Here is a 450788-nt window from a genome sequence, read left to right as displayed (position 1 = left end):
ACTTGGCCAGTCCTTCGAGACTGTAGCCACCTTCCAGCACCGAGACGATCCGGCCCTGCGCGCAGCGCTCGGCCAGATCCATCAGCCGGCGGGTCGCCCAGCCGAAATCCTCGGCCTCGAGCCGCAGGTTCGCCAGCGGATCCAGGCGGTGGGCATCGAAGCCTGCGGAGATCACGATCACGTCGGGCCGGAAGGCCTCCAGACGTGACAGGATGCCGGTCTCGAAGGCTTCGCGAAACACCTCGCCGTCGTCGTTCGGCCGCAGCGGCACGTTGACGATGGTGTTCTTCTCGCCCCGCTCGGAGGCGGACCCCGTGCCCGGGAAGAGCGGCATCTGGTGCGTCGAGCAGTAGAGCACCGTCGGATCGTCCCAGAAGATGTCCTGGCTGCCGTTGCCGTGGTGGACGTCCCAGTCCACGAGGGCCACGCGCTCCGCCCCGTGCTTCTCCTGGGCATAGCGGGCCGCGACGGCAGCGTGGTTGAACAGGCAGAACCCCATCGACCGGGTCCGCTCGGCATGGTGGCCCGGTGGCCGCATGGCCACGAAAGCGTTCCGGCACTCGCCCGCGATGACGGCGTCGAGGGCGTGGTTGGCCCCGCCGATCGCCCGCAGGGTCGCCTCCAGGCTGCCCGGAGACAGGATCGTGTCGGAATCGATCCCGACCATCCCGCTCTCCGGGATCGCCGCGGCGAGGGCGTCGACATATTCGCGCGGATGAGCGAGCGCGGCGGTCTCGAGCTCCGCCCGCGGTGCCGAGGCGCGCACCAAACCAGCGAAACGCTCGTCTTCCAGCGCGCGCTCGACCGCGCGCATCCGCGCCGGCCGCTCCGGGTGCCCCTCCGGAACCTCGTGGTCGAAGCTGGCGGGATGGCTCACGTACAGAGTGGTCACGACGGTCGCTCCCGGATCCATTCCTGTCGCGCGCCTGCAACAGGAGCCGGCAATGTGCCATGGGCGCAACGCGCGGACTACGGCGGGGTGCCCGCCACCCCTATGGTTCACCGAATCTTCTCAACGACGAGGCCGGGCCTTTCGCGCGCCCGGGCTCGCGGACCGAACCCGGGGAGCGGGCGCATGCGCATCATACCGGTTCTTGCCTGCGCGCTGCTGCTGACGGGCTGCAGCTTCAAGGGCGTGCCCGATCCGGCGCTTTCGGCGCGCGACGCGGAATTCATGGCACTGGTCCCGAACGCCGAATTCGACCCGCACTTCGCCCGCTATCAGGTGAGCGATCCGACGCACGAGCCGCCCGGCACGATCGTGGTCGAGACCAAGGAGCGTCAGCTCTATCTCGTCCTGCCGGACGGGAAGGCGATCCGCTACGGCGTCTCCGTGGGCGACGAGGCCTATGGGTGGACCGGCACGGCCCGGATCGACCGCAAGGCGGAGTGGCCAGCCTGGAACCCGCCGGCCGAGATGATCAAGCGCTGGCCGCACGTCCACGCGATGCAGGGCGGCCCGATGAATCCTCTCGGTGCCCGCGCCCTGTACCTGTCGGATCACGGCAAGGACACGCTGTACCGGATCCACGGCACCAACGAGCCCGAGAAGATCGGGCAGGCGGTCTCCTCGGGCTGCATCCGCATGCGCAACATCGACGTGGTCGACCTCTACAACCGCGTCCCGGTCGGGGCGACGGTCATCGTCCGGTAACGCAACCGGTCAACGTCCCAATAAGCCTGCTTGCTCGTGGGGTGTTTACCTGAACTTCCGTTCAGATCTGGCCATTAACTTCTGGCAGGGAAGCCGTCCCGTAAGTTGAAGACACACAGGGACAAGCACCGACCGCAACAAAGGTCGGAGGAGCAGGCGACCATGACCATGATTTCCGTTCAACAGTTCTGCAACCATGCGGTCTCGGCCGGCACGATCAGCGACGAGGACCTGCTGGTCCTGAAGCGCGAGGTTCTTCCGGACGGCCTGATGAACCGGGAGGACGCCGACCTGCTGATCGCCCTGGAGCGGGCGGTGATCGGCTCCGACGCCTTCGCGGATTTCCTCGTGGCCTCCGTCGTCGACTTCGCCGTGTGGGGCACCCGCCCGACGGGCTACATCGACCGCGACGTCGCCACCTGGCTCGCGTCTTCACTCAGCGGCCGCGACGGCCCGAGCCCGGTCGGCGCCCGGATCGCCATGGAAGTCGTCCGTGAGGCGCAGGGCAGCGCCGAATCGCTGATGGCCTTCGCTCTCGAGGCCAACCGCTGGATCCGCGACGCGGTCCAGGCTCCCCGGATGGCCTTCGCCCTCGCGGCCTGAGTCTCCGACAAAGGCGCAGCTTCCGTCCGCGGCGCAACTGATCTATCGGGACAGTCAAGCCGGTGTGCAATCCGGCGATCTCGAAAGCAGTGCGCCAGCGATGTTCGACAAGATCCTGATTGCCAACCGGGGCGAGATCGCCTGCCGGGTCATCAAGACCGCCCGGAGAATGGGCATCAGGACCGTAGCGGTCTACTCCGATGCCGACCGCGACGCCGTCCACGTCGCGATGGCCGACGAGGCGGTCCATATCGGCCCCGCCGCAGCGTCCGAATCCTATCTCGTCATCGACAAGATCGTCGCCGCCTGCAAGCAGACCGGCGCGCAGGCCGTTCATCCCGGCTACGGCTTCCTGTCGGAGCGCGAGGCGTTCCCGAAGGCGCTCGAGGCCGCCGGCATCGTCTTCATCGGGCCGAATCCGGGCGCCATCGCCGCCATGGGCGACAAGATCGAATCGAAGAAGGCGGCTGCGGCCGCCGAAGTCTCGACCGTGCCGGGCTTCCTCGGCGTGATCGAGTCGCCTGAGCACGCCAAGAAGATCGCCGACGAGATCGGCTACCCGGTGATGATCAAGGCCTCCGCGGGCGGCGGCGGCAAGGGCATGCGAATCGCCTTCTCGGGCGACGAGGTCGCAGAGGGCTTCGCCCGCGCCAAGTCGGAGGCGGCGTCCTCTTTCGGTGACGACCGCGTCTTCATCGAGAAGTTCATCACCGATCCGCGGCACATCGAGATCCAGCTGATCGGCGATAAGCACGGCAACGTCGTGTATCTCGGCGAGCGCGAGTGCTCGATTCAGCGGCGTAACCAGAAGGTGATCGAGGAAGCGCCGTCGCCGCTCCTCGACAAGAAGACCCGCCGGAAGATGGGCGAACAGGCCGTCGCGCTGGCGAAGGCGGTGAACTACGATTCGGCCGGCACGGTCGAGTTCGTCGCCGGCCAGGACAAGTCGTTCTACTTCCTGGAGATGAACACCCGCCTGCAGGTGGAACACCCGGTGACCGAGATGATCACCGGCCTCGACCTCGTCGAGTTGATGATCCGGGTCGCGGCCGGCGAGAAGCTGCCGATCACCCAGGACGACGTGAAGCTGAACGGCTGGGCGGTGGAGAGCCGCGTCTACGCCGAGGATCCAACCCGCAACTTCCTGCCCTCGATCGGTCGGCTGACCACCTATCGGCCGCCGGAGGAGGGGCAGCAGGGCAAGGCGATCGTGCGCAACGATACCGGCGTGGAGGAGGGCGGCGAGATCGCGATCCACTACGACCCGATGATCGCCAAACTCGTCACCTGGGCGCCGACCCGCGCCGAGGCGATCGCCGCGCAGGGTGAGGCGCTGGATGCCTTCGCCATCGACGGAATCCGCCACAATATCCCGTTCCTGTCGGCTCTGATGGCGCATCCGCGCTGGCAGGAGGGACGCCTCTCCACGGGCTTCATCGCCGAGGAGTTCCCGAACGGCTTCGCGCCGCCCGAGCCGGCCGGACCTGTGGCTCTCCGCATGATGGCTGCTGCGGCCGCGATCGACCACAAGCTCAACCAGCGCAAGCGCGGGATTTCCGGCCAGATGCGCGCGCCGGGCCTCTTCGTCTTCGAGCACGACCGCGTCGTGATCCTGGCCGGCGAATCCTACTCCGTGACCGTGGCGCCGGAGGGCGAGGACCTGCTGGTCACCCAGCCGGACGGCACGGCTCTTACGGTCGCGAGCACGTGGCGTCCGGGTGAGCCAGTCTGGATCGGCACGATTGGATCGGAGCGTGTGGCGATACAGGTGCGAAGCCTGCTCAACGGTGTGTTCCTTCAGCACGCCGGCGCGGCCGCCGAGGCACGGGTCTACACCCGCCGCGAAGCCGAGCTCGCCGCCCTGATGCCGGTCAAGGAGCAGGCGGGCTCGGGCAAGCAGGTGCTCTGCCCGATGCCGGGCCTGGTGAAGCAGATCCTGGTCACCGAGAGCCAGGAGGTGAAGAACGGCGAGCCGATCGCGGTCGTCGAGGCGATGAAGATGGAGAACGTGCTCCGCGCCGAGCGTGATGCGACGGTCAGTAAGATCCACGCCAAGGAGGGCGACAGCCTCGCGGTGGACGCGGTGATCCTCGAATTCGCCTGAGGCCGTCGGGCGTTCGGCGTGAGCGCAGTCCACAACGATCAGACCAAGCTGCTGGCGACGGCGCTGTTAACGTCGCCGTCGCCTATGTCGTCATCGGCTTCGTCACGTCGATGACCACAGCAAGCTTCGGTGTCGCGAACGCCCCGGCCCTGCGATTTGAGAATGCGGTGTTCACGCTGGTTTGGCTGTGTACGGGTTGCGCCTTACACTACGGCGCAAGGCGTGCCCTTCGGAGCATGAAGCCGTGACTCACGATTGGCTCTTCGTCACGTTCGGCATTCCGGCGATCACCTTGGCGATCGCCTATGCCGCCGTGCGTGCGAACGAACGCGCTGCCCGACGCCTCGATCCGCCTGCGGGCGAGTGACCGTTTTCGTCGCGGCTGCGTGCCCCTCTACTTCGCCTACGGCGCCAACATGGATGCCGCCGCGATGGCGCTGCGGTGCCCGGTTTCGCGGCTGATCGGCGGCGGCCATCTCCCAGGCTACCGCTTCATCATCATGCGCGAGGGATACGCCTCGGTGGTGCGCGCCCCCGGCCGCATCGTCCGGGGCGTGCTCTGGGACTTGGCCCTCGACGACATCCCGGCCCTCGATCGGTATGAGGGCGTGTCGGGCGGCCTGTACACGAAGGCCAGCCTCCCGGTCCGGACCGCGGGCGGCGTGAAGCGCGCGCTGATCTATCTCGGATGCTCCTCCGCACCGGGCCGCCCGCGGCCGGGCTACCTGGAAGCCGTCGTCGCTGCGGCGCGCGCGGCGCAGCTGCCGCCCGCCTATGTCCGGGAACTCAGCAGTTGGTCGCGCGGCCTGCCGGCCTGATCGACGGCCAAGTGGTACGCGACATGCTTGGGCACGACCGAGCCGGGAGGCGACGGGCTGCACCGCGCCCTGCCGGCCATTCGTGATTGCGCAGCGCGCCCGTCGGTCAACGACGATTGCCGGCCGCCTGCGAGGGAGAGTTGTGCATGTCGTATCTGGCGCCCGCCGATTTCGTGAAGAAGGCCGTCGATGCCGGTGAGGCGAAGGTCTTCATGGCTACCAAGGACACGTTCATCCGGGCCTACATGGCCGGCGCGATCCTGGCGCTCGCCGCGGCCTTCGCGGTCACGATCAACCAGACCACCGGCCAGCCGCTGGTTGCGGCCCTGCTGTTTCCGGTCGGATTCTCGATGCTCTACCTGCTGGGCTACGACCTGTTCACCGGCGTCTGCGTGCTCACGCCGCTCGCCCTGATCGACAAGCGTCCCGGCGTCACGGTGGCGGGGGTCGCGCGCAACTGGGTCCTGGTCTTCTTCGGCAACTTCGCGGGCGCGCTGACCACGGCCGTGATGATGTCGATCGTGTTCACCTTCGGCTTCGCCACCGAGCCGAACGCGGTCGGCAAGCTGATCGCCGGGATCGGCGAGGCCCGGACGCTCGGCTACGAGAAGTACGGCGCCTCCGGCATGCTGACGCTCTTCATCCGCGCCATGCTGTGCAACTGGATGGTATCGACCGGCGTCATCGGCGCCATGCTGTCCACCTCCGTGCCCGGCAAGGTGATCGCGATGTGGATGCCGATCACGGTGTTCTTCTTCATGACCTTCGAGCACTCGGTGGTGAACATGTTCCTGTTCCCGTCGGCGATCCTCATGGGCGGCCACCTGACGGTCATGGATTACCTGCTCTGGAACGAGATCCCGACGCTCATCGGAAACATCGTCGGCGGCATCGCCTTCACCGGCCTGATGCTCTACTCCACCCACGTCCGGACCGGGGCGACCCGGACGGTGGTCGATGCCGGGCTCCGCCGCCCCATCGCGGCCGAGTAGGATCACACCGGCCCGTGCGCATGCCGCGCGGGCCCCGTTCAGCAGGTACAGGCTTGATGAGCGAGACGCGGACGATCGCCGTCGTCATCACAGGCCGGGTGCAGGGCGTGTCGTACCGGGCCTGGACACAGTCCGAGGCCCGCGCGCGCAATCTCGTCGGCACCGTGCGCAACCGCGACGACGGTGCGGTCGAGGCAATGTTCAGCGGGCCGAGCGACGCCGTGGCACAGATGGAGACGCTGTGCTGGTCAGGGCCGCCCGGCGCCCGCGTGACCGACGTCGCGGTTCGGAACTGCGATGATATCCCGATGCTGAGCAGCTTCGAGATCCTGCGCGGCTGACTTCGCGGTCTCGGCGGATCCGACGACCGCACCGGGTGGGTTCTGCATCGGCATGCAGGCTGGTATGGCATCGCGGCTCATCGCCGAGCCCGCGATCCGGAGATCATGCCCGACCTGTCCGCCGGCAGCGCCGCTTTCTCGCCCCTGGACCTCGGGGCGCTCGTCTACTTCATCGTGGCCTGGATCGCATACGGGCTCTCCGTGGGCCGGCTGCGCGGGCGCATGCTGTCCCTGAGCCAGATCATGAACGGCCATCGCTCGAACTGGGCCCGGCAGGTGATCAGCCGCGAGAATCGCGTCGTCGACACCCAGATCAACGCCTCGCTGCAGAACGGCACCGCCTTCTTCGCATCGACCTCCCTGATCGCCCTCGGATCGGTGCTGACCCTGTCGCGCTCGGGCGACGACGTGCTGAACCTCTTCGCGACGCTCCCGTTCGGGACCGTGGCGAACCGGCTGACCTGGGAGCTGAAGGTCGCGGGATTGGCGCTGGTCTTCGTCTACGCCTTCTTCAAGTTCGCCTGGGCCTACAGGCTGTTCAATTACGCGGCGATCCTGCTGGGCACCGTGCCGTCGAAGGGCTCCGGTGCGAGCGAAGCCGAGATGCTGCGGGCGGTTCGTCGCCTCGCCGCGATGAATGTCAGCGCAGGCCGGCATTTCGCGCGGGGCCAGCGGGCCTTCTTCTTCGCGCTGGCCTATCTCGGCTGGTTCGTAAGCCCCTACGTGCTCGTCGTCTCGACATCCGCGGTCGTGGTCATCATGTGGCGCCGTCAGTTCGCCTCGGAGATCCGCAAGACGTTGCTTGAAGTCGGGGAAGGTCCGCACGAGGGACCGCTCGGAGCTTCGGCGGAGCAGGCACGGACATGACCGACACGAAACCCGATGACGCGGCCATCGAGACGACGATGCTCGGCTTGGTGACCGCGCGTGGCGCGGACAAGACCGTTTGTCCGTCGGAAGTCGCCCGGGCGCTGGGTGGACCGCATCCCGACGGCTGGGGCCCGCTGATGCAGCCGGTGCGCCGGGTCGCCGTGCGCCTCGCCCATGCCGGCCGGATTGCGATCCTGCGGAAGGGCAAGCCCGTGGATCCGGACGATTTCCGCGGAATCTATCGGCTCGCGCTGCCGGCCGGATCTTCGGGGCCGGGCAGCCAGTCCGGCGTGTAGCCGGACCACCGATACACCACGAGCCCGATCCACTCCTTCACGGCGAGGTCGAGCTGAAACAAGCCGTCCGAGGCGAAACCGTTGAAGCGCGTCAGGTCGCTCCAGCCGCGCGTCCGGTAGTCAACCGGGAACGCATCCACCGTGAAGCCGGCCTGCCGGAAGCAGCCGACCGCGCGGGGCATGTGCCAGGCCGAGGTGACGAGCAGCCAACGCTCTCCCGGCTTCGGCTGGACGAGGGATGCCGAGAAGGCCGCGTTCTCCTGGGTGTTGCGGGAGCGGTTCTCCAGGATCAGGCGCGTGCGCGGAACGCCGATGACATCGGCTTGGCGGCTGAGGATGTCGGCTTCCGCGATGCCGCCGCGGATGAACCCACTGCCGCCGGAGAACACAAGCCGCGCGGTCGGGAAGCGGCGCGCCAGGTCGGCAAGGTAGATCGGCCGCTCGCCCGCGTCGTTGACGACGATCTGCTCGCGCGCCTCGGACAGGCCGGCCTCGATGCCGCCGCCCAGCACGATGATGCCGGCTGGGGCAGGACCGTCCGGCGGGTAGGCCGGGAAGCGCTGCTCCAGGGGAAGCAGGACCGCCTCCGACAGCGGCGATAAACCACCCAGCGCGAGGCCGAAGCCCCCGATGATGGTGAGGCCGAAGCCGGTGCGGCGCAGGCGCGTGACCGCCAGGAGCAGCAGGCCCGTCAGAACGGCGAAGATGAAGAAGTTCGAGGGGGTGATCACGAAGTAGACCACCTTCGAGAGCGGGAAGAACACGGCGTTCACGCCGGCTTCGTCTCAGCCTCGAACCGGGCGAGCGCCGCTTCGTTCGGCGGCAGCAGGGTGGCGAGGCTTTCGCCTTTCTCGACCTCGCGCTGGATCCACAGATCGAGGCGCTGCTGTTCAACAGCCTCCAGGGCGACCCGTTCGGCGAGCGCGGCCGGTACCGCGACGATGCCCCCGTCGGCGCAGACCACGATGTCGCCCGGATGGATCGCGGCGCCTCCGCAGGAGACCGGCTGCTGCGTGCCGACCAGCGCGAGCGTTCCGATCGCGGCTTCCGGCATGGACCAGACGGGCAGTCCAACCTCGGCCGGAAGGGCGCCGTCGGTCACCAGGCCCGCGACGCCACGGTGCGCGAGACGCGCCGCCAGGATGGACCCGAACGGTAGGGCCAAGCCGGACCGGGCCGCGTCGATCACCACGATGGCGTCTTCGGGGATCGTGTCGATCGCCGCGGCGAGGTCGCCCGCGGCATCATCGCGGGCCGGGATCATCCGCAACGTGTAGGCCGTGCCGATCGCGCTCCCGCCCCGTCCGGTCAACCCCTGGACGCTATGAGCTTTCACGCCGGCCCGGGTCAGGGCGCGGGCGAGACTCGCCGGCGTCACGGCGGACAGCGCGTCGCGCAGGGTCGGGTCGATGGCCATCAGGGACTCCGTGGGGTGCAGCCCCCGTTCCGGCGGCGCTCCGCCAAGGTGGATCTCACGGGCCCTTCGGCAAGCCCGCTCGCGATCTCAGCCGACGGGTTCGCCGAGAGCCCGGGCAGCGGCCGGCCGGGCCGCAATGCGCGCGTACCAGCGGCGCAGGGCCGGACGCTCGACCCGTTCGGCGGGAAGGTTCAACCAGCGATGCGCCGCGCAGCCGAGGGCGATGTCGGCGATGCCGAATTGCTCGCCGACCACGTAGGTCCGGTCGGCGAGATGGGCATCGAGGATCGCGGCCATCGCTTCGCTCTTCTTCAGCGAAGCTGCGATCACGGCGCGATCGGGCTCGGCTGTCCGGAAGAGCTGCCAGAACGCGTCGCGCATCGCGGGCGTGAAGCTCGTGGCCTGCCAATCGACCCATTGCTCCACATGGGCGCGCATCTGCGGATCCGCCGGTAGCGCGAGGGCAGGGGCGATGGTCGCGAGGTAGCGTAGGATCGCGTTCGATTCCCAGAGAGCGAAGCCGTCCTCCTCCAGGGTCGGGACAAGCCCGTTCGGGTTCATCGCGCGGTACGCGGGATCGTCGACCACACCGTGGGCGCCGCCGGCCTCCACGCGCTCGTAATCCAGCCCGGCCTCGTCCAGTCCCCAGACCGCCTTCTGCACGTTCACAGAGGTGAGGCGTCCCCAAAGCCTGCGCATCGTCAAACGATCTCCCTTACGCCTTCGGTGGATAGGGGTGTTCACAGCCGTTCGGGTCCGTCACCCGGGCGCCCGCCTCGGTGTCGCGCAGGTAGTTAGGCCCGACCGGCACCTTGCCGTGGCCGCCCGGGATGTCGAGCACGTAGGTCGGTTGGGCGAGGCCCGAGAGGCGCCCGCGCAGGGCGCGCATCAGGTCCTGACCTTCCGCCAACGCGGTGCGCATGTGTCCGGTGCCGGGCGCGAGGTCGCCGTGATGCAGGTAATAGGGCTTGATCCGGTTCTCCACGAAGGTCCGCATCAGGGCCTCGAGCGTCGCCGCGTCGTCGTTGATGCCACGCAGCAGCACGGATTGGCTGACCATCGGGATACCGGCATCGACCAGTCGGGCACAGGCGGTACGGGCAGAGGGCGTGAACTCGCGCGGGTGATTGGCGTGCAGGGCCACGAACACTGCGCCCCCGAAAAGCTGCAGCGCCTGGACAAGGGTCTCGGTGACCAGTTCGGGCTTCACCACCGGAACGCGCGTGTGAAGCCGCATCACACGCACATGATCGATGCGCGACAGGCGCAGCGCGATGACGCCGAGCCGCCGGCTCGAGAGCGCGAACGGGTCGCCGCCGGTGAGGACCACTTCCCAGATGCGCGGATCCCGCTCGATATACGTGAAGGCCGTTTCGAGCTCGGCATCGGTCAAGGTTCCGAGCCCGTCCGGCCCCACCATCTCGCGGCGGAAGCAGAAGCGGCAGTAAACCGGGCAGACATGCAGCGGCTTCAGCAGCACGCGGTCGGGATAGCGGTGCACGATGCCGGCCACCGGCGCGTGGGCCGCGTCGCCGATCGGGTCGGCGCGCTCCTCCGGCGCCGTCGCGCACTCTCGGGTATCCGGGATGAACTGGCGGGCGATCGGGTCTTCGGGATCAGCGGGGTCGATGAGCTCGGCCATGTCGATCGTCACCGAGACGGCGTAGCGCGCGAGCACCGCCCGCAGCGCCTCGGCCTCCGCGGCCGAGATCAGGCCTGCTTCCGACAGATCTTCGGCGCTCTGGAGAACACGGTTCACGGCGCCGTCTCCGCGACAGGGGTCCAGATCACGTCGTCGACGCGGGTCCGGCCGCAGGCCAGCATCGCCAGCCGGTCGAACCCGAGGGCGATGCCGGAGGCTTCCGGCATGACCGCCAGCGCGGCGAGGAAATCGTCGTCGATCGGATACGCCTCACCGTAGACCCGGAGCTTTTCCGCCATCTCCGCCTCAAAGCGGCGGCGCTGTTCGACCGGATCGGTGAGTTCACCGAAGGCATTGGCGAGTTCGACCCCGCAGGCGTAGAGCTCGAAGCGCTCGGCGACACGGGGATCGTGCCGGGCCGGCCGGGCGAGGGCCGCCTCGCTGACCGGGTATTCGCACAGGAAGGTCGGCCGCCCGACGCCCAGGTGCGGCTCGATCCGCGCGACCAGCACCCGGGAGACAAGATCGGCCCAGGTATCGTCCGAAGCGACCCGCAGGTCCGCGCCCGACACGGCGGCGGCAAGTCCATCGCGGTCCGTCTCGCCGCTCCGCGCGACGGAGGCGAGCAGGTCGATGCCGGCGAAGCGGTCGAAGGCCTCGGCCAGCGTCAGCCGCTCCGGTTCGGCGAATGGGTCGGTCTCCCGACCGCGATAGATGAACCGGCGCATCCCGGCGGTCTCGGCCGCAAGTGACAGCAGGTCGGCACAATCCTCCATCAGCACGCTGTAGGGTGCGCCGACGCGGTACCATTCCAGCATCGTGAATTCGGGGTGATGCAGCGGCCCCCGCTCGCGGTTGCGGAACACGCGCGCGACACTGAACAGCTTCGTCTCGCCGGCCGCCAGCAGCTTCTTGCAGGCGAATTCCGGCGACGTGTGCAGAAACACGGGCGTTCGTGCCCCGCTCGCTCCGATGGCCTCGGTGGCGAAGGCCGACAGATGCGCTTCGTTGCCCGGAGAGACCTGGAGGCAGGCCGCGTCAGCCTCGACGAAATCCCGCGCGCTGAACCAGGCACGGAACGCCGACAGGATCCGGTTGCGCATGAGAAGCGCCGGCCTGCGATCGGCGTGACGCTCCGGGGACCACCAAGCGGTGCCCTGTGCCGTCACGGCCGGCCCAGCCGATCACGCCGACGCGACACCACCGGACATCGGCGCGCGCGGCTTCGCACAGGCAGCTCGTTCCGGAGCACACGCATCCTCTGGCCCTGTTACGCCCTCGGCTTCAGAACGGAGCGTCGCGATCTGGAAGAGAGTACACTCGGACAACCGTTCCTGCCGGCCCGCTGGCAACCGGAACGGAGATGCGATAGTGCCGGAGTCCGAGATGCAGCGCCCGCGCTTGGCGCGTGCGGTTCCCCTTGTCAATGCAGGACGCTATTCCGTGAAGGTTATCGCCTCAACGCTCCGTAAGGGCAACGTCGTCGAAAAGGACGGCAAGCTCTACGTGATCCTGTTCGCCGAGAACATCCACCCCGGCAAGGGCACGCCTGTGACCCAGCTGGACATGCGCCGCATCACCGACGGCGTGAAGGTTTCGGAGCGCTACCGGACGACTGAGCAGGTCGAGCGTGCCTTCGTCGAGGATCGCGAGCACACCTTCCTGTACAGCGATGGCGAGGGGTTCCACTTCATGAACCCCGAGAATTACGAGCAGATCGCCGTGCCGGAAGACGTGGTCGGCGATGCCGCTCCTTACCTTCAGGAGGGCATGGCCGTCATGCTCTCCGTCCACAATGGCGTGCCGCTGACCATCGAGCTGCCCCAGCGCGTCACGCTGGAGGTTGCCGAGACCGAGCCGGTCCTGAAGGGTCAGACGGCCTCGTCCTCCTACAAGCCCGCGACGCTCTCGAACGGCGTGCGGACGACCGTGCCGCCCCACATCGCCGCCGGCACCCGCGTCGTCGTCATGACGGCCGATGGGTCCTACGTCGAGCGCGCCAAGGACTGAGCGGATCTTCGGAAAGCCGCCCGCAGGTGGCGGAGCGCATCAGCGCTCCGTCCGGGCTGCCTGCTCCAGGGTTGCGTAGCATTGCTGTGAGAGTGCCTGCGCGCGCAGGCGCTCCGGCCCGCTGAACGGCCGTCCATCCTCGCGGAAGAGATCCTCGCGGAGGAGCGCGTCGGAGGTGCAGCGCGCCGCGATGCGGCACAGGGGCCGCTCGCCACCCGTCCGCGTGCAGATCGTCACGTAATCCGCCCGGAAGGCTCGCAGGCCCGCCCGCGGATTGGCACCCGTGAGCGTCACGACGCCGGTGAGGAGCGCCAGCAGCACGGGCTGGTGGATCAGGTAGATCGCCAGGCTGTGGCGTCCGGCCCAGGTTGCGGCCCTGCCGATTGCCGAACGAGGTGCCCAGGTGCCCAACGCCGAGCGCGCGAATCGGGGCAGGCCGATCCTGCCAACCGCGATCCCGGCCAGCACGAGCCCAAACCACGGGAAGAGCGGAACGTAATCGTTGGTCCGGGGCGTCCCCGATCCGAGGCCGAGGAAGTACAGGACGGGCGCGTCGAGGATAGGCGCGTGCACGAGGTGCGGCGCGGCGATGAACGCGGCGGCCGTCAGCACGGTGACGGCGACCGGCGCGAACAGGAACGGGAGGCCGAGCAGGCTCGCCACGGCGATGCAGTGCAGGACGCCGAAGAACACGAACGCATCCGGAAACGCGATCCATGTTCCGAGGGTGACGAGGAGGGCGGCGCCGCCGATCCGCGCGAGGCGCAGGAGTGTCGGTCTCGGCCGCACGCCCCGGCCGTTCATCAAGACCAGCCCGATACCTACGAGGACGAGGAAGCTGCCGGCGATCATCTCGGCCGCGATTCGCCCCGCCGGAGTCAGCGCGTAATTCTCGGCCGTCAGCCGCAGGAACCCGAGATCCCAGAGCGTGTGATAGCTCGCCATCGCGGCGAGTGCAGCCGCGCGCGCCGCGTCGATCATCGGGAAGCGCCGCTGCCGAATGGCCGCATCCGGCGTAGCGGTGGCATGGTCGCGTGTGAGGTCGATGGCGATCATGCCGAACCCAAACCACGCCGGCGCTGGACATGCCAACCGGCTGGCAGCGCACGGCGCCGTCGGCCGATGCCGGGTCGTGGCGCTCTCGCAAACGTGACACCTGCCGACTTCCGCCCGGCCGGCGGCGTGTCCGATCATCGGCGCGCAAATTCTGCTCGCTGGACCCGGAGCTTAAACGCTGCTTTCGCCGCCGACTGCGACCAATCGACTGTTGCCGGCGCGCCTCCCAGCGCCAAGATTGCATCTCGCTGGGGCTCGGCTGCCGGTGAAATGGGCTTCCCGGGAATCAGGACTTCGTTAATCTTGCCGGGAGAGCGCGCGGCGTGATTCGGTGTAGGTTGCTCGGCCATGTCTGACGAACGCGGCTTCGGGCCTGAGGACCCCGATCGGGCGGCTGGCCCGCGGACCGGCGAGACCGCCCAGCGCGACGACGAGGCCCTGGATCTCGTCGAGGTGGCGGGCCGCATCAAGTGGTTCGACGTGTCGAAGGGCTTCGGCTTCATCGTGCCGGATGACGGGTCGCCGGACGTCCTGCTGCACGTGACCTGCCTGCGGCGGGACGGCTTCCAGGCGGCCAGCGAGGGTGCGCGCATCGTCGTGGAGGCGGTGGAGCGTCCGCGGGGCTGGCAGGCCTTCCGGGTGATCTCGCTGGATCAGGCGACGGCGATCCATCCCTCCGAGATGCCGCTGCCGCGCACGCACGTGACCGTGATACCGACGAGCGGGCTCGAGACTGCCGTGGTGAAATGGTTCAACCGGCTGCGCGGCTTCGGCTTCCTGACCCGGGGCGACGGGACGCCGGACATCTTCGTGCACATGGAGACTCTGCGCCGCTACGGGATCGCGGAGCTGAAGCCGGGTGAGGCGGTCCTAGTGCGCTACGGAGACGGCTCGAAGGGCGTCATGGCCGCCGAGATCCGGTTGATCGACGGAGCCCTCCCGGCATCGCACTGAACGGCCGAGCGCGGCACGGCATCTATGTCGCTGTCGCATCTGAGCATTTCCGCACGCGGTTTTCCACGGCCCGTTTCCTGGTTTATGGCTGCGCGGCGAGCCCGACCGGCGCGCCTGTTCTCCTGAAAGGCCCGAGCCTGTGATGTTCTCGACCCGTTTCGTGTCGGCCGCCGCCGTCGCATGCCTGATGGTCATAGCCGCCCCCGTTCCCGCCGTCCTTGCTCAGGCGCCGGCCAGGGCTGCTGCCGCGGCGGGCGAGCCGCTGACCGTCGTCACCAAGGCGGGGCCGAAGCGATTCAACGTCGAGGTGATGCGCGACGATGCCGGGCGCTCTCGCGGCCTCATGTTCCGGCGGCACATGGCGGCCGATCACGGGATGCTGTTCGATTTCGAGCGCGAAGAGCCCGTCACGATGTGGATGAAGAACACCTATCTTCCGCTCGATATGGTGTTCATCCGTCCGGACGGGACGATCAGCCGGATCGCCGCCGATACCGAGCCGCTGTCGACCGCGATCATCCCGTCGGGAAGCCCCGTTTCCGCCGTGCTGGAGCTCAATGCCGGTACGACGGCGAAGCTCGGAATCCAGCCGGGCGACCGCATCGAGCATCCGCTGTTCAAGGCACGTTGAAGCCGCCTCCGACAACCGCGAACGCATCAGGAACAATCTCTTGACCGCCGTCCTGATCCGCGCCAGTGTTCCGGCAATGTTCCGGTGCGCCGGGACGCCGGTCAGGGCGGAGGACCCGATGAGCGACGTGGCCGAGGCCGAGCTGTTCGGCAATGACGACTGGTCCGTCCAGCCGGACGGGATCGAGCATCGCGACACCGGCTACTTCATCGCCCGCGAGATGCTCGCGGCGCGCCGGGCTGAGGGGCTCTGGGACTGGCCGCTGCAGATGGCTGAGAAGCGATGGTGTCGGCCGAGCCTGTTCCGCGAGGCGTTCCTGACCGCTCTCGAGCGCTTCGGCATCGCCCGCGACGCGGAGCTGACCCGCTCGTTCGCGCTGGGCTACGGCATCCGCGCCGTGGTAGCGCCGGCCACCGACACGTTCGTGACGCTGGCCGACATGCTGCAGCCGCGCGAGATCGTGGATGCGGGCCGGGCCTTCGCCCGCCCGGCACGGACGCTCGTTGCCGCGGGGGCGTAACGTCCGGACGGTCCGACGATGATTTGACCGCGCATACCTGGCCCGGATAGCCCTCCGCGACGCAGCGAGGGAGAGATCATCATGGCGGATCAGGATCAGGCGGGGCTCAATGGACTGATCACGCCGCCCTTCTCGCGGCGCGGCTTCGTGATGACCAGCCTGATCAGTGGCCTGACCCTGGCGACGAGCCGGGTCGAGGCGCAGGTGATCCACACGGATAGCAGCGGCATCGAGGCCGGTGAGGTGAAGATTCCGGCCGCCGACGGGCCGATGCCGGCCTACCGGGCGGTGCCGGACGGCGCGGGACCCTTCCCGATCGTGCTGGTGATCGAGGAGATCTTCGGCGTCCACGACTACATCAAGGACATCTGTCGTCGCCTAGCCAAGGCTGGCTACTGTGCGGTCGCCCCGGAGCTGTACGCGCGGCAGGGCGATCTCTCGACGATGACCGATGCCAAGCTGATCATCCGGGATGTCATCTCGAAAACACCCGACGCGCAGTGGATCGGCGACCTCGATGCCACAGTGGCCTGGGCCGGATCGGCCGCGAAAGGCGATCCGAGCCAGCTCGGCGTCATGGGCTGGTGCCGCGGTGGCCGGGACGTGTGGCTCTACGCGGCGCATCGCCGCGATCTGAAGGCGGCGGTCGCCTGGTATGGCCCTGTCGGCGGCGATCGCACGGACATCCAGCCCCGCACGGCTGGCGACGTCGCTGCGGAGATCCACGCGCCGCTGCTCGGCCTCTACGGCGGCGCCGACACGGGCATCCCGGTTGCTGCCGTCGAGGCAGCGCGCGACCGCGCAAAAGCCGCGGGGAAGATCGTCGAATTGATGATTTACCCGGACGCGCCGCACGGCTTCCATGCCGATTACCGGCCAAGCTATCGCCGGGAAGCCGCCGAGGACGGGTGGAAACGAGCGCTCGCCTTTCTGAAGGCGAACGGCGTCGGCTGATTCAGCCGGTTTTGCTTCTGTCCGGGACGTTCCTGACCGGCTGTGTTACTCAAGACACGGCCACAACTTTCCGATTATGCAAGGATCCAGGGAGGATCTGTGCCTGCGCGGGTCCGGCCTACCGCGGCGATCGGTCCTTGAACCAATCTGCGCGGCCGCCGTTCAGCCCCTGTAGAGTGTCCTGGCCTATGAGCGATTCGGTGCAGCCCGGCCAGAAGCCCGTCATCCTCGTCGTGGAGGACCAACCCGACGAGCGCTTCCTCGCGGCCACGTTGCTGGAAGACACCGGCTTCACGGTCATTGAGGCCGAGACCGCCGACCGCGCCCTCGCCATCCTCAACGACCGGGCTGAAGAAGTCAGCGTCGTCTTCTCGGACGTGCGGACGCCCGGGCCCATCGGCGGTTTCGAACTGGCTCGGATCATCGGCGTGACCTGGCCGCGGGTGCGGGTGCTCCTGACCTCGGGCGATGCCGGCGACCAGCCGAGCGATCTGCGCGTCTCGGCGACGTTCATCCCGAAACCCTGGCGCGCCGAGGACATCCTGGCCTGGGTGGAGCAAGCCGCGGGACGCCCGTCGGAGGGCAAGGGCCCGGCGGTGATCGGACCGGGCGGAAAAATTATCAGCCCTGGATTGGAAACCTGACGCGCGGATCGGGTTGTACGCCACTCCCGGAGCGGATTGCGCCCGGGGTCCCGCAATACAGTTGAACCCGAACTTGGCCATGCAGATTGTCGCCGCCAACTATGCCGATACGCTCCGCCGATCCGGCTCATGGAACACGGCCGAATCCGCCGTGCTGGATACGGTGCGCCACGAGCTTCGCGGCGTCTTCGGCGAGGCGGACGATGACCTTCCGGCAGAGCTGACCGCGCTCGTGCGCCGGCTCGACCGGGCGGACACGGGACAGGGCGCTTCCGTCTGAGCGTTGCGCTCCCGGCGCGCTGTGCTGGCCTTGAAACTGTGTGCCGCCCGCGGAGACTGCTGCGGCGGGTCGCCAAGACGACAGAATCTGCTATTCAGCGCTCCCTGACCTGCTGACGCATCGCGTCTCTCTGTCGAGCCCTTCATGCGTCTCACGCTCATCCGCCGACCGCTCGCTGCGGTCGCGATCATGACCCTTGCCGGCCTCGTCTCCGCGCAGGCCGCCGCGCCGCCGCCGCAGCCTGCCGAGGGGCCGGGTGGTGTCGGCGACCGCAAGATGACGATCACCAAGCGCCTGCTCGGGCGCGGGACCGCCAGCAGCTTCGCCTTCTACGCCGCCGGCGCTGCCCCGGAGGCCGGCAGGCCCGTGGCGATCTTCCTGCATGGTTGGGGTGTGGTGAACCCGCAGAGCTACGGCGCCTGGATCGACCATCTGGCGCGCCAGGGTTGGCTCGTGCTGTTTCCGCGCTTCCAGGAGGTGAACCGGACGCGCCCGGCCGACGCGCCGGGCATCGCCGAAACCCTCGTGAAGGCGGCACTGGCCGATTTGTCCGCGGACGGCGAGGCCAAGCCGGATCTCGGCCGCGTTGCGATGATCGGCCATCTCGCCGGCGCTCCGCTCGCGATGGATCTCGCCGCCGACGCCAAGACGCACGGGCTGCCCACACCGAAGCTGATCTTCGCCGTGACGCCCGGAGGGATCGCCAGTGGGCCGAAATCGCGCGGTATCACGCTCGGCGAATTGTCGGGGATCGATCCCGCGACGCTCATCGTGACCATGGTCGGCGACAAGGACACGCGGGCCGCCGACCTTGCCGCGAAGCGCCTGCTGCGCGAGGCCAGCGCGGTGCCGCTGGATCGAAAGCTCTTCGTGCGGGCGCTCTCGGACGACCACGGCTTCCCGGCACTGACCGCAACCCTCGCGGCGCCGGCCGGCCTCGATACGGCCTATGACGGCGGTGCGATCAAACCCGGCCCCGAACCCAAGGACGCGGCGAAGGATGCGCCGAAGCCGCCGCCGTTCCGTTGGTCCGCCGACATGGCGCTGTCGGGCGAGCAGCAGACCCTGGTCTCGCAGGTCAACCTCGCGCGCGTCGACGCTCTGGATTACCTCGGGTTCTGGAAGACGTTCGACCTCGCGGCCGCGGCCGCATTCGCAGGCTCGGACGCCTCGGCGCTCAAGAACAATCCGCGGCTCGCCGACATGGAGCGGTGGAGCGATGGCTGGCCGGTGAAGCGGCTCGCGGTGGAGACGCCGCGCCCGGCGCCGGCCGTCCAGGCCGGTTCTCCGCCGGCCACCACGCGCAAGCGCTGATCTGGCGAGTACTGACTTGGCCGTTCGGGCAGCTTGGCCTTGGCGCGAGGCTTGCTAATCTGCTCCCGTTCGACACGGGAAGCCAAGCCATGCCCGAGTTCGTTGCCAGCCTGCTCGCCGCGGCGGCCTTCTGCCTGACCTTGCTCGCGCTGAACGCGCTGACGCGGGTTCTGATCCAGACCCATCTCACGCCGTCCGACCTGGGCGAGAGCGGCTTCCTCCAGATCGGCGCAGCCCTGTTGCTGGCGCGGGTGGCGTACCGTCGGGCGCCTGTCCGCCGGACCGTCTGACGGCTCCCGGGCAGAAGCGGCTCCGGAGCGGTGAGGCCGGGTCCCCCGGAGAGATCCCGCACCCGGGCCCGTGTCAGCGCAGAAAGGTACCGAAGGAGCGCGGGCCGTTCCCGGTGGGGATCGTCTTGATCACCTTCAGCGTCCGCGCGTCGAGGACGCTCAGCGTGTTGTCACCCCAATTTGCGACGTAGAGGCGCCCGTCCTCATCGGCCGCGATGCCCTCCGGGTGGTCACCGACGTCGATGTCGGCGATCGGCTTGAGCGTCGCCAGGTCGAAGGCGGTGACGCTGCCGGCATACTGATCGGTGACGAAGCCGCGACCCTGCGTCAGTGCGATCACGTAGGGCCTTCGACCCGTTTGCACCCGGCCGATCTCGCGCCCGGCGGCGAGATCGAGGACGGAGACGTCGTCCCCAGTCACGTTGGCCGTGTAGGCCCGGCCCGCGGCGGCATCCAGGGTGATGCCGAACGGGTGCTGCCCCACCGGAATGACCGTCGTCTCGCGGCGCGCTTTGGCATCCACCACCGAGACCGTGTCGGCTTCGCGGTTCGCCACGTAGAGGGTCGCCCCGTCGGGGCTCACGGCGATGCCGGAGGGCGAAGCTCCGACGCCGATCTCGCCGTCCGGGCTCAGCGTGCCGTCGCGCTCGGTCAGCACGAACAGGCGGTGGCCGTACCAGTCGGCCACGTAGACCGTGCCGCCGCGCGGGTCGGTCGCAATGCCAAGCGGACCGCCGGGCAGCGCGACCTCCGACAGGACGCGCCCTGCGTCGAGGTCGATGATCGCGACCCCATGTCCCTCGGGCCGCGTGACGTAGGCGCGCTTGCGGTCGGCCGACAGCGCGATTCCGGCGGGCGCACCGTCGACGGGCACGCGCCGCAGGACCGTGCCGGCGGCAAGGTCGATGATCTCGACCGCGCCGCCCAGCTGAGCCGTGACGATCGCCTCCCGCGCCGGCTCAGCCGAGGCAGCCGACGCGAGGAGGGTGAGGCCGGCGGCGAGCGCCGCGCGACCCCGGTGCGGCGTCACGAGCCCTTCTCGACCTTGGCCTTCAGGTTCGCGAGGCTGGCCTTGATCCAGTCGCCGACGCCCTTCTCGGACGCCTCGTCGTTCAGCTCGGGCGGCGGGTCATTGTTCATGTAGCCCCGGTAGAAGGCCGCCTTCCACTCGACCTTCGACTTGGCGTCGCCCGCGGGCTCGACCGTGATCGTGGCAGAGTAGTCGTTGGCCGGCAGGTCCTTCACGTCAACCTTGTCGATGTAGTACGAGAACAGCTTGTCGTCGGGCTTCAGCTTATTGCTGGTCTCCTGGATCTGATCGCCGTTCTTGAGCGTCAGAACCCGCTTGAACTTGCCCGCCGGATCGCCGGTGAACTCGGTCTTGGTGACGTTCTGAACCCAGTCGGCGTTCTTCACGTCGCCGACCACGGCCCACACCTTGTCGGCCGGCGCGTTGATCTCGATCGACTCCGTGATCTTGCGCCGAGTCGGGCCGTGCGCCTGAGCCGTCGCAGCCACGAGGGCCGCGGTGGCCGCCAGGGCCAGGGTGATTTTCTTCATCTTGTCCTTCTCCTCCCGCCGTCAGCGGTCGTCGCGATCGAGAACGCGCGCCTCGGGGCCGAGCGCCGCCGCGACCTTGTCCTCGATCCAGCCCCAGGCCTCGCGCTCGCGGGGTCCCGCGGTCTTGCCGATGGCGATGGCGAGGTAGGCCATCTCCGTCAACACCTTGTCCGGCTCAAGCATGTGCAGCCGGGTTGAAAGAATGGCGGCTTCCAGGACCGCGGCCTGCGCGCGGTTGTAGCCGATGAACGGCGCGTGCGCGGCGCTGTGGACCAGCCGCCCGCGAAAGCGCGGGCGCGTCGCGTGCGGCTCGACCGCCGCCACCTCGAACTCGGCATGTCCGAAACTGTCGGCGAGGCGCCGCCCCGGGATCGCTGTGCACGCCTCCGTCGGCCACTCGCGCCGGCCCGTCACCGCGCCCGCGATGACGCGGATGTCGCGGGGGCTCGACGCCGCGAAGTACGGACTGGCCTCCAGGTTGACGATGGTCGGCGACGGCCGGAACGGCGCCAGCACGTAGCCCTCGTCCTCGCCGATCAGCCCGAACGGCACGAGATGCAGCTCGCCCGCCGGCGACAGGGTCGTGACGATCGTCTCAAGGATCAAAGGCATCGGCTCACGCCCTGTCGACCGGCACGAGCCGCCCGCAGACCAGCTTGGCCTTCGGGTCCTGCGGTTGCTCGGGCGCCGCTTCCGCGCGCGCGCCCGCTTCGGAGATGATCTCGGGCGCGCGCGCGTCGGCCTCGGGCCGCACGAGGCGCGCGTCCCGCGTGCCGGGCGGCGGCGCGTCAGGGCCGGAATGGCGCGTGTGACCGGCCTTCTTGAAGGCGGTGGCATCCTCCACCTCGGCGTCGGCCGCGCAGCCCCATTCGAGGGGCTCGTCCTGCACGTAACGCTTTCCGAGCCGCCAGGCGGTCTCGGCCTTGGCGAGTTCCGCCCCGAGATAGAAGGCATGCGCCCCGTCGCTGGCGACATCGAGGTCGGGGAAGAAGGCCATCGCGTCGGTGCCGACCCTGTGGATGTCGCGGTTGTAAACGTGGATCCCGTCCTCCGCGACCGCGATCCGGTAGTTGGGATCGCGCACCTCGGCGGCCGCCTGCGCTACTTCCTCGGCGGTCTGCACGAAGGGGCGCTTGTCGTGAAGGGCGAGCAGCGCGCGACCATACCCCTTGGGCAGCGCGGAATCGGCCTTGGCGGCGTACATGACCCGGCGGGCGGCGTCGTGCTCCTCGACGGTGCGGCGGGTGTGGTTGGAGACCTGCACGATCAGCACGTTGCGGATCGAAAGCTCCGAGCACATGCCGACGAGGAGGGCGGTCACGCCCAGCGAGTCGGCCTCGGTCAACTCCGTGAGATTGCCGGTGCCCATCATCATCTCGATCTCCGGCCAGCGGTCGCGGGTCTCGCGATAGCGGGCGATCGAATCCACGAAGCCGTGATGAATCGGCTCCAGAATCGGATCGGCCAGGAACGGCCGCCCGGCCTTCAGCATCCGCTCGATCGCCCGGTCGAGGGACGGCAGGTCGTCGGGCCGCAGCGGCACGAGAATCGGCACCGCGTCGGTCTCGAAGGCGAGATCGAGGGTCTCCTCGTTGAGGCTCAGCAGGTAGTCGGCCCCGGCGCCGGCGCCCCGGGCGAGCTCCTCGCGGGAGAAGGAATCGACACTGACCGTCAGGCCGGCGTCTTTCATGGCCTTCACGGCGTCCTCGAGGTGGGGAAACGGCGTGTCGGGCAGCCCGCCCAGATCGATGACATCGGCGCCTCGCCGGGCGAGGTCGAGGCCCTTGGTCAGGATCGCGTCGACGCTCATCTTCGAGGCGTCGACGATCTCCGAGAAGATCCGAAGATCGTGCCGGGAGAGGTCCACCTTCCGGGCCGACAGGCCGAGCCACGCGGGCAGGTCCACGACCTCGTCGGGGCCGCGCTCGACCGGTACGCCGAAATGCGCGGCGAGGTGCTCGGGATTGGCGCGGCACCGGCCCGGCAGGATCACCCGAGTCGCGCCCTCGGGCAGCGTGACACGGCGGCGAATGATCTCCTCGGTCATCAGGGCGGCGACCTTCACGCCGGCATCGGCGATGCTCCACCGGAACCGGTCCGGCAGGCCGGCCGCGACCTTCTCCAGCCGCGCCCGCGCGAGGCGGCCGGTGACGAAGACGATATGCTCGGGCGCGCTCACGCGGCATCCTTCAGGGCGACCGTGACCTTCTCGGCCGGCCCCCAGATCTCGATCGGGCCGCCGAACCGTGCGGCGAAGTCTGGGAAGGCAACATCCACCAGGCCGATGCGCGCGAGGGCGGCGGCATCGTGACCGCCGGGCGCATCGACGGACTTCACCAGCACGCAGCGTTCGGCCTGGACCTGTGCGGCGAGCCAGAGCGCGAGGCTGTCGGAGGTGACGTCCCAGGTCTCGGGTATGTCCGGATGACCCGCGCGCAGACGGCGCGGGTTCCACACCCGTGCCCGGGCCGGCGCAGCCTCCGTCCAGGGCTCCAGGCTCTGCACCAGGCGCGGCTCGATCCCGCGGAAGATGCCGGCGGCATCGCTCATGGCGTCGAGCGCGCGGCGATGGGCTTCGGCGTCGCTGAAACCCTCGCGCGCCTGCGCGGCCCGCACGGCACCCGCGAAGGTGCCGCCGCCCGGCACGACGATGCAGCGCCCGAGCACGCCGTCGGCGAGCGCGGTCAGCAGCGCGCGGCGGCGATGGGGGTCCGCCTCAAGGCTGCCGCCGACCTTGACGACGGCGGTCACGCGGCGTCCCGCCGGCTCGGCCGCAGGGCGCGCAGCGCCTCGGCCACCCGTAGGGGATCTATGCCGTTGCGGCGATCAAAGTCGCGGCACAGGCCGCCGCGAAAACCCAGATAATCCGGTGCGTACGCGCCGAGGCTCGGGATATCGATGACCCGCAGCGAGCCCGCGAGGCCGCTCATCAGCCCGTTGTCGCGGCAGGCCGCGGTGAAGGCCGCAAGATCCGCCGGCGCCGCGAGATCGGGAAGACGCGCGCCCCGCTTGCCGGCCGTGTCGATCATCGCGCCCGCGAATCCGGCATCGGCGAGGTACGGGACGAGGGCGGCGGCCGGGCCGTCCTCGGCGAACAACACGGCGATCAGGCGTCCGGGCGCCGCCGCGGCGAGAGCCGCCAGGGCAGCCCGATCCCGACGTCGTGCCGGGCCGATACCGGTCTTGACCCAGTCCACCCCCGACGCCGCCATCGCGACCACGTCGCGCGGCGTCGGCTCGGCGACCGCGCTGGTCACGGCACCGCCGGACACCCGGGCGACGATCTCCCGTACGGTCCGGGTGTCGAGCGCGCCGAGCGCCCCGCGCTCGGGATCCTTGGCATCGACGAGGTCGGCCCCGGCCAGCCGCGCAGCCTCGGCCTCGGCCGGATCACGGACACTGACGAGAAGACGGGGCAGGGGAGTGGCTTGGGCAGGGGACGCGGACACGGATGACTCGGGACTCTACGGAAGGCCTCATGACTTTCCGGGCAGCGGCTCGGCGAGCAGGCGGTTCTTCACCACCCACCGCATGGCGTGGGCCCAGGTATCGTCGGTGTCGGCCCGGATCGTCACCTGCCCGCCGCGCACCACCTTGCCGGTCTCGGCCTCGGCGATGGTAACGTTCAGGTTGAAGATCTGACCGGACCCCTTCTCCACATAACCCGTCACGACGAGGTCCGCACCCAGGCTCTTGCCGATGTCCGCAGCGCAACCGTTGCACTTGTAGAGCGGACCCTCCTTGGCCACGGTGTCGGCCTTCGGCGCCGTATCGACCATCTCTAGCCCCGCCTGATCGTGGAGAGCCTTGCGCAGCTCGTCGGTGACCAGCGTGAGCTTCTTGGTGTCGGCCGGCCTTGCACGGGCGCCGTAGGAGGCGCCGGGATCGAACAGCTCCACCGGGAAGACGGCGGCCTTCTGTGCGGCCAGGGCCGCGCCGGGCAGGGCAGTCCCCATGATGACGAGCGCGCACGCGGTGGCGGCACGGAGAGACTGGGGGCGCATCGTCAGGCTTCCTCTCGACGGTCCGATCGCCGCGTTCGGCGACATCGTTGCCGGCATAGGTCGGGCGAAGGGACAATTTGGCAATGTACTTCGCAGCCTGCGTATTCCACGACGGGAACGTGAACGTCGGGACGACAGGCCGCGGTTGAGCGGTCGGAGCGGAAGCTGTTAGAGGCCGCGCATATGCAAGATCCTGCACCCGACACCGCTGTCCTCCGTCAGGCGTTCCCGGTCTGGCTGCGCGCCGGGCTTGCGGCGCTGGCGCTGTTGCCGCTCTCGGCGCAGGCCCAGCAACCCGCCCCAGAATCGATCGACACCCATATCGGCCTGATCTATCGGCCGCAGCCCGCACCGTCCTCCTACGACGCCGAGGCGGCGCCGGAGGACGAGGGCTTGGCGGGCGCCAAGATGGGCATCGCCGACAACAACACGACCGGCCGCTTCACCAAGCAGACCTACGCGCTCGACGAGATCGCGCTGACCGATGACAAGCCGGATCCCGTCGCGGCGGCCAAGGAGCTGGTCGCCAAGGGCGCGCGCTACCTCGTTCTGGCTCTGCCCGCCGACGCGGTGCTGGCGGTGGCGGATGCCGTCAAGGAGACCGGCGCCGTAGTGCTGAACGCCGGGGCCGCGGACGATCGCCTCCGCGGGGCCGATTGCCGGGCCAACGTGTTCCACATCCTCCCATCGCGGGCGATGCTAACCGACGCGCTGGCGCAATACCTGACGGTCATGCGCTGGCGGAAGATCTTCCTGATCGTCGGCCCGACCGACGCCGACAAGGCCTATGCCGACGCGGTTCGCAACTCGGCCCGGAAGTTCGCGCTCAAGATCACGGCCGAGAAGCCCTGGACCTTCGGACCGCTGGCCAAGGCGCGGGGCGATACCCCGACCCGGGCCGAGGCGATGGTCTTCACCCGGGGGCTCGACTACGACCTGGCCATCGTGGCCGACGAGGAGGGCGACTGGGGCGACTACGTGCCCTACCGCACCGTCGATCCGCGCCCGGTCGGCGGCACGCAGGCGCTGACGCCCACGACCTGGTCGCCCGTGCTGGAGACCTGGGGGGCCGCCCAGGCGCAGAACCGGTTCCGACGGCTCGCCGGACGCCTGATGCGCCCGCTGGACTACCAGGTCTGGGCCGCGGTGCGGACCGTCGGCGAGGCCGTGACAGCCAAGAAGACCAACGATCCGGCGGTGATCGGGCCGTATCTCGCCGATCCCGCCTTCACGCTGCCCGCCTACAAGGGCGTGCCGCTCAGCTTCCGGCCCTGGGACCACCAGCTCCGGCAGGCGATCATTGTGGTGCAGCCGAAGGCGCTGGTCTCGGTGGCCCCCGAGCAGGGCTTCCTGCATCAGCGCACCCCGCTCGACACGCTCGGGGTGGATCTTCCGGAAACCACCTGCAAGTTCAAGTGAGGCCTCCGCCTGCGGCGTTGGTGAGCGGCCGGCGCTCTCGCAACGCGCGGAAATCGCACTACAATTGTCCTCCGAGAACGTCCTTCGAGGACGCCGGGAAGTCGCAAGGGAAGGGAATGGTATGAACCGCCGCGTCGAGGCAGGCCTGAGTGTGTGCGCCCTCGGAGCGTGGCTCGCCCTGTGCGGGCCGGCCGCCGCCTTCACCGCCTACGTTACCAACGAGAAGGGCAACTCGGTCAGCGTCATCGACACGAACACGATGACGGTGACGGCGACCTGGAAGGTCGGGCGCCGCCCGCGGGGCGTGACCGTGTCGAAGGACGGCAAGGAGCTGTTCGTCTGCGCGAGCGACGACGACCGCATCGACGTGCTCGATACGAGTTCCGGCAAGGTGGTACGCTCCCTGCGCTCAGGCCCGGATCCGGAGCAGTTCATCCTCGATGCGTCCGGCAACCCGCTTTACGTCGCCAACGAGGACGACAGCCAAGTCACCATCATCGACATCGAGAAAAACAAGGTCCTGGCCGAGGTGCCGGTCGGCGTCGAGCCCGAGGGAATGGGCCTGTCGCCGGACGGGAAGATCCTGGTCAACACCTCCGAGACGACCAACATGGCCCATTTTATCGACACCAAGACCTTCCAGGTCATCGACAATGTGCTGGTCGATGCCCGGCCGCGCTTCGCCGAGTTCACCGCCGACGGCAAGTTCCTGTGGGTGTCGGCGGAGGTCGGCGGCACGGTAAGCGTGATCGATGTGGCCCAGCGCCGGGTGATCAAGAAGATCAGCTTCAAGATCCCGAGCGTGAACGACGAGGCGATCCAGCCCGTCGGCATCCGGATCACGAAGGACGGAACGAAAGCCTTTGTGGCGCTCGGCCCGGCCAACCGGGTCGCGGTCATCGACGCGAAGTCCTACGAGGTCGAGAAGTACCTGCCGGTCGGCCAGCGCGTCTGGCAGCTCGCCTTCACGCCGGACCAGAAGCAGCTCTTCACCACGAACGGGACCTCCAACGACGTCTCGGTGATCGACGTCGCCGCCGAGAAGGTGGTCAAGAGCATCCCGGTCGGCCTGCTGCCCTGGGGCGTGGCGATCTCGCCGAACTGATCCGGCGCGGATTCGGGATCCGAAGCGAACAGGGCACCCGGCGTGGCGCCCAAGGGTAGGAAGCGACATGACGCGGATGTTTCGAACGGCAGCCCTCGCCCTGGCGGGGCTGCTCGCGGCCGGTCCGGCGCTGGCGCTGGACCTTACCAAGAAGCGGGAGAATCTGCCCGACCTCGTCCTGGGTGATGATCAGGGCAACGACTTCGTCGTCGAGAACAAGGACCTCACGCTCGAATCCGGCAAGGCCTACCGGCTGCGCATCGTCGCCAAGGGCCGCCAGGAATACAAATTCTACGCGCCGGAGTTCTTCCGATACATCTGGTTCAACCAGATCGTGATTGAGCACAAGGAGATCCACGGCGGCGGCCCGCCCGACCACCTGGAATTCGACGATCCCGGCGAGATCGCCATCGAGTTCGTCGCGATCAAGCCCGGCACCTACACGTGGTCGGTGCACGGCCTGGAAGCCAAGGGCATGACCGGCACGCTGACGGTGAAATGATGCGCATCCTCCTGCTCGCCGCCTGCCTGCTCGCCGCCGGTCCGGTCCTCGCGGCCGACGACGCCTCTTCCTGCGCCGAAGGCATCACGATGATCCGCGACGCGCTCGCACTGAATCCGCCCGAATCCGCAGTGCCGAAGCTCAAGAAGGCCTTGCGGGTCGCCGAGCGGGAGCAGAAGGAGGGCGAGTTCGACGAGTGCCTCGACGCGGTCGCCGACGCCAGAAAGGTGCTCGGCCGATGAGCATGGCGGAGGCGGCTGCCCTCCAGGTCGACCATGTCGGCCACCGGTTCGGAACTCGGGCGGCGCTCGACGACGTCTCGATTACGGTCGGGCGCGGGCACTTCGCCGTCCTGCTCGGACCGAACGGCGCCGGCAAGACGACGTTGTTCTCGGTGATCACCCGGCTCTACAACAACCAGACCGGCCGGGTGGCGATCTTCGGCCATGCCCTCGACCGGGAGCCCTCGCGGGCGCTCGCCCGGCTCGGCGTCGTGTTCCAGGCACGCACCCTCGACACCGACCTCACCGTCGAGCAGAATCTGCTGTACCACGCGAGCCTCCATGGCATTGCCCGCGGCGCCGGGAAGGCGCGTGTCGGGGCGTTGCTCGACCGGGTCGGCCTCGCGGATCGGCGGCACGACAAGGTCCGCACCCTGTCGGGCGGCCAGTCGCGACGCATCGAGATCGCCCGCTCGCTGATCCATCGCCCGGATCTGCTGCTCCTCGATGAGCCGACCGTCGGGCTCGACCTCGAATCCCGCGCCGACATCGTGGCGATCGTGCGCGCGCTGGTGCGGGAGGAGGGGCTGTCAGTCCTCTGGGCGACCCATATCTTCGAGGAGATCGCGCCCCAGGACGACGCCGTCGTGCTGCACCGGGGCCGGATCATCGCCCGCGGCCGGGCCGGGGACATCGGCAGCCCGGGCGAGTCCCTGGCCGATGCCTTCCGCCGCCTCGTGGCCGAGCCGGGGAGGGCTGCGGCATGAGCGCGCCGATACAGGTCTCGTCCGCCCCTGCCGCCGTCACGGCACGCGGTGCGCAGCAGCGGATCGGGCGGCTCGACGCGGTCGGGTACCTGATCTGCCTCGGCGGGATCGTCCGCCGGGAATTGCTGCGTTTCTTCAATCAGAAGGAGCGGTTCTTCTCGGCGCTGGTCCGCCCGCTCGTCTGGCTGTTCATCTTTGCGGCGGGCTTCCGCAATACGCTGGGTGTCTCCATCGAGCCGCCGTACCAGACCTACGTGCTCTACGAAGTCTACGTGGTGCCCGGGCTGGCGGTGATGATCCAGCTCTTCAACGGCATGCAATCGTCGCTCTCGATGGTCTACGACCGCGAGGTGGGGTCGATGAAGGTGCTGCTGACCTCGCCCTATCCGCGCTGGCTGCTGCTGCTCGCCAAGCTGATCGCGGGCGTGGCCGTGTCCGTCGTGCAGGCCTATGCGTTCCTGGCGGTGGCCTACTTCTGGGAGACCGACATCCCACCGCTCGGCTACCTGACGGCGCTGCCGGCATTCCTGGCCTCGGGCCTGATGCTCGGGGCGATCGGGCTGTTCCTGTCCTCGCTGGTGCGCCAGCTCGAGAACTTCGCCAGCGTGATGAACTTCGTGATCTTCCCGATGTTCTTCGCCTCCTCGGCCCTCTACCCCTTGTGGCGGATCCGGGAATCCTCGGAGACGCTGTACTGGATCTGCGAGCTGAACCCATTCAGCCACGCGGTGCAGCTCGTCCGCTACGCCCTCTACGTCCAGTTCGAGCCGGTCGCCTGCGCCGTCGTGGTCGGCGTGACGCTCGCCTTCTTCGGCGCCGCCGTCGTCGCCTACGATCCCGGCCGCGGCATCATGGCCCGGCGCGGTGGCCCGGCCGGCGAGACCCCCTGATGGAGCCCGTTCCGATGAACCGTCTTGTCTCCCGCATCCTGGGCAGCGCGCTCGGGCTGAGCCTCCTCGCCGGACCGGCGCTGGCGCAGCCGCGCCAAGATCCCGACTGGCCCTGTGTCCAGCGCAAGGTCGCCACCCTGAGCCCCGGCCAGTTCTGGACGGGCCCGGACATCGCCGCGGCCGGCGATTGGGGCAGCGACAACGATGCTGCGGTGCTCGCCCAGAAGATCGCCTCACGGCGCACCGATCTTCCGCAGGTCGGACCGCTCCTCGATGAGTTCGCCGGCAAGTTCGGCACCGACAAGGACGCCAAGGACAAGGCCCTGACCCGCGTCTATGCGGGCGTGTTCGAGGTGATCAACGGCGAGCGCGACAAGGTCGTCGGCGGCATAGCCCGCTACGCCCAGGGCCAGCGCCGGATGGCGGAGCGGATCCGCGACGAGGCCGACAAGATCAGCCAGGTCAAGGACGCACCGAGCGCATCCGATGCGACGGAGCTTCCGAAGGATCAGTCGGAGCTGGAGACGAAGTTCGCCTGGGACCGGCGCATATTTCAGGAGCGCAGCCAGTCGCTCACCTATGTCTGCGAGGTTCCGCAGCTCCTTGAGCAACGGCTCGGCGAGATCGCACGGATGATTCAGGCACGGCTCTGAATCCCTTCTCCCGTCGCGCGAAACTCTTGCCACATCATCCCGAGGCGCTTGCCGAAATTTCCTTAAGTGCTTGATTGCGCTCAAGAAACTGTTGCGGTTTGATCACGTCGCTTCGGCATCCACGTCCCGGCGCGTGAAATGCGGCGAAAACAGCGCGATCGCGGTTCACGAACAATTGTGCAGCTCTCCGCCACTCGGCATGAGGGACCACAAGCTCGTCGAGAACGAGCATGGGTCTTGGGCCACGGGGGTTGGGAATGTCACTTCGCGCGTTGCGGAGCAGCTTGGTCGCGTCTGCGTCGATTGTCGCTGGAACGGTCCTCTCGGGGACCGCGCAGGCTCAGCAATCGGTGACACTGGGTGAGATCAGCGTGGTGTCCACGACGCCGGTGGGCTCCGGTGGCGGCAGCTCGAGCCAGGCGCAGACTTTCAACGGTCCCGGCCCGGTGCCGCCGCTCGGATCCGTGCCGCCGACCGGCCTGACCCGCCTGCGCGGCAGCGAGCAGCCCCTCTACAAGATTCCCAGCACGGTGGAATCGGTGACGGCGAGCGACCTCGCCATCGATCAGGCCAGCAGCAACCTCGTCACGACGCTGGCCCGGCGCACGCCCGGCATCAACATCTCCGACTCGCAGGGCAACAACAACCGCGTGGACGTGACCTATCGCGGCTTCACGGCCTCGCCGGTGCAGGGCGTGCCGCAGGGGCTCGCCGTCTACCAGAACGGCGTGCGCATCAACGAGGCCTTCGGCGACGTCGTCAATTTCGATCTGATCCCGCAGCAGGCGATCCAGCGGATCGACGTCGTCACCGGCAACCCGGTCTTCGGCCTCAACGCGCTGGGTGGCGCGGTCAACATCCAGATGAAGAACGGCTTCACCTGGCAGGGTACCGAGATCGCCGCCTGGGGCGGCTCCGATGCCCGCACCGCCGGCTACCTGCAATATGGCAAGGTGGTCGACAACTGGAGCGTGTATTTCACCGGCGACGGGCTGAACGACCGCGGCTGGCGCTACGAGAGCCCGAGTACGATCGGCCGGCTCTACGCGGATCTCGGCTACCGCTCGCAGGATTCGGAGTTCCACCTGATCGGCTTGGCCGCACGCAGCTTCTTCGGCGCCGCCGCCGCAACGCCGGTGGACTTCACCCATCGCGACCCGCGGGCGATCTTCACCTTCCCGCAGACCACCACGACAGAGGTCGGCTCGCTCCAGCTCACCGGCCGTGTCGATATCTCGCCGACCTGGGATCTCGCCGGAAACGCCTATTTCCGCCGCTTCAGCCAGACCTACGTGGATGGCAACGACGGCAACTTCGAGAATTGCAGCACGCGTTCCAGCTTCCGCGGCAATCTCTGCTTCGAGGATGATGGGTTCAGCCCATCGGCCGGCCAGTCGCAGCTCGCGTTCCGCAACCAATTCCTGATCCTCGGCCAGCAGAACCAGCGCATCCCGTTCCGGGCCAACATCCCCTACGGCACCCTGGACACGACCCAAACCCAGGCCACAGGCTTCGGCGGCTCCCTGCAGGCCTCGAACCGCGACCAAGTGTTCGGCCTGCCCAACACCTTCGTAGTCGGCGGCAGCATCGACACCGCGAACTACTCGTTCAAGTCGTCCAGCACTCTTGGGGTCATCAACCCCGACCTGTCGATCACCACCAACCCGAGCAACCCCTATTACGGCAACATCCCGGGGCTCGGCACGCCGCAATTGCGGACCGCTGGTGCCCTCGGCATCGCGCCGAGCTCGGTCAACGGCTCGAACCTCTATATGGGCCTCTACACCCTCGATACGCTCGACGTGACCGACCGGCTGTCGTTGACGGCCGGGGCGCGCCTCAACTTCGCGCGCATCCAGAGCGAGGATCTCACCGGTTTCTCGCCGGACGTGACCGGCACGCACTACTTCAACAAGATCAACCCGGTCGCCGGCCTGACCTACCGCTTCTTCGACGCGCTGAATCTCTACGGCAGCTACTCGGAGTCGAACCGTGCCCCGACACCGCTGGAACTGGCTTGCGCCAACCCGGACCGGCCGTGCCTCCTGCCGAACTCGCTGGTTGCCGATCCGCCGCTGAAGCAGGTGACGGCGCGGACCTACGAGGTCGGCTTCCGGGGCCAGCTGCCGAACACCTATGACGGCGGCGTCATCACCTACAAGATCGGTGCGTTCCGCACGGATCTCAGCAACGACATCCTGTCGCTCGCCACGCCCGGCAATACGGCGCGCGCCTATTTCGTCAACGTGCCCTCGACGCAGCGGCAGGGGATCGAGGTCGGCAGCGAGTACACGGCCGATTACCTGCGGGTCTACGCCAACTACGCGCTGGTCGACGCCACCTTCCAGTTCAACGGCACCCTGTCGTCGCCCAACAACCCGCTCGCGGATGACGGCGCCATCCAGGTGCGCAAGGGCAACATCGTGCCGCTGGTGCCGGCGCACCAGATCAAGGCCGGCTTCGACTACTTCATCACACCCGACTGGCAGCTCGGCCTCTATCTCCAGGCCTTCTCCTCGTCCTACTTCCGCGGCGACGAGTCGAACCTGAACCGCAAGCTTCCCGCCTACTACACGCTGAACCTGCAGACGAAGTATCAGGTGACGAAGAACCTCGAGGTCTTCGGGCTGATCACCAACCTGACCAACAACCGCTACGCGACGTTCGGCACCTTCGCGGAGCCGGGCCCGGTGGCCGGGAACCTGCGGATCAGCGATCCGCGGACCACGACCCTGGCACAGCCGTTCTCAATCTACGCCGGCGTCCGCTACGCGTTCGGCGCCGACCCGGTGCCGATGTCGCCGGAGCCGATCATCCGCAAGTACTGACGAACGGCACGACTTGATGCGGGCGTTCCCGGCGGCCTCCAGGCCGCGCGAGGGCGCCCGCTTTCGTTTCTGATGGCGCGGTGCGGCCTCCTGTCTCAGGAACGGCCCGATGCGCCCGGCGTCTCCAGGGTAGTCGCAACCGGACGTGGCGGCCCGCGTCGTCGCGGGCAACCGGAGCCGGTCGTGCTCAGGTGCAGTGGAGAAACGCCTCAATGATGATCAGATTCGCCCTCGCAGCCCTGGCCCTCGCCGCAGCCACACCGGCCCTGGCGACCCCGTGCTCCGACGAGGTCGACACCCTGCAGCGGCGGCTCGACAGTGCCGGTGCAGCCTCCGTGACGGGCACGACGCCGCCCGGCGGCCCGACCTCGTCGAATTCTCCGAAGGCCCTCGACAAGCCGCCGGCCCTCACCAAGTCGGACGCCGACGTGAAGCCGACCGCCTCGGGCGTCGAGGAGGCCAAGAAGCTGGTCGCCCAGGCCCGTCAGCAGGACAAGTCCGGTGACGCTCAGGGCTGCCGCGACACGATCATGAAGGCCAAGGAGAAGGCCGGCGCCCTGCCGTAGGCGGCGCGGGGTGGCCGGTGTCTCGCGGACGCCGGCCGCCTTTACGCTCAGTACGCGTTCTCGGTCTTGAGCAGCGCGAACGGCGTCGTCAGCAGAATCTGGAGGTCCAGCAGGACCGACCAGTTCTCGATGTAATAGAGATCGTGCTCGACGCGCCGTTGCAGCTTCTCGGACGTGTCGGTCTCGCCCCGCCAGCCGTTGATCTGCGCCCAGCCGGTGATGCCGGGCTTGACCTTGTGCCGGGCGAAATAGCCGTCGACGACCTGGTCGTACAGGGTGTTGGCCGCCTTCGCCTGCAGGGCGTGAGGCCGGGGGCCGACCAGGGAGAGATCGCCCTTCAGCACGTTGAACAGCTGCGGCAGCTCGTCGAGCGAGGTCTTGCGGATGAAGCGGCCGACCGGCGTCACGCGCGGATCACCCTTGGTGACCATCTTGGCCGCACCAGCATCGCACTGATCGACGTACATCGAGCGGAACTTGTAGACTTCGATCAGCTCGTTGTTGAAGCCGTGACGCTTCTGCCGGAACAGGACCGGACCGCGCGAGGTCAGGCGGACGGCGAGCGCAACGGCCAGCATGATCGGCGACAGGGCGAGCAGCATCAGCAGGCCGACGCCGCGATCGAACAGCGCCTTCACCACCACATCCCAGTCGGCGATCGGCCTGTCGAAGACGTCGAGCACCGGCACCGAGCCGAGATACGAGTAGCTGCGCGGACGCAGGCGCAGCTTGGCGGCGTGCGCCGACAGGCGGATGTCGATCGGCAGAACCCAGAGCTTGGCGAGCATCTGGAGAATGCGCGCTTCGGCCGTGATCGGGATGGTGAAGACGATCAGGTCCAGGCGGGCATGGCGCGCGTAGGCCACGAGGTCGTCCACGTTGCCGAGCTTCGGATGACCGGCCACCACGTCCGACGAGCGATCGGTGTTGCGGTCGTCGAACACCCCGACGATGCGGATTCCGCTGTCGCTCTGCGTCTCCAGGGCGGCGATGAGATCCTCGGCCGGCTTGCCGCCGCCCACGATCGCGGTGCGCCGGTCGAAACGGCCGGCGCGGGTCTGTGCATCGATGATCTGGAACAGGACGAAGCGACCGACCAGAAGCGCACCGAGACCGGTGGCGAAGAAGGTCCCGAGCCACAGCCGCGAGTAGTGGTCGGCCACCTTGGCGAGGACCAGACCGGCGGCAACCATCAGGAAGGTCATCGACCAAGCGGCGATCAGCCGGATCGCGGTCTTGAAGAAGGCCCGGAAGGCGGCAATCCGGTAGCCGCCCGCGGCCTGGATCAGCGCAACCGTCATCACGGCGATCAAGCCGATGGCTCCGGCATAGGTCAGCCCGTAGGGAACCCGCCCGCGCAGCATCATCAGGTGCAGCAGCGAGCCGAGGCCGAAGATCAGCGCGCATTCGAGCGTCCGAACGATCCCGGCGACCACCACGGGTGAGATCGCCGCCGCCTCCGGCGCGGAGGTCTCGGCGAGCGGCACCGCCTCCGCGCGCATGGCGGCCGGCTGGGCTTCGAAGGGCCCGGTCGCTTCGAGAAGATCCCGGATGTCGAACGCGCTCATCGATGGGCTCCCCCCTGCGCCAGCCTGCGGTTGCTTCAACTGCAGCTTGGCACGGAGCGTTGTCGGAAGACTTAAGGGCGAGCCGACCGCCGCAGCTTTGTCGCGGCGTGTGCGGCGGTGGCCATCACGTTCCCGCCACCGGGCTCACGCGGCCCGCGGTCCGGCAATTTCGCGACGGCTGGCGCTGCGGCGGCCTTCCCGAGCCTGGAATGCCGCCGCGTACCCGGAGACGACCTCGCTGCCCATCCGGTCTAGTGAGAAGCGCTGCCGGATCGACGCGCTGAGCCCGCCCACCTTGGCGGCAAGCCTCTCGGGCGAATCGTCCAGCACCCTTCGGATGCCAGTCGCGAGCGCCTCCGAATCCCGGGCGGGGACGAGGTCGTGTGCGGCCGGACCGAAGATTTCCGGAATGCCGCCGACCCGCGTGGCGACGAGGGGCTGGGCCGCGGCGGCGGCCTCCAGGACGACGTAGGGCAGCGACTCCGCGAGGGACGGGACGACCAGGATGCGGCCCCGCGCCAGCACGGACCGGATCGCCTGCGGAGGCTCGAAGGAGACAGCGCCGGCGAGCCCGAGGCGCGCCACGGTCTCGCGCAGGATCTCGGCATCCGGACCTGAGCCGACCAGCAGCAGGCGCAGCGCCCGGCCCTCGGAACGCAAGCGGACCAGGGCCTCGAGCAGGTAGGGCAGGCCCTTGGCCTCCCGCAGCTCGCCGACATACAGAAGGTCGAACGGATCCTGGACCCGTTCGACCGGCGCGAATTCCGCCTCCGAGATGCCGTTGTGCACGATTCGCGTCACGCGCTCGGGTCCGCCGACAAAGGCTCTGTGCCGGCCGGCGACGTACTCGCTCTCGAACAGGAAGGCGTCCGTGCGCCGGGCGAGCACTCCTTCGGCGCCCATGTAGAGGCGATGGAGCAGGCTGCCCGGCCGGTAATTGTAGCTGCCGCCATGCGGGGTGTAGGCACGGATCGTGGACCCGGCCGCGGCGAGCCGTGCATAGGCGCCGCCCTTGGCGCCGTGCCCGTGCAGGACATCGGCTCCCACCTCTGCGGCTCGCTGGCCCACCGTCCGGAGGCAGGCCCAGTCCGTCAGGTGCGGGTTGCGCCGCATCGGGATCCGGATCAGGCCGAGTTCGAGGCTGGGCATCAGCTCCGCAAGGGCACGCGCGCCGCGCTCGCCGCCGGTGGTCGAATCGCACACGATGCCGACGGCGTGCCCCGATCCAGCCTGGAGGCGGGCGAGATCCACGACGTGGCGGAACAAGCCGCCGACGGGCGCCCGGAACACGTGCAGGATCCGGTACCGCTGAGCGCTGCGGGCGTCGTTCGTTGTGGCGTCCACGATATCGGTCCCGGCAAGATCAATCCCGGGAACGATGCTCCACCGGATGTCGATGAGAACTTAAAGGAAAGCAGATCGCCTCGACCTTTCCCTTGGAAGGGTAACCGGAATTCTACCGGACGAATGTCAATTCAGGTCACAGACATCCCGTTCAGGCTGGCCCAGATGGTTCCGTAATGGCACGCCGTCGCAGCCAACACGAAGCCGTGCCAGATCGCGTTCTGGAATGGCAGCGTCCGCCAGACGTGGAATAGCACGCCGATCGAGTAGAGAGCCCCGCCAATCGCCAGGAGCCACAGTGCCGTCGGCTGAAGCGCCGCGATGACAGACTCGTAGGCGAACAGGCCGCTCCAGCCGAGCATCAGGTAGAGCCCGATCGAGAGGCGGTCGAAGCGACCCGGAAGGAGCAGCTTCACGACGATCCCGACCAGCGCCACGGCCCAGATCATCGCCAGCAGCGCGTAGGCGCGGGGTCCCGATCCGACGAGGGCGACGAGCGGCGTGTAGGTGCCGGCGATCATCAGGTAGATCAGGGCGTGGTCGGCGCGGCGCAGCAGCCACTTGCGCGGGCTGACCGGGTACAGGTTGTAGAGGGCGGAGACGCCGAGCATCAGCACGAGGGCCGTGGCGTAGACCACGACCGCGGCCCGCTCGCCGAGACCGAGATGCGCCGTGACCGCCGTCGCCACCAGCGCCACGGCGCCCGCGAGCCCGAGCACCACGCCGAGCCCGTGTATCACGCCGTCTGCCATGATCTCCCGGGGCGTGTAGTGCCAGGTCAGGGAGAGTGGCCGACCATCTTCCGCGAGAGACATCTTGAAGCCTCCTGCAACGCGTGCAGCTTAAGGCTTGAGAAGTCTTGATCGTTCCATGCGCGGAATGCGGAGATGGAGTTTTCCCAGAGTTTCTGTCCTTTGGGTAAAAGTCTCGTGCGACGCAAGGTCTCTGCTGCGCCGCACGAAAGCCTAGATCCCGCGCCCGGCCAGTCCTTCGAACCCGAGCGGCAGCCCGGCCGCGGCCGGCTGAACCCGCCCGCTCCCGCGGCTGAGGCGGGCGTGAACGGTCGCCATTGTCAGGATCGCCATCGCCAGAACCTGATGAGCGAGCGCCGCCCAGAGCGGCACCGCGAGCAGGAGCGTTGCGACCCCGAGCCCGGCCTGCACTAGCGCCAGGACCGCGACCCCCGTCGCCCGGCGGGCAACGCCGGCCGGGCCCGCCAACCGGGCATCGACCGCGTGCACGATCGCGACCAGGATGACGAGATAGGCCGTCATTCGATGGTCGAACTGCACCAGCGCGTGATTGTCGACGAAGTTCTCGATCCACGGACGGATGGCGAAAAGGCTGTCCATCGGTGGCACCAGAGCGCCGTCCATCGTCGGCCACGTGTTGTAGACGAGGCCCGCATGCGATCCCGCGACGAGACCGCCCAGGAAGATCTGCAGCAGGAACAGGACCGGCAGCAGCGCGGCGCCGGCGCGGAGGCGCGGCGCGGCCGGCGCCAGGACGCCGCCGCGCTCGCCAGCCGCGAGCCAGACGAGGCCGGCCAGAATCAGGCTCGCGGTCGTCAAATGCAGGGCGAGCTTGAGGGGCGCCACCGCGGTCATGCCGGGCTGGAGACCGGACGCAACCATAATCCAGCCGATCGCCCCCTGCAATCCGCCGAGCACGCCGAGGCCGAGCAGACCGAGGCCGAGGCGACGGCTGATCCGGCCCTGCCACCAGAACACGATCAGCGGCAGGAAGAACACGAGGCCGATGAGCCGGCCGAGCAGGCGATGGCCCCATTCCCAGCCGTAGAGCACCTTGAAGGCGGAGAGCCCCATCCCCTGGTTGAGGATGTTGTATTGCGGCGTGTCCTTGTACTTGGCGAACTCGGCGGCCCAATCCGCCTCCGAGAGCGGCGGGATGGCGCCCGTAACGGGACGCCACTCGGTGATCGACAGGCCCGACCCGGTCAGCCGCGTGGCGCCGCCCACCGCCACCATGGCGATCACGAGAGCCGCGACGATGTAGAGCCAGGTCCGCACGGCCCCCGATCGCTGATCGCCCGCGAGTCTCATGACCATCCAAAATCCTTCTGCGGAGACCGGGACGCCCCGGCCGCAGCGCCCGGGTTAGGGGATGCGCGCCCCGCCAGCAACGTCGGCGGCGCCGCAGCCTGCGGCAGCGGGCGCGTTGCCAACCGAACCGCGGAACGGTAGCCGTCGAGCCACAGCGCCGCCGCGCCGGTCGCGAGCTTCCGGAACCTGCCATGCGCCGCCGCACCCGTACCCTGATCGGCACCCTCGCGATCCTGGCGTTCGTCTGCCTCTACGGACCTCTGGCGATGACGCTGGCCGACAGCCGGATTGCCGAGACGCCGACGGTTGTTCAGGCCGTGCTGTACTCGATTCTGGGGATCGCCTGGATTTTCCCGCTGATGCCGCTGATCCGATGGATGGAGCGGCCGGATCGCTGAGCCGGACAACTCGATTTTGCCGCACTCGGGCGCCACAGGTCTTCCGGTCCGCCTCCGAGACCTCCCCCTCCGTGTACCGCTCGTCCATGCGCCTCAAGCCTCTGGCTGCCTTCGTCGTGCTGCTCGCCCCTCTGCCGGCCCTGGCGCAGGGGACACCCCGGTCGATCGGTGAGTGCGAGAGGCTGAAGAACGACCTCGCCTACAACCAGTGCCTCGCGATGTTCGGCCCGGCGGCCAAGAACGTGGCGGGCGGCTACGCCTCGGCGGATTTCGCCGCGGCACCGGCCGTGACACCCGCAGCCACACCTGCGGCCGCGATGGCGGAGCCGATCCCGCAGATCGACGAGGCGGCCGAACCGACCACATCCGGCCGGCGGCGCTACCGGTCGCATCGCGGCCGGCAATACGCCTCATTCTCCACGGGTTACCGGCATCGACGCCGGCGGTAACGGGAGCGGCTATCCTCAGGCGACGTTCAGGCGCCGGCCGCGATTCCAGGCCAGGAACGGCACACCCGACAACAGACCCGCCAGCGCCGCTCGCGTCTGGTGACACCCGTTTACCGAGACCCGCGGCAGGGCGTGCAGGTGATCGGCATGCGCGGCGAAGAGGTGGCCCGGACGGGTGGTCACCGCGGTCGCGAAGTCCATGTCCCGGGCAAGTGCGAATTCCCGCGGGCCGGCCGAGCCCGGATCCCCGACCGGGAAGGACAGGTGCCGCACGGACCGTCCCAGCTCCATTTCGATGCGGGAACGTCCGTCGGCGATTTCCCGCGCGGCCGTGTCAGCCCCATGCTTGGCCAGCATCGGGTGGCTGACCGTGTGCGCCCCGATCGTGACCGCCGGATCCTGCGCCAGATCGCGCAATTCCGCCCAGGACAGGCACAGCTCGGACGCCACGCCACCCGCCTGAAATCCGGCTCGGCTGCAGAGGTCGGCGATCCGTTCGAGGAGATCGGCCTCGCTGCCTCGGCGCAGATCGCGGTAGACCGCGTCGAAGGCGAGCGCCTTCTCCTCCGGGCTTCGGGCCGGAAGGTCCAGCGCGCGCGATCCGATGCCGAAGCGCACGTGATCGAGGCGCGCGATGGCGCGCTCCAGCTCGATCCACCACAGGCGGCCGCTCTGGTCTGCGAAGGCGCTGGTTACGAACAGGGTCCACGGGGCGCCGTGGCGCGCGAGCACCGGGCGGGCGTGCTCGACATTGTCGCGATAACCGTCGTCGAACGTCAGCACAGCGAAGGGTGGCCCGTAATCAGGCTTGGCGAGACGCTCCGGCACGGCGTCGAGGCCGATCACGTCGAAGCCGCGCGCGTCGAGCTCGCGCAGGGTCAGGTCGAGGAACTCGGGTGTGATCCCGAGCAGCCGATTGGGTGCGAAGGCCGGCGCGGGGTCCGGGCTGACATGATGGAACGTCAGGATCACGCCCAGACCGCGGGCCGCCGAGGACAGCCACCGATCCGCCCCGAGGGCCTGGATGGTGCGGAACCCGGTCGCGAAGACCCGATGCTTGGTACGCGACGACAGCATGGTCCTGAACCGATCGGGCGGAGCGGCCCGGATCCGCGAAGCCTTGGCGCGTTGCAGTAAAGAAACCTGAAATTACCGCCGCGCCGCGGTCCATGACGGAAGGACTTATTAGCCAAAGTGCCGATTATTCGGCGCTTGCACGAGTTGAAGCGGACTTCGGCGGCACGAGGTCACGGCCTGTTCAGCGCAGCCCGGACAGGGTCCGTGTTCGACAATGGATCGCGCGCGGTCCGACAGGGGATCGGCACCATGGCGGTCGGCGTCCAGGCGACGGGAACGGGCATGATCGACGCGCGAACGGGCGGCGCGCTGGTCGCCGAGATCGTCCCCGATCTGGCAGCGGCCGAGGCGCTCTGGCGCCGCCTCGAAACCGATCCGGCGAGCCTCCAGACCCCTTACCAACGGTTCGACTGGACGAGCGCGTATCTCCGCGGGACCGGGCACCTCGACACGGCGCGCGTCGCGGTCCTGCGTGACGCGGCCGGCCGGGCGCGGATCCTGCTGCCGCTGACGCTGCGGCGCAGGCTCGGCGTCTGCGTGGCGCAAACCATCGGCGACACCCATGCGAACTACCAGATGCCGCTGTTCGCGACCCGCGACGCAGCTGCGATCCCGCACGGCGCGATCGTCGGAGCCTTGGTCCAGGCCGGTCGGCAAGCCGGCATCGATGTCTACGCGCTGCGGCATCAGCCGCGCATGTGGGATGGTGTCGCCAACCCACTGGCGCTCTGGGGCGAGCCGGAGGCGAGCGATGCCTACGGGCTGATGCTCGGTCCGGATCCCGAGGGGACCGTCCGCCGCGTGTTCAGCGCCGACGCCCGCAAGAAATTGCGCTCGAAGGAGAAACGCCTCGTCGAGACCAAGGGCGCGATCGTGTATCGACGTGCCGAGACGACCGAGGAGGCGGCTCGCTTTCTGGCGGCGTTCTACGCCCAGAAATCGGCACGGTTCGCTGGAATGGGCATCGCCGATCCCTATGCCGACCCGTCGATCCAGGCCTTTCTCGAGGCAGCGGCTTCCGGTGTGGATCCGGCGCTCGAAATGCACGCGCTGTGCTTGGCCGAGAGCGGCCGGGTGCTCGCGACCTTCGGGGGTGCCGTGAATGAGCGGCGATTCAGCGGCATGATGACCGCGTTCGACGCCGATCCCGAGATTGCCCGATGCAGCCCGGGCGACCTGCTTCTGCAGCATCTGGTGCGCGATCAGACGGCGCGCGGCCGGCAGGGCTTCGATCTCGGCGTCGGCGAGGCCCGATACAAGGCCAGCATCTGCGACGAGACGATCAGCCTCATGGAGGTGATGATACCGGTCACCGTCGTCGGGAGAACCTACGCCGCCGCGCGGCGGAGCCTCACGCGCACGAAGCGCCGGATCAAGCGCGATCCGCGGCTGTATGCGGTTGTCCAGCGTCTGCGGTCACTGCGACGGTCCTGAAAACCGCGATCGTGGATGTCTGGGGAAGGGCTTCGCCTTCGACGTTGTCCGCCCCGCGTGCCTCATGCCTGACGACGGCGGCTCAGGCGGCCCGCGCGCTCCGCCGCACCTAGGCGGCGTTGAGGCGCAGTTCGGACCGCGGATCCCCGTTGGCCACCTCCGGCACTGCGGGACGATCCTGGGCCACCAGGATCTGCCCGGCGCCGGCCTCCTCGGCGATGGCGTAGAGATCCCCCAGGGCCGGATCCTCCGCTGAGGCGTTCGAGGCGATGACCACACTGTCCATGTAGCCGGCCACGAGCTCCAGCAGATCGACGGCGCCCGGAGCGGCGTGGAGCTGGCAGACGACCCAGTCATAGGCCTCGGCCATGGCCTCGAAGGTCAGCGCCAGGGCGTCCGGTTCGTCGAAGAGCACCGTCATGGCGCGTTGACCGGCCTCGATGCGATGGAGACCTCTGTCGCGGCGCGCCTGGATCACGTCGAGGAAGGCGGCCTCACCGGCGACGAGATCGGTGAAGCCGAGCTTCGGATCCGCGCCGACCGGCATATTCAGATCGACCGCGACGAGGCTGCCGACCTCGCCGAAGGCCCGGGTCAGAGCCTCGGAGAGCCCGTGCGCACCGCGCGTCTCCTCGGTCTCCATGATCAGCACCAAGCGCCCGGAGCGCGTTTCCTCGCCCCGCGGACCGGACGTGATCCGCCCGATCAGCGGGGCCAGGTCGAACCCTTCCGCGAGCGGAGCGGGCGCTTTCGGATGCACGGCGGAAGCCTGGCTGCCGTCCGCCTTCCCCGACCAGCGCGCCAGCGACATCGCCTCCGGGAAGGCGAAGTCGGGGCGCTCCAGGACCGGCTCCCGCCGCGCATGATCGTCCGCCGGTTCGAAAGCGGCGTCGCGCTCGGCCGCGTTCCGAGCGGATTCCGCCAGCAGGGCGCGGGCGAGGATGCCGCCAGCCGCGAGCATCAGGGTCAGCAGCGTGGCGAAGCCGATGATCGGCAGCTTCTTCGGGAAGGACGGCAGCTCCGGGGTGACCGCCCGCGACACGATGCGGGCATCGGCCGGCGTGGCGCTCTCGCCGTCGCGCGCCGCCGCCTCGCGGTAGCGCGACAGATAGGATTCGAGCTGGTCACGCTGCGCCTTGGCCTCGCGCTCAAGGGCGCGAAGCTGGATCTCGTTGGAGTTGCCGCGCACGACAACCTCCTGCTGGCCGTCCACGGCCGCCTGGAGGCTCTCGACACGGGCACCCGCGATCTTCGCATCGTTGTCCATCGTGCGCACGACGCGCTCGGCGGACGCCTTGATCTGCGCGTCGAGGTCTTCGAGCTGCGCGTTCAGCTCCTTGATGCGCGGATGGGCCGGCAGCAGCGTGCGCGACTCCAGAGCGAGCTGGGCGCGCACCGTGATGCGGTTCTCGACGATGCGCCGGATCACCTCGTTGTTGGCGACATCCGGGATCTCGAAGGCGCGCCCGTCCTTGATCAGGTCCTTGATGGCCTTCACCTTGCCGGCGAGATCGGCCTTGAGGATCCGGGCCGCGGAGAGCTGGCTCGAAAGCTCGCCAAGTTGCTGGGCCGTCAGGGGCCGGCCGGTCGCACCGGTGCTGCCCACGAGGCCGTTCTTGGCGCGGAACGCCTCGACCTTCGCCTCGGCCTCGGCCACGCGTTTGCGCAACCCGTCGATATTGCCTCCGAGCCACGTCGAGGCATACCGGGCGGTATCGACCTTATCGGCCTCGAGCGAGCCGATGTAGAGCTGGGCGATGGTGTTGGCGCCATCTGCCGCGAGCTTCGCATCCTTCGACCGGAACTCGATGGTCAGGATGCGGGACTTGCCGGCCGGGTAGACCAGGAGGTGGTCGAAATAGGCGTCGAGCACCCGATCTTCGGCCGGACGGTCGAGGGGGTTGGCGCCGACGCCGAGCATCATCAGGACACGCTTCACCGGCCCGATGCTGTCCGCGCCCGGATCGAATTCCGGATTGCCGACCAGCTTCAGCCGGCGGATCGCCTCCCGGGCGAGGTCGCGCGACATAACGACTTGGACCTGGCTCGCCACCGCCTGCTCGTCGATGGGCGCCAGCTGCTCGCCGCGTTCCTGCGTGGTGCGAGCGAAGGCCGGATCGCGGCTTTCGAGGAGCAGCTTCGCTTCGCCGGTATAGCGCGGGCTCACCACGTTGACGAAGACGCTGGCCCCCAGCGCCACCACGAGGGTTGGTCCGACGATCCATCCGATCGAGCGGCGCAGGATGCGCGGCACCTGAGCGAGGCTTAGGCCTTCCTCCGCGCCGGGCTGGGTCCCCGGAACGACGTGGATCGAGCGTTGACGGATACGGGACATGCGGACGCTCTGGACACGGAGGCAGGCCGGGCGGCCATCGAAGCCATCCGCCGCTATTAGTGGATGTTAAGGTTGCTCAAGAGTTAAGGCACCGATTCTGCGGCCGAGTGCGGTCGAGGCCGCCGACTTGATCAAGTTTCATTAACCTTAACGGCCTACACCACGCCGCAACCGCATCCATGACGGCGATGGTGATGAACCGGCGCGCTCTGCTCCTCTCACTCGGCACGACTCTGGCGCTCGGCGGCTGCCTGCGCCCGACCTTCCGTACCGATGAACTCGATGCCACCGGCACCGGGTCAATCGCCGCGCGCTACACGCTGGCCGCGGGCGACAAGTTGCGCGTCATCGTGTTCGGGCAGGACAATCTGTCGAACATCTACGCGGTCGACGGTGCGGGGCGGATCGCGATGCCGCTGATCGGCACCGTTCAGGTCGGCGGACAGACGACCGGCCAGGCCGCCAAAGCCATCGAGGCCAAGCTGGCCTCCGGCTTCGTGCGCGAGCCGCACGTGACCGTGGAGGTCGATAGCTACCGGCCGTTCTACATCCTCGGTGAAGTCACCACCTCCGGCCAATATCCGTTCGTGAACGGCATGACGGTGGAGACCGCGGTCGCGATTGCGGCGGGTTTCGGGCCGCGGGCGGCCAGGGATTACGCCGTGCTGACCCGCGATACGAGCGGGAACCTCGCGTCCGGCATCGTGCCGATGACCTACCCGGTCCGCCCGGGCGACACGATCGTGATCAAGGAACGGTTCTTCTGAGCGACGATCCAAGCGTTCACTGAGCGCTCTGCCACGGGTTGATCACCCGCATGGCCGTTCTCTCGGCGGGAATCGGCGTCGCGACCGGTGACGCGGCCTTGCTCGATTGGGCGATCATGCGGCGCGCCGCTTGAGCCGGAGTCGCGCCGACCGGCGTGAACAGGCCGGCCAGAACCTTCCGGGTGCCCTTGCTGACGTAGCGCGAGGTCTGGATGGGCTCGAAATCGCGGATCGCGTGGCGCTTGTCGGGTTCGCCCGTGAACACCCGGGCGCCCGAATTCAGGACCACGATATCGCCGGGCCGAAGCGTCTCATCCTTCAGCAAAGCCGCCGTGGCTCCGCCCTTCATGTCGATCGACACCTGACGCGGGCTGACGTCGGCTTCCTTGACGCGGATTCGCACCGGCAACGCCGCGTAACGGGTCTGGAAGTGCCGCCGGGCGGCTCCGAGCCGCGGCGTGTAACGACGGCTGTAGGAGGGCGCATAGGCCGGAGCCGGAGACGGTGCCGGCTGCGCCTGTTGTGGCGTTGGCCGTGCGCCGAACAGCATCTCCAGGAAGCCCACCTCGGCCGCCTGGGCGCGGATCGCGGTCCCGGCGAGAAGCCCCGCAGCGGCGATGACAGCCAGCATGCTGCTCGTGCGAAGCCTCATAGCGTCCTCCGGATACGACGCCCGACGCGAGCATCCGACCCTCAACCGCAAGCTGCGCGATCGGGTTCCGGAATATTGCCGCTGTGCTGAGGCTCGAAGAGATGTTGTGCCGACAGTCGGGTATTCGACAGATCGGCTCGGCGATCGATTGTGCCAGATCGGCAGCGTTGCGCGCCCGATCCGCCTTCAGGCCGGAGCGGATTGCTCGCCTTCGCCGATGCAGTCGAGGGCGCGCTCGACGGCGCTGACGGCGTCGAGGAGATGCTGGACCGTGCGCTCCACCTCGAGGGCGGGACGGCCCATCGCGGCGGCACGGGCGCTGACATCCTCGAGCTGCTCGAGAAGGGTCAGCAGATCACCGGCGACGGTCACGACTTCGCAGCGGGCGAGCCGGGTGACGGGCGGGCGCGGTCGGAAGGGCAAGACGTTGCTCATTGCCGAGGGTTGTCGCCCGAAAGGACCCGGATTCGCCAGAGGGGGAGGGCCGTGCTCAACACGATTGCCGCCCCCTATCCGCGGTTAAGCGGAGGCAAGGTGGATTTTCCGTGGCCGCTGCGCATCGGAGGCGGCAGAACGAATTTACGGTTGGCGGCCGCCCTTGACGGATCCTTCCGGGCTCTGACCATGCGGAGGCGTCCCCAATTTCGGCACCGGCCAGGCGATACCAATCCATCGTCGGACCCGGCACCTGTCAGGATCCAGAATGCGCCTCACCCTTCTCGCCCTCACCGTGCTGACGATCGGCGGCCTCGGCGCCTGCGCCACCGACGGCCCGGATTCCCGCAGCGGCCTCGCCGAGAGCTTCAACCTCGACAATTACCGGGCCTCCGGCAACACCAACGGCACCCAGACCCGCCGCGACGTGAACCGCGCCTACACGCAGCCGACCCTGCCGACGATTGGCAACCGCGGCATGTGAGCGAGGCTCGGCGGGCGCCTCACCGCTTGGCGAGGGCGTCGGCGAAGGTCGTGATCCGGTTCCGCGCGTAGACCGGCAGGCCGGCGCTGATCGAGTTGCCGGTGTTGAAGCTCGAATTGCCCATCAGCACCTGCGCGGGGAGCAGGTTCTTGAGCACGGGCACGCGCGCGTACTCGGCCTTGCGGTCGAGGACGTCGCCCTTGATCGCCAGCGCCATGTAGGTCGTGACCACCGTCTTGGTCGGATCGTTCGGCATCGGCTGGAACACGGCCAGGAACTTGCCGAAGCGCAGGATCTGGTTGACCCAGAAGATGGTCTGCTCGAGCCCACCGGTCACCGAGGTGTCCACCTTGGTGAGCGCCTTCAGCGGCGCGCCCTGATCGGGCCCCAGCACCCTGAGCTCACTCTGGAACGAGACGTACTCGGCGATCTTCTTGGCCGAGCCTTCCTCGAGCTTGTTGGCGAGCTTCACGCCGAGCGGCAGCTTGCCTTCGAGATCGTAGCGGGACTCGATGCAGGCGCCCGCGCCCTCGCACCAGGGACGGTCGGGCCGCTTGGCAAAAGACGCGGCCGGATCCTTGTTGGGCGTGACGTCGGATACCGACACGGCGCGGTGCTTGATCGCCGGATCCATCTTCTGGACGAAGGCGAGGTTGGCAAAGGACGCGATGTCGATCGCCTCCGGGGGACGCGGAACGATGAAGCGTCCCTCCGCCACGTAGATCTTCAGGGTCTCGTGCCGTGGCTTGGTCACGCCGTTCACCGTGACGGTGTAGTCGGGCTCCTTGTAGCCGGGGTAGGGCGCGAGCGCCGCAGCTTCGGCCGGCCGGGCCTTCTGCCAGTCGAGATACGGGATCAGGCCGTTCTCCGGCGCGGTCGGGTTGTCGCGATGATCCGTGAACAGGATCTGGCCCGGCTTGATCGTCGCCGGATCGACGGCGGAGACCGAGGGCACCTCCTTGATCCGCTCGGATCCCGGCGCCGCCGTGCTGGCCGCGAGCGTCTGGGCGCAGACCGGAGCGGCCGCCATGAGGGCGAGGGCGAGGGCGGCAGGAAACTGCGTTCGCAACGGGGTTCTCATCACTGGGAGCGGGCGGTCAGTAGCCGGGATCTTCGCCGAACAGGTAGTCCGGATCGCGGCGCCGCGGCCGACGGACCTCGTCATCGCCGAAGGGCGTGCGCGTGGTCTGGCCCGGCCAGGGCTTGTAGCTGTCCCTGTAGGGATCCTGGCCATAGGGGTCCAGATCACCCTGCGCACGGCGGCTGCGCGGCGCTGCCGGACGCTCGCCGAACGGGTCGAGCAGATCGGGGCGCGCCCGCTCGCCAGTCATGTTGCCATAATAGTCGCCCGTGACGCTGGCGCCGTCCTCGCCGCCATTGAGGTCGCCATCCTCGGCATCGGGGCGCATGGCGTAGAGCGTCTCGCGCGGCACGAGGCGGTACTGCGTGTCGGCCATCTTGCCGTCTCCGCTGGTGCGGAAATGCTCGAGGAAGCCGCCGCCCGCGACCCGCACGCCGCTGCGCGGATCGACGGCCATGTCGGCGATGAACGGCCGGGCCTCGGAGGAGGGTCCCCGCAACGGCGTCTTCGCGACCCCGTTCGCCCACGCCGCCTGGAGGATCGTCGAGGCGATCGGGACGGAGACGTGGCCGCCGGTCTGGCCGCGGCCGAGCGTCTTGCGGCTGCCGTCGGCATTGTCGTAGCCGACCCAGACCACGACGGTGATCTCGTTGGTCAAGCCGGCGAACCAGGCGTCGTTCTCGTTCTCCGAGGTGCCGGTCTTGCCGGCCACGTACGGCGAGAATTTCGCCAGCGCCGCGGCCGTGCCGTGCTGGGTCACGCCCTGAAGCATGGTCTTGAGCTGGTAGAAGGCAACGCGATCGGCCGAGCCGATGCGGACGGGCTCGCGGGCCGCGTGGGTGTAGAGCGCCTTGCCGTCGCGCTCCACGGATTCGAGCGCGTAAGGCGCCGGCCGTGCGCCCTCGTTGGCGACGGCCGCGTAGAAGCCCGCGAGGTCGAGCATCCGCACCGGCTGGGCCCCGAGGACGAAGGGATAATAGGGCTCGCACTCAGCGTAGATCTGCGCCTCCAGGGCGATGTCGCAGACCCGCTTCAGGCTCGCCGGCGCCTTCGGGGCGATGCCGCCCTGAAGCAGGCGCGCCGTGACGAGATTCTTCGAGAATTCGAGGCCGCGCCGCAGGGTCGTCGGCCCGGATCCGCCGCCCTCGTAATTCTTCGGCGACCACGAATCGCCGGCCCCGCCGATCGGCGGCAGGGTGACGGGCGAGTCCAGCACCAGGGTGTTGGGCTGCAGACCGGCATTGAGGGCCGCCAGATAGGTGAGCGGCTTCAGCGTCGAGCCGGGCTGGCGCACGGTCTGGGTGACGCGGTTGAGCTGGCTCAGTGGGTAGGAGAATCCGCCGGCCATGGCGAGGATCCGGCCGGTCTGATTCTCCAGCACCAGCGCGGCGCCCTGGACGGTGGGCCGCACGCGGATCTGGGCGCGCAGGCCGCCCTTGCCGCCGGAGAGCTTCACCCGCACCACGTCGTAGGGCTGCAGCCGTCCGCGGGCGATTCCCGGATCCAGGCTGGCGATGCGGCCGTCGGCGAGCCCGACCCGGACCGCGCCGCGTCCTGTCTCCAGCACCACCGCCATCGGCCAGCGGACGTCGTAGAGCACCGGGCGCGCGCTCTCGAGAGCGCGCAGCCATGCCGGCTTCGGCGCCGGAATCGCCGCGGCGGCGGCCTTCTCGGCCTTCAGGGTCTTGGCATCCGGCTTGACCGCGTCAGACCGTGCACCGGTGACACCCGGCGCAGCCTGGGGCGATCCCTCCGGCGCCGGTGTCGCGGCCTGGATGCGCCGGACGCTGTCGGCGAGGTTGAGCTCAGGGCCCGTGTAGGTCTGCCGCCCCGTCCCGCGCTCGTAATTCGCGAGCCCGTCCTGAAGCGCCTCCTCGACCGCCCGCTGCAACCCGGCATTGATCGTCGAGCGAACCGTCATCGAGCCGGAGGTCAGGGAATCCACCCCCGCGAAGGTGCGCGCCTCCCGGTTGAGAAAGTCGACGAGGTAGAAGCCGGAATAGCGCCGCGCCGTCTCGATCGGCTTCAAGCCGAGATCGGACTTGATGGCGGCGTTCATCTCGGCTTCCGTGATCGTGCCTTCCTCCTTGAGCCGGGCCAGCACGTAGGCGCGCCGCTCCCGCGCCCGGTCCGGGTATTTGTCGGGGCTGTAGAAGTTCGGGCCCTTGGGCATGCCGGCGAGCAGCGCGGCCTCCGGCAGCGTCAGCTGTCCGACCGGCTTCCCGAAATAGCTCTCCGCCGCCATCTCGATGCCGTAGGCGCCGCGCCCGAGATAGATGCCGTTGAGGTAGAGCCCGAGGATCTGCGGCTTGGTGAGAATGCGCTCCAGCCGCGACGCGACGATCATCTCGCGGATCTTGCGCTCGTAGGTGACGTCGTCGCCCACCGACAGGTTCTTCACCACCTGCTGGGTGATGGTCGATCCGCCCGCGGGCCGGCCCGGCGAGGCGAGATTGCCGATGAAGGCGCGGATCACGCCGCGCTCGTCGATGCCGTGGTGGCTCTCGAACCGCTTGTCCTCGGCGGCGATGAAGGCCTTCTGCACCAGTGTCGGGACCGTGGTGATCGGCACCACGATTCGCCGGCCATTCGGCTCCGAAGCCTCGGCGAAGGGTTTGCCGGCCCCGTCGAGGATCCGGGTCATGCCGGGCAGCGCCTTGTCGCGCAGGGCCTCGGCGCTCGGTAGGTCCTTGGTCGCGTTGTCGTAAAACTCGATGACCGCTTTCGCGTCGAACGGCGAGTTCGGCGGGTTCTCACCCTTGCAGAACTGCTTGTAGCTCGTGTTGAGCTCGTTCAGATCGAGCCCGTGAAGGATCTTGGGCGCCGACGGCCCGGCGACGCTCGACGGATCCTCCATCGCGGTGGTGATCAGCTCGTCGAGATTGATGTCCTCGATGTCGAAGGCCTTGCGCATGTGGGCGCAGCCGTCGCGCAGCAGGCGTACCACCTCGGGCCCGTCGGTGGCGGGATCGAACTGGGTCCGGACCGCGTCCGGACGGGTCGTGACCTGGCTCAGCGTGAGGGCGGTCGCGAACAGCTTGATCAGGATGGCGTTCATGCGGGCCGGATTCGGGGGCGCAACGGAGCGGGCGCGGACCTTCCGGGCACGCGCCTGAACAGGGCGTGCACAACGCGGCTGTTTTAAGGACGCGGCGAACGGCAACGCTTTCGCGGCGTCCCACGTTCGTCATGCGCGCAGTCGCCGGGGGGCCCGCATGATCACCGACCTGTGGTACAAGAACGCCGTCATCTACTGCCTGTCCGTCGGCACCTTCATGGACGCCAACGGTGACGGGATCGGCGACTTTGCCGGGCTCGAGCGCCGCCTCGACTACATCCAGAGCCTCGGCGCCACCGCGGTGTGGCTGATGCCGTTCCAGCCCTCGCCCAAGAAGGACGGCGGCTACGACATCGCCGACTATTACGGGGTCGATCCGGATTACGGCTCGCTCGGCGATTTCGTCGCCTTCACCCACGCCGCCAAGCAGCGCGGCCTGCGCGTCCTCATCGATCTCGTGGTCAACCACACGTCGGACCAGCATCCCTGGTTCCAGTCGGCCCGGTCCGACCCGGACTCGCCGTTCCGCGACTGGTACGTCTGGTCGAAGGAGCGCCCCGCCAGCGCCGACGAAGGCATGGTCTTCCCCGGCATCCAGAAGACGACCTGGACCTACGATGCCAAGGCCAAGGCCTGGTACTTCCACCGCTTCTTCAACTTCCAGCCGGATCTGAACACCGCCAATCCCGAGGTCCTGGCCGAGATCCTAAAGATCATGGGATTCTGGATCCAGCTCGGCGTCTCCGGCTTCCGCATGGATGCGGTGCCGTTCGTGATCGCCGAGAAGGGTGCCGATGTCGGCGGCAAGCCGCGCGAGCAGTTCGAGATGTTGCGCGACCTGCGCGAGTTCCTCCAGTGGCGCCAGGGCGACGCGATCATCCTGGCGGAAGCCAACATCCTGCCGAAGCAGGACCTCGACTATTTCGGTGACGACGCCGACCGCATGCACATGATGTTCAACTTCCAAGTGAACCAAGCAACCTTCTACGCCCTGGCGGCGCATGACGCCCGGCCGCTCGTCAAGGCGATCGAGCAGACGAAGCCGCGCCCGCTCTCGTGCCAGTGGGGCATCTTCCTGCGGAACCACGACGAGCTCGATCTGGGGCGCCTGACCGGCAAGCAGCGGCAGGCCGTGTTCGACGCGTTCGGTCCCGAGAAGGGGATGCAGCTCTACGATCGCGGCATCCGCCGCCGCTTCGCGCCGATGCTGGCCGGCGATCCCCGCCGCATCCGGCTCGCCTACTCGCTGATGTTCACGCTGCCGGGGACGCCGGTCCTGCGCTACGGCGACGAGATCGGCATGGGCGACGAGCTGTCGCTCAAGGAGCGGGACTGCGCCCGCACGCCGATGCAGTGGACCAGCGAGCACCAGGCCGGCTTTTCCACGGCCGCGCGCACCGTGCTGCCGCTGATCGACCACGGGCCCTATGGCTATGCCCACGTGAACGTCGCCGATCAGCGCCACGAGGAAGGCTCGCTGCTCAACTGGATGCAGAGCATGATCCGGCAGCGCAAGGAAGCGCCTGAGATCGGCTGGGGCGACGTCGTCGCAATGGAGACGGGACTCCCGTCGGTGCTGGCGCTCCGCTACGAATGGCGCGGCAACGCCATCCTGTGCGTCCACAACCTCGCACCGGAGCCGGTCGAGGTCGCCATCGTATCCGGCAAGGACGATCCCGAGCACGATATCCTCGTCGATCTGCTCACCGGCGCCCGAAGCGAGGTCGGCGAGGACGGCCGCCACTGCCTGTTCCTTGAGGGCTACGGGTATCACTGGTTCCGGGTCGGAGGTCTCGACGCGCTACTCAAGCGGCGGCCCGCCTGAGCGCCTGCTTGCGGGTGGGCCCGGCGCCGCGATCGCGCTATCACAGACGGGACCGCGCCCGCCGGGCGCCATCAGGACAGATTTTGCGATGCCAGGAACGCCCCGCGCCGGGATCATCCCGGTCACGCCCTTCCAGCAGAACTGCACCCTGATCTGGGACGACGCCACCAAGGTCGGCGCCGTGGTCGATCCCGGCGGCGATCTGAACCGGATCGAGGCGGCGATCCGGGAGCAGGGCGTGCAGGTCGAGAAGATCCTGCTGACCCACGGCCATGTCGATCACGCGGCCGGCGCCGACGAGCTGCGCGAGCGCCTCGGCGTGCCGATCGAAGGGCCGCACCAAGCCGACAAGTTCCTGCTCGACTCCCTACCCGAGACGGCGGCGAATTACGGCCTGGGCGAAGCCCGGGCGGTGACGCCGGACCGCTGGCTCGACGAAGGCGACGCGGTCACGGTGGGCGGTCTCGGATTCGACATCCTCCATTGTCCGGGCCACTCCCCCGGGAGCGTGGTGTTCGTGAGCCGGGACGCGCGCTTCGCCCTGGTCGGCGACGTGGTGTTCAAGGGCTCGGTCGGCCGCACGGACCTGCCCGGTGGCAATCACGAGCAGCTGATCCGGGCGATCAAGGAGAAGGTCCTGCCGCTGGGCGACGACATCGCCTTCATCCCGGGCCACGGACCGACCAGCACGCTCGGCGAGGAGCGAGCCACGAACCCGTTCCTGCAGGATTGAGGACCATGGACAAGCGCCACATCGGCCGCTCCGACCTGACGGTCGCGCCCTTCTGCCTGGGCGGCAACGTCTTCGGCTGGACCGCCGACGAGACGACCTCCTTCGCGATCCTCGACCGTTTCGTCGAGCGCGGCTTCGACTTCATCGACACCGCCGACGTCTACTCGCGCTGGGTGCCCGGCCATGTCGGCGGCGAATCGGAGGCGGTGATCGGCCGCTGGCTCTCGGCGCGGCCCGGCGCACGGGACCGGATCGTGCTGGCCACAAAGGTCGGCATGGACCTGGGCGAGGCCGCCAAGGGCCTGTCGGCCCGGCACATCGAGCGGGCCTGCGAGGCCTCCCTGCGGCGTCTGCGGACCGACCGGATCGACCTCTACCAATCCCATCTCGACGACGCCGAGGTCCCACTGGAGGAGACCTTGCGGGCCCACGAGCGCCTGATTGCGGCCGGGAAGATCCGGGTCATCGGCGCCTCGAACTACAGCGCGGCGCGGCTCACCGAGGCGCTTGACATCGCGGCGTCGTCCGGCCTGCACCGCTACGAGTGCCTGCAGCCCGACTACAGCCTTGCCGAGCGCGGCTACGAGGCCGAGCTGGAGCCGCTCTGCCGCAAGGAGCAGATCGGCGTGATCGGCTATTTCTCGCTGGCGGCGGGCTTCCTGACGGGCAAGTACCGCTCCGCGCAGGACGCCGCCGGCCGTGCCCGCGAGAACCGCGTCGCCAAGTACCTCAACCCGCGCGGCCTGGCGCTGCTCGACGTGCTCGATTCGGTGGCGGCGGCACAGGGTGCGAGCCCGGCCCAGATCGCGCTGGCCTGGATCATCGCTCGGCCGGGCATCACCGCGCCGATCGCGAGCGCCACCACGGTGGCGCAGCTCGACGAGCTTCTCGGGGCCGCAAGCCTGACCCTGACGGCGGATGCGGTCGCCCGCTTGGATGACGCCAGCGCAGGCGGTATCCAGGGCTAACGCGGCGTTAAGCCGGGAGCGTCAGAAAAGCGAGGATCCGGTCCCGCCTTAAGCCGGTAAAATCGTGCAATCTCAACGCGGAACCCCTATATCAGGCGGACCAAAGAGAGCGCAGGCATGGGCGCCCGACGGCGCGAGTTCCTCCGTCGTGACAAAGCCCGCCTGCCCGAGGACATCCATGGCCGACACCCCACAGACCGAGCCCGCCGATTACGGCGCGGAATCCATCCGCGTGCTGAAGGGCCTCGACGCCGTCCGCAAGCGGCCCGGCATGTATATCGGCGACACCGACGACGGCTCAGGCCTTCACCACATGGTCTACGAGGTGGTGGACAACGCCATCGACGAGGCCCTGGCGGGGCACGCCGATCTCGTCACCGTCACCCTCAACGCCGACGGCTCGGTCACGGTGTCCGACAACGGCCGCGGCATCCCGGTGGACATCCACAAGGAGGAGGGCGTCTCTGCGGCCGAGGTCATCATGACCCAGCTGCACGCGGGCGGTAAGTTCGACCAGAATTCCTACAAGGTCTCCGGCGGCCTGCACGGCGTCGGCGTCTCGGTGGTCAACGCCCTGTCGTCGTGGCTGAAGCTGCGCATCTGGCGCAACGACACGGAGCACGCGATGGAGTTCCGCCACGGCGACGCCGTCGCACCCCTCGCGGTGGTCGGGCCCGGCAACGGTCGGCGCGGCACGGAGGTGACCTTCCTGCCCTCGACCAACACCTTCACGATGATCGAGTTCGATTACGGCACGCTGGAGAAGCGGCTGCGCGAACTCGCCTTCCTCAATTCCGGCGTGCGCATCGTGCTGACCGACGCGCGCCATCCCGAGAAGAAGCGCGAGGAACTCTACTACGAGGGCGGCATCGAGGCGTTCGTGCGTTACCTCGACCGCTCCCGCAAGCCGATCGACGGCATGACGAGCCCGGTGGTGGTGCGCGCCGAGCGCGACGGCATCCGGGTCGAAGTGGCGTTCTGGTGGAACGACTCGTTCAACGAGACGGTCCTGCCCTTCACCAACAACATTCCCCAGCGGGACGGCGGCACCCATATGGCGGGCTTCCGCTCCGCCCTGACCCGCCAGATCACCGGCTACGCCGATTCCTCAGGCGTCTCCAAGCGCGAAAAGGTCTCGCTCACCGGCGAGGATTGCCGCGAGGGGCTCACCGCGGTCATCTCCGTCCAGGTGCCGGATCCGAAATTCTCGTCGCAGACCAAGGACAAGCTCGTCTCATCCGAGGTCCGCCCGGCTGTGGAGAACGTCCTCAACGAGGGGCTGTCGACCTGGCTGGAGGAGAATCCAAGCCAGGCGCGCTCGGTGATGGGTAAGGTGGTGCTGGCGGCCTCGGCCCGCGAAGCTGCCCGCAAGGCGCGCGAGACCGTGACCCGCAAGGGAGCGCTGGACATCGCATCGCTGCCCGGCAAGCTCGCCGATTGCCAGGAGCGCGACCCGTCCAAGTGCGAGATCCTGCTGGTGGAGGGCGATTCCGCGGGCGGGTCGGCCAAGCAGGGCCGCGACCGGGCCTTCCAGGCGGTGCTGCCGCTGCGCGGCAAGATCCTGAATGTCGAGCGGGTACGCGCCGACCGGATGCTGTCCTCGGCCGAGATCGGCACGCTGATCACCGCGCTCGGCGCCGGCATCGGCCGCTCGTCCACCGACCGCGAGGGCTTCAATCCGGAGAAGCTGCGCTATCACCGCATCATCATCATGACCGATGCCGACGTGGACGGCTCGCACATCCGCACGCTGCTGCTGACCTTCTTCTTCCGGCAGATGCCGGAGCTGATCGATCGCGGTCACCTCTACATCGCGCAGCCGCCGCTCTACAAAGCCGAGCGCGGCCGGAGGGCGATCTACCTGAAGGATGAGCGCGCCCTTGAGGATTACCTGATCGACCAGGGTACTGACGGCGCGATCCTGCGCCTCTCGACCGGTGCGGAGTTCGCCGGTGCCCAGCTCAAGAGCCTCGTCGAGGAGGCGCGGACCTTCCGGAACATCCTCCAGGGCCTGCACACGCGCTACGACCGCGCCGTGGTCGAGCAGGCGGTCCTGGCCGGTGCCTTCGACGCCGAGGCGGCGTCGCGCGCCGGCGAGGCCGAGGTGCTGGCCGACATGACCGCGCGCCGGCTCGACGCCATCGCCGACGAGATCGAGCGCGGCTGGCAGGGCGAATCGTTCGAGGGCGGCTATCGCCTCAGCCGGACGCTCCGCGGCGTCCGTCAGGTGGCGACGCTCGACGCCGGCCTGATCACCTCGCAGGAAGCCCGCCGCCTGTCCGAGCGGGCCGATGCGTTCCGGGAGATCTACGGCGAGCCCGCCACCCTGATGCGCAAGTCCGACGAGACCATGCTTCACGGGCCCGTGGCCCTGTTCGAGGCCGTGATGGCGTTCGGGCGCAAGGGCCTGCAGCTCCAGCGCTACAAGGGCCTCGGCGAGATGACCGCCCAGCAGCTCTGGGAAACCACGCTGGACCGCGACGTCCGCTCGCTGCTGCAGGTCAAGGTGAAGGACGTGACCGATGCCGACGACCTGTTCGTCAAGCTGATGGGCGACGTCGTGGAGCCGCGGCGCGAGTTCATCCAAGAGAACGCGCTGAGCGTGGCCAATCTCGACGTGTAGAGCATAGCCCGTCAGTTCCGACGATCTGCGCCGCCGCTTCGCGACAAAGCGGCGGCGCGTCGCGTTTTCAGCCGGCCATTGCCCGCCGGACTGTGTTTCCGACGAGTTGTTCTAACGTCGGTGTCATCCAGCGTACAGACCGTGGCGGCAGCCAGTGAAGAACTGGCGGTTTCGATCGGCGCGATCAATGGCCAGATCGCTCGGTCCACCGACATGGCGGAACGGGCCGCCGCCGATGCCGCCGAGACGAACACGCTGGTGATGGGGCTGGCCGACGGCGCCGAACGGATCGGGACCGTGATCAGCCTGATCTCCGGCATCGCCGCGCAGACCAGCGTGCTCGCCCTCAACGCGACCATCGAGGCCGCCAGGGCCGGAGAGGCTGGGCAGGGCTTCGCGGTGGTGGCGGGCGAAGTCAAGGAGTTGGCGGCCCAGACCGCCAAGGCCACGGAGACGATCGCCGCACAGGTCGCGGCGATAAAAGGCGAGACCCACCGTGCGGTCGATGCCATCCAGGCCATCACGGCCGTGGTCCTGGATCTCAGGACGATTGCCGTCGGCGTAGCGGCCGCGATGGACGAGCAGGGGGCGGTCACGCAGGAGATCGTGCGCAACGTCAATCAGGCCGCGGACGGCACCCAGGCGGTCACGCTCAATATCGGCGCCGTGACCCAGGCCGCGGCGGAGACCGGCACCGCCGCAGCCCAGGTGCTGGAAGCCGCCTCGGACCTGTCACGGCAGTCGGGCGAACTCAGCACCGCGGTCACGGAGTTTCTGGCGGCGGTTCACGCAGCGTGACGGCTCCTCAGGCCGGACCGTCCGACAGGCGCATCAGAGGCTCGCCCATGCGCAGGCGCGCGCCCTCGCGCAGGGCCGGCCAGAGCGTGAAACCCGGCGGCGCCAGCACCACGATGGTCGATCCGTGCTCGAACCAGCCCATCTCCGCGCCCTTGCGGAGCCGGGTCGTGCAGGGGAGCGTCCGGCCTCTCGTAGACCGCAGATCGACCGCCACCGGGAGAAAGCCGAGACGCAGACCCGCGACCAGGATCGCGGCCACCGGGACCAGCGTGACGGGATGGCCGCGCTCGCCCACGCGCAGACGCAGAACCGCCCGCTCGTTGCGGCAGAACAGGGCCTCGACGCGCTTCAGCGCGATCGGGTTCACGTTCCAGGTGTCGCCCCAGATGTGCCGGACCGAATCGACGCTCAGGTCATGCGGTGCGTGGAAGCGATGGTACATCCCGGCGGTCAGGCGCAGGGTCGCGTAGGTGCCGCCCTCGTGAAGGCGCGACAGCGGCTCATCGCCGCCGAGCAGGTCCACGAGCTGGTAGGACAGGCCCTTGATCTGGTACAGGCGTCCCGCCTCAATCCGCCCGTGCGCACCCAGGATCGCGTCGCTCGGGCTCGTCAGGATCGCGGGATCGGCCTCGACCGGCCGGGCGCCGGGCCGCAGGGCGCGCACGAAGGCGGCGTGGAGGCTCGGGAACCGCGTGTCCCGCGCGTCGCTGAGATCGACGTCGCAGAACAGGCGCCACGTCGCGATCGAGAGATCGCGCACCCAGGGCTGCTCGATGCGGCTGAACCAGCCCATGAAGCGGGTGGCGAGGCGGCGCGGAAGGCGGTTGGTCAGAAGGAAGTTCAGATCCTCCTGCGCGCCCACGCGCGCAAGAGCCGAGCGCAGCCGCGATCCGGGAACCGTCATCATGCCGTGAACCGCCTCCGATAGGCCGCGGGGCGATGTCCGCCCTCCTCGCCGCCCTGTCCGCCACCACTGCCGTCGCGCTCCTGGCCCTGCCGCGGGCGGCGCAGCGCCTGCAGCTGTCCCGGGCGAAGCACCCTTCGCTCACCGGCCACGGGCGGATGGCGCGGCGCGTCGCGGGGCTGATCCCGCACTACGCCTATTCCGAGCACACCTTCTTCCGCTCCGACGATCCGGACGAGGCTGTGGCCCTGCGCCGCGAGGCGGGGTTCGCGCGGCTCGCCGACCTGTTCCGCGCGCGCTTCCCCCGGACCCGGGCCGAGACCGCAGCTGTGCGCGACGGCTTGTCGGACCTCCAGTTCACCGGGCTCTACCGGGTGCCGTTCCAGTATGCCCGGCACGTCCGCGATCACCTGGGCAGCGGCGCCTTCGCGGCCGCCGCCGAAGGCGTGACCGTCACGGATCTCGACGGGAACGTGTTCTACGACCTTGCCGGCTCCTACGGCGTGAACCTGTTCGGGGTCGATTTTTACCGCGCCTGCCTGGAGGAGGGGGCTGCGCGGGTCTCGGCCCTCGGCCCCGTGCTGGGCCCGCTCCATCCGGTCGTCACCGGCAACGTGGCGCGGCTGAAGGCGCTCTCGGGCCTCGACGAGGTGTCGTTCCACATGTCCGGCACCGAGGCGGTGATGCAGGCGGTGCGGCTCGCCCGCTATCACACCGGCCGGCGACGCATCGTGCGCCTGTGCGGCGCGTATCACGGCTGGTGGGGCGAGGTGCAGCCGGGCATCGGCAACCCGGTCCCGACGCGCGACACGCTGACTTTGACCGACATGTCCGATCGAACCTTGCGGGTGCTGTCGACGCGACGGGACGTCGCCTGCGTACTGGTCAACCCGCTTCAGGCCATGCATCCCAATGCCGGGGCGCCGGCCGATTCCGCGCTGGTCGACAGCGCCCGCAAGGCGGCCTTCGACCGAGCCGCCTACACACGGTGGCTGCACGAGCTGCGGGCGGTGTGCAGTGCCCGCGGCATTGTGTTGATCCTCGACGAGGTCTTCCTGGGATTCCGCTTGGCCCGCGGCGGTGCGCAGGACTATTTCGGCCTGCGCGCCGATATGGTCACTTACGGCAAGACGCTGGGCGGCGGATTGCCGGTGGGCGTCCTGTGCGGCCGCGCCGAGCTCATGCGGCGCTACCGGGACGACCGGCCGGTCGACATCTGCTTCGCGCGCGGCACGTTCAACGCCCACCCCTACGTGATGGGTGCCATGAGCGCGTTCCTCGACCGCCTGGACACGCCCGAGGTCGCCGGGCTGTACCGCGGCCTCGACGCGACCTGGGATGCGCGGGCGGCGCGCCTCAACGGAATGCTGGCGGAGGCGGGACTGCCGGTGCGGGTGGCCCACATGTCCACGGTCTGGACGGTCCTGTACACCAAGCCGTCCCGCTACAACTGGATGCTGCAATTCTACCTGCGCGCCGAGGGGCTGGCCCTGTCGTGGGTCGGGACCGGCCGGATGATCTTCAACCTCGCCTATGACGATGCCGCCTTCGCGGCCGTCGCGGACCGGTTCGTGGCGGCGGCGCGCGCCATGCAGGCGGATGGCTGGTGGGACGGGACGGCGCCCAGCGACAAGGCGATCCGCCGGTCGATCCTGCGCGAGGTCGCGACGGTCAGGCTGGGCAGGTTCGGCGGCTGGTTGGGGTTGCGCGCGCCGAACCAGACCTGATCCGAGCGCGCCGGGCCGGTACACGGCCCGGCGCACGGATACCCGTTCAGGCGCCGCGCTCGTGCGGCTCGTGATCCTCGACCCACTCGCCGTGCAGCAGCGCCAGGGGCGCCTTGTGGTAGAGCTTGATGTCGTGGAACGGGTCGGTGAGAATCTTCGTCACCCACACCAAGCCGGTCTGCATGTCGCGCTGGACGAACAGCTGAACCATGCGGAACAGCAGGCCCGCCAGGGCGAGCCACAGCCAGATCCAGCCGATATTGCGGATCAAATCGGTCGTGGTCTGATGCGGCGCGATCAGGCCGAACAGGCTCGGATCGAAGTAGAGCGGCAGAGGCGAGAGGGCCCAGATCGCCAGCAGCACGATCTTGCGCTGAAGGTTGTAGCCGACCTTGATCTCCTCCTTGTGCTCGTGGGTGGCCGCGTTGACGTGATCATAGCCCTTCGGCTCGAAGAACAGATGACCCGCCTGCCGAGAGGTCATGGCCACCAGCCAGCCGATCAGCGCGGCCGTCGCCGGATCCTTGAACGCCAGCGCATACGCCACCAGGAAGCTGATCGCGCTGACCACGTGCAAGCTCTGGTTGACGCGGTTGTGGTGATAGTAACGGTGGTCGTCCCAGCGCTGGACGCGCAGCGCCTCCAGAAAGCTCGCCATGATGTGCTTCCCCGATCGGATGGTTGTGGGCTGGTAAGAAGTTTCGTGCCGCCTCAGGCGTCGCGCTTGCGCAGGCGGACCAGCGAGAAGTGGCCGAGCGGCGGCAGCGCCCGGCGCTCGACGATCTCGACCGGGGCCTTGGCGGCCCAGGCGGCGTAGCGGTTCCAGGCGAACTCGGTCCGCCAGCCGAGGCGGCTGGTCACCGGAGCCAGGGCGTGCTCGACGGCCCGGCGCAGGCCGGCCTCGGCGCCGATCCGGGTGGTGATGACGATCTCGCCGCCGGGGCGCAGCACGCGGGCGAACTCGTCGAGGGCCGCCTCGGGGTTGGGCACCGCCGTGACCACATATTGCGCCACGACCACGTCGAAAGACGCATCCTCGAAATCGAGGTGCTCCGCGTCCATGACGGCGAGGCGCTCGACATTGCGCAGGCCGAGCCGCGCGACCCGCCGGCGCGCCTTTTCCAGCATGGGCGCCGAGATATCGATCCCGACGATGCTGCGGGCCCGGCGATAGGCCGGCAGGGAGAGGCCCGTCCCGACGCCGACCTCCAGGATCCGGCCGCCGACCCGCTCGGCCGCGGCCGCCGCCAGAGTCCGCCCCTGCGCGAAGACCGGTCCGAAGACCAGATCATAGACCGGCGCCCAGCGGCCATACGCCTTCGCGACCCCATCGCGGTCGAGGTCGGGACCGAGCGAGGCCGCGCGCGATGAGCCGGTGCCGTGCATTCCGAGGGCCATGATTGTCCTGTCTCGCTGTTTGTCAGGTCGGCGTGCCTGCGCCGCTCCGCGAGCGCTGGTCCTCGCGGCGCGTGGCGCGGATCAGCACCGTTTGAGGGAGGATGGTCCCTGCGAAGGCAGGCCGGATTTCGGAAGCATGGCCGCTCTCGCGAAGAACCCGGGAGCCGGTCAGGAGAGACGAAGCAACGGAGGGCGACGTATTGCCATGCAGGTTGTGGAGCCCACACCGTTTCTCCAGCAAAATCTTTCCGCCGGCAAAGCTATGACTGTCATTTGACAGGGTTGTGACAGTAAGCCTGCAGATTTCTGCTCGATAAACTTTGTTGGCAAAGCGTTCTGCGGTTCGGTCACCTCGAATGAGAACGCTGCAACACTGTCGTTCGTGGAAAGTGCTGCGGGGCGCCGGCACGGCGCGAGCAGAAGCGCGACACGTCTTGTTCATGATGCGGACAGGGCTTCGCCGCTGCCATCTCGCCGTAAAGCCGCGAATGCGCGATGATTTGAAGACCTGACGGCCGGAGGTCGCGCCTTCGACATCTTCTCGCCCTGATATCGACGAGATGTGACCCGGTATCGCCATGAGGACGGGGCGCGGTTGCGCGCCAAGGAGTGTTTCGCGTGACAGACAAGATGCGGCGTCAGACCCTGGCGATGGCGGCAATCGCCGGGCTCGCCTTCAGCGCCGGGCAGGTCCAGGCGGCACAGTGCGGCAGCAACGCGGCCGGCTTCGAGACCTGGAAGCGGCAATTCTCCGAGGAGGCGCGCGGGCGGGCCAGCGCGGCGAGCCTGGCGGCGCTCCAGAACACCACCTACTCCACGGCCACCATCTCGGCCGATCGCGGGCAGCACAGCTTCAAGCTGTCGCTGGAGCAGTTCCTCGCCAAGCGTGGCGGTCCGGCGATCGTCTCGCGCGGCCGGGCGCTCAAGCGGCAGAACGCGGCCCTGTTCGACTCGATCGAGCAGCGCTACGGCGTTCCGCCGGGCCCGCTCCTGGCGATCTGGGGCATGGAGACCGGCTTCGGCGCGGTGCGGGGCAACGTCAACACGCTCTCGGCCGTGGCGACGCTCGCCTACGATTGCCGCCGGTCTGAGTACTTCACCGACCAGCTCTACGCCGCACTGACGCTGATCGACCGGGGTCTGCTGACGCCGAGCACCCGCGGCGCGGCGCACGGCGAGGTCGGCCACACGCAGTTCCTGCCGAAGAATGTGCTGACCTACGGCACCGGCGACCTGAACAATGTCGGCGCGGCCCTGTCGTCCACTGCCAACTTCCTGAAGGCGCATGGCTGGCGCGCGGGTGCGGGCTACCAGCCGGGCGAGCCGAACTTCGCGGCGATCCAGGGCTGGAACGCCGCGCCGGTCTACGAGCGGGCAATCGCGCTGCTCGGGCGTCAGATCGACAACGACTAATGGTCATCGGCCGCCTATTCGGCGGCCGAAACCTTCGAGAAGAGGTTCGATCCCGCCCGAAAATGGTCCCACTCGATCCCAGATCGACCATGGAGCCGCCCCAGAAAAGCCGGCCCGGCCCCGCTGTTTCACGGTGAGCGGGGCCGGTCGGTCCGTCGCGATTCCTCGGGATTTGCCCGTCGGGGTTGCGATGATCGGTCGAGCGCCCGCTCCGCGACGAGGAGCCTGGGCAACACATGGCCATCGATTCCGTGCCGCTGGACGGTTCTGAAGCCCGGAGCGCGCGCCGCTCCTGTGCGGCGCCCCTCGCGGTGCTGGCCGGGGCGCTGGTGATGGCTGCCGTCGGAAGCGGCCACCTGGGTCGCGGAGCGCCGCCCGACGGATCGCCGAATCAGACGGCCGCTTCCATCACAGCCGCCGAACCGCTGGACGAGTCGCCGCGCGCGGAGGCCAGAGCCGACGCGCCGCCCCTTGAGGCGCCCGCCGTCGAGACCTGGCGCGATGCCTCCGGTGGCTCTCTGTCGCGCTGGGCCTGGGCGCAGATCGCACTGCCTGCAATTCCGCCGTCTCCCGATAGCGCTACCGAGGCGGACGCCCAGAGCGCCGCGCCGCCACGCGAGGCGATGATCATTCCTCTTCCGATCCCGCGTCCGCCCGAGTTCCGAACTCCGGGAGGCTCCGGTTACGCCCGCAGGGCGGACCGGCGGATGGCGCGCCGCGAGCAGCCGGCCGCCCAGCCGGTCGCGCCGCCGAGCGACGAGCCCTCGTTCCTTGAGAAGCTGTTCGGCATCGAGAAAGGCCCCGCCCTGGCCTACACGGCGCTGGAGAGCAAGCCGGCAGATCTCGTGCCGCAGCGGCGCATCTCGCCGCCGCTCCCCCTGTCCCGGGAGCCGAGTGCCTCGGCCGGGGTCGCGGTCTACAACATCGCCGCGCGCACCGTGACCCTGCCGAACGGCGAGCGCCTGGAGGCGCATTCCGGCCTTGGCGAAGGCCTGGACGAGCCCCGTCTGGTCAATGTGCGGATGCGCGGCCCGACCCCGCCGGGCACCTACGACCTGACCGAGCGCGAGGCACTGTTCCACGGCGTGCGGGCGATCCGGCTCTCGCCGGTCGGCGGCAGCGAGGCCGTCTACGGCCGTGTCGGCCTGCTGGCCCACACCTACATGCTGGGACCGCGCGGCGACTCGAATGGCTGCGTGTCGTTTCGCGATTACGACCGCTTCCTCCAGGCCTTCCTGCGGGGCGAAGTCCAGCGCCTCGTCGTCGTGTCGGGTACGCAGGATCCGCTCCCGACGGTTGCGGATGGCGGCGGACGCACCCGAATGGCCCGCAACGGCAACTGAGAGCGCGCCGTCAGGGGTGCAGATCCGGTCTGGCTGCCAAGCGTGTGCGGTGATTGGATGAGCGAACGCCTGTCGGCATAGCGGCGCTGCGCGATCCCGCGCCCCCCTCTGCAGCGTCGTGATCGAAGGCATGCGCATCTCGAGATCTGTCACGCGAGCTTTCGGGGCCTCGCTTCTCCTGATCCTCGCGCTGGGTGGTCCCGCAGCGCTGGGCGCACCCGATCACACCGACCGGCCGTCGCCCCAGGCCGGCCCTTTCCTCGCCGAGCAGATCGTCGGGACCTGGGAACTCGTCTCCTACCGGGTCGAGGACAAGGAGACGGGCAAGATCGTCGACGCGATGGGCAGCACGCCGCGCGGGCGCGTTATCTTCACCCGTGACGGCTGGGTCGCGTTCAATCTCGAAGGTAGCGACCGCAAGCCAGCAGCCTCGGAGGCCGATCGCGCGGCGCTGATGAAGACGTTGGTCGCCTATATCGGTCGCTACCGAATCGAAGGCGATCAGTGGGTCACCGCGGTGCAGACCGCCTGGGCGCCGGAATGGGTCGGCACCGAGCAGAGACGGTCGATCACGATCGACGGGCCCTATGCCGACGTCGTCACGCCCTGGCGGGCGATGCCGAACTGGGATGAGGGCCGCCTCTCGCGCAGCATCATCCGGTTCAAGCGCGCCCCGTAGCGGATTTTGGAGATCGCAGGCTGGGCGTTTGGGGTTGGTCGGCGTGCAGCCGTCCGGCTCATGCGGCTCAGCCACGACTTAGCAGGAACAGACCTCCGCCCACGGACGACAACGCCGACGTTCCGGGACTGCGAAGCAGGGACCGGAACCCGGATCCGCCGACAGTGCCCTGCAGGCACGCGGTGTTGGTCTGGATTCCGGGCTCGCCTGCGGCGCCCCGGAATGACAAGGCGGGTGTCGCAAATCGCACCGGGCCTTTGATCCGACTCCAGGTCTGAGCAATCGGGTGACGTCCTCCCAAGGTCATCACGAGCGCAGAGAAGTGACCCAGGTTCGCGCGACATCGGCCGTCGTCATGCCGGCTGGACTGCCTCGCTGCGCTCGCAGAGACTGCGATGCCGACGCGATCATCGCAACATGGCATGAGAGTCGGTTCCACTCTCCGAGCGGATGGCACAGCGATTCCTCGCCGGCACTCACGGGGGCAAGTCTCCCATAGTCCACAGAGAACCCGACGCGACGCGCGCATGTCTTCGTCGGCACAGGTCCGGGATTCGAACGAGCCTGACAAGGCCGTGCCCTTTGCAACCCTTGCCGAGATTGTCGTTTCCGACCCCATCCTCTATGAGGCCGGCATCGAACCGCTGAGCCGGACCGGCCAGCGTCTTCTCTACTCCCACGGCCGCTCTCCTGCCGGCCGAACCATGTCTTGGCGGGGGTTGAGAGGAGAGACCGTCGATCCGGCCAAGCTGCCACGCGCCGCGCTCCTTCGAGCATCGGCGCGCGCGCCGGAAAGCCGCTGCCTGCCGAAACGGGTCCGCGAAGAGCCCTCGGCCGGCGGCTTCTGTTCTGAGGAAACGATCCTGAAGGTTTGGCGGTGAGCGCAGTGCCTCGCCGCCTTGGAACGCCTTCCCGTACGCGGGCCTGCTCGCCGAGCAGGCCCGGTACGCAAACAAGGGATCCGGCCATGCGTGCCGACGACAAGAACCAGCACCTGCGCAACCCGCAACCGCAGGCGGCGCTGCCCCTGAGCCGGCGGCAGATGCTCGGCACCGCGGCGGCCGGTCTCGTGGCGGCGGCGCTGCCGGGGTCCCTGGCCCTGGCCGAGGGCGCCGACAGCCGGGTCGACGTGCTGCTGATCGGCGGCGGCATCATGAGCGCGACGCTCGGCGTCTGGCTGAACGAGCTGGAGCCGAACTGGTCGATCGAGATGGTCGAGCGCCTGGATCAGGTGGCTCTGGAGAGCTCCAACGGCTGGAACAATGCCGGCACCGGCCACTCGGCCTTGGCCGAGCTGAACTACACGCCCGAGAAGAAGAACGGGCAGGTCGAGATTGCCAAGGCGGTGGAGATCAACGAGGCCTTTCAGGTCACCCGTCAGTTCCTGGCCTATCAGGTCAAGACCGGTGTGATGAAGGACCCGCGCTCGTTCATCAACGCCACGCCGCACATGAGCTTCGTGTGGGGCGACGACAACATCGCCTATCTGCGGAAGCGCTGGGAGGCCCTCAAGGCGAGCCCGCTCTTCGCCGGCATGGAGTATTCCGAAGATCCAGAGCAGCTCCGCAAGTGGGTGCCCCTGATGATGGAAGGGCGCGACCCGAAGCAGAAGGTCGCCGCCACCTGGTCGCCGCTCGGCACCGATTGCGAGTGGGGCGAGGTGACCCGGCAATACGTGGCCTACCTGCAGAAGCAGCCGAGCTTCCAGCTTCGGCTCTCGACCGAGGTCGAGACCATCACCAAGAACGCCGACGGCTCGTGGCGCGTGACCGCCAAGAACCTCAAGGACGGCACGCGCCGCACGGTCGACGCCAAGTTCGTGTTCATCGGTGCCGGCGGCGGCGCCCTGCACCTGCTGCAGAAATCCGGCATCCCGGAAGGCCAGGATTATGCCGGCTTCCCCGTGGGCGGCTCGTTCCTGATCAACGACAATCCCGACGTCGCCATGCTCCACCTCGCCAAGGCCTACGGCAAGGCGTCGGTCGGCTCGCCGCCCATGTCGGTGCCGCATCTCGACACACGGGTCCTCGGCGGCAAGCGCGTGATCCTGTTCGGGCCCTTCGCGACCTTCTCGACCAAGTTCCTGAAGGAGGGCTCCTACTTCGACCTCCTCAGCTCGACCACGACCAGCAACATCTGGCCGATGATGAAGGTCGGCGTCGACGAGTTCCCGCTGGTCGAGTACCTCGCCGGGCAACTGATGTTGTCGGACGACGACCGGATCGCGGCGCTGCGCGAATACTTCCCGAAGGCCAAGAAGGAGGAATGGCGCCTCTGGCAGGCGGGCCAGCGCGTGCAGATCATCAAGCGCGACCCAGACAAGGGCGGCGTGCTGAAGCTCGGGACCGAGATCGTCAACGCCAAGGACGGCAGCATCGCGGCGCTGCTCGGAGCCTCCCCCGGCGCATCAACGGCGGCGCCGATCATGCTGCAGGTGCTGGAGAAGGTCTTCGCCCGGAAGGTCGCCACGCCGGAATGGCAGGCCAAGATCCGCGAGATCGTCCCGAGCTACGGCACCAAGCTCAACGACGATCCCGACCGCGTCGCGCAGGAATGGGCCGACACGAGCGCGCAGCTCCAGCTCCCGACGCCCCCGCAGATCGACCGGTCGCTGCTGAAGCCGGTCTCGACCGGCAGCACCGTGCTGAACAGCAGTGCCACGCCGGTCAAGGAGCCTGTCCACGACCTCGCACCGTGAGCGCACGGGCGCGGCCCGCACAGGGCTGCGCCCGGCCCCAGGGGTCACAGCCGACGCTTCGCGACGCGCTCGCAGACCTTCAGAGTCCGAGCCGTCCCAGAGCCGGCAGCTTGATCCCCGGCCGGCGCAGATCGATCCCCGCGACGCCCCCGAGCAGGTTCACTTCGAGTCCCTCGACCCAGCCGAGCGTCAGGCCGGCATAGCCGCCGAGATTGATCCGGATGCCGGTGCCCGACGGCGTCCGGCCGATCCAGCGGCCATCGTAGGGGAAGTCCTTGCCGATCGCCGTGGTCGGCAGCGTGGCCCGCATCTCGGGAACCGCTGCCATGATCGCGGCGACGAACGTGTTCGAGTTCGGACCCGGCCAGACGACATAATCGCCGGGGCGGGCGAAGCGGTACTCGGCCACGGCCTTGCGGATCCGCGGCAGCATGGCCTCGGCCTCGGGACCGTCCGCGGCGAACACCACGTCGGGCGGGTTCCCGAACCAGCGGCCATCGGGCACGAAGCGGTCCACCCAGATCGGCTGGCCCCAGGCGGTGTAGTCGAACCGGCGGTAGCTGCGCTCGTCGCGGCCCTTGATGACGATCCAGCTGTGCGTCGCGACGATGCCGCGCCAGCTGACGGTCCGGGCGGAGAAGATGCGCACCACCGCGCCGGGATGCCGATCCGCCGGCGGCAGCAATCCGGCGCTCGACCGGTCGGCGAGCCGCCAGTCGCCGCTCGCGCGCAACCAGTAGAGCGTGGCCGAGATGGCGATCGGCACAAGGAAGAGGGCAACCAGCGCGAGAAGCGCGATCCGGAAGAAGGTCACGGGCGGGCCGAGGCAGGGGCGGGGGACCGACACCATGTGGGGATCGATCGGCCGCGCTTGAATGCGACCGGACGGTCCATTCTCGCGTGGTCAGCTATGCACAGTGCCCGGGAGGTCTCGCGAGCGCGTCCAGCAACAGCGTCGCGGCGAGGAGGTCGGCGCAACCGCCCGGGCTGAGGCGCGCCGCGACGAAGGCTCGGTGGATCGCGACGGCCCGATCGCGCCAGCCGGGCGCCGCGATGCCGCCGTCGGCCACGAATTCGGCAGCCGCCGACCGGGCGGCGGCCAGCCCTTCCGCGCCGCCGCGGTGCAGCAGGTTCGTGTCGTCGACAACGGCCAGGAGCGCGAAGAAGCACTGGATCCGAGCCGCCTCGGCATCCCCGGGCGCGCAGCTGCGGCCGTGGCGCAGGGCCGGCAGGCCGACGCTGCGGATCGTCGGGAACCCGGCCGCCGCCTCGGCACTCGCCCCGCCGACGCCGTAGCGGCGCGCCGCCCGGCCGCCGTGGCTCACCGGCGATGCCGGCGCATCGGCGATTGCGTCGCCCCAGCGGTGGCGCACGGTGTCGGCACAGGCTTCAGCCGTTTCCAGCGCTTCGCCGATCGCGCCAGCCGCCGCGCAGATGAGGCCCAGCGAGAAGATCGCGCCGCGATGGGCGTTGATGCCGGCGGTGGCACGCATCATCGCGGTTTCGGCCCGCATCCCGATGGCCCGGAGCTGCACCATGGCGGCAGCCCCCGCACCGGCCTCGACCAGCTCGGCGAAGTACGGCCGGATCGCCGCCGCGCTCCGGCGCAGGGTGTCGGCATCCATGTCGTCGTGGCTGCCGGAATCGACCGGGCTGACAAGTCCCGGCTTCGGCCAGGTCTCCAGCTCGCCGATGAGGGCGTCGTGGGCCAGCGCCGCGACCTGCGCGGCCCAATCCGCACCGGAGACCGCGTCTCGCTCGACCGGCGCCACGAGATCGCGGTGGTGCAGGTACAGGGCGGAGCTCCTCGCGACGCTCACCCGCAGGACCCGGAACGCGGACGGCATCCGGCTCGTATACCAGAACGGAGCGGTGCCGCATCCGTCCGCAACGCGCCGCCGGCAAGCGCCGTGCGCGGTCTCAGGCGGCGGAGGCGACGGCCGGCGAGATCCGCTTGCGCGCCTTCTTGTCCTCGGTGCTGCTGACGAAGGCTTGCGCCTCCTCCTTCCGCTCGAAGACATGCGGGGCGACACCGCGCTTGTTCAGCGCCTCCTCCATCTTCAGGCGCAGGAAGGCGCTCGTCGCGTAGCGGGTCGTGGTCGCGTAGTAATTCGCCTGAAGGTACTGGACCATGCCGGCGTAATCGTCGACCAAGTTCTCGTTGAGCCTGAATCCGTCGTGGTTGATCACGGCGTTGACCCTCTGGCCGGCCTTCCGGCAGGCCTCGACGATGGTCATGCGCAACTCGTCCATGTCGCCCTTCACCCGGCAGTACCAGCCTTCCAGGTTGACGAAGAGGATGTTGCGCTCGCCGTCGTAGCTGACGCGCGACTTGAGATCGAGGTTGAGCAGGTCCGAGATCAGCTCCATCGGCTCCTCGCGGAAGATCCGCGGATCCATCGGCACCGGGTTCCGAACCACCGGCCTGAAGTCCATGTGGGCGAGGATGTCGCGCTCGATGTCGATGCCGGGCGCGACCTCGATCAATTCGAGGCCCTCCGGGGTGAGCTGGAAGACGCAGCGCTCGGTCACGTAGAGGACCGGCTGAGAGCGCTCGACCGCGTAGGGCCCCGAGAAGGTGTTCTGCTGCACCCTGCCGACGAACTTGCGGGCCTTGCCCTCGGTCACGATCCGGACCTGGCCGTCGTCGACCGCGATCTCCAAGCCGCCCGCCGTGAAGGTTCCGGCGAACACCACGGTGCGGGCGTTCTGCGAGATGTTGATGAAGCCGCCGCAGCCGTTCAGCTTGCCGCCGAATCGCGACGTGTTGACGTTGCCGGCCTCGTCGCACTCGGCCATGCCGAGGCAGGTCATGTCGAGGCCGCCGCCATCGTAGAAGTCGAACATCTGGTTCTGGTCGATGATGCAATCGGCGTTCGTGGCCGCGCCGAAGCTCGAGCCGGAGGCCAGCACGCCGCCAACCGCGCCCGCCTCAGTGGTGAGCGTGATGTAGGGAGTGATCTTCTCCTCGTTGGCGACGGACGAGATGCCTTCCGGAGCCCCGACGCCGAGATTGACCACGCCGTTCGGCGGCAACTCGAAGGCGGCGCGCCGGGCAATGATCTTGCGCTCGTTGAGCGCCATGCGCTTGATCCCGGTGACCGGCACGCGAATCTCGCCGGCGAGCGCGGCGTCGTGCACCACGCCGTAGTTCATCCGGTGCATCTCGGGTTCTGCGACGACGACGCAATCGACGAGAATGCCGGGGACGCGCACGTCCTTCGGCAGGAGGTATCCGTCATCGACGATGCGCTCGACCTGCGCGACGACGATGCCGCCGTTGTTGCGGGCCGCCATGGCCTGGGCGAGGCAGTCGAGGGTGAGGGCCTCCTTCTCGTAGGATAAGTTGCCCGACGGATCGGCCGAGGTGGCGCGGATGAAGGCGACGTCGATCTTGGTGGCCGTGTAGAACAGCCATTCCTCGCCATCGACCTCCACGAGCTTGACGATGTCCTCGGTGGTCAGCTCATTGACCTTGGCGCCGCCGTGACGCGGATCGACATAGGTCTTCAGGCCGACCTTCGAGAACAGGCCCGGCTGGCCCGCGGCGCAGGCCCGGTAGAGCTGCGAGATCACACCTTGGGGTAGGTTATAGCCGCGGATCAGGTTGTCCTGGGCCGCTTTAGCGACTTTGGGCATGCGGCCGAAATTCGCCGCGATCACCCGCGCGAGCAGGCCGTCATGGTGCAGCCGGCCGGTGCCGAGGCCTTTGCTGTCGCCCGCGCCCGCGGTCATGATCAGGGTCAGCCCGCGCGGCGAGCCGGTCTCGACGTAGCGCCTCTCCAGAGCCGCGTGCAGCGCCTCCGGGATGCAGCTCTGGACGAACCCCGTGGTGGTCACGACGTCGTTCTCGCGGATCAGCGCGATGGCCTCGTCCGCCGAGATGACCTTGTTCTTCCTCATGGAGCCCGTGATCCTCCCTGGGGTCCGGACCGGCGACCTGGCGCAAAGCCGGTCGTCTCCGAGACTGTCATCGGCCGAGTGCGCCCGGCTTGTTTTCGTATGATCGCGTTATTGCAGCGCATCAATATTTGCGGCATCGCACGATGGCGGTGCCGTTGTTCCGACAGTATCCCAAAAGTGCATGGGTGTGCTGCTGAAAAACTCTTCGCTGAACGATCAGAAAAATTGCGCCGCCTCGCGCATCGTCCTGCTCCACGGCGGCGGCATTCCGGCAGGCTCATCTCCGCGCGTCGTCTGCCGCGACCGATCTGGTCCTGCTCCGACTGAGGAGAGGCCGGATTCGACGCTTCTGCCGTCGCGAAAGCCTGATGACGCCCGGAATGCGGGAGCAGGAGAACGCGCGTGTCGGACGCTGTGCCGGCGCCGGCTGGACGCTGCCTGAACGTGTCGATTCCGGAAGCGCAGCAGCGCCATCATAGGTTATAATTTCCGCAACCGATTGCATCCCGCGAACACTTAACATCAGGCAGATTTACAATCTTAAAATAGCGGTATATAGAACCGGCGTTCTGGGGAGCGTGTTTTAGTCAGGAACACGCCATGACCGATATGACACCGATCGCGGATGAAGCCGCGACACGCTTTGCCTTCAGCCTCCTCCGGAGTGCCTATCTTGATCTCGCGCAGACGCTGCTTCGCATCGAGGCGGAACCGGCGCGCGAGTTGCTGCAGGCCGTCGAGCACCGAATCGCCTACAGGCTCGGCTCTCTGGCGCAGGACGAGTCGGATGGCGCCCCGCAGGAGACGGCGCTCGCCATCGCCGCCGGTCAGGTGCGGGCGGTCCTGCGCGACGCGCAGGGGCGCTGAGTCCGACGCGGCCGGCCTCTTCCCCGCCGGCCGACAGAACAATCCTCAATCGGCGAAGTAGCGGTTCGCGGGCCGCTTCAGGCCGAGGTGATCGCGCAGGGTGGTGCCCGAATAGGCGGTGCGGAACAGGCCGCGGCGCTGCAGCTCGGGCACCAGACGGTCGACCACGTCGTCGAGCCCCTCCGGCACGAAGGGGAACATCACGTTGAAGCCGTCGCAGGCGCGGGTCTCGAGCCACTCCTCCATGCGGTCGGCGACCTGCGCCGGAGTCCCGACCATCTGCAGACCGCCGTAGCCGCCGACCTTGCGGGCGAGCTCCCGCACGGTCGCACCGGTGCGGCGGGCGTAATCGACGATCTGCGCCTGTCCGCTCTTGCTGGCGTTGGTCTCGGGCAGGTCGGGCAGCGGCGCGTCGAGGTCGAAGCCCGTGGCATCGACGCCGAGGCGCACCGACAGGTTGGCCAACCCGCTGTCGGGATGGACGAGATCGTCGAGGCGCGCCTTCTTGGCCTGCGCCTCCGCCTCGGTCTCGCCCAGCACCACGAAGCAGCCGGGCAGGATCTTCAGATTGTCCGGATCGCGTCCGGCGGCCGGCATCCGGCCCTTCACGTCCGCGTAGAAGGCCTGGGCCGCCTCCAGGGTCGAGCCGGAGCCGAACACCATCTCGGCGGTCTCGGCCGCGATCTGCTTGCCCGCCTCCGAGGCGCCGGCCTGCACGATCACCGGCCAGCCCTGGACCGGGCGGGCGATGTTGAGCGGGCCCTTCACCTTCAGGAATTCGCCCCGGTGGTCGAGGACGTGGATCTTCGCCGGATCGACGAACAGGCCGCTCTCCGGGTCCATCGGGAAGGCGTCGTCGGCGAAGGAATCCCACAGCCCGGTGACCACGTCGAAGAACTCGCGGGCCCGGGCATAGCGCGTGGCGTGATCGACATGCGCGTCGCGGCCGAAATTCAGGGCCTCGTCCGGGTTGCCGGAGGTGACAAGATTCCAGCCGGCCCGCCCGTTCGAGATGTGGTCGAGGGACGCGAACTTGCGGGCGACGTGGTAGGGCTCGTTGTAGGTGGTCGAGGCGGTCGCGATCAGCCCGATCCGCTCGGTCAGCACGGCGAGCGCCGGCAGCAGGGTCAGGGGATCGAACGACGTCACGGTGGCCGAGCGGCGCAGCGCCGCCATCGGCATGTTCATCACCGCCAGATGATCGGCCATGAAGAACGCGTCGAATTTTGCCGCCTCGAGCCGCCGCGCGAACTGCGCCAGATGCGCGAAGTTGAAATTGGCGTCCGGGTAGCCGCCCGGATAGCGCCACCACGCCGTGTGGATCCCGACCGGGCGCATGAACGCGCCGAGATGCAGCTGACGGTCCCGGCTCATCGGGGTGGCCTCCGGCGTCTCACGGATGCTTGTGGATCGGGTCGACCCAGTACACCGTCTCGGGCCGCTCGGCCGCCTGGATGTCGGGCAGGTTGACCACCACCGCCTCGTTGTCGGAGCGCACCAGCACGCAGTGCAGGGGCTCGTCGGTCGAGGCGTTGATCTCCTGGTGCGGCACGAAGGGGGGCACGAAGATGAAGTCGCCTGGGCCGGCCTCGGCGACGTATTCGAGGCTGTCGCCCCAGCGCATGCGGGCGCGGCCCGAGACCACGTAGATCACGCTCTCGAGCGCGCCGTGATGGTGGACGCCGGTCTTGGCGTCGGGCTGGATCGCCACCGTGCCGGCCCAGATCTTCTGCGCGCCGACCCGGGCGGCGTTGATCGCCGCCTGCCGGAACATGCCTGGCGTCTGCGCCGTGTTGGAATCCAGCCGGTCGCCGGGAATCACCCGGACGCCGTCGTGCTTCCACCGCTCGGCGCTGCCGTGGTGGTGCTCCGCCGTCGCCGGCTCGTGGGCGTGGCTGTGGGCGTGGCTGTGCTCGTCGCCGCTGTCGTGCATGTCGGGTCCTCCGCCGCCATCATCGCACGGCGATCAGCGCTTCGGAAAATCCGGGATCGAGGATCGCCTCCGCCCGGGGCGCCCGCGCCTGCGGGATCAGTCCGGCGCGGACGTAGAGATCGATGATCCGCTGCTCGCCCGCGATCACGTCCGCGTCGATGGGCACGGTGCGGTACTGCGCCCGGCCGAACCAGCGCAGCGGGACCGCCTCCGGCAGGCCGATGAGCTTCGACCAGACGGCGGCATACGGGGCGGGATCGCGCAGCGCCCAGGCGCGAGCCCGGGCGAGGCGGGCCGCGTAATCGGCCAGCAGGGCGCGCTTGGCCTTCAGCGCGGTCTCGCTGGCGACGGCGTAGCTGAGGCCGGGGGTGATGCCGTTACCGTCGCGCACCACCCGCACCAGCCCGGCAAGCTCGGCCGCCGAGGTGTAGGGCTCCCAGGTCGACCACGCGTCGACGGCGCCGGAGGCCAGGGCGAGCTTCGCGTCCGCCGGCGGCAGGAAGCTGAAGGTGACGCTGTCGGCGGGCAGCCCGGCCTCTTCGAGGGCGGCCAGCACGACCTGATGGCCGATGGAACCCCGGTTGGTCGCAATGCGCCGACCCTTCAGATCCGCCACGGCGCGGATCGGCGAATCCGGCCGCACCAGGATCGCGAGGCCGTCCTGCCGGTTACGGAAGGCCAGGAAGGCCTTCACCGGCACGCCCGCGGCGGCCGCGAAGGTGAAGGGTGCGTCGCCGACGCCGCCCGCGTCGATGGCCCCGGCGTTCAGCGCCTCCAGGAGCGGGGCGGCGGCGGGAAACTCGCTCCATTCGAGGCGATAGGGCAGGCCCTCGAGGACACCGGCCGCCTCCATCAGGGCGCGGGCATTGCCGCGCTGGTCACCGACCCGCAGCACGTCCTCGGCCCGGGCTGGGAGGGCGGCAAGAAGCGTCAGGAACGCGAGGGCGAGCAGCCGGCGCATCACGCGGCCTCCGCGGCGCGGCCGCGCCGGGCGAGCAGATCTCGGAATGCCGGGAGCAGCTCGCGCCCGTACTGGATCGCGTCCTCCAGCGGATCGAAGCCGCGGATCAGGAAGGTGCGGACGCCGAGATCATGATAGTCGAGCAGCGCTTCGGCGACCTGCTCGGGGGTGCCGACCAGAGCCGTGGAATTGCCCGCCGCGCCGGTCTCCACGGCGATCGCCGTGTAGAGGCGCCTGTCGAGGCGCGACCCTTGCGCCGCGGCCGCAAGCAGGCGCCGCGATCCCTCGTTCTGCGGCGTGGCGGCCGGGCCGAGGCCTCGCGCCGCCCGGACCGCCCGGGTCCGGGCCAGGATCGACTCGGCCCGCGCCCAGGCTTGCTCCTCCGTCGAGGCGAGGATCGGCCGGAAGGACAGGCTGAAGCGGGGCGATCGGCTATGCGGCGCGGCAGCCGCCCGGACCCGGGCGATCAGGTCGCGAACCTGCTCCTGCGTCTCGCCCCAGAGCGCGTAGGTGTCGGCATGCCGACCCGCCACCGCGAGCGCCGCCGGCGAAGCGCCGCCGAAATAGACCGGAATGCCCGCCGGATTGACCGGCTTCACCTCGGAGAAACCGCCCGCGATCCGGTAATAGGTGCCCGTGTAGTCGAACGGCCCGGCGGCGTCCCAGCTCAGCCGGGCGATGTCGAGGAACTCCCGTGTCCGGGCGTAGCGCTCGTCCTTGGTGAGATGGTCGCCGTCCTGCGCGAGTTCGCGGTCGCCGCCGCCCGTGATCACGTGGACCGCGACGCGGCCGCCGGTGAGATGGTCGAGGGTCGCGAGCTGGCGCGCAGCGACGGTGGGAGCCGTGAAGCCGGGGCGGTGGGCGATCATCAGCCCGAGCCGTTCCGTCACCGCAGCGATGTGTGCCGCCAGAAGGATCGAATCCGGCGAAGTCGAGTGAAATGCCACCAGCACCCGGCCGAAGCCGCCCCATTCGTGGGCCTGGGCGAGCAGGCGCAGGTAATCCCGATCGATCACCGGGCCGGAGGCCGGGTGGATCTCCGAGACGTGGTGCGGCGCGACGAAGCCGACGAACTCGATCGCGTCGGGGGGCAGCAGGCTCATGACGGGCTCCGGTACGATGTTGGTTCGAATCAGGCGCCGAGTGCGGCACGGCCGGCCGCGGCGCGCACCGCATCGCCCTGGGGCCAGTGGATCCGGGCGCAGAGGACGTCGCGCAGGTGCCGCTCAAGCGGGTTGCGCCGCGTCAGGCCGGCATTGCCGCAGAGCTCGGCCGCGCGTTGCACGACCGCGATCGCGTTCTCGGTGACGGTGAGCTTCGCGAAGCCCGAATCCTGCGGCGGCGGCGGACGGCCGCCATCGGTCTCGGCGGCGAGGCCCGCGAGGAGCCGGGCGTTGACGGCGAGCAGACGCTCGCTCTCGCCGACGGCGTCGTGGAAGCGCGGCAGGCTCGCCAGGGGCGCCCCGAGGCTACCCGGGACGCGCGCCCGCAGAAATCCGATGAACCAGGTTTGCGCCGCCCGCGCGACACCGTCGTACAGGGCCGCGATCAGCGTACAGCTCCAGGCCTGCTGCCACGGATCGGGTTCCCGCCACGCCTCGGGCGGCCGCAGGTCCACTGCGTGGTCGCCCGACACGGGGACGTCGTCGAACACCACGTCGTGGCTGGCCGAGGCGCGCAGCCCCAGATGGTCCCAGGTCTCGACGATGCGGACGCCGGGCGAGTCGAACGGCACCAGCAGGTTGCCGATCCGTGGCTCGGCTTCGTCGGTGCGGGCGAAGACGACGCCGTAGCCGAGAGCCGGCGCGCCGGTGGCGTAGATTTTCCGGCCGGTGATCCGCCACCCCGCACCGTCACGTCGCGCGATCGTCGCCGGGAGGCCGCCCCGCGCCGGGGTGCCGAGTTCCGGCTCGACGCGCAGGGCGTTGATGAGCGTCCCGCGCGTCACGGCATCCCGGCCGACCGCGTCGGCCACGAGGCGCGGCCAGGGCGAGTCGTCCCGGTGGATCAGAGCGTGGTGCAGCAGGGTCATCGCCAGGACCAGGGCGGTCGCGGGCTCGCCGGCCCCGACCCGCCCCACCGCCTCGGCCGAAAGCGCGAGGCTGGCGCCACCGCCACCGAGCCGCCGCGGTACCGTGAGGCCCAGGAACCCGGCCGCCCGCAGCGCCGCGATGTTGGCGTGCGGGAAGGCGCCGGACCGGTCGAATTCCGACGCTCCAGCGGCGAAACGCTCGGCGAGTGCGCAGGCGACGGCGGCGGGCGGGACGGCGATGGTCATCGGGATCCGGTCGCGTGGGGGGCAGGGCGGAACGCCAGCCGCCCCCAAGGAACACCGTTAAGCGTCCGCCGAGCGCGGGCGATCGTCAATGAACCGCAGTACTAAAAATCGGCCTTTGGAAAGAAGATCGATCTATATATTTTGACAAATCCAGCAAAGTTAAACCCGCCACGTCAATCGATACACAGATTTTCCTCGCGGGCGGGTTCGCCGGCCCGTTCCGGACAAGACCTTCGGCGCGAAGGCACGCGATCACCCGCACGTCATGCGTGGCGGTCGCCTCTGCGAGCATGACCGCGTGCAAATGGATCGTTCTTCCAACGCGGTTGTCGGCGCCCGATTCGTGCCGAACAAGGCCGTTATTTCAAAAGCGCGTTTTATTGACTTCCCGTCGGCGGGATTGAACATTGGATACATAGGCCGCGCTGAACGGCCGTCCCCAAATGATTGCTGCACGCCGATATCCCGGCCGTAAGGTCGGGCGCAGAAGCGCGCCGCCACACCCTCCGCCGCGCGTGCCGCGGCGCCTCGGAGAGCGTCATGCGTGAAATGGCCCCGCGGTCCGGCCCACACCCGTCGCGACGATTCCTGCTGCGTGCGGGGGCCGCGGCAGCGGCTCTGCCCTTCGGCTTCGCCGCGAGTACCGGCCGCGCCTGGGCGCCGGGCCCGGGCACGCCGTTCGATGCCGGTCCCCTGTGCCGCCCGGCCGCCGCGGAGGGCGCGCCCGGTCCGCTGAAGCCGATCAAGCTCGCCTGGAACGCCACCGCAATCTGCACGGCCGCGGCGCCGCTCGCCAAGGAGCGCGGGATCTTCGCGCAGCACGGCCTCGACGTGGAATTCGTCAATTTCGGCGGGTCCACCGAGGCCCTGCTGGAAGCCATCGCCACCGGCAAGGCCGATGCCGGCATCGGCATGGCCCTGCGCTGGCTCAAGCCGCTGGAACAAGGCTTCGACGTGAAGATCACCGCAGGCCTGCACGGCGGCTGCCTGCGGCTCTTGGGGGCGAAATCGGCGGGCGTCACCGATGTCGCCTCGCTCAAGGGCAAGACCATCGCCATCAGCGATCAGGCGAGCCCGGCCAAGAACTTCTTCGGCCTGCTGCTGGCGAAGGCCGGCATCGATCCCGAGACCGGCGTCGTGTGGCGGCAATATCCGGCGGACCTCCTGAACCTCGCCGTCGAGAAGGGCGAAGCCCAGGCGCTCGCCGATTCCGACCCGCGGACCTGGATCTGGCTGAAGGACCCGCGCTTCACCGAGGTCGCGACCAACCTGTCCGGCGAGTTCGCCGACCGCACCTGCTGCGTCGTGGCGGTGCGCGGCAGCCTGATCCGGAACGACCGTGCCGTCGCGGCGGCGCTCACCCGCGCCGTCCTCGAAGGCGGGCACCGGGTCCATGCCGATCCGGAGGACGCGGCCCGCATCTTCTCCAGCTACGGCGGCAAGGGCTCGGAGGCGGATCTTGCCGCGATGCTGCGCAGCCAGCACCACAGCGCGCAACCCGTCGGGACCGACCTCAAGCGGCAGCTCCTCCTCTACGGAGAGGAGCTGAAGCAGGTAAACGTCTTCCGGCGCACCACCGACACGGCGAAATTCGCCGAGCGGGTCTACGCCGACGTGCTGAGCTGAGGACGCGGCGGTGGCGAGCCTGACCGACACCGCGGGCACCGCCCCGCTCCGTACCGCGCGCGCCCTGCCGGTGCCGCCCCTGCGGGCTCTCGGCGCCGGCGCGGCGTGGCTGGCGGTCGCCCTCGCGACCTTCCTCCTGCCGGAGGCGGGCGACTTCCCCGAGACGGCACGGTTCGCCGCCGTCGCGCTGGGCATCGGCGTGGCGCTGCCGGTACTCGCCGCCATCGCCGGCCGCCTCGGCGGCCCCGGCCTCCGCCTCGTCTACTGGACGCCCTGGCTCACCGCTTCGGGCGTGGCGTTCCTCACCTGGGAGCTGGTCACGGCGAAGTTCGATCTCCTGCCGATGCCGTTCTTCCCGCCGCCCCAGGCGATCCTGGAGGTGTTCCTCGAGGACTGGCCGAAGCTCGGCGGCAGCACCCTGGCCTCGCTGGAGCTGCTCGCGGGTGGCTATCTGATCGGGGCGGCCGTGGGCTTCACCCTCGGCGTCGCAGTCGGCTGGTCGAAGGCGGTCGGATACTGGGCCCATCCGATCCTGCGCTTCCTCGGACCGCTGCCGGCGACGGCCTGGCTGCCGATGGCGTTCTTCGTCTTCCCGTCCTCATGGTCGGCGAGCACCTTCCTGATCGCCCTCGCGTCAGGCTTCCCGGTCACCGTGCTCACATGGTCGGGCGTCGCCGGCGTGAACAAGGCGTATCTCGACGTCGCCCGGACCCTCGGCGCCTCCCGGTTCTTCCTGATCCTGCGGGTCGCGATACCGGCGGCTCTGCCGCATGTCTTCGTGGGCCTGTTCATGGGCCTGGGCGCGTCCTTCGCGGTGCTGGTCGTGGCCGAGATGCTCGGCGTGAAGTCCGGTCTCGGCTGGTACCTGCAATGGGCCCAGGGCTGGGCCGCCTACGCCAACATGGATGCCGCGCTGATCGTGATGGCGCTGATGTGCTCCGGACTGATCACCCTGCTGTTCCGCCTGCGGGACCGGGTGCTGTCGTGGCAGAAGGGGCTGGTGCAATGGTAGCGGCGATCCTGGAGCGGCCGGGCGCACAGCCGAAGCGCGACGCGGGCGGCAGTCGCCTGACGATCGAGGCGGTCAGTCACGCCTTCTCGATCCGCGGGGCCGCGCTCCCGGTACTCGACCGGATCGACACCGACGTGCAGCCCGGCGAGTTCGTGGCCCTGCTCGGCGCCTCGGGCTGCGGCAAGTCCACCCTGCTGCGCTTCGTGGCCGGGCTGGAATCTCCGGATGCGGGTCGCATCACCGTCGATGGCGTCTCGGTGACCGGTCCGGACCCGGCCCGGCTCCTCGTGTTCCAGGATCCGACGCTCTACCCGTGGCGCACCTTGCGCGGGAACGTGCGCCTCGGCCTTGAGGCGCGGGGCATCGCCCGCGAGCGGGCGGCCCGGACCGATGCGGCCCTGCGCCTGGTCGGGCTCGAAGGCTTCGCCGATGTCTATCCGCACCAGCTCTCGGGCGGCATGGCGCAGCGGGCGGCTCTCGCCCGCGCGCTGGTGAACGAGCCGCGCCTGTTGCTCCTCGACGAGCCGCTGGGCAAGCTCGACGCGCTGACCCGCCTCGCCATGCAGGCGGAGCTGCTCCGGCTCTGGCAGGAGCAGTGCTTCACGGCTCTTCTGGTCACGCATGACGTGGAGGAAGCGCTCGTCCTGGCCCAGCGGGTGATCGTCCTGTCCCCACGCCCTGCCGCATTCCGTGCCGAGATCCGGGTGGACCAGCCCTATCCGCGCCACCGGGACGATCCGGCCCTGGTCGCGCTGCGCCGGGAGATCCTCGGGATCCTGGGCCAGGCCGTGTGAGGCTTCCGCGCGGAACCCCGTCGGCCGTGTGACTGGGAACCTCGCCGTCGCGCGTTTCGACCGGTTGCATGCGCGGGTCCTATCGGGGCACGCAGCCCGAACGCCCTCGGCGGCGATCCCGCCCGCCGAAGCGCATATCCACATCCCGTCGGTCTCGACGCCACCAGCGCCCGTTGGGAACACGCGCCCGAGCTTGCCGATCGGGCGTCGAATCGAGGATCGCCTTCGACGCCTCCCGCCTCGGCATCTCTGGCCGAACGTCGTCCCGAGTTAAGCACTTCACGGGCGAGGCAGAGCGGACGTTGTTGACGGTCACCAACCCGCGCCGCTGCACCTCAAGATGAGCGCCGAGAGTGAACGTTATGACAGGGCCCGCTCGGCGCCTATGGCTGCGGGTGGCTACCGAGTTGCAGGACGCGCTCGCGAAGAACGCGGCGCAAGACTTTGCCGACCGGCGTCTTTGGGAGCGCGTCGAGAAAAATCACGCGGCGCGGCACCTTGTATGCTGTCAACGAGGTCCGGGCGTGCGCGATCACAGCGGCTTCCGTGAGTTCGGGATCGCCCCGGACGACGCAGGCGACGATCGCCTCGCCCGAGCGCGCGTCCGGCACTGCGACCGCTGCCGCTTCCCGGATGCCCGGGTGGCGCAGTAGGACATCGTCGACTTCGCGCGGGTAGACATTGAACCCGCTGACGATCGCCATGTCCTTCTTCCGGTCCACGAGCGTGAGATACCCATCTGCGCTCATCGCCGCGATATCGCCCGTCGCCAAGAAGCCGCGGCTGTCGAGAACGCGGGCGGTCTCGTCCGGTTGCTTGTAATAGCCGCGCATGACCTGAGGGCCGCGGATGTGGATCTCACCGGGCTCGTCCGGCATCGCAGGCGAGCCATCGTCTCGGCGGATCTCGATCTCAGTCGAGCAGACCGGATAGCCGATTCCACCGCGCGGCACGCGTTGTCCCAACGGGTTCATGGCAGCAACACCAGCCACTTCGGTCAGCCCGTAGCCATCGATAATCGAAAGCCCGGTCACCGCCCGCCAGGCTTCGGCAATGGCAGGCGGCAGGGGTGCCCCGCCGGAACAACAGACAGCCGTCTCGCTGAAATCGACCTTCCGGATGCCAGGGTTCTGCGACAGCGCCTGATACAGGCTCGGCACCCCTGCGATGCTCCGCAAGCGGTGCCGTTGCATCTCCGCGACGAGACCATCCAGATCACGCGGGTTGGCGATCAGCACGCCGCAGCCACCGAGGATGAACCGGTGGATGACTTGGCAAATGAGTGCGAGGGCGTGGTAGAGTGGCAGAGCAACGAGATACGTCTCTCCGCGCTCGGTCCCGATGGCTGCGAACCACGTTCCCAGGATCAGGGCATTCGCCAGCACGTTTCCGTGGGTCAGGATCGCGCCCTTGGCGAGTCCTGTTGTGCCGCCCGTGTATTGAAGCAGTGCAGCATCGTCGCTTCCGACTTCGACTTGGGGCACCCTAATGGCGGCCCGCGTCGAGACGATGCGGCGCCACCGGTGCGCGCCATTGATATGCCAGGGCGGGATGATTTTTCGGACGCGGCGCACGACGAAGTTCGTCAGCATCCCCTTCGTGCGCCCGAGCTCATCGCCGACGCCTGTGACGATCACGTTCGGTACTTCGACGAGGCGCAGAGCCTCCTGAAGCGTTGCACAGAAGTTTTCGAGCACGATGATCGTCTTCGCACCGCTGTCGCGCAGCTGATGCGTCAGCTCGGGCGCGGTGTAGAGCGGGTTCACGTTGACGACGACGAGACCAGCCCTGACCACGCCGAAGAAGGCGATCGGGTATTGCAGCAGGTTCGGCAGCATGATCGCGACACGATCGCCCGCTCGCAACTTGAGGACCCAGCGAAGATGATAGGCGAGCCGCGCTGAGGCTTCGTCCAAGCCACCGTAGGTGAGCTTGCGACCCATGCTGCTGAAGGCAGGGCGATCTCGGAAGCGAGCGACCGTTGCTTCGAACATTTGGACGAGCGAGGTGAACTGCGCGACGTCCGCATGTTCGGGAACATCGGGATCGTAATGGGCGAGCCAAGCTTTGCTCATGCCAGCCTCCTTGAGAACGCGATGGCGCGTCAGCTCCGCTGACTAGCGGCGGCATCCACCGCACGTCCTGAAAGGATCCTGACGCTTTTCTGATTGTCCCTGAAGGACTGAACGCCTCTGACTTTCAGCCAAGCGGGTTGTATCGAGGTGGACTCAGCGATCCGGTCGGCAGGTCCGGCTCGCTGTCCGGAGCGAACGGACGGTGTCGGCTCATCATCGTGCCGTGGCCCGGGACCCTCGGCATGAAAGCGCAAAGCCGACGGGCTTGCCGATGGCGGCGTAGACAGTCTCCATGCCCCCCGCATGTGGTAGGTCTCGAGCCAGAAGCCGGTCCGATAACCCGCAAACCGGCTGACGCTTCGCGAGGCGTCCCAATCGGTCGTGTCGAGGCGCAATCTCAAAGCCGGCGCGGTCCTCAGCCGGGTAGCCCGGCTAAGCGGAGATGGTGGCTGAACCGTTCCGCCATGCCTGGGTCATGCCGGTAAGCGTTCGTCACCCTCGGAAGAGCGAGGCTGAACTTTGCGCTCCGTTTCAAGAGATCCGAGATCCACGTTGACGCTTCATCCCTGCGTCCCAGAGCGACGCACGAGGCGGCTGCCATGACGTAAGCCATAAGGTAGCTCGGACTCCTGAAGCTGGCCTCGGTCGCGTTCCGGACCGCCTCATCGAAGCGGTCCAGAGCATAGAGGGGGCTTGCGGCCACGCCCTGGAAGAAGCCGGGTGCCAAGGGGCTTAGGCCGATGGCGCGATCGATGCTGGCGAGAGCGGCGGCGTAGCGGCCCATCGCGGTTTGGGCCAGGCTGAGGAAGGCCAGAGCCAGGGCATCGCCAGGACTGAGAGCAACACCGCGTTCGGCAGCAATCAAAGCCTCTTCACACCGGCCTGTCACCAGGAGAGCATAGCTCAGGGCGCGGTGGCCGATCGGTAGCGAAGAGTCGAGTTCCAGCCCATGACGGATTGCCTGCACGGCGTCTGCCAGCCGCTCCGGACCAGCTTCACCGGAGATCGCCATGCCGGCATCCGTCGCAATACAGAAGCCACGCGCGATGTGCCCCGGCGCATAGGTGGGATCCAGGGCAACAGCCCGCTCGACCTCCTCCAGCGCCGCCATGACGCCGGCGTGGCTGAACTGGAGCATGTGCGCGAGTGCTTGGAGCGTGAGCTCGTAGACGTCGAGGCTTGCCGGTGGGCGACGCAGGCTCGCAGCCTGCTCGTGGCTCTGAAGGCCCGAGAACAAGGTACCGGCGATCCGTGCCACCAACTCTTCCTGCACCTCGTAGACCTCGCCCGCCGCAAAGGCGTAGCGCTCTGCCCAAACGTGGCTATTCGAGGAGCCCTCCACGAGCTGCGCGTTGACGATCATACGCTCGCCGGCGCGCCGAATGCTGCCCTCAAGCACGTAGCGCACGTCCAGGAGTCGCGCGACATCCGCCGCCGTTCCGCCGCTCGACTTGGCTGCGAAGGAGCTTTGGCGAGCGATGACGGTGATGTTTCGATTGCGGGCAAGCTCCGTGATGATGTCTTCGGCAAAGCCCACCCCCAAAGCCCCGAAGGTGCCTGGACCGTCCGTGAACTCATCGAAGGGCAGAACGGCGATGCTCGGCCAGAAGCTCATTGGAGCCCGGACTTCGATGCGTACGGCATCTGCGGGCTTTGGCTCGTCGGGCAGCACCAACATGTAGCCGCGCCTTGGGACGGTCCGGATGAGGTTCCGGGCATCCGAGCCCAAAACCTTGCGGATCTCCGAGATGCAGTGGGTAAGAGAGTCTTCAGTGACGATGACGCCGGGCCAGCAATCGGTGAGGAGCGCATCCTTGCTGACGAGATCGCCCGCGCTTGCAGCAAGTCGCCGCAAGACATCGAAGGAGCGGGGACGCAGTTCCCGCCGCTGGCCGTCCTTCCCGATGACCTGCTCGCGCCGGAGATCGATTACGACATTAAAGAGCGTGATGCTGTCGATCATCGAGGACCGATCCGTGACCACCGTCTCGCAGATAGCAATCACCATATGATCAGAAACTCAAGGCGAGCGGCCGACATCCGAGTTTCGGGAAGCAGACTGTCACGGGCCCTTAGCCGCCGATGATACTGCCGCTCGACAACAGTTATAAAGGGTTCAATCAAAGCGCCGCTCAGACCAGTGACGATCGATTGCTCCTCGCCCTTGGCGCCAGCAGTGTTCTGCCTTTGCGGCCAAGCTGACGCCTTCTCCGCTACTGGTGCGAGAGTCTGACGGCGATGCCTCGCATTTCGTGCGGTGCGCACCGGGGCAGCAGACCCCGAGAGGGTGCGCAGCGAAAGCTCTGGTATCTCGCCGCGTTTTCGGAGGCTTTCAGAACATTTCAGCGATCCTGCCGGGACGTTCAGCGCCATCCATGGTGATTTGAATCCTGAAGGTTCACCGAACGTGCCTTCATGCTTACTGTGCAGGTCGCGCCGGAACAGTGATTGCGATTTGCACCAACCGATATAGGAGGTCGCATGAGCAAGGATATGTTGCTGCCCGCGATGTTGCTTGGACAGCGCCGCCTTCCGAGGGGCCGCACAATGACGCTTGCCGCTATCCTTAGCGCTGCAATAGCTCCCGTGACTCCTGCGCTCGCAATGCCGATGGGCGGTCATTACACGGGGCACGTCGATAATCAGACACCGCGCCCGGTCGGGCTGAATGAGGTGGAGATCCAGCAGACGGCGTCCGGACTGAATACGGGTCCCGGTACGCCGCTCGACGGCGCCAAGGTGCAATGGGTCGAGACGGTGACGCTCAAGAATGGCCGGGGGCCCGTTCGTGGCACCATCACGTTCACAACGCCTTCCGGTGCAACATCAAGCGCCTACAAAGGCGTCGCCACGACCGATCCTCAGGGGCGGGTCACTGCGCGAGGCACTTACCAAGTCACCCATGGCACCGGTGACTTAGCCGGAGTGAAGGGCAACGGCGATTTTTCGGTTGCTTACACGTCGAAGGCGGACTTCACGGGAGAGTGGCGGGGCGAGGTGCAAATGCCCGGGCAGAGGTCATCGAAGCGGTGATCACAAAGACGGCTCTCTGCAGGACAACGCCGAGGGCCGTCTACGTGCCGGCCGGTCGGCTCCGACGGACAGCCTTGCGCTCGGTGAAGACCTTATGACCTGCAGCCAAGCCCATGATCTCCAGGGCTGCGGTATAGACCTCGCGTCTTGGTGGGCACGTAACGGCTGATCGAACTTGGCCGGAAGCAGCTCGGTGCTCCTCAGGTGAGGCGTGCAGGAATGCGGGCCGGAGAGGCTGAGCCGCCTTCGACGCGGCGCGGGCCAGACGGCAGCAAAGGTGATGTCTGCTTCGGAGCAGCCTGTCAGACCGCGCGTATGGCCGGATTGGACGCAAAGCAGACTGTCGGCTTTTCGGCGGCAGCTCAATGACAGCTCAATACATCGAACCAACCTTGATTAGCGGCCTGTATGTAACCGGCTTAGGGAGATCACGGCGATCTTCGGCATGCCTGACAAGGGCCGGAAAAAACTGTCCTGTGTGGATGGCTCTCGCAGTGCATGAATATTTGTTTCGGATCAGCGTTTCGATCGTGCGCCGTGCGGGCCGCTACATCGGCAATTGGCTGTCCTCAGCGGAGGTGGCTCAGCGGATCTTGAATACCCCCGTAGTCGCGACGAATCGGATGCCAGTCGGAAATCCTAGGCGGCCCCTTCCGGACTCACGCCCAAATCTTCGATCGGCTGGGGGTCGAGGTCATCGCGTCCAGCGAGTGACCCTGCGCTAACTGTGAAATCGACCACCCCGTGGGTGCCGATCAGGTGCAATTCGATAGAAGCGAGCGCCACGGGCTTGATGCCCAGACATAGACATGAGTTCGCCCCCTCAGGATCCTTGGGGCTGCACGTAGCCCTGGCCGATGAGCCTCTCAGCGTTCGCCATTCTCGCGCGCCAGTCGCATCGCTCGTAACTTTGCCGTCCGCTCGTCCACCGCGCGTCGCTCAGCCTCGACCTGCGTCCACACTCTGTCGGCGTTCTTCTGCTGAGCCTCCTTCCTCGCACGCATGGTCTCGCGATGGCCTACGACGTGGCTTGGCAGCTCTGACATCGATGCTCCTCTCAACCTGTGGGCGAGGGAACTAGAGCGCAATTCTACTCTGTCAGCAGGCGGACTCAATTTGGCCGGACCGGCTACAGGCTTCTTCAGCCGCACGGCCGGCTATCAGCCCGTCTCGTCAATGAAGGGGACGCCGGCAGCTTCTTAGGACGACTACCACGCCCGCAGCAGGTGCCCACCGGCCAGCACGACGACAATGAGGGTCACGATTGTGACGGCGACCTTCTCCAGGCCGGGGACATGGTAGGCGCTACGCCGACGGGTCCGGGGCCTCAGGGCGACGATCTTCGGATTCGACAGGTGCTGGGTCAGGCTATCAGGCAATCTACGCTTCGTTCGTCCCCAGCGCATGCTCACCTCCCCACGGGCGCTTCGTCACGTCGGAGCCCTGCTTCAGGTGCACCACGACATCATCGCCCCTTGTTACGGGGTCGGCCTCTTCAAGCCGTTCGGCGACCCGCATCACCACGTGCTCGACCGACTGCGGCCAGGCCACATCGTTGTCCAGAAGCATCCTGGCGGCGCGGACGAGCATCCTGAATTGCTCAGGCGGTATCGACGTACCCACCTCGTGCTGTTGAAGGATTCGGTCGGCAATGGCGGCTGCCAGTCCGGCAACCTCGGCCATCTTCTCGGGCTGACTGCTGCCGCTGGTCATTTCACGTAGCCTTTCGCCTTCAGGTCATCGATGAGAATCTCGAGGATTGCCTCTGGTCGGAGCAGTTTAGGATCTGCCATGCCGGCAATCCGGGCGCGGAGATGAGGCTTAAGACCTGACGGCAGATGTGCCGCTGCCGCGTGGCCGCCATGGGTCACTGAGTCGCTCAGGTGCCTTAAGAGATCTCGCGACAGGTTCTTCACGCTTCAGACTTCCGTGCCGAAGCTTCCCGCGCCACGACCCGCACGAGCCTGTTCATGCTCGTCAGTAAGGGCGAGCTCAATGTTGCCGATAGCCGCCTGGATCCGCAGAAACTCGGAAATGAATGACGATGCGTTGGTTGCGACGAGCATGGTGTCGATCACCTGCCGGCGTTCCTCGCGGAGCTTGTTCCGGACCTTGTGCAGCTTGCCGACGTGATCCTCGGCCATTGCCCTCTTGCTCCACCAGGATCGTGTCCCATCCGTGTTGCGTGGACCAGCCTACGCCCGGTTGTGACGCGTTGTAAAACCACAACTCGTATTGCAGCGCGCTGCAGGCCTTGCGGACCCGGTAAGGCAACGAAAAACCCGCCAAGTCATTGACCGGGCGGATGGATATTATGGTAGCGAGGGAGGGATTTGAACCCCCGACACAAGGATTATGATTCCTTCTGTCGACCTTTTCTACGGGCTCCGAAGGAACGGGGTCTTAACGAAGTCTTTATACGGATCAGATGATTGCTCCGATCCCTTCGCGGCCACCCCGAACGGCACCGGTTTGAATGCGCGACCCAGATGCGACCCAGACGATGACCGATCCCGTTGCGTCTCGCAAGGCAGCTAAAATCACCGTGGACGTGCTCAAAGCCGTCCTCCGCGACGTGGGCGGTCCTGAAACAGAACGGCGCGACCCGGAATGCCCCGGGCTGCTCCTACGAATCCGCCCGCGTTCGGGCGCCCGTTGGTCCTACAAGGGACGCCTTCATGGGCGGGAGAAGCGTTGGGATCTCGGACAGGTGATCGCGACGCGCGACAGCTTGGCCGACGTCCGCAGTCAGGCCGCCCGCATCCGGGAGGCGCTGCGAAAGAACATCGATCCCATGGCGGCGACGTCGGAAGCGGCTCCGGTCGTCGTGCCGCCCGCGTCCTGGGACTGGGAAGCAGGCGTAGAAGCGTTCCTCGCACACGTTCAACGAACACGGCGGCCCGACACCTATACCGACTATAGACGCATCCTCCGGAACACGGAGGAGTTGAAGGTTTTCCGCGGGCGTCGCCTCGCCGATATCGAGCGCGAAGAGATCGCCGGGGCGATACGGATCATCCACGAGAGAGGCGTGGAGTCCCACGCAGCTCACGTTCTGCGCGTCGTCCGTTCCTTCTGGACGTGGCTGTCGAACGACGGCCAGCGCAAGCGATCGCTGGTCGAGCCCAACTTGCTCTACCGCCTTCGACCGCCTGAGAAGACGCGCTGCGAAGTTGGCGACCGTCTGATCTCGCAGCCCGCCGTGGCGCGCTCGGGACGAAAAACCGCCAAACCAAGCCTTCCGACCCCGGAGAGCCTCGGCCGAACTCTGGCGATCGCCGAATCCGGAGCGCTCGACGAGCACGTGTCCTGGGCGATCGGGCTGCTGCTTTACACGGCGCAACGCCGGCGGGCGATCATGGGCGCCTACGCAACGGACTTTAGCTGGACCGATCCGGAGGCACCCGCGGGAACCGTCGTTTGGAACCTGCCGCCCTTCTACCGCAAGACCGGCCGCACACGCGGAGCCTCAATCCCGCACCGGCTCCCATTGACCGGGTCGGCGGCCGAACTCGTGAACCTCATCCAGCAGGAGGAGGACCTCAGCAGGCCCTATTCGGAGAACGAGCTGTGGCTGTTTCCGGCACGGTACCCTAAGTTCAAAGTCGTTAAAAGAAAATCGCCGACGCTAGATCCTGGCGTGCTGAACCACAATCTGCTTGCATTTCCTAAGGTCGAGATCAGTCCCCACGGGATCCGGCGCGCTTTCTTCACGTACGGCAAGAAGCATCTAGGGTTCACGCGCGACGATGCCAAACTCGTACTCGATCACAACGAAGGACGCCCATCCGACGCCACGGCGGCGTACGATTGGGACGAAGAGATGAACCGAAAACTGACCATGCTCGCGAGGTGGGGGAATTGGCTCGACGAGCTTCGCGATGCGGCACTGGCGGCCGACCCGATGCTTCGCAAGGAGAACAAGGAGCAGCTCGCGGAGCGTATCCGAGGGAATCGGTATCGCGAGAGAGGAGTCGTCAAGGACAGGCTGACTGGCTTGGGTAGCCGCGTTCCCGAATACGACAAGGACGAGGACGACTTCGACGACTGGGAGGATTGACCCATCGCTTATGGTTGTGGTGCCTGCTGACTGCGAGGCTGACGGTGCCGTCGGCCGGCCGCGGTACTCGACCAGCCTGCTGGTGCCGACCTGGTCTACCGAACTTGCGCCAGTGCTCCAGCCAGACCGCGCCAGCGGTTTGGCTGGTGGTGAAGGCGCAACGCGCGTCAGCGCGTATTGACCCTGATCCCGTTCGCGGTACGTTCCGAACCATGGCACCCGTGCACCGCCGCGTGACGTACAAGCTGTACCCGTCATCGCCCGGGCATCGTTGATGTTAGCGTCGGCTACGCCGCCCCTCCGAAGCGGATTTCAACACTGAAATTCGAATAGCCCGTGACGCGCAGCCCGATCGACGGCGAGAGGGAGGCAGCGCTGGCTAGGTCGCATCGACGCCGCGGCGTCGCAAACATCGGCTTGGGGGCGGCCCGGGCGCCGTGCGCCGCGGGCGCCCGGCCTTACATCGAACCGACCTTCCAGTGGTCTCAAGCCGGACGGTCCTGCGACCGTCTCAATCTTTCGCTCGAGCGGTCGCCTCGGCTTTGCCGATCGGTATCCCGGGTTATGCGTCACTCCGAATTCCGGACCGATCGGACGATAGCGATCAAGGCCGCGGCATCGATCTCAAGTGCGTCCGCGATGTCCAGGAATTCCACAAGATCCACGCGCCTTCCTCCGCCCTCGATCGCGGCGGCGACGGATTGATACCGGCCCAACCGCGATGCGAGCTCGCTCTGAGTCATGCCCGATCGCTCGCGAGCTTCGACGAGCAGTTCGACCAACCTTCGATGACGTGTACTTCTAAGCGTCTTGTGTGGATCGGCGTTAAAGCAGGACCCCCGACCAAAGCTAAGGCAGCGCGTTGTTATCACTAGCAAAATCGAAGAAGGAGCGGGGTCCCGGTCGGCGCCGGTCGGGACCCCTCCTTCAGACGAAAAACGGCAGGTTCTTGAGTACGTTACCGTGCTTCAGAGAGGGGTCCCGACACGGCGCTTATCCACACCTTTAGGCCGAGGTTTCCGGAGTCTGCGATGAAAGGTGTGCCGTCGGGTCGGTGTCATACGACTCTCCGCGCCCGCAACTCGAGGAGTATCGGCCAGGCCAAGGCGGCGGCATCGAAGTCCGTTTGACGAGTGACTGCGTCCAGAGCCGCGATTGCGGTGCGAAGGGAGCTGGGCCAGGCATCGACGACCCCACGTACCATCTCCGCGAAAGCCAGCAGTTGTTCGGGGGCAGTCCTGGGTAGATCGAGAGCGTGCCGATAGGCCAGCTCCGTCAGGATCCCCAGGGCGCGCGAGGCATCGCTGTCGCCTCCCAGGTAGCGGAGGCGTTCCTGTGGCCACTTGTCAGCGCACCGGCGGGCCTGTCTCGCCAATGCAGTTTGCATCTCGCCGACATCGTTCCGCCGAGCCGTCGCTGCCGAGAGTGTCGTCAGGATCCTAAACATCCCGCCGCCATCCGGTTCGAGTACGGGGTCGCCTTGCGCCGATTCCAGAGTTTCGCGGACGCGTAGCAGGAGCGCTTCGTCGACGGTCTCGAAATCGACGAGCGAGAGCATGGCAGTCCAAAGCGTCCGCATCCCGGCGTCCGTCTCGGCAGTTCGTGCTTCCAATAGGCGAAGCGCGAGATCTGCATCGTCCCTCGCAGCGAATACGCTTGCGGTCGAAAGCCAAGCCGCTTCCACGAAGGCTCGAAGCGGATCGACGCCCGCCCAGAATCCGGGGGGCGGCTCGCGCGGAATCCTGACGATCGCAAGCGAAGGGATCCAGGATTCGCCTTGGTCATTGCCGACGAGCTCCTTCAACGCATTTACGGAATCCGTAGGGAATACAGGCATCGAACAGCCCCGGATCAGCTCGGCGGCGACCGTGGCCGCCAGCACCTCCGGAGCAAAATTCCAGCTGAGCTGCACCTCCCAATCCGGCAGAGTGGCACGGAGGCGTAGGTCGCTCAGGTCGGCCTCGCTATTGCCCAGCACCCATTCGGCGACCTGACCGGCGTCGGCTCCCGGAGGCGCAAGAGATCGCGTCAGCATGTCGGAATGGATCCAGAGCAGCACGACGCGGACTCTCGAGGGCAGGGCGCGCCAATCGTCCCGGTGGAGCGCGGCCAATGCGCCATGACGAAGGAGCGCTCCGAACAGCTTCCCTTGGAGCCTTACGGCTTCGACGAAGGCGTCCGTTGCCGTTCCCAATCTCGTTGCATCGGCACCGGCCGCCGCGAGCGCCCGAAGCTCGAACGCGGCCAGTAACGGCGACTGCGCTTCGATCGGCTCCGACCCGTCGGATTCGAGCAGCGCCTCGCCCGATCGCCGCAGCAGATCGATCGGCACTTGCATCGGCGACGCTGCGAGCCGTGATGCGGCGGTCGCAAGATCGAGATCGCGTTCAAGCTGGGCGGCCGCTGCGGCGACGAAATCGCCGTCGACCGGATCGGTTCGTTGCAGTCCGAGAAATCCGAGAACACCGTCGGCCGGAGCTAGCTCCAGATCGTCTAGAGAGATCCGGCCGGTGTGCCACACGCGGTCTCGCAGGTTCTGCAACGTGCGCTGCAGATCCCTTGCTGTCAGTTCCTTCATGGCGGAGAAACGGTCGTCCACCTCGACTTCGCGCACGGCCGCGAGAAGGTCATCCGGATTGATCAAGCTACCGAGGCCTTCGAGATCGCTGACCGTTCGGATGGCAGCGAGGCGCCGCTCGACGTCCGGATGGAGAAGAACGCTCGTCGTTTCGTCGAGGCGCAGGATATCAGCATCGGTTTCGATCGCAGCGACACGGACCGGCAGATCGGCGGGATCGAGGCTGAGCCGAGCTTCCGCTCCGCTTTGGAGTGGGAGAGCCGCAGTGGCCGGGCCGCCGTCCCCCTCGGCTTCGATCGCGTTGCGAAAGGCGGTCGCCAGAGCGATCGTTTCGATCTCGAGCTTGTCGCCGAGATGCAGAACCAAGCTCGACCTGACGCCGAGACGCCTCCTCAGATCGCGCCGACCGACGATCTTGTCGCTCCACTGGTCCGGTAGGAGGATCAGAAGCCTCAGGGCGATCTTCACCAGGGAACGGCGGACTTCTTCATCCGTATCGCCCTCCGCGCCGGTCGGCCTGTCGATCAGATCCGAAAGCATCGAGGCGAGAATCTCGGCAACCGCATCGGCTGTGGCCGGATCCGCCTTCGCGGTCGCGGAGAGCTGGTCGTCGTCGAACCAGCGCATGAATTCGCGCCTGACGCCGAAGTCGGTCTCGTCTCCCGACAGATCCGCGAACAGAGGCAGGTCGATCACATGGGCGAGCGACACCGCGTGGACGAACCTGCGCGACGTCGGATCCGCGTCGGCCGGAGTACCGGGCACACGGTCCGATCGGAGGCACATCCATGCCCATCTGGAGCGTGAACGCTTCTCGGTCACAGTCGCGTGCCCGTCCGCCCAGATCCTCGCGAGTACCCGGCGGACAAGCTCGCCATGCTCCAGCAGCCGTCTGATCTCCCCGACGATCTCTCCGGACTCCGCATGCCTCGGTGTCTTGTCGAGATGAACCAGAAGGCTTGCATCGTCGGCGAACCATATCCGGAGTTCTTCGAGCGCCGGAGTCTCGATCAGTTCGCCGCGGTCGATCGGAGCTGCTGCTATGGTTTCGAAGACGGCCGTCGGATCGATGGGCGAGAACGAGTAGCCCAGCCCTCCCAGCGTTCTGAAGATCGATGATCGCCTCGCGTCCGTGACGATGTTGCCGGCATGAAGCCTGTCCACCACATCGTGGATCTGTACGGCGCCCTCGATCCGTCCGTGCGAGAAAGCCCTTTCCTCGATCCAGAACATCCCGGCGCCGGATCGCTGGGCGTCGACGACCTCCAGCACGCAACGTATGTGCGCAGGGATGCGTTCGGCGGCAACCGCATCCTCCTCATCCATCTGCCGGGTCAACGTCGTCCATCCACCCTCCGCGAGCAGACGTTCCGAGACCTTCTCCAGCAGCGTTCGGAGGCTCGTCCGCAAACCGTCCTCGTGGATCGCATGCTTCAACGTGCGACCGACCTCGTCCGCATCGGCGTTCGTCATGTAGATCGGCGTAGACCTCGCAACGGGCGCCAGCACGCCAGCTGCGGCGAGCCGGAAGACGGCCCCGGGCGTCAAATGCACGCTGCCCACCGGGCGCAAGGACCCCGCTTCGGCAGGGATCAATCTTCCGCGCGCTTCCTCCAGAGCTTCCCGATCCAGGTGTCCGGAGCGGAAAGCGGCATCCAGCAGACCGCCGAGAATCTCGATGTTCAACTCGCCGACTTGCTCGGGACTCTCCAGCGGCTCGGCATCCGTCGGGATCTCCCGGACGATCCGTATCGGACCGGAAGCCTTCGACAGCGCCGAGCTGCAAGCCTCGACCACGTTCGGATCGACCGCATGGAACCCGCTCTGCATCTCCACGAGCGCTTCGGCGACGGAGGCCGGCACCTGGATGGCGAAGGACCGATTGAGGTCGGCCAGCAGCGAAAGTCGATGGGCGAGCAGCAGTGCCGAAAGGTCCATTCTCAGGACGGAACGCTCGTCGTTTGTCCAGATCGGCGGCGTCCGTCTGGCGCCGGACAGGAGGAGCATCGGGAAGAGATGGCCGACCTGATTGCGCCGTTCGTCGGGGTCCGCCAGAAAAAGGCGGGCATAGGCGGACAGGTCCCCCTGCATCGCGAGAGCGGCGGGCATAGCTCCGCGCAGCCAATCTTCGAAACGCGCTTGATATTCGCGGGATCGCTCGTCGATGAAGGCGAGAGCCGCCTCGACGGTGTCGAAGCGGATCAGCGTGCCCGCGGCCTCGTCCGTGGTGGCCATGACACGGAACATCCGCTCCTGCACGTCGGACAGACCGAGATCTGCTGCCAGGGATGCGGCGGCCCCGACCACCTCGGGGCGGATGCCGAGGTCGGCGGCCCGGGCGAGGGCGCGCCTAGCGGTTTCCGCATCGTAGGAACGGAGGATGTAGGCAATCCTGAGTGCCTGGTCCGGAGCAAGGTCTCCACCTTGAAGGATTCTCGACGCCGCATTGCGCGCTTCGGAAAGTGCACCGATGCGAACGTATGCATCGAACAGGCGAGCCTCGATGAAGGCATCGTCGCCCTCGCGGCGGATCGAGTTCAGATCCTCGATGATCGGGTGATGCCGTCCGAGATCCCGATTCGCCTGGATGCGCATCGCGATGAGACGACGGGAAAGCCTCCCGCCCGGTGATGCGGCGGCAATCTCCTTCAGGACGACGAGGCAGTCCGCCGGACGGCCGGCGTTGAGGGCGGCCAGGGCCGCCAGTTCCCGCGGCCGGGCCGCCTTCACTCCGAGGAGCCGCCCCCGAAGGCGGTCCAGTTCGCGCCATGCGGAACGGCAGGCCAGGAGCTCCGCTCCAGCCATGAGGTCTTCCACCGTAGCTGCCGGATCGTCGAGAAATGCGACCATCGGCACATTGTCGTTCCGGCGGACGCAGGCCTGCATGGCAGCCGAGAACGACCCGACGTCTTCGATCGACCTGTCGCCGAAACGCGCCTTCCATTCCGCGAAAAGGGCGCGGTGTTCGGGAAACGAGCCTTCATGTCGCCGTATGACGTCGAGCCCGCGCTTCGGCCGGTCGGCTCCCGCGCTTAGCACGGCCAGCACGGCCAGATGCGCGACCGTGCCACGCCCTTGTCGCAACGCATCGCCGAAGAGCTTCTTGATCCGACCCGGGTGGTCGATGAGGCCGAAGTTGAAGGCCCATGCCACCGCCGTCGGCTCGGGCGCGGGTCGCTTGACGATCTCGCGCGCCAGATCGGCTCCCTCCTCCCGTCGCGCCGGGTTGAGAAGCAGCGCGGCTAGCCTCCAGGTCTCGATCTCGGCGACGGCCGTTCCTTCCACCGTGTCCGACAGCCGCGTAAAGTCCTCGGCAGCCAACTCGAGAAGCCTCGTCGCCGCAGGGTCGTCGCTGAGGAGACCTGGGTTGATGGGCTGGAGCAGTCCGCCGAACTGCAGCCGCACCCCGGGGACCAGGGCGGACAGCAGACGGATGGCGCCGAGCGTCGTCCGCGGCGCGACGTCGAGCGGAGCGCGTTCCAATGCGGAGGTGGCGTCCTTCAAGGCGCTGGCGCGGTCGCCCAGTATGAACGCTGCGATCGCCCTCAGGCGGAGGATGCCCGGGGTGATCTCGTCGCCGCTCGCCGACGCCAGGATGGAAGCCGCATCCCGCGCCAGTCCCGATTCGATCAGAAAACCGGCTTTCGCCTCGAGCTCGCGCGATCCGGAAGGATCCTCGATCATCGCGAGAGCTTCGGCGTGGCGTCCTTCCGACCAAGCGAGATACGCGCGAGCCGACACATCCGGAGAAGCCGAGCTTTCTTCGGCTTCGGCGAGCAGGCTGCCTGCTTCCGCGGTCTCGCCCACCTCCATGTGCAGGAGGGCGACCGCCCTCAACGCTTTCGCCCGCACTGCGGGATCCAAGTTCGACCATTCGCCATGCGGGGCCCGGGCCTCGGACAGCCATCTCCTCAGATCCGCGGCGCGTCCTCTCCGAAGGCATGCGATGGCGTCCTCGAGCCGCTCGGCCATCAGGCGGGCGATGCGTCCCGGAGCCGGCGACGCGAGATCCGCCGCCTGTCTGAGCAGTTCGGCAGCGACGGCCATCGCCGATCCCTGAGATGGGATCGGCGTCGAGCCCGTCAGGATCGGCGATCCCGTGCCCAGGTCCGCAGAGATCGCCTCCACCCAATGGCTCGAGAAATACCGATGGATGATCGATAGCTCGCGCGCTGCAAGCCGTGAGATGCGATGCGCATTCCATAGCTCGAACGCGATGCCGCGGGCCTTCAGTTCCTGGACAGCCGACCTGGCAGCCGCATTCATGTCGTCGTCGTTGCACTCGTGCGAAACCGCAAGGATGAAGCGTTGAACTCCCTTGTCCTTCCAGTGTCCTTCGAGATGTTTGCTGAAATGCTCAATCCAGGGCTTGAAGTCCCAGGCCTTGATATCATGGTAGCATTTCGCAGATATGACGACGAAAGGATCGCCGTCCTCATTGAACCCTTCTACGTCCACTCCGTACTGCTCCATCCCAGAGGAGCGTTTGAGCGAAGTTCGTATAGCCTCCGGGAATGCGATATGGACCAGATCCTCGCACAGCTCCTCGAATTTCCTGCTTCCCACGGAAACTAGGGGCAGAAGTCGTTCTCTCGGCGTGGCAGCCGGCACGAGGCTCGGCGATGTCGTGCCGCTGGGCGGTAGATGGCCCGACGGCGCATCCCCGGTAGCACCGGCACGACGCCTCGATCCGGTGCTGCGATTGCCCGCAGCCTTCGGCTTGGTCGTGGCGCGCGCGTTCCGTGCCTTGATCGCGGCCGTGTCGCATCTCGGGATATCCGCCGGCGCTACACCGCCTCGCCGGCGCCCCCCGCTTCTTCTTCCTTCTGGCATTCTGCCGCGACCGGTTCCCGTGATCCTCTGAATAGGCCAACTGCGCAGCGCGAAAACCTCGGCGGTTCGCCCTGTTCCCCTTCGGCGTCTGCCGGAGCGCGGGCCGAAGCCGCCTTTCTCGGCAGGACGACGGTGTTCCCGATCCGTTCGACGGTCAAGCCTCGGTCGGCGTGAACCCACCGCTCAGTGGCGGATACCAAGCTCTGCTGCATCGACATGCCGAGGAGAGATGTCTTCCGAAGGCGGCGTTGCCGTTTGGGAGGCCCAGAGGCGAATGGCCGGAGTGGTTCGATCTGCCTCCGCCCCCACTCGAAAATTCGCTGCTCGAACGATGTCGCCGGAGGCCGGACCGGACCGGCGTTCGTCGGAAGACGAACCTCGCACGGCAAGCGACGGGGTCGATCCGCGAGTATGTGGATCGGCGTCCAACGCAGACCCGCCGGTCACCCGCGCCTAAGTATCTGAAAAATTTGGCTTTAGTTCGTAAAGGTGGGCACCCTTTGGACGCCGATCGGCGCCGAAGCGGCACCCACTTCCGTGACGGAAAAGCCTTTCTAGTCATCCCTTTAAGCACGAGGCGGCGGTGGGGCCACTTTGGACGCCGATCCACACACTGACACCGGCGCTTTCCGTCGTGCCCACAGCTTTCACACAATTCAGGAGGTCCGGCGCGTGGCCATGCGGCCGGCGCAGCGGCACATTGAGTCCGCCCTCGTACTCGCCCGGTCAGCTTGGCGGCGGGCTCACCAAGCCGCCGCTCGACAGGCGCACCTCACAAGGAGATTGCAACTGTAATGCTAGAATGCCCGTGATTGCCTGGCTGTATCGCACCTCGCAGCGATGTCGGCATGAGACAGGAGCGACGGATCAAACCTCGACCTGCATGCCGGTCTGCGCGGTGATGCGGCTATAGTGCTCGGTCCGGCGATGCCGGGCGAAGTCGAAGATCGTCGTCTTGCCGAAGGCGCACTTCTCGAAGTCGCATGGTGCCAGGATGAACTCGTCCTCCTCCGTTGCCGCCCGTGCGAGGACGAAGCCATCCGGGTCGACGATGATCGAGCCACCCATCAGGGGATGCCCATCCTCGATGCCGGCCTTGGCGACGCCGACGACATAGGTCGCGTTCTGATAGGCGCCGGCCTGCAGCGACAGGTCGGAATGGAACAGGCGCTTCTCCAGGCCTTCGGCACTCTGCTGGCCGTTCGTGGATGGAGTGTTGTAGCCGATGGTCACGAGCTCGACCCCCTGAAGCCCGAGGCACCGGTAGGTCTCGGGCCAGCGTCGGTCGTTGCAGATCGCCATGCCCATCACGACGCCAGCGTTGCGCCACACCGGAAATCCGAGATCGCCCGGCTCGAAGTAGCGCTTCTCGAGGTGCTGATGCGTGCGCTCCGGGTCGTACTCGCTGTGTCCGGGCAGGTGGATCTTGCGGTACTTGCCGACGATGGCACCCGCTCGATCGGTCAGGATCGAGGTGTTGAAGCGGCGTCCCTCGGGCGTCAATTCCGCGTACCCGAAGGTGATCGCGATTCCGAGTTCGCGAGCGCGCTCGAACAGCGGTGCGGTCGCGCCGTTCGGCATCTCGCGCTCGAAGAACGTGTCGATCTCGGCTTCGTCCTCCAGGTACCAGCGCGGGAAGAAGGTCGTGAGCGCGAGTTCGGGATAGACCAACATTTCGACGCCTCGAGCGGCGGCGGCCTCCATCAGGGCTATCATCCGGGCTACGACGACCTGCCGACTGTCGGCTCGCTGGATCGGGCCCATCTGCGCGCCGCCGACGACGAGTTGAACCATGGGGAGCTCACCTTCAGGAATAGCCCGCTTTCGGGCCGGCCGCCCTCGCGCGGCCGCAGGGCGTCGCATCTTTGCAAGGCCGCTGCCAAGCCGAAGGACATGCAATCGCGAGATCCCACCTGCGTCCGCCGCGTTCAGCTTGGCTGAAGTCTTGCTGGGCTGGGCGGCCCGCAACCGCCGGCACATCCGACGTCGGCCCGAGATCGAGTTCCCGATATGTTGACGGCACCGCACGTGCGATCCGCGATCCTGTCCTGCGTCCTGCTGCTGGGCCTGTGCTGTACCGCCTCCGCGCAGGGCGTGCTGCGGATCGGCATGACCGCCTCCGACATTCCGCTGACCACGGGACAGGCCGACAACGGCGGCGAGGGGATCCGCTTCGTCGGGCAAACGATCTACGACGCGTTGATCGCCTGGGACCTGACCCACTCCGACAAGCCGGCGGAGCTGATACCCGGCCTCGCGACGAGCTGGACGGTGGATCCGGTCGACAGGAACAAATGGACGTTCAAGATCCGGCCTGGGGTCAAATTCCACGACGGGTCCGACTTCACCGCCGATGCGGCCGTGTGGAACTTCGACAAGCTGTTGAAGCCCGACGCCCCTCAATACGACCCGCGCCAGTCCGCGCAGGGCAAGGTGCGCATTCCGGCGGTTGCGAGCTACCGGGCGATCGATCGGTCGACGCTGGAGATCGTGACCAAGGCACCCGATGCGACGCTCCCCTACCAGCTCGTCTACATCGCCATATCCTCGCCGGCGCAGTGGGAGAAGGTGGGCCGGTCCTGGGACGCCTTCGCCAAGCAGCCATCGGGCACCGGCCCGTGGAAGCTGACGCTGTTCGCCCCGCGCGAGCGCGCGGAAATGGTGCCCAACGACGCCTATTGGGACCAGGCACGTGTGCCGAAGCTCGAAAAGCTGGTGCTGGTGCCGCTGCCCGATGCGAACGCGCGTGTCGCCGCACTGCGTTCCGGTCAGGTCGACTGGATCGAGGCGCCGTCGCCGGATGCGGTGGCATCCCTGAAGAAGGCGGGCTTCGCCATCGCCACCAATTCGTATCCGCACAACTGGACATGGCACCTGTCGCGCGTCGAGGGTTCGCCCTGGAACGACATCAGACTGCGCAAGGCGGTCAATCTCGCCATCGATCGCGACGGATTGAGGGAGCTGCTCGGAGGCTTGGCGGTGCCAGCCACGGGGTTCCTACCTCCCAACGACGCGTGGTTCGGCAACCCCACGTTCCGGGTGAAGTACGATCCCGAAGCGGCCAGGAAGCTTCTCGCCGAAGCGGGCTACGGCCCGGCCAAGCCATTGAGGACCAAGATCGCGATCTCCGCCTCGGGCTCCGGTCAGATGCAACCGCTGCCGATGAACGAGTTCATACAGCAGAACCTCGCCGAGGTCGGCGTCCAGATCGACTACGAGGTGGTCGAGTGGAACACGCTCATCAACATGTGGCGCGCCGGTGCCAAGGCTGACATCTCCCGCGGCGTGACCGGCATCAACTACAGCTACTCGCTGCAGGATCCTTACAGCGCCCTGATCCGTCACCTGAAATGCGATCTGACGGCTCCTGTCGGGACCAACTGGGGGTATTACTGCGACCCGGCGATGGACAAGATGTTCGACGCGGTGCGTAGCACCTTCGATCCCGATCAGCAGGCCAAGGTGCTGATGAAGATCCATGAGAAATTCGTCGACGATGCGCTGTTCGTCATGGTCGTCCATGACGTGAACCCGCGCGCCATGAATTCGAGCGTGAAAGGGTTCGTCCAGGCTCAAAGCTGGAACCAGAGCCTCTCGCCGGTCTACATCTCCGCTCCCGAACGTTAGCGGCGGAACTGACAATCGTCCAAAGACAATAGGATGTCGGGTGCGCGGTGCCGTTCATAGAACGACAGTATTGGATAAGACCGTGCGGTAAGTTGCCGTTCAAGCGTTTCTTCCTGGTGCCTTGATCCGCTCCGCTCAGGGCCAGCCGGCAATGGAGATGAACGTGATCGACGATCAGAGAAGAAGCCTCATCGTCGACCGCGTCGACGCCGCGTTCGACGAACAGCTCGCCACGACCTGCCGGTTCGTTTCCGTGCCGAGCACGCGCGGTGCGGAGGTACCTGCGCAAGACCTGATGGCCGATCTCCTGCGGGCGAGAGGCTACGCCGTCAACGACTGGCGCATAAACCTCGCTGATCTGCGCAACCTGCCTGACATGGGCGTCATCGAGCATGACTTCTCCCGCGCACGCACCGTCGTCGGTACGCTGATCCCGGTGGCGGGCGGGGGCCGCTCGCTCATTCTACAGGGCCACTGCGACGTGGTTCCGGCCAGGCCGCTCTAATTCTGGGATAGCCCTCCCTACGTACCCCACGTGGAGAATGGTTGGCTCTACGGTCGCGGATCTGCCGACATGAAGGGCGACACGATCGCAGCGCTCTATGCGATCGAAGCGGTTCGCGAAGCCGGCTTCCGGCTCCGGGGCCGCTTGCACTTTCAATCGGTGGTCGAGGAGGAGAGCACGGGTGCGGGCGCGCTGTCGGCCTTGCAACGCGGTTACCGGGCGGATTGAACTCGCCTGCACGAGCCAAACGGGGCAGGCGCTCAGCGACGTGTGCCCCGGCATCATCTTGTTCCGCGAGGGCATCACCCAGATCGCATCATCCAGGCCGCCTAACGAGGGCACCAAGCGTTAGACTCCAACCACTTGGTCATGAGATCCGCACCACGACTGACGCCGGGACTGGGAGAAAAGCCAGGTCGCGCTTAGAGCTGGGTATTTAGGATAAAACGCCTAATAACGCACTTAGGGCTCTGCAGCGCAACAACCAATTTTGCGATGCGATATAAACAGGACGGCCGAAAAAAGTCACCAGATAAAATGCGCATCTACCTACGCCAACGAGCGGCCATGGTCATTCACTCGTAGCTAAGCGGCTGACCAACAATAGCTATTCGCCCACGGACAAATTTTGCAAGCTATGAGGATTTAGGACTGCCCCGGCTCTCCTCAAAACCGGAGTCGGCATCGCGAAAGCCCGACAATAATATCAGATTTTCTGATAACGAGCCATCTGGTTTAGCTCGGCCGTCGGCTTCCTTGATCCTGCCGACGGGCCGATGCCCAACACCCTTAGGACTGCGCGACATCGCCGGCTGGTCGAACTGCTCGTCGAGGCTCGCGAGCGAGCGGGTCTAACCCAGAGCGAACTGGGAGCGCGGCTCGGCAGGTATCAGTCCGTCATCGCTGCGATCGAGGGGGGAGGAAGACGGATCGACTTGGTCGAGTTCCTGGCGATTGCCGATGCTCTCGGCATCGACGCCGCGTCGGTGGTCGAAGCGGTCCGCGCGACCCCGGCCTGATCGCCGACGGTCCGAAGCAAGCCTCTCGACGGCGTACACCGGCCCATTCGTAATTGCGCCGGATCGAGCCGCGTTACGTCGATGTGTGGCCGGTCCGTGCGGGCTTGATCGAACCCACCTATCGCTCCGCGACAGCGAACCGGGTGGTTGGAAGATCACTTGCGGCGGCGAGCTTCTCGTAAGCCGCCTGGAGGGGAGGGGCTCTGAGAACAGGCACCTGAAGCTTGTGTGCGGACGTTCCAGGAGCGGGCTCTCACAACATGTACTGGATGCGGCGTCGGCGAACTCAAACCGGCCGTATCCGGCAGAGTGGAACAGGTCGAGCTTCCACCGGAGATCGCGCGGAAGCGGTCGGCGTAGAGCTTCTCACGGATGGCCGCACCGAGGAAGTTGATCGTGATGGCCCCTTCGTGTTGACCATGAGGGCTCCGAGATCTGCGGGAGCGGGATCACCCTCTGCTGACCACGCCGATAAGGGCCGCCAAGGTCCGATTTGTGGTGCAAGATGACCGAGGCTGCGTGTTGTTCACGTCCGCCGTACACGTGTCTTCGTGTGGTCAAGGCGAACTGCGACGTGTGCATCGCAAGGGTTGGATCACTCCGAGCAGAATGGTGCAAATCGACGGCGGAAAATCCAAGTCGCCGTCGGTGTTGTTCGGTAGGATGGGCTGAAATGCTCTGCGCTGGCTTTGTCGGCCTGAGCTTCTCGACAACCCTCAACCCATGCACACCACGCAGCTCATAGTTCAGCCGGACCATGGCATCGAGCCTGTTGTCGCCCTGATACGGGGCGCCGACCATGAGATCCTGCTCAAGCAGTTCACCTTCGACCATCCAACCTTGCTCGACGAGTTGATCGCGCGGCATATGGACGGGGTCGCCGTGCGGGTCATGCTGAACGGCGCCAAGGCCACGGGCGAGCGGATCAACGATGCGACCTTCGCCCGGCTGGACGCCGCCGGAGTATCTGTCCGCTGGGCGCCAACCCATTTTCTCGTGACACATGAGAAATCGATCGTGGTCGATCGCGCGCGCGCCATGATCGCCACGTTCAACTTTATGGAAAAGTACTTCAGTAAGACCCGGGACTACGCTGTGATCTTGAACGATCCCGCCCAGGTCACAGCCATTCGGGATTGTTTCGAGGGTGACTGGGGCGGCGAGCCGTTCACTCCGTCGGATGGCTCGGCCTTATCCTGGAGCCCGGGTAGCGCCCGAGCCATCCTATGTGGGTTCCTCGACGGCGCGAAGCACACGATCGACATCGCGCATCCGAAATTCGCGGAGCCGGTGATCTTCGAGAGGGTTCATGCCGCCTTGGAGCGGGGCGTCCGCGTCCGGCTCCTGTGCGGCGGCAAGCACGGCCTCCATCAGCCGGACCTGATGTACTCCTTCGCGCTGTGGCGCCTGTTTCGACAGGCCGGCGGGCGCCTGCACAAACAGCGCGGGCTACGGAGCCACGGCAAGATCGCGATCGTCGACGGCGACCGCGTGCACCTCGGCACGCAGAATCTCGATCAGCCCGCCTTCGACCTGCGGCGTGAGCTCGGCGTGACCGTACGGGACGCCGGGGTGGTTCGGGCGATCGCCGGCGTGTTCGAGGCTGATTGGCGGGCCTCGCGTCGATACGAGCCGCCCTATCCGCTAGCCGGGCCCGACGACGCCGAGAACGCGGAGTTCGAGTCAGATGCCGACCTGCGACACAGCTGAGATCCAGCCCGGCCGCCCCCGGGTCCCGACGCTCCCGGAGCTGTTCCTGCTGTTCAACCGGCTGACCCTGGTCAGCTTCGGCGGCGGCCTGACGGCCTGGGCACGCAAGCTCATCGTCGAGGAAAAGCACTGGCTGGACGACACGGAGTTCCTGAGCGCGTACGCGCTCGCCCGGGTGCTGCCCGGCGCCAACCAGGCGAACTTCGCCATCTATGTCGGTCACCGCTTCCGCGGCGCGGCGGGCGCCGGCGCGGCGCTGCTCGGCCTGACCCTGGTGCCGTTCTGTATCGTCGTGGGCCTCGCCTGGATGTACTTCGGCGAGGGTGCGGCCCCGGCGGTTCAGGACGCCTTGCGCGGGGTCACCGCTGCCGCGGTCGGGCTCGCCCTGTCGGCCGGCTTGAAGGCCGGGGAGGGGTTCGGCCGCCAGCCGGTCGCGCTCGCGTTCATCGTCCTGGCCTTCGCCGGCTCCGCCCTGGCGCATATCCCGTTGCCCGCCGTGCTGGCGATCCTCGCGCCGCCGGCCTTCCTCCTGGCATGGCGTCACGTCTGCCGCCGCGACCGGGGACCGGTCGGCTCATGAAGGTCAGCGACCTGATCGCGCTGGCGAGCTTCTTCGGCGCGCTGTCGGTCCTGTCCATCGGAGGCAGCAACAGCGTCGTCCCGGAGATCGCGCGCCACGCCGTAGGGGAGCAGCATTGGCTCACCGGCGACGCCTTCTCCGACATCTTCGCCATCTCGCAAGCCGCGCCGGGACCGAGCAACCTGATCGTCGCGATGATCGGCTACAAGGTCGCCGGGTTCGCTGGCGCCGTGGTCGCGCAGGCCGCCATGATGCTGCCGGCCGGCTTCCTGATGATCGGCGTCGCGCGGTTCTGGCAGGCCTCCTCGGGCACCCAATGGCATGTCGCCCTGGAGCGCGCGCTCGGACCGATCTCCGTCGGGCTGATTCTCGCGAGCGGCTGGATCGTGGCCGAGAACGCCGCCCTGTCGTACCGCGGCTACCTCGTGACGGCCCTGTGTACGCTCGTGTTCTGGCGTACGCGGCTCAACCCGGTGCCCGTCCTGGTCGCGACGGGCTTCCTGGGCTGGGCCGGCGTGATCTGACCGCGTCGCCCGGTGACGCATTCATCGGGCCGGGGCAGGAGCGGGTGCGTGCCGGCGCGTCGGGGAGCGCCTTGCCCGCCGGGCACGGAGAGCCTCGCCTCGGCATCTGGCGCTTCCCAGACGAGGATAGGGAACCACGCGCATCCACGCAGGCTGCGACCGCGCCCGGTGGGCTGCCGCTCCGTGAGCCCCTCGTAGGACAGGCCGATCCGCGGGGGAACCCGCCCGGATCGAGCCTGAGCGTGTCGACTGGGGGGCGAGGCCGCTCGACCGGGTAAACCTCCGTATAGTTGAGGGCCAGCTTACGAATCGTCAAACAAGATACGTGCTCGAAGTGCGGAACACCACCGCCCCACTAATCCCGATTGCCGCGATCCGCCTGTCTTGATCGGACGGAAAGGATCCAGGCGCGGCGGCCGGCACTCCATCGATGCCTTGTGCCGCGCCGAACACCTACGAAATCAGGAGATGTCGATGAAGTCCGAAATCGCGAGGAGCATCCGCTCGGCTCCTCTGATGACGCCGAGCGATTTTTCATCGGCCGACATCAACAATCTGTCCGCGGAACTGCGCGTCCTCCTGGCGGATGTGTTCGCAATATATCTAAAGATCAAGAATTTCCATTGGCACATGTCTGGCCCGAATTTCCGGGATTATCATCTCCTTCTCGACGAGCAATCCGAGCAGATCTTCGGGATGGTCGACGGCATCGCGGAGAGGACGCGCAAGATCGGTGGCACCTCGGTGCGGTCGATCGGGCAAGTCGCTCGCCTGCAGCGCGTGCTCGACAACGACGCCGAATTCGTCGCCCCGAAGGACATGCTGGCTGAATTGCGTGAGGACAACCGTCAACTGGTCAAGTCGATGCGGGTGATCCACCAACTCTGCGACGAGATCGGGGACGTGGCGACGGCAAGCCTGCTGGAGAATTGGATCGACCAGAGCGAGCGCCGGGTGTGGTTCCTCTACGAGATCTGCCGAAACCTTTGATCCGGCTGGCGACACGAGGCGCGCTTGAGGCGCGTCCGTGTCGCCATGGTGCGACAGTCCCACTCCCGCGCCTGTCGATGGAGAACGCGATGCCTGAATCCGACGGACGGCCCCTCAGGCTGCAGGTCGCCAACGCGCGGCTCCAGGACGGAGGCCGCGGCATCGCCCGCCTGCCGCAGGCGTCGCTGGACGAACTCGGCCTGCACGAGGGCGACATCATCGAGATCGTCGGGAAGCGCCACACGGCCGCGGTGGCCGTCGGGCCCTGCGAGGAGGACCAGGGCCTCAGCCTGATCCGCCTCGACGGCCTGCAGCGCGTCAATGCCGGCGCCTTGAGCGGCGACCATGTGGAGGTGCGCCGGGCCGAGATCCGGGCGGCCACCCGCGTGGTGGTCGCCCCGGCACAGAAGAACGTCCGCCTCCAGGGCTCGGGCGAGGCCCTGCGGCGGACCTTCTTCCATCGGCCCCTGATCGCCGGCGACGTCATCGCCACCGCGCCTCAACGCAGCGGCGGCCCCGAAGCCCGCGCGCAAGCGCAAGCGAGCGCGCCTCGGGTTGAATGTCCTCGGGCGCGGCAGCGGCAGCGGCAAAGGCTAACCGGCCGTGACCGGACGCTTCCGCCGCCGGGGGGACGGCGGTCGAAAGGCCGTCTAGCAGACAATCACTGATGACGTCCCGCAACCGCCTTCCCGAAGCGGCTCACGTCGCGCTCCGGGTCATGCTGGCGACCCAAGCGCTTGCGTGCTGGCGGGCCGCGGCACGCGCCGATCGATCGCGCCAAATTACGGCCTCTTCCCTCGAAATCAGGTGGAAATCTACCTAGAGGCGCGATCGATAAGTCGGACCCCCATCAAGAGTGATCGCAGAATTAGCTCGACACTATCAGCTCAATACTGGAGGCGTAACATGACCACTGAAGCCCTGTTCAGTCTTGGCCGTCTGGGTTCGATCGAGGTCGCGAACCGCGTTGCCATGGCCCCGCTCACCCGCGCGCGCGGCGACATGGATGGCATTCAGACGCCGCTGGCGGTCGAATATTACGGCAAGCGCGCATCCGCCGGGCTGATAATCTCGGAGGCAACGAACATCTCGCGACAAGGCCGGGGATACGCCTTCACACCCGGCATCTATACCGACGCGCAAGTTGAGGCCTGGAAGCCGGTCGCGAAGGCCGTCCATAAGCGCGGCGGCAAGATGGTCCTTCAGCTGTGGCATGTGGGCCGCTTTTCCCACGTCTCCCTGCAGGAGAACGGAGCGGCGCCGGTGGCCCCCTCGGCCATTGAGGCTGGGGACATGGTCTTCACCGAACATGGCTTCGAGCCGCCGTCCAAGCCGCGCGAATTAGAGACGGGCGAGATCGATGAAATCATCGCGGACTACGTCTGCGCGGCGAGGAATGCCCGGACCGCTGGCTTCGACGGCGTCGAGATCCACGCGGCCAACTGCTATCTCCTCGAACAGTTTATCCGCGACTCGACGAACCATCGGACCGATCGATACGGCGGGTCCATCGAGAACCGCACGCGCCTGCCTTTCGAGGTTTGCGAGGCGGTCGCCGGGGCGATCGGCGCGGACCGCGTCGGCATCCGCCTGTCTCCAGTCACGCACTCCGTCGGCGCCACGCCGTTCGACAGCGAGCCTCAGAAAACATACGGCTTCCTTGCGGAACGGCTCGGCACGCTCAAGCTCGCGTACCTCCACTGCATCGAGGGCCAGACCCGGGGCGCCAACATGCCCGAGGCCTTCGACTTCCAGGCCCTTCGGCGCAGTTTCGGGGGAGCCTACATCGCGAACAACGGGTTCACGCGCGAGATCGCCATCGACGCCATCCGCTCGGGCCGGGCGGACATGGTCGCCTTTGGCCGGCCATTCATCTCCAATCCGGACCTTGCGGAGCGGCTTCGTCAAGATCAGCCACTCGCACCGGAAGCGCCCAAGGAGTTCTTCTACGGCGGTGGCTCGCGAGGCTATACCGATTGGCCCGCCTTCGCCTCTCGCTGAGCGTTTGGCATCGGAAGGTTCGATGCCACTGAGGTGGCTCGGCATCCCTGGACACCCCTCCTGCGACCTCGGTGATTGACGAACCGGGTCGGGCGCTGGGGCTGCCGAGGCGGGGACGAAGGCGCATCGGGGCTGCCGGGCGCGCGCCACGATGCTTGTGGGTCTTGGAGAGGCGAGACTCCCGGGTCGGACCCTGGGAAGGCCCGGGATGCGATGGACGGCTTGCCGAACGATCTCCGCGGCTGCCGTCCAGGCCGAGCGACGCGACGCCATCCGTGCCGGCAAGATGATCCACGCGAGCCCAGGCTATCGTCAGGATGGTTCGCGACCAGTGCGCCTCCGTCAAAACTCTCCGCAACGCAGGCCCGCCAAATCAAAGCATCCGGTAAGATATAGATCTACGTCATACAATGCTAGCACCGACGGAGCGCCATCATTTTACAGGACAATGAAGGCGAGATCGACATGTCATGTGAGACGAACGATTGCTCGGAACGCGAACGCGAACGCGGCTAAACTTGCCAGTCCTAATATCCAGAGGGTGGCGAACCAAAGAAGCTGTCTGACGCTCGCCATCTCTCACAACCTCTCCTTCGGCCGTGGCCGATCGCGATCGTCGGCTCCGAATTGACACGATCGGTTCGACACCGAGAAGGGAGTGCTGACGCCTCGACGCCAGGGCGCACGGTTACAGTATCCGATGTGCTACGCGAAAGCTTGATCCATCCGTCTGAAACATCATCGGGTGGCGGATCAAATGCCTTCCTGGTCCGCGCAAGAGATTCGGAGGCTGTTGCGCGACTTATCCCGCGGCGTGAAGCCCGTCGTGAGCCAAACGTCCCAGAAATGAGCGTGCCATCCAATAGTCCGGCCTGGCGCTGGTCTACCCTCCTATCTTCGGTGGCCATCCGGGGCATCGCTCCGGATGGCCCGGTCCTGCCCCATCCCCCGAAGGCCAGACCCCTTCCTTCATGATCGAAATACATTGATTGATCAGCATGATGCCGCAGCTGGCTATCGAGATGCGAGAAGGTCGCGTTTCAAGGTGCTCGGAACGTCTGACGGCGCGATGCGGGCTGCCCCAACACGTCGCCGCGGCCAAAGTCGCGCCACATGCCCAAGCGCGGCCGTCGATGGCGACCGTGCGTCCGGAGCCTGGCTGCCGCGATCGGTGGCGAGCGCTCGCCCCGTCTTCGCTTAGAACGGTCGTCGCCACGCCCGCTAGACGTCACTGTCGAGGTGGCGGATCCGGCAGTTTTCCGATGCGCGTCATCGCCGCCTCCCGCATGTGTGCATGCCGACGGCCGGCAAATCGTGCGGCCGCAGCTTGATCTCGGGGGCGCGTTCGAGCGGTGCCGTCATGCCTTTCACGATCTCCGGAAAAATGGGCGGCTTCCTCGGCCTGCGCGGCACGAGCGTGCCGTTCGGTCTCCGCTCCGCCTTCACCGCCCTGGCCGTCCTTTGGCTCGCGATGTGGCTGCAGCTCGAGACCCCGCGATGGGCGGCCTGGACCGTCCTCGCGCTCGCGCTCCCCACGCGCGGCCAGGTCGGCCGCAAGGGCCTCTCCCGCGTCGCCGGGACGCTGGTCGGGCTCGTCGCGGGCCTCGCGGGGATGGCGCTCTTTTCGCAAAGCCCCATAGCCATGGGGATGTATCTCTCGTCCTGGTTCGCGCTCAGCACCTATGTGAGTGGCAGGCTTCCGGGATTCGCCTCCTACGGGGCCGCGCTCGCCGGCCTGACGGCGGGCTTCGTCGTGCTCCTGAGCGCGCCGGCTCCGCTGACGGCCTTCGATACCGCCCTCGAACGTGGGGCCGAGATCGTCATCGGCGTCGGATGCGTCTACGTGGCGAGCGCGGTCGCGGAGATCGTGCAAGGCAGCCCCGGTCAGCCGCTGACCCAGGCCACGCCGCTGCCGGCACTTGCCTCGGTCAGGGCGAACACCCTCCGCACCTTCCTGGTGGTTGCAAGTACCTGGGCCATATGGATGGCGACGGCCTGGCCTTCGGGCGGCGTCTTCGTCCTGTTCGCGGGCGTGGTGTCGATCATCTTCGTCACGATCCCGGACGGGGATCGCCGAGTGCGGGGCTATCTCTGGGGGGCGGGCCTCGGGCAGTTCGCGGGCATAGCGGTGAGATACGAACTCCTTGCCTCCGCGGCCTCGTTCGAGCTCCTCGCGCTTACGCTGTTCCCGTTGTTCTTCATGGGGGCGGTCGGCATGACGGAACCTCGCACTACCCCGCCGGCGCTCGGCTACAACCTGTCATTCCTCATCGCGGTCGCGCCGACGAACCCGATGCAATACGACCTGGCGGCCTCACTGAACGAGAGCGTCGCCGTTTTTGGCGGCATAGCCTTCGCGGCGGGCGCCTTCCGCATCATCCTTCCCGAGCGCATCTGGCGGGGCAGCTAAGCATGCCCCTCCGCGAGATCGACGTGCTCGGTGTGTTTATCGCGCCCTTCGCCCTGGGACTGCTCATCGCCACGATCTGCACGATGATCATCGGCGCCGCCCTCAAGCGGGTCTTGCCGAGCATGTCGATGACGCGATCGCCGATTCTGGAACTCGCCCTCTTCGTCGCGACCCTCTCCAGCTTTGTCCTGCTACTCGGGCGTCTGTAAGTGGCTCTTCTGAATAACGATCATTACGTGATTGACGAGCGCAGCGCGCGTCCACCTGCGAGCACCAAGACGGCTCCGCCGGTGCCCATCGTGCCCTCCGCGTTCAACCTGTTCGCGGTGATGACGTGCGTCGGCGGATCGATCCTCCTCGCTTGGCTCGCCTGGAGGTACTACTTCGACACCCCGTGGACGCGCGACGGCAGCGTGCGCGTGTACACCGCCCAGGTCGCATCGGAGGTGTCCGGAATGGTGACGGCCGTCCCGGTGGCCGACAATCAGGCGGTTCGAAAGGGCGACGTCCTCTTCAGGATCGACGACCGGGACTATCGGATCGCCGTGCAACGCGCCCAGGCCGCCCTCGAGCGAGCGCAGGCGCAGCTCACGAATTTGCGCGCGGAGGCGAATCGGCGCAACCAGCTCAGCGATCTCGCGGTCAGCGCCGAAGTGCGCCAGTCGTATGATAGCAACGCCCAGGCCGCGCAGGGCGCGTACGACGCCACCGTGGCGGATCTGGCGAACGCGAAGCTAAATTTGGAACGGACCGAGGTTCGATCGCCGGTCACCGGCTATGTCACCAACCTCCTCCTCCAGACCGGCACCTATGCGAACATCGGTCAGTCGGTCATGACCCTGGTCGATTCCGAAAGCTTCTGGGTGACGGGGTACTTCGAGGAAACCCAACTCCGCAGGATCCAGGTTTCGGATGCAGCCGACATTTGGCTGATGGGATACCCGGACCGCGTGATCGAGGGACGTGTCGAGAGCATCGGACGGGGGATCATGGATCCCAATTCCGCGCCGGGAGTCGCCGGCCTCCCTTCCGTCAACCCGGTGTTCACGTGGGTGCGCCTCGCGCAACGGATCCCCGTGCGAGTTCAATTCAAGCAACTACCCGACGACGTACACTTGGCGGCCGGCATGACCGCGACGATTCACGTTCGCGATCGGTCCGCCGCAGCCCGTCGATAATACGTCAGCCGCATCCACCGAAGGGAATAGGGCACTCGAGTGAGGGCCTGATGAGCCCTTCGCCGCGCCGCGCACTCGTCCGGACCAGCTGACGTCTCGGCTGCCGCAGGAGGCGAGAAGTGCTGGCGACACCGGTTTCGCGGCAAAGTATTCGCTGGCGTGCCCCGACGGCTATACGGCTGTGGAGCATGCCAATGGTGGATTTAAGATGTTGCCGCCGCGCTCGATCAGGTGACCTCGTAGCGTTTCCGCGACGCGTTCTCGACCATCGCCCCAGGGCGACCCAGGCCGATCGCCCTGGCGAGGGCGGATCGCTGTTCGGCATAGCTCGGCGCGACCATCGGGTAATCGACGGGCAGCCCGTAGCGCTCGTGGTACGAGCGCGGGTCGAGGCCATGGGCCGTCAGATGCCGCTTCAGTGTCTTGTATGGCTTGTTGTCTATGAAGCTTAGGATGTGTGCCGTCCGGAGAGACTTGCGAATTTCAGCCGCCGTCGGCTTTTCAAACCTGTCCACGGAGGCGGTAGCGGAATAAGCCGTGGTCGATGCCAGGTTGGCGAAAGCGCCATGCACGCTCCGGATGAGTTTCGGAAGTTCGGATGCAGGGACGGGGTTGTTCGCGACATAGGCGCTAACGAGCTGTGCCGCCAATTCGGTGAAGTCGGAGCGAGGCTCGGTGATTTGTTTTGACACGCTGCATATTCCTGATGTGCGCCCTCACGTCAGAGATGTGATTTCGAACACAGTTCCACAAATTACAAACTCGCAATGCGATCGTCGCGTCCAAAAGGATTTATGAGCTTATCTTCACGATGCGAGGCCGGCTCGCAGCGACATTGTTCACGAAATGGGTAAATAGTCAAATCCGGCATGCCCTTACAGAATACCAGGGTGTAGTGAACAGCAGGCCGAAGGCTCCCGCCGAGTGTCCGGCGCCAACAAATCTTTCGAACGTAGCGAGCCGCATCCAGCGTCAGACACTTCCAGAGCGTCATGACAATGCATGCCAGGGATGATCATCCGCGAAGACCGTCTGAACGGCGATTACACGGTGCGTCGGTCCGTTCCATCGACGGCGGGAGTGCGACGGCCATGCGCTGGCCCGGAAGTCCCTGGCGCGCGGTAAGGCGGCCATGGCAGCCATCCGTCGGATCGCAGCAAACGCCGCCTCACGCGTCTCATTGATGGCCTGGGGCATGAGGGAGGAACATTGCCTCGTCGGTCGAGACGGCGAGCGCCAAACTTCTCCTGCTTCTCGATCAAGGTTCAGATCGCGCCCATTGGTCGACCCACCAGCGTCGCGCAACAGCAAGGCCATTACCCTGATGTGGGTGAAATCGTAGAAACTAGCGGGCGCAAGTAAGTCCAGAGCATCATCCTTAGATATGATTGCATGCCGAGCCACGCCGCCGCACGACCGAATACGGCTGGACAGCTCGGTGGAAACTGCTGCCGCTGGATGTCCGTAGGATCCGGGGAGCGGGACGATGTCCGCACAAGTTTCGGCAACCGAGGCGGCGGCACTGCCGGAACGCCGCGGGCGCACCTTCGCGATGGCCGCCGCCGCCGGCATCGCAGTCGCGAACATCTACTACAATCAGCCGATGCTCGGCCTTATCGAGCGGGATTTGCCCGGCGAGATCACCGGCCTGATCCCGACCGCGACGCAGCTCGGCTACGCAGCGGGACTGTTCCTTCTCGTGCCTCTCGGCGACATCGTCGAGCGACGGCGCCTGATCGCCGTTCAGTTCGGCGGCCTGTCGGTGGCGCTCGCGCTCGCGGCCTTGGCGCCCTCGGCGTCGCTGGTGGTACTCGCCTCGCTCGTCCTCGGGCTGTCGGCTACCGTCGCCCAGCAGATCGTCCCGCTCGCGGCGCATTTGGCCTCGCCGGAGCGGCGCGGGGCCGCCGTCGGCACGATCCTGTCAGGTATCCTGACGGGCATCCTGCTCAGCCGCACGCTGGCCGGCTTCGTCGCGACCCACGGGGGCTGGCGGGAGATGTTCTGGCTCGGCGTGCCCATGGCGCTCGCGGCCGGGGCGCTCATGATGGTCACGCTGCCCCACAGCCGCCCCAACTCGACGTTGCGCTACGGGGCGCTCCTGGGCTCGCTTGCGGAGTTGTGGCAGAGTTACTCCGCCCTGCGGCGCGCGGCGGCGACCCAGGCGCTGGTGTTCGCCGCTTTCACGGTGTTCTGGACCATCCTGGCGTTCCGGCTCCAGGAGCCGCCCTACGGTTACGGCGCGGACGTGGCCGGCCTGTTCGGCGTCGTGGGCGCGATCGGCGTCTTCGCGGCCCCACTCTCGGGTCGCTTCGCCGACCGGCACGGCTCGCGGCCGGTGGTGCTGGGCGGATCCGTGCTCACCCTGGCGTCATGGGCGGTCTTCGGGCTCTGGACTTCGCTGGCCGGTCTCGTGATCGGGGTGGTCCTGCTCGACTTCGCCATGCAATCAACCCTGGTCGCCAACCAGCACATCGTCTTCGCCCTTCGCCCCGAGGCGCGCGCGCGGCTCAATACCGTGCTCATGGGGGCGATGTTCCTGGGTGGGGCGCTCGGGTCCGCCGCAGCCACCTCCCTTTGGCAGATGGCCGGGTGGAACGCGGTCGTCGCCCTAGGCGTCGTCCTCGGCACCCTCGCGACCGCCGTGCAGGTGCTCGGCGGACCGGGCCGCGACGCTGAGGCATAGGGGATCCCACGCTTGGGCGGAGCGCACCTGCGGGACTGGTGCTCGGCCGGGCATGGCGATGCGGACGCCGAGCGATGTCGACGCAGCCATTTGCGGGTGATCAGAATCCGGCACGCGATCGGGATCATAGGTCACGGCGCCCTGTCCCGGCGATGGCGGGATCCGAACGCTCTGTTTCAGGGCGCGAGTCGCCGGAGGCCGGTCGGGTGCCCGCGCCGCATGTCTATGCGCGGCATCAGATCGAAGCGCGCCAGCGCTGCGGGATCGAGGAGAGCCGGCGTCCGCCTCTCGGACCGCCAGCCTCGACCACCGGAACCGGTTCGACCGCCGTCCCCAGACTCGGGCACATGAGCATCCACGGCCCCCGATTTATCCGCGCCGGTCCTGTCCCATCCCCTCAGACAAACCTGGGTATGGGCCCGTCCTGCGGGGTCGTGTCGGCTCCAAGGTCGAGAAAGACCTCATCCACATAGCACCAGCCCCAACCCTCTGGGGGATCATAGCCCTCCATGACCGGATGCCCGGTGGCCTGGAAGTGGCGGGTGGCGTGCCTGTGAGGGGACTGGTCGCAGCAGCCGACGTGCCCGCACGAACGGCAAAGGCGTAGGTGGACCCACTCGCTTCCGATCCGCAAACACTCCTCGCATCCCCGCGCGCTCGGCCGAACGGTCCGGATTTGATCGGTGTGGGTGCAAATTCTAGACATCGAGCCTTCCCTCGAGATCGCAGAGACGTCGCCGCAAGCCGGAACGGCACGGGTGCCACATCGGAGCGGCGCCTCATCCTATCCGCATGGCGGACGTGAGGCTTGAACGGAGCTGCGGTCTTTTGAGCACCCCGCACAAGCGCCGATCGGCGTCGTCCTTGCGGACGCGTGCGAGATCCGGATCGTTTACAAAAGGCAACGCGGTGCAAGGCGAAGGTCCGGAGATTTGGTCCCATCGTCCTCGCGCGGCGATCGTTCATGCCCCGACGGCAGGCGACCCGGACGACGCAGACCCTGCGGGGGAAAGCCAGCCGCTGGCCGTCTCGATCGCTGGTCACGCTTCCTTCCGGAGGGTCTGACTGGACGTGCGCGCGTCGGCGGGCCCCGCGGCGAGCCGTCGGAGGCAGACCCAAGTCGCCCTGTGGGCGGTCGACCCATCGCCTGCCTTCGACGTCGCCTCTTCGGAAGCATCGACGAAGATGCAAGCGGATCGCATTTTGTCCCCGTCTTGGATCGAGACGCTCATCGACACGGATGAGGACGTCGTCGCATGCAGCGGTACCCACCTTTGCAAGTTGAAGACAAAGCTTTTCAGATGCTTAGGCTCGAACGAGCGGTGGGTTCGCTTTGGACGCTGATACACAGTCGGGAGAGCCCGACGAGCCCTAGGGCATGATCGGGACGCCGCTGTGCCGACCCGAAAGGGCGCCATCATCCACGCGCCCGCGCGGGCCCTCGGCTCGACGGTCCGGCGATCGGCGGCCGTTTGCCCGGCACCCGGGCCGAGCCGTCTACCGCGCCGGGTTGAGGTAGTCGTGGATGGCGTGCACGACGACCGACCCTTCACCGACACTCGACGCCACGCGCTTGATCGAGCCGGAGCGGACATCGCCGATCGCGAAGATCCCCGGGCGTGTGGTCGCGAACGCTGCGCCCGTGGGGTGGCCGTGGTCATCGATGCCGGTTCGAACGAAACCTTGCTGGTCGAGTCCGAGGCAGCCGCCGAGCCAATCGGTGTTCGGGACCGCGCCGATCATCACGAACAGGCTGCCGATCTGCTTCGTCACGGAGGCGCCGGTCCGGTTGTCAGTCCACGTGACGCCGCGCAGGTGATCGTCGCCGTGCAGGGCCGTGATCGCCGTATGTGTGTGCAGCGTGATCCGCGAGGAGGTGGCGATCCGTTGGACGAGGTAGTCGGACATGGTGGCGGCGAGACCTGGGCCCCGCACCAGTATGTGGACGTGGCGCGCCAGCCTCGAAAGGAACATGGCGGCCTGTCCCGCGGAGTTCCCGCCTCCGACGACGACCGCCTCCTCGCCGGAACAGAGCTGGCCCTCCATAGCGGTCGCCGCGTACTGGATCCCCTGGCCCTCGTACTTGCCGAAGTCAGGCACGGCGAGCTTGCGGTAACGGGCGCCGGTCGCCACCACGACCGACCGGGCCCGCAAGCTCTGGTCGTCGTCCAGCCGCAGCAGGAACGGGCTGCCGGAGCACTCGAGGGACGTGACGCTCCGCGCGATCGCGAGATGGGCTCCGAACTTCTGCGCCTGGATCTGGGCCCGGCCTGCAAGCGCCTGGCCTGAGATGCCGGTGGGAAATCCGAGGTAGTTTTCGATCTTCGACGAGGTGCCAGCCTGTCCCCCGGGCGCGAGCGCCTCGACGACGATCGTGTCGAGGCCCTCCGAGGCGGCGTAGACGGCAGCGGCGAGCCCGGCCGGCCCAGCCCCGACCACGGCGACGTCGTAGACCAGCGCCGGGTCGAGTGCCTCTGTGAGCCCCAGTCGCGCGGCCAGCTCGAAGTTGGTGGGGTTGCGCATGACCTCGCGGCTCGGGGCGATCACCACCGGGAGGTCGGCCGGGTGGATGTCGAGCCCGCCGAGGAGGGCGTCCTCGCCGTCCGCCTCGGGATCGAGGATCTCGTGGGGATAGCCGTTGCGCGTCAGGAAGCGCTGGAGGCGGATGAGGCTGCCGTTCTGTCGATGGCCGACCAGCACTACGCCTCCTTGGGCGTGCCGGATGAAGCCGACGCGGCGCAGTATATAGGCCCGGAGGACGATCTCGCCGAGGTCGGGCTCGGCGGAAACAAGGCGGCGGAAGTCCGCGTGCTTGACGCGGGCCACCCGGCTGCCCGCCTGCGCCAGCCCACCGACGAGCATCTGGCGATCGTTGTAGAGGTTCAACTCGCCGGTGAACTGTCCCGCCCGGTACGTGAAGAGCGCCGTGCTTCCCTTGCGCACGTCGTCGGTAACGATCGTGATCGAGCCGTCGAGTACCATGAAGAAGTCGACGTCCCGGTCGCCGCGCGCGAAGAGCGGCGTCTCGGCCTCGAACATTTCGATCCGGCCATAGCCTTCGACGCGCGCCATCATCTCGGGCGTCAGCACCGGGAAGGTCTGTGCCCTGCGGATCCAGGGATCGGTCGGGTCGACGCTCGCCTCAATCGACATGGATTCGGCTCCTGACGTGCGGAGGCGGCGAACCCGTCCGCGCTTGGGGGAAGGATAGCGTGGCGATGGCCCCGCCCTCGGGTCGGTTGCCGATGGCGAGCGTTCCTCCCGCCTCCGCCATGAAGGCCCGCACATTGGCGAGTCCCAGGCCCGTCCCGTGGGCCTTGGTAGTGAAGAAGCGTTCCAGGACCGCGCCCTGGATCTCCGGCGCTATGCCTGGACCCGTGTCCTCGACGAGCAACACGACCTTGCCGAGTGCGGCCGTGCCCTCGCTCGAGCGTGAGCCTCTGGCTTGCAAGGCGTGGCAGCTGATCCGAATCCGGCCCTGGCCGTCCATGGCATCCCGGGCGTTGAGCACGAGGTTGAGGAGCGCGTTCTCCAACTCGGCCTCGTCCGCATCGATCACGAGAGCCGCATCGGCGGCGACGATCTCGATCGTGATCCCGTGACCACCTGCGAAGCTCAGGCGATCGGCCATCTCTTCGAGGCAACGGGGCACCTGGAGGAGGCTGGCGGGCTCGCGCGAGCATCCTTGCCTCAAGGTGCGGCGCGCCAGGTGTGTGCAGCGCTCGACGCCGACACGGGCGAGCGCCAGGTGTCGCGCGGCCTTCTCGTCGAGGGCGCCCGCGGCCACGAAATCGAGGTTTCCGACGATGATCTGAAGGAGGTTGTTCAGGTCGTGCGCCATCGAACTGGACTGCGCGCCCATCTCGGCCATGCGCGCCAAATGACTCGCGTCCTTGATGCAGTAAGCTTCCGCCAGCGAGGCGACGCGCTCATTTTCTATCATCATGACCTGCACCCCGTGATTTGAGGAGAGCAATTCAGCACCGATCCTAGTCGCGGAGCCAGGAATACCTTCGTATGAAACTGCCGGTGAAGATCGGCCGGCAGCAGCAATAGCCCCTGCCGCGAGGCCGCTCGACCATACTCTTGTATGGCCGATCCCCATGGACGTTCGCGTGCGTCCCGAAGAAAGCGAGGAAGGGTCGAGGCTGAACATTCCGGGTCCGGTCGTGCCGCCAGCCTTCCCACGATGTTTCTCGCCGGATAGCGCACCCACGCCACCTTGGCCGCGCCGGATCACTGACGCGATCGAAGCCGAAGGCCGGCACGACGCGCTCGCCTGGGCGATCGCGATCCCGACGGCAGCCATTCGCTGCGCCGCCAAAGCTTCGTGCGTCGCGTTGAGCTTTCATTTCGACCGGCTTCAGAGCCGGCTAGCGGTGCCGCGAGGCGGGCCCGGCGTCGGCCCGGTCGTTGACGAGCCTGCGCAGCAGGTCCGTCAAGGTCACCAGATCCTCGTCGGACCAGCCTTGGAGACGTCCCTTATACGCGTTGTCCTCGTTCGCGATCACCGAGGCGACGCGCGTGCGCCCCAGCGCGGACAGGCCGAACCTGACGACGCGGCCGTCCCGCTCGTCAGGTCGGGCCTCGACCACCAGCTTGGCCCCGGCGCAACTCGGAGGGGAGGGCCGCACTCTGTACGTTCCCGCCGAAAACCAGCGCAGGACCTTCGTGTCGGCCGGTGTCCGCAAGACACGCAGGCCGGCACATGCGGGCGCACCCATGATCCATACGTTCGTATGATCTCCAGAACAGATCCACTCGGCGAACTGAGCGTTCATAGGAGGCGATCGGGGGGCGTGGCGATAGCGCAGCCTCGTTTTAGCCCAGGCCCGCACCGTCATGCTCACGCCGCCCGGTTACCCTTCGACGCAACCGGACGATTTCTGGCGGCGCAGTTTGCGCGCCTGTGACCAAGCGGAAGCAGCACTTTACCTGGCTGACAATCTGTCGAAGGGCCGCTTCGGCACCACAGATTGATGCCGACCGGACGGTCATCGTGACGGCTCGGTTCGTCGGCCGGTGCACTCCTCGGCGGCGCACTGGAAATCTTCAACTAGACGTCAAGTCGCACTCCCAGTTCCAGCCCACCCGTAGCGGGCGCGTCTAGTGGTTGAAACCTGACGGTTGAGTCCGTCCTGGGTTTCGGTTTGGGCTGTAACCTGCGTGTCTGGCGGGATGCGCCGCGGCATCTCCTTCTCGCTTCCCGCCTCGGATCGCCTTCGGCTCGAAGCCCTCGTGGCTAACCGAAATACACCGCAGAAGGATGTCTGGCGCGCTCGCATCGTGCTGCTGAGCGCCGTTGGTCCGGGCACCCACGCGATCATGCGTGAGCGCCACTGCGCCACTCCCCATGCTAACCTGAGAGCGGCAAGTCGATAGTACTGGGCCGCAACCGTCAGTCTGGTTCCGTAAAGCGTTAGCCTCCTGGATCGGCTATTTGATTTTGAGCACGATGGGCGCAGCAAGTTACATGTCGGAAGCAACCGTTCACATCGTCGACGACGATCCGGCCGTTCGCACTGCGTTGACGCGCCTGTGCAGAGCAGCGGGTCTTGCAGCGATTGCCCATTCCGATCCGACCAAGATCCTACTCAGTCGGATGCGCAAAGCGCCCGAATGCATCCTCTTGGATGTACGCCTGACCTATCATAACGGGCTGACGTACCAAGAGGCTTTGCGCGACGCCGGCTGCACAGTGCCGATAATTTTCCTCACTGGTTATGGTACGATTCCAATGACGGTGCGGGCGATGCGGGGCGGCGCGGTGGAGTTCCTAACGAAGCCAGTAGACGAAACTGCCATGCTGGAGGCTATCCATCGCGCGCTAGCGATCGATGCCGCCGCGCTGCAGACCCGCAGGTCTCAAGCCGACCTTGCCAGGTTGTTTGCCGCTCTAACACCTCGAGAGGCCGACGTGCTGGGCTACGCGATTGGTGGCTTGATGAACAAGCAGATCGCCGCCGAACTCGGGGTTTCAGAGATTACTGCCAAGGTGCACAAACGTAACATGATGAAGAAGATGCACGCCCGCTCCCTCGCAGACTTGGTCCTGATGGCGCACCAACTCGGCATCAAGGCGACGCGGCAGCGCTGACCACTCCGACCCGGTCCTTCACACAGCGAAACTCGCCGGGTCGATTGAAATTGATGGCTTCTCAGCCACGCCAATCTATCAAAAAGTCGAGAAGAAGGCGATTTACCTCTTCAGGCCGTTCCTCATGCGGAAGATGCCCACAATGCTCTATGGCGGCAGTTCGCAAATCGCTAGCCATCTCAGACCAAACCGCAGCCATGTCGAAGGCTTTGCCTACAGCACCGAAATCCGCACCCCAGATACTAAGTACAGGACATGCGATCTTCACTCCCGCATCGGTCTGATCTTGGGCGTTGTCTTCACCATTCGCTCTGTAATCCGCCATCGCGCCACGCACTGCCCCAGGCGCTCGGTAGGCCGCAACGTAAGTGTCGAAATCCTTACCAGAGATCGTGGTAGGGTCGAAGCACCAATCCGAGAAGAAGTGCCGCAGCCAGATGTCCTCGCGGCCAGCGATGAGCGCCTCAGGCAAATCCGGTACGAGATGAAACAGGAAAAACCAGTAAGCCTTCGCTGTCTGTGCGTCCATGCTGCGCGCTACGATCCTCGTCGGCACATTGTCCATCACCACAAGGCGTTCGAGCAATTCTGGATGATCCTTGGCGAAACGGGTAGCAACACGAGCGCCCCGGTCATGGCCGACAAGGGCGATGCGGCTGATCCCGAGCGCCTTGAGCAATTCAACAAGGTCGAGTGCCATGGAGCGTTTGTCATAGCCCGAAGCTGGCTTATCGGTCTCGCCGTATCCGCGTAAATCCGGGGCGATGACGCGAAAGTGCTCAGCAAGAACCGGGATCTGGTGTCGCCAAGCGTAGTTCGTTTCTGGGAAGCCGTGTAGTAGGACCACGGGTGCGCCGGAACCAGCTTCTATATAGTGCTGTCGAATCCCGTTTGCATGGACGGTGCGGTGATGAATTACAGTCATAGCTTCTCTTCCGAATGGGGCGGCTTGGTGTCGGGCACAGGGGTCAAGAAGCCAATGATTGTCACTGAGACGAAACAGTAATTCCAACAAGGTAGATCAACTCGCTGGTGCCCGCCTGTTCGAATCGGATCACCGCGCTGCGTTAAACCGGCTCGGGCAGAATGAAGCCGACTGTCTCGAGCATCAAGGCGATATCAAAGGCCATGAGTAAAAGCTTGCTGCAACCGTATCGGACAAAACTTCGAAGGCGATCATCGTCCTCGTACCCGAACATGACGCGGCACCCAGCTGCAGCTGGTGCAGACGCACATCCCACCGTCCACGAAGCTCACTGGCCATTCACGTGGTTGTAAAAGTCGTATTTGAATGTGACGCCAGCCATCAGGAGGTAGCAGAACCACCACTGATTCGCTGTCAGATCCAACGGCGCAATAGGACCCACCCGCGTTCCTGAACTCCCGGAAAGTGCAGTCTGAACGAAGCGGCCGACTTTTGGATCCTTCGTTCGATCAAACTAACTGGAGAAAAGACTGGCGCCTTGTACGGACGCATGCCGATTTGTATTTTTGCATCACCGCGTGGATGACAACACTGTTTGCGCAGCGCCTAGTCGTCGAAGCATGTTCGAGTCGCCTTCAACGACTGAAGGCGCTGAATGAGCTGCAACAGTGTCGTAGCGCAAATTGGCATAACGAGGGGGGCAAGCAGCCGTGCTGCGGACTGGATGCCCAGCGCGAGACTGGTCCGGGGCTGCGCCTCGAAATGCGATTCGGGTACAAAGCCGGCAACTCAATCGGACTAAACCTTCGTATATATGGACTGCCGGCATCGAAAAAATATATCCAGGAACGTAGTTGATTGACTTTCGGGATTCTAAGCCCATATGTCAGAGTAGGACATCATGATCTCCAGCGCAGAAGGCACTTTAGGGCTTATTGGACGAGCATCAATCGCCAGTGGCCAAATCGCGGTGGTCGAAGATGCGGAGTTATACCAGACGTCGCTTATGTCCGCTCTTGTCGACGGAGTTTATGAAGGGCAAACTACATACGGTGAACTGCATCAGCACGGGGATTTTGGACTAGGCACATTCAATGACTTAGACGGCGAGATGGTGGGCTTCGACGGCGTATTTTATCAACTTCGCTCCGACGGTAGTGCACGTCCGGTATCCGATGATCAGAAAACGCCGTTTGCAGTCGTAACGTTCTTTAAAGTCGATAGTCGACTTTCCCTCGCCAGCGTCAGCAAAAATACTGCGATCGAACTTCTCGCGGCAGCGACTCAAGATAATTTATTTACTGCCGTCCGCATCGATGGGCACTTTTCGCGCATAACAGTTCGGACGGTACGGGAGCAGAGGCGCCCATTTCCTCCCCTTCAGGATGCAGCCAAGGGTCAAGCAGAGACTATACTGACGAACGTCGCGGGAACGTTCGCCGGATTTCGTACGCCAGCTTACGCTGGAACGCTTGGTGTCCCCGGTTTTCACCTCCACTTCCTAACTCAGGATCGTAAAACCGGAGGTCATGTCCTCGACTTTGAGATCGATGCCGCGGAAGCGCAGCTATGCCCAATGCATGGGATCCACGTCGAGCTTCCTCGCAGCGAAAACTTCCTCAACGCCAAGCTCAGTGCACCAGATATGGCACAGAGGATTGCAGCTGCGGAAGGATCGTGACTATCTCTTTAATCAATTTGGAGGCTCAGATGAACAACGTTAGAGAAACTGAACGCAATGGTGCGGATATTGTCGTTGAGATGCTCGAACAGCACGGAACCACACATGTCTTTGGCGTGCCTGGAGCTAAAATCGACAAAGTTTTCAATCGCCTGGTCGACTCCACCATCCAGACGGTGGTCTGCCGTCACGAACAAAATGCTGCTTTTATAGCTGGAGGTATCGGCAGAATGACTGGCAAGGCGGGTGTCGCCATTGCCACCTCCGGACCCGGTGTGTCGAACCTTGCGACAGGCCTCGCAACAGCCACTTCGGAGGGAGACCCAATCGTCGCGCTAGGCGGGTCAGTCGCAGTAGCCGACAGATTGAAATCGCTTCATCAGACGCTCGACTCCGTAGACGTCCTCAAACCTGTTACGAAATTTGCAGCAGAAGTTGATTCGCCGAGCGCTACCGCTGAGATCTTATCGGCGGCGTTCCGCGCGGCCGAGTCTGGACGACCTGGCGCGACTTTCGTTGGGTTGCCTATCGATATTATGCTGGCAAATGCGACATGTGAGCCGATTGCCTCTCGCGGTATCGTCAGCCTGGGTGCAGGCTCCGAGGGCGCGCTTTCTGAAGCTGCGCGCATCATCAACGAGGCAAATAATCCTGTCGTTCTCCTTGGTTTGATGGCGAGTAAGCCAAACGCGGCGCAAGCCATTCGCTCGCTATTGCACAAGGCATTACTACCGGTCGTCGGTACTTTCCAAGCCGCAGGCGCGATTTCCGAACAGGAATTTGCGGCGTTTGGCGGCCGAGTTGGCCAGATTGCTAATCAGCCAGCCGATGAGCTGCTCGAGTCCGCCGACGTAATTATAACCATTGGCTATGACGCGGTTGAGTATTGGCCATCAATTTGGAACAAAGGATCGGATCGGCCTATTGTCCATATAGATGTTATACCCGCGAAGATCGAAAATGATTACAATCCATCCGTGGAAGTGGTTGTCAGTATCGAGGAAAGCTTATACGAGCTTGGCAAGCGACTTGCGCGCTCAGAGCTGGCGCAAAGGGCTTCGGCGTTGCTGAAAGTGATCGCTGAAGATCGGTTCCGTTTGATAAAGCAAGCAGCCGATCAGGGTGGAATGCCAATTCACCCGCTGAGGATTATCGCCGAGCTGCAAAAGATTTTAACGCCCGACGTCACCCTGTGCTCCGACATGGGATCGTTCAGCTTATACTTGTCTCGCTATCTAACAAGTTTCCGTGCCCGTCAGGTTCTAATTTCGAACGGGCAGCAAACACTCGGCGTCGCTCTTCCCTGGGGTATCGCGGCAGGCATCGTTCGCCCGCATGAAAAGGTTCTCTCTGTGTCGGGCGATGGCGGGTTCCTGTTCTCAGGGATGGAACTGGAAACCGCGGTGCGATTGAAACTGAACCTAGTTCATATGATCTGGGTCGACGGAAGCTACAACATGGTGGCAGCGCAGGAAGAGCTGAAATATGGCCGCCATTCAGGCACGGACTTGGGCCCGGTCAATTTTGTTAAATATGCTGAGGCATTCGGAGCAACTGGCATTCAGGTTTCAGGGCCAGACGAGTTAGCCCCGGCTCTTGCGAGAGCATTCGACACAGCCGGACCTGTGCTGCTCAGCGTAAATGTCGATTATAGCAGGAACGCTGAATTGTTTAGGATGGTCCACGAAGGAAGCATACTCTAGAAATTTTTGGAGTTGAAAATCTAAAGCGGCGGTGAATGACCATGACACCGTGATCGCGGTCAATTGACGATTCACACTCCCGCGCGATGCTCGCACCTGAACTGACGGCCATCTCGGTCATCGCGGGCATGGATGAGGACGCACCGGACTATGCCAGCTTCGCATGGTCGTTCGCGCGGGAGCAGACCACCTTCGCGGCACCGAACCTGTCCGCTCCGGCCTCTGGTTCGGCTCTGCGGAACGATGTCAGAGCGGCGCAGCTGACGCTTAGGGCGGCCGCTGGGGTTGCTCTGCCCGTCCCACTCGAGAGACCGATGAGGCCGGATGCGCTCTCAGGCTTCGTGACGGCCGCGGTGCCGGCCGCGCCTACCTACAAGATGACGCTCTTGGCGAGGCCTGGATCGATGTCGACCAGGATGGGCGTTTGACTCTGAAATCTGTGTCCCCCGACGAGAGGCGGACTGCTCACCTGTGCCTAAGTGCCTCCGTTTTGCTTTCAATGCCGCCCAGTAACGGTCGCAGTCAGACGCAGAGGATGTGCATAAAACAAGCGTGACATCCTCAAAGCCAATAGCCGAGCACCCGCGAACGGCCACTTGCCCCTGGAGCTGAAGGTGCCTGATTGCGAATAAACCGCCGCTTTCAGGATACACTGTTGTTGGTCCCAGCAATTGAAGCAGGTGGGTTGGAAATTGTCAGATTTTGCGCTCGATCGCTTCAAAAGCTGACATGCAGCTTTCGGCCAGACTGCGTCATGCCGAATTGCCAATGGGCGCAAAACCGGCTGTTCGGCTTGGCGCCCATCCCGGTCATTCAGATCGCCTTGACGAAGTCCCGTAAGCGGACGCTACCGGCTTCGATCGGCCATTCGCATAAGGCGCTAACAACGCGCTACCCTGGATTTGATCCGGGGTTCCGCTTCAACGCCTATCCAAATTCTCTTCGAGATCACGCTTGCCGAACTAACCGCTGGATGATGTCGCGCAGCGTCGCGATGTCATCGATCTCCAGCTTAAATTTCGCAATGATGGCCTGGATCGCCGATTCCATTTCCAGCGCGTGGTACACTGCAGAAAATATTGGGTCAGTCTGCGGCATGCTCTTGATCGTATCGAAGAGCTGCAACACCGGATCATATTTTTCGCCGGCGACCGAGATCTTCCACGTGAGGTGAACGAGTTTGATCCATCCCAAGCGATCAAGACGACCGTCTTGGCCGCTCGGACCATCATTATTACCGGCCATTATCCCTCACGGGTTTGACTGGATCGATTGTTCAATAAACGACCGCGTGGCTTAGTGCGTGATGTCCGACGCCGGGATCGTGATGCGGGACAGCGCCGGCGGGGGCGTCGGACCCGGCGGAAAGGTGGTCTCCCAGCCCCCACCCAGCGCCTTGGACAACGCCACGAAGTCCGTGGAGATAGCCGCCGTCGCCTGGACGAGATTGGTCTCGGCCTGCAGCACAGTCTGCGAAGCTTGGAGGACCGTGGTGAAGATTTCGACGCCTTGCGTGTAGCGCGACCGAGACAGGGACAGAGCCTGTCGCGCGTCGGCCACCTGCCTGGCGAGGCGCGCCCGCCTCGCTTCGTCGCCCTTGAGCGACGCGAGTGCGTTGACGACGTCGTGCCAGCCCTGGAGGACAGCCTTTTGATAGGCGATCGCCGCTTCCTGCTGCCGGGCGCGCTGAAGCACGAGGTTCGATCGCAACCGGCCACCCTCGAACAGCGGGATCGAGATCGACGGGCCCACGTTCATGTATTGCAGGGACGAACCTCGGAAGATCTTGCCCGGATCAACCGCGTTCACGGTCGGGCTCGCACTCAGCGTCACGGTCGGGAAGAACTGCGCTTCGGCGACTCCAATCTCGGCGACGGCGGAATGGAGGTTCGCCTCCGCCCGCCGAATGTCGGGGCGGCGCAGGACTAAGCTCGATGGCAATCCGACCGGCACGCGCGGCGGTACTGGCGGGATCGACCGACCGGTCGCCAGTTCCTGTGACAGAGCGAGCGGTGGCTCGCCCAGCAGGAGCGAGATCGCGTTGATCTGCTGGATCTCCTGCTGCTGAAGCTGCGGCAGCTGCGCCTTGATCGACTCCACCTGCTGGGCCGCGTTGGCCGTGTCGAGGCCGCTGACGAGGCCCTTCTGCTGGCGGATCCGAACCACGTCGAGAATTTGCTCGTTGACCCGAATGTTCGCCAGGTCGATCCGGATCTGCTCCTGGGTACCGCGAAGCTGCACGTAGTCGCGCGCCAGTTCGGCCTGACTGGAGACCAGCGCGTCGCGCCGCTGCTCTGCCGACGCATCGGCTTGCGCCTGCGCGGATTCGACGGACCGGCGTACGCGGCCCCAGAGATCGAGTTCCCAGGAGGCGTCGAAGCCGAGCGTATAGCTCTCGAAGCCGTTGGTAAGCGGTGCGGTCAGGGTGCTGCTGGATGCCGTCGAGCCGCTGCCACCCGAGAGGCCGCCGAGGGAGTTCGACACCAACCCGATCGTGCCGTTCTTGCTGAATTGCTGCCGATAAAGGCTCCCCTGTCCGTTGAGCGTCGGTAGCCCGGCGGCAGCCGCGGTGCCGAGCTGCGCCCGGCTTTCGAACAGGCGCGCCGTGGCGGTCTGCACGTCGAGGTTCTGCGCAGCGACGCGATCCTCGAGCTGCGCCAGGACCGGATCGCGGAAGGCGAGCCACCACGCCACCGCCGGCTCCTCGGCATTTGTGCGGGCGAGCAGCGGCAGGGGTGTCCTGACCGGCAGACCTGTGTCGAGGTAGTCACTCGACTCTGTGATCGTCGGAGCGGGGGGCATGAAATCCGGACCAACGGTGCAACCGGCGAGGCCAAGCTCAATGGTCGCGAGGGTCGCGCAACCGCGAAGCCAGTAGTATCGGCGGGAAGCCATGTCAGTGTCCTCCGTCGCTGCCTTGCGCAGTCCTGGCCGAAATCAGAAAACAGAGCGGCACGACGAGGAAAGCGACTACAGCGGCGTATTGGAAAACGTTGCCGTAGGCCAGGATCTGCGCCTGCTTCATGTAGGTCTGGTAGGTATGCGAGATGGCCTGCTGGTGCACGATCGACGAGGCGCGTCCCAACGCCCGCAGGGTGTGCTCGCTCTCCTGGATGAGCGTGTTGTAGCCTTGCCGGAGCGGCGTCATGAACCCCGACAGGTGGGCCTGGTCAGACTGCGTTCGCTCCGTAACTGCGGCTGTGGAGAGCGAAATCCCCAGAGATCCGAATACGTTGCGGAACATCGAGAACAGGGCCGCGCCGTCGCTACGGTACTTCTGCGGCAGGGTCAGGTAGGCGATGGTCGAGATCGGCACGAACAGGAAGCCGAGCGCCGCGGTCTGAAGAGAACGCATGATCACCAGCGTTCTGAAGTCGATGTCGGGCGCGAGCTTGCTCGAATACATTAGTGCCGTCCCCATAAACGCGAAGCCGAACATGACGATGTATCGGGTCTGCACGACCTTCATGATCTGGCCGACGATCGGGATCAGGATGATCACGACAATCCCACCCGGCGACAGGATCAGGCCGGATTGCAAGGCAGGATAGCCCAGCACGTTCTGGGCGAATTGCGGGATCACCACGGCACTGGCGTAGAGCGCGAAGCCCATGGCGCCGATGAGCACGCAGCCCATGGCGAAGTTCTTGTCCTTGAACACGTCGAGGTCGATGATCGGCTTCTTCGCCGTCAGCAGCCAGCAGATCGCCCCGAAGATGCCGAGGAAGCCCAGGACCGCCATGGTTCGGATGAACGGCGAGCCGAACCAGCCGTCGTCCTCGCCGCGGTCGATCATGATCTGCATGCAGCCGATGCCGATCACGATCAGCGACAGGCCGATATAGTCGATGCTGCGCTTGGTCTTGCGCTTTTCTTTCTCGGAAGGCGGATCCTGCACCAGGATCGAGTTGACGATCACCGCGACGATCCCGACGGGCACGTTGACGAAGAAGATCCATCGCCAGTCGAGGTGCTCCACGAGGTAGCCCCCGAGCGTCGGCCCGAGGACGGGGGCTACGATGGTGGCCACCGCGGTGATCCCGAAAGCCGCCCCACGCTTGGCGGGCGGGAAGGTATCGAGGATGATCGCCTGCTGGCTCGGCTGTAGGCCGCCGCCGAAGAAGCCTTGCATGAGGCGGAACAAGATGATCTGCCCGAGGCTCTGGGAGATGCCGCACAGGAACGACGACACCGTGAACATCGCGATGCAGATCAGGAAGTAGCGCTTGCGCCCGATCGTGTCGGACAGCCACCCCGCGACGGTGAGCACGATGCCGTTGGCGACGAGGTAGGCGGTCAGCGTGTAGGTCGCCTCGTCGCTCGAGGCGGCGAGCGAACCGGCGATGTAGGGCAGCGCCACGTTGACGATCGTGGTGTCGAGGATCTCCATGAAGGCGGCGAGCGTGACCGCGATGGCGATCAGCCAGGGATTGTAGGCCGGCTTCCAGCCCTGGTTCGGATCGGCACTCATTTGAGCAGCACCGTCGGCTCGACGCTGATGCCCAAGGGCAGCGGCTCGTCCTTCCGCAGCCCGGAGTCGATCACGATCTTCACGGGCACGCGCTGGACGATCTTGATGAAGTTGCCGGTGGCGTTCTCGGCTGGGAAGGCGGAGAACTTCGAGCCCGAGCCGCGCTGGATCGACTCGACGTGCCCATGCAGGTCTAGATCCGGATAGGCGTCCACCGTGATGGTGACCTGCTGACCAGGCCGCATGCCGTCGAGCTCGGTCTCCTTGTAGTTGGCGGTGACCCAGGCATCCGTGGTGACGAGCGACATCACCTGCTGGCCCGCGGTAAGATAGTCGCCGGCATTGACGTTGCGCTTCGTCACCCAGCCGTCCTGAGGCGCGCGCACCACGCTCCATTCGACGTTCAGGTTCGCCTGATCGAGCTGGCCCTTCGCTTGTTCGGCCTGCCCCTGGAGTTGGTCGACCTGCTGCTCGGACTGGCCGATATTCTGCTGGACCGGCATCGCCTGTGTGACCCGAGCCTCGGCCTGCTCGACCTGCGCCTTCGCCTGCTGGTAGCTCGACGCATTGCTATCGACGTCCTGCTGCGTCGTGGCGAGCTTCGGCAGGCTCTTCTGCCGATCGTAATTCGCCTGCTGCAGGGCGAGGTTTGCCTTGGCCGAGGCGAGGTTCGCCTGCGCGAGTTGCAGCGCGGCCGGGAAGTTCTTCTTCGCGATCTCGACCCCGAGCTTCTGGTTGGCGATCTGCGCCTTGTTGGCGTCGAGCTGGCCCTGCGCTTGCTCGCGGCTGTAGATGAACTGACGCGGATCGATGCGGAACAGCGGGTCGCCCTTGTGGACGAACTGGTTGTCGGTCACCTCGAGGGCGATCACCTGGCCGGCGACCTGCGGCGCGATATTGATTATGTTGCCATCGGTATAGGCGTCGTCGGTCGTGGCCTTACCGCGGGTGGACAGCCAGAAGTAGAGCCCACCGCCGATCATCAGCAGAACGACGAGGGCGGCGATGCCGATCACCACCGGTCGACGCTTCTTGCGCTTGTTCGCGTCCTGATCCTCGCCGGCATCCTGCTCGTTGGAGCCCCGCTCCGATGAATTGTCCGGCTTCCTCGGTTTCCTATTCCGACCGCGCTCGTCGTTCTGCTGCCGCTGGTCCGAGTCGTGATCCTCGGCGCGGTCGTCGCCCGCGTAGCTTCGACGCCCTCGGCCCTCGCCATGATCGTCGTAGACGTCGTCCCGATCGCCGGCGAAGCGGCGCTGCCGCTGGTCCGAGCCGTCATCCTCGGCGCGGTCGTCGCCCGCGTGGCTTCGACGCCCTCGGCCCTCGCCATGATCGTCGTAGACGTCGTCCCGATCGCCGGCGAAGCGGCGCTGCCGATCGTCCGAGGCCGAGCGCTCGCGTCCGGTGCCGTCCCGACGTCCGCCAGGATCTGGCGTACCGGACCGCGAGCGCCCCCGGTCGTCCGCTTCCGACTCGACATCGAGATAATCGCGTCGGCTGCGCGAGCGGTCATACGGGCGGGAACGGCTATCCGCGTCGTCGGTCATGGATGAAGCTTGGAACCTTATGAAGGCTTGGTCTGCCGGAACACTTGGTCGCGCGACCGGCTTGCCTTACGGATGGTTGGTATAACCGAACCCGGCGGTTCGGATAGGGGCGGGTGAACCGATCGATGTCAAGTGCCGCGGTGACCGACCAGAAGGTGCCGCGCGGGCCCATTCCGCGCGGCGCGCGGCGACGTGGAGAGATCGCTCGGGCCGCCGAGCAGGTATTCCTGCAGCATGGCTTTGCCGACACGACCATGAAGATGGTCGCTCTTGCAGCCGGCGCATCCAAGGAGACGCTTTATCGACACTTCGGTAGTAAGGAAGATCTGTTTTTGGAGGTCGTGAACAACCGAAACAACGAGGTTAGACAGACACTCGACGCGGAGCTGGAGAGCGACCGACCCATTCCGATCATCTTGCGATCCGTGGGTATTTCCCTGCTGGAATGCATGTGCAGCCCCACGGTCGTAGCACTGGCTCGCATCATCGTGAACGAGACCCCCCGGTATCCGGCACTCGGGGATGCCTTCTACGCGATGGCTCCCGGTCGCACGCTGCAGAAGCTCACCCGTTATCTCACGGAGGCCAAAGACCGCGGGGAATTCGTCGGCGATGCCCCAGGGTTGGCTGCAGAGATCTACACCGGCAGCGTCGTGGGCAAGTTCGTCCCGTTGATGCTGTTCACTCCGCACACCTTCGCCATCGACCGAAGGCAAATCGAAGCGCATGTCGACGAGGTGGTACGGACGTTCTCGAAATCGTATGTCGCCGAGCGTCGAACGCGGTCGTCGGGAAAAGTCGGCTCCGTTGCCGAACGATCCCGGTAGGGAACGATCCAACATCTCAAGCTCCTCGCACCGAATGGGCTGGCAGTGTCTGGATCAGCAAGGCGCCCTGCAGAAGGCTTGACGCAGGCTATCCACCCCGTAGAGCTTCTTGACCACGGGCACGTCGCCGAGTTCGCGCGGCGTCAAATCTACGGATGTTAGAGGCTCGTTCTTGTTCGTCGCCATGGCCAGGAACTTCATTTTGCCTGGTACTTAGAATTTGTTGCTCAGGGTTCATCTTGGCGAGTAGCCAAACAGGGGTGACTGTATTTGCGACGTCCGACATGCACGCCGGCACCAGGGCAGCTACTCGGGCAGCCGTCGCAAACGGACCTTGACGATGGGCGCGCACGCGGCGTCGTGGCTCATCAACGACGAGGTGTCCCGCTGAAGGTGACGCCGGTGACCCGCTCCTTCTCGATCCGGACGCCGACCCGCGGTCATCGCGAGGCGAGAGCACTTGTCACGACCGGCGCGACCGGGACCGTGTCCTGCCACGCCGTGCCCGAGCGAGCCTTCTCGTAGCCGATCCGGTAGAGGCTACGCATGTAGTCGGTGTCGAACCCCTTCGCGGCGGTCGTGCGCGGTGCCGCGCCGTCGATGTAGGTCAGGTGAAACCCGATCCGGTTCGCCCGCGCGAAGGCGTAGGTCGCGGCCAGGCTCGCGCGGCTGCGGGCTTGGCTGCCCGTGGCGACCGTCTGCTTGACGATGGACAGGGTGTCGTCGGGGACCAGCTCGAAATCGGGCTCGATCCGTCCGTTCATCAGCACGTAGATGTCGGCCTTCGTCGGGGTCGCGACCCGGCCGCGGCCGTTCGCGATGACGGCCTGCGGGACCGTGAAGACGGGCGTGACCACCGAGCCGTCGACGTGGAGTTCCTGGAAGCCGTGGCCCGCCGCCTCGACGTCGAGGAGTTGCGCCGGGAAGACGGCGGGCACGCTGGCCGAGGCCGTGAGCACGTCGCGGAACAGCGCCGCCGCATTCGGGGCACCGCTCGCGGCGATGGCGCCCATGTTCCAGATCATGGCCCGCTTCGAGTCCAGGTTGGTCGTGACCACGAGCAGGCGGCGACCCTTGGCGTGCTCGGCCGCGACCGCGGCCAGCAGCTCCGGGGTCACATAGCGCCCGACGAGGTCGCGCAGGCGCCCGTCCCCGAACAGCCCCGACCCGAACACGACGTTCACCAGGTTCGGGTCTTTCACCAGCGTGCCTGCCACACCACTGGTGTAGATCTCCTCCAGCACCGGGTCGTAGGCCGGGCCGAGGAAGGCGAAGGGCGCCGTCAAGGCTCCCGTGCTGACGCCGGAGACGAGGCTGAACTCCGGGCGCGTCCCGGCTTCCGACCAGCCCTTGAGCACGCCCGCTCCGTAGGCGCCGTCGCCGCCGCCGCCCGAGAGGGCGAGGTAGGCGAACGGTCGGGTGCGGGCCCCGGGCGCCGCCATCATCGCCGCGAGGGTCCCAACCGACGCGTCCGCGAAGGCACGGGCGTTCGGGATGCCGGCCACCTCCGCGGCCTGGGCCTCCGCGGCCGTGTAGGGCTGTCGCGGCACCGAGGCGCACGCTCCGAGCGCGAGGGTCGCCGTCAGCATAAGAACCTTGGAGGGGCTAACGGGCCGCTGCGGCGAGGTCATCGAATTCGAGTCCTGTCGTGGGTCGTGACCGGGTCGGAAAGACCCCGGGAATGGCAAGCAGCCGGCCCGATGTTGATCGGGAAGGGTCGGACCGGCCGTCGCACCGCGCGATGACGTGGCTTACCGCGCGATCCGCGATTGTTGGCTCAAGTCGGCTGCGTACGAATGGCGATACGTTTGCTGCGCCTTGAGCCTACGTCGGCTGGACGACCGTCTGTCTCCGCTGGTCCCAGCACAGTTGGCCTCGCCCTCGTGGTCGACCTACGCCATCGTCGCGCCCGCCTCGAGGCCGAACTAAATAGTACCGTATCGTTCCTTTAAATGAATTTAGGACGCACGCAATCGATTTTTTTTCGCTCGGATTGCGATCTTGCCCCGAGAACAACGAGCGTCCACCCGGCCGCCTTCAACCTAAGAGCTCGTCCGATAAGGGCCTGAGGCGAGGTTGAGTGGCCGGGATGGCAATGATCCCAGGCGGGTGCTGAAGCCTGACCTGAACTTGCCATGTGGATCCGCAGCCTGCCGACGTGCAGGACCGGGACGGAGCCGTTCCGGTGCCGCGCCTGTCGCGTCGGGCCTTCCCGTTCATCATCAAGGCCTTCCGACGCCGGCTATGCCGGCGACGAGCCGGCGAGTGCGACGGTCATCGCCGTCGAGAACGTACGCAAGCCGCCGGATCAGGTTGGCTTTGCTGTTCATCCGCGCCGTTGGGTCGTTGAACGGTTCTTCGCCTCGATCAGCCGCAACCGACACCTCTGGAAGGATCCGGAAGCGACCCTCGCCTCCGCCAGAGCCTCCCTCTACGCCGCAGCCATCATGATCCTCGTCAGACGCCTCGCCCGATCAACCTGACTTCTCGGACGGACTCTAAGTAAGGGACCAGATACGTTTCCGCGATCGAAGGAGCGACAAGCTACGATGTCCGTTGAGGCCGTCCCGCCGGTACCGAGGCGTGTCGGGCGCCCTTCACACGGAACGGAGGGGAAGTCGACCATCCGCATCCTCGACGCGGCGAGCCGATTTTTCTTGTCCGGGGGATACGAGGCGGCGAGCATCGATGTCATCGCGGCCGCGGCCGGCATCTCGAAGAAGACGCTTTACGCCCGGTTCGGCTACCAGGCCAACCTGTTCGAAGCCGTAGCATGCGCTTCATAGAGAAGCGGATGGCGAGCATCGAGCGCGAGACCGCGCACGGTGGCTCGCTGAAGTGAATAGATCGGGCCCTGCTAGTGAGGCGCTGAAGGATACCGCAGTGAGCTGCCTGGGCTGGAAGCGGCATATCCCATTGTCAGCGAAAAGCCGATGGCTGCTTGCCACCACCCTCAGCTGAAGTTGCCAGACGATCGAGAAATGGCCGCTTTTCGGAAGCGATGGCCGCGGTCCGCTCGCCTCACAAGGGGCGCTTCCGGGTGGGCTGCTCGGGGTGATTTTAAGATGGTCCGCTACCGCTCGAAAATCAAACGAAAGCGGACGTTCTTAGGTCGGTTGATTTCTCTTCATGTAAGCGTCACCCAGTGCGAATCAGGCAGCCCACACGGTGGCGAGGAAGCGCGCGACCTCCGCACCGAGATGCTCGGATTGCCGCGACAGCTCGGAGGCCGCGCCCAGAACCCGGCTGGCCGCCTCTCCGGTCTCCTCCGACGCCTGTGCAACGCCGGCGATGTTGTCCGTCACTTCGTTCGTCCCCGCCGAGGCCTGTGCCACGTTGCGGACGATCTCCTGCGTGGCTGAGCCCTGCTCCTCGACCGCCGCCGCGATCGCCGTCGCCACGCCGCTGATCTCCCGGATCCGCCCGGTGATGCCCGCGATCGATGTCACCGCCTGCCCGGTCGAGGCCTGTATCTGCGCGATCTGCCCCGAGATCTCTTGCGTGGCACTTGCGGTCTGCTCGGCCAGCGCCTTCACCTCGGAGGCGACCACCGCAAAGCCCTTGCCCGCCGCACCGGCCCGCGCCGCCTCGATGGTGGCGTTGAGGGCGAGAAGATTGGTCTGGCCGGCGATGTTCGAGATCAGCCCGACGACGTCGCCGATCCGCGAGACGGCGGCACTCAGCTCCTGCACCAGGGTGCCGGTCTGGTCGGCCTCGTGCACCGCCCGCTGCGCCAGCTCGGCCGAGCCCGCGACCTGACGGCCGATCTCCTGCACCGACGAACCCAGCTCCTCGGCCGCCGCCGCCACCGTGCTGACATTGGAGGCGGCCTCCTCGGCGGCGGCCGCCACGGTGGTCGACTGGCTGGCGGTCTCGGTGGCCGTGGCGGTCATCGCCTGCGCGGTGGCCTGGAGTTCGGTCGCGGAGGAGGATACCGTGCCGATGATCCCGCCGATCGCGGTCTCGAAGCCGTCGGCCATCTGGCGCATGCCGGCCTTGCGTTGCTCCTCGGCGGCCAGGCGCGCCTGCGCGGTCTCCTCTTCGAGCCGGCGCGTCCGGATTAGGTTGTCCTTGAACACCTGAACGGCCGCCGCCATGGCGCCGATCTCGTCCCGGCGCGTGCGGTGGGGCACCGCCCCGCTCGTGTCGCCCGCGGCGAGGATGGTCATAGCGCCCGTCATCGCCTGGATCGGGCGGGAAACGCGCAGCAGCACGAACGCGGTCGCGCCGCCGGCCGCCAGCACGCTCAGCGCGATGGAGAGATAAGCCATAAGGGTCGCGGAATCCGTCGCCGCCATGGCGCTGTCGGCATCTGCATGCGCACCGCATTCGTTCAGGGCGACGTCCTTGGCCAGCGTATCACGGGCGTTGTTGTAGAGATCGATATTGGCCGGGTCAGCCATGAGCCGGATGCCGTCGGCGTTCTGGCCCGCCTCTGCCAAGCGCGCTGCCTCAAAACCAACGATCTGGTAGCGCTCCCAGGCGGCGCCGAACGCGTCGTAGAGTGCCCGCTCCTCGGCGGACGAAATCAGGGGCTCGTAGGCCTTTCGGGCGGCCGCGAGCGCTACGACGGCCTCGTCGATCTGCCGCGCGTACTCGGCCCGCTGCTCGGGTTTGCCGGACAGGGTCAGCGTGCGCAACTGCTTGATGCGCACCTCCGAGGCCGCGGCACGGATATTGGTGATCGCCACGACGGAGGGGAGCCAGTTCGTGGCGACGCCCGTGACGTTGGCTCGGATGCCTGAGAGCGTGAGGGTCGTAAGAATGCTTTGGCCGGCGCACAGGAGCGCGAGGAGGCCGAAGGCGGCGAGGAGCGAGACTTTGACTGTCAGGTGAAGGCGCATGATCCGGTCCTGGACGGGGCACACGGCATGGCCGCGCAGCGCTTGCCGGAACGCAGGCGGTGACGCGGGCATACGGGCACGAAGGGGTGAGCCTGGATCAGCTTCCCGCCCTCCCAGGCAGCTCACCAAGCAGCCGACTCTTCGCCTTGAAAATGTTAATACTTGAATTCAAACCGCCTCTAGATGCCTTTATCGATAGTCAACTAAAGGTGATTTGTCGGACGGATGATCCGCACTACGCAGGCGGCGCCGCTACCATAAGTTGTTACCTGTTGGTGTCCGATTGACCCGCAAAGCCCTTCCAATTGTCGCTCAAGCTCACTCCGCAGCAGCCTCTTGCTATGGCTGAGGCCGTTAGAGATGCTCGCGGCTAGAACGTGTGCATCAAGGTTGCCTGGTTTGTAGCTCGAATGTCTCTTGTGGATCGGAAGCGGGATCACGGCTCAGGGTGGTTTGCTGCCGCTCCTGTGTGGATGGCTCCCGCATTGCAGGTGGCGAATTGAGCTTCTGACGCGTTGGTCGGGTGCAGTCTTGTGTCCGGCCTGTCGATGCAGTCGTTCGTGTTGACCGCCGGCCCTGATGGTATCCGCGAGCTGGGTCCCACTCTGCTTTGCGGGCTATGACGCCCTGGACAGGCGGCGGGGTGTCCCGGCTCCCGGTCTGACCGGTTCACCATCAACTCTCATCGTCCTCGCAACCTCGAGAAACCTCTTCTCCGTGCTGTCAGGCGACCGCGATCACCGGTGCGCGGTAGATGCCACCGCGGGTCATGATCGCCCAGGCGACCCGCGCCGTGCGATTGGCCGCTGCCACGGTCACCACGCGCACCGGCTTACGCTGCAGCAGCGCCGGCAGCCGCGGGTCGACCGAGGTCGGCGTCGCCTTCGCGCGCCGGATCAGAGAGGTCATGCCGACCACGAGCAGGCGGCGCAGGTAGCGGTCGCCCATGCGCGAGATCCGGCCCAGGCGCTCCTTGCCGCCGCTGCAGTTCTGCCGTGGTGTCAGGCCCAACGAGGCCGCGAACTGCCGACCGGAGCGGAAGCGTTCGGGCTCGCTCACCGAGGCGGCCATCCGGCGGCATTCAGGCGAGGGAAAGTTCAGTGCGGCAGGCCTCCGCGAAGCCGCGTAATACGTCCAGGCGGTCGCGCTCGTCGCGCTCGACCGCAGCGAGGTCGGTCAGGTCCGCCCGGTATGCCTTCGCGATCCGCTCCATCACCACGTCGGCCTCCAAGATGATGGCCGTCGAGGCGAACAGCATGAGCTTGCTGCGTATCGCGTAGAGGGTGACCATCTTGGACGGGTCCTCAAGCCCGTGCGTGAACGCGTCCCCGAACAGGCGGGCCGCCTCGTCGATGAAGTCACCGTACAGTCGCTCGCGCCGCGCGATGGTCTGGGCAAGACGTTGGGCACGATCCTGGAAGCGCTGGGTCATCCAGGTCGTCGCGAACGACGCCAGCGCTCCGATGGCGGAACCCGCCAAGGCGGCGAGCGCGGAAATGTACCCTGCGTTCATTGTGGTCCTTCGTCCGGCTCCGAGGTGCGCATGAGCCTACTCGGGCGCCCGTCGCAGGCAGCTTTTCACGATGGGCGCGCAGGCGGCGTCGTGGCTCATCAACGACGAGGTGTCCCCGCTGAAGGTGACGCCGGTGACCCTGTCCTCCTCGATCCGGACGGTGGCGTGGCAGTAGCCGCCGAACGTCAGGCTGACCAAGCCAGCCGACATCCCGAACGTCCGCGTCGCGCTTGCGAAGTACGTCAACAGCGTCGTCTTGCCCGTCACCAGTCGCTGATCGGGCAAGCCGAGGCATGTCTGGACGTCGAGCGCAGACATGCCCACCAAATCGACCTTGGCCGCCTGCGCGACGCGCTCGTCGATGGCGGCGCAGCCGAACAGGGAGCCGGCAAGAAGCACAGCCGACATCGAGCTAAGCGGAGACCGAGGGCTCCGTTTCCCACCGAAGCTCGTCATCGCGAGGCGAGCGTGCCCGCAACCACCGGCGCGACCGGGACCGTGTCCCGCCACGCCTTGCCCGTGCGGGCCTTCTCGTAGCCGATCCGGTAGAGGCTGCGCATGTACGCGGTTTCGAACTCCTTTGCGGCGGTCGTGCGCGGCGCCGCGCCGTCGATGTAGGTCAGGTGAAATCCGATCCGGTTCGCCCGCGCGAAGGCGTAGGTCGCGGCCAGGCTCGCGCGGCTGCGGGCCTGGCTGCCCGTCGCGATCGTCTGCTTGACGATGGACAGGGTGTCGTCGGGGACAAGCTCGAAATCGGGCTCGATCCGTCCGTTCATCAGCACGTAGATGTCGGCCTTCGTCGGGGCGGCGACCCGGCCGCGGCCGTTCGCGATGACGGCCTGCGGGACGGTGAAAACCGGGGTGACCACCGAACCGTCGACGTGGAGTTCCTGGAAGCCGCGACCCGCGGCCTCGACGTCGAGGAGTTGCGCCGGGAAGACGGCGGGCACGCTGGCCGAGGCCGTGAGCACGTCGCGGAACAGCGCCGCCGCATTCGGGGCACCGCTCGCGGCGATGGCGCCCATGTTCCAGATCATGGCCCGCTTCGAGTCCAGGTTGGTCGTGACCACGAGCAGGCGGCGACCCTTGGCGTGCTCGGCCGCGACCGCGGCCAGCAGGTCCGGGGTGACGTAGCGCCCGACGAGGTCGCGCAGGCGCCCGTCCCCGAACAGCCCCGACCCGAACACGACGTTCACCAGGTTCGGGTCCTTCACCAGCGTGCCTGCCACACCACTGGTGTAGATCTCCTCCAGCACCGGGTCGTAGGCCGAACCGAGGAAGGCGAAGGGCGCCGTCAAGGCTCCCGTGCTGACGCCGGAGACGAGGCTGAACTCCGGGCGCGTCCCGGTTTCCGACCAGCCCTTGAGCACGCCCGCTCCGTAGGCGCCATCGCCGCCGCCGCCCGAGAGGGCGAGGTAGGCGAACGGTCGGGTGCGGGCCCCGGTTGCCACCATCATCGCCGCGAGGGTCTCGACGGATGCATCCGCGAAGGCACGGGCGTTCGGGATGCCGGCCACCTCCGCGGCCTGGGCCTCCGCGGCCGTGTAGGGCTGTCGCGGCACCGAGGCGCACGCTCCGAGCGCGAGGGTCGCCGTCAGCATAAGAACCTTGGAGGGGCTAACGGGCCGCTGCGGCGAGGTCATCGAATTCGAGTCCTGTCGTGGGTCGTGACCGGGTCGGGAAGACCCCGGGAATGGCAAGCGGCCGGCCCGATGTTAATCGGGAAGGATCGGACCGGCCGTCGCACCGCGCGATGAGGGGGCATATCGCGCGATCCGGGAAATCATGGGACCGGCTCAGCGCCGGACCATCGCGACGCGTTCGTCAGGTAGACCCCAGCCGAGACCCACGGCTTCTTCAGCGCCGAGGGCTTCTTCGCCTGTTCGGGCTGGTCGAGTCCCTCGGATCGACGTGTCTCGGAAATGCTGCCATCCGAGGACCTGGCCTCATCGGCATGCGCCCGTCCTTCATCCTCTTCCGCGCGCGCCATCGGCCATCAGTCCAAGAAAGGAAACTCAATCGTTCCCTATCCGCTTTGTTTCATGCCCGCAACTTCGAGCATGCCTGTCCCGTTTAATCCATCACAGGGCAACGGCTTGTGACTTGCCCTCACAGGTCGATCCCGTGCACAATGTTCCAAGCACGTTTCCGTGAGCGCGTGAGGCCTGGGTGAACGCCAAGGATGAGACACCGCGGGCGCCGAGCCGCCTCGGCCGCCCTCCTCGCGGATCGGAGGGTGAGCTGACGCTGCGCATCCTCGCGGCGGCGAAGCCCGTCTTCCTGAAGGAAGGCTACGAGGTGGCGAGCGTCGACGCCATCGCCGGATCGGCGGGCATCTCAAAGAAGACCATCTACGCCCGCTTCTCCTCGAAGGAGGACCTGTTCGAGGCCGTCATCGTGCGGTTTATCGAGGAGAACGTTCCGTCCATCGAGATGGCGGCGGCACAGGACGGACCCGTGGCTGAGCGCCTCCACCGCATCGCGCTCGCGTTGTTAGAGGTGGCTCTCACCGCCGAGACCATCGCCGTCCGCCGGATCATCGTCGCCGAGGCCGCGCGCTTCCCGGAGTTCGCCCGGCTGTTGCACGATTTCGGGGTCGCCCGTGTCGCACCGTTGATCGAGCGATGCCTGGACGAAGGAAATGCTTCCGGCGAGATCGCGGTGGACGACGTCAGGCACGCCGGCGATCTGTTCCTCAGCATCACCATTCGCGGCTTCATCGACAAGGCTGAGCTCGGCCTGGAGCGTCCCGGCCTTTCGCACGTGAAGCGGGAGACGTTGAGGCGCTCCATCGACTTCTTCATGGCGGCGTGCCGGAAGCGGGATTAGTCGGCACGCGGGAGGTCCGAAAGCGCGTCGCGCGTCCTTCCGGAGCGGGGCGCCGCGCCAAGTCGGCGTGCCTTTTCACGAGAGAAGGTAGCGGACCATCATTTCGCTGGCGGCCCGGCGACCGTACTCCGGCACGTCCTCGTCGTGTCGCGGCGGGATGAGATCGGTCGGGGCGAGCCTGCCGAGGACGCCGGCGAGCTCCTCCGCCGTGAACCCGCTTTCGAACGCCTCTTGGATGGCGCGGCAAGCATAAGATTGGGCTCTCTCGCTCGCGCCAGGTCGATCCTTCGGGGCACGTCCCTCCATCACTCCCCGTCGATTGCGACCACCGCCGGGACGGGGCGACGCGAGGCTACCGCGCCGTGGCCCGCAACCGCATCGGCCCGAGCGACCGGGGCCGACGGCATCATGGCCGCGCCGGAGGCGACGAGGCCCGCCAGCATGCGAAGATCTTCGGGTTGGCGCGGGTCGTCTGCGACGCGCTCCGCTTCCGCCTGCAGGCGCGCGTTGCATGCTCTTGTCGGCAGCCCTTCGTCAGGCGTGCAGGCGTCGTGACGGGCGCACGCGGCATCCAGGGCATCGACGGGGGCTGCCGGGGCGTTGTTGCCGGGGCCGCAGTAATTGCCGTGCAGGAGCATCTTCGGCCTGGCCGCCGCGACGACTTCCCGGGCATGCGCCGGCAGCGCGAGGGTCGTGAGGAGCCCGAGGGCGAGCGCGAGTCTGGTCATGGGTTATCGTCTCCGGTCCGACCGGTTTCACATTCCGGTATCGGCGGCTGCGCCGCCATTTCGTGGAAGGTCAGGGGTGGCTCAGCGCAGGCTGGCGGAGCGCGGCGCCTCTTCGTCTCGCGAGCCAGCGTCGAACACGGCCCGGCAGCCTGGGCTTAGGCTGGCCCGCTGGGCCTTCATGCAGCTCACGATCCGCCCGCGGTCCGGTATCGCAGTCAGGCAGAGGCGCATGACGTCGTCCCGGCACATCGCCGCCTGCTCCTGCTCGCCCGCCCTCGACACCGAGGCCCCCGTGACGAGGACGCCCAGGGCCAGGACGCAATTGAGGACAAGCTTCGTCATCGTATCGGTCCCGTTCCAGGTGGGCCCGGGCATCCGCCACAGGCCTGTTTCATCTGGGAACGCTAAAGGTACTGATAGGTTCCTTTACTGACGCGCCGTCACTGGCGTATTCGCCATACTGTCGTGGCGTTCGAACGAAGTGCGATTTCGCTCCGACGCCACGGCGGCGCCCGGTCGAGACACGGGCATGGTCGCGAAGGAGACCTACTGACATGTTGGCACGTATCGCGGTGGGTACCTTGTGCCTCGTCGGCCTGATCGGCCCGGCTTCCGCGAAGGATGCCGCCGGTCGCGTCGCCCACGCGTGGGTGACGGAGGTGGTGGAACGCGTCGAGGGCACGGTCGCGACGGTGTCGGCGACGTCCGCTTCCGGAATACGGAAGGTCCGAACCATTGACGTTCACATCCGCATCGCCGCCGACGGCACCATGCTCGACGTCGCGTTCGGGAATCCGCCGCTGCCCGAACCCGTCGAGAAACGGTTGAGGGCGGCCGTCGCAGCGGCATCGCCGTTCGGGCCGCCGCCGAGGCAGTTGATTGCCCCCGATGGGGCGACCGACCTGGACTTCCCGCTGAGGATTGCAGACCGAAGCCGATGAGCGCGGCGTGGGCGGTCCGGCGAGCGCGATGTTGACGAGCGTCACGCCGAGCGTGACGCGGGTCGGCGCCGAGCCGATGGGCAGCAGGATGAGGTAGGTAATGCGTTCGGCCAAGCGTGTCTTGACCATGGCGGTGGCCAGTACGAAGGCGCCGACGATGAGGTAGGCGGAGGGCGCCGAGAAGCCTTCGAGCGCGCTCTTGACCGTGGTGATCCCCGACAGCGCCGCGGCCGGCACGACCAGCAGGCTCGCGACCGCGAGGGGCACGGCCTCAGTGAGGTAGAGGACGAAGATGCAGCCGAACAGGGCGAGCGCCTTGTGGCCGAGGAGCGTGAGACCTATTGGGGTCGGTGTCAGCCAGATCGCTGCAGCTACCAGTATGGCGGCGGCCACCCCCGCGAGTTTAAGGGAGGCGTGGTCGTTCTGCGACGGCGTTGCGACGACTGCAGTCGGTGGCGCGCCTTGCGCATCGACGCCCATCGAACCCTCCCTGCTTCCGTTGCAGGCCGCACCTTTTATGGGAGCGGTCCGATCCCCGAAGACCCGTTGCGGTCCCGTCGGCTGTCGGTCGGCGCAGGTCGTGAGCGAGGCTGCGAGCGACTGACCTCAGGATGCCAGCGCTTGTGTCAGAGCGGTTAAAGCGGGTCCAATCGCTGATTTCCAGGGTTCGATAAATGGGAGGAATGATCCGGTCGCGGGAGGCTCGAAGATCCACCTTCGCGGATTCGAACGCCTGCCTCTACGACCACAATGGGTGGAGGGTGTAAAAACAGGAAGGATTTCAGAAAACGTAGAACAATCTTCTATGTGGTAGCCATTTGGGCATCCTGAATGTGGTCGTAGACTCCATTGGGACGCCTTATCTCGGCGCTGCACAGAGTCTCCAAGGGGGAGATCCTTCAAACGCCTGCGCGTTTTCACACAGCCTCGGTGGATTTCTGCCAATCCGCTCTTGAGCGTCGAACTTCGAAAGGCGACGTCCGACGTTCGGCGGGCCGGAAGCGGAGGCGTTATCTTCGGTTCGGGTACGGTCCGCCGCAGATGCGCATGATCCTGTGACCGCCCGTGAGCCGTCGGTAGCCTGCAGCGCTGGGCGGACGGGACCTTTTGCAAGGATCAGGACTTATGTGTCGATGAAAAACCCAGCCGATCCGTCGACGCCTTATGCCCTCGTCGTCGACGACGACGGCCTCATCCGCATGGATGCGATGGACATTCTGGGGGATGCCGGGTTCCGTACCTTCGAGGCCAGCGACGGCGATAAGGCCATAGCGCTTCTCGCGCGGGAGCAGGCCTTGATCGTCCTGCTTTTCACCGACGTCCAGATGCCCGGCACTCGCGACGGCTTCGCCGTGGCCCGCGAGACTGCGCGACGATGGCCCCACATTGCCATTGTGGTCGCCTCGGGACAGGCGCATCCGGGGCCCGGCGACATGCCGGACGGCGCGCGTTTCATCGGCAAGCCCTTCACCGCCGGGATGGTGCACGACCATCTTCAGGAGATCCTGCCGAACGGACGCAAGCCGGCCCTGCTGCGCGACATGAGTTGACCAGCTTGTCTCCCCGGCCTGCCGGATACTTTTGCCGGCGCTCCGCATTACCGGGGGGTTGAAGGTCGAGTGTCGACCGGGATCCTCGGGACGACGCAGGGCGCATGGACGCGAGCACGGAAGACCAGGGACCGCCGGTCGACCTGACATCCTGCGACCGGGAGCCGATCCACGTGCTCGGCGCGGTGCAGCCGTTCGGCTTCCTGCTCGGCGTCTCGCCGGACTGGATCGTGGTGCGTGCCAGCGCCAACGCCCCGAAGTGGCTCGGACGTCCCGCTGAGGACCTGCTCGGGCTTCCGCTCGATACCCTCGTCGACCGGGAGACCATCCACCTCCTGCGCGGGCACCTGCAGACGCTGCGCGGACCGGACGCCGTGGACAGGGTCTTCGGGGTCCGCCTCATGCCGGGCGGACCTGCCTTCGACATCGCGCTGCACGTGTCCGGGGGCGCCATCGTCATCGAGGCCGAGCCCAGCGCGCCCGAGCACCTCAGCGCCGGTAACCTCGTGCGCAACATGGTCTCCCGCCTGCAGCATACGGTGGAGTTCGAGCCGCTCTGCCGAGAGGCCGCCCGGCAGATGCGCGCGCTCACCGGCTTCGACCGGGTCATGGTCTACCGCTTCGCCTCCGATGGCTCGGGCGAGGTCATTGCCGAGGCCGTGCGCTCGGGCCTGGACCGTTACCTCGGCCTGCACTACCCGGCCTCGGACATCCCAAAGCAGGCCCGTGCCCTCTACGAGCGGAACTGGCTGCGCATCATCGCTGACGTCGATGGCCCGGCCATCCCGGTGATCCCGTCGCGTGACCCGACGGGCGAGCCCCTCGACCTGTCGCTCTCGACCCTGCGCACGGTGTCACCGATCCACCTCGAATACCTGCGCAACATGGGCGTGGCCGCCTCGCTGTCGGTGTCCATCCTACGCGGCGGGCAGCTCTGGGGTCTGTTCGCCTGCCACCACACCGAGCCGCGTCATATCTCCCTGGAGCGCCGCACCGCCGCCGAGCTGTTCGGGCAGATGTTTTCCTGGATCCTGGAGAGCCGCGAGCGCGAGGTCATCGCCGCCCAGGAGGCGCTGGCCCGCGAGACCCACAACCGCCTGATGAGCGCGATGGCCGCGGGCGGCACCGGCCTGGAAGGGCTGGCCGACTTCGCCGACGAACTGTCCGGCATCGTCGCCTGCGATGGGCTGGGCCTGTGGGTAAACGGCGAGATCACCCTGCAGGGCATGACGCCGACGCGGGAAGAGTTCACCGGCCTCGTGCGCTTCCTCAACCGAACGGCTGCGAGCCGGGTCTACGCCACGGACGAGATCGGGCGGTTCCACGAACCCGGCCGCGACTTCACCGAGCGGGCCGCCGGGATGCTGGCCGTACCGGTCTCGCGCACGCCGCGGGACTTCTTGGTGTTCTTCCGCAAGGAGGTGGCGCGTACTGTGACCTGGGCGGGCAATCCGGAGAAGCCCGCGAGTCTCGGCCCGAACGGCGTCCGCCTGACCCCACGCAAGAGCTTCGAGGCGTGGCGCGAGGTCGTGCACGGCCACTCGCTCCCCTGGACGGATGCCGAGGCCCGCACCGCAGAGGCGCTGAGGGTCACGCTCTTGGAGGTCATCCTCCGCCTCAGCGATACGGCCGAGCGCGAGCGCAAGGAGGCGCAGGAGCGGCAGGAACTCCTGATTGCCGAGTTGAACCACCGGGTGCGCAACATCCTCAACCTGATCCGAGGCGTGGTCACCCAGAGCCGGGCCAGCGCTGGCGAGGCGGAGGACTTCACTGCCGTCGTTGGCGATCGCATCCAGGCGCTCGCCCGAGCCCACGATCAGGTCACCTCCGCTAACTGGGGGCCGGGCTCGCTTGCCGAACTCCTCACTGTCGAGGCATCAGCCTACCTCGGCGCCAAGGCCGACCGCGTCGTCCTCGACGGTGTCGACGTACTGCTCGAACCGCAGGCCTTCACGACCATGGCGCTGGTCGTACACGAGTTGGTGACAAACTCGGCTAAGTACGGGGCGCTCAGCGACAGCGGTGGCCGGATCGACGTGCGCTGGGAGCGGGACGGCTTCGACAGCCTCGTCATGCACTGGACTGAGACGGGCGGCCCCGCCGTCAAGGCCCCGACCCGGCGCGGGTTCGGCTCGACCATCATCGAGCGCTCCGTCCCCTATGAGCTGAAGGGTGAGGCCGAGGTGCGCTACGCGCTGACCGGCCTGACCGCGTGGTTCTCGATCCCGGCCGCGTTCGTCCGTGCCGCCCACCCGCGGGCGGTGCGGGTCGTTCAGCCCGAAGCGATCCCGTCCCTTTCGTTCGGCGGGACAGTGCTGGTGGTCGAGGACAACATGATCATCGCGCTGGAGGCCGAGGAGGCGCTCACCGCGCTGGGGGCAGATGCGGTCGACATGGCGGCCTCAGTCCGGGACGCGCTCCGCGTGATCGACGCCTCGCCGCCGGACCGGGCGCTCCTCGACGTGAACCTCGGGTCCGAGACGAGCGTCGCGGTCGCCCGGCGATTGGCGGAACTCGGTATCCCGTTCGCGTTCGCGACCGGCTACGGCGAGAGCTTCCAAGTCCCGCCCGACCTCGGCGACGTACCGGTGATCAAGAAGCCATACGGAGCGGACAGCTTACGGCAAGCCTTTGGCCGCCCCCGAACCCACTGAACCCGCCATTGAGCAGGCGGAAGCCGCAGTCGATGCCAAGGATCGCGCCGCGGCGCTCCGGGCTGCCGAGGCGCCGAGCTGTACAAAATCACTGCTTTGACGCGGCGCTACGGTACACAACAGCCCTTGGCGGAGAGCGCCTTCACGATCCGCACCACCGAATGGGAATAAGTCTTTATGTCAGCGGCAGAACGCCACTTACGGACCCAGCAGCAAAGCCTGCTTCCCACTCCGAGCTGAAGTTGCCGGACGGCCGTCTGAAGTCCGCTTCGGAGAAGCGGTAACGGCATCCCCAGCGTCTGGGCTGGGTCGATAGAAGGCCGTCCGCTTTTCCTGCGTACCTTCTCGGAAGCAGCCATTCCGCATTCGGCCAGACTACGCCACGCCGGATCGCCTGAGCGGGCAAAACCGGACCTTCGGCTTTGCGCCCATTTCGGCCATTCGTTGGTCGTCGTTGGCATTTCCGAAGCAGACGTCGACTCGGGCCGGATTGCAGGTCCTACGCACCATTCCGAACCTGCGGCGCCGCTCAGACAAACGTCCGCGCCGAGAGTCTTGCCTAGCGAAATTGATCCGACGATGCTGCGCCGCAGCGGATGACCTGCGACAGGAACCACCATGGAATCGATCGGTCGTGACCTGCGCGAGATACAGCGCATTCCCCTCGCCGCAACGCACGTCGCCGCACTCCGGGCCATCGGAGCCGAGAAGCACTACCCGGCCGGCACCTTCCTCGTGCGCACCGGCGACCCCGCCGACCGCTTTGTCTATGTCGAGGCTGGCGAGATCGAGGTGGTGAACCCGTTCACGGACGAGCGCCATCTTCCTTCCACTCTCGGGCCAACTCAGTTCATGGGAGAGATCTCGTTCCTGAACGGCGGCGTCTGGTCGATGCCCATGCGAGCGTGCACGGATACCATCGTCACCGAGGTGCCGCGTCCGGCGATGCTGAGGTTGTTATCCGAGATCCCGGAGATGTCGGACATCATCATCACGGTTCTTGCCGCAAGGCGGCGCCGCCAGCTCGACTCACACGATGGCACCTTGGTGCTCATTGGCGAAGACAACGATCGGAGCGTCCGGCGGATCGCGGAGTTCGCCAGCCGCAACCGCCTCCCCTACAGGTCCTACCCGCTGGGCAGCCCGGAGGCGGCGAGCGTAGCCACGAGTTGCTCGATCTCGTCCGAACGACCGGCGGTCATCTTCGGCCGGGACATCGTTGTGACCGAGCCAACGCCCGCCAAGGTCGCGCAGCTGCTCGGTCTCGACTACGGCCTCGTCGACGACGAGGCCTTCGACGTCCTCATTGTAGGCGGTGGCCCAGCCGGCGTCGCGGCGGGCGTCTATGCGGGAGCAGAGGGGCTTCGCGCGTTGGTCATCGAGGATGTGGCGATCGGCGGTCAAGCCGGCACCTCGAGCCGGATCGAGAACTACATGGGATTCCCAACCGGGATCTCAGGCGCAGATCTCGTCTGGCGCGGTGAGGTCCAGGCGATGAAGTTCGGCACGCGGTTCGCGATGCCGCGGCGTGTGGCGAAGCTGGAACGGCTTGAGGACGGGTCGTTCTGTGCGACGTTCGACAACGGCCGGCGCGTCCGGGGACAGGCCGTCGTCGTCGCGACGGGCGTCCAATACAGGCGATTGCCAATCGAGCGCCTGGAGGCTTTCGAGGGCGCAGGCGTCTACTACGCTGCGACGGAGATCGAGGCCCGCTACTGCAGGAATGCCGAGACGATCATCATCGGTGGCGGCAACTCGGCGGGCCAGGCGGCGATGTATCTCAGTCGCTCGGCCCGGCACGTTCGCCTGCTGGTGCGCGGAAAATCGCTCGCAACCTCTATGTCGCGGTATCTTTCGAGTCGGCTGGAGGCAGATCCGGCGATCAGCATTGAGTATGGGGCCGAAGTCATTGCCCTACACGGCGACGACCATCTTGATGCGGTGACGATCCGCAATGTCGCCGACGGAACGACGCGCACGATCTCGACATGTGCCGTGTTCGTCATGGTTGGCGCCGCCCCCAATACCGGCTGGCTCTCTGGGCTCGTCGAACTCGATGGTCACGGTTTCGTCCTGACTGGGGACGCGATCGGCGCGAGTTCACCCTATGCGACGTCTCATCCGGGAATCTTCGCGGTCGGCGATGTCCGCGCCAACTCCGTCAAGCGTGTCGCAGCCTCGGTCGGCGAGGGATCGGTCGTCATCTCCAAGGTGTGGGAACACGTTCGGAAGTAGACCTCGCCTCACATGCCGCGTCCGATCGGGGCCCCGGATCCTCTGATGACGGGCTCGCGCTCTTGCCGTTGCAGCCCGGCGGATTGCGACGTTCAGCCGAGGCCCTCGGGACCTCGGCGACTAAGCCCTGCACTCAGTTATGCCGTGACGAGGCGCGGATTGCGGTCAGCGTGCCGGTGTTGGATCAAAGCCAGCGTGTCCGCTTCTTCGTTTTGGCCGCTCTGAAGCGGGAGGGGCGGTTTTCGGCCAGTTCCGGTCGCGTCGATTTCTGTCTCTGGATGGCTGGGTTGGGTGGATATCCGCCGGTCTGCTTTTCACGATCCTCGTCCACAAGCGGGCAGGCTGCAAACGTCCAGCAGCCGCTATAAGATTAGGTCGAGCAGGCTACGCCTGAATGGTTTCAGGCACATGGCTTCCCGTCCGGCAGCACGACCTCTGGCTTGCCATTGTACGTGGTCCCCTTCCGGACCGGCCACGTGATCGCGTAGCTGAAGGTGTAATTCTTCAGGCCGGGCAGGATGTTGAACAGCGGCTTGTAGGCGTAGGTCACCTCGGCCATCACGTAGCGCGCCTTCGCCTCCTGGCTTGCGGCTGGTGCCGGGCCTATCGTCGAGTTCACATCGCGCGGTGTCGCGTTCTGCGCCTTGCTGGAGCAGACCTTGGAGACGAAGGACGTCCCGTTCGCATAGACGCCAACCGCGGACAGGACCACGCCCATGCCGGAGGTGTCGTAGGGCCTCGTGACAGCGGATCCCGCGGCATAGACATCGTCGAGCGATCCGAGGTTCTGACGGCTGATCAGGTCCGCCATCGTCCGCGCGGACCGTGCGAGCCGTTGACCCGTCATGACGGCGCGCGGGATCTCGATGGACGCGAGCATCACCAGGATCATGATCGGGGCGATCAGAGCGAACTCGACGGCACCGGCACCGGCATCGGAGCGCCCGAAGCGCCGCAGCAGGCAGCGCATCAGCAGCTTCCCGCGGGATAGGGCTCCGACCGGAAGATCGCGGTCGAGATCAGGAGCTGCCTGCCGCCCGGCATCGCTTGGCCCGACGGCATGAGAAGCGAGAAGTAAAGGGGGGCAGGCACAGCCGCGGTGATGCTGACGACGGCGTCGCCAGTCGGGCACGTGAACGTCTTACCAAAGACCGTATTCCAGTTCTTCGCCTTGTCGTCGTACGGCTGCGCCTGCGTCGCGGATGCGAAGGTGGCGGAACTGGTCACGTCGAGCTTCAGGTCCGAGCAGCCGACGAACCAGAGGCTCCGGCACATCTGGCTTCGCATCCGGTCCGCCGCCGGCGTGCCGTCCGCCCCCGTCTGGAACTCACCTGTGAAGAGCGCCCGCGCTGACCGATCGACGGCATCGTCGAGGGATTGCTGCGTCAGGATGTGGAGGCCGGCCTGGAACACCACGCCCAGGATCGCGAAGAACGGAAGACCGAGCATCGCGAACTCGACGGCGGCCGAGCCGCGTGCGTCCGGCACCCAGTTGCGGAGGAGGCGCTTCTTACAGGGCATCAGACGGCGTGCCCAGGCTGTCGGACATCGATCCGTCATTTCGCGATCCGCAGCTCGTTAATTTGGGAGCCGATCGACGCGAAAACGTCGTTCAGTGCGCTCGAGTTCTTTACGTCGTAGAACATGTCCGGCGTGGTGGCGCAGTTGCGGAGCATATCACTGGTGCCGTCCGTGACCTCAACGCGTACCGTGAAGATCTGGATGCCCGCACTCTTCATGTTCGTGCACAGCTGCGCGGTACGCGCGTCCATGTACTTGGTGCGTGTCGCGTTGTCGTATGATGTTGTCCCGATCCGGTTGTTCCAGATGAACCCGATCCCGGAGTAGTAGGACTGGTTGTCCGAATTGGACGGAGCGCTCTGGTTCTGACCATCAGTCATCAGGACCACGTACTTGCGGGTCTTCTCGTCGGTATAGGGAGCTCCGTCGGAGAACGGCGCGTTCGGCGAGAGGACGTGCCAGCCCCACATGAGGCCGGTGGCGATGTTCGTGTCGCCCAGGACCGTCATGGCGGTGATCGCGTCCGTGACCGCCGCCTTCGTCGTGGTCAGTCGCGTTAGGGGCTGGAGCTCGCAGCCGGAATTCGGGCCGTAGTGGTATCCCGTCCCGGACTGGGTCGAGGATGCGGCCTGGAGGATCTTGTTGGAGCCGTACTTTGCAACCTGTCCCTGACGCGTCCGATCGTTCGAGCTCTGGCTGCGCGCTGGGACGGTGCTCGGATAGTCCAACATGTAGTCGTTGATTGCGCTCCCGTCGTTGTCGCTCTCATCCGGCGCGAACATGGGAACATACAAGGTATCAGGGGTCGCGATTGTCGGCGGCTGCTCCTGGACGTCATAGGGCGTCGGTCGGGTCTCGACGCAGCCGGCCCAGGCGACCTTCATCTTCCCGAATAGCGAGAAGCGGTTCGCGGTCGCATCCTTCACCGCGAAGATCTCCTTGTGGATCGACGACTTGGCGTCGACGTCCATGAAGGAAGCGTTGGCGTAGCCGGAGCCGACGTTGACAGTCATCGAGAACGGCACCACCGCCATCTTGAGCGAGTTCGGCTTGGCCGGATCGACCTCCTTGAACATCGAGTCCGCGAGCGAGGTCGCGGCGCTCTTCAAGTTGGCGAGCTTGGTCCCCTTCATCGAGCCGGTGTTGTCGAGCACCAGCGCGACCTCGAGGTTGCCGCTGCCGCGCCGCGCCACCGCCATGACGTCGATCGGCAGCTGCCTGAAACCGGCGATGCTCGTGATCGGCGTCCGCGTGTTCCCGACGATCTCGACCCGGATGGTGTCGCCATCCCGCTTGGCTGTGACGACCGCGTCTCGCAGCCGTCCATCAGACAGCAGCGCCTTGACCTGCGTGTCCGCCTTCGCCTGCAAGTCCTGATCGCTCACGGTGGTCGAGAGCTTTGCGAGGGTCAGGACCGTAGCGTCGACCGCGTTCTGCGCCTTCTGACGGACCGCGACGTTGATGCCGTAGTCGATGCCCATGCCGCCCACCATGACGAAGGGCACCATGGCGAGGGCAAAGATCGCCGCGAAGTTGCCGTCGCTGTTTGTGCGGAAGCGGACAAACAGTCGATGATACAGCATGCTGATCCTTCCTGTCGGAAGGCTCGTACTCGGCAACTTGTGACCTTTTGCTTAACACGTGCAGCTGATTTAGCTGTAAGCAAAGTCGATTTCTTCAGCCATCTGATCGGTTCCATCAAGGTGTTTTAATCAAAAGGTGATCGATCCCGACAACACTATCGATGTTTCAAATATGCACATTCCGACCCCAAACCGAAGTTTCCATGTGAGTGGCGAACGGCCGCTTCTGGGAAGTGCCGTTGGCTGTCTGCACGACTGCTGTGAGCCGATAGGAGGCCGTCCGATTTTCCGGCAACCGCTCTCCGAAGCGGACCAGCGGCTTTCGGCCAAACCCGGTCGGCGGCTTTGCGCCCATCCCGGTCATTCAGATCGCTTTGACGAAGTCCCGTAAGCGGACGCTACCAGCTTCGATCGGCCATTCGCATAAGGTGATGTTTCGGAACGCGGCGTGGATGGGCGGCTCGCCCTAAGGGCCGAAACCGGAGGCTCCCCTGCAGAACGCCTCGGCAATCAAGCCCCAGTGTCGATGGCCAAGCTCCCTCCAGAGCCAATTCTCCGACAAGCTATTCGCGCAGAGGTGCGGCATCCCCAAGGTGTAGCGATTGACGCTCGTCGGAGGTGACGCGGCTTAGACGGCCCCGATGTGGAGATTCACTGAGCTTCTCCTGCGCGAATGGGCAGCGGTTGGCCCCGGCCGTCGAGAGTGGCCTTCGGCTCCGCCTAGAAGGCGTCGGCGATGATATGACAGCCACGACGGCAAACCTGAAGGGTACCGGCCCATAGCGGCCGGCGCTTGCGGGTGACGAGTCACACGGCGAATTTGAGGGCGAACCGCTCGGCGCCAAGCCGCTTCTGAATGACCTGCACGATGTACTCGGCATCGCGGCCGACTGCGCCGAAGCGCCCCGAGCCCCAGGTGTTCAGCCACGGCAGCCCGATGAAGTAGACGCCGTCCTCGTTCGTGACGCCGCGCTTGTGCTTGGGGCTGCCCACGCCGTTGAATACGGAGGCGTCGAGCCAACGGAAATCCGGCGTGAAGCCGATGCACCAGACGACGTTGGTGATGCCGGACCTCTCCAGGGCGAGGCTGGTCACGGGCTCGCCCGGCTCCCAGACAGGGGTGTAGTGTTCCTGCGCCGGGGCATCGATGCCCTTCTCGGCGATGTACTTGTCGATGGCCGCGTTGATGCCGTTGTAGGTCCGGTCGGCCTGATCGAGCGAGCGCTTGAGGTCGCCGCGGAAACGCAGGGAGCCGTCCTGGTAATCCTCCATCAGGCCGTAGAGCTTCATGCCCTCGATGGCAAAGCGGCGCAGGTCGATATCGCGCCCGCCATCACGGCCGGTCACGTAGTGGTTGGTGTTGTCGCGGACGCCGTCGCGCAGCGGATGGTTATCGACGGTCATCTCGTAGTAGCCCATATCGGCGAGCCAGGTGACGACGTCGCGGCCCCGGTAGAAGCGGGCGCAGCGGGGCGCATCGCCCACCGCCAGGTGCACCTTGCGTCCGGCGAGGTGGAGGTCCTCGGCGATCTGCGCGCCGGACTGCCCCGAACCGACGACCAGCACCTCGCCCTCGGGCAGCTGCTCCGGGTTGCGGTACTGGTTCGAGTGGATCTGGGTGATCGAGCCCGGCAGCTTCTCGGCCATGCGTGGGATGATCGGCGTGTGATAGCCGCCGGACGCGACGACGACCTCGTCCGCGGTGTAGTCGCCCTCCGAGGTCTGGACCAAGAAGATGCCGTCCTCGCGCCGCTCCACGCGTGTGACCGACACGCCCTCGCGGATCGGCGGGTTCAACTTGGCCACGAACGCCTTCAGGTAGGCGACGATCTCGTCCTTCTTCATGAAGCCGTCGGGGTCCGGCCCGTCGTAGGGGTGGCCCGGCAGGTCGCACTGCCAGTTCGGCGTGACGAGGCAGAACGTGTCCCAGCGCTGCGTCGACCAAGTGTGCGCGGCGGTCTTCTGCTCGAAGACGAGGTGCTCAATCCCGCGCTGCTTGAGGTGGTGGCTGATCGAGAGGCCGGCCTGGCCGCCGCCGACGATGACGACGGGGACATGACGGGGGGTAGAAGTCATGGCTCTGGCTCCGTGAGAGTCCGTAAGGGGGCGTCGGCTCAGGGTTCGAAGGACTCGACGGTGACTTGGCCACCGGGCTCCTGCCGTTTCGCGGCGGCCTCGATGCGAGCGAGCTGGTCCAGCGCGGAGGAGCAGGCGAAGCCGTACTTCTCGCGAACCCGCTCGCTCGCGATGTTCAGGGCCGCCCGGGTCTTCGTGACGAACTCGTCGAGGGCGTAGCTCTCGCCGGGCGTGAGGAAGTCCTTCACGACGAGGGAGGGCGAGTAGCAGGCCTCGCGGCGTCCGTCGGGCCAGCGAACGTGGAAGTGCATCTCAGGCATGGATCGGCTCCTGTCGGACGCGGGCACAGGCCGCGTAGGCGTCGAGGTGGCGCTCGGCGCAGCCGCGCCAGGAATGGGCGGCGGCGCGCGAGAGGCCGGTCGCCTGCAGGCGCGTGCGGATATCCGGCACCAAGGCCGCCGCCATGGCCTGGGCGATGTCCTCGGGGTCGGCCGGGTCGACGAACAGCGCGTCCGTCGGCTCCAGGTATTCGGTGAAGGGCGGCTGCCGTGAGACGAGGGCCGGCGTGCCGCAGGCCATAGCCTCCAGCACGCACAGGCCGAAGCCCTCCTTCCAGGAAGGAAAAGCCAGCAGATCCGCAGCCCGGTAGAGCGCCGGCATGTCGGCCTGAAGGACGGGGCCGGTCTCGATCACCGGTAGGCCCGGGCCAACGTCCAGGCCGGCGGAGACCAGCGCCGCCTGACACCGCGCACGGTAGGCGGCGTGATCGAGGAGCGAGGCGCCTCCGACGACGACGAGCTGCGCGTGAGGGTGGCAACCCCGCAGCCGGGCGAAGGCCTCGATGATGCCGACCGTGTTCTTGCGCTCCTCGAAGCCGCCGACGGCGAGGATCACTGGCCCGTCGCCAAGGCCCCAGCGCTCCCGCACGACCGCGTCTGCCTCGGTCGGCTCGCCGCGATAGACCGATAGGTCGACCCCGTTCCCGACGATCCAGGCCTCGGCGCCGGTCTCGTCCTTGATCCAGTCGGCCCAGAGGCGGCTGACGCTGAGTAGGCGGGTGGCCTCGCGGATCGAGCGGTTCTGCCACGCCGCGAGCTGCGGGTCCGCGAAGCTGTCGACGTGGTGGACGGTGCGGGCGAAACCCGGGATCAGGCGCCTATGCCTCAGGGTCGCGAGCGCGTTGCCGCCAATGCCGTCATGGGCGTGGAAGACATCGAAGTCGCAGGCTGCCGATGTCGAGAAATGGCGCAGGTAGTCGTGGATGCGGGTCCGGACGAGATCGACCGTCGCGCCGCCGACCGGCTCGGCCGCCACCGCCACGGTGGGGCAGGCCGCGGCCCGGAAGAAGCCGCGGCGGGACGGATCAGGGGCGTGGACCACCGCTTCGTGGCCGAGTGCGCACAGGGCCTCTGCCAGGGACAGGCAGTGCGCGACGCCGCCCCGCGGGTTCGTCGAGTGGGTCAGGATGGCGATGCGCAGGCCCGTCACGCTGCGGCCTCCGCTTCATCCTGGCCGCAGCCCATGAGCGGGCTGGCCTGGAAGTCCCAGACCAAAGCGTCGTCGCCCGTTGCGCCACGGACCCGGGCGACCCGGCTCGCGTCGAGGCGCCCGATCCGGGCGGCGGCGATGCCGCGCTCGGCGAAGCGCGCGGTGACGGCCGGCGTGCGGTCCGGACGCACGCTGACGAGGTAGCCGAAGCTTGGGAAGGCGGTAAGCCAGCGTGCGAGCGGGACGCGGTCCGGGCGCGGGATCGCATCGAGGTCGATGACGGCGCCGACGCCCGAGCATTCGAGCAGCATCAGGGCCGTGCCGACAACGCCCGCCATGCTGATGTCCTTGGCCGCACAGGCCAGACCATCCTCGGCGAGCCCCGGCAGGAGCGCTAGGTCGCCGCGCAGCCGCGCCCCCGGCGCGCCAGTGGAAGCGTCCCAGTAGGGGTGCGGATCCCGGAAGCGTCCGCGCAGGTCGATGGCCGCGACGAGGTCATCGCCCGGCTTCGCGTCGAAGCTCGTCAGGAGGCGCGGGCCCGCCCGGCCCAGCACGGCGACTGCGAGGTTGCCGCAGGATGCGCGGGTGTTGGTGTGTCCGCCCACCACGGGCACGCCGTAGAGCGCGGCCGCGTCGGACAGGCCGGCGAGGATCGGGTCCGCCCCCGCTGGGTCCCGGCTCCAAAGCGCGTCGACCACCGCGAGCGGGCGCCCGCCCATGGCGGCCACGTCGCTGAGGTTGACCATGATCCCGCAATACCCGGCGAAGTACGGGTCGGCCGAGACGAAGCTGTCGAGAAAGCCCTCGATGGCGAACAGCAGATGGCCGTCGCCGTCCGGAATGGCGGCGCAGTCGTCGCCGACCGGAACCGCGGCGTGCCGGCTTCCCAGACCCAACCGGGCCACCACGGCGTCGATGTCGCGCTTGTGCGCGACGCCGCGGGCGTCTCGGATCTGGCGGGCCAGCGCCTGGATGTCGACGGCGTCCGTCATCACGCGGCCTTGCGGAAGGTGACGAGCCCGTGCTCCGGGTCGTGCATCGGCGGGTATGCCGCGAGGTCCGCCTGCATCAGGTGATGCGACCGCCCGTGCAGGTCGACGGCGTCGAGGCTTGCCCAGTGCAGGGCCTGGAACAGCGGCACGTTCCGCTCCTGCACGTGGGCGAGGAAGCGCGTGCAGCCGCGGGCATGGGCCGAGGAGACCGCGACCTGGATAAGCCCGGCGCCGAGCGCGGCCGTGCCGCGGAAGGCCGTGGCGACGGCGAGGCGCGAGCCCCACCACTCGCCGGGACGCTCGGCCGCCTCGTGGATGCGCACGGTGCCGACGACGGCGTCGGCATCGCCGCCCAGCGTCGAGAGTGCGCAGATCGGTATGGCATGCGCGTCGATCGCGTCGCGGTCGTCGTCCGCGAAGATGCCCTGCTCCGCGCAGAAGACCTGGCGGCGCAGGGCCGCGCAGGCGCGCCTCTCCCAGCCACTCGTGGCGAACTTCACGCGGAAATGGCTCGGCCGATAGGGCGCGACGGGTTCGAGGATCATGCCGCCACCCCCGCTCGCTCGTAGGTGGACAGCGCCGAGCAGGCGCCGCATCGGCCGCAGCCGGCCTTGATGTCGGTCGAGCGCAGGTTCGCGCCGGCCAGCATGTCGGCGAGCGGCTTCAGAACGGCGTGCATGAAGTCGGGGCCAGGGGCCGGATGGCTCTCCAGCGGCGTGCCGGAGATCGGCACGAAGGGCACCACGAACGGGTAGACGCCCATGCCGATCAGGCGCTCGGCCATCGCCAGGATGGCCTCCGAAGGGTCGCCCAGACCGGCCAGGATGTAAGTCGAGACCTGGCCGCGCCCGAAGACCGGAACGGCGGCTTCGAAGGCCGCATAGTACCGCTCCAGAGGCACCGACGCCTTGCCGGGCATGATCCTGGCCCGCACCTCCGGCGTGACCGCCTCCAAGTGCATGCCTAGCGCGTCGATGCCCGACGCCTTCATCCGCTCGAACCAGCGGTCGTCGTCGGGCGGCTCGCACTGGGCCTGGATCGGCAGGTCCACCGCAGCCTTCACGGCGAAGGCGCTCTCGCAGAGCACGGCGGCGCCCCGGTCGGTGGCGTTCGGGGTGCCGGTCGTCATGACCATGTGCTTGACGCCGTCGAGGAGCACGGCGGCGCGGGCGACCTCGGCCAGCTGCTCCGGCGACTTGTGGGCAACGGTGCGACCCGCCGACAGGGACTGGCCGATGGAGCAGAACTGGCAGGTCTTGGCCCGGCTCGCGTAGCGGATACAAGTCTGCAGCACCGTGGTGGCGAGAACGTCCCGGCCGTGCAGCACGGCGATCTTCGAGTAGGGCACGCCGTCGAAGGTCGAGAGCGCGTAGAAGCGCGGTTTGCCCGGGAAGGTCGCCTGCCCGATCACCACGCCGTCGTGCTCGATCACCGCGACGCCGTCCGCGTCCGGGCGACGCACGAGAAACGGCGAGTCGAAGGCGGTCTCGGTATGGACCGGGACCATCACGGTGCGGCCCGCGATGGTCATCGCCTTGTGGTCCGAGGGGCCGGCGCCGCCGCGGCGGCTCGGGGCTCCGGCCCGGCTGTCGGCGAGCCTAACGCCGTAGGATTGCAACGCGTTGATCAGGCGCTCCGTCGGCATCCCGATCAGCCCCGACACGACCGGCGGGAAGGAGGGTTCGTTCGTCAGAAGCGGGCTGGTGCTCATGGTCGAAGCTCCGGGAATCGGACGGTGAACGGACCGGCTGGTGCACGAACGAGGCCGGGCGGTCGTCGTGGAGGAGGCTGAGGAGCTCGGGGCGCGCGTAGTGGCCGACCGAGTCCATCATCCGCTTGCGCTTGGTCACCAGCGCCATGTCCATGTCGGCGATCAAAATGCCTTCGCCGGGCCCGAGCGGCTCGGCGAGGTGCTTGCCCTCGGGCGAGACGATGGCGGTGCAGTTGCCGCCGCGGCAGGCGCCGCGCAGGCGCTCGTCCGGGCAGACCTGCGCCACCTGCTCGTCGGTGAGCCAGCCGGTGGCGTTGACCACGAAGCAGGCCGCCTCCAGGGCGTGGTGGCGGATCGTCACCTCCATCTGGTCGGCGAAGATCTGGCCGACCAGCGAGCCCGGGAACTGCGCGGCGTGGATCTCCTCGTGGCGCGCCATGAGGGCGTAGCGGGCGAGGGGGTTGTAGTGCTCCCAGCAGGCCAGCGCGCCGACGCGACCGACGGCCGTCTCGACGACGTCGAGGCCGGCGCCGTCGCCCTGACCCCAAATCATGCGCTCGTGGTAGGTCGGCGTGATCTTGCGCCGCTTCAGCTTCAGGCTGCCGTCCGCGTCGAAGATCAGCTGCGCGTTGTAGAGCGAGCCGTGGTCGCGCTCGTTGACGCCGAGCACGATCACGGCGCTGTGCCGCCGCGCCGCCGCCGCGATTGCCTTGGTCAGCGGGCCCGGGACGGTCGGGGCGCGCTCGTAGAGCTTGAGGTGCTCGGCCCCCTGCATCGCGGGCGGGAGGACGAAGGAAAAGTAGGGGTAGTAGGGCACGAGGGTCTCGGGGAAGACCATGAAGCGCGCGCCCTTGGCGGCGGCCTCGTCGATGGCGTTGAGCACGCGCTCCAGCGTGCCCTCCGGCCGGTCGAGGTCCGGCGCGATCTGGACGGCGGCGGCCCGCACGATCCGCGTCTCTGACATGGATGATCCTCCGGCTGAGACGGCGGCCGCGTCGCGCGGCCGCCGGATGCGCTGCGCGGGTGTCAGACGGTCCAGGTGTCGATGATCACCGCGTTGTCGCGCTTGTGCAGGAGGATGCAGTCGAGCACGTCGAGGGGGTTGATCATGCGAATGCCCTCGATGAAGGCCGCCTCGCCGTGGCCGTAGAGCGCCTGCGTCGAGAACCGGCAGGCGTAGACCTTGCCGCCTTCGGCCATGAACTTCTCAAGCTGATTGTTGAAGTTGAGGTGGCCCGGGAAGGCCTCGTCGCCGAGCCGCGGAAAGCCGCGCTGGACGCCGAGCGTGATGCCGGGGCCGTAGAGCAGGATGGAGGTGTCGAAGCCCTTGCGCTGCAGGCGGGTGGCCTGGAGCAGATTGACGAGGCCGATGGAGCCTTCGAAGGCGACGGTGTGGAAGGTCACCAGCGCCTTCTGGCCCGGCTCGGCCTTCACGTCCTCGAAGACCTTCTCCTCGTAGTCGACCAGGACATCGCCCTTCTTGTGGGGTTCGCGGTTCACGGCAGGCATTGCTCACGCTCCTTGAAGGATGAGACCGCGGCGGGCAGGACTGCGAGCGGTCATGGGATCTTCATGGCAAGCGGTGTGCCAAGACCCTATCATTCAATGTGCCGGTCAATGTGCTGGAATAATATGCATACAATTATGCGATCAATGATCGGAATGCGTTATCGCGTATCAGTCTAGATAGAGCTCGTTCCAGAAGCAACAACTGCGCATTCCGTCGCCATGATATGCACGTTTGAAGCACAGTAATTGTTGGCATTGTATGGACCACACAATCGTCGCCCCCTGACCATCATGCGGTATGACGCTTGCTAGCCATACAATCGAGTATTGATCGCATGTTGATGGTGCAGGCGCGGAGCAGATGAAGGTGACGAAGAGAGGAGGGACGATGAGCCCTCAGGGCGTCGTGGCCGGGGGCTGGACGCCGGACCTGAAGCGCTGGGGCAAGCCGCACTACCTAGCCATTGTGGAGGCTCTGGCGGATGACATTCAGACAGGGCGCCTGACGCCTGGTACGCGCTTGCCCACCCAGCGCGCCCTTGCCGAGGCGCTCAACCTGAACTTCACGACGGTGTCCCGCGGCTATGTCGAGGCGCATAAGCGTGGCCTGATCGAGGGGCGCGTCGGGCAGGGCACCTTCGTGGTCGATCCAGCACTCTCTGCCCGTTCGGGCAGTGCCGTCGGCGCACCACGTGTCGGGCCCATCGATTTCACCATGAACCTGCCGCCCGAGCCCGACGTCCCGGCTCTGCGGGCGCGCATGCAGGCCTCGTTCGCGGAGCTGTCCGGCGACCTCGCCAACCTGCTGCGCTACCAGGGCTTCGGCGGAACCATCGATGACAAGGAAGCGGCGCTGCGCTGGCTGAAGGGACGCGGGGTCGACACGACGCGGGAGCGCCTCCTGATCTGCCCCGGTGCGCACAGCGCCCTGTTCAGCGTGCTGGGTCAGGTCGCCCGGTCGGGTGACGCCATCTGCGCCGAGCGCATCACCTATCCGGGCATTCGCGCGCTCGCGGCGCATCTGGGGCTGCGCCTCGTCGACCTGCCGATGGACCGGCACGGGGTCGACCCCGACGCCTTCGCGGCCGCCTGCACCAAGGTCGGGCCGAAAGCCATCTACCTGAACCCACTTCTGCAGAATCCGACCACCGCGACGCTGCCGCGCACGCGGCGCGAGGCCATCATCGCAGTGGCCCGGCGCTATGCCGTCAGCATCATCGAGGACGATGCCTACGCGCGCATCTGCCCGGCACCGCCGCCGAGCTTCGCCGAATTGGCCCCCGAGATCACCTACTACGTAGCAGGGGTGGCCAAGTGCCTGGGCGCCGGGCTTCGACTGGCGTTCTTGGTCGCCCCGAGCGCGCGAGCGACACTTCCGCTCGCGGGTGCGCTTCGCGCCGCGACCGTCATGGCCTCGCCGATCTCGACGGCGCTGACGACGCGCTGGATCACGGACGGCACGGCGGACGCCATCGTGCAGTTCGTCCGCGAGGAATCGGCTGCGCGACAACGCATCGTGGCGTCGCTGCTCCCAGCCGCGACCTACACCGCCGACCCGCACGGCTTCCACGTTTGGATCACGCTGCCGGAGGGCTGGACGCGCTCGGCTTTTGCGAGCCAAGGCCGGTCGGCAGGGCTCGGCGTGGTCGGCAGCGACCCTTTCTGCGTGGCGGGGCCGCCGCCGGAAGCCGTGCGCCTCTGCCTGGGCGGTCCTTCGACCCGGCAGCAGATCACGCACGGTCTGGAAGTGCTCGCCCACGCGCTGGAAGGCTCGCCGGCTCTCGCCTCTACCTACATCTGAGAAACCCGGCACTCACGCCGGTTGTCCCGGTACGGGGACGCCATCGCGTGAAGCTGAACGCATGGTTCGACTTGTGCATAATCCGAACCGACATTCCAGCTGTTGCCGACCAAGGTTCGAACGGGGTTGCGTTCTGCCGTTCACGCAGTTCCCCGCGAGCGGCCGCTTTCCCCTGCACTCGCTCGGAAGCGGACTGGCAGCTTTCGGCCAGACTACGTCATGCCGTATCGTCAACTTGCGCTGAACCGGCAGTTCGGCTTTGCGCCCATTTCAGCCATTCAAGCCACCTCGGGCGCTTTCCAAGAGCAGACATTGAGCTTGTCGTTTGATCGGCTGTTCCCTTTGAACAAGGCGCTTCTACGGGATGGGGAAGAGCCTACTCAGCTCGGCAGGTTCGGCTGAGCCCGGGCATCCAACCCACGCCGGTCTCCCTCATCGTCATCTCTACAACTGCCAGGTTCCAGACGCACGGTGCTGGATCAGTGCGTTGAAGCACCCGACGCCGATGATCTGAAACCCTCATTCTCATTAGAGAAATGCCAGAGTACATTCCGAAATAATGTGTCTCATGTAGCACACACCGATCACGGATCCGTGATAGCTGAGTCATGCTCGCGATCGCGTAGGACGATCCTGGTTTAGAGTCGGTGTAATGTCGAACTATAGTGCTGCGACAGTGATCCGCCGCGCGGCGTACTTCTTGCGGAATTCATCGCCCGTTAGTCTATTATCAGCAACGTCTGTTCTCGCTTTTTGCTCGCCGTCCTTCGCTCAAACCGCCCCCGCTACGGACGTTGAACTTTCCGAACTCAGCGTCATGGGAGAGGCGAGTGGGCGCACCCTGAACAACGATCTCTATGGGCGCGGCGGCCCGAATGGACCGGTGCCTGGATATGTCGCCAGTCGCAGCACGGTCGGCACGAAGACCGACACACCCATCCTGGAGACAGCGCAGTCGGTTTCCGTCATCGGGCGCAAGCAGATCGAGGATCAGAACGCGCTGACCATCAACCAGGCGCTGCGCTACACTCCGAGCGTCACCACCGAGCAGCGGGGCGGCGCCGGCTCGACGCGCCTGGAACAGTTCTCCATCCGCGGCTTCACCGCCCCGATCCTTCTCGACAACATGGCGCTGCCGACCAGCCGCGACGCCTTCCCCACCGTCGATCCCTACCGCTTGGAGCGCGTCGACATCATCAAGGGACCGGCCTCGGTCCTCTACGGGCAGTCCGGTCCGGGCGGCATCGTCAACCTCGTCTCAAAGGTCCCGCAATTCGTCCGCCATGGCGAGATCTTCGTCCAGGGCGGCGGCTTCAGCGAGGTGCGCGGCGGCTTCGACGTCGGCGGCCCGATCGAGTCCGACATCCCAGGGCTGGCCGACCAGTTCGCCTACCGGGTCATCGGCCTCGGCTGGAACGGCGACGGGCCGGCCGCGACCACGAAGATCGAGCGCGCCTTCATCAACCCGAGCATCACATGGCGGCCGTCCACCGACACCTCGCTCACGATCATCGCCAACTACCAGCGCGATCCGTTCTCGGGCTTCTACGGCGGCTTCCCCGCCGTCGGCACGGTGTTCCCGCGCAACTTCGGCAACGGCATCTTCGGACGGCTGCCGGTGAACTTCTATGACGGCGACCGCAACATCGAGCGCTCCGACCGCACACAGGCCTCCATCGAGTACCTGTTCGACCACCGTATCACCGAGAACCTGCGCTTCCACTCGGCTGGCCGCTACCTGCGCTCGAAAGGCGACTACCGCAGCGTGTTCACGACCTTCGGCGACGTCAACGGCCCGTACACGAGCGGCCCGATCATCGGCCGCTCGGTCGGCGGCACCCAGGTCGACATCGAAGCCTACACGATGGACAACAACTTCGTCGCCAACTTCGACACCGGCCCGATCGCCCACACGGCCCTGCTCGGCGTGGATCACCGGACCTTCAGCACGCGGTCCGTCACCGGGCCGTTCCCGGCGACGACGAGCCTGAACGCGCTCGCGCCCGATCATGACCTACCGATCAACTTCCCGGCCTTCACGGCGACCTCGCGGATCGGCGCGCAGCAGACCGGCGTCTACTTCCAGGATCAGGCGAAGCTCGACGGCTTCATCCTGACGCTCGGAGGCCGCTACGACACCGCCCGGCAGACCGGCCCGACCCGCACCTTCTCGCCGACGAACAGCCTGGCCATCCAGGACGTGCCGGCCGAAGCCTTCACCGGCCGTGCCAGCCTGCTCTACCTGTTCGACAGCGGCGTCGCCCCGTACGTCTCCTACAGCGAGGCCTTCGAGCCGATCGTCAACGGCCGCATCTTCGACCGGGCTCTCGGCTCGGCTGGCCGCATCCCGGACCCGATCGCCAGCAACCAGTACGAGGCCGGCATCAAGTACCAGCCCCCCGGCACCGACATCCTGCTGACCACCGCGTTCTTCGACATCCGCCGCTCGAACGCGACCACCACCGACCCGGTCAATCCGGGCTTCGTCGTGCAGACCGGAGAGGTCGGCGTGCAAGGCGTCGAGTTCGAGGCGCGGGCCAACATCGCCGAGGGCCTCAACCTGATCGGCGGCTTCTCGCTCCTCGATATTCGGAACGTCCGCGATACCGGCTTCACCACGAACGACCTGACCCGCCGGCCAGTGCCGCTTCAGGGCCTTCGCCCGGTGCAGGTGCCGGACACGACGGCCTCGCTGTTCGTCGACTACCGCTTCACCGAGGGCCCGCTGCTCGGCCTCGGTCTCGGCGGCGGCGTGCGCTATCTCGGGCCGTCCTGGGGCGATCCGGCCAACACCTTCCAGGTGCCCGAGAGCGTGCTGGTCGACGCCGTCGCCTCCTACGACATGAAGTACCTCGATCCGCGGCTGGCTGGCCTCACCGCGCAGCTCAACGTGCAGAACCTGCTCGATGAGCGCTACGTGACCGGCTGCCTGACCTATTCCGGCTGCTACTACGGCCTGCCGCGCACGGTCTACGCGACCCTGCGCTACCGCTGGTGAGGTGCGCGCCGTGGGCAGGACCTTCCGGCAGTCGATGGCGTGGCTTCATGCCTGGTCCGGCCTCGTCGTCGGCTGGGTCTTGTTCGCGGTCTTCGTGACGGGCACGGCGAGCTACTACCGGACCGAGATATCGCAGTGGATGCGGCCCGAACTCCGTTACAATCGGACGTTCGGGCCGGCGGATCTCGCGGCGGCGGCCGAGCGCGGCACCGCTTACCTGCAGGCGCAGGCGGGCGGTGCGCGGACGTGGTTCATCACCCTGCCTCGAAGCGAGAGGCCGGTGCTGGAGCTGTTCTGGCGGACGGGGCCGGGCCGCCCGCCTGGGCACGTCCTGCTGGATCCCGATACGGGCGCGCCAGCCATCATGCGCGCGACACGCGGCGGTGACTTCCTCTACCGCTTCCACTTCGAGTTGAACCTGCCGCCGCTCTGGGGCCGGTGGATCGTCGGCGCCTGCGCGATGATCCTGCTGGTGGCGCTGATCTCTGGCGTCGTCACGCACCGGCGCATCTTCGTCGACTTCTTCACCTTCCGCCGGGACAAGTCCGCTCAGCGGGGCTGGCTCGACGCGCACAACGTCACGGGTGTCCTCGCCCTGCCGTTCCACCTGATGATCACCTATACCGGGCTCGCCACGCTCATGGTGATGTACGTGCCCTGGGGCGTGAGCACGGCCTATCGCGGCGACAGCCAGCGCTACTTCGCCGAGTCCGGCCAGATCACCGCCCCACGTCCGCCCGCCGGCCGGCCCGGCACGCTGGTCCCCATCGGGCCGTTGGTGGCGCGCGCTCTGGAGATGACCTCGGAGCTCCTGGAGCGGATCACCATCGTCAACCCGAAGGACGCGCAGGCCACGGTGGTGGCGGTGTTCGAGGAGCCGCACGGGCTCTCCCACGAGCACCCGCAGATCGCCTTCGACGGAGTGAAGGGCGACGTCTTGGAGGTCCGCGCGGGCAGCCTGCAACCGGCGACCAAGACCTTCGCCACGATGGTCGGCCTGCACGAGGCGCATTTCGCCGGCCCGGCGCTGCGAATCCTGTTCTTCCTGTGCGGCCTCGCCGGCAGCGCCATGGTCGCCACCGGTCTACTGCTCTGGTCGGCGGCGCGCCTGCCCAAAAGGAATACGTCCCGGAGCCTCGGCCTACGGCTCGTCCAGGGCCTGAACGTCGCGACGATTGCCGGGCTGCCGGCGGCGCTCGCAGGGTACTTCCTGGCCAACCGGCTCCTGCCCGCCGCGCTGTCGGACCGGGCCGAGTGGGAGATCCGGGCGTTCTTCGCAGTGTGGCTCCTCGTCGCCCTGTCGGGCTTCCTGCGCCCACACCGCCGCGTTTGGACCGAGACGCTGATGGTGGCGGCCGGGCTGTTCGGAGCTGTCGCATTTGCGGACCTTGGGCGTAGCGCCGCGCTCCAGCTCAATGGCGAGGCGCATGTCGATCCGGTCTTTCTCGCCTTCGACGGCGCGATGCTGGTCCTCGCAGCGCTGATCCTGTTCGCCACGCGCAACATCGCCCGCTTCAATGGGACATCCCGCCGCCTGTCGGTGAAGGCGGCCGAGATCTCGATTTAGCGCGGCTCAGACAAGGGCGCTGTGCCGAAACAAGGCTGGCCTCGCGCCAAGAGCGGACCTTCGACTTTGCGCCCATCCCGGCCATTCAGATCGCTTCGACAAAGTCTCGTAAGCGGACACTACTGGCTACGATCTGACACTCGCAAAGACAAATTATGGAGCGCGCGTTGGTTAAGACGGGGCTTTGAGGAAGCGTGCTCCGCGCCGGTAGGTCAGGTACCGCTAGAGCGTTTTAAATTTAATCTGGCTCATATCCTGCGGCTGCGAAGAAGTTGGCACATTCGTCAGGTGTGATGGTGTCGATGAGCTGGCCGATGGCTGTCCATAATCCCTCGACAGTGCGCTCGTCGGACTTGCGCAGCAGCGCCTTGGGCTTGGAGAAGGCCATTTCGATCGGGTTGAAGTCGGGCGAGTTGGGCGGGAGGAAGAGCAGCCGCGCGCCGGCCGCCTCGATAGCCGCGCGCACGGCCGGCCCTTTATGGCTGCCGAGGTTGTCCATCACGACGGTGTCGCCGGGAGTGAGCTCGGGCACCAGCACCCGCTCGACGTAAGTCTGGAAGGCGTCGCGGTTGATCGGCCCGTCCAGCACGAACGGCACCGCGAGACCCGACCGGCGCAGGCCTGCCACGAAGGTTGTGGTCTTCCAATGACCGTGCGGCACGCCCGAACGAAGCCGTTCGCCGCGCGGGGCACGCCCGCGGGTGCGGGCCATGTTGGTCGAGGTCCAAGTCTCGTCGAGGAACACGAGGCGGGCGGGGTCGAGGTCGGGCTGGTCCTGGAACCACGCCTCGCGGGCGGCCTTCACGTCCGGGCGGTCCTGCTCCGTGGCGTGAGCTGTCATTTTTTGTACGTCAGGCCGCGCGCGTCGAGGAATCTCCACAGCGTGCCCAGCCCGACCGGGATAGCGCGCTCCTCCCGCAGGCGGACCCGCATCTCCTCCAGGGTGATGTCCTCCCACTCTGCGATCAGGGCGCGCGGGAACGCCTCGTGCGGATCGAGTTTGGAGCGGCGTGCCCGACCTTGCGGACGGGCCGCCACCGTCCCGGTCGTGGCCAGCGCCGCCATCCAGCGGATCGCGGTCGCAGCCCCCACCCCGAAGCGCTTGGCCGCTTGCCGGCTCGAGGTCGCGCCTGCGGCGTCCACCACCCGCTCACGCAGATCCTGGCTGTAGGGTCGGCCCATGACGTGCTCCTCACAGGAAGCGCGCAATGAATCAACCCAAATGCCCTGCGTGAACCCCAACGGTCCGACTCAGCTCATTCCGAAATCGCTCTAGAGACACCGCAACGCGACACGCATGCGCTGAGCAAAGTTAAACCAACAGAACCACGTGCACCGCCGCCCAGAGTAGCCAAGCTGCGAACCCGTGAGCCGCCAGCCGTGCTCAAAGTCGAAGATCTCGACGTGGCTGCCGACGATGGCCACGTTCCCCGGTTACGGAAGACGAACGGCGGCAGCTTTGTGACGCCCATTAGGTCGGCGCGCAGGGCGCGGCCTAAAACGCGTTCTTCTTTGCTGAGCGACTTGAGCTAGGCCGGGCAGAGGCCGCCCGCCCTCTTCTACACAGAGCGCGGTATCGCCGAGCTCGCAAACGAACGTGGCCCCAATCACCGACAGATCGGATGCCATGGGCCTCTGACCCAACGATCCGGCGTGATCCCAAAATAGATATTTCCTCCTACCCTTAATCGCGCCGAATGAGCGGCTATCCCATGTAAATTTATTGTAACGGCAATGTACGACTTTGTAACAAACACCGACCAGAACAGGGGTGCGCCATCTTCAAAAAAAGGCTAACACCAGACTTGACGACTGAATTAAAAATCCCTTAACCAGTAATCAGATCGCGACGACTGCAAAAGCAGTGCGCGCCCTGGGGGATAGGCAATGAGCGATTCTGCCTACGTAGCGGACTATTGCCGATCGCATCCCTCAATCCCCAAAATCGATTCAATTGAGTCGCATAGGTCGGCATTTTTCGAAATAATTAAGATTTGCGCAGACCGCAGTCTAGCCTCGATCGCGCTCATATTGCTCGCTCCGGTACTCACGGCCGTAGCAATTGCCGTTTATCTTCAGTCTGGAGGAGTCGTGCTGTTCCGGCAGACCAGGACCGGCTTCATGGGGCGGCCATTCCACATTTATAAATTCTGCACCATGACCGTCCAAGAGAACGGGGCAGTAATCCAACAGGCGACCTCTGATGACAAGCGTGTAACACCAATTGGACGTATTTTAAGAAAGACAAGCATCGATGAATTGCCTCAGTTGCTGAACGTGCTCCGAGGCGAAATGTCATTTGTGGGCCCTAGACCTCACGCTTTAGCCCACGATATCTACTATCGTAACGAAGTTCCTAACTACGAGTCACGTTTCATTGTCCGTCCAGGGCTGACCGGCTGGGCGCAAGTCAACGGCCAAAGAGGCCCGACACCAGATGTCACAGATATGCAGCGCCGCGTCGAATTTGATCTTTGGTACGTCAAACATTGGACGCCGCTCCTCGACCTGAAGATTATTGGTATGACCCTCATACATGAAATCATACGGCCGTCGGGCGTCTAGGTCGTGGTCAACGGACCATATGCTTTCCGAAACTGAAGGTGACGGCCCTGCCGTGGACCAACACGGCCTATGAAGGGGGGACGACATGAATTCTGGCCAGCCGAGCCATAAAACGTCGCGCACTGAAGAGCGATTACGTACGGAAACGAGCCACATCGAAGGCGCCCCCGCCGCGCCCCACCGATTCAGCTTGCTCGATCTCCCGATCGACCCAATTCGGAAGGACGACCTGCTTTCCTACATCGTGCGGTCGATCGACAATAGAGCCAAGCTCACAGTCGCAAGCGTTAATCTGCACGGTCTGTATTGCGCTCTCCGAACCCCCAACATGCGAGCGCTCTGGAGTGACAAGCGCACCATTGTGCACATCGATGGTATGCCGATCGTCTGGATCGCCAAGGCAATGGGCCAGCCTGTGACACGCTCTTCGAGGCTGGGGCACATCGACCTGCTACCCAGCCTGTTTCGAGAGCTCGCGAAAAGACAAAGACGAGTACTGTACGTTGGATCTGAAAAGCACACACTACAAGCCGGCATGGCCAAAATACGCCATATGGAGCCCGAGCTCAACATACGATGCTATGATGGATATTTCGATCTAAATGACCGACGGCCCGGTTCGCCTCAGTCGACTATACTCGACGCCATCCGTGACTGGCGGCCGGACCTCCTTCTTGTGGGAATGGGCATGCCCCGCCAAGAGGAATGGATTCGTCAGGTACGCGACGAAATCGACGTGCCGGTCGTAATGCCATGCGGCGGATTTTTTGATCTTCTATCGGGCGAGCAGCCAATCATTCCCCGCTGGGTAGGGCAGATTGGCTTCGAAGGGGTCATCCGCCTCATCCGGAGCCCGCGGCGCCTGTCCTTTAGATACTGCATTGAGCCTCTGTGGATCATCACCTACGCCCTCTCTCGATGGGCCCGCAGTTATCAAGAAGATCGTAGGAAGCGCACTCTTGGCGCACCGCAAGCGCGCGAACAGGGCGGTCTCCAATGACGTTATCGGCCGGACGATTGCGCGCGCCGGTCCAATCGTCCATTCTGTTAAAGGCAGGCGTATCAAGTTGAGCGATGACCAAACAGCGACATCTCAGCTTGGCTCCGAGGCGCGGGAAAGACTGCACTGCGCATTACCTTGTGGTCTATGCACCAAAGCGGCTTTTAGTCCGTGCCACTGCTCTGCCGCCGTTCTCCACAATCGTGACCCAGGCGGCCTTTAGCTTTGGAATCGGAGCGGCCGGCACACTGAGCCGCACGCTAGGACCCGGCATTCGCAAGTTCCGGCACGCCGACTTAGACTCTAATCGGTCGGTTGTCGGCGAGGACGGAAACACAAAATCTGTGCTCAGCGAGACGGTTGGCGTTATCGGAGCAAAGATAGGTATCCAATGGCCGCGCAGCGGCAAATCAGTCACCGCAATTGCGCGCGGGGCGAATACGTCCACATCCGTATCGGTAGCGGAATGCGATGCACCGGTTCTCCTGCTAGACTATAGGTCGGATTAGATGCCTCGTTACTGCTCAAGCTGCACGAGACCGCGATGACAACGAAATTGGCCATCGTTACGACCCACGCGTCGGCCGGAGGAACCCGGGAGGTCATAAGCACCCTGTACAACCGTTTTACAAGTTCGGGGTGGGATGTCCGAATAGTATCCTTATACACGGGCGCACAGGGACGTTGTGACACTCCGATCGACGTGCTGATTCCAAAAAAGAATTTAAATCCAGTTGAATATTTGACTGCGACAGCGCGACTCTTCAACTATCTTATTAATCGCCGACCAGACGCTTTGATAACAGTCCTTCCCGCGGCGAATATAATCGGTTCAGTAATTGGATTTTTTATTGGAATTAGACGACGATTTGCCACACAGCACGGGCCGAGCTCAAGCCAACACAGGCTACTGAGGACAATTGATCGGGGCATTGGCACGTTAGGCGGATATACAAAAATCGTATGCGTATCCGACTCCGTCCGGACAAGTTTCGACCGATATCCGCTTCGGTACCGTAACAGGATTAAGGTAATACTCAATGGAATAGGTCCAACTTACCAATCTAGATCTAGGAACGAGCTCCGCGACGCGTTTGGGATACCGCATCATAGTACGCTGTTCGTCATGGTCGGCCGCCTTACCGAGGAGAAGAACGTCCTTCGTGCGGTAGCCGCGATAGCTCGGGTCGAAACTTCCTACCTGCTAATCGTCGGCGATGGCCCAATGGAATACGGTGCGAAGGAACTCGTGAAACAGCATCGCGCGGAAAACAGGATCAAATTCGCAGGCGCTGTTGACAGGCAATTTGCAATCGATTGCATGTACGCTGCAGACGTGTTTTATCAACCCAGTAATTTCGAGGGTCGGAGCATCGCCCTCCTCGAAGCAATTCAAATCGGGATGGCCGTATTGGTCAGCGACGTCCGCGGTCAGGTGGAGGTGCTGGAAATGCCAAGCGGTGGCGAGCTGGCAGGCGCAATCTGTGAGCCTGATGATGTCGAGAGTATTGAGCGCCAAGTCCGCGCGCTTACCAACCACCCAGCCACACGCAAGAAATTTCGCTCTCTTGCCTTGCAACTACGCGCGAGTTGCGCCGACTCCGAAACCATGGCCCGCCAATATGTCGACATGGTCCGAGCTGCATAGGCCCTGAATGAGTGTGACTCACCAGCCTGGCCCTCAGGCATGCCTCTGAATAATCTCGACCGCAACGGACTTCCCGCGGCCCGGTAGGGCCGAGGCGCCTGTCGGTCCGTCCGCTTTGCTCATCGGGCGTACCGCACGTCGCCGCTGTCGCGGCGTGCGGTACGCAACATAGTCTGAACGGCAGTCCCAGTTGGTGCCATCCCTATCCGGCGGTCAACCCGCCAATGAAAGCGACGTCATGTTAACGCAGTCTCATGAGCAGCCTGACGTCTGGTGGGTATGTTCAACGCTTTGGAGGCGGAAGCTGGCCTTTTTGGCGGTTTACGCGTCCGTTATTCTAAGCGCGTTTGCCGCATACCTCATCATAACGCCTGTCTATCTAGCTTCGACAACCTTGCTGGTCGGAGTCGGTGGCGCGGAAGGACAAGCTCAGAATCAAGGCACATCGCAAGAAGCGATCAGCTCGTTGGCACGTATCGCTGAGAGCGACGGCGTCATCCGAGCTGCGGTGGAAAGATTCGGTCTCGATCAGTTGAAACTCGCGGGCGGTACGACGCTGCTCCAAGGACTCGGCGGGAGACTGCGCTCTTCCATTTGGCCGCAGCCGTCAGGGACATTTCCAGAGGTGTCAAGCCTTGACTCTGCGGTGGCTCAACTCGCGAACGCGATTTCTGCAAAGGTGGAACCGAATTCTGAGGTGATCCAGATCGCTTTTCGACACACGAGCCCTCAGGTAGCTGCATCCTTCGCCAACGCTCTCGCGCATGCATTTCTTGACCGTCAAAACGAACTTTACGGCAGCCCAGGAGTGGTCGATTTTTTCACGGCGCAGAAAGGCACCTTTGAGGCAGAGGTCGCGCGAACCTCTGCCGCGCTAGAAGCATTCATGACACGCGAGAAGGCCTTTTCTGTTGATGACCAGAGGTCTCTTCTTCTAAAGCGGGAGAGTGACCTTACGGCTGAGCTAGGTGCGACCCGAACGTCGCTTGCGGAAAAAACTGGTCAGAAGCAAGAGCTGGTCTCCGAGCTTCAAAAGCTTAAACCGGTCACACAGTCTCCTTTCGTTGCAAACCTCGTCGAAAGTCTTAGCTTCGATGAGTCGAAAAAAGGCGGATCCCGCGTGCGGGATGACCGACGGGTGCCTGAGGCATCCTTAAATGTAGGCGATCCGCCCCTGCTGATGGTCAAGGTTTATCAAGACAATATGGTTGCCCTCTTTCGTATCAATGCAGAGTTGGCGGGCCTTAAACGGGCGGAGGAGCAACGTCAGGCCGAATTGAAGACCATCGCAAATGACTTAGACCGTTTGGCCCGCAGCGTATCGGAATTCAAAAAACTCAGCAGGGACGTTGCACTTGCCGAATTCAACGCCGACGTATACGCAAAGCGTTCGGTAAACCAAAAGATAGATGGAGAATTGCGTGCCGCAAAGCTATCATCGATCCGGATCATACAACCCGCGCTTGTGCCATTGAGAGCTGTGTTCCCAAGAGGCTCTATCTTCCTTGTCGGAGCGATTGGAGGCGGTCTGTTTCTAGCTATTCTTAGCACGCTGCTGATCGAGGCAGTTGCAAAACGCGCCGCCGTCCGACGGCAACTTGGGCTGAAGGTGAGCAGAGGCATCGGTCGAGAGCAGGCCCTAGGGGCCATCCCTGCCGATGCATAGGGGAGCGCACACACATATACTCTGGACGGCGAACTGTGGGGATCGGTGATGCTAGCAAGTCGCAGATTTACCTGCAGCAAAGGCGTTCCCGACCGCGGCCGAAATCTTGAACGTGCGTGGCAGACGGAACGGATAGAGTTGCCGGAGAAGGTGGCTAATCCTTGGTCGGGCTGAGTAAATCGGCTTGAGGAGGAATGCCCAGCGCGTCCCATGGATCAACATAGCTTCAGTCATACCGGGCCAACAACGGAGAGCATGATCTTGTCCGGCACCTATGTTGACACGGCCCGGAGTCAAAACGGAAGCAGTGCAGCTGGAAGCCAGGCTCTTGCACAAATTTCCGTCTTCCTCTTGGTGCTATTCATCGTCATCGCACGTCATTTGGGGGCGGACAGCGGCGAGGCGTCCGGTGGAGGAAGCGCAGCACGCCAGTTGTGCTACGCTGTCGTCTTCGCTCTCGCGCTCATCGCGTCAAAGATAGCATATGGCCCGAATCGTCTGGCCGTTCTACCGGTCGGAATAACTGCAGCGCTTCTCTGGTGTTGGCTGAGCGTCACATGGGCAATCAACCCGGAGGTGGCTGCGCGCCGTCTACTCCTTACAACCATGTTGATTTGGACGATCTTCGCACTGGTGAGCCTGCTGCCGGCAGAACGCGCCCTGAGAGCAATCCGAGCTGCGATGGCTCTCGTTCTCGTCGCGAATTTCTTCGCAGTGGGCTTGTGGCCGTCCCTCGGAATACACCACTTGGCTGATGGAGGAGATCCAAAATTAGTCGGAGACTGGCGGGGCGCGCTCCTACACAAGAATTTTGCGGGCGCATTCGCTGCGCTTACCATAATCACCTACACATTTGATGCGGCATATGTCACAAAGATTGCGCGATGGGGAGTGCTTGGCGCGTCAGCTTATTTTCTCTACCGTACGGACTCGAAGACTTCTATGGGTATTCTTCTTATTGCCGTGACGGTCGGTTGGGCATTCAAGCTGCATGATCCTCGAAAGGGCGTGATCACCATCATCGTCCTTCTCGCTCTTGCCGCAGCGGCGGTCTTCAATATCTACGTGTTCTGGCCAGGATTATCCGCAGATTATCTTGCCGATAAGGCTGCCCTAACCGGACGCGTTCAGATTTGGCCGATTTTAGTCTCGTACGCGCAACAGCATTTGTTGCTTGGTGCGGGATATGGGTCATTTTGGGATGCCGGACCCGACAGTCCCGTTTTCAGCTACGGAAAGGGATGGGTGCGTGAGGTCGGAAATGGCCACAATGGCTTCCTTGATCTTCTTGTGCAGATTGGGCTTCCTGGCCTCCTGCTCGTCGTCTGGACGGTTGTGCTTTTGCCGCTTGGCCGCCTTCTAACCAGTGTGACGGCACCGCAATCGATTGGCCGTCTGCTCATCGCGCTACTTGTTTTCTGTGTCGGTCATAATCTGACCGAGACGAGTCTGCTCGACCGGGACTCAATCGTAGAGGTGTTCTTGATGCTCACGGTCGCTCTGATTCACTCGGTGACACGCGTGCCCGACGGCACCGCAGGCGCTCCGGTTCCGCCCTTGCCAGATAGCCGACCGTATCATGAAGAGGTCTGAACCAGATCTGCTCGCTAGCACGACGTCCAAGTTGCTTCGCTATGGTTTGGCTACGATTGGACCAATTGGCGTTGCTGCATCACAGTACATCCTGTCCCTTGTCCTTGTTCGCGCCTTGGAACCTGAGGCGTTCGGACGATTCTCGCTGCTGCTGATTTTCTCGCAGTTCGTTTGCGGGATCTGGAGTGCCTTGTTCTGCGCTCCCCTTCCGGCCTTGTTGGCAGAGGCCGGTCGGATGCGCCAACACTGGATGGTTGGTAGCCTTCTCTCGGCGAATGCCGTCCTAGGCATACTCTGCCTCGTGGGCTTTTGGTGGCTCGCTGTCTTGGTCGGCTGTACCAATCAAACAGGTAGCTTGTTCGCTGCGTACGCTGTGCTTGCGCTATTTCGATGGTTTGCAAGGGCTCATGCCTATGCAACCGGAGAGCCGCTAAGAAGCACCGGGTCCGACGCCCTGTACAGCCTGATCCTGCTGGCAGGCACCGGGGTGATAGCGTTCGGCGATCTCGCCTCCGTTGCTTCAGCGTGCACGGCGCTGCTGGTCGGCGCCGGAGTGGGATTGGTACCTTTCGGCCGGCGCTATCTTTCCGACCAGTTCCTGCGGATCTCACGACACGACTTGGCGAAATACGCCGGCGTTTGGCGGGGCCACTCCGGCTGGGCGCTGATAGGGGTCGTAACGACGGAAGCCACCGCGAACCTTCATGCATATCTCGTGGCATTTCTAGTCGGGCCGACTGCCTTCGCGCCAATTGCGGCGAGCGCGCTCGTAATTCGGCCAATCGGCGTTGTCGCTAACGCGCTGACGGAATTTGAACGCCCCCAAATGGCGCGTCAGATCCAGCGGATGGATCTCAAGTCGATTTTACAATCTATCGTTATGTTTCGCTGGGTGCTCATTGCATCATGGTGCGGCGCGGGCATTTTTGCTGGTGTGCTGGCCAGCATCGCGCCTCGCCTTATACAACCGGCGGGGTATGATCCGGCGGCGCTCTGGCTAGGAGTCGTTCTTTGGATGGCGGTTGCCGGAACCAGACTTTTGCGGACGCCCGAGGGCACAGTACTCCAGGCAGCTGGTCGATTTCGCTGGCTTGCCAATGCCAGCATAGTGTCGGCTGTGGCATCCGCGATTGCAGTCCCACTTCTCCTCGGTCTGGGCGGACCAATCTGGTCGATTGCCGGTGTTTTGGTTGGAGAAGTGACGATTGCTGTCTGCATATGGGGCTACGCGCGCCGTTGGCATGGTGAGGCGACCGCCTGCAATGCGAGGCCTGTCCTGTTCACAATTCAATCGACGAGTTGAGACTGTAAGACAAGGAGCAGCTCAGTTATGAGGCTGACGGTCGGAGTAAAAGCGTTCAACGAGGAGTGTCATGTCGGGAACGCTCTCGCGAGTGCGCTACAGGCTGTCAGAATGGTAGGTGGAGAAGTCGTCCTAGCCGATAGCGGTTCCGACGATCGGACCGTGCAGATTGCAGCGGAGTTCCCCGTAAAAATTGTTCAGCTGGCCAACGCTCGCGATCGATGCTGCGGCGCAGGGGCCCAACTCGCCTTCCAGCAAGCTTCTAGCACATATTTTTATCTTATGGATGGAGACATGGTACTTCATCCTGATTTCCTAGCGGACGCGATCGATTTCTTGGAAAACAATCCTGACGTTGCCGCGGTGGGCGGCACTGTGAATGAGAGGAACGTCTCCAATTCGGAGTTCCAAATTCGGCTGAGGGCAAGTAGATCAGAGCGGCATAGGGCCGTCGGCTTTGTCGATCGCTTGGATGGGGGCGGTTTGTACCGTGTTTGTGCAATTCATAGTGTCGGACATTTTGCCGATCGCAATCTGCATGCCTTTGAAGAATTTGACCTGGCTGTTCGCCTGCGCAGTGCGGGATGGAAATTGGCACGGATCGACAAAATTGCGGTCGATCACTTCGGGTACACTATGGGTGGATATAAGCTTCTATGGCGCCGGATGCGGTCGGGATATTCCTGGGCCGGTGGTGAGGTTCTACGGGGTGCGATAGGGAGACGGCATTTCCATGCTGTCATACGCGGGTTAGGCCACATCCGGAATGGATTTGTGGTGATCGCATGGTGGGTACTTGTTGCTCTGTGTATAATTCTGCCGGTTGGGGGCTGGTTCAGATTGATAGCTTTATCGGTCCTGCTGCTCGGGCCGATCGTGTTTCTATCAACACGGCGAGGTGGTCTGAAGTTGGGCATCTATTCGCTCTGTTCCTGGAACGTGAGCGCACTGGGGTTACTTACGGGCCTGTGCAGGCGGCGTGTGCCACCTTCGGAGCCGGTGGCCTTCAAAGTTCTGGCCGCGAACAAGCCGGCTGCAGCCTGACGATGTCGAGTTCAGGGGGCACGACTAGGGTGTCGTTCGGCAACCCCACTAGTCGCTGGGACGAGTTGGCTGTCTTGGAGAGCCCGTGTGTCGGTGTTGGGAAGTTGAGCGACCCTGCAAATGGGCGACGCCCGGCCGAGATTGCCCGATTCAGGGTTGGCTCACGGGTATTGCGAGCTGACCTGCCGCTTCGTTGACGGGGAGGGCTGAAGGCTTTTCGCTCTGCTGCACAGAGTGCCCTCGGATCTTGACGAGGCGGGTAATCTGGGCGGTCGTGGCCATAGTTACCGCTTCGCTCGGGTCACCGGCCAAGGCGGCTATTCACGCAGCAGGCGCCCCGCTCTCACTCTATACGACGTTGCCTAGGACTTAGGTGCCGGATCGGTGTTTCGTGTGCCGAATGAGCCGGTGCGGTTCCAGTCTGGCGCCCCCGCTTACCGTTCGAACGCATACTCACGAAGCGAAATAGTGGACCCGTTAGGAGGCGCTATGACAAGCTCGTCAACGAACTACCTCGCTCTAATCAGTCTCGCTTTTGCGCAGATCTTCCTGCGACTTACAGGACACTCGCGCAGGAGCAGACGCGGCTCAATGCGGCACTGCTCCAAGTATGACTGCAAGCGCCCTATTTCTGAGGCGAGCTTTGGCCTCATGACGCCGGATGCGAAACGGCTCCTGCATGCTGTCATGTTCATAGCTGGGGCCTGTGTGCCTTGGCGGGCAAACGCAACGCCGTTGGTCGAGCTAAGTGACAACGAAGAATTCTCGCGCGGGCCGTATCTCGCGTACATGTCTCCATGGAACAAGGGAAATCTAGTCATAAATAAGGATTATACAGAGTCGATAACGTTGGATCCAACAATTTTCCCGAACGGGACCAAGATCAAATGGGAATGGCCCGCCAAGCCCGCGGAAGGGATCTACAATTTCCTCGCGATCGATTTCGGGAACGAAAATGAGACCACTGTCCAAAAGCCTATACCACCCCGACGCGTGAAAGACATCAAAGACCTTAGCCAGGTATTTGAGCTTACAGCGACTGGCCTATTGAATGGTTTCGACGTCATCAGCGAGTTTTATCTAACAAGGAAGCCGGGTTCGTTCGAAAACAAGCTTTTCGAAATCGAAGTATTTCTTCATACTCCCGCCTATTCATACCAATATGTTAGCGGTGCTACACCAATTGGAAAATATTTCGGATCCGGAATTGATTGGTTTGTCAGTATCGACCATGGCGCACCGAACGGCCCAGACATTTTGTTCATGCCCAGTGATCAGCGTGACGTGCTATCGGGCCATTTAGATTTTAAATCGATGCTTGATTGGTTAGTGAACAAAAAAATCATTTCTGGGAACGAGTATTTCAATGGCATGGCAGTCGGGGTGGAGGTTCGACAAGGAGGCGGGTCTCTATCATACGAAAAACTGGAAATTGTTTACAAATAAATATAAACAGTCTTCGCATCATGAATTCTAGTGTTTCGCGGAACGCTCGTCTCTGTTGCTGATTTCGAGTTTACAACAAAGCGGCGTTTCGGTGTATCGACTGGAGACGACGAACTCACTCTTTCATGATTGTCCATAGCTCGAGGGGGCACCACTGCCTCTCTTTAAAATGGCTCAGCTCAAAAGCGGTGGCCTCGAACGTCTCGGGACTTGCACGTCGAGGCCGTGCAGCACTTTGGCTTGGCCGTAGCCGGTCAACAGACCTGTGACTGGCGAGTTGTAGCGGCATGACCGCTTTTCCGGCGAATCTCCTCCAAAGCGGACCGACCGCTTTCGGCCACAACGAGACGTTCAGGCGGTTGAAGGTTCGCGCATTTGGGCCGTGTTGAGCTGAACGACGGATCCGGCCGGAACCGTACTTTGCACCTTCGCCTCTAAGAAGTTGGCGACGCGCTTTGCCGCAGCCGCCACGTGCCCCGCTGAAGGGCGCACGTAGAGCGAGGTGAAATCCGACCTATCCAGCGCGTGGTTCAAGAGAAGCTTGATCGTGTACGGATTTGTCCCTGCCTCTGCGCAGGCTGTGGCGTAGGTCCACCGCAAGTCGTGTGGTCAAACGCCAGGTGTCTTCTGGGTGTTGCTACACACGACCTTGGCACGACAGCAACTCGGCCCACAACTCCAGCCCGCGTCGCCGCTCGAACAGCTGCGAACACACCCCTCGGCGCGCTCCGCGCAACGTCCGCCCGCGCAGCGGACACCTAGCGCCGGGGCGCCCGCCAGCCGGCGGCGCGCGCCTCGTTTTCCGAGCAGAACATACGCTCGCCCGAGCCCGCGTCGATGACCGTCCTCTCGTAGTCGCTCGCACCGGGCAGGTGGTAGATGCGTTCACCCTTGCGGTTGATGTTGCCCTTGATCCGACACTCACCCGCGACGGCTGTAGCCGAGGGGGCGCTGCCTGGAGCCGGGGCGTCCTCAACCGGGCCATTCGCGCCTACCCGCCTCCCGTGACGCCATTCCCAGGGGGCCGTGAAGGTCCCCGCCCAGATCCCGCGTCCGGCCGCCCGCGCCGCTTCCTCCTGGCGCACGTAGGCGGTCGAGTATTTCCGGTAGGCTAAGCCGTAGCCCTGCTCGACGAGCCAGCCGTTTAGATCGAGGTCCCCGAGCGAGCAGACCGCCACCGTACGACCGTAGCGGTCCGTCGTGACCGGAGCGCACGCGATGGTCGCCGCGCCGATCTTATCGGCCAGCGCCAGCGCCGCCGTCTGGCCGCACCGGTAGCCCTTGCCGGCAGCGTTCCGGCAGAGCTGTGCGCTCTCGGGCGTGTCGACGCCCTGTAGGCGGAAACGCTGCCCGCGGATCGCGATGGTGTCCCCGTCGATGATGGTCGCCCGGCCCGTGATCGGATCGAGGGCGTAGGCGGGACACGTCAACGCGAGGAGGAGGCCTACCGCAGGGAAGCGCATACGATTCACATCAGTGCTGACGGAGGCGCCGCCGGTGGTGCCAACGTCGGCCGTGGCGATGCGCGAATTGATATCCTCCACCGCCGTAGCCGATGAAGTGCCGGCCGGCCATGCCGCGATGGCAGTGATGACGCGCCCCGTGACCGTGGCACCCGTATCGGTCGAGGGCACCGGGTGTGGCACGGGCGGGCGGTGTCGGCATCAGCATCAGAATGCCAGCAACGGCGAGTGCGGCGCGAATCACGAGCGTATCCTTCACCTGCGTCGAAGTTTCTGCACAAGCTCGGCCGCCCGGTCAGGCTCCCGCTTGCGACCGGCTCCGCTTAAGCGGTGGTTGCATCGCGATGGGTGTTCCTCGGCACGCCGCCGCATCGAGCGGCGACAGCAATGCGGTGACATGGTGGTCCGCGCCCGCCTGACAGGGACCGCCACGCTCCTTCGCTGGACACGGACCCTCCGACATACGTGATGGCAGATTGAGCGGCCGGATGGCCCTGCCTTTTCGAGCTATCGATCGGCGCGACACAGGTGCGAGACGTTATCCTCCGTCCCGGTCTGCATCTGCTCGAGGATGGCCCACTTGTGGTCGAGCATAACGGTGCGCAGCCGCGACAAATCGGTCAGCTGCCGCTGCGCCTCGCGCGCCCGCGCCTCGAGAGCGTCGCGCTCCGGAGAGTAGGCGCACAGGGGCCGCGAACTGCAGTCACGCAGCCGCGCGTCCATCGTCGCGATCTCGTCGCCCGCCTGTCTGGCGAGGTTGTCCACCGTCTCGGCGCCGGCCTCGGCGAGCGACAGTGCCGAGCAGAGCGTCGGCACGTCGGGCAGGGAACTCTCGGCCCGGCCGGGTGCGGTCGAGACCACCCCGCCAATGACGGCCGTGAGGAGCGCCCGAGCGAGTACAACTGCCAGCTTCGCTCTCTTGAAGTACCGCGACACGCGTGCGGGTCGCTTTCAGAACGCTGGCGCCTTCATTTTGTTGTTCCGGTCTTCAGCCACCTTGACCGCCTCGGACAGCGAATTGCCAAGGTTGCGCAGGTTATTCAGGGCCGTCTCCATCTCGGCTTTAGCCTTCTCGACGTTTTCGCTGGCGATTACGTCTTCGATGTACTTACGATCCTTGCGTAGCTGGCCAAGCAGGCCTCTGGCGCGGTCCGCTTCCTTCAAAATCTCCTGCCGAAGCTGGCGCACGTTCTCTGCGTGCGCCTTCCAGACGTCGACGCGCTCGATCCAACGAGGATCCCCGGCCGCCTCTGTCTCCGCGTTCTTGCGGCGATCGTCGATGTAGGCGAGCAGCGCGTTGACCGCCTTCATCATGTTGCTGTTCTCGCCGAACGTCTCGAGAGCATTACCCGAGCTCGTCAGCAGGTCGTCGAGGAACTTGCGGGCCTGGTCCGGGTCCGCGGCGCGATCTATGGCCTCCTGCAGAACCTTGCTTCTCGCATTAAGCTCGTCAGCCGACTTCCGCGCCGCGCCGAGCGCGCTGGTCATCCGCTGCTGATAATCGCTCCCCTGCGGCGCCTCGGCACGTAGTGGCCCGGCGTAAAAACACGTGAGAAGCGCGAGCACGAGACCCTTCACCACAATACGCATCGATTTCTCCCAGACGAGTGATCTCGAGTCTATGCTTACATGCCGCCGGAACCCGCCTGATTCTTGGGGATCTTCTTCGTGAATCCCTCAAGGACTTTGTTGAACTGGTCCAACGAGTCGATCGCCATGTCGAACTGCTTTCCGCCCTCCGAGAAGGCGATCCGCGGCTTGTTCGCCTGAAGGCGGCGGATTTCCTTGGCGAGCGCGTCCTTCTGCTGCGTGGTCGCCCCGACGATATCTTTCAACCGTGCGAGGCGTTCCTTCTCCCTGTCCACTTCGTCAGGGTAATTCCGCTGGGCTTCCTCGATCCGCTGCTGAGCAACGCTCTCGCCGCGCGCAGCCTCCTCGATCAGACCGCCCGCCCCCTCGATCCGGTCGATGAAGCTCTGCTGACCCTTGATGAAGCCGTCGAGGGCCTGCTCGATGCCCGACCAAGACGACTTACCGCCACCTTGCTCACGCAGATTCCGGAACGACTCCGTGATCGACTTCGCGCACGCCTCGGCCGCCTTCGTCGCCTCCGAAAGCTTGGAGTATTTCTTCTCGACGGTGTCGGCTCCCGAGGTACCTCCACCAGGATCGGGGTCCTTAACGAGGTCGCGAAATTCGTTGCAGCTGGCGCTGTTTCCCCCCGGCGGGGCTGCAGCCGGCGGACCCGCATGCTCCTGGGCGCCCCCCGACGTGACGGCCATGCCCATCAGCAGGGGAACGGCGGCGGCCACGAGGCCTGCCCGTACCGCGACCCGTATGGCACGACTCAGATGCTGCACTGTCTGACCCCCGCTTGGAACCAGCTTCTGACCGCGTTCAGCGTTCCCTGCGCTTCCTTGTAGCCTCGCGTCAGCAGTCCGGCCTCGATCTTGACGCGGATGAGCTCACCATGAGTGCGTAGCAGCAGGCCGACAGGATCGGGCTGGCCCTGAAGCTTTTCAATTTCCTGCTCGACCTTCTGCAGCTGTGCGTCGAGGCAGCGGTCGAAACTGTCGAGACCGGCATCCTCCTCAGTTCTTTTGTCGGTCGCCGGCATCTTGGTCAGCTCTGCCTTGATGTCGTCCAGCTGCTTGGCCTCACACAGGCTCTCCGGTTTGGTCCTCTGGCGATCCTCAACGGACTTTCGCAAACTCTTCCACCGGTCGATCCGCTGCTGCGTCGCCTCGATGCTCTGCTTCACCAGCGAGTATCGGGCGGGATAGTCGGCCGAGCGCGCCGGACAGGTCTTCGGGATCAGGCCGGGGATCACGGCCGTTTCAGCCAGCGCGGCTGGCTGGACCTTGAGTGGGTCTGCGGGCGCGGGCCCAGACGGCGCGGGAGCGGGTGGAACGGGAGCAGCTGGAACAGAGGCGAGTGGCGGCGGCCCAGGCGGTCTCGTCTCCCGTTCGGACCGGGCCGGTCTCGGCGTATCCTCCAGCTTCGCGACAGGGGGCCGTCTCGTTTCGATGAGGTGAAGCCTAGACGGGTCGACCGCCATGAAGCGCAGATGTCCGCGGCCGCTTGCGTCCCGACCCGCACTCCAGATGAAGCCCGGGCCGCCGACGACTTGGAAGAGCGGCGTGTCGTATCGCAGAGAGAGCTGCTTGTCGGCGTGGAAGCCGATCGAGATGCCGTTTATCCGCTCACCCTGCCGGATGGCCGCGCGAGTCGTCCCATCGAGTTCCATCAGGCGCACCTCGCCCCAGCGGGCGATCAGGAACTCCTCGCTCGTCCCTCGTTCGTAATGACGCTGGACGGTTGGTGCTTGTAGGTAGAGGCGGGAGAGACGGTCGAGCTCCGCACCGAAATCACCCGGGGCGAAGAAGGCCGGCTTGATCGACCGCTCGACGAAGACGATTTGCCCGAACTCGTCGTGCAGGAGCGTAGTCAGGGCCTGATACTCGCCCTGCGCGGAGCGCTCTTCCGTAGCGCGTCGGCACCAAGTGAGATTCTGGAACTGTCCGGATGGGAAACATTGAAACTGTCGGTAGACCGGGCCACCGATCTCCAGCCGATCCCCCAGACCATGACCGGCTACCATGTAGATAACGGACGGGCTCGCCCGCTGCGCTGAACGCGCGACCGTCGGCGCCCGCGACTGCTCTGCTCCCCAGGAATAGAACGGTCCCGTCTGGTCCTGCGCCGGCGCGCGACGCTGCGCCTCGGCAGCGCCGCGCATCATCTCACCGACGATGTTGCCGAAGACGTCAACACCGCTGCGCTGCGCGTTTGCTGGAGTGTGCATGTCCACGAGAGCGAAGAGGCAAACCCAGAGAAGCCAGGGGATCCGTTCTGCCATCATTCGCGCGCCTGATGCCCGAGCTGAGCCATAGCAGCGAACCTGGAGTTTGTCGCGCTACGTTTGCAGGTTGCCAGCGTCTGTTGTGCAAGGGTTGATACTACCACCCCTTCGTGCCGATGCCTGAGGTTGCAATCATCTCATCCGCGGCAGCGTTAGCCGACCGCCGATGTGGCGAACCCCGGCATTCCTCCTCATTCAGACCTTCGGCAGCAGCGGCTCAAAGTTCCGCTTGGGGGCACGCTGTGGCATTAACCTCAACCGTGGAACGTCGGCTTACCTACAGTTTGGATCCGGAAGCGGAAAGGCGGCTACCGGCCAGACTACGTCACGCTGGATCGCCATCGCGCGCAGAACCGGACGTTCGGTTTGCGCCCATTCCGATTATTCAGATGGCCCTGATGACGTCCCGTAAGCAGACGCTAGCGGCTGCGATCGGCCATTCGCATGAGGCTCAACTCCACGACATAAACGCCCGGCACACTGTCGGAACACCTACGGTGATCACCTCCGCTGCTGTGCCTTTCCCACTCCTGCGCACCCAGAGCGCAGGAGGAACGTGCTGCCCGGACTGCGGTGACGGCTTCGGTGACGGCGGCCCAAAAGATACGGCGGCCGCGGTCACGTCCTGTGCCGACAGGGCTAGCGGCGCTCCTCGCCGCGCGGAGTCATAAGAAGGTTAGAGGTGATTCTCCGGCGAGAAGCGCGGACAGGGGGCGGCGTCCAAGATCAGCACCGATGCTGCCAGCATAGACGTCTCGCAGGCTGCAGATGAAACCTTCGTATGATCGTGCTCGCGGAAAGTGTGAGACCAGTAAGACCAGTCTGCGATAGCGTTCGTTGCCCGGCCGACGCACCTTAGGCCGGACGCCGAGCCAGAGGTTGTGCTTCGAGCACGGCGACCGCCCACCCAGGACCATGCCCTTGCCGTCCCGCATGCCGGGACACCGTGCCGATGCGGCGGCGGCGCTATCGATCACGCCCTCGTGGAGACAGACGATGAAATTGACCGGCAACACGATTTTCATCACCGGCGGCACTTCCGGCATCGGCCGCGGCTTTGCCGAAGCCTTTCACAAGCTTGGAAACCAGGTAATCGTCGCGGGGCGCCGCCGTGCGCTACTCGACGAGGTCATGGCGGCCAATCCCGGGATGAAGGCGATCGAGCTCGATATTGCCGACCCCAACGAGATCGAGGCGGTGGCGGCCACGCTGACAGCCGAGTTCCCAGCGCTCAACGTGCTGTTCAACAATGCCGGCATCATGCCGTTCGACGACGCCTCCGGGGTGATGGACGACCGCCTCGTACAATCAATCCTGACCACAAACCTGCTCGGGCCGATCCGGATGACCTCCGCGTTGATCGAGCACCTGAAGGCGCAGCCCCGGGCGACGATCATCAACAACACCTCGGTCCTCGCCTTCCTGCCGCTCGCGAGCACCGCGGTGTACTCGGCCAGCAAGTCGGCCCTGCACGCATACACTCTGTCGCAGCGCTTCATGCTGCGGAATACCGGCGTTACCGTGCAGGAGATTGCGCCGCCTTGGGTCGATACCGATCTCATCAAGAAGAGCGGCGATCCCCGCGCCATGCCCCTCGAGGCCTTCATCGCCGAGACCATGACGGGGCTCGCCACGGAGGCCGAGGAGGTGGTGGTCGAGGCCGTGCGGCCGGTGCGCAACAATCCCGGCGCGAATGAGCACGCCATGATAAACGCCTTCAACGCGTCGCTGGAGGCCAACCCGATCCCGGTCTGAAGGAGACCACGCGGGCGCGCCGAGCGGCGGCCCGCGACCGCCACACAGGCACATCGACGCCAGTATCAGCGCCTTCATATGTGCGCAGCATCCGTTTGACCGGAACCGTCAGGAAGCACTCGGCGCCTTTGCGAATGGTGGGGCCGTTCGGTGCTCGGTGGCGCTCGGTGGCGCTCGGCTCGCCTTGGCGGGCGCGGCGAGGAATGCACCAGTGTCGCTCGGCAGCCCTATGAGTGCAGCCTCCGCGACCGCTACGCATTCCGGCTCGCCCTGGCCGTCAATGCCTTGATGCTAGCCCTGCCAAGTAACCCCCGCACCGCCAACTGCGCGTCGTGAGCGCGATCGAGTTTTAGGTCGCCGAACCCGTCGACCGCGATCAGCGAGATCGTCGCCGGGGTAGCCACGTCGAGGATGCAATTGCGACCGCCCGCTTGCCGGGTCGAGGTTGATGACACCGTTAATGTGGACGAGATGCCGGACGTGCCCCGTCCCTGCCATCGCCGTTGCCACTTAGAACCTGTTCGAGCGCCGCCGGCGGCGGTCCTCATCTGTCTCGTATGGCACGCAAATTCCGCTTGGCCGGGCGGAGTGGGGAGTAGATGTGGACGGACCGACATGGACGCGTATGAGACGCGCTTGAAGGACATAGTGCTTCAGGAAAGCCTGGACGAGGTAGCCCATTTTCTGGAGCAAGCCGATCCGCCAGACACTTCAAATGCGACCTCGGCACACTGGATGCTGGAAGAAATTGCTTGGTACCTGCGCTTCGGCGGCGCCTAGCTGTATGGTCCCGGGATGAGGTGTGACGGGTCGATCCTGAAGCGATTGGGCTCTTTCGTCCAGGCGTTCAGGATGAACTCGGTGGGTGTCAGGCCCCGCAGGGTCTTGAGCCGACGAGCGTGATTGTAGGCATCGACGAACAGGTGCAGATGCGTTCGAAGCTGGTCGTGGCTGTCGTAGTGGTAGCGCTTGACCGTCGCATCCTTGATGGTGCGGTTCATCCGCTCGACCTGCCCGTTGGTCCAAGGATGGTTCACCTTGGTCAGCCGATGCTCGATGTTGTGCTCGTCGCAGACGCGGTCGAAGATGTGCTTACTATCGTAGATGTCCTGTCGACGTGATGTGAACTGAACGCCGTTATCTGTGAGCACGGTGTGAATGCGGTAAGGCACCGCCTCAATGAAGTCGCGCAGAAACTGGGCGGCCTCCATCTTGCCGGCGCTCTCCACGAGCCGCACGAAGGCAAATTTGCTGGTTCGATCGATGGCTACGAACAGCCTGAGCTTACCTTCGGCCGTGCTCACCTCGGCGATGTCGATGTGGACGTAGCCAATGGCGTAGGTCGCAAAGCGCTGCTTCTTGGGTTTGTCGCCTTCGATCTCGGGTAGTCGGCTGATGCAGTGCCGTTCCAGGCAGCGATGCAGCGAGGATCGCGTCAGGTGCGGGATCGTCGGCTGCAAGCCATAGAGGCAGTCGTCAAGCGGCAGCAGGGTATGCCGGCGGAAGGCGACAATGATCGCTTCCTCCTCGACGGTGAGCACGGTGGAGTGCGGTTCCTTGGGGCCCATCCGGGCATCCGCTGTGCTCGTCCGTTTGCGCCACTTCTGCACCGTCGTCGGGCTGACGCCGTAGCGCTTGGCCAGCGCTCTTACGCTCTCTTCACGTAGCTGGATCGCGCGACGGACTGCCTCCGTCGTGGTGGCGCTTCCATGAAGAACCTGGCCCATAGCGCATCCCTCGCAGCATGGTGGTCAACCGTACCACCACACCGCGGGATCAAACACCTAGCGAGCCTTGCCGACCAGCTTTCCGCTCTGGCGCACGGTCTACGGCTGGTTCCGGCGCTGGATCGACAAGGGTTTGTTCAAGTCCCCATGCGCTCTCTGGCTCGCCAGCAGCGACGACGCTGCGGACGTCGAACGGGACCTCGGCTGGCCGCCAACGCTCTCAATAATCCATCTTGAGTTCACACGCTCAGACAGGCTCTTAGGCCGCCGTTGGGACGCTGTCGCGTCCGAGGTGACGAGCCCGAGCCGCCTGCCGAAATCGCCTCCGTCCGCCAAGTATCGAGCGCGGCGCCCAGTTTCAACTCTGCGACGCGGCCTTGCCTAAGCGACTTACATCGCCAAGCTTTACGCTTGATCCGGACGACGTCCGCGCCGACTCTGTCGCCGAGCCCGGCAGTGTTGCCGACCACACTGGGTTCGTGACCCGCTGCGCTCTGTAGGACGAGTCTTCGCGTGCCAGTCGCTGTAACGCGCGGTGCGTCCAATCGGCGTGGGAGCGTGGCCGGCTCTCGCCGGCAGGCCATCGAAAGAGCAGCCGACCAGACTGGCCAACATCTCGTAACCTCCAAGGCAACCTTGTTCCCGTGGTCGTTCGGCGCGCGGCAACCCCGCTCCGCGCAAAGGTCCGCCTGCCGGCGGACCGGCGGACGGGCACGGAGTCTCGACGAGTTGGTGATCCGAGCGGAGAAGCGGCCGCCTCCCCACTCCCGACCGGTCAAGCCTTGGCGGCCAAGCTGAGCGTTGCGGACGCGGTACTGAGCGCGACCGTCTTCTCGTGAAGCACCGCGCGGGCGCTGTCGGCGAGGACCAGCCACGCGCCGGCCATGAGGGTCACGTCCTTCAGGACGAGCCGGCCGGCTCCCGACAGGTAGGGAAAGCCGTGCTCGGCATCGCCCAGGGCGGCCACCCAGGCCTCGGGCGTGGTGACCAGGAACGACAGGGTCACAACCGGGGTGAGGAAGGCCAGCACCGCCCCGGCGAGGCCGAGCCGCCGCGACACCAGCCCGACGAGGACGAGCAGGCCGATCAGCAGCTCCACCGTGCCCAGACCGCGGGAGAACGCGTAGGTGTGGTTGGCGGCCTGCCAGGCGCGCGCGGCGAGATTCAGCTCGCCCTCGTGGGTGAGGTGCTGCGCGTACTGGTCCGGATGGGCGTAGAAGAACGCCATCACCGGGCTGTTGGCGACAAACGGCGTGATGCTGTCGGCCTCGTAGGGCACGAACTTGAGCGCGCCGATCCAGAGGAAGATGATGGCGATGGCGACCCGCATGGCCTGAAGGCCGAGGCGGTTCGCGGCCGGGCAGGAGATGATGCGTAGAGCGGAATGGATGGCCGCGTTCATGGGCAGGATCCTTCGAGGCTGAGGCCGCGGAGATTGGGGCATGCCTTCCCCTGCGGCTGCGCCGAATGCGTCGGCGATGGGATAAGCTTCGATGATGGGCCGGCTCTCCTCAATCATACCCAGGTTTGAGGCTGATCGTGCCAATGTTCGAGAGGATAGATACCGTAAAAGCTACGCGAGGAGCGGCACTCCGACACACCCATCGGCATACGATGGTATGAGTATGGATGCCTGCCCGGCAGGCGGGACGGCAGCTCCCGTTCCTTGAAGAAAGAACTGTCCGGGACCCGCGATTCGGGTGCGTCCCGACTAAAAATCCGGCTGCACGATCCGGATCGATCATACGCAAGCATGATATCTGGCGAATTTCAGCCTCTTTAAGCCTTCCGGAGATCTTACATTCGAGGAAGCTTCGCGATGAACGACCACTACGATGCGCTCGTGATCGGCAGCGGCGAGGGCGGCAAGTATCTCGCCTGGCACCTGGCCAAGGCGGGCCAGCGCGTCGCCGTCGTCGAGCGCCGCTGGATCGGCGGCTCCTGTCCCAACACGAACTGCCTGCCAAGCAAGAACGAGATCTGGAGCGCCGAGATCGCCCACCTCGCCCGAGAGGCGGGCCGCTACGGCGTAGAGACCGGACCGGTGACGGTGGACATGCGCCGGGTGGTCGCGCGCAAGCGGGCCATGGTCGGCGGTCTCGTCGACATGCACCTCGACCGCTATCGCGAGAGCGGCGCGGAGCTGGTGATGGGATCGGCCCGCTTCACGGGTCCCAAAGAGGTCGCGGTGGCGCTGAACGACGGCGGATCGCGAGCGCTTACGGCCGAGCGGATCTTTCTGAACCTCGGCACCCGTCCGACCGTCCCGGACGTCCCGGGCCTGCGTGATGCAGCGCCGCTCACCAACATCGAGGCCCTGGAGCTCGACGCGCTGCCTGGCCACCTCGTGGTCCTCGGCGGCGGCTATGTCGGGCTCGAACTCGCGCAGGCCTACCGCCGGTTCGGTAGCGCGGTGACGGTCATCGAGCACGGGCCACAGATCGCGGGCCGCGAGGATTCGGATGTCGCGGGCGAGCTCTCGCGGCTGCTCAGGGCCGAGGGCATCGAGCTTCGCACCGGAACGGATATCGTGCGCGTGGCCGGCCGTTCCGGCGACGCCGTGGAGGTCACCGTTCGGGGGATCGACGGCGAAGCAACCGTCGCCGCCAGTCATATCCTGGTCGCGGCGGGGCGGGCTCCCAACACCGACGGAATCGGGCTCGACCGCGCCGGCGTGGAACTGACCGCTCACGGCGTCATCAAGGTCGACGACCGCCTGCAGACGACCGCGCCCGGCATCTGGGCGATCGGCGAGTGCGCGGGCAGCCCCGCCTTCACCCACGCGTCGCTCGATGATTTCCGCGTGATCCGCGATACCCTTGCCGGCAGACCCCGCTCGACCGCGGGACGGCTCATGCCCTACTGCCTGTTCACGGACCCGCCTCTCGCGCGGGTCGGCCTGAGCGAGACCGAGGCGCGCATCACCGCCGACGGCGTCCGAGTTGCGCGGCTGCCGATGGCGGCCGTGTTGCGCACCCGGACGACGGGACAGACCAGCGGCTTCATGAAGGCCGTCGTAGGACCGGACGACCGCATCCTGGGCTTCGCGATGCTCGGCACGGATGCGGGCGAGGTCATGGCCGCGGTGCAGGTCGCGATGCTTGCCGGTCTGCCCTATACGGCCCTGCGCGACGCGATCCTGGCCCATCCGACCACAGCGGAGGGACTGAACAGCCTGTTCTCGGCGGTGCCTGCCCGCTGAACTCAGGCTTGCGCGACAGCGGGCTCCGCCGCCGCGCGCTGCGCCCCGACAGGCGCGACGGTTGGCAATGTGACCTCGAAGGTTGCGCCCGCACCGGCGTTGTTACGGCCACTCAGCGTCCCGCCATGAGCCTCCACGATGGTCTTGCAGATCGCGAGGCCGATCCCCACCCCGTCGCGCTTCGTGGTGAAGAATGGGCTGAACAGTTTGGGCAATTGCTCCGGCGCGACGCCGGTACCGCTGTCGGAAACCGCGAGCCGAACCCGATCCGGCTCCGCGGCACTCAGCTCGATGCGCAACTCGCGGCTGCTCTCGGGCACCCCGCACATGGCGTGCAACCCGTTTGTCACAAGGTTGACGACGACCTGCTGAATCTCGACCCGATCGGCCAGGACACAGGCATCGCAGTCCCTGACGATCGTCCGGACCGTCGCGGAGGCGGCGAGGATCTCCCGGTCGAGGAGGCTCGCGATCTCCGTCAGGAGATCGCGCAGGTCGATCACCTCGGGATCGCGCCGGTCGCGCCGAAGCTGCTCGCGCGTCCGCTGGACGATCTGGCTTGCCCGCATCCCGTCGCGGACCGCCCGCTCGGCCGCGCGCGCGGCGGCTTCGGTGTCGGGCGTCTCGCGCCGCAGCCAGCGCAGGCAGGCTTCCGCACTCATCACCATCGCGCTGATCGGCTGGTTGACCTCGTGGGCGATGGAAGCTGAGATCGCCCCGACGGTCGAGACTCGGCCCGCGCGGGCCAGCTCGGCCTGGGCCGCTAACAAGGCCTCCTTGGCGCGCTCGCGCTCGGTCACGTCGATCATGGCGCAGGCGACCCGCTCGAAGGCCGTGGCATCCTCCGGCAGGGCGATGACGAGGATTGCGGTGACCTCCCGGCCGTCAGCGCGGATCAGGCGTCCCTGCGCTTCGAACCGGCCGCCCTCCCGGCAGATCCGCCGCAGGAGCGGCAGGAGCAGGTCGTTGCCTGGCGGAAGGAAGCGGTCGATCGGGCCGAGCACCGCGTCGCGCGAGGCGCAGCCGAGGAGCTGCACCGTCGCGTCGTTGACGTCGATCAGCGTGATCTGCCGCGCACAAAGAGCGACGAACTCGGCGTCGGCCCGTTCGCAGAGCTCATACTCCACACCGCCGGCGGCCCGCATCTCGGCGAGGCGCGCCTGCGCGTCCGAGAGATCGATCTCGCACAGCGCCACGTGGGTCTGCTCGAAAAGCGAGCGGTAGCGCCGTTCGCTCCGGGCGAGCGCGCCGAGCGCGCGCTGCCGGGCGCTGGTGTCGAAGGCGATGAGGCTGATCCCGCCAGTCAGTGCAAGATAGAACCCCACCGCGGTAAGGCCCCCGCTCTCGGCGAGCGCCTGGGCGATCATCGGCGAGAAGGCGCCGCCGATGATGCCGCCGACGTTGAAGGCCACCGAGGTGCCCGTATAACGCACCCGCGGCGGGAACAAGCTCGGCAGCCACGCGCCGAGCGGGCCGTTGACGAAGCCCATCACCCAGAGCGCGAAGGCCAGGAAAGCGAAGATCGTGACGAGGGAGCCGCTGCCGAGCATCGGCGCCAGCAGGATCCCGGAAGCGATCGTTCCGGCGCAGCCGACGATGAGGACGCGCGTCGGTTCGAGCCGATCGGACAGCCAGCTCGCTGTGATGATGGCGGCGGCCATGAATAGAATCGCACCGAGCTCGACCGTCAGGAAAGAGGCACGCGAATACCCGAGCATCGTGGTGCCGTAGCCGAGCGCGAAGGCCGTCGCGATCCAGAACAGGGAAAAGCAGGCGACGACGCCGAACATCCCGGCGACGACCTGGCCGGTATGGTGGCGCATCAGCTCGACCAGCGGCACGCGCGGGGGCTGCGCCTCCTTGAGAGCGGCGGTAAATTCCTCGGTCTCAACGAGATTGGTACGGACCCAGAGCCCGAGCCAGACGAGCGGGACGCTGAGGAGGAAGGGGACCCGCCAGCCCCATTCGGCGAATTGCTCCGACGTCAGGCCCAGAGTGAGGATCAAGAACAGACTGTTCGCGAGGAAGAAGCCGAGTGGTGCGCCGAGAGGCGCGAACATGGCGTAGCGGGCGCGCCAACCCGGCGGGGCGTTCTCCAGCGCCAGAAGCGCGGCGCCGCTCCACTCGCCGCCGAGGGCGAGGCCCTGCCCGAAGCGCAGCAGGCAGAGTAGCGCGGGTGCGAGCCAGCCGGCCAGCGCGAAGGTCGGCAGGAGCCCAATCGCCGAGGTCGAGAGGCCCATAAGCAGGAGCGAGCCGACAAGCGTCGCCTTGCGGCCGACCCGATCCCCGAAATGCCCAAAGACGGCTCCGCCGATCGGCCGGGCAACGAACGCGAGCCCAAAGCTCGCGTAGGCGCTGATCAGCTCAGCCGATTGGAGCGAGGCCGGGAAGAAGAGCGGACCGAATATCAGGCTTGCGGCCGTTGCATAGATGTAGAAGTCGTAAAACTCGACCGTCGTGCCGATCAGGCTCGCAAGGAGAACGCGCGCTGTCGTCTGCTTAGGGATCGGCTTTTTCGCCGAGGTCATGCTCGCGCCTCCCATCCAGAGGCTGTCTCATAGGAGTGCGGCTGAGCGGCAGGCGACCGCAGGCCCCTGTGGCCGGAAGCACCCGTCGACGCCGAGAGTCTTTTCGGCACCCGATGACAGCGCGATAGCTAATAGCTGCAAGCTTGACCGTAAGTCGATGGCCTGCAGCCCGGCGCGACGCGCCGTGGGCAGACGCGCGCATTGGGGCAGTCAGCCATAATGCATCCACAGGCGGCAAGCTTGATCGAGCGGCGATTCAACCTGTAAGCACGGCCATTGCAGAGAGCCTGGCAGAGGCACGCGGGGGCTCGTCGATGACAATGGCTGGCGACATCCAAGGGACGGCTGCGAAGAAGACGGCCGACAAGGCCTCACCCCTAGTGATCATCGTCGAGGATGACGAGGGTGTCCGCGACGGGCTGCAGGATCTGCTCCGGTCTGTGGGCCTCGACACGATCGCCTTCGACTCGACGCGCGGTCTGCTCGCCGCGACCCTGCCGAACCGTCCCGGCTGCCTGGTCCTGGACGTCCGGCTGCCCGGCTCGAGCGGCCTCGAGCTCCAATCGAAGCTGGTTGCGACGGGCAACCGCATGCCGATCATCTTCATGACCGGCCACGGCGACATTCCCATGAGCGTCCAGGCCATGAAGGCCGGCGCCCTCGACTTCCTGACGAAGCCGTTCCGCGATCAGGACATGCTGGATGCGATCGCGGTCGCGATCGAGCGGGATCGGGCGCGGCGCGCCGCGAGCGCGGGCGTGGCCGAGATCGAGGCGCTCGCCGCCACCCTGACGGCGCGGGAGGCCGAGGTGATGCATCACGTGGTCAAGGGTCTCTTGAACAAGCAGATCGCCCATGCGCTCGGCATCAGCGAGATCACGGTCAAGATCCACCGCGGCAACGTCATGCGGAAGATGGCGGCCGGATCCGTCGCCGACCTCGTGCGCAAATCTGAGTTACTGAAGACGCTAGCCGGCGTCTGACCCGTCCGGGCAACCGTCGCTGTCAGGGCCTAGGTGGTGCCGCCTCTCCAGGCGTCACCGCAGTTGATCGAGACCGCCATCGTATCGGCGCAGATCCTTGCGGAACGATACCGGACGTCCGCGCGTTGGCAGCGGCTCGGCACGAGAGCGTTGGGAAGATCAAGCTTATCAGGGATCTCGATAACAAGCTGAATACTTGGGCTTTTCACTCTCGTCGGCTTCGCCAGAGGTCGTTCGGCACCTCCAGCCGTCGAGTAAGACTCGCTTCATCAGAAGTTGTGACACCCGGACACATCAAACCAACGTATAGTATCATCGGAACAGTGGTTGGCTCACTGAAGTGGGGTCGATGCGCCTCCGAGAGGCACCGGAAGGGATATCCGTGTCGGTCGGGAAGAAAGCGGTGGCAGTCGTGGACGACGACGAGGCGGTTCTGGACGCGACGTCCAGCTTCCTTGAGGCGTTGGGCTACGACGCGCTCGCGTTCAGTTCGGGTGAAGCCTTCCTAGCCTCGGATGCCGGGGACGACGTCTACTGCCTTCTGACCGACGTGAACATGCCGGGGATCAACGGGCTGGAACTGCAGGACCGCGTCAGGGAGCTACGTCCTGCCCTGCCGATCATCATGATGACGGCGCTGACCGACGACGCGCTCCGGCGCCGCGTCCTTGCTGGCGGAGCCCGTGACCTCCTGCGTAAGCCGCTCGCGGCCGAGGAACTGATCCGCTGCCTTGAGGATACGGTTGAGTCCTGAAGACGCGCCGCGCAGCCCCTGATCGACGCCGCGGGCCATAGCGCCTCCAAACCTTCGCGCTCGCCCCGGGAAGCCGAATCCGAGCCATCGCCCTGCGATACGCTTCGTTCGCGCCTCCAGTTCAGCAAGAGTTTTTCCGCTCTAGATCTACTGCCTACGGGAGCCAGCCGAGTGCCTGGCAACCCGGTCAGACCCCGCTTCTGAACAGATCACGGCTCGTATCAGCTCATCAAACCTCTGTATGATTTCGTCGCGAACGGCCAAGATGCATGGTCCGGCCATGGATGCGGCAGGCCGGACGCGGGCCGGATGAGGAGGCCGGAATGAGACGGATGGTAGCGCTGCCGAGCGGTGTTGCAGCTGATGACGCTCTCTTGCGCGCCGAGTCCGCCCGCAGCGCGATGGCCCGGATTCTTGCAGTTGCCGGACATGATCTGAAGCAACCCCTCCAGGTAGCGCTCATGGCCATTGAGCGCGCTGTCTCGGATGGCGTCGCGCCCAGGGCTGCTGCCCGCCTCGGCCTCGCCAGCGACGCACTGGTGCGGCTCGGCCGCGAGCTTGATGATCTGGCCCGCTCCTCGCAGACCGGCGACGTGCCGCCACGGCTCGGCGCGGTTCCTCTGGCTCCGCTCCTCGACGCGGTCACGGCCGAGTGGCAACCTTACGCCGATGCCGTCGGAGTGCGGCTGCAGGTTCGCGCTACGGCGCTGCAGGTCAGCAGCGAGGCCACGATGCTCACGACGATCCTGCGCAACCTCGTGGGGAACGCCGTGAAGTATGCAGGTCCAGGCGGACGCGTGCTCGTCGGGTGCCGACGCAAGCAGGCGCGCGTCACGATCGAGGTGCACGATAACGGGGCCGGTATCGCTCCCGAGCGACTCGCGGACATCTTCGATGCATTTAATCGAGCCGGACGCCGCGACGGGAACGGCCTTGGGCTCGGTCTGCACATCGTCCGCCAGACTGCTCAAGCGCTCGCGCATCCGATCGGCGTGCGCTCTCGTTTAAACCGAGGCTCGGTCTTCAGTGTGACCACTCCCAGCCACCGTCCAGCACAGGCTTGAAACTGGCGTCCCAGCGTGGCGAAAGCACTCGTGTGCAAGTCGCATCGCCCGACTAGCGGGCGTATCCCTTAGGACTGGATCCCGCGGGCCAAGCGCTTGCGCGCCGACAATACTCTCTGCGTCTCCCTGTCCAATGTGCAGCAGCCGCTGCTGTGAGGCTCTCGGAAGGCCTCGCTGTCGCCTGGAGAGCTGAACCGAGCCTCAGGCCGCAACCGGACGCCGTCGGTAGTGGGTCGGAATGGGTCCTCTAGTGCACAGACGCCGACGAACGCACCACGTGCTTGCCTACTAACTCGCTGATAACGCTTGGAAAACCGCCGTGCCTCGTGTACGTTTTGTCGGCGTCAGCGCACTAGGTCACACGCTGCTACGATGGCCTGCGATGAACTTGCGGCATGCGGCGCAGGTCATGAAAGTCCCTAGTTGATTTTGACTACCAAGGATCGAGCCATCCATCAAACCTTAGTATAGCTGTGGAATTCGCGAGCATGAGGTCGCTAAACTCATGTTTAATTATGCCGCCTTGTTTTTGAGAATATCTTGCCTCCATCGGCCACCAAGTCGGGGCTGTCACATGCACGGAGAGATCAAGATGTTTCGCAAATTCATCATCGCCCTCGCTTTCGCCAGCGCCAGCGCCGGTGCAGCCGTCGCGCAGCCCACCCACACAATTGAGGCGTGGGGCTCGCATTTCGAAGTCCCAGATCAGGGTGCGGGCGGCCTTTTCGGCAGCATCATGGCTCCCTCGACAGATACACCCAGCGTAACCGGCGCAATCGGCCACTTCCCTCCTGGCCGCCATGACAGCCTCCGAGGAAACCCGGCCCAGCGCATTGCACAATAAACGCCAGTGAAGGCTTCGGCTCTGTACCACCACATCTGGGCCGGACGATTTACGAGCCGGCCCAAGCCATACCGATCTAGCTGAAATCCTGATCACAACAATCAAAACTATGCGCTTATCGGATCGCCGATCTGAAAGCATGCTCTTTAGGCAGCCGGTGACGCTCTACCGGCCCGAACATCGGGATGAAGCCAAGTCTAGATCCCGTTTCAGACGAGGTCAGCCGTGTCCACCTCAGCAAGCGCCACCGCTTATCGGCCCTGCCGCGACAGCGCGGTCGCCGCGGAACCCAGACCCGTCGGCCTCGCAGTCAACCGTACATATGGGATGGTGTCAGGTATGCGGAATCGGATCGGTTCCGCAGTCCTGCTCGGCAGTGCGATCCTTCTCTGGGGCGCCAACTGGCCGATGATGAAACTCGGCCTCGGTCACATCACTCCATTGTGGCTCTCCGCCTCGCGCTTCGCCACCGGAGCCGCCTGCCTATTCGCCTGGCAGGCGGTGCGCGGGGAACTGCGGCAGCCGCGGCGCACGGACCTGCCGGTCCTCGGCACCGTCGGGCTGCTCCAGATGTCGCTGTTCACCGCCCTCGGCGCGGTGGCAATGACCCATTTGCCGGCAGGCCGCTCAGCGATCCTGAGCTACACCACGCCGGTTTGGGTGCTCCCCGTCGCGGCCCTGTTGTTCGGAGAACGAGTGGAGCGGCGACACTGGGCTGGACTTGGTGTCGCCGGCGTTGGCGTCCTCGTCCTACTCAATCCCCATACCGTCGACTGGCATAACCGTCACGTCATTTGCGCCAACGCAATGCTGGTCGTGGCCTCAGCGGCCTGGGCCGTGTGCATTCTTCACCTGCGCTACGGCCGCACGCCATCGTCGGCAATCCAGCTCGCGCCCTGGCAGATGCTGCTCGCCGCAGCCGTGCTGGCGCCAATAGCCTATGCCACTGAGGGGCCGTTTACCGGAGACGGCACAGGAGCGTTCTGGACCTGCCTCGCCTTCATCGGCCCGGTCGCCACAGCTTTCTGCTTCTGCGCCGTCAACGCTGCGAGCGCCCGTTTCCCAGCGAGCGCGATGTCCACCCTGATGCTGGCCGTGCCGGTCACCGGGCTGAGCCTCTCGACGCTGACCTTGCACGAACGTCCAGGTCTCGACCTGGTCTTCGGTGCCGCCGCAATCATGGTGGGCATCGCGGCGAGTACGCGCCGAATCCGTCCCTGACCCTTTCCAAACCAGAAGGAGTACCTCCATGAAGGCCGTCGGCTTCTACAAGTCCCTGCCCATCGCGAACGACGAGGCGCTGGTCGACCTCGACCTGCCGATGCCGGTCCCGGGTCCGCGTGACCTCCTCGTCCGAGTCCAGGCCGTTTCGGTCAACCCGGTCGACACGAAGGTCCGCTCCCGGGTCACCCCGGCCGAAGGACAGCCGCACATCCTCGGTTATGACGCCGTCGGCATCGTCGAGGCGGTGGGTTCGGAAGCGAGCCTTTTCCGGCCCGGGGATGCGGTGTTCTATGCCGGCGACATCACGCGGCCGGGCACGAACGCGGAATTCCACTGCATCGACGAGCGCATCGTCGGGCACAAGCCCGCCTCGCTGTCGCTCGCCGAGGCGGCCGCGATGCCTCTGACCGCGATCACTGCTTGGGAGGCGCTGTTTGATCGTCTCGACGTGCGAAAAGCGGTGCCGGGCGCGGCACACGCGATTCTGGTCGTCGGCGGCGCGGGCGGCGTCGGCTCTATCGCGACGCAGCTCGCCCGGCAGCTGACCGACCTCACCGTGATCACCACGGCCTCGCGGCCCGAGACGACGGCCTGGAGCCGCGCGCTCGGCGCGCATCACGTGGTCGATCACGCGAAGCCGCTCGCTGCCGAGGTCGCCGCGCTTGGACTCGGTAAGCCGGGCGTCGTCTTCTCGACCACCAGCACCGACCGGCATCTCGGCCAGATCGTCGAGTTGATCGCGCCGCAGGGCCGCTTCGCGTTGATCGACGATCCGGACAGCCTCGACATCCTGCCGTTCAAGCGCAAGAGCGTCTCCACGCACTGGGAGTTCATGTTCACCCGCTCGATGTTCGCCACCGCGGACATCGCCGGCCAGGGTCAGCTCCTCGACGAGGTTGCGCGGCTCGTGGATGCCGGCACGCTGAAGAGCACCTTTGCGGAGAGCTTCGGCACGATCTCGGCCGCCAACCTGCGCCGCGCGCACGCCCTGATCGAGAGCGGGCGCGCCAAGGGCAAGATCGTTCTGGAAGGGTGGGCCTGAGCGAGGCCCGCGCGCCGTCGGGTCTGTCCACCCGATCCTCCGGCACCGACCGGGTGCCGGAGCGGTCCCCTCGCCGAGGCTATAGCCGGCGCTTCGCGTGTCCGGCCAAGCGGCCTCACCCGATACGCGACCGGGTGTTCGCTCAGGGTTATGACTGAAGGTTTGGACAGTTCAGTCCTGGCCGATCAGGCGATCTTGCGCAGATGCTCGATGGCGAGCGGTTCGCCGAGGAGCTCGTCGAAGCGGGCTGCAAGGGCGCCGAAGTTGGGGCCGGCAGCGTGGACGTCGAGTGCGGCCTGACTCTCCCAGACTTCGTACATCACGATCGTGCCGGGTCGCTCGCGGCTGTCGTGGGCGGTGTAGACGAGGCAGCCAGGCTCCTTGAGCACGGCGGGCACGATCGCCGCCACAGCCTGGGCCAGGGCTCCCTCGTATCCCTCTCGGGCCACCAAGCGGGCGATAAGCTGGATCTGTTTGGACATGGTCGCCTTCCTATCTTCTTCAGCCCGGCATCACCGGAAAACGTCATGGCGCGACGCGCAAAAGTGCGGAACTGCCATCAGACGCTCAGGCCGCAAGGGTCAGCGCATCATGGCCGGCCAGGCTCTGGCTCAGGAAGGCGATTAGTGGCTCCACGAGATCGGGCGCCCGATCTTCGCCCAGGACCGTCACCTCGGTCATGGGAAGGGCCGGCCAGAGTTCCGGAGCCCGCAGAATCTGCATGCCATCCTGCACGAAGGAGCGGCCAAGCAGCGTGACCCCCAGCCCGCCCGCCACCGCGGCCTGCACGCCCATCAGGCTGCTCGCGGTACAGGCGGCGACCCATTCCCGCCGGACGGTATCGAGGGCGGCGATCATCATCTCGCGGTAGCTGCAGGGTGGGGCCAGCATCACCAGCCGAGCGGGCCGTGTGAAATCCAGCTGGTAGTCGGCGGATGCCAGCCACACGAGCGGCTCGCGCCAGATGACGCGCCCCCGGGAGTTGCTGCCGCTTCGCTTGGCGATCACCGCGTCCAAGCGGTCCCCGTCATAGGCCTCTAGGAGACTGCAGCTCAGGCCGGTCTTCAGATCGATGTGCAGATTGGGATAAAGTCGGCTGAACCGTGCGAGCAGCTTCGGCAGTTGGCCGGGGATGAAGTCCTCGGACACGCCGAGACGCAAGGTGCCGCTCGCAGCCGGCTCGCGCCACGTACGCATGATCCGGTCGTTGAATTCCAACATCTGGCGCGCCGCGACGAGCAGGCGCTCGCCATCCGGGGTCAGGCCGAGCGTCCGGCTGGTCCGGTCGAAGACGCGCCGCCCCAGGATCTCCTCCAGCCGGAGAACCTTCTGGCTCACCGCCGATTGCGAGCGGTGCACCACGTCGGCGGCGGCCGTGAAGCTTCCGGTCTCGGCGACCGCCACGAAGGCCCGCAACAGGTCGAGCTCCAGATCCGGGTATCGCATCGTCCCGCCCATACCCTCTTCGCGCGCCCTCTTCGCACGAGGCCGGTTCCCGCCGGTCCCGCGGCCCGTCAATACCGTCCCGGCCCCGCTCCGGACACCTGCGCCAGGAGAGGTTCATCCGCCCGCGCCATAGGTGCCGAGGCGGCGCTGAGCGCCTCCGGAGGCTCGACATGTTCGCCTGCCGGCAGCACGACGACGCGCGTCTCGACCGGAACGCGGCCGTAGAGATCGATGATGTCCTGGTTGAACATCCGGATGCAGCCGGAGGAGACGTTCGTACCGATGGTCCGCGGCTCGGTCGTGCCGTGGATGCGATAGAGCGTATCGCGCGGGCCGTCGAAGAGGTAGAGGGCGCGGGGTCCGAGCGGATTGCCGAGGCCGCCGGCCATGCCGGTGCGCCAAGGTGCGTTCCGCTCCGGCTCGCGGGCGATCATGTCGGCGGTCGGGGTCCAGCGCGGCCACTCGGCCTTGCGCCCCACACGTGCTGATCCACTCCAGGCGAGCCCCGCCCGACCGACGCCGACGCCGTAGCGCAGCGCTCGGCCGTTCTCGCGGACAAGGTAGAGGAACTTGTTGCCCGGATCGACCACGAGGGTGCCCGGTGGCTCGGAACGCGGGTAGGTGACCTCCTGCCGAAAGTAGCGCGGATCAACATCGACGATGTCGGTGGCTGGCAGGGCGAAGCGCTCGTCGGGGCGAGCCCCGTACATGGCCGCGAAGGCCGCGTTCGCCTGCGGTGCGATGACCCCACGCTGCGCCTCGACCGCCACGCAGCCGCTCATCACCAACGCGAGCGGTGCGAGGCGGGCGGGAGCCACAAACCGCGAACGAACCCGGCCTGGGCTGGCGGGAGGTATGGATCCGGGCTCGACCATGATGCTCTCGGCTCCAACGAAGCGACTCTGCGGCGGTGCCGCGGACGTCGCCCTCAAGCACGTCGGATAGGTTGCACTCGCGCGGTAGCCGAAGGAAACGCATAGTTTCGATCGATGCCAGCAGCATATCGAATGGATGCACTAGCCCAGCCTCATCCTCTGTGCTGCAGGCGCGACGAACCCAACTGTCAGACGGGGAGCCGTCAGGGCAGCCATACCGTCCTCGGCTGCTGGTGCTTTCGCGGTCAAAAGGCCACCTCGGGCCGAGCTCCCTTCAAGCTCCCTCGATCGGCGCACTGAGGCCGATAACGCCTCCGGCGCCCACGCTTCCTTCGGGAAAGGCTTTGAGGACGTCGATGAAGGCCCGAAGACCGGAGGGGACATGTCTGTGCCCCGGGTAGTACAGGAACACACCAGGGTAAGGCGGGCACCAGTCTTCAAGAAGGGACATGAGCACACCGGCTTCAAGATGATGTCGGGCCACCAGTTCCGGAACGAAGGCGATACCCAGACCGCGGATCGCGGCTTCGGTCATCAACTCCGAACGATTGAGGATGAGTGCCCCTGGAACGTCGACGGCTACGGCTTGGCCGTGACGCTCGAACTCCCACTTGCAGGATCGGCCGTTCGGCGTCCGGGTCCGAATGCAGTGATGAGCCGATAGATCGTCGGGCGTGCGCGGCAGATCCCGTCCTGCGAGATAGGACGGCGATGCGACTGCGAGCATGCGCGAGGTCCCTCCGAACCGCACCGCAATCATGTCGCGCGGGACCTCCTCGCCAAGCCTGAAGCCCGCGTCGAAGCCTTCCGCGACGATATCCACGAAAGCAGGCTCGGCCACGAGGTCGACCGCCATCTCGGGACAGCGCCGGAGAAAGACCGGGATGACGGTCCGCAGCAGGAGCAGAGAGACGGTCTCGGATGCCGTGATCCGAAGGGTCCCTCTGGGATGATCTCGCGACGCATCGACCTCGGCCAGTGCTCCGTAGAGATCCTGAAGGATGGGCCGCAGGCGTTCGACCAAGCGCTCACCAGCCTGTGTCGGCGAGACGCTGCGGGTGGTCCGGTTCAGCAGACGCGTATCAAGCCGCGCCTCCAGGCCGCTCATCATGTGGCTCAGGGTCGAGGGCGCCAACTCCAACTCGTCGGCAGCCTTCCGGAAGCTCCTGTGCGTCGCGATCGCGGCAAGCACCTTCAGTTCGGTCAAGGACGGCAGATCATTCATGGCCAAATGCCACCAAGGCATGCGGAATTGCACCGCTTATTCTGGGCAATGATGCGGGCTAACCCGTGCCGGGACAAGCCGGAGGCGAAGATGGTTCGGACGTGGTTTATCACAGGTGTGAACAGCGGCTTCGGTCGCGAGATGGCGGAGCAACTGCTCGGACGCGGTGAGCGCGTGGCAGGTACGATGCGGCGTCCGGACGATGTCGCTGACCTGAAAGCTAAGTACGGCACGAGCTTCTGGACCGCACAGCTCGATCTGACGGACACAGCGGCAGTTACGGACGTGGTAAACCGCGCATTCCACGATCTCGGACGGATCGATGTTGTCGTGAACAACGCCGGTTACGGCCAGTTTGGGGCGATCGAAGGTCTGAGCGACGAGCAGATCGCAGGGCAGATTGATACCAATCTGATCGGGCCGATCCACGTGGTCAGGGCAGCCCTTCCGTACCTGCGCAGACAGGGCGGCGGACGCCTGATCGCCATGTCGTCTTACGGCGGCCAGGCTACGCATCCGGGCGCCTCCCTCTATCATGCTAGCAAGTGGGGCCTGGAGGGGTTTTTCGACTCGGTTGCGGCCGAGGTTGCCCCACTCGGTATCGGCGTCACGATCATCGAGCCCGGTGCCGCACGCACCGCATTCCGGACGACGGCCGGAACGCTGTTGGGCGCGGACGTCGACGCGTACCGGAACACGTCGATCGGCGCGATGCGTGCGATGCTCTCGAATCCCGGCGCCGTCGCGAAGGGTGATCCTGGCAAGATGGTTCAGATCATCATCGACAGCGTGGATCTAAATCCTGCACCTAAGCGGATCGCGTTGGGCGGGGATTCCTACACCATGATCGAGCGCGCGCTGGTCGAGCGTTTGACGGCTCTGCAGGTGCAGAAGGACATCGCCTTCTCGACCGATGTAGCACTCTGAGGCCTTCGCGTGCCAAGTCCGTGGTCTGACTGGGCCGCAGCATCGCCTCGCCAACGCGACGAGGTCCGCGGACGCTCCCGCAGATTACTGGCGACCAAGGGGGCCCGATTGCCGTAAGCGATGACGAGCCCGACCGCGTTTTCACGTTCGATAGCCAGATGTTTTCTCGATCAGTCCATCAGGGCTCTGAAAAGTTGGAACCTGTCGCAATTGGTCGTGCGATAGCGGTCTGACCGCAATGAGGGTTCGCTTCTCCCGTTTGAACGCCGAGACTGGCCGGACTGTTTGGGCCAAAGCCGGTCGGCAGGTCTGCGCAGCCCTCAAGGCGCTTCGCGGTTCAAGCTGGTGGAGTGGTGTGGATCAGGAGCGACATATGCAGGGCATCCCGTTGGGTGCAAAGGGCAGCTTCGCCATGCTGGTCCGTCCTCCGCATCTAGCGAACCAGTTCAAGGACACCATCCTGCCGCCCGTCTTTGCGGCACCGATGATGATCCTGATGATGGAAAACGCAGCTCTGAATGCCATCCGGCCGTTCCTTGACCCCGGCGCGAGCGCCGTCGGAACGAATGTCGACGTAAGCCATATGGCGGCGACCCCAGTCGGGCACCGCGTGAGAGCGGAGGCCGGGGTGTTGGGTGTCACGGGACGTCAGATCCAATTCCGCGATGCGGCCTGGGATGAGGCAGAGCAAATCGGAGCTGGGACGCACGAGCGGATGGTGGTCGACTTGGAGCGGCTCAGAAAACGTCTCGTCGAAAAGCGGCCTGCTTCAGCATCAAGTGTGTAGCCGCCTGGCTGCTTCCGAGGCGGATCGTCTCCGAAGCGGACGAGCTGCTTCCGGCCTGGAATGGTCACGAATCAGGATCAGGCTGCCGGTAAGCAGACCTTCTGAACTTCGGACAAGGGTCGGAAGCGGCTGTCAGGACTGGTTCCTTAAAGGCGCCCCCATAGCGAACTGCCGCCGATGGATGGGACGACGGCTTCTCGGTTCCTCTGCTGGTCGGTTGGCGAACTTCTCGCCGCCGGTTGCATGCTCACTTCCGGCGAGCGGCTTCCGGAGATCAGTCGCCAACGAACGTCGGTAGTCGGTCCAAGGTTCTTTCGTGCGCCAGCGGTGCGGCTGCGCCTTCGGGAGCGACCATCCCGATGCGGTCATGCCAGTACGTGGCCAGCCCGACCTGCGCCGTTCCGACGAGGTCGTAGGCTGAGCCAGCGACGAATAGGCATCGCGCCGGTTCCACGCCAAGGGCTTCCAGCCCAAGCCGGTAAGGACGAGGGTCCGGCTTGTAGAACCCAGCGCGCTCCGCGGTGATCACAGTGGCGAACTCGACGCCCACGCAATCGGCCGCAATGCGTCCCAACCGTTCGGAGCAGTTCGTCACGACCCCGAGGGGCACGGATCGAGCGGCGAGTGCCTGTAGGGTCTGCGTCACGCCCGGCCAGGGACGCAACTCGTCATAGCGCTCGTCTAGTTGGGTGGCCAGTGTGCGCGGCATGCCGACCGCCTCGGCAGCTTCGGCAACGAGGTCTTCGTAAGGCCGATATGCCCCCGTGCGGTAGGTGATCCGAAGGTACTCGGCCCGCCAGCGACGACCGGCTTCCTCGGTGCCCGCGACCTCGTTCCACAAGGACCAGCTGTCGAGCAGGGCAGTCAGGAGGTCGAACAGGACGGCGTCGTATCGACTGGGTGTCATGATGGGCATCTCTGGTTCACGCGGCAGAGGAGGATGGTTGCGGGGCCAAGCCGAGCGCCGGGGCCTCGCCGGTCGCCGAAGTGCCCTCCGGCAGGCCGCCGAAACGGCGGACCACCAGCACCGCCGCGGTGTTGCCGAAGACGTTGATGCCGGCGCGGCCCATGTCGAGCACCGCGTCGATGCCGGTCACGATGGCGATCGCCTCCACGGGCAGACCGATTGCGGTCAGCACGGTGGCGAGTGCGACGAGGCTGGAGGCTGGTACGTTGGCCACGCCCTTGCTGGCGATCAGCGTCGTCACAAGGACGGTCAGCAGGGCCGACCCGCTCAAGTGCAGGCCGTAAGCTTCGGCCAGGAACGTCACCGCCGCGCCCAGGTAGAGCGCTGAGCCGTCGAGGTTGAAGCTGTAGCCGAGCGGCAGCACGACCGCGACGACGCGTTTCGGCACGCCCATCTGTTCCAGACGCTCGATGTGTGGCGGCAGGGCGACCTCGGACGAGCGTGTCGCGAACGCGAGCAGCATCGGTCCCATGACTTGGCGGGCCACCCACAGGGGACGTTCACCCGTGAGGCGGATGACGACGAGGAGCACCACGAACAGGAGCGCGTAGCCGAGGTACAGGGTGCCAGCCAGCTTCGCGAGGGCAACTAGCGCGCCCACGCCCTGCGTCGCCGCGAGCCAGGCCGATATGGCGAACACCGCCAAAGGAGCTGTGGTGACCACCCATCGCGTGATGCGGAACATCGCACCGAGCACCGCTTCGAGCGCGGCCGTCACTGGGCGAGCCTCTTGACTGAGCGCGCCCAGAGCGAGACCGAACAACATCGCGAAGACGAGTGTCGGTAACACCTTCTGCGCCGCCATGGCGGCGACGACGTTGGACGGGATGAGATCGAGCACGAACTTCACCCAATCCACCCGTAGGGGCAGGTTCTGAGGGACGTGCCCCGAAGCGACTAGCCCGGCGCCGAGACCGGGATGGAACACCGCGTTCAACACCAGCGCGATGGCGATGGAGGCGGCACTGGCCAGGTAGAACCATCCGAACGCGACCAGCGCGGTCCGACCCAGGCGGCTGGCGTCATCCGCCATGCGGCTTGCGCCGAGCGTGACGGCGCAGAACACGAGCGGGATGACGACCATCCGGATCGCATCGATGAACGCCGTGCCTACCGGCTGCAGGGCAGCACCGAGGTCCGGCCACAGGGCACCGGTGGCGAGCCCCACCCCGATGCCGAGCGCCATCCAGAGCGCGAGCGGAACGCGCGGCCGCCGCCTTGGGCTGGCTGGTCCTCGGTTCATCTTTGCCTCCTCTGCTGGTCGATGCCGACCTCAGATCCCGCGCGAGGCGACCGCCTCGATCTCCACGAGGTAGCCGTGATGCAGCTCCGGCACCGGCACCACGGCGCGAGCTGGCTTCGCCGCCCCGAACAGCTCGGCGTAGATGCGATTGAAGACCGGCCAATTCTCGACGCCGACGACGTAGGCGGTCACGCGCAGCACGCGTTCTGGATTGGAGCCGGCCTCTGTCACGACCGCCAGCAGGTTGGCGAGCGCCTGTCGGGCTTGAATTTCGAAGCTTGCGTCGGAGACGGGGGTGCCGTCAGCGTGGTGCGGGAGCTGGCCCGAGACGAAGACGAGGTCACGCCATGCGGTGGCCTGGGCATAGTGGCCGGCGGGTGCCGGGGCCCGGGTGGTCGAGATCTGCTCGATCGGTGTGGTCATCGCCTGCAACTCCTACCAACCGTTGATGCGGGGCCACACCGCGCGGACTTGGCCCGCGGCGTCGAGCACGTAGTAACGGTCGTGCTGGGCACCCGTCGCGCAAGCGTGGTTTGGCAGGATGCGCACGCGTGATCCGACCGGCAGGTCAGGAAGGCGCGCGCCCGAATCTTGCCGTAGGGCGAGGATGCCGTGCTCTTGGTTGGCGTCGCTGACGATCAGATCCGGATAGGGCCGGCCTGCGCAGTCGCAGACCACGCCGTAGCCCTGGTCGACCGCCTGCCGGGCCGTGCCGCGGTCGCGCGACATCGCCATCCAGCCGGCATCGACGATGATCCATCCCCTATCGCGGCGATGGCCGATGACGGTAGCGAGCACGCTCAACGCGATATCGTCGACCGCGACGGAGCCGACGCCTGCTTGGAAAAGGTCGCCGAACATAAACACGCCGGCTCGCACCTCGGTGACACCGGTGAGGTCCCGCGCGAAGCGTGCGGTTGGGGTCGAGCCGACGCTGACGATTGGGCACGACAAGCCGGCCTCGCGCAGGATGGTGGCCGCCGCGAGCGCCGCCGCGCGTTCGTTCTCGGCGGCCTCCGCGAGCGCCTCGGGGTCGCCGAGGCCGTAGCTATCACCGGCGTGCAGCAACACCCCGCGCAGGACCGCGCCTGCGCCGAGAGCACGGCTGATCGCGACGAGTGCATCCGCGTCCCCTGGCTTTACGCCGGAGCGGTGTCCGTCGGCGTCGACCTCGATCAAGGCGGGAAGCGCATCCCCGGTTCGCCGGCTCCAAGCGGCGACAGCCTCGGCCTGCTCCACGGAGTCGAGCACTACGGAGAGGTCTGTTCCCCAGCGCTGCCGGATTGCGCCGACGCGGTCGATCTTTGTGGGTGCGATACCCACCGCGTAGAGAATATCCCGCACCCCATCCTCAGCAAAGTATTCCGCCTCGCGCAGGGTGGAGACCGTCGCTGGGCCGGATGGTGAGGTCATCGCTAGGTGGGCAACGTCCACCGACTTCGCAGTCTTGAGGTGAGGCCGGAAGCTGACGCCGAGCCGGTCGAGATGCCTTCTCATCCGGGCGATGTTTGCGCGCAGGCGCGCTTCATTCAGAAGGAGGCAGGGCGTCGGCAAAGCGCTTAAAGCCGAGCCGCCTTCCGTTGATGAAACCATCCCCTTGAGGTCGGTAGTGAGCACGTCCGTGGCCCCTTTGGCTTACTGACGTGAGAATGATCATGAGTGGCTGGGAAGCGCCATTAACGCTTCCTGCATCTTGGATTAAGTCTGGGCTTAATGCTTGATGCGAATGACCTCCGCTTCTTCGTCGCGATCGCCGCGGCGCCGTCCCTAGCTGCGGCCGCGCGCGCCCTTAACGTGTCGCCACCGGCGGTGACGCAGCGGCTGCGTGCCCTGGAAGATCGGGTGGGTGTCTACCTGCTGGACCGCTCCGGTCGCGGCCTCACGCTGACCGACGAAGGCGAATTGCTGGCGGAGCGCGGCAGAGATCTGCTCGGCGCCTTCGACGATCTCAGCGAGGCCCTGGCTGACCGCCGTGGGCAGGTGACAGGTCACCTGCGCATCTTGGCTCCGTTCGGTTTCGGACGCCACCACGTGGCGCCCGTGGTGGCGGCGTTCCGGACATCTCACCCGGGAGTCAGGATTGACCTGCGGCTCTCAGATCGCCTTGGCCGGATGCCGCCGGAGACGTGGGACCTTGCCATTCACGTGGGCGAGATCAAGGACACGACGCCAAGCCTGACAGTGCGCCATCTCGCGCCGAACGAGCGTATCCTCTGTGCAGCGCCCGCCTATCTCGCCCGGCGCGGGGCGCCGCGTACACCTCTCGAACTGCGCGACCACTCGTGCATAGCCCTGCGTGAGAACGACGAGGACGTGACGCTCTGGCGCTTCCACTCGGGTGATAGTGGCGAAGAACGCGTACGGGTCGAGCCGGAGCTGGCCAGCAACGACGGTGAGGTGGCCCGCTGCTGGGCATTGGCTGGGCTCGGCGTGCTCTTACGTTCAGAGTGGGACGTCGCAGATGATCTACGAGCTGGGCGGCTACTTCGCCTCCTCGACAGCCATACTCTGCCGCCGGCTCCGGTCGTCGCCCTGCTCGGCTCGGGGCGACGTGCACGTGCGGCGAGGACTGAGCGGTTTCTTGACGCTCTCAGGCAAAGCCTGAACCCAGTTCCTTGGCGGCCATAACGCGACCAAGAAGCAGTATCAGCGCATCACAGCGATAGAAGCGGTGAAACGTTCGTCCGCTTTTGGGTCCCACTTGGCCGCGCGTAAATGACTGCGTTAGGTCGATAGGAGGCCGTCTGCTTTTCCGGCTCGCCGTCTCCGAAGCAGTCGTTCCGCTTACGGCCAAACCCGGTCACTCAGAGCTGGTAAATTGAAGGGCCCGGAAGCAGACGGTCCCAGGGTCTGGTTGGGATCAATTTTGTTGAAAAACTCGGAAGCGGGTCGAAGTAGCGCCGCGAAGAGTATTGACCGGAGAAAGTCCTACTATCGGCGTCGCCAGAATGCGCTTCGTGTGTAGGATTGCCGCGGCGCGAAAGACCAATCTTCTCCCGGACATCATCTTGGACCACGCCGAAGGCGCTGCCATCGAGCTCTTCAACGAAATCGATCAATTCGAGACAAATTGCGAAGCCGCAACAATGTTGTGTTTCATATGTTTAAGGACTGGGAGCGGACAGACCGGTTTCGTACAGGTTCGATTAGTCTTGTTAGCCAAGGATGCCGGCAAACGAACTTTGTGACGGGCTGAGGAGGGGGCGCGTAGTGCCCGGCACCGGCTAACAGCCGTGTGATTTGGGCCGCAGACGACACGGCGAGATCTCGTTCACCACATCCCCAAGCCATTCAGAGCCTGGCAACGCGCCGTGACCCAAATGGGCGGCGTAGCCGTGGTGAGGAGCCTGGCAATCGGTGAGGTTGGAGCGAACTTTTTCCGACAGGGGCCTCCGCCTAGCGGCAGGTGTCGGGAAAGAGGCTCGCTCGATGAGATTCGCTTCGGCTCAGCGTCGGTGTTGCGGCGAGGAGAAACGATCCGGTCGCTCAGCCGGGTCGGACCGTCGAGAACAGGTTCACGAGGCGGCCGTGTCCCGCGGTTGGAAGCGTGCCGCCGCCTGGTCGCGCGCATTTAAGATCTCGGCCATGCGAACGAGATCAGCCAGCGACTGAGCCTCCATCTTTTTCATTAGGTTGCCCCGGTGGATTTTCACCGTGATCTCGCTCAACCCTAGGCGATGCGCGATCTGCTTGTTCATCAAGCCCGCGGATACGAGGCCCATGACCTCGCGCTCACGCGGGGACAGGGCCTCGTAGAGCGATTGCAGCCGGGTTTGGCCATCGTCCGCAGCGCGGCGCAGGCGATCGACGTCGAGGGCGGCGGCCACGGCAGCGAGCATGTCGGCATCGTCGAAAGGCTTGGCCAGGAAATCGACGGCACCTGCCTTAATGCCCTTGACCGACATCGGTATATCGCCGTGGCCGGTCATCAGCACGATCGGGATCGGATTGCCGGACCGGCGCAGATCGGCTTGGAAATCCATCCCGTTCAATTCTTGAAGCCGGACGTCCAAGACGAGGCACGACGGCCGGTCCGGCAGTTGTTGGGACAGAAACGCCGCCGGGCTCTCGAACAGCATGACGTCGTAGCCGCTGGAGCGGAACAGGCTGCCGAGGCCTGATCGAATTGCCGCCTCGTCATCTACAATACAGATCACCGCGTCCGCCTCGGCTTCGTCCATGGTGTTCGTCGGCGTGTCCATGCGTCGGCCCGGAAGGCGCACTCGATCGATAAGCCAGGATCAGCCCCCGCGCCCCAGGCGGTCGTGACAGCGATGCCTCAAGGTCATTGAAGAGCAGCGCGTCCGACGTCGGCGATGTTCCTACTTGGCAAATCGCTCCGACCATAGCGTCAGATCCGGACGCGCTCTTGAACGTTCTTGCGCCGTTTTGACGAAGGGCGGCCGACCCCGGACGGGGGTCGGTCCATGGGTAGGACGTCGATCCGGCCGGGCTGGCTTATCCCACATCGGCGCTGGCAAGCCGCCGCGCCTGCCGTGCCAGCGCGGAAAAGCCCCTCGTCCTGCGGGCGGGTGCCACCAGTTCCAAGTCGAAGGGGCGTTAGCCGTTCCGGCCGCCTGAAGCCTTCGGCGTAGCCGCCATGCCGGTGAAGGGTAGGGGCCGCATCATTGACGCAGATGCCGAATCCCTCGGCGCAACGAGTCGGCTCGGCGGAATGCGGGACGCTCGTACGGTCCAAAATGCGCTCCTGAGATCCAAGACCTGGATGCGCTCGGCCTGTAAGTAGTGCAATTCCCCGAGAACAATCCAGCCCGACGCAGACCGCGGATTATACCTTCATATAGGTCCATCCGATGAAATAAGTGACTAGAACGATATTGGCGTCGAAATCGTTTTTCGTCTGCTGATAATTCTGATGCATGTAACGGGTATTCACGCGGCTTGCGTGCCGATTTCTGTAGTAAATCTCCTTGCTGCTCGGCTGACAATTTGGATTGTGTAGCCTGTTTGTCTTTTTGAATTGCCAGGCTTCATGTCGACGAAGCGCCTGCTGCCATGCCTGGGTCGGGCGTCCGCGTGACAGAAACGGAGAACGAGATCATGGACGAGATGACGAGGAGAACCATCCTGGCGGCGGGCGGCGTCGCCGGCATGGCCGCCGCCGCGACGCACGCCGTCGCGGCCTCCTACGGCAATCCCGACGAGCCTCCGCAAGGGGCCGTCAACGCCCAGGAGAACCCGACCAGCCTCACCATCCCGGGCCCCCACAACGACACCCTGTCGGGGCTGTTCCCGACCTCCGTCAGCCCGCCGCCCACGGACGTCGGCTCGATGCCGCAGTTCTGGGCGACCTTCAACAACGCCCAGCGGCGGATCCAGAACGGCGGCTGGGCCAGGCAGGTCACGCAGGAGAACTTCCCGATCTCCACGACGATCGCCGGCGTCGACATGCGGCTCGCGGCCGGCGCAATCCGGGAGATGCATTGGCACCAGGCCGCCGAGTGGGCGTTCGTGACCTACGGCAATTGCCGGATCACCACGCTCGACCCGCAGGGCCGACCCTACGTGGCCGACGTCGGGCCCGGCGACCTCTGGTACTTCCCAGCCGGCTCGCCGCACTCCCTCCAGGGGCTCGGGCCAGATGGGACGCAGTTCCTGATCTGCTTCGACGACGGCAACCAGACCGAATTCGATACCCTGCTCCTGAACGAGTGGTTCACCCACACACCGCCCGAGGTGCTGGCGCTGAACTTCGGCGTCCCGGCGGACACCTTCAAGAACATCCCCCTGCACGACCTGTACATCTTCCAGAGCTAGCTTCCCGGTGCCCTGTCGGCCGACCAGCTGGCCGCGCGCGGCTCGGCGGGCGAGCCGCCAAACCCGTTCACCTTCAAGATGGCGAGCGGGCCGGTAGCCAAGCAGACGAAGGGTGGCAAGGTCCAGATCGTCGACAGCACCACGTTCAAGGCCTCGAAGACCGTCGCGGCCGCGCTCGTCACCGTCAAGCCCGGCGGCATGCGCGAGATGCACTGGCACCCGAACGCCGACGAGTGGCAGTACTACATCAAGGGCAAGGGTCAGATGACCGTGTTCAACACGGGACCGAACGCCGCCACGACGGATTTCGGTCCGGGCGATATCGGCTACATCAAGCGCAACCTCGGGCACTACATCAAGAACGTGGGCGACACCGACCTGGTGTTCCTGGAGGTGTTCCGCGCGCCCGAGTACCAGGCGATCTCGCTGTCGGACTGGCTGACCCACACGCCGCCGCTGATGGTGACGTCGCACCTGAACATCCCGGCGGACGTCATCGCCCGGTTCCCGCACGAGGATGTCGGGGTCGTACCAGTCTGAACCCATCCAACGAGCAGCAGTGGCGGCTTATCGAGCGCGCATGACGTCCGAATAGTCAGTCATACGCAGGTATAGATTGGCCGCCACGCATCCCGGCTTCATCCTGGTCTAGAGCGGATGTGAGGGTTCAGACGTGTCGAAGTCCCGTATACGGCCATACACTAGCCCCGCCGGCGGCTGGGGTGCACTAGAAGCGACCGGCAGGGCACTGATCGAGCAGGGCATTCCCGCGTCCGGGGCCGCGACGCTGCTGCGCATGAACCAGCCGCAGGGCTTCGACTGCCCCGGTTGCGCCTGGCCCGACCCGAAGCACACCAGCAGCTTCGAGTTCTGCGAGAACGGCGCCAAGGCCGTGGCCTGGGAGGCGACCGCCAAGCGCTGCACCCCCGAACTCCTCGCCAAGTACACCGTCGCCGAACTCGAGGCTTGGAACGACTACGACCTCGAGATGCTGGGCCGCCTGACCCACCCGATGCGCTACGACGCGGCCAGCGACACCTATCGACCGGTCTCCTGGGAGGATGCCTTCGCCGAGATCGGCCAGATCCTGCGCGATCTCGGCAGCGCCGACGAGGCCGAGTTCTACACCTCGGGGCGCGCCTCCAACGAGGCGGCGTTCCTGTTCCAGGTGTTCGCGCGGGCGTTCGGGACAAACAACTTCCCCGACTGCTCCAACATGTGCCACGAGGCGACGAGCGTCGGCCTGCCGCAGAGCCTCGGCGTCGGCAAGGGCACGGTCCTGCTGGAGGACTTCGACAAGGCCGACGCGATCCTGATCTTCGGCCAGAACCCGGGCACCAACAGCCCGCGGATGATGACCTCGCTTCGGGATGCCTCCCGGCGCGGCGCGGCGATCCTGAGCTTCAACCCGTTCCGCGAGCGCGCCCTGGAGCGCTTCCAGGCCCCGCAGAACCCGATCGAGATGGCGTCGCTGACCTCGACCCCGATCTCGTCGCGGTTCTTCCAGGTCCGGGTCGGCGGCGATGCCGCCGCGCTCAAGGGAATCATGAAGGCCTGCATCGAGATGGACGACGCCGCGATCGCCGCCGACGAGGCGCGCCTGCTCGACGTCAACTTCATCGCCGGCCACACGATCGGCTGCGAGGCCCTCGCGGCCGACCTGCGCGCGACGCCCTGGCCGGCGATCGAGCGCATCTCGGGGCTGACGCGGGTCGATCTCGAATGCGCCGCGCGGACCTACCTGCGGGCCGAGAGCGCGATCTTGGTCTTCGGGATGGGCCTGACCCAGCATCACCGCGGCACCGAGAACGTCCGGCTCCTGACCAACCTCGCGCTGCTGCGCGGCAACGTCGGGCGTCCCGGCGCCGGGATCTGCCCGGTGCGCGGCCACTCGAACGTCCAGGGCAACCGCACGGTCGGCATCACCGAGAAGCCGACGGCCGAGTTCCTGGACCGGCTGCGGGACACCTTCGGCTTCGAACCGCCACGCCGCCACGGCCACGACGTCGTCCGGGCAATCGAGGCGATGCAGAGCCGCACGGCCCGCGCGTTCCTGGCGCTCGGCGGCAACTTCGCCGCCGCGACGCCCGACACGAACGCGACCCGAAGGGCGATGCGCGACCTCGACCTCACGGTCGCGATCTCGACCAAGCTCAATCGCGGCCACCTCGTCCACGGCCGACACGCCTACATCCTGCCCTGCCTCGCCCGCACCGAGGTCGACGAGCAGGAGACCGGACCGCAGTCCATCACCGTCGAGGACTCGATGTCGATGGTGCACGCCTCGGCCGGCCGCAACCGACCGGCCTCCGAGCACCTGCGCAGCGAGACCGCGATCGTCGCCGGGCTGGCGCGGGCGACGCTCGGGTCGAACCCGGACATCCCCTGGGAACACCTGACCGCGGACTATGACCGGATCCGGGACGCCATCGAGGCGGTGTTCCCGATCTTCCAGGGCTACAACGCGCGCATCCGCGTCCCCGGCGGCTTCCACCTCACCTCGCTGGCGCGCGAGCGCGTCTGGGCGACCTCGTCCGGCAAGGCCGAGTTCGCCGTCTTCGAGGGCCTGGACGAGGACCCGCACCAGGACGACCCGGAGGCGCTGTGGCTGACCACCATGCGCAGCCACGACCAGTACAACACCACCCTCTACAGCCTGTCGGACCGCTACCGCGGCGTGTTCGGCCAGCGCATGGTCGTGTTCATCAACGAGGCCGAGATGGATCGGCGCGGCCTCCAGGCGGGCGAGCACGTCGCCCTAGAAACGATCTCGACCGACGGCGTGCAGCGCGCGGTCGAGAGCTTCAAGGTCGTCCCCTACCAGCTGCCGGACGGCTGCTGCGGGGCCTACTACCCCGAGGCCAACCCGCTGGTGCCGCTCTACGCGCGCGACCCGCAGAGCGGCACGCCCTCCTACAAGGCCGTGCCCATCCGCATCCGCCGCATGTCTCAGAGAGGCTGACCATGGACGCCCTCGTCCTATCGCGCATCCAGTTCGCCTTCACGGTGGGCTTCCACATCCTGTGGCCGGCCTTCACGATCGGCATCGCCTCGTATGTGGCGTTCCTCAGCTTCCTGACCTGGCGCACGAACGATCCCGTCTACCGCGCCCTGATGCGCTTCTGGATCCGGATCTTCGCCCTCGGCTTCGGCATGGGCGTGATCACCGGGATCGTGCTCGGATACCAGATCGGCACCAACTGGAGCGGCTTCTCGCGCTCGGTCAGCAACGTGCTCGGCCCGTTCTTCATGTACGAGGTGCTGTCGGCCTTCTTCTTGGAGGCCGGCTTCATCGGCATCGTGCTGTTCGGCGAGAAGCGCGTCGGGCCCGGCCTGCACTTCTTCGCCTGCCTGATGGTGGCGTGCGGCACGCTGATCAGCGCGAGCTGGATCCTGGCCTCGAACAGCTGGATGCAGACGCCGGCCGGCCACATCGTCGACAAGGACGGCATCTTCCACGTCACCGATTGGGCGGCGGCGTTCTTCAACCCATCCTATCCCTACCGCCTGATGCACATGGTCTGCGCGAGCTACCTGACCGGCAGCTTCGTGGTGGCGGGCGTCTCGGCCTACCACCTCTGGCGCGGCACACACGTGAAGGCCTCGCGCGTCGCCTTCTCGATGGCGCTGTGGGCCTGCCTGGTGCTCGCGCCGCTGCAGGCGGTGCTTGGCGACGCGCACGGTCGCAACACGCTCGTGCACCAGCCGACCAAGGTCGCCGCGATGGAGGGGCTTTGGGACACCGGCCGGGGAGTGCCGAGCCTGATTTTCGCGTGGCCGGACATGAAGGCGGAGCGCAACCTTTACGAGATCGCGGTGCCGATCAAGGGCTTCGCCAGCCTGTACCTGACGCACTCCTGGGACGGCAAGGTCCAAGGGCTGAAGGCGGTGCCGGCTTCCGATCGGCCCTACGCCCCCTTCGTGTTCTTCGCCTTCCGGATCATGGTCGGCATCGCGCTCCTGCTGATCGCCCTGGCCTTCACGGGTGCCTTCCTGCGCTGGCGCGGGCGGCTGTTCACGACGCGCTGGTTTCAGCTCGCCTGCATGGCGGCGACGCCGCTCGGATTCGTGGCGATCGTGGCCGGCTGGACGGTGACCGAGACCGGTCGGCAGCCGTTCGTGGTCTACGGCCACCTGCGCACGGCGGACGCCGTGACGGTGCAGCCCGCCGGCGCGGTGCTGTCGTCGCTGATCCTGTTCTTCGTCGTCTACAATCTGCTGCTGGTGGCCTTCTTCTGGTACGGCGCGCGGATCGCGATGCGGGGACCCGACCCGCTCGTGGACGAGACGCCGAACGCCGTGCGCCCCGGCCTGGAGCAGGCCGGCCCCGCCCTCGTTGGCGGCGCACCCGCCTACGCCCGCGCGCTAGCCCCGGGAGAATAGGATGGATCCCATCCTCGCCCTCACGCTCGGCGCCGTCGCGGTCTCTCACCTGGCGGTGACGGACGGGGTCGACCTCGGCATCGGAATGCTGTTCCCGCTCGCGCGCTGGGAGCATGACCGCGATCTGCTCATGCGGGGCGTCACGCCGTTCTGGCGCGGCAACGAGGCTTGGCTGGCGCTCGGTGCCGTCGGGCTGTGCGCCGCCTGTCCGCTGGGCCACCACCGGCTGCCGCCGGCCTTCCTTCCGCCGATCCTGACGTTGGTGTCCGTCCTGATCCTGCGCGGCATCGTCATCGCTCCCCACGTCCAGGGCACGCACTTCCAGGCTACCCGGATCGTCGCCCTTGCCGGCGGATCGCTCGTGGCCGCCGCGTGCCAGGGCCTGATCCTCGGCGGATGGGTCCAGCTCGCGTTGGCGCCGGGGGCGCGGTTCGGCGACGGACGGCTCAATTGCCTCTCGACGTTGGGCTTCGTGTGCGCCGCGGTGATCGTGGTCGGTTACCTACTGCTCGGGGCCGGGTACTGGTGCCGCGCGCGACTGGCGGGCGGCCCCGCCATCCCCGCGCGCGCGGAGGCCCATAGGGTTCGAACCGGCCGACACCGGGGGCGTCCCGGCATCCTAAGCGGCATCCTGGACTACGCCCGCAACCTCGCTCTTGGAAAGTAGTCATGGACCTGCCTCTCCTCTTCGCGCTCGTGGCCGCCGGCGCGGTCGCCCTCTACGTCATCGCCGACGGGTTCGACCTCGGCATCGGCATCCTGTTCCTGCTGGCTCCGCGAGCGCGCGATCGCGACCTAATGATGCAGAGCGTTGCGCCGTTCTGGGACGGCAACGAGACCTGGCTGGTGCTCGGTGGTGCAGGCCTCTGGGCGGCGTTCCCGATGGCCTACTACGTGCTACTCCCGGCCTTCTACCTGCCGATCATGGCGATGCTGTTCGCCCTGATCCTGCGCGGCATATCGTTCGAGTTTCGCTTCCAGGCCACGCGCTTCCAGCGTGTCTGGGACTTGGCCTTCGCGGGCGGCTCGCTCGTCGCCGCGGTCTGCCAGGGCCTCATCCTTGGCGGCTTCATCCAGGGCGTGGCGGTCGAGAACGGCCACTTCGCCGGCGGCCCCTTCTCGTTCGTGTCGTTCCTGGGCCTGCTGTGCGCCGCCGGAATCGTCGGCGGCTACGCGCTGCTCGGGGCCGGCTGGCTGATCTGGCGGACGGACGGGCCGACGCAGGTCTTCGCCCGGGAGGTCGCGCACGCCGCCCTGCTCCTGGCGGTGGCCATGATGGCCGTGGTCAGCGCCTGGACGGCCCTGACCGAGCCGCAGGTGGCCGCGCGCTGGTTCGCCTGGCCGGGCAATCTCTGGCTCGACCTGTTCCCGTTGGCGGCGGCGGGCGTGGCGGTCCTAATCTGGCGCGGCCTCTGGGGGCGCCACGACAGCCGGCCGTTCCTGCTCGCCGTCGTGCTGTTCCTGCTCGGCTACGCAGGCCTCATCATCAGCGTTTGGCCCAACGTGGTGCCCTACCACGCCACCATCTGGCAGGCGGCGGCCGATGAGGCGACGCTGAAGTTCGCCCTCGTGGGTATCTTCGTCGTCCTGCCGATCGTCCTCGCCTACAATGCGCACGCCTACTGGGTATTCCGGGGCAAGACCGTGCTGGCGTCCCACGGAGCCGACGAGGGCGCTTACGGCCATGCCGGGCAGCGCCCGAACGCGCTCGGCACCGATCTGCACCTGTGCTGATCACGGGACGCCCAGCAGATGCGAGCCAAATGAACTCCGCTCGCACCAGCATCGAGTGTCGGTATACTAACGTATATCGTGCGAATATTGCTTCGTAGTGCACAGTCTATCCGCGATCGTATCTAGCGATCTGCGAGAAAAGGGATCCTGGACATGAAACATCTCCTTCTTGGTGCGGCCGTCGTCTTCGGTCTCACCATCACCATCGCCACGCCCCAACCGAGTTTCGCAGGTGGCGGCGGCCTAGATCCGTGGTCGGGCGCCACCGGCAACAGCGACTTCGCCGGGCAGCATCGCGGCGCGCGGGTCACGTCCAGGTTCGGCACGTTCGGCCCGCGCCATCACCGTCGCCATCGGCACCATCGCCGCTACCATTACTGACGGCGCACCACGCCGAAGTCGGGCGAGGGGGCGGGTACGCTGGCCGCCCCCGTCGTCAATCTCCAGCCGCGCTGACCACGAGGCTCGCTTTCCATGAAGAGCAGGCTCAAGCTCGGCCTGACTGCGCTTGGTGTCCTCGTCCTCGGCTTCGGGGTCGCGCGTTACCTCGGGGATTCCACCCCGGCGAAGCCGGAAGCTCCTCCCCCCGCCGTCCCGGTCGTCACCGCATCGGTCAGGCAGGAGGACGTGCCGATCATCCTCACCGGCATCGGCACGGTTCAGGCCCTGAACCGCGCCGTGATCCGCAGCCAGGTCACTGGCTATCTCGAGAGCGTCGCCTTCACGGAGGGCCAGACCGTCCGGCGCGGCGATGTCCTGGCCCGGATCGATCCGCGCATCTACCAGGCCAAGCTCGACACCGCGCAGGCCCAGCTCGGACAGGATCAGGCCCTGCTGACCAACCGGCAGGTCAACCTCCAGCGCAACGAGCCGCTGGAGCAGCGCGGCTTCGCCTCCGATGAGTCGGTCACCGGCGAGAAGGCGCAGATCGCCCAGTCCGAGAACGCCGTGAAAGGCGATCAGGCCGCCATCGCCTACGCCAGGACCGAGCTCGACTTCGCCACTCTGCGCGCCCCCTTCGACGGCGTCACCGGCCTCCGCCTGATCGACATCGGCAACATCGTCCAGCCCTCCGACCCGGGTGGCATCGTCGTGCTGACCCAGGTTCAGCCGATCAGCGTCGTCTTCACTCTGCCGACCGACACGATCCCGCAGGTCCAGGCGGCCCTCGCCCGCGGCCCCGTGACGACCACCGTCTCCAATCAGGCCGGCACCCGGAAGCTCGACACCGGCGCCCTGCTGCTGATCGACAACGAGGCCCAGCCGAGATCCGGCACTGTCAAGCTCAAGGCCAACTTCTCCAATGCCGAGCGCCAGCTCTGGCCCGGCGCCTTCGTGAACGCGGAGGTCACCACGTCGGTGGTCAAGGGCGCGCTGACGATCCCGACCGACGCCGTCCAGCGGAGCGACACGGGCGCGTTTGTCTTCGTCGTCGGCCCCGACCACAAGGTAACGATCCGGCCCGTGGAGGTCGGGCAGCGGGTGCGCGGCGTCGCGCTGATCTCGGAAGGGCTGAAGGCGGGAGAGACCGTCGTAGTCCAGGGTCAGTACAGCCTCGTGCCGGGCACGGAGGTGGTCGCGGCCAGCCCCGGTCAGGTGCCCGACACCACGACCGCCAGCGCCGGGATGCTGCCATGAACCTGTCGGCCGGCTTCATCACGCGCCCGATCGCCACCGGCCTGATGATGGTCGCGGTCGTGGTGCTCGGCGCGATCAGCTACACGCTGCTGCCGGTCGCGGCCCTGCCCAACATCGACTCGCCCACCTTTCAGGTGACGGCGCAGCTGCCCGGGGCCGACTCGAACACCATGGCCTCCTCGGTGGCGACCCAGCTCGAGCGCCAGTTCGGCCAGATCCCCGGGCTGACCCAGATGACGTCGAGCAGCGGCACCGGCTTCACGTCGATGACGCTGCAGTTCAGCCGCAGCCGCACCATCGACTCGGCCGCCACCGACGTCCAGGCGGCGATCAACGCGACGCAGGGCCTGCTGCCCGCGAGCCTGCTGTCGCAGCCGACCTATCGCAAGACCAACCCGGCCGACGCCCCGATCCTGTTGATCGCGCTCACCTCGGACGTGCTGCCGATCATGACGGTGAGCGACTACGCCTACTCGATCCTGGCGCAGAAGCTCGCGCAGATGCCCGGGGTCGGCACCGTCGCGGTCGGCGGCCTGCAGCAGCCCGCCATCCGCATCCAGGTCAACCCGGCGATGCTCGCCGCGGAGGATCTCGACTTCGAGGCCGTGCGCACGGCGCTGGCCAACCTCACGGTGCTCCAGCCCAAGGGGCAGCTCTACGGCGGGCAGCAGGCCGTGGCGCTCGAGACCAACGACCAGCTGATGACGCCCGCTCAGTTCGAGCAGGCCATCGTCGCCTATCGCGACGGCGCGCCGATCCTCGTGCGCAACATCGGCCGCGCGATCAAGGCGCCGCAGGACGTCACCCTGGGCGGCTGGAGCGGCCGGAAGCCGGCGGTCATCCTGGCGATCCAGCGCCAGCCCGGCGCCAACGTCGTCGCGACCGTCGACGACATCAAGACGGCGCTGCCGCAGCTCAAGGCGTCGCTGCCGCCCAGCATCGACGTCGCCGTCGTCTCGGACCGCACCGTGACGATCCAGGCGAGCATCAGCGACGTGCGCTTCACGCTGCTCCTGACCATCGCGCTGGTGGTCGGCGTCATCGCCCTGTTCCTGCGCAAGCTTTGGGCGACCGTGATCCCGGCGATCTCCGTGCCGATCTCGCTGATCGGCACCTTCGCGGTCATGTACGTGCTGGGCTACAGCCTGGATAACCTGTCGTTGATGGCGCTCTCGATCGCCATCGGCTTCGTGGTCGACGACGCCATCGTCATGGTCGAGAACATCGTCCGCCACATCGAGGACGGAGCCACGCCCCTCAAGGCGGCGCTCGACGGGGCGGGCGAGATCGGCTTCACCATCCTGTCGATCTCGATCTCGCTCGTCGCCGTGTTCATCCCGCTGTTCCAGATGAGCGGCGTCGTCGGCCTGATGTTCCGCGAGTTCGCCGTCACGGTCGCGGTCTCGATCCTCGTCTCGGTGGCCGTGTCGCTGACGCTCACCCCGATGCTCTGCGCCAAGCTGCTCCCGGCCGCGGAGGCGCAGCGGCCGAACGCCGTCGCGGCCGCACTCGAGTGGCTCTTCACGTGGCTGAACGAACGCTACGACGCCGGCCTGACGGTCGCGCTGCGCCACCGCCTCCTGACGCTGATGACCTTCGTCGGGACGGTAGCCCTGACCGGCTACCTGTTCTGGGTGATCCCGAAGGGCTTCTTCCCGCAGCAGGACACAGGCCTGATCCTAGGCATCAGCGAGGCGGCCCAGGACGTCTCGCCCGAGGGCATGAAGCAGCGCCAGCAGGCCGTGCTCGACATCGTCGGCCGCGACCCGGCGGTGGCCAATGTGGTTGGCTACATCGGCCCCGGCGGTCCCACCGTGACCGAGAACGACGGCCGCGTGTTCATCACGCTCAAACCCGAGTCCGAGCGCGACGTCACCGCCGACCAGGTCATCGCACGGCTGTCCGTGGCGCTGCGCCAGGTCCAGGGCATGACGCTGTACATGCAGGCGGCCCAGGACATCACCATCGGTGCACGGCTGTCGAAGACGCAGTACCAGTTCACCCTGACCGACGTCGACAGCAGCACGCTCGCCCGCTTCGCGCCAAAGGTCCTGGCGGCGCTACAGAAGCTGCCCGAGCTGTCCTCGGTTGCCAGCGACCAGCAATCGACCGGGCGGACCTTGACCGCTCAGGTCGACCGGACCGCCGCCTCGCGCTTCGGGATCGACCCCGCGGCCGTCGACGCCACGCTCTACGACGCCTTCGGCCAGCGCCATGTCGCGCGGATCTTCACGGCACTGAACCAATACTACGTCATCCTGGAGGTCAATCCGCGCTACCAGCTCGGACCGGACGCACTGCAGCGGATCTACGTCCGCTCGCAGAGCAACACCTCGGTGCCGCTCAGCCAGATCGCCAAGCTCGTGCCCGGGGTGGCGCCGGTGGCGGTCAACCACCAGGGGCAGTTTCCCTCGGTGACCCTCAGCTTCAACCTCGCGCCGGGCGCCACGATCGGGGCCGCGGTCGCGGCCGTGCAGAAGGCGGTCGCGGACCTGGACCCGCCGAAGTCTCTCGCCAGCGGCTTCCAGGGCAACGCCCAGGCGTTCCAGGCCTCGCTCGGCTCGACGCCGCCGCTGATCCTGGCGGCCTTGTTCGCGGTCTACGTCATCCTCGGCATGCTCTACGAGAGCACGATCCACCCGCTGACCATCCTGTCGACGCTGCCCTCCGCCGGGCTAGGCGCGCTCCTGGCACTGATGCTGGTGGGGCGGCCGCTCGACATGATCGGCATCATCGGGATCATCCTGCTGATTGGCATCGTGAAGAAGAACGGCATCATGCTGATCGACGTCGCCCTCGAAGGACAGCGGGAGCGGGGTCTCACGGCCGAGCAGGCGGCCCACGAAGCCTGCTTGCTGCGGTTCCGGCCGATCCTGATGACGACCTTGTGCGCGCTGTTCGGCGGCATCCCGCTGATGCTCGGCACCGGCACGGGCTCGGAACTCCGGCAGCCGCTGGGCTACGCCATCGTCGGCGGCCTGCTCGTGTCGCAGGTGCTGACGCTGTTCACGACGCCGGTGGTCTACATCTACATGGACAAGCTGTCCGACCTGCTGCCGCGCCGGCAGTCGGCGACCAATCAGGAATCCGAGAAGCTCGGTCCTGAGAAGCACAGTCCTGATGCGGCGCAGCCGACCTGAAGCCAATGTCGGATCATCGGCTACGACGTAGTGCTTTCGGTTGCGCGAGCGTCCGCCGATATAGCATGTGCAACAAACCACCATCGATGTGGCACATCAATATATGAATAGGATGCTTATATATCTAATTATCAAGTTTTCGGTTCAGTCCTGACTTTAATACGTGGACAGTCGATTCGATCTCATAATATGGTTCGCTATAGGATCGACGTAGCGAGCTCAGATCATAGGCGTTCGCGTCCAGGCCTTCGAGAAACGGGATTACCGGCGGGCTCAGCTGCGATATCGGTTCCGCATCCCTTGACGAGATCCCAGCCCGAGCACACGGCCTGCCAGGAAGCCGTTGTGGGGCGCACGCCGCTCCGCCACAACGTCTCGCGTCCCACCCCGAGCCGGGCGGCCCGATCCGGACCCCGATCACGGCCATACCGCGACTCAGCACCTGATCCGAGTGAGGGGGCCACGCGACCTCGCGTATCCTGGTTCGGCACGAGTCGATGGTCGAGCATAGAAAGCGATGCAAGCCGCGCGGGCGGCCTAGACATACCTCAGTATAGTTGAAGGAATCGCGTCGCCAGGCAAATTCGAGGCCCGCGGATTGCTTTTCGCCAAGAGAGACTGTTTCAACGGACGTTCACATCGCTTTCGGAGCTCGGGACCACACCTGGGACGCGGCCTCGATTTCAATGCTTGATGCGCCGAGCGACAGGCTGGAGGCATCTGCTTTTCCGTTTGTCGATGCCGGTCGGCACGGCCCGGAGGCAGGTGCGCGTCGGGCGCGATCGCCATCTCGGCGGGCCCGCACGTTCTGCGGCGCGACCCGACGCCTCGGAAGGTGGGAGGGCGATCCGGCGGGTCTTCTCGGTCCACACACACGCAATCCCCGCGCATGGAGCCTCACGATGACCACGACACGCCACTCAATTGCCACGCTCGTTCTCCTGGGCTTGTCCGCGCCCGCCCTGGCGCAGGCGGACCTCACCGGCACCGGTGGCAGCCCCTTGTCGACGGTGACCGCCCCGAACACGACCGCGGCAGGCGTGACGAAGCCCCCAAGCCGCGATGCCAGCCCGACGCGGCGGGACAACCCGGATCGGCGCTCGCGCCAGGAGTTGGAGGATGAGCGCATCGAGAGCGGCATCTGCATCGGCTGCGGGCCACGGTAGCGGCGCCGGGAAGAAGGCCACTCCCCGCCGTCGCGCGTCCATGGTCATTCGAGGAGCGCTCAGCATCCGGTCGCTCTACCGCCGCCGAGCGATCGACAGCGCCATGAGGGCGACGACGACGGACGCCGCTGCGAGGAGGGCGCTGGCCAAGCCGAGAGGGCCGATGGCGAACGCGCCACAGGTCACGCCCACGATGAAGGCCAGCCAGGAGGCGGCGTCGGCTAGCGCTTCGGCCAGGCGCGCGCGGTCGAGACAGGCTCGGGCCAGGGCGTTGCCCACGCCGAACAGGGCACCGGTCACGAAGCTCCTGCCGATCGATGCTCCGGCGACGGACGTGCGAACAGCGTTCTGCATGCCCATCGCTAGGGCCACGAACAGCAGAGCGGCCTCGGCGGTCCATGGGCCGAGGAGAATCCACGCCGCGACGAAGCACGTGAGTTCGCCGGCCAGGACGATCGGCACTCTGACCAGCGCCTCGGCGGCGACGCCCAGAGATCCCAGGAACGCTCCCAGCACGAAGGTGGCGATCACCGCGCCAGTCCAGCCGATCACGTGCGCGTCTCCGCGCGCGAGCGCCATGCCGAACTGTGTGCTGTTACCACTCATGAACGACAGGTACAGGTGCCCCGTGGCCGCGTAGCCGACGGCGTCGACGAAGCCGGCGAGCACGGTCATGAGAGATGCCCGGGTCAGATCCTCCCACGTGGTCTGTTCGCCCGGGGCAGGGCCGGTCGTGAGCCACATGATCGTCTCCAATCCGCCTAGTGTGAAGCCGAACGCAGGTACAACCCTTGGACCTCGGCATTTGCCTTCGTGACCCAGTGTTCACCCCCAGTCCAGTGTAAAACCCGCTGGCAATTGCTGTCATATTAGGTGGTTTCTTTCGCCAGCGTCCTTTCACGACATGACGTCGTCTGTTCCTACCGATCGGGTTCACGCGGCCAACGCTCGAGGATCGAGCATGGGAGTGCAGCTCGCAACGGTTCTGGACGATGGCGACCGGCACCGACCCGGCGGCTTCGGCCGCACATCGAGCGGCCGTCCACCTTAACTCTACGGTTTGGGCTCCTCGCCCGATTGTCCCGCCCTAAGCGGACGGCACGACGGCGATGACGCCAAGCATCCCGCTTCCCCGAGCCACGCTGAGCGGGAGTTAGGGAGACCGATGCCGAGGCCAGGTGCGGATGGCAGAGCGATCGAGTCTCCGTTTCGCCGCCACGGACAACAGGTCGACGGTAGAGGCATGCTTGGTCCCAGAGCGGAGCAGCGACGGCGCCTCGTTCCGCGCCTGCCAGCGGTCATAAGTTCCCGGAGCGCCGTCGGTCGCCATATTATACAAAGGTTTCCTTCACTGAGGTCGAATTTTATAGCAGTCTTCACGAACCCGAACACGTCGAGTCGCGGCGATCCGCAAACAGAATCCGGTCCGGTCCGCCACTGTTCGACACCTGGATCGGCCGTAGCTTCGCAGACGCCGTCGGTCTCGACACGCGAACGTGGTTCGATCGAGGTCCTTACATGCCAACGTCTTCAGGGTCGTGCTCTGCGGAAGGCGCGGCGGCACACATTGCTCTGACCCACCGCGTCGAAGCGACTCTGCCGGCGAGGGGGCGATGGCGTCGGTCCGGCCGTGGTTGGAGGGCCGATGGCTCCTTCCAAGCCACAAACGATCGAGCGGCCGTCGCGGGGCGTCCTTCGTCCGTTTCGCAGATTGGGGCGGCACAGGGTAACAATGGGGTGATTCATGACAGGCAGCGAGCCGAGCCCATTCGGGAGTTCCGCGCTTTGGGCCGTGCGGGTCCGATGGCGCTGCCTTCTCGTTGCCGGCATGCTGGCGGTCCAGCCAGGCACCGCGATCTCGCAGGCGCCCTCCTGGGCCGTATCCTGTCCGCCGCCTCTCAAGCTCGCCGCTGGCGCCTGCGTCCACTCCTGCCCGGCCGGCTACACCGACGCCGGGCGGACATGCGTGTTCCAGGACATGTCCCACTGATGGGAGGACGACAGAATCGGCTACGCCCACTCCCAAACCTAGCCGATGAAGAGGGGGCCGTCGTTGTGCGGGGGCATCGCAGGAAAGGATCTGGCCGCTTCCGGCATCCAGCGGTTCCGAATCGGCGGCCGTGGCGTCGATTGGGAGAGCGGGATCCCGCCGAGGCGGCTGGTCTTACCTCGGCGGGAGTGGATCAGGAGTGCCTACACGGCCTTCCGACGCTTCAGATGCTTCCGGCTCTTCGACCTCGCGACCGCCTTGGCGGGCCGGGCAGGGTCGACGGCGGGCGTGCCGCCCGGCGCGCCCATCTCGCGCTCCTGCCCGGCGAGTGGTCCGCCCGCCTGCGGGCCTGAGCGGTTGTAGGGCGAGTTGCCTTGGGCGAGGACCGGTCCCGCCAGCAGGGCGAGAGCCAGGGCGGCGGGGAAGGCAATTTTCATGTGGGTCTTGCTCCTGCGAGGTTAGCCAGAGGCTCCTGGGATTCCGTCAATTCAGGCACACAGCAAAGGCCGGGAACGACACCAGGCACCTCGGGTTGCATGGATATACCGCACGTTATCGCAAGCAATCATACCAACGTATGTTGTTCGCGGAATGCTGTAACGCTCGGAACCATGTACGGTCGACAATCGAATTGAAGTATCAGGATGGATCAGACAGCTTTCAGTCCGCTCCAAGCGGATGTCGGGCGCCGAAGCAATCGATAGCGCTCAAGCCAACGACGCGTCGGGTTTCGCAGCGCACCCGGCGGTGATGCGCCAGCCCGACGGCCAGATCCGCAACGTGGGCGATCGACATGTGTGCCTCGGCGCCCGAGATTGGCCGAGCCGCAATCGACCATCGTCCCTGAGCCGTGGATCCAGTTGAGGCGCTTCGGACAGCCGCCCTCGGCCGGATCGGCCGCTCGTGGTGCCGCCGACTTGTCGGCAGCCTGACAGAGGAAGCGGCGCACACGGTCGCCGACCTAGGACGAATGAGCGCCGTTCAAGCTGCCGGACGGCCGCTACCGGGTCGGCGTCGGGGCGGATCGCGACGACGCCATCCACCCCGGAGGGATCACCCCTTCACGAAATCGAGCAGAACGGCGTTGAGGACGTCGGCATGCACGGTCAGCATCCCGTGCGGATAGCCGGGATAGGTCTTCAAGGTGCCATTCTTCAAGAGCTTGATCGACTTCAGCGACGCGTCCGCGATCGGCACGATTTGATCGTCCTCGCCGTGCAGCACCAATGTTGGCACGGTGATCGCCTTGAGGTCCTCGGTCTGATCGGTCTCCGAGAAGGCTTTGATGCCTTCGTAGTGGGCCTTGGCGCTGCCCATCATCCCTTGCCGCCACCAATTCTGGATCACGCCGGGAATGGCTTTCGCGCCGTCGCGGTTGAAGCCGTAGAATGGGCCGCCCGCCACGTCGAGGTAGAACTGGGCGCGATTGGCGGCAAGCGCGTCACGGAATCCGTCGAAGACCGCGAGCGGCAAGCCTTCCGGGTTGGCGTCGGTCTTGAGCATCAGCGGGGGCACGGAGCTGACCAGCACAGCGAGGGCGACGCGCCCCTGCGGCTGGCCGAACTTCGCGACGTATCGCCCGACCTCGCCACCGCCTGTGGAGTGGCCGATATGGATGGCGTCCCTGAGGTCCAGATGCTCCACGACGGCCGCGGCGTCGGCCGCGTAGTGGTCTATGTCGTGGCCTTCCGAGACCTGCGCGGAACGGCCGTGACCGCGACGATCGTGGGCCACGACCCGGTAGCCGTTCTGGACGAAGAACAGCATTTGCGCGTCCCAGTCATCCGAGGAGAGCGGCCAGCCGTGGTGGAACACGATGGGCTGGGCATTCTTCGGACCCCAATCCTTGTAGTAGATCTCCGTACCGTCGCTGGTCGTGACGGTGGCCATGCTGCTCTCCGTGCGTGATCCGGCGGCGCTTGCGCCATCGCACCGGACGTTCGACCACAGGAGTTATGACATTCCGGCCGTGTTCGCTTGGATGAAAGCGTCGCGAATTTGCAATTGTCGCGAATATCTCACCGGTGGCCCGACGCCTCCACGGCGGGCACGCGCCGCACCACTCATGACCGATAGACAGCACGGGAGCTGTCGGACGGCGACGCCGACCGGTTTGGTCGTCGGGACCAGGGCGATAGGCGGCCGAACTCGATCCTCCGCGGGGCACATAAGCGCCGGGGCGGTGGCGCTTGGCACGCCCGTCCTGGATGCGCCGGCCGGCGAGTGGGGCGGAAGTTCCCAGGCTTGGCGGCGTTCGGGCCGGCCTCCGGACCTGGCCTCGGGCGCCCCAGGGTATCGGATTGCCGTCCATGGTGTGGTCCGTCGCGCCGCGCATCGTCTAGGCGGCCTTGGGCACGTCGGGCCGGGCAGCCGCCCGAGGCGTTCGGCTCGCGCGCACGTGGGCTCAACGCGAACGTGGCGGCGACCCGAGAACGGCGACCAGGGTTCGTTCGAAGTGTTCCGCCTCGAACGGCTTCGCGCAATACGCCAGGGCTCCGAGCGCGAGCGCCCGTCGGCGGGACGCCTCGTTCGGATAGGCGGTCATCAGCATGACCGGCAGGTCGGGCCGCCGATCCGCCAGGATCCGGAGGAGTTCGAGGCCGCTGAGGCCGGGCATCTGCACGTCTGTCACCACGAGCGCGATGTCGGCCTCGTCGAGCTTGGTGAGCAGCGGCTCCGCCCCGCTGAACACGAGGGCCTCGTATCCGAGCGCGCGCGTGAGGCGGTGGAGGGCGGAGCGGATCGACGGATCGTCGTCGACGATGGCAACGACGGGTTTGCGCGTGATGCGTTCAGTCATGGGCGAGCGGCAGCATGAAGTGGAAGGCCGCCCCCCCGCCGGGCGCGGCGTCGACCCAGATCTCACCCCCGTGGGCATCGATCAGATTCCGGCAGATGGCCAATCCCATACCCATCCCGCCAATCTTGGTGGAGTGGAAGGGTTCGAAGATGCGCGCGCGCCGTTCGGGCTCGATCCCCGGGCCGGTATCGACCACATCGACCGCAACGGCGGCGGCCGTCCTGCGGATCGCGATCGTGATGTCCTTCCGGCCTTCCGATCCCGACATGGCCTGGGCCGCGTTGACCAGCAGGTTGACGAAGATCTGTTGGACCTGGATCAAATCCGCCGGCACGGGCGGGATCCCGTCCTCGGCGGCGAGATGGATCGTGGCGCCGTGGCTGCGGATCTCGCGCTCCACCAAGATGTTGGCGTCCCGCGAGGCTTGGACGAGATCGATCGGGGCGATGGTCCGCGGCGCGTTGCTGAGGTACGACCGTGTCCGCGCGACGACGTCGCGGGCGCGGGTCGCCTCGGCCACCACGTCGTCGATCGCCAGCGAGGCCTCGGCTACGTCCGGCTCGGGACGCCTGAGCCAGCGCAGGGCCGCCTGGGCATTGGCGAGTATCGCCGCCAGGGGCGAGTTGACCTCGTGGGCGATGGAGGCGCTGAGCGCCCCGACCGTGCTGATCCGCGAGGTCCGGGCGAGTTCCGTGTCGGCCGCCGCGAAATGGGCCTGGTTGCGCTTGAAGGCCGTGACGTCGAGCGAAGTGACGATCACGTCGGAGAAGCCCGCGCGGTCCTGCGGCAGCGTCGCGGTGAACAGCACGTCGCGTTCACGCCCGTCGGCGCCCATGATGTGGGCTTCCGAGCGGAAGAAGCGGTCCCCCCGGGCGAAAGCGACGAGCCACTGCACGAAGGTCTGGTCGGTGTCGGGCAGCAGCCGGTCGAGGGAGCCGAGATAGGCGTCCTTGCCGGGCGCGCCGGTCTCCTCGAGGGTGAACGCGTTCACGTCCGTGATGAGGACCTTGGCGCGCAGGGCGCGAAGTTCGTCGGGCCGACTGGCGAAGTGACGCTCCATGTCGTCGATGCCGGCCCGTCGCAGGGCGATGATGACGTCTGTCACGGCCGTCCAGTCCTCGCGCCAGATCGAGATGCCGGATCGTTCGTAGATCGCCTCGAAGCTGTCCCACGCCCTTCGGTGTTCACGTCGGAGCGCCACCACGTGGCGGATGGCTGTCGCGGCCGCGAAAGCCGCGAGGCCGACCCCGAGGACCGGGACGGCGCCGCCGCCCGAGGCGGTCACCAATCCCGCCAGGAAGGCCGTGGCGCACGGGACGCCGACCCAGAGGCCTGCCGGGGCGAGGTCCTCGCTCGGGATCGCGGACGTCCGGGGTGGGATCGCCTGCATCCAGGCCGGCAGGTCGTCCACCCCGACATTCTGGGGCGCCGCCTGCGCCAAACTCGGCCAGCGCGAGAAGACCTGCCGCATGACGGTGATCCAACTTGGTCCTACGAGCGAGGGCGCCGCATCGCCCATCCGCGATACGCCTGTATAATGGCGCGATCCAACCATGCATTGCATGTTGCGAGCATGGATTTGCACCGACACGGGATTATCAAGTTCCCCAAGGCCGGCCTGCTCGCCTCCTCCCGAGACCGCGGCTGGCGGGGCGTGGCGGCCGAATTCCGTTCCCATCCCGCGGGAGACCTGCCGGCGATCGTGCCGACGCAGATGGAGATCACCCTGGCGACGCGGCGCAGCGTCGGCGCCCGGGTGAGCCGCAAGGGCGCGGGCGTGCGGCAGCGAACAGCCGTGGAGGCGGGTACGATCTGGCTTTGTCCGGTCGGCGTCGGGGAGGATGACATCAACATCTCCGCGCCCCTCAACGAGATCCTACACATCTACCTGCCGACAAGCCGCTTCGAGGCCATGGCGGACCTCTACGGCGACACCCGGATCCGGGCCGACGCGGTGCGCTACCTCGCCGATGTACAGGACCCGCTGATCCGCCAGATCGGCCTGTCCATCCTCGGCGAACTGGTCCAGGAAACCTCGGCCGGGCGGATGATGGTGGAGAGCGCCGCGCTGACGCTCACCGCGCGGATCGCGCAAGCCTACGGGCACGACCGACCGGATGCCGCCTGTCCCTCGCAGGAGGACAGTGCGTGCCCGGACCGGATTCAACGCGCCGTCGCCTTCATCCGGGACAACCTCGACCGCGACCTGTCCATCGCCGACCTCGCCGCCGTGGCGTGCCTGAGCCCCTTCCACTTCGCCCGGATGTTCAAGCGCGTCACCGGGCAGACGCCCTACGGGTTCGTCAGCGCGGAACGGCTGGAATGCGCATGCCGACTCCTGGCCGACCGGAGGGCTTCGATCCTCGACATCGCCCTGCGCTCTGGATTCTCGAGCCAGGCCGCCTTCGGGACGGCCTTCAAGAGGGCCAAGGGCTGCACGCCATCCGAGTATCGTAAGCTGCTTGGATAAAAATCGGCCTATAAAGAGCAAGATCGACAAAAATCGCAGCAATCCAAATAAAGACGGATTATTTAGAAGGACATAATGTTTTTCCTGTAGAGACAGGAGAGACTACGATGCTTGAGGCATCTATATCGCGCCCTGATCGAAGGGAGATCATTCTGCGGTCCCCCGCCTCGCGCGCGTGCGGGCGCGGAGCCGCTCCATCCCGCGGCTTATCTCGAGCAACGGGCATGGTGCCGCAGGAATGGCCGGCGACGCGGTCCTGCGAGACCGACATGCTGGTCTTCCAGGCCCGGTCGACGGAGGCTCCGCCCACGAACTTGCAATGCGAGGTGCTGCTCGTGCAGGTGCTGCCGACCGCACGTCCCGAGGAGCGGCGAAGCGGCGAGCCAGCCCCCGCCGGCCTACCCCAGTTGGGCGACATCCTGCTCCTGGACCTCCGACAGCCACCCTCGATCACCCTCCTGCCAGGGGCGATCAACATCGCCCTGCACAGGTCGTTGCTCGCGGAGATCGCCGCCTGCTTCCGCGCCGACCGGACCGACCCCCTCGACGCGCTGACGGAGGCGTGCGGCAGGCCATTGAGCGATGCCACCATCCGAGACTTGGCGCTGCGCGCGTCGGCGACGCTCGACCGGTCGGATCGTGGAGCGAAGGTGTTCCGCAACCAGCTCGGCCGCGCCCTGGCGGCCCATCTGCTCGGGACCTACGCGGACTTCGCCGACGGCGTCGAGCCGGCGCGCGGCGGTTTGGCGCCGTGGCAACTCAAGCGCGCCCAGGACCGCATGCGCGCCGCGCTCGCCCAGTCGCCGAGCATACCGGCCGTCGCGGCGGCGTGCGGGCTCTCGCCCAGCCATTTCGCCCGCGCCTTCCGGCGCTCGACCGGCGTCTCGCCCCATGCCTGGCTCGTGCGGCAGCGCATCGCCCGCGCCAAGGACCTGATGCGCTCGCGTTTGTCGCTGGGTGACATCGCCTTCGCCTGCGGCTTCTCCGACCAGAGCCATTTCACCCGCGTCTTCGCCCGTGCGGAGCACATGAGCCCTGGCCGTTGGCGCCGTTCCATCGAGCCGGACTTGGCGGCGGAAAACTGACATTCGACGCCCCCTGGCGGAACTCGCAACGCCGGCGCAAAGCCAGGCTCGGGCGGATCGTCGCCCCGTGCGTCGATGGCGTGGCGTTGGATGCAGGGGCCAATTCGCGAGCGGGATCTGCCGAGCGGCTCGACGGTCGGCCCGTGTCCGGAGCCATTTGAGACGTTGCGCGATCGCGACGGGTGATGATCCCGGAGGTGGATGATCAGCACGTCGCCTTCACGCAGCGGTTCGGCACGGAGGCGTAGGCGTCGGTCTCGGAGGACCATCGAGGGTGAGGGTCTTTCGGCCGAAGATCGGCAAAATCCGATGCATATAATCGATGAAGGGCAGGTTTGAACGATGCTCGCCAGCCCTGACCTGAAGTGGATCTTGTCGGCGCCTGCAGGCTCCAAATAGCCATCGATCATCGCGTCACGAAGAAGCTCCTCGAGCCTTCCAAAACATGATCGTTTTGTACAAAATTTTTGTCGGGTGAAGTGTTAGCACATCCACCCGCGCGCCCTGCACCAAATGATTTTAGGATATTGGCACAAAGCTAGCAAGGCAAATCATTCATTAGCGAACTGGGCGCCGAATGGAAAATGTACTCCGCATGTCACTCACGTACATGGAGCATGAGCGCGACGGCAGTATCCAGATCTGGATGCTTGTTCGCGGCTCATAGCCCCTCAAAAAATTGGAATCGGGGCAAACATAGCTATGAGCGCTAGAATTTGCTCCCAGTTGCAGTCATCCGATTACTTTAATGAAGCATTCCTTGAACGGGTTCATGCGATATTTTTAAATCGGGATGGCGATCGCACGCGGTACCGCGTGCGCGATCCGGGAAGCGATGCGGACTGGCTGATCGAGACCACGCGTTGGCAAGCTTCGAGCGTATGCCGCGAGTTTGAAACTCATCAACGTCTTTCCTCGCGCCTGGAGCCTTCATGGAGCGTCGCGCCCTTGGCCCTCATCCCCGCGCAGGAGGGACCCGTCCTCGTCTTCGAGGACGCCGCCGGGGCGTCCCCGCCCATGGCGGGCGATGCCATGTCGATCGAGCGATTCCTCGAGATCGCCGTCGGCGCGGCCTCCGCCCTCGCGCGCGCCCACGACCGTCGCATCCTGCATCGCGACCTCCGCCCGACTCACCTGCACGTTCAAGCCGACGGCGTCGTCCGGCTCGCCGGGTTCGGCAGGGGCATCGCCCTCGACGAGCCGGGCGACCATTGGCCCGAGTTGCCGGTCACCGACGACGCTCTGCCCTATGCCGCGCCCGAGGCGGCACGGCGCTCGGACCCGTACGCCGACGAGCGGAGCGACCTCTACTCCCTCGGCGTGACGTTCTACGAGTTGCTGGCTGGACGCCTGCCGTTCACCGCCCGCACCGCGGCCGAATGGCTCCACGTCCACGTGGCCGTCCAACCCCCGCGCCCGAGCCACTCGCGCGCCGTCCCGACGACACTGGAGGAGATCATCCTTAAGCTCCTCTCCAAGGAGCCGGTCGACCGGTACGGCAGCGCATCCCTGCTGCTCGCCGATCTAGTGCGGTGCAAGACCGAGTGGGCCGAGATCGGATCAATCAGGCAATTTCACCTCGGGCGGGATACGCGGCCGAACCTGGCCCTTTCCGAGCGGCTCTTCGGCAGGGATGCCGAGACGAGCGCGCTGCTCGGCGCGGTCGAACGCGTGAGACGGAGCGGTCGATCCGAGTTGGTCCTGATCTCCGGCCCCGCCGGCGCCGGCAAGTCCGCGCTCGTCGGCGCGGCGCAGGCGAGATCCGAGCGGGTGGACACGGCCTTCGCCTTTGGGAAGAGCGGCCAGCACCAGAGCGACATACCCTACGCCGTCATCGCGCAGATCCTGCGGTCCCTGGTCGACCGCCTCCTGAGCGCCAGCCGCGACGAGCTCCACCGCAGGCAAGACCTTCTGCTGACCACACTCGCGGGTCATGGGCAGCTGGTATCCAAACTCGTTCCGGAGCTGGAACTCATCATCGGTCGGCAGCCCCCGGTCGCCGATCTTCAGGCAGAGCAAGCCCAGCGGCGCGTCAACGCCGCCATCCTGAACACCATGCAGGCCTTCGCCCAGGACGACGAGACCCTGGTCGTCTTCCTCGACGATCTCCACTGGGCCGACGACCCGACATGGGGCTTCTTCACATTCCTGCTTACGGAGAACGTCAGGAACATCCTGTTGATCGGATCTTACCGTGACGGTGAGACGGCGCGCAGCGCCCAGCTGCAGGCGCTCAGCTCGCACGTGTCGGCGAGGTCCATCCCCATCTCCGAACTCATGCTGCGGCCCCTGTCGGTAGACGACGTGGGAACGCTCATCGCGGTGGCCGCGCAATGCCGCAAGGACCGCGTCGAGCCCCTTGCGCGCGCCGTTCACGAGAAGACGGCCGGCAACCCGTTCTTCGTCGGACAGCTGCTCCGGACCCTGGTCGACGAAGACGTGTTCCGCTTCGACGAACACGGCGGCGGATGGACCTGGGACATGTCCGCCGTCGCCCGCCACCACTCGACCGACAACGTGGTCGATCTGATGGTCCGGCGCCTCGACCGGCTGCCGGAGGAAGGTCGCGAGATCCTCCGCTGCCTCGCGTGCGTCGGATCAAGCTGTGACGAGGGGCTGCTGGCGCGCGTCCTCGGGGCCGATCCAGGCTGGATCCGCGCCCATGCGGAAGGCCTGAGGGCGGCGGGCCTGCTCACCCGCGAGGCCACCACCTACGCGTTCTCGCACGATCGCGTGCTGGAAGCCGCATACGCCTCGTCCACGCCCGCCGCGCGATCCGCGGCCCACGCCCGCATCGCGATCGCGATGGTCGAGATGTGGCAGGCCGCACCGGACGACTCACCGTTCGCGATCGCGAATCAGGTTGAGCGGGCGAGGACCGACGGGCTGCCGGCCGAGATCACGACATCGTTCGCCCACCTGTTGCTCGCCGCGGCGCGCCGCGCCAAGAGCGCGGCGGCTCTCGATCAGGCGTTGGGCTACCTGGAGACCACGAGACGGCTTTTGGCGGAGACGAGCGGGTCCGACCAGTACGCGCTCACATACCAAGTGACCGCCCTGAGATGCGAGTGCCTGATCATCAAGGCCGAGCTGGCCCTAGCCGCGACTGAGATCGACCACCTCCTGGAGCACTCAAGGTCCGCCATAGACCGCGCCGGCGCCTTCCGGTTGAAGGCGGCGCTGCAGACGCTGCGGTCGGACTACGAATCGGCGATCACGTCGGTGCTGACCGGGCTGGACGCTCTCGGGGTCAGCCTGAAGCGCTATCCGTCGCCGGAAGACCTGTCCCACACCTATCACGCCATCCGGAGCAGGGTGCAAGGCCGGGGGATCGCCAGCCTGGTGGAGCTGCCGGTCGCCACGGATCCGAAGCTGGAAGCAGCCATGGGGCTTCTGGTCACATGTCAGGCGTCGTTCTTCGTCGACGACGGCATCAGCTTCCTTCACCTCGCCAAGATCGTCGAGCTGACGCTCGAGAGTGGGGCGACCGCGGCGTCGCCGTACGGCCTTTCCTGGTTCGGCGTCTACATCGCGCATCACTACGATGCCTATGAGGACGGACTGGCATTCGCGAACGTCGCCGTGGAACTCATCGATCGCCACGGCTGGGACTCCGGTCGCGCAGCGACCCTTGTCGCGATGGACCAGGTCAGCGTCTGGACACGGCCCCTGACGTTCGCCCTCGCCAACGCGCGCGAAGCCGCGTCGGTCGGCGTTATGAGCGGTGACCTCGGCATGGCGTGCTATGCCGGCAACCATATCGTCTCGAACCTCATCTTCATGGGCGAACCCCTGTCGCGCGTCATCGACGAGGCCGAGGGCCGCCTCAACCTGACGCGCCAGATCGGCTTCAGGGACATCGAGCTCCTGCTGAACTCGCAGATTCGTTTCGCCGAGCGCCTCCGGCAGGGCGGCGGCATCGTGGCGCCGCAGGCGGATCCCGGACAAGGTGGATTCGGAGAGAATGGCGTGACGCCGGTCTCTCAGCCAACCCTCTTCTGGGAATGGCTGTACGCCGGCATGTCGGCGGCCTACCTCAAGGACTATCGCGAGGCGGCCCTGAGGCTGGCGATGCTGAAGCAGCTCGAATGGGCGATCCCTGCCCACATCAACCTCGCCGACTATCACCTCTTCTCGGCCCTGACCGTTGCCCAAGTCGAGGACGCGTCCGCCGGAGTCTCGGAACGAATCGCGAAGCTGGGCCCGCACCGGGAGCGGCTGGCCTTCTGGGCAACCCTCAACCCCGCCACCTTCTCGAACAAGCTGCTGATGATCGATGCCGAGATCGCTCGCCTGCGCGGCGTCGACGTCGAGGCCATGCAGCTGTACGAGCGCTCGGCCGCGGCCGCCGCCGCCGCGGGCTTCGTCCAGGAGCAGGCGCTCGCCCATGAGCTGGCGTCGGCGCATTGCGAGGCCAGCGGGCTGCGCACCGCCGCCCGGCAGCACCTTCGAACGGCGATTGAATGCTACCATCGATGGGGAGCGGAGGAGAAGGTCCGCCGCATCGAGGCAGAGCACCCCTTGTTGAGGGCGGAACGTCGCGAGGAGCCGGTCCCGCCGCGGAGCGGCCAGGCCGCCCTCGACATCGCGGTCTGGGCGGCGGCGGCGCGTGCCTTCTCGGAAGAGATCGTGTTGGACCAGCTGATCATGAAGTTGATGGACAGCATGATCGTCCACGCTGGCGCACGTTACGGCATGTTGATCCTGATGCACGAGGACACGCCCGTGATCCAGGCGACTGGCCGCGTGGTCGACGGCGCGATCGCCGTGGACATCTATCAGGCCGAACCAACCGCAGACGCGGTCCCTTTGGCCATCGTCAACACGGTGATCAGGACCAAGAAGACCATTGTCCTCGACGATGCGGATGGCGAGGGCCCCCACGCCGGCGCGCTGGACCTCGGCGGCCGATCGCTACGGGCGGCCATGTGCCTGCCGCTCCTCAAGCAGGGGCGCCTCGTCGGCATACTGTACCTGGAGAACGATCTCGCGTCCGGCGTGTTCACCCCCGGCCGCACCGCGGCGCTCGAGCTGCTCGCCCCACAGGCGGCGATTTCCCTTGAGGCTGCGCGGCTGTATGCCGAGCTTCTGGAGGAGAACTCCCGGCGCCGGGAAACAGAGCGGGCGCTGCGCAGCGCGCGCGCGGAGCTGGCGCGGACGGCCCACATGACCGTGCTCGGGGGTCTCGCCGCCTCCATCGCACACGAGATCAACCAGCCCTTGACCGGCGTCGGCTCCAACGCGGCGGCCGGCCAGCGGTGGCTGAGGCGGGCCACCCCCGAGATCGGCGAGGCGCTCGCGAACCTTGAGGCGATCCAGGAGAACGCGGTCCGGGCGGCCGACATCGTGCGGGCCCTGCGATCGCTGGCGAAGCAGGCGCCGCCGAAGCTTGGCAACGTGCGGATCGACGACGTGATCCGCGAGGTGCTGAACCTGACCTCGACCGAGCTGGAAGCCATGCAGGTGACGCTCGACGTGCGCCTGGCCGGCACCGACGTCCATGTCATCGGAGACCGCACCCAGCTGCAGCAGGTCGTGTTCAACCTGGTCACGAACGCGATCGAGGCCATGAGCTCCAAGGATCCCGCCGGGCGGAGACTTACGGTGTGGTCGGACTGCCGGTATTCGAAGATCACGGTACATGTCCACGACACCGGCGACGGGATCGCGCCCAACGTTATCGGTCGGATCTTCGAGCCTCTCTTCACGACGAAGAGCAGCGGCATGGGAATGGGACTGGCGATCTGCCGCTCGATCATGAAGGCGCATGGCGGAACGCTCGGCGCGCTTCCGTCACCGTGCGGCGGCACGAGTTTCGTCTTCTCATTGCCGGTCGCGGCCGAGATGTGAGGAGCCACCCGCCGAGCCATCACCGCCATTCGCCGCCGTGCCGGGGGAGGCCCCGCCTGGAGGCCAAGGTGTCTCGGCCTCAGGCCATCTCCAGGCATTCGATGAGGGCGTCGCTGTCGACGGGTTTCTGCATGAATTTCCATGCACCGCTTTCGAGCGCCCGTTCCCGGATCGCCTCGTCGGACAGGCCGGTCATCAAGACCGTGGGAATGCTGAGGTGCCGCAATCGCAGACCCTCTTGGAGTTCGAAACCGCTAATGCCACCGGGCATCTGGATGTCGCTGATCAGAACGGTCACGTTCGACAGGTCGGGGTGGGCGAGGAACGCCTCGGCGGAGCTGAAGGTCAACGCGACGAAGCCGATCGACCGGACGAGACTAGAAAGGGCCGAGAGCACGGCCGCGTCATCATCGACTATCGCAACGACTTTTTTTTGTAACACAAGTCAAGTCCTCACGCAGGGCCGGAGATCTTGACGGCGCCGGAAGCCTCGGAAGGCCTGGAGCAGAATACCGGAATTTTAAATCATACCAAGGTTTAATCATGGTGCGCCACGACGCACCTTGAAGCGGCGGCCGGATGACCAACCCCGTCGTGCCAATCGTCGGCCCGACTCGAGGCGACGAACGACGAGCATGTGGACTGCCGCCCGCTTGCGCCGAGGACCGACACGGTGCCGCGGCGCAAGCGTCCGCGATCCTCACCGGCGTCGCGACAGGCATGATGGGAGAGTCCCAGGAACCTCGGTGGCCGCGGCCTCACGGCACAGCGTTCGCTCTAGAGCAGGTTGTTTTTTGACGGAATCGAGGTTCACGGGCCGGCTGTGGTCTGGTTGTCTGTCAGCCCTGCAGCGGAGGGCGATGTGGGATGACGCAGCCCTATTCGGAGGATTTACGCGAGCGGGCTCTGGCCCGCGCTGAGGCCGGCGAGACGATCCGGATGATCGCTCGGGCTTTGGCGATCAGCCCATCCTGCGTCTCGAAGTGGCGCAAGCTCAAGCGGGAGACGGGCACGCTGAGCCCTGGGCAGATCGGCGGCCACAAGAAGCCGGTGCTGTCGGGTGAGCCGGGCACATGGCTTTCCGAGCGGGTGCGGGGTGGGCCGTTCACCCTGCGGGGCTTGGTGGCGGAGTTGGCCGAGCGCGGGGTGAAGACGGACCTGCGTGCGGTCTGGGTGTTCGTGCGCGCCCAGGAGCTAAGCTTCAAAAAAAACGCTGCGGGCGAGCGAGCAGGACCGGGCCGACGTCGCGCGTAAGCGCCAACGCTGGCAAAGGCATCAGGCGAAAGTCGATCCGCGCCGCTTGGTCTTCCTCGACGAGACCTGGGTCAAGACCAACCTGGCACCGTTGCGCGGCTGGGGACCGCGCGGCCAGCGCTTGGACGCGCAGACCCCACACGGCCACTGGCGTACGCTCACCTTCATCGCCGCGCTCCGCCATGACCGGGTCAGCGCGCCCTGGGTCGTCGACGGGCCGATCAACGGCGCCATCTTCCGCCGCTACGTCGAGACCGTCCTCGTCCCTGAGCTGAAACCGGGCGACGTCGTCATCCTGGACAATCTTGGAAGCCACAAAGGCAGAGCCGCCCGGGCTGCCATCCGAGCCGCCGGCGCGCATCTGCTGTTCCTGCCGCCCTACAGCCCCGATCTCAACCCGATCGAGCAGCTCTTCTCAAAGCTCAAGCATTTCACCCGAGCCGGCGAACCCAGGACCGTCGAGGCCACGTGGCGCCGCGTCGGGCACGTTCTCGATCTCGTCGCGCCCAACGAATGCGCCAACTACCTCACCAACTCAGGCTACGCTTCCGTGTGAAAACAACACGCTCTAGAGCACCATCCGAGCGTGATGAAACGGCTGGCGAGGTGAAGGGTTGGTCGGCGAAGGAGAGCGCCAATGTCCTCAGCCCTGTCCGTCGATCTGCGTCAGCGCGTGGTCGGTGCCGTCGCGGCCGGCGCCTCCCGGCACAAAGCTGCCGAACGCTTTGGGGTCAGCCTGGCGAGCGCCAGTCGGTGGTGTGAGCGCTTCGCCCGTGAGGGCCACGTCGCGCCCAAGCCGATGGGCGGCGATCAGCGCGATGGGCGGCGATCAGCGCTCGCACCAGATCGAGGCCCAGGCGGACCTGATCGTCTCCCTCTACGAGGCGCAGCCCGGCATCTACCTGCACGAACTCCGTGCGGCTCTGGCCGAGCACGGCATCTGCGTGGCTCAGAGTAGCCTCTCGCGCTTCTTCAAGCGCCACGGCATCTCGCGAAAAAAACGACAGGCCACGCGGCCGAGCAGGGCCGGGAGGACGTGAGAGCTGCGCGCGAGGCGTGGTTCGAGGGCCAACTCGACCTCGACCCGGATCGCCTCGTGTTCATCGACGAGACCGCAGCCAACACCGCCATGGCCCGGCGCTACGGGCGCGCTCCACGGGGCGAACGCTGCCGGATGAGCGTGCCGCAGGGCCATTGGAAAACCACCACTATCACGGCGGGTCTGCGCACCAGCGGCATCACCGCCCCCTGGCTGCTGGACGGTGCCATGAACGGGCAGGCCTTCCGCACCTACGTGGCCGACGTGCTCGCTCCGACGCTCCAGCCCGGCGACACGGTCGTCATGGACAACCTGCCGGCTCACAAGGTCAGCGGCATCCGCGACCAGATCGAGGCGGTGGGAGCCCGGCTGCTCTACCTCCCGGCCTACTCGCCCGACTTCAACCCGATCGAGATGGCCTTTGCGAAGCTGAAGGCGCTGCTGCGCAGTGCGGCGGCGCGAACCATCCCAGACCTCTGGGACGCCATACGGCGCAGCCTAACCCGCTTCGCGCCAGCTGAATGTCGAGCCTACCTTGCCGCTGCAGGATACGATGCAACCTGATCGGATGCCGCTCTAGGCGCGCGCCGCCCATGATTCATCCACCCAGCTCCATCACCATGGTTCCATGATGTCCGTCGCTCGGCATCGGATGCGTCCGGGGGCATCTTTCCGGCAACTATACTGACGTATGATTGATCGAGATAGACCGATTGCCACGATAGATTGCAATTAAGCTGCGCGTCGGCGTGTCCATCCGATACCGCGACTTCTATCAAAGCCGGCATTTGATATCCGAAAGCGACGACTCACATGCTGTCATCAAGTTCATCCCTCGACGGTAACTATGCCGGCATCAGGGTGCCACCTAGAGATGCTGTCGTCTGCGGTCGGATATCGGACCTGCTCCGCCGTGCCGAGCTCGCGCTGGATGGGGATCCCACCTCAACGCGGCACTACGTGATGTCCGCATTGGCACTTCTGGACGGCACGATCGACGCACCATCAGCCCCTCGAGACGAAGCCGAGGCCAGATCTCATGCCGCAGGTGGGCTGGCGAGATGGCAGCGAAGCCGGATCGAAAGTTTCGTTACCGCCAACCTGGATCGGCAGATCGCGATCAAGGACTTGGCGGCCCTGGTACGGCTGAGCCCCTCGTACCTCTGCAAGGTCTTCAAGGTTTCGTTCGGGGTGTCGCCCCATTCGTACATCATGATGAGGCGGGTATCCCGGGCGAAGTCCGCGATGGTCTCGACCCGGGCCGCGCTGAGCGACATAGCCCTCGGCTGCGGCTTCTCGGATCAGGCGCACCTGTGCCGGGTGTTTCGACAGGCCGTCGGCGAGGCGCCCCATCGCTGGCGCCAAGCCAACCAGACCGACCTCGGGCGGTGAGTGCGGTGCCCGCGGGATACCGTCGGCTCGGCCGGCGCAACTCACCGTGTGGTCGTTCGCGCTGGCCGCCCCGGAGCGTGGAAGGTGCCCGGAGGTCGCGCCACGGCCTCAACCGGTCGCCGATCCTGGCTTTCGGCCTGCGCCACCGAGCAGTCCAGGCCTTCGTCCTCCGGGGCGGCGTCGGTCCGAGCCGGATGCCGGGACCCTGCACCTGGGTTCAACGCCATATCCGGCCCGGTGCGGCTACCGCCGGCCAGCCGCGGGGCGCCTGGGATGATCTTCGTCGCGAGGGCAGATGGCCGAGTAACCTACGTCAGCCCGGAATGGGGCACCTTTACCGGACGCGCGGCGGACAGGGCCGTGGAGCACGGCTCATTGCGGTGCGTGCACCCCGACGACCGGGAGACGGCGGTGACCTTCCTGCGCACCGCTCGTGACCGGCGGAGTGAGTACAGGCTTTGCCCCCGCATGCGACGGGCCGATGGCAGCCACCCCTGGGTAACGATCGGCGGCGTTCCATCCTTCGAACCACCGAACCGCTCGTTCCTGGGCTACCTCGGCTCGATGACGGAAATCGGATTCACCGATTCCGAACCCCCGATCGCCCGGCACGCACGCGAGCTTCGTCCCAACGCCGACGCACCCCGCGACGCCGCCCACGACGCTGGAGCGCGTCGCCACCCATCTGTTGATGGCCGATGGCCTTGTCGAGGAGGACAGTGCGAAGGAACTGCTGCCAATCCCGAGGCGGGCGCTGATGGTGGCAGGTCGGATGCTCGCGCACGAGATAGCCGCCCGCAGTCCGAGCAATTAATTTCACTGAGGTTCGCGCCGTCCAGGACGTGGCCGGCGAGCTCCGGCACGCGAAGCGCCGCGATGGCGCGGTCAGCGCTGCCGTGTAGCCTCGATCCCGAGTTGATGCGCCATTAGGACGAGGTCGGCGAGCGAGCGGGCACGCATCTTCTCCATGACGCGCCGCTTATGCACCTTGGCGGTGATCTCCGTGATCCCGAGTTCGGCGGCGATCTGCTTGTTCATCAGGCCGCCGATGGCGCATCGCAGCAATGCGAGTTCCCGCGGTGTCAGGGAGGCGAGGCGTCTCGAGAGATCGTCCTGGGCCCAGCTGGCCTCCAACGCAGCCGCATCGATCGCCAGGGCGCGATGGATCGCGTCGAGCACGACCGTATCGCTCACCGGCTTGGTCAGGAACTCGACGGCTCCCCCGCGCATCGCGCGCACGGTTATCGGGATCGTCCCGTACCCGGTGAGGAAGATGATCGGCACGGTGCAGCCGGCATCGCGCAATGCCTCCTGCACCATCAGGCCGCTCTGCCCGGGTAATCGCAGATCGAGGAGGATGCATTCGGGCGCCTTGCGCACGCGCGGGACCAGGAGCTCTGCCGAATCGCTGTGGGCGACGGCCGCGAGCCCGGCCGACCTGCACAGTCGCGTCAGCGCCGCGCGAAGAGCCGGATCGTCGTCGACGATGTGGACTGTGGGTTCCGGCATGTCGCTCGCGGCGCCAATGGACCTCGGGATGGGGCAATCGATCCAGGGGAGTACATAATGCGGTGCAACATCGACAGGCGCGGCAGACCTCGCCTGGATCGACGCGTCGCGCCGATCACTCCCTCTTGGTGGAGGCGGCTCGGATCGTGGATTGAACGGTGGGCGTCCCTCGTTCACCGCCGGCCTGCACGCCGCGATTGGCGTGTGATCAGAGGTCGGACACGGGCAGCGGCGCGTTCGCGCTGTCGAGGAACTCGACCGTTGTGAAGCTCAGTTCGGTCTCGCCGATGTTCTCGAGATCATGGATCATGAACGCACCGGCCGGAAAGGTGTGGTGCTGGGTGTCGCCGGGCTCGTAGGCCACCTCGGCAACACGGCCGTCGGCGTAGTGCGAGCGCGCTCGCCCGCCGGTGACCGCCGTCCAGAAATAGTCCAGCACGTGCGTGTGGAAGCCGATCCGCTCGCCCGGCCTCAGGTTGAGCGACCACACCCGGACGCGGTCGGTCTCGGAGACGAGGCGGCTGCCGACCTGCCCCTTGCCGGCGCCGGCGGCGAAATCCCGGCGCAGTTCCACCGGCCAGTCGGACGGGGGCATCGGCCAATGCGAGATCGTCTGACGTGTCATGGCCCTTCTCCTCCTCGGATCAATGCGCGACCGGTGCGGCAGGCCGGTCGAAGCCGGTCTGGGCCGTCACGTGCTGCGCCGCGTAGGCGGCGCGGACCGTCGCCGCGGCCGCGCTCCGATCCAGCCGCGACACCGCCCAGGACGTCACGAACGCGAGGGGGACCGAGAACAGGGCCGGATTGTCGTAGGGGAACGGCGCGACGCCGAGCCCCAAGGTCGCGGTCCACACACCGGGACTCAGCGCGACCAAGAGTAGCGAGCTGAGGAGCCCGGCCAGCGAGCCCGCGACCGCCCCGCGGGTCGTGAGGTCCCGCCAGGCCACCGACAGGAGGATCACGGGGAAGTTCGCGCTCGCCGCGATGGCGAAGACGAGGCCGACCATGAAGGCGATGTTCTGGTTCTCGAAAAGGATGCCGAGCCCCATCGCGGTAAGGCTGATCGCGACCGCGGCGGCCTTGGAGACCCAAACTTCCCGCTGCTCGCTCGCACGGCCGCGGCGCAGGACCCGGGCGTAAAGGTCGTGGCTGGCCGCCGAGGCGCCCGCGATCGTCAGCCCCGACACCACGGCCAGGATCGTCGCGAACGCCACCGCCGAGATGAAGCCGAGCAGCAATGGGCCGCCGAGCTTGTCCGCCAAGTGCAGCGCGACCATGTTGGCGCCGCCGACCACGCCGCCGGCCGCGTTCGCGTAGGCCGGGTCGCCCTGCACCAGAGCGATCGCGCCGAAGCCGAGAACGAACAGGAGCGTGTAGAAGACCGTGATGAACCCTGTCGCGACGAGGACCGAGAACCGCGCCTGGCGGGCGTCGGCTACGGTGAAGAAGCGCATCAGGATGTGGGGCAGGCCGGCGGTGCCGAAGATCAGGGCGAGGCCGAGCGACATCGCCGAGACCGGGTCCTTGACGAGCCCGCCCGGTGCCATGATGGCCTGCTTCTTTGGATGGAGCGCGACCGCCCGGGCGAGGAGCCCCTCCAGGCTGAACCCGAAGCGCGCGAGGATCAGCGCCGACATCAGGGCGGATCCCGTGAGGAGCAGGACCGCCTTGATGATCTGGACCCAGGTCGTCGCGCGCATGCCGCCGAAGACGACGTACGCCATCATGAGCACGCCGACGAGCACGACCGCCGCGGCGTAGGGCAGCCCGAAGAGAAGCTCGATCAGCTTGCCGGCCCCGACCATCTGGGCGATCAGGTAGAACAGCACGATGACAAGGGTGTTCACGCCCGCCACCAGCCGTACCGGCACCTCGGACAGTCGGTATGCCGCCACGTCCGCGAACGTGTAGCGCCCGAGGTTCCGCAGCGGCTCCGCGATCAGGAACAAGATCATCGGGAAGCCGACGAGGAAGCCGACCGCATAGATCATGCCGTCGTAGCCGGAGGTGTAGATGAGCGCCGTCACCCCGAGGAAGGTCGCCGCCGAAGTGTAGTCGCCCGCGATGGCAAGCCCGTTCTGGAAGCCGCTCAGGCCGCCGCCGGCCGCGTAGTAGTCGCTCGCTGTCCGGGTACCGCTGCGGGCGGCGCGGACCGTGATCGCCAGCGTCACGGCGACGAAGCCGAGAAACATCGCGATCGCCATCGCGTTCAGCGGCTGCCGCGTCACGGGACCCGTCAACGCGTCCGCGCGGGCCGCGTCGGCGACAAGAATCGCCGCCGCGGCCAGGAGGTGACGGGCGCCGCTCACCGGAGATCCTCCCGCAGGCGCCTGCTGAGGCCGTCGAGGCGTGTGTTCGCGACGAGTACGTAGATGACGGTGAGCACGAAGCCGAGGCCCAGGAGCGCCACGCCAACGGCGATGCCCCAGGTCACGATCGACCCGTCCCGGATCGGCGTGCCGAGCAGGTCGGGCCTGAAGGCGACGGTAAGGACGTAGGCGAAGTAGGCCGTCGCCATCGTGACCGCGAGGGTGATGCCGAGGCAATTCCGTTCGAAGCAAAGCCGACGGAAGATTGGATGGATCGAGATGCTTGCGCTGTTCACTGCGTCCTCCGGTCTGCCGAGTCCTTGAATCAAGCTGCGATTCCCGTCGCGACCGCTGTCTCCGCCATCACCGCTTCCGGCCGGCGGTGGCGCTCCGCCATGGCGCGCTCCTCCGGCGTGAGTATCTGCGCCTGCATGTAGGCGCCGAGCTCCCGGGCGCGCCGGATCACGGCGGCGCCGTAGCGGAGGCGGGCAGCCTCGAACGCGGCGAGGGCATCGTCCAGGCTATCCGGATGGGCCGCCAGCGCCTCCACGAGGCCCCGCGCATCCCCCGCCGCCTTCGTCACGCCCATGCCGACGTGCGGGCGGGCGACGAAGGCGGCGTCGCCGAGGATGACCACGCGCCGGCCGAGCCGCATCCGCGGGGTTTCCAGGTCCTGGATGGCCTGGATGAACGGCTGGCTGGTCTTCTCGACGACCTCGGCGAATTGCGGCGCCAGCAGCCGGCGCCCGTCCGAGCGCATGGACGCGACGACCTCGGGCCGGATCCGGCTCGGGGCTATCGAGAGCTGATGCTCAACGCCGTCCGCGTCGGTCAACAAGTCGCGCAGGGCCGCGTCCGCGGCGGCGGGACGATACCAGACGAAGTTGAAGCGGCGGCGGCCGCGGGCCATGGAATTGTCGGCGCCCGCGACCGGGTAGCCGAGCATCTGCTCGCCATCCGGCAATGCGAAGGCAAAACGGTCCAGGAGCGCCTCACGCGTGCCGGCCGACAGGTCGGCCTCGTTCACGAGGCCCCGCCAGGCGATGTAGCCGACGTAGCTCGGAAGGACCTTCGGGGCGAGCCGGGCGCGCACCGTGGAGAAGATCCCGTCCGCTCCGATCAGCAGGTCCGCTGAGGCCGAGGAGCCGTCCTCGAAGTGAGCCGTGACCGTGTCGGCGTCCTCCTCGACCCGCGATAGCGCGCAACCGTGATGATAGCGTTCGGCGGGAAACGCTTCGCGGAGCAGGCCGTATAGGTGCGCCCAGGAGGTCAGCACTTGGGGCAACGCCAGTTCCCCGACGATCGACCCGTCCGCCTCCAGCACCCTTCGCCCGACCACCGATACGCCGACCTCGGCGGCCTGTCGGTCGATCCCCGCGTCTTGCAGGATCTCGTACAGCTCGGCATGGGTCACGATCCCCGCGCCGCGTCCGGACAGCTCGGCTCCCGCGCGCTCGAAGACCTCGACGTTCCAGCCGGCTCGCGTCAGGAGCAGCGCCGAAAACAGCCCTGCCATGGAGCCGCCGATGATGACCGCGCTCGGCCGCTCCGTCGCGCATCTGGTCCGGGTCGCACCCACGATGATTCCTCCACGAATGGGTCGTTCGCCCCGCGTCATCCCACACCGCAAGCGCAGCGCCGGATCGCTGATTATCCGTTGATCAATAATGAGAGCGCGCGGATCCGTTGTCAACACTGTTTATCAGGCGATAAAATAGGCAGGTGCGGGGATCAGCTCGCCTCTTTCTGGATGCGTTTCGTCCGACGAGTCGTGTGCAATTCGCTTATCGCTTGATCAATGGATCCGCTATGATAACCAGGGATCATGGTACGTCCGCCCAAGTCGAAGCCCGGCATCGTCGGCCCGCTGACCGTCTCGCGGAGTCCCCGAAAAGGTTCGCCGGGCGATCGGCCGGGGGTGCGCAAGAGACTCTCGCCCTCGGATCGCGAGAAGAGCATCGCCTTGGCGGCCATCGCCTTCTTCGCGGAACGCGGCTTCGAGGGGCAGACGCGTGAGTTGGCTGCGATATTGGGCATCACCCAGCCGCTGCTCTATCGCTACTTTCCGAGCAAGGAGGCCTTGATCGAGCGGGTCTATCAGGATGTCTTCGTCGGTCGTTGGGATCCGTTCTGGGAAGACACTATCAAAGATCGCGACGTTCCGCTCGAGAGCCGTCTGGTAAGTTTTTATGTAAGCTACGCGAACGTCATTTTGACGCCGGAATGGGTGCGGTTGTTCATGTTTGCCGGCCTCAAAAATCTGGACTTCAATGCGCGTTATCTAAAATTTCTTCGTAGCCATGTCTTTGAAGTAGTGGTGGAGGAGCTCAGAATGCATTTTCACCGCCCGTCGATAAAGGATGTACCAGCCACGAGCATCGAGATCGAAATGGTTTGGTCGATTCACTCTTCAATTTTCTACCTCGGCGTACGGGAATTCATCTACCGCCTGCCCTTGGACTGCGACGTCCGGGATATCATCCGGGCGAAGATCGAGACGCTCCTCGGCGGCGTCGCAGCGGTGCTTCCGCCCGTCGAACGCCTGCCCTGATGCCGTCGGCCTGAGCATCGAGTCCATCGGGCCGGAGTCGGGCAGCGGCAGGCGGAGCCTTCCCGGATCGCACGTCGATCCTGGCTTGCGCCGCACGGTCCGACCACGTGCCATGAGGCAGAGTCGCCGGCCGATGATCGGACCTGCGGCGCCGGCCCTGGCTGATCCTCTCGTTGCCCGCTCGGAAGCCGGTCGGCCAGGTCAGCTCGTCCCGGTCTACTATAGGCTCAGGACGGGCCGGCAGCCGGCCCATGTGGCGGCAGATCCGATATGTTGATTGCGAGCATGAGCCCACGGCTGGGAGCCTAAAGCTTCAACACCGCCGGAGCCGCATGCGCGGGCTGCGTCTTGCAGGAGCGGCGAGGAGGGCATCAGCGAGATGCATCCCGGGTCCAAAAGTTGCCGCCGGCAGGGTCCCGGACCAGCGTATGCTCCCGGACGACCGCCGAGGGCTGCACGACGATGTTCGGCGGGGCCACCGCATTGATGCTCGAGCCGACGGAGACATCAACCCCGAGGTGACCTTCGGACGGCGGCGGTGGCCAGGAATGGACGCCTCGCGATCCGGCCTTTGCGATGGCGGTGATTGAACCCGCCGGATCCAGCCAGGTGCAGTCCCGCATGAGTCCGGGGGCTGCCGGCCGGCTGATCGCGACAGAATTCCGCAGATCCTCCTCAAACGCGTCCATTGCGCGACCGCTGGCCTGCGCACGTTGGCTTAGGGACCTCCGACTCACTCTCCATGAAATCTATCCCACCAAGATATACGAAGGTTTGATTTCGGGGCAGCGGTGGTTCTGACAGTCTTCCCGCCATGAACGAGCCGATGGCAGCGGCCGATAGGGTGGATCGAGTCCAAGGGAGGTTCCTGCATGCCGCTCCCGTCTTCAGGGCTCCGCCTCGCCTTCGACTGGGTCCATGCGCTGGTCCGCCGAGACGGCGTCTTCGAGGCAATAGCGACGTTCGGGACCCACGCCGCCCACGACCCCACGAAATGATTGAGAGCCGCGGGTTATCGGGCGCCGACCCGCAGTCGCTGACTGAAACCAAACCGAACGATCGAAAATGAAGGGCTATTTGGATGAGACTTCTGGTGTTCGGCACCCTCATGGCCTTCGCGGCCGCCCCCGAGGCGTTCGCCGAGGATCAGGACGTTCCGATCCGGCGCGACCTCAAGCGCATGCAGCGGATCGAGCAGCGTCTCGATCGCGATCGTCGGCAGGCGATAGATCCGAACGTGACGCCGGACAACCCGGACGGCGTCGTCGGCTGGGACGGGCCGCCCTTCATCTACGGCGACCCCGGCGTCATCGACGGCGGCCCGCTGCCGCCCGGATCGCCGGCGGACATCGACGAGGATTGATCCTGCAACGCCGAGAACATCTCCCGACCCGCAAAATGCCAAGTGCAACCAGGGCCGATGCGGCCCCGCTCATCGTCCAGCCGGCTCAGGGGACCGAACCGATGGTCGCGATGCTGCGGGCGCCACGGGCGAGATCCTACTCAAGCACTTCACCCTCGATCACTCGTGCCGTTCGGCAACGTCGCGGGTCTTGCTCGGATGTACTTCGGCACGGTCACGTCGCCGGCGGGTCAGGACGCCCTTCACGGGTTCAACGCGGCAGCATTCGGCCTCGCGCTCGCGGCAGGGCCGAATACCGGAGAAGGCGTGGCACGTCGGCCGGCCGCGTTGACGTTCCTCGCCGTGGCGTTCGCGGTTCAATACTGCTGCACCTGCCTCTGCCCACGGTCCTGGCGATCCTCGCGCCGCATACCTTCCTTGATGGATTGTCTCCGTGAGAAGCTGTCGTAAGACGCTGGCGACACTCAGCGGGGCAGCAGGTTAGTTTTGGCCAGATCGATCACTTCGTCGCCGCGACCGCTCATCACGGCTCGCAACAGCCAAAGGCTGAAGCCTTTGACCTGCTCGAGGCCAATCGTAGGCGGCATCGATAGCTCCTGCTTCGCGGTGACTACGTCGAGGAGGGCCGGACCTTCGTGGGCCAGAACCTCGGCAACCGCGCCAGGAAGGTCGCCCGGATCCTCCACGCGAATTGCGTAGATGCCCATGGCTCTGGCCATCGCCGCGAAATCAGGGTTCTTCAGATCAGTGCCGGTCTCGACGAATCCCGAGGCCTTCATCTCCAATGCGACGAAGCCTAGCGTTCCATTATTGAAAACCACGACCTTCACCGGCAAGCTGGCCTGCGTTAGCGTGATGAGGTCGCCCATCAACATGCTGAAGCCGCCGTCGCCCGATAGCGAAATCACCTGTCGTCCTGACTGCGCGGCTTGGATGCCGATGGCCTGCGGCATGGCGTTGGCCATGGACCCATGCGCTAACGAGCCGACGAGGCGCCGTCGCCCGTTCATGGCGAGGTAGCGGGCAGCCCAGATCGTCGGCGTCCCGACATCGAAGGTGAAAACCGCGTCATCGGCGGCTGCGTCGCTCACCACCTTCGCTAGGTACTGGGGGTGGATTGGCCTGCGACCCGGAGTCCCCTGGGCGAGGTGGTCGAGCCCGCGGCGCGCCTCCCGATAGGCAGTCAGGCTGTCATCGAGATGCAGGCGATCCGTCTTGGTCCTCAGCTTCGGGAGGAGAGCCGAGATCGTCGCGCCGACGTCGCCGACGACGCCGAGGTCCAGCTTCGCCCGACGACCGAGGTTCGCAGGTCGGATATCGACCTGCGCGATCCGACACGCAGTCGGTAGGAACTGCTTATAGGGGAAGTCCGTCCCCAGCATCAGGAGAGCATCGCAGGCATGCATTGCCTCGTAGCCCGAGGCGAAGCCGATGAAGCCCGTCATCCCGACATCGTATGGATTGTCGTACTCGACATACTCCTTGCCGCCGAGCGCGTGCACGATGGGACTCTTGAGGGTCTCGGCGAGTTGCAAGAGGGGCGCGTGTGCCCCGGCGCAGCCGCGTCCGCAGAACAGCGTTACGCGTCCGGCCCCGTTCAGGAAGCCGGCGAGAGCATCGAGCTCCTGCTCGCGCGGTGTCACGACGACAGGTGGCGGGAGCAGTCCCGCCCTCGGGGTTACCACCTTCGTCGGCGCTGGCTTGAGGGCGACATCGCCGGGAATGGATACGACGGCCACGCCTCGCTCGCCGACGGCGGCGCGGATGGCATTCTGAAGCACGTAGGGGAGTTGAGCGGGATCCGAGACGAGTTCGCTATAGACGCTGCATTCCCTGAACAAGTTCTGGGGATGTGTCTCCTGAAAGTAGCCGCCCCCGATCTCGGCCGAAGGAATGTGGGCCGCGATGGCTAGCACCGGCGTGCGGGTGCGCTGCGCGTCGTACAGTCCATTGATGAGATGCAGATTGCCGGGCCCGCAGGAACCCGCGCAGACTGCGAGCTGACCGGTGATCTGCGACTCGCCAGCAGCAGCGAAGGCTGCCACTTCCTCGTGGCGGACGTGAATCCACTCGATCGTACCGCGCTTCTGAAGGGAGTCGGTCAACCCATTCAGGCTGTCGCCGACGACGCCGAAGATCCGCTGTACGCCAGCCTCGTTCAGGGTTTCGATGATTAGATCTGCGATGGTGCTGATCGACACGGCAGTCACTCCTTGAAAGGGCTGGGCGGCCGACCGGCCGACGATTGAAGCTGGATGACGATCCTGACCGTGACGCCGCCGCCCCGGGTGCCTCCACACCGGAAAGCGAAAGCGGCACTTTCAGCGCCAGCACGCGCATTTCGCCGTGTGGCCAATGCCTGGATTGAAAGAATTTCTGGGATCAAGCTTCCGGTAGTGTTCAACAAGAGCCGGCTTGGCATAATATAAATGTCCAACGTTGTGCTCTGCTGGATACTCTGCTCGCCTTGAGTCCAATATATCCCACATTTCTCGCTCTATTTTGTCAATGACAAATCCCTTTTTTACAATATATTCCTGATGAAAAACTTGGCAGAAAAAATGACCGTAATACACTTTAACGTCAAGCTTGTCGGATATCGATTTCGGTAGCTTCTCGAACCAATCCATCTCATTGCGGGGTAGGGCGATATCGAGAGCTAGAAGCCCGGCGACATCCGGTCGGTGGACGGCACGGTAGCGGTTGGACCCTCCGGCGACAGCGAAGCGATGGAGGAACGCCTTCTCGCCCTCATTCTTCGTGCACTCGAAGTAGTTGCCCTGCGCGGACGGGAAGATGCCGGAGAGGTACTTGCGCGCCTCTTCGATCCCGGCGCGCCCCATTTTCAAGATCAAATGGTGCTCGAAACGGTCGCGATAGTCATAAAGTCTCTGCGGAAGATGCTTCGGGAACACGCCTGCAATCGCTTGCATGATCCTGTCGGACAGGTCGTGCGGCAGGAACTTGAAGCGTTCGCAGAAGGCATCGAACCGTCCTTTCATAGCGAACATCATCGGCAGCCGGTCGGTGCCGAGGTACTGGATGGCGAGAAAAGTGTCCTTTCCGTACTTCTCCGCGACGTCGAAGGCTTCGCGGTGCACGTACTCGCCCTCGATCGGCAGGGACGCAAATTTGGAGAGGATATGCCGCCGGATCGCGGTCAGTTCGCCTGGATCGTTGCTCCCAATGTAGAAGGTCGCGGTCTCGGCTTCGATCGGGAACGTGTCCAGTCGCACGGCTAAGAGCAGGACCTTGCCCGCGCTTCCAGAGGCCTCGAAAAGGCGCTTTGGATCGGCGTTGAAGCGCGCTGGCGTATCCGCCTCGATCTGGCGCACGTGGTCCTGGTAGTCGTGATCCGACGAATGCCGAGCGGGATCGTTCTCGATGGCTGCGGGATCGAAGCGCCCGGCCTCCACAGCTTCGAGGATCGCCTCTTCGTCCCCTGCAATCGAGATGCCAAGGTGATTGACGAGCTCGACTCGACCTGCCTCGTCGATCCTTGCGTAGAGAGCAGTCTGCGTGAATGCCGGCCCCCGGTGAATCAGGGCTCCGCCGGAATTGTTGCAGATTCCGCCGAATACTGAGGCACCGATGCACGAAGAACCAATGATGGAGTGCGGCTCACGATCTAGAGGCTTCAACAGTCTTTCCAAGTGAAAGAGCGTCGACCCTGGCAAACATACCACCTGCTTGCCGCCTTGGATCGGGTGGATGACGTCTAGGCGCATCCCGCTAATTATGACTATCTCACGGTCGTACGTGTCGCCGTCCGGCGTAGAACCTCCAGTGATGCCCGTGTTCGCGGCCTGAGGAATGATGATCTTATTTGCCCTGGCGCAAAGCTTGAGAGTACGCCACATCTCCACCAGCGACCCGGGGCGGACAACGGCAATGGCCGGACCGTTCCCAAAGCGGAAACCCTTGCGATAGTGCTGCGTCGCCGACGGGGTGGTCAGGACGTGTACGGCTCCGACGACGTCGCGCAAACCGGCCAGGAGTTGATCGTTGCTCAGGCTTGGGCCGACGTCATGGCATCTGAAATCGGACCGCACGTTCATGATCGGACTCCTTGCGCTGCCGAACGTAGTTCGGGCATGAGCTAGGCCATGCGCATCAGCAGATCTTGTACGTTTCCGACGTTGTTTGAACGTGCTGTCACCATAATTGCCGCATACAGCGAATACTTCATGCTGTACATTTTTGAAGCAACATCATGAAACCGTGTAGCGCGGCCGCAAATTGCTCACCTGCGTACTGCTGGTCGTGCTGCTCGCGTTCAAGCGGATCCAGGCGCGATTTGCCGATGGAACGAAGGCGGCGGTTGGAGGCGCGTTGCTCGCGACCCTCAACACCGGTTCGAATTACGGCTTCCCGGTTCGAAGTACGGCTTCGGTGCGGTTATCGCGGCGCTTCCCGAGTTCCTGCTGGTGCGCGATGCCCTCGCGTACATCCCGAACCCTCTCGTGAAGGCTGCGATCTCGAAAACGACGCTGGCCGGCAATCACCGGATCGGCCTTAGGGAACCTGAGCATCGCGCTCTCAACCCTGGGCAATCAGTTCATCGAGTCCTGCAACGCCGCCGGCTTCCCGCTGGAGGTGCTCCAAGGTGTGGTGGCCAGGGCGGGCGGCGGCATGGACGACCTGCCGCACAACGGTGCCGTGATCACCGTGCCGGCCGTCACCGGGCTGACTCACCGACAGTCCTACGACGACATCTTCGTCGTGACGATCATCAAGACCTTGGCCATCTTTGTGGTGTTTGGGCTCTACTACACCACAGGCGTTGTGTGATCCGGCAACATCATGTCCATATCCGTCTGCCTCGGAGGGCACTCGCCTGGAGCACGCCGATCGATGCCGGCAGCAGCAAGGACATGAAGCCTGACCGGCGGGACGCTCGCGTGCACCGTGCTATTCGCGCACCGCGTCGGCACTCGCGCGGTCGATCACCTCGTACAGAGCCGCGCGCCCTTCGCTCGCGAACCACGCCCGGTGCATCTTCGCGGTCTCAGGGGTGTCATCGAGACGCTTACGAAACAATACGGAGCATCGCACCAGTTCGCACTCCATGACCATATCGAAGTAAGCCGGTCCCTTGGATCTTGCGAGGTCGACGAGGGCGTCGCTGAGTACACGCCGCAACATCTCGCCTACCATGGCCGAGACGTAGACCGCCTTTGCGTTGCCCTGTTCGAGTTCCCTCAACCGACTCTTCGATCCGCTCTGACACGACTCCCGCCCTCCACCGTGCCATTACCAGCTTGGCTTTTGCCCGCAGGAAGCGCTGGCTGAAGGGCGGGGATGGCTGCGGCGGTGGCGATCGATCGCCGGCCGTCGCTGCGCTTCAGGCCGTTGCCTCCGAAGCCAGGATGCGTCCGGCATAGTGTCTCGCGGCAGCCTGGATGGCCGGCGCGAACGCGCCGATGATCCAGGGTATGGTGGCCTCAAGCCACAGGCTGTCGGCGGCAACCGCGAGATTGCCGCTCACGTCCTGGCCAAGAGCGCGGGCCTTGAAGGCACGGCTGCCCTCCACCCAATCCGTCATGACGATGCGGATGCTCTTCTGCTCCAGGCGTTGCAACGCCCAATCCATCTGCCGGTCGAGCCGGCGGCGCACTTCGACGGCGCCGAGATTATGAGGTATCGCGAGTGTGATGTGCTTCGGCATCAGCCTTCCCGTGGTGGACAATCACGGATCCGTGATCGGTGGTTAAGAACCAGTAACCACGTCGTGGTCCGCGCCTTCCGCATCCGCATGAACTGTGCGTCGTTTGGGACCGCTGCCGATACCGACAACGTCTGGAAGTGACGGCAGGGTGTTTCCGGAATGGAACTCGCTTGGCGCATGGCGAACGCTGAGGACGACGGAGCTGCAAGGCCAACGGGTTCGACGCCGTCACCTTCGGCCCGCCGCGCTCGTTCGCCCGTGGCGTTGGCAGCCGGTTACGCACACTCCTCGACGACCGCCGGCTTGCAACGTTGGCAGCCTACGCCGTCGTTCGAACCCGAAGCCGAATAGCCCACTCGTCGTGCCCGGTCAGGCATGAGGCGCAGTCGGTCTCGATACGGCAAGCGGCGTTGCTCGCGAGCGCGGAGTCGCAAGCATCTGGGCACGGCCATGTCGTTCGATCCGACCGCCCCGACGGTACGGACCGGATTCCAACCGGCGCTCAGCGCCAATGTCGCGCAGGCGATCCATCCACCGAGAGAGAGGAGACAGGCGCCGAACGGCATCCGCATCATCGCCTTCCCCGGCCGGATTAGAAGCCGGCCTCATGCACGATACGTAAACGGAAAATCCGATTTCGTGGGAGGCTGTCGCTTCCCGATCGTTTCAGCCGGTCGGACGGATGGTCCAGCCTTCTATTCGACACGGTCGTTTTCGCAGCCGACATCCCAAGTCGCGGATCATCCGATTCGAGGTGCTGGCGACGTCCTGATGATTGACCGATCTTCGCACGGAAAATCCGTTTTTCGCTCCGGGTTGCCTGCTTGCGCGTCTCCGAAGTCGGGAGTGGAATTTTCGCCTCGAGCCACCGCAACCGCTTCTTCGGCGGAACTCGCCTTCGCGGCCTCCGCCCAGATCCACCCGAGAACAGAGAGGTCGGCGACTCGCCCGCAACGTTTCCTTCCGATCCGCCTGATAGTCGGCTGCGCCGAGACTGGTCGCCCCGGTGAACGCGATGAGGATAGGACCGATGAGGATCTCGGATCTGGATCTGGCCGTTCGCGTCCTCCGCAAGCTTGCGGACGGCGAGACCGCTGCGTTCAGCTCGGCGGCTGAGACGGCCGGCCTCTCTTTGACGAACCTCAGGGAAGCCTTCGACCGGGTCGAGGCGCATTTCGGAGCACATCTGATCGGCAGAGTTGGGTCGAAGGAGAGGAGGGCGGGCCCGATCACGCCGGCTGGGCTTCTTGTGCTCAACCAAGGCTCGCGGATTCTCTGGTTCCACCAAGAGCTCCAGAACGAACTTTCCTCTGTTCGAACCGTAAGCGTCACGAACGGCGTTTCGTGAACCCTCCGGCTACGGAAAAGCTCGAGTCGCAACAACGACAGTTACTGGTCGAGAGCGCCTGATGTAGCTCAACCGACCCGCCAGCAGGCGATCGCTCGTAACCCGTGAACGAGTCCTCGGAGTGATCCGAAACTCGAGAGGTTAGCGGAACATGCGATCAGCGCGCAGGAATTCCACCGCCTTGAAATGCCGATATTTCTCGGAGCAGGTACTGCGATGATCGGCGTACTGCGGAGTTCAGCGCCCACTGGTTACAGCGCATTACTCCGGGCAGCATGAGACAAGGTCGCGGCGCGCCGCCGGCCCAATCCAGGGAAGCGGACGAAGGAACGGATTTGCTTCGCTGCGGCGTCGAATGAAGGAGTGGGTCGTCAGAACGGCTTCGTTCAGCTCTGCGACCCAATTGCGACCCAGGAGCTAGAACGCTCGGAACTCGCATCAAGTTCTGGGTCTAAACCATTGATCTTAATGGTAGCGAGGGAGGGATTTGAACCCCCGACACAAGGATTATGATACCCTGCTTGTCTTTTTGTTTTCAGATACTTACCCGCTGAACTGGCGGCAAACCGCACCCTCGGTTCCAATGGCTTAGGCCTCGGATTGTCAAACTATCCGAGCCCGTCTCGACACCCCGCCGGGCGCGCGTTACGCCTCCGCCATGGCCAAAGAGATCCCCAGCGTCGGGGACCTGCGCCGTAAGTCCGAAGTGTCGGACGATGAGATCGAGGCGGACACCGCCGCCTACCTGAAGGACTAGAACGCTAAGCCCTTCGCCCTCGAGTCCGGGCACACCATCTACGTGGCCAAGGCGATCGAGATGCACCCGCAGGCCAAGAAGCTGCTCGCGGACAAGGTCACCACGCCCGGCCTGCGCCGCACGATGGTGATGACCGCCGTCATCATGGGCTTCCCGGTCCAGGGATGAGCGACGATCCCGAAGCCGCGCACGAGCGCGCCGCGATCCAGCACATGATGCGGCGCCTGGACGGGTTCGCGCGCGGCCTCGGCTTGGACGAGGCGGCCAATCGGCTGATCGTCGAGCAGGTCTACGCCGAGATGCCGGTGCACACGGATGAGGAGCGCCTCGACGTGGCCCGCCAGCGCATGATCATCGCGTCGGCGTAACGGCATGGACGACGACGCCGACCCGGTCTTTAAGGCCGCGGAGGCGTTGAGAGCGAGCGGCCACATCGTCGATCCGTGGGCTGACGACATCATGTTCTGGCTTGTGGATGAGATGCTCTGGATCGTCGACGGTGAGATGCTGACCGACAGCGACCTTTTGGCTTTGGCTATCCGGCTAGGTCTGATGGACTCTCCCGAAGGCCTGCAATAGCGGGGCGGCATGCCCTCGGAACCGAACGCCCCGATACGCGGCCGTCACCTCGAAGCACTGCGCGCCTGTCTACTCTATCCGCAGGGGATGCGGCTTGAGGCCTACCCGTCCGCGATGCCGGCGCTTGAGAAGCGCGGGCTCGTCGTGTCCCGGCCAGCGCTCGGGCCCGGCCGGGTAATCTCAGCTTGGTTCATCACGCGGCAAGGGCGCGACCACCTCGCCGAGATCGACGCCTGCAAGCCCGGGAGACGGATCGCGCTGCCGCCGGCTTAGCGCTTAGCCGCCATGGCGGCAGACCCCAAAGACTGAAATCACGCTGTAACACGCCTCCATCCAAATACGGCTGCTGCCAAGCCCACCCCAATCCGGCTTGCGGCAGGCGGCTCGGGCACGTCGCAGCGTCCGGGCCGCCGTCTCCATTCCGCCGAACCCTCGACAGCAAGCAATATCGCCGGGCGCGCGGGGCTGACTGGCCGGGATCGAGCCATGCACGCCACCCGTGCGCTGGTGCGCCTTGAGGCTGACGGCCTTGCGATCAGGGGCGGGACGCAGCAGGCGCCGCGATGGCGTTCCACCGCGGCGGCCTCAGCTTCAGCCGGCCACGGCCAGGCAGCTGACGCTTGACGACACGAACCAAGCTTCCGCTTTCGATCCAACTCAGACACCCAGACTGCCGTCCGCGCTGATCCTAAGCAGCCATTCGCATAAGGCAATCCCGGCGGAACGGCACGGCTGAAACTGGGTCTCGATAGCTCTTCAAAAGGGACTGACCTGCGTCGCAGCGGGAGTGCATAAGTGGCCAAAATGGGCAGTCACGCGATTGTGACAAGATTATTACAGGCCTCACGAACTTATGTTAGCGAGCCGAAATATCGTTGCTGAGCGAAACAATTCGCGCATGATCCTGCCCCAGCAAGCCGTCGCAACGAGACGCCTTGCCGGAGCACGCCACCAAGACGCGGGCCCGAATAACAACCGGCGGTACGACCTGAAGAATCAGGCAGGGCCGCAGTTACGGGTCTCTAAGGCTTGGGGTTGCTGATGAAGTTTCTGAAAAATTCCCTGCTTGGGTCCGCGGCCGCGTTCGCAGCTGTAGGCGCCGCGCATGCCGCCGATCTTCCGGTGAAGAAGGCGGTTCCGATCGAGTACGTCCGGGTCTGCACCGCCTACGGCGCCGGCTTCTTCTACATCCCCGGCACCGACACCTGCCTGCGCATCTCGGGCCGCGCCCGGTTCGATGCCGGCTACCAGACCAGCTACTCGCGCCAGTACGGCAACAACATCGGCGATACGTCGGGCTACCAGGGCCGGATGCGCATCAACCTCGATGCCCGCACCCAGACTGCCTACGGCACGCTCCGCGCCTTCGTCCGCCTCGATGCCGGCGCCCGCACCGGCTACGCCGGCGTCGGCCAGTCCGGCACCCAGCAGCGCATCGGGCAGGCCTATCCTGGCATCGGTACCGACCAGTTCGGCCGCGACTCGCAGTACATGAACGTCGACAAGGCGTTCATCCAGTTCGCCGGCCTCACCGCCGGCCGCGCCTCCTCGTTCTTCGACTTCTACGCCCACGACTTCGAGATCGGCGGCGCCACCGCGGGCTCGGACAACTTCTCGACCAACCTGCTCGCCTACACGGCCACGATCGGCAACGGCCTGTCGGCCACGATCTCGATCGAAGATCCGGTCTTCCGCCGCACCCCGATCTTCTCGCCGTTCGGCGTCACGCCGACCGTCTCCACCGGCAGCGCCTCGAACTTCGGCGTGACCGTCCAGCCGACGCCGATCTTCGTCGGTCCCAACCGGTTCGGGCTGGTGGACAGCATCGAGAAGTCGCGCCTGCCCGACTTCGTCGGCGTCGTCCGCCTCGACCAGGCCTGGGGCTCGGCCCAGCTCTCGGCCGCCACCCACGAGCTGAACGCCGGCAACCTGTCGAGCGCTGCCAATGCCGGCGGTCTCGGCACCGGTCCGATCCTGGTGCCGGCGCACACCAAGAACACCCAGGGTTGGGCGATCCAGGGCGGCGTGAAGATCAACATGCCGTTCATCGCCCCGGGCGATGCCCTCTACCTGCAGGGTGCCTACGGCGACGGCGCGCAGCTCTACACCGGCTACTCCAACTACACCGGCTCCTACATCCAGAGCACGACCACCATCCAGGGCCAGAAGTTCGCCCAGTACTTCGCGGACGCGACGATCAACCCGTTCACCGGTCAGCTGGAGACGTCGACCAGCTTCACCGCCGTCGCGTCGTACCTGCACTACTGGTCGCCGGAGTGGCGCTCGGCCGTCTTCGGCTCCTACGGCGAGCAGAGCTTCTCGCAGAGCGCGCGTGCGGCTCAGGGCGCGATCTACGGCCTCGTGAGCGGCATCGCCGGCGCCCCCGGCTTCGGCACGAACGCCGTCGGCGTTCCGGGCACCCGGTTCTACCAGCTTACACAGGCACTGCGCGACACCTACCAGTTCGTAGCGGGTGCCAGCCTGATCTGGTCGCCGGTGAAGGATCTCGATATCGGCGTGGAAGGCTTCTACACGCAGATCGGCCTGAAGAACGGCCGCGCGATCGACAACGACAAGGCCCCGGGCGCCTACAACTTGGCCGCCCAGATCAACGCCGGCACCTACGTCCCGCGCACCGCGACGCAGGACTCGGTCTCGCAGATCAAAGTCCGCGTCCAGCGCGACTTCTAATCCCCCAATCGAGGCCGGTTGTTCTCCAGAGCCACCTGGTCTTGATGTCCCCGTGCAAAGGGACCCCACTAGCCCGGCCGAAAGGCCGGGCTTTTTGTTGTTGCCGTCATGGCTTGATGACGGGAACGTGCCGCTCATTCAGTGCCGCGCGTAGATGTGGCTGGCGCGTCGTCACACGAGCTGCATCTCGCCCGGCTTGAGGCCGAGGTGCCGAACCATGTCCCGCGAGAGTGCGCCGACGAGTTCGACCTCCACGCCGTCTGTCGCCAAGGCGCCGACCCGCTCCAGCGCTGCCTGCGCCGATGGGGCGACGACAGCGTAAACGCGCAACGCCTCGCGCCTCTGCCGCACGGCGATCAGGTACGCCGTGCGCTTTTCCTTCTTGCTGGGCCGGGTCTCCTGGACACCGGTTGGTGATCCCTTGGCCATCAGTCCTTGTCAGGTTTTTCCTTGGTGATGGCGCCCGTTTTTGGATCAACGTGGAACTCCATTTTCACGCCGTTCTTCAGGCCCTCGCCTTCCCAATGCCCATCGTCGGCCTCCAGCTCTGTGATGGTGGTGTAGCCCGCGTCCATAAGCTTCTGTTTGACCTGCTCAGCTGGCATCCAGTCGGGACCCGGCTTGTCCTTCTTAGCCAGCGCAGGGCCAGCAAAGCCGAGTGCCAGAGCTAAGACGACGGGAGCGAGCGCCGCAGATTTCATTAGCCACCTCCGTTACTGATTGCGTCAGACAACGGGCGGTTTGGAGTGCGGTTGCTCGTCGATCGGTTCGATGACGGCTAGATCTGGCCCACGATGTTCTTAACGCTGACGCTAGCAGGATAAGTCCGCGACGCCAGGGTGATCGGGAGCGGAAGCGAGCGCGGCTGCAGCGTCCGCTCCTATGCTTCGCCGTCCGAAAGCGGACCGGCAGAAATCCACCCATAGCGGCCTCTCCAGCTTGCGATCGCTCGCGAAAAAGGACGGTCACGCGTAGGCGACCGGCAGCTCGCTCACCTGCGTCGTGTAACGCGGCGTGCGCATCTCAAACTTGGTGTTCCAGTCGCGCCGGCTCACCAGCCCCGCCCGAGCCGGCACCACGGCGCCGCGGCCCCACCGGGCGTTGCAGGCATCCATCGCCGCCATCAGCGGCCCCGATCGCTCGCGATCCAGCGCGCCGATCAGCGCCCGCGGGCTGTGCGACAGCGGCACGAGATCGTTGGTGACGATCCCCGCCTTCGCGTAGCGCCAGGGCCGCTCGCCCGGCTCCCGCCAGGTCTTGGCCACCCCGTGCCGCGCCGCCTTGATCAGCGCCAGCGTGTCCGACGTGTGCTCCGGCAACTGCACCGTGGTCGAGACCGAGCGCATCGGATCATCCCGGTCGTGCTCGCTCGTGTGATAGAAGACCGTGACGTGGTTGGTCCCGAGACCCTCCCGCCGCAGCTTCTCGCCGAGCCGCGTCGCATGCGCGGACACCGCCTCCTCCAGCACCGCCCGCTCGGTGATCCGGCTGGAGAACGAGCGGGTCACCGCGCAGCCTTTCCGGCGCGCCGGCACCATCTCCAGCGGCAGGCAGGCCAGCCCGCGCAGCTCGTGGATGATGCGCTCGCCCACCACGGTCAGGCCCTTGCGCACCGGTCGCGGGTCGAGGTCGCGCAGGTCCGCCACGCTCTCGACGCCCATCGCCTGGAGCTTGGCCAGCGACGCCCGGCCGATGCCCCAGACCTCGGCGACGTCGATCCGGCACAGCCAGTGCGCGTAGGCCATTGGGTCGGTCAGGTCGCACACGCCAGCGAGATCCGGCACCGTCTTGGCGATGTGGTTGGCGAGCTTGGCGAGCGTCTTGGTCGGACCGATGCCGACGCAGGTCGGGATCCCCGTCCAGGCGCGGACGGTCGCGCGCAGGTCGCGGGCGAGTTCGACCCGGAGCGCCGGCGCCACGTCCGACAGGTTCAGGAAGCTCTCGTCGATCGAGTAGATCTCCACCTGCGGGCTGAACTGCCGGTAGACCGTGTTGGTGCGCCCAGACATGTCGCCGTAGAGCGTGTAGTTCGACGAGAACACCCGCACGCCCTGGACCCGGCACAGGTCGCGGATCTTGAAGTACGGGTCGCCCATCCGGATGCCGAGCGCCTTGGCCTCAGCGGTGCGGGCGATGGCGCAGCCGTCGTTGTTCGAGAGCACGATGACCGGCACCGCGGCGAGCTTGGGGTCGAACACGCGCTCGCACGAGCAGTAGAAGCTGTTGCCGTCGATCAGCGCCACGGCCCGGCCGCCGCCGATCCGGTCGCGCAGGCGCGCCTCGGGCCCGCTCACGACAGCTGCCCGCGCGCGACGTGCCAGCGGATCGAGAAGCGCACCACGCCCCAGATCGCGCCCTCGCCGAACTCATCGACCGCGAAGGCCGGCAGGTCCGGGTTGCAGAAGGCCAGCCGCGCGACGTTGCCGTCGAGCACGAGGCGCTTGCAGCTCATCTGGCCGTCGATCGCCGCGACCACGACGCTGCCGTGGCCGGCCTTGAGGCTGCGGTCGACGCAGGCGAGGTCGCGGTCGTAGATGCCGGCGCCCTCCATGGACGAGCCACTGATCCGCCACAGGAAGGTGGCGGGCGGGTTCGGCACGAGCCAGCGCGGCAGCTCGAGCGCGCCTTCGAGAAAGTCGTCGGCCGGCGACGGGAAGCCGGCGCACAGGGCCTGCCCGATCACCGGCACGCGGACCGCGTCGGGGCTCTGGACCAGCAGTTCGTCGATCCGGTTGAGGTGCACCCTGCGCTCCGCCATTTAGAACGGAAACAGAACAAAGCTGATGTGCCGGGTCGGTTCAATCTGCAGGCGAGCGGTTTCTTCCACGCCGGTGGATGGATGTGAACTCAGCCCGGAAAGGCCAATCACGGCGCGGGTTTAATCAGCGCAAACAGTTGGCGGTGAACCTGCGGTCACGCCATTACCGCTTCAGATCAGGGTGCCTACCGGTCCACTCGTGAGCGACCGTCTGGCCCGGATCACGAGTTTGGAGAAGGCCAGCACGGCGGCCGAGGCCTGACTGCGTAGACGCGAAGCTGTCTGCGGCTAAGGTCAAACCGGTTGATTGACACACGTCAAAATTGCATGTCTGTGCGCAACTAAGTTGTGCATCATCGTGTTTGAAGAGCGCCGACGCTTCGAACGCCCCAGCCATACTGATCTGAAAGCCAACGTCGAGTGACCGCACCCGTGACCGCCCAAATTGCGCCCAAGCTCGCGACCGACGCCGATCGGACGGTCGGCAGCCGTATCGCCGCGCTTCGAGCAGCCCAGGGCTTGAGCCAGACCGCTCTCGGAAACGCCCTAGGCATTAGCTTTCAGCAGGTTCAGAAATATGAGAAGGGCCGCAACCGCGTCGGTGCCGGCCGACTCCAGGCGATAGCCGACGTCCTGAAAGTCCCGGTGGAGACGTTCTTCGCCCGTCAGCCGCAGTCGGACGGGCCCAGCTCTGGAGCGACACCCTTCCTCGATGATTCGGAGGTGATGGAGCTCGTAAGGGCCTTCACGAGCATCGCGGACAGTACCACCCGGACCGGAATCTTGGCTGTCGTGAAGGCAACTGCTAGCCTGCAGCCCAAGGCAGACCGGGACTAGCCGCTCCCCCTTCGATAGGAAGACCCCCGAAGGGTGGCTCCCTGATCTCAACCGTCCGCGACAGGGACGCTGACGCGCACATCGACCGTGCAGACGTTCGCACCGGCGACGTCCAGAACTTCAAGGCGCCAATCCTCCCCGAACTTGCGGAGGCGTGCCTCGTCTCGCAAGATCTCGCCGGTGAGCTGTACCGCGGTGAGCCGGGCAGCATCCTTGCTGGCCAGCTCAGTGCCTTCGGCGTCGAGCTCGCTGCGGCCGTCGTGGACGTTGAAGAAGTATCGCGGCACCCGCGCCTCCATCTTGGCTCCATCGTGGGCAAACCCACGCCCATCACGGTAGTTCGGTCCAGTTTCGGACAGAGTTAAACGTTGCCGAGCGAGACACGTGCCACCGGCGCCTCAGCGCGCGCGGGCCGCGAACTCCCAGACCGGCGGCCCCCAGGTCTGACCCGGCTTCGTCCGGTAGCCGGAGAAGCGGTCGAACACGATCCGGTTAGGCTCGACGCCGGCCGCTGGGCTGTCGTTGACCATCAGGGCGCCCGCATACTCGACGCGCAGGAAGCCGTGCTCGGGGTGGACGCCGAACAGCTGCGGCGCCGTCCAGCCGAGCCGGTGGGCCTCGGCGCCGTGCTGGTCGAGGAACGCAAGCGCGTTCTCGCGCATCGCCTTCCACTTCGCCGGGAGGAGGTACCGGCAGGGCGAGGCGTGCTCGGACAAGCGCTCAATCTGGTCGCGCCAGGAGGCGACGGCGGGCGAGAGGTCGGACATGGCCGCGGATTACGGCTGAAAGCTTAACCGTTCAGAAAGAGGGAACGAGTATGCCATTGGCATGTTTTAGCTTGCGTCCTGTACGCCATTGGAGTACACGCTGTTTCCAACGGGCGGCTGATGCCACGAGGGGGCCGAACCTCGATGGCCAAATCGAGGACGAAGTTGGAAATGTTCAATGCGTGTAACTACCCCATAACGATTGCCGAAATGGCATCATGTACTCGCGATATGGCTTCTGTCTTCAACGACCGTGAGTACGAAGACCTGATCGCACATCTTGCGACATATCCCGAAGCCGGGGTCATCATCCCGGCGACTGGAGGTATCCGCAAGCTGCGCTGGCGCGCCCGCTCTCAGGGTAAGCGCGGAGGCGCTCGGGTGATCTACTACTTCCGAGACCTGAATATGCCGGTCTACCTCTTGGCGGTCTACGCCAAGGGCGAGCGCATAGACATCACGGAAGCCGAGAAGGCTGACATGCGCCTTCTGGTCAATGAGCTTGTCCACGAGCGCATCAGCATAAGTTACCGCCTGATCTCAGGCGGGAGAGCCTAAAAATCAAAAGAAGACTACCGAGGAGCGAGAGATGAGCGGTCGCAAGATCATCACTGGGCTACAGGAGGCGCTGTCGCACGCCCGTGGCGATGCGACCAGTGCACGCGAACGGCAGGTGTGTGTCCCGGATACGGTCGATGTCCGGGCCATACGCCGCAAGATGGAGCTGACGCAGGCGCAGTTTGCTGTCCGCTTCGGCTTCAGCTTGGCTGCCGTCCGACACTGGGAGCAGGGCGACCGTCGCCCTGAAGGCCCTGCGCGAGTTCTACTGACCTTGATTGACAAAGACCCCGCGTGGGTTCGCGACGCGCTGGAGATGGATGACGCTCCACCGCCCAAAATAGCCGCACTGGGATAAAGGAGGCGCCGGAACAGGCGCATAGTTCTATGTCTACCATGTACATGGTGGCAGCTAACGCGCTGCCGATCATCTGCGTTCTGTGTGCGACCGTTCTGGCGCTTCGCTCACGCGAGGGCTGGGGCTGGATGGTGCTGCTCGCCTTCATCACGGCCGCCGTTCCGAAAGTGACCGATAAGCTTCCGGCTTCGGTGGCGCAGCTCGGCTCACCGTCCGAACCGCACGGTCCGCAGCCGAGGCCTGGTCCTTGAACCGACGAAGAGCGCGCCGGCGGAAGCCGAGGCGTTCGAGATGTCGACGGATGCGAAGGCCCTGAGAGTGGAGAATTAGAGTTGTCCCAATTAGCCGTTGAAAGCCTTGCCGCGATGGAAGGCACGATCAAGCAGCTCGCGGTCGGGCTTGGAACCGACATGCATCTTCGCAACGTGAAGGCGCACGTTCAGAACGCGCTTGCCTTCGTGGAGGTCACTCCCGAGATTGAAGCCGGCGCCGTCAAGCTGCTGACGCTCGCTCAGGAGTTCGGCCAAACGCATGGCGGGATCATCGTCGATGACACGGCCAAGGCTGCTAGGGACCAACATCTCGCGAAGATGGACACTGCCTTTCGTGAGCTGAGCGGTTTGCTGGAAAAAGGCACGCCAAGCCAGAGAGCGCGGGCCTTGGGCGGTTGAGCGACCCCTGGAACGAAAAAGCCCCGCGCGGCGGTGACGGCGGGGCTGGTAGGGGTCGAGCAGCTTACTCGGCTGCGGCCTTCTTCGACTTGCGAACCCGAGCAGGATTCTCGGCCGGCGCAGCAACGGGTTCAGCAGCCTTCTTCCGGCCACGGGGCTTCGGCGCCTCTGAGATGGTCTCGTCGGCAGCTGTAGCCTTCGCCGGGGCCTTTCTATTCTGGTTGCCGAGCCCAAGCGCCAGGGCGAGCTTGGAGCGCTGCTCGGAGTAGCTAGCCGCTACAGTCGGGTAGTCGCGCGGCAAGCCGTAGCGCTGGCGGTACTCCTCGATTGTCAGCCCATTTCCGCTGAGGTGCCGCTTCAGGGTCTTGTACGGCTTTCCGTCGATGAAGCTGATCAGCGCGTCCGGCGTGATTGACTTGCGGATCTGCGCAGCCGTCAGCTTCTCGGCCTTCGGCTCGGCGGAAGCAGGGGCGCTGTTGAGCCCGGCGATCGCAGCGTGAACTTCGGTCAGAAGAGGCGGGAGGTCGGCAGGCCGCACCGAGTTGTTCGAGATATAGGCGGCGACGATGTCGGTGGTGAGTTGGACGAAATCGAGCTGATCCGGTCCTGAAACTTGAGTGTTCTCGTCCATTTGCATCTCCTGGGGTGCACGCAAAACGAACGAAGTCGATTTAAGCGTTAGTCAAGTGATATTTGCAGGTTTTCTGCAAAAAGAGCCAGATATCTACCCTTTCAAGGATAACTTTTGGTTTTAAAAACCGGCGACAGCCCTTCAACTCCAGTCGGGAAGATCCTCTTTCGCCCTCGGTTCCGTCACGCCCACGTCGGCGCCCCCGTCATGGCTGTCGATCTTGAGCGACGTGGCGAGAAGGCTGCCCGGCGGAAACCCGTGATTTTGTGCTGGCCCCGCGCCGATCTGCTCACGGGGCGGAGGCGCGTCCGATCTCACCAGCGTGTGAGCCGAGCCGCTGGCTGGATGTCACGCTGCTTGGTTGATGGCCGGCGAAGGTCAGGGTCGCCGTATACACCGGAGCGCCTGCCTCATCACGCACGGTCATGGAGACGGTTTTGCTGCCCCCATCCGAGGGGATCGCGTACCGGGCCATCTCGGATAAGCTCAGCGTCGCCTCTCGGCGCGCGCGAGCGAGATCGGAGCATTCGACCCCATCCTCGTCAGGGTAGAATTCTTCGTCCTCATAATCGAAGAAGTAGCGTGGCATTCGGCACTCCCCCCGACGCGATCTCAGAGGGCAATGCCGGGCAGCTTCGGTCCCACGCGGATTTGGTCCACATCAATTGAAGAGCTTAGGTGCGGCGGCCGCGTCTTCTGCCGACCGCGACCGGCACGAAAAAGCCCGCGCCGGCGGACCGGGCGGGCTTCTCAGGTTCAGCACCGGATGGTGAGGGGCCTTCCGCCGAAGCCGGGAAGGGGCGTACTTGAGCCCCTCTTGGGAAAGAGCCTCGCGCGGCGGCGCCGGCGGGGCTGAAACGGTGGACGCCGCCCCGGCCGATGTCAGGGCGCCCCACGGAGCTCGCGGGCATGAATGCCAGCTCACCGCCCCGCCAGCCCGACCTTCGCCAGCACGATCCCCCCGAACGCCAGCAACGCCGCCGAGGCCAGGCCCCAGCCGATCTTGCGCAGGTCGCGCACCTGCCCGGCGACCTCGGCGAGTCCTTTCGCGGCCTCCGCCTTCGCGCCGTCCACCGCCTTGTCGATCCGCCGCTCGATCTCGTCGCGCGCCACGAACAGCTCGATGTCGCGCCGGTAGGCCACGCCCTCCAGCTTCTCGTCCATACGGTCGAGCTTGCCGCCGAGCGCGTCCATCTGCCGGCCGGTCGCCTCGACCCGCTCGATTAGGCGCCCGATCCATTCGGGCAGATGGTCCGCCATGGCTCCGGTCCTTCGCTCGCCGTGGTCCGGCCGCGCTGTCGGGGCCCGGGACGGTGTCTCGTCCGTCATCGCGGCGCGCCCGTGGCCTTCAGGCTCAGCCCTTCGGGCCGACCACCTGCGGCACGATCTTGTCGACCGAGCGGGCCAGCATGTAGGCGCCAATCCCCACGGTGAGCAGCGACCACAGCTCGGCCGGCACGCCCTTGAGCGCGGCCACCACCTCGACCTGCAGCCCGATCATCGGCGCGACCACGCCGACCCAGGTGATCATCGCCAGCGCCCACAGCACCGTGAGCGGCCGCGCGTTGCGGGCGAGCGGGCTCTCCGAGCCGGCATCGGCCTTCATCACCTCGGCCATGGCGCGGCCGAGATCGCCCTGCTGCTCGATCAGCGCCTTCTGAAGCTCCAGCTGCACTTGCAGGCGCTGGCCTTCGTCGGGCAGCACACGCGCGAGGATCGGACCGACGGCGCCGAGCAGGGCCGGGAGGATGGCGAGGAACCCCATAGTCAGGCACCCTTCTGCATGTTGACGCGGATGGCATCGCGCAGGCGCAGCCACCAGGATTCGAGCGCCGCTCCCGTCGTGCCAGTCATGGGCGCGAGCGGGTCGGGGCGCGGCGGCGCGGCAGGTGTCGGTCCCTCTGTCGGGCGCACCGGTGCTGGATCGCCGCGGCGGGCGTGGACTGTGCCGTAGGCAGCCAACGCCGCCTGGTCGCGCTCGCCCTGTCGGCGGGAGATGATCGCGGCCGGCCGGTCCCACATCAGGAAGGCTTCCACCGCCCGCGGCAGATCGCCGGCATTGGCGAGCCGCACGACGCTGGAATGCGAGAAGTTCGGCTGACCGATGTTGAAGCACAGCGAGCAGCAGGCGTCGAAGAACGGCTGCGGCACCAGCTTGGCGAGCGCGGCACGCACGGTCGCGACGTAGGGCTTCAGATCGGCGGCGAAGAGCGCGTCCGCTTCCGCCTGAGTCAGGCTCAGGCCTTCCTGCACGCTGGGCGGGCCGGCCGCACTCGTGTGGCCCCGGCCGATCGTCCAGACGCCGACGCTGTCCTGGTACGCGCGCAGCCGGCAGCCTTCGCGCGCCGCAAGGGCGGCGCGCCCGAGGGGCGAGAGGTCCATGGAAGACTCCTGTCGAGGCTTGGCCGCCCCCACTGCGCGGGTCCGCGCTTCTGCGTCGGACGGGAAAAGCTGCCCTATCCGCGGCTGAAGGCGATCACGGCTGCTGTCGGGCGCCGAAGAAGGAATCGGCCGCGGCCACGTAGCCGTCGGCGCCCGTGAACCGCACGAAGACCTCAACGGTGTCTTTCGCCGCCAGCTTCAGGACAGTCGCGAGGTTGACCGCGCTGACGCCGTCGATCAGCGCGCCGGTCGCCGCGGCTCGGCCGCGCCCGGACGCCGCCCCGTTCCGGTAGAGCTGCACCTCCAGCGCCGTCGGGGCGCTCGATCCGTTCTTCTTGTAGGTCAGGGAGACGGTGAAGCCGTGGAGGCCGGCCTCGAGGGCGACGAACCGGTTCTTCGCCGCGTCGAACGCGCCCTGGTCGTTGCTGTCGGCGACGTTGAACTGCACCTTGGTCCAGGCGTTCGCGGCGATGTAGTTGTCGAAGTTCGTCGACGCGGCGGCCTTGGCGAAGTTGGTAATCCGGCTCCAGGAGGTGCCATTGTGCCATCGGAGCGCCGTCGCCGTGCTGTCGGCGTATATCTGGCCCTGTGCGCCGCCTGCCGGCTCGGCCGGCAACGGCTGCAGCTCCAGTGCGCCGTTGCCGCGGACCTTCACCACCGATCGACGCGTGGTGGTGCCGGGCGCGGTGGTCTGGATATCGAGGCAGGTGCCCTGCGCCGCTGCCGTGAGATCTTCCTCGGCGACACCCAGGAGCGCGACGGCATCGGCCGTATAGGCGCCGCCGGTGTGGTAGCCGGCGCCGAACAGGCCGAAGATCCGGTCGGCCGCCTTGATCGGCAGCGCCGCCCCCGGTGCGCCGCGGGCGGCCCGGACGCTGCAGTTGGTGACGGGCCCGCGTTTACCGGCCGCATCGCCCCCGAAGGCCTCGACTTGGACGATCGGCTGCGCGCCGGAGCCCTGGACATGCAGCGGCGCGCTCGGTTCGGTCACCCCGGACAGGCCGACATAGCCCGTCGCCGCCGAGACCGTCATGGCCGTCCGGAAGGTGGCCCCATCTGCGCTGGTCTTCACGGTCAGGTCGTCACTGCCGAGCGTGCCGAACAGGACCCGGCTCGCGTAGCCGGTCTGCAGGACGAAGCCGGCGTCGTTAGCCGCAGCCTTCTTGTTGAGGGTCAGGCGCATGTTGCCGGCCCCGGGAGTGACCTCGTCCCAGGAGAGCAGCGCGGCCTCGGACTTCACCGCGAGGCGATTGGTGGCGTCGGCCGCGGTGTTGATGCCCAGCACCGGCACGCCAGCCTTCAGATCGCCGGCGGAGACGGACGGGTGGCCGCCGGGCGTCACGCCATCATGGACGACCAGGCGCCAGTTGGTGGTGTCGACGACGAACTCGCCCGGCCTGCCGACGAAGGTCGCGAGGAACGACCACGCGTCCCGCAGCCACTGCGTGCGCACGCTCATGACGAGGCGAGCCCCAGATCGAGGAAGTTGGGGTAGGGGTCGGAGGCGAGGCCGAAATCGTCGCTGCGGGTGGCGGCCTGCGAGGCGAGCCCCAGATCCGGGCCGCTGCCGACGGCTAGGGTCTCGGCGACCGGGCCGAACCGGCCCGAGCCGATCGGCGTCACTGTGTAGGGCGTGCAGGTCGCCAGATCCTGGGCCGCGCCGCCGAAGATATTGAACGACTGCAGCTTCAGGGTGAGCTGGGTGCCGATATAGGCCGCCGGCACGCTGTAGCGGAATACCGCCTCGTCGAGCCGCGTGAAGGACGTCCCGGCCGGGTGCGCGCCGGCCGGCGAGCCGGAGAGCCCGCGCTCCAGATAGGTCAGGGCGTAGAGGTGGGACGCGGTGAGCATCGCGGTGGCGAAGGACACCAGTTCCTGGCCGACCAGGGCGAGGGTGACGCCGTCCCGCGCGTCGGCCTCGCTGGCGGAGGCGAGCGTGCCGCCGGATCGGCCCAGATCGACTGTGAGCGTGTTGCCGAGATCGGGGTTGGGCCCGGCCGGGGCGGCCAGATCGGCGGTGAGCACGCCCTGGCGGGCCGGGCCCGTGATCGTGCCGATATCGACGAAGGCGGCGCCATCGCGCGAGACCCAGACGTTCGCCCCGCCCCAGTACGGGTCGGCATTAGCGCCGGAGGCCGCGATCCAGACCTGCGGCACGCCCGAAGTCAGCGCGGCCGGCGGCTCGAAGATGAGCGGATCGTTGACGGGCGCGGGCGCCCGGTCGCGGTCGACCGCCGATCCGGTCGCGCCGACCGCCGGGTAGGAAGCCGCGGTCGCGGTCCCGCGCGGGAACTCCTCGGCCGTGACGTTGAGAAGCCCGTCCTCGTCCTCCTCGATCGCTGTGATGCGCACCGGGGCTCGCAGTAGCCCCAGCCCCGGATCGGTCAGCGTCACGACGTCCATCGGCTCCAGGAGGCAGAACTCCCAGGACAGGCGGAACGTGAAGGTGTTGCGGATGTAGAGCGCACGCTGCAGCGCGAGTTGCGCCACGAGCCGCCCGATCGACAGCGCGCAGATTTCCCGGGCGGTGATGGTTCCGCCGACCTTCAAGCCGTAGCGCTCGATCGCGCCCTGGTCCCGCGCCTCCACGGTCGTGGCGGTATAGCCGTGGCTGCGATCGGAGCACTCGACGCGCTGGACGTTGGGCAGGCCGTACGGATCGCTGCGCGCGATGCGCACCGGATCGTCGCCCTCGGCTGCCAGAAAGTCGTCGTCAGTGAGATCGTAGACCGGCGCGACGTCGGGCACGTAGGTGACGCTGGCGCCGGTGTGCGTGACCCCGGTCACGACCTGGTCGCCGTAGGGGACGATCCTGAGCCGCGCGCCCGACCATACCGCCGCGCTGTTGGTCAGTCTCAGCCACCGCGCCAGGATCGAGTTGGCGGTCTCGGCGTCGGTGAGCGCCGGGCTCAGCCCGAGGCCGAGGGCGGCGCAGTAGGTCTGGTAGGTGCCGTCGCCCGAGGATCCGAACAAGGCCGCGCCGCTCAGCGCGCTGGCTGGCAGGCCGACGCCATACTGCGCGTTGGTCAGGAAGTCGGAGACCAGGGCAGCCGGATCCGCATCCTGCCCGAGCGGCCCCGCGGTGCCGGCGAGGCGGCCAACGACCTCGAAGGCGATTGACGAGATGGTCGCGCTCGAGCCCAGGTCGAAGTAGGGCGAGGCGAGATAGGCGGTGCCGTTGTAGGGCAGTGCGGCGGCCGGGTAGCGGGCCAGAGCCGGCGCCCAGGGCTGCTGCGGCGTGTCGCCAGAGATGAGGCTGAGGAAGTTGGTCGGGAAGGGTGTGACCGACTGGCCGTTGAACACCTCGCCGATGCCCTGGACCGGCCCTTCCGCCAGGCCGAACATGATCCAGGTCGAGTAGGTGTAGCCGGTGATGCTGCGCCCGCCACCGCCTTTGCCGCCCGCGCGCTTGCTGCGCTGCGCGTGCGTCTGGAAGCCGTCGGACCAGAGGATGTTCGGGGCGATACGGTTGGTGCCGTAGACGATCGGGATCGGCAGCGCGCTCGAGGCGGTCTGGACCTGCAGGCCGGTGTAGTCCGGCCGGACCGTGCGCTTCTTCCCGCCGAACAGGCTCATGGCGGTCTCAGATTTGGTCGGCCTCGGCGGTCGCGCGGGCGGCCCAGAGGCTGAAGAAGCGCGGGTGCCGGCCCGACTGGGCGAGGACGGGATTACGGGCGATCGGCTCCTCGATCACGGCCTGGGCCGGCGAGAAGGCGTGCACCAGCGTCAGCGGTTCGGTTGCCGTGACGATGCCGCCGTGGGCGTAGGCGCGACCGTAGCGGAACACCACAACGTCGCCGGGCTCTGGCTGAGCGACCTCGGCAGCGCGTTCAGACACGAAGCCGAGGTAGCGTTCGTCGTCGCGGTGGAGATGCCAGTCCTGCGGGTAGGGGCGCGGGTCGAACGCCGGCACGAGGCCGGCATCGACGAACACGCGCACGAGGAGCATGCCGCAATCAACCCCGACGCCGCGCAGGTCGGCGCCGGGATGGTAGGGCGTGCCGATCCAGCGTCGGGCCTCGCGCACGAGGTGGCGGCGCCCTTCGTCTTCAGCGAGCATGCAAAGCCCTCGACGCGCTTCATCCCCGGTCACGTCATCGCGCGCCGAGCCCTACTCGCTGGAAGACGAGCCCAGCTCAGCGGTTCGGATCTGACGCTGGATCCACGCTCGGCATGTCTGTTTGGGGTGGTTTTCCGCCGGTCCGCTTCTGGGATGGCGATCCATAGGAGCGGACATCGTATCCACGCCCGCTCCCGACCCCTTGCTGAAGCTGGGAACGTCCGCTTCCAGGCAGTACAGGGACTGACTTGAACCCAGGATTGGCTCGCGGTGTTAACGCAGGTGGGTAAGGTGCTCCGCAGGGTCCGCGCCACGGTTCTTCGCTGACCAGCGCCTGATCGCTCAGCGCCGGGGGCCTCCGATGCCCAGCCAAGAGCAGATGATGAAGCGCCAGCAGGTGCTGGCCGACTTCGGCGAGTTCGCTCTGCGCAGCGAGAACCTCGACGAGGTGCTGACCGAAGCCTGCCGTCTCGTCGCCGAGGCTCTCGGCACCAGCCGCGCCAAGATCCTAGAGATCCAAGGGGACAGGCAAAGCCTGCTCGTGCGGGCTGGCGTCGGCTGGGATCCGGGCATCGTTGGCCGGCTGCGCCTACCCATGGGAGAGCGCTCCTCCGAGACCTTCGCGATCAAGGAAGGCAAGCCGATCATCACGCAGGACATCCGCAAGGAGGAGCGCTTCGAGGTCCCCGAGTTCATCAAGGAGGCCGGGGTCATCGCATTCGCCAACGTGCCGATCTTCGTGCCCGGCTGGAAGGCTTACGGCCTGCTGCAGGTGGACGCGACCGAACCGCGCGACTTCGGCAACGAGGACACCGAGTTCCTGCGCACCTACACCATCATCCTGGGGCCGGTGATCGACCGCCTGCAGAAGGTGAGTGCCTTACGCTTGACCGAGGAGCGCTTCCGGCGCTTCGCCGAGCATTCGGCCAACGTGCTCTGGCTCGCCGACCTGGAGAGCGGGCGGCTCGATTATCTCAGCCCGGCCTTCGCGCAGGTCTGGGGCATGCCTGCCGAGGACATGCCGGACCTCGCGAGTTGGCTCGCCAGCGTCCACCCGGAGGACCGCGACGCCGCCGCGCAGGCGCTGAAGCGGGTTGGCGATGGCGAGACACTCGTTTTGGAGTACCGCATCCAGCGCGCCTCGGATCACGCGGTGCGCCGCATCCGCGACACCTTCTTCCCGATCCCGGGCACTGACGGATGGATCCGGTCAGCGGGCGGGATCGCGCAGGACATCACCACCGACACCGGCCTGCGCGCCTACGTGATCGCGGGCGGGGACGATTCCCGGCGCGGCCTCGTCGGTACCCTTCAGGCCGGCGGGTACGAGGTGCGAGCCTTTGGGAGCGGTCGGGCCCTCCTCAAGATGGCGGGCTCGCTGATCCCGGGCTGCGTCGTGTTCAACTTGGAGGCGGCCGGCGACCTACTTGTCGCAAGCGAACTGAAGGCGGCACGCGCGCACCTGCCCGTGGTGGCGGTCGGCGCGAGCGGGGGCGATGTCGGCTTCGGGGTCCGCGTCATGAAGGCGGGAGCGGTCGATTTTCTCGAGGTTCCCTGGGCACCGGAGGCGTTGCTGTTCGCGGTTAGAACGGCGCTCGCCGAGATCAACGCCGAAGCGGATCGGGCGCGCGGGGACGACAAGGCCCGTGCCCGGATCGCGGCTCTGTCGGCACGTGAGCACGCGGTGCTGGAGGGATTGCTCGCTGGCGGGACCAACAAGACCATCGCACGGACGATGGGCCTAAGCCCGCGCACGGTGGAGATCCACCGGGCTCGTGTGATGGAGACGCTCGGCGCCCACACCTTGCCCGAGGCCGTTCTCATCGCGACGGCTGCCGGCGTGCTGCCCGCCAATCACGACGGCGACTAGGTCGCGCAGCCCGGCGTCTGGGTAACAAGCAGGCCGCCATGCGCCCTGCGCCGGCCGGTGAACGTCAGAGGTATCCGGCCTCGAACTCCGCAAGCTCGCGCAGCAGCCGCGGCGCGAGTACCCGCAGGCGGCGTCCCCGCAGCGAGATCAGCCCGTCGCGCGGTAGGACTTGCAGCACCCGGGTTAAAGCCGCCCATGGGTTACTGCCCAGTGAGTGCCGCCGCACAAGGAGGGCCTAGTCGGAACCTGCACCATTCCGTTGAGACGTCGAGAGCCGAATGCTGAACAGCTCTTGTGCATTTTCATCGGCAACCGTCATGACCCATTCGCCGCCAGACCAGATGTCGCCCATCGAGTTGTCGACCATCAACTCGCCGATGATCCTCAACGCCTCCTTCCTGGCTGCCTCTAAATCCACAAGTTCAACTCCGTCTGTGTCGACGTGGCGCTGCTTTCTATCGATGTGAAAGAAGTATCGAGGCATTGGTCGGCATGCGGCAAGCTTGGGCGACCGGACGGCCTGGATGAGAGACTTGGCTTGCTCGGCCAGAGAGCGCCGCTCGTGATCGGGATCGGGCATCGTGTTGCTCCGCGCAACGCAGGCGGGAGCACACATCTCTCTCAGCCACCAGCGCCTACAGGTTCGGGAACGGGCCGGTGATCCCAACATCCTACGCTCATCCAGCCCGAAAGTCTCTGCCAAGATCAGGCTCACTTACGGCCACGTCTGCGGATGCCCTTTGGTCCATGGGTCCATAGACTGGGACAGCCAGGAGTTCACGGGATATTGCCAGGGCTTCCATGGTGCGGGACCGGGCCATTAAGGTTTGGCTCCGCGAGATCTGCATCTCTCTGGCAAGCTGTGGCCGCTGCTCGGCAGGCGGGAGGGCGTTCCAATCGGTCACGGGCCCAACCTGGCCGCTTCTGAGCCGGCGCACATTCAACCATGTGTTCGCCGCGGCTGTGAGAAGCAGTGTCTGAAGGCGCGGCTACCTGTGTACGCTGGCTGACCTCATTGCGGCTCGTGGCGCCGCCTGGGAGATCAGCGAGAGCGTCGCGGACGAACGGGATGAGCGTAGAGAGAACCGAAGGTCCGCTCTAAGGCGTTGAGCCAACTTCCGCTCCCCACCCTCTGCGGAAGTTGCTGTACGACCGACGAACGACCGCTTTGGAGAAGCGCTGACGGGGATTGGGACGGCTGGGTAGGGTCGCAATCGGTCGGTCAGCGGCCGGTTCTGCCCGTCAGAACGCAGCCTCTGGCGTCGGCACGAACGGGAAGCCGCGGAAGTTCGCCTCGTTGGCGAACTTGGACCGGCAGGTCGCCAGGGTGTGGTCGCAGCCCTGGTAGGCCGTGAAGCTGTCGCCCGGGGCCGGGAGCGCCGGCAGCGGGTAGGTCAGCGTCAACCCGGCGGCGTCCGCCAGCTTGATCGTGGCCGAAACCCCGTTGTTGCCGCCCGACGTGAACGTCACGGTGCCCTGCGTATGCGCCTCGCTCGCGCCGGCCCAGGGGATGAACGTCGTGCTCGCCCCGTCGCCGACAGTCCCGGCCGAGGCATAGGCCTGTCGCACGAGCCGGCAGCCGGTATCGTAAAGTGTATGGTTGCAGGTCGGCTGCCAGACGTTGCGCGGCAGGTCGATGTCGAGCAGCGTCAGCTCGCTCGCCACCGTCAGGGTCGCGGAGGTCCGCCCCACTTGGTCGACGCTCGCCAGGCGCCCGGTGAACAGCGTCGCGCCGCCGATCGGCGGGGCGTCCCAGGCGGTGAGGAAGGCCCGATCGCGCCGGATCGTGCAGCCGTCGAATACGCCTTCGCGCAGGGCTACCAGGAACGGCACGCCGCCGACCGTGTCGGTCAGGCGCGCTGAGACCGTGATCCGCTGCTGATCGACGTCGAGGCCAGTGGTGCAGCGGTAGCGCAGCCCGTCCACCAGAACCGAATCGGCGCTGTAGGTGGTGCCGTTCAGCGCGATCGGCACGTGGGCGTCAGTGTAGGCGAGGATCAGGCCCGACAGCAGCGTGAAGGTGAAGCAGTCCGCCATCAGCAGCCGCTTGTCGGCCCGCGCGCGCATCTCGGCGAGGTACGCCACGAGTGCGGGATCGGCCGGCCTCACGTCCGTACGCTCCGGAACTTGACCCCTTCCGCCTTCCACAGCCCGGCCATGACGTTCTCGAAGTCCTGTACGTCGTCGAGGAAGCGGCACAGGTAGGCGAAGCTGAACTCCGCGCCGATCACCGCGCCCGCGGCCGGCGCGGCCGGCAGCACGATCCGGTTCGGCGCGGCGAGGCTCCAGCCCTCGGCGGGCACGCCGTCGACGATGACGGCGCGCAGCGCGGTGACCCAGCCCACCGGCTCGGAGAAGCCGCCGAGCGTGCGCAGCGCCTGGAACGCCTGTGCTCTCCCGTCGCCGACGCCGATCGCGCCGGCCGAGACCGCGTTGTCGGTCGGATCCGTGTAGAGGAACGTCCCGAAGCGGCCCTGGCAGCGCAGGAATAGGCCGAGCAGCGCCTGCAGGGAGTTCGCGCCGAGCCCGGGGAAGGCCGCGCCCGTGGCCAGCCCGTCGAAGGTCACCTCGAACTCCCACAGGGGCGCCGCGTATAGGCTGGCGCGCACCTCCCGGCCGGAGACGTGCGGGGCGAGGCGCGTCGCGAAGGTCGGGCGCTTGTGCACGGACCAGCCCTGGCCCGGCAGCGCGGGGAAGGCGGGCGGGGTCTCGCTCACCCGCGCACGCTCACGAGCCGGAAGGCTTGGGTGGCGAACAGCAGCGCCATGAACTGCTCCAGGTCGAGGTCGTCGTCGGCGAAGCGGAAGAGCAGGCTCGATCCCGCCCCGAGCTCGGGCGGCACGGCGACGTGGAACGGCAGAGCGCGTCCGGCGACCTGGCCGTAGAAGCCTGCGAGGCGCTCGAAGTCACCGGCGAGCCCGCCCATCGCGAAGCCGCCACCGGCGAGGACATCGTAGGCCAATTCGATCTCCCAGAACGGCGCGCGTGCCCGCGCTGCCCGCGCTTCCCGGCCCGAGACGTGTGCGGCCGCGCCGGTGCGGAACGTCGGCGCGTAGCGTACCGACCACGCCTGACCGGAGAGAGTCGGGAAGGTCGGGTACGGCCCCGGAACCGGTGACGGGTCGGACCGCGGCGGCGGGAGGGCGGGGCCCTTGCCGCTGACCCAAAGGCCCGCCGGCCAGTTGAGGGTGTCGCCCCAGACGTCGGACCGCAGCGGGAAGGTCGGGAACGGTCGCGCGTCCCAGTTCCAGACCGCGAAGAAGGCGGTCTGGAGCATCGGCAGCCCGGCGGCCGAGACCTCGTTGTGGCCGTCGCGGTACCAGAATTCGTAGACCGCCCGCAGGGCCATCGCGCAGAGCGTGTCGTCCCGCCTCGGCGTGTAGGTCGCTCCGTCGGCGCTGTCCCACACCGACCAGAACGCGGTGAAGCTCTCGGTGCTCTTGGGATCGTAGAACACGTTCGGCTGGTTGGTCGCGCGGTCGATCGAGCCGAAGCCGTACTCGACGGTGGTGATCGATTTCGACTGCGGCACCCATCGGGTGATGTGTCCGCGGGGCACCCAGCCCTGGCCGTCGCCGGTGTCGTAGACGGCGCGGTGCGGGTTCTTCCACCACCACCGCAGCTGCTTGTTGGCCAGGATCTCCTGGCCCGGATAGTACCGGCTGCGGGTCTGGGTCACACGGTCGCCGGTCGGCCGGGACACCTGCTGATCCGAGCCGAGGGGATCGAGGCCAATCCCGAGATTGTCCGAGTCGGCGTAGAACCAGTCGTACTTCTCGCCGCCCTCGATATTCCGCTTCAGGTAGGCCATCGAATAAAGGGTCGGCTCGCCCGAGAGCCCGAGGCCGTTCATCGTGTCGGGCCCAGGCGGCCAGCGGCTCCGGTCTGGCGCGGGCGCCGTCCAGTTCGCCGCGTCGAGCCCGCCCTCCGTCGTCCAGTCGGACAGCGGCAGGTAGTTGTCGAAGGCCACGAGGTCGATGCTGTCCCGGCCGTAGAGCTGGTCGAGATGCGGCCACCGACCGGCCTCGCCCGGGTGCTGCACGCCCATCCACACCGACCAGTCCGGCGAGTAGGTGATCAGGTTGCGTAAGCCCGCCGCGTCCCGGGTCAGACCGGCCGCGTCGAAGATCCCGCGCACGTCGTCGGCGAGCTGCCCGAGCCCGTCGACGAAGGGATAGTCCCAGGTGACGGTGCCGTCGTCGCCGGTCGTGCCGGCCCGGGTCCAGCCCGGCCCGCGGATCGCCTCCAGTCCGCGCAGCTCGGAGCCGAGGAGGAACAGGTCGACGCCGCCGGCCAGCACGCACAGGTTGGCGCAGTGCAGGATCATCCGGCGGAACGTGTAGTCATCCGCCGGGCCGGAATAGCCGACGGTAAGGCGGCTGGAATCGCGGGTGAACTGGGACGGCTTCGCCGGCCCGAGGATCCGGGCCACCGTCGCGGCGGCGGCCGTATTCCCGTCCGCGTCGAGCCCGATGCGCCCGCGCCACGGGAAGCCGGGGCAATCCATCAGGAGGAACGGGTAGAACACGACGCGGTAGCCGCGCGCCCGCAGGTCGCGCAGGCAGCGCACCACGCTCTGGTCGGACGGCGTGCCGCCGTAGACCGCGTGTCCGTCGACGGTGGTGATCGGAATCAGGATCGGCGCGCCGGACGCGGCCCGCGACAGCTGCGTCAGGCCCGAGACCTGCCAGTTCTCCTCGACGGGCTCGGGCCCGTCCACGCGCTGGAACGAGCCGTCGATGTAGATCGTGGACGGGTAGATCCTGCAGACGCGCGCATCGATCGAGGAGCCGAACCACGCCACGAGCAGGTTGACCGTGGTGCAGCCGGGCACCTGCTCGGCCAGCGCGTCGAGGGCGAGGCTGTAATCCGTTCTCCCGGAGCCCGGCGCCGCGTAGGTGTTGATCGGCTTGAACGGGCGCTCGGCCGCCGAGGGCGGCCAGCGCGAGGCCCGGTAGGGCAGGGGGTCGTAGCCGAACTCCCCGGTCGCGGGCAGCAGGTTGAAGCCGGTGATGTAGTCGATCACGGCGTAGACCGGCCCCATCAACCAGGTCCCAGCCGCGACAGGCCGAGATGCGCGCCCTGCCGGACCGCCTGGTTGATCGCCCGCATCAGTGGGCGCGAATGGTTCTGGAAGAAGTCGGCCACCGAGGCGCCGTCGAGCGCCGAGACGTTGATCTGCGTGGTGTGGTTCAGCGCGAGGCTCGGGGCCGGGCTGCCGCCCATGGCCGCGCGCAGGGCGCCGGCGGGACCGGCCGGCACGATCATCTCACCCTTGTGCACCTGCGCGACCATGTCGTTGGGCAGCGACCACGCGCCGACCGCGAAGGACGGGATCGCCGCGGCGGCGGCCGCCACGGTCGCCTCGCCGGCGGCCGCGGGGCCGGCCGCGGCGGGACCCAGCAGCGGCGACAGGAAGCCGAAGATGCCCGCGAAGGTCTCGGAGGCCGAGGCCATGATCGACTTCACCATCGCGCCGGCTTGCGTGGCGAACGCGGAGGCCGCGCCCGTCTCCTCGGCGCCGGTCCGTGCGGCGACGCCCGCGGTGGTGGCGGCGGTCTTGGCGACCTCGCCCGCCTGGTGCGCCGAGACGCCCGCGAGCCAGTCGGCGATCAGCTTCACCCGCGCCTGGACGTAGCTCTGAACGATCGACAGCGCCGTGCTGCGCGCCGCCTGGGCGATCGTGGTCTGCCCCTGGATCACGCTGAAGACGTTGCCGGTGAGCGTCGAGCCGATCTGCTCGTAGGTGCGCTTGGTGTCCTGGTACTCGGCCTTCTGCATTTCGCGCTCAGCCTGCGCGCGGCGGCTCGCCGATTCCGCGGCGAGGCGGTCGAGCTGCGCCATCGCCTGCCGGTACTGGCTGGTGCCCTGGCCCCAGATCTCGGCGAGCTTGCGCTGGTGCTCGCGCTCCAGATCCTCGATCTGCCCCAGCACGGCGCCGGTCTCGGCCTGGCGCTCCGCGAAGCTGAGGCCGCGCTCCTGCGCCTCCTGGCGGAGGTCGCGCATGCGGTCCTCCAGGACGCGCTTGGCGTTCTGGTAGGCCGTGTCCTCGGCGGTGGCGCGCTCCTGCGCCTCGGCCTGCTCCACCGCCCGGGTGTTGGCGACCTTCTGGGCCTCGAGCTGGTTCCAGGCCGCGGTGCCGCGGGCGTGCAGCCCCTGCTCGACCGTCAGGGCGTCGTTGAGGATGCGCAGCCGCTCGCGCGAGCCGGTCTCCATCTCGGCGGTCTGAAGGCTCGCCTCCGAACGCGTCAGCGCGACGCGCTTCTCGGCCAACGCGGCCTCGCCCTGCGCCAGCCGGGTCTGGAGCGCCGTGCGGGCCGAAAGGTCGGTGGTCGCGTCGAGCTGCCGGCGCAGGGCGTCGTTCGCCCGCTCCTGGGCGGCGACCTCGTCGCGTCGCCCGGCGGCATTGGCCTGCGCGGTGGCCAGCGCCTCGCGGTCGAGGGCGTTGCCGCCGGCCTGCCGGTCCTCGAGCTGCTGGCGCAGGTCGAGCTGCATGCGCAAAGCCTCGGCCGTCGCGCCGCCCGTGATGTTGTCGGCCTCCTGGTTCCGCCGCCCCGCGTTGATCCCGCCGTTGTCGCCCGACCGTCCGCGGATCGTGGCGGCGAGCGCGCCCTCGTCGCCGCCGCGCGCCGCGGCGGTAACGTCCCGCGGCAGCGAGCCGTAATTGTAGGCCACCGAGGTGAGGGAGGCCTTCGCCCGGTCGGACAGGTTCTGCCAGGCGCCGCCGACCTGCGCGGCGGCCTCGGTCTGGAACTCCACGAGGCGGCGGGCGAGATCGCGCTCGGCATCCTCCCGCGTCGTGACCGAATCGGCGCTCACCGGGCTGACGCGGCCGTCGGCGCCGGTGGTTGTGTCCGACCCGAAGCCGACGCGGAAGCGGCCGTCGTTGTCGCGGTAGGCCGAACTGCTGAACCCCTCGAACTTCCGGATCAGCGCGGCGGCGTCACCGGTCGCGCCCTGGAGGCGCTGGCGCAGCAGATCGATCCGGCCGGTCGCCTGATCGATCCCGGCCTGCGCGGTGTTGCCGAGGAGGCCCGCGGTGGCGTCGGTGAGCTGCTCCACATTGAGCGGCGTCCGCGCCAGGGTGGCGTTGCGGCGCTCGATGACCTCCAGCTGCTTCTCCAGCGCCTCGGTCACCCGGTTCGCCTCGTCGACCTGGCCGCGCAGGCGCGAGGCGAACAGGCCGGCGAGCGGACCCAGCGCCGAGAAGCTCTTCAGCTGCTCCTGGAGCGACCGGGTCATCTCGTTGCCGTAGGCGCGGGCGCGCTCGACCAGGGCGGACAGGATGGCGGCCTGCATCTGGTTGGCGTTGCCGTTCTGGCGCGCGAGGTCGAACTGCGCGCGCAGCTCGCGCGAGACGCCGCCGAGCGCCGCGAGATACGGCCCGCCCGCGGCGGCGGGATCCCGCATGGCCGCGGTCAGTGACGACGCCATCTGCTTCGCCTCGTCCTCGGAGGACGCCATCATGGCGATCAGCGAGACGATCGAGGCGTTGGCCGAGCCGGTGTAGCTCGGGACCGAGGCGAGCATGGCCTCGATCGAGGCCGCGCCCTGGTCGGTCATGCCCGGGACCTTGGTCAGCTCCAGGGTGAACGCCTGGAGCATCCGGGTCGCGTTCTCGAACCCACGCGCCTGCGCGGCGGCCTGGAGCCGGTCCATGTTGCCGGCGGCGGCGATGCTGCGGCCCTCGACCTCGAGCAGGCCCGAGCCGTAGATCTGCGAGCCGCGTCGCCACTCCTGGAAGGCGCCGCGCTGCCGCTCGATCGCTCCGGTGAGCCCCTGCGTCGACAGGGCCGTGACGTCGAGGGCGCGCGAGGCCGAGAGCGCGTTGAAGGCGTACTCCACCAGCGCGGTGGCGCCGGACCGGGCCGCGGTCGCGGTCGCTGAGATGGCGGTTCCGACGGCCGTGTAGGTCTGGCCGGTCGCGCCGGACACGGCCTCGTCGGCCGCGCGCAGGCCCTCGTAGGCGGCGACCAGTGCCGCCACGGCGCGGGCCTGCGTGGCGAGCGCGGACGTGTTCTCGGCACTGGCCTGGATCTGCCGCAGCGATGCGGTTGCCGCATCGATGGCGGCCTTCAGCTCATCGTAGCTCTGGCGCGCGGTCGCGTTCTGGCCACGGGCCGCCGTGGCGAAGCCCTGGATCGTACCCTTGGCCTGATCGGCGGCCGCGCGGACGCCGCCGGCGTCGCCGCCAAAGCGGACCTGGATGTCGTCGGCCATGGTCGGGCTCAAACGCGATCGGGTTGACCGGACGACCGGCTGCTAGGAGTGGATTGCCGCCGGTCCGCTGGTGAGCAACCATGCGTGGAAGCGGACGTCATAGCCCCAACCGTTGACTACCCATTGTCGATCCAAGGAGGGTCCGCTTAAGGTTTGCTTTGAGAACGGGAAACTCCAACCGCGGCGGGTGGGAATCGATTTCAGGCCCGGTTATGAGCATGTCCGTTGCGCTGCAGCCTGCCATTGTTTGTCGCACTGTCGACAAGGCTGAGGATCGAACGGTCAGTGCGCGGCAGACGTTAGAGAGCATTTGGCCACTCTCTTCAGGCCAATCAGAAAGCAGCGTAGCAGCAGCAACCGCTGTTTCTCAAATTTGGAAATCGTCAATGACTATAAAAAAGCCACCCCGTGAACATCATTTCATCACGCAATCTTGGATCCGGCGCTTCAAAGATACCGACGGGAAGCTCTATGCGTACGATCGGGAACAGGGGAATGTGAAAGTCCGATCTTCAAAAATCATCATGAAGATATTTGATTTATACACTCTCGATCCCGATGGCATCGATGACACGTCGATCGAGACACAAGACCTCATGAAGGCCGATAACGATGGCGCAATAATAATGACTTCTGTTCTTTCGGGAAATTTTTCCGAGGATGGGAGGCGAGATCTAGCTGACTTTTTTGCCCTTCAGATTATGAGAGATCCCCAGCGACTGTTCGATTATTCGCGCACTGCTCAGCAATTTCTATCGCGAGTCTTTGTCGAAGCATTTTGCACAAATAATTTCGACGAATTTCAATTATTGTTGGGCGATCTCGTGCAAAAAAGCGAATACGAGCACATTCGCAGTCTTGGGCAGAAGAAAGCAGCACTCGAAATCGTTCGAATCCAACTTGCGTTGGAGGCGAAGGGGGGGATGATCCAGCTTCCCTTTACGGATCTGATTAGGGCGCCGGACGGGCGGAAAAAGCTGCGTGACGCTCTTCTTAATCTCGATTGGACCCTGATAACAGCTCCTCCACAGAGCTTTGTTCTAGGCGATCAAGGCGTGCTATTCGATCCCGGCCAACTCGGCACTGGGCTGCGATTACCACTCAGTAGCGGCGCGGCACTTATGCTCTCGCCAGCCACGGGATCAACCCCTCACGGCATCAAATCAAGGCCGGCCCGGGATTATGAGCCGAGCGCGTTGAACTACGAATCCGCGGCGAGGAGTCGGAGATGGGTCGCTGGCGCTAAAGAAGCTGTTGAGATGGTAGTTTCTCAAGTCACCGGGGATCCACTTCCGGAACGCTAGTCTGAATCGGAGCAAGAGAATTCACCTGAATGAACACACGTTTTTGTAGGTGATTCTTTTCTTCTTGGAGGAACGAGATCTAATGATTGGCTAACTCGATGTCCGAAGAGGGTATCACGTGGAAGGTTTTAAGCTGTCTTCCGAAACCCGGGCGTATCGACCACGGGCTCTATTGTGCCTTCACCTGCCCGTTGGGGAAGCGCAGGATCATCGCACCGATGCCGCTCGGGTCGTCAGCCTCGGCTACAGCCGCTGCAGCGGGAGGCGGCAGCTCGGCCTGAGCCTTCACGCCCATGAACGCCGCCACCAGCTCGTGGACCGGCGGATGGGCCGACCAGTAGCGGTAGAGCCGCCGCACGTCCCAGAGCGTCAGCTCGCCGACGGCGTCGAGGGACCATCCAGTGACGGTGCAGATCCGGCCGTAGACGGCGTCGAGGTCGAGGCGGCGCCCTGCGCCGCCCGCGCTTCCCCCGGGTCGGCACCCGCGGAGGAACTGGGAAGATAGCCCGCGAGGATCAGCACGGCGCGGGTCGCCTCGGCAAGATCGGCGCTCGTAGCCTCGAGGTCGCGCAGGCCGGCGATGTCCGGCTCGTGGTCGCGGGCGAGTGCGGCGCTGACCACCGCGAGCCCGTAGGCGAACGGGCTCTCGCCCGAGCCGCGCGCCACCAGCGGCTCCAGCGCCTCGACCTGCCGCAGGGTCAGCGGCCGGACGGTCCAGGTCTTCGACCCGAGCATGATGGTGGCCGGAAGCGGCCGCGGATCGGCGCTCATCCGACATCCCCGAACGACCAAGTCGCGACGTTGCCGGCCGCGTCCGCGAACACGCTGAAGTCGAACTCCGGCATGACGAAGTCCTCGAGCTTGGTGCCGAACCCGAGCTTCGAGGACGTGCAGTTGTTGAAGCGCACGTTCACCGCGTTGCCCTGGAACGTCGTGTAGAACTGCGCCTGGAAGGTCGGCGTGGTGCCGAGCAGCTGGTTGGTCACGGTGAAGTGCTGGCCGGCGCCGGCCAGGGCGTAGGTGTAGTTGATCAGTAGCATCTTGCCCTGGTCGGCGGCCGCGAAGGTGTAGACGCCGTTCGCCACGCTGTACTGGCCGGCGCCCGGCGCGGAGGCGACCTTGGTGAAGGGCAGCCCCGTGAGCGCGTTCAGCACGCCGAGATCGTCGGCCGCGGTCGCAGCGTTGGCGACCGTCACCGTGTAGGGCGACCCGGCCGGGATCGTGCCGGACTCGCCGAACGCGGTCATGAGCTGCCCCGGCACCGGGGTGACGCCGTAGAACAGCGAGGCCATGGCCAGCCCGGAGATGCGGGCGACCTTGGCCTTGCCGGTGGTCTTGATCGTGCCGCGGGCGATGGCCAGCGGGTGCTGCTGCTGGCCGTAGAGTTCCTTGATCGTGGCGGTCTCGTCCATGGTGACCTCTTGGACGAGGCCGAAGTTCACCGGGGTCGCGTTGGCGATGTCGGTGCGGGTGCCGATCAGGACCCCGGAGCCGAAGGAATACATGCGGATCTCCTCTCATGAGGGGCGGGGCGGCGCGGTCAGGGCGCGGCGCGCTCGAGCTCGGTGGCCAGCGCCTTCACGCGCTCCTTGAAGGCGTGGACGAGGTTCCACAGCGCGGTGTGGTGGCCGAGCGCGGTGCCGCCGAGCATGTCGGCGTGCAGGTTGTCGATCTGCGCCGCCAGCGTGTCGCCGCGGATCGGCGGGCCGTCCGCGCGCACGGTCTCGGGCTGCAGCGCCACGGCGGCGCCCGCATCGTCGTCGGTCGGCATGGAGGGCTCCTTCAGGGAAGCTCGATTGCGACGGGCACGACGAGGAGGCCGTCGCCGTCGAGGTCGCCCGGTACCTTCACCGGCCGGCCGATGATGCGGACCATGTACGGCGTGCCGTCGAGCGTGGTGCGGCCCAGCGCCAGGTCGGCGCCGGACGGCGCGAGAGCCTGGTCAAGCGCGTCCATGATGTCGTTGAGCTGCGCCGCGCCGACCACCCGCGGGTCGCGGGCGTCGATATAGACGAAGATCCTCACCTCGATCGTCCGCCGCGGCACCGCGCCCAACGACCACGCGTAGCTCTCGTCGCCGCCCTCGTGCAGGAACACGGCCGGGCGCTGCGTCGCCGGCACGTCGGCGAACAGCTTCAGGCGCCGGGTCGGGCCCGACTTCCACGCGTAGGCGCTGGCGACCACCTTCTGGAGCGCGACCACCGCGGCGTTGCGCGGGCCGAGCGGGGCGCTCACCCGAAGATTCCTCGGGCCACGGCACCCTTCAGCGCCGCCACGATCGCCTCAGCCCGGTCGGCGAGGGACGAACGCATGAACGATCGCTCCGGCGTGTTCGCGGTGCGGGTGAAGCTGCGCACGTCGACCGCGCGCGGGGCGATGGCATGCCCGAAGGCCTGCGTGATCGTGCGCACGTGCGCCGCGACGGCCTCCGCGCCGGTGAAGCCGAACTCGTGGCGGGCGCCATACTTGACGTCGCCCGACTGGCTCACCGTGCCAGTCACCGCGTCGTCGCGGGTCTCGACATCCGAGACAATCGAGCGGCGCAGGCGGCCGGTGACCACGTTCAGCACCTCGCCGGAGAGCTTGTGCTTGATCAGCGCCTCCAGCACCAGCCGCTCGACCTGGACCGCCTTCACCATCTCGGCGCGGACGGCGTCGGGCATCCGGTCGAACCGGGCGACCACCCGGGTCTCCGCGACCTGGATCTCGGTCAGCACGGCGGCACCACCGCGCGGTAGGGCTGCAGCGCGGCCGAGACGAAGTCCGGCACGGCCGCGATCCGGTACGAGACGGTCTCCTGGCCGCCGAGCGACTTCGACTGCATGCCGACCCGCTCGGCGTAGGCCATGCGGTCGCGGATCCAGTCCAGGGCGGCGTTGGCGAGATCGGCCGGGACGTAGCCGTAGGTGATCGCCACTGCCTCGCCCACGTCCTCGGCCGAGAATAGGTAGCCGCCCGCGTCAGTGACGGCGTACTGCCCCTGCGCGGGATCCCGATCGACCTGGGTGAGCGCCGCGCCGGAGCCGAAGGCCACGCCGAGATCGCAGGCCCAGGCGCCGTAGGGCTGGTCCGGATACACCGTGCACGGCGCGCTGCCCGGGAGCGGCACGGGCCCGACCGCGATCTGGTAGCCGGCCGTGTACGTCACCGTGACCGCCGCACAGCCGGGACGCCCCGGAAGGGTGACCACCTGCGGCCGGCCAGGCGGGGCGTCATCGGCGGGCTGAAGCGTGTAGCCGCCACACGATCCGGCGTCCTCGGCCGCCGCGATCGCGGTCGAACCGACGGTGACCATCTCGATCCCCGTGACCGGCCAGTTGGCGAGGAGGATGCGACCCGCACCCCCGGTCCGAACCTCGGTGTAGCGCCGCGGCAGGATCGCGGGGCGGTTCAGCGCGGCCAGGATCATGCGGCTCACCGCCGTGATCAGGCGCTGCACCGAGCCGTCGGCATCCTCCTGCACGCCGAGATCGGCGAGCCGCACGAGGTCGTGGGGACTCGGCCAGATCATGGTTCAGGCGGCGGGCGCCAGGGCGTCCCGGGCCCTGGTCCGCAGCGTGTCGTTGTCGACCGGCGGCACGACGCGGATGCCGCGCTTTCTCAGGAAGGCGAACAGCTCGTGGCGCTTCATCACGTCGATGTCCGCGGCGGTGACCTTGGCCGGATCGATCCGCTCGGCGTCCTCCTGCTCCAGGCGCCGGCGCTGATCCGCCTCGGCGATCATGCGCGCCACGTCCTCGTCGGGCATCGCCGCGACCGTCTCGGTGAACAGCGCCACCAGCCGGGCGCGATCCCCGTCGAGGGCCCCGAGCGTGGCCGACACCGGGGCCGCTACGGCATCGTCCCACGGCGTGAAGCCGTGGGCCTCCAAATCGAGCCGGTGGCGCGGATCGACGTGTACCGCGCCGTCCGCGTCCGGTTCGAGCGCGTGGCCCTGGTGCGAGAAGCCGGTCAACCCGGCGGGCGCGCGCATCTTGATCATGTCGGGTTCCTGCAGGGGTAGGGCGTCAGGCCGGGGCGCCGGTCCAGACGTTGCGCCAGACCTTGGCCAGCCCGTCCCAGACGACGGGCAGCGACAGGGTGGTGTCGAAGTAGAGCTGGTCGACGGAGGGCGCGCTCGGCCGTCCCGCGGTCGGGCCGGCTAGCGCGTGCGCGCCGGCGCGGATCCAGCCGTTGGCCTCCAGCACCTGCGCGTCGAAGACCGGCACGTCGAGGACGGTGCCGGCCGTACCCCGGTAGGGGCGGCCGTTGGCGACCGTGGTGTGCGGGCGCCCGTCGCCGGGCGGCAGCATGCGGGCGAGCGGCGCGGCCATGGGCGCTCAGCCGTTGGCGATGTTGGTGATCACCGCCAGGGACGGCGGGAAGTAGTGCTGCAGCACCTCGTCGGCGTAGACGCCGTACTCGTACTTCCGGGAGCGCAGCGGCCACTCGATCTGGTAGTAGTCCTGCCGCGTCCGCACCTGCATGACGTTGCCGACGTTGTTGATCGGGTACGGCAGGGTGCCGGTGGTGAACAGGATCGTGCCCGCCGGCAGGTTCGGGTGCACCTTGATGTCGAGGGTCGAGCCGCCCGCCATCGAGAAGCGGTTCAGGTAGGTGCGGGCCATGAAGCCGCCGCCGAGCTGGTCGCGGGTCACCGCGATCTCGTACTTGTAGGCCGAGCTGGCGTTGCCGGTGAGGATCTTCCGGGAGATGCTCAGCGCCTCCTGGCTGTTGACCCACATCGTGTCGGGCGAGAGCCGGTAGATGTCCCACATGGACTTCAGCACCGCGTCGATCTCGACGATGCCGCCGGCGCCGTCGGCGGTGAGCGGCGTGCCGAAGCCCGCGCTGCCCGGCGGCAGGGTGACGATGGTGGCGCCGGAGCCGGGCCGGAACGCCTGCGTCAGGAGCCCGTCGAAGGACAAAGCCGAGGTCGAGCGGTCGACCGTGCCGAGCGAGGCGGCGGTCTGGGTGCCCGCGGCCGCAGCCGTGATCAGGACGGAGTTGATCGTGGTGATCGCCCCCAGCACCTCGGCGCCGGCCGCGCCCCAGAACCACGCGTAGCCGAGCGCGCCCGGTACGGGGGTGACCGAGGCGGCGATCGATCCGGTGGCGCCCGTGGTCGCGACCGTGGCGGCGGCCGACCGCCCAGCCGCGCCGCCGCCGAACACGTCGGTCGAGCCGTCGGCGTTGGTGCGGGTGATGGTCGCCTGGATTCCGCCCGCGACGGTACCGTTGATCACGCCGTCGAGGGCGAGCGCCACGGCGATCACCGACCAGGTCTGGGCGGCGAGTGCGCCGCCGGTGGCTGCGCCGGACAGCGTCGGCGTCGGCGTCGTGCCGAGCGACAGGGACGTGTTGCCGCCGAGCAGCATGGCCTCCTCGCCGAGCATCAGGCTCTGGAGGCCGGTGCGGGCGGCGATGGCGCGCACGTCATCGAAGCCCTGCGCGGCGTACTGGGCTTCGAACTCGACGTTCGACTCGATGCCGATGCCCTTGTAGCTGGCGGTGTAGTCGGCGGTGGCGACGACCTGCACGCCGCCGCGGTTGCCGCCGGAGACGCCGATGCGCATCCCGGAGACGTTGATGCCGGTGATCGCGCGCCACGCGGCCTGGATGCCGCCCTTGCCCGAAACGCGCGGGATGGCGTTCCGCAGCGGCGTGAGCACCGGGTAGAGCGACTTCGCGCCGAGTTCGAGGTCGTAGAAGGTCAGGCCGGAGGTCGGCGAGGTGCCCTGCGCGAAGGTGGACTTCTGCAGGTCGATCCCGAGTTGGGCCAGGATCGGGTCGGTGAGCGGCTTGGACTGCGCCTCCTTGAGGAGGGCGAGGACGTCGACGTGCTGGGTCATGGGGCGTGATCCGGTGCGGATGCACGGCCGCGCCGGCGCTGACCCGTCCCCGGGGCGCGCGACATCGGACGTAGAGGGGGGAATAGGCCGTGTGGCCCGTCGAGTGACGCGCGCGATCCGTCCCCGGACCCGCGGCGCGTCGAGAGTGGTCGATGTGCGGTGAGCCGGGCGGTCTACGTCGGGCTGTCGGTCTCAAGGCCGACGGTCTGCCTTGGGTGGATTTCCGCCTGACCGCTTTCGAGCGGTTTAGCGATGAAGCAGACATCGCCGTTGCGCCCGATCTGAGGCCTGCAGCAGTTGCAACTTCAGGATGTCGCTTCAGCGCACCGCGCCCGGCTCGTGGATCGGGCAGCGGTTGAATCGCTCGCGGAACTCGGCCGAATGCCGGTAGGGGGCGTTGCGGGCGCGGTTGATGTTGCCGAGAGGTCGGTGCGCTGCGAGGCCGGTCCACACGCTGAAGCGCATCTCCTCGTCCACCGCTTGGACCCGGGCAGGGTCCCAACTGTCCTGCGGCTGAACCCGGACGATCCCGACCCGTTGGAACGGTGCCTCGTCCTCCTTCCACTCCACCGTCGGGTCCTCGACCGGCTGGCGTTCGAGGTCACGGCAGAGTTGCACGCGGAATTCCCACTCGCCGGCGATGCCGATCATCTCAGACTGCACCGTCTCGCGGATGGCGTTCGGGCGGCCGGAGGCGTCGATCTCAGTGCCGGTCAGGGCGGTCAGAGCCGGCGCGACGGGGGCCAGCGAGAACTTGGCGATGTAGTCGCCGTACCGGAACGGGGTCAGACTGTAATAGGTCTCGCCGAGCGGATCGACATTGGGCGCGCCGCCCAGGGAACCGATGGTGGGGCTGTCGATGCCCACCGCGTGCAGGGCCTTGTTGACGCCCCGCAGGACCGTGGAGGCGGCCACCTTCAGCCCCTCGGCGCGGTCCGTGGTACCGGCCAGCAGCTTGAGGCTGCCCAGAAACTTCTCCGTGTTCGGCGCCTGGAACACCTTGCCGTTGACCATGATGAAGTTCTGGGTCGTCCCCTCTGCATCCGGCAGGCGCTCGCCCTCGACGTCCAGCACCTTGAGGGCGACGCCGCGGGGCAGGGAAACTGCGTCGGGGAGGATGTCGCCGGCGTTGGTCGACAACCGCATGTAGACCTTGTGCTTGCCGGGCGTGGCGAACAGGCCCTGGGCCAGTTCGGGGGGCAGTCCAGCGTCCACCGTCAGCGTCCCCTCCAGGATACCGTGCGACTTGGCATGGACCGATCTGACGGCATGCCCCGAATGATCGGCGACCGTTCGCAGGATCGTGTCGAAGGTCTCGTTCAACTTGTCGATTGTTGCCGCCTCATTGGAACCGACTTGTTCGACGTGAGGGCTGTAGCGGACGGGCGCTTGCAAGTTCGATGGCTCCGGATGGGTGTGGCGCCGGGATGAACGACGTTCTCGGTGCGGCGTTCCCAAAGATGATCACGCGGTGGACAAGACGTACCGCGGAGGCAGAAGCCGACGCTTGAGAACGCCGGCTGTATTCTTCATTCGTCGCGGGCAAGCGCCCCTACAAAGTGGCGCTGCATTCGAGTGAAGACCAAAAAGTGCTCACCCTAATTCGATACCGTCCGCACCCGCCGAACCGGAACGACGCGACAGGTTGCGACATTGCGACCAGTCCGGAACCAGAGCCCGGTGGAGGGGCTTCTCCCGCGACAATCGCAATGGAAGCCACTTTGGTGCAAGCACACTGTGGCTAGAGGTCGAAGGGGCAGACCCCACAATGAACTATAAGCTCGCCCTAAGTCTTCCACTCCTCGCCTTCCTGGCTTGGCCCGTTTCGGCCCAGACCGCAGGCCATACGGCACGGGCGGTATTGATTCACGGCAACTACTGCGGACCAGGCAACAACGCTCCTGCGGCTCCGGTGGACGCGCTCGATGCGGCCTGCGCCCGACACGATGCATGCACCCCCGATGGCGGGTTGGCCACGAAGGCCTGCAACCTGCGCCTCCAGAAAGAGGCGGACGCCATCTCGCGCGACCCCCGGCAGTCGGACGAACTAAGGGCCATGGCAGGCTTGGTGTCAGCGGGTGCCTCGATGATGATGTCGGCCCGTGAGCCCGCGACCGAGACGGAGGTTGCTCGAAGCCAGGGTGGAAAGGCTTGGGCAGCGTACACCCGCTAGTCCCCACTTTAAGCCAATCGGTATCGTCGCGTCACGCATGCAGGCGCTGCCCCTTCAGTTGGCCGACGACGCCCGGCCTCTGACTTGTACCGTCTGCCCTTAGACCCTCTTCCGAGGAACGAGCATGGCCTATCTCCGCTACGCGCCAGACATCGAGACGCCCGCACCGGACGAGCAGAAGTCCATCGATGGGATCATCCAAGGGATGACCCAGCAGTCGCAGGTCGTCGAGAAGCGCGAGCACCGCGCCGTGCGTGCGAGCCACGCCAAGAGTTCGGCCTGCGTCGTCGGGGAGCTGGTCGTCCCGGAGAACCTGCCTCCGGAACTCGCACAGGGCCTGTTCGCCAAACCGGGGACGCACAAGGTGGCGGTGCGCTTCGCGCAAGGGCCCGGGGAGATCCTGGGCGACCGGGTGTCGACCCACCGCGGCATGTCGATCAAAGTTTTCGAGGTGCCCGGCGAGAAGCTGCCGGGCCACGATGTCGAGACCCAAGACTTCGTGCTCGCCACCGGCACGACCTTCCCGTCGGGCACGGCGGCGGGCTTCCTGCGGGACGGCACGGTCATCGGGAAATCGACGGGCCTGCCAGAGGGCGTGAAGAGCGCGGTCGCCGCCACGGCGCGCAACCTCAACCGCGTGCTGCACGCCTTCGGCACGGAGAGTGCCATGGCCGATTTCCTCGGCCATCCCTACAGCCACCCGCTCGCCGACAGCTACTTCAGTCAGGCTCCGATGCGGTTCGGCGACTACGTCGCCAAGCTTGGTGCAGTCCCGGCTTCGCAGGCGCAGCTGGACCTGGCCGAATGGCGGCTCGACCCGCACGGCGACGAGGACGGCTTTCGAAACGCGGCGGCGGCGTTCTTCCGCGAGTCCGACGTGGTCTACGAGCTGAAGGCGCAGCTCTGGGCCGATGCCGAGCGCCAGCCCATCGAGGATGCCTCGGTCGACTGGCCGGTCGCGGTCAGCCCGTACCGCACGGTGGCAACGCTCCGCCTGCCCCGGCAGGACGCCTATTCCCCCGAGCGGGTGCGTTACTTCGACGAGGTGATGACCTTCCGCCCCGCGCACAGCCTCGCGGCGCATCAGCCGCTCGGTTCGGTGATGCGGGCGCGGCTTCAGGTCTACCGAGCGCTGAGCGACTTCCGCCACCGGGAGAACGGTGTGACCGCCGAGAACACCGCCTCACCGGAGAGCATTCCGGCTTGACGCCGACCCCTTTCCGCCACGCACAGAGGAGCCAACCATGACCCTTCAGGGCAAGACCATCGCCATCCTGATCGCCCCTCGGGGGACGGAGGAGCCGGAGTTCACCAAGCCCCGCGAGGCGCTGCTCGCAGCCGGCGCGACCGTCACGGTGGTCGGGCTTGAGGCGGGCGAGGCCGAGACGGTCAACAACGACCTCGACCCGGCTGGGAAGTATCCGGTCGACAAGGTCATCGACGGCGTGTCCGCCTCAGACTTCGACGGGCTCGTCATCCCCGGCGGCAGCGTGGGGGCCGACAAGCTCCGCGGCAGCGAGGCCGTGGTCGGCTTCGTCCGGGACTTCTTCCAGCAGGCCAAGCCAGTCGGCGTCATCTGCCACGGGCCCTGGACGTTGGTGGAGGCCGACGTCGTGAAGGGGCGCAAGCTTACCTCTTTCCCGACCGTGAAGACCGACATCCGTAACGCGGGCGGTGAATGGGTCGACGCGGAGGTGGTGGTCGACAAGGGCCTCGTCTCCAGCCGCAACCCGAAGGACCTGCCGGCGTTCTGCGCCAAGATCGTCGAGGAGTTCGCGGAAGGGCGCCATCCGGAGCAGGCCCGCAGCGCCTGAGGCCGTCTCACGTCGGCTTCGGCATAGGCGAGCTCCGGCGCTCAAGCCGGTCGACCGAACACCACTTTCCCAGACTAGCAGCCGTTCGGTGCTGAAGCACACACCGGATGGCTGCTTTATGGAGCTCTGTTTCCTCACAGCAATGACTGGGTTGGGTCGCAAGCGGTCGCGAGTGACCTTACGCATGCAGCCGATCTGACCGTCTCAGCGGGCGAGCGCGAGCTGCTGCGGGTTCTGGTGTGAGACCTTGATCAGCAGATCCGCGCGCGCCTCCGGGCTCATCTTGGCCAGGTGGTCGCGGATCGCGTCCGCGGACGGGATGTCAGATGAACCGGAATCACCCTCGCTGCCCTTCGTGATCGCGCGGCCCACGAGATGGCGCGGCACAGGCTGATCCCCCACCATCTTCGCGAGCGCCGCGATCTGCGGCAGCACCTCGTCGGTCAGCGTCTTCTGCAGCGCGTCGCGCTGGCCGATCATCTTGGCAAGTTCGGCCCGCACTGCTTCGATCGCATCGCCGCCCTTGGTCAGGTCGGTGCAGGCAGCCTTCTCGGCCGATGTACAGGTCGCCCCAAGGCCGCAGGCATCGTCGTGCATGCGCTGGATCCGCTCTTGATCCGCCCGGCTGTTGCGTGCGCCGACCTTGGCGAGCGCCCGACCGGCGGGGCTGTCGGGCGCGACCGCCTTCACCAGCGCGTCGTAGGCGGCGTCGGAAAGCGGTCCCGCGGCCAGCGCCATCGCGGCGTCGGTCGGCGCGTCGTCCATCAGGTCCGCCATCTCGGCCGCGACCATGGCCTGCAGGAGGATCACGCCCTGAAGCGCCCAGGCCTTCATCTGCCGGGGCAGAGCCGCGTCGCCGTCGGCGTAGACCACGTCGAACACCGCCGAGCCGACCATGCTCTTGATCTCGCTCAGCAGCACCGCCAATCGCGACACGCCGTAGAGGTCCTTGGCGAGGTCCGAACCGTCAGCTGCTTTGCCGACTTCGGCGTGGGCGCGCCTGCGCGGTCGCTCCGGAGGCTGTTCCGCGCTGCCGGAGGCGACCGCTTCGCCGTCCGCGGCCCCGAGCCGCTTGCCCAGGTCGGACAGCGCGTCGAGCACCGGGCCGGCCGCGATCCGGGCCGAGGCGTCCGCGTCCGCGCGGGCGTTGTGCGCCAGCGCGTCTGCCTTCTTGGCGAAGGTGCTGCCGTCCTTCGCCTTCCAGACCTGCTCGACCTCGCCCTCGCTCGCGGGCGCGGAGCCCGATGCCTCGGGGACGGGCCGCGCCTTGGCCAACGCCTCCGCCTCGGCGGCCTTCATGAGGGCCTCGCGCGCCGGCGCCACGAAATCGCCGACCTCGCCCGGCCGACCGGCCGCCGCGGCCAGCTCGCCGGCCTCGGCGAGGATGTCCGCGTTGGTCGGCTCGGGCGGCGGAGCGATGCGCACCGACGCGGCGAACGCCCGCGTCTCGGCCGCGCCGTCGGCCTTCAGCACTTGGAAGGTCGCCGCGGGCAGGCAGGGCAGGTCCACGAGGCTGACCTCGCTCGGATCGGCCGTGTAGCGCATCAGGCCGTCCTCACCCCGCCAGCGCTTGGCGTAGGCACCACCCTGCGAGAAGCCGGTGTAGACGCCCTCCTCGACCTTCTTCCATTCCGCGTCGTCGACCACCTTTGCGCAGATCTCGATCTGCCTGGCGTCGTCGTTGAAGGCGATCTGCGTGACCTTGCCGGCCGCGACCTTGCCGTGCATCGCCCGCAGGTTGCCGAGCGAGCGGCCGTCGGTCGCCTTGGCGATCCCGCCCGACCATTTCTCGTAGAATGGCTTCGTCGAGGCGTAGTCGCAGACCTCGCCGGCCCGGTCCGGGGTCTCGGCGGTAGCCAGGCCGTAGACGAGCCGGTTGGCCGCATCGACCTTCGTCAGCGGCAGGAACAGGGACAGCTCGGGCATGAGGGGCTCCGGCGGGTACGTGGTGGTGCACCGCGGATGAGGGCTTGGCCGGCGGGTGCGGCGGTCGCGGAAGCGATGTCAGCTTGGAGTCGGGAAGGCTTGCCCTGCGGGAGCTTCGGCGGTCTGCGCTCCTAGTCGACGGACGCGTCTTCCGCGACGACCGGCACCACCACGCAGCGGCAGGACGGATGCGCGGGTGTCGCGACGTCCCCGCTCGGGAACGCCTCGTCGAGATCGATCGCGCCGTCATCCGCGTTGGCCTGGCAGACCGCGCAGCAACCTTCCTCGGCCCACCAGGCCTTGCGGACAGCGATGCCGTCCGCAGCCGCCCCCCGGTAGCTCTCCAGCGACGCCGCGCCGTTGGCGCTGGCCACCTCGTACTCGGCGATGCGCGCCGCTCGTTCTTCGGAGAAAGCGTAGTCCGTCTCGATCGCCTCCGCGATGGCGTCGAGGCCGAGGTTGCGCTCCAGCCCGGACGCGATGGTGTCGCGCAGCCGGTCGCGGGTCGCCTCGGTGATCACCATCCGCGCGTCGGCCGACGGCACGAGCCGCTCGTCGGCATCGAAGCGCATCCCGACCATCTCGGCCGCCCGGGCCCTGGCTGCGGCGACCGCCCCGGCGTTCACGCGGTCGACCAGCTCCGCGCGGCTGGCGGCGCCCACCTGCGCCAGCGCGCGACGACTCGCATCGGCCGCGACGGCCTCGAGTTCGTCGGCCACCTCCGGCGCGACCGCGCACAGGTCAGCGAAGTCGAGCTCGTCGAGGAACGCGTCCAGCGCGCGGCGCAGCGCGTCGGCGTCGTCGGGCTCCGGTCCGGCCTTGGTGAGCTTGCCGAGCCCGCGCAGCCCGGCGACCACGTCAGAGCGGGTAGCCGCCAGGACTGTCTCCAGCCGCTCCGCAATTGCATGCAGCGCCCGGCGTGTGGCGGGCCGGTCGAAAGGGACGGGATCGGCCGGCCTCCACACCCGGCGCTTCGTGAGTTCCGCACCGACGGCCTTTTGGGCCGGCGCCGGCAGATGCGCGATCCGCGCCGTGAGGCGGCCGCGCAGATCCTTCAGGGCAGCCACGATGGCGTCGCGGCGATCGACGTCGAGGCCGGCTTCGCGGACGGCGGCGATCATCGCGTCGAGCGCGGTGTCCACCACTTGGGCGAGCCGGTCCCGTATCCGCTCGCCCGCGGCGGCGTTCCCCGACGCCTTGCCGAATCCGACCGCGCCGGCGAGGTGGTCGAGCATGCGCGCAACCTCGTCGTCATCGTAGCCGAGATGCGCGCCGATGTGGCGGCCGGCCGTGACCAGCGCGTCACCGAGCAGGTAGTTCTCGGCGATCCAGACCGCCGCTTCGACCGCGGCCGGCACGGGGCCGCCGGAGGCGGCCGTGACGATCGCGGCTCCTGCGATCACCGCCCCGCCGATCGCGGTGCGCAGGACGGTGCGCTCGAACGCGGCGCGCTCCGCGGCCTCATCCGCATCGCTGCCTGCGCTCCCATCGGTCCAGCGGCCGCGCGCGTCCCGCGGCTGGGCCTCGTCGAACTTGCCGAGCAACTTGGCGACCGGGTCCGACGGTCCGTCGTCCTGTTCCTCGGCCGCCTGCCCGGAGCTATCGAATCCGTTCGCCCCGGGCGGCGGCCCGAACGCGTCGAGCGCCGCCTTCTTACCCGCCAGCGTGTTCGCGTCGATCGGCACGAGGCCCGCACCGGTCATCACCATCAGGGTGTCGGCGGCCGGGCTCGGATCGGGATCGAGGCCCAGGATCTTTCGGCCCTCGTTGAGCCGCATCAGCCCGCCCGCGGTCAGCCCGCGTAAACGCTCGGCCTGCGCGGCCTCGTCGATCTGCTCGTCCTCCTGCCACGCGAACTCCAGCTCGGGCGCGCCGAGGTCGTCGGCGATCACCTCGTCGAGGACGGCCTTGATCCAGTCGAGCAGCGGCGCGAGGCCTTCCTCCTCGGCGAGTTCCTTCTGCGTGTCGGCCGAGGCGCGGTTCATCTGCTTGATCAGCGCCTGGGGCGAGATCGAGAAGGCGAAGCACACCACCCGCGACAGCCACTCGTCGAACTCGCCCTTGAGCTGGGGCTCGCTGGTCTGGTGGAGCGCCACCTTGCCGGGCACGAAGCGGGCGCGCCGCCGCGCGGCCAGGTTGTCGGTGAAGAGCGAGTCCCAGTAGGTCTGGTAGGTCGCGATCTGGTCCGGCCCCCAGGTCTCGGGGACGCCGATTAGCGCGTCCGGCACGGTGCCGCTGGTGAAGTACTCCAGGGTCATGACCTGCCGGCGCAGGGCGATGTTGACGGTGGTCATCACCTGCTCGACCGGTGAAAAGCCGTAGACGCGGTCGGTGCGCAGGTTGCGCGGGCGGTAGAGCAGCTCGCGGGCGGTGTAGTTCACTGCCGGCAGACCCTTGAGGATCTGCTGGTAGGCCTCGGGCCAGATGGTCTGGCCGCCTTGCACCCACGGCATCGGGATCCGACCGTCCTCGCCGAGGATCGGCTTGATGGTGGCGCCGTCGATCGGCTCCAGGGCGAGGAGGTCGCCCGCGCGCGAGCGCTGCTTGAAATTCGTCCAGGCATCGAGGACGAGCACGTCCTCCAGCCCCATGCGCAGCCAGTCGGTCCAGGCGTGGATGCCGTCTGGCTTGGCGAGGAAGGCGGTGATGGCCGCGGCCTTCGCGTCGATCGGCCGACCGGCCTCCCGCGGCTTGATCGCCCATTTCATGCGGGCGGCTTGGTCCTTGCGCGTCTCAATCACGAGCCGGAGCAGGTCGTAGCCGTCAGCGAGCCGGCGCAGCTGCGCGAACGAGACGGGCTCACAGGCTCGCGCGGTGGTGTTGAGGTTGTAGCCGGTCGGGTAGTCGAAGCGGCGACCGGCAACCTCCGCTGGGGCGGAAGGGCGCATCGCCGCCGACGGGCCGAACCAGCCATGGCCCGCCGCCGAGCTGGAGTCCGCGCTGCCGTAGGTCAGAGTGTAGGCCAGCGGGGCGAGCGAGAGGCCCGCCACGCCGCCGCGCGAGCGTGAGGCCAAATGCGACTACCCCCCTTGGCGAAGCGTGACGGTGAGGATCGGACGGCACGGAGCTTGAGTGTTGAGCAGCGATCGGTCCGCGCAGGAGTCGCACCTAGCGTGCAAAAGATCTGCCCCAAAACAACTAAAAGTCATCCACTTGATCGTTGCCGTACTGCAAATCGCAACGTCGAGGTCACGCTGAAGTGATACATATGCCGGATTACACGGCGGGATTTTAAGCAATTAGCATTATCGATGGTCGCTTCGATCTTAGGTTGCGATCCGTCTCTCGATCGTGTCCGCTTTCGATCTGTCGTTTTAAAATTGGCGAATACAGATGACAATCAAATCCAAGCTGGTCACGTTGCTTACCAGCGTCGGCCTGTTGCTGCTCGCGACCACGGTCTTAGGGAATTTCGCGCTTCACTGGAATAGCCAGAGTTTCAAGAGCGTCTATGACGACCGTGTCGTTTGCCTTCGGCAATTCAGCATCATTCGCGATGCCTATGACAGCCTGGTCGATATTTCGCGCCTGCTTCGCAGCAAGCAGATCGATCGCGCACAGGCGAAGGATATGATCGAGCGCAACGAGCTGGATATCCAAAAGCAATGGTCTGCCTATCTGGCGACTTTTCTGACTCCGCAGGAGGAGGTCCTTGCCAAGGAGCTGCAGGGGCGGATCGACCAGAACAGCGCGATCGCGGCCGAGATCCTGAAACGCATCGCGATCGGTGGCACATCGGAGTTCGAGACCACGCATGCGGATCTGCTGAGCAACATGCGGTCCACCAACGCAGCGCTGAGCAAGCTGACGACGCTGCAGGTCCGCGAGGCCGAGGCAGAATTCCAGCGCTCTGAGAATGTCGCGGGCTGGTCGCGCTTCGCGCTGCTCGCCGCGCTCATCCTCGCCGTCCTGAGCATCGTGTATGGCATCTATACGATCGTCGTACACACCACCCGTCCGCTCGGTAGCCTCGTGCGCGTGCTGCAGCGGATGGCCCACGGTGAGATCGATGCGGAGATCAAGGAAGCCGCCCGGCCCGACGAGATCGGCGCGGTCGGCAAGGCCGTCGAAGGCATCAAGGCCATGGTCACCCGCAAGGCTGCCGAGGAAGCCGAGGTCAAGCGCCGCGCCGACGAAGCTGCCGCCGCCGAGCGCAAGCGCACCATGATCGAACTCGCTGACGGCTTCGAGCGAGCGGTGGGCGGCATCGTCGGGCTGGTCTCGTCCTCGGCGACAGAGCTGGAAGGCACCGCCCAGCAGATGACGGCGACCGCCGCCGAGACAGCCAGTCAGTCCACCACCGTCGCCGCGGCCGCGGAGGAGGCCGCCACGAACGTCAACACGGTTGCGGCCGCGGCCGAAGAGCTTGGCTCGTCGGTGCAGGAGATCGGCCGGCAGGTCCAGGGGTCGGCCAGTCTCGCGCACCTCGCAGTCAGCGAGGCCGACCAGACCGGCAGCCTGGTGCAGGAGCTGAGTGCCGCCGTGTCCCGCATCGGCGACGTGGTCGGGCTGATCTCAAGCATCGCGGGCCAGACCAATCTGCTGGCCCTGAACGCCACCATCGAGGCGGCGCGGGCCGGTGCGGCGGGCAAGGGCTTCGCGGTGGTCGCCTCCGAGGTGAAAGCGCTGGCCGAGCAGACCGCGAAGGCCACGCACGAGATCTCCAGCCAGATCGCGCAGATCCAGGCCTCGACCGGGCAGGCCGTCACGTCGATCGCCGGCATTACCGGGCGGATCCGGGAGATCAGCGGCGTCGCCACATCGATTGCGGCGGCGGTGGAGCAGCAGGGCGCGGCCACTCAGGAGATCGTGCGCAACGTGGCGCAGGCCTCGACCGGCACCAACGAGGTAACAGGCAACATCGCCGGCGTGGCGCAGGCGTCGGAGGAGACGGGAGCTGCGGCCGGCCAGGTCCTGTCAGCGGCCTCGGAGCTGTCGCGGCAATCCGAGCACCTCGGCGCCGAGGTCAGCCGCTTCCTCTCAACCGTGCGCGCAGCCTGAGGTGGCTGGACTCAAAGCTATCGTCCCTTGGGCATGATAGCTTTGGTCGAACGCTTAACCGTCCGCTTCCGCTCTGTCTGAGCGGAAGCGGACGGTGGAAATTCATGAGAGGTTTTCAGGATACCTCGACTACACAGCTAAACCCGGCGGCCAGTAGTGGCCCGGCATCCGCGCTCAAGACCGCGACACGCCCAAGGGCGTCAGGCGTATAGCGTACGCCTGACAAGCCGATCACCGTTCCTGTGCCGGCCGGTGCCACCAGCTCGATCGTCGAGCCCTCTTCGGCGCCGCTCGGCATGGACCACGCGTGGCACGGCGATTCGGGCGCCGGACTTGCCGCGCTCTGCCGTCGATAGAACTCGATCAGCCCCTCGCCCGGCAGCACGCCAGCCAACTCATTGAACGCGTCGGCGGCCGCGTCCACCTGGTCGTCATGGCTGCCGGCTGGAAACATCCCCAGCTCCTCCAGGAATGCCTCGTTCCAAGTTCCCCGCAGCAGCACCACGTTGCCGACCTCGACTTGGCTGGAGAACGGCTTGGCGCGCACTTCCTTCGAGCCGGTCGGCGCCACCGCGCTCACGATGAAGCCCGCCAGTGCCGTGACGTAGTCCTCGGCCTGCGCGATGCCGGCCTGCCCCGCATCCTTCGGGATCCGGATGCCGACTGCCGCTCCGTCCTGGCTGGCGGTGTTGATCAACCTCTGCCGGACCTTGCCCGGCGTCTCGCGCACCCGGACCACGTCGGCGATGTAGAACCGCTTGTCAGCCCCGCGGCCCATCTTCACGCCGACGGTCCAGTCCGGATCGGCGCCGGGCCGCTTCTTCGTGCCGGCGAAGTCCCAGGCGCGCACCCATTTTTCGATCGGCGGCAGCGCGTCGACGATTCCGAAACTCGCCCGGTCGAACAGGCCGCCCTCGCGCGGGGCCGGTCGCTGCTGGAATTGCCCCGCCACCGCGTAGGCGCCGAGCGGGACCTTGTCGCGCTCGACCACGGCCCGGGAGAAGCGCTCGGGGAACAGCAGCTCCCCGTCGACGGTGCGCGGGTCCGCAAAGATCGGCGTATGGCAGGCGCGGTCCGGCTCGAACTCCATCGGCAGCATCAGGTGGACGTAGCCCAGGCCGAGCCGCAGGATCTCGCCCGAGACGTCGCGCTCGTGCAGGCGCTGCATGATCACCACGATGGCCGAGCGCGCCGGATCGTTGAGGCGCGTCGTCACCGATTCGCGGAAGATCCGCAGGGTCCGCTCGCGCTCGGTCTCGCTCTCGGCCGTCTCGGTCGAGTGCGGGTCGTCGATGATGACTCTGTCGCCACGGCCCGCGGTCAGCGAAGCGAACGGCATGCCCTCGCGCGAGCCGGTCGCCGTGTTGGCGAAGGAGATCTCGCCGGAGCGCGACAGTGCGACGTGCGGCCAGAGTGCCCGGTACCACGCGCTCGACACGAGGTCGCGCATGCGCCGGGCGTCGCGCTTGACGAAGTCCTCCTTGTACGAGGTGGTCAGGTAGCGCAGGCCGGCGAGCCCACACGGCCCCCATTCCCAGGCCGGCCAGAACACCGAGACGATAAGCGATTTCATCGTGCCCGGCGGGACGTTGATCAGCAGCCTGTTCTCCAGACCGAGGGCAAGGAAGCGCCCATGGGTGATCGCCTCGAGATGCGCGCAGAGCGCCTCGATGTGCCAGCCGTGCACGTAGGGCTGGTTGGGTTCGAGGACGTGCCACGCCTCCTGGACGAAGCCGGCGAGCGACACGCAGCGGGTCCGGATCCGCTCGCGCTCCGCCTTCTCGCTACGCCGCGCCTGCTCTGCTCGGATCGCCGTCAGCAGCTGCGCCGGCGGCGGCAAGCGGACCGAAGAGACTTGCGAGCGCGGCCAGTTGCTCATCGGTTGCGCCCGTCAGGTCCACCGCGATCGGACCACCGCCGACGCCGCCGTGCTCGTGGGCCTGGGTCGGCTTGCCGTAGCCCCGGTCGAGGATCTCCCGGATCGCCGCGACCGCCGCGCCCTCCGGCGTCTTCGCGTTGCTGGCGATGGCCACGAGGCGCGCGACCATCTTCGGCCCGTGCGCCTGGCAGAGCGTCTTGATCTCCGCCGTGGCCTTGTTGCGCGCGCCCTTCGGCCGTCCACGGGGCATCGAATTTCCGAGGTTATTAAATGCGGGATCGCGGAGGCGAGATTCGGGGCACGATAGCTCTGCGGAGCTGAGCTACCCGATCGCACGCAGAATCCAGGCTGTGCATGTCGCGCGTGGGCAGATGGTCCCGACGCTGACACGTGATCCGGTAGTTCCGGCAGGCGCACCCTCCACCGAGCGCAGCTCACGATCCGGCCGTCCACGATCTGGATAGACTCCGATCTAGCTTTCCAAGTCAAGCCGCAACCGGGTCGCCAAGTTGGTCCGGTGTGAATTCGACCGGCGTGGCACGGCCGAAGAGGCTGACCTCCGCGCGGACGATCCCGTTGCTGAGAACATCCTGGACCTCGGCGAAGAACGACATGAACGGCCCGTTCAAGATCCTGCGCAGCTCGCCCACCTGAAGCAACGCGGCCTCTCTGCGCCGCTTCGCCCGGTCCGTCTCGTCGAGGCCCGCGATCCGATCGGACAGGGCCTGCAGGACTGAACCCCGGATCTCCAGCGGCGCGCGCCGGCCGAGCACGTCGATGACGTGGCGGCTGTCGAACAGCGGCTCGGTCCACCGTCCGGCGTGACGGTCTCTGTCGAGCCCGACGAACAGGTACGAGGCGAAGAAGATCGCCTGCGTGTCGATCTTACGCCCGCGCCGGACTACGGTGACGCGGTAGCGCGGCAGCCACCAGTCCATGGCCAGCTTCCCGAACTCCTCGGCGGCCGAGGCCTCGTGCAGCGGCAGGGTGTGGACCACGAACCACGTCAGGCTCTGGTCGATCACCGCGTGCTCGGCCCTGATGCGAGATCCGTTCGTTCCCCGCTTCCGACCCATGTCAAACTCCTCGAGCGCATGCGATCACCTCGACCGCGGCGCGCCGGCCGGCACTGCGCGCGGCCATCACGCGGCCTCGCCGATCAGCAGCCGCGGCGGGATCCGGCAGCCGGGCTGGCCCGGCGGCGGGCCGAACAGCGATTCCGACCAGGTGGCCGGGTTGTCGCGATACCGCGCGATCCAGGTCCGCAGGTCGGCCTCGGGCCAGCGCAGGCCGCCAGGCAGATCGACCATCTCCTCGGGCGGCGGCGGGACCGGCGGAACGGCGGGCAGCCCCTGCGCGCCGCGGCTCCGGCGCTGGGCGGCGACGCATTCGGCGACCGCGTTGGCCAGCAGCGCCCAGGTCCGGATCGGCACGCGGCGACTGACCGCGATGTCGAGGATCGCCGGGACGATTTCCCGTTCGAGGTCGAGGCCGTCCGCCTCCAGCCGCGCCATCGGACCGACGACGGGGTCCAGGCACCAGCCTGGGGGCAGGGCGGTCCGGCACCGGTGCTCGACCCGGTCGAAGTTCGCCCGGTTATTCCAGGGCGGCGCGCTGTCCGCGCGGGGTACAGGATCACAGGCGGCCGCCGGTATATCTTTCTTCTTCCTTTCTCCTTCCCTTTCCCTTGGTGAACGTAACGGTCCGCGCGTGGCGACCGTGACGGTATCGTCACGTCGATCGTCGCGTGAGTCGTGACGTTGAACGTGACGACCTTCGATACGGTCGGCCGTTTCGTTGAGGAGATTAGGTTTTTCGCCGCCGGGCGGGGTTTTCTCGGGATCCCCCTTGCGCTGGCGGGCCCGCGTGGCCGCGGCGGTCCGCTCGCGCCGCGCGTCCTTCGCCTCGGCGGCGCGCAGCACGTCCTCGCACAGGACCTTGTGATAGTAGCGGCCGTCCGCGCACAGGACGAAGCCGCGCAGGGCCACCGTCCGCACCTTCTTCCAGCGCGGGCCGGCTCCCGAGAAGGCGGCGAGCAGCCGGTCGTCGTCGGGCAGGGAGCCCGCCGGGCGCTGGCGCCAGGCGTGGCACCACAGGGCGACCGCCGCCTTGAACTCCTCGCCGGTCGAGAGCGCCCAAAGCTCCGAATGGAACAGCCGGTCGGTGTGCAGCAGGAAGCCGTGGATTCCATCCACGTCAATGTCGGCCGGCACCAGCGGATCGGGCAGGGGCGTGGACGCGTCGGAAGGCTGGCTCATAGCGGACCTCGTGCGGTCTGGGCGATGGCGGAGGCGGCCACGTCGCACCACAGATCGAGCGTGGGGCAGGGGCCGGACCGGTTCTTGGCGAGGATGAGCTCGAGGGCGTTATGCCGCTCGATCAGGCGTGCGCCGATCTCAGGGTCGCCGCCGGAGGCTTTCAGCTTGCGCTCCAAGTAGTAGGCCTCGCGGTACAGCATCAGCACCGCGTCGGCGTCCTGCTCGATCTCGCCGGAATCGCGCAGGTCCGCGAGGTTCGGGCGGCGGTCGGCGCGGTCCTTGGCCTCGACGGCGCGGTTGAGCTGCGTCAGCAGCACCACGCAGATGTCCTCGGCCTTGGCGAGCTGTTTCAGGCCGCCGGTGATCTCGCCGATCTCCAGTACCCGGTTGCCCTGGTACCGGTCCGAGACCTTGATGAACTTCAGATAGTCGATGAACACGACGCCGAGGGCGATGCCTTGCCGGGCGAGGCGCCGCTTCTCGAGCTTCACCGCCGCGGCGATCTGCGCGAGGCTGACGCTGGGCTCGCAGGTCAGGGTGAGGTGCAGGCGCTCAAATCGCCGCATCGCCTCGTCGAGGCGCCCCATCTCCTCTGCGTCGAGGTCGACGGCCGCCATGATGCGGCCAAAGGGCAGCGTCCGGTTGCGCCGATAGGACAGATCGGCGAGGTAGCGGGCCATCTGCTGGTCCCGGGTCACCTCACACTGGAAGGCGAGCACGCCGGCCGCACGGGCGGCGAGGCGGCTCAGCGTCGTCATCGCAACCGTCTTGCCCATGCCGGGACGCCCGGCGAGGATCCAGAGCTGGCCCCGCTGGAACCCGCCGTTGGTGGCGCGGTCCAAGTCGGGCAGCCCCGTCGGGATCGCGGTCGAGCGGATGAGCCCCGAGCGCAGGCCATCGATCCGTTCGCGCATCCAGGCGGCGGACTGCGCCGCGCTCTGCGCCGTGGAGCCCAGGCCCGTCTCCGCGTCGATCAGGTCGAGCAGGCGAGCCTCGGTCGCCGCGATTAGGTCGCGGGGCGCCTGCTCCACCGGGGCCTCGTAGGCGCCGTTCACCAGCTCCTCGCCGATGGTGATCAGGCGACGGCGCACGGCGAGGTCGTGGATCGTGCGGGCGTACGCGAGGGCGTTGACCACCGTGGTGGCGTCCGAGGCGAGCCGCGCGAGATACTGGATCACCGTCTGGCCGCCGAAATCGGCGTCGCCCAGATAGGTCTTCAGGGTGATCGGGGTCGCGACCGTGCCGCCCCGGATCAGTGCGCCAGCCACTGTGAAGATCTGCCGGTGGGCCTCCTCCATGAAGTGATCGGGCAGCAGGAAGTCCGCCACGCGGTGATAGGCATCGTTGTTGACCAGGATCGCGCCGAGCAGCGCTTGCTCGGCGTCGATGTTGTGCGGGGCGACGCGGTACTCGGGCCGAATCGCCTCGAGGCCTGCGGTGATGGCGTTGGGGAGGCTCATGCCGCGCGCTCTCGAAACCGAGACCGCAGGACGAACACCCGCAGAAGCGGAGCGCTCAGGACGGGCCGTGCCAGCGGCCCGACAACGCTGAGGTGAAATCCGCGGCCGAGCGAGGTGAGGTCCGTAAAACGGCCGAAGCCTTCAAAAAAGACTGATTTGCGCAGCGGCGGCTGGCAGGCTTCGCACCTATCGAGCAAGATCGTCTCGGCACGACCGATCTGGCCTGTGAGTCGATCGGGGGCGAGATTTGGATCGACAGAGGCCGAACAATGACGATCAAGCCGGATATTCACCCGTTGTCCGGCTTCCACATCATTCCTCTGCCCGGACCGGGCGGACCATACGTCGTGATGATCACGGGAAGTCGCACCGAAGATCCGAAAAGTTCTTCTGATCCTGTGATGCATACTGTTGCCATGCACACCAAGCAGGCGCGTGCCTTGGCCGCTGCCTTGATCGAAGTCGCCCTCACAGCCGAGGCGATGGGTGCGGGTTGAGCGACTCCCGATCAGCGCGAACGATCCGGAGGTCACGCGATCGCCCGTTTAACAGCCGCAGCGGCAGCCATCTGCTCGCAGGGCGAGATGGATCTTTCCTGAGGCGCATCGCGGATCTGGCGGGTTCTTCCATCGACGATGATCGATGGCGGCGAAAGCACCGGAAATCGCGCGAATGGGTGCGCGACGAGAACGGCGACGACGGAAATCAGGCGCATGCTCATGCGGCGACTCCGGAAGGGTCACACTCGTCGTCGCTGATCATGCCCCAGAGACTTGGTGAGGCAGACCTACCTTGCCGCGCCAGAGCCCGATTCAGCGCGAGGAATGTGTCAGCGGGAAATCGACCTCGTGCAGCCTCCCGCCAGTTGGAGACCGTCTTCGGCTTCGCGCCGACGATCTCGCCCGTCGGGCCATTTCCGCCGAGAAGGTCGATCACCTCATCGGTGGTTCGGAGAAGGGGAGGCGTTTCGTGCATACCCACAATTTGTCCACATATCGTGGACCGGTCAAGTCCACAAATCGTTTCTAGCCACGGAACGTGGACAGACGCATTGTGTCGCTATGCCCGAGAGAAGCGATTTGCCGGAAAGTCAGGAGTCGATCGGCCGCCGCCTGCGCGAGACGCGCGAGGCGCTGAACCTCTCTCCGCGCGAGTTCTACGAGGCCGTCGGTTTTTCCAAGACGCAGCTGGAAAACTACGAGGCGGGCCGCCGGCTGATGAAACCGGCAATGGCCGTTCTCGTGATCAATGCATTCCCGAATGCCAAATTAGATTTCAATTGGATCTATCACGGCGACCTTGCCGGAACTTCGCATAGTTTTGCGCAACGAGTTCTCGCTCAGCGCAGTTCAGAGCGGGCAGCCTGACCTCAGCTGACGATTTTGAGCTCCCGTTTCATCGGCTCCGCACACTCTTCATCTTCTACGGAATGGAGATAATTGAGCACCAGCCAGCGCGCATGCTCAATAATGGCCAATGCTTTCTCCTTGTCCCTAGGCAATTGAATGGCTATCTGCAAGCCGAGGGCCTTAATATTGTGATCAGCGCAGCTAAGTTGCCCCTTTTTACTCGACATGACGCAACCCCCATGTAGCCTTTTATCTTAGTTTGTCTGCGTCAGCTGCGCCAGAGGGAGCGTCTCAGCGACATCGCCTTAGACCGCGGGTGCCTCTTATCCACGTTTCGTGGACAGCACGCTTGAATTGTCCACGAAACGTGGATAGGTTGGCGCATCGCATGAGCGATGGAGTCGCGGATGCCCATCTCCCCCGCCAGACAGCCCTGCACTGACGCGCCCCGGCCTCCGTCCGGTTACTGGCTCATCGCGCTCGACGACGCCTGGGCCGTCCGCTCCGCCCGCGGGCTTGAGGCCGAGGGCTTCGACTGCATCGCAGCCGCACGCCACTGGATCGAGGAGCGCGAGGCCGAGGAGATCGAGGAATTGGCAGCGCTTGCCAACTTCGATGCGGATCAAGTCCGAGAGGCTGCCTGAGCATGGCCGGTCACCCACTCGATCATCTGACACGCGAAGAGCGCCGCGACCGATTGGCCGCGGAAGCGGCCGTCATCGCCAACCAACTGGCGGCGGCGCGCTTCGCCTTGCAGATCGGGCCCGCCAATCGGCCGGCCGCCGAACGCCTGCCCCGTGAAGAGGGCCTGCGCTCGACCGTGGGCCTGCGCGGGAGCTTCGCCATGAGCCTGTCAGCCTGGCGCGGCCGATCCGGCCGCCGCTACGTCGTGCGGGTCCTGCCCGCCGCGAAGACCGAGGCTGACGACCTGTGCGACGCCGTCGTGCTTTGCGTGAGCCGGACCGGCGACGGCCTCGCCGAGATCCGCGGCGTCTCGATCGTCAGTGACGTTGCCTCGTCCCACGCTCTGATCGGCGGACTGCCGGACGCCGTCACGGAGCTGCACGCGCACCGGTTGGCCGAGAGCGATGCCGAGCGCGCCGCCATTCTGGCCGACCTCAGCACCGCTGCCGACAGGAGGCGCCGGTGATCGCCAATCGCAAGACAGGGAAGGGGAGCAGATGAGCGTGCCGCAGACGCAAAGTGCCGCCACGGAGGCGATGGCCAACGCCGCGACGAAGGCCTCGTCGTCCGAGGGAGCGACCGTCCTCTCGATCATCGAGCGGATGGCGCGGGATCCGAACATCGACCCCGACCGGGTGGAGCGCTTCCTCGTCATGGCCCGGGAGGACCGGGCGGAGCGGGCGCGGATTGCCTTCAACGCCGCGATGGCGGCCTGTCAGTCCGAGCTGCCGCGCGTCCTGCGCGACGCGCGGAACACGCATTCCGGCGCGCCCTACGCGCGCCTCGAGACGATCGCCCGCGTCACGCAGCCGGTCATCAACCGGCACGGCTTCTCGCTGTCGTTCGACACCGAGGCATCGCCGATCCAGGGGCACTTGCGGGTGAAGTGCACCTGCGCCCACGAGGCGGGGCACGAGCGCGCCTACCACCTGGATTTGCCGCCCGACACAGCCGGCGCGCAGGGCAAGGCCAACAAGACGCCCATCCAGGGGATCGGATCGACGATCACCTATGCGCGCCGCTACCTCGTCCTGCAGGTCTTCAACATCGCACTCACCAACGATCCGGACGATACCGACGGAACGCCGGCGACGAACGCGTCCGACGTGATCTCCGACACGCAAGCCGAGACGCTGCGCAACCTCCTCACCGAGCACGGCATCGCACCGGCGAAGTTCCTGCGCGTCTTCGACGTCGAGAGCGTGCCGGACCTGCCGGCCGCGCTCTACGGCGAAGCCCTGGACGCCATCGAGCGCGCCGTCGCCCGGCGTGCCCGGCCGGAGGCCCGCTGACATGGCCGATATGGTCCAGGGCAGTCCCGCGTGGCTGGACGCCCGCTGCGGCAAGGTCACCGCCTCACGCGTCGCCGACGTGCTGGCGGTGAAGCGCGACGGCAAGCCGACCGCGGAGCGCGAGCGATACCTGATGGAGCTCGTGGGCGAGCGCCTGACAGGCCGCACGACGCAGCACTACCTCACCGCCGCGATGCTGGAGGGTTCGGAACGGGAGCCGCAGGCCTGCGACGCCTACGAGTTCCTGTACGGCCTCGACACCGTGAAGGTCGGATTCGTCGAGCACCCGAGCATCGCCATGGCCGGGGCCAGTCCGGACCGGCTCGTCGGCGCGGATGGCATGGTCGAGTTCAAGTGCCCGACGTTGCGCACGCACCTCGACACGCTGCTCTCGGGCGAGATCCCGGAGCAGTACTTGCCGCAGATGCGATGGCAGCTCGCCTGCACCGGCCGGGCGTGGTGCGACTTCGCCACCTGGCACCCGGGCGTCCCGGCCCACCTCCGCTTGTGGGTGAAGCGCCTGCACCGGGATGACGCGCAGATCGCGCGGGACGAGGCCGCGGTAAGCGCCTTCCTCGACGAGATCGAGGCGCGCGTGTCGCGCCTTCTGACGGTCGGCACGGCAGAGGCGGCATGAACGCCTCAGCCCCTATCGATAACGCCGATTGGCAGATCCTCGCCGGACGTCTTCCCATCCGGAAGCTGCTGCTGAGGGCCACCATCCTCGATGAACTTCTCCCTGCTGGCTTTTTCAGCTGCCGTAACGTCTTCGAGGGACGGAGCAACCCCGTTCTTTTCGCCGTCAGTCATCGCGCTCTCCCATTTTCTCCTGGGGGCGGACGATCGGAAACTTGTCGTGGCGACCGGCCGTCAGCGGACGGCTGCAGCTCCGCCCGATCCATTGAGAATCAAGCGATTGATAGTGCTGCTCGTTCCCTGAACACTTCACCGAGCTGTACCACCACCCGTCTTTCGCACGGGCCGCGCAGGATCAGCACGCTCCACAAGCGAACGTGCCTCGATCCGGTGGGGCATCCTGCTGACGCCCATCATGGATCGCAGCTTCGCGGTCACGCCGATCAGCGCCAGAAGCCCGATCACCAGAGCGAAGACGGTCAGCGTGTGCCGGATCGCGTCGTCGTACTGCCGTCCGGCGTGGAGGATCAGCCAGCCGACGCCGACGAACGCGGCGGCGCAGATCAGAGGGATCGTCGCGTCGGACATCAGGCGGTCAACGGCCAGGGCGCCCGCCGGATTCAGCGGCTCCGCGTCGCGCCCTTCCCGGCGAGCGTCGAGGGAGCGGCTAGATGAATGCGCCTCGCACGCTGATGTGGTGGTCGACAGGCGCCGCTTCGGCCATCGCCGCCCGCCTGATCCTCCGGGAGAACCCGGGCGCTGTGATCGTCCGGTGTGAGACCAACAACGAGGATCCGGACAACTATCGGTTCGAGAGTGTTCCCGAGGTGTGGCACCGCGAGCGCTACATGGCCGGCATCAACGGGGCGTCCTGTACGCGGGCGATGAAGGTCGAGCCCAGGCTCGCCTTTCAGCAGCCCAACGACATCCACGTCTTCGGCTACACCGCTGATCGTGGCGACGTGGAGCGGTTCGAGCGTCTGAATGCGACCAATTTCGAGCTGACGGTGCAGTCACCGCTGATCGAGCAGGGGCTCACTAAGGCCGCGACGCTGGCCATGGCCGAGCGGGCCGGCCTCAAGCTACCGCCCACCTACGGCATGGGCTTCCCGAACGCGAACTGCCTGCGCACGGGCTGCGTGAAGGCGCAGGCACCCAGCTACTGGGCGCTGTTCCGGCACCACTTCCCGGCTGAGTTCGCCGCCACCGCCGCCCAGGCGCGCGATCTCGGCGTCCGGCTGGCGAAGCTCCACGGCGAGCACGTCTTCATCGACGAAATTCCGGCGGACCATCCGATGACAGAGGCTGTCGCGCCTGCCTGCGACTTCCTCTGCGTGCTCGCCGAAGACGGACTGGAGAGCGCCGCATGAGCACCCCCCTCGTCATCGACAGTTTTGCGGGCGGCGGCACCTCCGAAAGCATCCGAGCCGCAATCGGCCGACTGTTATGCCGACCGAGATTCCAGCTGAAGCCGCCCTCGTTGCGGTGGAATAGATCAACCGAGCGGCGTCTACGCCTCAGGCACAGCCTCGTCCTCTCCGCCGGTCGCCCCGATCGCGGTGCCCGGCCGGTAGGCGTCGAGTGCCACGTAGGCCTCTGTATCGGTCAGTCCGACCCGCTCCATGTCAGTCAGGAGCGCCAGGATGTCTGCGTCGACCGGCTCGCCGGCCTCTTTGCGGGCGATGAGACCGTTGACCATCACCATGTCGTCGCTGGGCTCGTCGGCGATGTCGTTCGTAGTGGGAATGGTCATAAACGATCTCTCGCGGGATTGCTTTGGGACCTAGGGCGCGGTGGCATGCCCGGCCACATCCGGACCTGCGAGGCAGACTCGGTAGCCGCGCCCTCAAACAAAATCCGCATAGGTGACGGCAGCCACCAGAGCCGGCTTATCGCAGATCAGGTCGTCAGATCTTCCTCGGCCAGCATCTGTTCGAGCGCACGACGAACCGCAGCGAGCCCGACAGCCGCTGCAATCTCGCTGGGTGGAAGCCTGGGCAGCCGCAGCGCAGGCTCTGCAAAAGGCACCGGGCTCACTCGGTTCTGCCGCTTCACGCGGACGGCCACGGCAAATGAGAGCCCGGTGACACTGCCGCTCATTACCGCTCATCTCCCTCATAGGGGCCAAATACTGGCTCCGGATAGGTCGCGGGATGGCCTGTTGACCCGCGGAAAGGATACAGTAATTCAAACTGTCGAGTTTGATCTTTGTCAGATCGTTGATCATGCGCTCTTGAGGAGGGCTGACCTCGAGATCGGCATGCCAGAGGTGCGCCATGGGTGAGACCGCGCTTCAGAAGACGAACGCGAAGCCGATCTTGCGGCCATCTCGCCAGATCGTCTGGCACTCTCGATCGATGGAGAGGGTGGCCGCCACGAGGCGGAATTGGGCGGGCAACTCAGTGCCGGCCTCGACTTCGATCAGAGCACCGAAATCGCTCAAGTTCCAGACGAGGCAGTCTACTTCGATCTGTCTATCGCTGACGAATATCGAACCTGTCCTAAAGAAGATTCTTCGTGTCTGTCGGCGGCGCTCGTCAGGCACGGAACGCCTCCTGGCGCAGTCAAGATCAGATCAGGTCACACGAGGCCTAATGCTCTGTGTATGTCTCGACAGTGTAGTTACGATTGCGGGGGCGTCATGACCGCAGGGTTTGACTGGGAGCGCGGCGGATTTGTCCAAGCGCGCAATGCCGGGCCGAAGGAACGGGGAGGGGGCAGTGCCGCGTAGCGTCCAGACAACCGAGCGGGCCGAGCGGCCTGCGCTACCCTTCGCACCCAAGGGCCTCTCGCGCCTGGAGGCGGCCCGCTACGTCGGCGTCTCGACGACAACCTTCGACGAGATGGTGCGCGAGCGACTGATGCCACGACCGAAGATGGTCGGGGCCCGCGTGCTATGGGACCGCGCCCAGATTGACCTGTTCTTCGAGGCGTTGCCGGAACGCGAGCCGGTGCAGGAGAGCGATGAGGATATCCTGGCGAGGCTTGGGTGACGCGCATCCGCGTGAAGGGGTTCAAGATCTTCGCGGACCGGCACGGCGCCATGCGGTGCTACCACCGGACGACCGGCGAGAAGATCGATCTGAAGACGGCACCGCTCGGCTCGGCCGCGTTTTTCGCCGAGGTGGCCAGAATCGGGAATAGCGCCGAGGCAGCAGCGGCGCCGAAAGCCGGCACGCTCGGCAGCCTGATCGTCGCCTACCGGGCGCACGCCGCGTTCACCGATCTCGCACCACAGACCCGCGCCGATTACCAGAAGGTGCTCGACTACCTGAAGGACATCGACGGGACCGACCTAGCCCGGTTCACTCGGCCCTTTGTGGTGAAGGTACGCGATCGCGCCGCCGAGCGGAAAGGCCGGCGGTTCGGGAACTACGTTAAGGCGGTCCTGTCGCTGCTGTTCGCCTGGGGCTCGGAGCGTGGGCACCTCCCGGCCAACACCGCCGCTGGCATCAAGGACTTGCGCAAGAAGAAGGGCGAGCCGGATGCGAACCGGCCCTGGTCGGATGCCGAGCGCGAGGCGGTGCTGGCCGCGGCGCCGCCGCACATCCTTACGCCGGTGGCGCTGATGATGTTCACCGGCCTCGGTCCGAAGGAGGCGCTCAGCCTGCCACGCGAAGCCTTCCGGGACGGCGAACTCTCGACGAGCCGCGCCAAGACCGGCGAGCCGGTATTCTGGCCCGCGCCACTGCCGCTCACGATGATTCTGGCCGCAGCGCCGGAGCACGCCGCGCCGACGCTTTGCGCGAACTCCGAGGGCAAGTCGTGGACGCTCAGCGGCTTCCGCGCATCGTGGCGGCCGATTCGGCTGAAGCTGGAGAAGGCGGGGCGGGTGCAGCCCGGCCTCACGCTCTATGGGCTGCGGCACACGCTAGCGGTGGTGCTGCGCGAGATCGGGCATGACGAGCGAGCGATCGCTGACGCGCTCGGACAGCGCACGATCGAGATGGCGAGGCACTATGCGAAGGGTGCCGACTTGGCGCCGAAGATGCGGGCTCTGGTGGCCTCGCTGGACGCGGAGTTCGCCCGCAGGAGCGGGGAGAAGCGTCAAACCGCGGCGCTAAAAACGTCAAACCCGCCGGAGGGCGGGTTCGGTCTATCGAGCAAAAACAAAGAGTTAGATGGTAGCGAGGGAGGGATTTGAACCCCCGACACAAGGATTATGATTCCTCGTAACGGAGCATTTTCGGGTCCATTCGGGCGGATCGGCACGGGCATGAAACCGGTGGAGCCCAGGCTTTTAGCATGTCCGATCAAGGCTTTGGCAACGGGTTGGCGATAGGGATGGCGGAGAACCCGGGCGGCGATCCGCCCGAAAACCTCCGCCCGAGATCCGCCCGAGTACGCCGCATGCCCGTGAAGCTCACCGAAGCCCTCGTCAAGCAAGGCGTCGCCGACGCCGTCCCCAAGGGGAAGGCGTACGACCTCATCGACGCCGGCTGCCCCGGGCTCCTCATGCGCGTCGGGCCGAGGGGCGTCCGCTTCGCCTTCAAGTTCGAGACCGGCCACAAGACCCACAGGTTGACGCTCGGCTCGACGGATCTGCTGCGGCTCGTGGAGGCGCGCGCGATCGCCACGGAGGCGCGGCGCCGTCTTGTCGACGGGCTCGGGCTCCCGGACGAGAAGTGGCTCGGGGACAAGCTGCGGCAGATGCGCAAGCTCCCTCCCAAGCCGGAGAAGGGCCCAAGGGACCCGGCCCTGGTCGAGGCGTTCCTGGATTCCTGGGGCCCGCACAAGTGGACGTGGGAGGAGGCCCGCACGGCATTCCTCACCGAAGTCGCGCGCACCCGGCGGGCGGCCACGCACACGGACTATCGCAAGCTGCTCCACTCGCCCGAGCTCGCGGTGTTCGCCGACCGGAAGGTGAAGCGCATCACGATCGAGGACCTCGCCACGATCGTGCATGCGATCCATGCCTCGGGCCGGGAGCGCCACGCCGAGCACCTCGCATCCGTCCTGCGGCCGATGTGGAGCTACCTCGCCCGGCACGAACACCGCAAGGTCAGCGGCGTCGAGGCCGGGATCCCGGGCCTGCGCGCGCCCGAGCGGACGCCGGGCGACAAGCCCCGCGCGAACGGCAAGGTGCCGGGCGGATACACGGCCAAGCCCGCCGAGATCGGGCGCGTCCTCGCGATCGCCCGGGCCGGCGTCCTGGAGCCGACCGTCGCCACGTCCTTGCAGCTCCTCGTCCTGACGGGCCAGCGTCGCCGTCCCATCGTCGAGTCCCTCGTCGAGGACTTCGTCCCGTGGGCCGAGGTGCCGGGCTGGGGCGTCTGGTCGATGGGGCCGGCGCACAGGAAGACCGCGGCCAAGAGGGGCGACAAGCACAGGCATGCCCTGCCCTTGCCGCCTGCCCTGTGGGACCTCGTCCAGCAGCAGATGGCGCGGGCGCGGGATGCCGGCAGCGAGTACCTGTTCCCCCAGATCCGGGCCGCGCGGAAGGATGCCGCCTCCGACGGGCACCTATCCGACGCCGCGATCAATCACAGGCTGCTCGACATGGGGGTCGTTGCCTCCCCGCACGACCTTCGCCGCGGCATGACGACGGTCTGCCAGTCCGTGTTCCGGATCCCGAGGGACACGGTCAAAATGGTCGTCGACCACAACGAGGGCATCCGCAGCGACGACGTGTTGGAGCGCCACTACACCGAGGACGATCGCCTGGACCTCAAGCAAACCCTGATGGCTCGCTGGCACGCGTGGTCGGACGAGCAGGCCGCGATCGCGGCGGCCGCCCTTCCCTCGGCCGTCGAGCTCGGGGCCGAGCTGGCGCGCCGGCGCAGGGAGCGCGAACTCGCCGGCAAGGGGAAGCGCGCGAAGGCGACGGCCGACGTCGAGGAGGACGCCAAACCGGTCGACCTCGCCGCGTAAGGATCTTCCCGATCGGGCATCCCGATTTGAAACACCGAAATAGTCACGCCATTTTAATGGGTTACGAGATGACCCAAATCGGGATACCCGATCGGGAAGATCGCCCTCAGCCGTCCGGCTCGTCGACGCGGGCCCAGCACCTCGCCGCCTCGTCCCAGTGGAAGGGGCGAGCGTCGCCGCCGGTGGTTTTCCAGTGGTACCCATGGGCGCCCGGTTCGCCGGAGATCTCCAGGCGTCCGATCCCGCCGTCCCAGAGGACGATCTCGACAAGCCTCCGCTTAGACCTGTTCACGCGGCCGACGCTGAGGACCTCCGTGACGTAGGTCGGCACACCTTTGGGCAGGATGGCCTGGATCGCGGCCTCGACATACGCGACGTCTGCGGGGGACGGCTACGCCTTAGCCGGCGGCGGGGTCACCGCCTCGTCGAATCGGACCCACGCGCCGTCAGCGTAGTGGAACGCGCGCTGGTCGCCCTCGGCCTCCCACTCGCGCACGGTGGGCTCGGGCCCGCAGACGACGTTGAGGATGATGGTGCCACCGTCGAACAGGCGCACGCGCGAGACGAGGTCCTCGCCATCCCGGCGGGCCGAAAGGATCTCATCGGCGAACGTCGGCACGTCGGCCGGGATGCTCGCGGCGATCGCGGCCTCGACGATCGCGATGTCCCGGGGGCGCCGGCGCCCGACACCGGCGTCGTCGATGAGGGCCGTCAGGAGAGCGCTCGGCAGCGGGGGCGAGGCGGGCGGCGCTTCCGGATCTCCGTCCATATCGAAGAGGGGCAGCTGGATGGGGCCCGGCAGGACGGGTTTCGGGGGGGCCGGGCGCGGCCAGGGCCCCAGGGGGACGTGGAATTCCTGCGCGCGCCAGGCGTCGAGGAAGGCGGCGTGGGCGGGTTCCATTGTCACTCTCCTCCCCTGCAGGCGCAGTTGATGCAGACGGTCGGCATCTCCGGATGGCGCGTCAGCACGATGGCTTCGTGGTCGTCGCAGACCTCGACGCACCATGCGCAGACGAAGCCGTACTCCTGCTCGTAGTCGTCCCTCTCGCGGGGCTCGAACCAGTCCCAATCGCGCGCCATGGTCATTCCCCCTTCAGACGGTTGGCCAGAGCCCTGGCGGTTTCGCTCTGCTCGTCCAGGATCTGGATGAGGGCGTCCCCGACCCACACGGGGATCTCGCGTTCGCCGGTCGCCCACCGGGCGGGCAGTCGGGGATCGAGCGAAGGGCGGGCCCCTTCCGGATGGAGGGGACCGAGCAGGGCGGCGAGCGGCCGGCGCCACTCGGGCCCGAGGAGGAATGTCCCCACCTCGGCGAGGGTCTCGGGCGTGATGCGGCGGGTCACGCGGGTTCTCCGATGAAGGCGCGGAAGTCGGCCATGGCGGCGGCGCGTCCGGCCTCACGGCCGGCCGAGAAGGCGTCGGCGTAGATCCGGAGCGCGGTCTCGATACCCCGCCGCTCAGTCCCGAGGGGGACGTGGAAGAGCATCTCGTCGCCCTGCAGGACCGCGATCCCTTCGAGGCACGGCCTCAGGCCGTAGCCCATCTGGAGATGGCCGATGGCATCGATCTCCAGCAGGACGTCGTAGTGGCGCAACGCCTGCAGGTGCATGAAGCGCGCCCGCCACTGCGAGGCGAGCGATGCCTTCGACGGCGACGCCGTGTACGCAACATTGGCCGAGTTGAGGTGCGCCGATGCGGCGTGGACCGTGACGAGCGCCTGAGCGAGATCTCCGGGCGCGTCCTCGCGCAGAAGCCCGTCGAGGAGGCGCGATACACTGTCACCCTGAGCGACGGTGGCGGCGTCGAAGCTCGACTGAGTGGGAGCGGCCCGGGTTGGACTGCGCCTGTCGCGGGCTTGCTGCTGCTGGCATGGCTGGGTGGTCATAGCCGGCGCGGCGGCGAGGCACTCGGCCACCGCATCAATCGTGCGGCGCGCCGTCACCGGGCTGCGGTTGGGGGTGATGAACGGACGGGCTCCGGGGCTGCTCCAGCTGTAGTGATCGTTGGCCAGCACGTACCGGGTGCGGACGACATCGCCATCGGTCGTGACGCGGTACTCGTCGCGACCATGGTCCGGGAACTCCGGGCAGGGGCCGACGCTGACGGCGACGATGCCGTGCGTGGTGACGGTCCGCACGAGCCTCATGGCGACGCGGGGGGCGGCGCAGGCCTGCTGGATCTGGGTCGGCTGGGAAACCACGGCAGCGGTCTGCTCAGCGGGCTCATCCGCCTCATCGCAGGAGCAGGCATCCATGACGTAGCTGGCGAGGCGCCGGCGCACCGTGGCGAAGTCGGCCTGGTAGATGGCGAACCCGCCCTCGGAGACCTCCCACCGCGCGCCGATGCGGGCGATGCCCATGGCGTTGCTGCCGAGCACAGCATCGACCGCGCGCATGAGGAGGGTGACGTTCGGGGCGCGCTTGATGCGCGAGACGGCGGAGAGGATTTCGGATTTCGTCATGGCGTGGTTTCCCATCGTGCGAGGAGAGGTCAGTGCCTGCTCCAGGTCCCCATTATGGGGACTTGGTTAACCATCTGTCAAGACATCACAGCAGCCTCAGGGCATCGGCGTCCTCGGCGGGTATCGGCCGCGCTCGCCGGCGTGGAGACCAGTGCGTGCCGACCAGGAGGTTGGCGAGATACCCAAATGCGCGGGCCTCGTTCGCGCCACGGACAGCGATGACGCGATCGGCCGTCACGATGACGGAGCGGTCCCCGTGCTCCAAAGGAATGTGCTCCGGCACGGCCGACACCAGGCGGCCGTACATCGTGTGCGACCGCAACATGAGGACGATTGCGCAGGGTTCGGGCCCGCCATCTTGCCGGAGTACGATCTCGAACGGCGGGTTCACGCTGGGCCGCCGGACGAGCCACCCCTCTCGGAACGCCCCGACCACCTCGGCGCGCCCGTCCCGAGTGAGGGGCGCGGTCTGCCAGAGTAAGCTCTCCTGCAGGGTCAGTACGTCCGTGAACCGGCGGCTCTCGACGGTGAGGCCGGGGTCCGCCGTGAGCTGAGTTTCCGGGTGTATCGGGAGAAGGAGGGGCCTCATCGGGCGTTCGCGGTAGGGCATCGGATCACTCCTGCGACGGGGTGGCTGCGAGGTCAGGGGGCATGGGTTCGGCAGGCCTCGTGACGTTAGGCACGCGCCACACCGGGGCCGCGCTCGGGACGGCCGCGTGGTACGCCGCCAGCTGCGCGGCGGCCCGGGCCTTGCGGCTGCCCGGGCCGGTAGGCCGCGGCGCCCGGTCCATAGGAGCGAACACCGGCAGGGGCGCCGGCGGAGGTGCGGGCGTCATCCGCCGCAGGATCTCCAGCGCGGCCGCGCCCGCCGACTGGACGCCGCCGTGCGCACGGCAGAACTCGCGGATGGTCTCGGCGGGCATCCCCCGGTGGAGGACCGTCGCCTCGCCGGCGCGGCCGTAGCCGATGCCGTAGGCAGCGAGGCCCTGCGGTAGGGCGGGGTCACCGACGCGCGTTGCGACGATGGGCGCGCCGTCGCCCTCGTAGACGGCGAAGGCGGTGCCGTCCCGCAGCGTCACGATCTCGGAATCGAGGTAGGGCATCAAAATCCGCCCCTCTGGAGCAGCCTGAGCCGGAGCTTCTCGCGGCGCTTCTCCAGGGCATAACGCCTGGACTGCTCGGCCGGTGGGAGGCCACGCACCCGGATAGCCCGGAGAGGCTGGTCTTCGATGACGAAGATCGGATCGCGCGAGAGGAGCCGCCACTGCGGCTCGCCGTCATCGCCGACGACCTGCTCTACCTGCCTGACCTTCATGGCGTGGTGAACCAGGCAGCCGGCGTGCCGCCACCCCTGCGCAGTCTGGTGCGGGGCCTCATGGCCCACCGGCACGAACCTATGCCCGGCCCACACGCGCAGGACGATCCATTCCCGCCCGAGGGTGTCTCCACCGAAGCAGGCTGCGACCTTCGTGCAGACGTGCCCGAGCCACGTTTGATGAGAGGTGCCGTCGCTATCGCTCGTGCCCTGCTCCAGGCCGAGATCGAATGCCTCTGGGTGCAGGATCGGGCGATCGGGACTCAGGACGTCGGGAATGTCAGGCGGCCCAGAGAGGGCGAAGAATGCACGGACGTCGACCATGGGCTGTCTCCTAGAAGGGGATTTCGTCGGGGCCGTACGTCACGGCGGCGCAGTGCGGGTCCTCGCCCCGGGGCATCGCGGCCCGGCAGGCATCGGGCATCGCCTCGCAGTGGCGGGCGTAGAAGAAGTCGCGGTGGTCCTCGTCGAGGCCGACGTGAACGAGGTACCGCTCGCCCGGCTGCACGCCGCGGCCGATGGGGCAGCGCTCGCAGGGGCCCGGCCTGCGGGCGGTGTGCCGCCTCATGACGCCCCGGTCCGCGAACGTCGGCGCGGGATCCGGCCCCCGTCCTCGCCGAGGGCGTGCTGATAGTCCTGCGCGAGGCTCGACCAGCTCGTCATGCCGCCCTCCTCATCGGGATGTACGGCACGCCGCGCGACCGGGCGGCGACGGTGCCGATGCAGCGGTGCCCCGGGCAGTAGGGCGAGCCGAGATCGGTGGGGTGCCCGCAAGCCGGCGCGTCCCGGCGCGGGTCCCCGGCGATCCAGCGGCACATGCCGTCCCTGACATCGAGGATCGCGACCCGCCGGCTCTCCGGCAGGGCGACGTCGGAGGCCTTCGGGCGGGGGGTGAAACGCGGGGCCGGCGGGGGCGGCGGCGCGGCCTTAACCACGACGGCCTTCGGGGCCTTCCGCGGGCCCTCGTGGGGATTACGTGCAAGGCGGGTCCTGCCGGTGCCGGGGCCCAGGAAGCTGCAGCCCTCGCGGCGCATCCTGCCGATGAACGAGGAAGCGGAACGGTGGACGCCGTCGGCGGCGAGGGCGGCCGAGATGACGCCGGCCGACGCGCCGGCGAGCCAAGCGGCTTTGACGCGCTCGACGAGGTCGGGCGACCAGTTGTGGGGATGGAGGGGCATGGGGGGCGGGGCACCGGGGAGGCTCCTTGTGAACGCAGATCAATATGCATTAGCTGCACCTTTATGTCAATATCGCCATTGAAAATGACTATGCTGCGTATTAGTCTGCGTTAGCTATTTTATCCTGTGGACACGCCCATGCCCTGGTTGACTGCTCCCCCGTTGGATTTCGAAGACCTGCCCTGGCGCCTGGTCGGCGAGCGCCAGCGCTACGGGAACGCCCGCCTACTCCACGTCCTCGACGCCATCCCGCAGACGTTCCAGGACGCCTATCGCGGGGCGCGCGCCGAGATGATCGGCGCCGGCTACAGCTGGACGGACAAGGCGAACGCCCGCTCGCCGGACGGCACGCTCCTGCCGTGCTGGTGGACGAGCGAGGCCGAGGTCGACGTGCCCGCGCTCAGGGCCGCCGTCGACGCGGCGTTGGCCAAGGCGGGCGCCCGGCGCGGGGCGGCCGACCGGCGGGCCGAACAGCGGGCCGAGGCCGACGAGGTTCTGACGGCACCGATTCGCCAGCGTTTGCAGGACCTCGTGGCGAAGCGGCTGTGGTCTCTGGGGAAGGAGCTGGCATCCGCGCGTGAGCTGATGACGGCGACGTCCTGGACAGCGTACGGCGGGCGGATTGCCGAGCGGTGGCTGGAGGCCGCTGAGGCCAACAGGGTGCGTGCAGAGGCGCGCCTCGCCCGCCCGGCCATGCCGCACTGGCTCGCCCGCGCCCAGGACCCGGCCGTCCGGGCCGCCGTCCACGAGGGCCTGAAGTACCTGGCCGAGCTCGACGAGGACTGGGCGTCCGAGGAGAACGGGCGCGGCTATTCGCAGGCGACCTCCTGGACCGGGCACGCCTTGGCCGAGCGCGACGGCCTCAGCGAGCTGGAGGCCGCGCACGGCCTCCAGCTGCTGCACGGGCATCGGCGGCAGCTGCCGCCCTACCTCGCCTACCGCGCCCTCGGCATCGCGTCGGCGACGAGCCGGGAGGCCCCGGCTGGTGGGTTGCTGCCCGCGGCGTGAAGCTCCCCCCGTCACCCTCAGATCGAAGGACCTGCCCCGTGCGCATCCTCTACGCCCTGCTCGCCGCCCTCGCCGCCGCCCTGTCGGCCCCCTTCCGGATGTTGGGTTTCGGGGGCCCGCCCAACCCGGCGGCGGTGATGGCCGCGGCGGCGCTCGCCGATCGGGATGGGGACGACGAGGCCCCGATCGACGACGGCCAGTACGTCCTCGGCCTGCTCATCCGCGAGCACGCCCGGCGCCGGGTCGTCGGCACGAAGCCCAGCGACGAGGCGATCCCCGCCCTGCCGCCGCTCATCGCCGCGTGGCTCGACAGGCTGACGCGCGAGCAACTTTTCGCGGCGTGGCGCGCGCCGGCGCGGATCCTGGAGCAGCATGTCCTTGGCGGTCCCGAAGGCCGCATGCGGTGCGAGCTCGGCCTCGTCACGCCCGCGGCGATCGTTGCGCTCCCGATCCAGACGGCGGCGGGCAAGGACGGCGCGGCCGGCAAGGGCGGATCGTCCTCGGGCGGCAACAGGAACAAGCCGGCGGCTGAGGCGGCGGCGCCCGCGCAGGAGATGGACCTCGTCGACAAGCTGGCCTTGGCAGGCCTCACGATGGAGGAGTGCTACGCGAGCGCCCCGGCTGGCCCCCGCCGCTGACGCCTCGGACCCTGCCGACGACCGAGCCCGCCGGATCGCCCCGGCGGGCTTTACTGTGCCCGGATGCGGCCGTCGCGGACGGCCTCGACGAGGCGAGCGAGGTTCGCCTCGGCCCGGTCGGCACGGGCGCGCTCGCCGTCGACGGCGCGCTCCAGGGTGGCGACCTCGGCGCGCGCGGCGGCGGTCTCGGCCTGCGCGGCAGCGAGTAGCCGGCGGACGCGGTGGAGCTCCCGGGCGACGGCCTCGACGGCGCCGAGGTCGGCGAGGTCGCGCTGGCGCTGGAACTCGCGCAGGCCGTCGAAGGCCCCCGCCACGGCGGAGTGCCCGAGGGCGAGGCCCTGCGCGACGCGGAAGGAGCTGTCGACGGTGAAGGAACGGGTCTCGTGGGACATCGGCTTCTCTCCGGGCGGGGCGATCTCACGACTCAATTCGCGCCTGGCCGGGACTCCCCGTCAACCCGAAGTCGAAGGGATCCACACGGCATGGTGAACGATCCGTTTCCGGGGGTGCTGCAGCACGCGTCCTGAGTGATTGCGGATTTCGCTCTTGATGAATCGCCGATGTGGAAAACTGAAACGCCCAAAAATATGCTGAGGAAATGCTGCGCTCAGCACGAGGTGCGCACGAGGGCGTGCCGAGAGGGTGTCGAGGGCGTGACATGTCATGGTGCCTTGCACCTCGTCACGGCATCATCCGCCCATGAGCACTCCCCGCCCCTCATTCTCGGCCGCCCGTGCACGCGAGGCCAACCGCGCCGCCAAGGCTGCCTCCCGCGCCCGGGCAGCGGAGGCGGGCGCGCCGGATCCGGCGACGCTCGACCGCGCGATCGCCGACGGGCTGGCGGTCGTCATTGCAGGCGCTCCCAAGGGGTACCGCCTCGCGAGCCCGATCGACGCGGGTGCGGTCATCCTAGCGGCGGCGGCCGCGCTCAAGGCACGCACAAAGCGGGGCCTAGCAGCCGGGAAGAACCCCGTCATCTACCGCCGGGAGGCCGTCTCAGCGGCCCTGGCGGCCCGTCTCGGGCTGGATCCCTGAAGCCTGAAAGTTCGCAATTTCCGCGTTACACTGGATAGGAGTAACGGGGGGAGGAGATGAGCTGGTCGAAAGCACTCGACTGACGCGTCGCCTCTTCGCGGCACCTTCCTCTACGCTGGAGAAGCTGCCGGTCGGGGCGTGTCCCGATCTAGTGGTCCGAACCTGACGCTTGGTACCCACCTGCGAAGTCGCAACTGGTGGGAAGCGGACCCTGACCCTTCGCCCTGAAGCGGACGTTCCGCCTCCGACCCAACTAGGTCATAGGAGCAATCTAACGGCGGCCTCGAAAGCAGACGTTGCAGCCGGACGCGCGCTGCGAACGCATGCTCTCGGATTCCCGCTTCCCGCGCTCGTGAGGCCGCCCGTTCAATCCACAGTCTGCATCTGGACGACGCCGCCGAGTTCACCGGGCTTGCCCGAGACCACCACGAGGTAGCGCCGGCTCGCGCCGGCATCCGTGCGGGTGATCTGGCGGATCGGGCCGATGGCGTTGACGATGGCCGCGCCGGCCGGGTTGGTCATGAAGGCGGCGAGCGGCTCCAGGCCGGCGGCCCCCTTCGGATCGGCGGCGAGCGCCAGGACGAACGGCGTCTTCGGCGCCAGTCCCGTGACCGCGGCCTGCAGGGTCTGCAGCACGCCCTGGTCGAACAGGGTCACCTGCGTCGCCGGCTTGCCATCGGTGCCTGCGAGCGTCAGCGCGCTGGTCTTGCCGGCTGCGCCCAGCGGCTGGAGGTTCTGCTTTCCGTCCCCCTCCGGCACGGCGTTCGGGACGTAGGCCACGCCCTGCGGCCCCTGGCCGATCGGAACCTCGGCGATCACGGTGTTCGATGCGGTGTCGATCACCGCCGCCTTGTCGGCGTTCTCTAGGCCGACATAGACGCGGCTGCCGTCGCCCGAGGGCCAGAGCCCGTGCGGCAGGGCGCCGGTCGGGATGGTGGCGACCTGGGTGAAGTCGTCGGTGCGGAACACCTTGACCTGGTTCAGGCCGCCGATCGTCACGTAGGCGAACTGGCCGGCCTTGGTCGAGACGATGTTGACGTGGTTGGTGATCGGCCCGGTCTCGATGGTCTTCAGCGGCGCGAAGGGCGGCGTCGCAGAGAACACCTGGGTCCGGCCGACATCCTTGAGGGTCAACCACACCTGCTTGCCGTCCGGTGTCGCGGCGATGTCGGGGCAGAACGGGCTCTCCTGCTTCACGCGCCCGACGATGGTGTGGGTCTTCGTGTCGATCACCACCGTCTCGGGGCTGAAGCTGGAGCAGACATAGCCGTAGGCGCCGTCCGGCGAGAAGATCGTCATGCCGGGCCCGTTCGGCACGGTGATCCGGCGCGTCTCCTTGGCGGTCGCGGCATCGAGTACGGCGATGTAGTCCTCGCCGCGCACGCTCACCCAGGCCTCCCGGCCGTCCGGCGTGAAGAAGGCCTCGTGCGGCGCGCGGCCGACATAGGCCGTGTGGCGGACCGTGTTGGTCGCCGTGTCGATGAAGCTCACGGAGTTCGAACCGATCGAGACCGCGAGCAGCGTCCTGTGGTCGGGCGAGAAGCCCATGCCGTGGACGAGGAGCTGGCCGCGATAGAGCGGGCTCAGGTTCATCGGCGTCGGGTCGCCGAGCCGGATCACGCCGAGCAGGACGTTGGCGGCGGGATCGACCACCGAGACCGTGTTGGAGAACTGGTCCGAGGTGTAGAACCGGTCCCTGCCGCTGACCGGCACGTCCGGTGCGGAGGCTGCGCCCGGGGCCTGCCCGGCGAGAGCCGAGCCGGAGAGCAGCGCGAGCGCGAGGAGGGTGAGGGCGGTCTTCATCGGCAGATCTCCGAAGGCATCTCGGCGGCAGGGGCCGTGCCATGGTGGTGAAGGTGGGCGGCTGCGGCGGACGAATCCGGCGCGGGAGGGAGATCGGCGAGCGCCCGGCGCATCACCGCGATCTCCTGGCCCTGTTCGACGATGATCCCCTGCGCGAGGCGGCGCAGGACCGGATCCTTGCCGTAGAGCAGCTCCGCCTGGGCCATCGCGATCGCGCCCTCGTGGTGCGGGATCATCATCGCGGCGAAGTCGCGGTCCGGATCGCCCGAGGGCGGGACCATCATGTCGGCATGCATCCGCGTCATCGACTGCGCCATCACCGCGTCGAAGGACGCGGAGACGACGGCCGGCGGCTCGGCAGCGGCCAGCGTCGGGGGCATCATCATCCGGCCGCCGACGAGGCCGCCGGCCATCACGGCGGCCGTGAGCGCAAATCCCAATGCTCCGCGCATGAGCCGTCCTCCCTGTTCGTTGTCGAGGGGAGAGATGCCGGGGAAACGGTTTTATTCCCTGGCCGGGGACGAATTCGCGGCCCTGCCGATGTGATCGATCTTTTCCAAATGTCAGTGGAATAGACGCGCCCGTTCGGCATCTCTCCCAATGCGGTCATGGTCGACCGCCGGAGACCTCACTCATGCGCACCATGCTGATCCGCGCCGCCTTTGCGGCCTTCGCCTTCTCCGCCGTCGCCGCCCAGGCCGCTGCGCCTGCGATGACGGCCGAGACTGCCAAGGGGCCGGCGCTCGTCGATGCCAAGAGCATGACCCTCTACACCTTCGACAAGGACATGGGCGGCAAGTCGATGTGCAACGGCCCCTGCGCCGCCAACTGGCCCGCCCTGATGGCGGCGCCCGGCTCGGCTGCTAGTGGCGACTGGACGATGGTGACGCGGGACGACGGCACGATGCAGTGGGCCTATAAGGGCAAGCCGCTCTACACCTTCGCCAAGGATACGAAGCCCGGCGACATCACCGGCGACGGATTCCTCAACGGTGCATGGCACATCGCCAAGCCCTGATCGGTAAAGCCTCGTGGACGAGATCGCTGCCCTCATCGAACCGCAGATCCCAGCGTTGCGGCGCTACGCCGTCGCGCTGTTACGGGACCGCGAAGCGGCGGACGACCTCGTCCAGGACACTTTGGAGCGGGCGTTGTCCGGCTGGTCCGGACGCCGCCGCGACGGCGACCTGCGGGCCTGGCTGTTCACGATCGAGCGCAACCTGTTCCTCGGCACTGTTCGACGCCGGGGCCGGCGCGGCGTCGATCTCGGCGCGGAGGCTTTGGAGCAGGTGCCTGATCCGGGTGCCGACCCCGAGACCGCTATGGGAGCCCGTGACGTGCTCACCGGGCTCGATGCGCTGCCCGAGGAGCAGCGCTCGGTGCTGCTGCTCGTCGCGGTTGAGGATCTGTCTTATGCGGAAGCGGCCCAGGTGCTCGGAGTACCGCTCGGCACGGTGATGTCGCGGTTAAGCCGAGCCCGGGAGCGGATGCGAAGTTTTCTGGAAACGGGCCGAACCGGCTTGTTGAGGAGGGTAAAATGAGCGGGGATCCGCGCCCGGTCGGCGAGGACGACCTGCACGGCCTGATCGACGGTCGTCTGGAACCGGAGCGGCAGGCGCTGGTCGAGGCATGGCTCAGGGGAAATCCCGCGCGGGCGGCCGAGGTCTCGGCGGATCGCGCCTTGCGCGAGCGCTTGCGTGCCCGCCTCGCGCCGATCGCCGAGGAGGCGATCCCGGCGCGGCTCAGGGTCGCCAATATCCGCTCGCGACATCGCCCGATAACCGGGCGCTGGCTTCCGGTCGCGGCTGCGGCCGTGCTCTGCCTCGCGGTCGGCGGTGCCGCCGGCTGGTTCGGCCATGCCGTGCGGCAGGTACCCACGGTCACGCTCGCGCGAACCGAGCCGGCGACCGACGACGCAGTGGCGGCCTTCCGCACCTACGTGGTCGAGGCGGTGCATCCGGTGGAGGTGCGCGCCGACGAGAAGCCGCACCTCGTGACGTGGCTCTCGAAGCGCCTCGGCCGGGCGGTGACCACCCCCGACCTCACGGCCTACGGCTTCCGCCTGATGGGCGGCCGGCTGCTGCCGGCGGGTTCCGAATCCGCCGCGATGCTGATGTACGATGACGATCACGGCACCCGGCTGACGCTCTACAGCCGCGTGGGCGATGCGGATGGCCGCACGGTGTTCCGCTTCGCCCGCGAGGGCGATGTCGCTGCCTTCTCCTGGGTCGATGGCGGCATGTCCTACGTCGTGACGGGTCGCACCGACGAGGCGCGGCTGTTGACCGTCGCGCAGGCGGTTGACGCGCAGGTCCGTGGATTGCCGGTTCCGCCGCGGCAACCATGACCCTCGACCAACTCCGCATCTTCGTGGCCGTGGCGGAGCGGCAGCACGTGACCCGGGCTGCAGAGGCGCTGAACCTCGTCCAGTCGGCAGTCAGCACGGCGATCGCCAACATCGAGGGGCGGCACGCCACCAAGCTGTTTCACCGGGTCGGCCGCGGGATCGAGCTGACCGAGGCGGGACGCGTGTTCCTCGTCGAGGCCCGCGCCGTACTCGCCCGGGCCGAGGCCGCCGAACTGGTGCTCGCCGACCTCAGTGGCATGCGACGCGGGACGCTGGCCCTCTATGCCAGCCAGACCATCGCCAGCGACTGGCTGCCGCGCCACCTCGTCGCCTTCCGCCGGGCCTACCCTGAGATCGCCATCCGGTTGGCGGTGGGCAACACCACCGACGCCGCCGACGCGGTGCGCGCGGGGCAGGCCGAACTCGGCTTTGTCGAGGGGGCGCTGGACGACCCGACGCTCGCGAGCACGACCATCGCGCAGGACCAACTGGTCCTCGTGGTCGCCCCTGGCCATGCCTTCGCCGAGGCGACCCACCTCGAACCCGAAAACCTCGCCGGGGTCGATTGGGTGCTGCGCGAGGCGGGATCGGGAACCCGCTCGGCCTTCGAGGCGGCCCTGGGTGCGGCCGGCCTCGCAGCCGCCCAGCTTCGGGTCACGCTCGAACTGCCCTCTAACGAGGCGGTCCGCGCCGCCGTCGAGGCCGGGGGCGGGGCCGCCGTCCTGTCCGAGACCGTGGTCGCCGCCGCGCTTCGGGCCGGGACCCTGGTCCGGGCGGCGTTCGACTTACCGAGCCGGCCGTTCCGGGTGCTGCGCCACAAGGAGCGCTACCGCAGCCGGGCCGCCGACGCGCTTCTCGACCTGATCGCGACAGCGAATGCCGGATGAGCGAGCTCGCGAAACCCGTGCCCCCCGACGATCCCCGGGTGAGACTCGCCGAGGATCGGACGGTTCTAGCGGCCGAACGCACCTTCGTGGCGTGGCTTCGCACCGGGCTCGCGTTCCTAGGCGTCGGCCTCGCCGCGCAGCGCTTCCTGCGGGAGGTGCTCGCGGTCTGGCCGCTGAAGGTATTGTCGCTGACGCTGATCGGCTGCGCGCTCGCCTCATTCGCCGGCGCCGTGTGGCGGGACCGGGCGATCCGGGCACGGCTCGCCCATTCCGAGATCCCGATGATGCCGCGCCTCCTCACCGTCGGGATTGCGGCCCTGCTCATCGCGATCTCCGGCCTCGCGGCCACCGCCCTGCTCTGGGCGTGAGGGTCAGGCCACCGTCACTCGCACCCGGTGCCAGGCGGCGCTGAGGTAACCCTTGTAGTTCCAGGTGTCGTCGGGGGCGGCCGGCTGGGTCTGGCCGGCGGAATCCCAGGCCCGCACCGCGAGCTCGTGCTCGCCCGCGGTCAGTTCGCGCTCGATCTCCCAGAACGTCCAGGCGTAGGGCGCGTCGGCATCGCGCTTGATCCGGGCTTGCGCCCAGCTGCGGCCGCCATCCGTCGAGACGTCGACGCGGGCGACCGCGCGGTCGCTGGCGATGGCGTAGCCGCGGATCGCGTGCCGGCCGGCCTTCAACGCAGCGCCGCGGGCGGGCTCGCAGATCGCGCTGTTCAACGGCATCGCCTCGATGGTGATGCCGTGGGCCGGGTCGGCGGTCTCGGCCGTCACGTCGGGCGGAAACAGCTTGTAGTCGTCGGCCTGCATCGGGTTGTCGGAGGGCCGGTCCTGCACCGTGATCCGGGCGAGCCATTTCGGGCTGCGGATGCCGGCAAAGCCCGGCACCACCACGCGTAACGGATGGCCGTGCTCGGGGGCGAGAGGCTCGCCGTTCATCGCGAAGGCAAGCAGCGTCTCGGGCGCCAGCGCCTTGGCGAGCGGGATCGAGGCGCCGAAGCGCGTGTCCGTGTCCGCGATCCAGTCGTGGCTCTCGAAGGCGACGTGGCGCTCATCATCCGCTTTGATGCCGGCCGCGCGCAGCACGTCGGCGAGCCGCACGCCGGTCCATTCCGCATTACCGATGGCGCCGGGCGCCCACGGGTCGCCGGAGACCGGGGCCACCGCCAGCATGTCGGCCCGGCGGTTGCCGGCGCATTGCATCACCGCCGTCACGGTGACGGGCGCGAAGCGTTCTTTGAGATCGGCGAGGGAGAGGTCGAGGGGCGTCGCGACCATCCCGTCGACGGTCAGGCGGTAGCCGTCGGCGTCGAGGTCCGGGATGTCGCCGTGGCTGCGGACGTAGAAGTCGGCTTGATCAGTCAGGAAGGCGGCCCGCAGGCGATCGAGCGGCGGCTCGGCGTTGTAGGGCGTCTTTCCGTGGACGATGAGGCGGTCCTTGCGCTGGAACAGGCCGAGCATGGGGTCTTTGTCCTGCGTTCGCGACGTGTCGAGATCGAGAACGCGCCGGGCGCCGAAAGGCACCCGGCGCGCGACGCTTCACGGCTTCATCGTCGAAACCACCGCGTTCTTCGCGCGGTCGACCACGGCCACGCTGAGGTCGCGGTTGAGGACGTACGCGTGGGCGTTGTCACTGGAGAATGCGATCGCCTGGCGCGGCTCGTTCAGCCCGGTCACCGTGGCGACGACCTTGAGCGTGTCGGTGTCGATCACCGAGAGCGAGTTGTCCTTGAGGTTGCCCGAATAGACGAAGCGCCCGTCCGGGGTCAGCGCGGCACCGTAGGGGTCCTTGCCCACCGCGACTTCTGACGTGACCTTGCGGGCGGCGACATCGACCACACTGACGGTGTTGCGGCCGCTGTTGGCGGCAAACAGCGTCTTGCCGTCCTTGGTGATCGAGATGGCGCGCAGCTTGTCGAACCCGGCGATCTCGCTGGTGATCTTGTTGGTGGCGGTGTCGACCAACGTGATCTTGTCGCCGAGGAAGTTCGTCACGAACACGGTCTTGCCGTCCGGCGACAGCTTCACGCCTTGGCGCGGCTGCGCAAAGCCGGGGATCACGGCGACTGCGAGCATGGTCTTGGTGTCGAACACGGTCAGCGTGCTCGCGGCCTCGTTGTTGACGTAGAGCTTTGTCCCGTCGGCCGAGAGCACCGTGCCGAACGCACCGGGGCCCGCGGCAAGAACGCCGGCTTCTTTGCCGGTGCCGGTCTCGTAGACCGTGATCCGGCCCGTGCCGCTGTCGGAGACGTAGAAGCGGGCGCCGTCCGGCGCGAACACGATGTTGCGCGGCGTGACGAAGCCGTCGAGGCGGCGGAGCACCGTGCCCTTGGCGACGTCGTAGACGATGACGGCGCTCTCCTCGCTGTTCGACACCGCGGCGACCGTGCCGGCGGCGTTCAGGGCGAGCGCGTTGTTCTTGATTGCGCCGTCGAAGCCGGCGGCGAATCCAGGTTGGTTCTGGGTGAGGAGCAAGGCAGCTCCGGCGAGGAGGGCGCGGAGGCTGGTACGGACGTGGGTCATGAAGCGTGTCTCTCGGGCATGCGCCCTCGTTCGACGGCCTGGGGCCGGCCGTGCGGGCGAGTTCGAAATCGGATTGCGTCGTGCGGGACCGGTCAGGCCGTGCATCGCCTTAGGGAGATGCCAGCGAGGGCGGTCTATTCCCCGAGGCCGGCGAAAAAAGCACGGCGGCCTCGGGATTCGAGGGTTCAGGGCGTGGGCTTCAACGCCGTGAGGTAATCGACGATGGTCTGCACATCGGCCTGATCGACCGGCGCTTTGTAGACGTGGACCATCTTGTTCACGGTCTCGGTCCACTGCGCCTTCGTGAGCTTGGGCTGGGTCAGCACCATCCCGGCCGAGTGGCAGGCGAGGCAATTGTTATTGACCGCCTCGGCTCCCGGCCCGTCCGGAAAGATCCGGTCGGACGTCGGAAATTCGATCGATTGCGAACTGAAGCGCATCGGCTCGGGAGCAGGCGCCGCGAGCGCCACCAGGGGAGACAGGATGAGCGCGGCGATGAGGGCCGCAGGGCGAATTGTGTTCATGGCTGTTCTCCTCAAGCGGCCTGGAAGGACACGGTCTCGATGCCGTTCTGCATGAAGCCGTTGGCGTTCCAGACTCGGTCCATGCCTTGCGCGACGCCCTTGGTATTGGTGCAGCGGACCCTGACCGTGTGGGTCCCGGCGGCCAGCGCCGGCAGGCTGCCGTCGAAGCGGCGGAAGCTGTAGGGGCCCTCGTCGGCACCGAGTTGCGCCGGGAACCACGTCGCCCCGCCGTCGCCGGAGAACTCGACCGCCTTCACCCCACAATCGCCGCCGAACGCGATGCCGCGGATGGCCACCGGCGTTCCGGCCGCCACCTTGGCGCCGTCGGTCAGGTTGGTGACGAACGAGCGCGGCACCATCCTGTTAATCGGCACTGTCTTGAACCCTGTCTGCCCGGGCTTGATGTTAGCACCCGGCACGTCGGGAATACGGTAGGCGGTCTTCATCCAATATTGTTCGTCGGGCTTGTCCAGCACCTCGATGTCGGACAGCATCTTGACCCAGTAGGTTGAGTACCAGCCCGGCACCACGAGCCGGAGCGGGAAACCGTTGAGCAGCGGGAGCTGCTCGCCGTTCATCGCGTAGGCGATCATCACCTCACCATTGTTGGCGTGGTCGAGATCGAGGGACTTCTTGAAGTCCGGCGCGTCGTCGACCACGGGCTCGTCGAGGCCGTTGAAGCGCACCTGCACGGCACCGGCCTTCACCCCGGCCTTTTCGAGCACGTCCTTGAGGCGCACCCCGGTCCAGCGGGCGTTGCCCATTGAGCCGTTGGCCCATTGCGCGCCGGGCACCCGCGGCTCGAACAGCCCGCGTGAATTGCCCGAGCACTGGTTGACCGCGGCGATCTCGAAGCGCGGCAGGCCGGCGATGGCATCGAGGGAGAGCGAGAGTTCCTTCTCCACATGGCCGTGGACCTTGAGCCGGAAGGTGCCGGCATCGACCTCGGTCGGGATCGAGGCCCAGTGCCAGCGCACGTAGAAGCGGTCGTTGGGGGTGAACACGCCCGCGTCGAACACCGAGAACGGCGTCTCCAGCAGCGGCGGATGGGTGCGCTGGAGGATCATCTCGCCCTTGCCCGGAAAGGCGGTGGTCAGCGCCCGCTCGTCCGGGCCGCCGGGCAGCGGCAGCTTCACCGAGCCCGCGGCCCAGGCCGGCAACGCGGCGCCGAGGCTGCCGAGCCCGAGTCCACCCAGGACGAGGCGGCGGTTCGTCGGTCTGTCCAATCCGTGCATGGTCTCTCCCCTTGAAGAATGTCGGCGTCGATGCGTTCGAGCGCATCGGGCCTCGTGGCGATTCCTCGCGACAAGGGAGATGCTACGGAAAGCGATTTATTCCCTCCAACGGTCTTTCGCGATGCGAACGATCTCCCGGTGCGATGATTCGAGAATTTTCAATCTCCCGCTTAATCCGGATTTCTTCGGGGCATCGCGCCGGATGAAAACCTGGATCGGTGGTGGAGCCGGATCCACACCCGGATCAGACAAGGCCCAGCACGTGGATCAGGCCGAGGCTGACGGCGCCGAGCGCGAGGAGCGAGGCGACTACCGCCAGCGTCACCCGCGCCCCGGCCTTGGCGACGCTGCGCACGTCGACCCCGAGGCCGAGCGCCGCCATCGAGACCACGGTCAGCACGTTGGCGGTCTCCGACATCGGCGCGAGCGCGACCTGCGGGATCAGCCCGGCCGAGCGAAGTCCCGCGAGCGCGAGGAATGCGAGGATGAACCACGGCACCAGGCGGTGGATCGCGAGGCTGGCGCGGGCCGGGCGGTCGCCGGCTGTGACGCCGGGGGCGGCCTCGTCGGTCTTCTCGCCCAGCCGGCTCGCGCCGAGCGAGAGCACCAGGACGACCGGGCCGAGCATCAGCACCCGGACGAGCTTCACCAGGGTTCCGACCTGGACGCTGAGTGCCGCGACCGGCGCGGTGGCGGCGAGAACCTGCGGAACAGCGTAGACGGTGAGGCCGGCGAGCACCCCGTACTGCATCGGCGAGAGACCGAGCAGGGGCACCAGTAGCGGCAGCCCGAGCACCACCAGCACGCCTAGAACCGCGGTGAAGGCGATGGAGGCGGCGACGTCCTCGCCGTCGGCACCAATCACCGGCGCCGTGGCGGCGATGGCCGAGTTGCCGCAGATCGAGTTACCGCAGGCGACGAGGATCGCCATGCGCGGGTGCAGCCCGAGCGCCCGACCGATGCCGTAACTCGACAGGATCGCCACCGTGACGACGCCCGCGATGCCGAAGAGCAGACCCGGACCGGCCGCCAAGATCGTCGCGAGGCTGAGCGAGGCCCCGAGAAGAACAACCGCGATCTCCAGTACGGTCTTGGCCCCGAAGGCGATGCCGGGAAAGAAACGTTGCGACGGGGTCCAGGCCGTGCGGATCGCGCTGCCGAGCAGGATCGCCAGCACCAGGGCTTCGAGCCAGGCGCGACCGAACAGATGCGCCTCGACGGCCTCGAAGCCGACCGCTGCGGCGGTGACCGCCACGCAGAGGCCCAGTCCCGGAAGGATGGCTTTCGTGCCGGCCAAGGCGCCCATCGATCGAGGGTGGGAGAAAAGTCTGGGCATGGACATGGATGGCTCCGATGTGATGCCAGAGAATCCCATGTCCCTTTCATTCACTCCAACGGAATGATCAGATGTTTCCCATCAACGGAATAGATGAAAAGGGGCCCCTTCGCGGCTTGCGGAGATCCATTCTGGGGGGCCGACAAGCGCATTCACCCGTCAATCCAGCGTGCCTTGATCGTCGTGTCCGCGGCAAACTCATAGATCCTGACGGAGCCCGTCGCGAGTTCGAGGTGCTCGACCTCCGCCGGGTTGAGGTCTTCGAGCGCCATCACAAGCGCCCGCAGGCAATTACCGTGGGCGACGACCAGCACGTCCCCGCCCATGACCGCCGGTAGGATGGATCGGAGGTAGCAGGGCACGATGCGCGCGACAGTGTCGCGCAGGCTCTCACCATTCGGCGGCGCATCAGCGTAGGAGCGGCGCCAGGTCTCAATCCGCACCGCCCCCCAGCGCGCATCGGCGGTGGTCTTGTCGAGCCCGCTGAGGTCGCCGTAGTCTCGCTCGTCGAGCGCGGCGAAGCGTTGGGGGATTAATCCGGGTTGCCCGAGCGCATCGAGGATAAGCCGGCCGCTCACGACGGCCCGCGTCAGCGTCGAGGTGAAGGCAACAGAAAAGCGCCAGCGGCGCTCGGCCAAACGCCGGCCGGCTGCCTCGGCTTCCATCCGGCCCTGCTCGGTCAAGGGCGAGTCCAGCAATCCCGTGAACAGGCCGGATCGGTTGGCTACGCTCTGGCCATGCCGGACCAGCACGAGACGTCGCGTGACCGGGGCTTTGCAATCGTGAATCACGCTGTCTCCCGAGGCAGAGCACTTTCGCGCCGGTGGCATCGCCTCTGATGAAGTCGGCATCCGGCTTTAACAAAATTCGACCCTGAGATGAGTTGGACCGACCGTCCGGAGACGGTGATTCATCCTTGGTCCGCTTTAGAACGTCTTGCGACTGAAAGCAGCCAAGCTGCTTGCCACCCTTCTCGGACGTTCACGGATGAGTACCAAGCGTCAGGTTCCGACCACTAGTACGACTGTGTCACGAAGCCCATAACAGACTGCAGAACCTGCGTTTTTCTCTCGCTGCCGCGCCGAGAAAGAGTGAGCAATATCAGGAACATAGAAAATTTTGTGACACAGCAGTACTAGGTGCCCGGCCCTCAACTCGGTCTAGCCGTGGGAATCCTTTATCCCCTCGCGGTAGCTGAGGCGGCACGGCTTGGCCGAGGGAACGACCTTCTTCACCCGCTCGCAGAAGGCGTCCATCGTGCCGGCATGAGCGACGGCGAGTTGCTGGGCCGCGTCGTCGCGGGTCCGGTCGGCCATCGCCGCGCCCCGGGACGCGTCGTAGCTCTTGATGATGCGGTCGTTGCGGATGCCGAGGAGGCGGCGGGTGGCTGAGATGACCTGGGCGGCTTGGGCGCGGGCGACCTGATCGACGAAGTGTGGGTAGCGTGACGCTCTAAAAGAAGCCCTTTGACGCTCTAACGCCGCGCAGGAAGATGGACATGCGCTTGAGCCACGTGAACTTCTTCAACAAAGTGGACAAGGCCTATAGGCGGCGACCCGAGGACTAACGGGGCGGAGCCCGCGACGACGTCGGCGCCCCTTACAGATCCGTGGCCTGCTGCTAAGCTCGAACCCATGCGGGGGAATGGGTCTCGATGGCGGCGACGGGTTCGGTCTTCGAGATCATCCTACAATGGTCGAGGAATAAGCCTGACTGGCAGCGGGACGCTCTGCGTCGCATCGTGGCAAAGCGCACCCTCGACGCCGACGATCACCGCGAGCTTGCGCTACTCTGTAAGAGGGGATGCGGCTTCCCAGGGATCGAGGTGACCCCGTCGCCCTTTGGCGTCGAGCATGTTCCGTCCATGGCCACCACTAGCGAGAAGGTGGCGCTAACCTCGATCAGGGACGTCATGGGTGTCAATCGGCTGGCTCCCGGCCAGGAACTCCAGTTTCAACCCGATGGGATCACGATCGTCTACGGCGACAACGGGGTGGGGAAATCCGGGTACGCCCGCATCCTGAAGCGGGCGTGCCGCGCGCGTTCCCCCGGCGAGATCCTGCCGAACGCCTTCGGCGGCGGTGCCGATGCGGGATCCGCCACGATCGGATGCGTCGTATCGGGCGATCCGATCGCGCCGCTGGCCTGGACCGACGCGGGCTCTCCCCACGCCCTCCTTTCCAGCGTCAGCGTCTTCGACCGCGAATGCGGAATGGTCCATGTGCGCGAGAGGAACGAGGTCGCGTTCCGTCCGTTCGGGCTCGACATCCCCGATGAGCTCGCCGGCGTCTGCCAAGCGATCCGCACGGCGCTGACGGCGGAACAGGGGGCGCTTGAGCAGGCGCGGGATTCGGCGTTCACGGAACCCGCGTTCGGGTCTGGGACCCGGGTCGGGCGGCTTCTCGGCGCGCTCGCTCCGGGTACCGACCTCGGACCCCTGGAGAAGCTGTCGAACCTGTCAGCGGAGGAGCGCGCAAGGCTTCGCCGGCTTGAGGAGGACCTGGCCCGCGACCCGGTCCGGGCCTCGGGGGAGCAGCGCGAGCTGGCCCGGGCCGTACGCCGCCTCTCCGAGGAGCTTGATAGGGTCTTCGGGGCGGTGTCGGATGCGGAGCTCACGCAGCTTGCGGCGCTCGCCGGGACCGCCCGCTCCAAACGCTCCGCCGCCTCGCTCGCGGCCGAACGCGCCTTCGGCGGAAGCGCCCTGAAGGGGGTCGGGGAGGCGACCTGGCGAGCCCTATGGGACGCGGCGCGGCATTACTCGGAGCATGTCGCCTACGAGGGGCACGACTTCCCGCGGACGGACGCGGAAGCGGTCTGCGTGCTCTGCCACCAGCCGATCTCCGAAGGGACCGGGGATCTGAAGCTGACCTTTGAGGAGTTCGTGAAGGCCGACAGCGAGCGCGAGGCGCGGAAGGCCGAGGTGGCCTACGAGGAGGCCCTGGGGAAGCTGTCGGGTCTGTCGCTGCGGATGTCCGGGTTTCCGCTGCGCCGCCAGCTGTCGGTGACCCATCCGGATGTCGCCGCCGCGATCCTGCGCGGGCTGGCGACCGTCCGGCTTCGGCGATGGATCTGCACGCGGGCACTCGCCGACCGCGGCGCGGGTCCAATGCCCGTGGTTGCGGCCGGCATCATCGGCACGCTAACGACTCTTGCGGATGATACGCAGGCCTATGCCAAGGAGCTTCTGACGGCGGTCGATCCCGCCGGTCGGGTACGGCTGGTTGCGGAACGGGACGAGTTGCGTGACCGCGCACTCTTGGAGGCACTGCTGCCGAAGGCGAGGATCGAGGTGGCACGGCTGAGCGAGCTGGCGGGTTTGAAGGACTGCCTGTCCGAGATGGCGACGAATGCCATCACGACGCTCGGCAACACGATCGCCGACAAGGTCATCACGCCGAAGGTCCGCGATCGCTTTCAGGAAGAGATCCAGAAGCTGGCCGCCCACAGGGTGAGGGTCGACATCGTCCGTTCGGGCGGCAGGTACGGCTCCCCGCAGTACCAGGTCCGGCTGTTCGCCAACGAGAGGGCGAAGGTCGGCGAGATCCTGAGCGAGGGCGAGCAGACCTGCGTGGCCCTGGCCGCCTTCCTGACCGAGCTCGCTACCGCGGCTCATGGATCGACGCTGGTCTTCGACGATCCGGTCTCCTCGCTGGACCATCGGTGGCGGCGCAAGGTCGCCGAGCGGCTGGTCGAGGAAGGGGGCGTCCGGCAGATTATCGTCTTCACGCATGACCTCGTCTTCCTGAACGACCTGCATGCGCTGTCAATCGACGGCAGGATCCCGGTCTCCCTGATCTCGCTCACCCACACCTCTGTCGGCGCGGGCGTCGTGAACCAGGGACTGCCCTGGATCGGGGCTAAGGTCCGGGAGCGCCTCGACGCTCTTGAGAAGGACGCGCGGGCGGCCAAGGTCCTCTACGACGACAATCGGGATGATGAGTACGGGGCTGCGGCCTCCCACTTCTTCAGCAGGTTACGAAGTACGTGGGAACGGGCCCTTGAGGAGGTGGCCTTCAACTGTGTCATCCAAAGGCACCGCGACTACATCAGCACCAAGGACCTGAGAAAGGTGGCGAGCCTGACCGTTGCCAACGTCGAGGATTTCGCCGCCGGCTTCAAACGGTGCTGCGATCAGACGGAAGCCCACGATCCATCTCCCGGGCGGAACGCTGCTCCCCTGCGCCCAGACGAACTGCTCAAGGCCGTCGGGGACCTGAGGGCCTGGGTGGACCAGCTTCGTGAGCAGCAAAAGGGCGTTTGACGGCCTTCTGTCATCGTCGCCTGCCGCAGTAGGTGCCGCGGCCACCTGGTTGAGAGCGACGGCGCCCTCCGCCGCGGCAGCCTGGCCCTGCTCGCCCCCAACACCATGCAAGGCCCCTTTCTAATGATCGCCGAGCGGATCCCCGACGCGCTGACCACCTCGACCTTCGAGCGGGATGCCGACCGGAACATCGCAGGCTGCGACGAGCCCTGATGCGCCTTAACGGTTTTCACCTATCAATCGGATTTGGAGGTGCGGGCCCCGGCCTACCGCCGATAGGCATCGTGCCAGGAGTGGTCATCCCACCATCGACGAGAAGGGTGTCGCCGACGATGTAGTCGGACAGGTCGCAGGCCAGGAGCGCGATGGCCGCGGCGATGTCCTCGACCCGTCCGATGCGACCATACGGGATCTGCGACACCGCACTGCGGAGATTTTTACCCTGCATCTCGCCCGCGTTAATGCCGGTCCTCACGGCGCCGGGTCGATGGCGTTCACGCGCACCCCGCGCGGGGCGAATTCCTGGGCGAGGGTGCACATCAGCGTCGTCGTGCCGCCCTTCGAGGCCGCGCAATTAACGTGATCGCCCCACGGGATGCAGTCGTGTGACCTGAAGGCTCCCGACGCGATGGGAACCAGCGTCGTCGGCTGACTTCCCGGCTATTGAGCCAGCCCCGGCTTCTGTTCACTTCCGGCCGTTTGTAGTTTGCACTGATCAGTGTAAAAGGCAATTTTTCAAATATCAAAAATCGCCTTTTCATCGTCTATCGAAGGTAATCGGGGGCTCCTAAGCAGTCTCAATCTTTCATGTCTTACATATGCTGCCCTTTCAATTTGTCCTCTGAGTGAACTTCGCATGATTTCACCGGGGACAGTTTCGAGAATATCTGAAATTGTTTGATCTTTTATTGGTAAGAACAAACTCTTTTTCAGAACGCTTTTATTGAGAGGTTCTTTCCCCCAATATGTTTTTAAATCACGAATGACAGGCTGGATTTGATCAAGCACGGCAGCCCCATGTAATCGCGTGAATTCTAAGTGATCCATATCTTGATCATCATCGTGCATCCGATTTATATCTCTCAAGCAACATGCAGGAAATCCGTTTACATATAGATTTGACTCTGGTCTTGACAGACTAAATCTGAGATCAGTTGATATTTCTTGACAGTCAACTATTCCGAATGCGACGGCCTTAACGAGTAGGTCAACATCTTCAGTAAGTCGCTTGGGTCCAATTTTTATGAAAGGTAGCTTCTGTTCTCGCTGATACATACAGGCTTGTACGAAGCCGACAGCATCCAAATCAAAATTATGCGCAGTGAAGATTGCGCGAATTCTGAGTTCGATGTCGGACGGCGCAAGCTGATTTATATCAGCAAATATTCGAGGTTTTTCTATTTCCTCGTGAAATATTTTGTAGAATTCCGTGCCTCCGATACCTATCATGCCATTATTATCTCTCGTTGAGAGGTTCACGTAGAGAATGCGTGATAATTAGTTCGTGATTGATATATACAAGTACAATACAATCCGATGATATAGATCGCGTGACAACGCTTATAGCTTCTTAGATGCGCTTTCATCAAAACCCCGTTACCAAGGTTACAGCAAATCGCCGCGGCACACCGAAACTGATGCCCGGGCTCAGGCCTTGAGCGCCTCGATGCTGTCGAGGAGGTCTGGGCCGCCGGTCCGGCGGGCGCTCCACTTGCGGAAGATCGCGAGGACACTGCGATCGGTGATGCCGTGGCGGGCTGGGTTGTTCTCGTCCAGGACGCGCCGGAGCCGGGCGGGGACGTCGCGGTGCCAGAACTTGGTATGGTTCGGGCCGACCTCGCGTCCGAGTTCCTGGTAGGCGCCGTTGCCCGCCCAGCGCAGGCCCTTGGCGCCGAGCAGGGTACCGATCTCGCTGGCGCGGAAGTCGAGCTTCCGGCCGATACTGCCCGCGGTACAGATGTAGACCACTGCGGACTCCGCGGAGACGGTGGGCAGGTCCGGGGCGGCGCCCTCGCCGCCGACGCGGGCGAAGGCCTCCTCCGCCTTGCCGGTCCGGACGCCGTGCATCTCGGTGACGAGGAGCTCGACGCCGCGGGTGAGCCGCTCAATGAGCTCGCCTTGCCGCTGGAGGCGCTCATCCTGTTCCCGGACACGCGCTAGATGCTCACCGCGCTCGGCGCGGAGGATCTCGTTCTGCTCCCGGAACTGTGCCGCGATGGTCTCTCCCACGTCGCGCCGGAAATCCTCCATATCCGCGAGGGGTTTCCTCGGCGGAAGGTGGTGGAGCACGCCCATGGGAGGCTTCTCGCTCATGCGGCGACGGCTTCCGGGTTCGCGTGGTTACCGTGGAAGGCGTCGAAGGCCGCGTCGGCAGCGAGGGCGGCGAAGCGCTCGTGGTCGATCTCGGTGCGCCGCCCGAGGGCGTCGCGCATGACGGCGTGGGCGCGCTTGCGATCGTCAAGCTCGATCTGGGCGAAGACGCCCTCGGCCTCCGGGTTTACGACCCCGGCCGCAAGCATCTCGCGGCGGGCGAGGTAGGGGTCCCGGGCTAGGGCGCGGATGTAGCGGTCGGCGACCTTGCTCTGAGGAACCTTGCCGCGCTCCCAGCGGGTCCAGGTCTTCGGGCCGGTGGAGAGGATCTGTTCCATGTCGGCCTGGCGGAGCTTGTACTTGAGGCGGATGGCGTTGAGCTCGGCGGCGGACAGGAGCCCGTCCATCTCTCGCACGGCGTTGGCGACGGCGAGCTCGTGCTCAGAGATCTGAGAGCCCTGATAGCTGACGTTCCCGCATTCGGCGCAGACCATGCGACGGTCCTGGATGGCGAGGCTCTTCCCCGACCGTTCGACCACGAAGGGCTCGACGCGCTCGCAGACCGCGATCGCCTCGCAGGCTTGGCAGGCCTCCATCGTCATCGATCGATATCCTTCTTGAATGAGGTGACGACCAGGACGTCAGCGCCGGTGACCAGCAGCTTCAGGAACATCCAGTCGGCGCAGTCGTCGACCCAGATCGAGTAGTAGTCCGACACGGTGGTCGGGTGGTGTCTTCGCGTCGGCTCGGACTTGCTGAAGTGCGCCTCGCCCAATTCCGTCTGGATGATCGCCCGCAGGTCGTCAGTGTCGAGCTTACGGGTCCTGAGCTCTTCGAGGACGGGAGAAAAGAACGAACAGGCCTCCTCGTCGGCGGCGAGCGCGCGGACCTTTGCCAGGGGATTGTGCGGCGCCATCCAGCCTCCAAGAGGTAGCACCATGCTACCCGAACTTCAACCGCGGCATTCTGCTGAGGCTGGCGGCCCGGCTCCCTTGGTTGATCCTCGGTAAGCGTGGCCTGGAGCGTTTTACGCATGGGCCGGTGCGCGGTTCCGTCCCTTCGTGGAAGGGGCCGCCCGTGCCTAACCCAGCTCCATCTTTGGCTTGTCGGACGATCGCCAGGACCGGTTCCAAAACTAGGTGCGCAGCATGTCCGATGCCCGGTCCCGCTCCTCGCCGACCTGCTCGGGCGGGCGGGAATCGCGACGCTACGGCGACCCAAGTCGCAGAGGGGGGCGACGTCTCCGCGGACGCACCCCCGAGCATGTCGGCATTCGGATAGGCGTCCTGGGACGCCCGTCCGGCATGTACGAGCGCCTCCGGATCGTCCATAAGGCAGTCATGAGCGCGGGATTCCCGATCAGGGCCTACGAGGCGTCGCGCGGCTGGTGGGCGACCGCCGTCCGCCTGCTGTCGTTCGTCCTCCTCCTGGCGCTCATGGCGCCCTGTGCGATTTCCTCCGCCGACGCCCATCGCCTTCCTGATCACGCGCCCGCGTTCGCCACGTCCTCGCATAAGGGTGCGCCGGACCAGCCCGACGGGTGCCCGGCCTGCCATGCGACCTGCGGCTGCCATCTGGCCATTTGCATCGAGGCGTCACCCGGGATTCCGATCGCCACCGCCGGACGCCCGTCCTATGCCACGGCCGACGTCACCGTAGCCTCGATCTCCGCCGGTCGCCTTCCAAGGCCCCCTCGCGCCTGAGGCGGCACCGCCACGGCTGTGGCGGATGCAGACCGGACATCCCAGCGGATGCCGGCTCCTTGAGCGAGCTTGACTTGATCCGGACCGTCGACCCAGCCCCAGGCGGTGACCGCGGTCCTATGCGAACGGCCTCCCTTCCATGCGTGCAATCATATCCGTGGCCCTCCTGGCCATAGGCGTCGCCATCGGCGGTGCCGTCCCCCGCGTGTCCGAGACCGTGCGGGGCGCGCTGGCCGCCGCCGGCCTGTCCTCCACCGCGGCCAAGACTCCGGCGACCAACGCGGCCGTGACCGGGGCGCAGGCCACCAAGGTCGACGGCGACCACAAACACGCCGAGGGCGAGGCGCACGGCCACGACGAGGCAAGCGAGGGCAAGATCAAGATGACGGCCGAGCAGGCCGCCGAGCAGGACATCAAGCTGGCGCATGTCGAGGGCGGCATCCTCTCGCGCCATCTCCTGGTGCCCGGCACCATCACCCAGGACGCCGACCGGATCGCCCGGGTGCCTGCGCGGGTCGCCGGGACAGTGGCGGAGATGCGCAAGCGTCTCGGCGAAGACGTCGCCAAGGGCGAGATCGTCGCCGTCCTGGACAGCCGCGAGGTCGCGGATGCCAAGAGCGACTTCCTCACCGCGACGGTCAAGGCGGATCTGGAAAAGACCAACTTCGACCGGCAGCAGGCCCTCTGGGACAAGAGGATCTCGGCGGAATCGGCCTTCCTCAACGCGAAGGCCGCCTACTCCGAGGCGGGCCTGCGGGTCGATCTCTCCCGCCAGAAGCTATCGGCCCTCGGGCTGAACGCGACCGAGGTCGCCGCCGCGGCCAAGAAGGACGAAACCACTCCGAACTTGTCGTCGCTTCGCCGCTTCGAGCTCAGGTCCCCCCTCGCAGGGCGGATCGTGGAGCGCAAGGTCGACGTCGGAACGAAGGTCGGCAGCGAGGGGGACCCGGCCGACGTCTATACCGTGGCCGACCTCTCCTCCCTCTGGATCGAGCTCCCCGTCCCCACCACCGAGCTGTCCAAGGTCCGCGAGGGCGCCAGGGTGACTATCGTCGGGAGCGAGGACGCTCCCCGCCCCGAGGGCAAGGTCGTCTTCGTCAGCCCGATCCTCAACCCGGAGACGCGCTCGGCCCGGGTCATCGTCGCCCTGCCGAACAAGGACATGTCCTGGCGCCCGGGCACCTTCGTCACGACCGAGATCGAGATCGCCCAGGACAAGGTCGTTGTGCGGCTGCCGAAGTCCGCCATCCAGACCATCGGTGGCGAGAAGGTGGTGTTCGTGCGGACCGAGGAGGGCTTCTCGAAGCGGGAGGTGACCCTCGGCAAGGCGGACGACGATGCCTACGAGGTCGTCGCCGGCCTGGAGCCCGGCGACGAGGTCGCGGTGGCCAACTCCTTCGTCCTGAAGGCCGAGCTCGGCAAGGCCGAAGCCGACCACGACCACTGAGGGCGGCCGCCATGATCTCGAAGATCCTCGACTTCTCCGTCCGCCAGCGTTGGCTCGTGGTGCTCCTGTCGCTGCTCGCGGCCGGGTTCGGCGTGTTCTCACTGACGAAGCTTCCCATCGACGCGGTGCCGGACATCACCAACAACCAGGTGCAGATCAACACCACGGCGCCCTCGCTCTCGCCGAACGACATCGAGCGCATCATCACGTACCAGGTCGAGACCGCGCTCGCAGGCATCAAGGGCCTGGAATACACCCGCTCGCTATCCCGGAACGGGTTCTCCCAGGTCACCGCCGTCTTCTCCGAGGCGACGAACATCTATTTCGCCCGCCAGCAGGTCGCCGAGCGCCTTCAGGAGGCCGAGGCGGCGATGCCGTCCGGGGTCGAGCCGCGCATGGGGCCGATCTCGACGGGCCTGGGCGAGATCTACATGTGGTCGGTGCACTACGCGAAACCTGCCGAGCGCAAGGTCTCGAAGCCCGGTAAACCCGGTTGGCAGCCGGACGGCAGCTACCTCACACCCGAGAGCCACAGGCTCTCGACGGAGCTCGAACGCACGGCCTACCTGCGCACGGTCCAGGACTGGATCATTCGCCCACAGGTGAGGACCGTCCCAGGTGTGGCCGGCGTCGACGGCATCGGCGGCTTCGAGAAGCAGTACCACGTCCAGCCCGACCCGATGAGGCTGACGGCCCTCGACCTGTCCTTCGCCGACATCGGCAGGGCGCTGGAGGCCAACAACGCCAACCAGGGCGCGCGCTACCTGGAGGACAACGGCGAGGGCTACGTCGTGCGCGCCGCCGGCCGCTTGGAGAGCATGGAGGACATCGGGTCGGTCGTCGTGACCACACGCGGCGGCGTGCCGGTCCGCATCTCCGACGTCGCCGAGGTGCGGATCGGGCGCGATCTGCGCACCGGGTCGGGCAGCGAGGACGGGCAGGAGGTCGTCATCGGCACCGCCCTGATGCTCATCGGCGAGAACAGCCGCACCGTCGCCGCCGCGGTCGACGCGCGCATGACCGGCATCCGGCGCACGCTCCCGCCCGGCGTCGAGGTCCAGACGGTCCTCAATCGCACGGTCCTGGTCGAGGCCACCATCCGAACGGTCGCCAAGAACCTGGCCGAGGGCGCCGCCCTCGTCGTGGTCATCCTGTTCCTGCTGCTCGGCAACATCCGCGCGGCCATCGTCACGGCCCTAGTCATCCCGGTGGCGATGCTGATGACCATGACGGGCATGGTCCAGGGGCGCATCAGCGCCAACCTGATGAGCCTCGGGGCCCTCGATTTCGGCCTTATCGTCGACGGGGCAGTCATCATCACCGAGAACGCCCTTCGCCACCTCGCCGAACGCCAAGGGGAACTCGGGCGAAAGCTCGACTTGGAGGAGCGCCTCGCCACCGTGCGGGCCTCGGCCGAGGAGATGATCAAGCCCTCCCTCTACGGGCAGGCCATCATCATCCTCGTCTACGTGCCGCTCCTCACCTTCACCGGGGTCGAGGGCAAGATGTTCGAGCCGATGGCGCTTACCGTCATCATCGCCCTGGTCGCGGCCTTCGTCCTGTCGCTCACCTTCGTCCCGGCGATGATCTCCATCGTCATCACCGGCAAGGTCACCGAGACCGACAACTTCTTCGTCCGGGCGATCAAGGCCGCCTACCGCCCGGTCCTCGGGGCCGCCCTGCGCGTGCCCATGCTTTTCGTCGCGGTCGCCCTGGTGCTGCTCGTCGGAGCCGGCGTCCTGTTCAGGGGTCTGGGGCAGGAGTTCATCCCGCAGCTCGACGAGAAGAGCATCGCGTTGAACGCCCAGCGCATCCCGTCGACGTCCCTGTCGCAATCGCAGGCGATGCAATTGAAGGTCGAGCAGGCCATCGGCCGGTTCCCCCAGGTCGCCTACGTCTTCTCGAAGACCGGCACCGCCGAGGTCGCCTCGGACCCGATGCCGCCGAGCTCGTCGGACACCTTCGTCATCCTGAAGCCGCAAGCCGAATGGCCGGACCCGGACCTGTCCAAGGCCGAGTTGCAGGAGAGCATCGAGAAGGCCCTCGGGGCGCTCGCGGGCAACGTCTACGAGTTCTCCCAGCCCATCCAGCTTCGCTTCAACGAGCTGTTGGCCGGCACCCGCGGCGACCTCGCCGTAAAGGTCTTCGGCGATGATCTGGGCGCGATGACCGCGGCCGCGAACCAGATCGCCGGCATCCTGCGCGGGGTCGAGGGCGCGGACGACGTGAAGGTCGAGCAGACGGCTGGGCTGCCGTTCCTGGAGATCGGGATCAACAAGGCCGAGGCGGCCCGCCTGGGCCTGAGCACGTCCGCGATCCAGGACGTCATCGGGGCGGCCATCGGGGGCCGCGAGGCGGGCGTCGTCTTCGAGGGCGACCGGCGCTTCCCCATCGTCGTGCGCCTCAACGACAAGGTGCGCGAGGACCGCGAGGCCCTGGAGAACATCCCGGTGCCGTTGCCTCCCGGACCGAACGGGCGCGCCGCGTCCGTGCTCCTGAAGCAGGTCGCGAGCTTCTCGGTGACGGAGGGCCCGAACCAGATCTCGCGCGAGAACGGCCGGCGCCGGGTCGTGGTCACCGCCAACGTCCGGGGCCGCGACATCGGCTCGCTCGTGGCCGAGGCGCAAGACAAGGTGGCCACGGGGGTCTCACTTCCGGCCGGCTACTACGTCACCTGGGGCGGGCAATTCGAGAACCTGGCTTCCGCCCGCCAGCGCCTGATGGTGGTCGTCCCGGTGTGCTTCTTCCTGATCTTCCTGCTGCTGTTCTCGGCCCTGAACTCGGCCCGGGACGCGCTCCTGGTGTTCAGCGCGGTTCCTTTGGCGCTGACCGGGGGCATCGCCGCCCTATGGCTGCGGGGCATGCCGTTCTCGGTGCCCGCGGCCGTCGGCTTCATCGCCCTGTCCGGGGTGGCGGTGCTCAACGGCTTGGTGATGCTGACCTACATCAAGCAGCTCATCGCCGAGGGACGGCCAAGGCGCGAGGCCATCATGGAGGGCGCCATGACCCGGCTCCGTCCAGTGGCGATGACCGCGCTGGTGGCATCTCTCGGGTTCGTACCGATGGCGCTGGCGACCGAGACCGGGGCAGAGATCCAGCGCCCCCTGGCGACGGTAGTCATCGGCGGCCTCATCTCGGCGACCCTTCTGACCCTCGTCGTCCTGCCGGCCCTCTATGCCAGGTTCGCCGGTGCGGTCGCCCCCGAGAGGAAGGATCGGCCCATGCCGGTCCAACCGCATCTCCGCGCCGCCGAGTAGGAGGGTCGGCATGAGCAAGAAGGTCGCCCGAACCATCGCTGACTGGGGCGGCGGCGGCTCACGTCGCCGACGCCGCGTCAGGCCCCACGTCCGTCGCGCGGCCGGCCGGGCGTTCGCCCTGGCCCTCATCGCCATCCCGGCCTGCGTCTACCTTCTGTACTGCCTCTGCAACATCGGCGGGAGGACGCACTTCCACCTGATGCCGACGAGGCCGATCCATCCTCAGGACGGATCCCCGTGGGGAGACAAAGCCTCAATGATGCGGCAGTCGGCGACGGACCCGCAGCCGCACTGACCGATGACGTCACGCAGCTCATGCGCCAACCGGGTCAGGTCGGCCAGCTTGCGCTCGACCTGCGCCAGGTGGGCGCGGGCGATGGTGTCGACCTCGGCGCAGGACCGGTCGCGGTCGTCGGCCATGGCGAGAAGCTCCCGGATCTGGTCGACCGTGAAGCCGAGGTCCCGTCCCCGCCGGATGAAGCTCAGGCGGCGCAGGTGCTCCGGACCGTAGAGACGGTAGTTGCCCGCCGACCTTTCCGGCGCCGGCAGGAGCTTCACCTTCTCGTACCACCGGACCGTCTCGACGCGGGTGTTCGTCGCCGCGGCCAGGTCGCCGATGGTCATGGGGGGTGCGTGCGCCATGGCCTTGACCCTGTAGTTCCTACAGGGTGCATGTAGGGCCTCAGACCCTTCGGCGCGAGGCCCGGGTCGACGGAGCTTGCCATGTCAGGGCTAGGAACATCGGGAGCGGTCCCCGCGGGCGCCGCGCTGCGCTACCGCGTGAAGGGCATGGATTGCCCGAGCTGCGCGACCAAGATCGAAACGGCGGTAACCCGCCTGCCCGGCGTCCGCGACGTGCGCGTGAACTACACGGCCCAGGTCCTCGACCTCGTGCTCGACGAGGGCTCGACGCCCAGGGCGGACCTGGAGAACCGGATCACGGGGCTCGGCTATGGCGTCGGGTCCCTGCCGATCGCGGCCGACCTCGCCCGCTCGCAGACGACGGGCATCGCGGCCCCGGCCATCGTCGAGGAGGAGGCGGAGACCCCCGCCTGGCGCAGCCGCAAGGGGCTTTTGGCGCTGGGCATCGCCGTCCTGTTCGCAAGCGGATTTCTCCTGCAGACGGTTCGGCCCGGGCTGGCCGGGGAATACGCCTACTGGCCCGGCGCGCTCCTGGGTCTCGCCTTCTACGGACGCCGCGCCATCGCCGCCGCCCGCAACGGCTCGCCCTTCTCCATCGAGATGCTGATGTCGGTCGCCACCATCGGGGCGCTCGCCATCCATGCCGCCGAGGAAGCGGCGGTGGTGGTCCTCCTCTTCACCGTTGGCGAGATGCTCGAAGGCTTTGCGGCCGGCCGGTCCCGGGCCGGCATCAAGGCCCTCGTGGGCCTGGTGCCGAAGACGGCGCGCCTGGTCGAGGGGGACGGCGCCGTGCGTGAGGTGGCGGCCGCCTCCCTGGTGATCGGCCAAACCGTGCTGGTGCGCCCGGGTGACCGCGTCCCTGCGGACGGCGAGGTCACGGACGGCACGTCGAGCCTCGACGAGTCCCCGATCACGGGGGAATCGGTGCCCCGGCCAAAGGAGGTCGGGGACGCCGTCTATGCCGGCAGCGTCAATGCGGACGGGGCCCTGCAGGTCAGGGTCGCCCGGATGCCGTCGGACAACACCGTCGCCCGCATCCTGCACATGGTGGAGGAGGCGCAGGCGTCGAAGTCGCCGACCGCCCGGTTCATCGACCGCTTCAGCGCCGTCTACACCCCGGTCGCCTTCGCGGTCGCCGCGCTGGCGACGCTTGGCCCGCCGCTGCTGCTCGGCGCCGACTGGGGCACCTGGATCTATCGCGGACTGGCGTTGCTCCTCATCGCCTGCCCCTGCGCCCTCGTGCTCTCGACCCCGGCCGCCATCGCCTCGGGTCTTGCCGCCGGAGCGCGGCGGGGACTGCTGGTGAAGGGCGGCGCCGCCCTGGAGACCATCGGACGGGTGCGTACCGTCGCGTTCGACAAGACGGGGACGCTCACGGCAGGGCGTCCAAGGGTCACCGACGTCCTCCGATTTGCCCCGGACATGACGGATCGCACCCTGCTCGGGCTCGCGGCGACGGTGGAGGCCGGATCGAGCCACCCCATCGCTCGTGCGATCCTCGAACGTACGGAGGCCGACGCCATCCCCCTGCGCCCCGTACGCGATGCCCGTGCGGTTCCCGGCAAGGCCGTCCAGGCCACGGTTGCGGGACGCACGGTCGCGGTGGCATCCCCGCGCCACGCCGCGACACTGGCCAGCCTCTCGCCGGAAGCGGAAGCAACGGTGCGGGCCCTTGAGGAAGCGGGCAAGACCGCCGTCGTCGTGGTTCGGGACGGAGAGGCGCTCGGCGTCGTGGCGGTCCGGGACGAGCCCAGACAGGATGCGGCCGCCGGCGTCGCGGCCCTGCGCCGGCTCGGGGTCGAATGCGTGATGCTGACCGGCGACAACCGGCGCACCGGCGAGGCCATCGCCAAGGGCCTGGGACTATCGGTCCGGGCCGACCTGCTGCCGGCCGACAAGCTCGCCGAGATCGGCGCGTTGAAGGAGGTCGGGCCGGTCGCGATGGTCGGCGACGGCATCAACGATGCCCCCGCGCTCGCCTCCGCCAGCGTCGGGATCGCGATGGGCGGCGGCACCGATGCGGCGCTGGAGACAGCCGATGCGGCCATCCTCAACGACCGGGTGACGGACGTGGCGGCGCTCGTGGCGCTCTCCCGGGCGACGCTCGGCAACATCCATCAGAACGTGGCCATCTCCCTCGGGCTGAAGGGCGTGTTCCTGGTGACGACACTCGCCGGCATCACCGGGCTATGGCCGGCCATTCTGGCGGATACCGGGGCGACCGTCCTGGTGACGGCCAACGCCCTTCGCCTGCTTCGGGCCTGAGACGACGGTTTCGTGCTGGCTACGCGCCGGTGCCATCGTTGTGACCGGAGGCCGGAAACCACGACGCCGAGTTTCCGGAAAAGCTTTCCTTATCCAAGGCGACCGGGAGACTGCGCACCCACGGAACCGTCTCAGAAGCGGAGCCGTTCCTCGTCGCTCCCGTACCGTCCGTGCCGGTCCCATGATCGGCTCGGGCGAGACCGAGCCACCAACAACCCACGAGGAAGCCCCCATGAGGAAGTCCCTTTTCGCCGTCGCTGCCCTGGCCGCGCTCGGCGCCATCGGCATCGCCGCCCCCGCGTCGGCAGCCCCGGGCATGGTCGGCGCCGTCGAGGCCCAGACCAGCATCGTCGACGTCCGCATGGACGGGATGCACGGCCACCGCGGCCATGGCCGCATGATGGGCCATCGTCACGGGCACGGCCACATGATGCGCCACCATCACCACCGCGGCCACATGATGCGCCACGGTCATGGTCATCGCCACCACCGCATGTGATCGTCCAGGGGCCCTTCGGGGCCCCTTATTCCTTCTCTATTAAAACGACGGACCTCAAGGCAGGCAGGTCGCGCGGCCTGGCGGAAGCGAGCTTACATCCGCTCCTTGATGCTGGAGCCGACGAGCCACCAGTTCACCGGGTAGCTGGTCATGAATCCCGCGACCACGGCGACCTGCATGGCGAACCAGAACTCAACTGAGTTCACCGGCGCCCGTTGACCGGCAAGGTGCGGGAACACGGCGAACTGCGCGAGCGCCATGAAGCCGTACATGCCGACCTGCCAGGCGATCAGCGACAAGGTGTCGGCCTTGAGCGCGGCGACGATGCCCCGGCCCGGGGAGAGCCCGCGCATCGGCACGATGGCGTAATACTGGAACACGATCCCAAGCCCGAAGGCGAAGACGAAGTCCAGCGCCCAGACCGCGTACATCTTCTCCTCGAACAGCGACTGCCAGCCGAACCAGACCGCCACCACCGGCGCCAGGAAGGCGAGCCACTCGGCGGCGACGTCGCCCAGCATGCAGCCGCTCCCGCAGTGGAGCGCGCCCTTGCCCACCATCACCGGGAACGGCGTTTGCGTCATGTTCGGCGGCTTCTCGTCCCGCTCCATCGCGCGGTGATGCGCCTCCATGGTCGCGAGGCGGCCATAGCGAAAGTAGGCCCAGACCACGACCACCGTGCCGAACAAGGCGCTGACCGGCCAGACCACGTTCATCACGGTCATGTGCTGCGGATGCCGAATGACCTGCACCGACAGCAGCAACGAGCAGGCGGCCCCGAGCAGCAGGGCCAGGATCGAGAGCGCGTGGAGCCAGGCGGGGAACGTCGTGGCCATGCCGCTCAATGCCCCATCGCCAGCATCCAGACGGCCATGGCGACCATCATCACATTCTCGGTCAACGAGACGAAGCCGAGCGGCACCTTGCTCGATCCGCCGACGCAGGCGCACTTGATCTCGCGCTTGTCGACGTAGACCGCCTTGAACACCGAGACCGCGCCGATGGTGCCGATGAACAGGGCCACGGGGATCGACAGCCAGTTAAGGGCGCCGGCCACCATCAGGACGCCGGCGATGCCCTCCAGGAACGGGTAGGCGTAGGCGTAGCGCACCCAGCGCTTGGCCAGCAGGTCGTAGCCGAGGAACATCGACGAGAAGGTCTCGACGTCCTGCAGCTTGAGGAGGGCGAGGACGCACATGCTGAAGGCGATGTACCACTCGCCCGCCCGGACCGTCAGGGGCGTGCCGTACACGGCGTAGCTCGCCGCGAGCGCCATCAGCGCGGTCATCGAGAACACCGCCACCACCGGCGTGTAGGTCGTCGCGTTCGGGTCGTTGGCGGCCTGGCCGAAATGCCGCCTGAGGTCGTCGAAACCCCCGACGCGCTCGCCGTTGATGAAGGTCTGGGGCGTCGACTTGACCGCATGCTCGGCCTTGAAGCGGTCGGTCTCCTCGCGGGTGGTCAGCCAATGGTCCTCCACCTGGAAGCCCTGGCGTTCGAGGAGGTCCTTCGCCTTGAGGCCGTAGGGGCACGTGTGCTGCGGCATCATCATGCGGTACAGGACGGCCTTGCGGGACGCGGTGGCTTGCATCGGAAACTCCGTGGGTTGTCGGGGCGCGATGCCGTCCGGGCCTCGAAGTGGAAGCAGGGTGCGGGCAGCGGCCGATTGGGCTTGCGGACCTTCCTGCACCTTCCCATCATAGGAAGGTCAACGGAGGGACTCTCACGATGAACATTGGCGAGGCGAGCCGGGCCTCCGGGGTCTCGGCCAAGATGATCCGGCACTACGAGAGCATCGGGCTCGTGCCCCCGGCGGACCGGCGCGACAGCGGCTATCGCGATTATGGCACCGCCGACCTGCACCGGCTCGGCTTCATCCGGCACGCCCGGGACCTGGGCTTCTCGCTGGACCGCATCCGGGTGCTGCTCGGGCTCTGGAGCGACCCTGCCCGCAGCAACGCCGAGGTGAAGGCCATCGCGAGGGCCCACGTGAAGGAGCTCGAACAGCGGGCCCGCCAACTCAACGAGATGGCGAACGCCCTCCGGTCCCTGGCCGACGCCTGCGATGGCGACGGCCGGCCGGACTGCCCGATCATCGCCAGCCTGGAGACCGGGGCGAACGTCCCGCCCTGCCATCCGGGCGCCTCCCCGGGGGCGATGCCGCCCCCCGCACCGCGCCGGAAGGCCGTGGCCGGTCGCTGAGTCCGAACCGGCCCCGGCGGCGCTTCGGTCAGGCAGCCATCTTCCGGCAGCTCTCGGCGCAGCGGCGGCACTGCTCGACGCAATGCTGCATGTCGCCGACCTGCTCGCAGCTTCGGGCACAATCCTCGCAGACGTCGGCGCACTCGGCGCAGGTGTGCTTGTGATGCCTCGTCCCGATCAGCATGAAGTGCGCCGACGTCCGGCACATCTCGGCGCAGGCCAGCATCAGGCGGAAGTGCTCGGGCTCGACGTGCTTGCCGCCGGCCGGCAGGCAGCGGTTCGAGGCCATGCCGAGGCAGGTCTGGTAGCAGCGAAGACATTCGTCGATGCAGGACTGCATCTCGCTCGACATATTGCTCATGTGAAGCTCCTTGATGTTAGACAAAAAGAAACGAGCGTCAGCACTGGATGACAGTACCCCTCCAGTATTGCCTTGCTCATTCTGTCAACTCAGACGGCTATAGTTCGTTCTAATAAATTCCTTCTCTCATGCCCGGGATACTCAATCCGTCCGCAAGCGCCTACTCCGCCGCCTCGCGGTAAGCGGGTCGTTCGGCCGGGGCGACGCTCGCCGGCGTCTCGGCGGCCGCGGACAGACCCCATCCCTTCACGAGGGCGTAGACCGCCGGGATGACGACCAGCGTCAGCACGGTCGAGGACACCATCCCGCCGATCATCGGCACGGCGATGCGCTGCATCACTTCGGAGCCGGCGCCCGTGCTCCACAGGATCGGGATCAGGCCGGCCATGATGGCGGTCACGGTCATCATCTTCGGGCGAACCCGCTCGACCGCACCGACCATGATCGCCCGCCGCAGGTCCTCGCGGTTCAGGGGCCGCCCCTCGCGTGCGCAGGCGGCCCGGACCTCGTCGAGCGCGTGGTCGAGGTAGACCAGCATGATCACCCCTGTCTCGGCGGCGACGCCGGCGAGCGCGATGAAGCCCACCGCCACGGCCACCGACATGTTGAAGCCCATCCACCACATCAGCCAGATGCCGCCGACCAGGGCGAACGGCAGCGACAGCATGACGATGAGCGTCTCGGTCAGGCGCCGGAAGTTGATGAACAGCAGCAGGAACACGACGAGCAGCGTCAGCGGCACCACGACCTTCAGGCGCGCCTCGGCCCGCTCCAGGTATTCGTACTGCCCGCTCCACTGCAGGGTCGTGCCCTGTGGGAGCTTGACCTCGTCCACCACGGCCTTGCGCGCCTCGGCCACGTAGCCGCCGAGGTCGCGCCCATTGATGTCGACGAAGATGTAGACCGCAAGCTGTCCGTTCTCCGTGCGGATCGAGGTCGGGCCCCGGGTGAGTTCGACCTTGGCGACCTCGCGCAACGGCACCGTGCCCCCAGCCGGGAGTGGCACCTGCACCTCGTCGGCGATGGCCCGCGGATCGGACCGGAAGGCCCGGGGGTAGCGGACGTTGACGGTGTAGCGTTCGCGTCCCTCGACGGTGTTCGTCACGCTCTGGCCGCCAAGCGCCGTCGCGATGACGTCCTGCACGTCCCCGACCATCAGCCCGTAGCGCCCGAGCGCCTCCCGGTCCGGCGTGATGTCGAGGAAGTAGCCGCCGATGACCCGCTCGGCGTAGGCGCTCGACGTGCCCGGCACGTTGCGCACCACCGCCTCGACCTGGCGAGCGACCCCTTCCATCTCCTTAAGGTCGGTGCCCAGCACCTTGATGCCGACGGGCGTGCGAATGCCGGTCGAGAGCATGTCGATGCGGGCGCGGATCGGCTGCGTCCATGCATTCGACACGCCCGGGAACTGCAGGGCCTTGTCCATCTCGGCCTTGAGGCTCGCCAGCGTCACGCCGGGGCGCCACTCGGACGGCGGCTTCAGCGCGATGACCGTCTCGAACATCTCCATCGGCGCCGGGTCGGTCGCGGTGTTGGCGCGGCCCGCCTTGCCGTAGACCGAGGCTACCTCCGGGAAGGATTTTATGATGCGGTCCTGGGTCGCGAGGAGCTCGCCGGCCTTGGTCACCGACAGGCCCGGCAGGGTCGTCGGCATGTACATCAGCGTGCCCTCGTTGAGGTCGGGCATGAACTCCGAGCCGAGCTGACGGGCCGGCCACACGGTCGCCGCCAGCACCCCGAGGGCGAGCAGGACAGTCAGCACCCGCGCCCGCAGGACGCCCGCGATGAGCGGCCGGTAGAGCCAGATCAGGAGCCGGTTCAGCGGGTTCCTGTGCTCCGGGATGATCCGGCCCCGCACGAACAGCACCATCAGCGCGGGGACCAAGGTCACCGACAGGATCGCGGCTGCCGCCATGGCGAAGGTCTTGGTGAAGGCCAGCGGCCCGAACAGCCGGCCTTCCTGGCTCTCCAGTGTGAAGATCGGCAGGAAGCTGACCGTGATGATGAGGAGCGAGAAGAACAGGGATGGGCCGACCTCGGACGCCGCCTCCACCAGGATCTCCGTCCGCGGCTTGCCTGGCGGCGCCCGTTCCAGGTGCTTGTGGGCGTTCTCGATCATCACGATGGCGGCGTCGATCATGGCGCCGACCGCGATGGCGATGCCGCCCAGGCTCATGATGTTGGCGCCGAGACCCAGGGCTCGCATGCCGACGAACGCCATCAGGATCCCGACCGGCAGCATCAGGATGGCGACGAGCGCGCTCCTCACATGCAGCAGGAACACGACGCACACGAGCGAGACGACGACGCTCTCCTCGACCAGCGTGTGCCGCAGGGTGTCGATGGCCGCGTCGATGAGCTGGGAGCGGTCGTAGACCGGCAGGATCTCGGTGCCCGCGGGCAGGCTTTTCGCCACCTCCGCAAGCTTCGCCTTCACGCCCTCGATGACGTTCAGCGCGTTCGCGCCGAAGCGCTGCAGGACGATGCCGCCGGCGACCTCGCCCTCGCCGTTCATCTCGGTGATGCCCCGACGCTCGTCCGGTCCGAGCTCGACCCGGGCGACGTCCCGGACCCGCAGCGGCGTGCCGCCGGAAGTCTTGAGGACGATGTTCTCGATGTCGGCGACGCCCCTCAGGTAGCCGCGACCGCGGACCATGAACTCGAACTCGGAGAGCTCGACCGTGCGGCCGCCGACGTCGGCGTTGCTCGACCGGATTGCGTCCCGGAGCTTGTTGAGGGAGATGCCCTGGGCACGAAGCCGGTTCGGGTCGACCACGACGTTGTACTGCTTGACGAAGCCGCCGACGCCGGCGACCTCGGCGACGCCCTCTGCCCGCGAGGCCCCGAACCGGACCACCCAGTCCTGCAGGGAGCGAAGCTCGGCGAGCGTCCGTTCCTTTGCGACGACGACGTACTGGTAGACCCAACCCACGCCCGTGGCGTCGGGGCCGAGTGTCGGGGTTACCCCGGCCGGCAGGCGGCTCGCCGCGGCGTTGAGGTATTCGAGCACCCGCGAGCGGCCCCAGTACGGGTCGGTGCCGTCCTCGAAGATGACGTAGACGAACGACACGCCGAAGAACGAGAAGCCGCGCACCACCTTCGCCTTCGGCACCGTCAACATGGCGGTGGTCAGCGGGTAGGTGACCTGATCCTCCACGACCTGTGGCGCCTGGCCCGGGTACTCCGTGTAGACGATGGCCTGCACGTCCGAGAGGTCGGGGATGGCGTCGAGCGGCAGGGTGCGCAGCGACATCACCCCGACCGCGACGGCGAACACGGTCCCAACCAGCACCAGGACGAGGTTACGTGCCGACCAGCCAATGAGGCGCGCGATCATGGCGTGCCTCCCGCGTCGGCGGCCAGCCGGTCGTCCTTGGGCGGCGCCATGCCCTGGAGGGCCGCCTTCAGGTTGCTCTCGGCGTCGATGAGGAAGTTCGCGGAGGTCACGACGCGGTCGCCGGCCGAGATGCCGTCGCGGATCTCGGTGTAGCCGGTGCCGCGCACGCCGACCTTGACCTCCTTCGGCTCGAAACGGCCTTCCCCGCGGTCGAGGAGCACCACCTGCCGCTCGCCGGTGTCGATGACGGCGTCGTCCGGCACCGCGACCACGGGCTTGGTGTCGCCGGTCGCGACCTCGACGTCGGCATACATGTCGGGCAGCAAGGTGCCGTCGGGGTTCGGGAGCTCGATGCGCACCCGCGTGGCCCGGGTCTCCGGGTTCACCTGCGGATAGATCGTCCCGACCTTGCCGGAGTAGATGCGCCCCGGGGCCGAGCGCAGGCGGATCGTGGCGGCTTGCCCGACGCGGACGTTGGAAAGGTCGCGCTCGGGCACGTCGGCGAGCACCCACATCGTCGCGATGTCGCCGATGCGGAACAGGGTATCGCCGGCCGCGGCCTTCATGCCCTCGATGGCGGTCCGTTGCAGGACGATGCCGTCCCGGGGCGACGACCAGGTGATGGCCATCGGCACGTTCCGGGTCCGCTCCATCTCGTCGATCACCGCCTCGGAGACGTTCAGGTTCCGCAGGCGCCGCCTCGCGCCGTCGAAGCCCGGGTTGGCGATGAGCTGGGCCGCCGCCGCGTTGATCTCGGGCGAGTAGACGTGGACCAGCGCCTGGCCCTTGCGGACGCGGTCGCCGGTGGTGACGTTCTCGACATGGTCGACGTAGGCGTCCGACCGGGTCGCGATGACCGTCACCCGCCGCTCGTCGAGGGCGACCGTGCCGGGCACCCGGACGGGCTGCGCCACCACCCGGCGCTCGATGACCTCGGTCCGCACGCCGGTGCGCTGCACCTTGCCGGGCGAGACGGTGACGACGTTGCCGTCGCTGTCCTCACCCTCGTAGACGGGGATGTAGTCCATCCCCATCGAATCCTTCTTGGGCGTGGCCGAGGTGTCCGGCAGCCCCATCGGGTTGCGGTAGTAGCGGATGCGGCGGGCGCCCGCGGCGGGCTTCGCGTCCCCGGCCTTCCCCATGTCCTGGGCGGCCAAGTCATGCCCGGCCATCCCCTGGCCGGCCATGTCGGCAGGCATGGCCTCGCCGTCGTCCGAAGCGTCGAAGCGCACGTCCTCGCTAGCGTGGACCGCGCGGAACTCCCGGCCATCCGCGGTCGCCATCGGCGACAGCGAGTAGACCGGCTTCCCGTCCGGGTCCTGGTAGTAGACCACCGGTCCGGCCGCCTTCGTGGGGGCCGTAGCCTGCGCGGCCGGCATGGGGGCCGGAGACCACCGGGCGAGCTCCGTCCGGGCGCGCTCGGCGAGCGCCGGCACGGGGTTCTCCCCATGCCCCGCGACATAGCCGGCGCCCCCCGCCGCGAGTGCGGCGAGGGTCCCGGCGAACCAGGCCGCGCGGCTCACTTGACGGCCTTGAAGACCAGCTTGTCCTCGACCGTGCCGGTCTCGCCCTGGACCTTGGCCCCGAGCGACAGGCGCCAGCCGCCGGCCATCGTGAGCTTCGCCTTGAAGCGATAGACGCCCGGCTCGGTCGTGGGGAGCTGCTCGATCTTCGAGGTCATCTCGTCCATGCTGTCGGGCGCCATGTCGATGCGCTTGGCGAAGATCACGGCGTCGGGAACCGGCTTGCCGCTGCGCTTATCGAGAAGGCGCACCGACAGGACAGCCTCGCCGACCTTGGCCTCCTGCTGCAAGAGCTCGAAGCGGTAGTCCTTGATGTCGGCAAGCGCCGGGAACGCGGTCGCCGACAGGGCGGCACCGAGCAGCGCCGCCGAGACGGCGCGCGGAAAAGGCTTCTGGGTCACGGGTGTTGTCTCCTGAACGCGATGGCGGGCCGCGCGTGGACGCGCGGCGTCATGCCGGCGCTCACGCCGGCGGCATCGGGTTCAGGCTCGGGGAGGCTCGGTGGGCGGCCCTTGCGAGAGGCTGTCGAAGGACGCGATGACGGCCCAGGTGGGTCCCTCGAAGCGGGCGACGCGACCCGGAAGTCCGAGGGCGACCGGAAGTCCGGTGGCGACCTTAGCCAGGCAAAGCGCCATCAGGGGGCAGCCCTTCGAGCAGTCGGGCATGTCCGGCCGCTCCTTGGGGCAGCACGGCATCTCGTCCATGGCCATCCCGGCCATGCCGTCCATGGCCTCGTCGGACATCGCCATGGCGTGACCGTGAACGCCCGTCGGCGCGCGCATGCCTGCGGCAGCCGCGGATGCGGTCACCGGCGCAAGGGCGAGGCTGAGGACCGCCAGGAGCGGGAGCAGCCTGCGAAGGGCGAGCCAGAAGGTCACCGTCCGACGATGCCACATCACAGACCGGCAAGGAAGGGACGGGACTACCGGACGCGCCAAGGGGATACGACGAGCGCGAGTTTCGCGATGACGGGCACGGGACGGAAGACGTAGGTGTCGCGCGACGACCGGACGCCCCGCGCCCGGGGACCCGGAGCCATGCACCCGAGGCTACCGGACGCGCTCCATCGAGCGTCGGATCGTGACCGGGAGAGGACGGATCGTCCAGCACGGCACCATGCCCGGACCGGGACCAAGCGGGTATGCCTCCTGTCCGGTCCGCAGCTCAGGAGGACCCCGAGCAGCAGGATGCGGACCCGCCGTTCTCGCGGGCTTCCTGGATGGGCGGACAGGGGACCTCGCCGAAGGAGCAGAAGACGCAGCAGTCGCCCGCCTTCGGGCGCAGGAGCGTGCCGCAGCCGGTGCACTCGTAGAAGAACTGGCAGGCGTCGGTCGGCATCGTCTCCGTCGCTCGATGACCGCAGTGCGGGCAGGTCAGGGTGGACCGAAGCTGCATCGTCCGCCTCACCGCATCGCCTTGAGCACGACAGGCTCAAGGTATGGTTCCCACGCGAGCGCCAAACCGACCAGCACCGTCCCAAGTCCCAGAAGGCCAGGGGTACGCCATGACGGCCCCATGCGAGCACATGGTTCGGCCATGTCGCATGCCGTCGCCCGGTAACGGAAGAACAGCGCCCAACCCATGAGGAGGGCCAGGGCGGCCCCGCCAAGCAGGATCGGCCGGATGCTAGCCAACATGGCCAATCCTCCGAAAACCGCCCCTGTCGCGCCGAGACCGGCAAGCGCCACCGGGAGGGCGCAGCAGGACGAGGCCGCCAGGGCACCCAGCCCGGCGACCGTGCCCAGCCCGGCGAACCAGCTTCCCGAGGGAATCGGCAGGCCGTCCCGCGGACGTGAGGCGGGTCTTGCGGGAGGCGCCATGGATGGTGTGTCGATCATCATCGTGCCACCCTGCATCCCGTAGCCACTACGGGATCAAGCGAAAAATGGCGAAGGGTGCGCGAGGTCTCTCCATAGGGCAGATCGCGGCGGCGGCCGGGATCAACCTGGAGACCGTCCGCTACTACGAGCGCATCGGGCTCATGCCGCCGCCGGCTCGCACGGAGGGCGGTCACAGGGCCTACGATCCTGCCCATGTCCGGCGCCTGGCGTTCATCCGTCAGGCTCGCGCATTGGGCTTCGGGATCGAGGACATCCGGACCCTGCTGGCGTTGGCCGCGCCCGGGCACCGGTCCTGTGGCGAGGTCCGGGACGTCGCAGCCGCCCACCTTGCCGAGGTCCGCGCCAAGCTCGCCCGTCTCGCGCGGCTTGAGCGCATCCTGAGCGACACCGTGGAGCGGTGCAGCGGCGCCCCGACGCCGGCCTGCCCGGTTCTCGATATGCTCGATGCACCGATGTGAAAGCCGGCCCATCCGACACCCAGCAGTGGAACGGGACCGCCGGTCGTCCTTGTCTTGGTCCCAAGAGGCCGGAAGCGGGTGGCGATGCGGGGTCACGCAGCCGCTCGTCCGTGGAACGACCGTCGACCTAGGCGTCGACCGGCGAGGATGCCGGGGCGCCGAACCTTGGCATGAGGCGGACGTAGATGAGTTCGCTGAGGAGCTCGACCAGCGTCTGCGTGACGATGACGGCGGGCAGGAGTGGCACGGCACCCGGAACCGCAAACGCCAGCGGCAGGACCACCAGGGAGTTTCGCGTGGCGGCGCTGAAGGCCAGCGTGCGGACGGTGGGGGCATCCAGGCGGAACGCGCGCCCGACCGCCCAACCCAGCAGCGGAGCCGCCACGGCGAAGACGACGTAGACGGGGACCACCCGCGGGGCGTCGTCCAGGGCGGGCCCGAGCTGGGGCAGGACGGACGCGATCACCACGAACAGGACGAGGGCCGTTGCCGGCACCGGCAGAAGCCCGAGCCCGGCGGCGATCCGCTGGCCGGTGCGGCTGCGTGCGGCCCAGATCTGCACGGCCGCAGCAAGTCCGAGGGGAACCGCGATGAGCCAGACGAAGGCGTGCACGAACGGACCGACCTGGACGAACCTGGCGGCGTCCTCGCCGAGGAAGACGTTGAGGTAGACCGGCAGCAGCAGCATCTGCGCGATCAGCAGCGCCGGGGTGGAGGCCAGCAGCACCTTGGCGTCCGCGCGGCCGAGGTGGGCGAAGGTGACAACGTAGTCGATGCACGGCGTGAGCAGGACCATGAGCACGCCCAGCCGCAGCATCGGATTGGCGGGCAGGAACTGGATCAGGCAGGCCACCAGGATCGGCAGCGCGACGAAGTTCGTGGCGAGGAGCGCCGCCAGGAAACGGACCCGCGTAAAGGCTTTCCCCAACTCGGGCAGGGGTACCTGGAGGAAGGTGACGAACAGCATCAACGCCAGGGCCGGGTTGATCCCGACGTCCAGGGCCGTGGTTCCGGGGACCAACAGCGCAACGACGACGGCCAGGCCGATGGCGGCGAAGTAGATCGGGATCTGGCGGCCTTCGAGGATGTCGCGCAAGGTGGTCATGCTTCCTCGCAGGCGATCCTGGGGGCTTGCTCGACCCGCTGGGGCCGTCCGGTGCATTTGGCGAACAGGTCGATGGCGCGGTCGCAGACCTCGCAGTGACCCTCGCAGCAATCGCGCATGAGGAAGGCGACGAGGTCGGACAGGGCCGGGAAGATCGCGCTGTAGATGATCGAGCGACCTTCGCGGCGGCTCTCGACGAGGCCGGCGTTCTCCAGGTGGTTGAGGTGGAACGAGATGCGCGGCGCCGAGGCACCTGCGATGGCCTCGGTGATGGCACCGGCGGCCATGCCCTTCGCCCCGGCGGTCACCAGCATGCGGATGATGCGTAGGCGGGTTTCCTGCGCGATGGCCGCGAAGCCGTCGAGCGCTTGCTTTTCCTGCACGACACTTAAACCGTTATGGAATCGTTTAAGCGTCAGTAGGCTCACGACGGGTCGGAGGCAAGGACCGGATCTGGACCGGATCACGGCGGACGTCCCAGGCAGCCTCCGCTTTCCTAGCTTCGCGGCCGGACACGCCAGAGCGATAGGGCAAGCGCAACGTTCGCCACGGCGAGCACGCTGAGCAGTGCATAGGTCGCGTCCGCGCCCGCGTGGGTCAGGACCAAGGCTCCGACGGAGGGTGCAAGCGCTTGGGCCACCAGCCCCGGGCGGGCGAGGCGGCCGACGAGCGCGGCGTAGCGTTCGGGACCGAACAGGGCCAGGGGCACCGTACCCCGTGCAATCGAGTAGATCCCGTTGCCGGCCCCGTAGAGGACCAGCGCCAGCCCGACCAAGGGTAGGCCGGCCGTCAGCATCGCGATCCCGAGGACCACCAGGACCATGGCGGCGGTCAGGGTCCAGAGGGGATGGTGCCGACCCTTGCCGGCCATCTCGACGATGCGCGCACCCACCTGTGCCGGTCCGATCAGGGCACCATAGGCGACGGCCGAGGTGAGAGCCACGCCACGGGCCTGGAGCAGGGTGATGAGGTGCACCGAGACCATGGCCATCACCGTGCCGCCGAGGGTCAGCACCCCTGCCATGAGGAGGAAGGCACGACGCTCCCGGCCATCGAGCCGGACGCCGGGGATCGCGCCTTCGGATCGCGTGACCGGATGCGCGGGGGGCCGGGGGATCGCGAGCAGGACGAGCGGCAGCGTGACCGAGAGGTGCAGCCCGGCATAGGCGAGGCAGGTCCCGCGCCAGCCGACCCGCTCGATCAGGAAGGCCGAGAGCGGCCAGCACACCGTGCTGGCGAAGCCGCCCCACAGGGTCAGGGTCGTGATGGCGGGCCTTGCCTCGGCGCCGTAGAGGCGCCCGAGCGTGGCGAAGGCGGGGTCGTACAGGCCGGTGCCCATGCCGAGGCCGACGAGGAGCCAGGCCGCGAGGTAAGCCGTGAGGTTCGGGGCAAGGGCAAGGCCCATGAGGCCCAGCGCCAGCGCGATGGCGGCGAAGGCCAGCACCGGCCGCCCGCCATGCTCCCCGATGAAGGCTCCCACCCGCGGCGAGACGAGGCCTGCGACGAGGAGGCCAAGGGACAGCCCTCCGATAACCCAGCCGAGGGGCCATCCCGTATCCTTCGACATCGGCGCGGCCAGCACCGACAGGAGGTAGAACGAGGAGCCCCAGGTCAGGATCTGGATCACGCCCAGGGCCGAGATCACGGGCCATCGGCGCGCCGGGGCCATCGGATCGCTACCGGGCCCCGAGAACGGGTAGCCAGACCGCCAAGGCCGCCAGGGTGACCAAGAGGACCGGTGGCGTGATGACCAGGCCCACCCGCATGTACTGGCCCCAGGTGATACGCTGGCCCTTGGTGTCGAGGACGTGGAGCCAGAGCAGGGTCGCCAGGCTGCCGATGGGCGTGAACTTCGGGCCGAGGTCGCAACCGATGACGTTGGCGTACACCATCAGCTCGCGCATCAGGGGCGACAGGTCCGGGGCCTGCTGGATGGAGAGCGCGCCGACGAGCACGCTCGGCATGTTGTTCATCACCGACGACAGGATCGCGGCGGCGACCCCCGTGCCGAGGGTGGCGACGAACGGACCGAAGCCCGAGAGCCGCACGAGGCCTTGCGCCAGGTAATCGGTCAGGCCGGCGTTCTTCAGGCCGTAGACTACGAGGTACATGCCGAGGCTGAACAGGACGATCTGCCAGGGGGCACCCGCGAGCACCTTGCGGATCGGGATGACGCGGCTTCGGTTCGCCAGCGCCAGCAGGACCAGTGCGCCGGCGCAGGTGACCACCGAGACCGGCACGCCGAACGGGGCCGTCATGAAGTAGGCCACCAGCAGCAGGGCGAGGAGCGGGAAGGCCGCCTTGAAGACAAGCGGATCCTTGATCGCGTGGCGCGGCGGTTCGAGCTCGGTCACCGGGTACGTGGTTGGCAGGTCGCTCCGGTAGAACAACCACAGCACCACCAGGGTCGCGGCCAGCGAGACGAGGTTCACCGGGACCATCACGGCGGCGTAGCGGCTGAAGGTGATGTCGAAGAAGTTCGCCGAGACGATGTTGACGAGGTTGGAGATCACCAGCGGCAGGCTGGTCGAATCCGCCACGAACCCGCAGGCGACGATGAAGGCCAGGGCCGCCGCCGGCTTGAAGTCGAGGCGCAGCAGGATGGCGAGCACGATGGGGGTGAGCAGCAGGGCCGCCCCGTCGTTGGCGAACACCGCCGCGATGGCGGCACCGAGGAGGATCACCAGCGGGAACAGCAGGTGCCCCCGGCCGCCGCCCCACCGGGCGATGTGGAGCGCCGCCCAGTGGAAGAAGCCGGCCTCGTCGAGCAGGAGCGAGATGATGATGAGGGCCACGAAGGTGAAGGTGGCGTCCCAGACGATGTGCCAGACCACCGGGATGTCCCCGGGATGGATGACCCCGGTGCCCAGTGCCACGGCGGCCCCGATCAGGGCGCTCCACCCGATGCCGAAATCCCGCGGCTGCCAGATGACGAAGACGAGGGTGACCACGAAGATGGCGAGCGCGAGCATCGGGACTGTTTCTTGTTCTTGGGGGTGTGGGTGGGGTCAGGCGGTAGCGACGCGGCGCCCGTGCTCGTCGACGACGCGCTCGCCATCCTCCTTGACGAACTCGCCCTGTTGGGCGGGAAGGAGGTCGAGGACCGCCTCGGAGGGCCTGCATAGGGCAACACCCAGTGGGGTGACGACCAAGGGGCGGTTCAGCAGGATCGGATGCTCGCCGATGGCATCCAGAAGCTGATCGTCCGTCAGGCTCGGGTCCGAGAGGCCGAGCTCGCCGAAGGGCGTTCCCTTCTCACGGAGCAGATCACGGACCTTCACGCCCGCCCGCTCGGCAAGCTGGCGCACCAGGGTCCGGTTTGGGGGCGTCTTCAGGTACTCGACCACGTGCGGCTCGATGCCGGCGTTGCGGATGAGGGCTAGGGTATTGCGGGACGTGCCGCAATCCGGGTTGTGGTAGATCACGACGTCCATCAGGTGGTCTCCGTGCAACAGGCGGCAAGGGCAGCGACAGCCGGGGCGCAGACCTCAGGGCGTCCCTGGCAGCAGTCGCGCATCAGGAACTGGATGAGCTCGGACAGGTCCGGGTAGGCGGCGCTGTAGATGATCGAGCGCCCCTCGCGCCGGGACGTGACCAGCCCGGAATGCGAGAGCTCCTTCAGGTGGAACGACAGGTTAGTGCCCGACACGCCGACCGCCTCGGCGAGCGTCCCGGCCGCCGTGCCGTCAGGGCCGGCGGTGACGAGCTGGCGCACGATACGCAGGCGATGCTCCTGGCCGAGGGCCGCGAAGGCCGCCACGGCTTGCCGTTCGTCCATCATGATGTCAATATCTCAACCATCGTTGAAACGTAGAGGAATGAAACGTCTTGGACAAGCCCCTGCAGCCCTTCGCCGATGGAATGCCGAACCTAAGCGAGGGGCATTTCGTGGTCCCGACGACCGACGCCCTGCACGTGAAGACACCGTTCACCCACGCCCCGCGCTTCCTGATCCTGTACGGATCGCTCCGTGAGCGCTCGTTCAGCCGCCTCCTCGCCTACGAGGCCGCGCGCCTGTTGGAGGCGATGGGCGGCGAGGTGCGGATCTACGACGCGCACGGCCTGCCGCTGCCCGACGACGCCACTGCCGATCACCCGAAGGTCCGGGAACTCCGAAACCTCTCGATCTGGTCGGAGGGCCACGTCTGGGTCAGCCCCGAGCGACACGGCGCCATGACCGGGGTCATCAAGAGCCAGATCGACTGGCTGCCGCTCTCGGAGGGTTCGGTGCGCCCGACGCAGGGGCGGACGCTCGCCGTGATGCAGGTCTCCGGCGGCTCGCAGTCGTTCAACGCGGTCAACAGCCTCCGCGTGCTCGGTCGCTGGATGCGGATGATCACCATCCCGAACCAGTCCTCGGTCCCGATGGCGTACAAGGAGTTCGACGAGGCCGGCCGGATGAAGCCGGGTCCGCTCTACGACCGGGTGGTCGATGTCTGCGAGGAGCTGATGAAGTTCACGCTCCTCACCCGCGAGCGATCCGACTACCTCGTCGACCGGTATTCGGAACGCAAGGAGCGCGAGCCCGAAAGGCTCAAGGCCGTCGCCGTCGACATCGGGTTCGTGAAGCGACCCTCCTGATCTGCACGTCCACGCCGACCTCTTCTACGCCATCGCCTCGCCCGGTAGGATAGCGATCCCTATTTCAAGGGCTCCACGACCGTAAGCACAAGAGTCTGAGCGCTGGGGCATGTCGGCCGCCACGATGGCGACCACGGGGGCCGTCTCGTCGGGGCGCCGACGATCGCGACGTGGACGGATCCTTCGCCAACGTCGACGGCGGTCAGCTTCACTAGGCTCAGCTGGAGCTTCCGCATGCCGCCTCGGTCAGCGAGGGGGACCGGACGGAGTGGAGCGTCCCCGAGACGTAGACGAGGTCGCCGACGTCCGTGCCCGGCGCGTCGGCCTCGGCGATGGAGGCGATCGGCTCCGCAGTCAGGAGCAGAAATTTCGCTAGGCATCACGTCCTCCTTGGCCTTGCGCCGAACGAACCCCGCCCAGGTCCGGACGGTCCCGTGCGTCGCTGTCTCCAGCACCGCCACTTCGGAGAGGGTCGACGCGGTCAGGGGGCGAGCGAGGATGGCCAGGAGTGGGATGGTCACGACGCCGCCTTCAAGACGATCGCGTCGACGTCGGCGAAGGCGCCGTCGACCTCCGCGGTGGTGATGGCGCCGGCGCCGATGCCGGCAGCGACCTGGTTGTAGACCGCCAGACAGACGCCAATATGCCTCCGGATCTGCAGGCTCAGCACCTTCAAGCGGTCGTTCGTGAGGGGCCGATCTACCCCGTCGGCGAACGTCCACGGGTCGCTGTCCTTCCGGGCGTCGAGCAGCGTCGCGGTGACCTCGCTTAGCGTGCGCGTCAGGGCCCGCTCGTTGACGGCGACCGCCCAGCCGTCCCACGTTGTGCCGCCCGCCTCGGCCGCTAGGTGCGCCTCGTATGCGTAGGCCAGGACAGCGGCCGCGTCGGGCGGAGCCGGAGCGTTCGGATCGAGCCAGGAGCCATCGGCCTGTTGGGCCTACCTGAGCCACAGCCAGGCGCCGACCGCGTCGCAGATGACGTCGAGGGAGAGACTAACCATGTAAGATAGCGTGGACCGGGGGCGTTAAGGGGGTGAACGTCACGTGGGGCCCTGAAACATAACACCCCCCGACCCCGGGGGCCGGAGGGTGCGCTCAGGATGTGGTGCATCGCGAGGACGACGGATACGTCGACAGTCTAGAATATACCCCACCGAACAGCATCGGACAAGCAAAAGAGGGCGAATAACGACGGTCTAGCAAGGGGTAAGCGGCGGTTCTAGACTTGGAACGACGGCGGTCCAGTAGGGGGTAGAGCCATTCCTACGACCCCCCCCGAGCGTCGACGGCCAGCCACATCCAGGGAGGGCGGCGCAGAGCGTCACGGTAGTGAGCTACACCGGGGAACGGGGCAGGCGGCAGCGACGGGGAAGGTAGCAGGGGGACGACGGCGGGATGACGACCTGCGGGGAACCAGGAGGCCCGGGCCCAAGGGTACAACGGGGGCCCAGGGGCCCATATGTGGAACCAATTACCCGATTATCGTTGAGGGAGAACGGGTTACAGCGCCGAGAACGCCCGTCAGGATTTCGTCCATCTTGGCCTCCATCCACGGGCCCTTGGAGGCCGGTACGATGAAGCTATCGTGGACGGGCAGGCAGGGGATGGACGCCTTCTCGCAGGCCTTGAGGACATCCACCGCCATGGCGCTGTCTACGGCCATGCAGCGGATCCCACGGTCTGCAGCGATGTCTGCGGCGATGGGGGTGTTCCGCGCCACGACGGCCTTGAGCAGGCCGCGGGTGTAGTCCCAGCCGTGCTCCCAGTCGTCCTTGTCCATAATGGCCGCCGCTGCCGCGTTCATGGTCTTCGCGTTCAAGGCGACGTTGAGGGCGAGCTTGCCCTCGTCACGGGGGAATGTCCCCGTGACGTAGGGATCGTGGCGCAAGACGTGACCACGGGCTGCGTAGAGGATCCGCGGATGGAGGGTGGCGAAGTCCGGCTCGAAGGCCGCCTCGCCGTTGATGAGGAGCTCCCGGCGGCGTCCCTTGGGGAGGTTCTGCCACCATCCGTAGAGCCGGCCATGGCGGTCCCAACGGCCACGGCCGAACACGCGGTAAACCTCGGGGCTCGGGGTCGGGACGACGCTGGCCCACGTCCCCTTCTCCTTGCGGTCGTTGCGGGCTCGGACAACGCGCGTGGCGTGCTCCCACCCGTTGCCCGTCGGCATCGTGACCGAGACCTTGCCGAGGTAGGCATTGATGCGGTCGAGCTCGGCCTCCAGGCGTCGCGTCTGACGTGTCGGGTCGTAGCCGATGACGTCGCCGGCCTCGTCCTTGAGGATGAGGCGGCAGCGACGCGTCTCGTACTCGAAGGGCGCGTCGCGGAAGGCGTGGACGAGGTCGGGGGTCGCACGCAGGCGGCTCTGCATCCCGGTGGAGAGGTGGTCGCCAGGGCGGGCCCGGACCTCCTCGATCAGCCCGAGCTCGACGAGTTCAGCCACGGCGGCGAGCACGCGGTCGTAGGTGTAGGGCAGGCCCATGTACCGCGATTGACCGGCGTAGAACGCCTTGCGGCGCGAGTAGCTGACCCAGCGATCCTCGCCGGGCGCCATGTCGGCCGCGATGCACGCGGCCGCGAGGACGCTGCGCCTGGCGACGTCCTGCCTGCGATCGGGGATGTCGGGGATGCCGGCGGCCGAGAGGATGTTCTCCGGGATGCGCCAGTGGAAATCGAGGGCGCGGTCGCGCGCCTGTGCCGTGTTGAGCATGTCGTATCCATCGACACGTCAGGCACCACACCGCCGTGTCGGGACCGATGATCCGCTCGACATTAGCCTTAGTCTATGGGTATGTGCTTTGGAGATCCGCTGATATACTTCGCGAGACCAGTAGTTCAACCGCCCCGACGGGGTGCATGATCTCACGGGGGTAAAGCATCGATTTCAGCCTCGCCCACGGCCTAACTTCGAGGCACCGGAGGATTCAGCCAACGAGCCCCGTGGACGGCTCCACGGGGCTCTAATGCGGTCGAAAATTTATTTGTGCTCGCATGCGGCCGTCGCCTGATGCCGTGAGGACATATCGAATCCGCGAACAGCTTGGTGAGCTGGTGGCTCGAACTCCTAACCCGATCGGGGTCTACCCGACGACCTCGCGGCGGCCCTGGAGCGGGCCCTGTCGGCCGTGAAGCACATCGACGCCGGTAGGATCGGAGCCGAGGCGTGATGCCCAGTGACCAGGCGTTCCTACTCACCTTCGCAGGCCTGCTGCGAGTCGGCATCCTCGCCGACCCTGTCCCGACCTACCGGGCATGCCGATCGGCTTGCGCCGCCCTTGGGGACGCATTCGTGCCCGTTGACTACACCTGACCGATTCGCGCGGTCCGCTTAGTCCACGAGGAGGATTGGGAGAGTCGGCTGAGGGTCACCCCAACCGCGGCCGCCGTGCGGGCAACGCTGGCGAGCGAGGGCGTGGAGAGCGTCCTGGCACGGTGGGGCGGGCGCTACCGAGGCAAACTCATCGCGGCAGCGAACCGCGCCGCGCGCAGGTCACCGCCCGCCAGACATCCCCTTACGTGGCCGGGATCGGGGGCACGTCCGGAGGCGTCGCCTGCGTGTAGGTGACGGTCTGCACCGTGTAGTCGGGCGTGCCTGAGAAGCTGATGCCCAAGCCGGCGTAAAACCCCATCACGGAGTGGAGCGCGCTCAGGGACGACTTCCTCATCTCGACGGCGACCATGGTCCTCTGGGACAGGCCGACGCGTCGGGAAATTTCGTCCTGCGTCAGGCCGACGAGGGTCCGCGCGGCGCGCAGCTGCATTGGGGAGGGATACACGACGAGGCACTCCGAGCCGGATTCGATGGAAGGCCATTATCACCAAAGCGCCCGAAACGTGCAATGACGGCACATCGACTCGCGTTCTCAGAAGAAGGTGATATCCTCCGATTCGTGCCGACATCGCCGGATCCACTGGCGAAAAAAAATGGCCCCGGAGGCGCGCGAACGCCGCCGAGGCCTGGTCAGCCACAGGAGCATCCCCGTGACCGAACCGTGCACCCACCTTACCACCACGACCGCCCCGAACGGTAGCCTCGCCGCGTCCCTCGCCCAGGGAATTTCGCAGTACGCCGAGCGCTTCGAGGAGGCCTCGGTCCTTGAGATCGCGGCGGCCATGAGCGTCGAGGATCCCCACGCGGCGCGGTCGTTCCTCCTGGAGCGCACTGCCGAGCCGGCGTTCCCGATGCTGCGCAGGAGCGTCCTCGGTACGATCGAGCTCCGGATCGAGGCCGCCAAAGCCGCTGCGCGTGACCGCCTCCTCCTGGTGACCGGCGACGACGCGCCGGGCGGGAAGAGCGACAAGGCGCGCGAGGCGATCTTCCGCCGGGACCCGGGCGCATTTCTGCCAGGCGCCGAGGTCAGCAAAGTCCGCCCGTTCGCCCGGGCCTTCTGGCACGTCCTGATCGACGGGAAGGACGTGCCCTGCGTCTACGTCTGCCGGGCCGCCGTCGTGAGCGACCTGCACGACATGGTCGAATGCCTGGCCGAGAACAGACAGTACGAGCGGGGCATCGTCATCGGTGCGCCCGAGACCGCGCGGGACATCGCCGGCCTACTGCCCCCGAACATCGCCTTCGTGGCCGTACCCCTCGCCACCGACGGGAGGCGCGCGTGAACGCCATCGTCCGCATCCCGGCCGCGCCGGCGATCTCGATCTTCCGCTTCGACAACCACGACATCCGCGTCGTGGAGATCGACGGGCTGCCCTGGTTCGTCGGCGCCGACGTCTGCAAGGCCGCCCGCCTCTCGAACCCGTCCGTCTCGCTCAAGGCGCTCGACGAGGACGAGAGGGCTAAGATCTTCTTAGGGCATCCCCAGGGCGAGGTCCTGGTCATCACCGAGGGCGGTCTCTACACCCTGCTGATGCGCAGCCAGCGTGCCCTCGTGAAGGGCGCGACGGCATGGCGGTTCCGTCGGTGGGCGATGAACGAGGTCCTCCCCGAGATCCGGCGGACCGATTCCTACGCCGTGGCACCCGCCCCGACGCCGGTCGCGATCCCCGAGGACCTCGACGATAACAGGGTGCTGAGGAGGATGCTCCTGGCCCGGATGGATCGGGAGGACGCCCTCGTCGAGCGCCTCGTCATCACAGACCAGGAGCTCATCGACACCTCTCGCCAGCTCACCGCCTCGCAGCGGCAGGTACAGCGGGCCCGGCCGGCGGTGGAGTGCGTCGAGCGGTTCGCCGAGAGCGAGGGGCTCTACAGCCTCCAGGCCGGTGGCAAGGCCCTCGGGCAAAAGCCGAACAAGTTCATCGCTTGGCTGAAGGAGCGCGGCGACCTGTTGGATCTGAACAGGTCGAACCTCCCCCGGCAGGACCTCATCGACCGTGCCCCGTTCCGCGTCCGGATCGAGGAGTACGGCGGCAAGCCCCGTGCGACGCCGAAGATGACGTCGAAGGGCATCCTCCACTACGGACGCGAGCTCTGCGTCTCCGTCGACTGGCGGGCCGCACGGGAGCCCGACCTGTTCGACTGACACCACTCAGACTCTGAGTGGTGACGAGGGGCCCGGGTGACCGGGCCCCTTTTTCGTGCCTGAAATCTTGTGCAGCGAAATGGGAGCGAAGGCCGGTTCGCTATCATTGGCAACCCGGCCCGGGCACGCCTGCGCACGGTTTCGGCACGCTCTCAGCATATTTTCGCGCGTTTCAGTCCGCGCGATCGGCGTTACACCGAGAGCGGAATCCGGCCTCGCTCGTGGGGCGCGCTGCAGCACCCCCGATCCAGGCGCTCGGCGGCCTACGGGCACGGCTCCCCTTCGAGCCGCCGCCGGTACCGGACGCCGTCGTGCAGTAGGACGCTGCTGGGCAGGAGGACGAGCTCCGCGTCGTAGGGGACGACGCTGCCCCCGTTGCCGTAGCACTGGCGGGACGTCACCCGGCCGCCGGCTATCCGGGCGCCGTGGCACTCCATCAGGTCGATGCCGACGACCCCGGCCTCGGGACCGACGACGATCGCGGGGACGTCGGCCCCCTCGGGGCAGTAGAGGCCCGGGGCGGGCTGGAAGGCATCCGCCTCGACGGGGCCGGCGAGCAGGGCGAAGATGGCGAGCGCACGCACGGTCAGATCTCCACGATGAGGGCGGGGTCGAACGCCGGGTTTTCGCCATGCCGGCCGCGTGGGTTCGCCAGCACGCGCGTCCCGCCGACGACGTAGTCAGCGGACCGATGGATGTGGCCGTGGATCCACAGGGCGGGTGCGTCCGGACCTTCGAGGACGCGCGTAAGGTCGGTCGCGTACGCCGCGTCGATCGCCTGCAGGGGGCCCTGCCTCCCGAGCGACGCGGGGTGGGGGGCGTGATGCGTGACGACGACCGTCGGGCCGTCCCACGTCTCCGCAAGCGCGCGCTCGATCCGCCCAAGCTGGGCGACGTGCTCGGCGGCGGCGGCGCTCGGCCTGAAGGCGTTCGTCTCGCCCGAGGCCGTACGGACCTTGACCTTCCGATGGTCTCGCATCCCCCCGTTGCGGTCACCACAGGAGGCCATCGTCGGAGCCCGCCATGCCTCGCCAAGCAAGGCGTAGTCCGTCCAGACCGTGGCGCCGATGATCCGTACGCCCTCGATGGCCAGGACCTCCCCGACGGCGAGCAGGTGGATGCCCGCGGCCGCAGCGGCCTCGCGCCCGCGTTCGAGCTCGCTCTGCCAGCGGCTCCCGTAAAAATCATGATTCCCGGGCACGTAGACGACATGCCGGACGTACGGCGCGACGCACGCCGCGAGCCAGGGCAGGCTGCGCTTCGTCAAGCCATCGGCGACGTCGCCGGCCACGATCGCCACGTCGCACACCGGCACGGCCGGGGCCTCCCAGCAGTCGGCATCGTCGTGCACGTCAGAGAAAATCCATGCCCTTGTCATCCCAACCTCCCTCAATCCACGCGGACCCGTCCGCCTCGAACCACGCCATCGACGCCCGGGTAACCAGGAGGCCGTTCGTCCTAAATCCGGGACACCAGAGGCCGTACCGGAGCCTCACCGCCGAGGGCGGCCGCGCCCCCTCGGCCACCGTGCCCGTGGCCCATGCGTGGACGTCCCGGGCCCCCGTCCGCAGGCACCGCTGGCGCCCCGCCTCCGACGCTCGGAGGACGACGTCGGCAAGCACGATCGCCGGCACGTGGCCGACGACCCTGCCCCGCTCGCGCACGCTCCAGGCGCGGCGGGTCAGGTTCCGGTAGACGTCATGCCTTGCCATTGGCGTGGAGATCGCAGCACGTCTTCGCCCACCCGCCCTTGCGGATACGGCCGGGGGCCCCGCAGGTCTCACAGACATAGGCCGACAGGTGCTCCACGCAGTCAACTATAGTCGAGACTTCATTGCGCGTTGCCTTCCTAGTCTTGCCTTCGATTGAGTAATGCCAGCGGGCCTGCGCGAACTTCTCCTTCGTTTGTTCGGTCCGGAATCCCGTCGCCCCAGCCTCGGAGACCAGGCTCGCGCCCGCCTCCCACAGCCAGCGCCAGCCGCCGCCCGAGTACGGCCCCCCGGGTTCGAACGTTGTCGGGTAGCGCCCGCGCAGCGTGGCGTCCCAATCGTCCGGGACGACCGCGCGGCCGGTCTGCCAGCGCAGGGCGAGGACGCGCGCCAGGACGCGGAGGACGTCCTGCGCGGGGGGCGGCGGGACGAAGCGGCCGTCGTCCTGACGGGGCAGCGGGGAGCCACCCGTCCACGTGACGAGGGGACCGTGGGCGCTCGGGCTGACGCCCGTGGGGACGACGTCGACGTGGCCTACGTGCCGGCACACGGCGTCGTCAGCGATCGTGCGGAATTCGTCGATGAGCATGGGGGTCTCCTGGGGGCTGAGGGGTGAGCAGAGGGGGGACCGCGCGCCGATTTCACGCGCGGACCTCGCGGGGTTCACGGCGGTCGTCCGGGTTCGCAGGCAGCGCGTCGGCGAGGGCGAGCAGGCCCTGGCAGAGGTAGCGGGCCTCCGATGGCGGGAAGGCCCCGCGGGCGTAGGCACAGCTCGCCAGGTGGAGGACGGACAGGCCGGTGACGGCGAGCTCGTCGCGTAGTTCGTCCTGCTCGTGGCGGGCTCGCATTTGGGTGATCGCCGCCTCCAGGACGATGATCGAGGCGCGGCTCGGGTGTGCGTCGGTCATGGGATCTCTCCTTCAGGGGGTGGGGTGTCAGTGGCGACGGGCGAGGGTCTCGCGGCCGTCGAGAAGCGTCGTCACGGCGCGGCGGAGCGGGCGGAGCGAGCCCCCCTTCCACACGCGGCCAAGGAGGTGGAGCTCGTCGCCGTCGAGATCGGGGAGCCAGCCGGAGTCGAGGCCTCGCTCGTCGCGGATTTCGCTGACGAGGTTGGCCGCCGCGACCGGCAGGTCCTCGGCCCTGGGAAGGCCGACGTGCACGACGCGGAAGCGGTCCAGGAGGGGGCCGGGGACGCCTCCCGTCCCGTTGGCCGTCGCCAGGAACTGGGTGCCGCTCAGATCGGCGTTCGTTTCCAGATAGACCTCGTGGAAGGCGCGGCTCCCTGCCGGCTCCAGCAGGGCGATCAGGGAGTCCGTGAGGCGCCCGTTCTCCGACCTCGTGCCCGCCTTCTCGATCTCGTCGATGATGATGACGGGGTTGGCGACGCGGAGCCGCTGGATCGTCTGCAACGGGACGCTTGCGCGCCCCGTGCTCCACTGGCGCGACGTCCCGCCGAACGCAGCGTCGGCGACGCCGGCGGCGTTGTAGAGGACGCACGGGATCCCGGCCGCCTGGCAGAACGCCTGCAGGTAGCTCGTCTTCCCGCTGCCGGGCGGGCTCACCGCGAGAGTGTTCCGCAGCCGGGCTACACCTCCGTTGGCGAGGTCCCGCAGCAGCAGCGCGGTGAGATCCCTGAACCACGGGAACCGCGCATCGAGCAGCTTGCCGACGGCCACGACGTCGACGCCGTGGACGAGCGGGAGGGCCTCGCCGGCGAGCGCGTTGAACTCCGCGCGCGGCGTCGATCCCCGCGTCGACCGGGACGACCCCGAGGTCTCGGACCCGGGCAGGTGGTCCAATGCCCCCTTGGCCAGGACGACGAGCGTCGGGGCGGGGCGCGCCGCCCGGTCCCGCCACCCGCCGTCGCCGAGGGGCCAGTCCAGCTGAGCCAGCGCCGCCAGGTCGTCGGCCTGCTCGTCGACCCACGCCCTCGCGCTGCCGCCGGCGCCGCCGGCGCCGCCGCGCAGCAGATCTTCCTCGACCCCGATCTGCCTGTGCGCAGCCGCGACGATCGCGGCCGTCTCGCCGAGCTTGAGCGCCAGCCCATCGTAGGGAGCGAGCAGCGACGCTTGCTGATCGGAGACGTACTCGGACTCCTGCAGGTCCACCGTCGCGTCGGTGGAGTACCGGATACCGTTCCGCAGGGCGAGCCAGGCAGCCGCATGGTTGCCGTTCGCCAACGAGGCGTGGAACAGGCGCAGGCAGATGCTGGCGCAGTAGGCCGCGGCCTTGGCGTTCCCCAGGGCCGCCTGGGCGAACAAGAGGTCGTCCGCCAGATGCGCCGCGGCGTCCTGCCCAGCGTCCGAAACGCCATCGGCGTTGGCGTGCTCGCGGAGCGCGTCGTCTGCCTTCTGCAGGGACGCGATCGTCACGTCCCGCCGCGTCCGCCCGAGGGTCCTGACGAGCGCCGCCGGGAGCTGAGGCTCCTCGGCTAGGAACGCGGCGATCGCCAGGCCCGCGTCGCGGCGGGCGTCGTACCCGACGAACTCGGCGCCGTAGCCCTTCTTTCGCGGTCCGAGGGAAGCCTCGGGCTGACGGGGCCCCGTCAGCGCGGTGGAGTCGAGGAGCGTGGCACGGGCGGCCTGGACGGCAGCGGCGCGCGCCCGGGAGGCGTCGTCGGTCATGGGAGGTCTCGCTGGAAAGGAGTGCACGCGGGGCGCGCCGAGCAGGGCTCAGGCGGCGGGGCGGTGCATCCGTTTCGAGCGAGGGAAGGTCATGGCGAGAACTCCGGTGTGACCCCTATGTGCACCAGGCCGGTCCAATGTGCAAGGGATGTGCATTCGTTGCGGACTGGGTCGCGTTCCTAGGGTTAACCAAGCCCTAGCGCGGCCTTCAGGGCCGGGCTGCGGTCGGCCTCCTCGTCCTGCGCCAGGAGGTCGTCCAGCGACGGCCGGCCCTGGTTGTACGTCGACAGCCGCAGGTCGAGCCCGAGGGCGTGCAGGCACCTCATCACCCGGTGCATGCTCGGCTCGTAGCTGTCTCCCCGTTCGAAGGCCGAGAGCCACGACACGCTCACGTCCGCCTTCGCGGCGAGCTGGCGCTGCGAGAGCCGGCGGTGGCGGCGGGCGAGGGCAAGCTCCTCGCCGAGGTTGAAGATGCTCATGACCCGGAGCCTACCGCATCAGCATGCAAGGCACCTACCCGCGACTCAGTCGGCTGCGCGATTTTTTGGACACCGTCCAGTGGAAATCGGCGATCCATGGCAGACTCTCATCTGCACGGATTCGATGGGGGAAATGGAATGGCGCACCAGGCACAGGCTACCGAGGAACTGAGGGTCCGCCTCCAGCGGCGGTTCCCCAACGAGCCCCGGTGGGCCCCGGCCCCGCCGCCGTCCCCCGCCCCGTGGGAGCTCATCCGCGCCGTCCTCACGTAGGGACGCAAGGATGGGCTCGACGACCTGCAGCTCGCCGGGGGCGTCTACGCGGTGCTGGTGGCCAAGGGCCTCATCTCGGAGGGCCGGACGTGAGCGTTCAAGAGCGCCAGCTTGCTATCGCGCAGGCCTTGTTCGTGCGCTGGGTTCGGCGGTCGAACGCTCGCAGGACGGCCTTTCAGGGGCCCTTCTCCTACACTGAGGGCGAGCAGGTTCAGAACCTGCCGCACTCCTACCGCCAGGGTTTCCTCGACGACGCTGCGGCCGTGATGGCGGTTGAGGACGCCCGGACCGCGGCCGCGATCGAGGCCGAGGTCGGCGGTGCCTACCGGATGGAGGACGGGCGCACGTTCTGGATCGACGCCTCGGTCGCACGCGAGATCGCACGCCGTGCCGTCTCCGGGTCCGCGGGGGCCTCGTCCTGATGGACCTCACGCTCATCGTCGCGATGGTCTCGATCGCCCTGGTTTTCGCGCTCATCCTCGGCGTGGGCGTCCTCTCGCGCCTGGATGGCCCGCGGCCGCCGACGGAGGTCACCCGCATCGTCGCGGCCGTCCAGCGCCGTCAGGCCGCCCGCGGGGAGGACTGCCCGTGAGCCTCGGATCTCTACAGGCAAGCGTTGGCCTTCTTCAGCGCAGCGTAGACGGCCGCGGCCGCCGCGCCGGCCTCGCCCCCGTGCGGGACGACGTCTTGGGCTAGGGCCCGCCCGGTGGCCGGGTCGGCCACGATGACGGTGGACCGTGCCGTTCCGCGGAGCACCCGCACGACCAGCTCGACGCGCTCCCCGGAGCCCGGGCCGTCCTCAACGGGGTAGCGGTCCTCGACATGCCCGGCCGGCCGGGCCCGGGGCAGCGGCATGCCCTCAAGGTGGCGGGCGTCGGCGGCGTCGTAGGCGTCCTCGGGCATGCCCGGGAGTCTGGGCGCGCCCCGCCGGGGAGGCAAGCCCGGGACGATGCGGAGAAGGCCCCGGCGGGCGGTCTGCCGGCGGTGTGGTCGGCGTGGTGATGGAGAGGACGATGGACATCAGGGACACGAACACCGAGGCGCCAAAGCGCCACGTCGCGATCGAGGACGACATCGCCGCGGTGCGGGCCGCCCTGCGCGAGGCCGAGGCCTGCACGGACCCCGACGACCTCGACGGGACGACGCACGTCCGGGCGCTCCGGGACAGCCTCGACGGGTTGCTCGCCGAGCAGCGCAGGGGGGCCTGAGCGATGGCGGTGAGCAGCTACAAGACCGTGACCCGCAAGGTCCAAGTGGAGATCCGCACGGCCGAGGACGGCACGGTCTTTGAGGGCGATGACGCTCAGTACCGGGCCGGCCGGCACGAGAGCAAGCTCGCAACCCTTCGGGATCTCGACGCCCTGTTCGCCCGGGACCCCGCCGTGGTGAAGGCGGCCATCATCGCGCACTTCAATGACGAGGACGACGTTGGCGCCGCAGGCCTGTGGTGCTTCCTCAACGATATCTCGAAGCACCTGCCGAAGGTGGAGGCCTGAGCATGCACCGCTCCCCGATCGAGGCGGCCGCCGTCTCCTGGAACGAGGTCCGCGTGAAGGCCTGCGCGGCCCCCTGGGGCGACAAGACCGTATGGACCGACCTCGGCGCGGCCGAGACGGCCCTGAGCAAGGCGGTGTCGGCCTTTCTGAAGCGGGAGGCCGAGTTGGCGGCCCGGGTCGTCACTCACGTGGTGCACGGGATGCGCTTCCACTCCCCGATGACGGTGGAGGTCTACTCCCTCGACGAGGCCATCAGCACGGCGTTCTGGGGTCGAGACAACGGGGACTGGTGGCCTGCCGACGTCCGCACGCCTGCCGGGGAGATCGTCCTCTCCGAGGAGAAGCTCAACGACGAGGTCAATCGGTACGAGTGGAGGGCCTGACCATGCGCATCTACACCGAGACGCCCTTCCGCATGACGCCGCCCCGGATGGCCGTGGTCATGCCGGGAGAGATGTCGTCCCTATGGGTTGCCCCCATCAACGGGCCGATCGCGAGGGAAGCCCTCGAAGCGATCGGCCTCCCCTCGGACGGCGAAGAGATCCGGATCGGGACCCAAGGCGACGTCGTCACCGTCAACGGCGCGAGGGTGACGCAGGGCGACGCCGTGATCGTCTACTGCGCCTGGCACTGCACCCCGAACGATTTCCGCGAGGACCCCTCCGAGGAATTCGTCCGCCAGGTTCGCCACGCCATCGCCGTCCGCCTCGGCATCGAGAGGCAGCTGCAGGGGCTACGGGCATGAGCGAGAGCATCCACATCGCCGGTCGCCGGATCCCCTTGAGGCGCATGGGCGTGCGCGAGGTGGTCGAGCGCATGGCACGATCCACCGAGCTCGCGGCCGAGTTCGAGGTGACCTGCCGGGAGATGAGCCCGTTCGTCGCGTCTCTGGCCTTCCGCCGGCCCGACGACGCCGGCCCAAACCGGAAGGCGCGCCGGGCCGCCGAGGCCAAGGCGCGGAGGCGAGCATGATCAGATCCTGCCCGATCCACGACGGCTACACCGACGACGCCCTCCGTCCGTTCGGGTGGTCGTCGGGGCTGTACTCGTTCCGATGCCGGGACTGCCGGGAACGCGCGGTCGGCGAGAAGCGCTCGCAGCGCTGCCGCACCTGCGCGGTCGCCGCCCTGCGAAAGGCGGAGGCTTACCCGCCGAGCGCCGAGCAGGCCTCCGCGCCGGTGACCAGGTTCGCTGTCCGGGACACCGTGACGGGGCTCCTGTTCTGCAACCGGTCCATGCACCCGAACCGGAAGGAGTGGGACGGGCTGGCGACCGCGCAGGTCTACCTCAAGCGCGAGGCGGCCGAGGCGACGGCGCGGCAGGTCCGCGAGCAGTGGGAGGACCTCCGCCTGCACCACCCCACGCTCTTCCCCGAGCGGCTGGAGGCGGAGGTCGTCGAGGTCCAGCTGATGGTGGTGGCATGAGGCAGTCCACGATCGACGAGATCGCCGGCGGGGCCGCTTGGACCGTCGAGAAGGTCATCTCCGAGAACCCGGCGGACACCCCGGTGGAGCGACCGGCCCGCCTCCGGAGGGAGCTCGCCCTGTGGATCTCGCACGCCGTGAAGCGGGAGGTCATCAACGACCGGCGCCGCGTGGGACGCAGGCAGGCTTAAGGACGGGAACCCTGGACGGGGCCTTGCCAGCCCGCGAGAGTGCCTCAACCTCGGGGGGCACATGGTGAGACAGGACAAGCGCGCGCGGCTGAAATCGATCGTCACGGACGGGACGATGGCGATCCCGGAGGTCGAGGGAGAGTGGCACCACGACCCCTATCGGACCCTCTGGGTCGAGGTCTCGAACCTCAAGATGGGCCAGGCCGTCTCCACGGACTACGGGACCATCAGCCGGACACCCCAGCTGTCCGGGATGGCCGCGATCCGGAGGGACACTGTCCGGCTCGCTGGATGGGGCGACACCTGCCGGGTCCTGCCCGTGACGATCCGGCCCGCCATCCCTCAGGAGGACGGCAACGGCTACACCCCGTTCACCGGCGTGCTCGGCTTCATCGCCGGAGACCGGGAGTTCAGGAGCGAGGACGCCTGGTTCCTGGAGTGTTGGATCCCCGAGATGGACATGGCCGCGATGCTCGCGGCCTACCGCGCTGGCGAGATGCCGTCGTTCCACCTCGGCGTGAAGCTCGATCTCTGGATCACGAAGGGCGACGAGCACACGCCGCCCGGCTACGGGGTCACCTGGTATCTGGCTCCCCACGCGGACCACGCGAGCGAGAGCCCAGAGGTGGCACGGGGCACGGTCCGGCATCTCAGCTGGAGCGACGCGCCGCAGCCAAAGGTCGACGAGGATGATGGGGTGCCGGAACAGGGGCCGCCGCTTCAGGCTCCCGCGGATCCCGCCCCCAACCTGGATACCGCCAACCTCGCCGCAGCGATCGACCGCCTGCGCTCCACCGTTCTGCAGGTCGGCCTCTGCATCGCGGTCGCACTGGTGGTCAGCTGGTTCGTCTGACCAAGGGCCGAAACGTCGCGTCCAGGGATCGACTCCCGAGCGGATTTGTTCTCCATTCGTTCTATGACAGAATCGATGGAGCGGATCGTGGACGAGATGGAGCGGGCCTACATGGAAGCCGCCGACGGCGACGCGCGGGACGCCCTGAGGCGGGCGCTCGGCGACGCCCTGATCGAGATGGCTGAGATCTCGGGGAAGGTCAGCCGCGGGTTCGTGAGGGCGTCCCGGCCGGCGGACCTGGCGCGGAAGCTGGGGCCGGAGCGCCGGGCCCGAGAGGCTGCCCGCTCCGCCGGCTGACGGCCGGTTAACGGCTCGCCCGCATCATGCGGGCATGCGAGATCCGGTCACCGAAAAATTCACGCGCGCCTGGGCCCCCGACGGCGAGGTCGTCTTCACGCCGATTCCTGTCGACGCGATCGAGGCGCATCCCCTGTGGGCGGCCTCCACGCTGTCGGGCGTCAACCGGAAGCGCGTGCTCCAGGAGGCGGAGGAGGCCTGGGTCGCGACGACGGAGTGGCTCCCGAAACCGCAGGAGGACGGCCCGGCGACGACCGTCGCATTGACGGTTTGGTTCAAGCCGTGGCGCGGCGAGTACGCCGGGATCTTCCTGACGTCGGTACCAGGCGCCAAGAAGCAGGAGCGCTGCCTCGGCGTGACGCTGCTCCGGAACGGCACCTACCGGCTCCTGACCGAGCGCCGGCTAGGCCAGAGCGTGACGCACGTTGTCGAGAGCGAGCGGCACCTGTCGGCCCCGATCGATCCCGAGGATCGCGGGGACCTCGGCGGCCTCGCACCCTGAGATCCGGGTTTAGCCGCTCGCGGGAATCCAAGCGGCCGGCGCCGAAATCACCCGCTCGGCTGAAACCCGCCCGCCTCTAGACGTGCTCGGCTTGGTAGACGTAGGGCCCGGGGTCCTCGGCCATGCACCGGTAGGGCCGGGTGAAGTCGGTCAGCCCGTCGTAGATGACGCCGCGACTGATGCGGTGGTCCTCCAGCACCTAGGCCCGGTCGGCCTCCAGCCGTTCGATGGTGGCGTCGATCCCCCGCCCGTCGAGGGGCAGCCGATCGCTCATCCGGCTGTCGATCTCCTGCAGACGGGCGCGCCGCTCAGGACGCGTCAGGTCCTTCCGCAGGGCGAGGTAGCAGAGGTCGTGAACCTCGCGCTGCAGGTTCCGCATGCGGGCATAGGACGGGGGGAGTGAAGGTGCGCGGCTCACGCGGTCACCGTGGCAGGCCCGCGTTGAGGGCTGGCTAAGCCGATCACTCAAATCCAACCGGTTGGGCTTGGGACTGTCCACGGCGCGTGCCAGCGTCGGATTTCGACCCGCCCGGGAATGGATTTCGGGCGGGCCTCCCGGCAGCCGTGCAGAAAAGTCCGCCCGAACTCCGCCCGAGAAGCAAAAAGCCCCGGACACGGTGTCCAGGGCTTGTCGTCTAAGTCGCTGTGATGACTTGGAATTGTTGGTAGCGAGGGACGGATTTGAACCGCCGACACAAGGATTATGATTCCTCTGCTCTAACCAGCTGAGCTACCCCGCCCCAAGCCGCGCCCGCCCCGAGGAGCGATGCGTGCAGTGGCGGGGGTATAGGGAGGCCGGGCGCACGGTGTCAACGGTCCGGCGCACGCAAAACGCGCATGTCCGCAGGCAGTACACGGTCGAGCGACGAACCCGCCTGTGCTGTCACGCGGCGCTCCGACCGATCGGCGCCCGGGCCATGTCCGGCCTAGCCGGGGCCGCTATGTAACGGTTCGGTCCCAGAGCGGGGCCGCAAGATCGGAGCTTCCGATGTTCTCGCGCACCAGCACCCGTTTCTCCATCCTGCTCGCCGTCGCGGCGCTGCTCGTCGTCCCGCCGGCCTTCGCGGCGGGCGGGAGCGCCACCTACCGGGCGGCCCTCACCGGGGCCAGCGAAGTCCCGGCGACGCAGTCGACCGGCACGGGCGAGGTCACCGCGACCTTCGACCCGGCGACCAAGCGCCTGAGCTGGACCGGCAATTACAGCGGCCTGACCGGACCGGTGACCGCCGCGCATTTCCACGGACCGGCCAAGGCCGGCGAGAATGCCGGGGTGCTCGTTCCGGTGACGGCGACCAGCTCGCCCTTCTCCGGAGAAGCCACGTTGGACGACGCCAAGGCCGCCGATCTCGAGGCCGGTCGTCTCTATTTCAACCTCCACACCGCCGCCAATCCCAAGGGCGAGCTTCGCGGACAGGTCGAACGCGGCCGCTGATCGGCCGCCGCGGGCGCGGCGCCGACGGCCTCGACCTGCGCGTGCGCGCCCGATAGGCGGGTCTCTCTGCCCCAGGCCGGAGATTTCGATGAAGCAGACCGAGGCCCTCATCGCCTGGACGCCCGTCCGCTGGGCGGAGCTGAAACCCGAGACCGCCGGGCAGGTCGCAGTCCTGCCCGCACCGGACGCGTCCGGAGAGGCCAAGCGCTACATGATGCGCGCCGGCGCCGGCTCGTCGGCGCTCGCCGCGATGTCGGAGGAGGCGCGCATCGCCCGCCTGTTCATCGACTTCCAGACCCTCGTCGTGCGCGACGGCATCGATCCGCTTGTGGCGCACCGCGCGTTCCTGGCCATCGACGAGTACCGGTTCCGCATCGCCCCCGACACGGAAGGGGCCGAGTTCGAGGATCCGCCCGAGGAGGATTAGCGAAGCGGCGCCACGGCCGGGCCCGCGACGCCGTCGCTCGCGCAAGCGTGAGAATAACGAATACACATGCGCCGGACGGCGCCCTATCTCGGTTCAGCGTTCTGACTCCCCGGAGGTCGGCCATGTCCGTATCCCGTCGCGCCGTCATCGCCGCGGCGGCGCTCGCGCCGCTCGTGCCACGTTTCGCATGGGCTGCGGACCCGCTGATCCGCCGCCCGATTCCCTCGACCGGCGAGATGCTTCCGGCGATCGGCATCGGCACTTCCCGCCGCTACGAGGTCGAGCCGACACCCGAGAAGGTCGCGCCGCTCAGGGACGCGGTGCAAACCTTCCTGTCGCTCGGCGGCTCGGTGATCGACACGGCGCCGAGCTACGGCACGGCCGAGGATGTGCTCGGCCTCATCCTGGCCGAGCCTGGACTGCGCCAGAAGATCTTCCTCGCCAGCAAGGTCGACACCACCGGCCGCGAGGCGACGCTCGCGGAGTTCGAGCGGTCGCTGAAGCGGATGAAGGTCGAGGCGCTCGATCTCGTGGCCGTCCACAACCTGATCGACGTGACCGAGAACCTCGCGGTCCTGCGCGACCTCAAGAGCCGCAAGCGCATCCGCTACGTCGGCGTCACGGTCTGGCGCGACAACCAGCTCGAGGCCCTCGCCGAGGTGATGAAGCGCGAGACCCTGGACTTCATCCAGGTGAACTACGCCATCGACAACAGGGAAGCGGCCGAACGGGTGATCCCGCTGGCGGCCGACCGCGGCATGGCGGTGATGATCAACGTGCCCTTCGGCCGCGACCGCCTGTTCAAGGCGGTCCAGGGCAAGGAGCTGCCCGCCGTCGCCAAGGATCTCGGCTGCGCGAGCTGGCCGCAGTTCTTCCTCAAGTACGTGCTCGGCAACCCGGCCGTGACCTGCCCGATTCCCGGCATGGCAAAGGCCTCTTATGTCGAGGACAACCTCGGTGCCGCCCGGGGCAGGCTCCCGGATCCGGCACAGCGCAAGCAGATGGAGGCCTTCATCGATGCGGTCTGATCGTACCACGCGCCGTGCGGCGCTCGCCCTGGCGGCCGGCCTGTCCCTGGTCGCAGCACTGCCGGCCCTCGGACAGGATGGGGCCAAGAAGATCCGCATCGGCGTGATCGGAGCCGGGAATATCGGCGGCACGATCGGGACCCTCTGGGTCAGGGACGGCCACGAGGTGATGTTCGCCTCCCGCCACCCGGAGGCCCTGGCCACGATGGTCTCGGAACTCGGCCCCAAGGCGAAGGCCGGCACGCCCGAGGAGGCGATCGCGTTCGGCGATGCCGTGTTCATCGCCGTTCCCTACAAGGCCTATCCGGACCTCGCGAAGGAGATCGGGCCGTCCCTGAAGGGCAAGATCGTGCTCGACGCGGGCAATGCCACCCAGAAGCGCGACGGGGCCCTCTACGACGAGGTGCAGGCCAGCGGCATCGGCGCGATCTCGGCCAAATACTTCCCGGGCGCCAAGCTCGTGCGCGCCTTCAACGCGGCCAACTACAAGGTCTTCGCCAAGGAAGGCGCCGAGGGCGGCAAGGCCCGCGCCGGCGGCCGCATGGCGATCCCGATCGCCGGCGACGATCCCGAGGCGCTGAAGGTGGCCGAGGGGCTCGTCCGCGATGCCGGCTTCGATCCGGTCGTCGTCGGTCCGCTCAAGGATGCCGACAAGTTCGCCATGGGCTCGCCGGGCTTCGGCCACGACGTGACGGCACCGGAGCTGCGCGAGAAGCTCGGACTGGCGAAGTGAGTGCGCGGTCTGACGTGGCCGCACCGGACCGTCTTTCCCGGACGCCGCAGGCGAGCCCGAAGCAGCCGGGATCTGCCGGAGGCGGGCAATCCAGAACCTCTGGCGGCGCAGAATGCGGGCTCGTCGGCGGCTCTGGATCCCGGGCTCCGCTGCGCGGACCCGGGATGACGGGTCTGCTGACACAGCCGCCTGCTCCTGGATCGGCACAGGAGAGCGATGTTCGGGCGGATCTCGAAGTGATCGAAAACACTCCGCGGACCCGGTTCCCCGCGCAGTGGGAAGCGTGGGCCTCCGCGACTCCTGATGCGACCCGTTCGGCCCATGGCTGAGCCCGTACCCGCCCGCGGCCCGCTCGCGCGCCTCATCGACGTCCAGCCCGGAGAGGGCCGGGCGCTCGCTTGGTCCTGGGCCTACATCTTCTCGATCCTGGCCGCCTACTACGTGCTCCGTCCGATCCGCGACCAGATGGGCGTGGCCGGCGGTATCGAGAACCTGCCCTGGCTGTTCACCGCGACCCTGGTGGGGATGCTCGCGCTCAACCTGCCCTTCGCCTACTTGGTGAAGCGGATGCCGCGGGCCCGGTTTGTGCCGATCACCTACCGGTTCTTCGCGGCCAACATCCTCGCCTTCGCGTTGACGCTCTATCTCGCGCCGCCGGACTGGAATGTCTGGATCGGCCGGGTGTTCTTCGTCTGGCTGTCGATCTTCAATCTTTTCGTGGTCTCGATCTTCTGGGCGACGATCGTCGACGTCTTCTCGAACGCGCAGGGCAAGCGACTGTTCGGCTTCATCGCGGCCGGGGCGACGCTCGGCGCCATCGCCGGGTCGGCCACCACCGCGATCCTGGCTAAGAACGTCCCGACCTGGGGGCTGATGCTCGGCGCGGTGGTGCTCCTCGAGATCGCGGTGTTCTGCATGCGCGGGCTCGCGGCCCTGTCGACCCGGTTGCACGAGGTTCCGGGCAGCGAAGCGAGCCCGGACGGCGGTCAGGACCGGACGATCGGCGGCAGTGTGCTGGCCGGCGTGACCCGGACCCTCGCGTCGCCCTACCTGCTCAACATCTCGCTATTCCTGCTGCTGTTCTCGGTGACGTCCACCTTCCTGTATTTCGAGCAGGCCGGCATCGCGAAGCGCAGCTTCCCGGATCGCGGTGCCCAGACGGCCTTCTTCGCCAGCGTCGACCTCGCGGTGAATGTGCTGACGCTCGGCGTCCAGCTGTTTCTAACCGGGCGGATCGTGAACCGGCTGGGCGTGGCGCTGACGCTCGCGATCCTGCCGGCGTTCAGCATCCTCGGCTTCGCCGCCCTCGCGGCCTGGCCGACGATCGGCGTCATCGTCGCCTTCCAGGTTCTGCGCCGAGCCGGGAACTTCGCCATCGCCCGCCCGGTCCGGGAGGTGCTGTTCACGGTCGTCCCGCGCGAGGACCGCTACAAGGCGAAGAGCTTCATCGATACGGTGGTCTACCGCCTCGGCGACCAAGTCGGCGCGTGGTCGTTCACCGGCATCGAGGGGCTCGGCCTGGGCAGCACCGGCATTGCCGGGGCCGCGGTCCCGCTGTCCATCGCGTGGCTCGTGAACAGCCTCTGGCTCGGGCGCGCGCAGGAGCGGCGGCGGGCCGAGCAGGATCTGGTGCGTTCCGACGCCTCGGAGGTGGCTGGCCGGACGGGGGCGCTCAGTCCCGCGTCTGCTTCCTCCGCGCAAGAACGGGCCTGAGCCCGGGCATCCGGGTCCCTCGGCGCAGTGCCAGGGCCAAGAGGAGGGCGGCGACGGCGTTGGCGGCGGCGGCTTGGGCGATGACCTGAAACGTCATGGGCGGCCCTCCGAAATCGTGAAGAAAGTGTGTCCACGGCCGGTTAACGCGCCGTTAAGCAAGCCGGCGCCGCCGTCCCACCGCGGGATCAGGGGTGCGCGGCGGGACGGCAGCTCCGGCTTGAATGATCATGGCAGGAGGTCGGCGTCCCGCGCTCGCGGAGGCGCCGGCGAGCCTCGCGCTATCGGTGCTGCATCCAGTCCCACACTAGGAAGGCCGGGAAGGGAAGCATGATGGCGAAGAAGATCCAATCGAACATCTGAGGCATGGGACAGTCCTTCTGTCGGTCCGTCTGCGATTCTACCGACGCCGCGGCTCGAAGTTCCCGAGGGTGGGGCCGCTTCGATCACCGACACGGCTCCTCGCGCCGGCTGGTCCGCCGCAGGGCGTTAAGCCGGGGTTTACCCTGTCGGGCGACGTATCCGGCTCGGTTTCGCCGGGAGGAATGCATGACGCGCGCTTCACCGCCGGCCGAGACTGCCTCGCGCGACATCGTCCGCCGGCTCGCCCTTCTGGGGTTTCTCGCATGTGCGCCGGCGGCGGCCGAGGCGCAGGAGCCGCTGTTTATCCGAATCCGGCCGTTGTCGGACGCCGAGGCGACGCGCGCGGCCCGGGAGGCGCTGTGGGCGCGGCGGCAGGCGCATGCGCGTGCGGTGATCGAATCCGTCTGTACCGGCTGCCTCGGCGCATGGAAGCCCGACGCCGAGCCGTCACCCACTCCGCCGCAGGATCGCGTCGCGAACCTCACCGTCCGAATAGGGGTTGAACTCGACCCCGGCTCCGGGGCATCCGACCCTCCTCCCGACCCATCGACTCCCGAGAGGCATCCATGACGCAAGCGCATCCGACCAGCGGCGCCGAGCCCGAAGTCGATTGCCCCGTGAGCCTGGAGGTTCTGGGCTCCGTGTACCGGGCCGACGATTTCGACCTGCCGCTGATCCTGGAGCAGATCCCGCCGTTGAAGCGCGCCCAGCTCGCTGCCTACCTCTACGGCAAGAGCCACATGCACAAGCTCGGGCTCAAGGTCGCCCGCTCCTGCGAGCGCGACGACCTCGTCCGGGCGGCGGGCGAGATCGGCTCGGTGATCCACGGGCAGGCGCATCTGAAGCCGTCCCGGCCCGTGCCGGAGGCCGCTCCGCAGCTCCGCGCCAAGACGCCCCCCGGCCAGAAGAAGGTCAGCCTCGCCGGCGCGGCCCCGAAGCCGGCGATCAGCCTCGGCGGCTCGGCCAAGGTCCGCAACTTCGACTGAGTGTGTCCGCATCGGGCCGGGTTCAGGGCCGTCCGCCCGGTCGATATCCGCGTCTGCACATCTGAAGGCCGGCCAATCGGGACTTGTGCGTTGCACCCGCGCCGGCCTTCGGATAATCGCCCGCGATGAACACCGACCACGACAAGATCCTGATCGTCGATTTCGGCTCTCAGGTGACCCAACTCATCGCACGCCGGGTGCGGGAGGAGGGCGTCTACTGTGAGATCGTGCCCTTCACGAAGGCCGAGGCCGCGTTTCGCGAGCAGAAGCCGAAGGGCGTGATCCTCTCCGGCGGCCCCGAATCGGTCACCGTCGAGGCCTCGCCCCGGGCGCCCCAGCTCGTGTTTGATTCGGGCGTCCCGGTTTTCGGCATCTGCTACGGCCAGCAGACCATGGCGGCGCAGCTCGGCGGTGCCGTCGAGGGCGGCCACCACGCGGAGTTCGGCCGGGCCGAGGTCGAGATCCTGGCCGATTGCCCGCTGTTCAACGGCGTCTGGCACAAGGGCGAGAAATACCCGGTCTGGATGAGCCACGGCGACCGGGTCACCAAGCTGCCCGACGGCTTCACCACCGTGGCGATCTCCAAGAACGCGCCCTTCGCGGCGGTGGCCGACGAGGCCCGCAACTACTACGCTGTGCAATTCCATCCGGAAGTCGCGCACACGCCCCATGGCGCCCTGCTGATCCGCAATTTCGTGCGCGATGTCGCCGGCTGCTCGGGCGACTGGACCATGGGCGCCTACCGCGAGGAGGCGATCGCCAAGATCCGCGAGCAGGTCGGCTCCGAGAAGGTGATCTGCGGCCTGTCGGGCGGCGTCGATTCGGCCGTGGCGGCGGTGCTGATCCACGAGGCGATCGGCGACCAGCTCACCTGCGTGTTCGTCGATCACGGGCTCCTGCGCCTCGGCGAGGCCGAGCAGGTCGTGGCCCTGTTCCGCGACCACTACAACATCCCGCTGGTCCACGTGGAGGCGTCGGGGATGTTCTTGGCGGCGCTGGAGGGCGTCAGCGACCCGGAGGTCAAGCGCAAGACGATCGGCCGCCTGTTCATCGACGTGTTCGAGGCCGAGTCGAAGAAGATCGGCGGGGCGAAGTTCCTCGCGCAGGGCACGCTCTACCCGGACGTGATCGAGAGCGTGTCGTTCACGGGCGGCCCGTCGGTGACGATCAAGAGCCACCACAATGTCGGCGGCCTGCCCGAGCGCATGAACATGAAGCTCGTCGAGCCCTTGCGCGAGCTGTTCAAGGACGAGGTCCGGGTGCTCGGCAAGGAACTCGGCCTGCCCGAGGGCTTCGTCGGCCGCCATCCGTTCCCCGGCCCGGGCCTGGCGATCCGCTGCCCCGGCACGATCACGGGCGAGAAGCTGGAAGCCCTGCGCAAGGCCGACGCGATCTACCTCGACGAGATCCGGCAGGCCGGGCTCTACGACACGATCTGGCAGGCCTTCGCGGTGATCCTGCCGGTGAAGACCGTCGGCGTGATGGGCGACGGCCGCACCTACGACCACGTCTGCGCGCTGCGCGCCGTCACCTCGGTGGACGGCATGACGGCCGACTTCTACCCGTTCGACATGGCCTTCCTGGGTCGGGTTGCGACCCGCATCATCAACGAGGTCAAGGGCATCAACCGGGTGACCTACGACATCACCTCGAAGCCGCCCGGCACCATCGAGTGGGAGTGAGCCGGCTTCTGGCCGAAGCCCGCGCTCCGATCGCGAGCGGAGCGTAACGACCCAGGGCAGCGTGACCTTTCGAGCTGTGGCGCGACCCTGGCTCGCCTTGCTCCGCTCGCAAAGACGGAGCCCACGCTGTCACGGTGCGCAGAGCGCCGGCTCGACGGCCTTCAGCGCCGGCCGGAACGCTGCCAGATGCAGCCCGTCGCGCAGGGCGCCGGGCTTGGCATAGCCGGTGTCGCCGTCGCGCAGGGACGCGAACGGATCGGTGAAGATGCAGCCGAGACGCCCGCACAGGTTCTGGAGCCGCCGCGAGTAGTCACCGACCGCGCTGGCCTCGACGAGCTTGCCGATCTCCCGTCCGACCGGGGGGAGGGCGGTCACCACCACGCGCGGGCTCAAGGCCTGGAGCCGCTTGATGATCGCCTCCGCGGCGGCCTCGAACTGCTCCGTCGGCTTGTGGAGCTGCGGATTGTTCTTCACCAGGATGTCGTTGGTCCCGATTGTCAGCGCGACGAGCCGGGGATGGACCTTGAAGGTCAGGCGCGCGAGGTACTCCGCGTAACTGCCCGCGGTCGCGCCGCTGATCCCGCCATTGAGGAATTCGAGCCCGCAGGGCCGCTGGCTGCCGGGCTGCAGTTCCACCTGGGAATCGCCCGCCCAGAACACGTAGTCCGGCGGCGCCTCGTCGAGGCTCACCTGCACGGCGATCAGGCGCATCTCGGCGTAGGCCCGCGCGTCGGCTCCCGGTCGGTGCAGGCGCCACCCGGCGAAGCCGCCGATTGCCAGCAACGCGAATCCGCCGAGACTCAGAAGAACGACGCGCCTCACGGCTCGGCCCCGGCGCGGTCGACCTGGGCCTCGGGCCGCGCATCGGTGGAGGCGTAGTACGGCTTGATGTCGAGGAGCGGCGTCCCGTCGAGGCAGTCGAGCCCCCGCACCCGCAGCGTGTCACCCTCCCGCCCGATCAGCTCCACCACCGACAGGGCGATCGGATTCGGGCGTGCGGGCGAGCGCAGCGAGAACGTGCCCCGCGGGCCGTCGGCGTGGCGCGGCTGCTGGACAAGCAGACCGCGGGTCGCCCGGTCCATCCAGTAGAGCAGGATCAGGTGGGTGCAGCCCGTCACGTTGCGCAGGCCGGCCGCGTAGGCGGGATCGACCTCCACGGTGCAGACGGCGTCGGTCTGGCGCCCGTTCTTCGGGCAGTCGGAGCGTTTCCGCCAGGGCGTACGCAGCCGGCCGATGAAGTGAAGTCCCGCGTCGAAGGTCGCGGGCAGCGCCGCCATCTCCTCGCCGGGACGGATTCCAAACGCGTCCGCGTCCATGCCGCCTCGCTGTGATCGGGCCGGCTTGTCGTCCAAGGGACAGGCGCCCGCAAGCCCGCATCTCGCCCCGCTGCGGTCGCGGGTGTAGAGCGGCGCGAGCAACGGAGGCGTTATGATCGAACGGGAATTGCGGCCGATGCAGGCGGTGGCCGATGCCGGAACCGCCATCGACCGCCTGGTCGAGCTCTACGAGGATGCGGCGGGCGCCCTGCGGAAGGCCCTGGAGCGCTATCTCGCGGGCGGGCCGCCGCCGGATGCCACGGAGCGCCTCGCCTTCCGCTACCCCGAATTGCGGATCAGCTATCGCCCGGACGGGCCGCTGCCGCGCGTCCGGCGGGCCACCGCCAAGCTCCAGGCTGCCGGCACCTACGCCACGACGGTGACGCATCCGGCCTTCTTCCGCGACTATCTCACCCGGCAGCTGGAGCCGCTGATCGCCGATTACGGCATCGCCATCGAAGTGGGCCTCGGCGCGCAGGAGATTCCCTATCCTTACGTCCTGGAAGCCGGCCTCGATGCGGGCGGCCGGGCCGTCGACGGCGCGGATCTCGCCACCTACTTCCCGGTCCCGCTCCTGTCGCTGGTCGGCGACGAGATCGCCGACGGCACCTTCGACCAGGTGGCGGGCGAGCCGCTGCCCCTGGCTTTGTTCGACGCCGTGCGGGTCGACTACTCGCTCCGGCGCCTCGTGCACTACACCGGCTGCGACTGGCGCGACGTCCAGCCCTGGATCCTGCTGACCAACTACCACCGCTACGTCGACCAGTTCGTCCGCCACGGGCTGGAGCGTTTGGCCTCCGGAGCTGAGGATTTTGAGCGGCTGGTCCTGCCGGGCGGCGTCTCGGTGACCCGGGCCGAGGCCGCCGACGCCGATCCTGCGGCGGTGATCGCGGCATCCCCCTGGCACCGCCACCAGATGCCGGCCTATCACCTCGTGGCGCGCAGCGCAGACGGGATCGCGCAAGGGACGACCCTGGTGAATATCGGCGTCGGCCCCTCCAACGCGAAGACGATCACCGATCACCTCGCCGTGCTGCGTCCGGATTGCTGGCTGATGGTCGGCCATTGCGGCGGCCTGCGCCAGTCGCAGACCATCGGCGATTACGTGCTGGCCCATGCGTATCTGCGCCGCGACCGGATCCTCGACGAACTCGTGCCGCCGGACGTCCCGGTGCCGGCACTGGCCGAGATCCAGCTCGCGCTCCAGAGCGCCGCGGCGTCGGTGACGGGCGAGCAGGCCGATGCCCTGAAACGGCGCCTGCGCACCGGCACGGTGGTGACCTACGACGATCGCAACTGGGAGCTGCGGTTCAGCCAGGAGCGGCGGCGGATCAACCAGTCGCGGGCCGTCGCGGTCGACATGGAAAGCGGCACGGTTGCCGCGCAGGGCTTCCGGCTGCGCGTCCCGTACGGCGCACTGCTCTGCGTGTCGGACAAGCCGCTGCACGGCGAGATCAAGCTGCCGGGCGCCGCCAACGCCTTCTACGACCGCGCGGTTTCGGAGCATCTGCGGGTCGGGCTCGCGGCCCTCGACGTGTTGCGCGTCGACCGGCACGGGCTGCACTCGCGCAAGCTGCGCAGTTTCGACGAGCCGCCGTTCCGGTAAATCGGCCGTAAGGCGCCGCGGGCCGACGAACTGTCGAGCTCTTGCTGAAATGTCTCGAGACTTCGGCACAGCGACCGACTGACACGTCCGTCGCAATACTCAAGCTTGGATACACGGGAGTTCAGCGAGGTTGGAGGGCCAGAGACCACTCATTAAATTGGATTATCCGATGAAGCGTTTGGCACTGGCATCGACCGCACTCCTGGCTGCGGCGGCTTTCATCCCGGGTAGCGTGGATGCGCGCGGCTTCGGCGGGGGCGGATTTCACGGTGGCGGTTTTGGCGGCGGCTTCCATGGTGGCGGGTTCGGAGGTGGTGGGTTCCGCGGTGGCGGCTTCGGCGGGGCGCGCGTCGGAGGGTTCGGCGCGGGAGCCGGCGGCCTCCGTGGTGCGGGCCTCCGCACGGCCGGCGTGACCGGCGGCCTGCGCACCGGCGGCTTCCGCAACGGCGGGTTCAACAATGCCGCCCGGGTCGGTGCGCTCGGAAACCGGGGCGTCGTCGGTCGCGGCTTTGCCGGCCGCGGATACGGCCGGGGCTATGGGCGCGGCCTCGGTTACGGCCTCGCCGGTGTGGGGCTCGGTCTGGGCGTCGGCTACGGTCTGGGCGGCTTCGGCGACGACAGCTGCGACTCCGCGTTCGGCTACGGCACCTACGATTCGGGCTCGTGCAACGATTACGGCTACGGCTACTGAGCCGGACGTCTTGCTCGCACCGAGCCTCTCCGGATCGATTCCGGCCGTCGGCGGCCGGGCCTCTCGGTTCGGGTCGCGGCCGGCCATACGTCGGAGGCCAGTCAGCCTGGATCGTGTCGCGCCGGCTCTGCCTTCGTCGTTGACGAAGGCTCGGTCTAGATCTTCCGAATTGCGAACCGTTCCAGACCGGCCAGGATGCCGCCTCGATACGGCTGGGCGGCGTGGAGGTTCGGGTGAGTGGGGTGGCGGTTGTTCCGGCGACGGCGGCTCTGCTCATGCTGTGCATGGGTCTCTGGGCGACGGCGTTGTTGCCCGAGATCGTCACCGCACTCGCCTTCTTCGGGATCGCGATGCTCCTTCGTCTCGGCAGCGCCGGCACCGTCTTCTCCGGATTCTCGGCCTCGGCGTTCTGGCTGGTCCTGTCCGGGATGGTGGTCGGGCAGGGCATGACCCGGACGGGGCTCGGCGCCCGCATGGCCCGGGCGCTCGCCCTGCGCCTGGCGGGCTCGTACGAGCGCTTCATCGCCGGGCTGGTGGCCCTGAGCTTCCTGATCGCGTTCGTGATGCCGTCGAATCTCGGGCGGATCGCCTTGATGATTCCCGTGACCCTGGCGCTCTGTGACGCCTTTGGGCTGACTCACGGTCGTCCGGGACGGGCCGGCGCGGTCCTGGCTGTCGGCGTGGCGACGCCGATCCTCTCCGCCGCGATCCTGCCGGCCAACGTGCCGAACCTCGTCATGGCCGGTTCGGCGGAACGCCTCCTCGACCTTCACCTCTCGTACCTGTCCTACTTCCTCCTTCACGCGCCGGTCCTGGCCGTGATCAAGGGCATGATGCTCGTGGTGCTGATCGTGCGGCTGTTCCCGGACCGGCTCGGCCATATCACCCCGGCGCTGCCGGCCCTGCCGCCGATCTCGGCCGCCGAGCGGCGCCTCGCGACGATCCTGGCCTGCACCCTGGCCCTGTGGATGACCGACAGCCTTCACGGCCTCGCGCCGGCCTGGGTCGGCCTGGCCGCAGCCGTAATCTGCCTGCTGCCGCGGGTGGGCGTCCTTGCCCCAGAAGCCTTTCAGCAGGTCAACCTGCGCACCTGCTTCTACATCGCGGCGCTGCTCGGCCTCGTGGCGCTGGTCAACGAGACCGGCCTGGGTGGGCGCCTCGGTCACCTGCTGCTCGCGATCGCGCCGCTGGAGTCGGGCGCCCCGCTGCAGAACTTCGCCGTGCTCACCGGCCTGGGCACGGTCCTGACGCTGCTCGTGACCGCGAACGGCGCGCCGGCCCTCTACACCGCGCTGGCCGGAGAGATGACGCAGGCCAGCGGGCTGTCACCCCTGGCGGTCGTCTCCCTTCAGGTGATCGGCTACTCGACCGTGTTCTTCCCCTATCAGGCGCCGCCGATCGTGTTCGCCAGCGAACTCGGCGGGGTCCGGCTCCGCGACGCGACGCGGCTCACCGTGAGCTTCGGGCTCGTTTCGCTCCTGGTGGCCGGCCCCCTCGACTACGTCTGGTGGCAGTTCCTGGGAGCCCTGAAGTGACAGAATCCGTTTAGTGTCGCCGAGCGCGCCACATTGCGTTGCAGCATGACGCATTGCGGCTTGCTCCCTCAGCCACTAGCGCTACCAGATTAGAGACGGTCCAGTTCGCAGCTGCGAGGCTTCAACCCGATGGCACCCACCGCCCGCCCGACAGTGGCACAGCCGATGTCGCCGCATCTCCAGATCTATCGCTGGACCTGGACCATGGCGATGTCGGTGTTTCACCGCATCACCGGTACCGCTCTCTACGGCGGAACTGCGCTGGTCGCGATCTGGCTCGTCGCACTGGCTTCCGGGCCGGTCGCCTATTCTTACGTCGCCGGGTTCTTCGGCTCGCTGATCGGGCGGCTGATCCTGTTCGTCTACACCTGGATCCTGATGCACCACATGCTCGGCGGCTTGCGCCACCTCGCGTGGGATTTCGGGATCGGCTTCGACCGCGAGAAGCGCCTCGCCTTGTCGCGCCTGACCCTGATCGGGTCGACGGTGCTGACCCTCGTCATCTGGGCGGTCGCCCTTCTGGTCCGCTGAGGAGGTCGGCATGGCCAAGGAACAGGTCCGGCAGGACACGAGCGTCTCGATCCGTACCCCGCGCGCCCGCGTCGCGGGTCTCGGCGTCGCCCATCACGGCGTCGGCCACTGGTGGCTGCAGCGAATTACCGCAGTGACCAATACCGTGCTGATGCTGTCCTTCGTAATCATCATCGCCCGGATGGCGGGACGCAGCTATGCGGACGCAGTCCACGTCGTCGCGAACCCTTTCGTCTCGATCATCCTCATCCTGGCGTTCCTGTCGGTCACGCTCCACATGCGCATCGGCATGCAGGTGATCATTGAGGATTACGTTCACGCGCAGGCGACCAAGATCGTCGCCGTGTTCGCCAACAATGTCTACGCGGTCCTGGTGGCCGTGGCCTGCGTCTACGCGGTGCTGCGCATCGGCTTCGGTCAGCCGGCCTGAACCCCGTCATCACGAATTTCGAGGAGCCGAACATGGCCGCCAACGGCACAAACGGCAGCGGGCCTGCCTACACGATCCACGATCACGCCTTCGACGTGGTGATCGTTGGCGCGGGCGGCGCGGGCCTGCGCGCCACGGTGGGCTGCTCGGAAGCGGGCCTGCGCACCGCCTGCATCACCAAGGTGTTCCCGACCCGCTCCCACACCGTCGCGGCGCAGGGCGGCATCTCGGCTTCGCTCGGCAACATGGGCCCGGACGACTGGCGCTGGCACATGTACGACACCGTGAAGGGGTCGGACTGGCTCGGCGACCAGGACGCGATCGAATACCTCGTGCGCAACGCCCCCGCCGCCGTCTACGAGCTTGAGCACTGGGGCGTGCCCTTCTCCCGCACGGAAGAAGGCAAGATCTACCAGCGCCCGTTCGGCGGCATGACCACGGATTACGGCAAGGGCACTGCCCAGCGCACCTGCGCGGCGGCCGACCGCACCGGTCACGCCATGCTGCACACCCTCTACGGGCAGGCGGTGAAGAACCAGACCGACTTCTTCATCGAGTACTTCGCCCTCGACCTGATCATGGACGACGAGGGCCGCTGCCGCGGCGTCATCGCCATCGATCAGGCGACCGGCGAGATCCACCGCTTCCGCGCCCAGATGACCATCCTGGCCACCGGCGGTTACGGCCGCGCCTATTTCTCGGCGACCTCGGCCCATACCTGCACGGGCGACGGCAACGCCATGGTGCTGCGCGCCGGCCTGCCGCTGCAGGACATGGAGTTCGTGCAGTTCCACCCGACCGGCATCTACGGCGCGGGCTGCCTGATCACGGAGGGCTCCCGCGGTGAGGGCGGCTATCTGACGAATTCCGAGGGCGAGCGCTTCATGGAGCGCTACGCGCCGTCCGCGAAGGATCTCGCCTCGCGCGACGTCGTCTCGCGCTCCATGACCATGGAGATCCGCGACGGCCGCGGCGTCGGCAAGGACAAGGACCATATCTACCTGCACCTCGACCACCTGGACCCGAAGATCCTCCACGAGCGCCTGCCGGGCATCTCGGAATCCGCGCGCATCTTCGCGGGGGTCGACGTGACCAAGGAGCCGATTCCGGTCATCCCGACGGTCCACTACAACATGGGCGGCATCCCCACGAACTATCACGGCGAGGTGCTGACGCTGCGCGACGGCAACCCCGACACGGTGGTTCCGGGCCTGATGGCGATCGGCGAGGCGGCCTGCGTCTCCGTCCACGGCGCCAACCGCCTCGGCTCGAACTCGCTGATCGACCTCGTGGTCTTCGGCCGCGCCGCCGGCAAGCGCTGCGCCGAGATCGTCGAGCCGAACGGCCGGGCCATGGAGTTGCCGAAGGGCGCCACCGACAAGGCGCTCGAGCGCCTCGATCGCTTCCGCTACGCCAACGGCTCGACGCCGACTGCGGAGCTCCGCGCCGAGATGCAGAAGACGATGCAGAACAACTGCGCCGTGTTCCGCACCGGCGAGGTGCTGGAGGAGGGCAAGGGCCTGATCCACAAGGTCTGGAACGCCGCCGCCGACGTAAAGATCACCGACCGGTCCCTGGTCTGGAACACCGACCTCCTGGAGACCCTGGAGTTCGACAATCTGATCGGCCAGGCGGTCGTGACGATGGAATCGGCCGCCAACCGGAAGGAATCGCGCGGTGCTCATGCCCGCGAGGACTTCCCCGACCGCGACGACAAGGACTGGATGAAGCACACCCTGTCCTGGCTCGATGAGGGACGCCATCAGGTGAACATCGATTATCGTCCGGTGCACACCTACACGATGTCGAACGAGATCCAGTACATCGAGCCGAAGGCGCGCGTGTACTGATCTGAAAATTTGCACAACCCTTGCGCCGGAGGAGCGTCGCTCTTCCGGCCGCCGCATTCTGCTCTAGCGGAAGCCGTCGAATCCCATGGCCCAGTTCAACCTTCCCAAGAACTCCCAGATCACGCCGGGCAAGGCCTGGCCGGCCCCGCCTGGCGCCAGGAACCTGCAGACCTTCAAGATCTACCGGTGGAACCCCGACGACGGCGCCAACCCGCGGATCGACACCTACCAGGTCGACCGCGAGGATTGCGGCCCGATGGTCCTCGACGCGCTGCTGTGGATCAAGAACAAGGTCGATTCGACGCTGGTCTTCCGCCGCTCCTGCCGCGAGGGCATCTGCGGCTCCTGCGCGATGAACATCGAGGGCCAGAACGCGCTCGCCTGCACGATGGGCATCGACGAGTGCAAGAGCCCGGACAACGCCCTGCCGGTCCTGACCCGCAAGGACAAGGACGGCGCGATCCGGATCTACCCGCTGCCGCACATGCCGGTCCTCAAGGACCTCGTGCCGGATCTAACGAACTTCTACGCGCAGCACGCCGCCATCGAGCCCTGGCTCCAGACCGAGACGCCGGCGCCCGAGAAGGAGTGGCGCCAGACCCCCGAGGACCGCTCGCGGCTCGACGGGCTCTACGAGTGCATCCTGTGCGCCTGCTGCAGCACCTCCTGCCCGAGCTACTGGTGGAACGGCGACAAGTTCCTGGGCCCGGCCGCGCTGCTCCAGGCCTATCGCTGGCTGATCGATTCCCGCGACGAGAACACCGGCCACCGCCTCGACGGCCTGCACGATCCGTTCCGGCTCTATCGCTGCCACACGATCATGAACTGCGCCAACACCTGCCCGAAGAGCCTGAATCCCGCAAAGGCCATCGCGGAAATCAAGAAGATGATGGTCGAGCGCACGCTCTGATTGCGTAGCTCTGAGGCCTGACGGCCACACTGGGCCGAAAAGGCGGCCTCTCCGCAGCGGAGTCGACCGCGGTTGGGGATGCCGCCTTGCGGCCAGCGCAATTGGCACGGAGTCAGGGGGCAATCGCGATTGCGCCTTCAACCTGACCCGAAGTGAACCGATGCTGCGCCCGAGCCTGTCGACGTTCGTCATTCTCTGTCTCGGTGCCAGCCTCGGCGCCTGTGCTTCGAGCCGCCTCGACGGACCGCGCACCCGGGCTCCGTCGCCCCAGGCGTCCCTGGAAGCCGTGCCGGCCGTTCCGTCGGGCACCGTGACGGCCGCGCCGCTGGCGCCGCCGCCGGGCGTGTCGGCGAGCCCCGACGCGCCGCCCCCGCCCGGCGCCCAGGCCGCATTGTCGCCGTCTGCCCCGACCGTCATCGCGGAACCGGTCGCCCCGCCGGCGCCGCCGCCGCCGGTGGTCACGAGCGGACGCGCCTCCGTGGTCGGCAGCTGGGATGCCCGGGATGCGACGGGCGCGAACTGCAAGGTGACGCTGTCGAGCGCGCCGGCTCTCGACCTCTACAAGGCGTCCGCGGCGGGCTGCACCAACAAGGACCTGTCCCGGGTCTCGGCCTGGGACTTCCGCGACGGTGAGGTCTACCTGTATCAGCCGGGCGGCTCGGTGGCGGCGCGTCTGCGCCAGGGCGGCGGCGGCCTCGAAGGTGCGCTAACCAAATCGGGTGCCGCGCTGGCACTGAACCGCTGAGGCAAGTCGGGTGAGGTAAGGCGGCGCGACCAAGCCGCGCGGTTGGCGTGCGGCAGGTCGCGCTTACATGAGGGGCTCCCGCCGCATCACGCCCCCGTAGACATGTTCCTGGATTGGCTTGAGCGCCGCGTCGACCCGTTCGCGCCCTTCGACGAGACGCGGATGCCGTCGCGGTCCGTCCTCGGTTTCGCCTGGTTCTACCTGCGGCCGATCCGCGCCGCCCTCGCGGCTCTGTTCGTCATCGCGGTGATCGCCGGCACGGTCGAGGCGTCGCTCTATCTGGTAATGCGTTGGTTCATCGACCTGCTCGGCGCGGCCGATCGGGCCACGGTTCTGTCGGACCACGCAGTCGAACTCGGTCTGGTCGTCCTGCTCGTCGCGGTGATCCGGCCCCTGTCGATCTGGGCGCACGAGGTGCTGTCGAACCAGCTCGTCGTGCCGCAATCCACCAGCCAGATCCGGTGGCGGGCGCATCTCTACACGCTCGGGCACGCACTCTCGTATTTCCAGGGCGACTTCTCGGGGCGGCTCGCGAACCGCGTCGTGCAGGTGGGACCGGCGGTGCGGGAACTCGCCGTCGTCTTCATCGACACGCTCCTCTACGTGGCGATCTACGCGATCACCGCGGTCGGGCTGTTCAGCGCGATCTCGCCGTGGCTCGTTCTGCCGGTGCTGCTCTGGATCGCCGCCTATGCCGCCCTGACCACGTGGTTCGTGCCGCGGGCGCGGGCGCGCTCGCACAAGACGGCCGACACCCGCTCGACCCTGATCGGCCGGATCGTCGACAGCTACACCAACATCCTGACCGTCAAGCTGTTCGCCCGCGACCGCGAGGAACGGGCGGCGGTGCGCGACGCGGTCGAAGTTCACACCGACGCCTACCTGCATCAGTTCCGGCTGGTGACGCTGACGACCAGCCTGCTCGGCCTGCTCAACAGCGCGCTCCTGATCGCCACGGGCGCGGCCTGCCTCGTCCTCTGGCAGCGAGGCGGGATGAGCACCGGTGAGGCCTCGGCGGGTCTCGCCCTGGTCCTGCGGCTCATCGCCATGTCCGGCTGGGTGATGCAGACCGTCCGCGGCGTCTTCGAGAATGTCGGGGTCGTGCAGGAGAGCATGCAGACGATGGCCCGGCCGCACGGGCTGATCGACGCGCCGAACGCGCGCGCGCTCACCGTCGCCGGCGGCGAGGTCCGGTTCGAGAATGTCGGCTTCCACTACGGCCGCGGCGACGCCACGGTGATCGAGGATTTCTCCCTCACCATCCGTCCGGGCGAGAAGGTCGGGCTTGTGGGCGTCAGCGGGGCCGGCAAGTCGACCCTCGCGGGTCTCCTCCTGCGCCTCTACGACGTCGAGAGCGGGCGCATCCTCGTGGATGGGCAGGACATTGCGGCCGTCACGCAGCAATCCCTGCGTGAGTCCATCGCGATGGTCAGCCAGGACACCTCTCTCCTGCATCGGTCGATCCGCGAGAACATCGCCTACGGCCGGCCGGACGCGAGCCAAGCCGATATCGAGCATGCCGCCCGGTTGGCGCATGCCGACAGCTTCATCGCCGATCTCGTCGATCACAAGGGCCGGCGGGGCTACGACGCTCAGGTCGGCGAGCGCGGGGTCAAGCTGTCCGGCGGACAGCGCCAGCGCATCGCCATCGCCCGCGTCATGCTTAAGGACGCGCCGATCCTGATCCTGGACGAGGCCACGTCGGCCCTCGACAGTCAGGTCGAGGCGGCGATCCAGGAGTCGCTCGACACGCTGATGGCCGGCAAGACCGTGCTGGCGATCGCGCATCGCCTGTCGACCATCGCGGCCCTCGACCGGCTGGTGGTGATCGACCAGGGTCGGATCATCGAGGAGGGGACCCATGCCGAGCTCGTCGCGCAGGGCGGCGTCTACGCCGGCCTGTGGTCGCGCCAATCGGGCGGCTTTCTCGACGACGGGACGGCCCGCTACGACAGCGCCGTCGCCTGACGTGCCGAGAGCCGGCAACATATCAGGACAATCGTGTCCGGGCTTTATCGCTGCGGTGCAAACGGCCGCTTGACTCGGGAGCGGCAGACGGTCTCATTGCTCGGTTTAGAACGATAATGCTTTGATCCTGGCCAGACCGGGAATTCAGGGCAGGGCGCCTGCGGCCCTAACGCCGACGCATGGAGTTCCGAATCTTGGCGAACACATCAGCAGCCGCTCCCGCGGCCTCCGGGCCTGAGGGCAGCCGTCGTGACTTCTTGTACCTAGCTACCGGCGCCGGGCTGGCGGTGGGGGCCGCGGCCGCGGCCTGGCCGCTGATCTCATCCATGGCACCCGATGCCGAGACGATCGCCGCCGGCGCGCCGATCGAGGTCGACCTGACGCCGATCCAGGACGGGCAGATCGTCAACGTCTTCTGGCGCGGCAAGCTGATCTTTGTGCGCAAGCTCACCGAGAAGGAGGTGGGCGACATGAAGTCCGTCCCGCTCTCGGCGATGATCGATCCGGCCGCCTTCACGACGCGCGTCAAGAACGGTCACGATCAGTGGCTGGTGGTGTACGGCAACTGCACGCATCTGGGCTGCGTGCCGATCGGCCACCAGGGCAACTTCGAGGGCTGGGCATGCCCGTGCCACGGCTCGCAATTCGACGCGGTGGGACGCGTGCGCCACGGACCGGCGCCGATCAACCTGCCGATCCCGCCCTACGCCTTCGAGACGGACGCGAAAATCCGGATCGGCGAGGGCGGCAAGGAAGCGGCCTGAGGGAAGGACGGAAGCATGAGCGGAACGGCCAGCACTTACGTCCCCAAGAGCCGCGCGGCCAAATGGTTCGAGGCGCGCCTGCCCATCGCCGGGCTGGTGCATTCCTCGTTCGTGGCCTTCCCGGTCCCCCGCAACCTCAACTACTTCTGGACCTTCGGGGCGATCCTAATCACCTTCCTCGGGATCCAGATCGTCACCGGCGTCTGGCTGGCGATGCATTACGAGCCTTCGGCGACGGGCGCCTTCAACTCCGTCGAGAAGATCATGCGCGACGTGAATTACGGCTGGCTGCTGCGCTACGCGCATGCCAACGGCGCCTCGATGTTCTTCGTCGCCGTGTACCTGCACATGTTTCGCAACCTCTATTACGGGTCCTACAAGGCCCCGCGTGAGGTCCTCTACATCCTCGGCGTCGTGATCTACCTGCTGATGATGGCGACCGCCTTCCTCGGCTACACGCTGCCCTGGGGTCAGATGAGCTTCTGGGGTGCCACCGTCATCACCAACATCCTGGCAGCGATCCCGGTGGTGGGCGACACGATCCAGACGCTGCTCTGGGGCGGCTACTCGGTCGGCAACCCGACGGTGAACCGCTTCTTCTCGCTGCACTACCTGCTGCCGTGGATGATCGCCGGCGTCGTCGTGCTGCATGTCTGGGCGCTGCACGTCACCGGCCAGAACAACCCGGTCGGCATCCCGATCAAGTCCGGCAAGGACGCGGTGCCGTTCACGCCCTACGCGACGATCAAGGACGTGTTCGCCGTCTGCGTGTTCATGATCCTGTTCTCGTGGTTCCTGTTCTACCAGCCGAACTATCTCGGCCACGCCGACAACTACATCCAAGCGAACCCGGCGGTGACGCCCGCGCACATCGTGCCGGAATGGTACTTCCTGCCGTTCTACGCGATTCTGCGCGCGGTCCCGAGCAAGCTCGGCGGCGTGATCCTGATGTTCTCGGCGGTGATCATCCTGGCCTTCGCGCCGTGGCTCGACACGTCGCGGATCCGCTCCTGCAACTACCGGCCGATCTACCGGCAGTTCTTCTGGGCCTTCGTCGGGGCGACCCTGCTGCTCGGCTGGCTCGGCTCGCAGCCTCCCGAGGGCGGCTACGTGATCGCGTCGCAGATCTGCACCGCCTACTACTTCGCGCACTTCCTGATCGTCATGCCGCTCTGCGGCCTGTTCGAGACGCCGAAGAAGCTCCCCGGCTCGATCCTCGAGAGTGTCACCGGGCCGGGCAAGCAGGTGAGCGGATCCGGCATGCCGGCGGGCGCCGCTGCCGCTCCGACCACCAAGGGCTGACGGGCTGACGACAGGACCATGATGATGACCCGCGTCCTCCCGACCAAAGCCGCTGCCGCCCTGGCGGTCCTGCTGATCGGCGCCGCAGCGCCGGTCTGCGCCCAGGAAGGCCATGGCGGGCCGATCCCGGCCCGCATCAACTGGAGCTTCGCCGGCGTGTTCGGCCGCTTCGACACCGCGCAGCTGCAGCGCGGCTTCCAAGTCTACAAGGAGGTCTGCTCCTCCTGCCACTCGATGAAGCTGGTCTCGTTCCGCAACCTCGCGCAGGAGGGCGGGCCGGACTTCTCGGCCGGACAGGTCAAGGCCCTGGCGGCGACCTATCAGGTGAAGGACGGGCCCAACGATTCCGGCGAGATGTTCGACCGGCCCGGCCGACCGGCCGACACGTTCCCGCCGCCCTTCCCGAATGACCAGGCGGCGGCCGCTGCCAATGGCGGCAAGGCGCCGCCCGATTTCTCGGTGATCGCCAAGGCGCGGACCTTCTCCCGCGGCTCGCTGTACTTCCTGACCGACTGGCTGCCGTTCATCGGCTATTCGGAGCAGGGGCCCGACTACATCCACGCCCTGATCAACGGCTACGAGGAGCCGCCGAAGGATTTCACGGTTCCGGATGGCGGCCACTACAACAAGTACTATCCCGGCCACATCATCGCGATGCCGCCGCCGATCACCGACGGGCAGGTGAGCTATCCCAAGAACGACCAGGGCCAGCCGGTCGTCCCCGAGACGGTCGATCAGTACGGCAAGGACGTCGCGGCCTTCCTGATGTGGACGGCCGAGCCGCACATGATGGACCGCAAGGCCCTCGGCTTCCGGGTGATCCTGTTCCTGATCGTGCTGTCGGGGCTGCTCTACTACGTGAAGAAGAAGGTCTGGGCCGATGTCGGCGGCGAGGTCCACGGCCTCCAGCCGGAACTGCACAAGACCTACTGAAGCGCCGCTCCACGATCGGCGACACGGATGGGCCTCCCTCGCGGGGGCCCATCTTTTTTGGGCGTGTCCCCCATGCTACCGGTCGGCCGCCGCGACGATCGGCTGGCGGGAGACGGGTCTTCCCATCCACGATCTCCTCCTGAGGTGCTGCGCAGCAGCCTCAAAGGAGGGCTCCAGGGATCGCCGCGCCTTCTGGAGGTCTCCTTCGAGGCCTCCTTCGCTCCGGCACCTCAGGATGAGGGCGTGCAGGGGAACGCGGCGCTCGCGCAGCGTCGCTGACAATGCAGGAAGACAGGCATGACGGCAGCGGTCCTCGGGGTGATGGGTGGGTCCGGCGTCTACGACCTGCCGGGTCTGGAAGACGTGCGCGAGGAGCGGGTCGCCTCACCCTGGGGCGAGCCGTCGGATGCCCTGCGCATCGGGCGGATCGGCGACACCCAGGTCGTGTTCCTGGCCCGGCACGGGCGGGGGCACCGGCTCTCGCCGTCGGGCATCAACTACCGCGCCAATATCGACGCGCTGAAGCGGGCCGGGGTCACCGATCTCGTCGCGCTCTCGGCCTGCGGCTCGTTCCGCGAGGAGCTGCCGCCGGGCCAGTTCGTGCTCGTCGACCAGTTCGCCGACCGCACGCACGGGCGCGCCTCCTCGTTCTTCGGCGACGGCTGCGTCGCCCACGTCTCCCTGGCTCATCCGGTCGGCCCGGGCCTGCAGGCGCGGATCGCGAATGCCGCCAGGGCTGAGGACATCGCGGTGCATCGCGGCGGCACCTATGTCTGCATGGAAGGACCGCAATTCTCGTCACTTGCCGAGTCTCGGGCCTACAAGGCGCAGGGCTTCGACGTGATCGGCATGACCAACATGCCCGAGGCCAAGCTCGCCCGCGAGGCGGAGATCACCTACGCGACCATCGCGATGGTCACCGATTACGATTGCTGGCACCCCGGCCACGACGCCGTCGACGTGGCCTCCGTCATCGCGGTCGCCCGCGCCAACGCCGACAAGGCGGCCCGGCTGGTATCCCGGCTGGCGCGCGACTTCCCGGCCGAGCGCGAGCCCTGCCCGGCGGGTTCGCACCGGGCGCTCGACGGGGCGATCATGACCGCGCCGTCTGTCCGCGACCCCGCGCTGCTCGCCAAGCTTGATGCCGTGGCGGGTCGGGTGCTGCAAGGATAGGCACGCACCCTTTCCATTCCGGAGAAAGTCCCTCTAGAAGGCGCGGGCGGCCGGTGCCGCCCCAGTCACGAAGTCCAGACCGAAATGCGTAGCGCCACCATCAGCCGGAAGACCGCGGAAACCGATATCGCGGTCACGGTCACGCTCGACGGGACCGGGCGATCGACGATCGCCACCGGCATCGGCTTCCTCGACCACATGTTGGATCTGCTGGCGCGGCATGCCCTGTTCGATCTGGACGTGAAGGTCGACGGCGATCTCCACATTGACCAGCATCATTCGGCCGAGGATTGCGGCATTGCGCTGGGCCAAGCCTTCGCCAAGGCGCTCGGCGACAAGCGCGGCGTCACGCGCTACGCCGACATCCACCTGCCCATGGACGAGGCGCTGACCCGGGTCTGCGTCGACATCTCCGGTCGACCGTTCCTCGTGTTCCGCACCGCCTTCCGGGTGGAGAAGATCGGCAATTTCGACACCGAACTGGTGCGCGAGTGGTTCCAGGCCTTCGCGATGAACGCCGGGCTGACGCTCCATGTCGAGACCCTGTACGGCGACAACGCGCACCACATCGCCGAGAGCTGCTTCAAGGGATTGGCGCGCGCCTTGCGGAAGGCGGTGGCGATCGATCCGCGCGAGGAGGGACGCGTTCCCTCCACGAAGGGCTCCCTGTAGACCTGTCGTCGTCACGCTCCGTTCGGCCCTCCGGCCTGCGTGGAGCGACCTAGCCGGAGTCCCGTGATGCGGATGCGCAGCTACACGCTCCACCTGCCCGCCGATGCGCGGCCGGGCGAGTCGATCGGCCTGGACCGGGCCGTGCTCGTGCCGGACGGCTTCGTATGGCCGGCCTTCGCCTTCACCGTTCTGTGGTTCCTGTACCGCCGGCTGTGGATTGCGGCGCTGGCCGTACTCGTCGGCCTGGTCGCGTTGGCTGGCGCGGGCGTCGCCTTCGGGCTGCCCACCGGCGCCGGGCTGATCGCCACGCTGCTGGCCGCATGGCTGATCGGGCTCGAAGCGTCGAGCCTGCGCCGCTGGACGCTGGCGCGGCGCGGCTGGCCGGTGCGTGACGCGGTCATCGCGGCGACGCCCGAGGAGGCGGAGGCCCGCGCGATCGGCCGGTGGCTTGAGGCGAGCCCGAATGCGCCGCGCCCGCCATTCCCCAGCGGCCCGAGCCGGCGCGCCGAGCCGGTGATCGGCCTATTCCCTGCCCAGGAAGGCGCCCGATGAATCTGCGGGCGAGACGCGCATGAGTGCCGAGATCGTCGCGATCATCGATTACGGGTCGGGCAACCTCCATTCCGCCGCCAAGGCCTTCGAGCGCGCCGCCCGCGAGAGCGGGCGCGACGCGCGGATCTGCCTGACCTCGGACCCGGAGGTCGTGGCGGGGGCCGACCGGGTCGTTCTGCCGGGCGTCGGCGCCTACGCGGATTGCCGCCGCGGGCTCGACGCCGTCCCCGGCATGGTCGAGGCGATGACGCAGGTCGCCCATGAGGCCGGGCGCCCGTTCCTCGGGATCTGCGTGGGCATGCAGCTCCTGGCAACCCGGGGGCTCGAATATACCACCACGCCGGGCCTTGGTTGGATCCCCGGCGATGTCGGCCCGATCCGGCCGTCGGACCCGGCCCTCAAGGTCCCCCATATGGGCTGGAACACCCTGCGGGCCGAGCGCGACCACGCGCTGCTGGCCGGCATTCCCACCGGCGAGGACGGGCTGCACGCCTATTTCGTGCACAGCTACGCGCTGACGCCCGAGCGGCCGGACGATGTCGTGGCGCGCGCCGAGTACGGCGGCCCGGTCACCGCTCTAGTCGCCCGGGACAATGTCGCCGGCACGCAGTTCCACCCCGAGAAAAGCCAGCGGCTCGGCCTGGCGCTGATCGCGAATTTCCTGAACTGGCGCCCGTGAGCGCCGTTCGGCTCCGGCAAGAAGGATAGAAACGCCCGTGATCCTGTACCCGGCGATCGACCTGAAGGAGGGGCGTTGCGTCCGCCTGATCCAGGGGGACATGGCGCAGGCCAAGGTCTTCGGCGACGATCCGGCCGCCCAGGCCGCGATCTTCGAGGCGCAGGGCTTCCCCTGGCTCCACGTGGTCGATCTCGACGGCGCCTTCGCGGGCGCGCCGCGAAACGCGGAGGCGGTGGATGCGATCCTCGCGCGCGTGACGATCCCGGTTCAGCTCGGCGGCGGCATCCGCGAGATGAAGACCCTGGAGGGCTGGCTGAGCAAGGGCGTCGCCCGGGCGATCATCGGCACCGCGGCCGTGCGCGACCCTGGTTTCGTCCGGGAGGCCGCCCGCAAGTATCCCGGCAAGATCGCGGTCGGCATCGACGCCAAGGACGGCCGCGTCGCGGTCGAGGGCTGGGCGCAGACCTCCAGCATGACCGCGGAGGAGCTGGGGCGCCGGTTCGAGGACGCGGGCGTCGCGGCGATCATCTACACCGACATCGCCCGCGACGGCATCCTGAAGGGCCTCAATGTCGAGATGACCCTGGCACTCGCCCAAGCCGTGCGCATCCCCGTCATCGCCTCGGGCGGCCTCGCGTCGATCGACGACGTGCATCGCCTGTTGCAGCCGGATTGCGCGCTCATCGCCGGCGCCATCACGGGGCGGGCCCTCTACGACGGCCGAATCGATCCGGAGGCGGCCTTGGCGGCGATCGCTGCGGCGCGTGGCTCGGCGGCGTGATATCCTGAGGCCCGCGATATGAGACGCCGCCCGTGCTGAAGACCCGCATCATCCCCTGCCTCGACGTGAAGGACGGGCGCGTCGTGAAGGGCGTGCGCTTCGAAGGCCTGCGCGACGCCGGCGATCCGGTCGAGGCCGCCAAAGTCTACGACGCGGCCGGCGCTGACGAGCTGTGCTTCCTCGACATCACGGCGAGCCGCGAGGCCCGCGGTACGCTGCTCGACATCGTCAGCCGCACCGCCGAGGCCTGCTTCATGCCGCTCACCGTGGGCGGCGGCGTGCGCACCGTCGAGGACGTCCGCGCCCTGCTGCTGGCCGGGGCCGACAAGGTCGCGATCAACACCTCGGCCGTGAAAGACCCGGATCTGGTCGCCCGCGCCGCCGAGAAGTTCGGCGCCCAGTGCATCGTGGTGGCGATCGACGCGAAGCGCGTGTCCCGGCCCGGCGAGCCTGCGGCCTGGGAGATCTTCACCCATGGCGGTCGCGACCCGACCGGGATCGACGCGGTGGCCTTCGCCCGGCTCGTCGCCGAGAAGGGCGCGGGCGAGCTGCTGGTCACCTCCATGGACAAGGACGGCACCCGCTCCGGCTACGACCTCGCCCTGACGCGGGCGATCAGCGACGCCGTCCACGTGCCGGTGATCGCTTCCGGCGGCGTCGGTGGGCTCGACGATCTCGTTGCCGGTGTCGCCGAGGGCGGCGCGAGCGCCGTGCTGGCGGCCTCGATCTTCCATTTCGGGCAGGCGAGCGTCGCCGAGGCCAAGGCCCATATGGCGGCCGCCGGGCTGGCCATGCGCCTCGACGGCACGGCATCTTCCGCGAGGGCGCCCCTGTGAGCAGCTACCTTCTGGCCAACGCGACCCTGCTCGATCCCGAGACCGGTGCCGAGACCGCCGGCGCGGTCCTGGTCCGCGACGGCCGCATCAGCGATGTCGCGTCTGGGGCCGCCCCGGGCGCGCCGGGCGATGCCAAGCGGATCGACTGCGCCGGCCGGGTGCTCGTCCCGGGGCTGATCGACATGCGCGCCTTCGTGGGCGAGCCGGGCGCCGAGCACCGGGAGACCCTGGCTTCGGCGAGCGCCGCCGCGGCGGCGGGCGGTGTCACCACCCTGGTCTGCATGCCCGACACCAACCCGGTGATCGACGGGCCGGCCATCGTCGACTTCGTGCTCCGGCGCGCCCGCGACACCGCGAGCGTCAACGTCCTGCCCGCCGCCGCCATCACCAAGGGATTGGCCGGCCGGGAGATGACCGAATTCGGCCTGCTCAAGGAAGCCGGCGCGGTCGCCTTCACGGACGGCCTGCGCGCCGTGTCGAACGCCCAGGTGCTGCGGCGCGCGCTCACCTACGCCCGGGACTTCGACGCGCTGATCATGCAGCATGTCGAGGATACGGATCTCGTCGCCGAGGGCGTGATGAACGAGGGCGAGCTCGCCTCGCGCCTCGGCCTGATGGGCATCCCGCGCGAGGCCGAGACCGTCATGCTGGAGCGGGACATCCGCCTCGTCCGGCTCACCGGGGCCCGCTACCACGCCGCGATGATCTCCTGCGCCGATTCGGTGGAGATCGTGCGCCGGGCCAAGCAGGACGGCCTTGCGGTCACCTGCGGCGTGTCGGTGAACAACCTCGTGCTCAACGAGAACGACATCGGCCATTACCGGACCTTCTGCCGGCTCTCGCCGCCGCTGCGCCACGAGGTCGATCGCCAGGCCGTGGTCCAGGCGCTCGGCGAGGGTGTGATCGACGTCGTCGTCTCCGATCACAACCCGCAGGACGTCGAGACCAAGCGCCTGCCCTTCGCGGAGGCGGCGGACGGCGCCCTCGGGATCGAGACGTTGCTGGGCGCGTCCCTGCGCCTCGTCCATACCGGCGATCTCGCCCTGTCGAAGCTCATCACCGCGCTGACCGTGAACCCGGCCCGCATCCTCGGCCGCGACGCCGGCCGGCTGGCCGCCGGAGCGCCGGCCGATCTGGTGCTGATCGATCCGGAACTGCCCTACGTGCTCGACAAGCGCCGGCTGAAATCCCGCTCGAAGAACTCGCCCTTCGATGAGGCCCGGCTGCAGGGTGCGGCGGTGCTGACGCTGGTCGGCGGACGGATCGTCCACGCCGTCGACGACTTCGCGGCGGCCGCGTGATGCTGCCGGATCTCGCGACGGCTTCCGCCCTCGGCGGCCTGGCCCTGGGTTACGCGCTGGGCTCTATCCCGTTCGGGCTGATCTTCACCCGCTTCGCCGGGCTCGGCGATGTGCGGGCGATCGGATCGGGCAATATCGGCGCCACCAACGTCCTGCGGACCGGCCGGAAAGGACTCGCGGCCGCAACCCTGCTGGGCGATGCCCTGAAGGGCACAGCCGCCGTCCTGATCGCCAGGAACCTGGGCGAGGGCCCGGCGCTCGCGGCGGGCCTCGGCGCGTTCCTCGGACACCTGTTCCCGGTCTGGTTGGGATTCAAGGGCGGCAAGGGCGTGGCGACGTTCATCGGCGTTCTGCTCGCCTTCAGCCCGGCGGCGCTCGGGATCTTTGCAATCATCTGGCTCGGTCTCGCCTTCGCGCTCAAGTATTCGTCACTGGCGGCACTGGCCGCCTCGGCCGCGACACCTGTCGTACTGTGGGCGCTCGGCGCACCGGCGCAAGCTCTGCTGTTCCTCCTCATGGGAGTGCTGCTATGGTGGAAGCACGCGCCCAACATCCGCCGACTCGCGTCCGGCACCGAGGGGCGCATCGGCCAGAAGGGCTGAACGCACGCGCGTGACGCGCGGTCCTTGGGGGATGCATGCAGCTGACCGACGCCCAGCGGCTCGACTGGCTGCGATTGATCCGCACCGATGGGGTCGGGCCGCGCACGTTCCGCACGCTCGTCAACCGGTTCGGGGGCGCGGCCGCAGCCCTCGACGCGCTGCCGGACCTCAGCCGCCGCCAGGGCCGGCGGATCGCACCGCCGAGCCGGATCGAGGCCGCGGACGAGCTTGCCGCCCTGGTCCGGATCGGCGGCCGCTTGGTCGCCACCGGCGAGGCGGACTATCCGCGCCTTCTTCAGCAGACCGATGCGGCGCCGCCGCTGCTCGCCCTGCGCGGGGCCGCCATCCTGAACCGCCCGGCCGTGGCCCTCGTCGGCTCGCGCAATGCCTCCATGGCCGGCTTGGCCTTCACCGAGAAACTGGCCCGCGGCTTGGGCGAGGCCGGTCTCACCGTCGTCTCGGGGCTCGCCCGCGGGATCGATGCGCGCGCCCACAGGGCCAGCCTGCCGACCGGCACCGTCGCGGTGATGGCCGGCGGGCAGGACCGGATCTACCCGGCGAGCCATGCCGGCCTGGTCGATGCGATCCTGGGGGAGGGCGGGGCGGTGCTGGCCGAGATGCCGATGGGCTGGGTGCCGCGCGGGCGCGACTTTCCGAGGCGAAACCGCATCATCTCGGGCCTGTCCTACGGGACGATCGTCGTCGAGGCGGCACGGCGGTCCGGCTCGCTGATCACCGCGCGCTTCGCCCTGGAGCAGAACCGCGAGGTGTTCGCCGTCCCGGGCTCGCCGCTGGATCCGCGCGCGGAGGGCACCAACGACCTGATCCGCCAGGGCGCCACCCTCGTCTCCGAGGTCGAGCATGTCCTCGATGTGATCGGCCCGATCATCGAGCAGGGTCCGGCGCCGGAGGCCGCGCCGGACCGGGACCGACCGGACTTCGCCGAGCAACCGGACTTCTGGGACGAGATCGATCTCGACGCGCTGACCGCGGAGACCGGCACCGCCCGGGATCTGCTCATGCGGCCGGTGGAGGCCGGCCTCGACGACGCTGCGCCGGAGCCGGCCGATGATCGCGCACGCATCATCGGTTTACTGGGCCCGAGCCCGGTCGGGGCCGACGAGCTGGCGCGCAGCGCCGGCGTCGGTGCCCGGGTGGTTCAGACCGTGCTGCTGGAACTGGAGCTCGACGGCCGGATCGAGCGGCACGGCAGCGGCACCGTCTCCCTCGTCAGTCGGTGAGCGGATCCGCGTCGACGTCGGCGAGGTGGCGCATCACGTCGAGGCAGCCCTGCAGGATGTAGGCGGCGGCGAGCTTGTCCACGAGTTCGCCGCGCCGTGCCCGGGACGCATCGGCCTCGATCAGCGCCCGGGTCACCACCGCGGTCGACAGGCGCTCGTCGAAGAAGACGTGGGGCAGGGGCAGGATCGGTGCGAGATTGCGGATGAAGGCGCGGGTGGATTGCACCCGCGGCCCCTCGCTGCCGTCCATGTTGAGGGGCAGGCCGACCACGAGGCCGCCGACCGCGTGCTGGCGGCACAGGGCGGCGAGGCGCTGCGCGTCCGGGGTGAACTTGACCCGCCGGATCGTCTCCAGCGGCGTCGCGATCTGGCGTCCCAGGTCCGAGAGGGCGAGCCCGATCGTCTTGGTGCCGAGGTCGATGCCGATGAGGCGCGCGCCGCCGCGGGAGGCCGTCGAGAAGGCGCGGATCGCGTCGTGATTCATGATTCCGCCTGTGTCCCACGCGCCAGAATCGCTTCCGAGAAGCCCTCGAACCGGGCCGGCAGGGGCTCGGTGCCGGGTCCGAGCACCAGGGCGGCGGACGGACCGGTCACCCGGCCGAAGAAGTCGATCAGGCTCTCGCCGCCGAACCGGATCGCCTCCAGATCCGGCGCGAGCAGCCAGATATCGTATTCCTCGCCGGTGCCGGACACGTCCCAGAACAGGAAGCCGCCATCCTCGGCCACGCCGAAGAAGCAGGCACGCTCGATGATGCTCGCGTCGCCACCCTCGACGTCGAACCGGTGAGGCTCGCCTCCCGTCTCCAGCATCGTCACGGCAGCGCCGACGCTGTGGGCAATGATCCCGGCCTGAGTCACGAGATCGCTCGCCTCGAAGGGCGCCGGAACGGCGATGCGGAACTGCCCGCCCGCCAGACCGATGCCGCAGGCCTGACAGAAGGCGCGGTACGAGGCGGGGAGCGCAAAGCCCAGTTGCTCGGCGGCGCGGTCGAGCGCCGCGTCCTCCGCCGTGAACCCCGGCGCCAGGCTGGTGAACACCTGCTCCCACATCGATCCCGCTCCGTCGTCCACAGCCTTGAGCGGCTCCGTAGATCACCACCGGTGTGCGCGGAGCCGTTCGCGAATAGGTAAGTTAATGCTTCGTTAAACCTTGCCACGGGTGTCCGCCTTGTCGACCGGCCTGCTCTCCCCAGCTGCCCCGCCCCAGCGCGCGCCGACGATGTCCCGCAAGCAGTGCTGGATGCTCCTGCTCGCATTTGAGATCCTCGTCCTCGGCTTCGCGCAATCGATGCTCCAGCCTGTCCGGCAGCCCGGGATCACCATCGAGATGTCGGTGAAGCCGAATCACGTGGTGACTTGAGGCACGGATCTGATCCCGGCCCGGCTTCGCGGCGTGGGGCTTCGAGCCGGCTCCGAAATCTGCGGGCAGCCGACCGGATGACCCGGCGCGCCCGCGTTGCGGCGCGTCGAAGGCCGGTGCTATAGCCCGACCGATCCCGGGAGACACCTCCCGGATAGGGACGAACGGGACGGCATGTCGGTCGACGAGAAGACGGTTCGGCGTATCGCGCATCTGGCGCGGATCGCGGTCACCGACGACGAAGTCGGGCCGCTGGAGGGCGAGCTGAACGCGATCCTGGCCTTCGTCGAGCAACTCGGCGCCGTCGATGTCTCCGGCGTGGAGCCGATGACGTCGGTGACGCCGATGGCGATGAAGAAGCGCGAGGACGTGGTGACGGATGGCGGCCGCGCCTCCGACGTGGTCGCCAACGCGCCCGAAACCGAAGACAACTTCTTCCTAGTTCCGAAGGTGGTCGAGTAGGCCGAACTCGGCCCGGACCTGACGGACCGGTTTTCTGGCGGGCAGGCGCGCGGTGGCGCGCGAGGACGTGAACAGCGTGAATCCGAACGAACTTACCCTGGCCGAGGCGCGCGACGCCCTGAAGGCGAAGCGGATCTCGGCACGCGAGCTGACGCAGGCGCATCTCGACGCGATGGCCAAGGCCCGCGCCCTGAACGCCTATCTCCTGGAAACCCCCGACCGCGCGCTCGCGATGGCCGACGCGTCGGACAAGAAGATCGCCTCCGGCGAGGACCGGCCGCTCGAGGGCATCCCGCTCGGGATCAAGGACCTGTTCTGCACGCAGGGCGTGACCACGACGGCTGGCTCCAAGATCCTCCAGAATTTCGAACCCCACTACGAATCGGCCGTGTCCGCCAATCTGTGGCGCGACGGCGCCGTGATGCTGGGCAAGCTCAACCTCGACGAGTTCGCCATGGGCTCGTCGAACGAGACCAGCGCCTTCGGCAACGTGGTCTCGCCCTGGCGGCGCAAGGGCTCCGACGCGCCGCTCGTGCCCGGCGGTTCCTCGGGCGGATCCGCCGCCGCCGTCGCCGCGCGGCTCTGCCTCGGTGCCACCGCCACCGATACCGGCGGCTCGATCCGCCAGCCGGCGGCCTTCACCGGCACGGTCGGGATCAAGCCGACCTACGGCCGCTGCTCGCGCTGGGGCACGGTGGCGTTCGCCTCGTCGCTCGACCAGGCCGGCCCGATCGCCCGCACGGTCCGGGACTGCGCGATCCTGCTCGGCTCGATGGCCGGCTCGGACGCCCGCGACACGACCTGCGCCGACCTGGCGGTGCCCGACTTCGAGGCCGCCGTCAGCCGCGGCGTGAAGGGCCTGACGATCGGCATCCCGAAGGAATATCGGGTCGACGGCATGCCGGCCGAGATCCAGAAGCTCTGGGACGAGGGCGCGGCGTGGCTGAAGGCGGCCGGCGCGACCATCAAGGAAATCTCGCTGCCGCACACGTCCTACGCGCTGCCGGCCTACTACATCGTGGCGCCGGCCGAGGCGTCCTCGAACCTCGCCCGCTACGACGGCGTGCGCTACGGCCTGCGGGTGCCCGGCAAAGACATCGCCGGGATGTACGAGAACACCCGCGCGGCGGGCTTCGGCCGCGAGGTGAAGCGCCGGATCATGATCGGCACCTACGTGCTCTCGGCCGGCTACTACGACGCCTACTATGTCCGGGCCCAGAAGATCCGCACGCTGATCAAGCGCGACTTCGAGACGGCTTACGCGAACGGGGTCGACGCGATCCTGACGCCGGCCACGCCCTCTTCCGCCTTCGGCATCGGCGAGAAGGCCTCGGCCGATCCGGTGGAGATGTACCTCAACGACGTCTTCACCGTCACGGTGAACATGGCCGGCTTGCCGGGGATCGCCGTGCCGGCCGGCCTCGACGGCCAGGGCTTGCCGCTGGGGCTGCAGCTGATCGGCCGCCCGTTCGATGAGGAGACCCTGTTCGCCGTTGCCCAGGTGATTGAGGATTCGGCGGGCCGCACCGCCCTGCCCGAGCCGTGGTGGGCATGACCGTCCCATTCTATCCCTGGACGGTCTGGATCTGGGCCGGGTTCGACCCGGCGCTGATCGTCGTCGCCCTGTATCTCGGCTGGACGGCGAGCCAGTTCGGCAAGGTGTTCATCGCGGCGATCGCGGCGCTCGGTTTCTCGGTGCTGTTCTCCTACGCGGTGAGCGCGGCCGGCATCCCGTGGCCTGCCCCGATCACCCATGACGGGCCGACCTTCTTCCCGGTCCGCGCCGTGGCGGCGCTGCTCTGGGCGATCCTCGGCTACGGCGCCCGTCGAGCGGTCGGACGCCGCGCTTGATCTTTTCGCGGAGCGGCCCGTAAGTGCTTCGCCAGAACAGGACGTCGGCTTCCGTCGCGATCCCACCCGTGACCTCATCCTGAGGTGACCGCGCAAGCGGGCCTCCAAGGAGCCCTCCAGGCTCCGCGCGATCCCTGGAGCCCTCCGTCGAGGCTGCTGCGCGGCACCTCAGGATGAGGTTGTGAATCGGATCGTGCGGAGACCGCATCACATCCCGGCCCGGACCGACCATGAACGCACCCGTCGACCCCAAGAAGCTGATCAAGGGCGGCCTCCACGATTGGGAGGTGATCGTCGGCATGGAGATCCACGCCCAGGTCTCGAGCCGCGCGAAGCTGTTCTCAGGCGCCTCGACCGAGTTCGGTGGCGAACCGAACGACCACGTCTCCCTGGTCGATGCCGCGATGCCCGGGATGCTGCCGGTCATCAACGAAGAATGCGTCGCCCAGGCGGTGCGGACCGGCCTCGGCCTCAAGGCCAAGATCAACCTGCGCTCGGTGTTCGACCGGAAGAACTACTTCTACCCCGACCTGCCGCAGGGCTACCAGATCTCGCAGTACAAGGACCCGATCGTCGGCGAGGGCGAGGTGCTGGTCGACATGATCGACGGCTCGTCGATCACCGTGGGCATCGAGCGCCTGCACCTCGAGCAGGATGCCGGCAAGTCGCTGCACGATCAGGACCCGACGCGCAGCTTCGTCGACCTCAACCGGTCGGGCGTGGCGCTGATGGAGATCGTCTCGCGGCCGGATCTGCGCTCGTCGGAGGAGGCCAAGGCCTACGTGACCAAGCTGCGCACGATCCTGCGCTATCTCGGCACCTGTGACGGCGACATGGAGAAGGGCTCGCTCCGCGCCGACGTGAACGTCTCGGTGCGCCGCCCCGGCGAGCCGCTCGGCACGCGCTGCGAGATCAAGAACGTCAACTCGATCCGCTTCATCGGCCAGGCGATCGAGACCGAGGCGCGCCGCCAGATCGCGATCCTGGAGGATGGCGGCAAGATCGATCAGGAGACGCGCCTGTTCGACCCGGGCAAGGGCGAGACCCGCTCGATGCGCTCCAAGGAGGAGGCGCACGACTACCGCTATTTCCCGGATCCGGACCTGTTGCCGCTGGAATTCGACCAGGCCTACGTCGATGCCCTCGCCAAGGGGCTGCCGGAGCTGCCGGACGCCAAGAAGGCGCGGTTCGTGTCCGAATTCGGCCTCTCGCCCTACGATGCCGGCGTGCTCGTCGCTGAACGCGCCTCCGCCGACTACTACGAGGCGGTGGCGAAGGGTCGTGACGGCAAGGCCGCGGCCAACTGGGTGATCAACGAGCTGTTCGGCCGCCTGAACAAGGAAGGGCTCTCGATCGAGGCGACCCCGGTCTCGGCCGACCAGCTCGGCGCGATCATCGACCTCATCGGCGAGGGCGTCATCTCCGGCAAGATCGCCAAGGATCTGTTCGAGATCGTCTGGACCGAGGGCGGCGACCCGCGCGCCGTCGTCGAGAGCCGCGGCATGAAGCAGGTCACCGATACCGGCGCCATCGAGGCGGCGGTCGACCAGATCATCGCGGCCAATCCCGACAAGGTTGCCCAGGCGAAGGAAAAGCCGACGCTCCTCGGCTGGTTCGTCGGCCAGACCATGAAGGCGACGGGCGGCAAGGCGAACCCGGCCGCGGTGAACGCGCTGCTCAAGGCGAAGCTCGGTATCGAGTAACATCGCCCGACGAGAAGCCTTCGAAGCGACCCCTCGGATGGGTCGTGTCCGCCTCGACGTTCTAAGCCGGGCGATCCGCACCGTCTTTCCGGAGCGCCGCAGGCGAGCCCGGAATCCAGACACGCGGTTCTGCCAAGATCTGGCACGTCGGCGGGTCTGGATCCCGGGCTCCGCTGCGCGGCCCGGGGATGATCGGTGGCAGCGGCTGCCGGACTGCCTCCGCCCGCATCAACGTCACGCCGGGCAGTCCACACCGTCATTTCGGGGCACCGAAGGCGGCCCCGGGATGACAGGCGGAAGCGGCTGCTGGATTGCCGCCGCGCGCAACCACGACCGTCCCGAAGCCACGACGAGATCCCGCCACGGCAATGCCGGGCAGGTGAAGGACGAACAGATCCTGGCGCAATAGAAACCGCGGCGGAACGGCTCAAAGTGGGGCCTTTCGCGCATTCGAAGACGTGCCATGCATGGCCGCTTCTGCGCCCCTGGAGCCGCGTCCGTCCGGCTGTTCGTGTTGTGCCGCTGAGTTCCAGGCCGAACCTGTCCCTGAACCGTCTAGGCGGCGTTGCGCTGCGGTGGAGTCATCCCTGTCTCCTCCAGCTTCTCGGCAACCGTTACCATTGCGAAACCTGATCGCATCTAGGTTTCCGGCCGGTCCGTGCCCGCTCTCGCTAAGCACAGGAAGAGACTGCGCCCGTCCACCGGACCGGTCAATAGCGATTTTCTCGGCAAACTGCTTTTTGGCTCACCTTGCGCACGGGGCCACCCGGTGGCGCGTTTCGGGTCAATGACTTGGATCGATCTTACGACACTGCGAAATATTCCTTGGCGCGCGACTCACTTGCCGGCGCCCATATTGTTCTCGACCAGATACCGGATGCCGCGGTCGAAGGATTCGTCCGTGTCGCCGCGTAGGTCGACGCTGTAGGCCTTCTCGGGCGCTGATCCGCCGAGGGGCTTTACGTAGACGTTGAGGTTCAGGATCAGGTTCGAGACCTTCTGGACCTCCCCGGTGATCGCGACATCGGCGCCGAGCTTACGGGCGAGTTCGTCGGCGCAGCCATTGCATCGGCGCAGGTCGGCACTTTTGGCGACCTCATCCTGGACCGGGTCGACGGAGACGACAGTGAACAGACCCTTCGTCTGAAGCAGGTCCCGCAATTGCGCGCTCACCCGCTTCAGACGCGCCGTGTCCGCCCTGTCGCTCGGCACCGGTGACAGGTTCGAGAACTGGAAGTCGAATACCGCGGCCTTCTCTGGAGCGGCCAGGGCGGATCTGCCCGCGACCAGGAAGAGGGCGATCAGGCTTGCGGATCGGATCATGCGCGCGTCCCCGACGAGGCGTTCGAGGAGACAACACCGGGGATCGCGCCGCGGTCACATCCGGGCGGACGTCAGCGCCGGTCGGCCTCTGCGGTGGGTCCCATCGCAGGTGTGGCCAGGGCCGAGACGCGCTCCCGCAGGTCCATGAACCAGTTCGGAGCCGGGGCGCGGCCGCCGTTGACCACCACGGTCGCGGTCATGCCGGCGATCAGCGGGACATCGGGCGGGACACGGTCGATGCGGATCCGCACCGGCACGCGCTGGGCCAGCCGGACCCAAGTGTAGACCGGGTTCACGTCCGGCAGTCCCTGGGTGCTCGCGGCGGCGTTCGCGGTGGAGATGCCGAGCGTGACGCTGTCCACCGTCCCGGTCAGGTGCGGGTCGAAGCCCATCAGTTTGACGTCGGCGCGGTCGCCCGCGTGGATGTTGGGCATCTTGGTCTCCTCGAAATAGCCGTCGATCCAGAACGAATCCGTGTCGACGACACTGATGTTCGAGGTGCCGGTGCGGGCGTAATCCCCCACCCGCATCAGCAGGTTGGTCACGCGTCCGTTGACCGTGGACTTCACCTGCGTCCGTTCGAGGTTGATCTTGGCCTGCCGCAATTGCGCCTGCGCGCTTTCCAGAGCCGCCTCGGCGATCTTGGCCGTGCCGGCAAATTGCTGCTTCTCCTCGATCGACGTGGACACCGTCGTGAGCGCCTGCCGCCGGGCGGATTGCGCGTTCTTCACCTGGAGGTCGGCCTCGCGGTTCTTGACCTCAGCGTCCGCCGACGTGACCGACACCTCGAAATCCACCGGGTCGATGACGTAGAGGACGTCGCCCTTCTGGACGACTTGGTTGTCGCGGACACGCACTTCGACGATCTGCCCGGCGACCTGCGGGGCGATGTTGGCGACCTGCACGCGGACGGTGCCGTCGCGCGTCCACGGCGCCGCAACGTAGAATTCCCAGACGAAGGCCGCCGCGACGAACGCGGCCAGGAGGATCACCCCGGTGGCGGCCAGCCGGAAGATCTTGGCGGCGCGGCCGCGTCGCGGAACGACCGGAATGGAATCGGCCCGGCTCGCCTTGCGCTCCCGGGCGGGCGTCTTGGGATCGTCCTCGTCGGCAGTCGTTTCGGGCATTCAGACCAACGCAATGAGAAGAGCGAGGACGCAGACGTAGATGCCGGCCTCGGCGAGCGGGGCGTTGGCAACGTAGCGGCTGAATCGGATGCGGGCGAAGAACCAGCGCAGGACAAGAAGGATCACGAACGCGGCGAGCGCATAGGCGACAAACGAGGAGATCAGAACCCCGCCGATATGAATATCCTCGTACATGGCCGTCTTTTGAGAACCCGTCCGTCAGAATAGCGCAATGTCGAGGCGATGGAGGAACCGCCTGTGGCGCGCGATGGTTCGCGCCGCGCTGATCAGATCGCTGGCCGCGCGCGCCGTGGTGAGCCGCACGTGTCGACCCTGCCGCGAAGCGGCGCGGATCAGGTCGCGGGCGGCCGTTTCGAGGGCGCGGTCGTCGCCGGCTGCGAGCCCGGCGCGAGCACGCGCAGTCGCGTCGCGGAGTGCTCCAACCGCCGAAAGCCGGCGCAGCTCCGCGTGGGCGCGGGCGGCGGCCGCTTCCAGCCGGGCGAGGGCGAAGGCGTGCGACAGGCTCGCCCGCCGCACGGCGCTGCTTCCCGAGCTGTAGCCGGCGAACTGGAACAGGCGGTCCGCATTTAGGCTGGTGCGTGTGGTGGCGTCGCCGCCCTCGCCGACGAGCGCGTCGGCCAGGGTCCGCCGGGCCGAATCGAGCGCGAAGACCCGCTGCTGTGCGGGCGTCACGGGAAGCAGGAGCCGGACGACGATCGACAGGATGACGGCGGCGACGATGACGAGGAACGCGTTCAGCAGGAAGGTGAGAGCATCGTAAGTCTGCGGGTTCGACGGGCCGAGTAGGACCGGGAAGAACACGATCACGATGAAGCCGATGCCGAAGGTCTTCGGGTTGAGCGACAGGAAGCAGCCGAAGAAGATCACCGGTGCCATCACCATGGCGAGCATCGGAAAGCCCTGGACGCCGTTGAGCAGCGCGAACCGGGCGATGCCCGCGAAGGTGGCCGCCATCGTCATGCCGATGACGACACCGTTGGCGAACTTCTTCGGGTCCGGCGTGACCGACGAGAGCGCCGCGGTGGCCGCGACCTGCACCAGCGCGAAGGAGGCCTGCGGAAGGCCGAGCGCCACGAAGGTGGCGGCCGTGACCGCGAAGGCGAGCGCCACCCGCAGCGCGCCGCGCAGGGCCACCGGGAAGTCCCGGTGCGTCGGAAGGCTGGCGTCGCGCAGCGGGGCGTGTCCGTCGGCGACCGCGCGGATCCCGTCTTGCGCGAAGGTCGCGGCACAGACGAAATCCAGCGCCCGCTGCAGCACCACCACCTCATCGAGGGGCCGATCGCCGTCGCGAATCGCGGCGTCCACGAGGTCGCGCAGGCGCTCGTCGTCCCGATCGAGGGCCTCGCGGTCGGGCGCGTCCGCGACCCGCCGGCAGATCGCCAGGGCCTCGGTCACGGCCGGGCTCGGGTTTCGCAGATGGGCGGCAGCGGCCGCCGCCGTGCGGACCGACGCCGCCATCACGTAGAGCGCCGCGATGCAGCTCCGCGCGCCCGCGGCCCGGAGGCGGCCGTCGTCGAGTTCCCCGGCGATGGCACTGGCATCGGCTCGCATCGGCGCGATGGTGCGGATCAGCGCGGCGGTCCGGGTCGCACCGAGGTCACCCTCCGCCAGCGTCTCGCGGGCGTAAGCCCGTGTCCCGTCGCAGGCGTTCCGGAGTTGCGGCAGCAGGGTTCGCCACGTGCTCGGGGAAGCCAGCGCATCGTTGATGAAGGTGATCGCCACGATCCCGAGCACGATGACGGCAACACGGGACACGGCGGCGTCGAAGGTGCCCTGCGGATCGTCGATCTGGCCGAGCGCGATGATCGCCACCGTGTAGCCCGACAGCATCGCCCCGTAAGCCCGGGTATCCTGCAGATACTGCGCGACGAACACGCAGAGGCCGAGCCACGCGGTGAACGTGACGAACAGCAGGACCCGGTCCTGTCCGAACAGCGCCATCACGACGATCGACACGGCGGCGCCGATCAGCGTGCCGAGCAGGCGGTAGATCGCTTTCGAGATCGCCTGCCCGCGCTTCGGCTGGGCAAGGATGGCCACGCAGGTCGCCGCCGAAGAGGCGCTGTCGAGCTGAAGCCAGAACGCGGCCGAAAGGGCCAGCATCATGGCGATCCAGATCCGCAGGGCGAATGCCCAGGCCGCAGGCCCGGGCACCCAGGCATCCAGGACGCCCACGGCCCGATCGACGATCGATCCGGACGGTCGGACCGCGCTGGCGGCGGCCTCAGCCATGCCGGATCGGGCTCGGATCGGGTCGCCAGTGTCGAGCCGTCAACATCGCACGCCCCCCGGCGCTTGGCAGATCAAGCGATGAAACGAACCGGAAGCTCTGCGGTTCGCACGCGAATCACGCTTTGTCGTTGCCCTTCAGCCGCTTGTTGCACTTGCTCCAGAACTGCGGCCATTTCGGTCCCTGGGCGGTCTTCTGCGCGTCGGTGAGGCCGCGCCACTCGGCGCCGCATTTCTTCTGCCGGTCTCGGGCAGCGGTCTGGCCGGGGCTCGGCTGCTTCGCGGCCGGCGCGGCCGGCGCCTCGGACGTGGCCGGCGCCTTGGTGGTTGCCTCCTTGGCAACAACGGGCTGCACGGCGAGCAGCGGCACGAGCAGGGCCGCGATCCTCACGAGACGGTCGACCATCGAACAAACTACCCCTTTTTTCGCGTCGCCTCGACGCACGGACGGGAGTTTCGCCGCTCCGTCGCGGCGCCGGCAAGTCCGCTGCGGGCGCTGCCAACAAGCACGACCCCGCATCTCGGAATCGTGAGCCGCACGTTCGCCTTGCCCTTGAGCACGGCAGGGAAATCGTCTTCACTGCGGGCGTAGTCCGAACTCGGCGGAGGACCGCCGCGCCGCCGACAGTTCGGTCGAGGAGCAGGCAGAGCATGGCAGCGGTGTCCGGGCGGCCGATCGACGTCCATACCTGGAGTACGCCGAACGGCTGGAAGATTCCGATCATGCTGGAGGAGTGCGCGCTCCCTTATCGGATCGTTCCGGTCGATATCGCCAAGAACGAGCAATTCGCCGCCGACTTCCTGGCGATCTCACCCAACAACAAGATCCCGGCGATCGTCGATCCCGACGGCCCGGGCGGGCAGCCGATCTCGGTGTTCGAGTCGGGTGCGATCCTTCAATATCTCGGCCGGAAGACGGGCCAGTTCTATCCCACGGACGAGCGCGCCCGGGTCGCCGTGGACGAGTGGCTGTTCTGGCAGGTGGCGGGGTTCGGCCCCATGCTCGGCCAGACGCACCATTTCAAGATCTACGCGCCCGAGAAGGTGCCGTACGCGATCGATCGGTTCACCGCGGAAGCCAAGCGTCTCTACGGTGTCCTGGAGCGGCGCCTGGAGGGCCGCGCCTATCTGGCGAACGAGTATTCCGTCGCCGATATTGCGACGTTCACGTGGGCGAAGCTGAACTTCAAGCAGGGCGTCGACATCAACACCCTGCCCAACGTGGCGCGATGGCTGGAAAGCATCCTGGCGAGGCCCGCCGTGCAGCGTGGCCTCGCGGCAATCTGACCGCCCGCTCAGTTCTTGTTCGCGGCCTGCTGGTTCACGTCCGGCACCCGCGTCCAGGTCTGCGATCCGCACAGCACCTTGAGCATGCAGCCCGAGACGCTGAGTTCGGCCTCGCTCTCGCGCTCCAGGCTCACCGTGTAGATCTTGCCTTCCTCGATATTGTAGAGCTCGCCGGTAAACTTCGCGTCGTCAGGCTTCAGACCCTCGATGAGCTGGAGCCCGATCACCGGACGGGCGCGCTTCTTCGGATCGGGATTCTTCAGGTCCGTGCGCGGCGCGCCGTTGTCGAAGGTCGGCGTCTTGAGCCAGACGACCTTGCCGCAGACCAGCTTCTGGCCGGCGCCGCAGCGATCAATGCGGATCTTGGCGCGGCCGTCGCCGGTGAGCCAGGTCCCTGAGGGATCCTTGCCGGTGTCGGCGGCGGCGGCGGAGAGGCCGGTCAGAAGCAGGGCGGCGCTGAGAGCGAGTCGCATGGTTCGTCTCCGGGAATGGGGCATCGCGGATGCCCGAGGGGTGGACGAGGTCGGTTGGTGCGGGAGTGAGCCGTCGCAATCGGGCGATTTTTCGGCGGTGTTGCGGCAGAGCCACGGCCGCGCTTGTCCCGCCCGGTCTTGCCACGCAGCTTGAGGCACGGGGGGGCGCCCGCTATAAGCCCGGCGCCGAAGCGAAATTCTCGCTGCCGCGGCGTGTCCGGATCGCCGGTGCGCCGCAAACCTTTTCCACAGATAGACCGGACGCACCATGGCCACCGAGCGCACCTTCTCGATCCTGAAGCCCGACGCGACGCGGCGGAACCTGACCGGCGCAGTGAATGCCGTGATCGAGGAGGCAGGCCTGCGGATCGTCGGTCAGCGCCGCATCCGCATGACCAAGGAGCAGGCCGAGAAGTTCTACGAGGTGCACAAAGAGCGGCCGTTCTTCGGCGAGCTCGTCACCTTCATGACCTCCGGCCCGGTGGTCGTTCAGGTCCTCGAGGGCGAGAACGCGGTGGCCAAGTACCGTGAGGTCATGGGCGCCACGAACCCGGCCCAGGCCGCCGAGGGCACGATCCGCAAGAAGTTCGCCGAATCGGTCGGCGAGAACACCGTGCACGGCTCGGACAGCGCCGAGAACGCGAAGCTGGAGATCGCGCAGTTCTTCCAGGACTCCGACATCGCCGCGTGAGGCAACGGGTGGTGGCGGGTTGGGCACACCGACCCGCCATTGTCGCGCACGGCGCCGGGCCGCGCAGGGAATGCCGCCCTGTGTGTCCGGACCGTCCTTGACGGGACGGAGCCCGGAAGCGTCCAACGGCCGAGCTTAGTCAATCTCAGCCCTTCGGACCCTCAAGACCATGACGATGCGCCGCCTGCCCCTGCTGATCGCGACCGGTCTGTTCGCGCTCGGCGCGACCGCCGCCTACGCGGGCGGATCCTCGGCCCCGTTCCAGCAGTACGAGCCGGACCCGGCCCTCAAGACCGCCACGAAGTCCAACCTCGAAGGCCGCGTCCGCCACGCCTGCACGGTCGTCCAGGCTCGCCTGACCAGCGCCACCGAGGCGTCCCTGGAGCGCCCCTGCGGCTGCTACGCCCGGCAGACCCTGCGCAGCCTCGACGCGTCCGAGATCGAGGCCTACCGGACCACCGGCTATTTCAACGATTCCGCCCGCGCGAAGGCGCTCTCGGCGCTGGACAGCTGCAAGCTGCAGCGCCCGGTCTGACGACACGCCCGCTTGGTTGCTTCCAGCAGCCGCGCCCTGTTGGAAGGATCCGGCCCGTCGCTGATTGCCTGGCTTGGTCAGTCATATCGTCATCAACTCAGTTGGCGGCTGAGTTTTGTGGGTGTGCGTAGGCGTCGCGCAGGCGTGCGTTTGCGATGACGATGAGGCGTCGCATGAGGGCTGTGATGGCGACGAGGGGCTTCTTTCCGGCGGCGCGCAGGCGCTGGTAGGCGTCCTTGAGGGCGGGATTGTAGCGGCTTGCGGTGAGGGCGGCCAGGAACAGGGTCCGCTTGACCTCGGGTCGTCCGCCGCGGGTGCGTCGGTAGGCGTCGGCGGCGCCGCTCTGGTTGGGATGGGGGGCGACGCCGGCCAGGGCTGCGGCTTGGCGGCGGTCGATGCGGCCGAGTTCGGGCATGAGGGCGATGAGAGCGGCCGCGGTTGTGGCGCCGATGCCCGGGATGGCGCGCAGGACGCGCTCGGCGCGCCTCAGATCAGTGGTGCCGGCCACGAGTTCGGCGATGGCGGCCTCGAGCGCCTGGATCTGGGCGACCAGACAGGCGCGCAGGGCGTCCAGGCAGGCGCGGACCGGCTCGGCGCCGGGGGCGGCCAGCCGGTTGGTGCAGGCGGTCCGCTGGGCGATGAGATCGGCGCGGGTGAGCACCAGGGTCTGCAGGCGCTCGCGTCGCGGGTCGGGGGCCTGCCAGCGGGCGAGGCGGGCGTGGCGCTCCTGTGCGTAGCGGGCCAGCGCCCGGGCATCGAGGCTGTCGCTTTTGCCCAGGGTCCCGAACGAGCGGATGAAGGCTTTGACCTTGCGCGCGTCGGCGCGGTGAGCGGGGCATCCGGCGGCCAGCAGGGCGGCCAGGAGCGCGTCCTCGAAGCCACCGGTGGCCTCGCAGACGACGAGGCAGGTGGTGTCCAGGCGGGCGGCGAAGCCGGCGAGGGCTTCGGGTGTGTTGGCCAGGGTGCGGGTGCTGCCGTCGCGGCTATCGCAGACGACGATGAGGGTTTTGCCGACATCGCAGCCGATGAAGCGGGTCGGGGTGGGCGGGGTGACGGGCTCGGCCATGGGGGCTATCCTGGTGCGGCTTGCGATTGTCTGCGGGCGTCATGCCGGCTGGCAGAGGGGCCCAGGCAACTCATCAAGCGTGGCAAGGGAAGCGCAGCGTCGACCAGGATGACGACGGGCGTATCAGCCCTATTCCGGGACGGCCGGCGCCGCGCGCCTGGTCCGGGCGGCCACCCGGACCAGGCATCCCGCTCGCGCGGAACAGCCCCACACTAGCACCCGTGCAACAGACAATTCCGGGGCGCCGAAGGCGAGCCCGGACAGACACGCCGACGCGCCCAGATCTTGCCCCGTCGGCGGATCTGGGTTCCGGGCTCCGCTGCGCGGCCCCGGAACGACGTGGGTTGGTCACTTAAATCGCCTACGTCCCGGAGACGGAGTTTCTCGAATGTGGAATCCCGCATCCGTACATCCGTACGGACAGCGCGGAGGTCGGCACCGGAGGCGTGGCCTGCGCCAGATCGCCGGCGATTTTAGAGGCTGAACAGGACGCCGTCCGGCGCCTCCTCGGCGATGACGACGCGGTCGCCTTCCAGGCGGGCGCGGCCGCCCGCCACCTGGGCGAGGACTGCCGGGTACAGGCGGCGCTCCTGCACGATCACCCGGTCGGCGAGGCTGTCGGGATCATCGTCCTGGCGGACCGGGATCGCCGCCTGCGCGACGATCGGGCCCGCATCCAGCTCCGGCACGACGAAGTGGACCGTGCAGCCGTGCAGGCGCACGCCGGCGTCGAGCGCCTGCCGGTGCGTATGCGTCCCCTTGAACAGGGGCAGGAGAGACGGGTGGATGTTGAGCATCCGCCCCGCCCAGGACGCCACGAACGCCGTCGTCAGGATCCGCATGAAGCCCGCAAGGCAGACGAGATCCACCTGGGCCGCCCGCAAGGCGGCGTCGAGGGCGGCGTCGAAGCCGGCGCGGTCAGGAAAGGCCTTGTGGTCGATGGCCTGCGTCGGGATACCGGCCTCGGCCGCCCGGGCGAGGCCGGCGGCCTCCGGGCGGTTCGACAGGACCAGCACGATCTCGGCCGGGTAGGCGGGATCCTTCGCGGCCTCCAGCAGCGCCACCATGTTCGAGCCGCGCCCCGAGATCAGGATCGCGACGCGGGTCTTGCGGGCGGCCGCCATCAGAGGGCGAGGCGGCCGGTGAAGGTGACCGGCTCAGGGCCGCGCGCGGTGATCCGCCCGAGGCGCACCGGTGTCTCGCCGGCCCGGGTCAGAGCCTCGTCGACGTCGTCGACCGCGTCGGCGGCGGCGATCACCACCATGCCGATCCCGCAATTGAAGGTGCGCAGCATCTCGGCCTCGGCGACGCCGCCCTCGCGGGCAAGCCAGCCGAAGACCGGCGGCGGGGTCACAGCGTCAAGGTCGACGGCGATGCCGACCGCGTCCGGCAGGACCCGGGGGAGGTTGTCGGGGAAGCCGCCGCCGGTGATGTGGGCCAACGCCCGGATCCCGTCGGTGGCGTTCAAAGCCGCGAGCAGCGGCTTCACGTAGATCCGGGTCGGCTCCAGCAGCGCCTCGCCGAGGCTGCGCCCCGGGGCGAACGGCGCCGGCGCGTCCCAGCCGAGGCCGGTCTTCGCGACAATCCGGCGGACCAGCGAGAAGCCGTTGGAATGGACGCCGGAGGAGGGCAGGCCCAGCACCACGTCTCCGGGGCGGATGCCGGGCCGCGGCAGCAAGGTGCCGCGCTCGGCGGCGCCGACCGAGAAACCCGCGAGGTCGTAGTCGGACCCGTCGTAGAGGCCCGGCATCTCGGCGGTCTCACCGCCGATCAGCGCGCAGCCGGCCTGCCGGCAACCTTCGGCGATGCCGCGCACGATGTCGGCGCCGACACCCGGGACCAGCTTGCCGGTGGCGTAGTAGTCCAGGAAGAACAGCGGCTCGGCGCCCTGAACGATGATGTCGTTCACGCACATCGCCACGAGGTCGATGCCGATCGTGTCGTGGCGGCCGGTCTCGATGGCGATCTTGACCTTGGTGCCGACGCCGTCGTTGGCCGCGACCAGGATCGGGTCGCGGAAGCCCGCGGCCTTCAGGTCGAACAGCCCCCCGAACCCGCCGATCTCGGCATCGGCGCCCGGGCGCCGGGTCGAGCGCACCAGCGGCTTGATCGTCTCGACCATGGCGTTGCCGGCGTCGATATCAACGCCCGCCGCCGCGTAGGTCAGCCCCGTCTTCGGCTGGTTGCCGTCCTTGGCCGTCATGCCCGCGCCACCTCGTTCAATACTGGCCCCGCTCTAGCGGCTTACCGCGCGCCGCGCGAGTCGATGGAGCGGCGTCTTGATCGGCGCAGGCCGCATACCCACTCTGCCGAGTGGCGAGGTGTGCTGCGGGGGAAGCGTCATCGTGCGCACACGGGCTGTGATCGGGCTGGCCGCTGTCGTCGCCCTCGGACTCGTCATCTACCTGCTCCGCGAGGTGATGCTGCCCTTCGTGGCCGGCATCACCCTGGCCTATCTGCTCGACCCGCTGGCCGACCGGCTGGAGCGGCTCGGACTCGGGCGGCTCGCGGCGAGCCTGCTGATCCTGGCACTGTTCGTCGTCGCGCTGGTCGTGACGCTGCTGATCCTGATCCCGCTCACCGCCAACCAGGTCGTGGCGCTCATCAACGCCCTGCCCGGGATGGTGTCGCGGCTCCAGGCGATCATCGCCGACCGCTCCGGGAGCCTGCTCGAACGCATCGGCGGCGCCAACGTCCTGAGCGAGCTGCAATCCTCGGTCGGCACCCTCGCGACCCAGGCGGGGACCTGGCTCCTGGCCTTCCTCAAATCGCTCTGGTCGGGCAGCCAGGCACTGATCTCGATCGCGTCGCTGCTGGTCGTGACCCCCGTGGTCGCGTTCTACATCCTGGTGGATTGGGACCGGATGGTCGCGGCCATCGACGGCTGGGTGCCGCCGCGGCACCGGGCGACGGTGCGCGACCTCGCGCGCCAGATCGACGGGGCTGTCACCGGCTATGTCCGCGGCCAGACGCTGGTCTGCCTAATCCTGGGGAGCTTCTACGCGGTCGGCCTCTGGCTGGTGGGCCTCAACTTCGGAGTGCTGATCGGACTGATCGCGGGGTTCCTGACCTTCATCCCGTATGTCGGGACGCTGACCGGCTTCCTGCTCTCGGTGGGCGTCGCACTGGTCCAGTTCTGGCCCTCCGCCGACTGGCTGCATCTCGGCCTGACCGTCGGCGTGTTTCTCGTCGGGCAGTTCCTGGAGGGCAACGTGATCTCGCCGAAGCTCGTGGGCGACTCGACCGGGCTGCATCCGGTTTGGCTGATGTTCGCGCTGCTGGCGTTCGGCACGCTGTTCGGCTTCGTCGGACTGCTGCTCGCCGTCCCGATCGCGGCTTCGATCGGCGTGCTGGTCCGCTTCGCGCTGGCCCGCTATCTGGAGAGCCGCCTCTACCATGCGGGGCAACCGATCCTGATCGAGCACGACGGCAAGGACGCTTCGGCCTTGACCTCCGCGGGCGCGGGATGATCCTGGACGACGCATGCGCGAGAATGCACCACCCCGGCAGCTCACCTTCGACCTGCCGCTCGACCCCCGCTACGGCCGCGAGGACTTCCTCGTCGGACCGGCCAATGAGGCCGCTTACGCGCTGATCGAGGCGTGGCCCGACTGGCCCGACAGTGTCCTCGTGCTCACCGGCCCCTCGGGCAGCGGCAAGAGCCATCTCGCGGCCATCTGGGCGGAACGCGCCCATGCCTGGACGAGTGCGGCGGCGGAGATCGGCGCCGATGCCGTCCAGCACTTGGTCTCGAATGGCGCCCTGGTGATCGAGGACATCGATCGGGCGGAGCAGCGGGACGAGGCCGCCTTGTTCCACCTTCTGAACCGTGCGCGGGAGCGGGCCTGCCCGGTCCTGCTGACCAGTTCCGCCGAGATCGACGCCCTCGGCCTCGTCACGCCAGACCTTCGCTCGCGCCTGCGCCTCGCCCCGCGGATCGCGATCGACGCGCCCGACGACGCGCTTCTGCGCGCCGTCCTGGTCAAGCTGTTCGTGGATCGGCAACTCGTGGTCGATCTGAGCGTCATCGACTCGCTGGCGCTGCGGATCGACCGCTCCCTCGGCCGCGCCCGCGACGTCGTCGCCGAACTGGACCGGGACGCCCTCGGGCGCGGTCGGCGCATCAGCCGCCCGCTCGCGCTGGCGGTGCTTCGGCGCATGGGTCTGGACGACGAGGGCTTAGAGGACGAGCCCGACAGCTGATGTCGGAAAGTGGGAGCCGTCACGAAACCGTCGTGAAGGCTGCAGGGGGACGATGCTAAACGCTCCGCGCCGCGAGGAGCCGAAGGCAGACACAGGGATCGGGGATGGAATCGACGCAGAAGCCCGTGGAACGCGACGTCGCCGAAGAGGCCGCGGAGCCCCGTCGGCGCTCGACAACACCTCCGACGACCCGGCGCGTTCCCGCCGCGAGAGCGGCGCTGGCCGACGGTCCGGCGAAGCCGGCGGTCGCCGGCGCCACGGCCGATGCCAACGATGAATGGCCTGCCTCGGCCTCTCCGGCCGAGCCGGCAGCGCCCAGCCCGGCGGCCGGGGCGGCACGGGAGCCGGTGCTGGAGGCCGGCCGCTCCCTGCGCCACACGCCGGAGCGTTTCGTGAACCGCGAGCTGTCCTGGCTCCAGTTCAACCGCCGCGTTCTCGAGGAGGCCTCGAACCCCAATCACCCGCTGCTCGAGCGGCTCCGGTTCCTGTCGATCTCGGCCAACAATCTCGACGAGTTCTTCATGGTCCGCGTCGCCGGCCTGATCGATCAGGTCCGAGCGGGCCTGACGGTTCCGTCCCAGGACGGGCTGTCGCCCTCCGAGCAGCTCCTGCGGATCGGCACGGAGGTCTCGCGCCTCGCCGCCGACCAGCAGGCCCGCTGGCGCGAGCTGCGCGCGGAGCTGCATGCGGCCGATATCGACATCGTCGAGCCGGCTTCGCTCACCGCCGAGCAGGCGGGATGGCTGGAAGAGTACTTCCTCAACCACGTCTTCCCGGTCCTCACGCCCCTGGCGATCGACCCGGCGCATCCGTTCCCGTTCATCCCGAACCTCGGCACGACCATCGCGCTGATGCTAGTGCGGCCGCGGGACGGGCGGGTGCTGCGGGCGCTGATCCGCGTGCCGGGCGTCCTGGATCGCTTCGTGCGCCTGCCGGTCAGCGACAGCGAAACTTCGGCGCGGCTGATCCCGATCGAGCAGGTCATCGGGATGTTCACCGGTCGCCTGTTCCCGGGCTACCTGGTCAAGGGCAGCGGCGCGTTCCGGGTTGTCCGGGATTCCGATCTCGAGATCGAGGAAGAGGCGGAGGACCTCGTTCTCCATTTCGAGACGGCGCTCAAGCAGCGCCGACGCGGCGTCGTGATCCGCCTCGAGGTCGAGGCCGGGATGTCGGAGGATCTGCGCACCTTCGTGGTCGACGAGCTGGAGATCTCTCCGGACGCCGTCTTCCTGGTCGAGGGCATGCTGGCCCTGAACGAGCTGTCCCAGGTCGTCGGGATCGACCGGCCGGACTTGAAGTTCAAGCCCTACAATCCACGCTTCCCGGAGCGCATCCGCGAGAGCGGCGGCGACGTGTTCGCGGCGATCCGCCAGAAGGATTTCATCGTCCACCACCCTTACGAGTCCTTCGACTCGGTGGTGCAGTTCCTGGCCCAGGCCGCCCGCGATCCGAACGTCGTGGCGATCAAGCAGACGCTGTACCGGACCTCGTCCAACTCGCCGATCGTGGCGGCGCTCGCCGAGGCGGCGGAACTCGGCAAGTCGGTCACCGCGCTGGTGGAGCTGAAGGCGCGCTTCGACGAGGAAGCCAACATCCGCTGGGCGCGCAACCTCGAGAAGGCCGGCGCGCAGGTGGTGTTCGGCTTCGTCGAGCTGAAGACCCACGCCAAGCTGTCGCTGGTGGTCCGGCGGGAGGGCGACAGGCTCGTCACCTACTGCCACGTCGGGACCGGCAACTATCACCCGATCACGGCGCGCATCTACACCGACCTGTCCTTCTTCACGGCGGATCCGGCGATCGCGCGCGACGTCTCGCGGATCTTCAACTTCATCACTGGCTACGCCGAGCCGGCGGAACTGGAGCGGATGGCGGTGTCGCCGCTGACGTTGAAGAATCGACTCCTGGAACACATCGAGGCGGAGGTCGCCCACGCGAAGGCGGGACGCCCGGCGGCGATCTGGATCAAGTGCAACTCGCTGGTCGACGGGCAGATCATCGATGCGCTCTACGACGCCTCGGAAGCCGGGGTTCAGATCGACTGCGTGGTCCGCGGGATCTGTTGCCTGAGGCCGGGCATCCCGGGCCTGTCGGAGACGATCCGGGTCAAGTCGATCGTCGGGCGGTTTTTGGAGCACGGGCGCATCTACGCCTTCGGCAACGGCGTCGGCCTCCCCCATCCCAAGGCCACGGTCTACATCTCGTCGGCCGACCTGATGAGCCGCAACCTCGACCGGCGCGTCGAGGCGCTGCTGCCGATCACCAACCCGACGGTGCATCAACAGGTGCTCGACCAGATCATGCTGGCCAACCTGCTCGACAATCGCCAGAGCTGGCGGCTGCTTGCCTCCGGAGGGTGCGAGCGGATCCAGCCGGCGGAAGGCGAGGAACCGTTCAACGCCCACAAGTACTTCATGACCAACCCGAGTCTCTCCGGCCGCGGCAAGGCCTCGAAGAAGTCGAGCCCGCGCGCGCTGAGCCGACGTGCGCAGCGCGCCTGAGTTTCGCCGCGCAGCGGCGCTGGGCTAAACGTTTCGTGCGGCGCGCCGGTCGGCGCGTCGGGCTCATCAAGGACTTGGACGTTTGGGCAGCCCTCGTGCCAACCTCATCCTCGCGCATTCGGCGGACCCGATGGCCAGCGAGGCACGCCAGCCGGTGGCCATCATCGACATCGGCTCCAATTCCGTTCGGCTTGTCGCCTATGACGGTCTGAGCCGGGCACCGACGCCGCTCTACAATGAGAAGGTGCTGTGCGGCCTCGGGCGCAATGTCCTGACGACCGGGCGTCTGAACGAGGACGCCGTCGCCCGGGCACTGGCCGCCCTGGCGCGGTTCCGGGTCCTCTGCGACACCATGCGGGTCGGGCAGGTCTTCGTGCTGGCCACCGCGGCGGCGCGGGATGCGGAGAACGGTCCGGACTTCCTGCGCGCGGCGGAAGCGGCCTGCGGGCAGGAGATCCAGCTCCTGTCCGGCCGGCGCGAGGCGGAACTCTCGGCCTTGGGCGTGGTCTCCGGCTTTCACGCGCCGGACGGCGTGGTCGGCGATCTCGGCGGCGGATCGCTGGAACTCGTGGACGTCCGTGGCGCCGTGGTCGGGCAGGGCGTGACCATGCCGCTCGGCGGCCTCGCCCTGCAGGACCTCTCCGGCAATTCGGTTAAGAAGGCCGCCAAGATCGTGCGCGAGCACATGCGCAAGGCGGTGCCCCAGCTCGAGACCCTGCGCGGCCGAACCTTCTACGCGGTCGGCGGCACGTGGCGCGCGATCGCGCGGCTCCATCAGGCCGCCCGCAACTATCCCGTCCACGTGATGCACGGCTATACGGTCGAGCCCACGGACGAGCTGAGCTTCCTGCAGGTCGTGGAGCAGACTGATGTGTCGCTCCTGCAGGACGTCGACGCGATCTCCGAAGCCCGGCGCCCGCTTCTGGCCTATGGCGCCGTCGTTCTGGAGGAAATCATCCGGGTCGGACGGCCGCGGGAAGTGGCCATCTCGGCCTCCGGTGTCCGCGAGGGCCTGCTGTTCGAGCAGCTCGACCGCGACGCCCGGCTGAACGACCCGCTGCTCGCCTCGGCGGCGGAGTTCAACAGCCTTCGCTCCCGCGCGCCGCGCCATGGTGAGGAGCTGATCGCCTGGACCGACCGCTTCGTCGCGACACTCGACGGCCACGAGACCGCGGACGAGCGCCGCCTGCGGCACGCGGGCTGCCTGCTCTCGGATGTGGGTTGGCGGGCCCATCCCGATTACCGCGACGAGCAGAGCATTGCGGTCATCCAGAACGCGGCGTTCGTGGGCGTCGACCATCCGGGCCGGGCCTATCTCGCTCTCTCGGTGTCGCTCCGGCACACGGGCCTCGCCGCCGAGAAGGCCAACCCGATGCTGCGCGGGATGGCCGGGCCGCGCCTGTTCGAACGGGCGCGCCTCCTGGGCGCGCTGCTGCGCGTCGCGTTCCCGATCTCGGCCGGCATGGACGGGGCGCTCGGTCGGGCCCCGCTGACCGTGGAGGACGGCCGCGTGGTCCTGCGCCTCCCGCGAGACTGGGAGCCCCTGAGCGGTGACCGTCTCCTTAACCGCGTCCGAGCCCTTGGGCGCGTGATCGGTCTCGACGGGCGGGTCGAGGTCATGGGCGGCACTGCCTGATCACGCCCAGCAAGGATGCTGGCGGGCGGCGTCGCCGTCGCTTGTCTTGCCTGCCGCGACCAATTTCTCAGCGGAGTGGTGCCGCGCGGGTCCTCCGAGGATCGCCGCTGCGCACTGGAGATCTTGACAGGGGCAGATTCTCGCCAGCACCCAACTTTTGCTACGTTCGTCGCCTTGAGCAAGCTGTTCTTGCTAGTGATTTTCTCCAAGACCGTCTTTGTAATTGCAGATTAAGCAATTCAATCATCCACCATATCTACGAGTACGAATTTAGATCAGCGTTTGCAGCACATCCTCCGCCAGATTTCTAAATCATGACCGATGTGGCCCGCACATTGCGAAGCAATGGGCGTGCAATCCGCAGTTATTTGCGCTAGCGTGCAGGCATCTTCTGGACCGTTTGTTGAAACGCGGATTTTTGAACTATGCTGAAATTTGGACGTTTGTCTGTTCGCGCTCTCATGGGCGTGGCGATATTGGCCATGGCGTCGATGTTACTGACCTACGCCGCGACTGGATTAATCGAGGCGCACCGGCAGGCAGGGCAGGCAGGGCAAGCCGTTACCTTGGCCCAGGCGAGCCGCAGCCTGCTCAAGACCATTCTGCCGCTGCGCCTGGAGCGCGGGTCGTCTCTCGCCCTCGGGGGTGAGGCACCCGCAGATCCTGACACGCTCTCAGCCCTTGCGAAGAACCGCGAGGCCATGCTGACGAATTTTCGGACCGCTCAATTACTCCTGAACGAGCAGGATGTGCCCGCCGTATCCGCGACGCTGGGCCGGCTGAATGCGTGTCAGGAGACCTTGAACGCCCTCCGCCCCCGGATCGACAGCGCCCTGCGACTGCCCAAGGCCCAGCGTGACGCGACGCTGCTCCCGGCCGCGCTCAAGGCCTTCCAGGATCTGCTCGATGCGCTGACCGCAACGACCGATGCGGTTGACGCCGCGATTCCTCGGTCGGACGCGATCCTGCAGCGCTACCTCGCTATCAAGCGGTCGGCGTGGACGACCCGCGTTGCGATCGGCAATGTCGCGCTGCGGGTCCAGACGTCGCTGGCGGCGAAGACCACTTGGTCGTTGGCCGAGACCGTAGCGGCCGCCGAGGAGCGCGCGCGCCTGCAGAGCGCCTGGCTGGCTACGACCGAGGCGGTCTCCAGTGTTCCGGAGACGATCAGAGCCGCGTACCAGAAGGCTCATGCCAGCAACTTCGAAGGCGAGCCCGCATCGATTGCGCAGGCCGTCTTCGACGCGCTGAGCCTGAACAAGCCGTCCCCTGTCACATTCGTGGAACTGCGGCAGCGCAACACCGTCGATCAGATGGCGATCGTCGATCTCGCCTACGCCGCCCTCGACGCGATGGTGGCACGGGCCGAAACCCTGGCCGGCGAGGCGCACGCGATTCTTCTGCGGAACGCCGCGGCCCTGCTGGCCGCAACGCTGCTCGTCGCGCTCGGATTGCTCGCCCTGTCCCGGGGCGTTCTCCGGCCGATCCGAGCGATCTCGGCGACGGTGCGGGCGCTGGCACAGGGCGACACGACGGTCGACGTACCCGTGCACGACTACAGCAATGAGTTCAGACCGATCGTGGCCGCCGTGCAGGTCTTCAAGGAGAACCTGATCCGGACCCGGCAACTGGAAGCCGACACGGCGCAGGCACAACAGCATGCCGATGAGGAGCGCCGCGCCAGCATGCGCCAGATGGCGGATGGTTTCGAGCGGGCGGTCGGCGACATGATCGGGCAGGTCTCGGCTTCGGCAAGCGAACTCCAATCCGCCGCCGGGTCGCTGTCGACCATGGCCGGGCAGACCTCGACGCAATCCGGCGCGGTCGCGGCCGCGGCGGAGCAGGCGGCCAGCAACGTCAACACGGTGGCCGTCGCCGCCGAGGAGCTCGGCTCCTCGGTCCAGGAGATCGGCCGTCAGGTTCAGGGCTCGGCCGAGTTGACGAGAGCGGCCGCCTCCGAGGCAGATCACACCGGCGCGCTGGTGCAGGAACTGCGCACGGCAGTGGCCAAGATCGGCGACGTGGTCGGGCTGATCTCATCGATCGCCGGTCAGACCAATCTTCTGGCGCTGAACGCCACCATCGAGGCGGCGCGTGCCGGCGAGGCGGGCCGGGGCTTCGCGGTGGTCGCCGCGGAGGTCAAGATGCTCGCCGAGCAGACTGCCAGGGCCACCGAGGAAATTTCGGAGCATATCGCGCGGGTCCAGGCCTCAACCGGGCAGGCGGTCACGGCAATCGGGGCGATCACCGACCGGATCCGGGAGATCAACGGGGTGGCGGCGGCGATTGCCGCGGGCGTCGAGGAGCAGGGAACGGCAACCCAGGAGATCGTCCGCAATGTCGGACAGGCGGCCGCAGGGGCCGCCATTGTGACCAGCAACATCTCGGGCGTGGCCGATGCCGCCGAGAAGACCGGTTCTGCGGCCGGCCAGGTGCTGGACGCCGCCTCTGCCTTGTCGCGTCAGTCGGACCATCTCACCAGCGAGGTCGGGCGCTTCCTGGCGAATGTCCGCGCCACCTACGCCATCTCGTCGTCCCAGGTGACGCTGGTGCGGGAGACCTTCGCCAAGGTTCAGCCGATCGCCGACCACGCGGCCGACCTGTTCTACGATCGGCTGTTCGAGATCGCCCCGCAGGTCCGGACGCTGTTCCCCGAGGCCATGGCGGAGCAGAAGCGCAAGTTGATGGCCATGCTGGCGCTGGCGATCGCGAATCTCGACAAGCCCGAGGCTCTGGCCTCGGTCGTGCGCGATCTCGGGCAGCGGCACCTCGGCTACGGGACCCAGGAGCTACATTTCGAGGCGGTCGGGTCCGCGCTGCTCTGGACGCTCGAGCGCGCGCTCGGAGCGGACTTCACACCGGATGCCCACCGAGCCTGGACCGAGACGTACGGCGTCCTGGCCGGCCTGATGAAGTCGTCCTTCGCCCGGGCGGCCTGACCGGGTACGTCCTCATACGGACACGGTGAGTCCGCAGCTCTCCCCGGCGTCGCCGCGCCGCAGGCGTCGGGACGGCAAGCCTCCATGAGCGGCCGCAGCTGCAATCGAGCCGCATCCGCCGCTCAGGCGACGCGATCGGCGAAGATCGCCTTCTTGACCACGGCGTGGACGCCCCAATTGCCGTCCACGACCTGCGTGATCCCGAAATCGACCGCGACCGACATCAGCGAGATCGCCTCGTCCTCGGTGAGCCCCTTCGCGTGCATCAGGAACTGGCGCATCTTGCGGAAGGCGTCGCGCATGGCGAGGTCGATGGAGGATTTCTGGAAGATCGCCGTCTGCGCGTCCGGGCCGAGGTCGCGCAGGTAGTTCGGGTAGCTGAAACCGGACAGCACCCAGTCCTCCCGGGTCTCGATCATCGGGAAATCGAGGGCTTCCAGCGGCGTGCCGGGCAGATCGGCCTTCTTGTGCAGGATGAACTGGAAGGTGCCGGTGAGCGAGCACTCGATCGCGGTGCCGCACAATTCGGAATCGCCCTGACTGGCATGGGGGTCGCCCACCGAGAACAGCGCGCCCGGCACCGCCACCGGATAGTACAGCGTCGCGCCCTTGCCGATCCGCCAATTGTCGATGTTGCCGCCTGTGTAGCTCGGCGGGATCGTGTTGACCCGGTCGGCCTCGGCGGGCGCGACGCCCATCGTGCCGAAATGCGGACGGATCGGCACCCGGATGCCCTTGAGGACCTCGAAGGTCTTCTGCGTCTTGGAGTGATCGACCGGCAGGCCGGGATAGTCGATGGTCGGGTGGGACACGCCGAACGGGTCGGTCACGCCCGGCCAGCGGAAGCTGTAGACCGCGCGGGCCCAGTCGCGCTCGCCGGTGGCGTCGACCTCGTAGATCGTGACGACCTCGCGCGGCTTATCGCCGGTGATCAGGTCATTGTAATGGTATCCCCACCACGCCGCCGCGTTGCTGCCGAAAGTCAGACCCTTGTACTTGGGATTGGCGCAGGGGCGGGGCGCCACGTCGAGGATCCGCACCTCCAGAACGTCACCTGGCTCGGCGCCGCGGATCGCCACCGGGCCGGTGCAGATATGCACGCCGAGGCCGCCGCCGGGACCGATCTTGGCGTCCAGGGCGCCGGCACCGCGCGGCGAGACGCCCATCTTGTCCTTCGTCCAGAGATAGACGCTCTCGGCGCCCGGATCGCCCTGGATCATCCGCTCGGCATCGTCGCTCGCCTGATGGGTGAGCGTCTCGATGGTGACGAAGTCGCCCGAGCCGATCTCGACCTTCGGCTTGAGGCTGCGGCTGAAGAAGCCCCAATGGACGGTCTCGGCATTGGCCGGCAGGTGATAATGCGCCGTCGCGGCGATCTTGGCGCCGCTCGCCTCCGCGAGCGCGGGGCTCACCAGCGACGGGCCGCCGGCCGCGAGGGCCGCGGCGGCGGCACCGGTCGCCGCGAAGCTGCTCTTCAGGAAGGCGCGCCGCTCCGGCTCCAGATCGCGCCGGAACCGGCGGCGGTGCTCCTCGAAGGCGTGGCAGGTTGGATCGTCGCCCGCGCACATCGCGTCATCTCCCGGTCGTTGTGTTTCCGCGGGAGCGGGAAGCAAGTCGACGGCCACGCTCGCGGCCGCCGACAGTTGTTTCTCATTCGGAGATCATGCCGGCGCCGCGCTCCTCGGCCGTCGGTGCAGCCTCGTCCGCCTGGGCCTCGACCACGGCCGCGGCCGTGACGTTGACGATGCCGCGCGCGGTCACCGACGGCGTCAGGATGTGGGCGGGCTTGGCCGGGCCGATCAGCAGCGGGCCGACCGGCAGGGCATCCGCCAGCACCTTCGCGAACTGGAAGGCGATGTTGGCCGCGTCGAGGTTCGGGAAGATGAGGACGTTGGCCGCACCCTTGAGCCGCGAACCGGGCAGCACCCGTTCGCGGACCATCTCGTTAAGGGCGGAGTCGGCCTGCATCTCACCGTCGACCTGAAGCTCCGGGTCACGCTGCTGCAGGAGCGCGAGGGCGTCACGCATCTTCATCGCCGAGGGCGAGTCCGACTGGCCGAAATCCGAGTGGCTGAGCAGCGCGATCTTCGGCGTCAGGCCGAAGCGGCTGACGTGGCTGGCGCAGGCCTGCGCCACGTCGGCGATTTCCTCGGCGGTCGGGTTCTGGCGGACATGGGTGTCGGCCAGGAAGTAGGCGCCGTTATGCGTCACAACGAGGCTCATCGCGGCGCATTGCTCCACGCCGGGCGCAAGCCCGATCACGTCGCGGATGATGCGCAGCCGCGTCTCGAACCGGCCCTCCAGGCCGCAGATCAGGGCATCGGCCTCGCCGCGCCGAACCGCGATGGCGCCGATCACCGTGCTGTTGGTGCGCACCAGCGTGCGTGCCGCGTCGGGGGTGATGCCCCGGCGTCCCGCCACCTCGAGATAGGTCTGCACGTAGGCGCGGTAGCGCGGATCGTCCTCGGGATCGATCAGCTCGAAGTCGCGGCCGTGCACGAGGGACAGGCCGAAGCGCTTCAGCCGGGTTTCCACCACCCGGGGCCGGCCGACTAGGATCGGGAACGCAACCTTGTCTTCGACGATCGCCTGAACGGCGCGGAGCACGCGCTCGTCCTCACCCTCGGCGTAGATCACGCGCTTGGGCTCGGCCTTCGCCTTCGAGAACAAAGGCTTCATGATCAGGCCGGACCGGTGCACGAACCGGTCGAGGCTGTCGACATAGGCGTCGAAATCGGCGAGCGGCCGGCCAGCCACGCCCGAATCCATCGCGGCCTTGGCGACCGCCGGGGCGATGCGCAGGATCAGGCGCGGGTCGAACGGGCTCGGGATCAGGGACCTCGGCCCGAACGGGCGCGCCTCGCCGCCATAGGCGCGGGCGACCACGTCCGAGGTGGTCTCGTGGGCTAGGCCCGCGATCGCCTTCACGGCGGCCTTCTTCATCTCCTCGTTGATCTTGTGGGCGCCGACATCCAGCGCGCCGCGGAAGATGTAGGGGAAGCACAGGACGTTGTTGACCTGGTTCGGGAAGTCCGACCGGCCGGTGCAGATCATCGCGTCCGGCCGCTCCTTCTCGGCCAGGTCCGGCATGATCTCCGGGTAGGGATTGGCGAGCGCCATGATCAGCGGCTTCTCGGCCATCTCCTTCAGGTACTCGGGCTTCAGGACGCCGCCGGCCGACAGGCCGATGAACACGTCCGCACCCGGGATCACCTCGGCGAGCGTCCGCTTGTCGGTCTCCTGGGCGTAGACGTCCTTCCAGCGGTCCATCAGTTCCGGGCGGCCCTTGTAGACCACGCCCTTGATGTCGGTGACCGTGATGTTTTCGCGGGTCGCGCCGAGGGAAACGAGCAGGTTGAGGCAGGCGAGCGCCGCTGCACCCGCCCCGGAGGTGACGATCCGGACGTCGGCGAGGTTCTTGCCGGCGAGCTCCAGGCCGTTGAGGACGGCGGCCGCCACGATGATCGCCGTGCCGTGCTGATCGTCGTGGAAGACCGGGATGTTCATCCGCGCCCGGCACTGCTCCTCGACCTCGAAGCACTCGGGCGCCTTGATGTCCTCCAGGTTGATGCCGCCGAAGGTCGGCTCCAGCGCACAGACGACGTCGACGAGCTTCGAGACGTCCTTCTGGTCGACCTCGATGTCGAACACGTCGATGCCGGCGAATTTCTTAAACAGGACCGCCTTGCCCTCCATCACGGGCTTGGAGGCGAGCGGGCCGATATCGCCCAGGCCCAGCACGGCCGTGCCGTTGGAGAGCACCGCCACGAGGTTCTGGCGGATGGTAAGTTCGGCGGCCTGCTGCGGGTCGTCGTGGATCGCCATGCAGGCGGCGGCGACGCCGGGCGAGTAGGCCAGGGCGAGATCGCGCTGGTTGCCCAGCGGCTTGGTCGCCTGGATCTCCAGCTTCCCGGGCTGGGGCAGGCGGTGGTAGACGAGCGCCCCGGCCTTGAGGTCCTCGGACATGTTATCGGCCATCGCCCACGCTCCCGCTCACCTTCTTCACCGAGGACGACACGGTCGCGCATCGCGCGGGCTCGCGTCTTGACCGGTCTGTTGCACCGGCTGCGCAGGGGGCGCAACCCGCACAACGAGACCCGGATCCACCTCGCCAAGCTGGCGAGGACCTACGGCTTCTCCATAGGCGCTTATTCGTACGGGCGTCCAAAAGTCCGCTTCCCGGAGAGCGGGCGGCGGCTGACGATCGGCCGCTATTGTTCCATCGCCGACAAGGTCGAGATCCTGCTCGGCGGCGATCATCGCCTCGACTGGTCGTCGACCTACCCGTTCGCCGCGATGCGCGGGCTGTTCCCCGACGCCCGGGCGCCCGAGGATTACCATGCCTCGCGCGGCGACGTGGTGATCGGGCACGATGTCTGGCTCGGATCGGGCTGCATGATCCTCTCGGGGGTGACCGTCGGGCACGGGGCCGTGGTGGCGGCCCGCGCCGTGGTGACCCGCGACGTGCCCGCTTACGCCGTGGTGGCGGGCAATCCGGCGCGGGTGGTGCGCCGCCGCTTCGACGCCGCGATGGTGGAGGCGCTCGTCGCGGCAGCGTGGTGGGATCTGCCGCACGATGCAGTGACGCGGCTCGTGCCGCTGCTGCAGAGCGGGCGGATCGCGGACTTGCTCGCGGCGTTGCGCGCGGGCGCGGATTCCCTTACCGGCGAGGCCCAACGCGAAGACCATCCGAGATCCGGACGATGACCGACACGCCTCCCGACCGCCTAGCCGCCAACCCGAACAGCCCGTTCTACGACGAGAAGATGCTCGAGCGCGGGGTCGGCGTCCGGTTCAAGGGCGTCGAGAAGACGAACGTCGAGGAGTACTGCGTGAGCGAGGGCTGGGTCCGGCTCTCGGCCGGCAAGACCCTCGACCGGGCCGGCAATCCGATGACGGTGAAGCTGAAGGGTACCGTCGAGCCCTACTTCCGCGACCCCGCCGCGGAGGCCTGATCCGCGACCTGCGCGCGGGCGGCATCGAAGTTCCGAACGGCATCCCGGACGCGTTTCCCGACCTGATCCGGAGAGCACGGCCCGTCTATGACGAGGCTCGCGAGGATATCGAAGCGACGGGCGCGCTGCTTGGCGGTGCGCGCGTGGTTCGAGACGCGCAGGTGCCAGGCGCAGTCCGGTCGCCGCATGTAGAGGCTGTCGCCGCGCTCGTTGCGTGCGACGATCGCGAAGCCGTGCGCCTCCAGCATTCGCGCCGCCAGCTCCAGCGCTTCGAGCGGCGAAAGCGGCCGGTCGGCGGTCACGGCCCGGCCGGCTCGATCGTGCCCAGGCGCCGTCGCCCGAGCGCCCGTGCCTTCAACGCCAGCGCGGGCCGCTCGATTCCGTACCAAGACAGGGTCGCCACGGGCAGCGTCAGGCCGAGTGCCGGGATCAGGAGGGCCAACCCGGAAGCCTGCGGCCACAGGACGTGCAGGCTCTGCTGGATCGGCCAGCCATAGAGATAGATCCCGTAGGACAGGTCGGCAGGCGGATCGAACAGCCGGCGGGCCATCGGTCCGACGGCGAGCCAGACCGCGCCATAGGCTTCCGCCAGGAACAGGAGGGCCGGGTAGGCCGGCGTCCGCGCGAGGATGAAGGCGCCGAAGGCCAGGCAGGCGAGGGCGGCGCCCGAGATACGCAGGCGTGCGCGCCAGAGATACAGGGCCGCGCCGGCCGCGAAGATCAACGGCAGGCGCAGGGCGGTCTCCGTGCCCTTCGATAGATCGGGTCCGCGCAGGCCGGCGACGATCGACAGGGCGAGTGCCAGCCCGGCCACGATCAGGAGCGCCGACCACCGGCGCCGGAGCAGGCCGCACAGGGCAGCGACGAGGACGCCGAGGTAGCACAGCACCTCGTATTTGAGCGTCCAGACCGTGCCGAGGGGCGCCCGGTAGGGATTGGATTCGAAGACGCCGGGGAGGGCGGCGTTGCTCTTGAAGGTCGTCAGCGTCCCGCGGATGAACGTCCACAAGGCCGGATCGCGCAGGTACTCGGCGACGGGCAGGCGCGTCAGCATCGCGCCGAGCCCCAGCGACACCACGAGGGTCGCGGCAACCAATCCGGGCAGGATCCGCAGGGTCCGGGCGAGGGCGTAGTCCCGGGTGCCGCGGCGGTCGCAGCTCATCGTGACCAGGAAGCCCGACACGGCGAAGAAGCCGTTCACCGCGTGCTCGCCCAGCGTGTAGCCGGTGAGCCGGGCGAGGGGCTCGTCGCCGGCCGCGCCGGTCGCGACGCTGAACGCGTGGGACACCACGACGGCCAGAGCCAGCATCAGCCTCAGGCCGGTGAAGCCGTTGCGCCCGCGTTCCAGCGCAATCGCGATCGTCGGCGCGCTCATCCGGTCAGACCCTCGCGGGCCAGCGCGGTCCGGCCCCGCAGGAAGGCGAGGGCGCCCGCGGCCGAGCCCCCGTAGCGCTCCAGTCCCGCCCGACGCAGGACCAGCCCGGACAGCAGCGCCTTCGGCACATTGGCCGCCAGCGCGGCGAGACTCGGGTCCGGTAGGCCGTATTTCCGGCTGACATAGGCGCGCGACCATGCCTGATGCCAGCGCGCCCGAAACACCCGTCCCGGCTCGGGCGCCGACGACCGGCCGCGACCGTGCAACGCTTCGGCGCGGTGGACGTGGATCAGGGCACGACCGCGATCGGCGACGCGCCGGCACAGGTCGTCATCCTCGTAGAACAGGAAGATGTTCTTGTCGAAACCGCCGAGGTCGAGGAACAGGGCGCGCGGCATCATCAGGCAGGCCCCGGAGAGGAAGGGCGCGCAGGCATCGCCCTGCGGCAGCGCGAGCCGGCCGGTGGGGTTCGTAAGGTAAGACGCCAGCAGCGAGCGCGCCTGGAAGAAGTAGCGTCCGTCGGGTTCGATGAGGCGCGGGGCCAGCAGGCCCGCATCCGGCCAGGATCGCGCCGCGTCCAACAGGGCATCCACAGAACCCGGTCGCAGGATCACGTCCGGGTTGACGATGAGGACGTGCTCCGCGGTCTCAGCGGCGCGGACGCCCCGGTTGTTGGCGCGGCCATAGCCCTCGTTGCGGGCGTTGCGGATCACCTGCGCGCCGGCCGCCTCCGCGACGGAAGCGGAGGCATCCCGGCTGGCATTGTCGACCACGATCGCCGGCACGTGCTGCCCGGCAAGCGCCGCGAGGCAGCCGGGCAGCATGTCGGCGCTGTCATGCGCGACGACGATCGCGACGAGACTCGGCACCGGGCGGCGGATCGCGCCGCCTCAGGCCTTCTTCTCGGGCAGGTTGAGCCGGATGTGCAGCTCGCGCAACTGCTTCGGCGTCGCCTCGGAGGGCGCGCCCATCATCAGGTCCTCGGCGCGCTGGTTCATCGGGAACAGCACCACCTCGCGGATGTTCGGCTCGTTGCACAGGAGCATGACGATGCGGTCCACGCCCGGCGCGATCCCACCGTGCGGCGGGGCGCCCATGCGCAGGGCGTTCAGCATGCCGCCGAACTTCTGCTCCAGCACCTCGTGGCCGTAGCCCGCGATCGCGAAGGCCTTCTCCATCACGTCCGGACGGTGGTTGCGGATCGCGCCCGAGGACAGCTCCACGCCGTTGCAGACGATGTCGTACTGGAACGCCTTGATGTCCAGGATCCGCTTGGTGTTCGCGCCGTTCTCGTCCTCGCCGGCGAGAGCGTCGAGGTCGAGCGCCAGGAACGCCTCGCGGTCGATGTTCGGCATCGAGAACGGGTTGTGGGAGAAGTCGATCCGCTTCTCCTCCTCGCTCCACTCGTACATCGGGAAGTCGGTGATCCAGCAGAACGCGTACTGGTCCTTGTCGCAGAGGCCCAGCTCGTCGCCAATGCGGATACGGGCCTTGCCGGCGAGCCCGGCCGCCTTGGCTTCCGGACCCGCCGAGAAGAACACCGCGTCGCCGGCCTTGGCGCCCGCCCGCTCGGCGATCAACGCCTGCACCTCGGCCGGGATGAACTTGGCAATCGGCCCCTTGCCGGAGAGCTGGCCGTTCTCCTCCTCGAACACGACGTAGCCGAGGCCCGGCGCGCCCTCGGAGCGGGCCCAGTCGTTGAGCTTGTCGAAGAACGAGCGCGGCTGGCTGGCCGCCCCGGTCGCCGGGATCGCCCGGACCACGCCGCCGGAGGCGATCACGCCCTTGAACGCCTTGAAGGCCACGTCATCACGGGCGAACAGGTCGGAGACGTCGGCGATGATCAGCGGGTTGCGCAGGTCCGGCTTGTCGACGCCGTATTTCAGTATCGAATCCGCGAAGGTGATCCGCGGGAATTCCCGAGTGACGCGCTTGCCCTCGGCGAACTCGTCGAAGACACCGCGCAGGACCGGCTCCACGGCCTGGAACACGTCCTCCTGGGTGACGAAGCTCATCTCGATGTCGAGCTGGTAGAACTCGCCCGGCGAGCGGTCGGCGCGGGCATCCTCGTCGCGGAAACAGGGCGCGATCTGGAAGTAGCGGTCGAAGCCCGCGATCATCGTCAGCTGCTTGAACTGCTGCGGCGCCTGCGGGAGCGCGTAGAACTTGCCGGGATGAACCCGCGACGGCACGAGGTAGTCGCGTGCGCCCTCGGGCGAGGAGGCGGTCAGGATCGGGGTCTGGAACTCGAAGAAGCCACCCTCGCGCATCCGGCGGCGGAGCGAATCGATGATCGCGCCGCGCTTCATGATGTTGGCGTGGAGCTTCTCCCGGCGCAGGTCGAGGAAGCGGTACCGGAGCCGCGTCTCCTCCGGATATTCCAAGTCGCCGAAGACCGGCAGCGGCAGCTCGCCCGCCGGGCCCAGCACCTCCAGGTCATCGATATAGACCTCGACCGCGCCGGTCGGAAGCTCGGCATTCTCGGTGCCGGCCGGGCGGGTGCGGACGCGGCCGTCGATCCGCACGACCCATTCCGAGCGCACGGCTTCGGCGGCCTTGAAGGCCGGCGAGTCGGAATCGATCACGCACTGCGTCAGGCCGTAATGGTCCCGCAGATCCACGAACAGCACGCCCCCGTGGTCGCGGATGCGGTGGCACCAGCCGGAGAGGCGGACACTCTGCCCGACGTCGGACGGGCGGAGCGCCCCGCAGGTGTGGGAACGGTAACGGTGCATGACGGGCTTCTTCTGTGGGAAGGCCGGCACCATTCACGCGAGGCCCCCCAAGTCAAGCGCAGGGCACCCGCAATGGCCGCAAGAACGGCGCCGCGCCGCGCGTCCGGACTACCGGAAAGCGCTGCTCATCCCCATATGATGTGCATGAACCACAACGCTTTTTTCCAGCCGGAGGGCCGACGGGAGATGACGTTCGAGACCGCACCGAGCGTGTGGCGGACGCTGCCGCTCGATGGCCATTTCGACCTCGTCTACGAAGATGCCACCGGTGCGTGGAGCAACCGGTCGCTGGACGCTCGCGAGTTGAAGCTCGGGCCGGGCAGGACCCTGCTCGGCGGAATTGACGCCCGACGGGGCGGCTATCGCGGTTTCCGTGTCGACCGTATCCGTCGCCTCACGGACGGTGCGACGGGCGAGCGCATCGAAACCGGCATCCTCGACCGGCTCCTGGGACGCGCCGAGGCGCAACGCCGCGCCGACGCGCTGCGCATTCGGCGGCAATCCCGGGCACGCCGTCGGGCCGTCATGGCCGGGCAGGCATGACCGGTATCCTGACACCCGATGTCGGAAAGATGGGGACCTGCGCGCGGATCCCTCCCCAGGGCCGCGGCGGTTGCGTATAGCCGACCTATGGACCTGATCACCACGACCGACGCGCTGCGCGAAATCTGCACCCAGCTGGCCGGGCAGCCCTTCGTAACCGTCGACACGGAGTTCATGCGTGAGACGACGTACTACCCGAAGCTCTGCCTGATCCAGATGGCGGCTCCGGACGGCTCCGCAGTTCTGATCGACCCGCTGGCACCGGGGCTCGATCTGCAGCCGTTCATTGACCTGATGGCCGACGAGCGCGTCGTGAAGGTTTTCCATTCCGCGCGCCAGGATCTCGAGATCATCTGGCTGATCGGCGGGATTCTGCCGCACCCGTTCTTCGACACGCAGGTCGCCGCTATGGTGTGCGGCTACGGCGACTCGGTCTCCTACGAGCAGCTCGTCAACGACGTGGCCAAGGCCAAGATCGACAAGTCCTCCCGCTTCACGGACTGGTCACGGCGGCCGCTCTCCGACGCGCAGCTCACCTATGCGCTGTCAGACGTCACCCATCTGGTGAAGGTCTACGAGGTCCTCGTCGCCGAGCTGCTGCGCACGGATCGCGGTGCTTGGCTCGACGAGGAAATGGCCGTGCTGACCTCGCCCGAGACGTACCGAGCCGATCCGGCGCAAGCCTGGCGGCGCTTGGCCGGCCGGATGCGCAAGCCTCGCGAGATCGCCGTGCTGATGGAGGTCGCCGCTTGGCGCGAGAGCGAGGCCCAAGCGCGCAATGTCCCGCGCGGGCGAATCCTGAAGGATGAGGCCGTCATCGACGTAGCTTCGGCGGCGCCCCGGAGCGCGGAGGCCCTGGCCCGGCTGCGAACGATTCCGGCGGGCTTCGAGCGCTCGCGCACGGGGGCCGACATCGTCGCGGCCGTCGAGCGCGGGCTATCGCGCGACACCAGCGACATCCGTCTTCCGGAGCGCGTGCGCCGGAGCGGCGGAAACGGCGCGATCGTGGAGCTTCTCAAGGTCCTTCTGAAAGCAGTCTGCGAGGCGGAAGGCGTCGCGCCCAAGATCATCGGCACGGTCGACGATCTGGAGGCTATTGCCGACGACGATGCTGCCGACGTTCCGGCCCTTCAGGGCTGGCGGCGGAGCCTGTTCGGGGACAGGGCCTTGGCCTTGAAACAGGGGCGGCTGGCGCTGT

General features: G+C 67.2%; 434 protein-coding genes, 2 tRNA genes and 6 pseudogenes (2 of these 442 cut by a window edge). 216 read left to right on the top strand and 226 right to left on the bottom strand.

Annotated elements, in window-relative coordinates:
• Positions 1-892 carry the 5' portion of a histone deacetylase family protein gene (locus tag AC3WSN_RS15205; RefSeq protein WP_492539002.1) on the bottom strand. It extends 38 nt beyond the left edge of the window, so the window shows 892 of its 930 coding nt (coding positions 1-892); the start codon lies at positions 890-892; its stop codon lies beyond the left edge, outside the window.
• A gap of 183 nt (positions 893-1075) precedes the next feature.
• Here AC3WSN_RS15205 and AC3WSN_RS15200 point away from each other — a divergent pair, with 183 nt between their 5' ends.
• From AC3WSN_RS15200 to AC3WSN_RS15160, 9 genes are all read left to right on the top strand, one after another.
• Positions 1076-1654, top strand: a complete 579-nt coding sequence (locus AC3WSN_RS15200; protein WP_492539000.1) for a L,D-transpeptidase — start codon at positions 1076-1078, stop codon at positions 1652-1654.
• 162 nt (positions 1655-1816) lie between these two features.
• Positions 1817-2257 carry a hypothetical protein gene (locus tag AC3WSN_RS15195; protein WP_492538998.1) on the top strand — a complete coding sequence of 147 codons (441 nt, stop codon included), beginning with the start codon at positions 1817-1819 and terminating at the stop codon, positions 2255-2257.
• Between the two features lie 100 nt (positions 2258-2357).
• The gene (locus AC3WSN_RS15190; RefSeq protein WP_492538996.1) at positions 2358-4361 is read left to right on the top strand and encodes an acetyl-CoA carboxylase biotin carboxylase subunit; all 2004 of its coding nucleotides are present in this window, start codon (positions 2358-2360) and stop codon (positions 4359-4361) included.
• Positions 4362-4605: 244 nt separating this feature from the next.
• Positions 4606-4728 (top strand): hypothetical protein, encoded by a 123-nt coding sequence (locus tag AC3WSN_RS15185; protein ID WP_492538994.1) that lies wholly within the window; start codon positions 4606-4608, stop codon positions 4726-4728.
• Positions 4729-4747: 19 nt separating this feature from the next.
• The gene (locus AC3WSN_RS15180; RefSeq protein WP_192707821.1) at positions 4748-5179 is read left to right on the top strand and encodes a gamma-glutamylcyclotransferase family protein; all 432 of its coding nucleotides are present in this window, start codon (positions 4748-4750) and stop codon (positions 5177-5179) included.
• A gap of 146 nt (positions 5180-5325) precedes the next feature.
• Positions 5326-6171 (top strand): formate/nitrite transporter family protein, encoded by an 846-nt coding sequence (locus AC3WSN_RS15175; protein WP_492538992.1) that lies wholly within the window; start codon positions 5326-5328, stop codon positions 6169-6171.
• Positions 6172-6227: 56 nt separating this feature from the next.
• Complete coding sequence (locus AC3WSN_RS15170; protein ID WP_492538990.1) at positions 6228-6512, top strand: acylphosphatase; 285 nt, start codon at positions 6228-6230, stop codon at positions 6510-6512.
• Between the two features lie 105 nt (positions 6513-6617).
• On the top strand, positions 6618-7379 hold the full coding sequence (locus tag AC3WSN_RS15165; RefSeq protein ID WP_492538988.1) for a DUF599 domain-containing protein: 762 nt from the start codon (positions 6618-6620) through the stop codon (positions 7377-7379).
• On the top strand, positions 7376-7678 hold the full coding sequence (locus AC3WSN_RS15160) for a DUF3253 domain-containing protein (protein WP_192707729.1): 303 nt from the start codon (positions 7376-7378) through the stop codon (positions 7676-7678). Before AC3WSN_RS15165 ends, AC3WSN_RS15160 begins: the two co-directional genes overlap by 4 nt.
• Here the strand turns inward: AC3WSN_RS15160 and AC3WSN_RS15155 are convergent.
• The 5 genes from AC3WSN_RS15155 to epmA all read right to left on the bottom strand — a co-directional run bounded on the left by AC3WSN_RS15155 (position 7621) and on the right by epmA (position 11906).
• Positions 7621-8442 (bottom strand): YdcF family protein, encoded by an 822-nt coding sequence (locus AC3WSN_RS15155; protein WP_492543126.1) that lies wholly within the window; start codon positions 8440-8442, stop codon positions 7621-7623. The two genes, AC3WSN_RS15160 and AC3WSN_RS15155, sit on opposite strands and share 58 nt — an antisense overlap.
• Before the next feature lie 5 nt (positions 8443-8447).
• Positions 8448-9095 carry an RraA family protein gene (locus tag AC3WSN_RS15150; protein WP_492538986.1) on the bottom strand — a complete coding sequence of 216 codons (648 nt, stop codon included), beginning with the start codon at positions 9093-9095 and terminating at the stop codon, positions 8448-8450.
• Between the two features lie 87 nt (positions 9096-9182).
• Positions 9183-9794: a glutathione S-transferase family protein gene (locus tag AC3WSN_RS15145; RefSeq protein WP_492538984.1), complete on the bottom strand. Its 612-nt coding sequence runs from the start codon at positions 9792-9794 to the stop codon at positions 9183-9185.
• A gap of 16 nt (positions 9795-9810) precedes the next feature.
• Positions 9811-10854 carry a lysine-2,3-aminomutase-like protein gene (locus tag AC3WSN_RS15140; RefSeq protein WP_492538982.1) on the bottom strand — a complete coding sequence of 348 codons (1044 nt, stop codon included), beginning with the start codon at positions 10852-10854 and terminating at the stop codon, positions 9811-9813.
• Positions 10851-11906 carry an EF-P lysine aminoacylase EpmA gene (epmA, locus tag AC3WSN_RS15135; RefSeq protein ID WP_492538980.1) on the bottom strand — a complete coding sequence of 352 codons (1056 nt, stop codon included), beginning with the start codon at positions 11904-11906 and terminating at the stop codon, positions 10851-10853. The genes AC3WSN_RS15140 and epmA overlap by 4 nt, the downstream gene beginning before the upstream one ends.
• Before the next feature lie 217 nt (positions 11907-12123).
• Here epmA and efp point away from each other — a divergent pair, with 217 nt between their 5' ends.
• On the top strand, positions 12124-12747 hold the full coding sequence (gene efp / locus AC3WSN_RS15130; protein ID WP_209578348.1) for an elongation factor P: 624 nt from the start codon (positions 12124-12126) through the stop codon (positions 12745-12747).
• Between the two features lie 39 nt (positions 12748-12786).
• Here the strand turns inward: efp and AC3WSN_RS15125 are convergent, their stop codons facing one another.
• Positions 12787-13803, bottom strand: a complete 1017-nt coding sequence (locus tag AC3WSN_RS15125) for an acetyltransferase domain-containing protein (protein WP_492538977.1) — start codon at positions 13801-13803, stop codon at positions 12787-12789.
• Positions 13804-14151: 348 nt separating this feature from the next.
• Here AC3WSN_RS15125 and AC3WSN_RS15120 point away from each other — a divergent pair, with 348 nt between their 5' ends.
• From AC3WSN_RS15120 to AC3WSN_RS15085, 8 genes are all read left to right on the top strand, one after another.
• Entirely contained in the window at positions 14152-14757 is a 606-nt protein-coding gene (locus AC3WSN_RS15120) for a cold-shock protein (RefSeq protein ID WP_492538975.1), read from the top strand.
• 142 nt (positions 14758-14899) lie between these two features.
• Positions 14900-15388, top strand: coding sequence for a DUF192 domain-containing protein (locus AC3WSN_RS15115; protein WP_492538973.1), 489 nt, complete (start codon positions 14900-14902; stop codon positions 15386-15388).
• Between the two features lie 118 nt (positions 15389-15506).
• Positions 15507-15908, top strand: coding sequence for a hypothetical protein (locus AC3WSN_RS15110; RefSeq protein WP_492538971.1), 402 nt, complete (start codon positions 15507-15509; stop codon positions 15906-15908).
• Positions 15909-15989: 81 nt separating this feature from the next.
• Positions 15990-16862: a dienelactone hydrolase family protein gene (locus AC3WSN_RS15105; protein WP_492538969.1), complete on the top strand. Its 873-nt coding sequence runs from the start codon at positions 15990-15992 to the stop codon at positions 16860-16862.
• Between the two features lie 188 nt (positions 16863-17050).
• On the top strand, positions 17051-17506 hold the full coding sequence (locus AC3WSN_RS15100; RefSeq protein WP_492538967.1) for a response regulator: 456 nt from the start codon (positions 17051-17053) through the stop codon (positions 17504-17506).
• A gap of 79 nt (positions 17507-17585) precedes the next feature.
• Positions 17586-17786 (top strand): hypothetical protein, encoded by a 201-nt coding sequence (locus AC3WSN_RS15095; protein ID WP_192707740.1) that lies wholly within the window; start codon positions 17586-17588, stop codon positions 17784-17786.
• Positions 17787-17930: 144 nt separating this feature from the next.
• Positions 17931-19100, top strand: coding sequence for an alpha/beta hydrolase (locus AC3WSN_RS15090; protein ID WP_492538965.1), 1170 nt, complete (start codon positions 17931-17933; stop codon positions 19098-19100).
• A gap of 89 nt (positions 19101-19189) precedes the next feature.
• On the top strand, positions 19190-19390 hold the full coding sequence (locus AC3WSN_RS15085) for a hypothetical protein (protein WP_192707742.1): 201 nt from the start codon (positions 19190-19192) through the stop codon (positions 19388-19390).
• Between the two features lie 73 nt (positions 19391-19463).
• On the opposite strand, the gene AC3WSN_RS15080 is transcribed toward AC3WSN_RS15085, so the two are convergent.
• From AC3WSN_RS15080 to AC3WSN_RS15050, 7 genes are read right to left on the bottom strand one after another with little or no spacing between them, the layout of a single operon-like run.
• Entirely contained in the window at positions 19464-20420 is a 957-nt protein-coding gene (locus tag AC3WSN_RS15080) for a YncE family protein (protein ID WP_492538962.1), read from the bottom strand.
• Positions 20417-20950: an SRPBCC family protein gene (locus tag AC3WSN_RS15075; RefSeq protein ID WP_192707744.1), complete on the bottom strand. Its 534-nt coding sequence runs from the start codon at positions 20948-20950 to the stop codon at positions 20417-20419. The genes AC3WSN_RS15080 and AC3WSN_RS15075 overlap by 4 nt, the downstream gene beginning before the upstream one ends.
• Positions 20951-20971: 21 nt before the next feature.
• Positions 20972-21562 carry a DUF447 domain-containing protein gene (locus AC3WSN_RS15070; protein ID WP_192707745.1) on the bottom strand — a complete coding sequence of 197 codons (591 nt, stop codon included), beginning with the start codon at positions 21560-21562 and terminating at the stop codon, positions 20972-20974.
• A gap of 4 nt (positions 21563-21566) precedes the next feature.
• Positions 21567-23129, bottom strand: coding sequence for a DUF6513 domain-containing protein (locus tag AC3WSN_RS15065; RefSeq protein WP_492538960.1), 1563 nt, complete (start codon positions 23127-23129; stop codon positions 21567-21569).
• On the bottom strand, positions 23126-23701 hold the full coding sequence (locus AC3WSN_RS15060) for an amino acid kinase family protein (protein WP_492538958.1): 576 nt from the start codon (positions 23699-23701) through the stop codon (positions 23126-23128). Before AC3WSN_RS15060 ends, AC3WSN_RS15065 begins: the two co-directional genes overlap by 4 nt.
• Complete coding sequence (locus AC3WSN_RS15055; protein ID WP_492538956.1) at positions 23698-24399, bottom strand: (5-formylfuran-3-yl)methyl phosphate synthase; 702 nt, start codon at positions 24397-24399, stop codon at positions 23698-23700. Before AC3WSN_RS15055 ends, AC3WSN_RS15060 begins: the two co-directional genes overlap by 4 nt.
• Before the next feature lie 27 nt (positions 24400-24426).
• Positions 24427-24954, bottom strand: coding sequence for a DUF3280 domain-containing protein (locus AC3WSN_RS15050; RefSeq protein ID WP_492538954.1), 528 nt, complete (start codon positions 24952-24954; stop codon positions 24427-24429).
• Positions 24955-25137: 183 nt separating this feature from the next.
• On the opposite strand from AC3WSN_RS15050, the gene AC3WSN_RS15045 reads away from it, so the two are divergent.
• From AC3WSN_RS15045 to AC3WSN_RS15005, 9 genes are all read left to right on the top strand, one after another.
• Positions 25138-26373 carry an ABC transporter substrate-binding protein gene (locus tag AC3WSN_RS15045; RefSeq protein ID WP_192707750.1) on the top strand — a complete coding sequence of 412 codons (1236 nt, stop codon included), beginning with the start codon at positions 25138-25140 and terminating at the stop codon, positions 26371-26373.
• Between the two features lie 121 nt (positions 26374-26494).
• On the top strand, positions 26495-27478 hold the full coding sequence (locus AC3WSN_RS15040) for a YVTN family beta-propeller repeat protein (RefSeq protein ID WP_492538951.1): 984 nt from the start codon (positions 26495-26497) through the stop codon (positions 27476-27478).
• Between the two features lie 67 nt (positions 27479-27545).
• Positions 27546-27980, top strand: coding sequence for a cupredoxin domain-containing protein (locus tag AC3WSN_RS15035; protein WP_192707752.1), 435 nt, complete (start codon positions 27546-27548; stop codon positions 27978-27980).
• The gene (locus tag AC3WSN_RS15030; RefSeq protein WP_192707823.1) at positions 27980-28222 is read left to right on the top strand and encodes a hypothetical protein; all 243 of its coding nucleotides are present in this window, start codon (positions 27980-27982) and stop codon (positions 28220-28222) included. The genes AC3WSN_RS15035 and AC3WSN_RS15030 overlap by 1 nt, the downstream gene beginning before the upstream one ends.
• Complete coding sequence (locus tag AC3WSN_RS15025) at positions 28219-28968, top strand: ABC transporter ATP-binding protein (RefSeq protein ID WP_192707753.1); 750 nt, start codon at positions 28219-28221, stop codon at positions 28966-28968. The genes AC3WSN_RS15030 and AC3WSN_RS15025 overlap by 4 nt, the downstream gene beginning before the upstream one ends.
• The gene (locus AC3WSN_RS15020) at positions 28965-29858 is read left to right on the top strand and encodes an ABC transporter permease (RefSeq protein WP_210331662.1); all 894 of its coding nucleotides are present in this window, start codon (positions 28965-28967) and stop codon (positions 29856-29858) included. Before AC3WSN_RS15025 ends, AC3WSN_RS15020 begins: the two co-directional genes overlap by 4 nt.
• Before the next feature lie 14 nt (positions 29859-29872).
• The gene (locus AC3WSN_RS15015; protein ID WP_192707754.1) at positions 29873-30511 is read left to right on the top strand and encodes a hypothetical protein; all 639 of its coding nucleotides are present in this window, start codon (positions 29873-29875) and stop codon (positions 30509-30511) included.
• 257 nt (positions 30512-30768) lie between these two features.
• Positions 30769-33339 carry a TonB-dependent receptor gene (locus tag AC3WSN_RS15010; protein WP_492538949.1) on the top strand — a complete coding sequence of 857 codons (2571 nt, stop codon included), beginning with the start codon at positions 30769-30771 and terminating at the stop codon, positions 33337-33339.
• 212 nt (positions 33340-33551) lie between these two features.
• Positions 33552-33905, top strand: coding sequence for a hypothetical protein (locus AC3WSN_RS15005; protein ID WP_192707756.1), 354 nt, complete (start codon positions 33552-33554; stop codon positions 33903-33905).
• A 47-nt stretch (positions 33906-33952) separates the two neighbouring features.
• Here the strand turns inward: AC3WSN_RS15005 and AC3WSN_RS15000 are convergent, their stop codons facing one another.
• The 4 genes from AC3WSN_RS15000 to AC3WSN_RS14985 all read right to left on the bottom strand — a co-directional run bounded on the left by AC3WSN_RS15000 (position 33953) and on the right by AC3WSN_RS14985 (position 38886).
• Positions 33953-35473 (bottom strand): undecaprenyl-phosphate glucose phosphotransferase, encoded by a 1521-nt coding sequence (locus tag AC3WSN_RS15000; RefSeq protein WP_492538946.1) that lies wholly within the window; start codon positions 35471-35473, stop codon positions 33953-33955.
• Positions 35474-35617: 144 nt separating this feature from the next.
• Positions 35618-36817 (bottom strand): glycosyltransferase family 4 protein, encoded by a 1200-nt coding sequence (locus AC3WSN_RS14995; protein ID WP_492538944.1) that lies wholly within the window; start codon positions 36815-36817, stop codon positions 35618-35620.
• Between the two features lie 131 nt (positions 36818-36948).
• Positions 36949-37632 (bottom strand): PAQR family membrane homeostasis protein TrhA, encoded by a 684-nt coding sequence (gene trhA, locus AC3WSN_RS14990; protein ID WP_238195243.1) that lies wholly within the window; start codon positions 37630-37632, stop codon positions 36949-36951.
• 150 nt (positions 37633-37782) lie between these two features.
• Positions 37783-38886, bottom strand: coding sequence for a COX15/CtaA family protein (locus AC3WSN_RS14985; protein ID WP_492538942.1), 1104 nt, complete (start codon positions 38884-38886; stop codon positions 37783-37785).
• A 185-nt stretch (positions 38887-39071) separates the two neighbouring features.
• On the opposite strand from AC3WSN_RS14985, the gene AC3WSN_RS14980 reads away from it, so the two are divergent.
• Positions 39072-39278 carry a DUF2842 domain-containing protein gene (locus AC3WSN_RS14980; protein ID WP_492538940.1) on the top strand — a complete coding sequence of 69 codons (207 nt, stop codon included), beginning with the start codon at positions 39072-39074 and terminating at the stop codon, positions 39276-39278.
• A gap of 86 nt (positions 39279-39364) precedes the next feature.
• Positions 39365-39727 (top strand): hypothetical protein, encoded by a 363-nt coding sequence (locus AC3WSN_RS14975; protein WP_492543124.1) that lies wholly within the window; start codon positions 39365-39367, stop codon positions 39725-39727.
• A gap of 15 nt (positions 39728-39742) precedes the next feature.
• On the opposite strand, the gene AC3WSN_RS14970 is transcribed toward AC3WSN_RS14975, so the two are convergent.
• Positions 39743-40804: a polysaccharide deacetylase family protein gene (locus AC3WSN_RS14970; protein ID WP_492538938.1), complete on the bottom strand. Its 1062-nt coding sequence runs from the start codon at positions 40802-40804 to the stop codon at positions 39743-39745.
• A 249-nt stretch (positions 40805-41053) separates the two neighbouring features.
• Between AC3WSN_RS14970 and AC3WSN_RS14965 the strand changes: the two genes are divergently transcribed.
• On the top strand, positions 41054-42238 hold the full coding sequence (locus tag AC3WSN_RS14965) for a GNAT family N-acetyltransferase (protein ID WP_492543122.1): 1185 nt from the start codon (positions 41054-41056) through the stop codon (positions 42236-42238).
• A 109-nt stretch (positions 42239-42347) separates the two neighbouring features.
• Here the strand turns inward: AC3WSN_RS14965 and AC3WSN_RS14960 are convergent, their stop codons facing one another.
• Complete coding sequence (locus AC3WSN_RS14960) at positions 42348-44573, bottom strand: GumC family protein (RefSeq protein ID WP_492538936.1); 2226 nt, start codon at positions 44571-44573, stop codon at positions 42348-42350.
• 188 nt (positions 44574-44761) lie between these two features.
• Here AC3WSN_RS14960 and AC3WSN_RS14955 point away from each other — a divergent pair, with 188 nt between their 5' ends.
• Positions 44762-45340, top strand: coding sequence for a polysaccharide biosynthesis/export family protein (locus AC3WSN_RS14955; protein ID WP_192707826.1), 579 nt, complete (start codon positions 44762-44764; stop codon positions 45338-45340).
• Positions 45341-45356: 16 nt separating this feature from the next.
• On the opposite strand, the gene AC3WSN_RS14950 is transcribed toward AC3WSN_RS14955, so the two are convergent.
• A complete protein-coding gene (locus AC3WSN_RS14950; RefSeq protein ID WP_492538935.1) occupies positions 45357-45992 on the bottom strand; it encodes a hypothetical protein in 636 nt (211 codons plus the stop codon).
• A gap of 186 nt (positions 45993-46178) precedes the next feature.
• Positions 46179-46427, bottom strand: a complete 249-nt coding sequence (locus AC3WSN_RS14945) for a hypothetical protein (RefSeq protein WP_192707766.1) — start codon at positions 46425-46427, stop codon at positions 46179-46181.
• Between the two features lie 268 nt (positions 46428-46695).
• Between AC3WSN_RS14945 and AC3WSN_RS14940 the strand changes: the two genes are divergently transcribed.
• Positions 46696-46911 carry a hypothetical protein gene (locus AC3WSN_RS14940; RefSeq protein ID WP_192707767.1) on the top strand — a complete coding sequence of 72 codons (216 nt, stop codon included), beginning with the start codon at positions 46696-46698 and terminating at the stop codon, positions 46909-46911.
• A gap of 19 nt (positions 46912-46930) precedes the next feature.
• Here AC3WSN_RS14940 and AC3WSN_RS14935 read toward each other — a convergent pair whose 3' ends face one another.
• Positions 46931-47980 carry a hypothetical protein gene (locus AC3WSN_RS14935; protein ID WP_192707768.1) on the bottom strand — a complete coding sequence of 350 codons (1050 nt, stop codon included), beginning with the start codon at positions 47978-47980 and terminating at the stop codon, positions 46931-46933.
• 28 nt (positions 47981-48008) lie between these two features.
• Positions 48009-51050, bottom strand: a complete 3042-nt coding sequence (locus tag AC3WSN_RS14930; protein ID WP_492538932.1) for a penicillin-binding protein 1A — start codon at positions 51048-51050, stop codon at positions 48009-48011.
• A gap of 157 nt (positions 51051-51207) precedes the next feature.
• On the opposite strand from AC3WSN_RS14930, the gene AC3WSN_RS14925 reads away from it, so the two are divergent.
• The 5 genes from AC3WSN_RS14925 (at position 51208) to AC3WSN_RS14905 (ending at position 57997) form a co-directional block, all read left to right on the top strand.
• Positions 51208-52875: an alpha-amylase family protein gene (locus tag AC3WSN_RS14925; RefSeq protein ID WP_492538930.1), complete on the top strand. Its 1668-nt coding sequence runs from the start codon at positions 51208-51210 to the stop codon at positions 52873-52875.
• An 88-nt stretch (positions 52876-52963) separates the two neighbouring features.
• A complete protein-coding gene (locus AC3WSN_RS14920) occupies positions 52964-53608 on the top strand; it encodes an MBL fold metallo-hydrolase (protein ID WP_192707771.1) in 645 nt (214 codons plus the stop codon).
• Positions 53609-53613: 5 nt separating this feature from the next.
• Positions 53614-54576, top strand: a complete 963-nt coding sequence (locus AC3WSN_RS14915) for an aldo/keto reductase (RefSeq protein ID WP_492538928.1) — start codon at positions 53614-53616, stop codon at positions 54574-54576.
• A 178-nt stretch (positions 54577-54754) separates the two neighbouring features.
• Positions 54755-57199 (top strand): DNA topoisomerase (ATP-hydrolyzing) subunit B, encoded by a 2445-nt coding sequence (gyrB, locus tag AC3WSN_RS14910; protein WP_492538926.1) that lies wholly within the window; start codon positions 54755-54757, stop codon positions 57197-57199.
• 78 nt (positions 57200-57277) lie between these two features.
• Complete coding sequence (locus AC3WSN_RS14905; RefSeq protein ID WP_492538924.1) at positions 57278-57997, top strand: methyl-accepting chemotaxis protein; 720 nt, start codon at positions 57278-57280, stop codon at positions 57995-57997.
• Positions 57998-58004: 7 nt separating this feature from the next.
• Here AC3WSN_RS14905 and asd read toward each other — a convergent pair whose 3' ends face one another.
• Positions 58005-58904, bottom strand: a complete 900-nt coding sequence (gene asd / locus AC3WSN_RS14900; protein WP_492538922.1) for an archaetidylserine decarboxylase — start codon at positions 58902-58904, stop codon at positions 58005-58007.
• A gap of 32 nt (positions 58905-58936) precedes the next feature.
• Here asd and AC3WSN_RS14895 point away from each other — a divergent pair, with 32 nt between their 5' ends.
• On the top strand, positions 58937-60628 hold the full coding sequence (locus AC3WSN_RS14895) for an aminotransferase class III-fold pyridoxal phosphate-dependent enzyme (RefSeq protein WP_492538920.1): 1692 nt from the start codon (positions 58937-58939) through the stop codon (positions 60626-60628).
• A gap of 46 nt (positions 60629-60674) precedes the next feature.
• Here the strand turns inward: AC3WSN_RS14895 and AC3WSN_RS14890 are convergent, their stop codons facing one another.
• Together AC3WSN_RS14890 and AC3WSN_RS14885 are read right to left on the bottom strand one after the other, a co-directional pair.
• Positions 60675-61286: a hypothetical protein gene (locus AC3WSN_RS14890; RefSeq protein WP_192707777.1), complete on the bottom strand. Its 612-nt coding sequence runs from the start codon at positions 61284-61286 to the stop codon at positions 60675-60677.
• A gap of 53 nt (positions 61287-61339) precedes the next feature.
• On the bottom strand, positions 61340-62026 hold the full coding sequence (locus AC3WSN_RS14885) for a class I SAM-dependent methyltransferase (RefSeq protein ID WP_492538918.1): 687 nt from the start codon (positions 62024-62026) through the stop codon (positions 61340-61342).
• Between the two features lie 630 nt (positions 62027-62656).
• On the opposite strand from AC3WSN_RS14885, the gene AC3WSN_RS14880 reads away from it, so the two are divergent.
• From AC3WSN_RS14880 to mqo, 5 genes are all read left to right on the top strand, one after another.
• The gene (locus AC3WSN_RS14880) at positions 62657-63439 is read left to right on the top strand and encodes a lytic murein transglycosylase (protein ID WP_373622903.1); all 783 of its coding nucleotides are present in this window, start codon (positions 62657-62659) and stop codon (positions 63437-63439) included.
• Positions 63440-63675: 236 nt separating this feature from the next.
• The gene (locus AC3WSN_RS14875) at positions 63676-64782 is read left to right on the top strand and encodes a tlde1 domain-containing protein (protein WP_192707780.1); all 1107 of its coding nucleotides are present in this window, start codon (positions 63676-63678) and stop codon (positions 64780-64782) included.
• A gap of 130 nt (positions 64783-64912) precedes the next feature.
• Complete coding sequence (locus AC3WSN_RS14870) at positions 64913-65461, top strand: lipocalin-like domain-containing protein (RefSeq protein WP_492538916.1); 549 nt, start codon at positions 64913-64915, stop codon at positions 65459-65461.
• A 527-nt stretch (positions 65462-65988) separates the two neighbouring features.
• The gene (locus AC3WSN_RS14865) at positions 65989-66342 is read left to right on the top strand and encodes a hypothetical protein (protein ID WP_492538914.1); all 354 of its coding nucleotides are present in this window, start codon (positions 65989-65991) and stop codon (positions 66340-66342) included.
• 86 nt (positions 66343-66428) lie between these two features.
• Positions 66429-68159 carry a malate dehydrogenase (quinone) gene (gene mqo / locus AC3WSN_RS14860; protein ID WP_492538912.1) on the top strand — a complete coding sequence of 577 codons (1731 nt, stop codon included), beginning with the start codon at positions 66429-66431 and terminating at the stop codon, positions 68157-68159.
• A 79-nt stretch (positions 68160-68238) separates the two neighbouring features.
• On the opposite strand, the gene AC3WSN_RS14855 is transcribed toward mqo, so the two are convergent.
• From AC3WSN_RS14855 to AC3WSN_RS14845, 3 genes are all read right to left on the bottom strand, one after another.
• The gene (locus tag AC3WSN_RS14855) at positions 68239-68973 is read right to left on the bottom strand and encodes a DUF3750 domain-containing protein (RefSeq protein WP_492543120.1); all 735 of its coding nucleotides are present in this window, start codon (positions 68971-68973) and stop codon (positions 68239-68241) included.
• A gap of 94 nt (positions 68974-69067) precedes the next feature.
• Positions 69068-70006 carry a triphosphoribosyl-dephospho-CoA synthase MdcB gene (gene mdcB, locus AC3WSN_RS14850; protein WP_492538910.1) on the bottom strand — a complete coding sequence of 313 codons (939 nt, stop codon included), beginning with the start codon at positions 70004-70006 and terminating at the stop codon, positions 69068-69070.
• A 73-nt stretch (positions 70007-70079) separates the two neighbouring features.
• A complete protein-coding gene (locus AC3WSN_RS14845; RefSeq protein WP_192707785.1) occupies positions 70080-72062 on the bottom strand; it encodes an acyl CoA:acetate/3-ketoacid CoA transferase in 1983 nt (660 codons plus the stop codon).
• Between the two features lie 600 nt (positions 72063-72662).
• On the opposite strand from AC3WSN_RS14845, the gene AC3WSN_RS14840 reads away from it, so the two are divergent.
• Positions 72663-72929, top strand: coding sequence for a hypothetical protein (locus AC3WSN_RS14840; RefSeq protein WP_192707786.1), 267 nt, complete (start codon positions 72663-72665; stop codon positions 72927-72929).
• Positions 72930-72974: 45 nt separating this feature from the next.
• Here AC3WSN_RS14840 and AC3WSN_RS14835 read toward each other — a convergent pair whose 3' ends face one another.
• The 5 genes from AC3WSN_RS14835 to AC3WSN_RS14815 are packed head-to-tail and all read right to left on the bottom strand — an operon-like array spanning position 72975 to position 78101.
• The gene (locus AC3WSN_RS14835; protein WP_492538907.1) at positions 72975-74303 is read right to left on the bottom strand and encodes an LLM class flavin-dependent oxidoreductase; all 1329 of its coding nucleotides are present in this window, start codon (positions 74301-74303) and stop codon (positions 72975-72977) included.
• 19 nt (positions 74304-74322) lie between these two features.
• On the bottom strand, positions 74323-74862 hold the full coding sequence (locus AC3WSN_RS14830) for a cupin domain-containing protein (RefSeq protein ID WP_492538905.1): 540 nt from the start codon (positions 74860-74862) through the stop codon (positions 74323-74325).
• A gap of 19 nt (positions 74863-74881) precedes the next feature.
• Positions 74882-75823 (bottom strand): ABC transporter substrate-binding protein, encoded by a 942-nt coding sequence (locus AC3WSN_RS14825; protein WP_492538903.1) that lies wholly within the window; start codon positions 75821-75823, stop codon positions 74882-74884.
• Positions 75823-76926, bottom strand: coding sequence for an LLM class flavin-dependent oxidoreductase (locus tag AC3WSN_RS14820; RefSeq protein ID WP_492538901.1), 1104 nt, complete (start codon positions 76924-76926; stop codon positions 75823-75825). The genes AC3WSN_RS14825 and AC3WSN_RS14820 overlap by 1 nt, the downstream gene beginning before the upstream one ends.
• 29 nt (positions 76927-76955) lie before the next feature.
• Positions 76956-78101, bottom strand: coding sequence for an acyl-CoA dehydrogenase family protein (locus AC3WSN_RS14815; protein ID WP_492538899.1), 1146 nt, complete (start codon positions 78099-78101; stop codon positions 76956-76958).
• Positions 78102-78641: 540 nt separating this feature from the next.
• On the opposite strand from AC3WSN_RS14815, the gene AC3WSN_RS14810 reads away from it, so the two are divergent.
• The 3 genes from AC3WSN_RS14810 to AC3WSN_RS14800 are packed head-to-tail and all read left to right on the top strand — an operon-like array spanning position 78642 to position 81533.
• Complete coding sequence (locus AC3WSN_RS14810) at positions 78642-79727, top strand: ABC transporter substrate-binding protein (RefSeq protein ID WP_192707792.1); 1086 nt, start codon at positions 78642-78644, stop codon at positions 79725-79727.
• Positions 79728-79737: 10 nt separating this feature from the next.
• Positions 79738-80739 (top strand): ABC transporter permease, encoded by a 1002-nt coding sequence (locus AC3WSN_RS14805; RefSeq protein ID WP_492538897.1) that lies wholly within the window; start codon positions 79738-79740, stop codon positions 80737-80739.
• Positions 80733-81533, top strand: coding sequence for an ABC transporter ATP-binding protein (locus AC3WSN_RS14800; RefSeq protein ID WP_492538895.1), 801 nt, complete (start codon positions 80733-80735; stop codon positions 81531-81533). The genes AC3WSN_RS14805 and AC3WSN_RS14800 overlap by 7 nt, the downstream gene beginning before the upstream one ends.
• A 383-nt stretch (positions 81534-81916) precedes the next feature.
• On the opposite strand, the gene AC3WSN_RS14795 is transcribed toward AC3WSN_RS14800, so the two are convergent.
• Together AC3WSN_RS14795 and AC3WSN_RS14790 are read right to left on the bottom strand one after the other, a co-directional pair.
• Positions 81917-83608 carry an AMP-binding protein gene (locus tag AC3WSN_RS14795; protein ID WP_492538893.1) on the bottom strand — a complete coding sequence of 564 codons (1692 nt, stop codon included), beginning with the start codon at positions 83606-83608 and terminating at the stop codon, positions 81917-81919.
• Positions 83609-84023: 415 nt separating this feature from the next.
• Positions 84024-85571, bottom strand: a complete 1548-nt coding sequence (locus AC3WSN_RS14790; protein ID WP_492538891.1) for a winged helix-turn-helix domain-containing protein — start codon at positions 85569-85571, stop codon at positions 84024-84026.
• Between the two features lie 518 nt (positions 85572-86089).
• On the opposite strand from AC3WSN_RS14790, the gene AC3WSN_RS14785 reads away from it, so the two are divergent.
• Positions 86090-86641: a hypothetical protein gene (locus tag AC3WSN_RS14785; RefSeq protein ID WP_492538889.1), complete on the top strand. Its 552-nt coding sequence runs from the start codon at positions 86090-86092 to the stop codon at positions 86639-86641.
• A gap of 1208 nt (positions 86642-87849) precedes the next feature.
• On the opposite strand, the gene AC3WSN_RS14780 is transcribed toward AC3WSN_RS14785, so the two are convergent.
• The 5 genes from AC3WSN_RS14780 to AC3WSN_RS14760 form a co-directional block, all read right to left on the bottom strand.
• Positions 87850-88020 carry a hypothetical protein gene (locus AC3WSN_RS14780; RefSeq protein ID WP_192710882.1) on the bottom strand — a complete coding sequence of 57 codons (171 nt, stop codon included), beginning with the start codon at positions 88018-88020 and terminating at the stop codon, positions 87850-87852.
• Position 88021: 1 nt separating this feature from the next.
• Positions 88022-88354 (bottom strand): hypothetical protein, encoded by a 333-nt coding sequence (locus tag AC3WSN_RS14775; RefSeq protein ID WP_492538887.1) that lies wholly within the window; start codon positions 88352-88354, stop codon positions 88022-88024.
• Positions 88351-88557 carry a hypothetical protein gene (locus AC3WSN_RS14770; protein ID WP_192710880.1) on the bottom strand — a complete coding sequence of 69 codons (207 nt, stop codon included), beginning with the start codon at positions 88555-88557 and terminating at the stop codon, positions 88351-88353. Before AC3WSN_RS14770 ends, AC3WSN_RS14775 begins: the two co-directional genes overlap by 4 nt.
• A gap of 3 nt (positions 88558-88560) precedes the next feature.
• Positions 88561-88785 carry a hypothetical protein gene (locus AC3WSN_RS14765; protein WP_492538885.1) on the bottom strand — a complete coding sequence of 75 codons (225 nt, stop codon included), beginning with the start codon at positions 88783-88785 and terminating at the stop codon, positions 88561-88563.
• 171 nt (positions 88786-88956) lie between these two features.
• Positions 88957-89028: transfer RNA gene (locus tag AC3WSN_RS14760), tRNA-Leu, on the bottom strand.
• A gap of 116 nt (positions 89029-89144) precedes the next feature.
• Between AC3WSN_RS14760 and AC3WSN_RS14755 the strand changes: the two genes are divergently transcribed.
• Entirely contained in the window at positions 89145-90701 is a 1557-nt protein-coding gene (locus AC3WSN_RS14755; protein WP_492538883.1) for a tyrosine-type recombinase/integrase, read from the top strand.
• Positions 90702-91270: 569 nt separating this feature from the next.
• On the opposite strand, the gene AC3WSN_RS14750 is transcribed toward AC3WSN_RS14755, so the two are convergent.
• From AC3WSN_RS14750 to AC3WSN_RS14740, 3 genes are all read right to left on the bottom strand, one after another.
• Entirely contained in the window at positions 91271-91483 is a 213-nt protein-coding gene (locus tag AC3WSN_RS14750) for a helix-turn-helix domain-containing protein (RefSeq protein ID WP_492538881.1), read from the bottom strand.
• A gap of 275 nt (positions 91484-91758) precedes the next feature.
• Entirely contained in the window at positions 91759-97737 is a 5979-nt protein-coding gene (locus tag AC3WSN_RS14745; RefSeq protein ID WP_492538879.1) for a hypothetical protein, read from the bottom strand.
• A gap of 1242 nt (positions 97738-98979) precedes the next feature.
• The gene (locus AC3WSN_RS14740) at positions 98980-99906 is read right to left on the bottom strand and encodes an N-carbamoyl-D-amino-acid hydrolase (RefSeq protein WP_492538877.1); all 927 of its coding nucleotides are present in this window, start codon (positions 99904-99906) and stop codon (positions 98980-98982) included.
• A 216-nt stretch (positions 99907-100122) separates the two neighbouring features.
• Between AC3WSN_RS14740 and AC3WSN_RS14735 the strand changes: the two genes are divergently transcribed.
• The 12 genes and pseudogenes from AC3WSN_RS14735 (at position 100123) to AC3WSN_RS14680 (ending at position 112656) form a co-directional block, all read left to right on the top strand.
• Entirely contained in the window at positions 100123-101739 is a 1617-nt protein-coding gene (locus AC3WSN_RS14735; protein ID WP_492538875.1) for an ABC transporter substrate-binding protein, read from the top strand.
• A gap of 157 nt (positions 101740-101896) precedes the next feature.
• Positions 101897-102469, top strand: a pseudogene (locus AC3WSN_RS14730) (M20/M25/M40 family metallo-hydrolase); the annotation flags it as partial.
• A 551-nt stretch (positions 102470-103020) separates the two neighbouring features.
• Positions 103021-103263: a helix-turn-helix domain-containing protein gene (locus AC3WSN_RS14725; RefSeq protein ID WP_127991735.1), complete on the top strand. Its 243-nt coding sequence runs from the start codon at positions 103021-103023 to the stop codon at positions 103261-103263.
• A gap of 723 nt (positions 103264-103986) precedes the next feature.
• Positions 103987-104973: a phospholipase D-like domain-containing protein gene (locus tag AC3WSN_RS14720; protein ID WP_492538873.1), complete on the top strand. Its 987-nt coding sequence runs from the start codon at positions 103987-103989 to the stop codon at positions 104971-104973.
• Entirely contained in the window at positions 104951-105553 is a 603-nt protein-coding gene (locus AC3WSN_RS14715; protein ID WP_492538871.1) for a chromate transporter, read from the top strand. The genes AC3WSN_RS14720 and AC3WSN_RS14715 overlap by 23 nt, the downstream gene beginning before the upstream one ends.
• Positions 105550-106077, top strand: a complete 528-nt coding sequence (locus AC3WSN_RS14710; RefSeq protein WP_492538869.1) for a chromate transporter — start codon at positions 105550-105552, stop codon at positions 106075-106077. The genes AC3WSN_RS14715 and AC3WSN_RS14710 overlap by 4 nt, the downstream gene beginning before the upstream one ends.
• A 474-nt stretch (positions 106078-106551) precedes the next feature.
• Entirely contained in the window at positions 106552-107067 is a 516-nt protein-coding gene (locus AC3WSN_RS14705; protein ID WP_492538867.1) for a Dps family protein, read from the top strand.
• Between the two features lie 89 nt (positions 107068-107156).
• Positions 107157-107735, top strand: a complete 579-nt coding sequence (locus tag AC3WSN_RS14700; protein WP_492538866.1) for a hypothetical protein — start codon at positions 107157-107159, stop codon at positions 107733-107735.
• Positions 107736-107973: 238 nt separating this feature from the next.
• Positions 107974-109068, top strand: coding sequence for an alkene reductase (locus AC3WSN_RS14695; RefSeq protein ID WP_492538864.1), 1095 nt, complete (start codon positions 107974-107976; stop codon positions 109066-109068).
• Positions 109069-110428: 1360 nt separating this feature from the next.
• Positions 110429-111478, top strand: coding sequence for an FUSC family protein (locus AC3WSN_RS14690; RefSeq protein WP_492538862.1), 1050 nt, complete (start codon positions 110429-110431; stop codon positions 111476-111478).
• 2 nt (positions 111479-111480) lie between these two features.
• Positions 111481-111687: a DUF1656 domain-containing protein gene (locus AC3WSN_RS14685; RefSeq protein ID WP_492538860.1), complete on the top strand. Its 207-nt coding sequence runs from the start codon at positions 111481-111483 to the stop codon at positions 111685-111687.
• Entirely contained in the window at positions 111688-112656 is a 969-nt protein-coding gene (locus tag AC3WSN_RS14680; protein WP_492538858.1) for an HlyD family secretion protein, read from the top strand. It abuts the gene before it with no gap.
• A 227-nt stretch (positions 112657-112883) separates the two neighbouring features.
• Here the strand turns inward: AC3WSN_RS14680 and AC3WSN_RS14675 are convergent, their stop codons facing one another.
• Positions 112884-113348, bottom strand: a complete 465-nt coding sequence (locus AC3WSN_RS14675; RefSeq protein ID WP_492538856.1) for a Ros/MucR family transcriptional regulator — start codon at positions 113346-113348, stop codon at positions 112884-112886.
• Between the two features lie 794 nt (positions 113349-114142).
• Between AC3WSN_RS14675 and AC3WSN_RS14670 the strand changes: the two genes are divergently transcribed.
• Positions 114143-115339 carry an MFS transporter gene (locus AC3WSN_RS14670; protein WP_492538854.1) on the top strand — a complete coding sequence of 399 codons (1197 nt, stop codon included), beginning with the start codon at positions 114143-114145 and terminating at the stop codon, positions 115337-115339.
• Between the two features lie 397 nt (positions 115340-115736).
• On the opposite strand, the gene AC3WSN_RS14665 is transcribed toward AC3WSN_RS14670, so the two are convergent.
• From AC3WSN_RS14665 to AC3WSN_RS14650, 4 genes are all read right to left on the bottom strand, one after another.
• Positions 115737-116045, bottom strand: coding sequence for a UBP-type zinc finger domain-containing protein (locus AC3WSN_RS14665; RefSeq protein WP_492538852.1), 309 nt, complete (start codon positions 116043-116045; stop codon positions 115737-115739).
• A 791-nt stretch (positions 116046-116836) separates the two neighbouring features.
• Positions 116837-118492, bottom strand: a complete 1656-nt coding sequence (locus tag AC3WSN_RS14660) for an FAD-dependent oxidoreductase (RefSeq protein ID WP_492538850.1) — start codon at positions 118490-118492, stop codon at positions 116837-116839.
• Positions 118482-119495, bottom strand: a complete 1014-nt coding sequence (locus AC3WSN_RS14655; protein WP_492538848.1) for a sensor histidine kinase — start codon at positions 119493-119495, stop codon at positions 118482-118484. The genes AC3WSN_RS14660 and AC3WSN_RS14655 overlap by 11 nt, the downstream gene beginning before the upstream one ends.
• 217 nt (positions 119496-119712) lie before the next feature.
• Positions 119713-119973, bottom strand: coding sequence for a hypothetical protein (locus AC3WSN_RS14650; RefSeq protein WP_492538846.1), 261 nt, complete (start codon positions 119971-119973; stop codon positions 119713-119715).
• Positions 119974-120812: 839 nt separating this feature from the next.
• Between AC3WSN_RS14650 and AC3WSN_RS14645 the strand changes: the two genes are divergently transcribed.
• Complete coding sequence (locus AC3WSN_RS14645) at positions 120813-121436, top strand: response regulator transcription factor (protein WP_492538844.1); 624 nt, start codon at positions 120813-120815, stop codon at positions 121434-121436.
• 61 nt (positions 121437-121497) lie between these two features.
• Here the strand turns inward: AC3WSN_RS14645 and AC3WSN_RS14640 are convergent, their stop codons facing one another.
• Positions 121498-122361: an alpha/beta fold hydrolase gene (locus AC3WSN_RS14640; RefSeq protein ID WP_492538842.1), complete on the bottom strand. Its 864-nt coding sequence runs from the start codon at positions 122359-122361 to the stop codon at positions 121498-121500.
• A gap of 901 nt (positions 122362-123262) precedes the next feature.
• Here AC3WSN_RS14640 and budA point away from each other — a divergent pair.
• A complete protein-coding gene (budA, locus tag AC3WSN_RS14635) occupies positions 123263-124042 on the top strand; it encodes an acetolactate decarboxylase (protein ID WP_492538840.1) in 780 nt (259 codons plus the stop codon).
• A 29-nt stretch (positions 124043-124071) separates the two neighbouring features.
• Positions 124072-125745: an acetolactate synthase AlsS gene (gene alsS / locus AC3WSN_RS14630; RefSeq protein WP_492538838.1), complete on the top strand. Its 1674-nt coding sequence runs from the start codon at positions 124072-124074 to the stop codon at positions 125743-125745.
• Positions 125746-126693: 948 nt separating this feature from the next.
• Here the strand turns inward: alsS and AC3WSN_RS14625 are convergent.
• The 4 genes from AC3WSN_RS14625 to AC3WSN_RS14610 are packed head-to-tail and all read right to left on the bottom strand — an operon-like array spanning position 126694 to position 131763.
• Entirely contained in the window at positions 126694-126990 is a 297-nt protein-coding gene (locus tag AC3WSN_RS14625; RefSeq protein WP_492538836.1) for a hypothetical protein, read from the bottom strand.
• A 51-nt stretch (positions 126991-127041) separates the two neighbouring features.
• Entirely contained in the window at positions 127042-128640 is a 1599-nt protein-coding gene (locus tag AC3WSN_RS14620; RefSeq protein WP_492538834.1) for an efflux transporter outer membrane subunit, read from the bottom strand.
• 1 nt (position 128641) lies between these two features.
• The gene (locus AC3WSN_RS14615; protein WP_492538832.1) at positions 128642-130216 is read right to left on the bottom strand and encodes a DHA2 family efflux MFS transporter permease subunit; all 1575 of its coding nucleotides are present in this window, start codon (positions 130214-130216) and stop codon (positions 128642-128644) included.
• The gene (locus tag AC3WSN_RS14610; RefSeq protein ID WP_492538830.1) at positions 130213-131763 is read right to left on the bottom strand and encodes an HlyD family secretion protein; all 1551 of its coding nucleotides are present in this window, start codon (positions 131761-131763) and stop codon (positions 130213-130215) included. The genes AC3WSN_RS14615 and AC3WSN_RS14610 overlap by 4 nt, the downstream gene beginning before the upstream one ends.
• 140 nt (positions 131764-131903) lie before the next feature.
• Here AC3WSN_RS14610 and AC3WSN_RS14605 point away from each other — a divergent pair, with 140 nt between their 5' ends.
• Positions 131904-132590, top strand: coding sequence for a TetR/AcrR family transcriptional regulator (locus AC3WSN_RS14605; protein ID WP_492538828.1), 687 nt, complete (start codon positions 131904-131906; stop codon positions 132588-132590).
• A 440-nt stretch (positions 132591-133030) separates the two neighbouring features.
• Here AC3WSN_RS14605 and AC3WSN_RS14600 read toward each other — a convergent pair whose 3' ends face one another.
• Positions 133031-134179: a patatin-like phospholipase family protein gene (locus tag AC3WSN_RS14600; protein ID WP_492538826.1), complete on the bottom strand. Its 1149-nt coding sequence runs from the start codon at positions 134177-134179 to the stop codon at positions 133031-133033.
• A 548-nt stretch (positions 134180-134727) separates the two neighbouring features.
• On the opposite strand from AC3WSN_RS14600, the pseudogene AC3WSN_RS14595 reads away from it, so the two are divergent.
• Positions 134728-135073: pseudogene (locus tag AC3WSN_RS14595) on the top strand (transposase family protein); the annotation flags it as partial.
• Between the two features lie 66 nt (positions 135074-135139).
• A complete protein-coding gene (locus tag AC3WSN_RS14590) occupies positions 135140-135376 on the top strand; it encodes a TetR/AcrR family transcriptional regulator (RefSeq protein WP_492538824.1) in 237 nt (78 codons plus the stop codon).
• A gap of 366 nt (positions 135377-135742) precedes the next feature.
• Here the strand turns inward: AC3WSN_RS14590 and AC3WSN_RS14585 are convergent, their stop codons facing one another.
• From AC3WSN_RS14585 to AC3WSN_RS14565, 5 genes and pseudogenes are all read right to left on the bottom strand, one after another.
• On the bottom strand, positions 135743-137434 hold the full coding sequence (locus AC3WSN_RS14585; protein ID WP_492538822.1) for a methyl-accepting chemotaxis protein: 1692 nt from the start codon (positions 137432-137434) through the stop codon (positions 135743-135745).
• A 723-nt stretch (positions 137435-138157) separates the two neighbouring features.
• Positions 138158-138505: pseudogene (locus AC3WSN_RS14580) on the bottom strand (transposase); the annotation flags it as partial.
• Positions 138506-138515: 10 nt separating this feature from the next.
• Positions 138516-138947 (bottom strand): hypothetical protein, encoded by a 432-nt coding sequence (locus AC3WSN_RS14575; protein ID WP_492538820.1) that lies wholly within the window; start codon positions 138945-138947, stop codon positions 138516-138518.
• A gap of 36 nt (positions 138948-138983) precedes the next feature.
• On the bottom strand, positions 138984-139355 hold the full coding sequence (locus AC3WSN_RS14570; protein WP_492538818.1) for a hypothetical protein: 372 nt from the start codon (positions 139353-139355) through the stop codon (positions 138984-138986).
• A gap of 44 nt (positions 139356-139399) precedes the next feature.
• The gene (locus AC3WSN_RS14565) at positions 139400-140548 is read right to left on the bottom strand and encodes a patatin-like phospholipase family protein (protein ID WP_492538816.1); all 1149 of its coding nucleotides are present in this window, start codon (positions 140546-140548) and stop codon (positions 139400-139402) included.
• Between the two features lie 568 nt (positions 140549-141116).
• Here AC3WSN_RS14565 and AC3WSN_RS14560 point away from each other — a divergent pair.
• Positions 141117-141776: a TetR/AcrR family transcriptional regulator gene (locus tag AC3WSN_RS14560; protein WP_492538814.1), complete on the top strand. Its 660-nt coding sequence runs from the start codon at positions 141117-141119 to the stop codon at positions 141774-141776.
• A gap of 305 nt (positions 141777-142081) precedes the next feature.
• Here AC3WSN_RS14560 and AC3WSN_RS14555 read toward each other — a convergent pair whose 3' ends face one another.
• From AC3WSN_RS14555 to AC3WSN_RS14545, 3 genes are all read right to left on the bottom strand, one after another.
• Positions 142082-142504 carry a phospholipase A2 family protein gene (locus AC3WSN_RS14555; protein WP_492538812.1) on the bottom strand — a complete coding sequence of 141 codons (423 nt, stop codon included), beginning with the start codon at positions 142502-142504 and terminating at the stop codon, positions 142082-142084.
• 81 nt (positions 142505-142585) lie between these two features.
• Positions 142586-142846: a hypothetical protein gene (locus AC3WSN_RS14550; RefSeq protein ID WP_492538810.1), complete on the bottom strand. Its 261-nt coding sequence runs from the start codon at positions 142844-142846 to the stop codon at positions 142586-142588.
• A gap of 98 nt (positions 142847-142944) precedes the next feature.
• Positions 142945-143925: an SLC13 family permease gene (locus AC3WSN_RS14545; RefSeq protein ID WP_492538808.1), complete on the bottom strand. Its 981-nt coding sequence runs from the start codon at positions 143923-143925 to the stop codon at positions 142945-142947.
• A gap of 653 nt (positions 143926-144578) precedes the next feature.
• Here AC3WSN_RS14545 and AC3WSN_RS14540 point away from each other — a divergent pair.
• From AC3WSN_RS14540 to AC3WSN_RS14530, 3 genes are all read left to right on the top strand, one after another.
• Positions 144579-144995, top strand: coding sequence for a response regulator (locus AC3WSN_RS14540; RefSeq protein ID WP_492543119.1), 417 nt, complete (start codon positions 144579-144581; stop codon positions 144993-144995).
• A gap of 104 nt (positions 144996-145099) precedes the next feature.
• Positions 145100-147649: an HWE histidine kinase domain-containing protein gene (locus tag AC3WSN_RS14535; protein WP_492538806.1), complete on the top strand. Its 2550-nt coding sequence runs from the start codon at positions 145100-145102 to the stop codon at positions 147647-147649.
• Between the two features lie 618 nt (positions 147650-148267).
• A complete protein-coding gene (locus tag AC3WSN_RS14530) occupies positions 148268-149884 on the top strand; it encodes an FAD-dependent oxidoreductase (RefSeq protein WP_492538804.1) in 1617 nt (538 codons plus the stop codon).
• Between the two features lie 400 nt (positions 149885-150284).
• Here AC3WSN_RS14530 and AC3WSN_RS14525 read toward each other — a convergent pair whose 3' ends face one another.
• From AC3WSN_RS14525 to AC3WSN_RS14475, 11 genes are all read right to left on the bottom strand, one after another.
• Positions 150285-150854, bottom strand: coding sequence for a TadE/TadG family type IV pilus assembly protein (locus AC3WSN_RS14525; RefSeq protein ID WP_492538802.1), 570 nt, complete (start codon positions 150852-150854; stop codon positions 150285-150287).
• On the bottom strand, positions 150854-151405 hold the full coding sequence (locus AC3WSN_RS14520) for a TadE/TadG family type IV pilus assembly protein (RefSeq protein WP_492538800.1): 552 nt from the start codon (positions 151403-151405) through the stop codon (positions 150854-150856). The genes AC3WSN_RS14525 and AC3WSN_RS14520 overlap by 1 nt, the downstream gene beginning before the upstream one ends.
• 35 nt (positions 151406-151440) lie before the next feature.
• Positions 151441-152988, bottom strand: coding sequence for a pilus assembly protein TadG-related protein (locus tag AC3WSN_RS14515; protein WP_492538798.1), 1548 nt, complete (start codon positions 152986-152988; stop codon positions 151441-151443).
• A gap of 807 nt (positions 152989-153795) precedes the next feature.
• A complete protein-coding gene (locus AC3WSN_RS14510) occupies positions 153796-155064 on the bottom strand; it encodes an MSMEG_0569 family flavin-dependent oxidoreductase (protein WP_492538796.1) in 1269 nt (422 codons plus the stop codon).
• A 38-nt stretch (positions 155065-155102) separates the two neighbouring features.
• Positions 155103-155384 (bottom strand): MSMEG_0570 family nitrogen starvation response protein, encoded by a 282-nt coding sequence (locus AC3WSN_RS14505; protein WP_492538794.1) that lies wholly within the window; start codon positions 155382-155384, stop codon positions 155103-155105.
• Positions 155377-156552: an MSMEG_0565 family glycosyltransferase gene (locus tag AC3WSN_RS14500; RefSeq protein WP_492538792.1), complete on the bottom strand. Its 1176-nt coding sequence runs from the start codon at positions 156550-156552 to the stop codon at positions 155377-155379. The genes AC3WSN_RS14505 and AC3WSN_RS14500 overlap by 8 nt, the downstream gene beginning before the upstream one ends.
• Positions 156549-157544, bottom strand: a complete 996-nt coding sequence (locus AC3WSN_RS14495; protein ID WP_492538790.1) for a sll0787 family AIR synthase-like protein — start codon at positions 157542-157544, stop codon at positions 156549-156551. The genes AC3WSN_RS14500 and AC3WSN_RS14495 overlap by 4 nt, the downstream gene beginning before the upstream one ends.
• Positions 157544-158089 (bottom strand): MSMEG_0567/Sll0786 family nitrogen starvation N-acetyltransferase, encoded by a 546-nt coding sequence (locus AC3WSN_RS14490; RefSeq protein WP_492538788.1) that lies wholly within the window; start codon positions 158087-158089, stop codon positions 157544-157546. Before AC3WSN_RS14490 ends, AC3WSN_RS14495 begins: the two co-directional genes overlap by 1 nt.
• A complete protein-coding gene (locus AC3WSN_RS14485) occupies positions 158086-159189 on the bottom strand; it encodes an MSMEG_0568 family radical SAM protein (protein ID WP_492543118.1) in 1104 nt (367 codons plus the stop codon). Before AC3WSN_RS14485 ends, AC3WSN_RS14490 begins: the two co-directional genes overlap by 4 nt.
• Entirely contained in the window at positions 159143-160219 is a 1077-nt protein-coding gene (locus AC3WSN_RS14480; protein ID WP_492538786.1) for a Nit6803 family nitrilase, read from the bottom strand. Before AC3WSN_RS14480 ends, AC3WSN_RS14485 begins: the two co-directional genes overlap by 47 nt.
• 62 nt (positions 160220-160281) lie before the next feature.
• Complete coding sequence (locus AC3WSN_RS14475) at positions 160282-160764, bottom strand: MSMEG_0572/Sll0783 family nitrogen starvation response protein (protein ID WP_142582002.1); 483 nt, start codon at positions 160762-160764, stop codon at positions 160282-160284.
• A 361-nt stretch (positions 160765-161125) separates the two neighbouring features.
• Here AC3WSN_RS14475 and AC3WSN_RS14470 point away from each other — a divergent pair, with 361 nt between their 5' ends.
• From AC3WSN_RS14470 to AC3WSN_RS14460, 3 genes are all read left to right on the top strand, one after another.
• Complete coding sequence (locus tag AC3WSN_RS14470) at positions 161126-162565, top strand: aminotransferase-like domain-containing protein (RefSeq protein ID WP_492538784.1); 1440 nt, start codon at positions 161126-161128, stop codon at positions 162563-162565.
• 817 nt (positions 162566-163382) lie between these two features.
• Entirely contained in the window at positions 163383-165563 is a 2181-nt protein-coding gene (locus AC3WSN_RS14465; RefSeq protein WP_492538782.1) for a TonB-dependent siderophore receptor, read from the top strand.
• 10 nt (positions 165564-165573) lie between these two features.
• The gene (locus AC3WSN_RS14460) at positions 165574-167130 is read left to right on the top strand and encodes a PepSY-associated TM helix domain-containing protein (protein WP_492538780.1); all 1557 of its coding nucleotides are present in this window, start codon (positions 165574-165576) and stop codon (positions 167128-167130) included.
• Positions 167131-167368: 238 nt separating this feature from the next.
• Here AC3WSN_RS14460 and AC3WSN_RS14455 read toward each other — a convergent pair.
• Positions 167369-168312, bottom strand: a protein-coding gene (locus tag AC3WSN_RS14455; RefSeq protein WP_492538778.1) for an IS630 family transposase whose coding sequence is annotated in 2 segments (ribosomal slippage) — positions 167369-167970 and positions 167970-168312 — 945 coding nt in all. Because the reading frame shifts where the segments join, the coding sequence is not laid out codon by codon here.
• Between the two features lie 705 nt (positions 168313-169017).
• Here AC3WSN_RS14455 and AC3WSN_RS14450 point away from each other — a divergent pair.
• The 8 genes from AC3WSN_RS14450 to AC3WSN_RS14415 all read left to right on the top strand — a co-directional run bounded on the left by AC3WSN_RS14450 (position 169018) and on the right by AC3WSN_RS14415 (position 179395).
• The gene (locus AC3WSN_RS14450; protein ID WP_492538776.1) at positions 169018-169695 is read left to right on the top strand and encodes a sugar transferase; all 678 of its coding nucleotides are present in this window, start codon (positions 169018-169020) and stop codon (positions 169693-169695) included.
• Positions 169696-169780: 85 nt separating this feature from the next.
• Positions 169781-170695: a WecB/TagA/CpsF family glycosyltransferase gene (locus tag AC3WSN_RS14445; RefSeq protein ID WP_492538774.1), complete on the top strand. Its 915-nt coding sequence runs from the start codon at positions 169781-169783 to the stop codon at positions 170693-170695.
• Between the two features lie 544 nt (positions 170696-171239).
• The gene (locus AC3WSN_RS14440) at positions 171240-172343 is read left to right on the top strand and encodes a glycosyltransferase family 4 protein (RefSeq protein ID WP_492538772.1); all 1104 of its coding nucleotides are present in this window, start codon (positions 171240-171242) and stop codon (positions 172341-172343) included.
• A 313-nt stretch (positions 172344-172656) separates the two neighbouring features.
• Complete coding sequence (locus tag AC3WSN_RS14435; protein WP_492538770.1) at positions 172657-174009, top strand: GumC family protein; 1353 nt, start codon at positions 172657-172659, stop codon at positions 174007-174009.
• 261 nt (positions 174010-174270) lie between these two features.
• Positions 174271-175602 carry an O-antigen ligase family protein gene (locus AC3WSN_RS14430; protein ID WP_492538768.1) on the top strand — a complete coding sequence of 444 codons (1332 nt, stop codon included), beginning with the start codon at positions 174271-174273 and terminating at the stop codon, positions 175600-175602.
• Positions 175589-176905: a lipopolysaccharide biosynthesis protein gene (locus AC3WSN_RS14425; RefSeq protein ID WP_492538766.1), complete on the top strand. Its 1317-nt coding sequence runs from the start codon at positions 175589-175591 to the stop codon at positions 176903-176905. The genes AC3WSN_RS14430 and AC3WSN_RS14425 overlap by 14 nt, the downstream gene beginning before the upstream one ends.
• A gap of 27 nt (positions 176906-176932) precedes the next feature.
• Positions 176933-177949: a glycosyltransferase family 2 protein gene (locus AC3WSN_RS14420; protein ID WP_492538764.1), complete on the top strand. Its 1017-nt coding sequence runs from the start codon at positions 176933-176935 to the stop codon at positions 177947-177949.
• A 651-nt stretch (positions 177950-178600) separates the two neighbouring features.
• On the top strand, positions 178601-179395 hold the full coding sequence (locus tag AC3WSN_RS14415) for a hypothetical protein (protein ID WP_492538762.1): 795 nt from the start codon (positions 178601-178603) through the stop codon (positions 179393-179395).
• A gap of 758 nt (positions 179396-180153) precedes the next feature.
• Here AC3WSN_RS14415 and AC3WSN_RS14410 read toward each other — a convergent pair.
• From AC3WSN_RS14410 to AC3WSN_RS14390, 5 genes are all read right to left on the bottom strand, one after another.
• Positions 180154-180858, bottom strand: coding sequence for a thermonuclease family protein (locus AC3WSN_RS14410; RefSeq protein ID WP_492538761.1), 705 nt, complete (start codon positions 180856-180858; stop codon positions 180154-180156).
• 507 nt (positions 180859-181365) lie between these two features.
• Entirely contained in the window at positions 181366-181794 is a 429-nt protein-coding gene (locus AC3WSN_RS14405; protein ID WP_492538759.1) for a hypothetical protein, read from the bottom strand.
• A 15-nt stretch (positions 181795-181809) separates the two neighbouring features.
• Positions 181810-182448 (bottom strand): hypothetical protein, encoded by a 639-nt coding sequence (locus AC3WSN_RS14400; RefSeq protein WP_492538757.1) that lies wholly within the window; start codon positions 182446-182448, stop codon positions 181810-181812.
• Between the two features lie 35 nt (positions 182449-182483).
• Positions 182484-183170 (bottom strand): hypothetical protein, encoded by a 687-nt coding sequence (locus AC3WSN_RS14395; protein WP_492538755.1) that lies wholly within the window; start codon positions 183168-183170, stop codon positions 182484-182486.
• Between the two features lie 35 nt (positions 183171-183205).
• Positions 183206-184717, bottom strand: a complete 1512-nt coding sequence (locus tag AC3WSN_RS14390) for a hypothetical protein (protein ID WP_492538753.1) — start codon at positions 184715-184717, stop codon at positions 183206-183208.
• A 999-nt stretch (positions 184718-185716) separates the two neighbouring features.
• Here AC3WSN_RS14390 and AC3WSN_RS14385 point away from each other — a divergent pair.
• Together AC3WSN_RS14385 and AC3WSN_RS14380 are read left to right on the top strand one after the other, a co-directional pair.
• Positions 185717-186475: an SDR family oxidoreductase gene (locus AC3WSN_RS14385; RefSeq protein WP_492543116.1), complete on the top strand. Its 759-nt coding sequence runs from the start codon at positions 185717-185719 to the stop codon at positions 186473-186475.
• Positions 186476-187090: 615 nt separating this feature from the next.
• The gene (locus tag AC3WSN_RS14380; protein ID WP_492538751.1) at positions 187091-187255 is read left to right on the top strand and encodes a hypothetical protein; all 165 of its coding nucleotides are present in this window, start codon (positions 187091-187093) and stop codon (positions 187253-187255) included.
• On the opposite strand, the gene AC3WSN_RS14375 is transcribed toward AC3WSN_RS14380, so the two are convergent.
• Both AC3WSN_RS14375 and rclC read right to left on the bottom strand, forming a co-directional pair.
• The gene (locus AC3WSN_RS14375) at positions 187252-188202 is read right to left on the bottom strand and encodes an IS481 family transposase (RefSeq protein WP_492538749.1); all 951 of its coding nucleotides are present in this window, start codon (positions 188200-188202) and stop codon (positions 187252-187254) included. The genes AC3WSN_RS14380 and AC3WSN_RS14375 overlap by 4 nt on opposite strands.
• Positions 188203-188977: 775 nt before the next feature.
• Positions 188978-189604, bottom strand: coding sequence for a reactive chlorine resistance membrane protein RclC (rclC, locus tag AC3WSN_RS14370; RefSeq protein ID WP_492538747.1), 627 nt, complete (start codon positions 189602-189604; stop codon positions 188978-188980).
• Positions 189605-190021: 417 nt separating this feature from the next.
• Between rclC and AC3WSN_RS14365 the strand changes: the two genes are divergently transcribed.
• Positions 190022-191404, top strand: a complete 1383-nt coding sequence (locus AC3WSN_RS14365; protein WP_492538745.1) for a mercuric reductase — start codon at positions 190022-190024, stop codon at positions 191402-191404.
• 2 nt (positions 191405-191406) lie between these two features.
• On the opposite strand, the gene AC3WSN_RS14360 is transcribed toward AC3WSN_RS14365, so the two are convergent.
• Positions 191407-193932: an MFS transporter gene (locus AC3WSN_RS14360; RefSeq protein WP_492538743.1), complete on the bottom strand. Its 2526-nt coding sequence runs from the start codon at positions 193930-193932 to the stop codon at positions 191407-191409.
• Between the two features lie 320 nt (positions 193933-194252).
• Here AC3WSN_RS14360 and AC3WSN_RS14355 point away from each other — a divergent pair, with 320 nt between their 5' ends.
• The 5 genes from AC3WSN_RS14355 (at position 194253) to AC3WSN_RS14335 (ending at position 199843) form a co-directional block, all read left to right on the top strand.
• On the top strand, positions 194253-194915 hold the full coding sequence (locus AC3WSN_RS14355) for a response regulator transcription factor (protein ID WP_492543114.1): 663 nt from the start codon (positions 194253-194255) through the stop codon (positions 194913-194915).
• A gap of 349 nt (positions 194916-195264) precedes the next feature.
• Positions 195265-195669 (top strand): response regulator transcription factor, encoded by a 405-nt coding sequence (locus AC3WSN_RS14350; RefSeq protein ID WP_492538741.1) that lies wholly within the window; start codon positions 195265-195267, stop codon positions 195667-195669.
• A gap of 332 nt (positions 195670-196001) precedes the next feature.
• The gene (locus AC3WSN_RS14345; RefSeq protein WP_492538739.1) at positions 196002-196733 is read left to right on the top strand and encodes a sensor histidine kinase; all 732 of its coding nucleotides are present in this window, start codon (positions 196002-196004) and stop codon (positions 196731-196733) included.
• Between the two features lie 1183 nt (positions 196734-197916).
• The gene (locus tag AC3WSN_RS14340; RefSeq protein ID WP_492538737.1) at positions 197917-198798 is read left to right on the top strand and encodes a DMT family transporter; all 882 of its coding nucleotides are present in this window, start codon (positions 197917-197919) and stop codon (positions 198796-198798) included.
• A 28-nt stretch (positions 198799-198826) separates the two neighbouring features.
• The gene (locus AC3WSN_RS14335; RefSeq protein ID WP_492538735.1) at positions 198827-199843 is read left to right on the top strand and encodes a zinc-binding alcohol dehydrogenase family protein; all 1017 of its coding nucleotides are present in this window, start codon (positions 198827-198829) and stop codon (positions 199841-199843) included.
• Positions 199844-200028: 185 nt separating this feature from the next.
• On the opposite strand, the gene AC3WSN_RS14330 is transcribed toward AC3WSN_RS14335, so the two are convergent.
• The 4 genes from AC3WSN_RS14330 to AC3WSN_RS14315 form a co-directional block, all read right to left on the bottom strand.
• Complete coding sequence (locus AC3WSN_RS14330; protein WP_492538733.1) at positions 200029-200325, bottom strand: putative quinol monooxygenase; 297 nt, start codon at positions 200323-200325, stop codon at positions 200029-200031.
• A gap of 85 nt (positions 200326-200410) precedes the next feature.
• The gene (locus AC3WSN_RS14325; protein ID WP_492538731.1) at positions 200411-201289 is read right to left on the bottom strand and encodes a LysR substrate-binding domain-containing protein; all 879 of its coding nucleotides are present in this window, start codon (positions 201287-201289) and stop codon (positions 200411-200413) included.
• A 68-nt stretch (positions 201290-201357) separates the two neighbouring features.
• Positions 201358-202164: a L,D-transpeptidase gene (locus AC3WSN_RS14320; RefSeq protein ID WP_492538729.1), complete on the bottom strand. Its 807-nt coding sequence runs from the start codon at positions 202162-202164 to the stop codon at positions 201358-201360.
• Positions 202165-202438: 274 nt separating this feature from the next.
• Positions 202439-203389 carry a LysR family transcriptional regulator gene (locus tag AC3WSN_RS14315; protein WP_492538727.1) on the bottom strand — a complete coding sequence of 317 codons (951 nt, stop codon included), beginning with the start codon at positions 203387-203389 and terminating at the stop codon, positions 202439-202441.
• Positions 203390-203479: 90 nt separating this feature from the next.
• On the opposite strand from AC3WSN_RS14315, the gene AC3WSN_RS14310 reads away from it, so the two are divergent.
• Together AC3WSN_RS14310 and AC3WSN_RS14305 are read left to right on the top strand one after the other, a co-directional pair.
• A complete protein-coding gene (locus AC3WSN_RS14310) occupies positions 203480-204316 on the top strand; it encodes an SDR family oxidoreductase (protein WP_492538725.1) in 837 nt (278 codons plus the stop codon).
• 373 nt (positions 204317-204689) lie between these two features.
• Positions 204690-205103, top strand: coding sequence for a thioesterase family protein (locus AC3WSN_RS14305; RefSeq protein ID WP_492538723.1), 414 nt, complete (start codon positions 204690-204692; stop codon positions 205101-205103).
• Positions 205104-205377: 274 nt separating this feature from the next.
• Here AC3WSN_RS14305 and AC3WSN_RS14300 read toward each other — a convergent pair whose 3' ends face one another.
• From AC3WSN_RS14300 to AC3WSN_RS14285, 4 genes are all read right to left on the bottom strand, one after another.
• Positions 205378-206019 carry an HAD family hydrolase gene (locus AC3WSN_RS14300; protein WP_492538721.1) on the bottom strand — a complete coding sequence of 214 codons (642 nt, stop codon included), beginning with the start codon at positions 206017-206019 and terminating at the stop codon, positions 205378-205380.
• A 7-nt stretch (positions 206020-206026) separates the two neighbouring features.
• On the bottom strand, positions 206027-207256 hold the full coding sequence (locus AC3WSN_RS14295; RefSeq protein ID WP_492538719.1) for a dicarboxylate/amino acid:cation symporter: 1230 nt from the start codon (positions 207254-207256) through the stop codon (positions 206027-206029).
• A gap of 87 nt (positions 207257-207343) precedes the next feature.
• Positions 207344-207736 carry a RidA family protein gene (locus AC3WSN_RS14290; RefSeq protein ID WP_492538717.1) on the bottom strand — a complete coding sequence of 131 codons (393 nt, stop codon included), beginning with the start codon at positions 207734-207736 and terminating at the stop codon, positions 207344-207346.
• Between the two features lie 12 nt (positions 207737-207748).
• On the bottom strand, positions 207749-208906 hold the full coding sequence (locus tag AC3WSN_RS14285; RefSeq protein ID WP_492543112.1) for a DSD1 family PLP-dependent enzyme: 1158 nt from the start codon (positions 208904-208906) through the stop codon (positions 207749-207751).
• A 120-nt stretch (positions 208907-209026) separates the two neighbouring features.
• Between AC3WSN_RS14285 and AC3WSN_RS14280 the strand changes: the two genes are divergently transcribed.
• Positions 209027-209941 (top strand): LysR substrate-binding domain-containing protein, encoded by a 915-nt coding sequence (locus AC3WSN_RS14280; RefSeq protein ID WP_492538715.1) that lies wholly within the window; start codon positions 209027-209029, stop codon positions 209939-209941.
• Positions 209942-210828: 887 nt separating this feature from the next.
• On the opposite strand, the gene AC3WSN_RS14275 is transcribed toward AC3WSN_RS14280, so the two are convergent.
• On the bottom strand, positions 210829-211515 hold the full coding sequence (locus AC3WSN_RS14275; protein WP_492538713.1) for a response regulator transcription factor: 687 nt from the start codon (positions 211513-211515) through the stop codon (positions 210829-210831).
• Positions 211516-212374: 859 nt separating this feature from the next.
• Here AC3WSN_RS14275 and AC3WSN_RS14270 point away from each other — a divergent pair.
• The 9 genes and pseudogenes from AC3WSN_RS14270 to AC3WSN_RS14230 all read left to right on the top strand — a co-directional run bounded on the left by AC3WSN_RS14270 (position 212375) and on the right by AC3WSN_RS14230 (position 225152).
• Positions 212375-213631 (top strand): annotated as a pseudogene (locus tag AC3WSN_RS14270) (cupin domain-containing protein).
• A gap of 133 nt (positions 213632-213764) precedes the next feature.
• Entirely contained in the window at positions 213765-216053 is a 2289-nt protein-coding gene (locus tag AC3WSN_RS14265) for an FdhF/YdeP family oxidoreductase (RefSeq protein ID WP_492538711.1), read from the top strand.
• 2 nt (positions 216054-216055) lie between these two features.
• A complete protein-coding gene (locus tag AC3WSN_RS14260) occupies positions 216056-217474 on the top strand; it encodes a cytochrome ubiquinol oxidase subunit I (RefSeq protein WP_492538709.1) in 1419 nt (472 codons plus the stop codon).
• A 1-nt stretch (position 217475) separates the two neighbouring features.
• Positions 217476-218141 (top strand): cytochrome d ubiquinol oxidase subunit II, encoded by a 666-nt coding sequence (locus AC3WSN_RS14255; RefSeq protein ID WP_492538707.1) that lies wholly within the window; start codon positions 217476-217478, stop codon positions 218139-218141.
• A gap of 2 nt (positions 218142-218143) precedes the next feature.
• A complete protein-coding gene (gene cydB, locus AC3WSN_RS14250; protein WP_492538705.1) occupies positions 218144-219208 on the top strand; it encodes a cytochrome d ubiquinol oxidase subunit II in 1065 nt (354 codons plus the stop codon).
• A 153-nt stretch (positions 219209-219361) separates the two neighbouring features.
• On the top strand, positions 219362-219589 hold the full coding sequence (locus AC3WSN_RS14245; RefSeq protein WP_492538704.1) for a hypothetical protein: 228 nt from the start codon (positions 219362-219364) through the stop codon (positions 219587-219589).
• Positions 219590-219682: 93 nt separating this feature from the next.
• Positions 219683-220846 (top strand): efflux RND transporter periplasmic adaptor subunit, encoded by a 1164-nt coding sequence (locus AC3WSN_RS14240; protein WP_492538702.1) that lies wholly within the window; start codon positions 219683-219685, stop codon positions 220844-220846.
• On the top strand, positions 220843-223986 hold the full coding sequence (locus AC3WSN_RS14235) for an efflux RND transporter permease subunit (RefSeq protein WP_492538700.1): 3144 nt from the start codon (positions 220843-220845) through the stop codon (positions 223984-223986). The genes AC3WSN_RS14240 and AC3WSN_RS14235 overlap by 4 nt, the downstream gene beginning before the upstream one ends.
• 902 nt (positions 223987-224888) lie before the next feature.
• Entirely contained in the window at positions 224889-225152 is a 264-nt protein-coding gene (locus tag AC3WSN_RS14230) for a hypothetical protein (RefSeq protein ID WP_492538698.1), read from the top strand.
• Between the two features lie 75 nt (positions 225153-225227).
• On the opposite strand, the gene AC3WSN_RS14225 is transcribed toward AC3WSN_RS14230, so the two are convergent.
• The 5 genes from AC3WSN_RS14225 to AC3WSN_RS14205 all read right to left on the bottom strand — a co-directional run bounded on the left by AC3WSN_RS14225 (position 225228) and on the right by AC3WSN_RS14205 (position 231413).
• Complete coding sequence (locus AC3WSN_RS14225) at positions 225228-225896, bottom strand: YoaK family protein (RefSeq protein ID WP_492538696.1); 669 nt, start codon at positions 225894-225896, stop codon at positions 225228-225230.
• A 1449-nt stretch (positions 225897-227345) separates the two neighbouring features.
• Positions 227346-227579, bottom strand: a complete 234-nt coding sequence (locus AC3WSN_RS14220) for a hypothetical protein (RefSeq protein WP_492538694.1) — start codon at positions 227577-227579, stop codon at positions 227346-227348.
• Between the two features lie 616 nt (positions 227580-228195).
• Positions 228196-229032, bottom strand: a complete 837-nt coding sequence (locus AC3WSN_RS14215) for an alpha/beta fold hydrolase (RefSeq protein ID WP_492538692.1) — start codon at positions 229030-229032, stop codon at positions 228196-228198.
• Between the two features lie 514 nt (positions 229033-229546).
• A complete protein-coding gene (locus tag AC3WSN_RS14210) occupies positions 229547-229942 on the bottom strand; it encodes a response regulator (RefSeq protein WP_492538690.1) in 396 nt (131 codons plus the stop codon).
• Positions 229935-231413: a sensor histidine kinase gene (locus AC3WSN_RS14205; RefSeq protein WP_492538688.1), complete on the bottom strand. Its 1479-nt coding sequence runs from the start codon at positions 231411-231413 to the stop codon at positions 229935-229937. Before AC3WSN_RS14205 ends, AC3WSN_RS14210 begins: the two co-directional genes overlap by 8 nt.
• A gap of 102 nt (positions 231414-231515) precedes the next feature.
• Here AC3WSN_RS14205 and AC3WSN_RS14200 point away from each other — a divergent pair, with 102 nt between their 5' ends.
• From AC3WSN_RS14200 to AC3WSN_RS14190, 3 genes are all read left to right on the top strand, one after another.
• Positions 231516-232412: a helix-turn-helix domain-containing protein gene (locus AC3WSN_RS14200; RefSeq protein ID WP_492538686.1), complete on the top strand. Its 897-nt coding sequence runs from the start codon at positions 231516-231518 to the stop codon at positions 232410-232412.
• Between the two features lie 224 nt (positions 232413-232636).
• Positions 232637-233497, top strand: a complete 861-nt coding sequence (locus tag AC3WSN_RS14195; protein WP_492538685.1) for a helix-turn-helix domain-containing protein — start codon at positions 232637-232639, stop codon at positions 233495-233497.
• 816 nt (positions 233498-234313) lie between these two features.
• Positions 234314-239347 carry a trifunctional serine/threonine-protein kinase/ATP-binding protein/sensor histidine kinase gene (locus AC3WSN_RS14190; protein ID WP_492538683.1) on the top strand — a complete coding sequence of 1678 codons (5034 nt, stop codon included), beginning with the start codon at positions 234314-234316 and terminating at the stop codon, positions 239345-239347.
• 79 nt (positions 239348-239426) lie between these two features.
• Here the strand turns inward: AC3WSN_RS14190 and AC3WSN_RS14185 are convergent, their stop codons facing one another.
• Positions 239427-239789, bottom strand: a complete 363-nt coding sequence (locus AC3WSN_RS14185) for a response regulator transcription factor (RefSeq protein WP_492538681.1) — start codon at positions 239787-239789, stop codon at positions 239427-239429.
• Between the two features lie 425 nt (positions 239790-240214).
• On the opposite strand from AC3WSN_RS14185, the gene AC3WSN_RS14180 reads away from it, so the two are divergent.
• From AC3WSN_RS14180 to AC3WSN_RS14165, 4 genes and pseudogenes are all read left to right on the top strand, one after another.
• Positions 240215-241157, top strand: a protein-coding gene (locus AC3WSN_RS14180; RefSeq protein WP_447715880.1) for an IS630 family transposase whose coding sequence is annotated in 2 segments (ribosomal slippage) — positions 240215-240550 and positions 240552-241157 — 942 coding nt in all. Because the reading frame shifts where the segments join, the coding sequence is not laid out codon by codon here.
• A gap of 81 nt (positions 241158-241238) precedes the next feature.
• Positions 241239-242204, top strand: a pseudogene (locus tag AC3WSN_RS14175) (IS630 family transposase).
• Positions 242205-242453: 249 nt separating this feature from the next.
• Positions 242454-243032: a helix-turn-helix transcriptional regulator gene (locus tag AC3WSN_RS14170; RefSeq protein WP_492538679.1), complete on the top strand. Its 579-nt coding sequence runs from the start codon at positions 242454-242456 to the stop codon at positions 243030-243032.
• A gap of 273 nt (positions 243033-243305) precedes the next feature.
• Positions 243306-243962 (top strand): PAS domain-containing protein, encoded by a 657-nt coding sequence (locus AC3WSN_RS14165; protein ID WP_492538678.1) that lies wholly within the window; start codon positions 243306-243308, stop codon positions 243960-243962.
• Here AC3WSN_RS14165 and AC3WSN_RS14160 read toward each other — a convergent pair.
• The 5 genes from AC3WSN_RS14160 to AC3WSN_RS14140 are packed head-to-tail and all read right to left on the bottom strand — an operon-like array spanning position 243918 to position 248468.
• Positions 243918-244718: a response regulator transcription factor gene (locus tag AC3WSN_RS14160; RefSeq protein WP_492538676.1), complete on the bottom strand. Its 801-nt coding sequence runs from the start codon at positions 244716-244718 to the stop codon at positions 243918-243920. The genes AC3WSN_RS14165 and AC3WSN_RS14160 overlap by 45 nt on opposite strands.
• 31 nt (positions 244719-244749) lie before the next feature.
• Complete coding sequence (locus tag AC3WSN_RS14155) at positions 244750-245166, bottom strand: cupin domain-containing protein (RefSeq protein WP_492538674.1); 417 nt, start codon at positions 245164-245166, stop codon at positions 244750-244752.
• Between the two features lie 19 nt (positions 245167-245185).
• Positions 245186-246850, bottom strand: a complete 1665-nt coding sequence (gene actP / locus AC3WSN_RS14150) for a cation/acetate symporter ActP (RefSeq protein ID WP_492538672.1) — start codon at positions 246848-246850, stop codon at positions 245186-245188.
• The gene (locus tag AC3WSN_RS14145) at positions 246847-247146 is read right to left on the bottom strand and encodes a DUF485 domain-containing protein (protein ID WP_492538670.1); all 300 of its coding nucleotides are present in this window, start codon (positions 247144-247146) and stop codon (positions 246847-246849) included. Before AC3WSN_RS14145 ends, actP begins: the two co-directional genes overlap by 4 nt.
• A gap of 29 nt (positions 247147-247175) precedes the next feature.
• Positions 247176-248468 carry an FAD binding domain-containing protein gene (locus AC3WSN_RS14140; RefSeq protein ID WP_492538668.1) on the bottom strand — a complete coding sequence of 431 codons (1293 nt, stop codon included), beginning with the start codon at positions 248466-248468 and terminating at the stop codon, positions 247176-247178.
• A 207-nt stretch (positions 248469-248675) separates the two neighbouring features.
• Between AC3WSN_RS14140 and AC3WSN_RS14135 the strand changes: the two genes are divergently transcribed.
• Positions 248676-249401, top strand: a complete 726-nt coding sequence (locus AC3WSN_RS14135) for a TetR/AcrR family transcriptional regulator (protein WP_492538666.1) — start codon at positions 248676-248678, stop codon at positions 249399-249401.
• A 1093-nt stretch (positions 249402-250494) separates the two neighbouring features.
• The gene (locus AC3WSN_RS14130; RefSeq protein WP_492538664.1) at positions 250495-250764 is read left to right on the top strand and encodes a hypothetical protein; all 270 of its coding nucleotides are present in this window, start codon (positions 250495-250497) and stop codon (positions 250762-250764) included.
• 464 nt (positions 250765-251228) lie between these two features.
• Here the strand turns inward: AC3WSN_RS14130 and poxB are convergent, their stop codons facing one another.
• A complete protein-coding gene (gene poxB, locus AC3WSN_RS14125; protein ID WP_492543110.1) occupies positions 251229-252959 on the bottom strand; it encodes a ubiquinone-dependent pyruvate dehydrogenase in 1731 nt (576 codons plus the stop codon).
• A 126-nt stretch (positions 252960-253085) separates the two neighbouring features.
• Entirely contained in the window at positions 253086-254822 is a 1737-nt protein-coding gene (gene dld / locus AC3WSN_RS14120) for a D-lactate dehydrogenase (protein WP_492538662.1), read from the bottom strand.
• A 181-nt stretch (positions 254823-255003) separates the two neighbouring features.
• Here dld and AC3WSN_RS14115 point away from each other — a divergent pair.
• A pseudogene (locus tag AC3WSN_RS14115) lies at positions 255004-255555 on the top strand (GntP family permease); the annotation flags it as partial.
• 120 nt (positions 255556-255675) lie between these two features.
• Here AC3WSN_RS14115 and AC3WSN_RS14110 read toward each other — a convergent pair.
• Together AC3WSN_RS14110 and AC3WSN_RS14105 are read right to left on the bottom strand one after the other, a co-directional pair.
• Entirely contained in the window at positions 255676-255969 is a 294-nt protein-coding gene (locus AC3WSN_RS14110) for a hypothetical protein (protein ID WP_492538661.1), read from the bottom strand.
• A 139-nt stretch (positions 255970-256108) separates the two neighbouring features.
• Positions 256109-256432: a polyhydroxyalkanoic acid system family protein gene (locus AC3WSN_RS14105; RefSeq protein WP_492538659.1), complete on the bottom strand. Its 324-nt coding sequence runs from the start codon at positions 256430-256432 to the stop codon at positions 256109-256111.
• Positions 256433-257462: 1030 nt separating this feature from the next.
• Here AC3WSN_RS14105 and AC3WSN_RS14100 point away from each other — a divergent pair.
• From AC3WSN_RS14100 to AC3WSN_RS14075, 6 genes are all read left to right on the top strand, one after another.
• The gene (locus AC3WSN_RS14100; protein WP_492538657.1) at positions 257463-257780 is read left to right on the top strand and encodes a hypothetical protein; all 318 of its coding nucleotides are present in this window, start codon (positions 257463-257465) and stop codon (positions 257778-257780) included.
• Positions 257781-258579: 799 nt separating this feature from the next.
• A complete protein-coding gene (locus tag AC3WSN_RS14095) occupies positions 258580-258705 on the top strand; it encodes a hypothetical protein (protein ID WP_492538656.1) in 126 nt (41 codons plus the stop codon).
• Entirely contained in the window at positions 258702-258905 is a 204-nt protein-coding gene (locus tag AC3WSN_RS14090) for a hypothetical protein (RefSeq protein ID WP_492538654.1), read from the top strand. The genes AC3WSN_RS14095 and AC3WSN_RS14090 overlap by 4 nt, the downstream gene beginning before the upstream one ends.
• Positions 258906-258909: 4 nt before the next feature.
• A complete protein-coding gene (locus AC3WSN_RS14085; RefSeq protein ID WP_492538652.1) occupies positions 258910-259116 on the top strand; it encodes a hypothetical protein in 207 nt (68 codons plus the stop codon).
• Between the two features lie 9 nt (positions 259117-259125).
• Entirely contained in the window at positions 259126-259389 is a 264-nt protein-coding gene (locus tag AC3WSN_RS14080; RefSeq protein WP_492538650.1) for a hypothetical protein, read from the top strand.
• Positions 259390-260157: 768 nt separating this feature from the next.
• Positions 260158-261807 (top strand): porin, encoded by a 1650-nt coding sequence (locus tag AC3WSN_RS14075; protein ID WP_492538648.1) that lies wholly within the window; start codon positions 260158-260160, stop codon positions 261805-261807.
• Between the two features lie 171 nt (positions 261808-261978).
• Here the strand turns inward: AC3WSN_RS14075 and AC3WSN_RS14070 are convergent, their stop codons facing one another.
• From AC3WSN_RS14070 to AC3WSN_RS14055, 4 genes are all read right to left on the bottom strand, one after another.
• On the bottom strand, positions 261979-262236 hold the full coding sequence (locus tag AC3WSN_RS14070; RefSeq protein WP_492538647.1) for a hypothetical protein: 258 nt from the start codon (positions 262234-262236) through the stop codon (positions 261979-261981).
• Positions 262236-262508 carry a PepSY domain-containing protein gene (locus AC3WSN_RS14065; protein ID WP_492538645.1) on the bottom strand — a complete coding sequence of 91 codons (273 nt, stop codon included), beginning with the start codon at positions 262506-262508 and terminating at the stop codon, positions 262236-262238. Before AC3WSN_RS14065 ends, AC3WSN_RS14070 begins: the two co-directional genes overlap by 1 nt.
• A gap of 264 nt (positions 262509-262772) precedes the next feature.
• Positions 262773-264101 carry a Y-family DNA polymerase gene (locus tag AC3WSN_RS14060; protein WP_492538643.1) on the bottom strand — a complete coding sequence of 443 codons (1329 nt, stop codon included), beginning with the start codon at positions 264099-264101 and terminating at the stop codon, positions 262773-262775.
• Positions 264098-264550 (bottom strand): LexA family protein, encoded by a 453-nt coding sequence (locus AC3WSN_RS14055; RefSeq protein ID WP_192707388.1) that lies wholly within the window; start codon positions 264548-264550, stop codon positions 264098-264100. Before AC3WSN_RS14055 ends, AC3WSN_RS14060 begins: the two co-directional genes overlap by 4 nt.
• 447 nt (positions 264551-264997) lie before the next feature.
• Here AC3WSN_RS14055 and AC3WSN_RS14050 point away from each other — a divergent pair, with 447 nt between their 5' ends.
• On the top strand, positions 264998-265402 hold the full coding sequence (locus tag AC3WSN_RS14050) for a helix-turn-helix domain-containing protein (RefSeq protein WP_492538641.1): 405 nt from the start codon (positions 264998-265000) through the stop codon (positions 265400-265402).
• Between the two features lie 47 nt (positions 265403-265449).
• Here AC3WSN_RS14050 and AC3WSN_RS14045 read toward each other — a convergent pair whose 3' ends face one another.
• On the bottom strand, positions 265450-265701 hold the full coding sequence (locus AC3WSN_RS14045; RefSeq protein WP_492538639.1) for a DUF6894 family protein: 252 nt from the start codon (positions 265699-265701) through the stop codon (positions 265450-265452).
• A 99-nt stretch (positions 265702-265800) separates the two neighbouring features.
• The gene (locus tag AC3WSN_RS14040) at positions 265801-266169 is read right to left on the bottom strand and encodes a hypothetical protein (protein ID WP_492538637.1); all 369 of its coding nucleotides are present in this window, start codon (positions 266167-266169) and stop codon (positions 265801-265803) included.
• Between the two features lie 144 nt (positions 266170-266313).
• On the opposite strand from AC3WSN_RS14040, the gene AC3WSN_RS14035 reads away from it, so the two are divergent.
• The 3 genes from AC3WSN_RS14035 to AC3WSN_RS14025 all read left to right on the top strand — a co-directional run bounded on the left by AC3WSN_RS14035 (position 266314) and on the right by AC3WSN_RS14025 (position 267756).
• The gene (locus AC3WSN_RS14035) at positions 266314-266727 is read left to right on the top strand and encodes an addiction module toxin RelE (protein ID WP_492538635.1); all 414 of its coding nucleotides are present in this window, start codon (positions 266314-266316) and stop codon (positions 266725-266727) included.
• A 31-nt stretch (positions 266728-266758) separates the two neighbouring features.
• The gene (locus AC3WSN_RS14030; protein WP_492538633.1) at positions 266759-267085 is read left to right on the top strand and encodes a helix-turn-helix domain-containing protein; all 327 of its coding nucleotides are present in this window, start codon (positions 266759-266761) and stop codon (positions 267083-267085) included.
• Positions 267086-267417: 332 nt separating this feature from the next.
• Positions 267418-267756: a hypothetical protein gene (locus AC3WSN_RS14025; protein ID WP_492538632.1), complete on the top strand. Its 339-nt coding sequence runs from the start codon at positions 267418-267420 to the stop codon at positions 267754-267756.
• Positions 267757-267820: 64 nt separating this feature from the next.
• Here the strand turns inward: AC3WSN_RS14025 and AC3WSN_RS14020 are convergent, their stop codons facing one another.
• From AC3WSN_RS14020 to AC3WSN_RS13985, 8 genes are all read right to left on the bottom strand, one after another.
• Positions 267821-268387 carry a Ros/MucR family transcriptional regulator gene (locus AC3WSN_RS14020; RefSeq protein WP_492543108.1) on the bottom strand — a complete coding sequence of 189 codons (567 nt, stop codon included), beginning with the start codon at positions 268385-268387 and terminating at the stop codon, positions 267821-267823.
• Positions 268388-268676: 289 nt separating this feature from the next.
• Positions 268677-268976: a DUF6894 family protein gene (locus AC3WSN_RS14015; RefSeq protein ID WP_492538631.1), complete on the bottom strand. Its 300-nt coding sequence runs from the start codon at positions 268974-268976 to the stop codon at positions 268677-268679.
• Positions 268977-269308: 332 nt separating this feature from the next.
• Positions 269309-269647, bottom strand: a complete 339-nt coding sequence (locus AC3WSN_RS14010; protein WP_492538629.1) for a hypothetical protein — start codon at positions 269645-269647, stop codon at positions 269309-269311.
• A 94-nt stretch (positions 269648-269741) separates the two neighbouring features.
• Complete coding sequence (locus AC3WSN_RS14005) at positions 269742-270152, bottom strand: 3TM-type holin (RefSeq protein WP_492538626.1); 411 nt, start codon at positions 270150-270152, stop codon at positions 269742-269744.
• A 2-nt stretch (positions 270153-270154) separates the two neighbouring features.
• Positions 270155-270769 carry a lysozyme gene (locus tag AC3WSN_RS14000; protein WP_492538619.1) on the bottom strand — a complete coding sequence of 205 codons (615 nt, stop codon included), beginning with the start codon at positions 270767-270769 and terminating at the stop codon, positions 270155-270157.
• Between the two features lie 94 nt (positions 270770-270863).
• On the bottom strand, positions 270864-272228 hold the full coding sequence (locus AC3WSN_RS13995; protein ID WP_492538617.1) for a hyaluronate lyase N-terminal domain-containing protein: 1365 nt from the start codon (positions 272226-272228) through the stop codon (positions 270864-270866).
• Positions 272225-274345, bottom strand: a complete 2121-nt coding sequence (locus tag AC3WSN_RS13990) for a phage tail protein (protein ID WP_492538615.1) — start codon at positions 274343-274345, stop codon at positions 272225-272227. The genes AC3WSN_RS13995 and AC3WSN_RS13990 overlap by 4 nt, the downstream gene beginning before the upstream one ends.
• Before the next feature lie 7 nt (positions 274346-274352).
• Complete coding sequence (locus tag AC3WSN_RS13985) at positions 274353-274829, bottom strand: C40 family peptidase (protein ID WP_492538613.1); 477 nt, start codon at positions 274827-274829, stop codon at positions 274353-274355.
• 361 nt (positions 274830-275190) lie between these two features.
• Between AC3WSN_RS13985 and AC3WSN_RS13980 the strand changes: the two genes are divergently transcribed.
• Positions 275191-276699 carry a LuxR C-terminal-related transcriptional regulator gene (locus AC3WSN_RS13980; protein WP_492538611.1) on the top strand — a complete coding sequence of 503 codons (1509 nt, stop codon included), beginning with the start codon at positions 275191-275193 and terminating at the stop codon, positions 276697-276699.
• Positions 276700-276934: 235 nt separating this feature from the next.
• Here the strand turns inward: AC3WSN_RS13980 and AC3WSN_RS13975 are convergent, their stop codons facing one another.
• The 5 genes from AC3WSN_RS13975 to AC3WSN_RS13955 all read right to left on the bottom strand — a co-directional run bounded on the left by AC3WSN_RS13975 (position 276935) and on the right by AC3WSN_RS13955 (position 284919).
• Entirely contained in the window at positions 276935-277279 is a 345-nt protein-coding gene (locus tag AC3WSN_RS13975; protein WP_492538609.1) for a DUF6894 family protein, read from the bottom strand.
• A gap of 662 nt (positions 277280-277941) precedes the next feature.
• Entirely contained in the window at positions 277942-278808 is an 867-nt protein-coding gene (locus AC3WSN_RS13970) for a phage/gene transfer agent baseplate hub protein (protein WP_492538607.1), read from the bottom strand.
• Complete coding sequence (locus AC3WSN_RS13965) at positions 278805-279416, bottom strand: DUF2460 domain-containing protein (RefSeq protein ID WP_492538605.1); 612 nt, start codon at positions 279414-279416, stop codon at positions 278805-278807. Before AC3WSN_RS13965 ends, AC3WSN_RS13970 begins: the two co-directional genes overlap by 4 nt.
• Positions 279413-281743: a baseplate megatron protein TIM-barrel domain-containing protein gene (locus AC3WSN_RS13960; RefSeq protein WP_492538603.1), complete on the bottom strand. Its 2331-nt coding sequence runs from the start codon at positions 281741-281743 to the stop codon at positions 279413-279415. Before AC3WSN_RS13960 ends, AC3WSN_RS13965 begins: the two co-directional genes overlap by 4 nt.
• Positions 281743-284919: a lysozyme gene (locus AC3WSN_RS13955; protein ID WP_492538601.1), complete on the bottom strand. Its 3177-nt coding sequence runs from the start codon at positions 284917-284919 to the stop codon at positions 281743-281745. The genes AC3WSN_RS13960 and AC3WSN_RS13955 overlap by 1 nt, the downstream gene beginning before the upstream one ends.
• Positions 284920-285137: 218 nt before the next feature.
• Here AC3WSN_RS13955 and AC3WSN_RS13950 point away from each other — a divergent pair, with 218 nt between their 5' ends.
• Positions 285138-286223: a DUF4238 domain-containing protein gene (locus AC3WSN_RS13950; RefSeq protein ID WP_492538600.1), complete on the top strand. Its 1086-nt coding sequence runs from the start codon at positions 285138-285140 to the stop codon at positions 286221-286223.
• A 169-nt stretch (positions 286224-286392) separates the two neighbouring features.
• Here the strand turns inward: AC3WSN_RS13950 and AC3WSN_RS13945 are convergent, their stop codons facing one another.
• The 11 genes from AC3WSN_RS13945 to AC3WSN_RS13895 form a co-directional block, all read right to left on the bottom strand.
• Positions 286393-286581: a hypothetical protein gene (locus AC3WSN_RS13945; protein ID WP_492538598.1), complete on the bottom strand. Its 189-nt coding sequence runs from the start codon at positions 286579-286581 to the stop codon at positions 286393-286395.
• Between the two features lie 11 nt (positions 286582-286592).
• Complete coding sequence (locus tag AC3WSN_RS13940) at positions 286593-286994, bottom strand: hypothetical protein (RefSeq protein ID WP_492538596.1); 402 nt, start codon at positions 286992-286994, stop codon at positions 286593-286595.
• Positions 286991-287728, bottom strand: a complete 738-nt coding sequence (locus AC3WSN_RS13935; RefSeq protein ID WP_492538594.1) for a hypothetical protein — start codon at positions 287726-287728, stop codon at positions 286991-286993. The genes AC3WSN_RS13940 and AC3WSN_RS13935 overlap by 4 nt, the downstream gene beginning before the upstream one ends.
• 35 nt (positions 287729-287763) lie before the next feature.
• The gene (locus tag AC3WSN_RS13930) at positions 287764-287994 is read right to left on the bottom strand and encodes a hypothetical protein (protein WP_492538592.1); all 231 of its coding nucleotides are present in this window, start codon (positions 287992-287994) and stop codon (positions 287764-287766) included.
• 11 nt (positions 287995-288005) lie between these two features.
• Entirely contained in the window at positions 288006-288458 is a 453-nt protein-coding gene (locus AC3WSN_RS13925; protein WP_492538590.1) for a hypothetical protein, read from the bottom strand.
• A complete protein-coding gene (locus AC3WSN_RS13920) occupies positions 288455-288940 on the bottom strand; it encodes a hypothetical protein (RefSeq protein WP_492538588.1) in 486 nt (161 codons plus the stop codon). The genes AC3WSN_RS13925 and AC3WSN_RS13920 overlap by 4 nt, the downstream gene beginning before the upstream one ends.
• Complete coding sequence (locus AC3WSN_RS13915; RefSeq protein ID WP_492538587.1) at positions 288934-289734, bottom strand: phage head-tail connector protein; 801 nt, start codon at positions 289732-289734, stop codon at positions 288934-288936. Before AC3WSN_RS13915 ends, AC3WSN_RS13920 begins: the two co-directional genes overlap by 7 nt.
• A 3-nt stretch (positions 289735-289737) precedes the next feature.
• Positions 289738-290205, bottom strand: coding sequence for a hypothetical protein (locus AC3WSN_RS13910; protein ID WP_492538585.1), 468 nt, complete (start codon positions 290203-290205; stop codon positions 289738-289740).
• A 25-nt stretch (positions 290206-290230) separates the two neighbouring features.
• Complete coding sequence (locus AC3WSN_RS13905) at positions 290231-290536, bottom strand: hypothetical protein (RefSeq protein ID WP_492538583.1); 306 nt, start codon at positions 290534-290536, stop codon at positions 290231-290233.
• Between the two features lie 6 nt (positions 290537-290542).
• On the bottom strand, positions 290543-292054 hold the full coding sequence (locus AC3WSN_RS13900; RefSeq protein ID WP_492538581.1) for a hypothetical protein: 1512 nt from the start codon (positions 292052-292054) through the stop codon (positions 290543-290545).
• A 318-nt stretch (positions 292055-292372) separates the two neighbouring features.
• Entirely contained in the window at positions 292373-293449 is a 1077-nt protein-coding gene (locus tag AC3WSN_RS13895) for a catalase family protein (protein ID WP_492538579.1), read from the bottom strand.
• Between the two features lie 373 nt (positions 293450-293822).
• Between AC3WSN_RS13895 and AC3WSN_RS13890 the strand changes: the two genes are divergently transcribed.
• From AC3WSN_RS13890 to AC3WSN_RS13880, 3 genes are all read left to right on the top strand, one after another.
• Complete coding sequence (locus AC3WSN_RS13890) at positions 293823-294227, top strand: phospholipase A2 family protein (protein WP_426315672.1); 405 nt, start codon at positions 293823-293825, stop codon at positions 294225-294227.
• 124 nt (positions 294228-294351) lie between these two features.
• Complete coding sequence (locus AC3WSN_RS13885; protein ID WP_091681536.1) at positions 294352-295434, top strand: catalase family protein; 1083 nt, start codon at positions 294352-294354, stop codon at positions 295432-295434.
• 37 nt (positions 295435-295471) lie between these two features.
• A complete protein-coding gene (locus AC3WSN_RS13880) occupies positions 295472-296041 on the top strand; it encodes a type 1 glutamine amidotransferase domain-containing protein (protein WP_091681534.1) in 570 nt (189 codons plus the stop codon).
• A gap of 204 nt (positions 296042-296245) precedes the next feature.
• On the opposite strand, the gene AC3WSN_RS13875 is transcribed toward AC3WSN_RS13880, so the two are convergent.
• Complete coding sequence (locus AC3WSN_RS13875) at positions 296246-297967, bottom strand: hypothetical protein (protein ID WP_492538575.1); 1722 nt, start codon at positions 297965-297967, stop codon at positions 296246-296248.
• A gap of 131 nt (positions 297968-298098) precedes the next feature.
• Positions 298099-300981, bottom strand: a complete 2883-nt coding sequence (locus tag AC3WSN_RS13870; protein ID WP_492538574.1) for a phage portal protein — start codon at positions 300979-300981, stop codon at positions 298099-298101.
• Between the two features lie 319 nt (positions 300982-301300).
• Here AC3WSN_RS13870 and AC3WSN_RS13865 point away from each other — a divergent pair, with 319 nt between their 5' ends.
• Positions 301301-302968, top strand: a complete 1668-nt coding sequence (locus tag AC3WSN_RS13865) for a methyl-accepting chemotaxis protein (RefSeq protein ID WP_492538572.1) — start codon at positions 301301-301303, stop codon at positions 302966-302968.
• 115 nt (positions 302969-303083) lie between these two features.
• On the opposite strand, the gene terL is transcribed toward AC3WSN_RS13865, so the two are convergent.
• From terL to AC3WSN_RS13840, 5 genes are all read right to left on the bottom strand, one after another.
• Complete coding sequence (terL, locus tag AC3WSN_RS13860) at positions 303084-304715, bottom strand: phage terminase large subunit (protein ID WP_492538570.1); 1632 nt, start codon at positions 304713-304715, stop codon at positions 303084-303086.
• A gap of 37 nt (positions 304716-304752) precedes the next feature.
• On the bottom strand, positions 304753-305097 hold the full coding sequence (locus tag AC3WSN_RS13855; RefSeq protein WP_492538568.1) for a hypothetical protein: 345 nt from the start codon (positions 305095-305097) through the stop codon (positions 304753-304755).
• A gap of 235 nt (positions 305098-305332) precedes the next feature.
• Positions 305333-305872, bottom strand: coding sequence for a transcription termination/antitermination protein NusG (nusG, locus tag AC3WSN_RS13850; protein WP_492538566.1), 540 nt, complete (start codon positions 305870-305872; stop codon positions 305333-305335).
• A gap of 117 nt (positions 305873-305989) precedes the next feature.
• Positions 305990-307105, bottom strand: a complete 1116-nt coding sequence (locus tag AC3WSN_RS13845; RefSeq protein ID WP_492538564.1) for a DUF1376 domain-containing protein — start codon at positions 307103-307105, stop codon at positions 305990-305992.
• Entirely contained in the window at positions 307102-308565 is a 1464-nt protein-coding gene (locus AC3WSN_RS13840; RefSeq protein ID WP_492538562.1) for a DnaB-like helicase C-terminal domain-containing protein, read from the bottom strand. Before AC3WSN_RS13840 ends, AC3WSN_RS13845 begins: the two co-directional genes overlap by 4 nt.
• A 269-nt stretch (positions 308566-308834) precedes the next feature.
• Between AC3WSN_RS13840 and AC3WSN_RS13835 the strand changes: the two genes are divergently transcribed.
• A complete protein-coding gene (locus AC3WSN_RS13835; RefSeq protein WP_492538561.1) occupies positions 308835-309062 on the top strand; it encodes a hypothetical protein in 228 nt (75 codons plus the stop codon).
• 32 nt (positions 309063-309094) lie between these two features.
• Here AC3WSN_RS13835 and AC3WSN_RS13830 read toward each other — a convergent pair whose 3' ends face one another.
• Positions 309095-309286 carry a hypothetical protein gene (locus AC3WSN_RS13830; protein ID WP_492538560.1) on the bottom strand — a complete coding sequence of 64 codons (192 nt, stop codon included), beginning with the start codon at positions 309284-309286 and terminating at the stop codon, positions 309095-309097.
• Between the two features lie 340 nt (positions 309287-309626).
• On the opposite strand from AC3WSN_RS13830, the gene AC3WSN_RS13825 reads away from it, so the two are divergent.
• Positions 309627-309932: a helix-turn-helix domain-containing protein gene (locus AC3WSN_RS13825; RefSeq protein WP_492538558.1), complete on the top strand. Its 306-nt coding sequence runs from the start codon at positions 309627-309629 to the stop codon at positions 309930-309932.
• A 2-nt stretch (positions 309933-309934) separates the two neighbouring features.
• Here AC3WSN_RS13825 and AC3WSN_RS13820 read toward each other — a convergent pair whose 3' ends face one another.
• A complete protein-coding gene (locus AC3WSN_RS13820) occupies positions 309935-310141 on the bottom strand; it encodes a hypothetical protein (protein WP_492538556.1) in 207 nt (68 codons plus the stop codon).
• Between the two features lie 180 nt (positions 310142-310321).
• Between AC3WSN_RS13820 and AC3WSN_RS13815 the strand changes: the two genes are divergently transcribed.
• From AC3WSN_RS13815 to AC3WSN_RS13800, 4 genes are read left to right on the top strand one after another with little or no spacing between them, the layout of a single operon-like run.
• Complete coding sequence (locus AC3WSN_RS13815; RefSeq protein ID WP_492538554.1) at positions 310322-310558, top strand: hypothetical protein; 237 nt, start codon at positions 310322-310324, stop codon at positions 310556-310558.
• Between the two features lie 2 nt (positions 310559-310560).
• On the top strand, positions 310561-311064 hold the full coding sequence (locus AC3WSN_RS13810; RefSeq protein WP_492538552.1) for a hypothetical protein: 504 nt from the start codon (positions 310561-310563) through the stop codon (positions 311062-311064).
• 31 nt (positions 311065-311095) lie between these two features.
• A complete protein-coding gene (locus AC3WSN_RS13805) occupies positions 311096-311890 on the top strand; it encodes an ERF family protein (protein ID WP_492538550.1) in 795 nt (264 codons plus the stop codon).
• A gap of 1 nt (position 311891) precedes the next feature.
• Positions 311892-312527: a lambda exonuclease family protein gene (locus tag AC3WSN_RS13800; RefSeq protein ID WP_492538548.1), complete on the top strand. Its 636-nt coding sequence runs from the start codon at positions 311892-311894 to the stop codon at positions 312525-312527.
• Between the two features lie 5 nt (positions 312528-312532).
• On the opposite strand, the gene AC3WSN_RS13795 is transcribed toward AC3WSN_RS13800, so the two are convergent.
• Positions 312533-312700, bottom strand: coding sequence for a hypothetical protein (locus AC3WSN_RS13795; protein ID WP_492538546.1), 168 nt, complete (start codon positions 312698-312700; stop codon positions 312533-312535).
• Positions 312701-312835: 135 nt separating this feature from the next.
• A complete protein-coding gene (locus AC3WSN_RS13790; protein ID WP_492538544.1) occupies positions 312836-313114 on the bottom strand; it encodes a hypothetical protein in 279 nt (92 codons plus the stop codon).
• An 83-nt stretch (positions 313115-313197) separates the two neighbouring features.
• Here AC3WSN_RS13790 and AC3WSN_RS13785 point away from each other — a divergent pair, with 83 nt between their 5' ends.
• Entirely contained in the window at positions 313198-313896 is a 699-nt protein-coding gene (locus AC3WSN_RS13785; RefSeq protein ID WP_492538542.1) for a hypothetical protein, read from the top strand.
• A 140-nt stretch (positions 313897-314036) separates the two neighbouring features.
• Here the strand turns inward: AC3WSN_RS13785 and AC3WSN_RS13780 are convergent, their stop codons facing one another.
• The 3 genes from AC3WSN_RS13780 to AC3WSN_RS13770 form a co-directional block, all read right to left on the bottom strand.
• Positions 314037-314279, bottom strand: coding sequence for a hypothetical protein (locus tag AC3WSN_RS13780; protein ID WP_492538540.1), 243 nt, complete (start codon positions 314277-314279; stop codon positions 314037-314039).
• A 146-nt stretch (positions 314280-314425) separates the two neighbouring features.
• Positions 314426-314626, bottom strand: a complete 201-nt coding sequence (locus AC3WSN_RS13775) for a hypothetical protein (RefSeq protein ID WP_492538538.1) — start codon at positions 314624-314626, stop codon at positions 314426-314428.
• Positions 314627-314819: 193 nt separating this feature from the next.
• On the bottom strand, positions 314820-315071 hold the full coding sequence (locus AC3WSN_RS13770) for a pilus assembly protein PilZ (RefSeq protein WP_492538536.1): 252 nt from the start codon (positions 315069-315071) through the stop codon (positions 314820-314822).
• 175 nt (positions 315072-315246) lie between these two features.
• On the opposite strand from AC3WSN_RS13770, the gene AC3WSN_RS13765 reads away from it, so the two are divergent.
• From AC3WSN_RS13765 to AC3WSN_RS13755, 3 genes are all read left to right on the top strand, one after another.
• Positions 315247-315519: a helix-turn-helix transcriptional regulator gene (locus AC3WSN_RS13765; RefSeq protein ID WP_492538534.1), complete on the top strand. Its 273-nt coding sequence runs from the start codon at positions 315247-315249 to the stop codon at positions 315517-315519.
• Positions 315516-316670, top strand: coding sequence for a tyrosine-type recombinase/integrase (locus tag AC3WSN_RS13760; protein ID WP_492538532.1), 1155 nt, complete (start codon positions 315516-315518; stop codon positions 316668-316670). The genes AC3WSN_RS13765 and AC3WSN_RS13760 overlap by 4 nt, the downstream gene beginning before the upstream one ends.
• Positions 316671-316876: 206 nt before the next feature.
• Positions 316877-318397, top strand: coding sequence for a tyrosine-type recombinase/integrase (locus AC3WSN_RS13755; RefSeq protein WP_055958871.1), 1521 nt, complete (start codon positions 316877-316879; stop codon positions 318395-318397).
• Positions 318398-318503: 106 nt separating this feature from the next.
• Here AC3WSN_RS13755 and AC3WSN_RS13750 read toward each other — a convergent pair whose 3' ends face one another.
• The 10 genes from AC3WSN_RS13750 to AC3WSN_RS13705 form a co-directional block, all read right to left on the bottom strand.
• Entirely contained in the window at positions 318504-318728 is a 225-nt protein-coding gene (locus AC3WSN_RS13750) for a hypothetical protein (RefSeq protein WP_055958874.1), read from the bottom strand.
• A 60-nt stretch (positions 318729-318788) separates the two neighbouring features.
• Positions 318789-319298 carry a hypothetical protein gene (locus tag AC3WSN_RS13745; protein ID WP_055958875.1) on the bottom strand — a complete coding sequence of 170 codons (510 nt, stop codon included), beginning with the start codon at positions 319296-319298 and terminating at the stop codon, positions 318789-318791.
• A 2-nt stretch (positions 319299-319300) separates the two neighbouring features.
• On the bottom strand, positions 319301-319477 hold the full coding sequence (locus tag AC3WSN_RS13740) for a hypothetical protein (RefSeq protein ID WP_156653150.1): 177 nt from the start codon (positions 319475-319477) through the stop codon (positions 319301-319303).
• 2 nt (positions 319478-319479) lie between these two features.
• Positions 319480-319740: a hypothetical protein gene (locus AC3WSN_RS13735; RefSeq protein ID WP_055958882.1), complete on the bottom strand. Its 261-nt coding sequence runs from the start codon at positions 319738-319740 to the stop codon at positions 319480-319482.
• On the bottom strand, positions 319737-320858 hold the full coding sequence (locus AC3WSN_RS13730) for a hypothetical protein (protein WP_055958885.1): 1122 nt from the start codon (positions 320856-320858) through the stop codon (positions 319737-319739). Before AC3WSN_RS13730 ends, AC3WSN_RS13735 begins: the two co-directional genes overlap by 4 nt.
• A gap of 85 nt (positions 320859-320943) precedes the next feature.
• Entirely contained in the window at positions 320944-321447 is a 504-nt protein-coding gene (locus AC3WSN_RS13725) for a hypothetical protein (protein ID WP_056149070.1), read from the bottom strand.
• Between the two features lie 25 nt (positions 321448-321472).
• Positions 321473-321961, bottom strand: coding sequence for a hypothetical protein (locus AC3WSN_RS13720; protein ID WP_055958892.1), 489 nt, complete (start codon positions 321959-321961; stop codon positions 321473-321475).
• Complete coding sequence (locus AC3WSN_RS13715; RefSeq protein ID WP_055958895.1) at positions 321961-322497, bottom strand: hypothetical protein; 537 nt, start codon at positions 322495-322497, stop codon at positions 321961-321963. The genes AC3WSN_RS13720 and AC3WSN_RS13715 overlap by 1 nt, the downstream gene beginning before the upstream one ends.
• Before the next feature lie 10 nt (positions 322498-322507).
• The gene (locus AC3WSN_RS13710; RefSeq protein WP_243214750.1) at positions 322508-322741 is read right to left on the bottom strand and encodes a hypothetical protein; all 234 of its coding nucleotides are present in this window, start codon (positions 322739-322741) and stop codon (positions 322508-322510) included.
• Between the two features lie 91 nt (positions 322742-322832).
• Positions 322833-323351: a GcrA family cell cycle regulator gene (locus AC3WSN_RS13705; protein WP_055958898.1), complete on the bottom strand. Its 519-nt coding sequence runs from the start codon at positions 323349-323351 to the stop codon at positions 322833-322835.
• A gap of 138 nt (positions 323352-323489) precedes the next feature.
• On the opposite strand from AC3WSN_RS13705, the gene AC3WSN_RS13700 reads away from it, so the two are divergent.
• On the top strand, positions 323490-324359 hold the full coding sequence (locus tag AC3WSN_RS13700) for a hypothetical protein (protein WP_055958901.1): 870 nt from the start codon (positions 323490-323492) through the stop codon (positions 324357-324359).
• Positions 324360-324397: 38 nt separating this feature from the next.
• Positions 324398-324997, top strand: coding sequence for a hypothetical protein (locus AC3WSN_RS13695; protein WP_055958904.1), 600 nt, complete (start codon positions 324398-324400; stop codon positions 324995-324997).
• A gap of 50 nt (positions 324998-325047) precedes the next feature.
• On the opposite strand, the gene AC3WSN_RS13690 is transcribed toward AC3WSN_RS13695, so the two are convergent.
• Positions 325048-325389, bottom strand: coding sequence for a hypothetical protein (locus tag AC3WSN_RS13690; protein WP_055958907.1), 342 nt, complete (start codon positions 325387-325389; stop codon positions 325048-325050).
• A gap of 307 nt (positions 325390-325696) precedes the next feature.
• Here AC3WSN_RS13690 and AC3WSN_RS13685 point away from each other — a divergent pair, with 307 nt between their 5' ends.
• Positions 325697-326032 carry a hypothetical protein gene (locus AC3WSN_RS13685; RefSeq protein ID WP_055958910.1) on the top strand — a complete coding sequence of 112 codons (336 nt, stop codon included), beginning with the start codon at positions 325697-325699 and terminating at the stop codon, positions 326030-326032.
• Positions 326033-326398: 366 nt separating this feature from the next.
• Here AC3WSN_RS13685 and AC3WSN_RS13680 read toward each other — a convergent pair whose 3' ends face one another.
• Together AC3WSN_RS13680 and copM are read right to left on the bottom strand one after the other, a co-directional pair.
• Positions 326399-327835 (bottom strand): YncE family protein, encoded by a 1437-nt coding sequence (locus tag AC3WSN_RS13680; RefSeq protein WP_055958914.1) that lies wholly within the window; start codon positions 327833-327835, stop codon positions 326399-326401.
• Positions 327832-328287, bottom strand: coding sequence for a CopM family metallochaperone (gene copM / locus AC3WSN_RS13675; RefSeq protein WP_055958917.1), 456 nt, complete (start codon positions 328285-328287; stop codon positions 327832-327834). Before copM ends, AC3WSN_RS13680 begins: the two co-directional genes overlap by 4 nt.
• Before the next feature lie 182 nt (positions 328288-328469).
• Between copM and AC3WSN_RS13670 the strand changes: the two genes are divergently transcribed.
• From AC3WSN_RS13670 to AC3WSN_RS13650, 5 genes are read left to right on the top strand one after another with little or no spacing between them, the layout of a single operon-like run.
• Positions 328470-328853 carry a COG4315 family predicted lipoprotein gene (locus tag AC3WSN_RS13670; protein ID WP_055958920.1) on the top strand — a complete coding sequence of 128 codons (384 nt, stop codon included), beginning with the start codon at positions 328470-328472 and terminating at the stop codon, positions 328851-328853.
• A 13-nt stretch (positions 328854-328866) separates the two neighbouring features.
• Positions 328867-329376 carry an RNA polymerase sigma factor gene (locus AC3WSN_RS13665; protein WP_055958922.1) on the top strand — a complete coding sequence of 170 codons (510 nt, stop codon included), beginning with the start codon at positions 328867-328869 and terminating at the stop codon, positions 329374-329376.
• On the top strand, positions 329373-330182 hold the full coding sequence (locus AC3WSN_RS13660; protein WP_055958925.1) for an anti-sigma factor family protein: 810 nt from the start codon (positions 329373-329375) through the stop codon (positions 330180-330182). The genes AC3WSN_RS13665 and AC3WSN_RS13660 overlap by 4 nt, the downstream gene beginning before the upstream one ends.
• On the top strand, positions 330179-331069 hold the full coding sequence (locus tag AC3WSN_RS13655; protein ID WP_055958927.1) for a LysR family transcriptional regulator: 891 nt from the start codon (positions 330179-330181) through the stop codon (positions 331067-331069). The genes AC3WSN_RS13660 and AC3WSN_RS13655 overlap by 4 nt, the downstream gene beginning before the upstream one ends.
• On the top strand, positions 331066-331437 hold the full coding sequence (locus AC3WSN_RS13650; protein WP_055958930.1) for a YidH family protein: 372 nt from the start codon (positions 331066-331068) through the stop codon (positions 331435-331437). The genes AC3WSN_RS13655 and AC3WSN_RS13650 overlap by 4 nt, the downstream gene beginning before the upstream one ends.
• A 3-nt stretch (positions 331438-331440) precedes the next feature.
• On the opposite strand, the gene AC3WSN_RS13645 is transcribed toward AC3WSN_RS13650, so the two are convergent.
• The 7 genes from AC3WSN_RS13645 to AC3WSN_RS13615 all read right to left on the bottom strand — a co-directional run bounded on the left by AC3WSN_RS13645 (position 331441) and on the right by AC3WSN_RS13615 (position 337999).
• Positions 331441-332526 (bottom strand): molybdopterin-dependent oxidoreductase, encoded by a 1086-nt coding sequence (locus AC3WSN_RS13645; protein WP_492538529.1) that lies wholly within the window; start codon positions 332524-332526, stop codon positions 331441-331443.
• Between the two features lie 78 nt (positions 332527-332604).
• A complete protein-coding gene (locus AC3WSN_RS13640) occupies positions 332605-333588 on the bottom strand; it encodes a beta-propeller fold lactonase family protein (RefSeq protein WP_055958936.1) in 984 nt (327 codons plus the stop codon).
• 185 nt (positions 333589-333773) lie between these two features.
• Complete coding sequence (locus AC3WSN_RS13635; protein WP_055958939.1) at positions 333774-334112, bottom strand: c-type cytochrome; 339 nt, start codon at positions 334110-334112, stop codon at positions 333774-333776.
• Between the two features lie 11 nt (positions 334113-334123).
• Positions 334124-335347, bottom strand: coding sequence for a molybdopterin-dependent oxidoreductase (locus tag AC3WSN_RS13630; RefSeq protein WP_055958942.1), 1224 nt, complete (start codon positions 335345-335347; stop codon positions 334124-334126).
• Positions 335348-335591: 244 nt separating this feature from the next.
• On the bottom strand, positions 335592-336653 hold the full coding sequence (locus tag AC3WSN_RS13625) for a YeiH family protein (protein WP_055958946.1): 1062 nt from the start codon (positions 336651-336653) through the stop codon (positions 335592-335594).
• A 182-nt stretch (positions 336654-336835) separates the two neighbouring features.
• Positions 336836-337474, bottom strand: coding sequence for a 2,3-bisphosphoglycerate-dependent phosphoglycerate mutase (locus tag AC3WSN_RS13620; protein WP_055958948.1), 639 nt, complete (start codon positions 337472-337474; stop codon positions 336836-336838).
• Between the two features lie 369 nt (positions 337475-337843).
• Entirely contained in the window at positions 337844-337999 is a 156-nt protein-coding gene (locus AC3WSN_RS13615) for a hypothetical protein (RefSeq protein ID WP_156375892.1), read from the bottom strand.
• Between the two features lie 338 nt (positions 338000-338337).
• Between AC3WSN_RS13615 and AC3WSN_RS13610 the strand changes: the two genes are divergently transcribed.
• Positions 338338-340944, top strand: coding sequence for an AAA family ATPase (locus AC3WSN_RS13610; RefSeq protein ID WP_055958950.1), 2607 nt, complete (start codon positions 338338-338340; stop codon positions 340942-340944).
• Positions 340945-341173: 229 nt separating this feature from the next.
• Here AC3WSN_RS13610 and AC3WSN_RS13605 read toward each other — a convergent pair whose 3' ends face one another.
• From AC3WSN_RS13605 to AC3WSN_RS13585, 5 genes are all read right to left on the bottom strand, one after another.
• Entirely contained in the window at positions 341174-341419 is a 246-nt protein-coding gene (locus tag AC3WSN_RS13605) for an SDR family oxidoreductase (protein ID WP_055958954.1), read from the bottom strand.
• A gap of 260 nt (positions 341420-341679) precedes the next feature.
• Complete coding sequence (locus tag AC3WSN_RS13600) at positions 341680-342423, bottom strand: hypothetical protein (RefSeq protein ID WP_146180524.1); 744 nt, start codon at positions 342421-342423, stop codon at positions 341680-341682.
• Positions 342424-342591: 168 nt separating this feature from the next.
• Entirely contained in the window at positions 342592-343257 is a 666-nt protein-coding gene (locus tag AC3WSN_RS13595) for a hypothetical protein (protein ID WP_056149076.1), read from the bottom strand.
• Positions 343254-343856 carry a type II TA system antitoxin MqsA family protein gene (locus tag AC3WSN_RS13590; RefSeq protein WP_082473294.1) on the bottom strand — a complete coding sequence of 201 codons (603 nt, stop codon included), beginning with the start codon at positions 343854-343856 and terminating at the stop codon, positions 343254-343256. Before AC3WSN_RS13590 ends, AC3WSN_RS13595 begins: the two co-directional genes overlap by 4 nt.
• A complete protein-coding gene (locus tag AC3WSN_RS13585; RefSeq protein ID WP_055958963.1) occupies positions 343853-344170 on the bottom strand; it encodes a type II toxin-antitoxin system MqsR family toxin in 318 nt (105 codons plus the stop codon). The genes AC3WSN_RS13590 and AC3WSN_RS13585 overlap by 4 nt, the downstream gene beginning before the upstream one ends.
• Positions 344171-344558: 388 nt before the next feature.
• Here AC3WSN_RS13585 and AC3WSN_RS13580 point away from each other — a divergent pair, with 388 nt between their 5' ends.
• From AC3WSN_RS13580 to AC3WSN_RS13570, 3 genes are all read left to right on the top strand, one after another.
• Positions 344559-344957 (top strand): hypothetical protein, encoded by a 399-nt coding sequence (locus AC3WSN_RS13580; RefSeq protein ID WP_243214755.1) that lies wholly within the window; start codon positions 344559-344561, stop codon positions 344955-344957.
• 139 nt (positions 344958-345096) lie between these two features.
• Positions 345097-346404, top strand: a complete 1308-nt coding sequence (locus AC3WSN_RS13575; RefSeq protein WP_055958966.1) for an efflux RND transporter periplasmic adaptor subunit — start codon at positions 345097-345099, stop codon at positions 346402-346404.
• Positions 346405-346415: 11 nt separating this feature from the next.
• Entirely contained in the window at positions 346416-349661 is a 3246-nt protein-coding gene (locus tag AC3WSN_RS13570; protein WP_055958969.1) for an efflux RND transporter permease subunit, read from the top strand.
• A gap of 222 nt (positions 349662-349883) precedes the next feature.
• Here the strand turns inward: AC3WSN_RS13570 and AC3WSN_RS13565 are convergent, their stop codons facing one another.
• Positions 349884-350285 carry a MerR family transcriptional regulator gene (locus AC3WSN_RS13565; RefSeq protein WP_055958972.1) on the bottom strand — a complete coding sequence of 134 codons (402 nt, stop codon included), beginning with the start codon at positions 350283-350285 and terminating at the stop codon, positions 349884-349886.
• A 99-nt stretch (positions 350286-350384) separates the two neighbouring features.
• On the opposite strand from AC3WSN_RS13565, the gene AC3WSN_RS13560 reads away from it, so the two are divergent.
• Positions 350385-352568, top strand: a complete 2184-nt coding sequence (locus AC3WSN_RS13560; RefSeq protein WP_055958976.1) for a heavy metal translocating P-type ATPase — start codon at positions 350385-350387, stop codon at positions 352566-352568.
• Positions 352569-352800: 232 nt separating this feature from the next.
• Complete coding sequence (locus AC3WSN_RS13555) at positions 352801-353067, top strand: hypothetical protein (protein ID WP_055958979.1); 267 nt, start codon at positions 352801-352803, stop codon at positions 353065-353067.
• A gap of 92 nt (positions 353068-353159) precedes the next feature.
• On the opposite strand, the gene AC3WSN_RS13550 is transcribed toward AC3WSN_RS13555, so the two are convergent.
• Together AC3WSN_RS13550 and AC3WSN_RS13545 are read right to left on the bottom strand one after the other, a co-directional pair.
• The gene (locus tag AC3WSN_RS13550) at positions 353160-353903 is read right to left on the bottom strand and encodes a DUF4396 domain-containing protein (RefSeq protein WP_055958982.1); all 744 of its coding nucleotides are present in this window, start codon (positions 353901-353903) and stop codon (positions 353160-353162) included.
• Between the two features lie 5 nt (positions 353904-353908).
• A complete protein-coding gene (locus AC3WSN_RS13545; RefSeq protein ID WP_055958985.1) occupies positions 353909-354658 on the bottom strand; it encodes a MauE/DoxX family redox-associated membrane protein in 750 nt (249 codons plus the stop codon).
• A gap of 137 nt (positions 354659-354795) precedes the next feature.
• On the opposite strand from AC3WSN_RS13545, the gene cueR reads away from it, so the two are divergent.
• Entirely contained in the window at positions 354796-355269 is a 474-nt protein-coding gene (cueR, locus tag AC3WSN_RS13540; protein ID WP_055958989.1) for a Cu(I)-responsive transcriptional regulator, read from the top strand.
• 28 nt (positions 355270-355297) lie between these two features.
• Here cueR and AC3WSN_RS13535 read toward each other — a convergent pair whose 3' ends face one another.
• From AC3WSN_RS13535 to AC3WSN_RS13505, 7 genes are all read right to left on the bottom strand, one after another.
• Entirely contained in the window at positions 355298-355630 is a 333-nt protein-coding gene (locus AC3WSN_RS13535; protein WP_055958992.1) for a four-helix bundle copper-binding protein, read from the bottom strand.
• Between the two features lie 160 nt (positions 355631-355790).
• A complete protein-coding gene (locus tag AC3WSN_RS13530; RefSeq protein ID WP_055958995.1) occupies positions 355791-358967 on the bottom strand; it encodes an efflux RND transporter permease subunit in 3177 nt (1058 codons plus the stop codon).
• Positions 358964-360490 (bottom strand): efflux RND transporter periplasmic adaptor subunit, encoded by a 1527-nt coding sequence (locus AC3WSN_RS13525; RefSeq protein ID WP_055958997.1) that lies wholly within the window; start codon positions 360488-360490, stop codon positions 358964-358966. The genes AC3WSN_RS13530 and AC3WSN_RS13525 overlap by 4 nt, the downstream gene beginning before the upstream one ends.
• Positions 360487-360891 carry a FixH family protein gene (locus AC3WSN_RS13520; RefSeq protein ID WP_055959001.1) on the bottom strand — a complete coding sequence of 135 codons (405 nt, stop codon included), beginning with the start codon at positions 360889-360891 and terminating at the stop codon, positions 360487-360489. Before AC3WSN_RS13520 ends, AC3WSN_RS13525 begins: the two co-directional genes overlap by 4 nt.
• A gap of 81 nt (positions 360892-360972) precedes the next feature.
• Complete coding sequence (locus AC3WSN_RS13515; protein WP_055959004.1) at positions 360973-361368, bottom strand: hypothetical protein; 396 nt, start codon at positions 361366-361368, stop codon at positions 360973-360975.
• Positions 361369-361654: 286 nt separating this feature from the next.
• A complete protein-coding gene (locus tag AC3WSN_RS13510; RefSeq protein ID WP_055959007.1) occupies positions 361655-361885 on the bottom strand; it encodes a GDCCVxC domain-containing (seleno)protein in 231 nt (76 codons plus the stop codon).
• 8 nt (positions 361886-361893) lie between these two features.
• A complete protein-coding gene (locus AC3WSN_RS13505) occupies positions 361894-362331 on the bottom strand; it encodes a mercury transporter MerT (protein ID WP_162238978.1) in 438 nt (145 codons plus the stop codon).
• Between the two features lie 44 nt (positions 362332-362375).
• Between AC3WSN_RS13505 and AC3WSN_RS13500 the strand changes: the two genes are divergently transcribed.
• Complete coding sequence (locus AC3WSN_RS13500; protein ID WP_055959010.1) at positions 362376-362789, top strand: MerR family transcriptional regulator; 414 nt, start codon at positions 362376-362378, stop codon at positions 362787-362789.
• A 127-nt stretch (positions 362790-362916) separates the two neighbouring features.
• Here the strand turns inward: AC3WSN_RS13500 and AC3WSN_RS13495 are convergent, their stop codons facing one another.
• The 6 genes from AC3WSN_RS13495 to AC3WSN_RS13470 all read right to left on the bottom strand — a co-directional run bounded on the left by AC3WSN_RS13495 (position 362917) and on the right by AC3WSN_RS13470 (position 367675).
• Entirely contained in the window at positions 362917-363894 is a 978-nt protein-coding gene (locus tag AC3WSN_RS13495) for an arsenic resistance protein (RefSeq protein ID WP_055959013.1), read from the bottom strand.
• A complete protein-coding gene (locus AC3WSN_RS13490; protein ID WP_055959016.1) occupies positions 363891-364277 on the bottom strand; it encodes an ArsR/SmtB family transcription factor in 387 nt (128 codons plus the stop codon). Before AC3WSN_RS13490 ends, AC3WSN_RS13495 begins: the two co-directional genes overlap by 4 nt.
• Positions 364278-364390: 113 nt before the next feature.
• Entirely contained in the window at positions 364391-365563 is a 1173-nt protein-coding gene (locus AC3WSN_RS13485; RefSeq protein ID WP_055959019.1) for an MFS transporter, read from the bottom strand.
• Positions 365564-365570: 7 nt separating this feature from the next.
• Positions 365571-366866, bottom strand: coding sequence for an arsenic transporter (locus tag AC3WSN_RS13480; RefSeq protein WP_055959020.1), 1296 nt, complete (start codon positions 366864-366866; stop codon positions 365571-365573).
• A 36-nt stretch (positions 366867-366902) separates the two neighbouring features.
• The gene (gene arsC / locus AC3WSN_RS13475; RefSeq protein WP_055959023.1) at positions 366903-367328 is read right to left on the bottom strand and encodes an arsenate reductase (glutaredoxin); all 426 of its coding nucleotides are present in this window, start codon (positions 367326-367328) and stop codon (positions 366903-366905) included.
• On the bottom strand, positions 367328-367675 hold the full coding sequence (locus AC3WSN_RS13470; RefSeq protein WP_055959026.1) for an ArsR/SmtB family transcription factor: 348 nt from the start codon (positions 367673-367675) through the stop codon (positions 367328-367330). Before AC3WSN_RS13470 ends, arsC begins: the two co-directional genes overlap by 1 nt.
• Positions 367676-367722: 47 nt before the next feature.
• Between AC3WSN_RS13470 and arsH the strand changes: the two genes are divergently transcribed.
• Positions 367723-368475, top strand: a complete 753-nt coding sequence (arsH, locus tag AC3WSN_RS13465) for an arsenical resistance protein ArsH (protein WP_055959029.1) — start codon at positions 367723-367725, stop codon at positions 368473-368475.
• A gap of 517 nt (positions 368476-368992) precedes the next feature.
• On the opposite strand, the gene AC3WSN_RS13460 is transcribed toward arsH, so the two are convergent.
• From AC3WSN_RS13460 to AC3WSN_RS13450, 3 genes are all read right to left on the bottom strand, one after another.
• Positions 368993-369346 (bottom strand): DUF4376 domain-containing protein, encoded by a 354-nt coding sequence (locus AC3WSN_RS13460; protein ID WP_056251355.1) that lies wholly within the window; start codon positions 369344-369346, stop codon positions 368993-368995.
• 599 nt (positions 369347-369945) lie between these two features.
• Complete coding sequence (locus AC3WSN_RS13455) at positions 369946-371184, bottom strand: hypothetical protein (RefSeq protein ID WP_055959032.1); 1239 nt, start codon at positions 371182-371184, stop codon at positions 369946-369948.
• Between the two features lie 802 nt (positions 371185-371986).
• Complete coding sequence (locus AC3WSN_RS13450; RefSeq protein ID WP_146180523.1) at positions 371987-372250, bottom strand: helix-turn-helix transcriptional regulator; 264 nt, start codon at positions 372248-372250, stop codon at positions 371987-371989.
• Positions 372251-372455: 205 nt separating this feature from the next.
• On the opposite strand from AC3WSN_RS13450, the gene AC3WSN_RS13445 reads away from it, so the two are divergent.
• Positions 372456-373088 carry a hypothetical protein gene (locus tag AC3WSN_RS13445; protein ID WP_162238979.1) on the top strand — a complete coding sequence of 211 codons (633 nt, stop codon included), beginning with the start codon at positions 372456-372458 and terminating at the stop codon, positions 373086-373088.
• Positions 373085-373951 (top strand): phage antirepressor, encoded by an 867-nt coding sequence (locus tag AC3WSN_RS13440; protein ID WP_055959042.1) that lies wholly within the window; start codon positions 373085-373087, stop codon positions 373949-373951. The genes AC3WSN_RS13445 and AC3WSN_RS13440 overlap by 4 nt, the downstream gene beginning before the upstream one ends.
• 263 nt (positions 373952-374214) lie before the next feature.
• Here AC3WSN_RS13440 and AC3WSN_RS13435 read toward each other — a convergent pair whose 3' ends face one another.
• The 7 genes from AC3WSN_RS13435 to AC3WSN_RS13405 form a co-directional block, all read right to left on the bottom strand.
• Positions 374215-374535 (bottom strand): hypothetical protein, encoded by a 321-nt coding sequence (locus tag AC3WSN_RS13435; RefSeq protein ID WP_055959045.1) that lies wholly within the window; start codon positions 374533-374535, stop codon positions 374215-374217.
• A 2-nt stretch (positions 374536-374537) separates the two neighbouring features.
• Entirely contained in the window at positions 374538-375302 is a 765-nt protein-coding gene (locus AC3WSN_RS13430; protein ID WP_243214758.1) for a metallophosphoesterase, read from the bottom strand.
• A 1-nt stretch (position 375303) separates the two neighbouring features.
• Positions 375304-375663 (bottom strand): hypothetical protein, encoded by a 360-nt coding sequence (locus tag AC3WSN_RS13425; RefSeq protein ID WP_055959052.1) that lies wholly within the window; start codon positions 375661-375663, stop codon positions 375304-375306.
• The gene (locus tag AC3WSN_RS13420) at positions 375650-376249 is read right to left on the bottom strand and encodes a hypothetical protein (protein ID WP_055959056.1); all 600 of its coding nucleotides are present in this window, start codon (positions 376247-376249) and stop codon (positions 375650-375652) included. Before AC3WSN_RS13420 ends, AC3WSN_RS13425 begins: the two co-directional genes overlap by 14 nt.
• A gap of 52 nt (positions 376250-376301) precedes the next feature.
• Complete coding sequence (locus AC3WSN_RS13415) at positions 376302-376568, bottom strand: hypothetical protein (RefSeq protein ID WP_056149081.1); 267 nt, start codon at positions 376566-376568, stop codon at positions 376302-376304.
• A 27-nt stretch (positions 376569-376595) separates the two neighbouring features.
• The gene (locus AC3WSN_RS13410; RefSeq protein ID WP_055959062.1) at positions 376596-378284 is read right to left on the bottom strand and encodes an AAA family ATPase; all 1689 of its coding nucleotides are present in this window, start codon (positions 378282-378284) and stop codon (positions 376596-376598) included.
• 185 nt (positions 378285-378469) lie between these two features.
• On the bottom strand, positions 378470-378763 hold the full coding sequence (locus AC3WSN_RS13405) for a helix-turn-helix domain-containing protein (protein ID WP_055959065.1): 294 nt from the start codon (positions 378761-378763) through the stop codon (positions 378470-378472).
• Positions 378764-379125: 362 nt separating this feature from the next.
• Here AC3WSN_RS13405 and AC3WSN_RS13400 point away from each other — a divergent pair, with 362 nt between their 5' ends.
• Both AC3WSN_RS13400 and AC3WSN_RS13395 read left to right on the top strand, forming a co-directional pair.
• Positions 379126-379458 carry a hypothetical protein gene (locus tag AC3WSN_RS13400; protein WP_055959066.1) on the top strand — a complete coding sequence of 111 codons (333 nt, stop codon included), beginning with the start codon at positions 379126-379128 and terminating at the stop codon, positions 379456-379458.
• Positions 379458-379628 (top strand): hypothetical protein, encoded by a 171-nt coding sequence (locus tag AC3WSN_RS13395; protein ID WP_156375894.1) that lies wholly within the window; start codon positions 379458-379460, stop codon positions 379626-379628. Before AC3WSN_RS13400 ends, AC3WSN_RS13395 begins: the two co-directional genes overlap by 1 nt.
• Before the next feature lie 11 nt (positions 379629-379639).
• Here the strand turns inward: AC3WSN_RS13395 and AC3WSN_RS13390 are convergent, their stop codons facing one another.
• Positions 379640-379939, bottom strand: coding sequence for a hypothetical protein (locus AC3WSN_RS13390; RefSeq protein WP_055959069.1), 300 nt, complete (start codon positions 379937-379939; stop codon positions 379640-379642).
• A 110-nt stretch (positions 379940-380049) separates the two neighbouring features.
• Between AC3WSN_RS13390 and AC3WSN_RS13385 the strand changes: the two genes are divergently transcribed.
• The 10 genes from AC3WSN_RS13385 (at position 380050) to AC3WSN_RS13340 (ending at position 383799) form a co-directional block, all read left to right on the top strand.
• A complete protein-coding gene (locus AC3WSN_RS13385) occupies positions 380050-380244 on the top strand; it encodes a hypothetical protein (protein ID WP_146180522.1) in 195 nt (64 codons plus the stop codon).
• Positions 380245-380253: 9 nt separating this feature from the next.
• Positions 380254-380532, top strand: a complete 279-nt coding sequence (locus AC3WSN_RS13380) for a hypothetical protein (protein WP_146180521.1) — start codon at positions 380254-380256, stop codon at positions 380530-380532.
• Positions 380533-380534: 2 nt separating this feature from the next.
• Positions 380535-380915 carry a hypothetical protein gene (locus AC3WSN_RS13375; RefSeq protein WP_055959078.1) on the top strand — a complete coding sequence of 127 codons (381 nt, stop codon included), beginning with the start codon at positions 380535-380537 and terminating at the stop codon, positions 380913-380915.
• A 2-nt stretch (positions 380916-380917) separates the two neighbouring features.
• Positions 380918-381277, top strand: a complete 360-nt coding sequence (locus tag AC3WSN_RS13370) for a fasciclin domain-containing protein (RefSeq protein WP_146180520.1) — start codon at positions 380918-380920, stop codon at positions 381275-381277.
• A complete protein-coding gene (locus AC3WSN_RS13365) occupies positions 381274-381504 on the top strand; it encodes a hypothetical protein (RefSeq protein ID WP_055959084.1) in 231 nt (76 codons plus the stop codon). The genes AC3WSN_RS13370 and AC3WSN_RS13365 overlap by 4 nt, the downstream gene beginning before the upstream one ends.
• Positions 381501-381956, top strand: coding sequence for a hypothetical protein (locus AC3WSN_RS13360; RefSeq protein ID WP_055959087.1), 456 nt, complete (start codon positions 381501-381503; stop codon positions 381954-381956). Before AC3WSN_RS13365 ends, AC3WSN_RS13360 begins: the two co-directional genes overlap by 4 nt.
• Positions 381953-382147 carry a hypothetical protein gene (locus tag AC3WSN_RS13355; protein WP_055959090.1) on the top strand — a complete coding sequence of 65 codons (195 nt, stop codon included), beginning with the start codon at positions 381953-381955 and terminating at the stop codon, positions 382145-382147. Before AC3WSN_RS13360 ends, AC3WSN_RS13355 begins: the two co-directional genes overlap by 4 nt.
• Before the next feature lie 61 nt (positions 382148-382208).
• Positions 382209-383000, top strand: a complete 792-nt coding sequence (locus AC3WSN_RS13350; protein ID WP_055959093.1) for a hypothetical protein — start codon at positions 382209-382211, stop codon at positions 382998-383000.
• Between the two features lie 75 nt (positions 383001-383075).
• On the top strand, positions 383076-383297 hold the full coding sequence (locus AC3WSN_RS13345) for a hypothetical protein (RefSeq protein ID WP_243214760.1): 222 nt from the start codon (positions 383076-383078) through the stop codon (positions 383295-383297).
• 34 nt (positions 383298-383331) lie between these two features.
• Positions 383332-383799 (top strand): hypothetical protein, encoded by a 468-nt coding sequence (locus tag AC3WSN_RS13340; protein ID WP_055959100.1) that lies wholly within the window; start codon positions 383332-383334, stop codon positions 383797-383799.
• Positions 383800-383875: 76 nt separating this feature from the next.
• On the opposite strand, the gene AC3WSN_RS13335 is transcribed toward AC3WSN_RS13340, so the two are convergent.
• From AC3WSN_RS13335 to AC3WSN_RS13325, 3 genes are all read right to left on the bottom strand, one after another.
• Positions 383876-383998, bottom strand: a complete 123-nt coding sequence (locus AC3WSN_RS13335; RefSeq protein WP_272481521.1) for a hypothetical protein — start codon at positions 383996-383998, stop codon at positions 383876-383878.
• Entirely contained in the window at positions 383999-384217 is a 219-nt protein-coding gene (locus AC3WSN_RS13330; protein WP_156375895.1) for a hypothetical protein, read from the bottom strand.
• Positions 384218-384462: 245 nt separating this feature from the next.
• A tRNA-Met gene (locus AC3WSN_RS13325) sits at positions 384463-384539 on the bottom strand.
• Positions 384540-384787: 248 nt separating this feature from the next.
• On the opposite strand from AC3WSN_RS13325, the gene AC3WSN_RS13320 reads away from it, so the two are divergent.
• The 8 genes from AC3WSN_RS13320 (at position 384788) to guaA (ending at position 392160) form a co-directional block, all read left to right on the top strand.
• Positions 384788-385231 (top strand): CHRD domain-containing protein, encoded by a 444-nt coding sequence (locus AC3WSN_RS13320; protein WP_492538525.1) that lies wholly within the window; start codon positions 384788-384790, stop codon positions 385229-385231.
• A gap of 88 nt (positions 385232-385319) precedes the next feature.
• Positions 385320-385658 (top strand): hypothetical protein, encoded by a 339-nt coding sequence (locus AC3WSN_RS13315; protein WP_192710877.1) that lies wholly within the window; start codon positions 385320-385322, stop codon positions 385656-385658.
• A gap of 122 nt (positions 385659-385780) precedes the next feature.
• Complete coding sequence (locus AC3WSN_RS13310) at positions 385781-386686, top strand: aldo/keto reductase (protein WP_492538523.1); 906 nt, start codon at positions 385781-385783, stop codon at positions 386684-386686.
• Entirely contained in the window at positions 386676-387419 is a 744-nt protein-coding gene (locus AC3WSN_RS13305; protein WP_492538521.1) for an NADPH-dependent F420 reductase, read from the top strand. The genes AC3WSN_RS13310 and AC3WSN_RS13305 overlap by 11 nt, the downstream gene beginning before the upstream one ends.
• A gap of 321 nt (positions 387420-387740) precedes the next feature.
• Positions 387741-389132 (top strand): NTP/NDP exchange transporter, encoded by a 1392-nt coding sequence (locus AC3WSN_RS13300; RefSeq protein ID WP_492538520.1) that lies wholly within the window; start codon positions 387741-387743, stop codon positions 389130-389132.
• A 546-nt stretch (positions 389133-389678) separates the two neighbouring features.
• Positions 389679-390062 (top strand): hypothetical protein, encoded by a 384-nt coding sequence (locus tag AC3WSN_RS13295; RefSeq protein WP_192710873.1) that lies wholly within the window; start codon positions 389679-389681, stop codon positions 390060-390062.
• Positions 390059-390478, top strand: coding sequence for a hypothetical protein (locus tag AC3WSN_RS13290; RefSeq protein WP_243908128.1), 420 nt, complete (start codon positions 390059-390061; stop codon positions 390476-390478). Before AC3WSN_RS13295 ends, AC3WSN_RS13290 begins: the two co-directional genes overlap by 4 nt.
• A gap of 125 nt (positions 390479-390603) precedes the next feature.
• A complete protein-coding gene (gene guaA / locus AC3WSN_RS13285; protein ID WP_192710871.1) occupies positions 390604-392160 on the top strand; it encodes a glutamine-hydrolyzing GMP synthase in 1557 nt (518 codons plus the stop codon).
• 129 nt (positions 392161-392289) lie between these two features.
• Here guaA and AC3WSN_RS13280 read toward each other — a convergent pair whose 3' ends face one another.
• The gene (locus tag AC3WSN_RS13280; RefSeq protein WP_492538517.1) at positions 392290-392982 is read right to left on the bottom strand and encodes an SGNH/GDSL hydrolase family protein; all 693 of its coding nucleotides are present in this window, start codon (positions 392980-392982) and stop codon (positions 392290-392292) included.
• A complete protein-coding gene (gene tsaA / locus AC3WSN_RS13275; RefSeq protein WP_492538515.1) occupies positions 392979-393476 on the bottom strand; it encodes a tRNA (N6-threonylcarbamoyladenosine(37)-N6)-methyltransferase TrmO in 498 nt (165 codons plus the stop codon). Before tsaA ends, AC3WSN_RS13280 begins: the two co-directional genes overlap by 4 nt.
• Positions 393477-393588: 112 nt before the next feature.
• Here tsaA and AC3WSN_RS13270 point away from each other — a divergent pair, with 112 nt between their 5' ends.
• From AC3WSN_RS13270 to dprA, 21 genes are all read left to right on the top strand, one after another.
• Positions 393589-395082 carry an AMP nucleosidase gene (locus AC3WSN_RS13270; protein ID WP_492538513.1) on the top strand — a complete coding sequence of 498 codons (1494 nt, stop codon included), beginning with the start codon at positions 393589-393591 and terminating at the stop codon, positions 395080-395082.
• A gap of 169 nt (positions 395083-395251) precedes the next feature.
• On the top strand, positions 395252-395773 hold the full coding sequence (locus AC3WSN_RS13265; protein WP_492538512.1) for a hypothetical protein: 522 nt from the start codon (positions 395252-395254) through the stop codon (positions 395771-395773).
• A 233-nt stretch (positions 395774-396006) separates the two neighbouring features.
• Positions 396007-397308, top strand: coding sequence for an SLC13 family permease (locus tag AC3WSN_RS13260; protein ID WP_492538510.1), 1302 nt, complete (start codon positions 396007-396009; stop codon positions 397306-397308).
• Positions 397309-397437: 129 nt separating this feature from the next.
• Complete coding sequence (gene sdhC, locus AC3WSN_RS13255) at positions 397438-397839, top strand: succinate dehydrogenase, cytochrome b556 subunit (protein WP_192710865.1); 402 nt, start codon at positions 397438-397440, stop codon at positions 397837-397839.
• Between the two features lie 10 nt (positions 397840-397849).
• Positions 397850-398269, top strand: a complete 420-nt coding sequence (gene sdhD / locus AC3WSN_RS13250) for a succinate dehydrogenase, hydrophobic membrane anchor protein (protein WP_492538508.1) — start codon at positions 397850-397852, stop codon at positions 398267-398269.
• A 32-nt stretch (positions 398270-398301) separates the two neighbouring features.
• Positions 398302-400119, top strand: a complete 1818-nt coding sequence (gene sdhA, locus AC3WSN_RS13245; protein WP_238197852.1) for a succinate dehydrogenase flavoprotein subunit — start codon at positions 398302-398304, stop codon at positions 400117-400119.
• 85 nt (positions 400120-400204) lie between these two features.
• Complete coding sequence (locus AC3WSN_RS13240; RefSeq protein ID WP_192710862.1) at positions 400205-401029, top strand: succinate dehydrogenase iron-sulfur subunit; 825 nt, start codon at positions 400205-400207, stop codon at positions 401027-401029.
• A gap of 160 nt (positions 401030-401189) precedes the next feature.
• Positions 401190-401774: an AprI/Inh family metalloprotease inhibitor gene (locus tag AC3WSN_RS13235; RefSeq protein ID WP_192710861.1), complete on the top strand. Its 585-nt coding sequence runs from the start codon at positions 401190-401192 to the stop codon at positions 401772-401774.
• Between the two features lie 102 nt (positions 401775-401876).
• Entirely contained in the window at positions 401877-403742 is a 1866-nt protein-coding gene (locus tag AC3WSN_RS13230) for an ABC transporter ATP-binding protein (RefSeq protein ID WP_492538505.1), read from the top strand.
• Between the two features lie 179 nt (positions 403743-403921).
• Positions 403922-404506: a ubiquinol-cytochrome c reductase iron-sulfur subunit gene (gene petA / locus AC3WSN_RS13225; protein ID WP_192710859.1), complete on the top strand. Its 585-nt coding sequence runs from the start codon at positions 403922-403924 to the stop codon at positions 404504-404506.
• A 15-nt stretch (positions 404507-404521) separates the two neighbouring features.
• Positions 404522-405808 (top strand): cytochrome b, encoded by a 1287-nt coding sequence (locus AC3WSN_RS13220; protein WP_192710858.1) that lies wholly within the window; start codon positions 404522-404524, stop codon positions 405806-405808.
• A gap of 18 nt (positions 405809-405826) precedes the next feature.
• Positions 405827-406741 (top strand): cytochrome c1, encoded by a 915-nt coding sequence (locus AC3WSN_RS13215; protein ID WP_192710857.1) that lies wholly within the window; start codon positions 405827-405829, stop codon positions 406739-406741.
• Positions 406742-407038: 297 nt separating this feature from the next.
• Complete coding sequence (locus AC3WSN_RS13210; RefSeq protein WP_492538502.1) at positions 407039-407914, top strand: S-methyl-5'-thioadenosine phosphorylase; 876 nt, start codon at positions 407039-407041, stop codon at positions 407912-407914.
• A gap of 84 nt (positions 407915-407998) precedes the next feature.
• Positions 407999-408586 carry an imidazoleglycerol-phosphate dehydratase HisB gene (gene hisB, locus AC3WSN_RS13205; protein WP_492538500.1) on the top strand — a complete coding sequence of 196 codons (588 nt, stop codon included), beginning with the start codon at positions 407999-408001 and terminating at the stop codon, positions 408584-408586.
• Between the two features lie 72 nt (positions 408587-408658).
• Positions 408659-409138: a DUF2628 domain-containing protein gene (locus AC3WSN_RS13200; RefSeq protein ID WP_492543107.1), complete on the top strand. Its 480-nt coding sequence runs from the start codon at positions 408659-408661 to the stop codon at positions 409136-409138.
• Positions 409139-409157: 19 nt separating this feature from the next.
• A complete protein-coding gene (gene hisH / locus AC3WSN_RS13195; protein WP_492538498.1) occupies positions 409158-409817 on the top strand; it encodes an imidazole glycerol phosphate synthase subunit HisH in 660 nt (219 codons plus the stop codon).
• Positions 409818-409854: 37 nt separating this feature from the next.
• Positions 409855-410598 (top strand): 1-(5-phosphoribosyl)-5-[(5-phosphoribosylamino)methylideneamino]imidazole-4-carboxamide isomerase, encoded by a 744-nt coding sequence (gene hisA, locus AC3WSN_RS13190; RefSeq protein ID WP_492538496.1) that lies wholly within the window; start codon positions 409855-409857, stop codon positions 410596-410598.
• A 32-nt stretch (positions 410599-410630) separates the two neighbouring features.
• Complete coding sequence (gene hisF, locus AC3WSN_RS13185) at positions 410631-411434, top strand: imidazole glycerol phosphate synthase subunit HisF (protein WP_192710851.1); 804 nt, start codon at positions 410631-410633, stop codon at positions 411432-411434.
• Positions 411431-412735, top strand: a complete 1305-nt coding sequence (locus tag AC3WSN_RS13180; protein WP_492538494.1) for a dihydroorotase — start codon at positions 411431-411433, stop codon at positions 412733-412735. The genes hisF and AC3WSN_RS13180 overlap by 4 nt, the downstream gene beginning before the upstream one ends.
• Entirely contained in the window at positions 412735-413337 is a 603-nt protein-coding gene (gene plsY / locus AC3WSN_RS13175; protein ID WP_492538492.1) for a glycerol-3-phosphate 1-O-acyltransferase PlsY, read from the top strand. Before AC3WSN_RS13180 ends, plsY begins: the two co-directional genes overlap by 1 nt.
• 35 nt (positions 413338-413372) lie before the next feature.
• Positions 413373-414578 (top strand): DNA-processing protein DprA, encoded by a 1206-nt coding sequence (gene dprA, locus AC3WSN_RS13170; protein WP_492538490.1) that lies wholly within the window; start codon positions 413373-413375, stop codon positions 414576-414578.
• On the opposite strand, the gene ruvX is transcribed toward dprA, so the two are convergent.
• Both ruvX and AC3WSN_RS13160 read right to left on the bottom strand, forming a co-directional pair.
• Positions 414568-415062, bottom strand: a complete 495-nt coding sequence (ruvX, locus tag AC3WSN_RS13165) for a Holliday junction resolvase RuvX (RefSeq protein ID WP_192710847.1) — start codon at positions 415060-415062, stop codon at positions 414568-414570. The genes dprA and ruvX overlap by 11 nt on opposite strands.
• Complete coding sequence (locus AC3WSN_RS13160; protein ID WP_492538488.1) at positions 415059-415628, bottom strand: SMI1/KNR4 family protein; 570 nt, start codon at positions 415626-415628, stop codon at positions 415059-415061. Before AC3WSN_RS13160 ends, ruvX begins: the two co-directional genes overlap by 4 nt.
• A 169-nt stretch (positions 415629-415797) precedes the next feature.
• Here AC3WSN_RS13160 and AC3WSN_RS13155 point away from each other — a divergent pair, with 169 nt between their 5' ends.
• The 5 genes from AC3WSN_RS13155 to gatB all read left to right on the top strand — a co-directional run bounded on the left by AC3WSN_RS13155 (position 415798) and on the right by gatB (position 419954).
• Positions 415798-415938: a hypothetical protein gene (locus tag AC3WSN_RS13155; protein ID WP_492538486.1), complete on the top strand. Its 141-nt coding sequence runs from the start codon at positions 415798-415800 to the stop codon at positions 415936-415938.
• Positions 415939-416112: 174 nt separating this feature from the next.
• Positions 416113-416400 carry an Asp-tRNA(Asn)/Glu-tRNA(Gln) amidotransferase subunit GatC gene (gatC, locus tag AC3WSN_RS13150; RefSeq protein ID WP_492538484.1) on the top strand — a complete coding sequence of 96 codons (288 nt, stop codon included), beginning with the start codon at positions 416113-416115 and terminating at the stop codon, positions 416398-416400.
• A 76-nt stretch (positions 416401-416476) separates the two neighbouring features.
• Positions 416477-417955, top strand: coding sequence for an Asp-tRNA(Asn)/Glu-tRNA(Gln) amidotransferase subunit GatA (gatA, locus tag AC3WSN_RS13145; protein ID WP_492538482.1), 1479 nt, complete (start codon positions 416477-416479; stop codon positions 417953-417955).
• Positions 417952-418251 (top strand): hypothetical protein, encoded by a 300-nt coding sequence (locus tag AC3WSN_RS13140; RefSeq protein WP_192710842.1) that lies wholly within the window; start codon positions 417952-417954, stop codon positions 418249-418251. The genes gatA and AC3WSN_RS13140 overlap by 4 nt, the downstream gene beginning before the upstream one ends.
• A gap of 230 nt (positions 418252-418481) precedes the next feature.
• Positions 418482-419954 carry an Asp-tRNA(Asn)/Glu-tRNA(Gln) amidotransferase subunit GatB gene (gatB, locus tag AC3WSN_RS13135; protein ID WP_192710841.1) on the top strand — a complete coding sequence of 491 codons (1473 nt, stop codon included), beginning with the start codon at positions 418482-418484 and terminating at the stop codon, positions 419952-419954.
• Positions 419955-420791: 837 nt separating this feature from the next.
• Here gatB and AC3WSN_RS13130 read toward each other — a convergent pair.
• The 5 genes from AC3WSN_RS13130 to AC3WSN_RS13110 all read right to left on the bottom strand — a co-directional run bounded on the left by AC3WSN_RS13130 (position 420792) and on the right by AC3WSN_RS13110 (position 425060).
• A complete protein-coding gene (locus tag AC3WSN_RS13130; protein ID WP_492538480.1) occupies positions 420792-421277 on the bottom strand; it encodes a DUF3280 domain-containing protein in 486 nt (161 codons plus the stop codon).
• A 71-nt stretch (positions 421278-421348) separates the two neighbouring features.
• Positions 421349-422404, bottom strand: coding sequence for an efflux RND transporter periplasmic adaptor subunit (locus AC3WSN_RS13125; RefSeq protein ID WP_492538478.1), 1056 nt, complete (start codon positions 422402-422404; stop codon positions 421349-421351).
• Positions 422405-422599 (bottom strand): DUF1656 domain-containing protein, encoded by a 195-nt coding sequence (locus AC3WSN_RS13120; RefSeq protein ID WP_192710838.1) that lies wholly within the window; start codon positions 422597-422599, stop codon positions 422405-422407. It lies immediately after the preceding gene.
• A gap of 24 nt (positions 422600-422623) precedes the next feature.
• Entirely contained in the window at positions 422624-424657 is a 2034-nt protein-coding gene (locus tag AC3WSN_RS13115) for an FUSC family protein (RefSeq protein ID WP_492538476.1), read from the bottom strand.
• A 115-nt stretch (positions 424658-424772) separates the two neighbouring features.
• Positions 424773-425060: a hypothetical protein gene (locus AC3WSN_RS13110; protein WP_492538474.1), complete on the bottom strand. Its 288-nt coding sequence runs from the start codon at positions 425058-425060 to the stop codon at positions 424773-424775.
• Positions 425061-425305: 245 nt separating this feature from the next.
• Here AC3WSN_RS13110 and AC3WSN_RS13105 point away from each other — a divergent pair, with 245 nt between their 5' ends.
• Positions 425306-425941, top strand: coding sequence for a glutathione S-transferase N-terminal domain-containing protein (locus AC3WSN_RS13105; RefSeq protein WP_192710835.1), 636 nt, complete (start codon positions 425306-425308; stop codon positions 425939-425941).
• A gap of 8 nt (positions 425942-425949) precedes the next feature.
• On the opposite strand, the gene AC3WSN_RS13100 is transcribed toward AC3WSN_RS13105, so the two are convergent.
• Positions 425950-426414, bottom strand: coding sequence for a DUF2147 domain-containing protein (locus tag AC3WSN_RS13100; protein WP_192710834.1), 465 nt, complete (start codon positions 426412-426414; stop codon positions 425950-425952).
• A gap of 268 nt (positions 426415-426682) precedes the next feature.
• Between AC3WSN_RS13100 and ndk the strand changes: the two genes are divergently transcribed.
• Together ndk and AC3WSN_RS13090 are read left to right on the top strand one after the other, a co-directional pair.
• Positions 426683-427105, top strand: coding sequence for a nucleoside-diphosphate kinase (ndk, locus tag AC3WSN_RS13095; protein ID WP_192710833.1), 423 nt, complete (start codon positions 426683-426685; stop codon positions 427103-427105).
• A gap of 169 nt (positions 427106-427274) precedes the next feature.
• Positions 427275-427640 (top strand): hypothetical protein, encoded by a 366-nt coding sequence (locus tag AC3WSN_RS13090; protein WP_192710832.1) that lies wholly within the window; start codon positions 427275-427277, stop codon positions 427638-427640.
• A gap of 97 nt (positions 427641-427737) precedes the next feature.
• On the opposite strand, the gene AC3WSN_RS13085 is transcribed toward AC3WSN_RS13090, so the two are convergent.
• From AC3WSN_RS13085 to purM, 3 genes are all read right to left on the bottom strand, one after another.
• Positions 427738-428706, bottom strand: coding sequence for an IS110 family RNA-guided transposase (locus tag AC3WSN_RS13085; protein WP_492536452.1), 969 nt, complete (start codon positions 428704-428706; stop codon positions 427738-427740).
• 473 nt (positions 428707-429179) lie between these two features.
• Positions 429180-429830, bottom strand: coding sequence for a phosphoribosylglycinamide formyltransferase (gene purN / locus AC3WSN_RS13080; RefSeq protein ID WP_192710831.1), 651 nt, complete (start codon positions 429828-429830; stop codon positions 429180-429182).
• Positions 429830-430909, bottom strand: a complete 1080-nt coding sequence (gene purM / locus AC3WSN_RS13075) for a phosphoribosylformylglycinamidine cyclo-ligase (protein WP_492538470.1) — start codon at positions 430907-430909, stop codon at positions 429830-429832. The genes purN and purM overlap by 1 nt, the downstream gene beginning before the upstream one ends.
• A 142-nt stretch (positions 430910-431051) precedes the next feature.
• Here purM and AC3WSN_RS13070 point away from each other — a divergent pair, with 142 nt between their 5' ends.
• The 5 genes from AC3WSN_RS13070 (at position 431052) to AC3WSN_RS13050 (ending at position 439982) form a co-directional block, all read left to right on the top strand.
• Positions 431052-432176 carry an AI-2E family transporter gene (locus AC3WSN_RS13070; protein WP_192710829.1) on the top strand — a complete coding sequence of 375 codons (1125 nt, stop codon included), beginning with the start codon at positions 431052-431054 and terminating at the stop codon, positions 432174-432176.
• 13 nt (positions 432177-432189) lie between these two features.
• A complete protein-coding gene (locus AC3WSN_RS13065) occupies positions 432190-432909 on the top strand; it encodes a P-loop NTPase family protein (RefSeq protein ID WP_192710828.1) in 720 nt (239 codons plus the stop codon).
• Positions 432910-433013: 104 nt separating this feature from the next.
• Positions 433014-435407, top strand: coding sequence for an RNA degradosome polyphosphate kinase (locus AC3WSN_RS13060; RefSeq protein WP_192710827.1), 2394 nt, complete (start codon positions 433014-433016; stop codon positions 435405-435407).
• Between the two features lie 130 nt (positions 435408-435537).
• Positions 435538-437043, top strand: coding sequence for an exopolyphosphatase (gene ppx, locus AC3WSN_RS13055; protein ID WP_492538468.1), 1506 nt, complete (start codon positions 435538-435540; stop codon positions 437041-437043).
• Positions 437044-437525: 482 nt separating this feature from the next.
• Entirely contained in the window at positions 437526-439982 is a 2457-nt protein-coding gene (locus AC3WSN_RS13050; protein ID WP_492538466.1) for a methyl-accepting chemotaxis protein, read from the top strand.
• Positions 439983-440104: 122 nt separating this feature from the next.
• Here AC3WSN_RS13050 and AC3WSN_RS13045 read toward each other — a convergent pair whose 3' ends face one another.
• Both AC3WSN_RS13045 and AC3WSN_RS13040 read right to left on the bottom strand, forming a co-directional pair.
• The gene (locus AC3WSN_RS13045; protein ID WP_492538465.1) at positions 440105-441550 is read right to left on the bottom strand and encodes an acetamidase/formamidase family protein; all 1446 of its coding nucleotides are present in this window, start codon (positions 441548-441550) and stop codon (positions 440105-440107) included.
• A gap of 82 nt (positions 441551-441632) precedes the next feature.
• The gene (locus tag AC3WSN_RS13040; RefSeq protein ID WP_492538463.1) at positions 441633-443960 is read right to left on the bottom strand and encodes an NADP-dependent malic enzyme; all 2328 of its coding nucleotides are present in this window, start codon (positions 443958-443960) and stop codon (positions 441633-441635) included.
• 78 nt (positions 443961-444038) lie between these two features.
• On the opposite strand from AC3WSN_RS13040, the gene AC3WSN_RS13035 reads away from it, so the two are divergent.
• Both AC3WSN_RS13035 and AC3WSN_RS13030 read left to right on the top strand, forming a co-directional pair.
• On the top strand, positions 444039-444689 hold the full coding sequence (locus tag AC3WSN_RS13035; RefSeq protein WP_492543106.1) for a CatB-related O-acetyltransferase: 651 nt from the start codon (positions 444039-444041) through the stop codon (positions 444687-444689).
• A complete protein-coding gene (locus AC3WSN_RS13030) occupies positions 444686-444937 on the top strand; it encodes a DUF3297 family protein (protein WP_192710823.1) in 252 nt (83 codons plus the stop codon). The genes AC3WSN_RS13035 and AC3WSN_RS13030 overlap by 4 nt, the downstream gene beginning before the upstream one ends.
• Here AC3WSN_RS13030 and AC3WSN_RS13025 read toward each other — a convergent pair.
• The 4 genes from AC3WSN_RS13025 to aspS are packed head-to-tail and all read right to left on the bottom strand — an operon-like array spanning position 444907 to position 449047.
• Positions 444907-445239: a hypothetical protein gene (locus AC3WSN_RS13025; protein WP_492538461.1), complete on the bottom strand. Its 333-nt coding sequence runs from the start codon at positions 445237-445239 to the stop codon at positions 444907-444909. The genes AC3WSN_RS13030 and AC3WSN_RS13025 overlap by 31 nt on opposite strands.
• Positions 445236-446312: an acyltransferase family protein gene (locus AC3WSN_RS13020; RefSeq protein ID WP_492538459.1), complete on the bottom strand. Its 1077-nt coding sequence runs from the start codon at positions 446310-446312 to the stop codon at positions 445236-445238. The genes AC3WSN_RS13025 and AC3WSN_RS13020 overlap by 4 nt, the downstream gene beginning before the upstream one ends.
• Complete coding sequence (locus tag AC3WSN_RS13015; protein ID WP_492538458.1) at positions 446309-447181, bottom strand: glycosyltransferase family 2 protein; 873 nt, start codon at positions 447179-447181, stop codon at positions 446309-446311. Before AC3WSN_RS13015 ends, AC3WSN_RS13020 begins: the two co-directional genes overlap by 4 nt.
• 21 nt (positions 447182-447202) lie before the next feature.
• On the bottom strand, positions 447203-449047 hold the full coding sequence (gene aspS / locus AC3WSN_RS13010; RefSeq protein ID WP_492538456.1) for an aspartate--tRNA ligase: 1845 nt from the start codon (positions 449045-449047) through the stop codon (positions 447203-447205).
• Between the two features lie 186 nt (positions 449048-449233).
• Between aspS and AC3WSN_RS13005 the strand changes: the two genes are divergently transcribed.
• Both AC3WSN_RS13005 and rnd read left to right on the top strand, forming a co-directional pair.
• Positions 449234-449590 carry a hypothetical protein gene (locus AC3WSN_RS13005; RefSeq protein ID WP_492538454.1) on the top strand — a complete coding sequence of 119 codons (357 nt, stop codon included), beginning with the start codon at positions 449234-449236 and terminating at the stop codon, positions 449588-449590.
• Between the two features lie 87 nt (positions 449591-449677).
• On the top strand, positions 449678-450788 hold the 5' portion of the coding sequence (rnd, locus tag AC3WSN_RS13000) for a ribonuclease D (protein WP_492538452.1). The gene runs 62 nt beyond the window's last position; 1111 of the gene's 1173 nt are visible here — the first part of the coding sequence; the start codon lies at positions 449678-449680; the stop codon falls past the right edge of the window.

It is taken from the genome of Methylobacterium sp. FW102-HT35C08 (assembly GCF_058790235.1).
Note: the sequence above shows the minus strand (reverse complement) of the source record. Positions and strands in the feature narration are given on the sequence as shown.

Bases quoted from the DNA above. Each gene is read 5' to 3' on its own strand.
- AC3WSN_RS15200 (WP_492539000.1), top strand. From the start codon at position 1,076: ATGCGCATCATACCGGTTCTTGCCTGCGCGCTGCTGCTGACGGGCTGC.
- AC3WSN_RS15195 (WP_492538998.1), top strand. From the start codon at position 1,817: ATGACCATGATTTCCGTTCAACAGTTCTGCAACCATGCGGTCTCGGCC.
- AC3WSN_RS15190 (WP_492538996.1), top strand. From the start codon at position 2,358: ATGTTCGACAAGATCCTGATTGCCAACCGGGGCGAGATCGCCTGCCGG.
- AC3WSN_RS15175 (WP_492538992.1), top strand. From the start codon at position 5,326: ATGTCGTATCTGGCGCCCGCCGATTTCGTGAAGAAGGCCGTCGATGCC.
- AC3WSN_RS15170 (WP_492538990.1), top strand. From the start codon at position 6,228: ATGAGCGAGACGCGGACGATCGCCGTCGTCATCACAGGCCGGGTGCAG.
- AC3WSN_RS15165 (WP_492538988.1), top strand. From the start codon at position 6,618: ATGCCCGACCTGTCCGCCGGCAGCGCCGCTTTCTCGCCCCTGGACCTC.
- AC3WSN_RS15160 (WP_192707729.1), top strand. From the start codon at position 7,376: ATGACCGACACGAAACCCGATGACGCGGCCATCGAGACGACGATGCTC.
- AC3WSN_RS15150 (WP_492538986.1), bottom strand. From the start codon at position 9,095: ATGGCCATCGACCCGACCCTGCGCGACGCGCTGTCCGCCGTGACGCCG.
- AC3WSN_RS15145 (WP_492538984.1), bottom strand. From the start codon at position 9,794: ATGCGCAGGCTTTGGGGACGCCTCACCTCTGTGAACGTGCAGAAGGCG.
- efp (WP_209578348.1), top strand. From the start codon at position 12,124: ATGCAGCGCCCGCGCTTGGCGCGTGCGGTTCCCCTTGTCAATGCAGGA.
- AC3WSN_RS15125 (WP_492538977.1), bottom strand. From the start codon at position 13,803: ATGATCGCCATCGACCTCACACGCGACCATGCCACCGCTACGCCGGAT.
- AC3WSN_RS15120 (WP_492538975.1), top strand. From the start codon at position 14,152: ATGTCTGACGAACGCGGCTTCGGGCCTGAGGACCCCGATCGGGCGGCT.
- AC3WSN_RS15115 (WP_492538973.1), top strand. From the start codon at position 14,900: ATGTTCTCGACCCGTTTCGTGTCGGCCGCCGCCGTCGCATGCCTGATG.
- AC3WSN_RS15110 (WP_492538971.1), top strand. From the start codon at position 15,507: ATGAGCGACGTGGCCGAGGCCGAGCTGTTCGGCAATGACGACTGGTCC.
- AC3WSN_RS15105 (WP_492538969.1), top strand. From the start codon at position 15,990: ATGGCGGATCAGGATCAGGCGGGGCTCAATGGACTGATCACGCCGCCC.
- AC3WSN_RS15100 (WP_492538967.1), top strand. From the start codon at position 17,051: ATGAGCGATTCGGTGCAGCCCGGCCAGAAGCCCGTCATCCTCGTCGTG.
- AC3WSN_RS15095 (WP_192707740.1), top strand. From the start codon at position 17,586: ATGCAGATTGTCGCCGCCAACTATGCCGATACGCTCCGCCGATCCGGC.
- AC3WSN_RS15090 (WP_492538965.1), top strand. From the start codon at position 17,931: ATGCGTCTCACGCTCATCCGCCGACCGCTCGCTGCGGTCGCGATCATG.
- AC3WSN_RS15085 (WP_192707742.1), top strand. From the start codon at position 19,190: ATGCCCGAGTTCGTTGCCAGCCTGCTCGCCGCGGCGGCCTTCTGCCTG.
- AC3WSN_RS15075 (WP_192707744.1), bottom strand. From the start codon at position 20,950: ATGAAGAAAATCACCCTGGCCCTGGCGGCCACCGCGGCCCTCGTGGCT.
- AC3WSN_RS15070 (WP_192707745.1), bottom strand. From the start codon at position 21,562: ATGCCTTTGATCCTTGAGACGATCGTCACGACCCTGTCGCCGGCGGGC.
- AC3WSN_RS15050 (WP_492538954.1), bottom strand. From the start codon at position 24,954: ATGCGCCCCCAGTCTCTCCGTGCCGCCACCGCGTGCGCGCTCGTCATC.
- AC3WSN_RS15045 (WP_192707750.1), top strand. From the start codon at position 25,138: ATGCAAGATCCTGCACCCGACACCGCTGTCCTCCGTCAGGCGTTCCCG.
- AC3WSN_RS15040 (WP_492538951.1), top strand. From the start codon at position 26,495: ATGAACCGCCGCGTCGAGGCAGGCCTGAGTGTGTGCGCCCTCGGAGCG.
- AC3WSN_RS15035 (WP_192707752.1), top strand. From the start codon at position 27,546: ATGACGCGGATGTTTCGAACGGCAGCCCTCGCCCTGGCGGGGCTGCTC.
- AC3WSN_RS15030 (WP_192707823.1), top strand. From the start codon at position 27,980: ATGCGCATCCTCCTGCTCGCCGCCTGCCTGCTCGCCGCCGGTCCGGTC.
- AC3WSN_RS15025 (WP_192707753.1), top strand. From the start codon at position 28,219: ATGAGCATGGCGGAGGCGGCTGCCCTCCAGGTCGACCATGTCGGCCAC.
- AC3WSN_RS15020 (WP_210331662.1), top strand. From the start codon at position 28,965: ATGAGCGCGCCGATACAGGTCTCGTCCGCCCCTGCCGCCGTCACGGCA.
- AC3WSN_RS15015 (WP_192707754.1), top strand. From the start codon at position 29,873: ATGAACCGTCTTGTCTCCCGCATCCTGGGCAGCGCGCTCGGGCTGAGC.
- AC3WSN_RS15010 (WP_492538949.1), top strand. From the start codon at position 30,769: ATGTCACTTCGCGCGTTGCGGAGCAGCTTGGTCGCGTCTGCGTCGATT.
- AC3WSN_RS15005 (WP_192707756.1), top strand. From the start codon at position 33,552: ATGATGATCAGATTCGCCCTCGCAGCCCTGGCCCTCGCCGCAGCCACA.
- AC3WSN_RS15000 (WP_492538946.1), bottom strand. From the start codon at position 35,473: ATGAGCGCGTTCGACATCCGGGATCTTCTCGAAGCGACCGGGCCCTTC.
- trhA (WP_238195243.1), bottom strand. From the start codon at position 37,632: ATGTCTCTCGCGGAAGATGGTCGGCCACTCTCCCTGACCTGGCACTAC.
- AC3WSN_RS14985 (WP_492538942.1), bottom strand. From the start codon at position 38,886: ATGGTCATGAGACTCGCGGGCGATCAGCGATCGGGGGCCGTGCGGACC.
- AC3WSN_RS14980 (WP_492538940.1), top strand. From the start codon at position 39,072: ATGCGCCGCCGCACCCGTACCCTGATCGGCACCCTCGCGATCCTGGCG.
- AC3WSN_RS14975 (WP_492543124.1), top strand. From the start codon at position 39,365: ATGCGCCTCAAGCCTCTGGCTGCCTTCGTCGTGCTGCTCGCCCCTCTG.
- AC3WSN_RS14970 (WP_492538938.1), bottom strand. From the start codon at position 40,804: ATGCTGTCGTCGCGTACCAAGCATCGGGTCTTCGCGACCGGGTTCCGC.
- AC3WSN_RS14965 (WP_492543122.1), top strand. From the start codon at position 41,054: ATGGCGGTCGGCGTCCAGGCGACGGGAACGGGCATGATCGACGCGCGA.
- AC3WSN_RS14960 (WP_492538936.1), bottom strand. From the start codon at position 44,573: ATGTCCCGTATCCGTCAACGCTCGATCCACGTCGTTCCGGGGACCCAG.
- AC3WSN_RS14955 (WP_192707826.1), top strand. From the start codon at position 44,762: ATGGTGATGAACCGGCGCGCTCTGCTCCTCTCACTCGGCACGACTCTG.
- AC3WSN_RS14950 (WP_492538935.1), bottom strand. From the start codon at position 45,992: ATGAGGCTTCGCACGAGCAGCATGCTGGCTGTCATCGCCGCTGCGGGG.
- AC3WSN_RS14945 (WP_192707766.1), bottom strand. From the start codon at position 46,427: ATGAGCAACGTCTTGCCCTTCCGACCGCGCCCGCCCGTCACCCGGCTC.
- AC3WSN_RS14940 (WP_192707767.1), top strand. From the start codon at position 46,696: ATGCGCCTCACCCTTCTCGCCCTCACCGTGCTGACGATCGGCGGCCTC.
- AC3WSN_RS14930 (WP_492538932.1), bottom strand. From the start codon at position 51,050: ATGAACGCCATCCTGATCAAGCTGTTCGCGACCGCCCTCACGCTGAGC.
- AC3WSN_RS14925 (WP_492538930.1), top strand. From the start codon at position 51,208: ATGATCACCGACCTGTGGTACAAGAACGCCGTCATCTACTGCCTGTCC.
- AC3WSN_RS14920 (WP_192707771.1), top strand. From the start codon at position 52,964: ATGCCAGGAACGCCCCGCGCCGGGATCATCCCGGTCACGCCCTTCCAG.
- AC3WSN_RS14915 (WP_492538928.1), top strand. From the start codon at position 53,614: ATGGACAAGCGCCACATCGGCCGCTCCGACCTGACGGTCGCGCCCTTC.
- gyrB (WP_492538926.1), top strand. From the start codon at position 54,755: ATGGCCGACACCCCACAGACCGAGCCCGCCGATTACGGCGCGGAATCC.
- asd (WP_492538922.1), bottom strand. From the start codon at position 58,904: ATGATGACGGTTCCCGGATCGCGGCTGCGCTCGGCTCTTGCGCGCGTG.
- AC3WSN_RS14895 (WP_492538920.1), top strand. From the start codon at position 58,937: ATGTCCGCCCTCCTCGCCGCCCTGTCCGCCACCACTGCCGTCGCGCTC.
- AC3WSN_RS14890 (WP_192707777.1), bottom strand. From the start codon at position 61,286: ATGGCGAGCTTTCTGGAGGCGCTGCGCGTCCAGCGCTGGGACGACCAC.
- AC3WSN_RS14885 (WP_492538918.1), bottom strand. From the start codon at position 62,026: ATGGCCCTCGGAATGCACGGCACCGGCTCATCGCGCGCGGCCTCGCTC.
- AC3WSN_RS14880 (WP_373622903.1), top strand. From the start codon at position 62,657: ATGCGGCGTCAGACCCTGGCGATGGCGGCAATCGCCGGGCTCGCCTTC.
- AC3WSN_RS14875 (WP_192707780.1), top strand. From the start codon at position 63,676: ATGGCCATCGATTCCGTGCCGCTGGACGGTTCTGAAGCCCGGAGCGCG.
- AC3WSN_RS14870 (WP_492538916.1), top strand. From the start codon at position 64,913: ATGCGCATCTCGAGATCTGTCACGCGAGCTTTCGGGGCCTCGCTTCTC.
- AC3WSN_RS14865 (WP_492538914.1), top strand. From the start codon at position 65,989: ATGTCTTCGTCGGCACAGGTCCGGGATTCGAACGAGCCTGACAAGGCC.
- mqo (WP_492538912.1), top strand. From the start codon at position 66,429: ATGCGTGCCGACGACAAGAACCAGCACCTGCGCAACCCGCAACCGCAG.
- mdcB (WP_492538910.1), bottom strand. From the start codon at position 70,006: ATGCCGTCCGCGTTCCGGGTCCTGCGGGTGAGCGTCGCGAGGAGCTCC.
- AC3WSN_RS14845 (WP_192707785.1), bottom strand. From the start codon at position 72,062: ATGAGGAAGAACAAGGTCATCTCGGCGGACGAGGCCATCGCGCTGATC.
- AC3WSN_RS14840 (WP_192707786.1), top strand. From the start codon at position 72,663: ATGACCGATATGACACCGATCGCGGATGAAGCCGCGACACGCTTTGCC.
- AC3WSN_RS14835 (WP_492538907.1), bottom strand. From the start codon at position 74,303: ATGAGCCGGGACCGTCAGCTGCATCTCGGCGCGTTCATGCGCCCGGTC.
- AC3WSN_RS14830 (WP_492538905.1), bottom strand. From the start codon at position 74,862: ATGCACGACAGCGGCGACGAGCACAGCCACGCCCACAGCCACGCCCAC.
- AC3WSN_RS14825 (WP_492538903.1), bottom strand. From the start codon at position 75,823: ATGCGCCGGCTGCTCGCCCTCGCGTTCCTGACGCTTCTTGCCGCCCTC.
- AC3WSN_RS14820 (WP_492538901.1), bottom strand. From the start codon at position 76,926: ATGAGCCTGCTGCCCCCCGACGCGATCGAGTTCGTCGGCTTCGTCGCG.
- AC3WSN_RS14815 (WP_492538899.1), bottom strand. From the start codon at position 78,101: ATGACCATCGCCGTCCCGCCCGCCGCCGTCGCCTGCGCACTCGCCGAG.
- AC3WSN_RS14810 (WP_192707792.1), top strand. From the start codon at position 78,642: ATGCGTGAAATGGCCCCGCGGTCCGGCCCACACCCGTCGCGACGATTC.
- AC3WSN_RS14800 (WP_492538895.1), top strand. From the start codon at position 80,733: ATGGTAGCGGCGATCCTGGAGCGGCCGGGCGCACAGCCGAAGCGCGAC.
- AC3WSN_RS14795 (WP_492538893.1), bottom strand. From the start codon at position 83,608: ATGAGCAAAGCTTGGCTCGCCCATTACGATCCCGATGTTCCCGAACAT.
- AC3WSN_RS14790 (WP_492538891.1), bottom strand. From the start codon at position 85,571: ATGATCGACAGCATCACGCTCTTTAATGTCGTAATCGATCTCCGGCGC.
- AC3WSN_RS14785 (WP_492538889.1), top strand. From the start codon at position 86,090: ATGAGCAAGGATATGTTGCTGCCCGCGATGTTGCTTGGACAGCGCCGC.
- AC3WSN_RS14775 (WP_492538887.1), bottom strand. From the start codon at position 88,354: ATGACCAGCGGCAGCAGTCAGCCCGAGAAGATGGCCGAGGTTGCCGGA.
- AC3WSN_RS14765 (WP_492538885.1), bottom strand. From the start codon at position 88,785: ATGGCCGAGGATCACGTCGGCAAGCTGCACAAGGTCCGGAACAAGCTC.
- AC3WSN_RS14755 (WP_492538883.1), top strand. From the start codon at position 89,145: ATGACCGATCCCGTTGCGTCTCGCAAGGCAGCTAAAATCACCGTGGAC.
- AC3WSN_RS14740 (WP_492538877.1), bottom strand. From the start codon at position 99,906: ATGGTTCAACTCGTCGTCGGCGGCGCGCAGATGGGCCCGATCCAGCGA.
- AC3WSN_RS14735 (WP_492538875.1), top strand. From the start codon at position 100,123: ATGTTGACGGCACCGCACGTGCGATCCGCGATCCTGTCCTGCGTCCTG.
- AC3WSN_RS14725 (WP_127991735.1), top strand. From the start codon at position 103,021: ATGCCCAACACCCTTAGGACTGCGCGACATCGCCGGCTGGTCGAACTG.
- AC3WSN_RS14720 (WP_492538873.1), top strand. From the start codon at position 103,987: ATGCACACCACGCAGCTCATAGTTCAGCCGGACCATGGCATCGAGCCT.
- AC3WSN_RS14715 (WP_492538871.1), top strand. From the start codon at position 104,951: ATGCCGACCTGCGACACAGCTGAGATCCAGCCCGGCCGCCCCCGGGTC.
- AC3WSN_RS14710 (WP_492538869.1), top strand. From the start codon at position 105,550: ATGAAGGTCAGCGACCTGATCGCGCTGGCGAGCTTCTTCGGCGCGCTG.
- AC3WSN_RS14705 (WP_492538867.1), top strand. From the start codon at position 106,552: ATGAAGTCCGAAATCGCGAGGAGCATCCGCTCGGCTCCTCTGATGACG.
- AC3WSN_RS14700 (WP_492538866.1), top strand. From the start codon at position 107,157: ATGCCTGAATCCGACGGACGGCCCCTCAGGCTGCAGGTCGCCAACGCG.
- AC3WSN_RS14695 (WP_492538864.1), top strand. From the start codon at position 107,974: ATGACCACTGAAGCCCTGTTCAGTCTTGGCCGTCTGGGTTCGATCGAG.
- AC3WSN_RS14690 (WP_492538862.1), top strand. From the start codon at position 110,429: ATGCCTTTCACGATCTCCGGAAAAATGGGCGGCTTCCTCGGCCTGCGC.
- AC3WSN_RS14685 (WP_492538860.1), top strand. From the start codon at position 111,481: ATGCCCCTCCGCGAGATCGACGTGCTCGGTGTGTTTATCGCGCCCTTC.
- AC3WSN_RS14670 (WP_492538854.1), top strand. From the start codon at position 114,143: ATGTCCGCACAAGTTTCGGCAACCGAGGCGGCGGCACTGCCGGAACGC.
- AC3WSN_RS14665 (WP_492538852.1), bottom strand. From the start codon at position 116,045: ATGTCTAGAATTTGCACCCACACCGATCAAATCCGGACCGTTCGGCCG.
- AC3WSN_RS14660 (WP_492538850.1), bottom strand. From the start codon at position 118,492: ATGTCGATTGAGGCGAGCGTCGACCCGACCGATCCCTGGATCCGCAGG.
- AC3WSN_RS14655 (WP_492538848.1), bottom strand. From the start codon at position 119,495: ATGTTCAGCCTCGACCCTTCCTCGCTTTCTTCGGGACGCACGCGAACG.
- AC3WSN_RS14645 (WP_492538844.1), top strand. From the start codon at position 120,813: ATGTCGGAAGCAACCGTTCACATCGTCGACGACGATCCGGCCGTTCGC.
- AC3WSN_RS14640 (WP_492538842.1), bottom strand. From the start codon at position 122,361: ATGACTGTAATTCATCACCGCACCGTCCATGCAAACGGGATTCGACAG.
- budA (WP_492538840.1), top strand. From the start codon at position 123,263: ATGATCTCCAGCGCAGAAGGCACTTTAGGGCTTATTGGACGAGCATCA.
- alsS (WP_492538838.1), top strand. From the start codon at position 124,072: ATGAACAACGTTAGAGAAACTGAACGCAATGGTGCGGATATTGTCGTT.
- AC3WSN_RS14625 (WP_492538836.1), bottom strand. From the start codon at position 126,990: ATGGCCGGTAATAATGATGGTCCGAGCGGCCAAGACGGTCGTCTTGAT.
- AC3WSN_RS14620 (WP_492538834.1), bottom strand. From the start codon at position 128,640: ATGGCTTCCCGCCGATACTACTGGCTTCGCGGTTGCGCGACCCTCGCG.
- AC3WSN_RS14615 (WP_492538832.1), bottom strand. From the start codon at position 130,216: ATGAGTGCCGATCCGAACCAGGGCTGGAAGCCGGCCTACAATCCCTGG.
- AC3WSN_RS14610 (WP_492538830.1), bottom strand. From the start codon at position 131,763: ATGACCGACGACGCGGATAGCCGTTCCCGCCCGTATGACCGCTCGCGC.
- AC3WSN_RS14600 (WP_492538826.1), bottom strand. From the start codon at position 134,179: ATGCTGACGGCGACCCTCGCGCTCGGAGCGTGCGCCTCGGTGCCGCGA.
- AC3WSN_RS14590 (WP_492538824.1), top strand. From the start codon at position 135,140: ATGTCCGTTGAGGCCGTCCCGCCGGTACCGAGGCGTGTCGGGCGCCCT.
- AC3WSN_RS14585 (WP_492538822.1), bottom strand. From the start codon at position 137,434: ATGCGCCTTCACCTGACAGTCAAAGTCTCGCTCCTCGCCGCCTTCGGC.
- AC3WSN_RS14575 (WP_492538820.1), bottom strand. From the start codon at position 138,947: ATGAACGCAGGGTACATTTCCGCGCTCGCCGCCTTGGCGGGTTCCGCC.
- AC3WSN_RS14570 (WP_492538818.1), bottom strand. From the start codon at position 139,355: ATGTCGGCTGTGCTTCTTGCCGGCTCCCTGTTCGGCTGCGCCGCCATC.
- AC3WSN_RS14565 (WP_492538816.1), bottom strand. From the start codon at position 140,548: ATGCTGACGGCGACCCTCGCGCTCGGAGCGTGCGCCTCGGTGCCGCGA.
- AC3WSN_RS14555 (WP_492538812.1), bottom strand. From the start codon at position 142,504: ATGACCAGACTCGCGCTCGCCCTCGGGCTCCTCACGACCCTCGCGCTG.
- AC3WSN_RS14550 (WP_492538810.1), bottom strand. From the start codon at position 142,846: ATGACGAAGCTTGTCCTCAATTGCGTCCTGGCCCTGGGCGTCCTCGTC.
- AC3WSN_RS14545 (WP_492538808.1), bottom strand. From the start codon at position 143,925: ATGGGCGTCGATGCGCAAGGCGCGCCACCGACTGCAGTCGTCGCAACG.
- AC3WSN_RS14540 (WP_492543119.1), top strand. From the start codon at position 144,579: ATGAAAAACCCAGCCGATCCGTCGACGCCTTATGCCCTCGTCGTCGAC.
- AC3WSN_RS14535 (WP_492538806.1), top strand. From the start codon at position 145,100: ATGGACGCGAGCACGGAAGACCAGGGACCGCCGGTCGACCTGACATCC.
- AC3WSN_RS14530 (WP_492538804.1), top strand. From the start codon at position 148,268: ATGGAATCGATCGGTCGTGACCTGCGCGAGATACAGCGCATTCCCCTC.
- AC3WSN_RS14525 (WP_492538802.1), bottom strand. From the start codon at position 150,854: ATGCGCTGCCTGCTGCGGCGCTTCGGGCGCTCCGATGCCGGTGCCGGT.
- AC3WSN_RS14520 (WP_492538800.1), bottom strand. From the start codon at position 151,405: ATGCCCTGTAAGAAGCGCCTCCTCCGCAACTGGGTGCCGGACGCACGC.
- AC3WSN_RS14515 (WP_492538798.1), bottom strand. From the start codon at position 152,988: ATGCTGTATCATCGACTGTTTGTCCGCTTCCGCACAAACAGCGACGGC.
- AC3WSN_RS14510 (WP_492538796.1), bottom strand. From the start codon at position 155,064: ATGACTTCTACCCCCCGTCATGTCCCCGTCGTCATCGTCGGCGGCGGC.
- AC3WSN_RS14505 (WP_492538794.1), bottom strand. From the start codon at position 155,384: ATGCCTGAGATGCACTTCCACGTTCGCTGGCCCGACGGACGCCGCGAG.
- AC3WSN_RS14495 (WP_492538790.1), bottom strand. From the start codon at position 157,544: ATGACGGACGCCGTCGACATCCAGGCGCTGGCCCGCCAGATCCGAGAC.
- AC3WSN_RS14490 (WP_492538788.1), bottom strand. From the start codon at position 158,089: ATGATCCTCGAACCCGTCGCGCCCTATCGGCCGAGCCATTTCCGCGTG.
- AC3WSN_RS14485 (WP_492543118.1), bottom strand. From the start codon at position 159,189: ATGCCGACGGAGCGCCTGATCAACGCGTTGCAATCCTACGGCGTTAGG.
- AC3WSN_RS14480 (WP_492538786.1), bottom strand. From the start codon at position 160,219: ATGTCAGAGACGCGGATCGTGCGGGCCGCCGCCGTCCAGATCGCGCCG.
- AC3WSN_RS14475 (WP_142582002.1), bottom strand. From the start codon at position 160,764: ATGCCTGCCGTGAACCGCGAACCCCACAAGAAGGGCGATGTCCTGGTC.
- AC3WSN_RS14470 (WP_492538784.1), top strand. From the start codon at position 161,126: ATGAAGGTGACGAAGAGAGGAGGGACGATGAGCCCTCAGGGCGTCGTG.
- AC3WSN_RS14465 (WP_492538782.1), top strand. From the start codon at position 163,383: ATGGGAGAGGCGAGTGGGCGCACCCTGAACAACGATCTCTATGGGCGC.
- AC3WSN_RS14450 (WP_492538776.1), top strand. From the start codon at position 169,018: ATGAGCGATTCTGCCTACGTAGCGGACTATTGCCGATCGCATCCCTCA.
- AC3WSN_RS14445 (WP_492538774.1), top strand. From the start codon at position 169,781: ATGAATTCTGGCCAGCCGAGCCATAAAACGTCGCGCACTGAAGAGCGA.
- AC3WSN_RS14440 (WP_492538772.1), top strand. From the start codon at position 171,240: ATGACAACGAAATTGGCCATCGTTACGACCCACGCGTCGGCCGGAGGA.
- AC3WSN_RS14425 (WP_492538766.1), top strand. From the start codon at position 175,589: ATGAAGAGGTCTGAACCAGATCTGCTCGCTAGCACGACGTCCAAGTTG.
- AC3WSN_RS14420 (WP_492538764.1), top strand. From the start codon at position 176,933: ATGAGGCTGACGGTCGGAGTAAAAGCGTTCAACGAGGAGTGTCATGTC.
- AC3WSN_RS14415 (WP_492538762.1), top strand. From the start codon at position 178,601: ATGACGCCGGATGCGAAACGGCTCCTGCATGCTGTCATGTTCATAGCT.
- AC3WSN_RS14410 (WP_492538761.1), bottom strand. From the start codon at position 180,858: ATGCGCTTCCCTGCGGTAGGCCTCCTCCTCGCGTTGACGTGTCCCGCC.
- AC3WSN_RS14400 (WP_492538757.1), bottom strand. From the start codon at position 182,448: ATGCGTATTGTGGTGAAGGGTCTCGTGCTCGCGCTTCTCACGTGTTTT.
- AC3WSN_RS14390 (WP_492538753.1), bottom strand. From the start codon at position 184,717: ATGGCAGAACGGATCCCCTGGCTTCTCTGGGTTTGCCTCTTCGCTCTC.
- AC3WSN_RS14385 (WP_492543116.1), top strand. From the start codon at position 185,717: ATGAAATTGACCGGCAACACGATTTTCATCACCGGCGGCACTTCCGGC.
- AC3WSN_RS14380 (WP_492538751.1), top strand. From the start codon at position 187,091: ATGGACGCGTATGAGACGCGCTTGAAGGACATAGTGCTTCAGGAAAGC.
- AC3WSN_RS14375 (WP_492538749.1), bottom strand. From the start codon at position 188,202: ATGGGCCAGGTTCTTCATGGAAGCGCCACCACGACGGAGGCAGTCCGT.
- rclC (WP_492538747.1), bottom strand. From the start codon at position 189,604: ATGAACGCGGCCATCCATTCCGCTCTACGCATCATCTCCTGCCCGGCC.
- AC3WSN_RS14365 (WP_492538745.1), top strand. From the start codon at position 190,022: ATGAACGACCACTACGATGCGCTCGTGATCGGCAGCGGCGAGGGCGGC.
- AC3WSN_RS14360 (WP_492538743.1), bottom strand. From the start codon at position 193,932: ATGACCTCGGCGAAAAAGCCGATCCCTAAGCAGACGACAGCGCGCGTT.
- AC3WSN_RS14355 (WP_492543114.1), top strand. From the start codon at position 194,253: ATGGCTGGCGACATCCAAGGGACGGCTGCGAAGAAGACGGCCGACAAG.
- AC3WSN_RS14350 (WP_492538741.1), top strand. From the start codon at position 195,265: ATGCGCCTCCGAGAGGCACCGGAAGGGATATCCGTGTCGGTCGGGAAG.
- AC3WSN_RS14345 (WP_492538739.1), top strand. From the start codon at position 196,002: ATGGTAGCGCTGCCGAGCGGTGTTGCAGCTGATGACGCTCTCTTGCGC.
- AC3WSN_RS14340 (WP_492538737.1), top strand. From the start codon at position 197,917: ATGCGGAATCGGATCGGTTCCGCAGTCCTGCTCGGCAGTGCGATCCTT.
- AC3WSN_RS14335 (WP_492538735.1), top strand. From the start codon at position 198,827: ATGAAGGCCGTCGGCTTCTACAAGTCCCTGCCCATCGCGAACGACGAG.
- AC3WSN_RS14330 (WP_492538733.1), bottom strand. From the start codon at position 200,325: ATGTCCAAACAGATCCAGCTTATCGCCCGCTTGGTGGCCCGAGAGGGA.
- AC3WSN_RS14325 (WP_492538731.1), bottom strand. From the start codon at position 201,289: ATGCGATACCCGGATCTGGAGCTCGACCTGTTGCGGGCCTTCGTGGCG.
- AC3WSN_RS14320 (WP_492538729.1), bottom strand. From the start codon at position 202,164: ATGGTCGAGCCCGGATCCATACCTCCCGCCAGCCCAGGCCGGGTTCGT.
- AC3WSN_RS14315 (WP_492538727.1), bottom strand. From the start codon at position 203,389: ATGAATGATCTGCCGTCCTTGACCGAACTGAAGGTGCTTGCCGCGATC.
- AC3WSN_RS14310 (WP_492538725.1), top strand. From the start codon at position 203,480: ATGGTTCGGACGTGGTTTATCACAGGTGTGAACAGCGGCTTCGGTCGC.
- AC3WSN_RS14305 (WP_492538723.1), top strand. From the start codon at position 204,690: ATGCAGGGCATCCCGTTGGGTGCAAAGGGCAGCTTCGCCATGCTGGTC.
- AC3WSN_RS14300 (WP_492538721.1), bottom strand. From the start codon at position 206,019: ATGCCCATCATGACACCCAGTCGATACGACGCCGTCCTGTTCGACCTC.
- AC3WSN_RS14295 (WP_492538719.1), bottom strand. From the start codon at position 207,256: ATGGCGCTCGGCATCGGGGTGGGGCTCGCCACCGGTGCCCTGTGGCCG.
- AC3WSN_RS14290 (WP_492538717.1), bottom strand. From the start codon at position 207,736: ATGACCACACCGATCGAGCAGATCTCGACCACCCGGGCCCCGGCACCC.
- AC3WSN_RS14285 (WP_492543112.1), bottom strand. From the start codon at position 208,906: ATGGTTTCATCAACGGAAGGCGGCTCGGCTTTAAGCGCTTTGCCGACG.
- AC3WSN_RS14280 (WP_492538715.1), top strand. From the start codon at position 209,027: ATGCTTGATGCGAATGACCTCCGCTTCTTCGTCGCGATCGCCGCGGCG.
- AC3WSN_RS14275 (WP_492538713.1), bottom strand. From the start codon at position 211,515: ATGGACACGCCGACGAACACCATGGACGAAGCCGAGGCGGACGCGGTG.
- AC3WSN_RS14260 (WP_492538709.1), top strand. From the start codon at position 216,056: ATGGACGCCCTCGTCCTATCGCGCATCCAGTTCGCCTTCACGGTGGGC.
- AC3WSN_RS14255 (WP_492538707.1), top strand. From the start codon at position 217,476: ATGGATCCCATCCTCGCCCTCACGCTCGGCGCCGTCGCGGTCTCTCAC.
- cydB (WP_492538705.1), top strand. From the start codon at position 218,144: ATGGACCTGCCTCTCCTCTTCGCGCTCGTGGCCGCCGGCGCGGTCGCC.
- AC3WSN_RS14245 (WP_492538704.1), top strand. From the start codon at position 219,362: ATGAAACATCTCCTTCTTGGTGCGGCCGTCGTCTTCGGTCTCACCATC.
- AC3WSN_RS14240 (WP_492538702.1), top strand. From the start codon at position 219,683: ATGAAGAGCAGGCTCAAGCTCGGCCTGACTGCGCTTGGTGTCCTCGTC.
- AC3WSN_RS14235 (WP_492538700.1), top strand. From the start codon at position 220,843: ATGAACCTGTCGGCCGGCTTCATCACGCGCCCGATCGCCACCGGCCTG.
- AC3WSN_RS14230 (WP_492538698.1), top strand. From the start codon at position 224,889: ATGACCACGACACGCCACTCAATTGCCACGCTCGTTCTCCTGGGCTTG.
- AC3WSN_RS14225 (WP_492538696.1), bottom strand. From the start codon at position 225,896: ATGTGGCTCACGACCGGCCCTGCCCCGGGCGAACAGACCACGTGGGAG.
- AC3WSN_RS14220 (WP_492538694.1), bottom strand. From the start codon at position 227,579: ATGAAAATTGCCTTCCCCGCCGCCCTGGCTCTCGCCCTGCTGGCGGGA.
- AC3WSN_RS14215 (WP_492538692.1), bottom strand. From the start codon at position 229,032: ATGGCCACCGTCACGACCAGCGACGGTACGGAGATCTACTACAAGGAT.
- AC3WSN_RS14210 (WP_492538690.1), bottom strand. From the start codon at position 229,942: ATGACTGAACGCATCACGCGCAAACCCGTCGTTGCCATCGTCGACGAC.
- AC3WSN_RS14205 (WP_492538688.1), bottom strand. From the start codon at position 231,413: ATGCGGCAGGTCTTCTCGCGCTGGCCGAGTTTGGCGCAGGCGGCGCCC.
- AC3WSN_RS14200 (WP_492538686.1), top strand. From the start codon at position 231,516: ATGGATTTGCACCGACACGGGATTATCAAGTTCCCCAAGGCCGGCCTG.
- AC3WSN_RS14195 (WP_492538685.1), top strand. From the start codon at position 232,637: ATGGTGCCGCAGGAATGGCCGGCGACGCGGTCCTGCGAGACCGACATG.
- AC3WSN_RS14170 (WP_492538679.1), top strand. From the start codon at position 242,454: ATGCTGTCATCAAGTTCATCCCTCGACGGTAACTATGCCGGCATCAGG.
- AC3WSN_RS14165 (WP_492538678.1), top strand. From the start codon at position 243,306: ATGATCTTCGTCGCGAGGGCAGATGGCCGAGTAACCTACGTCAGCCCG.
- AC3WSN_RS14155 (WP_492538674.1), bottom strand. From the start codon at position 245,166: ATGACACGTCAGACGATCTCGCATTGGCCGATGCCCCCGTCCGACTGG.
- AC3WSN_RS14140 (WP_492538668.1), bottom strand. From the start codon at position 248,468: ATGACGCGGGGCGAACGACCCATTCGTGGAGGAATCATCGTGGGTGCG.
- AC3WSN_RS14135 (WP_492538666.1), top strand. From the start codon at position 248,676: ATGGTACGTCCGCCCAAGTCGAAGCCCGGCATCGTCGGCCCGCTGACC.
- dld (WP_492538662.1), bottom strand. From the start codon at position 254,822: ATGAACGTGCGGTCCGATTTCAGATGCCATGACGTCGGCCCAAGCCTG.
- AC3WSN_RS14105 (WP_492538659.1), bottom strand. From the start codon at position 256,432: ATGCCGAAGCACATCACACTCGCGATACCTCATAATCTCGGCGCCGTC.
- AC3WSN_RS14100 (WP_492538657.1), top strand. From the start codon at position 257,463: ATGAGGATCTCGGATCTGGATCTGGCCGTTCGCGTCCTCCGCAAGCTT.
- AC3WSN_RS14090 (WP_492538654.1), top strand. From the start codon at position 258,702: ATGAGCGACGATCCCGAAGCCGCGCACGAGCGCGCCGCGATCCAGCAC.
- AC3WSN_RS14085 (WP_492538652.1), top strand. From the start codon at position 258,910: ATGGACGACGACGCCGACCCGGTCTTTAAGGCCGCGGAGGCGTTGAGA.
- AC3WSN_RS14080 (WP_492538650.1), top strand. From the start codon at position 259,126: ATGCCCTCGGAACCGAACGCCCCGATACGCGGCCGTCACCTCGAAGCA.
- AC3WSN_RS14075 (WP_492538648.1), top strand. From the start codon at position 260,158: ATGAAGTTTCTGAAAAATTCCCTGCTTGGGTCCGCGGCCGCGTTCGCA.
- AC3WSN_RS14070 (WP_492538647.1), bottom strand. From the start codon at position 262,236: ATGGCCAAGGGATCACCAACCGGTGTCCAGGAGACCCGGCCCAGCAAG.
- AC3WSN_RS14065 (WP_492538645.1), bottom strand. From the start codon at position 262,508: ATGAAATCTGCGGCGCTCGCTCCCGTCGTCTTAGCTCTGGCACTCGGC.
- AC3WSN_RS14045 (WP_492538639.1), bottom strand. From the start codon at position 265,701: ATGGAGGCGCGGGTGCCGCGATACTTCTTCAACGTCCACGACGGCCGC.
- AC3WSN_RS14040 (WP_492538637.1), bottom strand. From the start codon at position 266,169: ATGTCCGACCTCTCGCCCGCCGTCGCCTCCTGGCGCGACCAGATTGAG.
- AC3WSN_RS14035 (WP_492538635.1), top strand. From the start codon at position 266,314: ATGGCCAAATCGAGGACGAAGTTGGAAATGTTCAATGCGTGTAACTAC.
- AC3WSN_RS14030 (WP_492538633.1), top strand. From the start codon at position 266,759: ATGAGCGGTCGCAAGATCATCACTGGGCTACAGGAGGCGCTGTCGCAC.
- AC3WSN_RS14020 (WP_492543108.1), bottom strand. From the start codon at position 268,387: ATGGACGAGAACACTCAAGTTTCAGGACCGGATCAGCTCGATTTCGTC.
- AC3WSN_RS14015 (WP_492538631.1), bottom strand. From the start codon at position 268,976: ATGCCACGCTACTTCTTCGATTATGAGGACGAAGAATTCTACCCTGAC.
- AC3WSN_RS14010 (WP_492538629.1), bottom strand. From the start codon at position 269,647: ATGGCGGACCATCTGCCCGAATGGATCGGGCGCCTAATCGAGCGGGTC.
- AC3WSN_RS14005 (WP_492538626.1), bottom strand. From the start codon at position 270,152: ATGGGGTTCCTCGCCATCCTCCCGGCCCTGCTCGGCGCCGTCGGTCCG.
- AC3WSN_RS14000 (WP_492538619.1), bottom strand. From the start codon at position 270,769: ATGGACCTCTCGCCCCTCGGGCGCGCCGCCCTTGCGGCGCGCGAAGGC.
- AC3WSN_RS13995 (WP_492538617.1), bottom strand. From the start codon at position 272,228: ATGAGCGTGCGCACGCAGTGGCTGCGGGACGCGTGGTCGTTCCTCGCG.
- AC3WSN_RS13990 (WP_492538615.1), bottom strand. From the start codon at position 274,345: ATGAGCCTGTTCGGCGGGAAGAAGCGCACGGTCCGGCCGGACTACACC.
- AC3WSN_RS13985 (WP_492538613.1), bottom strand. From the start codon at position 274,829: ATGCTCGCTGAAGACGAAGGGCGCCGCCACCTCGTGCGCGAGGCCCGA.
- AC3WSN_RS13980 (WP_492538611.1), top strand. From the start codon at position 275,191: ATGCCCAGCCAAGAGCAGATGATGAAGCGCCAGCAGGTGCTGGCCGAC.
- AC3WSN_RS13975 (WP_492538609.1), bottom strand. From the start codon at position 277,279: ATGCCCGATCCCGATCACGAGCGGCGCTCTCTGGCCGAGCAAGCCAAG.
- AC3WSN_RS13960 (WP_492538603.1), bottom strand. From the start codon at position 281,743: ATGGGGCCGGTCTACGCCGTGATCGACTACATCACCGGCTTCAACCTG.
- AC3WSN_RS13955 (WP_492538601.1), bottom strand. From the start codon at position 284,919: ATGGCCGACGACATCCAGGTCCGCTTTGGCGGCGACGCCGGCGGCGTC.
- AC3WSN_RS13950 (WP_492538600.1), top strand. From the start codon at position 285,138: ATGTCCGTTGCGCTGCAGCCTGCCATTGTTTGTCGCACTGTCGACAAG.
- AC3WSN_RS13940 (WP_492538596.1), bottom strand. From the start codon at position 286,994: ATGAGCGCCGATCCGCGGCCGCTTCCGGCCACCATCATGCTCGGGTCG.
- AC3WSN_RS13935 (WP_492538594.1), bottom strand. From the start codon at position 287,728: ATGTATTCCTTCGGCTCCGGGGTCCTGATCGGCACCCGCACCGACATC.
- AC3WSN_RS13930 (WP_492538592.1), bottom strand. From the start codon at position 287,994: ATGCCGACCGACGACGATGCGGGCGCCGCCGTGGCGCTGCAGCCCGAG.
- AC3WSN_RS13915 (WP_492538587.1), bottom strand. From the start codon at position 289,734: ATGATCTGGCCGAGTCCCCACGACCTCGTGCGGCTCGCCGATCTCGGC.
- AC3WSN_RS13910 (WP_492538585.1), bottom strand. From the start codon at position 290,205: ATGATCAAGATGCGCGCGCCCGCCGGGTTGACCGGCTTCTCGCACCAG.
- AC3WSN_RS13905 (WP_492538583.1), bottom strand. From the start codon at position 290,536: ATGGCCGCGCCGCTCGCCCGCATGCTGCCGCCCGGCGACGGGCGCCCG.
- AC3WSN_RS13900 (WP_492538581.1), bottom strand. From the start codon at position 292,054: ATGACCCAGCACGTCGACGTCCTCGCCCTCCTCAAGGAGGCGCAGTCC.
- AC3WSN_RS13890 (WP_426315672.1), top strand. From the start codon at position 293,823: ATGAACTATAAGCTCGCCCTAAGTCTTCCACTCCTCGCCTTCCTGGCT.
- AC3WSN_RS13885 (WP_091681536.1), top strand. From the start codon at position 294,352: ATGGCCTATCTCCGCTACGCGCCAGACATCGAGACGCCCGCACCGGAC.
- AC3WSN_RS13880 (WP_091681534.1), top strand. From the start codon at position 295,472: ATGACCCTTCAGGGCAAGACCATCGCCATCCTGATCGCCCCTCGGGGG.
- AC3WSN_RS13875 (WP_492538575.1), bottom strand. From the start codon at position 297,967: ATGCCCGAGCTGTCCCTGTTCCTGCCGCTGACGAAGGTCGATGCGGCC.
- AC3WSN_RS13865 (WP_492538572.1), top strand. From the start codon at position 301,301: ATGACAATCAAATCCAAGCTGGTCACGTTGCTTACCAGCGTCGGCCTG.
- AC3WSN_RS13855 (WP_492538568.1), bottom strand. From the start codon at position 305,097: ATGCCCCGTGGACGGCCGAAGGGCGCGCGCAACAAGGCCACGGCGGAG.
- AC3WSN_RS13845 (WP_492538564.1), bottom strand. From the start codon at position 307,105: ATGAGCCAGCCTTCCGACGCGTCCACGCCCCTGCCCGATCCGCTGGTG.
- AC3WSN_RS13840 (WP_492538562.1), bottom strand. From the start codon at position 308,565: ATGAGCCTCCCCAACGCCATCACCGCAGGCCTCGAGGCGATTCGGCCC.
- AC3WSN_RS13835 (WP_492538561.1), top strand. From the start codon at position 308,835: ATGACGATCAAGCCGGATATTCACCCGTTGTCCGGCTTCCACATCATT.
- AC3WSN_RS13830 (WP_492538560.1), bottom strand. From the start codon at position 309,286: ATGAGCATGCGCCTGATTTCCGTCGTCGCCGTTCTCGTCGCGCACCCA.
- AC3WSN_RS13825 (WP_492538558.1), top strand. From the start codon at position 309,627: ATGCCCGAGAGAAGCGATTTGCCGGAAAGTCAGGAGTCGATCGGCCGC.
- AC3WSN_RS13820 (WP_492538556.1), bottom strand. From the start codon at position 310,141: ATGTCGAGTAAAAAGGGGCAACTTAGCTGCGCTGATCACAATATTAAG.
- AC3WSN_RS13815 (WP_492538554.1), top strand. From the start codon at position 310,322: ATGCCCATCTCCCCCGCCAGACAGCCCTGCACTGACGCGCCCCGGCCT.
- AC3WSN_RS13810 (WP_492538552.1), top strand. From the start codon at position 310,561: ATGGCCGGTCACCCACTCGATCATCTGACACGCGAAGAGCGCCGCGAC.
- AC3WSN_RS13805 (WP_492538550.1), top strand. From the start codon at position 311,096: ATGAGCGTGCCGCAGACGCAAAGTGCCGCCACGGAGGCGATGGCCAAC.
- AC3WSN_RS13800 (WP_492538548.1), top strand. From the start codon at position 311,892: ATGGCCGATATGGTCCAGGGCAGTCCCGCGTGGCTGGACGCCCGCTGC.
- AC3WSN_RS13795 (WP_492538546.1), bottom strand. From the start codon at position 312,700: ATGACTGACGGCGAAAAGAACGGGGTTGCTCCGTCCCTCGAAGACGTT.
- AC3WSN_RS13790 (WP_492538544.1), bottom strand. From the start codon at position 313,114: ATGTCCGACGCGACGATCCCTCTGATCTGCGCCGCCGCGTTCGTCGGC.
- AC3WSN_RS13785 (WP_492538542.1), top strand. From the start codon at position 313,198: ATGAATGCGCCTCGCACGCTGATGTGGTGGTCGACAGGCGCCGCTTCG.
- AC3WSN_RS13780 (WP_492538540.1), bottom strand. From the start codon at position 314,279: ATGACCATTCCCACTACGAACGACATCGCCGACGAGCCCAGCGACGAC.
- AC3WSN_RS13775 (WP_492538538.1), bottom strand. From the start codon at position 314,626: ATGAGCGGCAGTGTCACCGGGCTCTCATTTGCCGTGGCCGTCCGCGTG.
- AC3WSN_RS13755 (WP_055958871.1), top strand. From the start codon at position 316,877: ATGCCCGTGAAGCTCACCGAAGCCCTCGTCAAGCAAGGCGTCGCCGAC.
- AC3WSN_RS13745 (WP_055958875.1), bottom strand. From the start codon at position 319,298: ATGGAACCCGCCCACGCCGCCTTCCTCGACGCCTGGCGCGCGCAGGAA.
- AC3WSN_RS13740 (WP_156653150.1), bottom strand. From the start codon at position 319,477: ATGGCGCGCGATTGGGACTGGTTCGAGCCCCGCGAGAGGGACGACTAC.
- AC3WSN_RS13730 (WP_055958885.1), bottom strand. From the start codon at position 320,858: ATGACGAAATCCGAAATCCTCTCCGCCGTCTCGCGCATCAAGCGCGCC.
- AC3WSN_RS13725 (WP_056149070.1), bottom strand. From the start codon at position 321,447: ATGAGGCCCCTCCTTCTCCCGATACACCCGGAAACTCAGCTCACGGCG.
- AC3WSN_RS13720 (WP_055958892.1), bottom strand. From the start codon at position 321,961: ATGCCCTACCTCGATTCCGAGATCGTGACGCTGCGGGACGGCACCGCC.
- AC3WSN_RS13715 (WP_055958895.1), bottom strand. From the start codon at position 322,497: ATGGTCGACGTCCGTGCATTCTTCGCCCTCTCTGGGCCGCCTGACATT.
- AC3WSN_RS13710 (WP_243214750.1), bottom strand. From the start codon at position 322,741: ATGAGGCGGCACACCGCCCGCAGGCCGGGCCCCTGCGAGCGCTGCCCC.
- AC3WSN_RS13705 (WP_055958898.1), bottom strand. From the start codon at position 323,351: ATGCCCCTCCATCCCCACAACTGGTCGCCCGACCTCGTCGAGCGCGTC.
- AC3WSN_RS13700 (WP_055958901.1), top strand. From the start codon at position 323,490: ATGCCCTGGTTGACTGCTCCCCCGTTGGATTTCGAAGACCTGCCCTGG.
- AC3WSN_RS13690 (WP_055958907.1), bottom strand. From the start codon at position 325,389: ATGTCCCACGAGACCCGTTCCTTCACCGTCGACAGCTCCTTCCGCGTC.
- AC3WSN_RS13685 (WP_055958910.1), top strand. From the start codon at position 325,697: ATGAGCACTCCCCGCCCCTCATTCTCGGCCGCCCGTGCACGCGAGGCC.
- AC3WSN_RS13680 (WP_055958914.1), bottom strand. From the start codon at position 327,835: ATGAAGACCGCCCTCACCCTCCTCGCGCTCGCGCTGCTCTCCGGCTCG.
- copM (WP_055958917.1), bottom strand. From the start codon at position 328,287: ATGCGCGGAGCATTGGGATTTGCGCTCACGGCCGCCGTGATGGCCGGC.
- AC3WSN_RS13670 (WP_055958920.1), top strand. From the start codon at position 328,470: ATGCGCACCATGCTGATCCGCGCCGCCTTTGCGGCCTTCGCCTTCTCC.
- AC3WSN_RS13660 (WP_055958925.1), top strand. From the start codon at position 329,373: ATGAGCGGGGATCCGCGCCCGGTCGGCGAGGACGACCTGCACGGCCTG.
- AC3WSN_RS13655 (WP_055958927.1), top strand. From the start codon at position 330,179: ATGACCCTCGACCAACTCCGCATCTTCGTGGCCGTGGCGGAGCGGCAG.
- AC3WSN_RS13650 (WP_055958930.1), top strand. From the start codon at position 331,066: ATGAGCGAGCTCGCGAAACCCGTGCCCCCCGACGATCCCCGGGTGAGA.
- AC3WSN_RS13645 (WP_492538529.1), bottom strand. From the start codon at position 332,526: ATGCTCGGCCTGTTCCAGCGCAAGGACCGCCTCATCGTCCACGGAAAG.
- AC3WSN_RS13640 (WP_055958936.1), bottom strand. From the start codon at position 333,588: ATGACCCACGTCCGTACCAGCCTCCGCGCCCTCCTCGCCGGAGCTGCC.
- AC3WSN_RS13635 (WP_055958939.1), bottom strand. From the start codon at position 334,112: ATGAACACAATTCGCCCTGCGGCCCTCATCGCCGCGCTCATCCTGTCT.
- AC3WSN_RS13630 (WP_055958942.1), bottom strand. From the start codon at position 335,347: ATGCACGGATTGGACAGACCGACGAACCGCCGCCTCGTCCTGGGTGGA.
- AC3WSN_RS13625 (WP_055958946.1), bottom strand. From the start codon at position 336,653: ATGGGCGCCTTGGCCGGCACGAAAGCCATCCTTCCGGGACTGGGCCTC.
- AC3WSN_RS13615 (WP_156375892.1), bottom strand. From the start codon at position 337,999: ATGGCCGACCGGACCCGCGACGACGCGGCCCAGCAACTCGCCGTCGCT.
- AC3WSN_RS13610 (WP_055958950.1), top strand. From the start codon at position 338,338: ATGGCGGCGACGGGTTCGGTCTTCGAGATCATCCTACAATGGTCGAGG.
- AC3WSN_RS13595 (WP_056149076.1), bottom strand. From the start codon at position 343,257: ATGAGCGAGAAGCCTCCCATGGGCGTGCTCCACCACCTTCCGCCGAGG.
- AC3WSN_RS13590 (WP_082473294.1), bottom strand. From the start codon at position 343,856: ATGACGATGGAGGCCTGCCAAGCCTGCGAGGCGATCGCGGTCTGCGAG.
- AC3WSN_RS13585 (WP_055958963.1), bottom strand. From the start codon at position 344,170: ATGGCGCCGCACAATCCCCTGGCAAAGGTCCGCGCGCTCGCCGCCGAC.
- AC3WSN_RS13580 (WP_243214755.1), top strand. From the start codon at position 344,559: ATGTACGAGCGCCTCCGGATCGTCCATAAGGCAGTCATGAGCGCGGGA.
- AC3WSN_RS13575 (WP_055958966.1), top strand. From the start codon at position 345,097: ATGCGTGCAATCATATCCGTGGCCCTCCTGGCCATAGGCGTCGCCATC.
- AC3WSN_RS13570 (WP_055958969.1), top strand. From the start codon at position 346,416: ATGATCTCGAAGATCCTCGACTTCTCCGTCCGCCAGCGTTGGCTCGTG.
- AC3WSN_RS13565 (WP_055958972.1), bottom strand. From the start codon at position 350,285: ATGACCATCGGCGACCTGGCCGCGGCGACGAACACCCGCGTCGAGACG.
- AC3WSN_RS13560 (WP_055958976.1), top strand. From the start codon at position 350,385: ATGTCAGGGCTAGGAACATCGGGAGCGGTCCCCGCGGGCGCCGCGCTG.
- AC3WSN_RS13555 (WP_055958979.1), top strand. From the start codon at position 352,801: ATGAGGAAGTCCCTTTTCGCCGTCGCTGCCCTGGCCGCGCTCGGCGCC.
- AC3WSN_RS13550 (WP_055958982.1), bottom strand. From the start codon at position 353,903: ATGGCCACGACGTTCCCCGCCTGGCTCCACGCGCTCTCGATCCTGGCC.
- AC3WSN_RS13545 (WP_055958985.1), bottom strand. From the start codon at position 354,658: ATGCAAGCCACCGCGTCCCGCAAGGCCGTCCTGTACCGCATGATGATG.
- cueR (WP_055958989.1), top strand. From the start codon at position 354,796: ATGAACATTGGCGAGGCGAGCCGGGCCTCCGGGGTCTCGGCCAAGATG.
- AC3WSN_RS13535 (WP_055958992.1), bottom strand. From the start codon at position 355,630: ATGAGCAATATGTCGAGCGAGATGCAGTCCTGCATCGACGAATGTCTT.
- AC3WSN_RS13530 (WP_055958995.1), bottom strand. From the start codon at position 358,967: ATGATCGCGCGCCTCATTGGCTGGTCGGCACGTAACCTCGTCCTGGTG.
- AC3WSN_RS13510 (WP_055959007.1), bottom strand. From the start codon at position 361,885: ATGCAGCTTCGGTCCACCCTGACCTGCCCGCACTGCGGTCATCGAGCG.
- AC3WSN_RS13505 (WP_162238978.1), bottom strand. From the start codon at position 362,331: ATGATGATCGACACACCATCCATGGCGCCTCCCGCAAGACCCGCCTCA.
- AC3WSN_RS13500 (WP_055959010.1), top strand. From the start codon at position 362,376: ATGGCGAAGGGTGCGCGAGGTCTCTCCATAGGGCAGATCGCGGCGGCG.
- AC3WSN_RS13495 (WP_055959013.1), bottom strand. From the start codon at position 363,894: ATGACCACCTTGCGCGACATCCTCGAAGGCCGCCAGATCCCGATCTAC.
- AC3WSN_RS13485 (WP_055959019.1), bottom strand. From the start codon at position 365,563: ATGGCCCCGGCGCGCCGATGGCCCGTGATCTCGGCCCTGGGCGTGATC.
- AC3WSN_RS13480 (WP_055959020.1), bottom strand. From the start codon at position 366,866: ATGCTCGCGCTCGCCATCTTCGTGGTCACCCTCGTCTTCGTCATCTGG.
- arsC (WP_055959023.1), bottom strand. From the start codon at position 367,328: ATGGACGTCGTGATCTACCACAACCCGGATTGCGGCACGTCCCGCAAT.
- AC3WSN_RS13470 (WP_055959026.1), bottom strand. From the start codon at position 367,675: ATGATGGACGAACGGCAAGCCGTGGCGGCCTTCGCGGCCCTCGGCCAG.
- AC3WSN_RS13455 (WP_055959032.1), bottom strand. From the start codon at position 371,184: ATGCTCAACACGGCACAGGCGCGCGACCGCGCCCTCGATTTCCACTGG.
- AC3WSN_RS13425 (WP_055959052.1), bottom strand. From the start codon at position 375,663: ATGGCAAGGCATGACGTCTACCGGAACCTGACCCGCCGCGCCTGGAGC.
- AC3WSN_RS13420 (WP_055959056.1), bottom strand. From the start codon at position 376,249: ATGCTCATCGACGAATTCCGCACGATCGCTGACGACGCCGTGTGCCGG.
- AC3WSN_RS13415 (WP_056149081.1), bottom strand. From the start codon at position 376,568: ATGACCGACGCACACCCGAGCCGCGCCTCGATCATCGTCCTGGAGGCG.
- AC3WSN_RS13410 (WP_055959062.1), bottom strand. From the start codon at position 378,284: ATGACCGACGACGCCTCCCGGGCGCGCGCCGCTGCCGTCCAGGCCGCC.
- AC3WSN_RS13405 (WP_055959065.1), bottom strand. From the start codon at position 378,763: ATGAGCATCTTCAACCTCGGCGAGGAGCTTGCCCTCGCCCGCCGCCAC.
- AC3WSN_RS13395 (WP_156375894.1), top strand. From the start codon at position 379,458: ATGGACCTCACGCTCATCGTCGCGATGGTCTCGATCGCCCTGGTTTTC.
- AC3WSN_RS13390 (WP_055959069.1), bottom strand. From the start codon at position 379,939: ATGCCCGAGGACGCCTACGACGCCGCCGACGCCCGCCACCTTGAGGGC.
- AC3WSN_RS13385 (WP_146180522.1), top strand. From the start codon at position 380,050: ATGGACATCAGGGACACGAACACCGAGGCGCCAAAGCGCCACGTCGCG.
- AC3WSN_RS13375 (WP_055959078.1), top strand. From the start codon at position 380,535: ATGCACCGCTCCCCGATCGAGGCGGCCGCCGTCTCCTGGAACGAGGTC.
- AC3WSN_RS13370 (WP_146180520.1), top strand. From the start codon at position 380,918: ATGCGCATCTACACCGAGACGCCCTTCCGCATGACGCCGCCCCGGATG.
- AC3WSN_RS13365 (WP_055959084.1), top strand. From the start codon at position 381,274: ATGAGCGAGAGCATCCACATCGCCGGTCGCCGGATCCCCTTGAGGCGC.
- AC3WSN_RS13360 (WP_055959087.1), top strand. From the start codon at position 381,501: ATGATCAGATCCTGCCCGATCCACGACGGCTACACCGACGACGCCCTC.
- AC3WSN_RS13355 (WP_055959090.1), top strand. From the start codon at position 381,953: ATGAGGCAGTCCACGATCGACGAGATCGCCGGCGGGGCCGCTTGGACC.
- AC3WSN_RS13350 (WP_055959093.1), top strand. From the start codon at position 382,209: ATGGTGAGACAGGACAAGCGCGCGCGGCTGAAATCGATCGTCACGGAC.
- AC3WSN_RS13345 (WP_243214760.1), top strand. From the start codon at position 383,076: ATGGAGCGGATCGTGGACGAGATGGAGCGGGCCTACATGGAAGCCGCC.
- AC3WSN_RS13340 (WP_055959100.1), top strand. From the start codon at position 383,332: ATGCGAGATCCGGTCACCGAAAAATTCACGCGCGCCTGGGCCCCCGAC.
- AC3WSN_RS13320 (WP_492538525.1), top strand. From the start codon at position 384,788: ATGTTCTCGCGCACCAGCACCCGTTTCTCCATCCTGCTCGCCGTCGCG.
- AC3WSN_RS13315 (WP_192710877.1), top strand. From the start codon at position 385,320: ATGAAGCAGACCGAGGCCCTCATCGCCTGGACGCCCGTCCGCTGGGCG.
- AC3WSN_RS13310 (WP_492538523.1), top strand. From the start codon at position 385,781: ATGTCCGTATCCCGTCGCGCCGTCATCGCCGCGGCGGCGCTCGCGCCG.
- AC3WSN_RS13305 (WP_492538521.1), top strand. From the start codon at position 386,676: ATGCGGTCTGATCGTACCACGCGCCGTGCGGCGCTCGCCCTGGCGGCC.
- AC3WSN_RS13300 (WP_492538520.1), top strand. From the start codon at position 387,741: ATGGCTGAGCCCGTACCCGCCCGCGGCCCGCTCGCGCGCCTCATCGAC.
- AC3WSN_RS13295 (WP_192710873.1), top strand. From the start codon at position 389,679: ATGACGCGCGCTTCACCGCCGGCCGAGACTGCCTCGCGCGACATCGTC.
- AC3WSN_RS13290 (WP_243908128.1), top strand. From the start codon at position 390,059: ATGACGCAAGCGCATCCGACCAGCGGCGCCGAGCCCGAAGTCGATTGC.
- guaA (WP_192710871.1), top strand. From the start codon at position 390,604: ATGAACACCGACCACGACAAGATCCTGATCGTCGATTTCGGCTCTCAG.
- tsaA (WP_492538515.1), bottom strand. From the start codon at position 393,476: ATGGACGCGGACGCGTTTGGAATCCGTCCCGGCGAGGAGATGGCGGCG.
- AC3WSN_RS13270 (WP_492538513.1), top strand. From the start codon at position 393,589: ATGATCGAACGGGAATTGCGGCCGATGCAGGCGGTGGCCGATGCCGGA.
- AC3WSN_RS13265 (WP_492538512.1), top strand. From the start codon at position 395,252: ATGAAGCGTTTGGCACTGGCATCGACCGCACTCCTGGCTGCGGCGGCT.
- sdhC (WP_192710865.1), top strand. From the start codon at position 397,438: ATGGCACCCACCGCCCGCCCGACAGTGGCACAGCCGATGTCGCCGCAT.
- sdhD (WP_492538508.1), top strand. From the start codon at position 397,850: ATGGCCAAGGAACAGGTCCGGCAGGACACGAGCGTCTCGATCCGTACC.
- sdhA (WP_238197852.1), top strand. From the start codon at position 398,302: ATGGCCGCCAACGGCACAAACGGCAGCGGGCCTGCCTACACGATCCAC.
- AC3WSN_RS13240 (WP_192710862.1), top strand. From the start codon at position 400,205: ATGGCCCAGTTCAACCTTCCCAAGAACTCCCAGATCACGCCGGGCAAG.
- AC3WSN_RS13235 (WP_192710861.1), top strand. From the start codon at position 401,190: ATGCTGCGCCCGAGCCTGTCGACGTTCGTCATTCTCTGTCTCGGTGCC.
- AC3WSN_RS13230 (WP_492538505.1), top strand. From the start codon at position 401,877: ATGTTCCTGGATTGGCTTGAGCGCCGCGTCGACCCGTTCGCGCCCTTC.
- petA (WP_192710859.1), top strand. From the start codon at position 403,922: ATGGAGTTCCGAATCTTGGCGAACACATCAGCAGCCGCTCCCGCGGCC.
- AC3WSN_RS13220 (WP_192710858.1), top strand. From the start codon at position 404,522: ATGAGCGGAACGGCCAGCACTTACGTCCCCAAGAGCCGCGCGGCCAAA.
- AC3WSN_RS13215 (WP_192710857.1), top strand. From the start codon at position 405,827: ATGATGATGACCCGCGTCCTCCCGACCAAAGCCGCTGCCGCCCTGGCG.
- AC3WSN_RS13210 (WP_492538502.1), top strand. From the start codon at position 407,039: ATGACGGCAGCGGTCCTCGGGGTGATGGGTGGGTCCGGCGTCTACGAC.
- hisB (WP_492538500.1), top strand. From the start codon at position 407,999: ATGCGTAGCGCCACCATCAGCCGGAAGACCGCGGAAACCGATATCGCG.
- AC3WSN_RS13200 (WP_492543107.1), top strand. From the start codon at position 408,659: ATGCGCAGCTACACGCTCCACCTGCCCGCCGATGCGCGGCCGGGCGAG.
- hisH (WP_492538498.1), top strand. From the start codon at position 409,158: ATGAGTGCCGAGATCGTCGCGATCATCGATTACGGGTCGGGCAACCTC.
- plsY (WP_492538492.1), top strand. From the start codon at position 412,735: ATGCTGCCGGATCTCGCGACGGCTTCCGCCCTCGGCGGCCTGGCCCTG.
- dprA (WP_492538490.1), top strand. From the start codon at position 413,373: ATGCAGCTGACCGACGCCCAGCGGCTCGACTGGCTGCGATTGATCCGC.
- ruvX (WP_192710847.1), bottom strand. From the start codon at position 415,062: ATGAATCACGACGCGATCCGCGCCTTCTCGACGGCCTCCCGCGGCGGC.
- AC3WSN_RS13160 (WP_492538488.1), bottom strand. From the start codon at position 415,628: ATGTGGGAGCAGGTGTTCACCAGCCTGGCGCCGGGGTTCACGGCGGAG.
- AC3WSN_RS13155 (WP_492538486.1), top strand. From the start codon at position 415,798: ATGTCCCGCAAGCAGTGCTGGATGCTCCTGCTCGCATTTGAGATCCTC.
- gatC (WP_492538484.1), top strand. From the start codon at position 416,113: ATGTCGGTCGACGAGAAGACGGTTCGGCGTATCGCGCATCTGGCGCGG.
- AC3WSN_RS13140 (WP_192710842.1), top strand. From the start codon at position 417,952: ATGACCGTCCCATTCTATCCCTGGACGGTCTGGATCTGGGCCGGGTTC.
- gatB (WP_192710841.1), top strand. From the start codon at position 418,482: ATGAACGCACCCGTCGACCCCAAGAAGCTGATCAAGGGCGGCCTCCAC.
- AC3WSN_RS13130 (WP_492538480.1), bottom strand. From the start codon at position 421,277: ATGATCCGATCCGCAAGCCTGATCGCCCTCTTCCTGGTCGCGGGCAGA.
- AC3WSN_RS13125 (WP_492538478.1), bottom strand. From the start codon at position 422,404: ATGCCCGAAACGACTGCCGACGAGGACGATCCCAAGACGCCCGCCCGG.
- AC3WSN_RS13120 (WP_192710838.1), bottom strand. From the start codon at position 422,599: ATGTACGAGGATATTCATATCGGCGGGGTTCTGATCTCCTCGTTTGTC.
- AC3WSN_RS13115 (WP_492538476.1), bottom strand. From the start codon at position 424,657: ATGGCTGAGGCCGCCGCCAGCGCGGTCCGACCGTCCGGATCGATCGTC.
- AC3WSN_RS13110 (WP_492538474.1), bottom strand. From the start codon at position 425,060: ATGGTCGACCGTCTCGTGAGGATCGCGGCCCTGCTCGTGCCGCTGCTC.
- AC3WSN_RS13105 (WP_192710835.1), top strand. From the start codon at position 425,306: ATGGCAGCGGTGTCCGGGCGGCCGATCGACGTCCATACCTGGAGTACG.
- AC3WSN_RS13100 (WP_192710834.1), bottom strand. From the start codon at position 426,414: ATGCGACTCGCTCTCAGCGCCGCCCTGCTTCTGACCGGCCTCTCCGCC.
- ndk (WP_192710833.1), top strand. From the start codon at position 426,683: ATGGCCACCGAGCGCACCTTCTCGATCCTGAAGCCCGACGCGACGCGG.
- AC3WSN_RS13090 (WP_192710832.1), top strand. From the start codon at position 427,275: ATGACGATGCGCCGCCTGCCCCTGCTGATCGCGACCGGTCTGTTCGCG.
- AC3WSN_RS13085 (WP_492536452.1), bottom strand. From the start codon at position 428,706: ATGGCCGAGCCCGTCACCCCGCCCACCCCGACCCGCTTCATCGGCTGC.
- purN (WP_192710831.1), bottom strand. From the start codon at position 429,830: ATGGCGGCCGCCCGCAAGACCCGCGTCGCGATCCTGATCTCGGGGCGC.
- purM (WP_492538470.1), bottom strand. From the start codon at position 430,909: ATGACGGCCAAGGACGGCAACCAGCCGAAGACGGGGCTGACCTACGCG.
- AC3WSN_RS13065 (WP_192710828.1), top strand. From the start codon at position 432,190: ATGCGCGAGAATGCACCACCCCGGCAGCTCACCTTCGACCTGCCGCTC.
- AC3WSN_RS13060 (WP_192710827.1), top strand. From the start codon at position 433,014: ATGGAATCGACGCAGAAGCCCGTGGAACGCGACGTCGCCGAAGAGGCC.
- ppx (WP_492538468.1), top strand. From the start codon at position 435,538: ATGGCCAGCGAGGCACGCCAGCCGGTGGCCATCATCGACATCGGCTCC.
- AC3WSN_RS13050 (WP_492538466.1), top strand. From the start codon at position 437,526: ATGGCGTCGATGTTACTGACCTACGCCGCGACTGGATTAATCGAGGCG.
- AC3WSN_RS13045 (WP_492538465.1), bottom strand. From the start codon at position 441,550: ATGTGCGCGGGCGACGATCCAACCTGCCACGCCTTCGAGGAGCACCGC.
- AC3WSN_RS13040 (WP_492538463.1), bottom strand. From the start codon at position 443,960: ATGGCCGATAACATGTCCGAGGACCTCAAGGCCGGGGCGCTCGTCTAC.
- AC3WSN_RS13030 (WP_192710823.1), top strand. From the start codon at position 444,686: ATGACCGACACGCCTCCCGACCGCCTAGCCGCCAACCCGAACAGCCCG.
- AC3WSN_RS13020 (WP_492538459.1), bottom strand. From the start codon at position 446,312: ATGAGCGCGCCGACGATCGCGATTGCGCTGGAACGCGGGCGCAACGGC.
- aspS (WP_492538456.1), bottom strand. From the start codon at position 449,047: ATGCACCGTTACCGTTCCCACACCTGCGGGGCGCTCCGCCCGTCCGAC.
- AC3WSN_RS13005 (WP_492538454.1), top strand. From the start codon at position 449,234: ATGACGTTCGAGACCGCACCGAGCGTGTGGCGGACGCTGCCGCTCGAT.